Annotated in this window: 401 protein-coding genes, 3 tRNA genes, 1 other RNA gene, 2 pseudogenes and 4 riboswitches (2 of these 411 running past the window's edge); of the genes and pseudogenes, 226 read left to right on the forward strand and 181 right to left on the reverse strand. The window is 65.8% G+C overall.

Annotated features, from left to right (window positions below):
- A protein-coding gene (locus tag ACSE4D_RS12595) for a glycosyltransferase (RefSeq protein WP_436326035.1) crosses the window boundary here: on the reverse strand, positions 1–989 show its 5' portion. The gene continues 943 nt to the left of window position 1, outside the view; the window shows 989 of its 1932 coding nt (coding positions 1–989); it begins with the start codon at positions 987–989; its stop codon lies off the left edge, out of view.
- 68 nt (positions 990–1057) lie between these two features.
- Positions 1058–3013, reverse strand: coding sequence for a CDP-glycerol glycerophosphotransferase family protein (locus ACSE4D_RS12600; RefSeq protein ID WP_425120153.1), 1956 nt, complete (start codon positions 3011–3013; stop codon positions 1058–1060).
- 176 nt (positions 3014–3189) lie between these two features.
- On the opposite strand from ACSE4D_RS12600, the gene ACSE4D_RS12605 reads away from it, so the two are divergent.
- From ACSE4D_RS12605 to ACSE4D_RS12635, 7 genes are all read left to right on the forward strand, one after another.
- Positions 3190–4266: a TetR family transcriptional regulator C-terminal domain-containing protein gene (locus ACSE4D_RS12605; protein WP_425120154.1), complete on the forward strand. Its 1077-nt coding sequence runs from the start codon at positions 3190–3192 to the stop codon at positions 4264–4266.
- Between the two features lie 11 nt (positions 4267–4277).
- Positions 4278–5825 carry an ABC transporter substrate-binding protein gene (locus tag ACSE4D_RS12610; RefSeq protein WP_135540437.1) on the forward strand — a complete coding sequence of 516 codons (1548 nt, stop codon included), beginning with the start codon at positions 4278–4280 and terminating at the stop codon, positions 5823–5825.
- 1 nt (position 5826) lies between these two features.
- Positions 5827–6780: an ABC transporter permease gene (locus ACSE4D_RS12615; protein ID WP_426937201.1), complete on the forward strand. Its 954-nt coding sequence runs from the start codon at positions 5827–5829 to the stop codon at positions 6778–6780.
- Entirely contained in the window at positions 6777–7694 is a 918-nt protein-coding gene (locus ACSE4D_RS12620) for an ABC transporter permease (RefSeq protein ID WP_436326036.1), read from the forward strand. Before ACSE4D_RS12615 ends, ACSE4D_RS12620 begins: the two co-directional genes overlap by 4 nt.
- Positions 7694–9448: an ABC transporter ATP-binding protein gene (locus ACSE4D_RS12625; RefSeq protein WP_436327136.1), complete on the forward strand. Its 1755-nt coding sequence runs from the start codon at positions 7694–7696 to the stop codon at positions 9446–9448. The genes ACSE4D_RS12620 and ACSE4D_RS12625 overlap by 1 nt, the downstream gene beginning before the upstream one ends.
- A gap of 176 nt (positions 9449–9624) precedes the next feature.
- On the forward strand, positions 9625–10665 hold the full coding sequence (locus ACSE4D_RS12630; RefSeq protein WP_436326037.1) for a Vms1/Ankzf1 family peptidyl-tRNA hydrolase: 1041 nt from the start codon (positions 9625–9627) through the stop codon (positions 10663–10665).
- 205 nt (positions 10666–10870) lie between these two features.
- Entirely contained in the window at positions 10871–12433 is a 1563-nt protein-coding gene (locus ACSE4D_RS12635) for an SDR family oxidoreductase (RefSeq protein WP_436326038.1), read from the forward strand.
- Positions 12434–12470: 37 nt separating this feature from the next.
- Here the strand turns inward: ACSE4D_RS12635 and ACSE4D_RS12640 are convergent, their stop codons facing one another.
- On the reverse strand, positions 12471–13232 hold the full coding sequence (locus ACSE4D_RS12640; RefSeq protein WP_436326039.1) for a TetR/AcrR family transcriptional regulator: 762 nt from the start codon (positions 13230–13232) through the stop codon (positions 12471–12473).
- Between the two features lie 85 nt (positions 13233–13317).
- Between ACSE4D_RS12640 and ACSE4D_RS12645 the strand changes: the two genes are divergently transcribed.
- Positions 13318–14541, forward strand: coding sequence for a DUF418 domain-containing protein (locus ACSE4D_RS12645; protein ID WP_436326040.1), 1224 nt, complete (start codon positions 13318–13320; stop codon positions 14539–14541).
- Here the strand turns inward: ACSE4D_RS12645 and ACSE4D_RS12650 are convergent.
- The 6 genes from ACSE4D_RS12650 to ACSE4D_RS12675 all read right to left on the reverse strand — a co-directional run bounded on the left by ACSE4D_RS12650 (position 14468) and on the right by ACSE4D_RS12675 (position 20002).
- Entirely contained in the window at positions 14468–15946 is a 1479-nt protein-coding gene (locus tag ACSE4D_RS12650) for a cryptochrome/photolyase family protein (RefSeq protein WP_436326041.1), read from the reverse strand. The genes ACSE4D_RS12645 and ACSE4D_RS12650 overlap by 74 nt on opposite strands.
- Positions 15943–17511, reverse strand: coding sequence for an FAD-dependent oxidoreductase (locus tag ACSE4D_RS12655; RefSeq protein WP_436326042.1), 1569 nt, complete (start codon positions 17509–17511; stop codon positions 15943–15945). Before ACSE4D_RS12655 ends, ACSE4D_RS12650 begins: the two co-directional genes overlap by 4 nt.
- Entirely contained in the window at positions 17508–17831 is a 324-nt protein-coding gene (locus tag ACSE4D_RS12660; RefSeq protein WP_436326043.1) for a lycopene cyclase domain-containing protein, read from the reverse strand. Before ACSE4D_RS12660 ends, ACSE4D_RS12655 begins: the two co-directional genes overlap by 4 nt.
- Positions 17821–18180 (reverse strand): lycopene cyclase domain-containing protein, encoded by a 360-nt coding sequence (locus ACSE4D_RS12665; protein WP_436326044.1) that lies wholly within the window; start codon positions 18178–18180, stop codon positions 17821–17823. Before ACSE4D_RS12665 ends, ACSE4D_RS12660 begins: the two co-directional genes overlap by 11 nt.
- Positions 18177–19289, reverse strand: coding sequence for a cytochrome P450 (locus tag ACSE4D_RS12670; protein ID WP_436326045.1), 1113 nt, complete (start codon positions 19287–19289; stop codon positions 18177–18179). Before ACSE4D_RS12670 ends, ACSE4D_RS12665 begins: the two co-directional genes overlap by 4 nt.
- 134 nt (positions 19290–19423) lie before the next feature.
- Positions 19424–20002, reverse strand: a complete 579-nt coding sequence (locus ACSE4D_RS12675) for a MarR family winged helix-turn-helix transcriptional regulator (protein WP_135540416.1) — start codon at positions 20000–20002, stop codon at positions 19424–19426.
- Between the two features lie 115 nt (positions 20003–20117).
- Between ACSE4D_RS12675 and ACSE4D_RS12680 the strand changes: the two genes are divergently transcribed.
- The 5 genes from ACSE4D_RS12680 (at position 20118) to madM (ending at position 25162) form a co-directional block, all read left to right on the forward strand.
- Positions 20118–21284, forward strand: coding sequence for a polyprenyl synthetase family protein (locus ACSE4D_RS12680; protein ID WP_436326046.1), 1167 nt, complete (start codon positions 20118–20120; stop codon positions 21282–21284).
- Positions 21281–22270, forward strand: coding sequence for a phytoene/squalene synthase family protein (locus ACSE4D_RS12685; protein ID WP_436326047.1), 990 nt, complete (start codon positions 21281–21283; stop codon positions 22268–22270). Before ACSE4D_RS12680 ends, ACSE4D_RS12685 begins: the two co-directional genes overlap by 4 nt.
- Positions 22267–23832, forward strand: a complete 1566-nt coding sequence (crtI, locus tag ACSE4D_RS12690) for a phytoene desaturase family protein (RefSeq protein ID WP_436326048.1) — start codon at positions 22267–22269, stop codon at positions 23830–23832. Before ACSE4D_RS12685 ends, crtI begins: the two co-directional genes overlap by 4 nt.
- A gap of 173 nt (positions 23833–24005) precedes the next feature.
- Complete coding sequence (madL, locus tag ACSE4D_RS12695; protein WP_135540409.1) at positions 24006–24401, forward strand: malonate transporter subunit MadL; 396 nt, start codon at positions 24006–24008, stop codon at positions 24399–24401.
- Positions 24398–25162 (forward strand): malonate transporter subunit MadM, encoded by a 765-nt coding sequence (gene madM, locus ACSE4D_RS12700; protein ID WP_436326049.1) that lies wholly within the window; start codon positions 24398–24400, stop codon positions 25160–25162. The genes madL and madM overlap by 4 nt, the downstream gene beginning before the upstream one ends.
- Positions 25163–25314: 152 nt before the next feature.
- On the opposite strand, the gene ACSE4D_RS12705 is transcribed toward madM, so the two are convergent.
- Both ACSE4D_RS12705 and ACSE4D_RS12710 read right to left on the reverse strand, forming a co-directional pair.
- Positions 25315–26865 carry a DEAD/DEAH box helicase gene (locus tag ACSE4D_RS12705; RefSeq protein WP_436327137.1) on the reverse strand — a complete coding sequence of 517 codons (1551 nt, stop codon included), beginning with the start codon at positions 26863–26865 and terminating at the stop codon, positions 25315–25317.
- Positions 26866–27195: 330 nt separating this feature from the next.
- Positions 27196–28308, reverse strand: a complete 1113-nt coding sequence (locus tag ACSE4D_RS12710) for a phosphatase PAP2 family protein (protein ID WP_436326050.1) — start codon at positions 28306–28308, stop codon at positions 27196–27198.
- Positions 28309–28432: 124 nt separating this feature from the next.
- Between ACSE4D_RS12710 and ACSE4D_RS12715 the strand changes: the two genes are divergently transcribed.
- Together ACSE4D_RS12715 and ACSE4D_RS12720 are read left to right on the forward strand one after the other, a co-directional pair.
- Positions 28433–29518, forward strand: a complete 1086-nt coding sequence (locus tag ACSE4D_RS12715; protein WP_436326051.1) for an AI-2E family transporter — start codon at positions 28433–28435, stop codon at positions 29516–29518.
- On the forward strand, positions 29515–30600 hold the full coding sequence (locus ACSE4D_RS12720; protein WP_436326052.1) for a YihY/virulence factor BrkB family protein: 1086 nt from the start codon (positions 29515–29517) through the stop codon (positions 30598–30600). The genes ACSE4D_RS12715 and ACSE4D_RS12720 overlap by 4 nt, the downstream gene beginning before the upstream one ends.
- Before the next feature lie 94 nt (positions 30601–30694).
- On the opposite strand, the gene ACSE4D_RS12725 is transcribed toward ACSE4D_RS12720, so the two are convergent.
- A complete protein-coding gene (locus tag ACSE4D_RS12725; protein WP_436326053.1) occupies positions 30695–31750 on the reverse strand; it encodes an alpha/beta hydrolase fold domain-containing protein in 1056 nt (351 codons plus the stop codon).
- A 64-nt stretch (positions 31751–31814) separates the two neighbouring features.
- A complete protein-coding gene (locus ACSE4D_RS12730) occupies positions 31815–33131 on the reverse strand; it encodes an MFS transporter (RefSeq protein WP_436326054.1) in 1317 nt (438 codons plus the stop codon).
- A 172-nt stretch (positions 33132–33303) separates the two neighbouring features.
- Between ACSE4D_RS12730 and ACSE4D_RS12735 the strand changes: the two genes are divergently transcribed.
- The gene (locus tag ACSE4D_RS12735; protein WP_436326055.1) at positions 33304–33993 is read left to right on the forward strand and encodes a peptidyl-tRNA hydrolase; all 690 of its coding nucleotides are present in this window, start codon (positions 33304–33306) and stop codon (positions 33991–33993) included.
- 8 nt (positions 33994–34001) lie between these two features.
- Here the strand turns inward: ACSE4D_RS12735 and ACSE4D_RS12740 are convergent, their stop codons facing one another.
- Positions 34002–34181 carry a hypothetical protein gene (locus ACSE4D_RS12740; protein ID WP_135540397.1) on the reverse strand — a complete coding sequence of 60 codons (180 nt, stop codon included), beginning with the start codon at positions 34179–34181 and terminating at the stop codon, positions 34002–34004.
- Between the two features lie 98 nt (positions 34182–34279).
- On the opposite strand from ACSE4D_RS12740, the gene ACSE4D_RS12745 reads away from it, so the two are divergent.
- Positions 34280–35809, forward strand: a complete 1530-nt coding sequence (locus ACSE4D_RS12745; RefSeq protein ID WP_425120329.1) for a deoxyguanosinetriphosphate triphosphohydrolase family protein — start codon at positions 34280–34282, stop codon at positions 35807–35809.
- Between the two features lie 163 nt (positions 35810–35972).
- Here the strand turns inward: ACSE4D_RS12745 and ACSE4D_RS12750 are convergent, their stop codons facing one another.
- From ACSE4D_RS12750 to ACSE4D_RS12765, 4 genes are all read right to left on the reverse strand, one after another.
- Positions 35973–39233 (reverse strand): choice-of-anchor G family protein, encoded by a 3261-nt coding sequence (locus ACSE4D_RS12750; protein WP_436326056.1) that lies wholly within the window; start codon positions 39231–39233, stop codon positions 35973–35975.
- A gap of 220 nt (positions 39234–39453) precedes the next feature.
- The gene (locus tag ACSE4D_RS12755; protein ID WP_426936723.1) at positions 39454–40764 is read right to left on the reverse strand and encodes an ISL3 family transposase; all 1311 of its coding nucleotides are present in this window, start codon (positions 40762–40764) and stop codon (positions 39454–39456) included.
- Positions 40765–41389: 625 nt separating this feature from the next.
- Positions 41390–41914, reverse strand: a complete 525-nt coding sequence (locus tag ACSE4D_RS12760) for a Dps family protein (RefSeq protein WP_425120332.1) — start codon at positions 41912–41914, stop codon at positions 41390–41392.
- A gap of 85 nt (positions 41915–41999) precedes the next feature.
- Complete coding sequence (locus ACSE4D_RS12765) at positions 42000–43055, reverse strand: hypothetical protein (RefSeq protein WP_436326057.1); 1056 nt, start codon at positions 43053–43055, stop codon at positions 42000–42002.
- A 275-nt stretch (positions 43056–43330) separates the two neighbouring features.
- Here ACSE4D_RS12765 and galE point away from each other — a divergent pair, with 275 nt between their 5' ends.
- The 3 genes from galE to ACSE4D_RS12780 are packed head-to-tail and all read left to right on the forward strand — an operon-like array spanning position 43331 to position 46274.
- Positions 43331–44323: a UDP-glucose 4-epimerase GalE gene (gene galE, locus ACSE4D_RS12770; protein WP_436326058.1), complete on the forward strand. Its 993-nt coding sequence runs from the start codon at positions 43331–43333 to the stop codon at positions 44321–44323.
- Between the two features lie 46 nt (positions 44324–44369).
- Complete coding sequence (locus ACSE4D_RS12775; RefSeq protein ID WP_436326059.1) at positions 44370–44987, forward strand: CueP family metal-binding protein; 618 nt, start codon at positions 44370–44372, stop codon at positions 44985–44987.
- Between the two features lie 51 nt (positions 44988–45038).
- The gene (locus tag ACSE4D_RS12780) at positions 45039–46274 is read left to right on the forward strand and encodes an FAD-dependent oxidoreductase (RefSeq protein ID WP_436326060.1); all 1236 of its coding nucleotides are present in this window, start codon (positions 45039–45041) and stop codon (positions 46272–46274) included.
- Here the strand turns inward: ACSE4D_RS12780 and ACSE4D_RS12785 are convergent.
- Positions 46271–46822 (reverse strand): AAA family ATPase, encoded by a 552-nt coding sequence (locus tag ACSE4D_RS12785; RefSeq protein ID WP_425120338.1) that lies wholly within the window; start codon positions 46820–46822, stop codon positions 46271–46273. The two genes, ACSE4D_RS12780 and ACSE4D_RS12785, sit on opposite strands and share 4 nt — an antisense overlap.
- A gap of 98 nt (positions 46823–46920) precedes the next feature.
- Positions 46921–47910, reverse strand: coding sequence for an alpha/beta fold hydrolase (locus ACSE4D_RS12790; RefSeq protein ID WP_436326061.1), 990 nt, complete (start codon positions 47908–47910; stop codon positions 46921–46923).
- 54 nt (positions 47911–47964) lie between these two features.
- Here ACSE4D_RS12790 and ACSE4D_RS12795 point away from each other — a divergent pair, with 54 nt between their 5' ends.
- Positions 47965–48327: a MerR family transcriptional regulator gene (locus ACSE4D_RS12795; protein WP_135540378.1), complete on the forward strand. Its 363-nt coding sequence runs from the start codon at positions 47965–47967 to the stop codon at positions 48325–48327.
- A 129-nt stretch (positions 48328–48456) separates the two neighbouring features.
- On the forward strand, positions 48457–50244 hold the full coding sequence (locus ACSE4D_RS12800) for a formate--tetrahydrofolate ligase (protein ID WP_135540376.1): 1788 nt from the start codon (positions 48457–48459) through the stop codon (positions 50242–50244).
- Between the two features lie 70 nt (positions 50245–50314).
- Here the strand turns inward: ACSE4D_RS12800 and ACSE4D_RS12805 are convergent, their stop codons facing one another.
- From ACSE4D_RS12805 to ACSE4D_RS12820, 4 genes are all read right to left on the reverse strand, one after another.
- Positions 50315–50881 (reverse strand): antibiotic biosynthesis monooxygenase, encoded by a 567-nt coding sequence (locus ACSE4D_RS12805; RefSeq protein WP_135540374.1) that lies wholly within the window; start codon positions 50879–50881, stop codon positions 50315–50317.
- Between the two features lie 102 nt (positions 50882–50983).
- Positions 50984–51820 carry a MetQ/NlpA family ABC transporter substrate-binding protein gene (locus ACSE4D_RS12810; protein ID WP_135540372.1) on the reverse strand — a complete coding sequence of 279 codons (837 nt, stop codon included), beginning with the start codon at positions 51818–51820 and terminating at the stop codon, positions 50984–50986.
- A gap of 88 nt (positions 51821–51908) precedes the next feature.
- The gene (locus ACSE4D_RS12815) at positions 51909–52583 is read right to left on the reverse strand and encodes a methionine ABC transporter permease (protein WP_135540370.1); all 675 of its coding nucleotides are present in this window, start codon (positions 52581–52583) and stop codon (positions 51909–51911) included.
- Positions 52583–53551, reverse strand: coding sequence for a methionine ABC transporter ATP-binding protein (locus ACSE4D_RS12820; protein ID WP_436326062.1), 969 nt, complete (start codon positions 53549–53551; stop codon positions 52583–52585). The genes ACSE4D_RS12815 and ACSE4D_RS12820 overlap by 1 nt, the downstream gene beginning before the upstream one ends.
- Positions 53552–53931: 380 nt before the next feature.
- On the opposite strand from ACSE4D_RS12820, the gene ACSE4D_RS12825 reads away from it, so the two are divergent.
- The 4 genes from ACSE4D_RS12825 (at position 53932) to ACSE4D_RS12840 (ending at position 58625) form a co-directional block, all read left to right on the forward strand.
- The gene (locus tag ACSE4D_RS12825) at positions 53932–54954 is read left to right on the forward strand and encodes a glycosyltransferase (protein WP_436326063.1); all 1023 of its coding nucleotides are present in this window, start codon (positions 53932–53934) and stop codon (positions 54952–54954) included.
- A complete protein-coding gene (locus ACSE4D_RS12830; protein WP_436326064.1) occupies positions 54951–56606 on the forward strand; it encodes a hypothetical protein in 1656 nt (551 codons plus the stop codon). The genes ACSE4D_RS12825 and ACSE4D_RS12830 overlap by 4 nt, the downstream gene beginning before the upstream one ends.
- 81 nt (positions 56607–56687) lie before the next feature.
- Positions 56688–57962, forward strand: coding sequence for a metallophosphoesterase (locus ACSE4D_RS12835; protein WP_436326065.1), 1275 nt, complete (start codon positions 56688–56690; stop codon positions 57960–57962).
- Between the two features lie 150 nt (positions 57963–58112).
- Positions 58113–58625, forward strand: a complete 513-nt coding sequence (locus ACSE4D_RS12840) for a GtrA family protein (protein WP_135540363.1) — start codon at positions 58113–58115, stop codon at positions 58623–58625.
- A 112-nt stretch (positions 58626–58737) separates the two neighbouring features.
- On the opposite strand, the gene ACSE4D_RS12845 is transcribed toward ACSE4D_RS12840, so the two are convergent.
- The 4 genes from ACSE4D_RS12845 to ACSE4D_RS12860 are packed head-to-tail and all read right to left on the reverse strand — an operon-like array spanning position 58738 to position 63505.
- Positions 58738–59997 carry a DUF6716 putative glycosyltransferase gene (locus ACSE4D_RS12845; protein ID WP_436326066.1) on the reverse strand — a complete coding sequence of 420 codons (1260 nt, stop codon included), beginning with the start codon at positions 59995–59997 and terminating at the stop codon, positions 58738–58740.
- Entirely contained in the window at positions 59984–61081 is a 1098-nt protein-coding gene (locus ACSE4D_RS12850) for a hypothetical protein (RefSeq protein ID WP_436326067.1), read from the reverse strand. Before ACSE4D_RS12850 ends, ACSE4D_RS12845 begins: the two co-directional genes overlap by 14 nt.
- On the reverse strand, positions 61074–62534 hold the full coding sequence (locus tag ACSE4D_RS12855; RefSeq protein ID WP_436326068.1) for a polysialyltransferase family glycosyltransferase: 1461 nt from the start codon (positions 62532–62534) through the stop codon (positions 61074–61076). Before ACSE4D_RS12855 ends, ACSE4D_RS12850 begins: the two co-directional genes overlap by 8 nt.
- Entirely contained in the window at positions 62534–63505 is a 972-nt protein-coding gene (locus ACSE4D_RS12860) for a glycosyltransferase family 2 protein (protein WP_436326069.1), read from the reverse strand. Before ACSE4D_RS12860 ends, ACSE4D_RS12855 begins: the two co-directional genes overlap by 1 nt.
- Positions 63506–63718: 213 nt before the next feature.
- Here ACSE4D_RS12860 and ACSE4D_RS12865 point away from each other — a divergent pair, with 213 nt between their 5' ends.
- Complete coding sequence (locus ACSE4D_RS12865; protein ID WP_436326070.1) at positions 63719–65533, forward strand: polysaccharide pyruvyl transferase family protein; 1815 nt, start codon at positions 63719–63721, stop codon at positions 65531–65533.
- Between the two features lie 169 nt (positions 65534–65702).
- Here the strand turns inward: ACSE4D_RS12865 and ACSE4D_RS12870 are convergent, their stop codons facing one another.
- From ACSE4D_RS12870 to ACSE4D_RS12880, 3 genes are all read right to left on the reverse strand, one after another.
- Positions 65703–66590 (reverse strand): N-acetylneuraminate synthase family protein, encoded by an 888-nt coding sequence (locus tag ACSE4D_RS12870; protein WP_426937277.1) that lies wholly within the window; start codon positions 66588–66590, stop codon positions 65703–65705.
- A complete protein-coding gene (locus ACSE4D_RS12875) occupies positions 66587–67882 on the reverse strand; it encodes a cytidylyltransferase domain-containing protein (RefSeq protein WP_436327138.1) in 1296 nt (431 codons plus the stop codon). The genes ACSE4D_RS12870 and ACSE4D_RS12875 overlap by 4 nt, the downstream gene beginning before the upstream one ends.
- Before the next feature lie 864 nt (positions 67883–68746).
- Positions 68747–70732, reverse strand: a complete 1986-nt coding sequence (locus tag ACSE4D_RS12880; protein WP_240689873.1) for a dolichyl-phosphate-mannose--protein mannosyltransferase — start codon at positions 70730–70732, stop codon at positions 68747–68749.
- 166 nt (positions 70733–70898) lie between these two features.
- On the opposite strand from ACSE4D_RS12880, the gene ACSE4D_RS12885 reads away from it, so the two are divergent.
- The 13 genes from ACSE4D_RS12885 to ACSE4D_RS12945 all read left to right on the forward strand — a co-directional run bounded on the left by ACSE4D_RS12885 (position 70899) and on the right by ACSE4D_RS12945 (position 85552).
- Positions 70899–71744, forward strand: a complete 846-nt coding sequence (locus tag ACSE4D_RS12885; protein WP_240689871.1) for a DUF4190 domain-containing protein — start codon at positions 70899–70901, stop codon at positions 71742–71744.
- Between the two features lie 164 nt (positions 71745–71908).
- Positions 71909–72448 carry a DUF4190 domain-containing protein gene (locus tag ACSE4D_RS12890; protein ID WP_436326071.1) on the forward strand — a complete coding sequence of 180 codons (540 nt, stop codon included), beginning with the start codon at positions 71909–71911 and terminating at the stop codon, positions 72446–72448.
- A gap of 216 nt (positions 72449–72664) precedes the next feature.
- Positions 72665–73096 (forward strand): DUF4190 domain-containing protein, encoded by a 432-nt coding sequence (locus tag ACSE4D_RS12895; RefSeq protein WP_135540351.1) that lies wholly within the window; start codon positions 72665–72667, stop codon positions 73094–73096.
- Entirely contained in the window at positions 73093–74067 is a 975-nt protein-coding gene (rsmI, locus tag ACSE4D_RS12900) for a 16S rRNA (cytidine(1402)-2'-O)-methyltransferase (RefSeq protein ID WP_436326072.1), read from the forward strand. The genes ACSE4D_RS12895 and rsmI overlap by 4 nt, the downstream gene beginning before the upstream one ends.
- 311 nt (positions 74068–74378) lie before the next feature.
- Positions 74379–75443 carry a hypothetical protein gene (locus ACSE4D_RS12905; protein WP_135540349.1) on the forward strand — a complete coding sequence of 355 codons (1065 nt, stop codon included), beginning with the start codon at positions 74379–74381 and terminating at the stop codon, positions 75441–75443.
- 245 nt (positions 75444–75688) lie between these two features.
- Positions 75689–77404 (forward strand): methionine--tRNA ligase, encoded by a 1716-nt coding sequence (gene metG / locus ACSE4D_RS12910; protein ID WP_436326073.1) that lies wholly within the window; start codon positions 75689–75691, stop codon positions 77402–77404.
- Positions 77404–78375: a TatD family hydrolase gene (locus ACSE4D_RS12915; protein WP_135540345.1), complete on the forward strand. Its 972-nt coding sequence runs from the start codon at positions 77404–77406 to the stop codon at positions 78373–78375. The genes metG and ACSE4D_RS12915 overlap by 1 nt, the downstream gene beginning before the upstream one ends.
- A gap of 319 nt (positions 78376–78694) precedes the next feature.
- Positions 78695–79903 (forward strand): ubiquitin-like domain-containing protein, encoded by a 1209-nt coding sequence (locus ACSE4D_RS12920; protein ID WP_425120252.1) that lies wholly within the window; start codon positions 78695–78697, stop codon positions 79901–79903.
- Positions 79904–80297: 394 nt separating this feature from the next.
- Positions 80298–80591: a co-chaperone GroES gene (gene groES, locus ACSE4D_RS12925; RefSeq protein WP_039209993.1), complete on the forward strand. Its 294-nt coding sequence runs from the start codon at positions 80298–80300 to the stop codon at positions 80589–80591.
- 36 nt (positions 80592–80627) lie between these two features.
- Complete coding sequence (gene groL, locus ACSE4D_RS12930) at positions 80628–82220, forward strand: chaperonin GroEL (RefSeq protein ID WP_135540341.1); 1593 nt, start codon at positions 80628–80630, stop codon at positions 82218–82220.
- Positions 82221–82430: 210 nt separating this feature from the next.
- Positions 82431–83207, forward strand: a complete 777-nt coding sequence (locus tag ACSE4D_RS12935) for an ABC transporter ATP-binding protein (protein ID WP_426937280.1) — start codon at positions 82431–82433, stop codon at positions 83205–83207.
- Positions 83204–84625 (forward strand): ABC transporter permease, encoded by a 1422-nt coding sequence (locus ACSE4D_RS12940; RefSeq protein WP_436326074.1) that lies wholly within the window; start codon positions 83204–83206, stop codon positions 84623–84625. Before ACSE4D_RS12935 ends, ACSE4D_RS12940 begins: the two co-directional genes overlap by 4 nt.
- 258 nt (positions 84626–84883) lie before the next feature.
- Complete coding sequence (locus ACSE4D_RS12945) at positions 84884–85552, forward strand: DUF1707 SHOCT-like domain-containing protein (protein ID WP_167854432.1); 669 nt, start codon at positions 84884–84886, stop codon at positions 85550–85552.
- A 37-nt stretch (positions 85553–85589) separates the two neighbouring features.
- Here the strand turns inward: ACSE4D_RS12945 and ACSE4D_RS12950 are convergent, their stop codons facing one another.
- Positions 85590–87107 (reverse strand): class I adenylate-forming enzyme family protein, encoded by a 1518-nt coding sequence (locus tag ACSE4D_RS12950; protein WP_425120248.1) that lies wholly within the window; start codon positions 87105–87107, stop codon positions 85590–85592.
- A 137-nt stretch (positions 87108–87244) separates the two neighbouring features.
- Between ACSE4D_RS12950 and ACSE4D_RS12955 the strand changes: the two genes are divergently transcribed.
- Together ACSE4D_RS12955 and ACSE4D_RS12960 are read left to right on the forward strand one after the other, a co-directional pair.
- Positions 87245–87862, forward strand: a complete 618-nt coding sequence (locus ACSE4D_RS12955; RefSeq protein ID WP_425120247.1) for a TetR family transcriptional regulator — start codon at positions 87245–87247, stop codon at positions 87860–87862.
- Entirely contained in the window at positions 87859–89559 is a 1701-nt protein-coding gene (locus tag ACSE4D_RS12960; RefSeq protein WP_436326075.1) for an acyl-CoA dehydrogenase family protein, read from the forward strand. The genes ACSE4D_RS12955 and ACSE4D_RS12960 overlap by 4 nt, the downstream gene beginning before the upstream one ends.
- A 37-nt stretch (positions 89560–89596) precedes the next feature.
- On the opposite strand, the gene ACSE4D_RS12965 is transcribed toward ACSE4D_RS12960, so the two are convergent.
- Positions 89597–90043, reverse strand: a complete 447-nt coding sequence (locus tag ACSE4D_RS12965; protein WP_135540329.1) for a hypothetical protein — start codon at positions 90041–90043, stop codon at positions 89597–89599.
- 150 nt (positions 90044–90193) lie between these two features.
- Between ACSE4D_RS12965 and ACSE4D_RS12970 the strand changes: the two genes are divergently transcribed.
- Together ACSE4D_RS12970 and ACSE4D_RS12975 are read left to right on the forward strand one after the other, a co-directional pair.
- Entirely contained in the window at positions 90194–91219 is a 1026-nt protein-coding gene (locus ACSE4D_RS12970) for a pseudouridine synthase (RefSeq protein ID WP_135540327.1), read from the forward strand.
- 18 nt (positions 91220–91237) lie between these two features.
- Positions 91238–91900, forward strand: a complete 663-nt coding sequence (locus tag ACSE4D_RS12975) for a GntR family transcriptional regulator (protein WP_135540324.1) — start codon at positions 91238–91240, stop codon at positions 91898–91900.
- A gap of 4 nt (positions 91901–91904) precedes the next feature.
- Here the strand turns inward: ACSE4D_RS12975 and ACSE4D_RS12980 are convergent, their stop codons facing one another.
- A complete protein-coding gene (locus ACSE4D_RS12980) occupies positions 91905–92213 on the reverse strand; it encodes a hypothetical protein (protein WP_135540320.1) in 309 nt (102 codons plus the stop codon).
- A gap of 156 nt (positions 92214–92369) precedes the next feature.
- On the opposite strand from ACSE4D_RS12980, the gene guaB reads away from it, so the two are divergent.
- The 8 genes from guaB (at position 92370) to ACSE4D_RS13020 (ending at position 104638) form a co-directional block, all read left to right on the forward strand.
- Entirely contained in the window at positions 92370–93896 is a 1527-nt protein-coding gene (gene guaB, locus ACSE4D_RS12985) for an IMP dehydrogenase (protein WP_135540318.1), read from the forward strand.
- Positions 93897–94420: 524 nt separating this feature from the next.
- Positions 94421–96037 (forward strand): pyridoxal phosphate-dependent decarboxylase family protein, encoded by a 1617-nt coding sequence (locus ACSE4D_RS12990; protein ID WP_426937288.1) that lies wholly within the window; start codon positions 94421–94423, stop codon positions 96035–96037.
- On the forward strand, positions 96034–97449 hold the full coding sequence (locus ACSE4D_RS12995) for a lysine N(6)-hydroxylase/L-ornithine N(5)-oxygenase family protein (protein WP_135540314.1): 1416 nt from the start codon (positions 96034–96036) through the stop codon (positions 97447–97449). The genes ACSE4D_RS12990 and ACSE4D_RS12995 overlap by 4 nt, the downstream gene beginning before the upstream one ends.
- Complete coding sequence (locus tag ACSE4D_RS13000; protein ID WP_135540312.1) at positions 97446–99998, forward strand: GNAT family N-acetyltransferase; 2553 nt, start codon at positions 97446–97448, stop codon at positions 99996–99998. Before ACSE4D_RS12995 ends, ACSE4D_RS13000 begins: the two co-directional genes overlap by 4 nt.
- A gap of 252 nt (positions 99999–100250) precedes the next feature.
- A complete protein-coding gene (locus tag ACSE4D_RS13005) occupies positions 100251–101345 on the forward strand; it encodes a LacI family DNA-binding transcriptional regulator (protein ID WP_135540310.1) in 1095 nt (364 codons plus the stop codon).
- Between the two features lie 70 nt (positions 101346–101415).
- On the forward strand, positions 101416–102510 hold the full coding sequence (locus ACSE4D_RS13010; RefSeq protein WP_135540308.1) for a substrate-binding domain-containing protein: 1095 nt from the start codon (positions 101416–101418) through the stop codon (positions 102508–102510).
- A 95-nt stretch (positions 102511–102605) separates the two neighbouring features.
- Positions 102606–103430, forward strand: coding sequence for an ATP-binding cassette domain-containing protein (locus tag ACSE4D_RS13015; RefSeq protein WP_135540305.1), 825 nt, complete (start codon positions 102606–102608; stop codon positions 103428–103430).
- Positions 103427–104638, forward strand: coding sequence for a sugar ABC transporter permease (locus ACSE4D_RS13020; protein ID WP_135540302.1), 1212 nt, complete (start codon positions 103427–103429; stop codon positions 104636–104638). The genes ACSE4D_RS13015 and ACSE4D_RS13020 overlap by 4 nt, the downstream gene beginning before the upstream one ends.
- Positions 104639–104673: 35 nt before the next feature.
- Here ACSE4D_RS13020 and ACSE4D_RS13025 read toward each other — a convergent pair whose 3' ends face one another.
- Positions 104674–105180 (reverse strand): SRPBCC family protein, encoded by a 507-nt coding sequence (locus ACSE4D_RS13025; RefSeq protein ID WP_135540300.1) that lies wholly within the window; start codon positions 105178–105180, stop codon positions 104674–104676.
- A 112-nt stretch (positions 105181–105292) separates the two neighbouring features.
- Between ACSE4D_RS13025 and ACSE4D_RS13030 the strand changes: the two genes are divergently transcribed.
- The 5 genes from ACSE4D_RS13030 (at position 105293) to ACSE4D_RS13050 (ending at position 109399) form a co-directional block, all read left to right on the forward strand.
- Positions 105293–105757, forward strand: a complete 465-nt coding sequence (locus ACSE4D_RS13030; protein ID WP_135540298.1) for a winged helix-turn-helix transcriptional regulator — start codon at positions 105293–105295, stop codon at positions 105755–105757.
- Between the two features lie 87 nt (positions 105758–105844).
- Positions 105845–105977, forward strand: a riboswitch (TPP riboswitch).
- Positions 105965–106879: a hydroxyethylthiazole kinase gene (thiM, locus tag ACSE4D_RS13035; protein ID WP_135540295.1), complete on the forward strand. Its 915-nt coding sequence runs from the start codon at positions 105965–105967 to the stop codon at positions 106877–106879. Its footprint overlaps the riboswitch before it by 13 nt.
- Entirely contained in the window at positions 106876–107655 is a 780-nt protein-coding gene (gene thiE, locus ACSE4D_RS13040) for a thiamine phosphate synthase (RefSeq protein WP_135540292.1), read from the forward strand. The genes thiM (ACSE4D_RS13035) and thiE (ACSE4D_RS13040) overlap by 4 nt, the downstream gene beginning before the upstream one ends.
- Entirely contained in the window at positions 107652–108566 is a 915-nt protein-coding gene (gene thiD, locus ACSE4D_RS13045; RefSeq protein ID WP_135540290.1) for a bifunctional hydroxymethylpyrimidine kinase/phosphomethylpyrimidine kinase, read from the forward strand. The genes thiE (ACSE4D_RS13040) and thiD (ACSE4D_RS13045) overlap by 4 nt, the downstream gene beginning before the upstream one ends.
- An 83-nt stretch (positions 108567–108649) precedes the next feature.
- Complete coding sequence (locus ACSE4D_RS13050) at positions 108650–109399, forward strand: TenA family protein (protein ID WP_135540288.1); 750 nt, start codon at positions 108650–108652, stop codon at positions 109397–109399.
- Here ACSE4D_RS13050 and ACSE4D_RS13055 read toward each other — a convergent pair.
- The 6 genes from ACSE4D_RS13055 to nadA form a co-directional block, all read right to left on the reverse strand.
- Positions 109383–109910 (reverse strand): DUF1648 domain-containing protein, encoded by a 528-nt coding sequence (locus ACSE4D_RS13055; RefSeq protein WP_240689867.1) that lies wholly within the window; start codon positions 109908–109910, stop codon positions 109383–109385. The two genes, ACSE4D_RS13050 and ACSE4D_RS13055, sit on opposite strands and share 17 nt — an antisense overlap.
- Positions 109911–109968: 58 nt before the next feature.
- Entirely contained in the window at positions 109969–110184 is a 216-nt protein-coding gene (locus tag ACSE4D_RS13060; protein WP_135540285.1) for a hypothetical protein, read from the reverse strand.
- A 103-nt stretch (positions 110185–110287) separates the two neighbouring features.
- Positions 110288–111466, reverse strand: a complete 1179-nt coding sequence (locus tag ACSE4D_RS13065) for a cysteine desulfurase family protein (protein ID WP_135540283.1) — start codon at positions 111464–111466, stop codon at positions 110288–110290.
- A 1-nt stretch (position 111467) separates the two neighbouring features.
- Positions 111468–112331, reverse strand: coding sequence for a carboxylating nicotinate-nucleotide diphosphorylase (gene nadC / locus ACSE4D_RS13070; RefSeq protein WP_135540280.1), 864 nt, complete (start codon positions 112329–112331; stop codon positions 111468–111470).
- Entirely contained in the window at positions 112325–113956 is a 1632-nt protein-coding gene (gene nadB, locus ACSE4D_RS13075) for an L-aspartate oxidase (protein ID WP_135540277.1), read from the reverse strand. The genes nadC and nadB overlap by 7 nt, the downstream gene beginning before the upstream one ends.
- Entirely contained in the window at positions 113956–115239 is a 1284-nt protein-coding gene (nadA, locus tag ACSE4D_RS13080; RefSeq protein WP_135540471.1) for a quinolinate synthase NadA, read from the reverse strand. The genes nadB and nadA overlap by 1 nt, the downstream gene beginning before the upstream one ends.
- 369 nt (positions 115240–115608) lie before the next feature.
- On the opposite strand from nadA, the gene panB reads away from it, so the two are divergent.
- Entirely contained in the window at positions 115609–116526 is a 918-nt protein-coding gene (gene panB, locus ACSE4D_RS13085) for a 3-methyl-2-oxobutanoate hydroxymethyltransferase (protein ID WP_135540274.1), read from the forward strand.
- Positions 116526–117383: a pantoate--beta-alanine ligase gene (panC, locus tag ACSE4D_RS13090; protein WP_135540272.1), complete on the forward strand. Its 858-nt coding sequence runs from the start codon at positions 116526–116528 to the stop codon at positions 117381–117383. The genes panB and panC overlap by 1 nt, the downstream gene beginning before the upstream one ends.
- 46 nt (positions 117384–117429) lie before the next feature.
- Here the strand turns inward: panC and ACSE4D_RS13095 are convergent, their stop codons facing one another.
- Positions 117430–118146: a LysE family translocator gene (locus ACSE4D_RS13095; RefSeq protein ID WP_240689864.1), complete on the reverse strand. Its 717-nt coding sequence runs from the start codon at positions 118144–118146 to the stop codon at positions 117430–117432.
- 161 nt (positions 118147–118307) lie between these two features.
- Here ACSE4D_RS13095 and ACSE4D_RS13100 point away from each other — a divergent pair, with 161 nt between their 5' ends.
- The 10 genes from ACSE4D_RS13100 (at position 118308) to ACSE4D_RS13145 (ending at position 128007) form a co-directional block, all read left to right on the forward strand.
- Positions 118308–119267: a LysR family transcriptional regulator gene (locus ACSE4D_RS13100; protein WP_426937297.1), complete on the forward strand. Its 960-nt coding sequence runs from the start codon at positions 118308–118310 to the stop codon at positions 119265–119267.
- A 249-nt stretch (positions 119268–119516) separates the two neighbouring features.
- Positions 119517–120584, forward strand: coding sequence for an IS110 family transposase (locus tag ACSE4D_RS13105; RefSeq protein ID WP_135540265.1), 1068 nt, complete (start codon positions 119517–119519; stop codon positions 120582–120584).
- Between the two features lie 143 nt (positions 120585–120727).
- A complete protein-coding gene (locus tag ACSE4D_RS13110) occupies positions 120728–121861 on the forward strand; it encodes a GuaB3 family IMP dehydrogenase-related protein (RefSeq protein ID WP_135540263.1) in 1134 nt (377 codons plus the stop codon).
- 31 nt (positions 121862–121892) lie between these two features.
- Positions 121893–122885 (forward strand): SURF1 family protein, encoded by a 993-nt coding sequence (locus ACSE4D_RS13115; RefSeq protein ID WP_135540261.1) that lies wholly within the window; start codon positions 121893–121895, stop codon positions 122883–122885.
- 2 nt (positions 122886–122887) lie between these two features.
- Positions 122888–123325 (forward strand): DUF3817 domain-containing protein, encoded by a 438-nt coding sequence (locus tag ACSE4D_RS13120; RefSeq protein ID WP_135540259.1) that lies wholly within the window; start codon positions 122888–122890, stop codon positions 123323–123325.
- Between the two features lie 56 nt (positions 123326–123381).
- The gene (gene guaA, locus ACSE4D_RS13125; RefSeq protein ID WP_135540257.1) at positions 123382–124965 is read left to right on the forward strand and encodes a glutamine-hydrolyzing GMP synthase; all 1584 of its coding nucleotides are present in this window, start codon (positions 123382–123384) and stop codon (positions 124963–124965) included.
- Between the two features lie 218 nt (positions 124966–125183).
- Positions 125184–125903: a biotin transporter BioY gene (locus ACSE4D_RS13130; protein WP_135540256.1), complete on the forward strand. Its 720-nt coding sequence runs from the start codon at positions 125184–125186 to the stop codon at positions 125901–125903.
- On the forward strand, positions 125900–126628 hold the full coding sequence (locus tag ACSE4D_RS13135; protein WP_135540254.1) for an energy-coupling factor ABC transporter ATP-binding protein: 729 nt from the start codon (positions 125900–125902) through the stop codon (positions 126626–126628). Before ACSE4D_RS13130 ends, ACSE4D_RS13135 begins: the two co-directional genes overlap by 4 nt.
- Positions 126625–127329 carry an energy-coupling factor transporter transmembrane component T family protein gene (locus ACSE4D_RS13140; RefSeq protein ID WP_240689863.1) on the forward strand — a complete coding sequence of 235 codons (705 nt, stop codon included), beginning with the start codon at positions 126625–126627 and terminating at the stop codon, positions 127327–127329. The genes ACSE4D_RS13135 and ACSE4D_RS13140 overlap by 4 nt, the downstream gene beginning before the upstream one ends.
- A gap of 99 nt (positions 127330–127428) precedes the next feature.
- Complete coding sequence (locus ACSE4D_RS13145; protein ID WP_240689861.1) at positions 127429–128007, forward strand: cysteine hydrolase family protein; 579 nt, start codon at positions 127429–127431, stop codon at positions 128005–128007.
- 47 nt (positions 128008–128054) lie between these two features.
- Here ACSE4D_RS13145 and ACSE4D_RS13150 read toward each other — a convergent pair whose 3' ends face one another.
- Positions 128055–129236: a glycosyltransferase family 4 protein gene (locus ACSE4D_RS13150; protein ID WP_436326076.1), complete on the reverse strand. Its 1182-nt coding sequence runs from the start codon at positions 129234–129236 to the stop codon at positions 128055–128057.
- 231 nt (positions 129237–129467) lie between these two features.
- Here ACSE4D_RS13150 and ACSE4D_RS13155 point away from each other — a divergent pair, with 231 nt between their 5' ends.
- The 3 genes from ACSE4D_RS13155 to ACSE4D_RS13165 all read left to right on the forward strand — a co-directional run bounded on the left by ACSE4D_RS13155 (position 129468) and on the right by ACSE4D_RS13165 (position 133812).
- Positions 129468–130088 (forward strand): LemA family protein, encoded by a 621-nt coding sequence (locus ACSE4D_RS13155; protein ID WP_425120234.1) that lies wholly within the window; start codon positions 129468–129470, stop codon positions 130086–130088.
- Positions 130085–130939 carry a tRNA pseudouridine(38-40) synthase TruA gene (gene truA, locus ACSE4D_RS13160; RefSeq protein WP_425120233.1) on the forward strand — a complete coding sequence of 285 codons (855 nt, stop codon included), beginning with the start codon at positions 130085–130087 and terminating at the stop codon, positions 130937–130939. Before ACSE4D_RS13155 ends, truA begins: the two co-directional genes overlap by 4 nt.
- 278 nt (positions 130940–131217) lie before the next feature.
- Positions 131218–133812, forward strand: coding sequence for a bifunctional metallophosphatase/5'-nucleotidase (locus ACSE4D_RS13165; RefSeq protein ID WP_436326077.1), 2595 nt, complete (start codon positions 131218–131220; stop codon positions 133810–133812).
- 403 nt (positions 133813–134215) lie between these two features.
- On the opposite strand, the gene ACSE4D_RS13170 is transcribed toward ACSE4D_RS13165, so the two are convergent.
- Positions 134216–136588: a hypothetical protein gene (locus tag ACSE4D_RS13170; RefSeq protein WP_436326078.1), complete on the reverse strand. Its 2373-nt coding sequence runs from the start codon at positions 136586–136588 to the stop codon at positions 134216–134218.
- A complete protein-coding gene (locus tag ACSE4D_RS13175) occupies positions 136585–139218 on the reverse strand; it encodes a hypothetical protein (protein ID WP_436326079.1) in 2634 nt (877 codons plus the stop codon). The genes ACSE4D_RS13170 and ACSE4D_RS13175 overlap by 4 nt, the downstream gene beginning before the upstream one ends.
- 268 nt (positions 139219–139486) lie before the next feature.
- Here ACSE4D_RS13175 and rplM point away from each other — a divergent pair, with 268 nt between their 5' ends.
- The 5 genes from rplM to ACSE4D_RS13200 all read left to right on the forward strand — a co-directional run bounded on the left by rplM (position 139487) and on the right by ACSE4D_RS13200 (position 145179).
- Complete coding sequence (gene rplM / locus ACSE4D_RS13180; protein ID WP_135540244.1) at positions 139487–139930, forward strand: 50S ribosomal protein L13; 444 nt, start codon at positions 139487–139489, stop codon at positions 139928–139930.
- 32 nt (positions 139931–139962) lie between these two features.
- Positions 139963–140472, forward strand: a complete 510-nt coding sequence (gene rpsI / locus ACSE4D_RS13185) for a 30S ribosomal protein S9 (protein ID WP_135540242.1) — start codon at positions 139963–139965, stop codon at positions 140470–140472.
- 249 nt (positions 140473–140721) lie between these two features.
- Positions 140722–142074, forward strand: a complete 1353-nt coding sequence (glmM, locus tag ACSE4D_RS13190) for a phosphoglucosamine mutase (protein WP_135540240.1) — start codon at positions 140722–140724, stop codon at positions 142072–142074.
- 262 nt (positions 142075–142336) lie between these two features.
- On the forward strand, positions 142337–143317 hold the full coding sequence (locus ACSE4D_RS13195; protein WP_135540238.1) for a hypothetical protein: 981 nt from the start codon (positions 142337–142339) through the stop codon (positions 143315–143317).
- 434 nt (positions 143318–143751) lie between these two features.
- The gene (locus tag ACSE4D_RS13200) at positions 143752–145179 is read left to right on the forward strand and encodes an FAD-binding oxidoreductase (RefSeq protein WP_135540236.1); all 1428 of its coding nucleotides are present in this window, start codon (positions 143752–143754) and stop codon (positions 145177–145179) included.
- On the opposite strand, the gene ACSE4D_RS13205 is transcribed toward ACSE4D_RS13200, so the two are convergent.
- From ACSE4D_RS13205 to coaA, 3 genes are all read right to left on the reverse strand, one after another.
- A complete protein-coding gene (locus tag ACSE4D_RS13205) occupies positions 145148–146854 on the reverse strand; it encodes an AfsR/SARP family transcriptional regulator (RefSeq protein ID WP_135540234.1) in 1707 nt (568 codons plus the stop codon). The genes ACSE4D_RS13200 and ACSE4D_RS13205 overlap by 32 nt on opposite strands.
- 270 nt (positions 146855–147124) lie before the next feature.
- Positions 147125–148987 (reverse strand): ABC transporter ATP-binding protein, encoded by a 1863-nt coding sequence (locus ACSE4D_RS13210; RefSeq protein ID WP_135540233.1) that lies wholly within the window; start codon positions 148985–148987, stop codon positions 147125–147127.
- A 347-nt stretch (positions 148988–149334) separates the two neighbouring features.
- On the reverse strand, positions 149335–150372 hold the full coding sequence (gene coaA / locus ACSE4D_RS13215; protein ID WP_135540231.1) for a type I pantothenate kinase: 1038 nt from the start codon (positions 150370–150372) through the stop codon (positions 149335–149337).
- A gap of 176 nt (positions 150373–150548) precedes the next feature.
- On the opposite strand from coaA, the gene glmS reads away from it, so the two are divergent.
- From glmS to ACSE4D_RS13235, 4 genes are all read left to right on the forward strand, one after another.
- Positions 150549–152423: a glutamine--fructose-6-phosphate transaminase (isomerizing) gene (gene glmS / locus ACSE4D_RS13220; protein WP_426937300.1), complete on the forward strand. Its 1875-nt coding sequence runs from the start codon at positions 150549–150551 to the stop codon at positions 152421–152423.
- 10 nt (positions 152424–152433) lie between these two features.
- Complete coding sequence (locus ACSE4D_RS13225) at positions 152434–152904, forward strand: holo-ACP synthase (RefSeq protein WP_436326080.1); 471 nt, start codon at positions 152434–152436, stop codon at positions 152902–152904.
- Positions 152905–152969: 65 nt separating this feature from the next.
- A complete protein-coding gene (locus ACSE4D_RS13230; RefSeq protein ID WP_436326081.1) occupies positions 152970–154271 on the forward strand; it encodes a M20 metallopeptidase family protein in 1302 nt (433 codons plus the stop codon).
- A gap of 142 nt (positions 154272–154413) precedes the next feature.
- Entirely contained in the window at positions 154414–156003 is a 1590-nt protein-coding gene (locus ACSE4D_RS13235) for an NAD(P)H-hydrate dehydratase (protein WP_436326082.1), read from the forward strand.
- Positions 156004–156047: 44 nt separating this feature from the next.
- On the opposite strand, the gene ACSE4D_RS13240 is transcribed toward ACSE4D_RS13235, so the two are convergent.
- Positions 156048–156728, reverse strand: coding sequence for a hypothetical protein (locus ACSE4D_RS13240; RefSeq protein WP_436326083.1), 681 nt, complete (start codon positions 156726–156728; stop codon positions 156048–156050).
- Positions 156729–156869: 141 nt separating this feature from the next.
- Between ACSE4D_RS13240 and alr the strand changes: the two genes are divergently transcribed.
- Genes alr through ACSE4D_RS13260 form a run of 4 tightly spaced genes read left to right on the forward strand, consistent with a single transcriptional unit; the run spans position 156870 to position 159923 of the window.
- The gene (gene alr / locus ACSE4D_RS13245; RefSeq protein WP_436326084.1) at positions 156870–158090 is read left to right on the forward strand and encodes an alanine racemase; all 1221 of its coding nucleotides are present in this window, start codon (positions 156870–156872) and stop codon (positions 158088–158090) included.
- Positions 158087–158677, forward strand: coding sequence for a tRNA (adenosine(37)-N6)-threonylcarbamoyltransferase complex ATPase subunit type 1 TsaE (gene tsaE / locus ACSE4D_RS13250; RefSeq protein WP_436326085.1), 591 nt, complete (start codon positions 158087–158089; stop codon positions 158675–158677). The genes alr and tsaE overlap by 4 nt, the downstream gene beginning before the upstream one ends.
- The gene (gene tsaB, locus ACSE4D_RS13255) at positions 158674–159405 is read left to right on the forward strand and encodes a tRNA (adenosine(37)-N6)-threonylcarbamoyltransferase complex dimerization subunit type 1 TsaB (protein WP_436326086.1); all 732 of its coding nucleotides are present in this window, start codon (positions 158674–158676) and stop codon (positions 159403–159405) included. Before tsaE ends, tsaB begins: the two co-directional genes overlap by 4 nt.
- Positions 159402–159923, forward strand: a complete 522-nt coding sequence (locus tag ACSE4D_RS13260; RefSeq protein ID WP_436326087.1) for a GNAT family N-acetyltransferase — start codon at positions 159402–159404, stop codon at positions 159921–159923. The genes tsaB and ACSE4D_RS13260 overlap by 4 nt, the downstream gene beginning before the upstream one ends.
- On the opposite strand, the gene ACSE4D_RS13265 is transcribed toward ACSE4D_RS13260, so the two are convergent.
- Positions 159920–160558 carry a heme oxygenase (biliverdin-producing) gene (locus tag ACSE4D_RS13265; protein WP_436326088.1) on the reverse strand — a complete coding sequence of 213 codons (639 nt, stop codon included), beginning with the start codon at positions 160556–160558 and terminating at the stop codon, positions 159920–159922. The genes ACSE4D_RS13260 and ACSE4D_RS13265 overlap by 4 nt on opposite strands.
- A 141-nt stretch (positions 160559–160699) precedes the next feature.
- A complete protein-coding gene (locus tag ACSE4D_RS13270) occupies positions 160700–163183 on the reverse strand; it encodes an LPXTG cell wall anchor domain-containing protein (RefSeq protein ID WP_436326089.1) in 2484 nt (827 codons plus the stop codon).
- A 286-nt stretch (positions 163184–163469) separates the two neighbouring features.
- Here ACSE4D_RS13270 and ACSE4D_RS13275 point away from each other — a divergent pair, with 286 nt between their 5' ends.
- The 9 genes from ACSE4D_RS13275 to ACSE4D_RS13315 all read left to right on the forward strand — a co-directional run bounded on the left by ACSE4D_RS13275 (position 163470) and on the right by ACSE4D_RS13315 (position 173611).
- Positions 163470–164657: a heme/hemin ABC transporter substrate-binding protein gene (locus ACSE4D_RS13275; RefSeq protein ID WP_436326090.1), complete on the forward strand. Its 1188-nt coding sequence runs from the start codon at positions 163470–163472 to the stop codon at positions 164655–164657.
- Complete coding sequence (locus ACSE4D_RS13280) at positions 164654–165820, forward strand: FecCD family ABC transporter permease (RefSeq protein ID WP_436326091.1); 1167 nt, start codon at positions 164654–164656, stop codon at positions 165818–165820. The genes ACSE4D_RS13275 and ACSE4D_RS13280 overlap by 4 nt, the downstream gene beginning before the upstream one ends.
- On the forward strand, positions 165817–166662 hold the full coding sequence (locus ACSE4D_RS13285) for a heme ABC transporter ATP-binding protein (RefSeq protein WP_135540220.1): 846 nt from the start codon (positions 165817–165819) through the stop codon (positions 166660–166662). Before ACSE4D_RS13280 ends, ACSE4D_RS13285 begins: the two co-directional genes overlap by 4 nt.
- A gap of 2 nt (positions 166663–166664) precedes the next feature.
- Complete coding sequence (locus ACSE4D_RS13290; protein WP_436326092.1) at positions 166665–168023, forward strand: hypothetical protein; 1359 nt, start codon at positions 166665–166667, stop codon at positions 168021–168023.
- A 47-nt stretch (positions 168024–168070) separates the two neighbouring features.
- Positions 168071–170368, forward strand: coding sequence for a hypothetical protein (locus ACSE4D_RS13295; protein WP_425117986.1), 2298 nt, complete (start codon positions 168071–168073; stop codon positions 170366–170368).
- 94 nt (positions 170369–170462) lie between these two features.
- Positions 170463–171410, forward strand: a complete 948-nt coding sequence (locus tag ACSE4D_RS13300; protein WP_168216745.1) for an aldo/keto reductase — start codon at positions 170463–170465, stop codon at positions 171408–171410.
- Positions 171407–171994: a hypothetical protein gene (locus ACSE4D_RS13305; protein WP_135810105.1), complete on the forward strand. Its 588-nt coding sequence runs from the start codon at positions 171407–171409 to the stop codon at positions 171992–171994. Before ACSE4D_RS13300 ends, ACSE4D_RS13305 begins: the two co-directional genes overlap by 4 nt.
- Positions 171991–173070 carry a tRNA (adenosine(37)-N6)-threonylcarbamoyltransferase complex transferase subunit TsaD gene (gene tsaD / locus ACSE4D_RS13310; RefSeq protein WP_135810104.1) on the forward strand — a complete coding sequence of 360 codons (1080 nt, stop codon included), beginning with the start codon at positions 171991–171993 and terminating at the stop codon, positions 173068–173070. Before ACSE4D_RS13305 ends, tsaD begins: the two co-directional genes overlap by 4 nt.
- A complete protein-coding gene (locus tag ACSE4D_RS13315; RefSeq protein WP_168216744.1) occupies positions 173057–173611 on the forward strand; it encodes an NUDIX domain-containing protein in 555 nt (184 codons plus the stop codon). Before tsaD ends, ACSE4D_RS13315 begins: the two co-directional genes overlap by 14 nt.
- A gap of 184 nt (positions 173612–173795) precedes the next feature.
- Here the strand turns inward: ACSE4D_RS13315 and ACSE4D_RS13320 are convergent, their stop codons facing one another.
- The 4 genes and pseudogenes from ACSE4D_RS13320 to ACSE4D_RS13335 form a co-directional block, all read right to left on the reverse strand.
- Positions 173796–174923 (reverse strand): glutamate--cysteine ligase, encoded by a 1128-nt coding sequence (locus tag ACSE4D_RS13320; RefSeq protein ID WP_135810102.1) that lies wholly within the window; start codon positions 174921–174923, stop codon positions 173796–173798.
- A 131-nt stretch (positions 174924–175054) separates the two neighbouring features.
- Complete coding sequence (locus ACSE4D_RS13325; RefSeq protein ID WP_135810101.1) at positions 175055–176152, reverse strand: ABC transporter ATP-binding protein; 1098 nt, start codon at positions 176150–176152, stop codon at positions 175055–175057.
- A gap of 7 nt (positions 176153–176159) precedes the next feature.
- Positions 176160–177732, reverse strand: a pseudogene (locus tag ACSE4D_RS13330) (xylulokinase).
- The gene (locus tag ACSE4D_RS13335; protein ID WP_168216743.1) at positions 177729–178784 is read right to left on the reverse strand and encodes a sugar-binding domain-containing protein; all 1056 of its coding nucleotides are present in this window, start codon (positions 178782–178784) and stop codon (positions 177729–177731) included. The pseudogene ACSE4D_RS13330 and the gene ACSE4D_RS13335 overlap by 4 nt, the downstream one beginning before the upstream one ends.
- Positions 178785–178915: 131 nt before the next feature.
- Here ACSE4D_RS13335 and ACSE4D_RS13340 point away from each other — a divergent pair, with 131 nt between their 5' ends.
- The 5 genes from ACSE4D_RS13340 to ACSE4D_RS13360 all read left to right on the forward strand — a co-directional run bounded on the left by ACSE4D_RS13340 (position 178916) and on the right by ACSE4D_RS13360 (position 185524).
- On the forward strand, positions 178916–180274 hold the full coding sequence (locus ACSE4D_RS13340; RefSeq protein ID WP_425119774.1) for an ABC transporter substrate-binding protein: 1359 nt from the start codon (positions 178916–178918) through the stop codon (positions 180272–180274).
- A 124-nt stretch (positions 180275–180398) separates the two neighbouring features.
- The gene (locus ACSE4D_RS13345; RefSeq protein WP_436326093.1) at positions 180399–181340 is read left to right on the forward strand and encodes a carbohydrate ABC transporter permease; all 942 of its coding nucleotides are present in this window, start codon (positions 180399–180401) and stop codon (positions 181338–181340) included.
- Positions 181337–182296 carry a carbohydrate ABC transporter permease gene (locus ACSE4D_RS13350; protein WP_425119773.1) on the forward strand — a complete coding sequence of 320 codons (960 nt, stop codon included), beginning with the start codon at positions 181337–181339 and terminating at the stop codon, positions 182294–182296. Before ACSE4D_RS13345 ends, ACSE4D_RS13350 begins: the two co-directional genes overlap by 4 nt.
- Entirely contained in the window at positions 182293–183807 is a 1515-nt protein-coding gene (locus tag ACSE4D_RS13355) for a mannitol dehydrogenase family protein (RefSeq protein ID WP_436326094.1), read from the forward strand. The genes ACSE4D_RS13350 and ACSE4D_RS13355 overlap by 4 nt, the downstream gene beginning before the upstream one ends.
- A gap of 52 nt (positions 183808–183859) precedes the next feature.
- Positions 183860–185524 carry a glycoside hydrolase family 3 N-terminal domain-containing protein gene (locus ACSE4D_RS13360; RefSeq protein WP_436326095.1) on the forward strand — a complete coding sequence of 555 codons (1665 nt, stop codon included), beginning with the start codon at positions 183860–183862 and terminating at the stop codon, positions 185522–185524.
- 67 nt (positions 185525–185591) lie between these two features.
- Here the strand turns inward: ACSE4D_RS13360 and ACSE4D_RS13365 are convergent, their stop codons facing one another.
- The 3 genes from ACSE4D_RS13365 to ACSE4D_RS13375 form a co-directional block, all read right to left on the reverse strand.
- A complete protein-coding gene (locus tag ACSE4D_RS13365) occupies positions 185592–186458 on the reverse strand; it encodes a C40 family peptidase (protein ID WP_436326096.1) in 867 nt (288 codons plus the stop codon).
- 339 nt (positions 186459–186797) lie between these two features.
- Positions 186798–187631, reverse strand: a complete 834-nt coding sequence (locus tag ACSE4D_RS13370; protein WP_135540191.1) for a sulfurtransferase — start codon at positions 187629–187631, stop codon at positions 186798–186800.
- A 59-nt stretch (positions 187632–187690) separates the two neighbouring features.
- The gene (locus ACSE4D_RS13375; RefSeq protein WP_436326097.1) at positions 187691–188908 is read right to left on the reverse strand and encodes a class I SAM-dependent methyltransferase; all 1218 of its coding nucleotides are present in this window, start codon (positions 188906–188908) and stop codon (positions 187691–187693) included.
- Between the two features lie 116 nt (positions 188909–189024).
- Between ACSE4D_RS13375 and rsmA the strand changes: the two genes are divergently transcribed.
- From rsmA to ACSE4D_RS13390, 3 genes are read left to right on the forward strand one after another with little or no spacing between them, the layout of a single operon-like run.
- The gene (rsmA, locus tag ACSE4D_RS13380) at positions 189025–190011 is read left to right on the forward strand and encodes a 16S rRNA (adenine(1518)-N(6)/adenine(1519)-N(6))-dimethyltransferase RsmA (RefSeq protein WP_436326098.1); all 987 of its coding nucleotides are present in this window, start codon (positions 189025–189027) and stop codon (positions 190009–190011) included.
- Positions 190008–190958 carry a 4-(cytidine 5'-diphospho)-2-C-methyl-D-erythritol kinase gene (locus tag ACSE4D_RS13385; protein WP_135540185.1) on the forward strand — a complete coding sequence of 317 codons (951 nt, stop codon included), beginning with the start codon at positions 190008–190010 and terminating at the stop codon, positions 190956–190958. The genes rsmA and ACSE4D_RS13385 overlap by 4 nt, the downstream gene beginning before the upstream one ends.
- Positions 190958–191734, forward strand: coding sequence for a FadR/GntR family transcriptional regulator (locus tag ACSE4D_RS13390; RefSeq protein WP_135540183.1), 777 nt, complete (start codon positions 190958–190960; stop codon positions 191732–191734). The genes ACSE4D_RS13385 and ACSE4D_RS13390 overlap by 1 nt, the downstream gene beginning before the upstream one ends.
- A gap of 49 nt (positions 191735–191783) precedes the next feature.
- Here the strand turns inward: ACSE4D_RS13390 and ACSE4D_RS13395 are convergent, their stop codons facing one another.
- Both ACSE4D_RS13395 and ACSE4D_RS13400 read right to left on the reverse strand, forming a co-directional pair.
- A complete protein-coding gene (locus tag ACSE4D_RS13395; RefSeq protein ID WP_135540181.1) occupies positions 191784–193187 on the reverse strand; it encodes a GntP family permease in 1404 nt (467 codons plus the stop codon).
- 50 nt (positions 193188–193237) lie between these two features.
- Positions 193238–193750: a gluconokinase gene (locus ACSE4D_RS13400; RefSeq protein WP_135540179.1), complete on the reverse strand. Its 513-nt coding sequence runs from the start codon at positions 193748–193750 to the stop codon at positions 193238–193240.
- Positions 193751–193870: 120 nt separating this feature from the next.
- On the opposite strand from ACSE4D_RS13400, the gene ACSE4D_RS13405 reads away from it, so the two are divergent.
- From ACSE4D_RS13405 to ACSE4D_RS13425, 5 genes are all read left to right on the forward strand, one after another.
- Complete coding sequence (locus ACSE4D_RS13405) at positions 193871–195475, forward strand: NADP(+)-dependent, decarboxylating phosphogluconate dehydrogenase (protein ID WP_276606435.1); 1605 nt, start codon at positions 193871–193873, stop codon at positions 195473–195475.
- A gap of 114 nt (positions 195476–195589) precedes the next feature.
- Entirely contained in the window at positions 195590–196732 is a 1143-nt protein-coding gene (locus tag ACSE4D_RS13410; protein ID WP_436326099.1) for an alanine--glyoxylate aminotransferase family protein, read from the forward strand.
- Positions 196733–196776: 44 nt separating this feature from the next.
- The gene (locus ACSE4D_RS13415; RefSeq protein ID WP_135540175.1) at positions 196777–197931 is read left to right on the forward strand and encodes a PucR family transcriptional regulator; all 1155 of its coding nucleotides are present in this window, start codon (positions 196777–196779) and stop codon (positions 197929–197931) included.
- A 141-nt stretch (positions 197932–198072) separates the two neighbouring features.
- Positions 198073–199704, forward strand: coding sequence for a class I adenylate-forming enzyme family protein (locus tag ACSE4D_RS13420; protein WP_436326100.1), 1632 nt, complete (start codon positions 198073–198075; stop codon positions 199702–199704).
- A 137-nt stretch (positions 199705–199841) separates the two neighbouring features.
- Positions 199842–201179: an MFS transporter gene (locus ACSE4D_RS13425; protein ID WP_135540171.1), complete on the forward strand. Its 1338-nt coding sequence runs from the start codon at positions 199842–199844 to the stop codon at positions 201177–201179.
- Between the two features lie 143 nt (positions 201180–201322).
- On the opposite strand, the gene ACSE4D_RS13430 is transcribed toward ACSE4D_RS13425, so the two are convergent.
- The 4 genes from ACSE4D_RS13430 to ACSE4D_RS13445 form a co-directional block, all read right to left on the reverse strand.
- A complete protein-coding gene (locus ACSE4D_RS13430) occupies positions 201323–202372 on the reverse strand; it encodes a homocysteine S-methyltransferase family protein (RefSeq protein ID WP_135540169.1) in 1050 nt (349 codons plus the stop codon).
- A gap of 239 nt (positions 202373–202611) precedes the next feature.
- Positions 202612–204111 (reverse strand): acyltransferase family protein, encoded by a 1500-nt coding sequence (locus tag ACSE4D_RS13435; RefSeq protein ID WP_135540167.1) that lies wholly within the window; start codon positions 204109–204111, stop codon positions 202612–202614.
- A 113-nt stretch (positions 204112–204224) separates the two neighbouring features.
- Positions 204225–204557 (reverse strand): TraR/DksA family transcriptional regulator, encoded by a 333-nt coding sequence (locus ACSE4D_RS13440; RefSeq protein WP_135540453.1) that lies wholly within the window; start codon positions 204555–204557, stop codon positions 204225–204227.
- Positions 204558–204575: 18 nt separating this feature from the next.
- Positions 204576–206012: an ABC-F family ATP-binding cassette domain-containing protein gene (locus ACSE4D_RS13445; protein WP_240689845.1), complete on the reverse strand. Its 1437-nt coding sequence runs from the start codon at positions 206010–206012 to the stop codon at positions 204576–204578.
- Positions 206013–206029: 17 nt separating this feature from the next.
- On the opposite strand from ACSE4D_RS13445, the gene ACSE4D_RS13450 reads away from it, so the two are divergent.
- A complete protein-coding gene (locus ACSE4D_RS13450; RefSeq protein WP_167854428.1) occupies positions 206030–207568 on the forward strand; it encodes a recombinase family protein in 1539 nt (512 codons plus the stop codon).
- A gap of 108 nt (positions 207569–207676) precedes the next feature.
- On the opposite strand, the gene ACSE4D_RS13455 is transcribed toward ACSE4D_RS13450, so the two are convergent.
- The 4 genes from ACSE4D_RS13455 to ACSE4D_RS13470 all read right to left on the reverse strand — a co-directional run bounded on the left by ACSE4D_RS13455 (position 207677) and on the right by ACSE4D_RS13470 (position 211265).
- Complete coding sequence (locus ACSE4D_RS13455; RefSeq protein WP_135540163.1) at positions 207677–208294, reverse strand: hypothetical protein; 618 nt, start codon at positions 208292–208294, stop codon at positions 207677–207679.
- A gap of 17 nt (positions 208295–208311) precedes the next feature.
- Positions 208312–208887 carry a single-stranded DNA-binding protein gene (locus tag ACSE4D_RS13460; protein WP_135540162.1) on the reverse strand — a complete coding sequence of 192 codons (576 nt, stop codon included), beginning with the start codon at positions 208885–208887 and terminating at the stop codon, positions 208312–208314.
- Between the two features lie 87 nt (positions 208888–208974).
- Positions 208975–210759 (reverse strand): TraM recognition domain-containing protein, encoded by a 1785-nt coding sequence (locus ACSE4D_RS13465; protein WP_425119757.1) that lies wholly within the window; start codon positions 210757–210759, stop codon positions 208975–208977.
- Positions 210756–211265, reverse strand: a complete 510-nt coding sequence (locus ACSE4D_RS13470) for a hypothetical protein (RefSeq protein ID WP_135540158.1) — start codon at positions 211263–211265, stop codon at positions 210756–210758. The genes ACSE4D_RS13465 and ACSE4D_RS13470 overlap by 4 nt, the downstream gene beginning before the upstream one ends.
- Before the next feature lie 116 nt (positions 211266–211381).
- Here ACSE4D_RS13470 and ACSE4D_RS13475 point away from each other — a divergent pair, with 116 nt between their 5' ends.
- Positions 211382–211747, forward strand: coding sequence for a hypothetical protein (locus ACSE4D_RS13475; protein ID WP_135540156.1), 366 nt, complete (start codon positions 211382–211384; stop codon positions 211745–211747).
- 113 nt (positions 211748–211860) lie between these two features.
- Here ACSE4D_RS13475 and ACSE4D_RS13480 read toward each other — a convergent pair whose 3' ends face one another.
- The 17 genes from ACSE4D_RS13480 to ACSE4D_RS13560 all read right to left on the reverse strand — a co-directional run bounded on the left by ACSE4D_RS13480 (position 211861) and on the right by ACSE4D_RS13560 (position 227265).
- Entirely contained in the window at positions 211861–213345 is a 1485-nt protein-coding gene (locus tag ACSE4D_RS13480) for an ATP-binding protein (protein WP_135540154.1), read from the reverse strand.
- A 120-nt stretch (positions 213346–213465) separates the two neighbouring features.
- Positions 213466–214416 carry a hypothetical protein gene (locus tag ACSE4D_RS13485; RefSeq protein WP_167854427.1) on the reverse strand — a complete coding sequence of 317 codons (951 nt, stop codon included), beginning with the start codon at positions 214414–214416 and terminating at the stop codon, positions 213466–213468.
- Between the two features lie 61 nt (positions 214417–214477).
- Positions 214478–215959: a PrgI family protein gene (locus ACSE4D_RS13490; RefSeq protein ID WP_205683352.1), complete on the reverse strand. Its 1482-nt coding sequence runs from the start codon at positions 215957–215959 to the stop codon at positions 214478–214480.
- Between the two features lie 5 nt (positions 215960–215964).
- A complete protein-coding gene (locus ACSE4D_RS13495) occupies positions 215965–217401 on the reverse strand; it encodes a conjugal transfer protein TrbL (protein ID WP_205683351.1) in 1437 nt (478 codons plus the stop codon).
- A gap of 41 nt (positions 217402–217442) precedes the next feature.
- Complete coding sequence (locus tag ACSE4D_RS13500) at positions 217443–217769, reverse strand: DUF6112 family protein (protein ID WP_135540150.1); 327 nt, start codon at positions 217767–217769, stop codon at positions 217443–217445.
- Positions 217770–217899: 130 nt separating this feature from the next.
- Positions 217900–218166, reverse strand: a complete 267-nt coding sequence (locus tag ACSE4D_RS13505) for a DUF6112 family protein (protein ID WP_135540148.1) — start codon at positions 218164–218166, stop codon at positions 217900–217902.
- Positions 218166–219815, reverse strand: a complete 1650-nt coding sequence (locus ACSE4D_RS13510; protein ID WP_135540146.1) for a M23 family metallopeptidase — start codon at positions 219813–219815, stop codon at positions 218166–218168. The genes ACSE4D_RS13505 and ACSE4D_RS13510 overlap by 1 nt, the downstream gene beginning before the upstream one ends.
- 23 nt (positions 219816–219838) lie before the next feature.
- On the reverse strand, positions 219839–220519 hold the full coding sequence (locus ACSE4D_RS13515) for a hypothetical protein (RefSeq protein WP_135540144.1): 681 nt from the start codon (positions 220517–220519) through the stop codon (positions 219839–219841).
- A 60-nt stretch (positions 220520–220579) separates the two neighbouring features.
- Positions 220580–221668, reverse strand: a complete 1089-nt coding sequence (locus ACSE4D_RS13520) for a ParB N-terminal domain-containing protein (RefSeq protein WP_135540142.1) — start codon at positions 221666–221668, stop codon at positions 220580–220582.
- A gap of 31 nt (positions 221669–221699) precedes the next feature.
- Complete coding sequence (locus tag ACSE4D_RS13525) at positions 221700–222569, reverse strand: hypothetical protein (RefSeq protein WP_135540140.1); 870 nt, start codon at positions 222567–222569, stop codon at positions 221700–221702.
- Positions 222570–222670: 101 nt separating this feature from the next.
- The gene (locus ACSE4D_RS13530) at positions 222671–223060 is read right to left on the reverse strand and encodes a hypothetical protein (RefSeq protein ID WP_135540138.1); all 390 of its coding nucleotides are present in this window, start codon (positions 223058–223060) and stop codon (positions 222671–222673) included.
- Positions 223041–223865, reverse strand: a complete 825-nt coding sequence (locus ACSE4D_RS13535) for a DUF2637 domain-containing protein (protein ID WP_205683350.1) — start codon at positions 223863–223865, stop codon at positions 223041–223043. Before ACSE4D_RS13535 ends, ACSE4D_RS13530 begins: the two co-directional genes overlap by 20 nt.
- A complete protein-coding gene (locus ACSE4D_RS13540) occupies positions 223862–224755 on the reverse strand; it encodes a bifunctional DNA primase/polymerase (RefSeq protein WP_135540447.1) in 894 nt (297 codons plus the stop codon). Before ACSE4D_RS13540 ends, ACSE4D_RS13535 begins: the two co-directional genes overlap by 4 nt.
- A gap of 38 nt (positions 224756–224793) precedes the next feature.
- Positions 224794–225888, reverse strand: coding sequence for an ArdC-like ssDNA-binding domain-containing protein (locus tag ACSE4D_RS13545; RefSeq protein WP_135540136.1), 1095 nt, complete (start codon positions 225886–225888; stop codon positions 224794–224796).
- Between the two features lie 262 nt (positions 225889–226150).
- Positions 226151–226324, reverse strand: coding sequence for a hypothetical protein (locus ACSE4D_RS13550; protein WP_167854426.1), 174 nt, complete (start codon positions 226322–226324; stop codon positions 226151–226153).
- An 11-nt stretch (positions 226325–226335) separates the two neighbouring features.
- A complete protein-coding gene (locus ACSE4D_RS13555) occupies positions 226336–226839 on the reverse strand; it encodes a hypothetical protein (protein WP_425119750.1) in 504 nt (167 codons plus the stop codon).
- Between the two features lie 66 nt (positions 226840–226905).
- Positions 226906–227265, reverse strand: coding sequence for a DNA cytosine methyltransferase (locus ACSE4D_RS13560; protein ID WP_240689843.1), 360 nt, complete (start codon positions 227263–227265; stop codon positions 226906–226908).
- A gap of 338 nt (positions 227266–227603) precedes the next feature.
- Here ACSE4D_RS13560 and ACSE4D_RS13565 point away from each other — a divergent pair, with 338 nt between their 5' ends.
- Positions 227604–228290, forward strand: coding sequence for a hypothetical protein (locus ACSE4D_RS13565; RefSeq protein WP_135540131.1), 687 nt, complete (start codon positions 227604–227606; stop codon positions 228288–228290).
- Here ACSE4D_RS13565 and ACSE4D_RS13570 read toward each other — a convergent pair.
- From ACSE4D_RS13570 to ACSE4D_RS13590, 5 genes are all read right to left on the reverse strand, one after another.
- Positions 228223–229233, reverse strand: coding sequence for a helix-turn-helix domain-containing protein (locus ACSE4D_RS13570; RefSeq protein ID WP_135540129.1), 1011 nt, complete (start codon positions 229231–229233; stop codon positions 228223–228225). The genes ACSE4D_RS13565 and ACSE4D_RS13570 overlap by 68 nt on opposite strands.
- Before the next feature lie 347 nt (positions 229234–229580).
- A complete protein-coding gene (locus ACSE4D_RS13575) occupies positions 229581–230384 on the reverse strand; it encodes an ABC transporter permease (RefSeq protein ID WP_135540127.1) in 804 nt (267 codons plus the stop codon).
- The gene (locus tag ACSE4D_RS13580; protein ID WP_135540125.1) at positions 230381–231355 is read right to left on the reverse strand and encodes an ATP-binding cassette domain-containing protein; all 975 of its coding nucleotides are present in this window, start codon (positions 231353–231355) and stop codon (positions 230381–230383) included. The genes ACSE4D_RS13575 and ACSE4D_RS13580 overlap by 4 nt, the downstream gene beginning before the upstream one ends.
- A gap of 28 nt (positions 231356–231383) precedes the next feature.
- Entirely contained in the window at positions 231384–231986 is a 603-nt protein-coding gene (locus tag ACSE4D_RS13585) for a histidine phosphatase family protein (protein ID WP_135540123.1), read from the reverse strand.
- Between the two features lie 64 nt (positions 231987–232050).
- Positions 232051–233208 (reverse strand): PEP/pyruvate-binding domain-containing protein, encoded by a 1158-nt coding sequence (locus ACSE4D_RS13590; protein ID WP_135540121.1) that lies wholly within the window; start codon positions 233206–233208, stop codon positions 232051–232053.
- 59 nt (positions 233209–233267) lie between these two features.
- Between ACSE4D_RS13590 and ACSE4D_RS13595 the strand changes: the two genes are divergently transcribed.
- The 4 genes from ACSE4D_RS13595 to secA2 all read left to right on the forward strand — a co-directional run bounded on the left by ACSE4D_RS13595 (position 233268) and on the right by secA2 (position 237364).
- Positions 233268–233663 carry a DNA-binding protein gene (locus tag ACSE4D_RS13595; RefSeq protein ID WP_135540119.1) on the forward strand — a complete coding sequence of 132 codons (396 nt, stop codon included), beginning with the start codon at positions 233268–233270 and terminating at the stop codon, positions 233661–233663.
- Positions 233660–234295, forward strand: coding sequence for a transcriptional regulator (locus tag ACSE4D_RS13600; protein WP_135540117.1), 636 nt, complete (start codon positions 233660–233662; stop codon positions 234293–234295). The genes ACSE4D_RS13595 and ACSE4D_RS13600 overlap by 4 nt, the downstream gene beginning before the upstream one ends.
- Positions 234296–234305: 10 nt before the next feature.
- Positions 234306–234752, forward strand: coding sequence for a protein-tyrosine phosphatase family protein (locus ACSE4D_RS13605; RefSeq protein WP_135540115.1), 447 nt, complete (start codon positions 234306–234308; stop codon positions 234750–234752).
- A 272-nt stretch (positions 234753–235024) separates the two neighbouring features.
- Positions 235025–237364 carry an accessory Sec system translocase SecA2 gene (gene secA2 / locus ACSE4D_RS13610; protein ID WP_135540113.1) on the forward strand — a complete coding sequence of 780 codons (2340 nt, stop codon included), beginning with the start codon at positions 235025–235027 and terminating at the stop codon, positions 237362–237364.
- 190 nt (positions 237365–237554) lie between these two features.
- Here the strand turns inward: secA2 and ACSE4D_RS13615 are convergent, their stop codons facing one another.
- Positions 237555–238136 (reverse strand): CGNR zinc finger domain-containing protein, encoded by a 582-nt coding sequence (locus ACSE4D_RS13615; RefSeq protein ID WP_167854425.1) that lies wholly within the window; start codon positions 238134–238136, stop codon positions 237555–237557.
- 47 nt (positions 238137–238183) lie between these two features.
- On the opposite strand from ACSE4D_RS13615, the gene ACSE4D_RS13620 reads away from it, so the two are divergent.
- Positions 238184–239068: an alpha/beta fold hydrolase gene (locus ACSE4D_RS13620; protein ID WP_436326101.1), complete on the forward strand. Its 885-nt coding sequence runs from the start codon at positions 238184–238186 to the stop codon at positions 239066–239068.
- A gap of 106 nt (positions 239069–239174) precedes the next feature.
- Here ACSE4D_RS13620 and ACSE4D_RS13625 read toward each other — a convergent pair whose 3' ends face one another.
- Positions 239175–239618 (reverse strand): NUDIX hydrolase, encoded by a 444-nt coding sequence (locus tag ACSE4D_RS13625; protein WP_135541542.1) that lies wholly within the window; start codon positions 239616–239618, stop codon positions 239175–239177.
- Positions 239609–239707, reverse strand: a riboswitch (TPP riboswitch). (Overlaps the previous gene by 10 nt.)
- Positions 239708–240143: 436 nt before the next feature.
- Positions 240144–240239, forward strand: a riboswitch (TPP riboswitch).
- A gap of 88 nt (positions 240240–240327) precedes the next feature.
- On the opposite strand from ACSE4D_RS13625, the gene thiM (ACSE4D_RS13630) reads away from it, so the two are divergent.
- The 5 genes from thiM (ACSE4D_RS13630) to ACSE4D_RS13650 are packed head-to-tail and all read left to right on the forward strand — an operon-like array spanning position 240328 to position 244425.
- Positions 240328–241152 carry a hydroxyethylthiazole kinase gene (gene thiM / locus ACSE4D_RS13630; RefSeq protein WP_135541540.1) on the forward strand — a complete coding sequence of 275 codons (825 nt, stop codon included), beginning with the start codon at positions 240328–240330 and terminating at the stop codon, positions 241150–241152.
- On the forward strand, positions 241149–241784 hold the full coding sequence (gene thiE, locus ACSE4D_RS13635; RefSeq protein ID WP_205683375.1) for a thiamine phosphate synthase: 636 nt from the start codon (positions 241149–241151) through the stop codon (positions 241782–241784). Before thiM (ACSE4D_RS13630) ends, thiE (ACSE4D_RS13635) begins: the two co-directional genes overlap by 4 nt.
- 55 nt (positions 241785–241839) lie before the next feature.
- Positions 241840–242883, forward strand: coding sequence for an ABC transporter substrate-binding protein (locus tag ACSE4D_RS13640; protein ID WP_135541538.1), 1044 nt, complete (start codon positions 241840–241842; stop codon positions 242881–242883).
- Positions 242884–242885: 2 nt separating this feature from the next.
- Complete coding sequence (locus ACSE4D_RS13645) at positions 242886–243665, forward strand: ABC transporter permease (protein ID WP_240689998.1); 780 nt, start codon at positions 242886–242888, stop codon at positions 243663–243665.
- Positions 243655–244425, forward strand: coding sequence for an ABC transporter ATP-binding protein (locus tag ACSE4D_RS13650; RefSeq protein WP_135541534.1), 771 nt, complete (start codon positions 243655–243657; stop codon positions 244423–244425). Before ACSE4D_RS13645 ends, ACSE4D_RS13650 begins: the two co-directional genes overlap by 11 nt.
- On the opposite strand, the gene tenA is transcribed toward ACSE4D_RS13650, so the two are convergent.
- The 3 genes from tenA to thiD (ACSE4D_RS13665) are packed head-to-tail and all read right to left on the reverse strand — an operon-like array spanning position 244426 to position 246565.
- Positions 244426–245085 carry a thiaminase II gene (gene tenA, locus ACSE4D_RS13655; protein ID WP_135541532.1) on the reverse strand — a complete coding sequence of 220 codons (660 nt, stop codon included), beginning with the start codon at positions 245083–245085 and terminating at the stop codon, positions 244426–244428.
- A complete protein-coding gene (locus ACSE4D_RS13660) occupies positions 245082–245744 on the reverse strand; it encodes a TenA family protein (RefSeq protein WP_135541530.1) in 663 nt (220 codons plus the stop codon). Before ACSE4D_RS13660 ends, tenA begins: the two co-directional genes overlap by 4 nt.
- Positions 245741–246565 carry a bifunctional hydroxymethylpyrimidine kinase/phosphomethylpyrimidine kinase gene (thiD, locus tag ACSE4D_RS13665; protein ID WP_135541528.1) on the reverse strand — a complete coding sequence of 275 codons (825 nt, stop codon included), beginning with the start codon at positions 246563–246565 and terminating at the stop codon, positions 245741–245743. The genes ACSE4D_RS13660 and thiD (ACSE4D_RS13665) overlap by 4 nt, the downstream gene beginning before the upstream one ends.
- A gap of 76 nt (positions 246566–246641) precedes the next feature.
- Positions 246642–246733, reverse strand: a riboswitch (TPP riboswitch).
- Positions 246734–246919: 186 nt separating this feature from the next.
- Here thiD (ACSE4D_RS13665) and mobF point away from each other — a divergent pair.
- The 3 genes from mobF (at position 246920) to ACSE4D_RS13680 (ending at position 253641) form a co-directional block, all read left to right on the forward strand.
- Positions 246920–250477 carry a MobF family relaxase gene (mobF, locus tag ACSE4D_RS13670; protein ID WP_167854467.1) on the forward strand — a complete coding sequence of 1186 codons (3558 nt, stop codon included), beginning with the start codon at positions 246920–246922 and terminating at the stop codon, positions 250475–250477.
- A gap of 162 nt (positions 250478–250639) precedes the next feature.
- Positions 250640–251524, forward strand: coding sequence for a HamA C-terminal domain-containing protein (locus ACSE4D_RS13675; protein WP_135541526.1), 885 nt, complete (start codon positions 250640–250642; stop codon positions 251522–251524).
- Complete coding sequence (locus ACSE4D_RS13680) at positions 251500–253641, forward strand: DEAD/DEAH box helicase (protein ID WP_135541524.1); 2142 nt, start codon at positions 251500–251502, stop codon at positions 253639–253641. The genes ACSE4D_RS13675 and ACSE4D_RS13680 overlap by 25 nt, the downstream gene beginning before the upstream one ends.
- A gap of 12 nt (positions 253642–253653) precedes the next feature.
- On the opposite strand, the gene ACSE4D_RS13685 is transcribed toward ACSE4D_RS13680, so the two are convergent.
- Positions 253654–254568 carry a DNA-processing protein DprA gene (locus tag ACSE4D_RS13685; RefSeq protein ID WP_240689996.1) on the reverse strand — a complete coding sequence of 305 codons (915 nt, stop codon included), beginning with the start codon at positions 254566–254568 and terminating at the stop codon, positions 253654–253656.
- A gap of 210 nt (positions 254569–254778) precedes the next feature.
- On the opposite strand from ACSE4D_RS13685, the gene ACSE4D_RS13690 reads away from it, so the two are divergent.
- Positions 254779–255144: a sulfate permease gene (locus ACSE4D_RS13690; RefSeq protein ID WP_135541521.1), complete on the forward strand. Its 366-nt coding sequence runs from the start codon at positions 254779–254781 to the stop codon at positions 255142–255144.
- 9 nt (positions 255145–255153) lie between these two features.
- Positions 255154–255390, forward strand: a complete 237-nt coding sequence (locus ACSE4D_RS13695) for a hypothetical protein (protein ID WP_135541519.1) — start codon at positions 255154–255156, stop codon at positions 255388–255390.
- Positions 255391–255480: 90 nt separating this feature from the next.
- On the opposite strand, the gene ACSE4D_RS13700 is transcribed toward ACSE4D_RS13695, so the two are convergent.
- The gene (locus ACSE4D_RS13700; RefSeq protein ID WP_135541517.1) at positions 255481–257292 is read right to left on the reverse strand and encodes an ABC-F family ATP-binding cassette domain-containing protein; all 1812 of its coding nucleotides are present in this window, start codon (positions 257290–257292) and stop codon (positions 255481–255483) included.
- 134 nt (positions 257293–257426) lie between these two features.
- Positions 257427–257885: pseudogene (locus tag ACSE4D_RS13705) on the reverse strand (ATP-binding cassette domain-containing protein); the annotation flags it as partial.
- A gap of 326 nt (positions 257886–258211) precedes the next feature.
- Here ACSE4D_RS13705 and ACSE4D_RS13710 point away from each other — a divergent pair.
- The 7 genes from ACSE4D_RS13710 to deoC all read left to right on the forward strand — a co-directional run bounded on the left by ACSE4D_RS13710 (position 258212) and on the right by deoC (position 266225).
- Positions 258212–259279: a BMP family lipoprotein gene (locus ACSE4D_RS13710; RefSeq protein ID WP_436326102.1), complete on the forward strand. Its 1068-nt coding sequence runs from the start codon at positions 258212–258214 to the stop codon at positions 259277–259279.
- Positions 259280–259353: 74 nt separating this feature from the next.
- Positions 259354–260994 carry an ABC transporter ATP-binding protein gene (locus ACSE4D_RS13715; RefSeq protein WP_436326103.1) on the forward strand — a complete coding sequence of 547 codons (1641 nt, stop codon included), beginning with the start codon at positions 259354–259356 and terminating at the stop codon, positions 260992–260994.
- Complete coding sequence (locus tag ACSE4D_RS13720) at positions 260991–262223, forward strand: ABC transporter permease (protein ID WP_436326104.1); 1233 nt, start codon at positions 260991–260993, stop codon at positions 262221–262223. Before ACSE4D_RS13715 ends, ACSE4D_RS13720 begins: the two co-directional genes overlap by 4 nt.
- A gap of 1 nt (position 262224) precedes the next feature.
- Positions 262225–263508 (forward strand): ABC transporter permease, encoded by a 1284-nt coding sequence (locus ACSE4D_RS13725; protein WP_436326105.1) that lies wholly within the window; start codon positions 262225–262227, stop codon positions 263506–263508.
- A 152-nt stretch (positions 263509–263660) separates the two neighbouring features.
- Positions 263661–264119 carry a cytidine deaminase gene (locus ACSE4D_RS13730; protein ID WP_276606438.1) on the forward strand — a complete coding sequence of 153 codons (459 nt, stop codon included), beginning with the start codon at positions 263661–263663 and terminating at the stop codon, positions 264117–264119.
- Between the two features lie 70 nt (positions 264120–264189).
- Positions 264190–265479 carry a thymidine phosphorylase gene (locus ACSE4D_RS13735; RefSeq protein ID WP_436326106.1) on the forward strand — a complete coding sequence of 430 codons (1290 nt, stop codon included), beginning with the start codon at positions 264190–264192 and terminating at the stop codon, positions 265477–265479.
- A 98-nt stretch (positions 265480–265577) separates the two neighbouring features.
- On the forward strand, positions 265578–266225 hold the full coding sequence (deoC, locus tag ACSE4D_RS13740) for a deoxyribose-phosphate aldolase (protein ID WP_436326107.1): 648 nt from the start codon (positions 265578–265580) through the stop codon (positions 266223–266225).
- Positions 266226–266292: 67 nt separating this feature from the next.
- Here deoC and ACSE4D_RS13745 read toward each other — a convergent pair whose 3' ends face one another.
- Both ACSE4D_RS13745 and ACSE4D_RS13750 read right to left on the reverse strand, forming a co-directional pair.
- Positions 266293–268128 carry a phospho-sugar mutase gene (locus ACSE4D_RS13745; RefSeq protein WP_436326108.1) on the reverse strand — a complete coding sequence of 612 codons (1836 nt, stop codon included), beginning with the start codon at positions 268126–268128 and terminating at the stop codon, positions 266293–266295.
- A 63-nt stretch (positions 268129–268191) separates the two neighbouring features.
- Positions 268192–269001 carry a purine-nucleoside phosphorylase gene (locus ACSE4D_RS13750; RefSeq protein ID WP_425119735.1) on the reverse strand — a complete coding sequence of 270 codons (810 nt, stop codon included), beginning with the start codon at positions 268999–269001 and terminating at the stop codon, positions 268192–268194.
- Positions 269002–269045: 44 nt separating this feature from the next.
- On the opposite strand from ACSE4D_RS13750, the gene ACSE4D_RS13755 reads away from it, so the two are divergent.
- Positions 269046–270092 carry a GNAT family N-acetyltransferase gene (locus ACSE4D_RS13755; protein ID WP_425119734.1) on the forward strand — a complete coding sequence of 349 codons (1047 nt, stop codon included), beginning with the start codon at positions 269046–269048 and terminating at the stop codon, positions 270090–270092.
- Here the strand turns inward: ACSE4D_RS13755 and ACSE4D_RS13760 are convergent.
- The 5 genes from ACSE4D_RS13760 to ACSE4D_RS13780 form a co-directional block, all read right to left on the reverse strand.
- Complete coding sequence (locus tag ACSE4D_RS13760) at positions 270053–273880, reverse strand: FtsK/SpoIIIE domain-containing protein (RefSeq protein ID WP_425119733.1); 3828 nt, start codon at positions 273878–273880, stop codon at positions 270053–270055. The two genes, ACSE4D_RS13755 and ACSE4D_RS13760, sit on opposite strands and share 40 nt — an antisense overlap.
- A 223-nt stretch (positions 273881–274103) precedes the next feature.
- Entirely contained in the window at positions 274104–274541 is a 438-nt protein-coding gene (locus tag ACSE4D_RS13765; protein WP_167854465.1) for a pilus assembly protein TadG-related protein, read from the reverse strand.
- Position 274542: 1 nt separating this feature from the next.
- The gene (locus ACSE4D_RS13770; RefSeq protein WP_425119732.1) at positions 274543–275019 is read right to left on the reverse strand and encodes a hypothetical protein; all 477 of its coding nucleotides are present in this window, start codon (positions 275017–275019) and stop codon (positions 274543–274545) included.
- On the reverse strand, positions 275012–275419 hold the full coding sequence (locus ACSE4D_RS13775) for a TadE/TadG family type IV pilus assembly protein (protein WP_135541495.1): 408 nt from the start codon (positions 275417–275419) through the stop codon (positions 275012–275014). The genes ACSE4D_RS13770 and ACSE4D_RS13775 overlap by 8 nt, the downstream gene beginning before the upstream one ends.
- Positions 275420–275426: 7 nt before the next feature.
- On the reverse strand, positions 275427–275624 hold the full coding sequence (locus ACSE4D_RS13780) for a hypothetical protein (protein ID WP_425119782.1): 198 nt from the start codon (positions 275622–275624) through the stop codon (positions 275427–275429).
- Positions 275625–275952: 328 nt separating this feature from the next.
- Here ACSE4D_RS13780 and ACSE4D_RS13785 point away from each other — a divergent pair, with 328 nt between their 5' ends.
- Positions 275953–277143, forward strand: coding sequence for an IS110 family transposase (locus ACSE4D_RS13785; protein ID WP_436327139.1), 1191 nt, complete (start codon positions 275953–275955; stop codon positions 277141–277143).
- A 97-nt stretch (positions 277144–277240) separates the two neighbouring features.
- Here ACSE4D_RS13785 and ACSE4D_RS13790 read toward each other — a convergent pair whose 3' ends face one another.
- The 3 genes from ACSE4D_RS13790 to ACSE4D_RS13800 are packed head-to-tail and all read right to left on the reverse strand — an operon-like array spanning position 277241 to position 280406.
- On the reverse strand, positions 277241–278179 hold the full coding sequence (locus ACSE4D_RS13790) for a type II secretion system F family protein (protein ID WP_135541491.1): 939 nt from the start codon (positions 278177–278179) through the stop codon (positions 277241–277243).
- On the reverse strand, positions 278176–279186 hold the full coding sequence (locus ACSE4D_RS13795; protein WP_135541489.1) for a type II secretion system F family protein: 1011 nt from the start codon (positions 279184–279186) through the stop codon (positions 278176–278178). Before ACSE4D_RS13795 ends, ACSE4D_RS13790 begins: the two co-directional genes overlap by 4 nt.
- Complete coding sequence (locus ACSE4D_RS13800) at positions 279183–280406, reverse strand: CpaF family protein (protein ID WP_135541487.1); 1224 nt, start codon at positions 280404–280406, stop codon at positions 279183–279185. Before ACSE4D_RS13800 ends, ACSE4D_RS13795 begins: the two co-directional genes overlap by 4 nt.
- A gap of 387 nt (positions 280407–280793) precedes the next feature.
- Between ACSE4D_RS13800 and ACSE4D_RS13805 the strand changes: the two genes are divergently transcribed.
- From ACSE4D_RS13805 to ACSE4D_RS13880, 16 genes are all read left to right on the forward strand, one after another.
- Positions 280794–281630 carry a helix-turn-helix transcriptional regulator gene (locus ACSE4D_RS13805; protein ID WP_426937320.1) on the forward strand — a complete coding sequence of 279 codons (837 nt, stop codon included), beginning with the start codon at positions 280794–280796 and terminating at the stop codon, positions 281628–281630.
- Positions 281627–282727, forward strand: coding sequence for a hypothetical protein (locus tag ACSE4D_RS13810; protein ID WP_426937321.1), 1101 nt, complete (start codon positions 281627–281629; stop codon positions 282725–282727). Before ACSE4D_RS13805 ends, ACSE4D_RS13810 begins: the two co-directional genes overlap by 4 nt.
- Positions 282724–285486 (forward strand): multicopper oxidase domain-containing protein, encoded by a 2763-nt coding sequence (locus tag ACSE4D_RS13815; protein ID WP_436326109.1) that lies wholly within the window; start codon positions 282724–282726, stop codon positions 285484–285486. Before ACSE4D_RS13810 ends, ACSE4D_RS13815 begins: the two co-directional genes overlap by 4 nt.
- 166 nt (positions 285487–285652) lie before the next feature.
- Complete coding sequence (locus ACSE4D_RS13820; RefSeq protein WP_436326110.1) at positions 285653–286879, forward strand: globin domain-containing protein; 1227 nt, start codon at positions 285653–285655, stop codon at positions 286877–286879.
- Between the two features lie 182 nt (positions 286880–287061).
- Positions 287062–288186, forward strand: a complete 1125-nt coding sequence (prfB, locus tag ACSE4D_RS13825; protein ID WP_436326111.1) for a peptide chain release factor 2 — start codon at positions 287062–287064, stop codon at positions 288184–288186.
- A 162-nt stretch (positions 288187–288348) separates the two neighbouring features.
- Positions 288349–289038 carry a cell division ATP-binding protein FtsE gene (gene ftsE, locus ACSE4D_RS13830; RefSeq protein WP_436326112.1) on the forward strand — a complete coding sequence of 230 codons (690 nt, stop codon included), beginning with the start codon at positions 288349–288351 and terminating at the stop codon, positions 289036–289038.
- Complete coding sequence (ftsX, locus tag ACSE4D_RS13835) at positions 289035–289949, forward strand: permease-like cell division protein FtsX (RefSeq protein ID WP_135541474.1); 915 nt, start codon at positions 289035–289037, stop codon at positions 289947–289949. Before ftsE ends, ftsX begins: the two co-directional genes overlap by 4 nt.
- Before the next feature lies 1 nt (position 289950).
- A complete protein-coding gene (locus ACSE4D_RS13840; RefSeq protein WP_425120446.1) occupies positions 289951–291180 on the forward strand; it encodes a peptidoglycan DD-metalloendopeptidase family protein in 1230 nt (409 codons plus the stop codon).
- A gap of 193 nt (positions 291181–291373) precedes the next feature.
- Positions 291374–291844 carry an SsrA-binding protein SmpB gene (gene smpB / locus ACSE4D_RS13845; protein ID WP_135541470.1) on the forward strand — a complete coding sequence of 157 codons (471 nt, stop codon included), beginning with the start codon at positions 291374–291376 and terminating at the stop codon, positions 291842–291844.
- 201 nt (positions 291845–292045) lie between these two features.
- Positions 292046–292422, forward strand: a transfer-messenger RNA (tmRNA) gene (ssrA, locus tag ACSE4D_RS13850).
- A gap of 379 nt (positions 292423–292801) precedes the next feature.
- A complete protein-coding gene (locus ACSE4D_RS13855) occupies positions 292802–293713 on the forward strand; it encodes an ABC transporter ATP-binding protein (protein ID WP_425120444.1) in 912 nt (303 codons plus the stop codon).
- Positions 293710–294453, forward strand: a complete 744-nt coding sequence (locus ACSE4D_RS13860; protein WP_425120443.1) for an ABC transporter permease — start codon at positions 293710–293712, stop codon at positions 294451–294453. Before ACSE4D_RS13855 ends, ACSE4D_RS13860 begins: the two co-directional genes overlap by 4 nt.
- Before the next feature lie 350 nt (positions 294454–294803).
- Entirely contained in the window at positions 294804–295358 is a 555-nt protein-coding gene (locus ACSE4D_RS13865) for a hypothetical protein (protein ID WP_426937323.1), read from the forward strand.
- A gap of 31 nt (positions 295359–295389) precedes the next feature.
- Positions 295390–296475, forward strand: a complete 1086-nt coding sequence (locus ACSE4D_RS13870) for a sensor histidine kinase (protein WP_426937324.1) — start codon at positions 295390–295392, stop codon at positions 296473–296475.
- Entirely contained in the window at positions 296472–297113 is a 642-nt protein-coding gene (locus ACSE4D_RS13875; RefSeq protein ID WP_135541467.1) for a response regulator transcription factor, read from the forward strand. The genes ACSE4D_RS13870 and ACSE4D_RS13875 overlap by 4 nt, the downstream gene beginning before the upstream one ends.
- A 68-nt stretch (positions 297114–297181) precedes the next feature.
- Positions 297182–298225 carry a DUF418 domain-containing protein gene (locus ACSE4D_RS13880; RefSeq protein ID WP_426937325.1) on the forward strand — a complete coding sequence of 348 codons (1044 nt, stop codon included), beginning with the start codon at positions 297182–297184 and terminating at the stop codon, positions 298223–298225.
- Here the strand turns inward: ACSE4D_RS13880 and ACSE4D_RS13885 are convergent.
- From ACSE4D_RS13885 to speB, 4 genes are all read right to left on the reverse strand, one after another.
- A complete protein-coding gene (locus ACSE4D_RS13885) occupies positions 298195–299847 on the reverse strand; it encodes a thiamine pyrophosphate-binding protein (protein WP_135541463.1) in 1653 nt (550 codons plus the stop codon). The genes ACSE4D_RS13880 and ACSE4D_RS13885 overlap by 31 nt on opposite strands.
- 321 nt (positions 299848–300168) lie before the next feature.
- Positions 300169–301611, reverse strand: a complete 1443-nt coding sequence (locus ACSE4D_RS13890; RefSeq protein WP_425120436.1) for a sodium:solute symporter — start codon at positions 301609–301611, stop codon at positions 300169–300171.
- A 25-nt stretch (positions 301612–301636) separates the two neighbouring features.
- A complete protein-coding gene (locus tag ACSE4D_RS13895; RefSeq protein ID WP_425120453.1) occupies positions 301637–303289 on the reverse strand; it encodes a thiamine pyrophosphate-binding protein in 1653 nt (550 codons plus the stop codon).
- Positions 303290–303291: 2 nt separating this feature from the next.
- Complete coding sequence (gene speB, locus ACSE4D_RS13900) at positions 303292–304302, reverse strand: agmatinase (RefSeq protein ID WP_426937326.1); 1011 nt, start codon at positions 304300–304302, stop codon at positions 303292–303294.
- A gap of 143 nt (positions 304303–304445) precedes the next feature.
- On the opposite strand from speB, the gene ACSE4D_RS13905 reads away from it, so the two are divergent.
- Complete coding sequence (locus tag ACSE4D_RS13905) at positions 304446–305867, forward strand: PucR family transcriptional regulator (protein ID WP_436326113.1); 1422 nt, start codon at positions 304446–304448, stop codon at positions 305865–305867.
- 44 nt (positions 305868–305911) lie between these two features.
- Here ACSE4D_RS13905 and ACSE4D_RS13910 read toward each other — a convergent pair whose 3' ends face one another.
- The 7 genes from ACSE4D_RS13910 to ACSE4D_RS13940 form a co-directional block, all read right to left on the reverse strand.
- The gene (locus tag ACSE4D_RS13910; RefSeq protein ID WP_135541455.1) at positions 305912–307063 is read right to left on the reverse strand and encodes a histidinol-phosphate transaminase; all 1152 of its coding nucleotides are present in this window, start codon (positions 307061–307063) and stop codon (positions 305912–305914) included.
- 83 nt (positions 307064–307146) lie between these two features.
- Positions 307147–307932, reverse strand: a complete 786-nt coding sequence (locus tag ACSE4D_RS13915; RefSeq protein WP_135541453.1) for a tetratricopeptide repeat protein — start codon at positions 307930–307932, stop codon at positions 307147–307149.
- Positions 307929–309068, reverse strand: a complete 1140-nt coding sequence (locus ACSE4D_RS13920; RefSeq protein ID WP_135541451.1) for a vWA domain-containing protein — start codon at positions 309066–309068, stop codon at positions 307929–307931. Before ACSE4D_RS13920 ends, ACSE4D_RS13915 begins: the two co-directional genes overlap by 4 nt.
- Entirely contained in the window at positions 309065–310039 is a 975-nt protein-coding gene (locus tag ACSE4D_RS13925; RefSeq protein WP_135541449.1) for a vWA domain-containing protein, read from the reverse strand. The genes ACSE4D_RS13920 and ACSE4D_RS13925 overlap by 4 nt, the downstream gene beginning before the upstream one ends.
- Positions 310030–310482 carry a hypothetical protein gene (locus tag ACSE4D_RS13930; protein WP_135541447.1) on the reverse strand — a complete coding sequence of 151 codons (453 nt, stop codon included), beginning with the start codon at positions 310480–310482 and terminating at the stop codon, positions 310030–310032. The genes ACSE4D_RS13925 and ACSE4D_RS13930 overlap by 10 nt, the downstream gene beginning before the upstream one ends.
- Positions 310469–311353, reverse strand: a complete 885-nt coding sequence (locus ACSE4D_RS13935) for a DUF58 domain-containing protein (RefSeq protein ID WP_135541445.1) — start codon at positions 311351–311353, stop codon at positions 310469–310471. Before ACSE4D_RS13935 ends, ACSE4D_RS13930 begins: the two co-directional genes overlap by 14 nt.
- Before the next feature lie 13 nt (positions 311354–311366).
- A complete protein-coding gene (locus ACSE4D_RS13940) occupies positions 311367–312362 on the reverse strand; it encodes an AAA family ATPase (RefSeq protein ID WP_135541443.1) in 996 nt (331 codons plus the stop codon).
- Positions 312363–313026: 664 nt separating this feature from the next.
- On the opposite strand from ACSE4D_RS13940, the gene nrdH reads away from it, so the two are divergent.
- The 5 genes from nrdH (at position 313027) to ACSE4D_RS13965 (ending at position 317618) form a co-directional block, all read left to right on the forward strand.
- On the forward strand, positions 313027–313272 hold the full coding sequence (gene nrdH / locus ACSE4D_RS13945; protein ID WP_135541441.1) for a glutaredoxin-like protein NrdH: 246 nt from the start codon (positions 313027–313029) through the stop codon (positions 313270–313272).
- 1 nt (position 313273) lies between these two features.
- Entirely contained in the window at positions 313274–313687 is a 414-nt protein-coding gene (nrdI, locus tag ACSE4D_RS13950) for a class Ib ribonucleoside-diphosphate reductase assembly flavoprotein NrdI (RefSeq protein WP_135541439.1), read from the forward strand.
- Between the two features lie 5 nt (positions 313688–313692).
- A complete protein-coding gene (nrdE, locus tag ACSE4D_RS13955) occupies positions 313693–315819 on the forward strand; it encodes a class 1b ribonucleoside-diphosphate reductase subunit alpha (protein ID WP_240690003.1) in 2127 nt (708 codons plus the stop codon).
- A 170-nt stretch (positions 315820–315989) separates the two neighbouring features.
- Complete coding sequence (gene nrdF / locus ACSE4D_RS13960; RefSeq protein WP_135541435.1) at positions 315990–316961, forward strand: class 1b ribonucleoside-diphosphate reductase subunit beta; 972 nt, start codon at positions 315990–315992, stop codon at positions 316959–316961.
- A 153-nt stretch (positions 316962–317114) separates the two neighbouring features.
- Entirely contained in the window at positions 317115–317618 is a 504-nt protein-coding gene (locus ACSE4D_RS13965; RefSeq protein WP_135541433.1) for a hemerythrin domain-containing protein, read from the forward strand.
- Between the two features lie 28 nt (positions 317619–317646).
- On the opposite strand, the gene ACSE4D_RS13970 is transcribed toward ACSE4D_RS13965, so the two are convergent.
- The 7 genes from ACSE4D_RS13970 to sdhC form a co-directional block, all read right to left on the reverse strand.
- Positions 317647–319761 (reverse strand): acyltransferase family protein, encoded by a 2115-nt coding sequence (locus ACSE4D_RS13970; protein WP_436326114.1) that lies wholly within the window; start codon positions 319759–319761, stop codon positions 317647–317649.
- 195 nt (positions 319762–319956) lie between these two features.
- The gene (locus ACSE4D_RS13975) at positions 319957–320127 is read right to left on the reverse strand and encodes a hypothetical protein (RefSeq protein WP_167854462.1); all 171 of its coding nucleotides are present in this window, start codon (positions 320125–320127) and stop codon (positions 319957–319959) included.
- A 361-nt stretch (positions 320128–320488) separates the two neighbouring features.
- A complete protein-coding gene (locus ACSE4D_RS13980) occupies positions 320489–321718 on the reverse strand; it encodes a D-alanyl-D-alanine carboxypeptidase family protein (protein ID WP_425118890.1) in 1230 nt (409 codons plus the stop codon).
- A gap of 249 nt (positions 321719–321967) precedes the next feature.
- Positions 321968–322756 carry a succinate dehydrogenase iron-sulfur subunit gene (locus ACSE4D_RS13985; RefSeq protein ID WP_425118889.1) on the reverse strand — a complete coding sequence of 263 codons (789 nt, stop codon included), beginning with the start codon at positions 322754–322756 and terminating at the stop codon, positions 321968–321970.
- Positions 322756–324516, reverse strand: a complete 1761-nt coding sequence (gene sdhA, locus ACSE4D_RS13990) for a succinate dehydrogenase flavoprotein subunit (RefSeq protein WP_425118888.1) — start codon at positions 324514–324516, stop codon at positions 322756–322758. The genes ACSE4D_RS13985 and sdhA overlap by 1 nt, the downstream gene beginning before the upstream one ends.
- A gap of 9 nt (positions 324517–324525) precedes the next feature.
- Complete coding sequence (locus ACSE4D_RS13995; RefSeq protein WP_135541422.1) at positions 324526–324975, reverse strand: succinate dehydrogenase hydrophobic membrane anchor subunit; 450 nt, start codon at positions 324973–324975, stop codon at positions 324526–324528.
- Between the two features lies 1 nt (position 324976).
- Complete coding sequence (gene sdhC, locus ACSE4D_RS14000) at positions 324977–325354, reverse strand: succinate dehydrogenase, cytochrome b556 subunit (RefSeq protein WP_135541421.1); 378 nt, start codon at positions 325352–325354, stop codon at positions 324977–324979.
- A gap of 367 nt (positions 325355–325721) precedes the next feature.
- Between sdhC and ACSE4D_RS14005 the strand changes: the two genes are divergently transcribed.
- The 5 genes from ACSE4D_RS14005 (at position 325722) to ACSE4D_RS14025 (ending at position 330980) form a co-directional block, all read left to right on the forward strand.
- Entirely contained in the window at positions 325722–326831 is a 1110-nt protein-coding gene (locus ACSE4D_RS14005) for a mannose-1-phosphate guanylyltransferase (RefSeq protein ID WP_425118887.1), read from the forward strand.
- Positions 326832–326978: 147 nt separating this feature from the next.
- A complete protein-coding gene (locus ACSE4D_RS14010) occupies positions 326979–328151 on the forward strand; it encodes an amidohydrolase (RefSeq protein ID WP_425118885.1) in 1173 nt (390 codons plus the stop codon).
- Positions 328152–328248: 97 nt separating this feature from the next.
- Positions 328249–329397 carry a BMP family ABC transporter substrate-binding protein gene (locus ACSE4D_RS14015; RefSeq protein WP_425118884.1) on the forward strand — a complete coding sequence of 383 codons (1149 nt, stop codon included), beginning with the start codon at positions 328249–328251 and terminating at the stop codon, positions 329395–329397.
- 42 nt (positions 329398–329439) lie between these two features.
- Entirely contained in the window at positions 329440–330543 is a 1104-nt protein-coding gene (locus ACSE4D_RS14020; protein ID WP_135541551.1) for an adenosine deaminase, read from the forward strand.
- Positions 330540–330980 carry a hypothetical protein gene (locus ACSE4D_RS14025; protein ID WP_226829721.1) on the forward strand — a complete coding sequence of 147 codons (441 nt, stop codon included), beginning with the start codon at positions 330540–330542 and terminating at the stop codon, positions 330978–330980. Before ACSE4D_RS14020 ends, ACSE4D_RS14025 begins: the two co-directional genes overlap by 4 nt.
- Before the next feature lie 70 nt (positions 330981–331050).
- Here the strand turns inward: ACSE4D_RS14025 and ACSE4D_RS14030 are convergent, their stop codons facing one another.
- The 4 genes from ACSE4D_RS14030 to ACSE4D_RS14045 all read right to left on the reverse strand — a co-directional run bounded on the left by ACSE4D_RS14030 (position 331051) and on the right by ACSE4D_RS14045 (position 334285).
- Positions 331051–332244 carry an FAD-dependent monooxygenase gene (locus ACSE4D_RS14030; RefSeq protein WP_436326115.1) on the reverse strand — a complete coding sequence of 398 codons (1194 nt, stop codon included), beginning with the start codon at positions 332242–332244 and terminating at the stop codon, positions 331051–331053.
- Between the two features lie 18 nt (positions 332245–332262).
- On the reverse strand, positions 332263–332973 hold the full coding sequence (locus ACSE4D_RS14035) for a hypothetical protein (protein ID WP_135541413.1): 711 nt from the start codon (positions 332971–332973) through the stop codon (positions 332263–332265).
- A 120-nt stretch (positions 332974–333093) separates the two neighbouring features.
- Positions 333094–333786, reverse strand: coding sequence for a GNAT family N-acetyltransferase (locus ACSE4D_RS14040; protein ID WP_135541411.1), 693 nt, complete (start codon positions 333784–333786; stop codon positions 333094–333096).
- 4 nt (positions 333787–333790) lie between these two features.
- On the reverse strand, positions 333791–334285 hold the full coding sequence (locus ACSE4D_RS14045; protein ID WP_135541409.1) for a MarR family winged helix-turn-helix transcriptional regulator: 495 nt from the start codon (positions 334283–334285) through the stop codon (positions 333791–333793).
- Positions 334286–334482: 197 nt separating this feature from the next.
- On the opposite strand from ACSE4D_RS14045, the gene sucC reads away from it, so the two are divergent.
- Together sucC and sucD are read left to right on the forward strand one after the other, a co-directional pair.
- A complete protein-coding gene (gene sucC, locus ACSE4D_RS14050) occupies positions 334483–335652 on the forward strand; it encodes an ADP-forming succinate--CoA ligase subunit beta (RefSeq protein ID WP_135541407.1) in 1170 nt (389 codons plus the stop codon).
- Positions 335653–335670: 18 nt separating this feature from the next.
- Entirely contained in the window at positions 335671–336567 is an 897-nt protein-coding gene (gene sucD, locus ACSE4D_RS14055) for a succinate--CoA ligase subunit alpha (protein ID WP_135541405.1), read from the forward strand.
- 399 nt (positions 336568–336966) lie between these two features.
- Here sucD and ACSE4D_RS14060 read toward each other — a convergent pair whose 3' ends face one another.
- The gene (locus tag ACSE4D_RS14060) at positions 336967–337761 is read right to left on the reverse strand and encodes a DeoR/GlpR family DNA-binding transcription regulator (RefSeq protein WP_436326116.1); all 795 of its coding nucleotides are present in this window, start codon (positions 337759–337761) and stop codon (positions 336967–336969) included.
- 79 nt (positions 337762–337840) lie between these two features.
- On the opposite strand from ACSE4D_RS14060, the gene ACSE4D_RS14065 reads away from it, so the two are divergent.
- The 5 genes from ACSE4D_RS14065 (at position 337841) to ACSE4D_RS14085 (ending at position 342503) form a co-directional block, all read left to right on the forward strand.
- A complete protein-coding gene (locus tag ACSE4D_RS14065; protein ID WP_436326117.1) occupies positions 337841–338503 on the forward strand; it encodes a hypothetical protein in 663 nt (220 codons plus the stop codon).
- Positions 338500–339840 (forward strand): MFS transporter, encoded by a 1341-nt coding sequence (locus ACSE4D_RS14070; protein ID WP_135541401.1) that lies wholly within the window; start codon positions 338500–338502, stop codon positions 339838–339840. Before ACSE4D_RS14065 ends, ACSE4D_RS14070 begins: the two co-directional genes overlap by 4 nt.
- Positions 339837–340436, forward strand: a complete 600-nt coding sequence (locus ACSE4D_RS14075; RefSeq protein ID WP_436326118.1) for an AAA family ATPase — start codon at positions 339837–339839, stop codon at positions 340434–340436. The genes ACSE4D_RS14070 and ACSE4D_RS14075 overlap by 4 nt, the downstream gene beginning before the upstream one ends.
- Positions 340437–340490: 54 nt before the next feature.
- Positions 340491–341600, forward strand: a complete 1110-nt coding sequence (locus ACSE4D_RS14080) for a threonine aldolase family protein (RefSeq protein WP_425118879.1) — start codon at positions 340491–340493, stop codon at positions 341598–341600.
- A gap of 114 nt (positions 341601–341714) precedes the next feature.
- Entirely contained in the window at positions 341715–342503 is a 789-nt protein-coding gene (locus ACSE4D_RS14085; protein ID WP_425118878.1) for a 5'-nucleotidase, lipoprotein e(P4) family, read from the forward strand.
- Positions 342504–342530: 27 nt separating this feature from the next.
- Here ACSE4D_RS14085 and ACSE4D_RS14090 read toward each other — a convergent pair whose 3' ends face one another.
- A complete protein-coding gene (locus ACSE4D_RS14090) occupies positions 342531–342938 on the reverse strand; it encodes a universal stress protein (protein ID WP_425118877.1) in 408 nt (135 codons plus the stop codon).
- Between the two features lie 295 nt (positions 342939–343233).
- Between ACSE4D_RS14090 and ACSE4D_RS14095 the strand changes: the two genes are divergently transcribed.
- The 7 genes from ACSE4D_RS14095 to ACSE4D_RS14125 all read left to right on the forward strand — a co-directional run bounded on the left by ACSE4D_RS14095 (position 343234) and on the right by ACSE4D_RS14125 (position 352587).
- Positions 343234–344610 (forward strand): MFS transporter, encoded by a 1377-nt coding sequence (locus ACSE4D_RS14095; protein ID WP_436326119.1) that lies wholly within the window; start codon positions 343234–343236, stop codon positions 344608–344610.
- A gap of 274 nt (positions 344611–344884) precedes the next feature.
- On the forward strand, positions 344885–345679 hold the full coding sequence (locus ACSE4D_RS14100; protein WP_425118875.1) for a DeoR/GlpR family DNA-binding transcription regulator: 795 nt from the start codon (positions 344885–344887) through the stop codon (positions 345677–345679).
- Positions 345676–346908 (forward strand): 1-phosphofructokinase family hexose kinase, encoded by a 1233-nt coding sequence (locus tag ACSE4D_RS14105; RefSeq protein WP_135541390.1) that lies wholly within the window; start codon positions 345676–345678, stop codon positions 346906–346908. Before ACSE4D_RS14100 ends, ACSE4D_RS14105 begins: the two co-directional genes overlap by 4 nt.
- Complete coding sequence (locus ACSE4D_RS14110) at positions 346905–349097, forward strand: PTS fructose transporter subunit IIABC (RefSeq protein ID WP_436326120.1); 2193 nt, start codon at positions 346905–346907, stop codon at positions 349095–349097. The genes ACSE4D_RS14105 and ACSE4D_RS14110 overlap by 4 nt, the downstream gene beginning before the upstream one ends.
- Before the next feature lie 38 nt (positions 349098–349135).
- The gene (gene ptsP, locus ACSE4D_RS14115; RefSeq protein WP_436326121.1) at positions 349136–350806 is read left to right on the forward strand and encodes a phosphoenolpyruvate--protein phosphotransferase; all 1671 of its coding nucleotides are present in this window, start codon (positions 349136–349138) and stop codon (positions 350804–350806) included.
- 117 nt (positions 350807–350923) lie between these two features.
- Positions 350924–351205, forward strand: a complete 282-nt coding sequence (locus ACSE4D_RS14120; RefSeq protein WP_135541385.1) for an HPr family phosphocarrier protein — start codon at positions 350924–350926, stop codon at positions 351203–351205.
- 53 nt (positions 351206–351258) lie between these two features.
- Complete coding sequence (locus ACSE4D_RS14125; RefSeq protein WP_425118870.1) at positions 351259–352587, forward strand: methyltransferase; 1329 nt, start codon at positions 351259–351261, stop codon at positions 352585–352587.
- Positions 352588–352632: 45 nt separating this feature from the next.
- Here ACSE4D_RS14125 and ACSE4D_RS14130 read toward each other — a convergent pair whose 3' ends face one another.
- A complete protein-coding gene (locus ACSE4D_RS14130) occupies positions 352633–353607 on the reverse strand; it encodes an HAAS signaling domain-containing protein (protein ID WP_436326122.1) in 975 nt (324 codons plus the stop codon).
- Positions 353604–353951 (reverse strand): PadR family transcriptional regulator, encoded by a 348-nt coding sequence (locus tag ACSE4D_RS14135; protein ID WP_425118868.1) that lies wholly within the window; start codon positions 353949–353951, stop codon positions 353604–353606. Before ACSE4D_RS14135 ends, ACSE4D_RS14130 begins: the two co-directional genes overlap by 4 nt.
- A 160-nt stretch (positions 353952–354111) precedes the next feature.
- Between ACSE4D_RS14135 and ACSE4D_RS14140 the strand changes: the two genes are divergently transcribed.
- The gene (locus ACSE4D_RS14140) at positions 354112–354741 is read left to right on the forward strand and encodes an HAD-IA family hydrolase (RefSeq protein ID WP_425118867.1); all 630 of its coding nucleotides are present in this window, start codon (positions 354112–354114) and stop codon (positions 354739–354741) included.
- Positions 354742–354816: 75 nt separating this feature from the next.
- Here the strand turns inward: ACSE4D_RS14140 and ACSE4D_RS14145 are convergent, their stop codons facing one another.
- Together ACSE4D_RS14145 and ACSE4D_RS14150 are read right to left on the reverse strand one after the other, a co-directional pair.
- Positions 354817–356196, reverse strand: a complete 1380-nt coding sequence (locus tag ACSE4D_RS14145) for an APC family permease (RefSeq protein ID WP_436326123.1) — start codon at positions 356194–356196, stop codon at positions 354817–354819.
- Positions 356197–356210: 14 nt separating this feature from the next.
- Entirely contained in the window at positions 356211–357857 is a 1647-nt protein-coding gene (locus ACSE4D_RS14150) for an amidohydrolase (RefSeq protein ID WP_426937336.1), read from the reverse strand.
- Between the two features lie 129 nt (positions 357858–357986).
- Here ACSE4D_RS14150 and ACSE4D_RS14155 point away from each other — a divergent pair, with 129 nt between their 5' ends.
- Positions 357987–358613, forward strand: coding sequence for a TetR/AcrR family transcriptional regulator C-terminal domain-containing protein (locus tag ACSE4D_RS14155; protein ID WP_436326124.1), 627 nt, complete (start codon positions 357987–357989; stop codon positions 358611–358613).
- A gap of 45 nt (positions 358614–358658) precedes the next feature.
- Here ACSE4D_RS14155 and ACSE4D_RS14160 read toward each other — a convergent pair whose 3' ends face one another.
- The 8 genes from ACSE4D_RS14160 to ACSE4D_RS14195 all read right to left on the reverse strand — a co-directional run bounded on the left by ACSE4D_RS14160 (position 358659) and on the right by ACSE4D_RS14195 (position 366487).
- On the reverse strand, positions 358659–359135 hold the full coding sequence (locus ACSE4D_RS14160) for an N-acetyltransferase family protein (protein ID WP_436326125.1): 477 nt from the start codon (positions 359133–359135) through the stop codon (positions 358659–358661).
- A 260-nt stretch (positions 359136–359395) separates the two neighbouring features.
- Positions 359396–359477, reverse strand: a tRNA-Leu gene (locus tag ACSE4D_RS14165).
- Between the two features lie 93 nt (positions 359478–359570).
- Complete coding sequence (gene bcp / locus ACSE4D_RS14170; protein ID WP_426937337.1) at positions 359571–360044, reverse strand: thioredoxin-dependent thiol peroxidase; 474 nt, start codon at positions 360042–360044, stop codon at positions 359571–359573.
- A gap of 149 nt (positions 360045–360193) precedes the next feature.
- Positions 360194–361984, reverse strand: coding sequence for an acetyl/propionyl/methylcrotonyl-CoA carboxylase subunit alpha (locus ACSE4D_RS14175; protein WP_426937338.1), 1791 nt, complete (start codon positions 361982–361984; stop codon positions 360194–360196).
- Positions 361985–361987: 3 nt separating this feature from the next.
- Entirely contained in the window at positions 361988–363628 is a 1641-nt protein-coding gene (locus tag ACSE4D_RS14180) for a 5-oxoprolinase/urea amidolyase family protein (protein WP_426937339.1), read from the reverse strand.
- Entirely contained in the window at positions 363625–364410 is a 786-nt protein-coding gene (locus ACSE4D_RS14185; protein WP_426937340.1) for a putative hydro-lyase, read from the reverse strand. Before ACSE4D_RS14185 ends, ACSE4D_RS14180 begins: the two co-directional genes overlap by 4 nt.
- A complete protein-coding gene (locus ACSE4D_RS14190; RefSeq protein WP_436326126.1) occupies positions 364407–365192 on the reverse strand; it encodes a LamB/YcsF family protein in 786 nt (261 codons plus the stop codon). The genes ACSE4D_RS14185 and ACSE4D_RS14190 overlap by 4 nt, the downstream gene beginning before the upstream one ends.
- A gap of 2 nt (positions 365193–365194) precedes the next feature.
- Entirely contained in the window at positions 365195–366487 is a 1293-nt protein-coding gene (locus tag ACSE4D_RS14195) for an NRAMP family divalent metal transporter (RefSeq protein ID WP_135541361.1), read from the reverse strand.
- A 212-nt stretch (positions 366488–366699) separates the two neighbouring features.
- On the opposite strand from ACSE4D_RS14195, the gene ACSE4D_RS14200 reads away from it, so the two are divergent.
- Together ACSE4D_RS14200 and ACSE4D_RS14205 are read left to right on the forward strand one after the other, a co-directional pair.
- Positions 366700–367338 carry a GntR family transcriptional regulator gene (locus ACSE4D_RS14200; RefSeq protein ID WP_425118861.1) on the forward strand — a complete coding sequence of 213 codons (639 nt, stop codon included), beginning with the start codon at positions 366700–366702 and terminating at the stop codon, positions 367336–367338.
- Positions 367339–367475: 137 nt separating this feature from the next.
- Complete coding sequence (locus ACSE4D_RS14205; protein ID WP_135541357.1) at positions 367476–367682, forward strand: hypothetical protein; 207 nt, start codon at positions 367476–367478, stop codon at positions 367680–367682.
- Between the two features lie 81 nt (positions 367683–367763).
- Here ACSE4D_RS14205 and ACSE4D_RS14210 read toward each other — a convergent pair.
- The 10 genes from ACSE4D_RS14210 to ACSE4D_RS14255 form a co-directional block, all read right to left on the reverse strand.
- Positions 367764–367839: transfer RNA gene (locus ACSE4D_RS14210), tRNA-Lys, on the reverse strand.
- 140 nt (positions 367840–367979) lie between these two features.
- Positions 367980–368300 (reverse strand): GroES family chaperonin, encoded by a 321-nt coding sequence (locus ACSE4D_RS14215; RefSeq protein WP_135539653.1) that lies wholly within the window; start codon positions 368298–368300, stop codon positions 367980–367982.
- A complete protein-coding gene (locus ACSE4D_RS14220) occupies positions 368293–368580 on the reverse strand; it encodes a DUF3618 domain-containing protein (RefSeq protein WP_135539651.1) in 288 nt (95 codons plus the stop codon). The genes ACSE4D_RS14215 and ACSE4D_RS14220 overlap by 8 nt, the downstream gene beginning before the upstream one ends.
- Before the next feature lie 96 nt (positions 368581–368676).
- A complete protein-coding gene (locus tag ACSE4D_RS14225; RefSeq protein WP_436326127.1) occupies positions 368677–369111 on the reverse strand; it encodes a hypothetical protein in 435 nt (144 codons plus the stop codon).
- The gene (locus tag ACSE4D_RS14230; RefSeq protein WP_135542787.1) at positions 369089–369307 is read right to left on the reverse strand and encodes a hypothetical protein; all 219 of its coding nucleotides are present in this window, start codon (positions 369305–369307) and stop codon (positions 369089–369091) included. The genes ACSE4D_RS14225 and ACSE4D_RS14230 overlap by 23 nt, the downstream gene beginning before the upstream one ends.
- Positions 369308–369339: 32 nt before the next feature.
- Positions 369340–370068, reverse strand: a complete 729-nt coding sequence (istB, locus tag ACSE4D_RS14235; protein WP_135542789.1) for an IS21-like element helper ATPase IstB — start codon at positions 370066–370068, stop codon at positions 369340–369342.
- Positions 370065–371525, reverse strand: a complete 1461-nt coding sequence (istA, locus tag ACSE4D_RS14240) for an IS21 family transposase (protein ID WP_135542790.1) — start codon at positions 371523–371525, stop codon at positions 370065–370067. The genes istB and istA overlap by 4 nt, the downstream gene beginning before the upstream one ends.
- A 209-nt stretch (positions 371526–371734) precedes the next feature.
- Positions 371735–372232, reverse strand: coding sequence for a cytidine deaminase (locus tag ACSE4D_RS14245; RefSeq protein WP_436326128.1), 498 nt, complete (start codon positions 372230–372232; stop codon positions 371735–371737).
- A gap of 92 nt (positions 372233–372324) precedes the next feature.
- Complete coding sequence (locus ACSE4D_RS14250; protein ID WP_436326129.1) at positions 372325–373959, reverse strand: hypothetical protein; 1635 nt, start codon at positions 373957–373959, stop codon at positions 372325–372327.
- Between the two features lie 147 nt (positions 373960–374106).
- A complete protein-coding gene (locus ACSE4D_RS14255) occupies positions 374107–375738 on the reverse strand; it encodes a hypothetical protein (protein WP_436326130.1) in 1632 nt (543 codons plus the stop codon).
- 227 nt (positions 375739–375965) lie between these two features.
- On the opposite strand from ACSE4D_RS14255, the gene ACSE4D_RS14260 reads away from it, so the two are divergent.
- From ACSE4D_RS14260 to ACSE4D_RS14270, 3 genes are all read left to right on the forward strand, one after another.
- A tRNA-His gene (locus tag ACSE4D_RS14260) sits at positions 375966–376038 on the forward strand.
- 79 nt (positions 376039–376117) lie between these two features.
- Complete coding sequence (locus tag ACSE4D_RS14265) at positions 376118–376996, forward strand: ribokinase (RefSeq protein ID WP_167854405.1); 879 nt, start codon at positions 376118–376120, stop codon at positions 376994–376996.
- Between the two features lie 84 nt (positions 376997–377080).
- Positions 377081–378004, forward strand: a complete 924-nt coding sequence (locus tag ACSE4D_RS14270) for a dihydrodipicolinate synthase family protein (protein ID WP_436326131.1) — start codon at positions 377081–377083, stop codon at positions 378002–378004.
- 27 nt (positions 378005–378031) lie between these two features.
- Here ACSE4D_RS14270 and ACSE4D_RS14275 read toward each other — a convergent pair whose 3' ends face one another.
- Positions 378032–378853 carry a siderophore-interacting protein gene (locus ACSE4D_RS14275; protein ID WP_135539638.1) on the reverse strand — a complete coding sequence of 274 codons (822 nt, stop codon included), beginning with the start codon at positions 378851–378853 and terminating at the stop codon, positions 378032–378034.
- Positions 378854–378927: 74 nt separating this feature from the next.
- Positions 378928–380259, reverse strand: a complete 1332-nt coding sequence (locus tag ACSE4D_RS14280; protein ID WP_436326132.1) for a glutaminase — start codon at positions 380257–380259, stop codon at positions 378928–378930.
- A gap of 111 nt (positions 380260–380370) precedes the next feature.
- On the opposite strand from ACSE4D_RS14280, the gene ACSE4D_RS14285 reads away from it, so the two are divergent.
- Both ACSE4D_RS14285 and ACSE4D_RS14290 read left to right on the forward strand, forming a co-directional pair.
- Positions 380371–381297, forward strand: coding sequence for a hypothetical protein (locus ACSE4D_RS14285; protein WP_436326133.1), 927 nt, complete (start codon positions 380371–380373; stop codon positions 381295–381297).
- A gap of 83 nt (positions 381298–381380) precedes the next feature.
- A complete protein-coding gene (locus tag ACSE4D_RS14290; protein ID WP_426937352.1) occupies positions 381381–382115 on the forward strand; it encodes a hypothetical protein in 735 nt (244 codons plus the stop codon).
- A 79-nt stretch (positions 382116–382194) separates the two neighbouring features.
- Here the strand turns inward: ACSE4D_RS14290 and ACSE4D_RS14295 are convergent, their stop codons facing one another.
- Positions 382195–383703: a SulP family inorganic anion transporter gene (locus ACSE4D_RS14295; protein WP_436326134.1), complete on the reverse strand. Its 1509-nt coding sequence runs from the start codon at positions 383701–383703 to the stop codon at positions 382195–382197.
- Entirely contained in the window at positions 383700–384434 is a 735-nt protein-coding gene (locus tag ACSE4D_RS14300; RefSeq protein ID WP_436326135.1) for an LmeA family phospholipid-binding protein, read from the reverse strand. Before ACSE4D_RS14300 ends, ACSE4D_RS14295 begins: the two co-directional genes overlap by 4 nt.
- A gap of 94 nt (positions 384435–384528) precedes the next feature.
- On the opposite strand from ACSE4D_RS14300, the gene ACSE4D_RS14305 reads away from it, so the two are divergent.
- A complete protein-coding gene (locus ACSE4D_RS14305; RefSeq protein ID WP_135539626.1) occupies positions 384529–385449 on the forward strand; it encodes an SCO6745 family protein in 921 nt (306 codons plus the stop codon).
- Between the two features lie 25 nt (positions 385450–385474).
- Here the strand turns inward: ACSE4D_RS14305 and ACSE4D_RS14310 are convergent, their stop codons facing one another.
- The 3 genes from ACSE4D_RS14310 to orn form a co-directional block, all read right to left on the reverse strand.
- The gene (locus ACSE4D_RS14310) at positions 385475–387163 is read right to left on the reverse strand and encodes a SulP family inorganic anion transporter (RefSeq protein ID WP_135539625.1); all 1689 of its coding nucleotides are present in this window, start codon (positions 387161–387163) and stop codon (positions 385475–385477) included.
- Entirely contained in the window at positions 387160–387543 is a 384-nt protein-coding gene (locus tag ACSE4D_RS14315) for an ArsR/SmtB family transcription factor (RefSeq protein ID WP_135539623.1), read from the reverse strand. Before ACSE4D_RS14315 ends, ACSE4D_RS14310 begins: the two co-directional genes overlap by 4 nt.
- A gap of 142 nt (positions 387544–387685) precedes the next feature.
- Positions 387686–388291, reverse strand: a complete 606-nt coding sequence (gene orn / locus ACSE4D_RS14320) for an oligoribonuclease (RefSeq protein ID WP_276606433.1) — start codon at positions 388289–388291, stop codon at positions 387686–387688.
- Positions 388292–388518: 227 nt separating this feature from the next.
- Here orn and ACSE4D_RS14325 point away from each other — a divergent pair, with 227 nt between their 5' ends.
- From ACSE4D_RS14325 to ACSE4D_RS14335, 3 genes are all read left to right on the forward strand, one after another.
- Positions 388519–390138, forward strand: coding sequence for a hypothetical protein (locus tag ACSE4D_RS14325; RefSeq protein ID WP_135539621.1), 1620 nt, complete (start codon positions 388519–388521; stop codon positions 390136–390138).
- Between the two features lie 149 nt (positions 390139–390287).
- On the forward strand, positions 390288–391256 hold the full coding sequence (locus tag ACSE4D_RS14330) for a tetratricopeptide repeat protein (protein ID WP_425118895.1): 969 nt from the start codon (positions 390288–390290) through the stop codon (positions 391254–391256).
- Between the two features lie 62 nt (positions 391257–391318).
- Positions 391319–393070, forward strand: a complete 1752-nt coding sequence (locus ACSE4D_RS14335) for a hypothetical protein (protein WP_240689768.1) — start codon at positions 391319–391321, stop codon at positions 393068–393070.
- Positions 393071–393098: 28 nt separating this feature from the next.
- Here the strand turns inward: ACSE4D_RS14335 and ACSE4D_RS14340 are convergent, their stop codons facing one another.
- Both ACSE4D_RS14340 and ACSE4D_RS14345 read right to left on the reverse strand, forming a co-directional pair.
- On the reverse strand, positions 393099–393491 hold the full coding sequence (locus ACSE4D_RS14340; protein WP_425118894.1) for a hypothetical protein: 393 nt from the start codon (positions 393489–393491) through the stop codon (positions 393099–393101).
- Between the two features lie 29 nt (positions 393492–393520).
- On the reverse strand, positions 393521–393871 hold the full coding sequence (locus ACSE4D_RS14345) for a hypothetical protein (protein WP_135539617.1): 351 nt from the start codon (positions 393869–393871) through the stop codon (positions 393521–393523).
- 115 nt (positions 393872–393986) lie between these two features.
- Between ACSE4D_RS14345 and ACSE4D_RS14350 the strand changes: the two genes are divergently transcribed.
- From ACSE4D_RS14350 to ACSE4D_RS14375, 6 genes are all read left to right on the forward strand, one after another.
- Complete coding sequence (locus ACSE4D_RS14350) at positions 393987–395198, forward strand: cysteine desulfurase family protein (RefSeq protein ID WP_426937354.1); 1212 nt, start codon at positions 393987–393989, stop codon at positions 395196–395198.
- Positions 395195–396415, forward strand: a complete 1221-nt coding sequence (gene mnmA / locus ACSE4D_RS14355) for a tRNA 2-thiouridine(34) synthase MnmA (protein ID WP_426937355.1) — start codon at positions 395195–395197, stop codon at positions 396413–396415. The genes ACSE4D_RS14350 and mnmA overlap by 4 nt, the downstream gene beginning before the upstream one ends.
- A 148-nt stretch (positions 396416–396563) precedes the next feature.
- A complete protein-coding gene (locus ACSE4D_RS14360) occupies positions 396564–398582 on the forward strand; it encodes a S9 family peptidase (RefSeq protein ID WP_436326136.1) in 2019 nt (672 codons plus the stop codon).
- Positions 398548–399741 (forward strand): hypothetical protein, encoded by a 1194-nt coding sequence (locus ACSE4D_RS14365; protein WP_426937357.1) that lies wholly within the window; start codon positions 398548–398550, stop codon positions 399739–399741. Before ACSE4D_RS14360 ends, ACSE4D_RS14365 begins: the two co-directional genes overlap by 35 nt.
- The gene (ligA, locus tag ACSE4D_RS14370; protein ID WP_426937358.1) at positions 399738–401984 is read left to right on the forward strand and encodes an NAD-dependent DNA ligase LigA; all 2247 of its coding nucleotides are present in this window, start codon (positions 399738–399740) and stop codon (positions 401982–401984) included. The genes ACSE4D_RS14365 and ligA overlap by 4 nt, the downstream gene beginning before the upstream one ends.
- A 156-nt stretch (positions 401985–402140) precedes the next feature.
- Complete coding sequence (locus tag ACSE4D_RS14375) at positions 402141–402536, forward strand: hypothetical protein (RefSeq protein WP_425118846.1); 396 nt, start codon at positions 402141–402143, stop codon at positions 402534–402536.
- Positions 402537–402575: 39 nt separating this feature from the next.
- Here ACSE4D_RS14375 and ACSE4D_RS14380 read toward each other — a convergent pair whose 3' ends face one another.
- Together ACSE4D_RS14380 and ACSE4D_RS14385 are read right to left on the reverse strand one after the other, a co-directional pair.
- Positions 402576–403697: a mandelate racemase/muconate lactonizing enzyme family protein gene (locus ACSE4D_RS14380; RefSeq protein WP_425118845.1), complete on the reverse strand. Its 1122-nt coding sequence runs from the start codon at positions 403695–403697 to the stop codon at positions 402576–402578.
- Between the two features lie 70 nt (positions 403698–403767).
- The gene (locus ACSE4D_RS14385) at positions 403768–405183 is read right to left on the reverse strand and encodes a YfcC family protein (protein WP_425118844.1); all 1416 of its coding nucleotides are present in this window, start codon (positions 405181–405183) and stop codon (positions 403768–403770) included.
- Positions 405184–405291: 108 nt separating this feature from the next.
- On the opposite strand from ACSE4D_RS14385, the gene ACSE4D_RS14390 reads away from it, so the two are divergent.
- From ACSE4D_RS14390 to ACSE4D_RS14410, 5 genes are all read left to right on the forward strand, one after another.
- Positions 405292–406191: a LysR family transcriptional regulator gene (locus tag ACSE4D_RS14390; protein WP_425118843.1), complete on the forward strand. Its 900-nt coding sequence runs from the start codon at positions 405292–405294 to the stop codon at positions 406189–406191.
- A gap of 92 nt (positions 406192–406283) precedes the next feature.
- Positions 406284–406589 carry an Asp-tRNA(Asn)/Glu-tRNA(Gln) amidotransferase subunit GatC gene (gatC, locus tag ACSE4D_RS14395; RefSeq protein ID WP_425118842.1) on the forward strand — a complete coding sequence of 102 codons (306 nt, stop codon included), beginning with the start codon at positions 406284–406286 and terminating at the stop codon, positions 406587–406589.
- A 1-nt stretch (position 406590) separates the two neighbouring features.
- Positions 406591–408093 carry an Asp-tRNA(Asn)/Glu-tRNA(Gln) amidotransferase subunit GatA gene (gatA, locus tag ACSE4D_RS14400; RefSeq protein ID WP_135539603.1) on the forward strand — a complete coding sequence of 501 codons (1503 nt, stop codon included), beginning with the start codon at positions 406591–406593 and terminating at the stop codon, positions 408091–408093.
- Positions 408090–409571, forward strand: a complete 1482-nt coding sequence (gene gatB, locus ACSE4D_RS14405) for an Asp-tRNA(Asn)/Glu-tRNA(Gln) amidotransferase subunit GatB (RefSeq protein WP_135539601.1) — start codon at positions 408090–408092, stop codon at positions 409569–409571. The genes gatA and gatB overlap by 4 nt, the downstream gene beginning before the upstream one ends.
- A 174-nt stretch (positions 409572–409745) precedes the next feature.
- Positions 409746–410780: a hypothetical protein gene (locus ACSE4D_RS14410; protein WP_240689764.1), complete on the forward strand. Its 1035-nt coding sequence runs from the start codon at positions 409746–409748 to the stop codon at positions 410778–410780.
- 55 nt (positions 410781–410835) lie between these two features.
- Here ACSE4D_RS14410 and def read toward each other — a convergent pair whose 3' ends face one another.
- Entirely contained in the window at positions 410836–411408 is a 573-nt protein-coding gene (gene def, locus ACSE4D_RS14415; protein WP_135539599.1) for a peptide deformylase, read from the reverse strand.
- 357 nt (positions 411409–411765) lie between these two features.
- On the opposite strand from def, the gene cysK reads away from it, so the two are divergent.
- The 7 genes from cysK to ilvD all read left to right on the forward strand — a co-directional run bounded on the left by cysK (position 411766) and on the right by ilvD (position 419026).
- The gene (cysK, locus tag ACSE4D_RS14420; RefSeq protein ID WP_135539597.1) at positions 411766–412692 is read left to right on the forward strand and encodes a cysteine synthase A; all 927 of its coding nucleotides are present in this window, start codon (positions 411766–411768) and stop codon (positions 412690–412692) included.
- A gap of 187 nt (positions 412693–412879) precedes the next feature.
- Positions 412880–413623, forward strand: a complete 744-nt coding sequence (cysE, locus tag ACSE4D_RS14425; RefSeq protein WP_135539701.1) for a serine O-acetyltransferase — start codon at positions 412880–412882, stop codon at positions 413621–413623.
- Between the two features lie 191 nt (positions 413624–413814).
- On the forward strand, positions 413815–414993 hold the full coding sequence (locus ACSE4D_RS14430; RefSeq protein ID WP_135539595.1) for an LLM class flavin-dependent oxidoreductase: 1179 nt from the start codon (positions 413815–413817) through the stop codon (positions 414991–414993).
- The gene (locus ACSE4D_RS14435) at positions 414990–415691 is read left to right on the forward strand and encodes a CE1759 family FMN reductase (protein ID WP_436326137.1); all 702 of its coding nucleotides are present in this window, start codon (positions 414990–414992) and stop codon (positions 415689–415691) included. The genes ACSE4D_RS14430 and ACSE4D_RS14435 overlap by 4 nt, the downstream gene beginning before the upstream one ends.
- A 1-nt stretch (position 415692) precedes the next feature.
- A complete protein-coding gene (locus tag ACSE4D_RS14440) occupies positions 415693–416157 on the forward strand; it encodes a MarR family winged helix-turn-helix transcriptional regulator (protein ID WP_426937361.1) in 465 nt (154 codons plus the stop codon).
- A gap of 67 nt (positions 416158–416224) precedes the next feature.
- On the forward strand, positions 416225–417169 hold the full coding sequence (locus ACSE4D_RS14445) for a 2-hydroxyacid dehydrogenase (protein WP_436326138.1): 945 nt from the start codon (positions 416225–416227) through the stop codon (positions 417167–417169).
- Between the two features lie 144 nt (positions 417170–417313).
- Complete coding sequence (gene ilvD / locus ACSE4D_RS14450; protein ID WP_436326139.1) at positions 417314–419026, forward strand: dihydroxy-acid dehydratase; 1713 nt, start codon at positions 417314–417316, stop codon at positions 419024–419026.
- Positions 419027–419232: 206 nt separating this feature from the next.
- Here the strand turns inward: ilvD and ACSE4D_RS14455 are convergent, their stop codons facing one another.
- The 4 genes from ACSE4D_RS14455 to ACSE4D_RS14470 all read right to left on the reverse strand — a co-directional run bounded on the left by ACSE4D_RS14455 (position 419233) and on the right by ACSE4D_RS14470 (position 424860).
- On the reverse strand, positions 419233–420942 hold the full coding sequence (locus ACSE4D_RS14455) for an ABC transporter family substrate-binding protein (RefSeq protein WP_135539588.1): 1710 nt from the start codon (positions 420940–420942) through the stop codon (positions 419233–419235).
- A gap of 212 nt (positions 420943–421154) precedes the next feature.
- Entirely contained in the window at positions 421155–422894 is a 1740-nt protein-coding gene (locus tag ACSE4D_RS14460; protein WP_135539697.1) for an ABC transporter ATP-binding protein, read from the reverse strand.
- An 11-nt stretch (positions 422895–422905) separates the two neighbouring features.
- Positions 422906–423778, reverse strand: coding sequence for an ABC transporter permease (locus tag ACSE4D_RS14465; RefSeq protein WP_240689758.1), 873 nt, complete (start codon positions 423776–423778; stop codon positions 422906–422908).
- A gap of 101 nt (positions 423779–423879) precedes the next feature.
- On the reverse strand, positions 423880–424860 hold the full coding sequence (locus ACSE4D_RS14470) for an ABC transporter permease (protein WP_135539584.1): 981 nt from the start codon (positions 424858–424860) through the stop codon (positions 423880–423882).
- A 452-nt stretch (positions 424861–425312) separates the two neighbouring features.
- Here ACSE4D_RS14470 and ACSE4D_RS14475 point away from each other — a divergent pair, with 452 nt between their 5' ends.
- Complete coding sequence (locus ACSE4D_RS14475) at positions 425313–426254, forward strand: D-2-hydroxyacid dehydrogenase family protein (RefSeq protein ID WP_436326140.1); 942 nt, start codon at positions 425313–425315, stop codon at positions 426252–426254.
- Between the two features lie 126 nt (positions 426255–426380).
- Here ACSE4D_RS14475 and ACSE4D_RS14480 read toward each other — a convergent pair whose 3' ends face one another.
- On the reverse strand, positions 426381–427202 hold the full coding sequence (locus ACSE4D_RS14480) for an aldo/keto reductase (protein WP_436326141.1): 822 nt from the start codon (positions 427200–427202) through the stop codon (positions 426381–426383).
- A gap of 172 nt (positions 427203–427374) precedes the next feature.
- Here ACSE4D_RS14480 and ACSE4D_RS14485 point away from each other — a divergent pair, with 172 nt between their 5' ends.
- Positions 427375–428349 carry a hypothetical protein gene (locus ACSE4D_RS14485; protein ID WP_426937363.1) on the forward strand — a complete coding sequence of 325 codons (975 nt, stop codon included), beginning with the start codon at positions 427375–427377 and terminating at the stop codon, positions 428347–428349.
- A gap of 45 nt (positions 428350–428394) precedes the next feature.
- Here the strand turns inward: ACSE4D_RS14485 and ACSE4D_RS14490 are convergent, their stop codons facing one another.
- On the reverse strand, positions 428395–429765 hold the full coding sequence (locus ACSE4D_RS14490; protein ID WP_426937364.1) for a PTS transporter subunit EIIC: 1371 nt from the start codon (positions 429763–429765) through the stop codon (positions 428395–428397).
- A gap of 84 nt (positions 429766–429849) precedes the next feature.
- Between ACSE4D_RS14490 and ACSE4D_RS14495 the strand changes: the two genes are divergently transcribed.
- Positions 429850–430185 carry a glucose PTS transporter subunit EIIB gene (locus ACSE4D_RS14495; RefSeq protein ID WP_135539575.1) on the forward strand — a complete coding sequence of 112 codons (336 nt, stop codon included), beginning with the start codon at positions 429850–429852 and terminating at the stop codon, positions 430183–430185.
- A gap of 135 nt (positions 430186–430320) precedes the next feature.
- A complete protein-coding gene (locus ACSE4D_RS14500) occupies positions 430321–430767 on the forward strand; it encodes a PTS sugar transporter subunit IIA (RefSeq protein WP_426937366.1) in 447 nt (148 codons plus the stop codon).
- Positions 430768–430800: 33 nt separating this feature from the next.
- On the opposite strand, the gene ACSE4D_RS14505 is transcribed toward ACSE4D_RS14500, so the two are convergent.
- Positions 430801–431319 (reverse strand): adenine phosphoribosyltransferase, encoded by a 519-nt coding sequence (locus ACSE4D_RS14505; protein WP_426937367.1) that lies wholly within the window; start codon positions 431317–431319, stop codon positions 430801–430803.
- 131 nt (positions 431320–431450) lie between these two features.
- Between ACSE4D_RS14505 and ACSE4D_RS14510 the strand changes: the two genes are divergently transcribed.
- Complete coding sequence (locus tag ACSE4D_RS14510) at positions 431451–432071, forward strand: protein-L-isoaspartate O-methyltransferase family protein (RefSeq protein ID WP_426937368.1); 621 nt, start codon at positions 431451–431453, stop codon at positions 432069–432071.
- A 32-nt stretch (positions 432072–432103) separates the two neighbouring features.
- Here ACSE4D_RS14510 and ACSE4D_RS14515 read toward each other — a convergent pair whose 3' ends face one another.
- The 3 genes from ACSE4D_RS14515 to ACSE4D_RS14525 all read right to left on the reverse strand — a co-directional run bounded on the left by ACSE4D_RS14515 (position 432104) and on the right by ACSE4D_RS14525 (position 436242).
- Positions 432104–432583, reverse strand: a complete 480-nt coding sequence (locus tag ACSE4D_RS14515; RefSeq protein ID WP_426937369.1) for a hypothetical protein — start codon at positions 432581–432583, stop codon at positions 432104–432106.
- Between the two features lie 66 nt (positions 432584–432649).
- Positions 432650–434464, reverse strand: a complete 1815-nt coding sequence (locus ACSE4D_RS14520) for an ABC transporter ATP-binding protein (protein ID WP_426937370.1) — start codon at positions 434462–434464, stop codon at positions 432650–432652.
- Positions 434461–436242, reverse strand: a complete 1782-nt coding sequence (locus tag ACSE4D_RS14525) for an ABC transporter ATP-binding protein (protein ID WP_346763085.1) — start codon at positions 436240–436242, stop codon at positions 434461–434463. Before ACSE4D_RS14525 ends, ACSE4D_RS14520 begins: the two co-directional genes overlap by 4 nt.
- 358 nt (positions 436243–436600) lie before the next feature.
- Between ACSE4D_RS14525 and ACSE4D_RS14530 the strand changes: the two genes are divergently transcribed.
- The 5 genes from ACSE4D_RS14530 to serA all read left to right on the forward strand — a co-directional run bounded on the left by ACSE4D_RS14530 (position 436601) and on the right by serA (position 443469).
- Positions 436601–438535 carry an acetolactate synthase large subunit gene (locus ACSE4D_RS14530; RefSeq protein WP_426937371.1) on the forward strand — a complete coding sequence of 645 codons (1935 nt, stop codon included), beginning with the start codon at positions 436601–436603 and terminating at the stop codon, positions 438533–438535.
- Entirely contained in the window at positions 438532–439044 is a 513-nt protein-coding gene (gene ilvN, locus ACSE4D_RS14535; protein WP_135539562.1) for an acetolactate synthase small subunit, read from the forward strand. Before ACSE4D_RS14530 ends, ilvN begins: the two co-directional genes overlap by 4 nt.
- A 156-nt stretch (positions 439045–439200) precedes the next feature.
- Positions 439201–440232, forward strand: coding sequence for a ketol-acid reductoisomerase (gene ilvC / locus ACSE4D_RS14540; RefSeq protein ID WP_135539560.1), 1032 nt, complete (start codon positions 439201–439203; stop codon positions 440230–440232).
- A 245-nt stretch (positions 440233–440477) separates the two neighbouring features.
- Positions 440478–441770, forward strand: coding sequence for a GNAT family N-acetyltransferase (locus ACSE4D_RS14545; RefSeq protein ID WP_135539558.1), 1293 nt, complete (start codon positions 440478–440480; stop codon positions 441768–441770).
- Positions 441771–441876: 106 nt separating this feature from the next.
- Positions 441877–443469, forward strand: a complete 1593-nt coding sequence (gene serA / locus ACSE4D_RS14550) for a phosphoglycerate dehydrogenase (protein WP_135539556.1) — start codon at positions 441877–441879, stop codon at positions 443467–443469.
- 29 nt (positions 443470–443498) lie between these two features.
- On the opposite strand, the gene ACSE4D_RS14555 is transcribed toward serA, so the two are convergent.
- Together ACSE4D_RS14555 and ACSE4D_RS14560 are read right to left on the reverse strand one after the other, a co-directional pair.
- Positions 443499–444242 (reverse strand): phosphatase PAP2 family protein, encoded by a 744-nt coding sequence (locus ACSE4D_RS14555; protein WP_135539554.1) that lies wholly within the window; start codon positions 444240–444242, stop codon positions 443499–443501.
- On the reverse strand, positions 444239–445090 hold the full coding sequence (locus tag ACSE4D_RS14560; RefSeq protein ID WP_135539552.1) for an HpcH/HpaI aldolase/citrate lyase family protein: 852 nt from the start codon (positions 445088–445090) through the stop codon (positions 444239–444241). The genes ACSE4D_RS14555 and ACSE4D_RS14560 overlap by 4 nt, the downstream gene beginning before the upstream one ends.
- 249 nt (positions 445091–445339) lie before the next feature.
- Between ACSE4D_RS14560 and ACSE4D_RS14565 the strand changes: the two genes are divergently transcribed.
- From ACSE4D_RS14565 to ACSE4D_RS14610, 10 genes are all read left to right on the forward strand, one after another.
- Positions 445340–446377, forward strand: a complete 1038-nt coding sequence (locus ACSE4D_RS14565) for a 3-isopropylmalate dehydrogenase (protein ID WP_135539550.1) — start codon at positions 445340–445342, stop codon at positions 446375–446377.
- A gap of 236 nt (positions 446378–446613) precedes the next feature.
- A complete protein-coding gene (locus tag ACSE4D_RS14570; protein WP_135539548.1) occupies positions 446614–447705 on the forward strand; it encodes a branched-chain amino acid aminotransferase in 1092 nt (363 codons plus the stop codon).
- Positions 447706–447955: 250 nt separating this feature from the next.
- Positions 447956–449473 (forward strand): MFS transporter, encoded by a 1518-nt coding sequence (locus ACSE4D_RS14575; protein ID WP_135539546.1) that lies wholly within the window; start codon positions 447956–447958, stop codon positions 449471–449473.
- Between the two features lie 156 nt (positions 449474–449629).
- Positions 449630–451159, forward strand: coding sequence for a DUF222 domain-containing protein (locus tag ACSE4D_RS14580; RefSeq protein WP_436326142.1), 1530 nt, complete (start codon positions 449630–449632; stop codon positions 451157–451159).
- Positions 451160–451348: 189 nt separating this feature from the next.
- A complete protein-coding gene (locus tag ACSE4D_RS14585) occupies positions 451349–451996 on the forward strand; it encodes a GNAT family N-acetyltransferase (RefSeq protein WP_436326143.1) in 648 nt (215 codons plus the stop codon).
- Between the two features lie 65 nt (positions 451997–452061).
- The gene (locus ACSE4D_RS14590) at positions 452062–454293 is read left to right on the forward strand and encodes a prolyl oligopeptidase family serine peptidase (protein WP_436326144.1); all 2232 of its coding nucleotides are present in this window, start codon (positions 452062–452064) and stop codon (positions 454291–454293) included.
- Positions 454294–454302: 9 nt separating this feature from the next.
- Positions 454303–455382, forward strand: coding sequence for a lipoate--protein ligase family protein (locus tag ACSE4D_RS14595; protein WP_436326145.1), 1080 nt, complete (start codon positions 454303–454305; stop codon positions 455380–455382).
- On the forward strand, positions 455339–456247 hold the full coding sequence (locus ACSE4D_RS14600) for a Type 1 glutamine amidotransferase-like domain-containing protein (RefSeq protein WP_436326146.1): 909 nt from the start codon (positions 455339–455341) through the stop codon (positions 456245–456247). The genes ACSE4D_RS14595 and ACSE4D_RS14600 overlap by 44 nt, the downstream gene beginning before the upstream one ends.
- Before the next feature lie 63 nt (positions 456248–456310).
- The gene (gene thyX / locus ACSE4D_RS14605) at positions 456311–457096 is read left to right on the forward strand and encodes an FAD-dependent thymidylate synthase (protein WP_135539536.1); all 786 of its coding nucleotides are present in this window, start codon (positions 456311–456313) and stop codon (positions 457094–457096) included.
- Positions 457097–457119: 23 nt separating this feature from the next.
- On the forward strand, positions 457120–457698 hold the full coding sequence (locus tag ACSE4D_RS14610; RefSeq protein ID WP_135539535.1) for a CG0192-related protein: 579 nt from the start codon (positions 457120–457122) through the stop codon (positions 457696–457698).
- Positions 457699–457743: 45 nt separating this feature from the next.
- On the opposite strand, the gene ACSE4D_RS14615 is transcribed toward ACSE4D_RS14610, so the two are convergent.
- The 3 genes from ACSE4D_RS14615 to hrpB all read right to left on the reverse strand — a co-directional run.
- Positions 457744–458799 carry a zinc-binding dehydrogenase gene (locus tag ACSE4D_RS14615; protein ID WP_436326147.1) on the reverse strand — a complete coding sequence of 352 codons (1056 nt, stop codon included), beginning with the start codon at positions 458797–458799 and terminating at the stop codon, positions 457744–457746.
- 60 nt (positions 458800–458859) lie between these two features.
- Entirely contained in the window at positions 458860–459813 is a 954-nt protein-coding gene (locus ACSE4D_RS14620) for a 3-methyladenine DNA glycosylase (protein WP_436326148.1), read from the reverse strand.
- Between the two features lie 84 nt (positions 459814–459897).
- Positions 459898–461373, reverse strand: partial view of an ATP-dependent helicase HrpB gene (gene hrpB / locus ACSE4D_RS14625; RefSeq protein ID WP_436326149.1) — the 3' portion only. Its footprint extends 1242 nt past the window's final position; 1476 of the gene's 2718 nt are visible here — the last part of the coding sequence; the start codon falls outside the window, past its right edge; its stop codon occupies positions 459898–459900.

The following is a 461373-nucleotide window of genomic DNA, read 5'->3' on the forward strand; positions in this document are numbered from 1 at the left end:
TCAGCGTTTGCGTTGGCCAATTGGATTGCGCTGATGGCGTGGTCAATATTCTTCTCTTTAACGATTCGACTGACCACAATGCCGGAAGTGATGCGATGTTCGTCGTCTTCGGGAGTTCCTTCTGCCGGGTCGACGATATTACCGATAGTCCAAAAATTGCTTGAATCACCGATTAATTCTGCCGCGGCATCTGCAAGGCTCTGCGATGGGAAGACGTTGGCATCGAATACGTCAGCTCGTTCCAGCGACTCCACGTGTCGTTGCGACAGCACCCCGAACCCGACGTCGTCGACGGATTCTGCGTGATTGCTGTGAAAGTATTTTATTAAAGCACTCTTCGGGGAAATGTATCCGAGTTTGGATATTGAATTTGCAATGACAGGGCTGTCGACAACTATTGCGGAGCGTCCCCTCCCGAGCACTTTCACCAGCAGCCATGCGAACATGTCTGGCATGGTTTGCCAGGTTTTGAGAATTTCTTGATTAGGTCCTAAAAGTGCTATCTTTCGGCGAGACTTCGGGCCCGACTTCTTGACGTCACTGACGAATCTTGTGCCGTCTTCACGTAGGTAGTCGACCGCCTCGATTGTGGAAGTGCCAGGACGGAATCGCTTTATCCGGCGTAACCCACTATCCATCACGCTCACTTCCTCTGAGTCCGTCTGACGTTGACGGAGTGGCTTTTTGCGTTCCCAGTCAGGGAACAGATCCGCTGGTGGTGTACGTACTGCATCCGACAGAATTTCCCACATGTTCGTAACTCGGATTTGCGTTGCCAGTCGTCCAGATTCCCGCAGGCGTTTTTCGATCGCGACCATGCCTGGTTGGAACGTATACGTAAGAAGATCTATTGGCATCTCATAGTGCACTGCGAACGCCTTCGCGCGCCTCAGCATTGCCTGCATTCCTCCGCCAGCTTGGTTGCTAAGGCTCGGCCGAATTAAGTAGTGATGCTCCGGTATGAAATGCACGGTTTCTAAATCATCCATTAGTCCTCGATTTTAGTGACGGAATTAAACGGAGGTTCTGGATTGTGATCAGTGAAAAGATTGTCTGGTCAGCGTTGATTCCGTCCGATTATTGAGCGCAGCTTGCGATAGGAGCGAGCGGCAACCGTTCGACGTTGGGTCCCCTCTGGTAGCAGCCGATCGGTGATTCGGTCCACAGCGTGTGCCATGGTAGGAAGGGCAATCTTGGCATCCGCTGGAGGTGTCCATTTATCTGCCGTTGTTGTTGTGTGTTGGCCGGCCATCGAGGCAATCGCTAGTTCGTCGATCGACAGGTCAGCGGCGAGGAACACTCGGTCAAAGTGGGCATTGTCCAGGCGGCGGCGGTATTCCCGTTGGAAAATCTGCTTGACGGTGTTGTCCTTCTCCACTCGCAGCTGCGTTTTGTCGAAGTCAAGATAATATCCACTTGCGAATTCGTTGTAGGAGTCCAGTTCCTCCGGCAGGATCAGAGGTGGTTCGGTCTCGTAAGAGTAAGTTGATAGCGCATCCCCGAATTGTTTAATTTTTCTCAGGATGGTTTTCTCGATGGGTGCTTTTCGGTCGATTACGAGCACTGTCTGCTCCGAGGGGGACGCCGCTGACTTCAGCAGCGACCTTAGGAAGTTGTCTGCGCGAGGACCAGGGAGCAGTTCACCGGCCCAGAACGCGGCCGTCTGCCGACCGTCACGCGCCGTGCGAGTGGGACGGTCGTTTGCTTCGTCTTTGATCAGGAAGTCGGCCGCTCGCTTCGAAGAAAGCCCGTCTTCGGACGGGCAGAATCGCGCTCGCGCTTTCCTGTAGCTGTCGCCTTGTACGGGATTGGCGATTGCATTGGCGTAAGTGTCGAAGTCCTTCAGTTCCGATGCAGCAGTGGTTACTGCCTCCGCAAGCTGACTGCGGGTCAATGCGACAGCACCGGGCAATTCCTTGGTCTCCAGGTTGATACCGCGATTTTTGGCATAATCGTCGAGGTCATAAAGATAATGCACTACCGGCAGGCCCGTAGGTAAAAAGTCGAAGAAGATGCTCGAGAAATCCGTGACGAGAATGTCGACAACGGTGAGGAGATCATTGGAGCTGATGTCATGCGGAGGAATGATGATGTCGCCTATTTCGTCACCGACTGAGGCATCTTTGATCATGCGGTCCATACGGTGATGTCCCCGATACATGAGTTGAACGTCTAGCTCGGCAAGCGTCCGAAGGTCGGCTATGAGTTGGTCGCTATCGACGACGTCTTTACCGCTTTCAGAGCGCCAAGTAGGCGCGTAAAGCACAACTGGTCTATGGTCACTGGGTGTTTGAGCTGGTTGTAAGCCCAGAGTGTTGCGTATCTCCTCGCGAGTGCCCGGGCTTGGAGATATGGTTCGGTCGACTCGGGGGTAGCCGAGTTCCGCGATAACGGCGTTCGACACTCCTGACATCGAATACGCCGAAATCGTCTTCTCCGTCGTGAACTCGCACGGGGTGAGGACGTGAGTTGCTTTTGTGAAAGTAGCGGTGCTGGCTGGGGCTCCGAACTTTGCCTTCGGCGTGCTTCTACCCAGGGCTTTGTACGGGATGCCGTGCCAAGTATTCATGTATTTCTGGGCCGGACGACGCGTGAAGAATCCCGGGAGATTCGCGTTGCAGACAATATAACCAGCAATGGCGAGGAAATAAGTGTAGGAGCGAGTGTTCTGTCGAGCGAAGACGACGTCAGGGGTATTCCGGTACTGCTCGGGAATCGCTGTCAGAGAGTCGACTGACCATACATGTAGGAATTCGCCGTACTCTGGGTGCGAGCGCAGGTGCTGAAAGATTCCGTATGGGTTGTCTCCCATCCGTGCGCCGGACATCGTTTCATAGAAGATGACCGTCTTATTGACGGGATTGGCGGCGCTATCTCGAATGTACTGATTGCGTACTGATTCGGCCTTCGCATTCTTGCCAAGAGGTTTCGACCAGAAGGCATCCGTCTCTGCTTCATCGACGAGTTTCGCGTCGGGCAATGCCCCGTGAAGAAGAGAATTGTTGCTTGCCATCAGGAGAGATCCTTTCGCCGGTCGAATCCTCCCGAGTATATCTGACTGGTCTTGTGAACCGGCCGAGTCGGGAGGCCGGGTCTGCTGGCCGAACGAGCAGTGTCGAGCGGTAACGGAAACCTATCAATACTCAAGTTTTTCTTGCCAAAATCGCAACTCTTGTGCAGACTGTACGGGTGGTTACGGAAAGCAAAGGTGCTGGCAGCACGCAGACGTCTCTGGTCGCCCGTGTCCGCGACGCCATCAAAAACGCGGGAATCAACCACAGCGAAGTCGCCCGAAGGATCGGGCTCGACGCCAGCAAACTCTCGAAATCCCTGGCCGGAACACGGAAGTTTCGGGTCGAAGAGATCTCACGCATCGCCGAACTCACCGAGGTCAGCACCGATTGGATCACAACCGGGAGAACGGCGGGGCCGCCTCGACGAGGGAGGACCCCAACCGCCCCCGGGAACGTTCACATCGGATCGGCTCCCATCGAAGCATCAACCGATGGCACAGATATCCCGACGGTCCCCGGGCAGACCGACAATGGCCACACACCCGCAGTCGACCCCACTCAGGAATGGATGTCCAAAGGCACACGCAACCGGGTGAGGATCATCGCCGCGGCCTGGGAACTCTACGCCGACCTCGGCATCGACAAAGTCCGCACCGAGGACGTCGCCCGCACAGCGGGCCTGACCACCTCGGCGGTGAACTACCACTTCCGGACGAAAGACCAACTGCTGCAGGCGGCCCTGCGCTACTCCCTGGACATCATCGCCGAAACCCGCCAGCTCAACGACGGCGCCGACCCGCTTGCCGTGCTCCGTCATTTCGCCCGCCTCCACGCCGGAGTCGACGCGAAGATCCGACGGGTGTGGTCGATCTGGCTCCAATGTTGGGCTCGTGCCGTCACCGATGAGAACGCTCGTGCGAACCTCACCGCCGTCTACGGCGAGTGGTTGGACATGATCACCACCGTCATCGACAGCGGACAGCGCTCAGGAGTGATCCGCACCGGCGACACGTCGCTCATGGTCAAGTCGCTGTCGATCTTCATCGACGGACTCGGCGTAGCCCGCAGTACCGAACATATGCCCATCACCGACGATGAGGCCCTGATGATGCTCGAACACTACCTCTCCGCCCATATCCTCACCGACACCGCCTCCGATGGGGCTGCCCGCAACGCCGCAGCCACCGACGACACCCGAAACCCGCAGTCAGAGCGGGTCGCCACGGCCGGCCGACCCGAACCGACGTCCTAGGAAGAAGGCACATGAATACACCGAACCGAAGACAAGCGCTGGGAGCCGGACTCGCTGTGTCCGCGCTCGCCGGACTGAGCGCCTGTGGCGGCGGAACTGTCGGCGCTGCGGATGCCGGCAAGCCCGTCAAAGGCGGCACCCTGAGAGTGGGGATCACCGGCGGCAACTCCGCCGACACCATCGACGCGCACATCCCCGTCAACAACGGCGACGTCTGCCGATCCGTCAACCTCTACAACGCCCTCTACGGCTGGGACGACGACTCCCAGGTCGTGCCGCTGCTGGCCGAGTCGTTCGAGGCCAACGACGACTCCACCGTGTGGACGTGCACACTCAAGGAGGGCATCAAGTTCTCCGACGGCAAGCCGATCACCCCCGAGGATGTCGTCTTCAGCTTCAAGAGGATCACCGATCCGGACGACCCGAAGACCGCGGCGGCGAACTTCACGATGCTCGACAAGGTGGTGCCCACGGGGGAGCGGACGCTGGAGTTCCGCCTGAGCGAACCCAACGGCCTGTTCAATGATGCCGTGGCCGAATACACCGCCGGCATCGTCCCCGTCGACTACGACCCGGAGAACCCGGTGTGCTCCGGGCCGTTCAAACTCAAATCGTTCACCGCCGCCCAATCGACGGTGCTTGTCCCCAACGAGTATTACTTCGACTACGACAAGACGTACCTCGACGAGGTTGAGCTGCTGAACTTCAACGATGACGACGCACTCATCAACGCCCTCCTATCGACCCAGGTCGACGCGATCGCCGGCATCCCGCTGGCCCTCGTCGAAGTCATCGGTGCCGATGAGCGCATGTCCATCCTCAACTCGAAGACCGGCATGTGGCTGCCCTTCACCATGCGGGTGGACAAGAAGCCCTTCGACGATGTCAAGGTCCGACAGGCCTTCCGCCTCGTCGTCGATCGCCCGCAGATGATCGAACAGGTGCTCTCCGGCTACGGAACCATCGGCAACGACATGTTCGGCCCGCTGAGTGAGAACTACCCGAAGTTCCCGCAGCGCAAACGAGACATCGACAAAGCGAAGAAGCTCCTCGCCGAGGCGGGCTATCCCGACGGGCTCGAGGTCGAGCTCGTCACCGCCCCCATCCAATCCGGAGCGGTCGAGGCCGCGCAGGTCTTCGCCCAACAGGCCGCAGACGCCGGCATCACCGTGAAGATCCGCAAGGTCGATGCGACGACCTTCTTCGGCGACGAATACCTCAAATGGGACTTCGCTCAGGACTTCTGGTACACCCGCGACTTCATGCCGCAGGTCATCTCCTGCGCCCTGAGCGAGTCCCCGTTCAATGAAACCCACTGGGACGATGCGAAGTTCAACAAGGTCTTCGACAAAGCCCGCGCCATCCCCGATGCCGGGGAGCGGCGAGACTACGAACACGAACTGCAGAAGATGCTCTACGACGAAGGCGGGTACATCGTGTGGGGCTTCGCCAACCAGGTCGACGCCTTCCAGAAGTACGTGGGAGGACTCGTCCCCAACTCGACGGGACGGCCCCTGAGCGGTTGGAGATTCGACCGCGTGTGGATCGGAGAGGTGTGACATGTTCGGAAAAGTGATCGGCAAGCGGCTTCTCTTCTCCGCTTTCATTCTCATCGCAGTCTCCCTGCTCGTCTTCGGCGCGACCCTGCTGCTGCCCGGCGACGCGGCCCGAGCCATCCTCGGCCAGCAGGCCACCCCCGAGCGCATCGCAGCACTCAACGAACAGCTGGGACTCAACGATCCCGCATGGCTGAGGTACTTCCACTGGCTGGGCGGACTCTTCGTCGGAGACTTCGGAACCTCCTCGGCGACCGGCGGATCGGTCTCCGCGCTGCTCGGCGATCGGGTCTGGGCGTCCTTCGTCCTCATGGGGCTGGCCGCGATCGTCTCCGTGCCGTTGGGCATCGGACTCGGCGTCTACCAGGCCCTGCACCGCGGCGGTCGCCGCGACCAGGCGATGACCGGTGCCTCCCTCGTATTCGCCGCCATGCCCGAGTTCGTCATCGGCATCGGCCTCATCGCGATCTTCGCCACCTCGGTGTTCCAGATCCTGCCGGCCGTGACCCTGGCCCCGCCGGGAGAACCGGTGTGGAACCGCCCCGAGCAGCTCATCCTGCCGACGGTGACGCTCATCCTCGTCGTCACCCCCTACATCGTGCGGATGATGCGGGCGACGATGATCGAGGTCCTCGACTCCGGTTTCGTCGAGATGGCCCGGCTCAAAGGCGTCCCGGAGAAGCGGGTGATCCTGCGCCACGCCGTGCCCCACGCGCTGGGTCCCGTCGCCCAGGTCGTGGCGATCCAGCTGGCCTGGCTGGCCGGCGGCGTGGTCGTCGTCGAGTTCCTCTTCCGCTACCCGGGGCTCGGCCAAGCACTCATCGACGGCGTGACCTACCGAGACGTGCAGGTCGTCCAGGCGATCTCCATGCTCGTCGCCGCCGTCTACGTCGTGGTGAACCTGGCGGCCGATGTCGTCGGCATCCTCACCAACCCGAAACTGAGGAGCGCAGCATGAGCACCGATGCGAACAGTCTCGACGACCTCAAGTCCGCGGCCGCCGACGCCGCCGAGGTTCCCAAGGAATCCCAGACTACCTACGTCCCCTTCTACAAACGCGTGCTGGCGCAGAAGCAGGGCAAGATCGGCCTGACGATCACCCTCGTCATCGTCGTCCTCAGCCTGTGCGGGCCGCTGCTGCTGCCCTGGGCGACGGGCAACACCGCCACCGAGTTCGTTACGAAGCCCTTCAGCCCCTACGGTCTGTTCGGTTCGGACAACCTCGGCCGTGATGTGCTCTCACGCTTCCTCGCCGGCGGTCTGACCCTCATCGTCTACGGAGTCCTCGCCACCGTCCTCGGCATGGTCGTCGGTGCGATCATCGGCATGCTCGCCGCCTATGTCGGTGGCAGGTTCGATGCCGTGATCATGCGTCTCAACGATGTCATCCTCGCCATCCCGCAGCTCGTGTTCGCCCTCTTGGCGATCACGGTGCTCGGTCCGCAGGGTTGGGTGCTCGTGACCGTCATCGGTCTCACCCACGCCCCGCGCATCGCCCGTGTGGCGAGGTCCGCGACCCTGGGCGTCATCACCGAGGACTACATCAAGGCCGCGGAGATGTATGCGATGCCCCGGTGGAAGGTGCTCATCCGTGAGCTGCTGCCCAACATCACCGGGCCCTTGAGCGTTGAGGCCGGGCTGCGCCTGACCTATTCGATCGGCTATATCGCCTCCCTGTCGTTCCTCGGACTCGGCCTGCAGCCGCCGGCCGCCGACTGGGGGCTGATGATCAACGAGAACCGGATCGCCCTGTCCATCCAACCCTGGGGTGTGCTGCTGCCGGTCATCGCGATCGCTCTGCTGACCATCGGCACCAACCTGCTCGCGGACTCCTTCGCCCGAGCCACCGCATCGACATCCGTGGAGGCATGATGAGCCCGAAGACACAGACCGTTCGCCACGACGATGCGAACGAACCGAACGAGAAGATCGTCCTGCGGGTGACCGACCTCAAGGTGGTCACGAACGCCGGCGATGAGATCCTCCACGGCGTCGACTTCGCCCTGTCCCGAGGTGAGATCCTCGGCCTCGTCGGCGAGTCCGGATCCGGTAAGACCACGGCCGGGCTCGCCTGCATGGGCCACTTCCGTGAGGGACTGAAATTCGGGTCCGGGTCCGTGAGCATCTGGCCGCGCGGTGACGCCACCGCTGTAGAGGTCCTCGACCTCAGCGAGGTGGCCGTGCGTGATCTGCGCGGATCCCGGATCGCCTACATCCCCCAGGACCCGGCACTCTCACTCAACCCGGCGATGCGGGTGGGCGAGCAGATCCGCGAGGTCCTCGACATCCACGGCTTCGGGTCCTCGGATCGTGAGAGAACCGACCGCGTCGCCGAGGTGCTCGTCGACGTCGGGCTGCCCGGCGACAAGGCGTACCAGAAGAGGTGGCCGCACCAACTCTCCGGCGGTCAGCAGCAGCGGATCGGCATCGCCATGGCCTTCGCCATGTATCCCGATGTGCTCATCCTCGACGAGCCGACCACCGGCCTCGACGTGTCCACGCAGTCGGTCGTCCTCGACACGATTCGACAGATGACGGTGGCGAACAATGTCGCCGGTCTCTACATCACCCACGACCTCGCGGTCATCAAGGACATCTCCGACCGGGTGGCCGTGATGCTGCGCGGCGACCTCGTCGAAGAAGGGCCCGTGTCCGCGGTCCTCGATCACCCACAGCATGAGTACACGCAGATGCTCATGTCCGCGGTGCCCGACCTCGACGGTCGGAAGACCATCGGCGACGGTGCCGCCGAGGCGAAGAACCCGTCCGAGGACGATGACCAGACGCACATTCTCGTCTCAACGGGGGAGAAGCCCAGCCCCGGGGGCACGGATTCGGAGGGATCCGAATCGGGCGGTGGGGCCGCCTCGGCGACAGCACCCCTGCTCGAGGTCAGGGACATCGCGCTCGCCTACGGGAAGGCGCAGATCCTCAACGGGATCAACCTGACGCTGGAGCCGGGGGAGTGCACGATGCTGCTCGGCGAATCCGGGTCGGGCAAGACCACGCTGTCACAGTGCGTGGCCGGGCTCAACGACGACTACACGGGGTCGGTGAAGCTGCGAGGCACGGAGCTGGAACGGTCGACGCGCAAACGCTCGAACGAGCAGCGTGTGGGCATCCAGTACGTTTTCCAGTCGCCGTTCTCCTCGCTCAACCCGCGGCGCTCGATCGGGCAGTCGCTGACGGTGCCGTTGGAGATGAGCGGTGAGGGCACCGCGGCGAGTCGGAAGGCCGTCGTCGAGGAAGCACTCGATTCGGTGCGGTTGGGCCGGTCGTTCTACCACCGTCGTCCCGGTGACCTCTCCGGCGGTGAGCGTCAGCGGGCCGCCATCGCCCGTGCCCTGGTCAACGCACCGTCGGTGATGGTCTGTGATGAGATCACCTCGGCACTCGATGTCAGCGTGCAGGCGTCGATCGTCGCACTGTTGCGGACCCTGCGGGAAGAGCGGCAGCTGGCGATGCTCTTCGTCACCCACAACATCGCGCTGTCGAGGCACATCGCCGACAACCTCGCGGTGCTCAATAAGGGCAAGATCGTCGACTACGGGCCGACGGTACAGGTGCTCGAGAACCCAACGCATGAGTACACGCGGGCGCTGATCGCCGACGTGCCGAAGTTCTAGTCAGCGTCGGAGCCTGCATCCTCGTCGGCATCCGCATCGTCGGAGGTCTCGTCGGTTTGTCAAGACCGTTTACAGATGTGAGTTGACGATGCGAGGCTGGGAAGACCGCTCACAGCGTGGCGGGACCCATGAGAGGTTTCGCGGGCGGTTCCACCGATGTTGAGGAGGAAAGAGCGATGAACAGCAGTCAGCTGCGCAAGGTCTACGAACAGGGTGGCCCCTATGCCACCGTCTACCTCGAGGGCCGTGCTCCCTCAGCCGACGCCGACACGCAGATCCGCCTGCGCTGGTCGGAGCTGAGAGAGCGGCTGACCTCTGCCGGGGCAGGGGAGCCACTCCTCGAATCCATCGATGCGATCACCCTCGTCGACGAGCCCACCGAGGTGCACACAGACGGTCGGACCATCGTGGCGAACCCACAGGGAATCCTGCTCGACGAGCATTGGGACGCGGCACTGGGAGAGGGCGACGCAGCGCACTACGGAGACGTGCCCGAGCTCGGAGCCTACCTTCGCCAGGAGTGCCGACAGTTCGATGTCGTTCTCGTCATTGCCGGACAGGACGGAGCGACCGTCCGCGAGCTCAGCGTGACCCCGGATCGCGAACGCCGCGAGACCGATGGTGTCCACGTGACCAGCGACAACGACGAGGACATCAACAAACCCCGCCGGGGCGCGTACTCACACAACCAGATCCGGCGCCGTGTCGACGAGATCATCAAAGCGAACGCACGCAGCGTGTCCGACTTCGTCGATCGGCTCGTCACGGAGAATGCGCCCGATGTCGTCGTGCTGGCGGGAGAAGTGCAGGGCAGGACGGCCGTGAAATCCGAACTCTCGGTCCGGTCCGAGGAGCTGCTGCACGAGATCTCGGAGGGCGGCGACGATGATGAGGGTGCCGAAGAAGCGATCGATGTGGCGGTGCGAACGCTCGTGACCAAGCTCGCCGAGGAGCGCGAGGCTGAGAACTCCGAACGGCTGTCCGAGAGCAAGGCTCATGACCGTGCGGTCGAAGGGCGAGCCGAAGTCGAGAAGGCAGTCGCGCGCGGAGCGGTGGCGACTCTGCTGATCGATGACGCCGATGCGGCAGAAGGGGAAGCGGGAATCATCGCCGACGCGATTCAGTCCTCGGCGGAGATCGGACTCAGTCATGATCCGATGGCCGACGGCATTGCCGCAATCCTCCGATATGACGTCGCCTCCGCCCTGGCAGACTGAACCGGTGCTCGACGCCTTCGTGGCGTGCGCACTGAGCCCAATGGTCTAGGGGGGATAGGTCCGTTCGAACACTTCGCTCGGACGGACCTTTTCATGACCACGCCCCACCTTTCGGTATCCAGGCGTAGATTGTATCCCGATAGTTAATAAACTGTGTAGAGTTGGTCGGTGACAGCCGATCTCGGCAGGCCGGAAGGACCCCCTGATGAACCGACCGACAGCGAACCGTTCGACACCGAAGCGCTCGAAGGCGCCCGACGGCGAGGTCATCCGGAAGAGCCGCACTCCGCGCCGTGTTCTCGTGCTCGGGGCGACCGGATACATCGGCGGTCGGCTGGCACCCCGTCTGCTGCAGGCCGGCCACGAGGTCCGGGTCGGGGTGCGACGACCGGCGAAGCTCGAGCAGGTTCCCTGGGCCGGTGAGGTCGACGTGAGAACTGTCGACCTCGACACCGGTCGCGGTCTGAGTGAGAGCCTCAACGGCATCGACACCGCCTATTATCTTGTGCACTCCATGGGCTCCGGTGGGGATTTCGAGGCACACGAAGCCGACGCAGCCAAGCGCTTCGTCCGTGCAGCCGCGTCCGCCGGCGTGCGTCGCATCGTCTACCTCGGAGGACTCCACCCGGAGGAGCGAGAGCTGTCGAAGCACATGCGATCGCGGGCGAACGTCGGTCGTATCCTGCTCGACTCCGAAGTCGACGCAATCGTCTTCAACGCCGGAATCATCATCGGCTCCGGCTCCGCCTCGTTCGAGATGATCCGCCATCTCGCGCTGACCCTCAGATGGATGCCGGCACCGGATTGGGTGGCCAACCGCGTCGAGCCGCTGTCGGTGCGCGATGCCCTCCACTATCTGGTCTCCGCAGCCGACGTGGACGAACCGGTCAACCGGTCCTTCGATATCGGGTCGCGCCAGATTCTCACCTATGCCGAAGTGATGCGGACCTTCGCGAAGGTGGCGGGGCTGAAACCGCGCCATGTGATCGCGCTGCCTCTCCCCGCCCCGACCCTGTCGGGCATCTGGGTCGGTCTGGTCACTCCGCTGCCGTTCAGCCTCACACTTCCGCTCGTCCAGTCATTGCAGGAGGACGCGGTGGCCTCATCGCACGAGGTCGACGACGTCATTCCTCCGCCGGAGACCGGGCTCATCGGGTTCGACGACGCCGTCCGACTCGCACTGCGTCGCGAAGTCGAAGGTGCAGTGGACACGAATTGGGTCGCCGATGCCGGAGAGCTCGACGAGGCGGCCCAACCGCTGCCCAACGACCCGGAGTGGGCGGGCCGGCGCGTCTTCACCGATGAACGGTCGACGGTGATCCCCGGTGTGACGGCCGCCGAGGTATGGCCCGTGATCGAGGGCATCGGCGGGCCCAACGGATGGTATTCCTGGCCCTGGGCCTGGAAGGTTCGCGGAGTGTGGGACAAAGCCGTCGGGGGCGCCGGCCTCAATCGGGGCCGGCGGGTGCCCGACACGCTGCGCATCGGCGACCCCGTCGACTGGTGGAGGGTCGAAGGGCTGGAGCGGAATTCTCGCCTGCTGCTGCGTGCCGAGATGAAGGTCTCCGGTCACGCCTGGCTCGAATTCACACTGACGGAGTCGGCCGAGGGCTGTGAATATCACCAGAAGGCGACCTTCATTCCCACCGGAGCGCGGGGTCACATCTATTGGGCCCTCGTCGCCCCCTTCCATCGGTTCATCTTTCCCGCCATGGTGAAGAACATCGCCGCCGAGGCGGCCGGTGAGGACGGCGCCAGAGTGAAGTAGCCGACTCAGCCGGATGTCGACGCCTTCCCGGCCCGGGTCACTCGGGTGCTGCCGCCGTGATCTGCGCTGAGAGGCCGTCGAGGATGAGCTCGAGGCCATCGGAGAAGTCGGTGTCCTGTTCGTTTTCGCTGCTGTCAGTGTCCTCGCTGCCGAATGCCTCGGCAGACAGCACCTCGGCGAGGTGCGGAAACCTCTCTGGGGAGATGACCTGGGCAAGAGCCGTGCCGTACTCGCGTTCGCTCTCAGATTTCGCCTGTCCGTCTTCTCGCCCTTCTTCGAGCTCTGTCTGAAGCAGAGCTGATTGGCGGACGAAGCCGCTGAGCAGGGTGAGTGCCGAGAGTCTCTCTTTCGCGGTCAGTGCCGTGGGGGAGAGCTCTGCGAGGCCCTGTTCGAGCCAGGCGACCTGGTTCGGCCCCGAGGGGGCGCGGTAGATCGGAACTCGGGGGAGCCAGGGGCGTTCCTGATACAGCGTCCACAGATCGCGTGCCCATGTTCGCAGCCCCTCGCGCCAATCGCCCTCGGCCGAGCCTGGGTCGGGCGGTCGGCTGGCCGCATCCATCATGAGCTGGAGCAGTTCGTGCTTGGAGCCGATGTGTCGGTACAACGACATGGCAGTCACGTTCAGCTCCAGGGCGACCTTGGGCAGCGTCGCCGCCTCAAGACCGCCGGCATCGGCGAGGCGGACGGCGGTGCTCACGACGGTATCCACGTCGAGGGTCGATTTCCGTCCTCGCTGCTGTGGGGCCTCCGGAAGTCTCCAGAGCCGTCTGAAGAAATCCGGAACTGCGTTATCGGTCATGCGCCCTCCACTTCCACCAGCATGGATATCATTCTACAAGGCCATATAGTTTAAGACGTATAGTTTCTATGATATTGTCATCCTCATGACTCAGAGAACAGCTTCACAGCAGCCCGTGCAGGCCGGGCGAGTGCATGATGTGGACGCCCTCAGGGGATTCGCCCTGTTGGGGATCTTCGTCGTCAACATCACGTTCATGGCTTCTGCCTATCCCGGCAACCTCGTCGATGATCCGAACTTCTCCGCACCGATCGACGCTGTCGTCCGGTTCCTTGTGGCGGCGCTGTTTTCGATGAAGTTCTACCTGCTCTTCTCTTTCCTCTTCGGCTACAGCTTCGTGCTGCAGATGGACGCCGCGGGCAGGGCGGGTGCTGCGTTCGTGCCGCGGATGCTGCGTCGGTCATTGGGGCTCTTCATCCTCGGCGCAGGGCACATCGTGCTGCTCTACAGCGGAGACGTCCTCACCACGTATGCGGTGATCTGCCTGGTGCTCCTGGGGATGCATCACGTCCGTGATCGGACGGCGCTGCTGACGAGTGGGATCATCTACGCGTTTGTGACGCTGTCGCTCGTCATCAGTGCCGCGTTCCTCGACCGCTCGATGTTCATGCCCAGCCATGACGAGGCACTCTCTCAAGCCGCTGCGCAGACCCAGACCATGCTCGGGGGCCCGATCGACATCCTCGGCCACCATCTGGCCGGGCTGGACCTGCTGGTCATTCAGGCAGCGTCCCTGCAGGGGCCAACCGCTCTGGCGATGTTCCTCATCGGAATGATCGCCGCACGGCGCCGGCTGTTCTCGAACCTGGGGGAGAAGTCGAGTCTCCTGCGGCGGATCCAGGTGATCGGCTTCGCGGTGGGTCTGCCCGGTGGAGTGCTTTTCGCGTGGCTCGGAGGCGACACCAACACCTGGGCCACTGCGGTGAGCGTCGTGACGGCCCCGTTCCTCAGCGCCGCATACGTGGCAACACTCGTTCGACTCCTGCACGTTCCGTGGGGCGGCCGGCTGCGCAGAGTCCTCGAACCGGTCGGGCGCATCGCCTTGACGAACTATCTCGGCCAGTCGGTGGCAGGGCTCATCCTGTTCTCCGGGATCGGCATCGGTCTGGCCGGCCGAGCCTCACCGCCGGTGCTCCTCGTGCTGGCCGTTGTGATCTTTGCGGTCCAGGCTGCCGTGAGTGCCTGGTGGCTGCGGTCGCACCGCTACGGGCCGGCCGAATATCTGCTGCGGCTGTTCACCAATTGGAGCCGGCCGACTCGTTCTTCATCCGGTCATAAGCAGCCAGCGCGGCCTGACGCGAGGTTCTGAGATCGACGATCGGCTCGTCATCCCCGCCTGAACGTTCTGCCTGGGTGAGGCCGCCCGGTCCGCGGCCCAACCACCTGTCGACGTATTCTCGATCCGGATCGAAGCGCTCGCACTGACGTTCGGGGTTGAAGATCCGGAAATACGGGGCCGCATCGGCTCCGCACCCGGCCACCCATTGCCACGACACCGGATTGTTGGCTTCATCGGCGTCGACGAGGGTGTCCCAGAACCACTGTTCTCCGTGCCACCAGTGGATGAGCAGATTCTTCGTGAGAAAGCTCGCTGCGACCATCCGCACCCGATTGTGCATCCACCCGGTCTGCCACAGCTGAGCCATGCCGGCATCGACGAGCGCTATCCCAGTCGTGCCGTCCTGCCAATGCCCCAGCGCCTCGGGGTCATCCTCATAGGGGAAGTGCGCGAACCCCGGCCGCATCGGCTCGGTCTCGACGCGCGGCAGGTGGTAGGCCAAGTGCCAGGAGAACTCACGCCAATAGAGCTGCCTGATCCACGCGTGCCTGTCGTCCTCGCTCACCTCCGGCACATCCCAGGCCGATCTCAGCAGCTGTCGCGGAGAGAGTTCGCCGAAACGCAGTCGCGGTGACAGACCCGAGGTGCTGTCGGGATCGGCAGGGACATCATGAGCTTCGGCGTAGTCGTCGATGCCCTCGCTCAGACTGCGAAGTCGTCGGGCTGCTTCCCGACACCCCGGCGACCAATGCTCGGCCACGGTCGTCGCCCACCATTGCGGAGTCCGGGCCGAGGCGAAGTCTCCGGAGCCCGTACCGGTTCCGTCGAGGAGGCCGAGGCCGTCGAGGTCGCTCGCCCAGGGGTGCGCGCCCACCGATCTCAGCCGAGCCTCGGGCAGAGCCTTCTGCTGTCGAGGCGGTGGGAGAACGTCTCCGACCGTGCGATCGCGCACGGCCGTGAAGAAGGGGGTGAAGACCTTGTAGAAGTCGCCTCCCTGCGGACTGACAGTCCACGGTTCGACGAGCAGCGCACCGGAATGGGAGTGCGCCGCGCACCCGGCTTCGTTGAGCTGCGCTTTGATCTGCGCGTCGAGGCGGCGGGAGGCGGGCGCATAGCGGCGTGACCAGCGGACGGCATCGACCTCCAGGTCCGCGGCGACCTGAGGGATGATGTCGGCCGCGGAGCCTGCGGCGAAGAGCAGCGGGATCCCGAGCTGTGCGAGCTCGGCTTCAAGGACGCGCAGGGACTCGTGCGCCCACCAGCGTGCGGCCCCACCCAGCGGACGGGGCCCCAGTCCGTTGTCATCGCGGCGCTCTCTGATCCAGATGCCGATCACCTGCCCGTCGGCGCATGCCGCTGTCAGAGCTTCGTGATCGTCAACGCGCAGATCGTCCCGGAACCAGACAAGGGTGAGGGGTTCAGGGCCTTCGCTCATCGACCGCTTCCTTTCATGTCCCGCAGGCGACCGAGGGCACCGCGTCGCAGCAGACCCTGCGGCGGCGGTGACCAGATCGGGGTGCCTTCGATCCGCCAGGTGCCCAGCAGTTCGTTGGCCGCGAGGTAGCCGGTGGTCGCCGCGCGCTCCATGAGTGCCACGGGCAGCTCGCACCGAATGTGGTCACCGGCCAGGACCAGGCCGGGCAGGGGTGTCGAGACTCCCGGCCGGTCGCTCCAGGGCCGGGTGTCGGTGAGCCCGCAATCGGACTCGACGAGCAGTTCGCGGTGGAGGATCGCACTCTGCCGCGTCTCCGGATAGACCTCGTACAGATCCGCCAGCAGCCGCTCCACCAGCTCATCGTCGGGCGGAAGGTCGGCCAGGGCATACGCGTGGAGTTCGACCACGGATCCTGCATGGTCTTCCGCCCACCGGCGGGCACCGAATTCGAAGCGTTCGAGCACGGAGATGTTGTCGAGCAGATCGAAGCCGCTCGTGCCCAGGAACGCGGGACGATCGGGGGAGACCGCCTCGGCGAACCAGAGCCTGAGCACCGCAAACGGTGGGGCGTTGCGCTGCCCGCCGACTCGGGCGAACCAGTCCGGCATCCCGTTCTCCCGGGCTCCGACACCGTGCGGGCCGGTCACGGCACCGTCGGTCTGTGACTCTGCCGTGGCGCTGAGGCGCCGAGTCCCGGCAGGATCGGCGGCGAGGACGAGGGCATCGGATTCGACGACGCCGGCCGAGGTCTCAACGCTCCAGCCGTGAGGAGAGCGGGCGATCGTCTCGGCCGCTGTTCGGGTCTCGATCCGCACGCCCAGATCCTGCAGATACCGCCCCAGCGGTGCCCACAGGGCAGTGTCGTAATCATCATCGGGAACGTCGAAGAGCAGACCTTCGGCCGAACCGGCGAAGTAGGTGTGGAACATGGCGACGAGCTCACCGGCGGAGAAGTCCTCAGGGTCGGCGAAGAACGAGCGGGCGAAAACCTCGAGCGCGAGGTGCCGGGCCTGGTCGGGGAAGCGGAGGCGATCGAGGAACGCCGCCGCGGATTCTCCGTCATAACGGGAGAAGGATGTCGGAAAGTCGACGTCGATGAGATCCACGGCTGCGGCGAGGTCGACCTGGGCCAGGCCCCGCAGGGGAAAGGTGGGGCTGGTGAGCACGAAGCCGAGGAGATTGAACGGGGGAGTCCGGGGGATCGAGGCGAAGGAGTCGGTGGGGCCGCCTCGGCGGGTGAGCGGGTAGTCGGGGATCGGTCGAAGACGATCGAGGCCGGGGTCGGCGCGGCTGAGCAGGTCGCGCAGGTTGTAGTACTGCCGGAAGAACGCGTGGAATCCCCGGCTCATCGTCCGATCGTCGTCCACTGGCCAGGCGCTGACACGTCCGCCGAGGCGGGGCCCGGATTCGAGAATCGTGACCTCGGCTCCGCGTTCGGCCAGAATCGTCGCGGCCGAGAGGCCGGCGATGCCGGCCCCGATGACCGTCACGGTCTTCGGGCGAAGGAGCCGGAGACGTCCGGGGGCGGCGGGAAGGCGGCGAGCATGGGGATCGCGCGGGCTCACTGCGCCTCCTCGCTGCGACGGTTGAGATTCCACTGCCAGAGCATGAGCACCGCTGTGATCATGGCGAAGCCGAAACCGAAGTCCTCGATGGGGATGTCGAAGGGGAAGCGGATGCCGAGGAACATGTCCGGGTTGTAGACGACGATCGGGTCGGACAGCTTCGTCAGCCATCCGTCGACGAGGCATTGGAAGCCCAGGCAGATGATCAGCGCGGCCCAGTACTTCGCGCGGCGGAAGATCCCGCTGCGGAAGACGAAGAGTTCGAGTCCGACGACCACGAGCATGCCGATCACGGTCATCACGGTGTACTCAGCGATCATCGGATCTCGCCTTCTTCCGACGGGCGAGGCGGCGTTCGGCCCATCCGATGGTGGTGCCGACGGCTTCGTAGCTCAGCAGCGCGCAGACCGGGATGACGAGGAAGAAGACGAGCTCTTCGAGCGGCAGGGATCCGAGGTCGATCCCGGTGACGAACCGCGGATTGTAGGTCCAGTGATCGCGGGCGATGGCGATGATGTCCCAGGCGGAGAAGACGATGACGACCGGGAGCAGGGCCGTGAGCAGAAGCGGCCAGCGACGGTAGACCCGAGCCGAGAACACGAGTTCGAGAGGCAGCGTGATGAGCAGGCAGGCGGCCATGAGGCCGAGGTAGTCCCAGTGGCCGATCATGGATTCCTCTGCGGCGTGCGGGCGGGGCGAGCAGGCACGAAGAATCCGAGGTCGATGTTGCGGATCCGGTAGCTCTCGATGAGATCGTCCCATGCGATCGTGGGTTCGGTCAGCAGACGCGGGCCGCTGGCGAGGAGCCTGTGGAGAAGCGCATCGGTTTCGAACAGTGCCAGCGGCTTTCCGGGGCAGCTGTGGGCGCCGTCGCTGAAACTCAGCCCCGCGGCAGGGGCCGCGCCGCCTTGACCCGGGCAGATCGCCTCGGCGTCGTCTCCGTACACCTCGGCGTCGACGTTGGCCGCGCGGACGCAGACGTCGATGAGGTCGCCTGCGGGGATGGTGGTTCCACCGGCGTCGCTGAGGTCGATGGCCGATGTGGCGCGTCGATAGAGGTGGCCGACGACGGGTTCGACACGGATGATCTCTTCGAGGAGGGCCAGTCGACGGGGCTGTTCGGCGGCGAGATACTCGCGTCTGAGCTGCTCGTCATCGAGCAGATGCCAGCAGGCCATCGCAATGAATTCGCGGGTCGTGACCATTCCCGCGGTGCCATAGGTGATGCACTCGACGAGGATGTCGCCGGTGCTGTACCCGGAATCGAGCAGATGCGAGATGACATCGCCGCGGTGGTCGCGTCTGTGGGCGCGGATGGCCGGGCGGACATCGTGGGCGAAGAACCGCAGGATGGGAACGATGCCGTTGACCGCGGCCTGCACCCACTGGCGTGTCGTCCTCCCCCAATCCGCTTTGGCGAGATCGACCGGCGGCTGGCGGAAGAAGGCGGCCAGCCGTGCGGCCATGCCGGCGGTATCGGACTCGGTGAGGCCGACCACCCGTGATGTCACGTCGACCGTGAAGTGCAGGGCCGCCTCGTCGAGTCGGCACCGCCCGGTGACCGCCGCTTCGTCGACGATCGTCTGCGCGGCGGCGGCGATGTGCTCGCCGTAGCGGTCGGCGATCACGGCAGGTGCGAAGAACCGGGCGACCTCCCGACGCTGCCGGTCGTGAGCTGCGCCGTCGGAGATGAGGATCGGATGGGCGCGGAAGAGTCCGCGGGGGATCTTCTCCGCGGTGAAGCCCGCCTGCGTCGACTGGCCCCGGGCTCGGAGCACCGCTCGAGCCGGTTGGAAGGCGCGAACCCTCCAAATCCCTTCCTCGGCCTCGACGGCGGGGGCGCTTCTCTCGCCGTTGCGCCGGGCTTTGCGCCCGCCTTTTGGGTGGCCGCGGCTGACTGCGGGACTCGAGATCACGTTTGGGTCGCCCAATCGGCGTTGCGCAGGGACAACTCGTCCGTCATCCCGTCGAGGAAGCGGATGACGGCATCGCGTTCGCTGCTGCTGAGCTGGGCGGCGGCGTAGATTCGCCTGGCCTGGGCGCGCCCGACGGTCTCGCGTGCCGAGCGGGCCGTCTGCTCGGTGACCTCGATGGCATAGGCGCGCCGGTCGCTGGGATGCAGCTTGCGGATCACGTGGCCCTCCCGCTCGAGACGATTGATCAGCTTCGTCACCGAGGCGGCCGACATCGCCATGTGGATGGACAGCATCTTCGGGGTCACCACAGCGTTCTGACGCTTGGCGGCGATGAGGTAGTGCAGCGCACGCATGTCCGGCTCGCTGAGCTTCATGAACTTGCGTGAGGCATCGGAGAGGGTGCGCTCGGCTTCGCGCAGTCGGGCGAGTGAGTTCATGAGCCGAGCAATCTGCTCGCGGTCCGTGCTCGACAGGTCGGATGAGTCGATGAGGTCGCCGGGAAAGCTGTGCTCTGAGCCGGTGTACATGTTCTCTGTGATCGGGTCGTGAGCGCCCGGGGCCTCCGATGACTCCATGGTGTCATCTTACTGACTTTCACCCCTTGATCGTAGAAGAATAACCTTCGGCAGATAATATCTTTGAGTGTAGTATATCGAGTACGTTATCAACACTCGAGCGAAGGACTCAACGATGACCATTGCCCAGGGCATCGCGTTCGGCCCCTCCGTCACAGCCGAAATCGAGTCCGAGGTCCGACGTGTGCTCGACAGTCGAACGGATCGGGTGGGCGCACTGGGGCCCACGGCGGCCCAGGCGTGGGACCTCGCTTCGCGGTGCCTGCTCGGCGGCAAACTGCTGCGACCGCGCCTTCTCATCGGAGCCTTCGACGCACTCTGCGCCTGTCCTTATCCGGAACTGCCTGCCGACCCTGGCCCTTCGCCGTCGGTGTCTGCTCTGCAGAGCCGTCCCGAGGCCAGAGACCAGGCGGTGCGCATCGCGGCCGGTATCGAGCTGCTGCACTTCGCCTTCCTCCTCCATGACGATGTCATCGACGGTGACCTCATGCGGCGGGGTCGTCCGAATTTCATCGGCCTCCTGCTCGAGGAGTGGCAGGCGGGCAGCGGTGCCGGCGGGGCCGAGCAGGCGACCGTCGCCTCGCCGCTGCATGCGGCGCGCAGCACCGCGATGCTGGTCGGAGACCTTCTGCTGTCGGCTGCCCACCAGATCTTCTTCAGCGCAGCGCTGCCGAGCGATTCGCATTCCCGGCTTCTCGAACAGCTCGATCGGGCGGTGATGGAATCGGTCTCGGGGGAGCTGACCGACGTGGCACTCGGCGCCGGCCGCGTCCGTTCGGGCCTGGCCGAAGTCGTGGAGATGAGCCGTCAGAAGACCGCGACGTACTCCTTCGAGCTGCCTCTGCACTCGGCAGCGATCCTCTCCGGGGCGTCACCCGAGACCGAGGCGATCCTCGGCAGGGCGGGTGCTCTGCTGGGCCTGGCGTACCAACTCCAGGACGATCTGCTCTCGACCTTCGGCAGGTCCGACGAACATGGCAAGGACGCCTATTCGGACCTGCGTGAGGGCAAGGAGACGGCGATCATCGCCCTCGCACGGCGCACCTCAGTCTGGCCGCTCATCGAACCGCACTTCGGTGCCGGGGACCTCAGCTCGCAGGAGGGTGCGACAGTGAGGTCGCTGCTGTCCGACTGCGGGGCAGAAGGCGAGATCCGGGCGCTCATCGACGAGCTCTCCGCGAATGCGCGAGAACTCGTTGCGGCCGAATCGATGCTCATCGGGCCGGATATGGCAAGGCTCCTCGACGAACTCATCGAGGCGCTCGATGGGAGGCGATCATGAAACGAGACGTTGATCGGTTGGGGCCCCTCGGACGCTATTCGTTCGTGTCGAATCGGATCTCGAAGTCGGTCATCGGTGCATATTCGACGTCGTTCGGTCTCGCTGCGCGACTGCTCGGCCCTCGCCACCGGGATCATGTGCGCAACATCTACGCTCTGGTCCGGGTCGCAGACGAACTCGTCGACGGAGTCGCGACCGAAGCGGGCCTCGCCCCCGAACAGCAGCGTCGGATGCTCGATCAGCTCGAATCCGAGACCGAAAGCGGCATGAGGCTCGGCTACAGCAGCAACCCCATCATCCACGCTTTCGCCCGCACCGCCCGCGAGGCCGGAATCGGAGTCGAACTGACCCGACCGTTCTTCGCCTCCATGCGCACGGACCTGCAGACGACCCCGCCGGGACCCCCGACGACCCCGCCGGGACAGCAGACGACCCCGTCAGGACAGCAGACGACCTCGTCAGGACAGCCGACCGCAGCCCCCGAAGCGCAGCTGCGCTTCGACCGCAGGGAACACGCCGAATACGTCTACGGGTCCGCTGAAGTCGTCGGTCTCATGTGCCTGCGGATCTTCGTGCGCAACGAGGAATGCACCCGCAGCGAGGAGCGACTGCTGGAACACGGTGCCCGCAGCCTCGGCGCAGCATTCCAGAACGTCAACTTCCTGCGCGACCTCGGTGACGACACTCAGCGCCTGGGCCGCAGCTACCTCAGCGAGAACGGGACGGTGGACGCTCGGACACAGGCGGAGTGGATCACCGCCATCCGCGCACAGATCGAAGCTGCGGACAGGACGATCCCGCTCCTGCCCAGCGATGCCCGCGTGGCCGTCCTCTGCGCCCTGCGGCTGTTCTCCGCGCTTGCCGACAGATTGTCCGTGGTGCCGGCCGAAGAGCTCCCCCGACGGCGGATCACCGTGGCGGGTCCACGCAAGGCGGCGCTTGTCCTCCGCGCCGTCTGCGAGGTGCGGATGGGACAGCTGCGATGAGTCGGGCAATCGTCATCGGCGGCGGAATCGCCGGGCTCGCGACCGCTGCGCTGTTGGCCCGCGACGGTCACGAGGTGACCTTGATCGAACGCAACCCCCACCTCGGCGGGAGGGCGGGCAACATCGAGGAGCAGGGCTTCCGATTCGACACCGGACCGTCCTGGCTGCTCATGCGCGACGTCTACGACCATTTCTTCGAACTGCTCGGCACGAGCACGAACGAACAATTGGATCTGCGGCTGCTGGACCCCGGGTATCAGGTCTTCTCGGAACCGGACGGGGCCTCCGGTCCGCACAGCATCACTGTGCCCCACGGGGTCGATGCGGTCGCTGAACTGTTCGAGAGCATCGAACCCGGCGGAGGTGCCGCGGTGCGGAAGTATCTGAGATCCGCGGGCCTGACGGCAGACGTCGCCCGCAACCGGTTTCTCTACAACCCCTTCACCCGCCTGGCCTCCGCATTCGGCAGGGACGTTCTCCGTTCCTTCCCGCTGCTCCTCCGGCTGCTGTCGAGTTCTTTGGAGAAGTTCGTCGATCAGCGGTTCACGCACCCGGTTCTGCGCCGAATCCTTGCCTATCCTGCGGTGTTCCTCGGCACCGACCCCCAACGGGCTCCTGCGATCTACCACCTGCTCAGCGCCTTCGATCTGGACCAGGGAGTGTTCTATCCGATGGGCGGGTTCTGGGCTGTCGTCGAACGACTGGAGGCGCTGGTCCGCAGCGCCGGCGTCAGGGTCATCACCTCGGCCGAGGTCACCGAGGTGGTCACCGAAGAGGGTGGGAGACGGGTGACCGCCCGCGGGGTGCGATGGACCGATACTGATGGCAAGTCACGTGTCGATCATGCCGACCTCGTCGTCTCCGCAGCCGACCTGCACCATACGGAGACCGAGCTGCTTCCGCCGAGGGCGCGCAGCTACCCCGAATCATGGTGGTCGAGAATCGACAGCGGGCCTGGAGCGATCATCGCTCTGCTCGGCATCGAGGGAAGCTTGCCCGAACTCGGACATCACTCGCTGTTCTTCGTCGAGGAATGGGAGGAGAATCTGCAGGCGATCTTCGGCGCCGACACGACAATTCCCGCCCCGGCCTCGTTCTATCTGTGCAAACCCAGTGCCACCGACCCCGCGGTGGCGCCGGACGGCTGCGAGAATCTCTTCGTTCTCATTCCCGTCCCGCCGGATGTGGAGATCGGTGCCGGCGGATCGGACGGGGGCGGTGCTCCCGCAGTCGAAGCAGCCGTCGATTCGGCGGTCGAGCGAATCAGCGTCTGGGCAGGCATCGACGATCTGCGCAGTCGGATCAGAGTGCGCAAGACCATCGGCCCGGCCGACTTCGCTCGGGACTTCCACTCCTGGAAGGGCGGAATGCTCGGGCCCTCGCACACACTGCGCCAGAGCGCTTTCCTGCGGGCGCAGAATCAGTCACCGCGCGTGGACGGACTCTACTTCGCCGGGGCAGGGACCGCACCCGGGATCGGCGTGCCGATGTGCCTCATCAGCGCCGAACTCGTCGCCAAGCGCATCCGCGGGGACCACTCGGCGGGGCCGACACCGGTCTGAAGCCGGTCGAATCCTGCCGGCTGCCGGCGTCAGTCGCCGCTCGAGCCGGCGTCAATTGCTGGTCGAGTGAACCTGCTCCGAACGAGTGAGCAAGACGTCTTGCCGTCGGCTAAGCTGTCCGAGGCTCGCGTCTTGCCGAGCCATACTCAACCTTCGACAGAGAGGTCATTTCTGTGATCATTCTGGGTGTCGCCCTGCTCTCTGGCAGCCTGCTCATCGGCACTTTCATCGGAAATCTTGTGGGCAGTCTGCTCGGCGTCGACGCGAATGTCGGCGGCGTGGGCATCGCCATGATCCTGCTCATACTCTCCACCAACCTGCTGGCACGGTCTGGGCGACTCAGACCCGAGACATCGGCGGGGATCTCGTTCTGGTCGGGAATGTACATCCCGATCGTCGTGGCAATGGCCGCCACGCAGAACGTCGTCGGTGCTGTCACAGCCGGCCCTGTCGCCGTCGTCGCCGGAGTGGCGGCCGTGGCCGTGAGCTTCCTGCTTGTGCCTGTGCTCGCCCGGGTCAAGACCCCAGGAATCGACGAGCCCGTCGAAGTCTTCGCAGAGGAGGCATGATGGACGCGCTCGTCTCGACCCTGCAAGACAATGACCTCGTCGTCGCATTCGCCCTGGTGGGCCTCGTCACCGCAATTGCGATGCTCATTTCGAAGGTCCTCACCAGAGGGAAGTTCCAAGCCTCGGCGATCGCCATCATCCTCGGGCTCGTCCTCGCCTATATCGGCGGAGTCGCCACAGGCGGCGAGGACGGGCTAGCCGACCTGTCCCTCTTCTCCGGAATCGGGCTCATGGGCGGAGGGATGCTGGTCAACCTGGCCATCGTGGCCACCGGATTCGGCGCCAGCTTCGAAGAGATGAAGAAGTCCGGCCTCGGAGGAATCATCTCTCTGGTCCTGGGAGTGGTGCTGTCCTTCGCCATCGGGGTGGTCATCGCCTTGATGTTCGGCTACAGCGATCCGGTCGATCTGGCCACGATCGGTGCCGGCACGGCAACCTACATCGTCGGGCCGGTCACCGGAGCCGCCTTGGGCGCGAGCAGCGGAATCATCGCCCTGAGCGTCGGGGCCGGCCTGGTGAAGTCGGTCCTGACAATGGTGCTGACTCCATTCGTGGCCAAATACATCGGTCTGAACAATCCGCGTTCGGCCATCGTCTTCGGAGGGCTGCTCGGGACCACGAGCGGAGTGACAGCCGGTCTCGCTGCCACGGACAAGCGGCTGGTGCCCTACGGGGCGATGACCTCGACGTTCTACACCGGACTTGGGCTGCTGCTGGCTCCGTCGGTGCTCTTCTTCGCCGTCCGCACGATCTTCGGCTGAGCGGTGGCGCCGTGTGCGGAAAGGCACCGAGTGCAGGAGGTCAGGGGCGGATGCTGCGGCAGAGATGAACGAAACGGCCCGCTCCACGACAGGATTCTCGGGGTGCAGACCGAGTTCCTGTGCGTGGAGCGAGCCGTTGAGTGTTCGCTGATTCAGCTGCTGGTGGAGTAGACCTGCTCCGAACCTCCGGTGCGGACGCGATTGCGGCGACGGGTCTCGGGGTTCGTCCCGCGCGACTCCGCGGCGCGGCGATTGGCCGGTTGGCTGGTGCGGGTTGCCGCACTGCGGTTGCCGGACCGGCCGGGGCGACCGGATCCGCCGCCACGCGTGCTCTGCGGATTGCGGCGTGATTCTCCGCTGCGGGCTTCGCCGCCGCGGGATCCGCTGCGACGATTGCCTTCACCGCTGCGAACGGTGCCGCCGCTGCCGGCACCGTCGCGACCTGAGCTTCCGCCGCGTCCGCCACGACCGCCTCGGCGACGGCGGGACGAACGGCCGTTCGACGTGGCCGGTTCGGTCTTCTTCCGCGGCTGGATGGGTTCCTTCGGCTGCGGGGCGACGTATTCGGCGATCGCACCGACGAGCTCGGTGACCTCGGGGGAGTCGGCGGTGACCTTCTTCGGGGTGGCCTTGATGGCGGCCTTGCGCAGCAGGGTCTGGGTGTCCTTGCGCTCCTCGGGCGTCATCACCGTGACCACGTCACCGGCGCTGCCGGCTCGAGCGGTGCGGCCCGAACGGTGCAGGTAGGCCTTGTGCTCGGTCGGGGGATCGACGTGGACGACGAGTTCGACCGAGTCGACGTGGACGCCGCGGGCGGCGATGTCGGTGGCCACGAGGACCTTCGCATCACCGTGGGTGAACGCGGCGAGGTTGCGGTCGCGGGCGCCCTGGGACAGGTTGCCGTGGAGGTCGACGGCGGGAATTCCCTGCGCGGTCAGCTGCCGGGCGAAGCGTTTGGCGCGGTGCTTCGTGCGGGTGAAGAGAATCCGGCGGCCGGTGCCGGCGGCGAGTTTGTGGACGAGTTCGTTCTTGTCGTCGACGGAGACCTCGTACACGTGGTGGGTCATGGCCGAGACGTGCGAAGTCGGTTCGTCGACGGAGTGGAGGACCTCGTTGTGGAGGAAGCGACGCACGAGCTTGTCGACGTCGTTGTCCAAGGTGGCCGAGAAGAACATCCGCTGCCCCTCGGCAGGGGTCTGCTTGAGGATGCGTGTGACTCCGGGCAGGAAGCCGAGGTCAGCCATGTGATCGGCTTCGTCGAGGATGGTCACCTCGATGTTCTCGAGCGAGAGGATGTTCTGCTGGAGCAGGTCCTCGAGGCGGCCCGGGCAGGCCACGACGATGTCGACGCCGGAGTTGAGCGCGACCTCCTGCCGACGCTGCTTGACGCCGCCGAAGATCGTCGTCGTCTTCAGGCCCACGGCCTTGGCCAAGGGGTCGATGACGTCGGTGATCTGGGTGGCGAGCTCACGCGTGGGAGCGAGGACGAGGCCCCGCGGCTGACGGCGTCCCTGCTGGCGACCCGATCCCGCGGACTGCGATTCGGCCAGGCGGGCGACGAGCGGAATGGAGAAGGCCAGTGTCTTGCCGGAACCGGTCTTGCCGCGGCCGAGGACGTCGCGTCCTGCCAGGGTGTCGGGCAGGGTGTCCTGCTGGATCGGAAAGGCGGAGGTCTTGCCCTCACTGTCGAGGGACTTGACCAGCTGGGCGGGAACGCCGAGCTCGGCGAACGACGTGGGCGCAGCGGTCGTGTTCTTTGTGGTGGTGCTGCCGGAGCCGGATGAGCTGCGGGTGGTGCGGGGAGCAGTGTGTGTCTGTGAAGTTGTGATGGGGTGGCCCTTCAACGTGCCGGACGACGTGCCGATGCCGCGCAATGGTGGCAGTCAGCCGCTTCCGGTCATGGAATGAGCGCTGTCGGCGCTCTCGATCGCCGAGAGAAAACGGCTTCGGAAACATGCGCGGGTGATCTCACCCAGCTGCAGAGACGAGGCGTCCTGACGACGCAGGGAACCCGAAAACGGGTTCGCAAGTATCTACAGTATAGCGGCAGCAGTGCCAGGAGCAGAATCCGCCGGCGCAGTGCTTCCGGTCGCCGGTTCCTGTTCGGGCATTCGAGGCTTCGCCGGCAGCTGATCGTCCCCGCGCGGTTTCCGGCGGGCTCGGCGCCGACCGGTGGCCCACGCCGCCACCGTCACCGAGGCCCAGCCGATGCCGATGCCTGCGATGTCGTCGAGGATGTAGTGCCAACCGAAGTAGACGGTGGCCACGACTGTCACACCGAAGAAGATCCAGGTGACGGCCTGGATGCCGCGTCTCTGATTCGTCCGTGTCATGAACAGTGCGGCGGCGAAGGTCACGGAGACATGGAGGGAAGCGAACGCGGCGACGCCTTGGATGGAGTCGCTGCCGGCGGGATTGGTGAGGAACTCGAGCCGGTCGGCGCTGAGGACCTGCTGCAGCTGCGTGACCCCAGTGTCGGGCAGCGCCCGGAAGAACTCGGGGCGGATGAACGCCGGACCCACCGACGGCAGCAGGTAATAGCTGACGGTGCCCAGGACCCAGTTGAGGCACAGCGTCGTCGCGTACCAGGCTCCGATTCTGTGGTTGCGATTGAGCACGAGGAACGCGCCGAGGCTGATCGGCACGAGCGGAAGATAGGCGAGGTAGGCCAGCGACAGGACGTTGGCCGCGATGTCCGTGCCGAGCAGATCGTGCAGGAGCAGCGCCGGGCTGTTGCCGCCGGTCAGCCAGTAGTCGAGGTGGAGCAGCTGCCGGTCGTAGAGGGTGCCGTCGCGGAAGACCGGCAGCACGCTCTTGAGGTTCCGATAGGCGACGTAGCAGACGTAGAAGCTGAGCAGACCGGCTCCGATGCACAGCAGACGGTGGCTGTTCCACTCCTTCTTGACGGTGTCGACGAGCGCGGCCGGCAGGTTCCGCCAACCGCTTCTGCGTACTGCTTCCACCACGAGCCCGCAGCCGATGATTCCCAGGGTCAGCAGGGGCAGGCGGGCGATCGAAGGTCCGAGGAAACCATCGGGATCCCGCAACGGCAGGTCGAGGTAGAGCGAGGAGATCACGGCGACCGCTCCGATGAGCAGAGACAGCGCCATGGCGAAAGTGTAGGGCCAGCGTCGCATTCGGGTCATCGGCACACCATAATGAAAGAGGTTCTGTGCTTCTTCGGATTTCTCTTGGAGCCGGCTGACCGCCCTCGGCGCTGAGAGGAAAACGACCCACCAATTGTGTGCCCCTGGGCATTAGTGTTGGTGCATGACAGAAGGTTCGCCGCACGCATCTCACAATCGCGATGACCCGATCCCCGAGGGGCTGAAAATCGGGGCCCGCTTCACCGGATACCTGCTCGTGATCATCGCGGGGATCACCGTCGCTGTTTTCGTCGCTCTGCAGATCGCTCAGATCGTCGTCCCGTTCCTCGCCGGGCTCGTCCTCTCGGCCCTGCTGGTCCCCTTGTCGTCGTTTCTGCAACGGCACCGATGGCCGAAATGGCTGGCGGTGGTCACCGTCTGGGTCGTCGTCCTCGGCCTGCTGGCCGGACTCACGCTCATCATCACCTTTCAGGTCAGAAGCGAGATCCCGGAGATTCAGAAGCAGGTGGCGACGTCGCTGAGCGCGGCGCAGCAGTTCTTGGCCACGCAGCCGTTCGGGCTCACCGAAGCCAAGCTCAACGACCTCGTCTCCTCCTCGGGGCAGTGGCTGCAGGACAATGCGGCCGGTCTCGGCTCTGGAGCCGCCGAGGTGGGCACGACGGCGGCTCATGTCGTCGAAGGCATCTTCATCATTCTGTTCGTCACCCTCTTCGCACTCATCGATGGCCGCGGCATCTGGACGTGGGTCGTCCACATCTGGCCGAAGAAGGCGCATGCGCGGATCTCCGCCGCCGGCGAAGCTGGGTGGAAGACCCTGTCGAACTTCATTCGGATCCAGCTCGTCGTCGCGGCTACAGATGCGATCGGCATCGGTGTGGGGGCACTGATCCTCGGTGTCCCTTTGGCGATTCCGATCGCCACGGTGGTCTTCCTCGGCGCTTTCATCCCGTTCGTCGGCGCCATCGTCGGCGGCGCAGTCGCGGTGGGTCTGGCGCTGCTGTTCAATGGCTGGGTCCACGGTCTGCTCATGCTCGGCATCGTCATCGTCGTGCAGCAGCTCGAAAGCCATGTCCTGCAGCCCTGGCTGACAGGACCCACGGTCAAGATCCACCCCTTGGCGGTGATCCTCGGAGTGACAGCAGGAGCGGCGGTTGCGGGCATCGCCGGGGCGTTCTTCTCCGTGCCGGTCATCGCGACTCTCAACTCGATGGTCCATGCGGCCAGAGACTACAGAGTGGGAAAGAGATGAAAAGGTCCTCGCCGGGTCTGAATCGGTGGCGGATCGTCAAGGGCGCTCTGCGACGTCTGCTCGAGGATGAGTGCCTCGACAAGGCCGCCGGTCTGAGCTTCTACGCTCTGCTCTCCGCCGCACCGGCGATCCTCGCCATGGTCTCGCTGCTCGGCGTGGTCGGGGAAGCCGAATCGACCACGGAGGCGGTGCTGTCCCTGGCCCACGATATTTCGGCCGAGGCCGCCTCGGCGATCCGTCCGATCATCGTCGAACTCACCGAATCCCCCTCGGCCGGTGCCACCCTCATCGGCAGCCTGGTCCTGGCGATCTGGTCGTCGTCGAAGTACATCGGCGCATTCGGTCGTGCCCTGAACACGGTCTACCGGGTCGAGGAGAGCCGCCCGTACTGGAAGTTCAAGCCGCTCATGCTCCTCATGACCGTGGTCACGCTGATCGTCCTGTCCGCCCTGGGGCTACTGCTCGTGTTGTCCGGGCCCATCGCGGAGACTCTCGGCGAGCTCATCGGCATGGGCCCTACAGCCCTGCTGATCTGGAACGTGGTCAGATGGCCGGTCTTCGTCTTCTTCGTCATGCTGCTCATCGCTCTGCTCTACTACGTGACTCCGAACGTCAGGCAGCCGAAGTTCCGGTGGGTCAGCCTCGGTGCGTTCATCGCTCTGCTCGTGGTGGTCGCCGTGTCGGCGTGCTTCGTCATCTACATCAACGGCTTCAGCAGCTACAACGTCACCTACGGGTCGATCGGAGGTGTGATCGTCGGGCTCGCCTGGGTGTGGATGGTCAACCTCTCGCTGCTCCTCGGTGCGGAGTTCGACGCGGAGATCGAACGGGAGCGGGAGCGGGCCACTACCGTGTCGGACCGATCGATGTCAGCATCGTGTCGTACCAGAGAAAGGATGGTCTCCATGTCTGATGACAACGAGAAGAACGAGCAGTCGCCGGCCCGGGTGCCCGAAGAAGCCAGGGACGACCTCGCAGAGAAGCCCGGAACCGATTCCGTCGACAAGGACCAGCAGGACGAACTGGTCGATGAGTGGGAAGACGAGTCCTTTCCTGCCAGCGACCCGCCTGCGCACTACTGACGACCACGTTCGCAGAGCCCGGCACCTGACATCCAGGTGCCGGGCTCTGTGCTGTGTCGGTGGCCTCCGAGGTGTGCTGTGTCCGGCGGTCGGCTCAGAGGTGTGCGGCGGCGAAAGCGGCGCTGCGGGTGAGGACATCTCCGGCTTCGTCGAGCATCCGACCGAAGTGGAGGAATGAGTGGAGCACTCCCGGATACAGGTGGTAGTCGACCGGTGTGCCGGCCTCTTCGAGTCGCACTGACAGGGCCTCGCTGTCATCGCGGAGGGGATCGAGCCCGGCCGCGGCGATGAAGACCGGGGGAAGACCCGCCAGCTCGGCCTCGAGGTGGTCGACATAGGGCGAGGAGGCATCGGCCGGTGAGGCGAAGTGCTCGGTGGTGATCGAGTCGAGATCCTTGCGGCTCATTCCGTCCCAGCCACCGCCGTAGAGACGCCTGCTCGCGGAATCGACGAGACCGTGTCCGCCGTAGAAGAGCAGCAGAGCGTGCAGTGCGGAGAAGGTCCGGGGATCGGCGTCGATGCTTTCGGGATCGTCGCGCAGCAGCAGAGCGGAACCGAGTGTGAGCATGGCCCCGGCGGAGTCGCCGGCGACCGCCAGGCGGGTTCCGTCGACGCCGAAGTCGTTGCCGCTGTTGACGAAATGGTCGATGACGCCGGCGACCTCATGCAGGGCCTGTGGGAATTTCGATTCGGGGGAGAGCGAATAGTCGACGCCGATGACCGCGGCACCGCTCTCGGCGGCGATGACCCGCATGATCCGATCATGGGTGTCGAGGTCACCGACGGTGAAGCCGCCTCCATGGAGGAAGACGATGCCCGGCATGACCGCCTCGGCGGTGGGGCGATGGATGCGGATGGGAACCTGCGCCCCGGCCGTGTCGATGACCGTATCGACGGTTTCGGCCATCGGCGGGCCGCCCGCGTTCCAGAAGGAGCGCTCGGCTCGGTATTCGGCACGCATCGCCGCCAGCCGTGCGGTCTCAGCGTCCATCTCGGCACCGACTGCGCGCTGTCCCGCTTGGGTGCATTCCGCGGCTCGTGCTGCCTGTGTGTCGAGCACGGTCCGCATCTGGTCGGTCATCGCGGTGAGGATGAATGCGGGGATCTCGGTGTTTGCGGCTGAAGGAGCAGCGGCTTCGTTGATGGGCATGTTCGCCTCCGATGGTTGGTGCGGTGAAAGGGCCCCGTGGGGCAGGGTACGGCCGATGCGACGCTCACGAGGAGGCGGGGGCATCGGGTGCCTCTGATTCTTCGACGGCGGCCTGGCCGCCGGTTCGCCTGACCCACAGGATCAGGGCGTAGCTGAGCACAGCGGCGAGCAGGGAACAGGCGATGAGGATGGTGAAGATGATCGGGTAGGCCCCGGACCCGCGGTCATCGATGATGGCGCCGAACCATACGCTGGAGAAGGTGTCGGGCAGGAAGCCGATGACCGAGAGCAGGCCCGATGCCGCCCCGAACATGTCGAGCCCGACCCGGCCCTCGCTCAACTGGGACGAGGCGATCCCGTAGCAGCCGTTGGCGAGGAAGCCGAGGGCCACGACGATGACTGCGGCGACGATGACCAGCACCGGGCCGGAGGGAATGGCGATGAGGGCGGCCAGTGCGACGGCGATGACGATTGAGGCGATGATGATCACCCGCGACGGGGAGCGGGCTTTCGTGGCCAGAGCACCGAAGGCCGGGCCGGCCAGCAGAGTGATCCCATAGGTGCGGATCACGCTGACGGCAGAGACCACAGCGGCCGGGGCGGCGAAGACCGTGGAGAGATAGGGGGTCGTATAGGCCACGCCCGTGTAGACGAAGTAGACGAAGAACATCGTCCCGGCGGCCAGCCAGACGACGGGGGAGCCGAAGACGCGAGTGAGATCGGCGAGCTTGAAGCCTTCACCGGGATGCTCGATCTCACCGGCGAAGCGCGGGGTGAGCAGATGGGAGGCGATGGCGAGGAGGAAGATGAGTCCGCCCAACATCATCAGGATGGTGCGCACACCGAGGTCGGCGCGCTCGGCGAAGGCGGAGAGGATCCCGACCTCGACGAAGCCGAGGACGAGTCCGACGGCACCGTAGATGCCGTAGCTGAGACCGATGTTGCGGGCATAGCCATCGGCGTCGGAGATCAGCCGGACGAGCTTGAAGCGCACACCCCACCAGATGAGGATCGTCGACAGTCCCATCCCCACGAACACGGCGAGCAGTGTGCCGAAGCCGGGAAGGGCTGCGTAGACGAACGTGAGCATCGCTGTGATGAGGTAACCGGTCGTGGCCAGGGTTCTCACGCGGATGCGGTCGGCGATGAAGCCCGAAGGCAGATAGCAGATCGTTGCGGTGATCGCGTAGGCGCTGACGAGCCATCCGATCTGGGCATTGTTGATGTCGAGGGCGTCGAGCAGCGGATCGTAGAAGACGTTCTTGAGGTAGGGCGGAGCGAACAGGATCGAACTGCCCATGCTGACGAGGATGAGCAGCATGATGCGTCTGCCTCGGGACAGGTCGGCGGCGCTGACTTCGCGGTGGCTCGATTTCGACACGACTCTCGTTCCCTGGGTCGGTGGTTCAGTTCGGGCCCACCCTAACTGAACCGCCATTCAGGAAGCCAGCATCGTCCGCTGTCCGGATCGTCGAGGAATAACTCACCGGCGGCGACGTTATGAGATCGGGAGTGCGATTGCGCACTTCCCAGGTTTGAGCAGGAGTGAGAATTTGACCGAACACATGCGCCGACACGAAACCGACCATGACATCCCCTGGTCCCTGCCGATCGTCGTGCGCCGGTCGAAGACCGCCATCGCCCGCCACATCGACGTCCTCGAGGCCACCGCCCGAGCCGTCGTCACCTTCCTCGACGACCCGCGCGCCCAACCGGGAGGCGAGTGGAACGACGCCGTCGCGCACTGGCGCGACGGAGCCATCCGCAAGGTCGTGCGCCGGGGCGACGGCAAGAAGCTCGACGACGCTCGCGCCCTGGGATGCGTGGGCGTGACCTTCGGCGGCAACGACGACTTCGCCCCCGCCGAGGCATTCGTGTTCGCGCCCGGTCCCGTCGAACCGCTGCCGCATGAGCTGAAGAAGCTCCAGGTGGGCGGAACCGAGTTCCCCGATGAGGGCGAAACTTCGGTCCCCGCCGCCGAGGCGGTCGTGACGATCGAACTCTCCCCGCACCTGACGCTGACGACAGGGAAGGCCGCCGCCCAATGCGGTCACGCCGCACAGCTGGCATTCGAGCAGATGCCCGAGGCCGTGCGCCAGCGGTGGCGCGAAGCTGATTTCAGCCTGCGCGTGATCACAGCGACGACGAACTCATGGGCTGCAGGCGCGCAACAGGTCAGCGTCGTCGACGCCGGCTTCACCGAAGTCGACGGCCCGACCGAAACAGTGCGTGCCCGCTGGTGAAGAGCCGGTCAGGCGTCGTCGAGGTCTTTGAGCTCATCCTCCGTCAGCGGTCGCGTCTTCGTGCCGTTGCCGAATTCGTCGAGGTAGATCACGTGCTTGACCATTTCACCGGTCTCTTCGTCCTCGACTTCGATGATGTCGCCGGGATGGGTCTGGGGCTGGTAGAAATCTTCATTGACTCCGGTCATGATGACCACCTCCTACAGGTCTTCTGACAATACGTCACCGTGATCTGAGTCTCAAGGATCTCGCCCCGAGCGAAGCGCGAACTCGGTAGTCTGAGGTGATGGAGCGTCAGAGATTTCACACGACCGGCGGCCGTGACCGCAACGTCGCCGAGGAGGCCCGGCCCGGAGAGGACGAATTCCGCGTCGATATCGAACGGATCCGCTTCTCCCCGTTCTTCTCTCGCCTGGCCTCGGTCACGCAGGTCATCCCGCAGGCCGGTTCCGGCACCGTCATCCACAATCGACTCACCCATTCGCTCAAGGTCTCCGCGGTGGCCCGGTCGATCGCGATCACGTTGAACAACGGTGATGAGCGGACACGGGAACTCGTCGGCCGCCTCGGCGGATGTGACCCTGTGGTCGTGCAGGCGGCAGCGGCCGCCCACGATTTGGGGCACCCGCCGTTCGGCCACCTCGGCGAGAAAGAGCTCGACCGGGTGTCGCGAACGCTGCTGCGCCTCGACGACGGATTCGAGGGCAACGCGCAGACGTTTCGGATCCTCACCGCGCTTGACAGCTGCGAGGCGACAGCGCGCGGTCTCAACCTCACACGGGCGGTGCGGGCCGCGGTGCTCAAGTACCCGTGGGAGCGGGGGGAGTGGAGCGGGGATCGGCCGGATTCGGCCGCACGGATGCCGCGGGGCGTCGGCGATGAGGTGTCCGAGGGGGCGATGAAGTTCTCTGCCTATGCCACCGAGGTCGATGAGATGGCGGATGTGCTCTCGGCGTTCCCGGCGATCGGGCGGTATCAGCAGACGCTTGAGTGCGCGGTCATGGATGTCGCCGACGATATCGCCTATGCGGTGCACGACCTCGACGACTTCTATCGGTCGAATGTGCTGCAGTACACGTCCGTGTCTGCCGAGCTCGGGCGGTGGCTGCGGGACTGCCGCGAACTCGCGGCCCTCGATGTCTCCGAACTCGACCGGCGGCGGCCCGGCCATGCGCTCGAGGCGATCCGGCGGCACACCCGGGAGAAGGATCCGTGGATTGCCTCCGAAGAGGCCTTCCGGGCCTCGGTGGAGCGGGCCAACCGGGATCTCGTCGAAGGGCTCCTCGGTGTTCCCTATGACGGGGGATTGGAAGCCGATCGGGCTGTCACCGGGTTCACGCGGCGGTGGATCGACCGGCTGCAGGCCTCGATCGTCGTCGATCCGGACCCGCATATCCGCAGCGGTCATGTGCGGCTGAGCCAGGAGGCCTGGCACGATGTCGTCGTGCTCAAGTTCGTCCACGCGAAGTTCGTGCTTGAACGCTCCGACCTCGCCGTCTATCAGCGCGGGCAGACGCGGATCATCGCCTCGCTGGTCGAAGAGTTCCACGAATGGCTGCTCGACCCCGATGAGGCGACCCGGATTCCGCGGCGCCTGCTCGATTCCGTCGAGGCGGCCACGCAGGAGTACCAGGACCTGTACGCACGCAATCCCGAAGCACTGGGGGAGGAAGGTGCCACTGCGATCGTCCGACGGGGACGGGCGCGGGCGGTCGTGGATTATGTCGCCTCATTCACCGATGCTCAGGCGATGTCGGTCAACGCGCTCATCACCGGGGCCTCCGAAGAGCCCTGGGAAGCCGGGCGAGGGTTGTAGCTCTCGCAGGCTTTTTCGCTGGGGTGGTAGCGGCGGGACATCGCGATCGCCCGCGCTCTGGCGGTGGGGCCGCGTAAGCTGCCGGCACACGAACGGCGGGGCCGGAGTTCTCACTCCGACCCCGCCGTTGTGGCGTCAGCTCAGTCTCTGAGCCGATCTATTCTCAGTGCTTGCCTGCCGAGGCGCGGTAGCGGCGGGTCGCCCACACCGCTGCTGCACCACCGGCGAGGAGCAGTGCGGCGAATCCGGCCATGGCCGGGATACCGTCGGTACCCGTCCGCGGCAGGTCTCCGCCATTGCTGTTGCCCGAGGCGTTCGTGCTCGAACCGGCCGAGGCATTGGCGCCAGCCGAAGCGTTGGCCGAAGAGCTGGCCGACGATCCGGCGTTGGCCGAGGCTGCCTGATCCGAGTCAGCGGATGCTGCCTTCTCGGAGTCGGCGCTCGCCGAAGCCTCGTCCGCGTCGTCTGCCGACGATGCGTTGGCCTCGTCGCCGTCCGTCGAAGCATTCGCCTCGGCGCCTTCAGCTGCTGCGTCAGCTTCGTCACCGTCTGCTGCTGCGGCAGCCGACGCCTCCGAGGAGGAGTCAGCCGTCGACGCTGCCGAAGCGGCGGCACCGGCGTTGTCGTTCGCAGCGGCAGAAGCCTGTGCGTTCGAGTCATCGTCGTTGTCCGCGGTCGCGGCTGCCTGGGCTGCCTGGTTGGCTGCAGCGTTGGTTTCCGTGGTCGCGTCGGTCGAGGTCTCTGAGGAGGCCTCTTCGTTGGCGGCGGATTCGGCGGCTGCTTCAGCGTTCTCGTCGGCTGCTGCCGATGCCGTGTTGTTGGCATCGTTGTCGGCAGCTGCCTGAGCGGCTGCCTCGGCGACCGCGTTGTTGTTGTCATCGGCGTTGGCCGAAGCCGAGGCCGAAGCAGCAGCGTTCACATTGGCATTCGCATCGGAGTCATCCGAAGCGGTGGCCGCGGCTCCGTCGTCGTTGCCGTCAGCGTCAGCCGCTGCGTTGGCAGAAGCTTCCGAAGAAGAGTCTGCGGTCGAGGCAGCGGATGCAGCTGCTGCCGGATTCGCATCAGCTGCGGCCGAGGCGTTCGCGTTCGTCGAGTCCGTGTCGTCGGCGTTTGCGGCGGCGTTGGCTGCCTGCTGTGCCGAGGCGTTGGTCTCGCTCGTCGCATCCGCCGAGGTCTCCGAGGAGGCCTCTTCGTTTGCGGCCGATTCCGCGGCTGCTTCAGCGTTCTCGTCGGCTGCTGCCGATGCCGTGTTGTTGGCATCGTTGTTGGCGGCTGCCTGAGCGGCTGCCTCGGCGACCGCGTTGTTGTTGTCATCGGCGTTGGCCGAGGCCGAGGCCGAAGCGGCGGCGTTCACATTGGCATTCGCATCCGCTTCGTTTGCCGCGTCGGGATCCGCTGCGGCATTCGCGTTGGCTGCTGCCTCTGCGGAAGCCTCATTCGACGAATCAGCTGTTGAAGCCGCTTCCGAAGCGGCTGCGGAGTTCGCGTCCGAAGCCGTCGATGCCTCTGCGTTCGTGTCATCGGTGTTATCGGCTTCTGCGGCGGCCTGCGAGGCTGCTGTCGACGAAGCGTTCTCGTCCGTGGTCGAATCAGCCGAAGCCTCGGACGAAGCGTCCTCGGTCGCTGCCGACTCTGCCGCTGCTTCGGCGTTCTCGTCAGCTGCTGCCGATGCCGTGTTGTCGGCATTGTTGTCGGCAGCTGCCTCGGATGCCGCCTGGGCGGCGGGGTTGTTGTCACCGTCGGCGTCGGCCGAAGCCGATGCCGAGGCCGCTGCGTTGGCGTTCGCATCGTCATCGCCCGGGTCCGGTGCTTCCGCGGTCGCACGGACCGAGGACGAGGCCAGGTTGATGTCGATGGCATCGGCGGCCGGGAGCAGTTCCAGGCTCACCGCGCTGACGGTGAAGCCGGGTCCGTTGGTGCCCTTGACCTGGCTCTCGTCTGCGGGGTCCTTCGCAGTCGGCTGCTCGTTGATCGTGAGATCCACGACCTGGTTGAGTGCCTCGAAGACCGGGTCGAGAGAGGTCAGGAGTGGGTTGACGAGGCCTGTGACGCTGCCGGCGACCTGCTCGGCCGTCGAGTCGAGGATTCCGCCGATGAGCGGCTTGGTGACGCCGAGCAGGGAGCTGATCAGCGGTTCAGTGATGGCATTGAGCACCGTGCCGACCGGAATGCCAAGCAGATCAAGGTTGGTCTCGATGGTCGGATCAGACTCATCAGTGCCTGCCAGCTGTCCAAGAGTGGCGTCGACGTTGATTGATCCGTTTGCTGCGCTTCCGCCCAGCAGCTTGATGCTGGCGGGCAGGTCGATGACTAGGTGCACGTCGTTGAGCGCATCAGTCAGGGTGTCATTCACCTTGCCAGAGAGTGCCCCGAGGGCATCCGCAACGGCATCGGTGATCTTCGAGATCGTATCCGAGGTGAGGACCTGAGTGTTCGGGTCGAGACCGTTGAGGTCTGAGGCGTCCCCGCCCTTGACGATCTTCGCGAGGTCGATCTTGATGTCGCCGTTTGCGAGATCGATCGAGACGATGCCCGCCTCGTCTTCGAGTGCCTCGTTGACGACGTTCTCGACAACGCTGTTCAGTGCGTCGCGCACCTCGACGGAGACCTTGGCGTCATCCCCGCCGACCGTGACCGATGCGAGGAGCGGAATGCTGACATCGACACCAACACCGGTAAGCGCATTGACTAGACCCTCGTCGCCGATGACCTCTTCGAGAGTGCCGCCTGCATCGTCGACGACGTCATTGAGAGCGCCCGAGAGGTTGCCCACTGCGGGGCTCGAGACTGTGAGGATGCCATCGGCAACAGCGTACTCGGAGTCATCGGCCTCGCCGTTGCTGTTCGCTGTCGACGCGATCGCGCCGAGTTCGAGGCTGAGCTCATCGACGATCTGATCGGTGACGCCGTCGAGGTTGAGCTGGCCGAGCACCGAGGTCAGGTCGACCTTGGCGTTGCCGTACTCTCCGCTGTTGATGTCATCGAGGTTGAGGCTGCCGTCTTCTCCGACGACGCCGGAGCTGGCCGTGGCTTCGTTGTAGGCAGGAGCGTGTCCGTAGGTATTGAGCACTCCTGCGTCACCGAGCTCGAGCAGGCCATCGCCGCCCTCGCTGCTGATGAGCGGGATGCCGATTCCGGGGAGCTCGACTCCGATGGCCTGGAGCACTTCGGCATTGATCGGTGTGGTGTCCGCATCGGTGCTCGACGGAGAGCTGCTGTACGCCGACAGGGCATCGAGCGCGTCAGCGTCCAGGATGTCAGCATCGATCAGCTGCCCATAGGCTTCTGCATCTTCGTTCGGGTTCTGTTCGTCGGCTGAGCCGGGCGACGTAGTCAGCAGGGTCAGCCCTACTGCTGTGGCCGCGGCGACTGTGCCCACCGCAACTTTCCGACCGGTACCGGGCCGGCCTCTGAGTATCTTCATGGTTCTCCACATCGTTTGGATCCTGATCATTCGCAGACGAGAGTCTGGGCGGAAACGGGCAGTCTCCTGGTAGATCCCTTACAAGGTTACGGAGTCATCAAAAAGTAATGGGTGAATAATTCATAAAGTTACAGCGTCGTTATACTTACCCCTCGGTAGCATGCTCGGGTGTGTCGGAGGCATCGGTGGGGGTTTGGGGTGGATCGGCAAGATTGGTGGCTCATCGTAATTGAGAGTGTAGAACCGGTCTGAAGCCACCGGACTCGAGCAGACACCTCGCGATGTAATGCGTGAGGTTGCGGAATCCCAGCGCGGACCCGCGTAGATGCTCGAGTCTGCCGTTGATCGCTTCAGTGGGACCGTTCGACGTTCCCGGTCGGGTGAAGAATGCGAGCACATCAGCAGCTCGACGCTTCAACGTTCGTCCTAACCGTTTGAGCTCGACAAGTTCGGGTGGCAGATTCGTTGTCAGGGCGTCGATGACCGTTTGCAAGAGTCTCTTGCCCTCTTTGCGGTCCGCGGTTCGGTAAGCGCTGACAATGTCTTGGTAGACGGCCCAGGTGACTTCGACTTCGGTGAAGTTCGGGTCAGCGAAGAGGTTCGCGATTCTTTCCTGCTGCTTGGTCGTGAGTAAGCTGCTGCCCGTGTGAAGAGTTCTTCTTGCCCGGTACAACGGGTCCTTTGCTCGTCCGCGATGGCCGGTTGTCTCCTGCTGAACTCGGCGACGTACCTCGTCGAGGGCATCACCGGCGAGTTTGACGACGTGGAAGGGGTCCATGACTTCGACAGCGTCGGGCAGCTCCTCAGCTGAGGCTGTTTTGAAGCCGGAGAATCCGTCCATCGCGACGACGTCGATGCCCTCACGCCATTCTTTCGGTCGGTCTTTCAACCATTGTTTGAACACCTGCTTCGAACGGCCAGCCACCATGTCGAGCAGACGTGCCGAGCCTGTTCCCTCGCTGATCGGGGTGAGGTCGATGATGACGGTGACGTACTTGTCACCACGCCGGGTGTGCCGCCATACATGCTCGTCGACACCAATGACGCTGACCCCGTCGAAACGGGTCGGGTCGTTGATCAACAACCGCTGACCTTCGGCGAGGACGGCGGAGTTCGCGGTGTGCCAGGACACGGCGAGTTTCGCAGCGATGACGGACACGGTGTCGTGATCGATCACGAGAGCACGCAACGCCCAGTCGAGGCCGGTTCGCGAGATCTTCGCTCGTGGTGGCGCCGCAGCTGTGGTGTCTTGACGCCAGACGCGGCCACACTCGACGCACTTGTAACGGCGGAGGCGAATGTGAAGCGTGGTTGGTCGGTGGCCGAAAGGTTCGTGGGCCAGCTGGCGGACGACGGTATCGCGAACGATCCCGTGACCACCACATCGTCGGCACCAGTCATCAGCAGTGTTTGGACGGCATTCCAGAATGGCTTTGTGCCCGGTGATGTGTTGGCCGGTGCAGGTCAGATCGAGGTCATTGAGTCTGCAGAAGGTCGTGAGGTCAGGCGTCGAGAAAGTAGGCTTGGCCACGTCGAGGTCTTTCGGATGGACGGTGTGAGAACTTCCATCATCGGAAGACCTCGACGCCTATCTGAGCAGCGACTCGCCGTGTCTGAAAATCCCTGACCCACACTCTCGATTACGAAGAGCCAGATTGGTTGAACGATAGTTCATTCAGTAGCTTAGGCGGAAGGCAAGCTCGCCTGATGCTGGCTGGGCCGTAATCGCAGGCCACAGGATCGATATGCGATGTGTGCGGTCGCGTGATCTGCCGACACGAATTCTCCACGAATGATCGTCATCGTCAGAGACGGACCCGCCGGTGAGTAGAAAGAACTAATATGAAGAAATTGATAACAACAGGTAATCTCATATGACGAAATATGAACGGTTGTGACCGAAACCGTGACGATCTATTCCCCAAATCGACTTTCGGCCAGCTCGTTCCCTGAAAACCAGCTGACTGCTGCATCACCGCCGGGCGAGCAGTCATCGTCGTCGCCGTCGAGGGAACCCAGCGCTCATCCGCAATGAGATCTAGGAGCTGGGCCCCGCCAGCGTCGTGGTGTCTGGACACAACAAACCGGGCCGCCTCGATCACGTTGAGGATCGAGGCGGCCCGGTGGGCAGGACTGCTGACTGGGTCAGCGCAGTATCAGCGGGGGACTCGGGTCTCGGCGCTGATGAACCAGGCCTGCTGCTCGAGCTGGGCGATGTAGCCGTGGAAGATGTCCGCGGTCGTCGGATCCGCGGAGTCGACCTCGTCGTGGCAGTTGCGCATCGTGGCCACGGTGGCCTCGAGCGATGCGACGACGTGGTCGATGGCATCGTGCGTGCTGATCTCCCCGTTCGGGAACTCCGGCAGCCCGGACTGTTCGGCGACCACAGCCGGTCGTCCGTCCGGAGAGCCGTGGAGGGCTCTCATCCGCTCGGCGATCTCATCACTGCCCGAACGGGCGATATCCGTGACCTCGTCGAGGTTGAGGTGGAGGTCGCGGAAGTTCGTGCCCACGATGTTCCAATGCGCCTGTTTGGCGATGAGGCTGAGGGCAATGAAGTCGACGAGCACTGACTGGAGGTTCTTGGTCAGGGCATCGGGGGCGACAAAGCCGTGTTCGGCGTTCTCGCGAGGGGTCTTCTCTGAGCCGTGTGGATCGGGAACTGTCACTGACTGTGTCATGATTCTTGCTCCAATCTCTCCGGTTTTGCGTGATTCCGGAGTCTGTCACCACCATAGCCTCGGTGCGGAAGGGACGTAACCCCCTTCATCTGGACTCATCCTCGTCGCTTTCCGCTGTGTAGACGCGAGCGCGGAGTCGCTGGGCGTGAGTGAGGTTGCGGACATCGACATCGCTGTCGAAGCTCGATCCGAGAGCGCCGGCTACAACACCCATCGCTGCGCTGAGCCACGCGATGTCGAGGTAGTTGGTGAACTTCGCCTCGGACAGTCCGATCGTCTGGGCCATGAAGTCCGGGTCGATGACGATGAGACCACCGACGAGAATGCCGATGACCAGAGTGGCATACAGACTGGCGACGCAGATGATGAGGGTGAGGATCGTCGACAGATTGTAGTAGAACACGACTTGCGCCAACCGTTCGTTGACCGGACGGTCCCACAGTCGATTGACGATGACGAGCCAGCCGACCATGACGACGAGGGCGATGAGGCCGATTGAGAGAAGCCGAGACGTGGACAGGGAGTGCGACATCTGCCAGATCGAACTGTAGAAGATGCCGAACGCTCCCGTCGCGGCCGCCGCGGCCATGGCCCGGGAGAGCTTTCGCGCCATCCGCAGAGGCTCATTGGCCATGGTCATGCCCAGGACGAGGCGCGGCCCGCCGGTGAACGTGTGCGCGTGCAGGGTGCGTCGACCCGAGTCGGCCTTGCTCGACCACTGACCCCAGCGGGGCAGTCGGTGCTTCTTCGCGATCGGGTGTCCATCGGGCACGAGCTGGTTGACGCAGCTGGTGAGGATCTTGAGCAGGCGACGTTTCGTCGTCAGAGCCCCCAGCGTGGGGCACGAGATGACGGCGATCTTCCGGTCGGGCAGCACCTCGGCGATGAGCGGCTTGCCCTGGGTGTGTCGGGGGATGTCGGTGAGCATGATGACGACGTCGGCCTGCGGGTAGGAGTCGACGATCGCATCGAGGGTCGACAACTCCAATTGGTGATTCGATTGGACTCGAAGCGTCTCAGCGCACAGATCGAGAGTGGCCTCCCCGTCGAACTCCTGCTGAAGAATCCCCTCAAGGTCGTCCTTGATCGAATTCGCTCGTCGGGTCGGGGGCCCAGGATCAGAGATGAGGAGAAGATTCATATCGCCAACCTAGTCTGAGGGTCGAGATTCCGGATCACACAGCTCCTACCATTGCAGTGCTCCGCGGTGTTGGCCAGTACGACGGCGAATTTCGAGCGTTTCTCCACCGAGCTCCCAGTGCCGAGTCCGGCCACCGCCTGAGAACCGCGTATTCTGGTACGGACGTCTCGACCCGTGTCTGCGGTGCAGCCTCGGCGATCGAGAGGGCCCATCGCCGCAGTCGCCCGACACGGCTGGAACCGGCCCTGAATACAGTGAGAAGGAGAGATCGGCCCATGGCAGTTCTGGTCACCGGCGGAGCAGGATATATCGGTTCGCATGTGGTGCGTTTGCTCACCGAACGCGGTGACGACGTCCTCGTCGTCGACGACTTCTCCACCGGACTCGCGGCCCGGGTCGACGGTCTGCCCGTCGTCGACCTCGACCTCGCTGCCCCCGATGCCGAGGACCGCCTCGTCGCGGCGATCAGAGAACACCAGGTGGATTCCGTCATCCACTTCGCCGCCAAGAAGCAGGTCGGGGAATCCGTTGAAGAGCCGGTCATGTACTACCGGCAGAACATCGGTGCACTGACGAATATCCTCGCCGCCGTCGAAGCCACCGGCATCAAGTCGCTCGTCTTCTCCTCCTCGGCCGCGACCTACGGCATGCCCGACGTCGACATGGTCGGTGAAGACCTCGACTGCAGGCCGATCAACCCCTACGGGCAGACGAAGCTCATCGGCGAATGGATGATCGACAACCAGATCACCTCTTCGCAGATGCGCGGGCAGACGTTCAATGCCGTCAAACTCCGCTACTTCAACGTCGCAGGGGCCGGTTGGGCTGAGCTCGCCGACACCGCGGTCATGAACCTCATCCCGATCGTGCTCGGCCGTCTGGCCGACGGCAAGGCTCCGATCATCTTCGGCGATGACTATGACACCCCCGACGGCACCTGCATCCGTGACTACGTCCACGTCAAGGACCTCGCCGAAGCACACATCGCGGCACTGGACTACATGAAGGCCGGCGGCACCACGGAGACCGTGTTCAACGTCGGCACCGGAACAGGAGCCTCGGTGAAGGAGGTCATCGACACCGTCGCCGAGGTGACCGATCGTGACATCGTCCCCGAGATGGGCGAGCGTCGTGCCGGTGACCCGCCGGCCCTGGTCGCCGACGTCTCCCGGATCTCGGCGTTGCTGAGCTGGAAAGCCGAATTCGGTCTCGAGGAGATCGTCCGCAGCGCCGTCGAAGCCGCCGGGATGCTGCCCGAGCAGGAATAGGTCAGCCCAATTGGCACCCGTGATGACGTGGGGAAACATGTTGGGAATGAAGCGAATCATCATCGGCGTCGTCGCGCTTTCCTGGGCGCTGGCCGGATGCTCGGCGCCGGATGTCGGCGAGGGGCCGGGCGGACCAAGCGATGATTCGGCGACAAGTTCAGACGAGAGCCCAGCAACCGGATCGAGCGAGGAGCTGCTCGCCGCCCACGACCTCGCCGATATGGATGCGGTAGAAGTCATCGACCGACTCGACCGCTTGCCGGTCAGCGAGCGCCCCACCGATCTCATGGCCTCGGTGCAGCCCGACGGACTCGTTCTCACCGACGGTCAGCAGGAAGCGACGATGGCCCTGCCGCAGGGCAAGACCTACGTGTCCATCGCCCCGTTCGTCGATGAGACGCACGACTGCTTCTACCACAGCCTCACCACCTGCCTCGGCGAGATGAGCGGAGAGGACGTGGACGTGGTGATCACCGATTCTGAGACTGGAGAAGCGCTGGTCGACGAGTCGACGACGACCTTCGACAACGGATTCGTCGGTTTCTGGGTGCCGTCCGACATCAGCGGCACCATCGAGGTCACCGCCGAAGGCAAGACCGGTGCGACCGAATTCTCGACGAAGAGCGACGGACCCACCTGCGTGACCGACCTCCAACTGCAGTAAGCGGAAGAATAGGAGACCGGCCGCTTTCACCCACTCAACTGGAGAACTGTCATGCCCCACCACATCGTCATCGGAGCAGGGTTGGCCGGTGCCGCAGCCGCGTATTCCCTGACCGCGCGCGGCGAAGACGTCACCGTGCTCGAACGCCACACTCCGGCCAACGACCGTGGCAGCTCCCACGGTTCGGCCCGCATCTTCCGGTACGCCTATCCGGATCGCCTGTACACCGAACTCGTTGTGCGCGCCCGCGAACTGTGGGACGACCTCGAGGCGAAATCGGGGACCGAGCTGATCACTCGCACCGGCGCCGTCGACTTCGGCGACGCCCGTCACACGGAACTGCTTGCCGCGATCTTCGAGGAGGTCGGAGTCGAACACGAGGTCCTCGAACCGGCACGTGCCACCGAACGGTGGCCGCAGTTCGTCTTCGACACCGAGGTTCTGTGGCACCCTGACGCCGGGGTCATCGACGCCGAGACCACGGTGACAACCATGCTCGACCGTGCGGTGAACACCGGGCGGGCGCGGATCCTCACGGATTGGACGGTCACCGAGGTGGCCCGAGGATCCGCGGGCGACTTCCGTGCCACCTCGGCGATGGGGGAATCCGTCGAGGGCGACCGCGTCATCGTCGCCGCTGGCGGCTGGCTGCCCGACCTCCTCGCCGATCTTGGTCTTCCGCAAACGTTCCTTGATGCATTGCCGAGATTCGAAGTGCGGCAGGAGCAGGCCTTCCATATGCCCTACCGCGATGCCGGTGCGGACGGACGGCCGAGCACACCCTGGCCGACGTTCATCCACAAATCCGGTGAGATGTTCACCTACGGGCTGCCCGGCGGGCGGGATGCCGGTTTCGCGGGGCAGAAGTTCGCACAGTTCAACGGTGGGAAGGTGATCGGTTCGGCGCTTGACCAGGACGGACAGATCACCGAGGAGATGCGGACCCGGATGATCGACTATGCGAAGCGGAATCTGCCGGGACTCATTCCGGAACCGTACGCAGAGACCACGTGCCTGTTCACGAACACACCGAACGAGGACTTCGTCATCGACGAGGTCGACGGACTCGTCGTCGTCTCGGCCTGTTCAGGGCACGGGGCGAAATTCGCGCCGCTGCTCGGCGAATTTGCCGCCGACCTTGCCACGGGTGCCGGAGATGTTCCCGAACGGTTCCGGGCGGGTTCTTCGACCTCGCCGCCCCGTGCCGATCCTTCTCACGTGGACGGACGGCGCTCATCGGAGACGCAACTCACGCGCCGGGAGTCGCAGCGCACAGACCTCGACTAGTCCTCCGGTGCGTCAAGGCGCTCCAGCAGGTCTGGATTCGAGTACCTGATGACATCGACTGCGACGTCTCGCACCTTCCTCTGGGTAGAGTCGAAGACCGCGTCGAAGGCGCCGGCCTCGTCGATGATCGACGAAAGCTCTTTGAACCGCGCCAGGTGCCATTTCAATTCGTCATCCGAAGCGTGGTGGCGTCCACGCAGTCGTGCTTCTCCAGCGGCTTCATCAGCGGTGATCCGGCAGACGGCCATGGGGCCACCACCGCAGGCTGCTCGGTACCTGGGGATCTCATCTCTGTCCTCGAGCACGCCTGCGAGCACGAGCACTTCGGCTCCGGCTGCCCGATAGTTGGACGCGACAGCTGACAGATTCTGCATTTCGATCTCGTGGTTGAAGGGGTCGCGATCGTTGCAGGGCCAACTGCGGCGCAGGCCATCGAGATCGATCACAGCGTGCGGCACTCCGGCCTCAGCCAGAATGACGGCGATCTCGTCCGCTGTCGTCGATTTTCCGACGCCGACAGTTCCGTTGAGAAAGATGTGTGTGAACACTGTGGCCAGCTCCGTGAGGGTGGTCGGATTGCTTGGGGGCAGACGCCGATTCTGCGACGAACCTGTCGTCGACGACGCAGAGGTCAGCGCCTCACCGGTCAGTTTATCGCAGTGCGGGAGCAGCCGGCGGCAGGTTGGGCGTCAAGCCAGGCGCTGAGCTCTGCCGCCGTGGCTGAGGGCGCTTCGACAGGCACTAGGTGTCCGACACCAGGGAAATGCGTGCCGGAGGAGTCCGGCAATAGGCGGGCCAGCTGATTCGCCTGTTCGACTGGAATCCACGGGTCGTCCTCACCCCACCCGATGCGGACCGGACAGCGCACCTCGCCGAGGCGGTCGACGATGGGCGCCGTGTGCTCGGGACGCAGCGCGGCGACCTGCCGGTAGAAAGCTGCCTGACCTGCGTCGGTGCACCATGGTGCGGCGAGTGCACCGATCCATTCCTCGCTGAGACTCAATCGGTCTTCACTCGACGGAGACTCATCGGCAGTCGTGGCCGCCGCCCCCGCGATGTACTCGCGGACCAATGCACGGTGGAGTCGGGGAGGGAGGGCTGCGAAGACCCCTTCGTTCTCAGCAACGAGGCGGAAGAAGGGAGAACCCCACGGGTCGAGAGTGACGATGTCGAGCAGATACAGCGACGCGAAATCGCATTCCTCAAGCAGGTGCGCACCGAGCGCCACAGCGCCGCCGATGTCATGGGCGATGACGTGGGGAATCGATACTTCCCAGTGGTCGATGAGCTCGGCCAGGCGGCGTCGTTGCGTGATGAGATCAACGGCGTGGGCCGCCTCGGCGATGGGATTGTCCGTCGGCTGTGCCGACGTATCCGAAAGATCGGGAATCGACTCGCCGTAGCCGGGCATGTCCCACAGGCGGACGCGACCATGCCGGGCGAGCTTGCGGGCGAGAGGCAGCCACATCCCGGCTGACCATGGGGTTCCGTGGCAGATGATGACCTCGCCGAAGCGGCCCTTGCGTTGACCGTCCTGGCCCCCGTCGATTGCCGGTTCGACGGTTGTGGTGGCGACCTCACTACCGTCGCTCAAGGTGATGCGGTCGGTGATGGTGCGGATTTCCGGGTTGCTCATGAAGAGACAGTAGAACTTCAGGTCAACCTGAAGTCAAGGTGTCATCATGGAGTCATGAAGATCGGGGATGCGGCCGCGCATTTGGGAATGGCCGCGCATGTGCTCAGACACTGGGAAGACGAACGTGTCGTCGTGCCTGACCGGACCACGAGCGGGCACCGTGACTATTCGGCCGAACACCTGAGCCGGTGCCGGATCGTGCTGTCGTGTCAGAGCGTGGGCATGAGCCTCGCCGAGATCCGGGCGATTCTGCACCGCGGTGAAGCGGGACGTGCGGAGGTGATCGCAGCTCGGCTGTCGGCGATTCGTGCGCAGCGGACCTCACTGGACTCAGCGGAGAAGTTCCTCCTCCACGTCCGCGGTTGCCGGCACGATCTCATGACACGGTGTCCGGAATGCTCGGAGTATGCAGGATGAGCAGGGAGGGGTGTAACGGACGGCCGCCTCGGCGAGGGATTGTTGCGGTGGGCGGAACTCAGTGCACATTGCGCGAATTCTCGGGTCGGTGATGGTCACAAAATCTCGGAAAAGCGGCATGATGGCCTTATGACCACAGATATGGATATTGCGCTCAGCGCCGAGCTCGATCCCATCGTCGACGTCGCCGCTGGGCTCGGCCTCGACATGAAGGACATCATTCCCTACGGCTGGACGAAGGCGAAGGTGCCGATCGACGTCCTCGACGCCGCAGCAGCGGACGCCTCGGACGGCAGGCTCATCCTTGTCACTGCCATGAGCCCGACCCCAGCCGGTGAAGGAAAGACCACGACGAGCATCGGCTTGGCCGACGGCCTCAACGAACTCGCCCGCAGCCGACCTGAGGTCGGCAAGGCCGTGCTCGCGCTGCGCGAACCGAGCATGGGCCCGGTCTTCGGAATGAAGGGCGGAGCGGCCGGCGGTGGGTATGCTCAGGTCGTGCCGATGGAGGACATCAACCTCCATTTCACCGGCGACTTCGCGGCCATCGCCGCAGCGAACAACCTCGCAGCGACCATGCTGGACAATCACATCCACTTCGGCAATGACCTCGATGTTGATCCGCGGCGCATCCACATCCGTCGCGTTGTCGATCTCAACGACCGGGCGCTGCGCGGAGTCGTCGTCGGCCTCGGCGGCATCAACGGAGGCGTTCCCCGCGAGGACGCCTTCGACATCGTCGTCGCCAGCGAGGTCATGGCCGTATTCTGCCTGTCCACCTCGTTGACGGACCTCAAGGAGCGCCTCGGGCGCATCGTGCTCGCCCACAGTCGCGCCCGCGAACCCATCACCGTGGCCGACATCGGCGCGGCCGGGGCGATGACCGCGCTGCTGCGCAACGCCCTGGCACCGAATCTGGTCCAGTCTCTCGAGCACTCACCGGCGTTCATCCACGGCGGACCTTTCGCGAACATCGCTCACGGCTGCAACAGCCTGCTCGCGACGAAGGCGGGCCTGACTCTCGGCGACTGGGTCGTCACGGAGGCCGGATTCGGTGCCGACCTCGGGGCCGAGAAGTTCCTCGACATCAAGTGTCGGACCGCGGGCATCTGGCCCTCGGCCGTGGTCGTCGTCGCGACGCTGCGGGCACTGAAGTACCACGGCGGTGTCGACGTAAAGGACGTCAACGACACCGACGTCGACGCGGTCCTCGGCGGGATGAGCAACCTCGAACTGCACTGCAGGAACCTGCGCGAGATCTACGGACTGACCCCGGTCGTGTGCTTCAACCGGTTCCCCACGGACACCGACGAGGAGATGACCGCGGCGATCGCGCACCTGCGCGAGCTCGGGGTGGCCGCGGTCGAATCGACGCATTGGGCCGATGGCGGCAAGGGTGCGCTGGCGCTCGCCGAAGCCGTCGTCGAGGCTGCTGCCGGGGCGGGTGCCGGTGATGCCGGTCCGGCAGTCGATGACGGTTCGGTCTTCGTCGCGGGAACGGACTCCGGGGATGCCGAAGCGCCCGCGGTCGATCCTGCCTCCCGGGCACGGTTCAGCTACGACCTCGACCAGCCTCTCGAAGAGAAGATCCGGACCATCGCGCAGCGGATCTACCAGGCAGCCGATGTCGACCTGCCGCCCAAGGTCAAACGCAAGCTCAAGCAGTTCACCGACGAAGGGTACGGCGAGGCACCGATCTGCATCGCGAAGACCCAGTACTCGCTGAGCACGGACGGCAGCCTGCGCGGGGCCCCGACCGGTCACATCATCGAGGTCAAGGACGTGCGGCTGTCGGCCGGCGCCGGGTTCGTCGTCGTCATCGCCGGAGACATCATGACGATGCCCGGACTGCCGCGAAAGCCCTCGGCGCTGACGATCGACGTCAACGAGGACGGGAACATCACCGGACTGTTCTGAGGGCTTCGGCGGACGGTAGGGGCCGCGGCCGTGTGGTGTGGGGCCGCCTCGGCGAACGTTGTCGAGGCGGCTACCTGCGGCGCGGGCGCTGCAGCCAAGGTCGCAGCAGCCGCGTGCTCATCGGCAGGAAGATGTAGGTCATCAGCGGTGTGAGGATGCAGATGTTGAGCAGCACGGCCAGAACCGTCGGCCAGCTCTGCAGGTGGGGCAGTAGGAGGAATGTTGAGAGCAGGCTGAGCGGGAAGAACGGCAGGAAGATGCTCACGGCCTGCTTCCAGCGCGGCGGCACGACCGTCTCCGGGATCGTGATCGTCTCCTCGCCCTGCGGTTCGAACCATCCTTCGATGCCGGTGCGATGCTCGACTCGGGTGATCTCGACGAGTTCTGCCGCGCTTTCGATCCACCAGCGGCGGTCCTCGGACTCGTCCCAGGCGCGCAGTGACTTCTCATCGGCGAACCGGTAGAGCAGATGCCATTCGTGCGAGTCCGGGGAGGTGCGCACCCATCCGGATCCCAGATAGCCTTCGCGTTCCCGAGCCAGCTCCTGGCCCGCCTGCACCCAGGCGTTGAACCGGCGGTGGTTGTCGGGATCGACGGTGCGAGTAATCGACACGGTGACGGGGGAGTGCTGAGGCATAGTGACGAGTATAAGGACCCCTCACCCCCTCCCCTTACTACCTGACGGCGGCCCAGCAACCTCGCGCGAGGTTGCTGGGCCGCCGTCACGTAGCAATTGGGGTCAGAAGCTGGGGAGGACGGAGCCGTCGGACCAGTTCTTCTCGATGAACTTCTTCACCTCGGGGGAGTGGAGGAGCTCGTCGAGCTTCTTGATGTTCTCGTCGTCCTTGTTCTCGGTGCGCACGGCGAGGAAGTTGCCGTAGGGGTTGTCCTCGGCCTCCTCGAGCAGGATTCCGTCCTTGGCCGGGCTCAGTCCCGCCTCGAGGGCGTTGTTGCCGTTGATGACCGAGGCGTCGACGTCTTCGAGGGTGCGGGCCAGCTGAGCGGCATCGGCCTCGACGAACTTCACGTTCTTCGGGTTGTCTTCGACGTCGGAGAGCTTCGCGTCGATCGCGTCGACTCCGTCCTTGATGGTGATGAGCTTCGCGTCCTCGAGCATCTTCAGCGCCCGGCCCTGGTTGGACGGGTCGTTGTTGATGCCGATCTTCGCGTTCTTCGGGATGTCCTTGACGTCCTTGATGTCCTTCGAGAACAGGGCGAAGGGCTCGAGGTTGATGGGTTCGAAGCCGGTGAGTTCGTAGCCCTGGCCCTCGACTTCGGAATCGAGGTAGGGCTTGTGCTGGAAGTAGTTCGCGTCGATGTCGCCGTCGGACAGGGCCTTGTTCGGCAGTGTGTAGTCCGTGTACTCGGTGACCTCGATGTCGAGGCCGGCATCCTCGGCGAGGTTCTCGTCGACGAACTTGAGGATATCGCCCTGCGGGACCGGTGTGGCACCGACTGTGAGCTTCGTGAGGTCGCCGTCCTTCTCGCCGACGGAATCGGTGCCGCCGCCGACGAGGCCGCAGCCCGAGAGCAGCAGGGTCGCACTCGCTGCGATCGCGATGAGCTTGGTCTTCATGATTCTCCTTGATGTGTGGTGTGGGTTGAAGTCAGTGGTTCAGGGGAGGCCGCGGTCTGCTGTGGGAGACATCCCGCGCCGAGGCGGCTCAGCGGTGGTCGACCGCGCGGGCCAGACGATCGCCGATGACTTGGATGAGCGTGACGATGAGGACGAGGACGATGATGCAGGCGATCATCGTGTCTCCCTGGTAGCGGTTGTAGCCGTAGGAGATCGCGAGCGCACCGAGTCCGCCGCCGCCTACGGCGCCGGCCATGGCGGTGTAGGACACCAGAGTCACCGAGGTGACCGTGGCGGCTCCGATGAGACCGGGTTTCGCCTCGGGGACGTAGACCTGACGGACCACCTGCCGGTTCGAGGCGCCCATCATCAGTGCCGCCTCGACCTTTCCTTCCGAGACCTCACGCAGCGAGTTCTCGACCAGCCGGGCATAGAAGGGGATCGCACCGATGGTCAGTGACACGACGGTCGCCTGCCACCCCAGTGCCGAACCGACGACGAAGCGGGCGAAGGGGATGAGCGCGATGATGAGGATGATGAAGGGGATCGAGCGGGTGACGTCGACGATGAACGACAGCACCCGGTAGACGAACTGGTTCGAGTTCAGTCCGCCCTTCGAGGCGGTGAACAGCCAGATGCCCAGGGGCAGGCCGAAGAGGACGGCGAGTCCGGTCGACCAGGCGGTCATGAGCAGGGTCTCGATGGTCGCCGGCCACATCTGATCCGTGATCGCGGGGTTGTCGAACCACATGGGGTCATTCATCAGGCAGCCTCCTCCGCGTAGATTCCATCGGCCTTCAGCGCGCTGATCAGGCCCGTCGACTGGTCGGCCGAAGCCACCGTGAAGCGCAGCCGCCCGATCTGGCGGCCTTCGATCGTCTCGACGGCTCCGGCGAGGATCGCCTCGGCGCTGACTCCGGCCTTCTGCGCGGCGGTGAGCACGGTGGGCAGGTCGGTGCCGGCCAGGGACACCTCGACGAGGCGGCTGGCTCCATCGTCGATGCCGACCGGTGGGAGGGGGACGAGATCCTTCGCCAGGGCCGAACCGGGCTCAGCGATCACCTCGGCGAGTTTCCCGGTCTTCGCCACTTTGCCGTCGGCCAGCAGCGTCACGGAGTCGCAGATCTCGCGGATGACGGACATCTCGTGGGTGATGATGAGGACGGTGATGCCCAGCCGGTCGCGCAGGGAGCGGATGAGGGTGAGGATCTGCTCCGTGGTCGACGAATCCAGCGCCGAGGTGGGTTCATCGCACAGCAGCACCTTCGGTTCGGCCGCCAGCGCCCGGGCGATGCCCACGCGCTGCTTCTGTCCTCCGGAGAGTTGGGCAGGGTAGTTGTCGGCGCGGTCGCCGAGGCCGACGATCTCGAGCAGCTCACTGGCCTTGGCCAGCCGTTCGGCTTTGGGCGCACCGGCGATCTGCAGCGGGTGGGCGACGTTCTTGAGCGCAGTGCGCGAGTCGAGGAGGTTGACGTGCTGGAAGACCATGCCGATGCTGCGGCGCGCCTCGCGCAGGCTCGGTCCCGTCTGGTCGGTGATGTCGGCACCGTCGATCGACACGGTGCCGGAGGTGGGGGATTCGAGTCCGGTCAGGCAGCGGATGAGGGTGGATTTGCCGGCGCCGGAGCGCCCGACGATGCCGTGGATCTCTCCGGCAGGGACCGAGAGGTCGATCTCCTCCAGGGCGACGGTGTCTCCGAACACCTTCCGCAGTGCGCGCAGTTCGATCACAGGCGCCTCCTCGTGTGGTTGACGGTCGCCGCGCACGGTGGTGGACAGCGAAAAATGGGGATGGGTCGACCTACGGTCCAGTAAGGCCGACGATTCAGGATGACAAGGAACGACGCAGAGCTCACAGGAAGATGTCACAAAAGGACGCATAACCGGGAGTTCGTGACCAAGCGCATACTCTTCGGGCCGCGCCCGCCGGCACGCGGATCCACGCTTTCTGCGCATGCTCAGGGGAGGGTGCATTGCTATTTCCCGTCCCGTAACCCGCAGTCCATGTCCGAGGCGTAAACCAGTGGAATCGACTCATCTGCGCCCCGGGCCGGACTCGACCCGAGAGACCACACCACGACCGGAGCGCCCACACCTCAAGGGGGCAGGAGATGCACGCAGAACCGGTGAGAATAGCGGCGATCGTTCCCTGCCGCAACGAGGAGATCACCGTCGCCAAGGTCGTCGGCGACCTCAGAGCCGCCGTCCCGGGGATCACGGTCTACGTCTACGACAACTGCTCGAGCGATCGGACCGCGCAGCACGCCGCCGCGGCAGGAGCCATCGTGCGCCGAGAGAACACCCCGGGCAAAGGCAACGTCGTCCGGCGGGCCTTCGCCGACATCGACGCTGACATCTATGTGATGATCGACGGCGACGACACCTACGAGGCGGCCCACCTGCCCGAGATGATCGAAACCCTCATCACCGGGCCCTACGACCACGTGCTCGGGGTCCGCCAGGACAACCAGGAGACCACGTCCTACCGGCCCGGACATGAGGCCGGGAACAAGATGTTCAACCGACTCACCGGATGGCTGTTCGGTTCGCAGGTGTCCGATATGCTCTCGGGCTACCGCGTGTTCTCCCGGCGTTTCGTCAAGTCGTTCCCCGCGATCAGCCGCCGGTTCGAGATCGAGACCGAGCTGACCGTGCACACGATGTCTCTGCGCCTTCCCACCACCGAGGTGGCCGTCGACTTCCGGGACCGACCCGACGGAAGCGAGTCGAAACTCTCAACCGTCAAGGACGGGCTGCGCATCCTCGGGCTCATCTCGGCGCTGGTCCGGCACGAACGACCGCGTCTGTTCTACGGCACGCTCACCGTGCTGCTCGCGGCCGTCTCGCTCGTGTTCGGTCTGCCCGTGGTGTGGGAGTTCTGGCAGACCGGACTGGTGCCGCGGTTCCCCACCGCGATCCTCGCCACCGCGCTCATGGGCCTGGCCTTCCTGCTCGGCAGTGTCGGGCTGACCTTGGACGGGCTGCGCCGGGCGAGACGGGAGACCTCACGCTTGGTCTACCTCAGCCTGCCTGCCGTCAGCGGGTCTGCCGTCGGCCAGCGACGGACGCCGGGGCTGCCGGTGGACGGCGACGATGGGCTCGCCGAGCAGGTGCGGACGCGATTGGCTTCATGAGCGATCCGAAACAGCGGGCCCCTCGCCTCCTCCTGACCGCCGGGGGTATCGGCACCGGCGTCTCCCGAGCACCTCGGCGCACGGCGCGCGCCCCAGCTCTCATGTGGGACGTACTGCTGGCGCTGCTCACCTTGGCCTGGTCACTGGTGTTCCTTCGGCTGTACTATCCGGGCCGCGCCAACGTCGACATCGTCGAGCAGTACCTGCAGGCCACCGGGAAGCATCCCTTCACCGATTGGCACCCGCCTGTGATGGGCGTGCTGTGGCGGGGTCTCATGGGGATCACCGGTGAGGCGGGAAGCCTGCTCGTGCTCCAGGTCGGAATGCTGGCCATCGCCTCCTGGCTGGTCGGGGTGTTCGTCCATCGTTCGGGTGCGCCGAGGTGGGTGTCGCTGCTGGGGCCGGCCATCATGTTCACGCCCTGGGTCATCTCGCAGATGATGACCCTGTGGAAGGACACGCAGATGGCTGTGGCACTGCTGCTGGCTGTTCTGCTCGTCGCCATCACCCGCTTCGTGCCCAAGGCCTGGCCGGTGTGGCTGCCGGCGCTGGTCCTGCTCGTCTATGCAGTCGCAGTGCGGAAGAACGCGATCTTCGCCGTCGTCCCCATCGTCGTCTACGGCGCGTACTGCCTGGGCAGTCGGTGGCGGAGACGTCGAGGACGGGCGGCGAAGCGTCCGGTCCTGCTCACCGCAGTGATCTCGCTGGTCGTGCTCGTCCTCATCGGCGCGGGCGTCAAGGTCACCGACGCGACGATCGCTTCGCAGGTGGGTGTTGAGAAGACCGGGCAGATCTCCCAGATCTTCCTCGATGACGTGATGTTCTCCGTCCCCGACGCTGAACTCAAAGCCTCCGATGCCCCGCCCGAGCTCACCGACCACATCAGTATGGCTCGTGAGAAGTGCTGGGCGAAGGGTGAGATCTGGGATTCGTACTGGAACTGCTTCGGCAAGGGGGAGAGCGGAGAGGACTTCTCACCGATCGCCCACCAGGATGCGCTCAGACAACTGTGGCTCGACCATGTGATCACCCACCCGCTGCGCTATGCCGAATATCGCGCAGCCGTGTTCTCCTATTACTTCTTCAACTCCGGCGTCGAATACTGGCCCGACGAGTGGCACTATGCAGCGACACGGGCCGGCATCGAGCAGGGGGACCCCAAGGCCGATTTCATCGTCCGCCCCTATGTCGAGGACTTCGCTTTGGGCACGTTCCCGATGCTGTTCACCCCCTGGTTCTGGACCCTCGTCGCCGTCATCCTGCTCGGCCTCGCAGGCCGGGCACGGAAGCGGGCACACGGGGGCTCTGCCGTGATATCGGCGCGGGGAACAGCTGCGGCGCAGTCTGCGCTCGGAAGATCTGTGTTCGGCCACGGGTCGGCCGAGGCGCCACGCACGTTTTGGCCCGAGATCACGGCATTGGCCTCCTCGGCGCTGTGCTACATCTTCGGGTATTTCCCGATCGTCCCGGCCAACCATTTCCGGTACACCTTCTGGCCGGCCTTGGCGGTGAGCGCGGCCGTGGTGCTCGCACTGGCGATGTGGCGGCGCGGCGCGGGCGCACCGCGAAGCAGCGCAGTCACGCCGTCGGACAGCACAGTCACTTCACGTCGGCGACCTCCTCATGTTTCGGTCACGGACAATTCACCTTGAGGCCATAACGACTGCCTAGGTTGTGTTCTCGTGACCGGCGGCCGCCGGTGAAATCGAATCGAGCAAGGAGAGTCCCTGGACATGGCAGACAACGGCACCGGCGATATGAATCGAGATGCAATCGGGCGCGGTTCAGGGGCGGCCGATGCTCGCCGGGGACCGGCAGCATGGAACCGACGCGGCATGCTCAAGGCCGCGGGTGCCTCGGCACTGGGCGCCGGAATGGCCGTGACGGGGGCCGGCGAGGCCGTCGCGAAGCCCGGGGGCGGCAACGGGAATGGGCAGGGGAAAGGTGCGGGGATCGTGCGTGGTGAGCTCGAGTTCCCGCAATACGGTCGCTTCACGATCGTGCAGTTCAACGACACGCAGGACTCTCATCGCACCGATCGGCGCACCATCGAGCTTCAGGAAGCCGTACTCGATGATGTGCAGCCGGACTTCGTCGTCATCAACGGCGACGTCATCGACGGGGGACCGAGCAGTGTCCACGAGGTCAAGCAGGCTATCAACAACGTCGTGTTGCCGATGGAAGAGCGTGGCATCCCCTGGGCGCTGACCTTCGGCAACCATGACGAGGACAGCACAGGTGAAACCGGATTCGATGAACAGGACATGATCCGTTTCATCGGCCAGTATCGGCACAATCTCAACGCCCACGGTGCCGATGTCACCGGGACGTCGAACCAGGTGATCACCATCGCCTCGGGGCAGGGAAAGAAGGACGCCTTCGCCGTCTGGCTGCTCGATTCCGGTCGCTATGCACCTGATGAGATCGCCGGCCAGGACTTCGAAGGCTACCCGGACTGGGACTGGCTGCGCTTCGATCAAGTCGAATGGTATGCGCAGACCTCCCGCGAGCTCGAGAAGCGCCGCGGAGCCGCGGTGCCCGGGCTGGTGTTCCAGCACATCGCGCTTCACGAGCACCGGGCGATGTGGTTCGCGAGCATCGACTCCCGCAGCGACGCAGACCACGAGCGCGCGAAGAAGAAGCATTCGAACGTCGGGGAACGCAACGAAGATGAGTGTCCCGGTCCCTTCAACTCCGGAATGTTCAACGCGATGCTCCATCGCGGGGACATCCGCGGTCTCTACGTCGGCCACGATCACATCAACAGCTACACCGGCAGCTACTACGGCATCGAGCTCGGCTATTCCCCGGCGACCGGTTTCGCGCCCTACGGTCTCGAAGGAGCAGACAGGAATCGACTGCGCGGAGCCCGAGTCTTCACCCTGGACGAGCGTGACGAGGGCATCTACACCGGCACGGAGCTCAAATTCGCTCGCGACTACGGCATCGACATGAGTGAAGCGGCCCAACCCGGCGAGCCGGCCGACTTCCCCAAATACGTGAAGTAGGAAACGGCAGGTGAGGCACTGGGGCCGCGCACGCGCTCTGGCACGGCCAGACGTGTGCGGCCCTGCGCGTGCGGCCCTGAGTGTGCGGCCACGCCGCCCGGCTTGGCTTGCAGAGAGTGCAGAACTTCGCCGCATAGACTGGGGGCAGTCATGAAAGAGTCTGCATCGGCCCGCCTTCGACGCCTCGCGGTGGAAGCCTTCAAGTTCCTCACCGTCGGCGGGTTCGGCTATATCGTCGATGTGGGGCTGTCGAACCTGCTGGCCTATGGCATCGGTCCGATCCCCGCCCTGCTCGAGGGCAGTCCGATCAAGTCGAAGATCATCTCGACGATTCTGGCCATGATCGTCGTGTGGATCGGCAACAAACTCTGGACCTACGGGGACCGACAGACCCCGTCGAACGTGCGCGGGATCGTCCTCTTCGTCGCCGTCAACCTCGCTGGCATGGTCATCTCGGTCATCCCGCTCGGTGTCACCTGGTACCTGCTCGACATGCGCGATCAGCTGACCTACAACCTCTCCACGAACGTCATCGGCATCGGCCTGGCTATGCTCTTCCGCTTCTACGCCTACCGCACCTGGGTCTTCAAGGACGAAGCCCCCGACACCGAGGTGGTCGTGCCCTTGGAGGAGCCGAGCCGAGTCCCCGACGACCGGGATTGAGTTCCGCAGCAGCACCACCGAAAAACGGGAGGAGCGTCGAGTCACGGCGGCCTGCACCCGTTTCTCGGCAGCCAGGCAGTTTCTCGGCGGTCAGCCCGAGCTGGGGAGAGCCTCAGCGCTGGTAGCGCAGCCTGCGGTAGGTGCGTACGAGAGGGGCCGGGGTCACGGTCCGCAGCTCGGCACGGATGAGCACACGCTTCTGCCTGAGCACCGCCGATCGGCGGTTCGGCAGCTGCCCGGTCCGGGCCCGCAGTGCGAGCAGCCCCAGGTGACGCCGCAGGGCACCGGTGACGGGATGGAAGTAGTTGCGGACCAGCCATTCAGGGGAGGGGAACCCGATCGACCCGGCGGCCACCTCGGCGAGGGTGCCGGTGGCGTCGGAGTCGGCGAAGACCTCGTTGAGCAGCTCGGCGCTGAAACCGAAGTCCGAGATCAGCAGGGTGGGGATGCCGCGATCGATGGATTCGAGTGCCGCGGTCGAGGAGACGGTGACCAGTCCGGCCCCGGGGACGAGGAACTCATCGAGGGGCCCGAACCCGAACTCGACGCGATCGGCACCGGGCCGGCCCTGTTCGCGAAGCTCATCGAGGATCTCAACGTAGGAGTGCTGCTCGTGATGGGTCTCGAACTCGCCGGGACGGGAGCGCAGCTTGATGACGGTCCTGGACTCGGGATGGCGGTGAGCGAAATCCGTGAGGGCCGCGACGATCGCGGTGCGATCCTCCGCCGACTGCGGGACCTTCGCCTGCGGTGCGAAGATCAGAGACTGCGGGATCCTCGCTGAGTCTCTCACCTGCGGAACCGAGGTCGATCGCAACATCGGCAGGCGGGCCAGCAGGACCTCACAGGGCACCTGCGCAGCGGTGCTGGCCTCGGTGTACGCGGCCACCTCGGCGGTCGAATGGGCGATGAAGGCATCTATGAGCCGGCGATAATTCATCCCCTTGCGGCTGGCCGGCAGGCCCATCCCGGGCAGACCGGACACGAGCGCGGGGCGGTCGGCGCGGGTGTGCGCGGTGAGGAAGACCTGGGCGACGATCGGTCCGGTGGCGGCGCCGAGGACGATGTCGGGGGAGTGGTCGGCGATGATCTGGGCGAGGTCGGTGCGGGAGATGACGGGGATCTCACGGTGCTGCCAATCGGTGCCGGCGACGGCGCTGGCGATCTGTTCGTCGGTCGGCAGGATCGGACTGTCGATGAGGAAGACTCGGCCCTCGACATCCGGAAGGGTCGACAGCAGCTGGGTCGCCCACTTGAGATAGGACTCGCTGTCGGAGACCGAGAGGATGCGGATCGGCTCGGAGCCCTGTGATCGGCGAGGAGGCAGGACAGGCCCGCTGAAGTAGGGATCCACTGGTTCAGGAATCGTCATCAGCCTTGACCGATTGGGCGTTGAGGGACTGTCGCAGACTATCGGGCGAGGCCCCGGTCCACCACTTCGCGGGGATCTCGGTGACGTCGATGGTGACCTCCGGATTGAGCACCGCCAGGGACACCGCAGCGGTCGAAGGCAGGCTGCGGATCGTCGAATCCGGCGGCAGGTTGATCAGCCGCAGCTCGATCGGGAGACCGAGATTCTTGATCCGCACCCGATCATCGCGGGCGAGATCGGCGAGGAACTCCTCGGTCTCACGCCGGTGCGGGTAGTAGGTGATCGACCCGTGGGCGTCGATGATGTCACCGACCCACGCCCGGTAGGCCATCGCGTCGATGAGCCCATCGGCGGCCAGTGACGAACCGATGACCGGGTTGTCGCGCGGGTGACTGCCGCCGGTAGGCAGGGTCTGGAGGTGTTCGAACTTGTGGCGGGTGATCTCGCCGCCGACCTTGAGGAACGCTGTGCGCAACGGCTTCGCCACCGGCAGCGCGGTATGCCAACGCAGCTTGCCCACCGTCGCCAGACCTCGCAGCCGGTCGGCGACGTGCGCGGCCATGACCGTGCGGGAGGCCTTGAGCTTCTGCCGCGGCCGGACGAGGGGACCGCGCTTGGCGGTGAGGATCTCGATCGTCGAATACGTGGCCAGACCGTCGTCGAGGATGACGACCTCGGGCATGCGACGCTCCAGATACGCAAGCGCCAAGGCTTTGTGCACCTGACCGGAGCAGGCATCGCCGAGGTAGATCCGATCGAAGTGCGTCTTGCGCAGCAGTTTCGGCTTCGCCCCGTCACGTTCGACGCGGACGTTCTTCGGCAGCCAGTCGGTGTCGAAGGCGTCGAGGAAGGAAGTCATCCCCTTCGCGCTCGCCCGCGCTCGGATGAGCAGATCCTCGGTCGGCTCGTGGGATTCGAGAGCGGAGAGGAACTGCAGAGGGGATTCGACGAAGGCGACCGAGGCGAGCCCGGTGCCCTTCTTCTCGGCAGTATTCTCCGCTGTCGTCTCGACAGTCTTCTCGACAGCCTTCTGGGTCTTCTTCGGGTTCGTCGCAGTATTCTCAGCCATGAGCAGCTCAGCCATTCTTCCTCAGCTTCGATGTATCGACGGTGATGCCGTAGTCCTTGAGCACGTGCTGTGTGCGTTTCGCCTGCGAGATCAGTCGCTGTTTGGCAGCGCTGAGCGTCTTCCGATGCCGGGGCATCTCCAGCCGCCCGGGCAGATCGAGCGCGGTCAGTCGTTTGCGCTTGAAGTACTTCATATCCGGTCCGCCGACCGCACCGTCGAGGAAGTCGATCGCCTTCTGCCGCAGATACGAGGCGGACTTCGACTGCATGCAGTACGTGACGGCATCGATGAGCGGATTGAGGTCACGCGGCGCACCTGACCCGGCGGGCGCCCCTGACCCAGCGTGCGCCCCTGACCCGGCGGGCGCACCTGACCCGGCCCCCGCCTCGGCGAGGGTGCCCGGGAGGGCATACCTGCCCGAGTGGAGGGCATCGATGATCGTCAGCGGGATGCGGTTGCTGTTCTGATACGGCGCGAGTGCGGCCAAGAGCTCCGTGGTGCCGACGGCCGCGGTCGCACAGCCGTAGAGTCCCTTCGCGGTCGCCAGCCCGGTCGAGAAGCAGGAGACGACGAGTTCGGGGCGAGTGGCGGAGACGACGATCTCGGCGAGCAGCGGAACATCGGCGAGGGCGAAATCGAGTCCGAGTTCCTCACTGCGCCGCCGCAGCGGTCCGATCGTCGTCCGCGCCGAGGTGGGGTGGGGCTTGAAGACCACCGTGCTCAAGCCGGCGTCTTTGACCACGTCGAGCATCTGCAGGTGCAGATCGAGTTCTTCCTCCGCCGTGATGAGGTCGAGCTGCGCGAGGTACTGCCCGAGCACGAGGGCACTGGACTCGATCGGCGCATCGAGGCGGGCGCTGGCCAAGTCATCGGCCACCTCGGCGGTCATGTCTTCGATGACCTTGGCGAGGTCCGCTGCCGGCAGCACCACCCGCTCGGGTTCGTGTTCGGCCAGCTGACGGGGAGTGATGCCCGGCAGCAGATCCGTGTAGCAGATCGCCCGCAGCCGCTGCCACTGCGGCAGGGTGAGCGGATTGCGGATCGGACCGTAGCTCATCAGTCCGTCGGAGTGGACGCTGATATCGGCGGTGGCGAAGATCTGCGTGAGAGCGCCGGCCGGGTGGCTGGGCAGGGATTCGACGATGAGTTCGAGCGGTTCTGCCTCGGCGATGTCCCACTCCCGGCGCAGAGCACGCTCCATGATCGGGGCGCGTTCTCCGGAGATGCCGAAGGCCTTCGGATGGTTCGGCCAGATCGTGGCGTTCCAATCGACGACGAGGTCGAAGTCACTCAGCAGCCCCGCCGACCCGGGCATGGCATCGGCAGCCGGGGTGAGCTCGGGAGCGACGGAATTGTTCGCCACGACGAGGATCCGGCGCCGCTGCGGATCACCGAGGCGGCCCGCGCGGATGAGAGCGGACAGGTTCGCGAGCTGGTACTGGGTGGAGATCTCGATGATCTGGGTCATCAGCGGGCCCTCCTGACGATCGGGTCGATCACGGGCAGCCGGCGTTCGCCGTAATTCGTCAGCGCGAGGTCGATGACGTCGTCGCCGATGGTCTTGAGCGTGTGCACCGCGCCGAGATTGAGCTTCTCGCGCACCTCCCGTGACATCGACGAGCCGCGGTTGACGATCTGGAAGTAGAGGATGGACAGGAAGTTGCGCACGGCTTTGTGCTCGAAGCGGCGGAACTCCGGTCTGGCTTCGAGCATCGCGAAGACCGAACGGAAGGCGGGGATGAAGTCGAGCTGACGCTCGTCGAAGATCGCCGTCAACGAGGTGGTGCTGCCCTTCCGATAGCACAGACCCGCCGTGTCGACGACGGCGAAGGAATCGGCTTCGAGGTGGTGGCGCCACGTCCAGGGGCGGTCCTCGCAGGTGCGCAGGTCCGGGCTGAAGTCGAGCAGCCCGCGGACGGCCATGGACCGGGAGTAGATGCCGGTCCAGCATTCGGGGAAGTCGACCATCGTCGAGGCGTCATGCGGCAGGATGTGGTCGCGCGGGTCCAGTGCCGTGTTGTGCTTGGCACACGGTGCCCGCCGCAGCTTCCGATTGAAGCCGTTGACGATGAGGTAGTTCGTCTTCACGAAATCCACGCCGAGTCCGGTGATCGCGTCGGTGAGCGAACGCAGGTGACCGGGGGCGTACCAGTCGTCGGCGTCGAGGTAGGTGATGGTGCGTCCGGTCGAGGCCTCGAGGGCGATGTTGCGGGCGGTGGAGACCCCACGTGATTCCGGGTTGTGGATGTCGACGAGATTGAGCCGATCGGCATACTCGCCGATCACCCCGGCAGTGTCATCGGTCGAACCGTCGTTGACGACGATGACCTCGAGTTCGTTGGCGGCGAAGTCTTGGTTGACCAGGCTTTGAAGAGTTCCACCGAGGGTGTCCTCGGCATCCTTCGCCGCGATGACGACGCTGACGACTGGTGGGGGCATGTGGTCCTTTCGCGAGCCGGAGGGGACGGGCGGACCTGACCCCTCCGCGGTGTTCGGGCGGCGGCCCGGGTGGTCAGGGTGCCGGCCCGGGTGGGCTGCTGGCACGTCCGAACGATCGTAGAAGTGAGAAGAGAACGGAAAGTGGCGCGCAGGTGTCCGGGAATGTTCGCCTTCGTTCACCTGGTGTTCTTCCGCCGCCCATAGTCTTGGCCGATGCGGAGCCTGCGACTCTTCCACTTCGACATCCCGACCTGGGGCAACTTCGGCGACAAGGCACTGTTCCCGGTGGTCAGGGACGCCTTCCGGGTCCTCGGCGGTACGGATTCCGGGCAGGCGGAGCCGAACTTCACGTTCGCCTCGGCGGCGGCACTGCGACGCGAAGTCGACGAGGCGGCCGTAGCCCGGATCAACGCCACCGCCGATGCCGTCGTCATCGGCGGGGGTGGACTGTTCCTCCAGGACACGAACCCGAACCGGCTGTCCGGGTGGCAGTGGAAGATCTCCGCCGAGGCGCTCGCCGCCCTCGACGTGCCCCTCATCGTCTACGCGGTCGGGGACAACAGGTTCCCCGGGCAGCCGGAGTTCGACGAACTCATGCGCACCCACGTCGGACAGGTGCTCGACCGGACGGCCTTCTTCGGCCTGCGCAACACCGGATCGATCGACACCATGAGCCGAGTGCTCGGACAGCGGGAGCGGATCGCGTTCCAGCCGTGCCCGACGACGATCCTTGATCACCTGTACGCGCCGTTGGCCGGGCGGAGACCCGACCCGCGAGAGAAGACCGTGGCGATCCAGATGCTCGTCCACGCGCGGCAGATCGCTGCCGGATACGACGCGACGACCATCCACGAGGCGACCGTGCGTGCCGCGCGGATCCTCGTGGACAAGGGGTGGAAAGTGCTGAGCACACCGTTCCATCCCGACGACGCCGCGGTCTCGGCCAGAATCGTCGCCGAGGTGGCCGAAGTCGAAGAGGTGCGACTGTACGGCCATGACGTCGGGTTCTTCTCCGGCCTCGAGTTCTTCGCCTCGGTTCCGTATGTGCTCGGCGGGCGCGGGCACGCACAGATGATCCCGTTCGGGGTCGGCTCGATCCCGGTCTCCCTGGGTCTGCACGCGAAGCTCGGCTATTTCGCCGCCGACATCGGTCACCCGGAACTCGTGGTGCCGGTCGGGCCGGAGGGAACGAGACCCGTCGCCGAGGCGGGCGATGCGGATTCGGCCGCCTCCATGCTGCCCATGGGTTCGGCGTTGGACCGCGCCGAGGCAGCCGATGTGCTGGCCGACCGGATGGTCTCTGGGCTGGAGGAGGCGTACTCGCACGGTGCCGAGCTGCAGGCCGATCTCGCCGACACCCGTGCCCGGTTTGCGACGATCACTGCGGAGAATCTCGCCGGCATCCGCGACTCGCTGCGTGCGCGGTCCCACCCGACGCCGTCTCTGCCCGGCCGAGCCGAGGCACCCGTGGGCACAGCAGGGGACAGCCTCGCCGGCTCGCCTCTGCGAACGGTAGGGGACGGGCTTGCCGGCTCGCCTCTGCGAACGGTAGGGGACGGCTTTGCCGGCTCGCCTCTGCGTGCGGCGGGGGACGGCATTGCCGGCTCGCCTCTGCGCGCCGCGGAGGACATCCGTGCCGAGGAGTTCCACGTCGCTGCCATCGCCGAATCCGAGGAGGTCGCGGCTCAGCAGGCTCGCGCCCTCGCTCGGGCCGATCGCGATCTCGCCCATGCCCGACGAGAGCACACACAGACCCTCGACGATGTTCGGAAGCGAGCCCGGGCGCGACTGCGAAGTGTCGAGGAAGACCGTGATGATGCGCTCGCCGAATCCCGACGGCATCGCGCCGAGGTCGTCGAACTCGAACAGCGGATCGCCGATATCTCCGCCGCGGAAGAACACGCCCGTCAGGCCCTCGAAGCCGAGCGCGGCCGCACTGCCGGTGAAGTGGCACGAGTCCTCGCCCGGAAGATTCGGCACGGAATCGGGTGGAGGATCCGCCGGCTCACCGCGATTCGTCGACGCTGACGATAACGGCTCGGCCACCTCGGCGAGATACGGCTCGGCCACCTCGGCGAGAGTAGAGGGGACCGAGCCTGCCAACGGCGAGGGAACGCGAAACGGCGCCACCGCCTCGGTGAGGTGATGGCGCCGAATCAGCGCTTGCGTCCGGACTCTGCCGGGTGTCCGGTGAGGGTCAGACCGTGACCTTGCGCAGCGAATCGATCTTCGACTCCTCGCCCGGCATGACGCGTTTGTGCCCGTCGCCGAACGCGGATTCGAGGACGCGCACACCCTTGACGAGCGAGGCGAATTCGCGCGGCTCCATCGACGCGGACTGGTCCGAGCCCCACATCGAGGAGTCGAGCGTGATGTGACGTTCGATGGTCACCGCGCCCAGGCCGGCGGCGGCGAAGGAGACCTCGAGGCCGAGCTCGTGACCGGAGTAGCCGACGGGCACTCCGTAGCGCTGCCGCATGGCCGGGATCGCCTTGAGGTTGACCTCTTCGGGCGGCAGCGGGTAGGTCGAAGTGGCGTGCATGAGCACGAGCTTGTCGCGATCGAAGACCTCGACGGCACGGTCGAGGGTCTCCCAGTCGGACATACCCGAGGAGCACAGGACGGGCTTGCCGGTGGCGGCGATGGCCCGCAGGAGCTCGAAGTCCGTCAGTGAGGCCGAAGCGACCTTGTAGGACAGCGCATCGAATTCGTTCTCGAGGAAGTCGACGGAGTCGGTGTCCCACGGGGAGGCGAACCACTGCAGTCCGACTTCCTTCGCGTAGCGATCGATCTCGGTGTATTCGTCGACGCCGAATTCGACGCGGTGCTTGTAGTCGATGTAGGTCATCTCGCCCCACGGGGTCGAGCGCATCTTCGACTTCTGGTGTTCGGGGACGGCCACCTCGGGGTTGCGCTTCTGGAATTTCACAGCCTGGGCACCGGCGGTGACGGCGACGTCCATGAGCTGTTTGGCGATGTCGACGTCTCCGTTGTGGTTGATGCCGATCTCACCGATCATGTACACGGGCTGGTTCGGGCCGACGAGGTGTTCTCCGATGGCCACGGGGACGAATTGATCAGTCATGAAACCTGCTTTCGGTTGGCACGCGCCGAGGCTGCGTGGTTGGTGAGCAACGACCGTTGCTGCTGGGTGGACGGTTGGCTGTCTGTGAAGGTCGATGGGTGTCCTGTGGCGGTCCGCAGCGAGGTCAGGGTCGGGCCGGCAGGGGAGCCGGCCGCCTCGGCGGGGATCGGGATGAGGTCGCAGACCTCACGAACGGCGCCTCTGCCTCCGGGGCGGTCTAGGACCACCCGGGCGGCGGCGAGGACCTTGGGGTGGGCGTCGGCGACGGCGACGGGCCAGCCGACGACGTCGAAGGCTTCGAGGTCATTGATGTCGTTGCCGACGTAGGCCACCCGGGCCGGGTCGAGACCGTTGGTGTCGATCCAGGCGTTGAGGATGTGGGCCTTGTTGTCGATGCCCTGGGCGACATCGACGTTGAGCTTCTCAGCGCGACGGGTCACGACCGGGTTGCGTTCCTTCGACAGGATCATCACCGGGACCCCGGACTTCACGAGGCGGGAGATGCCCATGCCGTCGCCGCGGTGGACGCGGACCTGTTCGTTGCCGTCCTCGTCGACGTAGGCGCCGTCGTCGGTGTGGACGCCGTCGAAGTCGGTCACCAGGGCGTCGACGTCGATGACCTGGGCAGTCTCCTGGGTGGAGGCGATGGCGCGGACGAGGGTGAGGTCGGACATGTCGTCGATCTCGCGGGCGTGCTCGGGAGGGACTTCCTCGATGCCGATGCGGCCGAAGAAGCGGTGTTCGTGTTCGAGCAGGCCAGCAGTGCGCATGACGTAGAAGGCGCCGGTCTCGTTGAAGTGCTTGGCTCGGTCCTGGCGGCGGGGACGGAAGTTTGCCTCATGTCCGACGGCCACGGCCTGTTGTGCATCATCGTCGTCGAGGCGCCACAGGAACGAGTGGTCCTCGACGGCGGAGAGCACGACGTCGGCCTCGTCGTCGCGGACCGTGCGGACGGCGTTCTCGATCGAGGCGGAGTCGATGAAGGGGGAGGTGCACTGCATGAACACGGTGATGTCGAAGTCCTCGTCGAGGGTCGACAGCGTGTGGATGAGGGCGGATTCGCTGGTCGCGGTGTCGCCGGCGATCTCGGCGGGACGGTGGGCCACCTCGGCGCCGGCGCGCTGAGCTTCGGCCGCGATGCCGTCGTGGTCGGTCGAGACGACGACGCGACTGATGCTGGGGCTGGCCTGGGCGGCGTTGATGGCGCGGGCCAGCAGCGAGACTCCCGCGACCTTCTGCAGGTTCTTCAGCGGGATGCCCTTCGATCCGCCGCGCGCCGGGATGATGGCCACCGCGCGGGGTGTGTGGGGTGTGGGTTCGGCGTGTGGCGTGCCGGTCGGTGTGGCGTGGGGTGTGCCGGCTGGTTCGGCGGGTTCGGCGTGAAGCGTGCCGGCTGGTTCGGCGGGTTCGGCGTGAAGCGTGCCGACTGGTGCGTTGGGTTCGGCGTGTAGCGTGCCGGCCGATGTCGAAGTGGTGCGTTCTGCCGGTGTCTGCTCGGGGGCGTTCGCGGCAGTGGGGGCGCTTTCTGCCGCTTCGCTTGCGGCCGTGGTGGTGCTCGCAGCCGGCGTCTGCTCGGGTGCGTTGGGTGCGTGGGTCGTCGAAAGCTCATTCACAATGATTCGACGCTAACGACGCGGTGTTACCTCCAGGTGAACACGCCATGTCGCCGAGGCGACCCTTCGGTGGCGAAGCCGTGACGGACCGCCTGAAGCGTCGACGAGAGCGGTGGCGTGCAACGTTTCTGCAGGTGGCGGTCGCAGGCGGCTGAGGCAGCGGTCGCGACAACTTTGCGCGGCAGCTGGAGCGGCCCGGGCAATGGCTTCGGGTGGGCTGGTGGCGACGACTTGTGGCTGCGAAGCACCCTTTGCGTCGTGGGTGGGCCGCTTGAACACTTTTCGTCCATTTCATCAGGACGCGAACTGACTGCTTGGACGAAAAGTGGAAATTCGTGGACGAAACCTGGAAGAGGCCGGACGAAATATAGAAGTGCGTGGACGAAAGCTGGTTTCGGGCCCGGGGCAGCGGCGTGAGAGGCCGACGAAGCGCGGCACCCAGCGGTCAAACGGTCAGGAGTCAGGTATCCCGCGGCCAAACGGTCAGCGGTCAGGTACCGCGCGGCCAAACGATCCACGGCCAGGTAGCCTGCGGCCAGACGGTCAGCGCCAGGTGATGTTCCACATGCGGTCGTTCCAGGCAGAGAACGGGATGACTTCGCCGGTGTAGACGGGCCAGAAGTAGGCGAAGGCGAGGACTGCCGCCGCGAGGATGATGCCGACAGTGAATCGGCGAGCGAACAGAGCCGCTGAGATGCGAACGAATCTCCGCTTCGCTGCACTGCCGACCCCAGCCACACCGCTGCCCCCGGCACGAGCTGCACTCCCGGCACGACCTACACTCCCGGCACGACCTACACTCCCGGCCTCTGCCGCACCGTTGCCACGACCGCCACGAGCCGCACTCCCGCCCCCTGCCGGACTACGGTCCCTGCCCGCGTGACCCCACAGCAGCGAGAGGCAGTAGGTCACGGCGAGCACCACGAACGGCACCATGACGATCGTGTAGAAGGTGAAGATCGTCCGGTCCTGGTAGGCGAACCAGGGCAGCCAGGTCGCGGCGAGGCCGCCGAGGATGACGGCCGGGCGAACATCGCGGCGGATGATCCATACGACAAGGCAGATGAGCAGGGCGAACGGTGCCAGTCCCCAGATGACGGGGTTGCCGACCGAGGTGATCGCCGAGGAGCACTTCTCCGCCACACACCCCATCGAACCGTGGTCGTAGGACTCGTAGTAGAACGACGTCGGCCGCCATTGCACGATCCAACCCCACGGGTTCGACATGTACGGGTGCTCGGAGTCGAGACCGACATGGAACGAATACGCCGTGTAGTGGTAGTGCGCCAGCGACGGCAACCACTGCAGCCAGTCCGGCAGCGACTGCCACCAGCCGAAGTTCTCGGCCGCCCACTGCCGATCCCACGCATCGGTCGACCGGATCCAGCCCGACCAGCACGCCAGATAGGTGACGAACGCGACCGGCACGAACTTGAGGAACGACATGATGCTGTCGCGAATGAGCGCGCCCAGCCACGGGTGCACGACCCCGGCCCGATGCCGCGAATGCACATCCCACGCGACGAGGAGAATCCCGAACACCGCAGCCGCGTACAGGCCCGACCACTTCACGCCCATCGCCAGACCGATGCTGATTCCCGCGGCGATGATCCAGGGACGCACGCCGAGGCGGGGCCCGAAATTGATCTCGTCCCGCCGTTTCCGGTGGCGCCTTCGTTCCTCGGCAGTGGGGACGGAGACCGGTACGGAAGCGACGGATCCGGGGGAATCTGCGGAAGCGACGGATCCGTGGGAGTCTGCGGAGGGGGTGGCCGCCTCGGCGGGGGACTGCCGGTGCGGTTCGGCGCGCGTGGGGGTGAGGCTTCCGCTCTCAGAGGTGCGCTGGGTCCAGGTGGCCAGACGCTTCGTGACGAATTCGCGATCGAGGAGGATGAAGAAGAAGGCGAGGAGGACGAAGGCCATGAGCACGATGTCGAGCAGGCTCGTGCGGGAATGGACGAAGTGCTCGCCGTCGATGGCGAGCAGGCCGGCGGCAACGCAGGCGAAGAACGGTGAGCGCAGCAGCTTCCAGGCGATGACGCCCATGAGGAAGATCGTCAGAGTGCCGATGATCGCCACGGAGAAGCGCCAGCCGAACGAATCGTCGGCACCGAAGATGTCCATGCCTGCGCCGATGAGCCATTTGCCCAACGGCGGGTGGACGACGTATTCGGGACTCGGTTCGATGACGCTGGGGTCGCCGGCGTTGAAGGAGTCGTCGGCGTTCTCCGGCCACGAGCGTTCGTAGCCGAAGTTGAAGACCGAGTAGCCGTCCTTGACGTAGTAGGTCTCGTCGAAGATCAGTCGGTGGGGAAAGCCGAGGCGGAACAGACGCAGGGCCAAGCCGATGACGGTGATGACGAGCAGCGCCGGCCACATCCACACGGGGGCGCGGGTCGCCCACATGCCGGCGTGGAAGGTCTTCCGGCGCATGGCTGCGGCTCCGACGCGGACCTTTTCGCGGTGCCTGGCCCGGCGCTCGCGGGCGATGCGCCTGGTGGGGGCCGGGGAGTCTGCGGTGTGTGTCATCGCCTTCCAGTTTAGAGATCACGGCGGGGCGGACTCTCATGCGACCCGCAGGGAGCAGGCGACGAGCCTCTGCGCGTGGTGGGAAGCGTGACGCCGCCGGAGACGATTGTGCCGAGATCGTTGGGCGTTCTGCAGTCGACACCACTAGGGTAGTAGGGAACGAAGAGTGTCTGAGTGGAGAACGGTGCCGAACGTGTCGAACAACCCCGAATATCGCCCGAGCGACCCACCTCAGGTCGGCTCGCAGCAGGTCAACAACAACTACGGATCCCAGCCACAGTACGGTTCGGGGCAGGGCCAACAGTATGGCTCGGGTGCTGGGCAGTACGGCTCGGGTCCCGGGGCCGAACAGTACGGTTCCGGCGCGGGGCAGTACTCGCAGGGTCAGCAATACGGCCAGGGCGGCTACAGCCAGGGTGGTTACAGCCAAGGCGGAAGCTACGTCCAGGGTGGTTACAGCCAGGGCGGAAGTTACGGCCAGAGCGGCTACAGCCAGGACGGTTACAGCCAGTTCGGTGCCAACGGTGCGTACGGGCAGGCGGCCGGATACAACCAGCCCGATGCCTACAGCCAACAGGGTTCCTACGGTTCGTACAGTCAGCCCGGCTCATACGGCTACGGCCAACAGGGTTCCTACAGCCAGCCGATGACCTACGGCGCCCAGCCGATGATCGTGCGTCCCGTGCCGAACAAGATGGCCGTGTGGTCGATGTGGATGGGCATCGTCGGACTCGGCGGCGGCTTCGTCTGCGGCCTGCTGTCCATGGTGCCTGTCATCGGCATCCTGTTCAGCATCGTCGCGATGTTCCTGTGGATCGCCCCGCTGCTGGCAGTGATCTTCGGCCATATCGGACTCGGGCAGATCAAACGCACCGGCGAAGACGGCCGTGGGCAGGGCATTGCCGGCCTCATCATGGGCTACGTCAGCATCGCGCTCGGTCTGCTGGGTCTCATCATTGTGATCGGATTCTTCGGACTCGGCTTCATGGCCATGCTCGGCAGCGGGTACTGAGCCGCCTCAGCGGAGGTGGGTGCTGCCTTGTCACGGGTGGTGCAGGACTGGAACACGATTCGCCGTTGAGGGCACCCACGCCCCGATAGCGTTGACATCAGTCATCGAGAACCGGATCGCACGGTGTCTCGAACACCCGCCACAGCCATCGGAGAGCAACTGACATGGATACCCGCGTACTGCCCATCGGGTGCACTTACACCGGATCGAACCGTGCGCCGGCGACCCCTGCAGCGCGGGCCCAGATGCACACTCCTGCAGCGCGGGCCCAGGTGGCGGCTCCGGCGGCTCACACGCCAGCTCCTGTGCACGGCCCTGTCTCCGTACCCACTCCGGCACCCGGAATCGGGCCCGTCACCTACGGCAACGCGGCACCGGTCGCCAGCTACGGCAATGCGGCACCGGTCGTCGTCTACCGGCAGGTCGCGCCGACGAACTCCTCGGCGATCGTCGCGTTGGTGCTCTCCGTCATCTCGTTCATCTCATCGGCCTTCTTCCTCGGCTTCATCGCCATCATCTTCGGCCACATCGCCCGCAGGCAGATCAAACGCCGAGGCGAACGCGGCAACGGGATGGCCGTGGCCGGACTGTGGGTGGGCTACCTGAGCATGATCTTCTGGATCGTGTTCTGGTTGGTGTACCTGGGCATCATCGCGCTGGTGATGGGATTCGCCATCGCTGCCGAAACCGGAACGATCAGCTGAGGCTCGTGCCTCGGGCGCGCCACGAGTGTCTGACCTCGCCCGGGCATACGACGACGGTCCACGACAGACAACGACAGACGAGGGCCCACGACAGACGAGGGCCCACGACAGACGACGACTTTCGAAACCACAACTGTGACAGACCTGTAACCGCCCCGCCTTTTGCCCCAATCGACGACTCTGTACCGTTGAAGGCAGACGCAAGGAGACTTCATCATGAGCAGCCAGAACAACTGGAACAATCCGGACATGTACTACCAGCAGCCCCAGTCGAACTCGGGCGGCTACGGTGCCCAGTCGTACAGCCAGAATCCCGGATATGCGGCGAACACTCAGTATGCCGGTGGGCCGGGGTACGTCTACCAGCCGCTGCCGCCGAACAATGTGCTGGCCATCATCGGCATGTGCGCCTCGATCTTCGGCGTCGTCTCCGGAGTCTTCATCGGTGGCATCGCCGGCGTCATCATGGGCCATATCGCACGCAAGCAGATCAAGGAACGCGGCGAGCGCGGCGACGGCATGGCAGTCGCGGCCCTGTGGGTCGGCTATATCGGCACGGGACTGTGGCTCCTCTTCTGGGGCGTGATCCTCCTCTTCTACTTCGGTACGTTCGCTCTGCTCTTCGCCACCGGAGCAGCCGCATCTTGACCGAAGACCCCAGCACGTCTGAGCCTCAGCTCGACCCCGACAACACCCTCGCCGAGGTGCCCGACCCCAACGACACCCTCGCCGAGGTGCCCGACCCCGATGACGACGACCGTGCCGTCCCAGCGAGGTCGGGTCCGGACCTCACCGGCGGTCGACTCATCCTCGTCGGGACTCCGATCGGCAACCTCGGCGATGCGAGTCCGCGGATGCGGCAGGCCATCGAAACCGCCGATGTCATCGCCGCCGAGGACACCCGCCGGTTCCTCTCTCTGGCGCAGCGTCTGCAGCTGAGCCACACGAACCGGATCATCAGCGTCTTCGACCACAACGAGGGCCATCGCGCTCCCGAGCTGGTCGAGCTCATCAATGCGGGTCAGACCGTGGTGCTGCTCTCCGACGCGGGGATGCCGGCCGTGTCCGACCCCGGTTATCGCGTGGTCAGAGCCTGCGCCGAGGCGGGACTGCCGATAACGTCGACGCCGGGCCCGTCCGCGGTGCTCATGGCCCTCGCGGTCTCCGGGCTGCCGAGCGACCGGTTCAGCTTCGAAGGCTTCCTGCCGCGCAGATCCGGTCAGCGCAAGAGCCTGCTCGAGGAGCTCAAGGCGGAGAAGCGGACGATGGTCTTCTTCGAAAGTCCCCACCGGATCGCCGACGCGATGGATGACTTCGCCGGGGTCATCGGCGAAGACCGACCCATGAGCATCAGCCGTGAACTGACGAAGACCTACGAGGAGACACTGCGGGGGACCGTCGGCTCGCTGCGTGAGCGCGCCGCCGCGGGACTGCGAGGGGAGCTGACCCTCGTGCTCGCTGGTGCCACCGAAGTCGAGACGGCTCCGGAGGACCACCTCGGCGAGGTCAGCGCACTCGTCGAGTCCGGGATACGTGCGAAGGATGCGGCCGGGCAGGTGGCGAAGAGGTTCGGCCTGTCGAAGCGCGACGTCTACGAAGCCTGGCTTCACCGCGAGTGACGCGACTCGTGCGCAGCAGGGTGTGGACAACTGGCAGCCCAGTTTTGGGTGAGTAGCCCACATTTGAAGGTGGGCTATTCATCTCAAACTGGGCTATGAGCGAGGTTGAATGGTTGGTTGACGCTGTTCTCATGTGCTCCCGGGGGCGAGTGGCGCGCGTTCCCGGAGGCTGACGACGGCTCGACTCGAGCGCTGACGCTTGTTGACGGACTCCGTGCTGAGACGTTGTCGCTGTGTGGACGCCGGAGCTGACTCCACAGCAACTGAATTGAGTATTGCTGTATCAGAACGTGGTTCGGCAGTGTGCCGGCATGAAGAACAACGTCGTGCATTTCAAGGATCTTCGCAATGCTGGAGCCTCCACGGCAGATATCCGTAGTGCATTGGGATGCTGTCTGCTGAAGGTCTCGCGTGGAGTCTATTCGGTAGTCAGCCGGTGTGAAGTCCGTGCCCACCGATACTTCTCTCCCTTCGCCACGGACTCGGCTTGGATGACGTATCACGAGGAACAGCGCGACAAGGAGCGTTCCCAACGGCGCAGATACGAGGCGAATCTGAAGCGTCTGCAGGTCCTTCATTATCCTCACTACCGCGCAGAAGACACCGTGTTCGGGGTCTCAGCGGCACGGCTGCACAGGATCGGTATGTTCGACGAGCCGGATGAACCGGTGTCGGTGTTCCACCCCGTGTCAAGCACCAAATCACCCGAGCTGATCAGGCGACGCCGAACAATCTCAGCTGAAGACGTCTGCCAGGTGGAGGGGCTCCGAGTCACTTCTCCGGCTCGAACTGCCTTGGATCTGCGGGCCGAGCTCGGCAGCGCCGCGGCGTTTGCCGCAATGGAACAGGTGATCAGATGGCATCTACTCGGCAACGACGAAGATCTGATCTTCAGGCTCGGGTATTCGTCGCACCTGCTGGACGAGGTGCCGGGTGCAGTCGCAGATTTATTCGGAGCGCCCATCGCCCGCCTGACGCGGGGCGGCAAAGTGTCTGCGAGACTGGTCGCGCTCGCTTCGCCGTTGTCCGAAAGCTATGCGGAGAGCAGAGCCGCATTCAACCTGCATCTTCTGGGGCTGCATGACTTCGTGCAGCAGGTGAATATTGCCGATGACGGCCGACTTCTGACAAGACTCGACTTCCTCCTTCGCGAGGACAAGGTCGCTCTCTATGTGGATGGGACCCAGAAGTACGTTGACGGCGGCTTTGACGTCATGAACAAAGAGAGCCGACAGCATAATCGACTGTTGGCGATGGGCTATAAGGTGTTGCGCTTCAAGTTCCATGAGGTTCTGAACCCGAAGACCTTCGGGCAGAAGCTCTTCTTTCAAGCACCTGAACTGCGTCGTCGGTGCGGGCAGCCGCTGGTTCCGTGATTTGGTGCCGGGGTGCGAACCGTTTCAGCCCAGTCCGAGGTGAATAGCCCACCTTCAAATATGGGCTACTCACCGCAGACTGGGCTATTCGCGAAGACTCGGCCAAGTCCCGCCCGCACCCCCGGCCCGAAAGCACCCGTGCCCGCCCGCACCCCCGGCCTGAAAGCACCCGTGCGCGCCCGCACCCCCGGCCTGAAAGCACCCGTGCGCGCCCGCAACCGCGCGTCCCTTAGACTGTGTGACCTATGGGTTACTACTTGACGACAGCGATTGCCTACCCCAACGGGGCCATTCACATCGGGCACGCCTATGAGTACATTGCGGCCGACACGATCGCCCGGTTCAAGCGACTGGACAATCACGAGGTCTTCTTCTGCACCGGCACGGATGAGCACGGGCTGAAGATGCTGCAGGCGGCGAACAAGCTCGGCATCACCCCCAAGGAACTCGCCGACGACAACGCGAAGAACTTCCGCGACACCCAGCTGGCCCTCGGCTCGACCTTCGACCGGTTCATCCGGACCACCGACGAGGACCACTACGAGGCGTCGAAGGCGATCTGGCGCAAGCTCGAAGAGGCCGGCGACATCTACCTCGACACCTACGCCGGCTGGTACTCCGTGCGCGACGAGGCCTTCTACACCGAGGACGAAACCGAAGTCGTCGACGGTGTGCGCCTGTCCACGGAGACCCGCACCGAGGTGACCTGGACGGAGGAGGAGTCCTACTTCTTCCGCCTCTCGAAGTACCAGGACAAGCTGCTCGAGCTGTACAAGACCCATCCGGAGTTCATCGGCCCGGACTCCCGCCGCAACGAGATCGCCTCCTTCGTCGCCTCCGGGCTCAAGGACCTCTCGGTCTCCCGCACCACCTTCGACTGGGGCGTGCCGGTCCCCGGCAATGAGAAGCACGTGATGTACGTGTGGATCGACGCCCTGACCAACTACCTCACCGCCGCCGGATACCCGAACGACGACGAGCGCCTCAACAAGTGGTGGCCCGCCGACGTCCACATCATCGGCAAGGACATCATCCGGTTCCACAGCGTGTACTGGCCGGCGTTCCTCATGAGCGCGGGCATCGAACTGCCCAAACGCGTCCACGCCCACGGATTCCTCTTCAACTCCGGTGAGAAGATGTCGAAGTCCGTCGGCAACGTCGTCGACCCGCTCGACCTCGTCGATGCTTTCGGCCTGGACACACTGCGCTTCTTCCTCTTCCGCGAGTTCTCCTACGGCCACGATGGTTCGTACACGAAGGACTCGATCATCACCCGCAAGAACGCCGACCTCGCCAACGAGTACGGCAACCTCGCCCAGCGCTCGCTGTCGATGATCCAGAAGAACTGCGACGCCCAGGTGCCGCAGCCCGGCACCCTCACCGAGGCGGACGAGGCCCTTCTGAACCTGGCACGTGCAGTCCCGGACACGGCCCGCCGCCACGTCGACACCCAGGCCCTCCACCTCTACGTCGAGGCCTGCTGGAAAGTGCTGTCCGAGGCCAACCGCTACTTCTCCGCGCAGGAGCCGTGGAAGCTGAAGAAGACCGACCCGGAGCGTATGGCCACCGTGCTGTGGGTGACGATCGAGGTCGTGCGCATCATCTCGATCCTCATCCAGCCCGTCATGCCCGATGCGGCGGGCAAGATCCTCGACCTCCTCGGCGTGCCCGCCGGAGTCGGTGAGGCCGGGGCGAAGGTGCTGCCGACCGCCACCGAGTCCGGGTCCGGCGCCGAAGCGATGGCAACCGTGAGTGCGGGAGCGGCCATCGGCGTCGCCGCCGGGGCCGCATACGCCTCCGCGGCTCTGGCCCCGAACGTCGCCGAGGCGGCCGCCGGTGGTCTGGCCGCCGCCGACGTCGATCCCCGATCGTTCGCAGCCGTGGAGTTCCCGCTCGAGCCGGGCACCCCGCTGCCGAAGCCCGAACCCGTGTTCCCGAAGTACGTGGAGGAAACCGAATAATGGCCTCGCGCGCCGCCGGAACCTATCCACCGGTGCCCGAACCGCTGACCCACCCCATCGTCGACACCCACACCCACCTCGACATCTGCACGGGTGTGCGTCTGCCCTTGGGCGCAGGTGAACCCGAACCGGAGGTCTCCCCGGATGCGGAGGAGGAGTTCCCCTCCCTCGATTTCTTCCACGACACCGCCGCCGAGGCGGGGGTCCGCCGTATCGTCCAGATCGGATGCGATCTCCCGGCAGCGAGGTGGACGACCGAGCTCATCGCCTCCCAATACGCCGGCACCATCTCCGAGCCGGCCCTAGGCTCGACCGTGCCCACACCTCCTGCGAACGGCCGGACGTGGATGCTCGGCGGGGCGGCCCTCCACCCGAACGAGGCTCCGCGGCTGGCAGAACGCGGTCTGCTCGACGATGCTCTGACCGAGATCGAGACGCTCGTGACCTCCCACGACCGGATGCGTGTGGTGGGGGAGACCGGCCTGGACTACTTCCGCACGGGCGAGGACGGCATCGCCGAGCAGCAGCGGTCCTTCCGCGCCCACATCGAGATCGCCAAGCGCACCGGTCGGGCCCTGCAGATCCATGATCGCGAGGCTCACGCCGATGTGCTGCGCATCCTCAGAGAGGAAGGCGCCCCCGAGGTCACGATCTTCCACTGCTTCTCCGGTGATGAAACGATGGCCCGGGAGTGTGCGGCCGCAGGCTACTTCATGTCGTTCGCAGGCAACCTCACGTTCAAGAACGCCGAGGAGCTGCGCCGAGCCGCGGCAGCCGCGCCGCTGGACCTGCTGCTGACCGAGACCGATGCCCCCTTCCTCACCCCGCACCCGCACCGCGGTAAGCCCGGCGGGCCGTACCTGACGGCGATCACCGCCCGGAAACTCGCCGAGGTGCGCGGAATGAGCGAAGAGGATCTGTGCTCGGCGGTGTGGGCCAACGCGGAGAGAGCGCTCGGCAGCTGGGACTGAATCACCGCTGCGACAGATTTACCGTTGCGATGCTTGGCCGCGATACACGGCGGCGATGCATAGCAGCGAATGATGGCGGCGATACACGGCAGCGAATGATGGCAGCGATACACGGCCGCGAAACATGGCGGCGGTCACGTAACGGTGGGCCGCCTCGGCGCGGGAATGTCACGACCGGCACCGCCCCGCAAACACGGGGAACCCCAGGTGACACGCGTCCTCAGGAAACTCACACCGTTACATTTCCGTGATATTTTGCCAGCGGTGTAACGAATCGGTTACAGTGAACTGGTCGATAAACTCTGCTCAGGGATATTTTGTGATTGATTTTCTGAAGAACCGCAAGGTTCAGATCGCCGCACAGGCGGTCGTCATTACCGGACTCGTGGGTGGCACAGGCGCGGTCGTCTCCATGAACAAGCCCGTGACCTTGGAGGTCAACGGGCAGGCCGAGGAGATCCGCACCTTCGGCGGAGATGTCGGTGACATCCTCGACAGCCACGACATCGATCTCGATAAGCGTGACAAGGTCAAGCCCGGCGTCGACACGAAGGTCGACCGGGACATGACGATCACCGTCAACACCGCGAAGAAGGTCTCGCTCTCCGTCGACGGAGAGAAGACCAGCGAGTGGACCAACGCGAACACCGTGGGTCAGGCGCTTGCCGACCTCGGAGTCGATGCGAAGGGAGCCGACCTCAACACCGATGCCAAGCAACGGCTGAAGGAAGACGGCAACGACATCGACGTGACTACGGCGAAGGATCTCACCATCGTCGCCGACGGCAAGGACCACAAGGTCTCGGCCGCGGTCGGCACCGCGAAGGAAGCACTCACGGAGTCGGGCGTCAAGCTCAAGAAGGACGACTTCCTGTCCGTGCCGATGTCCGCTTCGCTCTCCGACGGCCAGGTGCTCACCGTCAACCGCGTCGAGAACAAGACCGTCAAGGACGAGCAGGCCATCAAGGCCAAGGTCGAGACCAAGAAGTCCGACTCCCTCTACCAGGGCGAGACCAAGGTCGAGTCCGAAGGCAAGGACGGACAGAAGCAGGTCGTCTACAAGGTCAAGACCATCAACGGCGAGCAGGTGAAGAAGGAGAAGAAGGACGAGAAGGTCCTCTCCGAACCCAAGACCAAGGTCGTCATCCAGGGCACGAAGAAGAAGGAGACCCCGGCTGACACCGGCGGCTCCGACTCCGGAAGCTCGGACTCCGGCGGCTCGGACTCCGGTGACTCGAGCACCGGCGGCGGCGACTCCGGTTCGACCGGCGGCTCGATGAGCACTGCCGAGATCAAGGCGATGCTCGGCGGACCCGGCTCCAAGTGGTATTCGATCGTCGAGTGCGAATCGAATTTCAATCCGAAGGCCTCGAACGGCACCCACTTCGGTCTGTTCCAGTTCCTGCCCTCGACCTGGCAATCCATGGGTGGCAGCGGCAACCCGTCTGATGCCAGCCCGCAGGAGCAGTTCCAGCGTGCGAAGAAGTTGCAGGCGCAAGAGGGCTGGAGTCAGTGGCAGTGCTCCTGAGCACCGGCCAGAGCCTTCGCTGAGACAAGATCTGACCGCCGTTGACAACAGATATCGACAACTGAGCTGAGGCGGTCGGAATGGGCGTGGGCCCCGCGGAGAGATCCCGGGGCCCACGCTCTCTGCATTCACGGGATGTCGGGTCAGGCCGGCCGGGCTGCCCGGCCGGCATGTGGGCCCAGACTGAACTTTCGCCCAGAGCATGACGAATTGTTGGCACTCAAGTTGACCGAGTGCTAAAGCCGTTCTAGAGTCAGAATTAGCACTAGCACTCATCGAGTGCCAGTTTCATAAGACGGTCGAATCGCTCGGCACCCGCGACGACGAGAGGTTCAAGGCAGCAGCCGCCGTCTGACTCAATGAAATAGAACCCAGCGAAGGGAGAGAGCCCGAAATGTCGGTCTCCATCAAGCCACTCGAAGATCGGATTGTCATCCGTCAGGTCGAAGCAGAGCAGACTACCGCCAGTGGTCTGGTCATTCCCGAAACCGCCAAGGAAAAGCCTCAGGAAGGCGAAGTTGTCGCAGTCGGCCCCGGCCGCGTTGCTGACAACGGAAACCGTGTGCCGGTCGACGTCGCCGTCGGCGACAAGGTCATCTACTCCAAGTACGGAGGCACCGAAGTCAAGTACGCAGGCGAAGAGTTCCTCGTGCTCTCGGCTCGCGACGTGCTCGCCGTCATCGGCTGAATCCTCTGAACAACTACTTCACAGACAGGAGGACGAATGCCTAAATCATTGGAATTCGACGACGAAGCTCGTCGTGCACTCGAAAAGGGTGTCAACACTCTCGCCGACACCGTCAAGGTGACGCTGGGGCCCAAGGGCCGCAATGTCGTGCTTGATAAGAAGTGGGGCGCTCCCACGATCACGAACGATGGTGTGACCATCGCCCGTGAGGTCGAGGTCGACGATCCGTACGAGAACCTCGGCGCACAGCTGGCCAAGGAAGTCGCCACCAAGACGAACGACATCGCCGGTGACGGAACCACCACCGCGACCGTTCTCGCTCAGGCCTTCGTCAACGAAGGACTGCGCAACGTCGCCGCAGGTGCCGCACCCGGTCAGCTCAAGCGCGGCATCGAGACCGCCGTCGAGGCTGTCTCGGATCAGCTGGGCACCATCGCCCGCGACGTCGCCGACTCCTCGGAGATCGCACACGTCGCCGGACTGTCCGCTCAGTCCGAAGAGATCGGCAAGCTCATCGCCGATGCCTTCGACAAGGTGGGCAAGGACGGCGTCATCACGATCGATGAGTCCCAGGCCGCATCTGTTGAGCTCGAGATCACCGAGGGAATGCAGTTCGACAAGGGCTTCCTCTCGCCGCACTTCGTGACCGATGCCGATCGTCAGGAAGCTGTGCTCTCCGACGCTCTCATCCTCATCAATCAGGGCAAGATCTCCAACATCCAGGAGCTCCTGCCCGTCCTCGAGAAGGTGCAGCAGGCCGGCAAGCCGCTGTTCATCATCGCCGAGGACATCGAGGGCGAAGCTCTGTCGACCCTGGTCGTCAACAAGCTGCGCGGCATCATCAACGTCGCCGCCGTCAAGGCCCCCGGATTCGGTGACCGCCGCAAGGCCATCCTCGAGGACCTCGCCGTCCTCACCGGTGGCCAGGTCGTCACCCCGGACATGGGCATGAAGCTCGACCAGGTCACCCTGGAAGAGCTCGGCAACGCCCGCACCATCACCGTCACCAAGGACAACACCACGATCATCGATGGTGCCGGTTCGGACGATGCTGTTGCCGGTCGTGTCGCACAGATCCGCGCCGAGGTCGAGAACACCGACTCCGACTGGGACCGCGAGAAGCTGCAGGAGCGCTTGGCCAAGCTCTCCGGCGGTGTCGCTGTCATCAAGGTCGGCGCCGCCACCGAGGTGGAGCTTAAGGAGCGTAAGCACCGCGTCGAAGACGCCGTGTCCGCAACCCGTGCCGCCATCGAAGAGGGCGTCGTCGCCGGCGGTGGATCGGCTCTGATCCACGCGGCGAAGGTCCTCGTCGGCAACGACCTCGGTCTGACCGGGGACGCCGCCACCGGTGCTGACATCGTCAAGCGCGGAGTCGTCCAGCCCCTGCGCTGGATCGCTGCGAACGCAGGACAGGACGGATACGTCGTCGTCGCCAAGGTTCAGGACCTCGAGTCCGGCCAGGGCTACAACGCCGCGACCGGTGATTACGGTGACCTCATCGGTGCCGGAATCATCGACCCCGTCAAGGTCACCCGCTCGGCACTGCGCAACGCCGCTTCGATCGCCGCTCTGGTTCTCACCACCGAGACCCTGGTCGTCGAGAAGAAGGACGAGGAGGACGAGGACTGAGCAATTCGCTCCGTCTGAGTCACCTCTGACCAGCGCCAGTGGCCCGGAACAAGCTGTTCCGGGCCACTCGTGCATTCACGTCCAGTGTTGGACGGACTGCCCCGCCCGTCCAGGCCGGTCACACCTACTGGTCAGTCAGTTTTCATGTCAAAGGGCGCCGATGATCGTTAGTCTGGAGCAGACAGCCAGCACCGACGCTTGAGGGACACCATGACTACCGGCTTGCCGATGCCCATCGCCCGACTCCGCGAGGTCTCGAAGGTCTTCGACACCTCCGGCGCCGCGGTCACCGCACTCAACCGGGTCAGCCTCGACATCGCACCGGCGCGGCTCACCGCCGTGATGGGCCCCTCGGGATCCGGCAAGTCGACTCTCATGCACGTCCTCGCCGGGCTCGACCGTCCCACCTCGGGGACGGTCCACCTCGGCGAGCAGGAGATCACCGGTCTCGCCGACGATGAACTCACCGCCCTGCGCCGGCGCAGGATCGGGTTCGTCTTCCAAGCCTTCAACCTCGTGCCCACGCTCAGCGTCAAAGAGAACATCCGGCTGCCGTTCGAACTCGACGACCGGAAGCCGAACGCCGAAGAACGGGCCTGGATCTCCACCCTCGTCGCCCGCCTCGGGCTCGCCGACCGGCTCAAGCACCGACCGAACGAACTCTCCGGCGGTCAGCAGCAGCGCACCGCCATCGCCCGCGCGCTCGCGACCCGGCCCGACATCCTCTTCGCCGACGAACCGACCGGCAACCTCGACGCGAAGTCCGGTCGCGACGTCATGGCGATCATGTCCGAAGCCGTCAGGGACTTCGGCCAATCGATCGTGCTCGTCACCCACGACCCGATCGTCGCCGCCCACGCCGACCGCGTCATCTTCATCGCCGACGGCACCCCGGTGACAGAGCTGGGCGATGCCATCAGCGCCGAGGCGATCGCCGCGACCATGCTCGATATCGACGAACGCGCCGAATCTGCGGTGAGTCGATGAACCCGCTGCGTGAAATCCGGAGCAACCCGCGGCAGTTCTTTCCCAGCGTCCTCGTCGTCTTCATCGCCGCTCTCTTCGGCACCGCAATCATGCAGGGCATCGCGATCCTCACCGCGTGGCTGTCCTCGGCGAAGATCATCGCCGAATCCGAGACCGCGCAGAGTCTGCTGTCGATGGTCGGGTTCACCTTCTTCCTCATTGCCCTCTTCGTGTCTGCAATCGTCATCGCGAATACGTTCTCGATCATCATCGCCGGTCGCAGCCGCCAACTGGCCCTGCTGCGGCTCATCGGGGCGTCATCGAAACGGCTGCGCAGGGCCGCTTCGGTGGAGGGGCTGATCATCTCCGTTCCCGCCGCGTTGCTCGCCTTTGCCGCGTCGACCGGGCTGGCGACGGCGGCGCAGAACTACCTCGGCGACGCCAACACCGAGGAGGTCGCCCTCCTCGCCCCGACCATGGCGGTTCCCTCGCTCGCCACCATCGTGGTGACCTGGCTGTCGGCGTACCTGGGCGCGCGCCGCATCACGGGGATCTCACCGATCGAGGCGACCTCGCAGGCGGTTGAGAGCCGGCCCGAGGACGCCCGCGCCTCCCTCGGCGGACTCACCGCCTCGCTGGTTCTGCTGTCCATGGGGCTGACGTTCCTCGTCAACGCCGTGATCGGGGCCGCCGACCACCGGATCAGCCTGATGAGCGTGGTGCTGACCGCACTCGGATCAGGCCTGACCTTCCTCGGTGTCATCATCGGGCATCCGTGGATCCTGCCGCCCCTGCAGTCGGCGATCGGCTGGCTGTGCGGGCGCACCGCGGTGTCCCGGTTGGCCGCCTCGACGATCGCCCGCCACCCCACCCGGAATGCGCGCACGGTCATCGGTCTCGTCATCGGCATCACGCTCATCGTCATGTTCGCCACCGCCATGACCACCTTCCGCGTTCAGCTGGTGCGGTATGCGCGATCACTCGGCGAAGAGGGCTGGGGTGGCCTCGAGGACGCACTGGCCACCGTCATCGACAAGTTGATGCTGTTCGCGCTCGCCCTCATCCTCTTCTCCGTCATCATCGCCGTCATCGGCGTCGCGAACACGCTCATGCTCTCCGTGCGACAGCGCACTCAGGAGATCGGACTGCTCATGGCGCTCGGGCAGACCCCGAAGCGGGTGCGCCGCATGATCGCCGCCGAGGGTCTGCAGCTGAGCCTGACCGCGTGCGTGGTCGCCGTGCCGCTGGGCATCGGCTTCGGCTGGGTCGGTGCGCTGACACTGCTCTCACCCCTGCTCGGCCTCTTCGCCCCGAGTGTGCCCTGGGCGGTCGTCATCGCCGTCATCGCCGGCACCCTCTTCGCCGTGTTCGTCGCCAGCCGCGAACCTGCACGAGCGGCGACGTCGATCAGCCCCGTCCAGGCCCTCGAAGCCGTGTGAGACGCGTGGGCTGGGGGTGGGCCCCGCCGTCGGTCGGTCGGTTCTATACCGCGCATCGGTCGGTTCGCCGGTCGAGGGCTACGGAGACTGGCGTGGGCGCGAGCTCATGACGGCTCGGTCTGATCACGCCCGCCGCCACCGAAGCGTGGCGCGTGATTCTGCAGAAAGAGGTCAGTGCGCTTTGTGTGAGTACGGCAGCCGCAGAAGAAGGGGCGGAGGAACCGGTATTGTCGGGACTGCTGCGGAAGGAAGATGAAAGTGTCTGAAGACGATCGCCACCGTGACCACCCTGACCACCGTGACCGCGCCGTGCGCATCGGCGACGTCGAACGAGATGCTGCCATCGAGGTCTTGAGGACCGCCGCCGGCGAGGGAAGGATCACTGTCGAAGAACTCGACGACCGCATGGAACTCGTTGCAGTCGCGCGATTTCCCGCCGACCTTGATCGAATCCTCGCCGACATCGTCACCGAGCTGCCGTCGGAAAATTCGGGGACTGCGGTCAGCGGAACCCCGGACGGTTCGCGTATGGAAACACGCCCCGGTGAGTCCCCCGGCAGCCGAGAGATCCTGCGATCGCCGTGGACCGGCCTCACCAGACGCGGTCGCTGGCCGGTGAAGCCATATCTGCGCTGCGAGCCCGCAGGAGTGCTGCTCGAACTCAACTTCCTCGATGTGGTCACCGACCTGCAGACCATCGATATCGACGTCGCAGCCCGCACCGGCACACTCAAGCTCATCGTGCCCGACAGCTGGGGAGTCGACTCCACCGGGCTCGCTCGAAGCCCGATGGCCGTCATCACGTTCAAAGCCAATGAGTCCGCGCAGGAGGGGTACCCCACCATCCGGGTCCGCGGCAGCATCGGATCGGGAGTCTTCATCGCTCGGGGGCCGGGCTTCCGCCAACGACGCAGAATGACAAAGTGATTGATGTCCGCTGCCAGGGCTGATGCCCGGTCGGCCCTCAGCCGGCAGCCACCTGGCTGCGCAACTGGTGTTTGAGCAGTTTCCCCGAGGGGTTGCGGGGGAGCTCCTCGGTGATGATGACCTCCCGCGGAAGCTTGTAGCGGGCCAGCTTGTCGGACAGGAAGTCCCGCAGCTCCTCGACGTCGAAGGCCTCACCATCGGTGGTGGCGATGACGGCGACGACCTGCTCGCCCCACTGCGGATCAGGCTTGGCCACGACCGCGACATCGGCGACACGGTCATGGGCGATGACCGCCTCTTCGACCTCGAGGGAGAACACGTTCTCCCCGCCGACGATGATGACGTCCTTCGACCGGTCGACGATGTACAGGTAGCCGTCCTCGTCGAGGCGGGCGAGATCCCCGGTCTTGTACCACTCACCGTCGAAGGCCGCCTCGGTCGCCTGCGGATTGCCGAGGTACTCGCGCATCCGGGTGTCGCCGGCGAACCAGATCTCACCGGTGTCGCCCGGCCCCGCCTCGGCCCCGTCGGCTCTGACCACCCGCATCGCATTGCCGATCATCGCCGTCCTGCCCACGGAGCCGGCCTTGCGCAGCTGGTCCTCGGGGCCGAGCAGGCATCCGGTCGGACCCATCTCGGACATGCCGAACAGGTTGTAGAACTGGTTCGTGCCGTAGGTGTCGATGAGCATTCCCGCCGTCGACCGGTCGATCGGGGACCCTCCGTAGTTCCACCTGCGGATGGATGAGAAGTCATAGTCGGAGAAGTCGATGCCGAGCTTCTTCGCGGTCATGATCGGCGCGACATAGGCGACGGTGGGGCCGAAGAACGTCGTGATCCCCTCCTCGGCGATGATCTTCATCGAGTCCACCGGGTGGTAAGCCCGCTGCAGGACGACGGTGCCGCCGGTCTGGAGGGTCGGGACGAGGCTGATGTTCAGGGGTGCCGAATGCCAGATCGGCATGCAGATGAGGTAGCGGTCATCGGCTCGGTAGCCCATGTTGAGATTGATCAGCGTCGCCACCTGGGAGATGCTGCGGTGGGTGTGCACGCAGCCCTTCGGGGAGCTCGTCGTGCCCGAGGTGTAGAGGATCTGCGCGACCTGCTCATCGGTGAAGTCACCGGGCACGGCCTCCTCGGCGGCATCGAGTTGGGTGTCGAAGCTGCCCGGGGCGCTGGGCTCGGTCTCGAGCCAGGTGATGTCCGGGCCTCCGGCACGGGCTGTCTCGGCGAGTTCGGTGCTGACGATGCCGAGCTTCGCGCCCGAATGCTCGACCGTGTACTTGACCTCCGGGGCCTGGAACTTGTGATTGATCGGCACGACGGTGGCGCCGAGGTACCAGGCGCCGAACGCGGCGAAGACGAACCCGGGAACGTTGAACGTCATGATGCCAACGACGTCTCCGGGGCGGATTCCGTTGGCAGCGAGCACCTGAGCGGCCTTGAGCGCCCGGTGGCGCAGCTCGGTGTAGGTGAAGCGCTGATGCTCATAGGCCAGAGCCTCTTTGTCCGGATGACGCAGAACGGTGGTGTCGAGCATGGTTCCGAGCTTCATTGCTTCTCCCTGTGACGAGTGTCATACTTAAAACAATTGAACCACGATTCATTCCTTTGGGGAAGTGAGTGCTCGAGAGGGCGACACCGTCGGCGAACTTCGACGGTGTCGGTCGGTCTCGTCGAACCGAGGTGAGTATGGCCTATCGCGAAACGACGCGCACCCGCGCCAATGCGCAAGCGCGTCGGGCCGCTATCGAACGCGCCGCTCGGCATGTCATCGCCCGCGGGGGATTCGCCTCGGCGAGCGTGGCCGCTGTCGCCGGTGAGGCCGACTGCAGCGCCGGCTCGATCTACACGTACTTCACCAACCGCGAGGAGCTCCTGCGGCTCGTCTTCGCCCAGGCTGCCGGTCACGAACTGGCCGTCATCGAAGACACGGTGGCCGCGGCTTCCACCGTCGCCGAGGTCGCGGAGTCGACCGTCGAGGTCTTCGTCCGCCGCGCCGTCGCCGGGCGCCGGCTCGCCTACGCCCTGCTCCTCGAAGAGGTGCCTGAGCCGGTGCAGAGCGAACGACTTCGGCTGCGGCGAGGCTACGTCACCGCCATCGCCGCCGGACTCGAGCAGGCGCGCAGAGCCGAGACCGTTGCCGCGGCCATCCCCGCCGAGGTGGCTGCCCGGTCCATCGTCGGCAGCATCGGAGAGAACCTCGTCGACATTCTCGACCCGGCCTCCCCGAATCCCCGCCCCGAAGAGATCACGGCGCTCATCACCGCATTGACTGCCTTCACCCGATCCGCACTAGGAGAACCATGACCACCACCGCAGACCCCAGCCCAACCCGGGCCACCGCAGACCCCACCACGCCGCGGACGACGCATACTGTGTTCAACCAGGCGCCGCCTCGGCGAGACATCAACGAATTCACGCTCAACCGGGCCCTCGTCGATGCGCTCGCCCATTATGCGCCGAACGCTGCGACAGATGATCTCGAGCGCATCGGCGCGCTCGTCGGCAGCGCGGACTTCATCAACGATGCTCGCCTGGCCAACGTGCACGGACCCGCGCTGCACACCCACGACGACTGGGGCAACCGCATCGACGAGATCGAATTCCACCCCGCCTACCACCGGATCATCGGCGATGCCCTCGACGCGGAAGCCCACTCGTATGCGTGGACGCATCCCGGGCCGGGCGCCAACGTCGAACGAGCCGTGCGATTCATGCTCTTCTCCCAGATCGAACCCGGCCACGCCTGCCCGGTGTCGATGACGCATGCCGTCGTGCCGAGCCTGCGCGCCGATTCCGCCCTCGCCGAGTTCTGGGAACCGCGCGCGACAGCATCCGGCTACGACCCGCGCCGAATCGACCCGGCGACGAAATCCGCCGTGATCTTCGGGATGGCGATGACGGAGAAGCAGGGAGGATCGGACATCCGCGCGAACACCACCTATGCGGTGCCCTCCGGCGACCACCACCTCATCACAGGCCACAAATGGTTCTGCTCAGCCCCGCAATCCGACGCATTCCTCGTCATCGCCCAGTTGGATGAGGGCCCGAGCTGCTTCGTCGTGCCCCGCGTCCTGCCCGGGGGAGCGCTCAACACCGTGCGCATCCAAAGGCTCAAGGACAAGCTCGGCAACAAGTCCAATGCCTCGTCCGAAATCGAGTTCGACGCCACCGACGGATGGCTGCTCGGCGAGGCCGGCAAGGGCGTGCGCACGATCATCGAAATGGTGGCTCAGACCCGACTCGACTGCGTGCTCGGGTCGGCCGCGGGCATGCGCCAATGCGTCGCCGAGGCGGTCTGGCATGCTCGCGGACGCGCGGCCTTCGGTGCCACGCTCATCGACCAGCCGCTCATGCGCGCCGTCATCGCCGACCTCCAGCTCGAAGCCGAAGCGGCGACCTACACGGCGCTGCACCTGGCCGCCGCGTACGACGATGACAGCGCCGAGGCGGCTGACTTCCGCCGACTGGCGACGGCCGTCGGCAAATACTGGATCTGCAAACGCGGACCCGAACATGCCTATGAGTCTCTCGAGTGCCTCGGCGGCAACGGCTACACCGAGTCCTTCCCGCTGGCCCGCCGCTACCGGGAACAGCCGGTGATGGCGGTGTGGGAAGGCTCCGGCAACGTCATCGTCCTCGACGTGCTGCGCGCACTGGCCCGCGAACCGCGGAGCGCGAAGACCTTCCTCGGCTTCCTCGAAACCGGGCTCGGCAAGCACGCGGACTTCGATGCGGCCTATGAGTCGCTGGCCCGGTCGCTGCAGACCGCGGTGCAGGACCTTGAGAGCGGAGAGGCATCCGCCCAGGCGGCGCTGCAGGCGCGCGGCCGGGTGCTCGTGGAGAAGATGGCGCTGCTCATGCAGGCGGCGATCCTCTTCGAATCCGCTCCCGCCGAGGTGGCATCAAGCTTTGCGGCCGCCCGCCTCGGTGCCGAGCGGGGCCGCGAATACGGTGCTCTGCCGGACGGCGTCGACATCGACTTCCTCGTCGAGCGGGCATAAGCGCCGCAGGCTTCGTGTACGAGCGGTTCGGTCGGTCTCAGCTGCGACGGTGGGCGGAGACGCAGCGGCGACGATCGATGCGCATGACCCGACCCTGATAGCGGCGACGACGCTGAGTGCACTCCGAGGGACCGAGGAAGTTCGGTCGGGGAGTGCGGGTCACCGCATTCGGGGTGCGTCGGGTGTTGAACGTGTCCGACTCCGAGGTGCGATGCGCACCGAATTCGGACCGCTCGATGAAGGCTTTGAACTCTTCGACGAGCCGCTGCTGCATCTCGAAGACACTCTCCGTGTTTCCCGGATAGTCGAGGACGACTTCGACGGCCTCCCCGCAGACGACGACTCTGGCAATGACGATCCGATCGTCGTCCACGTCGTTCTCCAATGCGACACTCTCCCATTCGTCGTCGGCGAATATGCCGAGAACGACCGGAGTGACGACTCTATCCCTCAAGAACTTCTCCGTCAGTTCGGTGTGGTCCATGCCTCCCACCATAGGGGGTGTCCCGCGAAGAATCGGAAGCCGCCTCGGAGATTTGCGGGAATCGTCGGAAGAAGTGCGCGCCGCAGCCAAAGAATGCGGGTGCGACCGAGGCTGCAGTCGGGCCATCCTCCGAACGCCTAGACTGGGCCCATGCCCCGCAGTCCGCTTCCGCCTCGAGACGGCATCTCGGCGACCGCACTGCGCGCCCCGGGTGGGAAGGCCACCCACGCGAAGAATCACCTGCCCGTTCCCGACACGATCGGGCAGTGGCTCGAGACCGAATTCCCCGAGGCGGCCCCCGAATCCCGCCGCACCCTGCTGACCGATGGAGACATGCGCGACGAGGCGGGGCTGCCGGTGGGCTGGGACGACCCAGTCATCCCCGGCGGGTTCTACTTCTTCCACCGCCCGGTTCCGCCCGAAGAGCGAATCCCCTTCGAAGTCGGCACCGTCTTCGAGGACGAGGACCTCCTCGTCGTCGACAAACCCCACTTCCTCGCGAGCACCCCGAACGGACGCTTTGTCCGCGAGTGCGTCGTCACCCGCCTGCGCGTCGACCTCGACCAACCCGACCTCGTGGCCATCCACCGTCTTGACCGCATCACCGCCGGTCTCCTCGTCCTGTCCAAACGGCCGGAGACCCGCGGCCGCTACCAACGCCTGTTCCAAGATCGCACGGTGCGCAAGACCTACCGCGCCCTGGCCCCGGCACCGCCAGCGGAGTTGGAATTTCCTCTTGAGAGGAGATCCCGCCTGGTCAAGCCCGTCGGCGCCAGGCAGGTTCTCGAAACCGAGGGGGAGGCGAACGCACTCAGCCGCATCCGGCTGGTCCGAACCACTTGCTCACCGGACCTGCCTGCCCACGACCCGGAACCCCAACGGTCAACGGATAGTGCACGGCCGCCTCGGCGAGGGGAAGCGATCGCCGAGTACGAACTCGAGCCGTTCACGGGCAAGACCCACCAGCTGCGGGTGCACATGAACGCGCTCGGGCTGCCCATCCTCGGTGATCCGGTCTATCCGGTCGACCTCGCGCCGGACCCCTATGACTTCAGTTCACCGCTGCAGCTGCTGGCCGCGGAGCTCGCGTTCGCGGATCCGCTCACCGGGCGTCCACGTCATTTCACCACCGATCTCGAACTCGATCCCGCCGCATTCCGCTCCGAATCCGGCTGAACACGGTAGCCTGGTGCCATGAGTCCACATGCCCCCGGCTGCACTTCAGAGGCCATCGTCGCCCTTGTCCGGACCCGCATCACCAATGGCGAATACCCGGCCGGAAGCCCGGTCCGCGATGGTGCCCTGGCCAAGGAATTCAACGTTTCGCGCAACACCGCGCGCGAATCTCTGAGCCTGCTGCGCCACGCCGGACTGCTCACCCAGGAGCCCAACCGCGGATTCTTCGTCTCCACCTTCGGCATCGACGAGCTCAAAGACCTCTACCGTGCCCGCCGAGTCTTCGAGATCCGTGCCGTCCAGGAATCCCAGGACGCCACCGATGAGGCGATGGCCGCCGTCGAAGCCTCCGTCATCCGCGCCGAGACCGCGCCGAAGAACGAGACCTGGGCCGATGCACAAGAGCATTCGGCCTCGTTTCACCGCGCGATCGTCGGCCTGCTCGGATCCCCGCTGCTCGACGAGTTCTACCTCAACCTCATGGCCCGGCTGTCGACGACGTTCTCGCGCTCGCCGGAGCCGGGGAAGTACCACTCACACTGGGCCAACCCGCACCGCGATATCTTCGAGAAGATGAAGTCCGGAGACCGGCAGGGTGCCGAAGGGCTGCTGCGCATCCACCTCGACGACTCCGAAGCCTCGACGCTCGACCTCGCACGGTCCGTGGGCGAGGGGCGCTAGTGCATCAGCGCGCCTCGACGGTGATGCCGTACTGGGCGACCTCATCTGCCAGACGTCGCTTCGCTTCGGCCTCGGCCAGTTCCCACACTCGCATATTCTCGTTCGTGTCCCACCCTGTTGCTGTCGGAGTCGTCCAGCAGCTGGTGTCATGGCGCTCCCAGAAGTCATAGAGCGCCCGGAGGTCCAGAATCAGCTCATCTGAGAGATCGAGGTCAGACGGCTCGAGGCACAGTTCGTCATGCAGCACATCGCCCCACAGCGGCCAGCGGTGTCCGTGGTCGGGAAACATGCGGATCTCACGAGTCTTGATCATGACTCCAGGCTACAGAGGCGTTGGCCGGTGAGCGCGGACAACCGCTGCCGGTCGTGTAGTCAGTCTCACAGTGCTCGGTGTTTGCACCCGTGGCGGGCACCTGTCGGGCTCCGATACCATTGAGCCACCGTATCTTCGCGTCGAAAGGCTGTCTTCATGGGAAATCCTGAGCAGGAATCACAGGCCGCAAACGATCCGTTCTCCCTCACGGGACTCACCTACGACGATGTCCTCCTCCTGCCAGGCGACACCGATGTCATCCCCTCAGAAGCCTCCACCGCCACCCGGCTGACCAAGGAGATCGAGCTCAACATCCCGCTCGTCTCCGCGGCCATGGACACCGTGACCGAATCCCGTATGGCCATCGCCATGGCCCGCATCGGCGGACTGGGCATCATCCACCGCAACCTCTCGGCCGAGGATCAGGCCAAGCAGGTCGACTACGTCAAGCGCTCCGAATCGGGCATGATCAACGACCCGCTGACGATCACCGCGGACAAGACTCTGGAAGAGCTCGACGAGATCTGCGGCCGCTACCGCATCTCCGGCCTGCCCGTCGTCGATGAGAACAACGTGCTCGTCGGCATCGTGACCAACCGCGACCTGCGCTTCGTCACCCGCAGCGAATTCCCCACCCGCACCGTCGCCGAGACGATGACGAAGATGCCGCTGGTCACCGCACCCGTCGGCGTCTCCGCCGAGAAGGCCTTCGAACTGCTGGCCGAGCACAAGGTCGAGAAGCTGCCCTTGGTCGATGACGACAATGTCATCCAGGGCCTCATCACCGTCAAGGACTTCGTCAAGACCGAGGAATACCCGCTGGCCACGAAGGACGACGAAGGTCGCCTGCGCGTGGGTGCCGCCGTCGGGTTCTACGGCGACGCCTACGAGCGCGCCGGAATGCTCGCCGAGGCGGGAGTCGACGTTCTCGTCGTCGACACCGCGAACGGTCACGCCCGGGGTGTCACGGACATGATCAAGACGATCAAGTCCGATCCGGCCTTCGCAAACGTCCAGATCATCGGCGGAAATGTCGCCACGAAGGACGGCGCGCAGGCACTCATCGATGCCGGTGTCGACGCCGTCAAGGTCGGAGTCGGACCCGGCTCGATCTGCACCACCCGTGTCGTCGCCGGAGTCGGCGTCCCACAGGTCACCGCCATCCACATGGCAGCCCAGGCCGCTCGCGCCGCAGGTGTCCCGGTCATCGGCGACGGCGGACTCCAGTACTCCGGAGACATCGGCAAGGCTATGGTCGCCGGCGCCGACACCGTCATGCTCGGATCCCTGCTGGCCGGCTGCAACGAGTCGCCCGGCGAGCTCATCTTCATCAACGGCAAGCAGTACAAGGCTTACCGCGGCATGGGGTCGCTGGGCGCGATGGCTCCGCGCCACGGCAAGTCGTACTCGAAAGACCGCTACTTCCAGGCCGATATCGCCACCGACACCGACCTCATCCCCGAGGGCATCGAGGGCCGTGTCGCCTACCGCGGACTGCTCAAGCAGGTCGCCCACCAGCTCACCGGAGGCCTGCGCCAGACGATGTTCTACGTCGGTGCACGCACCATCGACGAGCTCAAGTCCAAGGGCAAGTTCGTCCGGCTGACCACTGCGGGCCTGAAGGAAAGCCACCCGCACGACATTCAGATGACCGTGGAGGCCCCGAACTACGTCGTGAAGTGACGTAGGCAGGCACCTCTGACGGAGGGGTCTCTGGTCGATGAGAAGCCGCAGCTTCCGCGTTTGCGCGGAGGCTGCGGCTTCTTGGGTGTGCGGTCGCGAGCGGCAAATCTAGGTCAGCATCGGATGCTTTCCGGCGACAGGAGTATCCGATAGCGACCTATTTTTGGTGGGCAGCGGGTCGCGAGTCGAATCTCGGACGATCCGGGCGGGATTCTGTGCTGAGACTCCCCGCGAGGCGTCCGGAACTCAGGAGCTGCATCCGCCTCGAATGTCTCACAATGCTGGACGAAACGCGCAGGTGTGACAGACACCACGCTGTGACTTTTGGTCCCCATGCACCCGTAGTGCGGACGGGTTCCTTGCCGCGTGAATTCAGGGGAGGGTGCCCTCATGCGAGATGGGCAAGCGACGCCCGTAGTTGTCATCCCAGGTCACAGGCTCTTCGGAAACGCAGACAGTTAGGGTAGGTTTCCCTAATGCGAGCCGTGATCCGCTGTTCGTACATCGAAGGAGGAAACCTCACAGTGACGACTTCTCTGCTCTCCGAGACCGAATCGGCACCCGCCGCAGCACCCCTTCATACCCCCGACAATCCCCGCACCGACGCCCTGCTCGGTGCCCACAGTGCAGACGAGTACTCAGCTCTCATGCACAGCGTCATCGACGCACTCGGCGAACGATTCCGCACCACGGCCAGGGCAGTCTCGGCGAAAGATCGATCGGGGCTGCAGGCCGCCGTCGACGCCGTCGACCTCGACACGGCCGGAGTCGGCAACGCCGAGGCGCTGCGCGAAGCCGACGCGCTCTATGCCGACAACGCCGTGTGGTTCCACCACCCCAGCTACGTCGCCCACCTCAACTGCCCGGTCGCAGTGCCCGCCGTCGCCGCCGAAGCGATGCTCGCGGCCATCAACACCTCGGTCGACACCTACGACCAGTCCGAGGTCGCGACCCTCATGGAGCGGCGCCTCATCGACTGGACCTGCGGCCACCTCGGGTTCGCCGACGGTGACGGAATCTTCACCTCCGGAGGTACCCAATCGAACCTCCACGCGCTGTTCCTCGCCCGCGAAAACGTCCTAACCGGACTGACCGCTCACGCCGACGAATCCGACCGCGGCGGATCCGATGACGCCGAAACCCGCCGAGGCGGCTCCTCCCCGTCGACCCGCCTGGAACTGCTCTCCCGTCTGCGGATCCTCGCCACCGACCAGGCTCACTTCTCCGTCTCCCGCGCAGCCTTCCTCCTCGGACTCGACGCCGAGGCGGTCGTCACCGTCCCGACCGACGCGACCGGGCGCATGGACGCCGAAGCGCTGAATGCGAGCCTGCTGTCGATCGACGCGAACGACGCGACCCCGATGGCCGTCGTCGCCACCGCAGGCACCACCGACCTCGGCGTCATCGACCCCCTGAAGTCCATCGCCGAGGTGTGCGAATCGGCGAACGTGTGGCTGCACGTCGACGCCGCATACGGCGGCGGCCTGCTCTGGGCCCCGCGCCGAGCACACCTGCTCGAGGGAATCGGCAGGGCCGCCTCGGTGACCATCGATTTCCACAAGACGTTCTTCCAGCCGGTGTCGTCCTCGGCGCTGCTGGTCAGGGATGCGGCCCTGTTCGCGCCGACGATCCACCACCACGACTACCTCAATCCCGAAGCCGAAGCACAGGCCGACGATGCGGAACCGAATCAGGTCGACAAGTCTCTGCAGACCACCCGCCGCTTCGATGCGCTCAAGCTCTGGACGACGCTGCGTGCCCGCGGAGCAGACGAGATCGGGACGATGATCGACACCGTCTGCGACCTCGCGACCGAAGTCCGGCAGCTGCTCGAGGCTCAAGCCGATTTCGAGGTGCTCGGCGACTCCGACCTGTCCACCGTGCTCTTCCGCTTCACCCCGTACACCGCGGACCAGCACACGGCCGACGAACTCGTCCCGCTCTTCCGCCGCGTCCTCTTCCGCTCCGGCCGTGCCGCCGTCGCCCGCACGACGATCGACGGCAGACCCTGGCTCAAAGTCACCCTGCTCAACCCCGACACCAGCATCGATGACATTACCGCGGTCCTCGACCTCGTCCGCGCCACCGGGCACGGAATCCTCGCCGGACGGCACATCACCACCGAAGGAGGCGCAGCATGAGTGCACAGTCCCAGGACATCCACGACACCCACAGGATCTACGACATCCTCGGCGTCGGCATCGGGCCCTTCGGACTCGGACTCGCCGCACTGGCCGAACCGCTCGACGACGTCGACGCGGTGTTCGTCGACCAACGGCCCGAGTTCCGCTGGCACCCGGGCATGATGATCGAAGGCTCGACCATCCAGGTGCCGTTCCTCGCCGACCTCGTCACCATGGCCGACCCGACCTCGCCGTACTCGTTCCTCAACTTCCTCAAGGAGCGCCGGCGGCTCTACCCCTTCTACATCCGCGAATCCTTCTACCCCCTGCGGGCCGAGTTCGACGAATACTGCCGCTGGGTCGCCGCCCAGCTGGATTCGCTGCAGTGGAACCGCCGCGTTGTGTCCGTGACCAGGGAGGATGGTGTGTTCACCGCCCTCGCCGAGATGACCGACGACTCCGGTGAGATCGTGACGACCGAAACCTACCGCGCCCGGCACCTCGTGCTCGGGGTGGGCACCCAGCCGGTGCTGCCGCCGGCCCTGCGGGGACTGGCGGAAGAGGACGATTTCGCATCGACCGGGCCCCTCATCCACACCGCCGAGTACCTCGACAACCGAGAGGCGCTGCTTCAATCGGGTGCCATCACGATCGTCGGCAGCGGACAGTCGGCCGCCGAGATCTACCGCGACCTCATCGACGACGCCGAGAACCGCGGGGTGCGACTGGACTGGGTGACCCGCTCACCGAGGTTCTTCCCCATGGAGTACACGAAGCTCACTCTCGAGATGACCTCCCCGGAATACACCGACCACTTCCGCGCCCTGCCCGATGAGCTGCGTGAACGCGTCGGTCGAGAGCAGCGCACCCTGTACAAGGGCATCTCGGCCGACCTCGTCGACGACATCCACGACACCCTCTATCGGCTCAGCCGCGGAGGACGCGAACTGCTCACGAACCTCATCTGCGAAGCCGAACTCGAAACCGCTGAGATCGACCCGATGAGCGGAGAATACCTCCTCGGTTTCCGGAATACGGCACTGGACAAGACCTTCACCCGACGATCCCGTGCAGTGATTGCGGCCACTGGATACAAATCGCAGGTGCCGGGCTTCCTGACACCGCTCGGGGCAGAGGTGCGGCTGGACTCGCGGGGCCGCCTCGACGTCAGCCGCCACTACACGATCAACGACGAGGGCACCATCCACGTCGTAGGCGGCGAAGAGCACACCCACGGAGTCACCGCCCCCGACCTCGGGTTCGGGCCATGGCGGGCCTCGGTGGTGCTGGCCGCGGTCACCGGTCGAGAACCCTATCTGATCGAGAACCGCATCGCCTTCCAGACCTTCGGGGTACCCGCGGACGAATCCGATGCCGTGCCCGCTGCCGCTTTCGCCTTCGACGACTCCAAGGAGATGTCACACGCATGACCATCGAACTCATCACTGCCCCGACCCCGACCGCCGAGGACGCGACCACGACCGCAGATGCGGCCTCGACTGCGACCGCCGAGGATGCGACCGCGACCGAGGACTCGACCGTGAAGCTCACGGCCGCCTCGGCGAGGGTGACCATCCGAGCGCTCGACGTCGACCGGGACACCGCGCAGCTCTGCGAATGGCTCACTCATCCGCGTGCCCAGTACTGGATGATGACCGACCTCGACGAGGCAGGAGTCCGGGCCTACCTGGAAGGAATCCGCGACTCCGCGGAGGACAACGGCTGGGTCGGCTCCGTCGACGGCAGCGACTGCTTCTACATCGAGACCTACGCCCCGGACAGCCTCATCCCGCAGAAGGTCCTGGCCACCGGGCCCGGTGATATCGGGATGCACCTGCTCGTCGCACCACCGGCAGGATCGGCCGTGCACGGACTCACCGACCGCATCATGGCCGAGGTCATCGACTTCTGCCTGCGCCCGGTCGATGCCGGCGGACGCGGTGGCACCCGCGTGGTCGTCGAACCCGATGCACGGAACGCCGCGATCATCGAGAAGAACCGGGCCGCCGGATTCACCCCGGTGACCGAGGCGACGATCATGATGGGCGAGATCGAGAAACGAGCCCTCGTGAGTGCGTGCACCCGCGCCGACTTCGACGCCAGTGCGCTCGCCCCGCTCGTCGGCGAACACTCGGGCGCGCATGCCGGTCGGAATCTCGGAGAATCCCCTCGGGACCGGGGCGATGAGACGGCACCGACTGCCTACGCCCACCTCAACGCCGACGCGTTCTCCGTCGTGCAGCGCCACCTCGTCGCCAAAGCCCTGTCCGAATTCGCTCACGAACGACTCATCACCCCCGTACAGATCGAAGAGGTGCGGGGCGAAGAGGATCGCCGGTGGGAACTGAACATCGACGGGGCCGCACGCTACACCTTCACCGCCCGCGTGCTCCCGCTCGAACACTGGGCCATCGACGCAGACAGCATCAGCCGGTGGCACGGCGAGACCGAGGTTCCGCTCGACGCGCAGGAACTCGTCGTCGAACTCCAGGACGCACTCTCCATCCCCGAGGACCTCATCTCGACCTACCTCGAAGAACTCGCCTCGACCCTGGCCGGGGCCGCCTACAAGCTCGAGGACGCCCGGGCCGGACGTCGGCCCAATGCCCGTGCCCTCGTCGATTCGGACTTCCAGACCACCGAGGCGGCCATGACCGAAGGTCACCCCGGATTCCTTGCGAACAACGGTCGCATCGGCTTCGGACTCAGCGACTTCCGGAAGTGGGCGCCGGAGAACGGGGAACTCAACCACATCGAATGGGTGGCCGTGAGACGCGATCACAGCCACCTCTCCCTCGGTGAAGGACTCGACGAGGCGGGCCACCTCGGCGAGGCGCTCAGCGAGACCGAACGGGAACGCTTCGACTCCCGCATCCGGGCGACCGGGCAGGATCCGGCGGACTTCCACCTCATGCCGATCCACCCCTGGCAGGCCGATCACCGGCTGGCGATCACCTTCGCCGCGGACATCGCCCGCGGAGACCTGCTGCCGCTCGGCGACGGTGACGATGAGCACCAGGCACAGCAGTCCCTGCGGACCTTCTTCAACCATTCGCGCGCCGACGCCCCGTATGTGAAAGTCGCGCTCGCCGTACAGAACATGGGGTTCCTGCGCGGACTGTCGCCGAAGTACATGCGTGACACCCCGGCCATCAATGACTGGGTCGCCACCCTCATCGGCTCCGACGACACCTTCGCGAAGACCGGATTCCGAGTGTTGCGGGAACGCGCCGCGCTCGGCTACACGGGGGACGTCTACCACCAGACGAAGGAGACGAACCCGCACCGGAAGATGCTCGCCGCTCTCTGGCGAGAGAACCCCGTCGCCCAGATCGCCCCGGGCCAGAAGCTCATCACCATGGCCGCTCTGCTCCACCGCGACCACGAGGGCCGTTCCTTCGCCGGCGAGCTCATCCGCGCCTCGGGGCAGGAGCCCGCCGACTGGGTGCGCAGCTACCTGCGGGCGTACCTGTATCCGCTCGTCCATGCACTGCTCGCTCACGACCTCGTCTTCATGCCGCACGGGGAGAATCTCATCCTCGTCCTCGACGAGCACACGGTCACCGGGGCGTTCATGAAGGACATCGGCGAGGAGGTCGCCGTGCTCGGCCACCGAGAACTGCCCGCCGATGTCGAACGCATTCGCGCCCTCGTGCCCGGGGAGGAGAAGGCGCTGTCGGTGTTCACCGACATGTTCGACGGAGTCCTGCGCCACCTGTCGGGGATCCTCGACACCGACGGTCTGCTCAGTGCCGAACGGTTCTGGACGGTGGTCGCCGAGGTGCTCGACGGCTACGAATCCGATCACCCGGAGCATGCCCGCGGGGTCAGCGGGGACGTCGATCTGCGTGCTGAACGCTTCGCCCACTCCTGCCTCAACCGCCTGCAGCTGCGGAACACGAAGCTGATGGTCGACATCGGCAACCAAGCCGAATCCCTGCTCTACGCCGGCACCATGCCCAACCCTGTGGCACGCTGAGCAGGACGACCACCAAGCTCGCCGAGGTGGGGCACCGTGACCGGGCCCGCCTCGGCGAGTCTTTGCCTTTGAAAACAGTCTGAGAAGCCAGCCATTGACCCAACTGGTCGTGATCACGGCTCGGCGCACCACGCTCAATTGCCTGCTCACATCTTCGTACGATCGGTACGTACGGCTATCATCAGTCCAGCGGCTGCTGGACTCGGCCGCGGTCCAAGTACTGAAGCAACTGGTCGACTCAAAGGTGTGGTCATGGCGAAGCGGAACGATCGGCCGACCCTGGCCACAGTCGCTGCGCGCGCCGGTGTGAGCATCAAGACCGCCTCCCGTGTCCTCAACGGGGAGAAGCATGTCGCTCAGGCGACCGCGGAGAAAGTCGAAGAGGCTGCCGCGGAACTCGGATTCCGCCTCAACCCCACGGCCCGCAGGCTGCGCGCCGGCGGGCGCTCACCCTATGTCGGTGTCGTCCTCTCCAGCGCCGACGACCCGTATCAGGCGAGGGTCTTCGCAGCGCTCGAGGCGGAACTCTCGGCCATCGATCTGCGCCCGGTGGTGACCGTGACCGGCGACGATCCCGACCGTGAGGAAACCTTCCTCGACGAGAGCCTCGCCAGCGACCTGTCCGGCCTCATCGTCGTGCGGTCCCATCCTGAAGCGACCGGAATCTACACCCGCGCCGCGTCCACCTCCGGCACACGGATCGTGTCTTTCGACCCCGGGGTCCGCGGCGAGGGGATCGGCATCGTCGCCGGTGACGAGATCGCCGCCGGATTCCGGGCCGCCCAACAGCTGCTCGACCACGGGCACATCGCCCTCGGGGTCATCGGTGATCACTCGACGAGCATCATCACCACCCGCCGGCTCGAAGGAATCCGCTCCGCATTCGCCGGCCGCCACGACGTCGGTTGGCGGGCCTACGTGCGCGAAGACGCCCATGACGAAGCGAGCGCGAAGAACGTCGTCGCCGCCTGGCTCGGCTCCCGCAGCGCCCCGAGCGCGCTCATCACCCTCTCGGGCACACTCACCCAAGGAGCCATCGACGCCTGCCGCCGACTCGACGAATGGCCGGCACTCGTCGGCATCGACGATTTCCCCACCGCCGAACTCCTCGACGTCACGGTCGTCGACCGTGATGTCGAGGCGATGGCCGCCGAGGCGGTCCGACGACTGCGGGGTGCGCACGGGAAGGACGACGGCCGCCTCGGCGACCGTGCCGGTGTACGTGGCGGCCGCCTCGGTGACGGGGGAGAAAAGGGACAAGATGTCTTTCCGGTCCAGGTCATCGCACGTGGCAGCGGTGAGGAACGACCTGAGGCGCGAGGAAGAATTCTGCCGCGAAACAGTTGACACCGGGGTCCGATCAGCGAATCATATTCATCAGCCTGACAACGTTGTCAGAATGATTGAAAGGTTCACAATGAGGCACAACCTTAAGTCCCACAGGAAGCTGGCCCTCTTCGGTGCCTCGGTCGCGATCGGCGCCCTCGCGCTCAGCGGCTGCGGCAATCAGAAGGGCCAGGGCAACGACGAAGCCGACAGCGGTTCCGGAGGCGACGGGGACGTCACCATCGCGCTCCTGCTGCCGGAGTCGAAGACCACTCGGTATGAGTCGCTTGACAAACCGAACTTCGAGAAGTACGTCGTCGAAGCCAACCCTGATGCCAAGGTCGAATACCGCAACGCCAACCAGGATGCGACTCAGCAGCAACAGCAGGTCGAAGCCGCGGTGACCGAAGGCGTCGACGCCATCGTCCTCGACCCCGTCGACGCCTCGGCTGTGGCCTCGGCGCTGTCGAAGGCTGAAGCGAAGAAGATTCCGGTCATCGCCTATGACCGCTTCTTCGACGGAGCCGACTACTACACCTCCTTCGACAACAAGAAGATCGGCAACCTGCAGGGACAGGCCGTCCTCGACGGACTCAAGGATGCCGGCGTCGATCCGAAGTCGGGACCGGTGTGGATGGTCAACGGCGACCCGAAGGACCCGAACGCCGCGGACTTCAAGGCCGGTGCCGAAGAGACCCTCAAGGGCGCGGGCGTCGACATCGCGGCCAGCCACGACACCCTCGACTGGAACCCCGACGACGCTCGCCAGTGGGTCGAGGGCCAGCTGCAGGGCAAGGGTGAGGAACCGATCGCGATCTACTCGGCCAACGACGGCACCGCCGGCGGCGTCATCGCCGCGACGAAGAAGGCAAAGGTCGATCCGGTGATCACCGGCCAGGATGCCGAGGTCGACGGACTGCAGAACATCCTCAAGGGTGACCAGTACGCCACGATCTACAAGTCGATCCCACCGCAGGCCGAATTCGCCGCTGAAGCCGCGATCGCTCTGGCCGGCGGTGAGGATGTCGATGCGGGCACGACGTACAAGGACACCCCGACGGACTTCGTCGAGGCGAAGGTTGTCACCAAGGACAACATCAAGGACATCGTCGGTGATCAGATCAAGGCCTCCGACATCTGCTCCGGAAACGTCGAGAAGCTCTGCGACGAAGCAGGCGTGAAATAACCCGTGCGCAAAGCCGCGCGCAAGGCCCGACCTCGTGCCGGCGACCACCTCGGTCGCCGGCCGGCGAGGTCATCGACAGCGACAAGTAGGAACAGATGACATCTGAGACACCCGAACCGGCTCCCGCAGAAGCGTGGGCGCCGGGAAGCGGAACGGACACCGTGCTCGAACTGCGCGGAATCAACAAGCGGTTCGGCGCCGTCCAGGCTCTGACCGATATCCATCTCACCGTCGGCCGCGGCGAAGTCGTCGGACTCGTCGGCGACAACGGTGCCGGCAAATCGACCTTGATCAAGGTCATTGCCGGAGTCCACGGTGCTGATGAGGGCGAACTCCTCATCAATGGGGCGGCGCAGAAGTTCTCCTCGCCGAAGGATGCGCAGAAGGCCGGAGTGGCCACCGTGTTCCAGGACCTCTCCCTGTGCGAGAACCTCGACGTCGTGGCCAACCTCTTCCTGGGGCACGAGAAGACCCGCAGCGGAGTCCTCGACGAGGTGTCCATGGAAGCGAAGTCCTGGGAGCTGCTGCGCAGCCTGTCGGCGAAGATCCCGAGCGTGCGCGTACCGATCGCCGCCCTCTCCGGCGGTCAGCGGCAGACGGTCGCGATCGCCCGGTCCCTCCTCGGCGAACCTTCGCTGGTCATGCTCGATGAGCCGACTGCGGCGCTCGGTGTGGCGCAGACCGCCGAGGTGCTCAACCTCATCGAACGGCTCAAGGAACGCGACCTCGGGGTGCTGCTCGTCAGCCACAACATGGCCGATGTGCAGGCGGTGTGCGACCGGGTGCACGTGCTGCGTCTGGGCAAAGACGCTGGCGACTTCCCGGGAGACGAACGCACCGATGTGCTCGTGGCAGCGATCACCGGAGCCAGCGACAACGTTGTGACCAAACGCGCAGCACGAAGGGGTGAGCGTCGATGACCCGCAATTCCTTCATCACCGATGAGCGGATCTCGTCCGAAGGCATCGTCAGCACATTCATCCGCCGCGTCAAAGAGGGCCAGCTCGGGTCATTCCCGGTCATCCTCGCCCTCGTCGTCATCGTCATCGTCTTCCAGACCGCCGACAGCAATTTCATCTCCCCGGCCAACCTCGTCAACCTCTCGACGCAGGTCGCATTCCTCGCGATCCTGGCACTGGGCATCAACCTCATCCTGCTGCTCGGCGAGATCGACCTCTCGCTTGCGCAGCTCGGCGGCCTGGCCGCCTCCCTGCTCGGTGTGCTCGTGGTCAGGCAGGGTGTGCCGCCGGCGATCGCGCTGATCATCATGCTGCTGCTCGGCCTCGTCGTCGGTGCGATCCAGGGATGGTTCTTCGCCGTCGTCGGCATCCCAGCCTTCGTCGTGACCTTGGCCGGCCTGCTCGCCTTCACCGGTCTGACGCTGACGACCCTGGGTACACAGAAGAACCTGTCGATGTCGGACACCTTCGCCTTCGATTTCGCCAGCTACTACTTCCCGGCGGTCTGGGCCTATGTGTTCGGGGCGATCGCGATCATCGGCTTCGGAGCAGGCATCATCTACTCGAAACTGCGCCGTCACCGCGAGGGACTCAATGCACCGAGCTGGACCTCGGTGATCGTGCGCATCGTGCTGCTGACCGCGATCGTGTTCGGGTTCCTCGTCCTCGTCAACCAGGACTTCGGCCTGGCGATGCCGTTCTTCCTCATGATGGTCATCGCCATCGGCATCGATCTCGTGCTGCGCAAGACCCGTTACGGCCGTTCGATCTACGCCGTCGGCGGCAAGGTCGAGGCGGCCCGACGCGCCGGCATCCGAGTGACCTGGGTGCGCATCAGCGTATTCATGGCCGCCGGCGTGCTCGCAGCGCTCTTCGGCTTCGTCAAAACCGGTGTGACGACGAACGCCGGATCGACGCTGGTGAGCACGCAGGACCTGCTCAACGCGATCGCCGCAGCCGTCATCGGCGGCACCTCGCTCTTCGGCGGCCGCGGAACCGCGTGGGCGGCCGTGCTCGGTGCGCTGGTCGTCGGCGCCATCAACAACGGCCTCTACCTCATCGGCTTCAACTCCGATGCGCAGCAGATCATCACCGCGCTCGTCCTGCTCACCGCCGTCGTCATCGACGCACTCAGCCGCCGCGGCCAGAGGTACGTCGGCCGCGGTTAGCCGAGAGCCGTCCGTCCTCGGGTATGGTCCGGCGGTCAGGCGTCGGAGAGCAGACTCGCTTCGACTGCCGGAGTGATCGGGTCTCCCGCGCCCGTGGTGATGAGCCGGTGAAGGCTGTCGTGGGCATTGCGCGTCCACCCCTGTGCGCAGCCCTCATGGCAGGCCAGCATCGGGGTCAGCCCCACATGGGTGAAGGTCAGCTGGGCACCGGAGCCGGCCGGTTCGATGTCGAAGCGCACGGTCGTCCCGGCCCATTCATCGACGTCCTCACCCGCTCCGAAACGATTGTCGAGGATCCTCCAAACGACGCGTTCGCCGGGGACGAGTTCGGTGACCTGCACGCGAGTGGTGTGGATCTGCGGCACCGTATAGACGAATTCGCCGAGGCGGTCGGTCGCGCCGTCGATGCGCTGCGACCACCAGCCCCGCACATTCGTCACGGCGGCGTAGACCTCCTGCGGTGACTGCGGCACCTCATAGGTGAAGGTGAAATCCGACGATGACATTGCGTCGGGCGTAGATGTGGGATGTGCTGTGGTCATGGCGAGGCTCCTTTGCCGTTGTCTGCCGATCGCAACTTGTATCAAACAAGTTGGTGAAGTGATGATCCCACGCCTGATTTCATCATGCAAGTATCAAGGTAGAATCATTCTCATGCTGGGCAGAACGTATGACAACGAAGTGTGTTCCATTGCGCGCTCGCTCGAGATCGTCGGCGAACGGTGGAGCCTGCTGATCATCAGGAATGCGCTGTTCGCGGGAGTCACCCGCTTCGGTGACTTCCAGAAACGGCTCGGAGTGGCGACCAATGTGCTCACGACCAGGCTCGATGGCTTCGTCGAGGCGGGGATCATGTCCCGGGACTCGGGGTCCGGCGGGGTCGAATACCATCTCACCGACAAGGGGCGTGATCTGCGCGGAGTGCTCATCGCGTTCACCGACTGGGGCGATCGTTGGCAAGCCCCTGCCGGGCGGCCGATCATCTACCGGCACGATGACTGCTCGGGTGAGGTGCATAGTTCGATCCGCTGCGATGCCTGTGGTGAGGAACCTGACGCCGTCACCGCCTCGAAGGGTCCGGGCATGCCGGAGGAGAAGTGGTCGCACCGAACTGACTGACACAGGCACCCGATACGAATGGGTGCTGGCAGGTGCCGGGGTGGAGCTGAGGGGTCGCCCGTGTCCGACGGGGCTGATAGAGTCGAAGCCAATGACATGGGGTGCCTCATGACGTTCCGCTCGGGCCGAGAAGTCCACGCGGAGTTCGGCGAGGCTGAGAGAACACCCATCGAACCTGATCTGGGCCATACTAGCGAAGGGATCGTCATGGTTGACTTCGACCTGCGTTCTGCCAATGCGCGACTGCGTGCAAGCAATCCACTCATCCAATGCATCACGAACACCGTCGTGCAGCAATTCAGCGCCAACGTGCTCCTGGCCATCGGTGCCTCCCCGGCGATGCTCGACCACGAAGCCGACGCCGGGCAGTTCGCCGGCATCGCCAGCGGCGTCCTCATCAACTTCGGCACCGCCTCGAACCACCAGCTGCTCGCCGCCGATGCCGCCATCGACGTCGCCAACGCGGCCAGCAAGCCCTGGGTCCTCGATCCGGTGAGCGTCGGGGCCGTCGACTTCCGCACTTCCCGCATCCGTCGTGCCGCCGCCGACCACCCGACCGCCATCCGCGGCAATGCCTCCGAGATCGCCGCGCTGGCCGGAGTCGGCCTCGGCGGACGCGGAGTCGACTCCACCGATGACGTCGATGCGGTCCTTCCCGCCGCCGCGAAGCTGGCCCGAGAAACCGGGGCGATCGTCGCAGTCTCCGGACCCACGGACGCGATCGTCGCCCACATCGACGGCGCCGACCATGTCGCCCGCATCGCCGGCGGCCACGAATACATGCCGCTGGTCATCGGCACCGGCTGCTCGCTCGGAGCCGTCACCGCCGCCTACCTCGCCGCCGCCCGCGGTGGACTCGCCGATCCCGACGCCGACGCCTCGGCGGTGAACGCATCGGAACACACCACGAGCGGTGAGGCCGCCTCGGCGAGGTTCGAAGCCGTCGTCGCCGCCCACGCCCACTTCGCGGTCGCCGGCGAAGACGCCGCCGAGGGAGCCAAAGGACCGGGCAGCTACTCGGTGAACTTCCTCGACGCACTCCACAGCGTCGACGGCGACCGGCTCGCACATGCCAGGGTCAGCCTCGACGCACTCGCCGCGGACGAAGGCGCGCGGGCATGACCGCCGGATCCGCGCACATCACCGACGATCTGTGCAACGCGGCTGACACCGACCGCTTCGTCGGCATCGACACCCGCCTCTACCTCGTCACCGACTCCGCCCAGTGTGAGGCGGCCGGTCGCACCGTTGCCGAGACGGTCCAGGCCGCGGTCTCCGGGGGAGTCGGCATCGTCCAGGTCCGCGACAAAGACATCGATGACGGCGAGTTCTACTCGCTCGCCCGTCAGGTCATCGCCGCCGTCGACACCGCCACCCGCGGCACCGACCGCATCGTGCCCGTCGTCCTCAACGATCGCGTCGAGGTGGCCCGCCGCCTCATCGACGAGGGCGAGACCATCCACATCCACGTCGGCCAGACCGACACCACCGTCACCGAGGTGCGCGCCGCTGTGGGGGAGGCGCCGCTCATCGGTCTCTCGGCCGCCACCAGCGCCGAATTCGCCGCCGCCCGGGCCACCGGCGTCGTCGACCTCGTCGGCATCGGTCCGGTCTATGACACCACGACGAAGGCCGACGCACCCGACGGCATCGGACCCGACCGCCTCGGCGAACTGGTCGCAGAGGCCGGCATCCCCGCCGTGGCGATCGGCGGAATCACCGCCGACCGAGCTCCTGACCTGAGCGGACGCGGGCTGATCGGGATCTGCGTGGTCTCGGCGATCTGCCTGGCCGATGATCCGAAGGCCGCCGCCGAAGACCTGCTGTCTGCATTCGCGGGACGCGATCACGACGGCCGCGCGGACAGCGCAGGCAGCACCGCCGGCGGCCAGGCATGAGCACGCGCCCGCCGATCACCCTGACCATCGCCGGCACCGACCCCAGCGGGGGAGCCGGAGTCCACGCCGACCTCAAGACCTTCACCGCGCGCAAGACCCTGGGCACGAGCGTCATCACCGCCCTCCTCGCCCAGAACACGCACGGGGTGTCTCGGGTCTACCCGATCGACGATGACTTCGTCGCCGACCAGTTCGACTCCGTGCTCGAAGACATGCCCGTCGACGCCGCGAAGTCCGGGATGCTCGGCGGCCGATCCCTCGTCGACCTCGTCGTCGCCCGCGCCGCCGAAGGCCTGCTGGGCTTCTACACCGTCGATCCGGTAATGATCGCGACCTCGGGCCATCGCCTCCTCGAGTCTGACGCCGTCGACGCGGTCCGCACCCACCTGCTGCCCGTGGCCGACCTCATCACTCCCAACCTCCCCGAGGCGGCCCTGCTCCTGTCCGAGGACGAACCCGAAGCGCAGACCCCCGACCAGATGCGTGACCAGGCGCTTCGCCTGCTCGAACGTGGGCCCGGCGCCGTCCTCCTCAAGGGCGGGCACGGCAGCGACGGAGACGTCACCGACATCCTCGCCACCCGGGACGGTTCGGTCCGCGAGTTCACCCACCCCCGCGTGGCTACCGCGAACACGCACGGAACCGGGTGCACCCTCTCGGCCGCAATCACCGCCGAGGTGGCCGTCCTCGGCCGTGAACGCGCAGCATCGGCGAACGGGGGCGCGGGAGCGGCCGTGACCGGCACCCCCGAGATCGGGTCCGAGCTCCTCGGCGATGCTGTCAGCAATGCCCTGGATTTCCTCGCCCGGGCTCTCAGCTCGGCCGCGGGCTGGCAGGTCAGCCTCGACTCGGATGGGGCACACGGACCCGTCGACCATCAGGTCGACATCGTCCGCGGGCAGCCTTCCTGACCGACCGCTCACCGCACGGTCGGGCACCCCATCTGACCAACACGAATCACAACCGCACGTCACACGAGTACATAGGAGTTCCCATGACCGTCGATTTCTCTGCCGGACCCCAGACCGCTCAGCTCTGGGACCGTGTCCGCCCCATCATCGAACAGATCGAAGACCTGCCGTTCCTCGCCCAGCTCGCCGACGGCAGCCTCGACGTCACGGCGTTCACGAACTACATCATCCAGGACGGCATCTACCTCAACGGCTACGCGAAGGCGATGTCCTTCCTCGCCGCAAAGACCGTCGACCGCGACGAGTCACGCTTCTGGGCCGGCTCGGCAGCCGAGGCGATCACGGTCGAGGAAGGCATGCACGAAGAGCTGCTCGCCGATTCGCGACTGGCGGCCGCACATGCTGAACTCACCGGCGGCAGCGCGGGCGCCAAGGCCTCACCGACGGCGCTCGGCTACGTCTCGTTCCTCATCGCCACGGCCGCCAGCCGCTCCTACGGCGAAGGCGTCGCCGGAGTGCTGCCGTGCTTCTGGGTATACGCCCACATGGGCAAGGTGCTCGTCGAGCAGGCCGGTCAGATGGCCGATGACCACCCGTACCGGACCTGGGTGCAGACCTATGACTCACCGGAGTTCGACGAATCGACCCGTCATGCCGTGGTCATCCTCGAACAGGAACTCGCGAAGGCCCCGGACGAGGAGGCGGCACGGATGCGGGCGGCGTTCGAACAGGCATGTGTCTACGAACTGCACTTCTGGGCCTCGGCACACGCGATGCAGAACTGGGACGCCTCCGTCTTCCTGCCGCAGGGCGGGCTCACCTCGGCGGGCTGAGCCGGCGGACGAGGTTGATGAGAGCCGCGGCGGTGATGATGAGGAAGACGCCTGTGGGAATGAACGTCATCCCCGTCGGCATCGTCGCCCCGCGCCCTTCGCGCATGATCATCACAAGCACCGACGTCAGCAGCAGTGCCAGGGCGCCGCCGGTGATGCGCATGAACTGCATGAGGCAGTCATAGAGGTAGGTGTGCTCGCCGCTGTTCAGCCAGTAGTCCTTGAACGGGATGTTGATGATGGAACTCGGAAGCTTCTCCCAGATCCAGCGGCTCGAAAAGAGCAGGGGAAGACCGACGCCGATCGGCACGAGCCAGCCCAGCGTGCCCGCCTTCGACGACCAGTCGTCGGGCTGTCCCGAGGAATCGAAGTGGCTCGCGACGGTGTCCGGAGCCTGAACCCAGAACCAGACGGCGAAACCGATGAACACGAGGACCGAGACGACCGCGAACACGAGCGCAGCGAACTCGCCCATCGGGGACCGGCGCGGATTCGGAGAGGAGGACGTCACCCTGTCACTCTAACAACAGGGACAGTCCTGTCGATCAGCGGCAGGCGCGAGCGACAACTCAGGCGCGAGCCGAACCCGAAGGATCCTCAGGGTAATGGGTGATCGGTCCGAACGACCCGAGCGCATGCCATCCGCGGCGCAGCGTGGTCCACAGGAGCACGTGGTCGACCTCCATGAGAGGGACGCGATCATGTCTCGGGCAGGCGTATCGCCCGATGAAGAACACGATCGTCGAGAACATCACGGCAATCATGAATAGAATCAGCAGATCCATGGTGGCCCCCTCACACCCGGTACGAATGCGTGATCCTATTTTCTCCCCGACGAGCAGATAATGATAGGGGCGTCTCGCCTGGTGAGTGTGAGAGTGGACACAATCACGTGTAGCTGACGGCGAGGCTCTCGGCGGCTTCTGCGACAGCCAGGGCAGCGGCCCGACCCTGGTCCGCTGTGATGGTCGATGGGAAGGTGAAGCGGACGCTGGTCTGCGCGACGTCGGCCTCGATGCCCAGCGCAGTGAGCACATGCGAGGCCTCATCGGACCCGACCGCGCAGGCCGATCCGCTCGATGCCGTGACACCGAGGCGCTCGAGTTCGAGGAGGACGGCCTCCCCGGAGGTGTTCGAGAAGCAGAACGACGCGTGGTTCGGTGTCCGTGCGTCCGGACTGCCGGTGAGGAAGGCGCCCGGAACCGCTGCCAGGATCGCGGCGATGAACTCATCGCGGATGGCTCGGACACGGGCGGCGGCTTCGGTCCGCTCCGCCTCGGCGAGTTCGAAGGCGGTGGCGAAGGCGACGGCAAGGGCCACGTTCTCCGTGCCCGAACGGCGTCCCGCCTCCTGCCCGCCGCCGTGGATGAGCGGTTCGACGGGAACGCGGGCGCGGATCGCGGCCACTCCGATGCCCTTCGGCGCCCCGACCTTGTGCCCGGCCAGCGTGAGCGCATCGACGCCGAGTCCGGACAGCGGCAGCCACCCGGCGGCCTGCACCGCATCCGTGTGGAAACGGGCACCCGCCTCGTGCGCGGCCGCGGCGAGAGCCGGGATGTCAGCGACCGTTCCGATCTCGTTGTTCGCGTAGCCGAGGCTCACCAGCGTGGTGTCCGGACGGATGGACTCGGCCAGGGCCTCGGGCGTCACGGTCCCATCGGGGTGCAGGTCCACCTCGGTGATGGTGAAGCCGTGGACGCGAGAGAGGAACTCCGCCGAGGCGAGCACCGCCTCGTGCTCGATCGCCGAGGTGACGATATGTCGCCGAGGCGGCCGTGGGGTCCCGTCCGACTGGCCCTGCGTCTGTGCGCCGAGGGCGATGCCGAGGATCGCGAGATTGTCCGCTTCCGTGCCGCCGCTGGTGAAGGTGATGTCGGTGGCCCGCATCCCCAGGACCGCGGCGACGCGGGACCGGGCATCGGCGAGGGCCTCGGCGGGCCCGCGCCCGAATTCGTGGTGGCTCGACGGGTTGCCGAAGGCACCGGCCAGGTACGGCCAGGCTGCCTCGAGGGCCTCCCGCCGCACGGGAGCCGCGGCCGCGGTGTCGAGGTAGAGGCGTCGGCTCATCTCAGTTCCCCGCAGGATTCGTCAGCACGAGGTCGAGACCGAGATCGATCGAGCGGACACTGTGCGTCAGCGCCCCGGATGAGATGACGTCGACCCCGGTGGCGGCGATCTCAGGGATCGTGTCGAGAGTGACGTTGCCGCTGGCCTCGACGACGGCGCGACCGCTGATGAGTTCGACTCCCTCGCGCAGCTGAGCCGGGGTGAAGTTGTCGAGCATGATGATGTCCGCCCCTCCCTCGAGCACCGCGGGCACCTGGTCGAGGCGATCGACCTCGACCTCGATCCTCGTCGTGTGCGGCAGGCGGGTGCGGGCCTGCCGGATCGCCTCGGCGACGCTGAGTCCCTCGCCGGTGAGGACGGCGAGATGATTGTCCTTGGCCATGACCGCATCGGAGAGCCCGAACCGGTGGTTGTGCCCGCCGCCGCAGACCACCGCATGCTTCTCGAACGCCCGCAGGCCCGGAGTGGTCTTGCGGGTGTCGACGATCCGCGCCCGACCACCGGCGGCATCGACGAAGCGCCTGGTGACAGACGCGATTCCGCTCATCCGTTGGCAGAAGTTCAGGGCGATCCGCTCGGCCTGCAGCACCGCTCTGGCAGGGCCGGAGACCGTGGCGAGCACCTCACCGGCCGTGAAGGCATCACCGTCGGCGGCGTGCAGGTCGATCGCGACGGACGGATCGACGAGGGTGAAGGCGCGGGCGAAGACGTCGATGCCGGCGAGCACCCCGTCCTCGCGTGCCCGCAGATCGGCCCGAGCCGCGGCGCCGGCCGGGATGAAGGCCTCCCCGGTGATGTCGCCCCAGGGGGCGTCCTCATCCAGGGCGAGGCGGAGCGCGGAATCGATGGTCGCGGCGGTCAGCATGCGGCGGCCTCCTCAAGCAGGCGGGGCGGGGTCGGGTCTGTGGCGGCACCGGTGGGCCGGGCGACGCCGGGCGCCGGGCTCGAGAGCGGGGCATCGGTGCGAGTATGCGCCCCGAGGCTGTGTTCACGTGCCAGCGCATGATGAGCCATGTGCTCGGCGATGAGAGTGAGATTCGCGGTTTCGATGCGCTCGACGATCGTGGTGTGCCGGCGTGGGTCGGCGGTGATCTCCACTCCGGGGGCGAACACTTCGTGCTCGCGGTTCACCGTGCCGGCCCGGTCCCGAGAGACCTCGCCGAGGCGGCCGAGCAGCGTGCGCAGGCCGCCCGCGGTGCGCTCCACGCCCAGATGATCCCAGGTCAGAGCCTGCAACTCGGGGCGAGTGAGGCCGGCGAGGCGGGGGAGGCCGGGCCGGTGTTCTGCGGACCCGACGGCGCTGGGGCGATCCGTGTCGATCGCATCGGCCGTGCGAGCGCCGAAGACCGCGCCTTCGAGCAGCGAGTTCGAGGCCAGGCGGTTCGCGCCGTGGGCCCCGGTGCAGGCGACCTCGCCCACGGCGAAGAGGCCCGCGAGGGTCGTTCGCCCCTCGAGATCGGTGCTCACCCCGCCCATGAAGTAGTGAGCGGCCGGGGTGACCGGAATGAGGTCTCGGGACAGATCGAGACCATGAGCGGCGAGGCCGGCGGTGATGCTCGGGAACCGGGCGGCCGCCTCGGAGACGGCCCGGGCATCGAGGACGCAGGGCCGACCGTGCTGAGCGGCCGACCGTCGGTGCAGGGCGAGGGCGACGACATCACGGGAGGCGAGCTCGGCCCGCTTGTCGATCTCCGGCATGAACCGGCGGGCCTGCTCGTCGAGGAGGAGGGCACCGGCGCCGCGGACGGCTTCGGAGATGAGGAACCCGGGACCGGCCAGAGCGGTGGGATGGAACTGGAAGAACTCGAGGTCACGGGCCTCGGCGCCGGCACGGAGGGCTGCGGCCAGGCCGTCACCGGTCGCCGCATCCGGGTTCGTCGTGTGGGCGAAGAGCTGCCCGGCACCGCCGGTGGCGAGTACGACGGCATCGGCGCTCAGTCGTTCGAGACGTCCGTCCCGAAGCACGGTGATTCCGGAGGCGCGGATGGGGCAGCCCTCGCGCTCGCCGGTCGTGGAGATGTCGACGAGCATGGTGTCTTCGAGCAGGCGGAGCCGCCCGGCGGCCGCCTCGGCGCGGGTGGCGGCCGTGAGCGCGGAGGCGATCTCACGGCCGGTGGCGTCCCCGCCGGCGTGGAAGATGCGGGCGAAGGAATGGGCGCCTTCCATGCCGCGCGCCCAGGCTCCGGTCTCGTCCCGGTCGAACTCGACACCGGCGGCCGCGAGAGTGAACAGCGCATCGGCACCGGAGGAGCACAGCACCTCGACGGCCTCGTCGATGCAGTGCCCGGCACCGGCGGTGAGCGTATCGGCCACATGGGAGGTGACGGTGTCATCGGGGCCGACGACCCCGGCGATCCCGCCCTGCGCCCACGCGGTGTTCGACTCACCGAGGCTGCCCTTCGTGACCACGGTGACCTCGTGGCGGCCGGCCAGACGCAGGGCGCAGGTGAGACCGGCGATCCCGGAGCCGGCGATGATGACGCGGCTCATCAGATCCGCGGCTTCGCGGCGAGCATCCGTTCCAGGGACACACGGGCGGGATCGGCCACCTCGGCGTCGACGGAGATCTGGTTGACGACCCGTCCGGCGATGAGCGATTCGAGCACCCAGGCGATGTAGCCGGGGTGGATGCGATACATCGTCGAGCACGGGCAGATGACGGGATCGAGGCAGAAGATCGTATGCTGCGGGTGCTCGGCGGCCAGCCGCTGGACGAGGTTGATCTCGGTGCCGATGGCGAATGTCGTCGGTTCGGTCGCCTCGGCGATGGCCTTCGTGATGTACGCGGTCGACCCGGACTCATCGGCGGCGGCCACGGTCTCGCGCGGGCATTCGGGGTGGACGATGACGCGGACATCCGGGTGCTCGTTCCGAGCCTTGTCGATCTGGGCGGGAGTGAAGCGCTTGTGCACGGAGCAGAAGCCCTGCCAGAGGATGACGCGGGCGTCGGTGAGCGTCTGCTCGTCATTGTTGCCCAGCGGACGGGCCGGATTCCACAGCGGCATCTCATCAAGACCGATGCCCATGTTCACGGCGGTGTTGCGGCCGAGGTGCTGGTCGGGGAAGAACAGGACGCGCTGCCCGCGTTCGAACGCCCACTCGAGCACCACCTCGGCGTTCGACGAGGTGCACACGATGCCGCCGTTGCGGCCGCAGAAACCTTTGATCGCGGCCGAGGAATTCATGTAGGTGACGGGGACGACCGGGACGCGGCCGTGCTCATCGGGTTCGGTGCCGAAGACCTCGGCGAGCTGTTCCCAGCAGTCCTCGACCTGATCGATCGAGGCCATGTCCGCCATCGAGCAGCCGGCGGCGAGGTTGGGCAGGATGACCGACTGGTTCGGCTGCGAGAGCAGGTCGGCGGTCTCGGCCATGAAGTGGACGCCGCAGAAGACGATCGCCTCGGCCTCCGGATGGTTCTGCGCGGCCCGGGCGAGCATGAACGAGTCGCCGATGTAGTCGGCGTGCTCGACGACCTCGACCCGCTGATAGTGGTGGCCGAGCAGAACGACGCGATCGCCGAGGCTCTCCTTGGCCCTGCGGATGCGGTCATCGAGCTCTTCGGCGGAGGCCTGCTTGTATTCCTCGGGGATCTCACCCTGACGTGGGGCGGCGGCCGGGATCGTGTCGGCCAGCGAGGCGCCGGGACCGTAGCCGGGGCGTTCGTCGACGTCCCACGGGGCATCGAGCAGCTCCGTCGAACACATGTCGTCGTTGGCCCCCGTGGCGGAGATGTCCTTGAGGGTGAGTTCGATCGAGGCTGTCGTAGTCATCATCGTCCTTCGCTGTGGTGGGCTGCGGGTGCGCGAGGAGCGCGAGACACCGCCCGACATGTTTTGCGCACTTGTGCGTTTAATTGTTTGCGCAGATTTGAGCTTAATCCCGTCGCTGGTCAATGCACAACTCCGTGCCGGTCGTGTCGCGGGCGGCGGAGCGGGCCGAGTTCTGCGTGGAGGTGCTGTTGCCGGGGGCTTGTGATAGCCGTGGGGCAGGGGATGGCCTAGGCTGTGGTCGGGCTCGCAATCCGAGCCGATGTGCACTGCGGTGGTCGCCCCGTGAGAGTGACCGAGGCTCCTCACCGGAGCTTCGGGCTCGACCCGCCCGCGCCCGCACCGACGACATCGCATATCCGAAGGATCCTCATGCCCGACGCGGCACACCCGAACCAGCAATCGTCCACATCATCCGCCGAGGAACCGGCTCCGTACGGAGGTCAGTCGACCCCGTCGGGAACCGGGCGAAGCGGCGCTCCCGCGGCCCCGCCTCGGCGAATCCGCACTCTCGATCTCATCAGAGCCAAGTCCGCGGGCCGGCGGTGGGCGATGCTGACCAGTTACGACCAGTACACGGCTGCATTGTTCGAGCAGGCCGGCGTCGAGGCGCTGCTGGTCGGCGATTCCGCGGCGAACAACGTCTACGGCCACGCCACGACCCTGCCGGTGACCGTCGACGAGCTCATTCCCCTGGCTCGTGCAGTCGCCTCGGCGACGACGCGCGCACTCATCGTCGCCGACCTGCCCTTCGGCAGCTATGAGATCTCCGACGAACAGGCCGTGGCCACGGCTGTGCGGTTCATGAAGGAAGCCGGAGTCCACGCGGTCAAACTCGAAGGCGGGGCGCGCATGGCCTCGCGGATCGCGGCGATCACGGCGGCGGGCATCCCTGTCATGGCGCACATCGGCTTCACCCCGCAGGCCGAGCACAACCTCGGCGGATACAAGGTCCAAGGTCGCGGGGAGGCGGGCTCGGCGCTTCTCGACGACTCCCGCGCGGTCGCCGCTGCCGGAGCGTTCTCCGTGGTCATGGAGATGGTCCCGTCCGCCCTGGCCGGGCAGGTCACCGCCGAACTCACGATCCCGACCATCGGCATCGGAGCGGGCGCCGACTGCGACGCGCAGGTGCTCGTGTGGCAGGACATGGCCGGGCTGAGTACGGGGCGGGCCCCGCGCTTCGTCAAGCGCTATGCCGACCTGCATTCCGTGCTCACCGAGGCGGTCGGAACCTATGTCGACGAAGTCCGGTCCGGGATCTTCCCCGAACCGGAGAGGGGCTTCGACTGATGGAGGTCGGAGGCATCCAGGCGCTGCGTCGGTGGCGGTCCGAGCAGACCGGGCGCATCGGCCTCGTGCCGACGATGGGCGCCCTCCACTCGGGTCATCAGGCGCTCATGGCCCGCGCCCGGGCCGAATCCGACCTGGTCGTGACCTCGATCTTCGTCAATCCGCTGCAGTTCGGCGCCGATGAGGACTTCGTCCAGTACCCGCGCCCGATTGAGGCCGATCTGAGCAAGTGCGAGGAGGCCGGGGTCGACTTCGTCTTCGCTCCTGCCCTGGCCGAGATGTATCCTTCCGCGCCCGAAGTCCGCGTCGTCGCCGGGCGCATGGGCGCGGTGTTCGAAGGTGAGGCCAGGCCCGGTCACTTCGACGGAGTGCTCACGGTCGTGGCGAAGCTGTTCAACCTCATCGACCCCGATGTCACGGTGTTCGGGCTCAAGGACATCCAGCAGTTCGTGCTGGTCAAGAGGATGATCGCCGACCTCGACTTCGATATCGAGCTCATCGGTCTGCCCGTCATCCGCGACGATGACGGGCTGGCGATGTCGAGTCGCAACGAATACCTCTCCGGGGTCGACCGCGACCGTGCCCTGGCGATTCCGCGGGCCCTCGACACCGCCGCCGAGGTGGCGGCGGGTTCGTCGACGGGTGCTGGGGGACTGCCCGGCGCCGTCGAATCGGCGGCCCGTGCCGTCCTCGAATCGGCGACCGAGCGCGGGATGCTCGAGATCATCTACCTCAGCCTCGTCGAGGCGGCGACACTGCGGCCCTGCCCCGACGACTTTCGGGGATCGGCCCTGCTGCTCGTGTCGGTGGATGTCGGCGGCACGCACCTCATCGACAATCTGCCCCTGGAATTCTGAGCCGGGCCGCAGGGAATGCGCCGTTCCGACGACCGGGGATGGCCACTCAGATCGGGATTGCGATGACAGCGATGCCGATGACGAACAGGATGAGGGTCGAGGCCGCCTCGATGAAGAAGTCGGCGCTGCGGTGCGCCATCGCCGAGGCGGCCAGGCTCGCCATGCACGCGAGCACGAGCTGATAGGCCAGCAGCACGCCGACGATGAGGGCGATGAGCACCGCATAGTCGACTCCGCTCGGCGACGCGGGCACGAGGGTGGGCAGGATCGCGAGGAAGAACAGGCCGACCTTCGGGTTGCTCAGCGAGGAGATGATGCCGCGGCGATAGGACACGAACGAGCGCAGGTGACCCCAGGCGGTCGACTCCACGGCGGTGGCGATCTCGCTGACCGGGCCGTCGAGGGGCGATTCGGGTGGGTCCGTCTGGTCGGCTGTGGACTCGGAGGTCGCCGAGTCCGCATGCAGTTCGCGACGCAGGCGCAGCGCCTGCCGGCCGGCGAGGAATCCGAGGAAGCAGAGGTAGAGCCCGCCGCCGATCTTGAGCACCTGGACCGCGGCGGGGTAGACGGTGAGCAGGGCGGAGACTCCGGTCAGCGCGAGGGCCATCCAGATCACGGTTCCCGTGGCCGTGCCGAGGGCATAGACCAGTCCGGCCTTCCGCCGCAGGGACGACAGGCGGATCGTGAGGATCGTCTCGGGTCCGGGCGTGACCGCCAACGCGGCGGCGGCGCCGGTGATGGTGAGGATCTCGGGTCCGGTCACGGCTGTCCTCCTGATGCAGTGGGGTGAAGCGAGCCCCGCGGGTGGGGAGACGCATCTCCTGGGGCACGTCTCCATTGTCGGGGGTGCCAACAATCGGGAAAAGCAATTGATCGTGAACGAACATCAGGCGATACCGAATGGTTTCCGGCTACGATGCACGTATGTGGGATCTCAACCGGCTCCGGATCTGGCGCGCGGTCGTGGCCACCGGGTCTGTGGTCGCGGCCGCGAAGAACCTCAACTACACGCCGGCGACGGTCAGCCAGCACATCACGACCCTGCAGAAGTCCGTCGTCGCACCCCTGTATCGGCGGTCGGGCCGCGGCATCGAGATCACCGAGTTCGGTCGGCGGCTGGCCGAGGAGTCCGGGGAGGTGTTCACCTCGGTGGCCAGACTGGACGACCTCGTCGAGAATTTCCGCAACGTCAGCCGTCCCCGACTGCGGATCGCCGCATTCACCTCGTTCAATGCTCGGCTGCTGCCTGGGATCATCGAATCCGTCGCCCGCGACCACCCGAACCTGCGCTTCGACATCCAGCTCAACGAACCGGCGAAGAATCGGCGCAGTCACTGCCTCATCGAGATCCGGGCCGAGGTCCCGCAGGGCGGGGAGACCCGGCTGCCGGAGATGACGCGGATTCCGCTCTTCGACGATGACTACCGGGTTGTGGTCTCCGAGCGGCACGAATTCGCGGAGCTGGCGACAGTGCCGTTCAAGGATCTCGAAGACCAGCATTGGGTCGACTATGACATGTGGGCGGGTCCGTCGAGCAAGGTCGTCGATCATGCGTGCGCGGCGGCCGGTTTCGAACGCAAGAGCTTCGCAGCCTGCGAGGACGACTTCGCCGCGCTCGCCCTCGTCGCGTCGAATCTGGCGATCACGGTGCTGCCGGGGCTGTCGACCCTGCAGCTGCCGCCGGGGCTCGTCGCCGTCGACCTCACCGATCCCGTGCCGATGCGTCGGGTCGTCATGCATGTGCGCGACCGGGAGGCGCACCTGCCGCATGTGCGGGCCTTCGTCGCTGCCGCTGAGGACGTCGCCGCCGCCCACCTCCCTCCCAGAACTACTGTGAGTATTGATAGTGGCTGGTCTGGGACTGGCTGGCAGAGTAGGAACTGACCGTCCCATCGATCATCATGACCCGCAGAACTACTGACTCGAACGATGTCCTCGTCGGGATCTGTCTGATGATCGGTGGGCGGTCGGCACCGGCTCGGCCCACATCGATAACTTGATCAGAAGGTTGTCCGTTCCTGACCGAACGTGACTCATCACAGTAGTGTTTCGACGTGACTATCTCCCGGACCGGAGCCGACCGTTCGACGGTCGGACCTCATCCGTTCTGACACAGGAGAATCACGAACCGTCATGACTATCATCTCGCATTTATACGCGTTTGTCGTTGGCGTCGACACCCACGCGAAGAACCACGTCTACAGTGTCCTCACCAACACTGGTGAGCACGTCGACACTGCTGCATTCCCGACCACGAAAGCTGGCCTGAAACGGGCGCTGCTGTGGGCCGGTCGCCGTACCGGCGGGGACCTCGACACCCTGTGGGTGATCGAGGGTATCGGCACTTACGGGGCGATCCTTGCCGACCATGTTGCCGACAACGGGTACACAGTCGCCGAGGCCGCCAGCATGAATGCTCGTGACCGGCATGCCACGGGCAAGGATGACCGGATCGATGCCCGACGGATCGCTGGCACGGTCCTGTCGATGGATGAGTCGCGGCTGCGGTTCCCCCGGCAGGCTGATGGGCCGCGTCAGGGACTGCAGGTCCTGGTCAAGGCGCGGGAGTCCATGACCCGGGAGAAGACCCGGACTGTCAATGCGCTCACCGCGCTGTTGCGTACTCATGACCTCGGTATGGATGCGCGTCGGAAACTGTCGGTCGTCAAGATCCACGCGGTTGCGAAGTGGCGGATCAGGAACGAGTCTGTGGCACTTACCGAGGCTCGTCGGGAAGCGATTCGGTTAGCCAAACGCGTCGTCGAAGTCGATGCCGATATCAAGGACTACGCCACCCGGATCGAAGCTTTGGTCAAGGACAGCCCGGCTGCGGTGTTGCTGGCTGAGCCGGGGTTTGGTCCGATCACCGCGGCTGTGTTCTACCTGGCGTGGTCGCATCCTGGGCGGGTGCGTTCAGAGGCTGCGTTTGCGAAGCTGGCGGGGGTCAGCCCGATACCGGCGTCGTCGGGGAATGTGGTGAGGTTCCGGCTTAATCGCAGTGGTGATCGTCGGTTGAATTCTGCGTTGTACATGGTGGCCATCACGCGGCTTTCTCACCAGAAGAGGTCCCAGGCATACATGGCTAAACGGCTTGGCGAGGGGAAGACGAAGAAGGAGACCATCCGGTGCATGAAGCGTCACTTGGCCCGTTCTGTGTATCGCATTCTCGAGGCCACGAACTCGATCGGCCAAGCCGCTTGACAGACATAGAAGGATCCTGACGGCGGCCCAGCAACTTGGCGCGAGGTTGCTGAGCCGTCGTCAGGTAGTTCTGGGAGGGAGACGCTGCGTTCCTCATAGTGGGCTGAGACCTGGCGCAGAGGGTGGTGGGATAGGCTGTTGGCGTGAGTTCTGAAATCGAAATCGGCAAAGGCAAGCGCGGCCGTCGCGCCTATTCGCTCGACGACATCGCCATCGTCCCCGCTCGGCGCACCCGCGACCCCGAAGACGTGTCTCTGAGCTGGCAGATCGATGCCTACCAGTTCGACCTGCCCTTCATCGGCGCCCCCATGGATTCGGCGATGTCGCCGGAGACCGTCATCGCCCTGGGCAAGTTCGGCGGACTCGGTGTGCTCGACCTCGAGGGACTGTGGACCCGGTACGAGGATCCCACCCCGCTGCTGGCCGAGATCGCCCAGCTGCCCAGCGAAATGGCGACCTCTCGGATGCAGGAGCTCTACTCCGCACCCATCCAGGCCGAACTCATCACCGCCCGCCTCGAGCAGATCCGTGAGGCCGGAGTCACCGTCGCCGGAGCGCTCACCCCGCAGCGGACGCAGGAGTTCTACAAGACCGTCGTCGATGCCGGTGTCGACATCTTCGTCATCCGCGGCACCACGGTGTCGGCCGAGCACGTCTCGACCCACACCGAACCGCTCAACCTCAAGCAGTTCATCTACGAACTCGATGTGCCCGTCATCGTCGGCGGTGCCGCCACCTACACCGCGGCCCTGCACCTCATGCGCACCGGTGCCGCCGGCGTCCTCGTCGGCTTCGGCGGGGGAGCGGCGGCCACGACCCGCAAGACCCTGGGCATCCACGCCCCGATGGCCACCGCTGTCGCCGACGTCCATGCCGCCCGCCGCGACTACATGGACGAATCCGGCGGACGCTACGTCCACGTCATCGCCGACGGCGGGCTGGGCACCAGCGGTGAGATCGTCAAGGCCTTCGGCGTCGGCGCCGATGCCGTCATGCTCGGCACCGCTCTGGCCCGAGCCACCGAGGCTCCTGGGCGCGGCATGCACTGGGGTGCCGAAGCCCACCACCCGGACCTGCCGCGCGGTCACCGGGTCGAACTCGGCACCGTCGGCAGCCTCGAGCAGGTGCTCTTCGGGCCCGGCCGCACCGCGATCGGCGAACTCAACCTCGCCGGTGCCCTGCGCCGCGCTCTGGCCACCACCGGCTACCTCGACCTCAAGGAATTCCAGCGCGTCGACGTCACCGTCTCGCCCTACCAGACTGGCTCGGTGGTCTGAACTGTTCCGCCTGGCTCTGACCCCCAAATGGTTGGGGTCCCTGCTCCTCGTCCTGGTGCTCGTCACCTGCTTCGTCGGTCTCTCCGCATGGCAGGTCGACCGGGCCCAGCACAAGAACGAGGTCGCGGACTCCGCCGGCATCGACGAGGTCAAGGACTTCAACGAGGTGATGGATGCCCAGGCCCCGATGCCCGGCATCCTCGCCGACCAGCGGGTCAGCCTGACCGGCCACTGGATCCCCGACGCCCAGGTCGTCGTCCCCGGCCGCATGCAGGACGATGAGTCCGGGTACTGGGTGGTCACGATGTTCGCCCCCGACGACGCCCACCTCGGCGAGGGCGTCAGCGCCGCAGGCGCCGATGAGAAGACGATCGCGATTCCGGTCGTCCGCGGATTCACCACCGACGAGGATGCCGCCATGTCCTCGCGTGCGAAGCCGGGCGATGTCGAACTCACCGCCCGGATCGGTCCGATCGAAGGGCCGGAACCCGGCAACGACCTGCCCGAGGGGCAGGTGCGCACGGTCTCGACCTCACAGATCATCAACATGTTCCCCGATCTGCTCACCTATTCCGGCTTCCTCATTCCCGAGAAGGCCGACGGGGCGGCCGCCTCGGTGGGCACCGATGGGCTCGCCCAGGTCCCGACCACGACGACCCGCGATGAGGGCGGATTCGATCTGCAGTCGGCGGTGTACGCCATCGAATGGATCATCTTCGCCGCCATGGCCCTCTACATGTGGTTCCAGCTGCTGCGCGACGACTTCGTCCGGCGCCGCCTCGGCGAGGATTCTCAGGATCCGGAGAACCGGGTCGAGTATGTTGTCGTCAAGCCCGCCGGCTCCTCGGCCATCGACCCCGAGGTGATGTCGGGCCTGACCGGACTGCCGGCCCACCGCCACGGCGGGAAGAAGCCCGGGAAGAAACCGGGGAAGAAGCCGGGGAAGAAGCCCGGATCGGCCACCGATACGAGCACGACCGCAGACACCAGCAACACCGATACCCGCACGACCGGAGGAAACTGAGCGTGAGCGAAGAACACGAGTCCTTGGACTCCCGCCCCGACTTCGATGAGTCGAACGTGTGGAGCGTCAAACGCTTCACCTCGGCGCGCAATGCGCTGAAGTTCTACCGGGTGATGGCATTCATCACCGGTACGATGCTGCTCATCCTCACGGTCGAGATGATCTACAAGTACCTCATCGCCGCGGACTCGGCCACGGCCCTGAACTTCGGCGGCTTCAACCTCGCCGCGGCCATCGCGATCTGCCACGGCTGGTGCTACGTCGTCTACCTCATCGGCTGCTTCTGGCTCAACCAGCAGATGCGCTGGAGCCTCGGCCGTTACCTCATCCTCGCGCTCGCCGGCGTCGTGCCCGTGATGTCGTTCATCCTCGAACGTCGTATCCACCGCCAGGTCGACGCGGAACTCGAAGCCGCCGTCGTCGTCGCTCCCAAGAGCTGAAGGGCGCGCGAAACCCCGAATTCGGGTGTCGCCTCGCCGGCGCTTAGAATTGGAGCATGACGCAAACCCAGAGCACGCAGGTGCCCCCTGTCCTCGTCGTCGATTTCGGTGCCCAGTATGCCCAGCTCATCGCGCGCCGCATCCGCGAAGCGGGCCTGTACTCAGAGATCATCGCCCATGACGCTCCGGCGTCCGAGTTCGCCGCGAAGAACCCTTTGGCCATCGTGCTCTCCGGGGGACCGTCGAGCGTCAACGACGAAGGTGCCCCGAGCTTCGACACCTCGGTGTTCGACCTCGGCATCCCGACCATGGGCATCTGCTACGGGTTCCAGCTCATGTCGACCAGCCTCGGCGGTCGCGTGGCGAAGACCGATAAGCGCGAATACGGCTCGACCCCACTGTCGGTGACCGACACGGGGTCGCTGCTGGCCGAGACTCCGGGCTCCTACAAGGTCTGGATGTCCCATGGGGACTCCGTCGCCGAGGCGCCTGCCGGCTTCGACGTGCTCGCGTCCACCCCGGACACCCCCGTGGCCGCCTTCGAGTGCCCGGAGAAGCGGTTCGCCGGTGTGCAGTGGCACCCCGAGGTCCTCCATTCGGAGAACGGGCAGAAGATCCTCGAGAACTTCCTCTTCAACGTCGCCGGTCTCGAAGCCGACTGGACGAACGCCTCGGTCATCGACGAACAGGTCGAACTCATCCGCGCCCGCGTCGGCGACAAGAAGGTCATCTGCGGTCTGTCCGGAGGCGTCGACTCCTCCGTGGCCGCCGCCCTCGTCCACAAGGCCATCGGCGACCAGCTCACCTGCGTCTTCGTCGACCACGGTCTGCTGCGTGAGGACGAGAGGAAACAGGTCGAGCAGGACTACGTCGACTCGATCGGCGTCCGCCTGGTCACCGTCGATGCGCGTGAGCAGTTCCTCTCCCAGCTCGCCGGAGTCACCGACCCGGAGGAGAAGCGCAAGATCATCGGCCGCGAGTTCATCCGCACGTTCGAGAACGCCGCCGCGGACCTCGTGCTCGAAGCCCAGGAGGGTGAGGGTGAGGACATCGCCTTCCTCGTCCAGGGCACCCTCTACCCCGACGTCGTCGAGTCCGGCGGCGGATCGGGGACCGCGAACATCAAGAGCCACCACAATGTCGGCGGCCTGCCCGACGACATCCAGTTCCAGCTCATCGAACCCCTGCGTGCCCTGTTCAAGGACGAGGTGCGCGCCATCGGCCGCGAACTCGGCGTGCCCGAGGTCATCGTCTCTCGCCAGCCCTTCCCCGGACCGGGCCTGGGCATCCGCATCATCGGCGAAGTCACCGAGGAGCGTCTGGCCATCCTCCGCAGGGCCGATGCCATCGCCCGCGCCGAGCTGACGAAGGCGGGCCTTGACGGGGAGATCTGGCAGTGCCCGGTCGTCCTCCTGGCCGATGTCCGCTCCGTCGGCGTCCAGGGAGACGGCCGCACTTACGGCCACCCCGTCGTGCTGCGCCCGGTCTCGAGCGAGGACGCGATGACCGCGGACTGGACGCGCATCCCCTACGATGTGCTCTCCGTGATCTCCAACCGCATCACCAACGAGGTCGACGACATCAACCGCGTCGTCCTCGACGTCACCTCGAAGCCCCCGGGCACCATCGAATGGGAATGATCGTCGGCCCACCGATCGTGTGATCGTCGCAGGGAAGCCTGGGACCTGAACAGGGGATCACGCGAACGGTGGAGGCATCGCCGAGGCAACCTTGAGGACCCCCGGATTCCGCCCCTGAACACTGTTCAGTTACAGTGGTGGGGAACCTGGGGTCGCCTCGGGTATTTCCGGATGCAGACCCGCTGCGCTCCGGGTGGAACACGAACAACGGAGTACTCATGTCTCAGGCCCACAGCACCGCCTCGGCGGGCATCACCCGTCCTCGTTCGGCCGGTCGTGCCGGCAACATCGCGCTCATCGCCGTCTTCGCCGCTATGCTCGCGGCCTTTGCGATGATGCCCCCGGTCCCGGTCGGGCCCGCCGGTGTGCCGATCACGCTGCAGACCTTCGCCATCGCCCTGTGCGGAATGGTGCTCGGACCCTGGCGGGGAGCGGCCGCGACCCTGCTCTATGTGGTCCTCGGCCTGCTCGGGCTGCCGATCTTCTCCGGCATGAACGGCGGCATCGGTGTGCTCGCCGGACCGAGCGCCGGCTACATCCTCTCCTTCACTCTCTACGCCCTGGCCGCCGGGCTCGTCGCCCGCTGGGCCGTGCGTCGCTTCCGGGGGATGAGGCTCGGCATCGCCCTGTTCCTCGGCGGATTCGCCGCCAGCCTCCTGCTCAACCACCCGCTGGGCATCCTCGGCATGTCGATCAACGCGGATCTGCCGCTTCGCGTCGCCGCCGTCGCCGACCTCGCCTACTGGCCCGGTGACATCATCAAGAACATCCTCGCCGCCTCGGTGGCCGTCCTCATCCATCGGGCATTCCCCGATGTGCTGCGCCGTCGCGGCGTGAGCATGGATTCGCTCGTCGGTGCGGGCGTCGACTCAGCCGCGGGTGCGCACCTCAACGGTGCGGCCGCCTCGGCGGCGGAGCGGGAACCGGGCGTCAAGTGACCCGGGAGATCAGCTTCAGCGATGTCGGCGTCGGGGTCCTCGACGAGGGCCCCGACGGCGACGTCGTGCGACCGATCCTCCAGAACGTCAGCTTCACCCTCACCGAGGATGTCGTGGCCGTGATCGGAGCGAACGGTTCGGGGAAGTCGACTCTGCTGCAGCTGGTCAATGGTCTGGTCACCGCGAATGCGGGGCAGGTCCTCATCGACGGAATCGACCCGTATCGGCATCCGGCGAAGGTGCGATCGCGGGTGGGGTTCGTCTTCACCGACCCGGCCGCGCAGCTCGTCATGCCGACCCCGATCGAAGACATCGAACTCTCCCTGCGCAAGTCCGTGCCGAAGGGCAGGCGGCGGGACGCGGCCCTGGCCGTGCTCGGCGAACTCGGCATCGCCGACCTCGCCGAGCGCAGCGTCTATGAACTCTCCGGCGGACAGCGGCAACTCGTGGCCTTGGCCGCGGTGCTCGCCGTCGACCCGCAGATCCTCGTGCTCGACGAACCCACGACCCTGCTCGACCTGCGCAACAGGGAGAAGCTGCGCGTGCATCTGCAGGACCTCGTCGCCCGTCGCGGGGTGCGCATCATCCTCACCACCCACGACCTCGAGTTCGCGCAGATCGCCCAACGTGCCCTCGTCGTCGAGGACGGCCGCATCGCCGCCGATGCCGCCCCCGCCGAGGCGGTCGCCGCCTACCGTCAGATGATCATGAGCGATACGCCATGAATGAGGTCCCCCAGGCGGGTGCGCACGCCGACGACGCCCGCACCGGTGCCGACGGTGCCTGTACGACCTGGCGGAAGAATGCCGGCATCAGACCACGTCCGCAGCTCTTCGGCAGAGTTGCGGCGACCCGAGGGTGGCTGCATGCGGTGCCGACCGGGGTGAAGCTCTCACTCATTGCGGTCATCGGCATCGTGGCGCTGATCTTCCGTGATCCGATCATCAACTGGTCGATGTTCGCAGTCCTCGTCTTCGTCGGGTTCACCGCTCGTCTGCGGCTGACGTACTTCCTGCGCACCTGGCTCTATGTCGCCGTGCTCGTGACGATCGTCATGGGGCTGCAGTATCTCTTCGGGTCGCTGCAGTCGGGTCTGGCCGTCGGCGGCACGGTGTTCTCCTGTGTGCAGGCCGCCCTGCTGCTGACGCTGACGACTTCGGTCGCGCAGCTGCTCGACACCTTCGCCGTCATCGTCGCTCCGCTGCGGTTCTTCGGTGCGAACACCGAGGCGATCGCTCTGACCGCGAGTCTCATGGTGCGGGCGATCTCGCACATCTCCGGGCTGCTCGGAGAGGCCGAACGGGCAGCCCGCGCCAGGGGATTGGACTCGAGCATCAAGGCGCGAGTGGTGCCGGCGATCCTGCGGTCGGTCAAATACGCGCAGGACACCGGGAGGGCCCTCGACGCCCGCGGCATCGTCGACTGAGACCACTCGGACTGTCCGCGCTCGAACTCAGCGGACCATCGGGGGTGTGGAGTAGCCTCGGCGGAGGGAAGCCTACGATCCCCTCGAACCGAAGGAGACATGATGACCGGCACCGATGACACCGTCCTCGTGGCGATGGATTTTCAGAACGGCATCGCCGGAGACGACGCCTTCGCCTCCACCGGTGTCCTCGAACGCGCTCGTGATGCCGTAGCGGCGGCCCGTGAGCACGGCATCCCCGTCGTGTGGGTGCGGGTGGCTTTGCGGGACGGGCACCCGGAGCTGGCGGCGACGTCCTCGTTCGCACAGATCGCCGCTCACGGCGACGTCGTCGAAACGCATGCTTCGACGAGCATCCACGAAACCCTCGGCCGTCACCAGGGCGAGCCGATCGTGACGAAGCGCCGCATCAGCGCCTTCACCGGCAGCGACCTCGAGGTGCTGCTGCGCGGGTACGGGGCCAGGTCGCTCGTGCTGGCCGGAGTGGCGACCAGCGGGGTCGTGCTCTCGACGGTGCGTCAGGCCGCCGACCTCGACTTCGAACTCACCGTGCTCTCCGATGCCTGTGCCGACCGTGACCCGGAAGTCCACCGGGTGCTCACCGAGAAGGTGTTCCCGAAACAGGCGCGCGTGCTCACCGTCGACGATTGGACCGCGAGCCTCGCGGATCAACGGTAGTCGCGGCGGCAGATGTCGCGCGTCGGGTGCTCAGCAGCACAGCTCTCCTAGTTGGGGAGAGGATTCGCGAGGCCGGTGCCGACCATCGAACTGAACCCGCGGCCGAGCACCTGCGGAGCCGGATTCTCGATCGCCCGCGAGTAGTGGCCCACGAGCTGCGAGCACACACTCTTCCAACTGCGTGAGAGCACCTGCTCACGCCCGGCCGCCCCGAAGGCCCGACGTTTCGCCTCGTCGCCGAGCAGGTCGACGACATGCCCGCGCATGGCACCAAGATCCTTCGGCGTGTAGAGCCAGCCGGTGCGCGACGAGTCGACGAGGTCGAGCGGGCCGCCTCGGGCCGGGGCGATGACGGGAACCTCCGAGGCCATGGCCTCCTGGATCGTCTGGCAGAAGGTCTCGAGCTCACCCGGGGCGACCATGAGATCGAAGCTCGCGACCGCCTGTGCCAGGGCCTCCCCGCCGAGGAAGCCGGTGAAGTGAGCTCGCGGCAGTGACCGCTCCAGCCGGGTCCGCCACGGTCCATCACCGACGATGACGAGCTTGGCACCGGGCACATCGGTGAGCACGGCAAGATCTTCGACCTGTTTCTCCGCGGCCAACCGGCCGACGAACCCGATGATCTTCTCTCCGTTCGGGGCCACAGATCGTCGCCAGGCCTCTGATCGGTGACCGGGGTCGAAGCGGGAGGAATCGACCCCACGGGCCCACAGGGCCACCTCGGCGACACCGAGGTCTTCCAACTGGTCGATCGTGTAACTCGACGGCGCGAGCGTGAGGGAGGAATGCTGATGGATGTTGCGGACATGGTTCCACAGCATGGCTTCGATGCCGTGCATGCCGTAGCGCGCGGCGTAGGCGGGGACCTCGGTCTGGTAGATCGCAACGGTCGGGAGGTTGAGCGCCTGCGCGGCGAGGACTCCGCGCCAGCCGAGGACGAAGGGGCTGGCCAGGTGGACGACGTCGGGGGAGAAGCGCTGGAGCAGGCGGCGGATGCGGGTGACGCCGCCGGGCGCGACGCGGACGCGTCGGTACTTCGGCAAGGCGATCGAAGGGACCCGGACGATGCGGGCGCCGGCGACCTCCTTCGGGCCATCCCTGCGGGTGCCCGGGGCGATGACGAGGACCTCGTCGCCGCGGTCGGCCAGATGGTCGAGGACCCGCAGGAGTGAGTGGGTGACCCCATTCATGTTGGGGAGGAAGGACTCTGCAATGATCGCTACTCTCACGGCTTCCAGCTAAGGCCCGCTCGGTGACGAATACGTGACCCGAAAGCGACAAGGCGGCGACATCTGGTCGAAATCGTGCGCATCCGCACTCGGCCGGAGGCGCTGCGGGGTCCAGGCGGTGGCCTGTTCGCGACGAATCTGAACCGCGCGTAAACTGAGGCCTCGGACAGATGTGACGCGGTGTGCGCCGGCGTGCGGGCACAGGTTGAGGGACAGACGAGAGGAGCGGCCGTGATCTGGTTCATCGTCGGCGGCTGCCTCATCGCCGCTCTCGTCATCGCCTTCGTCGTCCTCACGGTTCTGCGTTTCAACCAGCTGTCGATGGCTCGGTCGGTCTGCGATGAAGCCAAACGGCAGCTCGGCGGTGAAATCCGCTCCCGCCACGCACTCGTGCCCGCGTATATCGGCACCCTCCAGCAGATCGCCGGACACGACCTGGCCACCCTCGAACTCGCGCTCGCCTCCGCGGAACGCGCCCCCTTCGACCACCGCGGTGCCGCCGCCGAGAACGCCCTCACCGAGGCGATCAACGAGGCCGCGCTCATCCCCACCGCGCTCACGGAGAGGTCGCTGACCTCGGACTTCGCCCGATCCCAGCAGGCGGTGGCGAACGAGGAGATCGATACGACGATCCAACTCCTGCATGATCAGCTGCAGGTGCTCACCGAACGGATCCTCACGGCTTCCCGCTTCTACAACACGAATGTCGAGCGCTATCACCAGCAGCGCCGGCGCCCGATCTCCCGCCTGTTCAACAACGTCTTCAAAGCCCGCGAACCCTTCACCGAGGCGGCCGTCGACGACGGCGGCTCCACCTCGGCGAACTCATCGTCGGTGGGCAGGCGATCGTGACGCGCTTCCGCATCGATCTGGGCTACCGCGGCACAGATTTCCACGGGTGGGCGAAGCAGCCGGGGCTGCGCACCGTCCAGGCCGCGGTCGAATCCGGGCTCGAACGCGTCACCGGCACCGAGGTCGCCACCGTCGTTGCCGGCCGCACCGACGCCGGTGTTCACGCCCGGCGGCAGGTCGTCCACATCGACCTGGGCGAGGACGCGATCGCCAAGCTCGTCGGTCGGTCGAACCGCTCCGCCGCGGCGGCTCTGCTCTCCCGATTGCGTGGAGTCCTCGCCGCGGGTGAGTTCTTCGATATCGTGATCCACGCCGTGGCCGAGGTACCCGAGGCCTTCGACGCCCGATTCTCCGCGCTGTGGCGCTCCTACCAGTACCGACTCGCCGATCACAGGTCCTTCATCGACCCGCTGCTGACCATGGTGACGCCTCGGCACAAGGGCGAACTCGACGCCGAAGCCATGGCCGAGGCCGCGCGTGAGGTCCACGGCCTCCACGACTTCCTGCCCTTCTGCAAACCGCGCGAGGGCGCGACGACGATCCGCACCCTCCATGAACTCAGGGTGGTCCGCGATCAGGATGCGGTGATCACCATCGACCTGTGCGCCGATGCCTTCTGTCACCACATGGTCCGGGCGCTCGTCGGCGGGCTGATCAAGGTCGGTTCCGGCAGCTGGGACGTGACCCGTCCCGCGGAACTCATCGCCGAGGCGGACGCGGGGCTGACCCCGGATGTGCCGATGTTCGTCACGCCCGCCGAAGGACTCGTCCTCACCGAAGTCGGGTACCCCGCCCCGGAGGACTACGCGGCCCGCGCCGCGCAGACCATGGCCCGCCGCGACCGAGAATAGGCCCGCCGGGGCCGGGAATAGGCCCGCACTGCGACCGGGAGCCGGCATCGCGGACCGGATTCGCTGACCGGGAATGGGTCGACTTTTATACCGCAAACCGCGTCGAATCTCATGACACGTGTCGTGATTATGAGAGAAACCCTCTTCCCAGTTGTGAGAATCCTGTGTAGATTTGCCTCAAGGTAACCTCACGTTCGCATCGGCACTGCAGGATGGGCATGTCTCCCACCGCGGCACCGTTGATGTGCGCCCGATGAAACTCATAAGGAACTGAATACATGTCCACACTTGTGTCAAAGGTCTTGGCTGCAGGCGCGGCGGTGTCGATGCTGACGCTGCCCGGCCTGTCTCCGGCCGCCGCCGCACCCGGCCTCGGCGAGGGGCAGCCCTCCTCGGCCGCGTCTTCCCCGGCCGACGAGTCCCAGCAGAACCCGACCGGTCCCGCCGCAGACGGTGGGAAAGCCGCGAACGATGAGGCGAGATCCGCCGCCGAGCCGACGTCGACCGACGATACCGCCTCGGCGCAGGAGGCAGAGGCCGGCACCCAGGTGCAGCTGCTCAACATCACCGATTTCCACGGACGCATCTCCGACGCCGGAACCCAGGTCGCGTCGGTCGTCGAGGAGCAGCGCGCTGCGTTCGACTCCAAGGGCGGCACCGGCATGCTCTCGGCCGGTGACAACATCGGTGCCTCCCCGTACAACTCGTCTTCGGCCAAGGACAAGCCCACGCTCGATGTCCTCAACGCGATCGGCGTGCAGGCATCGGCGGTGGGCAATCACGAGTTCGACCGCGGAGTCGAAGACCTCACCGGACGCGTCGTCGAGGGAGCGGACTTCCCCTACCTCGGCGCGAACGTCTACGCCAAGGGCACCGAGGACGTCGTCGACGGACTCGACGAATACTCGATCGTCGACGTCGACGGGGTCAAGGTGGCCGTCATCGGCGTCGTCACGCAGGAGACAGCAACGCTCGTCTCGCCCGGGGGCATCGAAGCCATCGAATTCGGCGATCCCACGGACGCAGTCAATCGGGTCGCCGACGACATCGAAGACCTGCCGGCCGATGAACAGCCGGATATGACGGTCGTCGAGGCCCACCTCGGCGCGTCGTCGACGGAGAGCCTCGAGGATGCGAAGGCCTCGAACGCGGAGTTCAAGAAGCTCGTGACCGAGGCTGATGCGTCGATCGACGTGCTGTTCACCGGCCACACTCATCTGCCCTACAGCTTCGAAGCTCCGGTTCCCGGCGACGCCGACCGGACCCGCCCGGTCCTCGAGGCCGGCAACTACGGCACTCACGTCGGGCAGGTCCAGCTCACCTCCGACGGCGAGGGCGACTGGTCGACGGATGCGGTCAACCTCATCGAGACCGAGGACCAGAGCTATGACTCCCCGGTCGTGGACGAGGTTGAGAAGATTGTCGCCGAGGCGGACGAAGCGGCCAAGGTTCCGGGATCTGTCGTCCACGGCAAGATCACCGAAGACATCACTCGTGCCTTCTCCGACGGCAACGAGAACCGCGGCGGCGAGTCGACGCTGGGCAACCTCGTTGCCGATGCGCTCAAGGACGGTGTGGAGGATTCGCAGCTGGACGAGGCGGATTTCGGAATCACGAATCCGGGCGGTCTGCGCACCGATCTGCTCTGCGATCACATCTACAACACCGAAGAGAAGTGCGAAGTCACGGCCGCCGAACTCAACGAAGTGCTGCCGTTCGCCAACGACCACGGCGTCGTGACGATGAAGGGTGCCGATGTCATCGGGCTCTTCGAAGAGCAGTGGCAGCCCGAGGGTGCGCGCAACTCCTTCCTCCACCTGGGCATCTCCGATGAGCTCGACGTCGTTTACGACTCCGAAGCCGACCGCGGTCAGCATGTGAAGTCGGTCAAGGTCAACGGCGAGGCGATCGATGAGGAGAAGGACTACCGGGTTGCGACGCTGAGCTTCCTCGCCGCCGGTGGTGACAATTTCACCTCCTTCGCCGAGGGCACGTTCGAGCAGTCGGGCCTCACCGACTTCGACACCTGGGTGAACTACTTCGAGAAGAACACGCCGGTCTCACCCGACAAGAACGAACGCCAGGCCGATGCGGCCGATGACGTCATCGACAGCGGTGATCTCACCGCTGAGCTGACCGGTCCGAAGACCATCGCGCCCGGAGCCAGCGCCGACTTCGTCCTGAAGACTGACGCGAAGTCCGAGGTCGCCGGTCCGATCGACGTCACCGTCGACCTGCCGAAGGGATACACCGCCGAGGTGGCCCCGAAGTTCTCGGCTGAGTCGGCATCCGCGAAGGACTCCGAGGCCAAGGCGCCCGAAGTGAAGGCCGACGCGAATGCCGCGAAGACGATCACGCTCAAGTCGATCCCGGCGGGGGAGTCGCAGACTCCGGTGACCGTAACCGCTCCGCAGGATGCTTCGGGGGATGTGACAGTCAAGCTCAGCCTGCAGGCGAACGCTGAGGGCCCGTGGTGGGATGACAACCCGCTGCCGCTGGCACATGAGTACGAGGCCACCGCTGCGGTGTCCGATGATGCGAATGCCTCGGCCGGTGACGACGGTTCGGCCGACGGCGGTGCTGACGGAGGCGCGGCCGACGGTGGCGCAGCTGACGGCGGCGGTGCTGACGGCGGCGACAGCGCGGCCGGCGGCTCGGACGGTTCGTCCTCTGCCGACGGTGCCGATGCGAACGCCTCATCCGACGGCGGTTCGTCTGACGGATCCGGTTCGGATGCGAACGGTTCGAAGGACGGCGGCGATCTTCCGCGCACCGGTTTCGAGACCTTCAACATCGTCGCTGCGGCTCTCGCGCTCATCGTCGCCGGTGGCACCGCGGTCACAGTGGTTCGCCGCCGCAAGATCACCAGCTGACCCGAAGCCCACGCTGAAGCAGATGCCGGGCTGAGCCGAGGCCCACGCCGAAGCGAGGTCCACGCTGAAGCATGCACGCGGCCGCGGGGCCGGAGAGAACTTCTCTCCGGCCCCGCAGTCTTTAGTTCGCAGGGTTCTGGCGGCCGTCGGGCCTCCAGCCTGCAAGACTCCGGCCTGTCGTTCGCCCTCAAGCATGCAAGGCTCCGCCCAACGGCCGGTCTTCCATCCTGCAGTCGGTGTTTCCGCGCTAATCGCCACCGTTCAGCGAGCATCCCTCACCGTTAGCTTCAATACTGCCTGGTAGCGGCACGGTGCACCGTTGCTTCGGGGTGTTTTGTCGCTTCGGCGTCGTATTGCTGCGAGCTGTAGGAGTTGCCGCTGACGGTGAGTGATGCGACCGGCTTCAGCTGCGAGAACCCGACTCGGGCTCGGACGCGTCGGGCTCGGCCGCGGCGCCGGCCGCAGCGTCTGTGTCGGGCTCGGTCGCGGCGTCGGCGTCCGCAGCGTCAGCGTCGGCATCGACGACTGCGGTACCCGACTCCACGGTGTTCTCCACGGTGCCCGTGCCGGCCGGCGTCGGCGGCAGACTCGCTCGGAACGTCTCGAGGTGGGTGAGGACCGGGACGAGGAAGAGGATGCCGACGGCCGGAACCACGATGCCCGAGTCGTTGATGAGGGTGCCGACTCCCAGCAGGATCGCCAGGCTGATCATCGCCGCACGCAGCAGCGGGACCCGCAGGTAAGTGTTTTGGAGTCCGCGCAGGCCGAAGCGCAGAGGATCCAGCGCCATCCAGAACACGCCGATGATGATGAGCGGCAGCACCAGCGTCATCCACGACTGGGTGAGGATGTCGATGTTCATCCCGATCTTGCGGGCGAGCACGCTCAGCGCCTGACCGCTGATGATCGAGTCGAAGAACCGGCCGAAGTGAGTGCGCTGATCGGCCGGGCGCAGCCAATCGAGGAAGAGCACAGCGAGCATGACGACCCCGGCGATGCTCACGGTCAGCCCGAGTCGTTTGAGGGAGAACCGAATGCTCGCCGCCGCCAGCACGAGGTAGGCGACGCCGATGATGAGCGTCGGCACGGAACCGAACTTCGTGCCCAAGCCCGGGGCGGCGAGGATCACGCACGAGGCGAGTACGGGAAGCGTGACGATGAGGATGCGGTGCAGCGGCTTCGTCACCAGAGAGGCGAAACCGGCGACCGCCAACAGCAGCGCACAGCAGTAGAGGGCCAGCGCCGAATTCCCGATCCCGTAGAACCGAGAGGCGATGAGAAGCGGCTCACCCAACAGTGTCGACATCTGCAATTGCGAACCCGTGACGACGTCATAGGCGAGGACGCAGACGGTGACGACCGAGACGAAGAGGACCGGCCCGAACTTGTGGTTTCGCCATGGTCCGAGCAGCGCCAAACCGCCGAGCAGCAGCGCCCAACCGACCAGTGCCCCGAGCATCGCGATGTCCGGGTTCGTCGCCCGCTCCCAGGGGACCGCGTTGACCAGATACGTCGAGATCGGCATCGCCGCGAACACGACGCCGAGGCGGTACGCCGCGGAATGGACGAGTTCGCGATGGTTCTTCCGCAGGAACCAAGCGCAGGTCAGCAGCCCGACCATGAGGACCGCGACGACGGGGAAGAACCACGTCGAGAGATCATTCTGCGTCTTCACCGCCACCTGCCGGTCGAGCACGGCCTGAAAGCGCGCCTTCCAATCTGACCCGGTCGACCCGACCGTCATTGGCGCACCGGCTGCGTTGTCCATCTCCTCGGCACCGGAGAGCGATACGAGGGTGGGCGCAAGATCGGGCACCTGCACGAGCCCCGGCTGCCTGGTCGAAGACGAGGTGAGCAGTCCGGCCGACTGGCCGGGTCGCAGCATCATCGTCGCCTGCATCGACGAACCCTCGTGCGTGCCATCGGCGATCGAGGAGAACACAACGGGAACCGTCCCCTCGCCGAGGCGGTTCGGACGGTCCGCACTCATCCAACCGGTCGCCTCGAGGATGTCCCCAACCTGGGCATCGAGCTTCTTCAGCGAGTATCCGTCGGCGGCGGTGTTGCCGAGGTCGACGAGGGTGAGCTCGCCATCTCCGGCGGACTTCGCCACGTCCGCGCCGAGGTTGGACCCGACGGGCGACCAGTTCTCGACATGGCCGGTAGGGGAAGCGGCGGCGATCGCGGCCCCATCACCGAAGGAGCGGATGTCGGGCACCGCCTCGGCGAGGGCGCCGAGGGAGGCATCGTAGTTGTCACTGCGTGCGACCTGCGCGTACACGTCCCAATCAGCCACCCAGCCGTCGAGGGGCGCGGCCGGTTCGCGGCACTGATCGCGGGGTTCGTCGGCCGCCCGCCGCCCGGAACCGAGCCCGAGCCAGCCGTCGACCGGGCAACTCGTCGACCGCACACTGCGAGGCGTGATCGTTCCGATCTGCCCGCCCTTCATCATCACCCACAGGTGCGGGGTGGTGCGCGGGTCAAGGTCCTCGAAGCTGAAACCGGAGACGCTGATCGACACAGCACCCGGATCCGCCGAGGCAGCCTTGTCGTCTGATGACACCGATCGCTGCGTGCCCGCCCCTTCCGAATTCTGTGCAGCCATCGCAGCCTGGTCGGCCTGACCGACCTGCGGGGCTTGGCCGGCCCGATCGGCCGAGCCGGCCTGACTGGCCGAGTCGGCCTGCGCGACATCGGGGAGGGCGAGGAAGATGAGTGCGATTGCGAGAATGCCGAGGAGGACTCGGCCGGCGATCGAGGGCACGGTGAACCTCATCGGTGGGCCTCCTCGGTGCCGGTGTCATCACCGATTCGCGCCGGCGGCGGGCCGCCTGATGAGGTCCCGGAAGTCGTTGCCACGGTGTCCTCGGCGTGTTCGGCACTGAGCGCGAGCAGGTAGGGCAGGAGCACCATGGCTCCGGTCGAGGGCACGGCGACTCCGGAATCGGTGAGCACGAGTCCGACGCCGAGCCCGGTGGCGGCGGCGAGGAACCCGAAGTGAAGGTCGGAGTCGGCGAACACCTGCGGCAGTTTGCCCCGCCACTTGTTCACCAGCCGCGCAGTCCGACCATTGCGGCCGCCGCTGCCGCCGAGGCCACTGCTGTGTGCAGTGAACCGCGGGAAGTGGAGCAGGTAGCGGAGGAAGAACAGGACGGCGATGACCGCGAGCGGGGTGACGATGGCCAGGGCGGGATTGACCTGGATGATGTGGAGGTTCGCGCCGAGCTTCCGGCCGATGACCTGCAGGGCCTCGCCGGAGACGATCTGGCCGAAGAAGTTGCCGAAGTGCGACCGTGATCCCGCCGGGCGCAGCCAATCGAGGAAGGCGATGCCGATGAGCACGGCCAGGGATGCGACACCGATGAGTCCGAGGCGGACCAGGGACAGACGGATCTTCGTCAGCAGCGCCAACAGCACCATGAGCCCGGCGAGGATGGCGATCGTGCCGCCGAACTTCGCGCCCCAGGAGGGATTGCCGGAGACGAACACGGCGATCAGACCGATGACGATCGGGACGACGACGAGTAAGCGTCGGTGACCGCGGGCGCGCAGCCAGGACACGGTCAGGCCCAAGAAGATGAAGAGACTGACGATGAAGATCGCGGCACCCTGATTGCCCAGACCGTAATAGCGACCGCCGACGATCGGGTTGTAGCCGAGCAGCGAATTCGCCTGGAGATGCGAACCGGTCGCCAGGTCGATGGCGATGATGAGCAGATTCGCCCCGGTCAGTGCCCCGACCCGGCCCCGCCAGGTCCGACCCCACGGCGGGATGAGTGCCAGCACGAACAGTGCGGCGGCGGTGCCGAGGACCGACAGCAGCAGTCCGAGGTCCGGCTGGGCCATCCGCGACCACGGCAGCAGCCCGGCGAGGAATGCTCCCATGGGCAGTGCCGCGACACCGAGGGAGACCCAGCCGAGTCCGCGGTGGACGAGTGGTGCCAGGGTGGCGCCGCCTCGGCGAGCGAGGACCGACCGGCTCAGCAGCAGACCGCAGAGGAGGAACAGGGAGTAGAAGACGATGTCGAGGGTGAGTGAGAACGTCGCCAGGTGCTGGTGGATCGTCGTCGACTTCTGCGCCTCGGCGACGAGATCGTCGATGCGTTTCTGCGGGTCGTCGTCGCTGGGCGTCTGTGCAAAGCCGACGGCGGCGGGGGAGTCGACGCCGAGGATGTCGAGGATGCCCGGGGCCAGGTCCGTGATCTGCAGCAGCCCAGGGGTGCGGGTCGTCGACGAGGACAGAGACCCCGGCGCGAAGCCGGGCCCGGAGGCGATGAAGGCCCGCAGCTGCGGAAGTCCGGAACTGTCGCCGAGACCGGCGACGATGATCGTCGGATCGGCCGCGCCCTCTTTCGCATTCTCCCGGATCTCCTTGAGTCGCACCCCGAGGCGGCGATCCGCCTCGGCGACGCGGGTCTCCCGGTCGAAGTCGGGCGGCACGGTGTACGAGTAGTTCGGGATCGGGTCGAACAGCCAGGACCGGATGCCGATCGCGCCGAGATCGACGAGGTCGAGGCGGCAGTCGGTGGCGTTCGCGTTCTCCGCGAAGTCCGTCACCACTCCGTTCTCGTCGGCGGCGGCATAGGCGGCACCGGGGCCCTCGGCGGCGACGCAGGGTTCGAGGACGGCATCCTCATGGCCGGCGGGAGTGCCCTCGGGCGCACCCTTGCCCTGTTCGGCGACGATGCGGGCGAGCATCCCGTAGTCGACGGTGTAACCGGAGCCGATGTTCGGCTCCTTGACCGCGTCGAAGCCCTCGATCTGTGCCGTGGTCGCCCCGGCCACCGACTTCTGCCCATGAGTTTCGTCACTCTTCGCGGACTCCTCGTCCGGTTCGTCGCCCTCGCGGACGGGGTCGGCGGCCCCGTCGTCGGAGTCGACGGAATCGTGATCGAAGTTCGTGCTGGGGCCGATCATCGTCGGGCAGCGGGCCGAGTCCTCGTCGTCGACCTCCTCGGCGTCGGGGGCGGGCCCGGCCTGCGCTCGGGCACCGGCACCGAAGGACAGCCACCCGGAGGCGGGGCATGTGGCTGCGCCGATCGTGCGCACGTTGAGGTTGGCCGCCGCCCCCTTGGACAGCAGGCGGTAGAGGTTCGGGGTGCGCTCGCGGTCGATATCGTTGATGGTCAGGCCCGGTATGCCGAAGACGATCGTCTTCCCGTCCGGGGCCGTCGTCGCGTCATCGGCCGCGGTGGGGGAGGCGGTCGAGGCCTGCGCCGAGGCGGTCCCGCTCTCCGAGGATGTGGCCCCGCTGCGGGTGGTGCTCCCCGTCGCGGCCTGCGCCTGGTCGGAGCCGATTCCGAATCCGGCCGTGAGGAGCCCGACTGCCAGGAGCCCGACCAGCAGACCCAGCATGAGGATTCTCAATGCGGGAAGTCGGGAGAGCAGGCTGGAGTGAGTCGGCACAGATCAATACTATCGGCTCAGGTTTCGCGCGGGTCTGAGACCGCTCTGAGCGTTTGCTCCCCAGGCCTGCGGCCATGTATATTTGATTGTCGTTGTGTGTGCTTGTCGCACTCCCTTACATAGCCTCATGCGTTGCAGGCCCGTAGGTGAGGGGAATGCGTCGATAGGTTCACCCGATTGAAGACAACCAGCGCTTGGGACCCAGTTGGACTCACGACCCGATGAGGATTCGGCGCTGCACTGACAAGATACGAAAAGAAGGCTACTTTTGCGTACGTACACAGCTAAGTCCGGTGACATTGAGCACCAGTGGCACGTCATCGACGCCACTGACCAGGTGCTCGGTCGCCTTGCTTCGCAGGTTGCACGCCTCCTGCGCGGCAAGCACAAGACCACGTTCACCCCGAACACCGACACCGGTGACTTCGTCATCATCATCAACGCCGACAAGGTCGCGCTGACAGGTGCGAAGCTCGAGAAGAAGCGCGCTTATCGCCACTCCGGATACCCCGGTGGCCTCAAGAGCGTGAACTACGCCGAGCTCCTCGCCACTCATCCTGAGCGTGCAGTCGAAAAGGCTGTCGCCGGTATGGTCCCGAAGACTCGTCTCGGACGTGCCCAGATGCAGAAGCTGAAGGTCTATGCAGGTGCTGAGCACCCGCACGCCTCCCAGAATCCGCAGCCGTACGAACTCAGCCAGGTCGCGCAGTAAGCGCCTGAGCTCTAGACATCCCGAGGAGAACCGTGGCTGATACCACCAACGCGACAGAAACTGTCGAAGAAGAGATCACCGAATACACTTCCGAGACTCCCGAATCTGCCGGCCTGGGCGAAAGCACCGCTGGTGGACGTGGACAGTCCCTGACCGCTCCCGGCAACGGAGTCGGCCGCCGCAAGCAGGCAATTGCTCGCGTGCGCCTCGTTCCGGGCACCGGTGAGTGGACGATCAACGGACGTACTCTCGAAGAGTACTTCCCGAACAAGCTGCACCAGCAGCTCGTCAACGAGCCCTTCACCCTGCTGGACCTCGATGGTCGTTTCGACGTCATCGTGCGCATCTCCGGCGGTGGACCCTCCGGCCAGGCTGGCGCCGTCCGCCTGGGCGTGGCTCGCTCGCTCAATCAGATCGATGCGGAGTCCAACCGCGCCGAGCTGAAGAAGGCCGGTTACCTGAGCCGCGACGCTCGCGTCCCCGAGCGCAAGAAGGCCGGACTCAAGAAGGCCCGCAAGGCACCTCAGTTCTCGAAGCGCTGATCGACCTGTTCGAGAAGCTGCGACTGGTCTGCCACTGAGTCGCAGTCATCGACAGTTCAGTTCGACGAACGTGAGAATGCGGCCCCGAACCTGGTTCGGGGCCGCATTCTCATATCCGGGCGCGGAAACCTGCGTTCGATGCGATCACGTCCCATCCCCTCGATCCCAGCGGTGACACCGGTCGTGATCGGCCGCCTCGGCGAGGGGATCGACTAAGATCGACTCCGACATTGACGAAAGGACCCCCACATGTCTCGACTCTTCGGCACCGATGGAGTGCGCGGACTGGCCAACCGTGACATCTCGGCCAAACTCGCGCTGCAGCTCTCGGTCGCAGGATCACGCGTGCTCAGCCGCGGCTGGACGGGTGAGAAGCGCCCCTTCGCTGTGGTCGGGCGAGACACGCGCGTGTCCGGCGAATTCCTCTCCGCGGCACTGAGCGCAGGCATCGCCTCGACCGGGGTCGACGTTCTCGATGCGGGCATGTTGCCGACGCCCGGCATCGCCCAGGTCGTCAAGGACACAGGTGCGGCTTTCGGCGTCGTCATCTCCGCCTCCCATAACCCCATGCCCGACAACGGGATCAAGTTCTTCGCCGCCGGCGGAACCAAGCTCGACGACGCGGTCGAGGACGAGATCCTCGCGATCTTCGACGAGGAGTGGGATCGCCCGACCGGTGCCGCTGTCGGTCGCATCTCCCGCTACCCGGCCGCCGCGGACGAATACACCGAGCACCTCGTGCGCTGCGTCGACGCCGGGAACGTGCGTCCGCTGTCGGGACTCAAGGTCGTCGTCGACTGCGCCCACGGTGCCGCCTCCATCGTCGGACCCGCCGCACTGCGCCAGGCCGGCGCCGAAGTCATCGTCTCCGCCGCCGAACCCGACGGCTTCAACATCAACGACGGGGTCGGCTCCACGCACCTCGAACCGCTGCAGCGACTCGTCGTCGAAACCCAGTCCGACCTCGGTGTGGCCTTCGACGGCGACGCCGACCGCTGCCTGGCCGTGGACTCCCTGGGGCGCGTCGTCAACGGCGACCAGGTCATGGGCATCCTCGCGATCGGGCTCAAGGAGCTCGGTGAGCTGCGCGGAAATACGTTGGTCACGACCGTCATGTCGAACCTCGGGCTGAAGCAGGCAATGGACAAGTACGGCATCGCCACCGTGCAGACCTCCGTCGGTGACCGTTATGTGCTCGAGCGGATGCTCGCCGACGGCTACTCTCTCGGCGGAGAGCAGTCCGGGCATGTGCTTATGCTCGATCACGGTACGACCGGCGACGGAGTGCAGACGGCGCTGCACCTGATGAAGCGCATGGCGGACGCCAAACGCACTCTGGCCGACCTGGCCGCGGAGATCCCGCAGCTGCCGCAGGCTCTCGTCAACGTCAAGGGCGTGGACAAACACGGGTTCGACCATCCGCAGGTCGCCGCCGAGGTGGCCGCTGTCGAGGCCGAACTGGCCGACACCGGCCGCGTGCTGCTGCGTGCTTCGGGAACCGAGCCACTCATTCGCGTCATGGTCGAAGCCGCCACCGAGGACACCGCCACCGAACAGGCCGAACGTCTCGCTGCCACCGTCAAGGAGCATCTGGCGCTCTGACCCGTGCTGCCGCTCCGCCGCCCGGTCAAGGGGTCGCTCGGTTGCCGCCCTGTCAAGGGGCGATCGGTTGCCGCCAACCGGACTTTGCAGCCTTCCGTCGTGCTCAACATCGCTCAAGTAGCGCGGAGCTCGAAAAAGTCGTCGCCAGTGACGACTTTTTCGAGTTTCGTGCTACTTGAGCCTGTGGATTCGAGTGGGCGGTTATCCACAGGCCCTGGAACCAACCTTGTGGTGGGTCACTCAGCTCCGGAATGCTGGGTGCATGTTCGCCTGCCTGACTTCTGCAGAACTCAGCGCCGCTGGGCTCAATTCCTACCAACTGCGGCTGGCTGAGCGCTGCTGTGTGAGGAGAGTCCGCCGCGGCGTGTATGTGGTGACGGCGGTCTGCGACGATCCGGCGCACCGATTCATTGCGAGTGTTGGGACTGCATCGGGTATCAGCCTGCCGCAGGAGTCGGCAGGGGCCCTCAAGCGGAATGAGGATCTGCGCATCCTCGTGCGGTCGTATGTCGATGATGTTCCTGCCGGAGCGGTCTTCTCTCACCAGAGCGCCCTGATCGTCCACGGCCTGTCGATCCCGTACTTCGAGGACAGTGCACCCACCCGTGTGGAATTCTCCCACCCGGAGTTCGGGGTCCAGCGTTCCTTCGTTCGCGTCTGGAAGAGGCCGCTGGAGGCGAAGACTGAGATCGTCAGGGGCTGCCGGGTCACTTCATTGCCTCAGACCCTGCTGGACGTGTCCCGTGATTGCCCACTGGCGTTCTCTGTCGCTGTGGTGGACGAGGCGATCCGTCGAAAGCTCATCTCAGCTCGAGAGTTCGCAGACTACTGCGCTCGTCACCCTGTGAGAACCCGACAAGGACGCATCGATGCCGTAGCCGCGAACGTCGACGCCCGGCGGGAGTCGGTGGCCGAATCGATCACGGCGGTCCGGTTCGTCGAATACTCAGTGCCAGGCTTCGAACCGCAAGTGGTCATTCTCGATGAGAACGGTGAATTCGTTGCGCGGACAGACTTCGCCAATCCAAAGGCTCACGTCATCGCAGAATTCGATGGAGCAGGAAAGTACTACCTCGACGGTGCCGACCCGAAGCAGGCCTTCGAGCATGAGCGTCGCAGGGAGTATTCGCTTCGCAATCTTGGCTTTCAGGTCTTCAGAATCACTTGGAAAGACCTTTTCAAAGGCGACCTCTTCCTGCGCATCAAAGACAGCGTCAATCGGCGCAGCGCGCAGACAGCCTAACGCGCGAATACTGCGGCCGATCTTGCGAGCAGACGGCACACTGACCGCACGAGAGTCCTGCCTCTCGGCCGGCTGTGCCGCAGGTGGTGCCGCTCAGGTCACGCGAATCTCGAAAAAGTCGCCGCCAGTGACGACCTTTTCGAGATTCGCGTGACTTGAGTAGAAGGTTGGGCTGTTGGCGTGACTAGAGCTGAGGGTGGGGCTGTTCGCGTGACTTGAGCAGAAGGGTGGGCTGGTCGCGTGACTAGAACTGAGGGTGGGGCCGTTCGCGACCTCCGAAGAGGGCTTCCGGCAGCGGGCAGCACGACGAAAGGCTCCGCTCGCCGACGTAAGCGAGATGTAAGCGCCGCTTGCGAGGATCGAGCCATCCGACGACGGATCAGAGTCGACCGCCGTCGGTACAGAACCTCACATCTTCCAACGATCGGAGATCTATGACTCTGCAATCCCAGCCGGTCCTCACCGATGTCGCACGTGAGGATACGACCGATTCAGCCGCCGAACTGGCCGCGATGGTCGAGCCGGTGACGATCTATCTTCCCGGCGATGCCGGGTACGACAGTGCCAGAACGCTGTGGAACACCGCCGTCGATCTGCTGCCTGCAGCGATCGCGGAACCGACCACCGCCGCCGAGGTGTCCGCTGTCGTCACCGCGTCACGACAGCTCGGACTGAAGGTCGCCCCGGTGAGCACGGGTCACAACGCAGGCCCGTTGGTCCAACACGACCTCGCATCGACCGTCCTGGTCAAGCTCTCCGCCATGACCGCGGTCGAGGTCGATCCGTCGACAGCGATGGCGAAGGTGCAGGGCGGAGCGCTGTGGGGCGACGTCATCGACGCCGCTGGTCGCCACGGTCTGGCTTGCCTGCATGGCTCGTCACCAGATGTCGGAGTCGGCGGATACCTGCTCGGCGGCGGGATTTTCCTGTACGGGCGCAGACTCGGAATGGCCACCAGCAGTCTCACCGCCGTGGAGATCGTCCTGGCCGACGGCTCCCTGATCCGTGCGGACCATCGTCAGCATCCGAGCCTGTTCTGGGCTCTGCGCGGGGGAGGCGGCAGCTTCGGCATCGTCACCTCCTTCGAATTCTCGCTGTATCCGCTGGAGACCGTGCACGCAGGAATGATGGTCTGGGACATCGACGATGCTGACCGGGTCGTACGTTCCTGGGCGAAATGGGCACATGGCGCCCCCGATGAGATCACCACCTCGATGCGCATCCTCAATCTCCCGGAGGCCCCGGACATCCCGGAATCGGTGGGAGGTCGCCCTGTCGTCTGCATGGACGGCGCCGTCCTGGGAAGAGAAGACCAGGCCGACAGCATTCTCGCTCCGCTCAGGGCACTGTCCCCGCGGGTCGACACCTTCGACCAGGTGCCGCCCAGCGCGATCGCCCGCCTCCATATGGATCCTTTGGGGCCGACCCCGGTCACCGGCGACACAGCCCTGCTGGGGCGCCTGACGGATGAGGCGGTAGACGCATTCCTTGCCGAAGTCGGACCCGGAACCGAGCACGCTCTGCTGTCGGCGGAGCTGCGTCAGCTCGGGGGAGCCCTATCACGGCGAAATCCCGACGGCGGTGTGCTCAGCCGATTGGACGGGAGTTTCCTGCTCTTCGGTGTGGCGATCGCCGACACTGCGGAGAACGAAGCGCGCGGACATTCGGACGCTTCCCATCTGGTTCGAACGATGTCGCCATGGAGCACGGGGCGTCGGTACCTCAACTTCGCCGAAGAACCGGTCGACGTCGGTGACAATTACGGTGAACGCGAATGGCTGACGCTGACGAGGGTGAAGAGCGCCTACGATCCTGAGAATCTGTTCGCAGCTAATCACCCAGTGCCGCTGGCTCACAGGTGATCCCGGTGCCTGCACCCGGACTCGCCGCGGTGCGGTGTGTGAACGGTACCGGGAAGTCGATGCGGCGGTAGTGAGACTGCGCCTCACGTCGGTGGCGGAGAGCGGACGGTGCATCCCCCATCTGCTCTTCCGCCTCGGCGAGGCGTGCGGCGGCTCGACCGGCGAAGAGCCAGTAACCGGACCACTGTGCCAGTTCGCGTCCGGCTCGAGCGTGCACGATCGCGGTCTTCGGCCGCCCCCACATCAACTGGGCTTTGGCCATCGACGCATGGGTACCGGCGGCCAAGGGGATGCGCATCGTCTCGTGAGCGCACAGGAGAGCGGTTCGGTACCAGTCGAAGCACTCGACATCGCCCGCATCACGTTTCGAACAGGCGACATCGAGCAGAAGCGGCCCCTCATCGGTTTCGGCACTGGCCCGTCGGGCGATGTCCAAAGCGGTGAGAGCTCCGACCACGGCATGGTGCTGTCGACCGGCCCTCCTGTCGATCTGGCTTCGGGTCCGCCACCACATGACTTGGCGTGACATAGGCCCGGTCGGCTCGCCTGCGGCGGTCAGTGACTCCTCGGCTCGATTCAGTCGAGACATGTGGGTGAGGACCAGGGCCCGGATGATCCGCAGCATCGCATCGGTTCCCGTCGTTCGCCCGTCGAGCCTCGACGCCTCACCGAGGAGGCGCAGAGCCCGGCGCAGGTCGCCGATCAGCGCCATGACTGCCACCATGTCCCGGAGCAGGATCGCACACTGATTCTCGTGTCCCAGCCCCGAGTGGAGGGCCTCCAAACGCTCCAGCACGGTCAGTGCCTCATGGGGTCGACCTGTGGCCATAAGGATGTACGCGAGTTCTCGACGCAGCACCGATCCGCGCATCGTCGGATCGGTCTCGTCCTCGCTGCAGGGTATGAGTTCACCGGCCGGGTCGACGATGGCGAGGTCGGAGCGGATCGCCTCTTCCCGCAGACGCGAGAGCGGCTGGTGAGGGGCGATGAGGTCCGGGGCCGAATCGAGCCCCAGGTCCGCGAGAGCGCGGTTGACCTGCGTGAATGCTTCGGGCAGTTCCGTGGCCCGCCCCGTCTGCTGCAGTGCCGACAATCGCAGAACCTGGGCGTGCTCGTTCTCCGGCTGTTCTTGTGTCAGCAGAGTGAGCAGCCTGAGCGCCGTGCGACCGTCGCCGAACTCCAGATGGAATTCGGAGCACTTCTCCCGCACCTGTGTGTACAGGTCCCTGAGCTCGGACTGCCAGGCTGCGGTCTCGGGCAGGTCGACGCCGGGAAACGGTTCGCCCTCCCATAGGGACGCAACGCGTTCAAGATGGCGGAGGGTCTCGAGATCGTGATCGGGCAGGTCACCGGCAAGAGCGGATCGGGCGCTGTGTTCGAAGCGCCATGCATCGACGGCGGACTGTGCGAGATCGAGGCGATAGCCGTATGCCGAACTCAGCAGAACGCCGTCTCCCAACTGCCGACGCAGTCGGTGGATTTGGACGTGGAGGCGCGTGTGAGCACGTTCGGACCATCCGTCCGGCCACAGGGCTTCGACGATGAGCGATGCCGGCGTCCATGCCCGGAGCCGGAGAACCAACAGAGACAGGAGGGCTCGCTGAGTGCGTCCCTGTACCCCTCGGGCCACACCATCATGGAGAATCTCCACGCGCCCCATTACGCGCAATTCCATCCGATCAGCGTAGAGGCATAAGACACCAGGAGGAATACCTCGACGAACCTCACGAGCTTTCGGGCTGTTCGTTGTCCCGTCGTCCTCCGGTTTCCTATCTCAGCAGTCGATGATCGGAGCGAGGCAGAGGAAGAATACGACGACGATCACTGCCATGTGACAGCCATCAGCAAGCGATCGACGAGCAGCCATCAGCGAGCTGTCGACGGCTGCGTTGGAGTGTGGCTGTGGAGTGATGGCGAGTCGCTCCGACGCGCGGTCCGTCGACGCTCAGCTCGACGCGAACTGGGTGGCGTAGAGCTCGGCGTAGCGGCCGCCGCGGCCGACGAGTTCCGCGTGCGAACCGGATTCGACGATGCGCCCGGCCTCGACGACGAGGATCGTATCGGCCTGCCGGATCGTCGACAGCCGGTGCGCGATGACCAGCGCCGTGCGACCGTGCATCGCCTGAGCCAGCGCCCGCTGAATCGCCGCCTCGTTCGTCGAGTCCAGCGCCGAGGTGGCTTCGTCGAGGACGACGATCTCCGGGGATGCGAGCAGCATCCGGGCGATCGTCAGTCGCTGACGCTCACCGCCGGACAGACGGTACCCGCGCTCGCCGACGACCGTGTCCAAGCCGTCGGGCAACGCATTGATGACGGTTGACAGCTGCGCCCGGTCGATCGCCTCGAGCATCTGCTCCTCGGTCGCGTCGGGGTTGACGAGCGCGAGGTTCGCCCGGATGGACTCGTGGAAGACATGACCGTCCTGAGTGACCACGCCGACGGCGTCGCGCAGATCGGAGAATGACAGGTCGCGGACATCCACCCCGCCGATCCGGACAGACCCGCCGGTGGTGTCATACAGGCGCGGCAACAACGAGGCGATCGTCGACTTGCCGGCACCCGAAGAACCGACGAGAGCGACGGTATGTCCTGCGGGGATCGTGAAGCTCAGGTCGTGGATGACTTCGTCGCCGCCGCGGGAATCGAGCACGGAGACGTCTTCGAGGCTGGCCAGGCTGACCTGAGAAGCGCTGGGATACGCGAAGTCGACGTGATCGAAGGACACGTCCAACCCGCCGGCCGGCAGCGCACGCGGCTTCTCGGGTTCCTTGAAGTAGGGCACGAGGTCGAGGATCTCGAACACGCGCTGGAACGACACGACGGCACTTTGGATGTCCAGGCGTGCGTTCGCGAGCATGGTCAGTGGAGTATAGAGCCGGGTGAGCAGCAGTGCCAGGGTCACGACCTGCCCGGCATTGAGGTTGCCGAGGACGGCCTGAGCACCTCCGACACCGTAGACCAGGGCGAGGGCCAGAGCCGATACCAGCGTCAGCGAGGACACGAACGTCGACTGCAGCATCGCGACCTTGACGCCGATGTCGCGGACCTGACCGGCACGGTCGGCGAACTCCTCGTTCTCCTTGCGCGGATTGCCGAAGAGCTTGATCAATGTCGCACCGGCGGCCGAGAACCTCTCGGTCATCCGCGTGGACATGTCCGCGGAGTTGTTCGCGGCCTCGAACTGCAGAGAGGCGAGCTTCCCCGAGAGCATACGGGTGGGGATGATGAACAGGGGCAGCAGGAGGATCGACATCACCGTCACCTGCCAGGAGATCGTGACCATCACACCCACGGTCAGCGCCAGGGACACGAAGTTCGACACGATTCCCGACAAAGTGTTCGAAAACGCCCGCTGCGCGCCGATGACATCGGTGTTGAGCCGGGAGACCAGGGCGCCGGTGCGGGTGCGGTTGAAGAAGGCGATCGGCATCGACTGCACATGGTCGTACACGGCCGTGCGCAGATCGAAGATGAGCCCCTCACCGATGCGGGAGGACAGATACCTGTTCGTGATCGAGATCGCGGCGTCGGCGATCGCCAGACCGCCGATGGCCACAGCCAGCCACACCACTGTCGATACGGGCCCGCCGCCGGTGATGGCGTTGACGACGTCACCGGCGAGCACCGGGTTGAGCACGCCGATTCCCGCTGTGAGGACGGAGAGGACGAGGAAGACGATGAGCTTGCGCTTGTGCCGGGTCGCGTATGCGGCGATCCTCCGGTAGATGCCCGGCTGGATGGTCGTCTGCGGTGTCTTCTGGTTCTTGACCGAGGAGTACATCACACGGTGCGCGGAAGGCATACTCATAGTGGGTCCCTTTCTGCTGCCGAAGCGACCGAGACTGCGCAGGACGCAGCCGATCGGACACGAGGCACTCGAGCGGGTCGAGAGATCCCGCAGAAATGCGCCGCACCTGCGCCGATGCAGGGATCGCCCGCATCCGGTCGTCGCTGAGGGCGGGTAGCCCTCCGGCGGAGAGTAAAACAGTGCACACAGTGCAACTGCGCGAGGGGCGAAACTATTTCCTCAGCCGCCGGCGACCCCGCTCACACCCGCCTAGAGCCGCGCCCGAGCACCCGTCGCGAGCCGCGCCCCAACACCCACTTCGAGAGGCGCCCGAGCATCCACTCCGGTGGCCGCCCGAACACCGCGGCTCACAGCTTGCGCAGCTGCACCTTCCGGATCGTGTGGTCGGCGGATTTGTGGAGCACGAGGTCGGCGCGGCCGCGGCTGGGCTGGACGTTCTCGCGCAGGTTCGGGAAGTTGATCGAGTCCCAGATCTCCGTGGCCAGGGTGATCGCTTCGTCGTCGTTGAGTTGTGAGTACCGGTGGAAGTAGGAGTCCTCGTCCTGGAACGCACCGTGTTTGAGCTTGAGGAACCGGGAGATGTACCACTGTCGGATGTCGCGCGACCGCGCGTCGACGTAGACGGAGAAGTCGAAGTAGTCGCTGATCGCCAGCCCTACGGCTCCGTCTTGGCGGGGACGGGCGGGCTGAAGGACGTTGAGCCCTTCGACGATGAGCACATCGGGGGAGCGGACGACCACCTCGGCGCCGGGGACGATGTCGTAGGTGTGGTGCGAGTACACGGGTGCACGGACCTCGGGAGCACCGGACTTCACGGCCGAGATGAACTTGAGCAGCTTGCGTCGGTCGTAGGATTCGGGGAATCCTTTGCGGCCGTTGAGGCGGCGCCGGTCGAGTTCGGCGTTGGGGTAGAGGAACCCGTCGGTGGTGATGAGTTCGACGCGCGGCGTGTCGGGCCAGCGGGCGAGCAGCTCACGCAGCACACGCGCGGTCGTCGACTTGCCCACGGCCACGGATCCCGCGACGCCGATGACGAACGGGGTCCGCTTGGCCTCCTGCGGTTCCAAACCGAGTTCGTGCAACGGCGAGAAGAATTCCCGGGTCAGGTCGTGTTTCGCCCGGCGGGCGGAGACGTAGAGGTTGAGCAGCCGTGACAGCGGCAGGTACACCTGGGCCACCTCGTCGAGGTTGATCCGATCACCGAGCCCGCGCAGACGTTCGATATCGCGCTGCTTGAGCGGCAGCGGGGTGGCCTGGGCAAGCGTGCCCCACACCTCGCGATCGAATTCCCAGAACGGGGACGTCGTATCCGGCTCGCTGCGCCGGGCGGTGTAGAGGCCGGCGAGCCGCCGCGCGCGGTCCAGCTGAGGATCGACTTTGCTCATGCGCCCATTGTGTCATGGGTCATGAAAGCCACCCGCGCCGAGGTGGTCCGCCGTTCCGCACCCACCCGCGCCGAGGCGGCGCCGAAGTCTCCGTCGCACGTGCAGTTCGTCACGTTGACCCGATCGTGACTCGCCGAAATACACGTGATCGGCCGTGAGTGCGTAAAATCTCCCTCATGTGTGGAATCGTTGGCTATGTATCCAAGGCCCCCGTTGACAATGCCGATCATCTGGCGCTCGACGTCGTGCTCGGTGGCCTGAAGAGGCTCGAGTACCGCGGCTACGACTCGGCCGGAGTCGCGCTCGTGACCGACGATGGGCAGCTCGCCTCGGCGAAGAAGGCCGGAAAGTTCTCGGCCCTGACCGAGGAGATCGAGGCCCACCCGCTGCCGGCCGCTCAGACCGGCATCGGCCACACCCGTTGGGCCACTCATGGCGGACCCACCGATCTCAACGCCCACCCGCACCTGGCCGACGACGGCAAGCTCGCGCTCATCCACAACGGCATCATCGAGAACTTCGCCCACCTGAAGAAGGACCTCGTGGCCGAGGGCGTCGAGTTCCTCTCCGAAACCGACACCGAGGTGGCCGCCGCTCAGCTGGCCAAGAACTACAGGGCCACCGGTGACCTCACCGCCGCCATGCGCACTACAGCGACCGAGCTCGAGGGCGCGTTCACCCTGCTGGCCGTCCACGCCGACGCTCCTGGTCAGGTCGTCGCCGCCCGTCGGAACTCGCCGCTGGTCATCGGCCTCGGGGAGGGGGAGAACTTCCTCGGCTCCGACGTCGCCGCCTTCATCGACTACACCCGCACGGCCGTCGAGATCGGTCAGGACGAGGTCGTGACGATCACCCCCGACGAGGTCTCGATCACCGACACGGAGGGCAACCCCGTCGAGGGTGAGCGCTTCGAGGTCGACTGGGACACCGCCTCGGCGGAGAAGGGCGGCTTCGCGTCCTTCATGGACAAGGAGATCCACGATCAGCCCCAGGCCGTCGCCGATACGCTGCTCGGCCGTCTCGACACCGAGGGTCGGCTGACGCTCGACGAGATGCATATCGACGAGTCGGTGCTCAAATCCGTGGACAAGATCGTCGTCATCGCCTGCGGCACCGCCGCCTATGCCGGCCAGGTCGCGAAATACGCGATCGAGCACTGGTGCCGCATCCCCACCGAGGTCGAACTCGCCCACGAATTCCGCTACCGGGATCCCGTGGTGACGGAGAAGACCCTCGTCGTGGCGATCTCCCAGTCCGGGGAGACCATGGACACGATCATGGCCGTCCGCCACGCGCGTCAGCAGGGTGCGAAGGTCATCGCGATCTGCAACACCTTCGGCTCGACGATCCCACGCGAATCCGATGCCGCGCTCTACACGCACGCCGGTCCCGAGATCGCCGTGGCCTCGACGAAGGCGTTCCTGTCCCAGGTCGTCGCCTGCTACCTGCTCGGCCTCTACCTCGCACAGCTGCGCGGCAACAAGTTCCGCGACGAGATCGGAACCATCCTCTCCGAACTGCAGACCATCCCGGAGAAGGTCCAGCGGATCCTCGACGAGACGAAGGAGCAGGTGCTGGCGCTGGCCGACCGCAACCAGGAGGTCGGCTCCGTGCTGTTCCTCGGTCGTCACGTCGGCTACCCGGTGGCGATGGAGGGGGCGCTCAAACTCAAGGAGCTCGCCTACATCCACGCCGAGGGCTTCGCCGCCGGTGAGCTCAAGCACGGACCGATCGCACTCATCGACGACGGTCAGCTCGTCATCATCGTCGTGCCGTCCAAGCGCGGCCGCGATTCGCTGCATGCGAAGGTCATCTCGAATATCCAGGAAGTGCGCGCCCGCGGTGCGAACACCGTCGTCATCGCCGAGGAGGGGGATGAGGAAGTCGATCAGTTCGCCTCCGAGGTCATCTCCGTTCCCGAGACGACGACGCTCATGGCGCCGCTGCTGACGACCGTGCCGCTGCAGATCTTCGCCATGGAGCTGGCCACAGCCAAGGGCCTCGACGTCGACCAGCCGCGCAACCTCGCGAAGTCGGTCACGGTCGAATAAGGACGATTCGATGGCCATTCTGGGTATCGGCACCGATATCGCCGATGTGCCGCGTTTCGCCGAGCACATCGAGCGGGTGCCTGAACTCCTCGACCGTCTGCTCACACCCGGCGAGCAGCTCAAACGCAACGGCAAGCGCCGCACAGACGCGTCCCTGGCGGCGCGGTTCTCGGCCAAGGAGGCGCTGAAGAAGGCGATCGGCTTCCCCGGCTGGCTGCCCTGGCAGTCCGCCGAGGTGGTCCCTGCCTTATCCGGTGCCCCGTCGTTTCGTCTGCGCGGACTGGTGCTCGAGCACTTCCGGGCCATCGGCGGGACGAACATCCACCTGTCGATCACCCACGATGCGCACCTGACGATGACCTTCGTCATCGCCGAGGGTGAGGGGCCGTCGCTGAGTCCCGACATCGACGGTGTCGCCGAGCACTTCACCCACTCGATGTACGGGAAGGGTTCGCGCCTCGGCGAGATGCCCGAGCGATAGGCCACCCGGCAGCGGACACCCAGACGCATCTCCACGGGCGTGGAAGCAGGCAATAGACTCAGGTCATGAGCTCTCTTCCCAACGACCCCGCAATCACTGCCGCAGACCCCGCCGCAACCCGGTCCTTCGCCGGGCCCGACAGCGTCCACCTGCCCACGACCGATGACGTCAACGACATCGCGCCCGGGCTGGTGTCCCTGCGCCGAGCGCTGCATGAGAACGTCGAAGTCGGACTCGATCTGCCGGTCACGCAGAAACTCGTGCTCGAGGCCATCGAAGGTCTCGACGTCGAAGTGAGCACCGGCGAGAACCTCTCCTCGATCGTCGTCGTCCTCCGCGGCGGCGCCCGGCAGAACGACTCGACCGGTGTGGTGCCCGCGGTCCTCCTGCGCGGTGACATGGACGGGCTGCCCGTCACCGAGGCGACCGGATTCGACTTCGCCGCCACTTCAGGGAGGATGCACGCCTGCGGTCACGACCTGCACACGGCCGGGCTCGTCGGTGCCCTCAAACTCCTCCACCGCGACCGCGATTCGCTGCCCGGCGACGTCGTGTTCATGTTCCAACCCGGCGAGGAAGGCTTTGACGGGGCAGGGAAGATGATCGACGAAGGCGTCCTCGATGCCGCCGGTCCCCGCGTCAAGGCCGCGTTCGGCATCCACGTCTCCGCCGATGCCGACCTCGGCGTCGCCAGCTCCCGGCCCGGTCCGTACATGGCGGCGTTCTCGAAGATGACGATCACCGTCGGCGGCAAGGGCACGCACGCGTCCCGGCCCGCCACCGGCAAGGACCCGATCCAGGTCGGGGCCATGCTCGTCGGCCAGCTCCAGGAGTACGTCACCCGCCGCTTCGACATCTTCGACCCGCTCGTGGTCACCGTCGGCCAGTTCAACGGCGGCACCGCCCCGAACGTCGTCCCCGACAGTGCCCGCCTCGTCGTCAGCGTGCGCACCTTCTCCGAAGCGGTGACCGCCCGCGCCGAGGCGGAACTGCCCGAACTCGTCCGTGCCCTCGTCGCCGCCCACGGTCTGAGCGCCGAGGTCGAGTACGAGCAGATCCTTCCCCCGACGATCAACGACGACGCTGAGGCGGAGTTCTTCCTGTCGACCTTCACCGACCTCTTCGGTGAGGAGCGGACGGTGCGCAAGGCGAACCCGCTGCCCGGCTCCGAAGACTTCTCCCGCGTTCTCGATGCGGTGCCGGGAGCGTACGGCCACTTCGGGGTGGCGCTGCCGAACCTGCCGGTCGAGGAACGCGAGGCCAACCATTCCCCGCGCGCCCGCCACAGCGACGAAGGGTTGGCCGACCAGGCGTTGTTCCTCGCCCACCTCGCCGGACGCAGGCTCGCGCAGTTGGCCGAGGCCTAGACCCGGCCGAGCGCGGCCCCGCCGGGATGCGGGTCAGCCGCGTGCAGACGCTCCCTCGCCCGCTGACCGCTCTGGCCTCGACGGGTGAGAGAGCATACGGTGCAATGAGGAACCGAGTTCAGACGATGAGCAGGAGCAGTCGATGAGTGTGTTTGCCTACCCGAGCGAGGTCATCCGCGACGCCGAAGTGCCGCTGCTCGAAGCCGGTGTCCCGCTCATGGCCCGAGCGGCCCGGGCGCTGGCGAACATCAGCATCGACACCCTGACCGCCGACCGCGGACAGATCGCCGGTGCCCGGGTGTGCGTGCTGGCCGGTCCCGGCAACAACGCCGGGGATGCCCTCTTCGCCGCGGCAACGCTCGCCAGGCGAGGTGCCGCCGTCGCGATCATCACCCTCTTCGACCGCACTCACGACGAGGGACTGAGCGCAGCTCGCCGCGCCGGAGCCGAGGTCTTCGCGTTCACGGCGACCGGTTCCGACACCGCTCCCGCCGGGCCCACCCGCACCGAGGCGGACGCCTCCACCGCACCAGCACCTGGCCCCGCACGCGCCGAGGCCCTGCACGAACTGGTCCGAGCCGACCTCGTCCTCGACGGCATCCTCGGCACCGGCGGTCGGCGCGGGCTGCCCGAACACATCGCCTCACTCCTCGCCGACTGGGCCCCGCACCGGACCGGGCGCCTCCTCGCCGTCGACGTTCCCTCTGATCTCAGCCCGGACGCCGAAGGCGCGGAGACCCGTCTCCACGCCGATCGCACGGTGACCTTCGGCGGATTGAAAGCCGAACTCGTCGACCCGCGCGTGAACGAATTCACCGGGAGCATCGATGTCATCGACATCGGGCTCGGCCTCGACACCGGACTCGCCTTCGCGGAACTCCTCGACTCCGACGACCTCGTCACGGACTTCCCCCGCCCCGACGCCGCCGGCCACAAATACTCCCGCGGAGTCGTCGGTGTCCTCGCCGGTTCCGAGGACTATCCGGGAGCGGGGGTGCTCACGACCACCTCGGCGGTGAATACGGGAGCAGGAATGGTCCGCTACCTCGGATCCGCCTTCGTCGCCGAGTTCGTCATCGGACTCCACCCCGAGGTCGTCAGCGCCTCCGGCCGGGTCAACGCCGTCGTCTTCGGGCCCGGTGACCCCGAACCCGAATTCGTCCAGGCCGTCGTCGACGCCCTCACCGACACCCACATTCCGGTGATCATCGATGCCGGAGGCCTCGACATGGTCGGACGTGCCGAAGCGATGGCCGGCACCTGGATGGCCGATCGCCCGATCATCATCACCCCGCACGCCGGTGAACTGGCCCGGCTGCTCAGCCGCCTCCTCGGCGAGATCATCACGGCCACCCGGATCGGTGAGGATCCGATCGGGTGGGCGCGGCAGGCCGCGGAGCTGACCGGCACGATCGTCCTGCTCAAAGGCCATCACACGATCATCGCGACCCCCGACGGCCACATCGTCCTGCCCGAGCCGGGACCGGCGAACCTCGCCACGGCCGGGTCCGGTGACGTGCTCGCCGGCATCCTCGGCACGCTGACCGCGATCGCTTCGGCCCGGCACCGCTACGACGGCGATGACCGACCGCTGCCGAGCAACGAATGGGCGCGCCTGGCCGGCCTGGGTGTCCTCGTGCACAACGCCGTCGGGCAGCGGGCCGTGACCGCGTCCGGATTCGCCGATGCCCTCGCCGAGGTGGTCGACGAACTCATCCACGGCAGGCACTGACGCACTCGGCCGACTCGACGGCCCGGGCAGCCCGGCGGCGGTCGTCAGTGGATGACGATCTGAGTCTTCGTCGATCCTTCCCACTTCAACGCCTTGACGAGGCTGGATTCGTACATCGACACGCAGCCGGCCGTCTTCATCGACGTCGTGTTCGCGTGGAGGAAGATCGCCGAGCCCTTGCCGGGTGTGCGGGCCTCGTTGTAGCCGATGACCTGCGCATACTTGTACGGTTTCGGCTGGTAGAGCGATTCGCCCTCGAAGCCCTCCGACTTCAGCTGCATCGTGTTGTAGCCCTGAGCCTTCGTCGCGCTGCCGTCGACCCAGACATGGTCGCGGGTGACCTTCGTCCACGTCCTGTTCAGTCCCGGATCGGCCGAGGTGCCGAATCCCTCGCGCATCCAGAACACACCCTTCGGGGTCTTCCCGTCACCTTCGCGCTTGTCCGTCGTCGTTCCGTTGTAGCCGAGGCGAGCCTCGTACGGGCCGCTGTCGCGAACATAGCGCGACCCGGACTTGCTACACAGGTAGATATCGGCGGTGATCGTCGTGCGCTGCTTGACCTCGATGGCCTTGCCGGCGGTGACCTTCGAGTTCTTCTCGATCCCCGTGCAGTGCTTCGCCGCAGCTGCGGCGGGCGAACCGTGCCCGGCCACCGTGAGAACTGCGGCGACGAGCGCGGTGACGAGCATGAACGCGAGTGTGCGGGCAGATGGGATGGTGCACATGATGCCTCCTTGAATCTCGTGTGAGTTCGTGGCCGCCAGCGGGATCGCCGCCGACCACGGAGGCCCAGCGTAGCCGAGACTTCCACCCGCGTACGGGTCCCGATTCTGTCCGACCCGAGGCGGCGACGGTACTCTTATCGAGTGACATCTTTCGATATCCCCGAGGCCCTGGTGAGGGCCGAGATCGACGAGGCGGCCCTGCGCGAGAACGCCGCCGTCCTCGCCGAGCGGCTGGCCCCCGCCCACCTCAAATGCGTCGTCAAGGCCAACGCCTACGGCCATGGCGTCGACCTCGTCGCCCCCGTCCTCTTCGCCGCCGGCTGGCGTGAGTTCTGCGTGGCGACGATCCCCGAAGCCCTGCACCTGCGCAGCCTGCTCGGCCCGGATGCCGAGATCCTCGCGTGGCTCTACGGTCCGACGACCGACCTCGACGAGGCGGTGCGTGCCGGCATCCACCTGGGCGTGTCGACCGTGGAGGCCCTCGACCGTCTGGCCGACGCGGCACAGCGCATCGGGGCGACCGCGCGAGCCCATCTGAAGATCGACACCGGACTCGGCCGCAACGGACTGTCCCCGGAGGGCCTGGTCCGCGCCCTCGACTGGCTGCGTCGTCACGATGAAGACCACCTCGCCATCGACGACCCCGGCCGGACAGACGACCACCGAGCGGATGTCCGCATCGTCGGGATCATGAGCCACTTCGCCGTCGCCGATGAGCCCGAGCGCCCCGAGACCGCCGCGCAGAGCGCCGTGTTCTCCTCCGCCCACGGGCAGCTGCGGGCGGTGCTCGACGCTGCTGACGGCCGCCTCGGCGAATCCGCTGAACTCGATGTGCACATCGCGAACTCACCGGGCGCGCTCACGCTGGGCCCCTGTCCGGGCACTTCGGCGAGGGTGGGGCTCGCCCTCTACGGGCTCTCCCCGCTCGAGGACGGCGACCCCGCGGTCCTCGGACTGCGGCCGGCGTTGCGACTGGTCTCCTCGGTCATCAACCTCAAAGACATTCCCGCAGGTCACGGCGCTTCCTATGGGCTGACATTCACTGCGGCGACGGACACTCGGTTCGCGCTCGTGGCCGGTGGGTACGGCGACGGGCTTCCCCGGGCGGCATCCAATCGCGCCGAGGTGGCCATCCGCGGCCGCCGCTGCCCTGTCGTCGGGCGCATCGCCATGGATCAGATGATCATCGACGTCGGCGCCGACAACGATGAGGTGGCCATCGGCGACGAAGTCATCATCTTCGGACCCGGAGGACCCAGCGCCGCCGAGTGGGGGAGCTGGGCGGACACGATCAACTATGAGATCGTCACCCAGCTCAGCGCCCGCGTCGAGCGCCGCCTGACGACAGGAGGCCGGCAATGAGGGTGAACGTAAAATCGCTTGAGCAGATGCGTCGCTTCGCCGCGGTCCTGGCCGGGCATCTGCGCGCCGGTGATCTGCTCATCCTCACCGGCAACCTCGGCGCGGGGAAGACGACCTTCACCCAATCTCTGGGTGAGGGCCTCGACGTGGCCGGGCGGATCACTTCGCCGACGTTCATCATCGCCCGCGAACACCCTTCGCGCGGTGACGGTCCCGCGCTCGTGCACGTCGACGCGTACCGTTTGGCCGATGGGGACGAGCTCGAAGACCTCGACCTCGACTCGGAGCTCGACGAATCGATCACCGTCGTCGAATGGGGTGCCGGCATGGCCGAGCAGCTCAGCAGCGACTACCTCGAGATCACGATCACCCCCGTGTGGACCGGGAACGAGGAGATCGTCGGCGCGGACACGGACGCCGGGGACGAAGGGATCGAGGACGCGGGCACCGGGGACGAGGAGGCCGAGGACGAACGGCGTGCCGTCGACCTCGTCGGCCACGGACCCGCCTGGGCCGAGCGCATGCCGCAGGTCTGCGCCGCACTCACCGCCCTCGAGGGCATCACAACCGAGGGAGACGCCTCATGATCATTCTCAGCATCGACACCTCGCAGTCGGCCTCCGTTGCGCTGGTGGACACCGACACCGGCGCGGTCATCGCCGCGAAGCAGGCCGAAGACCATCGTCGACATGTCGAATTCATCGGCCCCGCACTCGCCGAGGTCCTCGCCGAGGATGCCCGCCCCGAGCTCGTCGTCGTCGGCATCGGACCGGGACCGTTCACCGGTCTGCGGGTCGGCATCGCGGCCGGCATCGCCGTCGGGCAGGCTCGCAGCATCCCCGTCAGGGGTCTGGCCTCGCAGGCCGCGATCGCCGAAGAATTCGTGCGGGCCACGGCCGGAGGACAGGCGGCCGGTCCTGTGCTCATCGCTTCAGATGCGCGTCGCAAGGAAGTGTACTTCAGCGTCTACGATGCGGCCGACGCCTCCCTGAGCGCCGGCCCGTTCGTCGCCAAACCCGCCGATGTCGCCGCTGTCCTCACCGCGCACGGTGACGAGATCGCCGACTCCGGCGGCCCTCTGAAGCGGGCCGACGTCTCCGCAATCGGTGAGCGGCTCGGTCGAGGGTTCCTCCTCTACCCCGAGACCCTCGGTGCTCCGACGCGGGAGACGATGACGGATCCGCGAGCCGAATTCCTCGCCTTTGCCGCCGCTCGCGAAATCGCCGCGGGGCGGGAACTGGGCGAACCGATCCCCGAATACCTGCGCGAACCCGATGCGAAGCCGGCCCCAACGCGTGAGAGCTCACTGAAATGACCGCTGCACCGACCATCGCCGAGCTGCCCTGGTGGGACCTCGAGGAGGTCGCCGAACACGATGCCGCCGTCTTCGGACCGACGGCGTGGACTCTCGGATACTACTGGTCGGTCAAAGCACAGAACGGCACGATCATGCTCGCCGCCAGGACCGCCTCGGCGAGTGGAACGGGTACGGAGGCGAATCCGGACGGCGGGGGCGGCACCGCGGGCACGACCGCCTCGGCGGGGGACCTGGCGGGCTGGATCGTCATGTCTGCGGCCGGCGCGGAAGCCGATGTCATGACGATCGCGACGACGGCGGCCGCACGCGGCAAGGGCGTCGGTCGGGCCCTCCTGCAGGCCGGCATCGACTGGGCCGCGAACCGCGGAGCCGAGGTCGTCCACCTCGAAGTCGACGAACGCAACGCCACGGCGCTGGCGATGTATGCATCCTTCGGATTCGAAGAATGGGGGAGACGACCCGACTACTATCCCGGAGCCGCCGGAATCCTCATGCGCCTGCGGATCACCGACTAGGCGACGGGAACCGCTCGGTGTTCCGTGGCATCGGTGAGGTCGATGAGGAGCGCGCCGTTGAGGCGGAAGGCCTCGATGGTCTCGTCGACGACGATCTGCTCATCACCGCCCGTGGCGGCCACCCCGTCGAGAAGCCTGCGGTAGGCATCCTTGTACGGTTTCGTCTTGCCCAGGGCGCTGAAGTCCCACATCGTCAGCGCAGCGGGACCCAGAGCGTAATGCCGGGCCATGAGAGCGCCGATCGCCTGACCGCCGGAGAGGTCTCCGAGGTAGCGGGTGTAATGGTGGGCGATGACCTGCTCGGGCCGCTCGAGGCCCGCAAGGTGGGCGGCATAGGCGTCCGAGCTGGGCATGACGGGCAGGTCGCCGCCGTCGAGAGCGGCGAGATCGGCGGCGATGCGTTCGGCACGGAAGAGATGCGTGTCGTGGAACGGCGCGAAGACCGGATCATCGGCGAATTCCCGCGACTTGGATTCGAGCACGGCGTAGATGACGTCGTACTGCTTGAGCAGAAGCGCGTAGGCCCGGGAGTCGAGCCGTCCCTCCATGAGATCGACCATGAAGGTGGTGTGCTCGACCTCGTCGTGGATGGTGGCGGTGCTGGCCTTGAGGCGAGCGGAGAACGGTTCGTTCATGATTCTTCCTCATTGAGAGATCGTCGATCCGTGTGACGGTTCACGATATTGGAACTTCGGGTGAGTCCGTCCCGGTTCGGAACTGCTTGGCCGAACCGGGACGAACTCCGTGGCTCACTACATTGCTTGTTGCGGGCCAGTCTAGCGTTTGCGGATCCGCGAGAACATCACGGAACCTGCGCCGAGGACGATCAGACCGATCGCAATCGGCAGAGTCATCAGGTCGGCACCGGTGCGCGGCAGGTCAGAACCTGTCTTGGGGCCGTCAGAGGACTCACCGGCATCGGCTCCGACAGAGGACGAGCCCTCCGCGACGGAATCGGAACTGCCAGCGGCGCCATCGGCCGTGCCTGAGCTGCCGTCGGAACCGGCTTCGGTGCCGTCGGTCGCCCCGTCGTCTGCACCGGCGTCATCGGTTGCACCGGCATTCGACCCGCCTTCGCTGCCATCGTCGTCCGTGACCTCGTCTTCGGTCACTGTGACGGTGAACTCTGCGGGCTCAGAAGGCACGCCATCGACCGTGGTGATGGCCGAGTAGGCATACGTGCCCTTGGCGCTCGGCGCCTTGGCGGAGAAATCGCCCTGCTCGTCAGCGGTCACCGTGATGTTGTCTTCGGCTGGGACTGCTGCGGCGAATGCCCTGACCTGGCTTTCGTCGTTCTTCTCAATCACGGGAGCCCAGGCCAGGTTGACCTCGGCGTTCGGGGTGGTCGTGCCCTTGACGAGACGGTCCTTGCCGACGGTCTGATCCTTCACAACAGGCTTGGCAGGCGTGTCCTCATTCCCGTCGGAAGCACCGTCGGAGTCTTCTCCGTCGGCAGAACCTTCGGCGTCCGAGTCGGAACCGTCGGCCTTGCCGTCGGCGTCAGCAGCGGCCTTCGAACCGTCGGAATCGCCTTCGGCGGCACCGTTGTCGGCGCTTCCTGCGCCGTCGTTGTCGCCCTCGGCAGCGTCAACGGCGCCCTTGTCATCGGACTCGGCGCCGTCGGTGTCACCCTCAGTGCCGTCGGCCGCGCCCTTGTCGTCGGTGTCGCCTTCCGTGGCGTCGGCAGCGCCTTCGTCGGTACCTTCTGCGCCGTCGTTGCTGCCTTCGGCGGCGTCGGCCGCTCCGTCGTCGCCGGCTTCGGCGCCATCAGAACCGGCTTCCGCACCATCGGCTGCGCCCTTGTCGTCGGACTCGGAACCGTCGGTGTCGCCCTCAACGCCGTCGGCCGCACCGTTGTCGCCCGCCTCGGCGCCGTCGGTCGCACCGTCGTCCTCATCATCGTCGCCGGGGAACAGGGCATTCTTCTGCTCATCGGTCAGTTCGAGAGGTTCGCGATAGAGCTCGGCATCGCCGGTGGGCAGACCATGTGCGACCCAGGTGAGCACGTCATAGCTCTTGGACTCATCGAGCTCTGCGGTCTTCGCTGTGACGTCGACGTCGATGCTGCCGTCCTTGATCTGCGGCGGCATCACGTACTGCACGGCTGTGGTGTTGCCGGCCGTGACATCCTTGCTCGCCAGATCGCGATCGACAATCGCTGCATAGGCGCCGGCCGAGGGCTTTCCGGTGCTGGCATCGGGCAGGTTGTCGTAGCCGTCTCCTGTGACATTGACGGTGAGTCCGTCCTCGGCGCTTGCCGACTTCACCGAGTGCGTGGTCGAGACTTCGGGTGCCGGTGCCTGCGCGGTGTATTCGACAGTCAGCGGGTTGGTCTTCTTCCGCGGTTGAATCGACGTGCTTGCACCTGCGGTGGTGTACCAGTAGGAGTCCTGACCGGTGGCAACGTTGAAGTCGATCCAGTCCTGAGGCATCGCGCCCCACCAGGATTCGTTCTCAGCGGTCTTCGGGGACTGCACATTGCGGCCATCGGTCTCGGTCTCGACACCGAGGTAGTCGGGAGTGAATTCGAATCCGTCGTCGGTGACGTCGACCGAACCCTGCTGGATCTGCACGATGTCGCCCTCGACGGGGTCGAGCTTGAGCCACTTGCTCAGATCGTCCATGTCCGTGCCGTAGCCCGAATATGTACCGGTGATCGTGCCCTTGCCGTTTTTGACCTCGAGCTTCGGGTCCGAGATCGTCCAGTAGGTCATGCCGCCGTAGTAGGCGAAGGACCAGGAACCCTCCCACTGGATCGAGGCATTGTCGCCATCGGGATCGACGGTTCCGGTGCCGTTGGAGATCTGCACACTGTCACCGGTGTGGTTGTTCGCGGCCTCGGCATTGATCGTGCTGTTGACCTTGTTGCCCTCGCCGTCGGTGCAGCGATCGGCGAAGTTCGATGCCTTGCCGTTCGTCTTCACGATCGAGGTGTTCCCGTCGGTGAAGTTGCCGTCGGCATCGACCGGGTAGACCTTCCCGGCGTCGTCGGCGGTCCAGATGCGGGCCATTCCCGTGTCTCCGGCGTCACCGGCGATGAGGAAGTTGCACCCGCCGAAGTAGGCGCCGCCGGTGGATTCGTCATTGACCGACCAATTGAACACGGCATCGTCGACAGTTTTGTCGACGGCGCCGAACGCCGGGGCACTCATGCCCATCCCCAGCAGACCGGCAGCGGTCGCGATCGCTGCTCCGGCTGCCAGCGGCGAACTGATGCGCCGTGCCCTCGAGACACGTGCGCGCGCACTCTTGTGCGTCATAGATTCTCCTCATTTTCAACGTGGTACACGGCGAAGACCGCGTGCTGCCAGGCACTCGAAACGATCCTGGATCTGTCATCAGCGAAAGTTGTGTAATCACTGAACGGTAAATAGACTACACAGCCATAACCTAAAAAGCCAAGGTAAGCCTTACCTAGGAATGAATAGCCTTACTTTAACTATGTGACTTTCGGAGATGTTCGGGTAACACATGCAGAAGTGGTCTTTGCGCAGGACTGTGCGCCGTCGATCGTTCCGCCGAACCGCATGGTTCGCCGGAGGTCTGGTGTTGGCGATCCTGCTGTGGAACAACGGAATCCACAACATCGGGTCGATCAACGCCCAAGGTGAGGCCGCATGTCAGCAGCCGCCCGCCCGGTCAACGCCGGACTTGCCGAGCGTTCCCGACGTCGACCGGTCAACACTGCCGGACCCGACCGCGATCACCGGGCAGACGACCGCCTACACCCAGGCCGGCGAGATCCCTCCGGTCTCCGACACTGCCGCCCACGAAGCGAACCTGCCGGTGACCGTCACCAGCGACGACGGCCCCCAGCAGACGGTGAAGAAGACCGATCGGATCCTCGCGATGAATCAGAACGGCGGGATCGCCGCCGCCGTGGTCGGCCTCGGGCTCGGCTGCAACCTCGTCGGCCGAGACATCGCCACCGACTTCACCCAGCTCGTCCCGGATGCCGAGCAGCTCCCACAGGTCACCCAGGGCGGACACGAGATCAACGCCGAGGCGGTGCTCGCACTCTCGCCCGATGTCGTCCTCACGGACACGACGATCGGGCCCTACGATGCTCAGCTGCAGCTTCGCAACGCGGGCATTCCGGTGATCTTCATCTCCTCGTCCTATTCCGACGGGGTCCGGTCGGCCGGGCCCCAGATCCGGGAGGTCGCTGAAGCCCTGGGCGTGCCCGAACTCGGTGACAGACTCGCAGAACGCACCGTCCGCGAGATCAACGACACGCAGAAGGCCGTCGCGAAGCTCGCTCCCAAGGACCCGGCCGACCGCCCGCGGACGGTCTTCCTCTACCTGCGCGGCAATATCTACTACTGGTTCGGCGTCGGCTCCGGAGCCGACTCGCTCATCCAATCCGTGTCCGCCCGTGACGTGGCTGCCGAGGTCGGATTCGAAGGCATGTCACCGACGAACTCCGAGGCCCTCATCAAGGCGGCCCCCGACGTCATCGTCGTGATGACCCTGGGACTGGCCTCGGTGGGAGGGATCGACAAGGCCCTTGAGCTGCCCGGAATCAAACAGACACCGGCCGGTAAGAACCGACGGCTGGTCGATATGAGCGACTACGAAGTGATGAGCTTCGGCCCGCGGTCGGCACAGGTGCTGGCTGCCCTCGGCACAGCGATCTACGCGCCCGAACTCGCCTACCACCCGGACCATCCGCCGAAGTCCATCGAGAAGCGTCTGAAAGAGATCAATGAAGAATTGGAAGAGGACCAAGCATGAGTGAGTCCACCGAGGTGCGGGACCACGCTCTGCGCCGATCCCGCCGCCTCGACGTCGCCAGCGACAGCCGAGCTTTCGACGTTGTCAGCGCTGCCCGCGGTCTCGACCTCGGACGTATCCGTGGCCAGCGCACCGCACGGGCGGGAACCCTGTTCCTGCTCCTGATCATCGCCCTCATCGCTGCCTGCGTCCTTTCTGCCGCGATCGGTCAGCTCTTCATTCCGCCGCTGGAAGTCATCGGTTCGCTCCTGCACAAGGTCGGCCTCGATTGGCTGCCGGGGCCGAGCCACGAATTCGGTGAGGAAGCCCTGTGGCAGGTGCGCTTCCCCCGCGTGGTCATGACAGTTCTCGTCGGTGCTGCACTCGGCGTTGCCGGAGCGATGATGCAGGGCGTCTTCGGCAACCCGCTGGCCGAACCCGGAGTCGTCGGAGTCTCCTCCGGAGCCGCAGTCGGTGCCAGCGCTTCGATCCTCTTCGGGTGGTCATTCCTCGGTGCGTTCACCACCCCGACCTTTGCCTTCGTCAGCGGTCTGATCACGACCTTCGTCGTCTATACGGTCTCCCGCTCGGGAGGACGCACGGAAGTGATCACCCTCGTCCTCACGGGAGTCGCGGTCAACGCCATCGCCGGAGCCGCGATCGCCTACATCACCTTCGCCGCACCCACCTCGGCGAGGGAGCAGATCGTGTTCTGGCAGATGGGCAGCTTCAACGGCAGTCTGTGGTCCCAGGTCGGGCTGATCCTGCCGCTCATCGTCTTCGGGATCATCATCGCCCAGACCCTGGCTCCGGGACTCGACATCCTGTCCCTGGGCGAGAAGAGCGCACGCCACGTCGGGATCAACGTCGAACGGCTGCGCATCATCGTCATGGCCGTCGTCGCTCTTCTGGTCTCTGCAGCGGTCGCATTCTGCGGAATCATCGCCTTCGTCGGCCTCGTCGTCCCGCACATCATCCGCATGGTCATCGGGCCCGGCCACCGACTGCTGCTGCCGGCCAGCGTGCTCGGAGGTGCGGTGCTGCTGTCGATCGCAGACCTCGCCGCCCGCACGCTCGTCGAATTCGCCGACCTGCCGATCGGCATGCTCACATCGCTGGTCGGCGGACCGTTCTTCTTCTACCTCATCAGACGCAGCCGCAAGGAATCGGGAGGTTGGGCATGAGCATAGGCTCCCTCAATCGGTCATCTGTCCGTCGCGCAGAATTCCCCGCACCCGGCGAACCGATCATCTCCGTGCGCGGCGCGGAGGTCAGCTTCGGCGACCGCTCGATCCTCGCAGGCATCGACCTCGACATCCGGTGCGGAGAGGTGCTGGCGATCGTCGGCCCCAACGGTGCCGGAAAATCGACCCTGGTCAACGCGGTCACCGCTGACGTCGAGCTCGACGCGGGCAAGGTGCTCATCGACGGTGAGGCGGAATACTCCTGGTCGACTCGCGAACTCGCGCTGCGCCGGGCAGTTCTTCTCCAGGACATCGGGATGGCCTTCCCCTTCACCGTCCTCGAAGTCGTCGAGATGGGCCGGTCCCCGTGGGCCGGCATGCGCGAATCCCAGCACGACGACCTCATCGTCTCCGGATCGATGTCGAGGACCGAGACCGTCCAGTTCGCGGCGCGGAAGTTCACCTCCCTGTCCGGGGGCGAAAAAGCCCGCGTCGCTTTGGCCCGCGTGCTCGCGCAGGCGACGCCGGCGCTGCTGCTCGACGAGCCTACGGCGCCGATGGACATCCGTCACCAGGAACTGGTCCTCCAACAGGCCCGCGACTATGCGTCGACCGGGGGAGCCGTGGTCATCATCGTCCACAATCTCGACCTCGCCGGCGCCTACGCCGACCGCATCGCGATGATCTCCAACGGTTCGATCATCGCCGACGGCCCACCTTCCGAGGTGCTCACCGCCGACCGCATCAGCGACGTCTACGACTACCCCGTGTCCATCGTGGCCGACCCGAACACCGGTGCACCTCTGGTTGTGCCCGTGCGCGCCGGCCGAAAGGAAAACTGATCATGCTCACGACAGCACTCAACCGGACCGTCGCCTCGGTGCCGGTGAAGCGGATCCTCGCACTCATCACGATCTCCGCGCTGTTGGCCGTGGCCGTGGGCCTGACGGCGACGATGCTCAACCCCACCCCCGCCGAGGCGGCCCCGAAGGTGTCCGTGTCCGGCACCCCGAAGGCCGATGGTGAGTCCGAACTGGGGCTTTCGGGATCGGGTTTCCAATCCGTCGAAGGCGGGTTCGGAGGAATCTACGTCCTCTTCGGCTGGGTCGACGACGCTTCCGGCGGATGGCGGCCGAGCAAGGGCGGAGTCACAGGGTCGAACTACCGCTACGTGTACGACGATGAGACCAAACCGGCCGGATACCAGCTGTTCGTGACCTTCCCCGGCTCAAGCACGGCGTATGCCGCCAATGGCGGTGAAGTCGCGGCGAACGGCACCTGGAGCGGAACCATCAAGATCCCCGGCCAGAAGTTCACAACCTACGACCGGTCCCAGAACGAGACCGAGGTCGACTGCGGCGAGGTCCAGTGCGGGATCATCACGATCGGTGCCCACGGCGTCGACAACGCCAACAACGAATCCTTCACCCCCGTCGACTTCGCCGCTTCCGGTGCCGCCGCCGGCAAGGATGCGGAGAAGAACGAGAATGACGAGAGGAAGTCGTCCGAGAACAAGGATGAGAAGAAGGACGATGGGGGCTCCGGCGGGGGCGACGCTCCGGCCGTCGACCCCGCGCAGAACCCGAATGCGGCACCGGTGGCCAGTGAACCGCCGATGAGCACCTCATGGCTGATCTTCTTCGCCATCCTCGCCGGAGTGCTCGTGCTCGGTTCGATCATCGCGATCGGCCTCGGGTTCGGCATCGGCGGGTACCTCGCGGCCAAGAGTCTGCTGCTGGGAGTCAGCCCGGCGGCGATGGAGAAGGAACGCGACCGGCGCGAGCGCAAACGGATCCGGACCCAGCACAAGCTGGCCAAACGCCGACTCGCGATCCAACGGAAGAAGAAGCTGCAGCTGGCCAAGCTCGAACGCGGCTCCGACCGTGCCGTGGCGCACGCGAACCATCAGAGTCTCGGCCCCGGCAACGGCAAGCTCCCGCCGCAGGTCATCGCCTTCTTCGAGGACGAGGACCGGAAGTCCTCGGGGAACCGCAGCGGAGGCGACGACGTCGGTTCGGCGCCGAGCTTCTACACCGGAAGCGCCCTCTCCGCCGGACCGGTCGCCGACGGCACGGCTTCGGGGGACGGCGGGACCGCCTCGGCGGGGGAGAGCGATCCGGAGGATCACAAGGACACGCGGGTTCTCACCCGGGTGGCCGCGGGCGACGCCGAGACCACCACCATCCCGACGACGAACTCATGACACGCGCACGGACCGTCCTGCGGGACGAGAACGGACGAGAAACCACGATGCACACTCACACATCCACCCGCAGGGGCAGGATATTCACACGCACCGCGGCCGGGATCGCGGCCCTGGCACTGCTCGGATTCGGGCTCACCGGTCCCGCACAAGCGGTGACCGCGCCGTATTCGGTGCCAGGGGAGACCTCGACTGCGGATCCCGGAAATGATGCGCCGGATACGGACGGTCCCCTCGACATCGATGATGCGGTCTTCGACTGGTCGGTCAACGACGAATCCACGGGCGGGTCCTACTTCGGCGGGTGCAACTACCTGGCCGCCGGTGAAGCCGGGGACACGGGTATGGCTCGGATCTGGACGGACAAGGACGCGGGCACACTGTTCAAGACGAACAAAGCCGGCAACTTCACCGACGGAAACGTCTCCATCGTCAAGGAGAACGGGAAGTACTCGACATTCCAATCACGGTGCGAAACCGGCGGAGGCGAGCTGGTCAACGGCAAGGTCAACGCCGAAGCCGAGAACAACCACACCGGCGACACGGTGAGAATCACCAATGGTGAGGGAACAGTCGACCCGAAGAACAACAACGCCTCGATCCAATGGAAGGGCTCCTGGACCTTCGCCTACTACGGCGGCATGACCTACTGGACCATCTCCGACCCGAAGCTCGAGGTCAAGGACGGCAAGGGCACGATCACGGGAACCTATTCGGGCTTTGGCGCCGATATGGACGACCTGAGCATCTGGAAGAAACTCGATGCTCGCGACGGCGATATCGTCGAAATCCAGCAGGGCGAAGTCGACGTCACCGACGACGGCTTCGAATTCACCCCCGACTACCTCGGTGTGTCGACTGACACCGACGGCCGCAATCTGCAGTCCGAGAAGACCGCGGAGAACGAATCCTGGTGGGGCGCGATGCCGCAGGACTGGATCGACTTCAACGTCGAGACCGGTCAGGACTCGTACTGGTACACCACCGCCGGAGCGAGCACCTCCATCCAACCGCGCAAGAAGACGAACGACCTCGAGGTCAGCTACTCCCAGCCGGTCGAAGAACCCGATGACGGAGACCACACAGAGAACCCCGATGACAATCCGAGACAGCCCGATGACCCGGGCGATGACGGCAAGGGCGATAAGGGATCCGACGGCAAGGACAGCTCCGGCGACGGCACGGCTACTCTGTACTGGTCACTGAATAAGGAGGCCAACGGTGGAGCCTTCTTCGGCGGCTGCAACTTCCTCTCCGCCGGCAAGGCCAAGGACTCCGGAAGTGCCCGCGTCTGGCCCTCCGGAGGTGGCGGTTTCTACAAGTCGAAGTCCGGGAACGTGACGATTGAGAAGCCGACGGGCTCGACGTTCAAGGAGGCCTCCTGGGACTCTCGGTGCCAGGACTCCAAGGGCGAAGCCGTGTCGACTACCCGCAAGGACTCATGGACGCAGTCGCGGGTGGCGATCAAGGACGGCGAAGTCAGCGAATCCGATGACGGTGTGACCGTGCAGTGGAAGGGCAGCTTCACCGTCGCCTTCTACGGCGGCATGACCTACTGGTCGGCGACCGACCCGAAGCTCGAAGTCGACGCCGATGGCAAGGGCCGGCTCGTCGCCAGCCTCAGCGGTTACGGAGCCGACATGTTCGACGCCTCGAAGTGGATCACGCTCAAGCCCGAGTCGATCACGATGGCGAACTTCAAGAACATCGACATCGACGCACTCCTCGACGACGGTCACATCACGGCCACCCCTGACTACCTCGGCGTGAAGTACGACAACAAGGGCAAGTCGGGGTCCTCGGGCAGCGCAGTCGGCGGTTCGGACGAGAACGCCTCGGCGCAGGCGAAGAAGTCCGGAGAGAACTCCGACCACTGGGGCGCCTTCCCGCAGGACTTCGTCGATTTCCAGCACAAGACCGGCCAGTACTCGTACTGGTTCACCTCCGACGGCGTCCGCGATCCCTACAAGCCGGCCGAACCGATGACCATCTCGCTCGGAGACTACTCACCGGGTGCCGGGGACTACAACGCGGCAGCAGGCAACGGCGCACCCGGACAGAACGCCCCGGGCGCCGGCGGTCAGCCGGGAGCCGGTGGAGGCGGAGGCGGTTCTGCCGGTGGTGCAGGCAAGGGCTCCAGTGACAAGAAGTCGGGCAAGGGCAGCGACTTCGACGATGAGACGATCTTCGCCGAGGAGGCCGAAGAGGTCCGGGCCGCGTCCGAGGTGCCTGTGCGCGCCTGGATCGTCATGGGCACCGGTCTGGCGGTCGCGGTCGTGGCCGGGTTCGGCATCCGGTCGGGAATCCGCCGCCACATCGGCCTCGATCCCTCCGACCTCGTCTGAGGGTGCGTAACCGGTCGAGCAGGGCTCGGTTCGCGGTGGATCTCACCGTGAACCGGGCCCAGTCCCGTATGCCTCGGAGGGTAGGCTGGAGCATATGACACGTGTGCAATTGGCAGATACCGATCTCTCCGTCCATCCACTTCAGCTGGGCGGCAATCCCTTCGGCTGGGGAGCGGACCGAGATCAGAGCTTCGCTGTCCTCGATGCCTACGCTGCAGCCGGCGGAAACTTCATCGACACCGCCGATGCGTACTCGGCCTGGGTCGACGGCAACTCCGGCGGAGAGTCGGAGACGATCATCGGCGAATGGATGAAGTCGCGCGGCAACCGCGATGAGATGGTCATCGCGACGAAGGTCGGCATGCACCCGAAGCACAAGGGCCTCGATCCGGCGAACATCCGCGACTGCGTCGACGATTCGCTGCGTCGCCTGGGCACCGATCACATCGATGTCTACTACGCCCATGTCGATGACGACGAGGTCGACCAGGTCGCCGTCGCCGAGACCTTCGACGCTCTCGTCCGCTCCGGCAAGGTCAGCTACCTCGGCGCCTCGAATTTCAGTCTCGACCGGCTGCGGTCGGCGAGGAAGATCTCCACGAAGTTCTCCCTGGCCTGCTACCGCGTCGTCCAGGACCGGTTCAACCTCGTCTCCCGCGCTGCCGTCGACGAACAGAAGCAGGCATACCTGCGCTCCGAAGGGATCGCCGAACTGCCCTTCCACTCGTTGGCTTCCGGGTTCCTCACCGGCAAGCACACCGGTGGAGACGCCACAGGCAGCGTCCGCGGCGAACGAGTCGCAGGATTCGTTGAGGACCAGAATGCACTCGGCGCCCTCGAGGTCCTCCACGATGTCGCCTCGACCCACAACGCGACGATGACGGCCACTGCCATCGCCTGGCAGCTCAGCCACGATTTCATTCCTTCGACCATCGCCTCGGCGCGGGTGCCCGAACAGCTCACCGAGCTGCTGGCCGGCACGCAGATGCAGCTGAGTGATGAGGAGAAGGCCGCCCTCGACGGAGCCTGGGTGGAAGCATGACCGCGACCAGTCCGCGCCTGGTCACCTGGGAGAACGGAACCGACCTCGTCATCGAGCTGCCGGTGGCCCGCGATGTCGGGACCGTCTGGGACACCCTGACCGACAGCGAGACCGCAGGCACATGGTTCGCGCCGTTCCGCCTCGGCGAAGAATCGTCAGATGCGGGGGACGATCCCGACGTGCCTGCGTCCCGTCCGATCACCTTCGAACTCGAGGACGCCGATTTGGACGGAGCGGTGCTCAGCTGCGAGGAATACGACCATGTGCTGCTCGAACTCGAGGCCTTCGGTGTGCTGGGTATCCGGCTGCTGCCGGTCGAAGGTGATTCGGGTGACGAGACCTTGCTCGTGTTCACTCACACCGCCGCCGACGTCGAATCTGCTCGAACCCAGGCAGCCGAATTCGGACCTATGTGGGACACCCACCTGCGTCTGTTCGTGCGGGTCCTCGGCCTCGACGCCGCAGAGGCGACCGAACCCGAACTCGTCGCTGCCTATTCCGATCTCGCGCTCGAGGTTGCGGACTCCGGGGACGGCACGGACTCGGCCAGTGCTGATTCGGCTGGTGCTGAGGGCGAATCGTGAGCGACCCCCTCGTCCTCGGCATCGAATCCTCCTGTGATGAGACCGGGGTCGGCATCGTCCGCGGACGCACGCTGCTGACGAACACGGTGTCCTCATCGATGGACGAGCACGTCCGCTTCGGTGGAGTCGTGCCCGAGGTCGCTTCCCGGGCGCATGTGCAGGCCATCGGCCCGGCCATCGCCTCGGCGTGTGAGATCGCCGAGGTGGAGCTGTCCGAAATCGACGCCGTAGCCGTGACGGCCGGGCCGGGATTGTCCGGTGCGCTCATGGTCGGTGTGGGCGCGGCCAAGGGGCTCGCAGCGGCACTGAACAGACCGCTCTACGGAGTCAACCACCTCGCCGCACACGTCGCCGTCGACCTCGTCGCCGAGGATATCGACGGGCTGACCACGCCGACGATCGCGCTCCTCGTCTCCGGAGGACACACGGAGATCCTGCGCATCGGAGATGTCGTCACCGATATCGAACTCCTCGGCTCCACGATCGACGATGCCGCAGGTGAGGCCTTCGACAAGACCGCGCGTCTGCTGGGGCTCAACTACCCGGGCGGCCCGAACATCTCGAAGGCGGCCCTCGGCCTTCTCGACGGCACCGGAATCCCCGGCGATCGGAAAGCCGTGACGTTCCCGCGCGGACTGGCGAAGAAGCAGGACCTTCGTGATCCGGAGCGTCGGTATAACTTCTCGTTCTCCGGGCTGAAGACCGCGGCCCTGCGCGAGGTGACGAAGGCAGAGACGCTCGGTACCGATCTGCGCGTGGCCGATATCGCGGCCGGTTTCGAAGACGCGGTCGTCGACGTGCTCGTGACCAAGACCCTGCTGGCCGCGGCCGACACCGGCATCGATCACGTCGTCCTCGGCGGGGGAGTGGCCGCGAACACTCACCTGCGTGAGGTGCTCGCTGAACGCTGCGCCGAGGCTGGGGTGACCCTGCGGGTGCCGCCCTTGACACTGTGCACCGACAATGGAGCCATGGTCGCGGCCCTCGGTGCTGAGCTCGTCGCTCGCGGAATCGGGCCGAGCGATCTGTCCTTCGCCGCAGTCTCCTCATTGGATGTCGATCATGTCCTCGTCTGAGAACGACCCGAACAGCGCCGCCGAAAGAAACGCCCAGGCGGCGAAGTCCACGCGCCTGCCCGACGGTCGGCCGCCTCGGCGATCCGGGGACGGGTGGACCTACGGATCGGACGGGAAGAAGCATTGGGGGCTCAACGGGGCCGCCGGGCTCATGCTCGTCGATCCCGAGCGCGGGGTGCTCATGCAGCATCGGGCGCTGTGGTCGGTCGAGGGCGGGACCTGGGGATTCCCCGGCGGTGCCCGGGACATAGGGGAGTCCGCGGTGGAGGCCGCGATCCGCGAGTCCTGGGAGGAAGCCGGAGTGCCGGACCAGGACGGCACCGGCATCGAGATCGTCGAGACGCACGTCCTCGACCTCGACACCTGGTCGTATACGACGGTGATCGCGAAGACCCTGCGGCGCTTCGACGCAGTCATCAACGACCCCGAGAGCATCCAACTGACGTGGGTACCCCTTGACGAGCTCGACGATTACGAGCTGCACCCGGGAGTCGCCGCCGCACTGCCGACGCTGCTGGAGCTGCTGCGCCCCCACCTGTGAGCGCGTGAGTGTGATGAAGGTTGGGCAGGGCCCCGCCGAATAGTGGTCAACAACGGAGACCTTGGGCGCTCCGAAGTGTCTCCTCGGTGGATTGTCTGGTCGATCCACCGCGACCCAAGCCCTCAGAACGCCGGGGATCGACCAGGAAATCGAGGGAGGAGGCAGTCTGGCGCCGCGCAGCCCTTCAACTGTAGGAGTTGCGCAGGTCGCCGATGAGCGAACGGGTCACCTCGGTCAGCGACCCCGTGGCGCCGAAGACCTTCTGCAGGCGGCGATAGGGCACCCCGCGCTCGATGATCGATGTGATTGAGTGCAGCTCTTCGGCACAGCCGAGGCGTTCGGCAACGGGAGAGAGGCGTTCGACCTCATCGGCCAGGCACTCGGTGACGAGGCGTTCGTCGGCTGCAGCATTCTCGATGATGATCGCGTCCATGCCGTAGCGTGCGGCCCGCCACTTGTTCTCATTGTGGAACCAGTCGGGCATCGTCGGCAGGGTCTCACCGGAATCGAGGCGGGCCGACATGTCATCGACGAGGCACTGGATGAACGCGGTGATCGCGAGGATCTCCTCGAGCGTCGGCAGTCCGTCGCAGACTCGGACCTCGACGGTGCCCCAGTGTGGGGCGGGGCGGATGTCCCAGCGGATCTCATTGATGTTGTCGATGATTCCGGTCGTGAGCATGTCGTCGACGTACTTCTCGTAGTCGGCCCACTCATCGAACTGGAAAGGCAGCCCCGCCGTCGGCAGCTGTTGGAACATCATCGCTCGGTTCGAAGCGTACCCGGTGTCCGTGCCGCCCCAGAACGGGGAGGAGGCGGACAGTGCCTGCAGATGCGGGACGTAGGCGAGCAGAGCGTTGACGATCGGCAGCACCTTGTCTCGCGAATCGATGCCGACGTGGACGTGGACTCCGAAGATGAGCATGTTCCGGCCCCACCATTGGGTGCGATCGACGAGCTCGAGGTACCGGTCCTTGGCCCGGACCTCCTGCGACTGCCACTGCGCGAACGGGTGAGTGCCTGCCGACATCAGCTCGACCCCGCGCGCCTCGGTCAGCTTCCGCAGCGCCCCGATCGAGGCGGCCAGATCCTCGGCGACGGTCGACACCTGGGTATGCACGCCGGTGACGAGTTCGATGGTGTTCGTCAGCATCTCACCGACGATGTGCTTCTCGAACTCGGGCGCGTGCTCGGCCACATCCGCCAACAGGGTCTCGGCAGCCGGGGTCAGGTCCAGGCTGCGAGAATCCAGCAGAGCCAGTTCCCACTCGACACCGAGGGTGGAGCGGGGAGAGCGTGCAAAATCGACCATGGGTCGATCATAATGGCGCGTACCCGTTTCGCCTGATTCGGCACTGTGTTTCGGCCCGTGTCCTCACCCGCAGGCCTCGGACGACATCGATGCGGCAGCGGGGCCCGGCAGCCATCGATCCCGCGCAGTCCTCACGCGGGCTGTCGCACACCGTCCTCGATCCGCCGTCCCGAATCGGTGTCGAAGAGATGCAGACGCGCGGCATCCGGCACGACCCGCACACTGTCACCGCGGCGGATCGTCGACCGTCCGGCGACCCGAGCCACGACCGTCCTCTCCTCGCCGGGCAGACCCGCCCGCCCATGCACATAGGCATCGGCACCGAGTTCCTCGACGAGATCGACCGTGACTGTGAGCCCGTGCTCGCCCTCGGTGCGCAGGTCCTCGGGACGTACCCCAACGGTGACCGTCTCACCCGTGACCTGCCCGCGCTGGTCCGCGGTGAGTTCGATCTGCACATCGCCGAGGCGCAGCGTCGACCCCTCGAGACCGACCTCGACGAGGTTCATCGCCGGAGATCCCATGAAGCCTGCGACGAAGAGGTTCGCCGGCCGGTCGTAGAGGTTCGCCGGTGTGTCCACCTGCTGCAGACGCCCGTCGGCGAGGACGGCGACACGGTCGCCCATCGTCATCGCCTCGACCTGGTCGTGGGTGACATAGACGGTGGTCACGCCGAGGCGGCGGGTCAGTGACGCGATCTGCGCACGCGTCTGCACCCGCAGCTTCGCGTCGAGGTTCGACAGCGGCTCGTCCATGAGGAAGACCTGCGGGGACCGGACGATGGCGCGGCCCATCGCCACGCGCTGCCGCTGTCCGCCGGAGAGCGCCTTGGGCCTGCGGTCGAGGAAGGGCTCGAGGTCGAGCAGCCGGGCGGCCTCCTCGACGCGTTCGTCCCGCTCCTTCTTCGCCACGCCCGCGATCTTGAGGGCGAAGGCCATGTTCTCGCGCACGCTCATATGCGGATAGAGCGCATAGTTCTGGAAGACCATCGCGATATCGCGTTCGCGTGGAGAGAGTGAGGTGACGTCGTCGTCTCCGATGCGGATGTGCCCGGAATCGACGGGTTCGAGCCCGGCGAGCATGCGCAGGGTCGTCGACTTCCCGCAGCCCGAGGGGCCGACGAGGACGAGGAACTCCCCGTCGTCGATGTCGAGACTGATCTCGTCGACGGAGGGTGCCAGCGCCTCGGGGTACCGACGCAGTGCTTTGTCGAAGGTGACAGTGGCCATGGTGTTCTCAACCTTTCGCGGATGCGTCCGCATCCGATGATCGACGGTGATCGTGCAGTGAGTTGTCGTGCGTATAGGACCGGTACTGCTGCCGCACCCCAGACGGTCTCGGGTGCAGGGTGGCGACGAGTTCGACCGCCCATTCGGGCAGCGACCCGGTCAGCGTCCATGCCGCCTGCCGGGCGGCGCCGATGGCCACATACTCGGCTTGTTCGGGGACGTCGATGGGTACGGTGAAGATGTCCCGGGCGACCTCGCGGACCGCCGGATTCCTGGCCGCCCCGCCGATGATGAGCAGACGGCGGGCCGTCAGGCCCTGTGCGAGGACCGCGTCGAGTCCGTCCGCGAGTCCGCAGAGCATGCCCTCGACGAAGGCCCTGGCGACGTTCTCCGCCGAGGCGTTGGCCAGGGTCATCCCCTCGAGCCGGGCGGTGGCATCGGGCAGGTTCGGGGTGCGCTCGCCCTCGAAATAGGGCACGAGCGTGATCCCGTTCGCCCCCGGCCTCGAAGCCAGTGCCAGAGCAGCGACCTCGTCATGGCTGATGCGCAGCAGAGTGCTTGCCGAGACGAGGACCCTTGCGGCGTTGAGGGTCGCGACCAGCGGCAGGCGACCGCCGTCCGCGGAGGCGAAACCGGCGACCGTGCCGCTGCGATCGGCGATGGGCAGGTCCGTGGTGCCGAAGACGGTGCCCGAGGTGCCGATCGAGACGACGACATCGCCCGAGGTGACCCCGAGTCCCAGCGCCGCCGCCGCATTGTCCCCGGCCCCGGGTCCGACGAGGACCCCCTCGTCCGTGCGCCCGGCCGCCTCGTTGGGAGCGAGGACACGAGGAAGGATGATCGCCGAGGCAGCTTCCGGTTCCGTACCGTCGGTCGCCGCCTGGTCGAGGTCCGGCGTGGTGTTGTCGAGCGTGATAGCGCCGACCGCCTCGCGGGGGTCGGCACCGAAAGCGGCGCGGGCATCGCGGCCGAACGCGATGCGGAAGAGGTCGAGATCGTACTCGCCCGATGAGGGGTCGAAGTAGGCCGTGCCGCTGGCATCCGAGGCGTCGGTGATGAGGGCCTCGAGCTTGGGGCCGTGGATCGAGGAATCGGCGGCTCCGTAACCGAGGATCCGCCAGGTCAGCCAGTCGTGGGGGAGGGCGACGGCGGCAACCTCGGCGGCGTTGGCGGGTTCGTCGTCGCGCAGCCAGCGCAGCTTCGCGCCGGTGAAGGAGGCCACGGGCAGGACACCGGTGCGGGCGATGAAGTCCTCAGCGCCGACTTCGGCGATGAGGTCCCGGGCGGCGGCGTCGCTGCGCAGGTCATTCCACAGCAGGGCGTCGCGGATCACGCGGCCCTCGGCATCGAGGGCGACGAGCCCGTGCTGCTGGCCGCTGATGCTCAAGGCTGCGACGTCATCGAGTCCGCCGGCAGACTCGATCGCCTCCTGCAGGGCGGTCCACCAATACTGCGGGTCCACCTCGGTGCGGGGCCGCACCGGTGCGCAGGATGTCGCCGGAGTCAGGGTCGGCGATGACGACCTTGCAGCTCTGCGTCGAGGAATCGATGCCGGCGACGAAGCGGCGGGCAGCGGTCATGACTCCTCCTCGTGGGGTGCAGCCTCGATGTGAGCCGCCTCGGCGAGAGCAACGTCGTCACGATCAGGCTCGTCACGAGCCGCCTCGGCGAGCACGGCATCGGCGAGGTCACGGTCGATGACGGCGACGTCGACGATGCCCGCCGCACACGCGGCTCGCACTGCGCGGGCTCGCTCAGCGCCGCGGGCGACCCCGACGGTCGTCGTGGCCTGGCGCAGCTGGTCGAGGGTGACGGCGATGACGCGGTCATCGATCGTGGTCACGTCTTCACCGGCGGCATCGAACAGACGTCCGGACACCTCGGCGACGGCGCCGTCATCGATGCCTGACCGTCGCTGGACGGGGGTGCACTTCTCCCACACCGAGGACAGCCCCTCGGCCCAGGAGGCGACCGAGACGACGGCGAGGTCGAGGTCGTCGGCGGCGGCGAGCGTGCCCGAGATCTCGGGCAGGGCTCGCAGGTCGGCGGCGGTTTCGGCCTCGGTGACGAGCAGCGGGGCCGGCAGACGGACCATGCTCACGGCCGGATCCTGACCCAGTCGGGTGAAGATTTCGGAGCTGGGACGGTGGGATTCGAGCCGCAGGGCACCGGCGAGCTGCACGATCGTGCACCTCGGCAGCGCCGGAGTGAAGGCGGCCGCGGAGTCGAGGGTGCGTGACCAGGACAGGCCGATGCGCATCCCCGCCCGGGCCTTGCGGCCGACGAGCGCGAGGGCCGCTCGGCCCATCTGCTGGGAGGCCTCGGCCTGGTCCGGGATGTCGACGATGACGACCGAGTGCAGGCCGAGGGCGGCGGCAGTGCGCTCTGACAGATCCGTGTCCTCACCCGCATCGGCCTCGATCGTGATCGTGACGACCCCGGTGTCGACGGCCTCTTGGAGGAGGCGGGCGACCTGGAATCGACTCAGTCCGTTGGCCTTGCCGATCTCGACCTTCGATCGTCCTTCGAGGTAGTGATCGCGGGCCAGCTGCGCGAGGAACCGGCGGTGGCGGGCGGTGGGCGCGGTGCTCATCGTCCTCCCTTCGGCGTCGACGGCATTGTGTTCGCTCATATGTGAAGTTTTGCACATCTGTGTGTTCCGTGACACAGTATTGCACATATGAGCGCCGATGCTCATATGAATTTCTCGAAGCGAACCCGATGGCGGGCGGCAATCCCGCGATGATGAGGGAAGGCACAACGATGAAACACAGGATCACCGGCCGAGGCGCCACCTGGGCGGCCATCGGCATGGTCGGAGCGCTCGCACTGACAGGGTGCGGTGGGGCCGGAGGCAGCTCCAGCGGCGGGGGAGGCGATGAGGTCAACGTCCTCATGGTCAACAACCCGCAGATGCAGGACCTGCAGAAGCTCACGGCTGACCACTTCACCAAGGACACCGGCATCAAGGTCAACTACACCGTGCTGCCGGAGAACGAGGTGCGGGCGAAGATCGGACAGGAGTTCGCCGCCCAAGCCGGCAACTACGATGTCGCGTCGATTTCGAACTACGAAGTCCCGACGTATGCGAACAACAAGTGGCTGACCCCCATGGACGAAGGCGTCGCCGATGCCGAGGGCTTCGACCAGGACGACATCCTCACCCCCATGGCCGAGTCGCTGACCGTCGATGACACGGTCTACGCGGAACCCTTCTACGGTGAGGGCTCGTTCCTCATGTACCGCACGGACATCTTCGACAAGGCCGGAGTCGAGATGCCGGAGAACCCGACTTGGGATGAGGTCGCCGATCTCGCCGCGAAGGTCGACGGTGCCGAGAAGGGCACGAAGGGCATCTGCCTGCGCGGTCTGCCCGGCTGGGGCGAGATGTTCGCTCCGCTGACGACAGTGGTCAACACCTTCGGCGGCACCTGGTACGACGAGGACTGGAATGCACAGGTCGACTCGAAGGAGTTCAAGGCGGCCACGAACTTCTACGTCGACCTCATCAAGGACCACGGAGAATCCGGTGCCCCGCAGGCTGGGTACACCGAATGCCTGACGAACCTGCAGCAGGGCAAGGTCGCCATGTGGTACGACTCGACGGCCGCCACCGGCACCCTCGAGGCGGATGACTCCCCGGTCAAGGGCAAGATCGGCTATGTCGCCGCCCCGGTGAAGGAGACGGACTCAAGTTCGTGGCTCTACACCTGGGCCTGGGGCATCCAGGCCGCGGGCAAGAACCAGGACGCCGCGAAGCAGTTCGTCGCCTGGGCCTCGTCGAAGGACTACGAGGAGACCGTCGCCTCCGAACTCGGCTGGCAGCACGTCCCGGCCGGAAAACGGACCTCGACCTATGAGAACGCGGACTACCAGAAGGCCGCCGAGCCTTTCTACAAGCAGACCGAGGATGCCATCAACTCGGCCGATCCCGAGAGCCCGGGTGTCCAGCCGCGCCCGACCCTCGGCGTGCAGTTCGTGACGATCCCGGAATTCGCGGATCTCGCCACAGGCATCTCCGAAGACGTCAGCTCCGCCATCGCCGGACGCACGACCGTCGACAAGGCCTTGACCAAGGGCCAGAAGGAAGCCGAGAAGGTCGGAGACAAGTACAAGAAATGACCGCGCAGCCTCGGGGCGGACGGTGAGAACCCGCCCCGAAGCGTCCCGGGCCGTCCCGTGGTTGCGGACCCTCCGCCCGCGGCCCCGGCCTCACCGCCTGGGGCCACCACCGATCTGATGAAGGATGTTCGAAGTGTCAGCACCCGCCGCCGAGCGTGCATCGCAGCCGATCACGCCGCCCAGACCCCGTGCCAAGGACCGATGGCTCAAACGCGCGCCCATGCTGCCGGCGCTCATCTTCGTCATCATCGTCACCCAGATCCCGTTCGCGATCACGATCATCATCTCGTTCATGAACTGGAATGCGGCCTATCCGGACGACATCAGCTTCGGCACCGTGCAGAACTACATCACCGTGTTCACAGATGCGAACCTCCTGCGGGCGGTGCTCGTCACCGTCGGTCTCACCGTCGGGGTGGTGCTCGCCTCGGCGCTGTTAGGACTGGGCATCGCCTTGCTGCTTGACCGGAAGTTCATCGGCCGCGGACTCGTCCGCACCCTGATGATCACCCCGTTCCTCGTCGTGCCCGTGGCCGCGGCGCTGCTGTTCAAACACGCGATCTTCAACCCCTCCTACGGTCTGCTGGGCGGGCTGCTGACCACCGTCTTCGGTGACAACGCCCCGCAGCCGGACCTCATGACGTCCTCGCCGCTGCTGGGCATCGGCCTCGTGCTCGTGTGGCAGTGGACGCCGTTCATGATGCTCATCATGCTCGCCGGTCTCCAATCACGACCCATGGACGTCTACGAGGCGGCCCTGGTCGACGGGGCCGGACCCTGGCAGACCTTCCGTTACATCACCCTTCCCCACCTGCGGCGCTACATCGAACTCGCCGCCCTGCTGGGCACGATCTACATCGTGCAGAACTTCGACATGGTCTTCACCATGACCTCCGGCGGGCTGGGCACCGCGACCCTGCCGTACGTCATCTACCAGGAATTCTTCGTCGCCCAGGACTACGGAGTCTCCTCCGCGGTCGGCGTCATCGTCGTCGCCGCCTCCCTCATCATCGCGACCTTCGCCCTGCGCACCGCATCCACCCTGCTCAAGGAGGAGAACTCATGAGCACCCCAGATCTCTCGACGACCGTGGGAACGCAGCCCGAACCCGGGGTGACCCCCACCCCGACCGAACCCGGCGGACCCGGATCGGTCGAGCCGCCTCGGCGGAAGGCGAACACACCGAGGCGGCCCGGCCAAGGTCGGGTCGGCAAGATCCTGCTCGGCCTCCTCGCGTGGCTCGTCGGACTCCTCTTCGTCTCGCCGCTGCTGTGGATGCTGCTGACCAGCCTCCACGCCGAGACCGACGCGTCGACGAACCCGCCGAGCTTCTTCGCCCCGCTCACACTCGACTCGTATGTGAACTTCTTCGGCGGCGGCAACGGGGCGAACCCGTGGCCGTTCCTCATCAACTCCGCCGTGGCCGCGATCGTGTCGACCCTCATCGTCCTCGTCCTGTCGACGATGGCCGCATACTCCCTGGCCATCCGCCGCATCGAACGCTGGTCCGATGTGCTCTTCTTCCTCCTCTCGACGAAGATGCTGCCGATGGTCGCCGGCCTCCTGCCCGTCTACCTCGTCGCGAAATCAACCGGCATCCTCGACACCTGGCTTTTGCTCATCATCATCTACTCGGCGATGAACATGCCGATTGCGGTGTGGATGATGCGGTCCTTCCTCGCCGAAGTGCCCGTCGAGGTCCTCGAAGCCGCCGAACTCGACGGGGCGAGGCTGCCGCGGGTGTTCGTCCAGATCCTGCTGCCGCTGACCGCACCGGGCCTTGCCGCCACCGCGCTCATCTGCTTCATCTTCTCCTGGAACGAGCTCCTCTTCGCCACTGTGCTCACCTCCACCGCAGCCTCGACCGCGCCGGTGTTCCTCACCAGCTTCGTCACCTCGCAGGGTCTGTTCCTGTCCCAGGTGTGCGCGGCCTCGCTCATCATCTCCGTACCCGTGCTCGTTGCCGGCATCGCCGCGCAGGACAAACTCGTCCAGGGCCTGTCGATGGGAGCCGTCAAATGACCGCACCGCGAACCGCACTCACCCTCAACGCCGGCAACCTCCCGGCCATCGCCGCAGCCGGCATCACCGTCCCCGCCTACGACAGGGCGGCGGTGCGCCCGGGCATCGTCCATTTCGGCGTCGGCGGATTCCACCGCGCACACATGGCCATGGTCATCGACGATCTGCTCCAGACCGGTCGTGCCTTCGAGTGGGGGATCGTCGGTGCCGGAGTGCTGCCTCACGATGCGGGCATGCGCGATGCTCTGGCCGGGCAGGACCACCTCTACTCGCTCACCCTCAAGCATCCGGACGGAGCGAAGGAGCGGCGGGTGATCGGGTCGATCATCGACTACCGGTTCGGACCCGATGATCCGCACGGGCTGCTCGAGCTGCTCACGGATGAGGACATCCGCATCGTTTCGCTCACCGTCACCGAGGGCGGCTACAACGTCAACCCCGTCACCGGGGAGTTCATCGCGCAAGAACCGACGATCGTCGCCGATGTCGAGGCGCTGCGGGCCGGTCGGCTGCCGGCCACCGTCTTCGGTTACGTCGTGGCCGCCCTGCGGGCGCGTCGGGCGGCAGGCGTGGCACCGTTCACGGTGCAGTCATGTGACAACATCTCTGAGAACGGTGAGGTCGCGGCGAAGATGTTCACCGCCTTCGCCCGACTCGTCGACGACGAACTCGCCGACTGGATCGGTGAGAACGTTGCCTTCCCGAACTCGATGGTCGACCGCATCACCCCGGCCACGACCGACGACGACCGGGAGGACCTGCTCGCCGATACGGGCGTGACCGATACATGGCCGGTCGTGGCCGAACCCTTCTTCCAGTGGGTGCTAGAGGACTCCTTCACCTCCGGCCGTCCGCCCTACGAAGACGCACACGTGCAGGTCGTCGACGATGTGCAGCCCTATGAACACATGAAGCTGCGCCTGCTCAACTCCGGACACCAGGGACTGGCGTACTTCGGTCTGCTCGGCGGCTACACCTTCGCTCATGAGGCGATGGCGAACCCCGACATCCCTGCCTACCTGCGCCGATACATGGATGAGGAAGGCACGCCGAGCCTCGCCCCGCTGCCGGGAATCGACCTCGAAGCGTACAAGGACTCGCTCATCGAACGGTTCAGCAACCCTGAGATTCGCGACACCCTCGCCCGCCTCGGCGCCGAATCCTCCGACCGCATCCCCAAATGGCTGCTGCCTGTGGTCAAGGACAACCTGGCCTCCGGACACCCGGTCGACGTATCCGCGGCGATCTGCGCCTCGTGGGCCCGGTATGCCGAAGGGCATGACGAGACCGGTGGTCGGTTCACCATCGTCGACCGCTATGCCGAACGGCTGCAGGCCGTCGCCGCGACACAGGGAACCGACGCGCTGGCCTTCGTCCGGCAGGCCCAGTTCTTCGGCGAGCTCGCCGAAGAACCCCGCTTCACCGCACCGTACCTCGCCGCACTGACATCGCTGCACGAACGCGGAGCGAAGGAGACCGCACGCCGCCTGGCAGCCCACGAAGCACTGTGAGACCAGCGGGCGCGTGAGGGCACCGGGCCGGGCAACCGTTTAGCATGGAGGGATGTTGCGCTCTCGCCTCGGCATCCTGGCCCTGACCACGACTCTCGCGCTCGTCGGCTGCTCCGGCGGGGCGAAGGCCCCCGACTCCTCTGCCGGCGGACAGAAGCCCTCCGCCGGATCCGAGTCGCAATCGCAGTCACAAGCGGTCGCCGAGCCCTCCCTCGACGACCCGGCCGATGCTGACCCGGCCGACTTCGAGGACGAAGCCGAGAAGATCGTCGGCGACTTCTCCGAGGACGAACTCGCCGGTTCGCTCATCATCGGCACCTGGGACGGCACGGACACGCAGACCCCGGTCGACATGGTCAAGCAGAACCACCTCGGCGGGGTCATCGTCATGGGCTACAACCTCCAGGAGAACCCGACGACCGACCAGGTCACGGCACTGACGAAGCAGATCTCGCAAGCGCGCACGAAGGGTCAGCCGGTGTCGATCGGCGTCGACCAGGAAGGCGGGCCCGTGTCCCGCCTCAGCACCGCGGCGCTGCCGTTCCCGCCGCTCATGGGTCTGGCCGCCACGGATGATTCCGACCTCATCACCGAGGCGACCCGCGTCCAGGGCGAGAACCTCACCGACCTCGGGTTCACCATCGACTTCGCTCCGGATTCCGATGTCACCGTCGGACCCAAGGACAAGGCGATCAACGTCCGCTCGGCCGGCACCGACCACAAGGACGCCGCCGAGGTCGTCGGCGACGCGGTCACGGGATACCGGTCCGGCGGGGTGGCGAGCTCGGCGAAGCATTTCCCCGGGCACGGCCGCCTCGGCGTGGATTCGCATGAGAGTCTGCCGGTGTCGGAGAAGTCGATCGAGGAACTCGAGGACACGGATCTCCTCCCGTTCAAGTCCGCGGTCAAAGCCGGGGTGCCGATGGTGATGATGGGCCATATCGGTCTGCCGGATGCGAAGACGACGCCGGGCACACTCAACCCGAAGGCGTATGCGGCGGTCCGTGAGACCCTCGACTTCGACGGCGTCATCACCACCGATGCGCTGAACATGAAGGCCGTGCCGCAGAACCTCAAGGGCGGCGAGTCCGTCAAAGCGATCGCCGCCGGTGCCGATGTTGCGCTCATGCCCCCGGACTCGGGTGCTGCGCAGAAAGCGATCGTCGCGGCGATGGGCGACGGGACGCTGAAGAAGAAGGACCTCGTCGAGAAGTCCGAACGCGTCGTCGCTCAGCAGCTGGCCACCGCGGCCGCGCAGCAGAGCGTGAAGGCAGGGGAGAAGTCCGATTCCGGTTCGGGTGATGCGGACGATTCCGGTGCGAAGGATGCGGCGAAGACCCTCACCGAGGTGGCCGAGAAGTCCGTGACCGTACTCAAGGGCGAATGCTCCTTCGCCGGCACCGATGCGATCTCCATCGTCGGCGGCAGCGAGAAGGAACAGACGGAGCTGAGTGAAGCGGCGAAGGCCGAGGGGCTCACCGTCGGCTCCGGTGGAACCTCGGTGAGCCTGAGCCCGAACACCTCCGCCGAGGTGGCTGTGGGCACAGCCGCCCCGTGGACGATGCGCAGCACCCCAGCGAAGACCGCGGTGACCGCCTATGACTCGAACCCCTATGCTCTGCGGGCCGTGGCGAAGTGGCTCAAGGGCGACCTCAAGGCGTCAGGGAAGCTGCCCGCGAAGTATGACGGCAGCGAGAAGGCTCCCGAATGCGGGTGAGCCGAAGTACCCCTCGCCGGCGCAGTGCCGACGAGGGGTTCTCTGTGTGTTCGGTTCCGGGTGGGGATCAGAGCACGCGGATGAACGTGACGTCGCCCATCCAGCTGTAGCTGCGCTTCGATGTTCCGGATCCGGGCGAACCGGCATCGTACATCTGTCCGTCGCCGGCGTAGATTCCGACGTGTCCCGGGTGCCAGATGAGGTCGCCGGGCTTCGCCTCTGACTCGGACACGACCGTTCCGGATTCCTTCTGAGCTCCCGACTGACGGGGCAGGTCGACGCCGACGTGGCTGTAGACCCAGGAGGTGTAGCCGGAGCAGTCCCAGCCGCTCTGCGACGTTCCGCCGAAGACGTACGGGGTACCGACGCCCTTCTCTGCCCAGCCGAGGACCTGCTCGGCCTTGGACCCATCGATCGGGCCCGAGTCGTCGGAGCCGCCGGTATCCTTCTTCGGGCTCTCATCCTTCGAGCCCGCGTTTGGGTTGCCGGAATCATCATCCGAGGACTCGCTCGGCTCCTCCTTCGGCTCTTCATCGGGAGCCGGCTCGGCGACGGTCGTCTCCGGCTCCTCCTTCGGCTCGGGCTTCGGCTTCGGCTTGGGCGCGGCCTCGGCGGTGACGACGTCCGTGTCGACGGTGACTTCAGCCTTTTGACCGCCCTCCTTCGACGCGCCGCCAGCGTCGATGGTCGGTGTCTGGTTCTTGAACTCGACCGGTGCCTGCTTCTCGGACTCGGCTGCGACCTGCGCCTCATCGTCGGCCCCCTGCCCGGCGGCGGGGAGGACTGCTGCGGTGAGCAGTCCGCCGCTGGCGGCGACGACTGCGGCACGGCGGCCGAATGCGCCGGAGTTCGCTGCGAGCAGTTCGCTCAGCTCGGTCAGTGGTGTCTTGGCCTTGGCGTTCGCGGCGCGGCGGCCGTGCTGCTTGGATGCCACGATTTCCTCTCGTTGCCTGTCTGAGTGTGACGATGTCCTCCACTGTAACGAATTCGTGATCTTATGTCACGTTTTTGTTACAAAAGTATTCTCAGGCAGATTGTGGTGCATAATCGCAGGTCACAGGGTTATTTTTGACGAGAACGGTTAGTGAGAGGCTGTGGTTCCGCCCGATTGCGACTGTGATTCAGCGCGCAGTCTCAGCCTTGAATAACGTTTCGTGACATTCGAGAAGTGTGATTTGCGGGGCGATCCGCGGCGTTATTCGCGCGCAAACCACCGTGGATCGACCCAAGAATGCTAACGGCGCGTGACCGCGAGTGCGTTGGTGACTGAGCTTCAGTCGCCGGTTTCGACCGGTCGGTCGGGATCGGATGACCAACCGGACCAGCTCGCGGGGTAGAGGCTGGCCTCGACACCGAGAGTGGCCAGCGCCAGAGCATTGTGGCAGGCGGTGACTCCGGACCCGCAGTAGACCCCGACAGGCTGATCGAGGGCACCGAGAGCTGAGAAACGCTGTCGGAGATCCGTCTCGGGCAGGAACGTCCCCGCGGGGACATTCTCGGTGGCCGGGGCGTTCTTCGCCCCGGGTATGTGGCCGGCCCGTGGATCCAGCGGTTCTGTCTCTCCGCGGAAGCGCTCACCGGCACGGGCATCGAGCAGGACTCCGTCCCAGGCCGCCGCAGCATCGGCGTCGATGACCGGGAGGGAACCCGGCCTCAGGACGATGGAACTCGGCTCCACTTCAGCCGAGTCGCCGGCAGCCAGCTCACCGCCGGCTTTCCGGTAGGCGGTGAGCCCGCCGTCGAGGACTCGCGCGCTCAGCCCGGCCCAGCGCAGCAGCCACCAGGCTCGTGCGGCACCGAGCGAGGAGTTGTCGTCATAGACCACGACCTCGGTGTCGGCATCGATGCCCCATGACCGGACCGTTGCCTGGAACGCCTCGGCCGTGGGCAGCGGGTGCCGACCGGCAGTGGGGTCGGTGCTGTCGTGGTCGGCGAGCTCGGTGTCGAGGTCGACATAGACGGCACCGGGGATGTGTCCGGCGGCGAAGTCGTCGCGGCCATCGGGTTTCGGCAGGGTCCAGCGGACGTCGAGCAGCCTCGGCGCCGGTGCGGTCCGCAGCCGGGAGAGCAGCTCATCGGCACTGATGAGAACGTCGGAGCGAGTCATGGATTCTCCTTCTGTGGGGCGAGGTCGATGCCGTGAGGCCAACACCACGACCGGTGCAGTCACACGGGTTGGGTGAGCAGCACGACGTGACGCTCGCCGAGGCGGGTGAATACGAGCGTGGCTTTGTCCCCCTTGGGCAGTTTGAGCTGGCGCCGGACCTGGTCGGGCACGATGTCGGCACCGCGCTTCTTGATGACGACGGAGCCGATGCCGCGGGAGACGAGCTCCTTGCGCAGGCTCGGGATCTTCGCGGGCAGGACATCGGTGACCGTGTAGGCGGTGACTCCGGCGGCGGCCGGTCCGCTCGGTTCGACATCCGTGGTCAGGTACGCGATCTTCGGGTGCACCCGCCTGGCCTGCAGGGGTGCGCAGAGAGCGGCGACGAGTCCGGCGCGCACGATCGCACCATCGGGTTCGAGCAGGTACCGCCCCAGCGTCCCGATGCCCTCTTCATCTGATTCGGGCAGGTCGTCTTCGTGGACGAGCAGGGTGCGTTCGCCCATGACGAGGGCCCCGCGCCCCGGCCGCTGGCGGGCGGCACCGAAATAGAGGCAGACCTCGACGACCTCGCCGTTGTGGGACACCCACTGGGCTTCGGCCTCCTCGGGGATGAGGCCGTGATCGAGAGCCGGGCCGAGCTTGACCCCGGCCGCCTTCGCTCGGATCGCCTGGTCGATGACCCAGGACAGGGAAGGGGAGAAGGCTTCGGGGTCGGTGATCCGAGCCGTCGATCCGCGCCTGTCGGACTTGCCGATGGTGCGGCGGGCAGGATCGAACCACAGGGCGTCGAAATCGGACAGATCGACATCCTCGGCGCGGGTGTGGTCGACAGAGGCATCGGGGAGGTGGCGGAGATTGAACGCGGCGACGGCGGCGGTGACCTCATCGGCGTCGACGGCGGATACCTGCGCTCCCATCCCGGCGAAGGCGACGGAGTCCCCGCCGATCCCGCACCCGAGGTCGGCGATGCGGAAGGTCTCACCGTCCGCGGTCTCGCCGATGAGGCGGCGCGCGTGGTGGGCGGCGACCGGCAAACGGGTGGCCTGAGCGAGTCCGTCGCGGGTGAAGAGCATGTCATCGGCGAAGGGACCGAGTTTGGCACCGGCCTCTCTGCGCAGCTGTGCTTGGGTGAGCAGCGCGGCGGTCACCTCGGCGGAGAAGCCCTCCTTCCGCAGGGCGGATGACCGGGCGAGTTCGTCGCCGGGCAAGTCGTCGATGCGGTCGAGCCGGTCGAGGACGGCGACGTCGAGCAGTTCGGTCAGAGTCTGCGGATCCATAGCCTTCACCCTATCGCCCGCGGGCCCCGTGCAGACATCTCGCCGAGGCGGGGCCGGGCGGGCGCGCGGTGCGCAGGGTGATTGTGCCGACCGGGTGGTGCGGTAAGTTGTTGGCTGTGACGTTATTGACCGCCCGCGACATCCGCGAATTAGCCGCTGACATCGGTCTGCGCCCAACGAAGCAGAAGGGGCAGAACTTCGTCATCGACCCCAATACCGTGCGGTCGATCGTCACCGCCGCCGGGCTCGAAGACGCCTCGAACGTCGTCGAGATCGGACCCGGGCTCGGTTCGCTCACCCTCGGCCTGCTCGAGGCCGGGCACAGCGTCACCGCCGTCGAGATCGACGAAGTCCTCGCGGCGAAGCTGCCCGAGACGGTCGCGCGGTTCTCCGGCACCGAGGCGGCCTTCGCCCTCGTCAACGCCGATGCCCTCCGCGTCACCGAACTGCCCACGCTGCCGCACAGCGGAGGAGCCGCTGCCGCCGCGGCCACCGACGCGACGGCGAGCGTGAACCAGCCCGCGACCGCGAACCAGCCCGCGGCATTGGTCGCGAACCTGCCCTACAACGTGGCCGTGCCCGTGCTGCTGCACTTCCTCGAAACCTTCCCGAGCCTGAAGACCGTGCTCGTCATGGTCCAGCTCGAAGTCGCCGAACGGCTCGCAGCCCCTCCCGGATCCCGCACCTACGGGGTCCCCAGCGTCAAGGCCCAGTGGTACGGAGACGTGCGATTGGCCGGACGGATCGGCAAGAACGTGTTCTGGCCGGCCCCGAACATCGACTCCGGGCTCGTGCGCATCGACATCACCCGCACCGACCGTGACCCGGTCAACCGGCGCCGCCTCTTCAGCCTCGTCGACGCGGCTTTCGCCCAACGCCGCAAGACCCTGCGCGCGGCCCTATCCGGGTGGGCCGGCAGCCCGCAGCGCTCCGAGGCTCTGCTGACCGCGGCCGGCATCGATCCGAAGGCCCGAGGTGAGGCGCTGACCGTGACCGACTTCGAACGACTCGCCGCCGCCGAAGTTCCGGAACCCGCCGAAGTTCCGGAACCCGCCGAAGCTCCGGACCCCGCCGAGGCCACCGCGGAGGATCCGTCTCAATGACCACCCCGCTGCACCCACCGACGACGACCCCGGCCCCAGTGAAGGTTCAGGCACCGGGCAAGATCAACATCCACCTCGGCGTGGGGGCCGCGAACGACGAGGGATACCACGAGCTCGCGACCGTGTTCCAGGCGCTCAACCTCGGCGAGACGCTCACCCTCATCCCGGGCGGAACACGATCGATCCTCGTCCAGGGACGCTACGCGGATTCCGCGGTGCCGGTCGATGATTCGAACGTCGCCCGCCGTGCCGTCGACCTCCTCATCGCAGCCCTCGAGGACGATCGTGACGTCGACGTGCTGCGCGACCTCGACATCGTCATCGACAAACAGGTGCCCGTGGCCGGCGGGATGGGCGGGGGATCGGCGGATGCGGCCGCTGCCCTCGTCGGCGCCGCCCACCTCCTCGGCGGAGTCGAGGACGAGGTCCTCCACGACTGCGCGGTCTCGGTCGGCGCCGATGTCGCCTTCCTGCTGCGCGGGGGCACGGCCATCGGCCACGGTCGCGGCGAACAGCTGAGCCCCGTCCTCACCCGCGGGGTCTTCCACTGGGTGATGGCCACCTCGGCGCGGCAATTGCCGACCCCCGACGTCTATGCCCGCTTCGACGAACTCAACGACACCCCGGCCCCGGCCCAGGTGCCCGACGAGGTGCTCACGGCGCTGGCTGCCGGCGAACCGGACACGCTCGCCGAATTCGCGGTCAACGACCTCACCGAGGCGGCCGTGTCGTTCATGCCCGAAATCGCCGAAGTGATGGAGGCCGGACGCGCCGCCGGGGCACTGCTGCCCCTGCTCAGCGGTTCGGGGCCGACGATCGGGTTCCTCGCCCGCGACGCCCACCACGCCCTCGATCTGGCCGTGCTGCTGCAGGCCACGCGCGGCGTCAACGAAGCCCTGCGCACAACGGGGCCCGCCCCCGGCGCGCACATCGTGGACGTTCCGTGATGGCGGGGGAGAAGGGCAGGGGCTTCGCCGAAGCGGCTTCGGAGCGAGCGGGGGCCACGGGCAACCGGGGAAACCTCCATGAGCAGCTGCGCGATCAGGTCGGACAGGACATCGTCGCCGGTCGGCTGGAGGCCGGAACGATCATCAAGGCCGAGGATCTGCGTGCCCGCTACGACGTGTCGCTGTCGGTGGTGCGCGAGGTCGTGCGCGTCCTCGAATCCTTAGGGATGCTGCAGCCGATCCGACGGGTCGGTCTCGTCGTGCTCGCGATGTCCGAATGGATGCTGCTCGACCCGCTCGTCATCCGGTGGCGGATGACCGAGGCCCCGGCCGGGCAGCTGCGCTCCCTCACCGAACTGCGGATCGCCATCGAACCCGAAGCGGCCGGTCTGGCGGCCAAGCACGCTCCCGCGGAAGCCGCCGAGGAGATCATGGGGCTCGCCGCCCGAATGCGGGCATCGGGCCGACGCGGAGACGTCGACGCCTTCCTCGACGCCGATGTCGCGTTCCACCGGGCCGTGCTCGGGGCCGGGGGCAATGAACTCTTCGCCGCCTTCGACACCGTCATCGGTGAGATCCTCGCCGGCCGCACCGGGGCGGGACTGATGCCGAAGTACCCGCACCCCGACGCGCTGCAGTGGCATTTCGATGTTGCCGATGCCATCGGCGGGCAGGATGCCGACCGGGCCAAAGAGGCGATGGCGAAGATCGTGGCGAAGGCCGATGCCGAGATGGGCAGCGTGTGGGCCGACGAACCCCGGCGCACCGGCCGCTGACGGCGGCGCACCCGGCCCGAACGACCGACGATGACTCGTCGAGCCGAGCTCAGAACAGGCTGACGACCCCGTAGAGGGCGAGGCTGAGTCCGAAGCCGACGGTGCCCAGCAGCGTCTCGGCGACCGTCCAGGTCTTCAGCGTCGTCTTCGTGTCCATGCCGAAGAACCGCGAGACCAGCCAGAAGCCGGAATCGTTGACATGGCTGGCGAAGACCGAACCGGCCGCCAGTGAGAGCACGATGGCCACGACCTGCATGCTCGAGAAGTCCGGATTGCCGACGACGATCGGCTGGACGAGCGCGGCCGCGGTCGTCAGCGCCACCGTGGCAGAACCCTGGGCGATGCGCACGATCGCGGCGATGACGAAGCCGGCGACGATGACGGGAAGACCGAGCGCGGCGAGTGAGTCGGCGAGCGAGTCTCCGATTCCGCTGGCGCGCAGCACGCCGCCGAACATTCCGCCGGCGCCGGTGATGAGGATGATCGAGCAGACCGGTCCGAGCGCGGAGTCGACGACGGTCTCGACCAGCGACCGGCCCTTGTTCTGCCGCCAGCCGAGCAGCCACATGGCCACGACGACAGTGATGAGCAGGGCGATCGGGGTTTCGCCGAGCAGCCGCAGGGACGCGATGAGCGTCGAGTCGGTATCGACCCAGCCGGCCTCACCGGCGAAGTTGAGTCCGGTGTTGAGGAAGATGAGCACGAGCGGCAGGGCGAGGAGGAAGATCACGTGGCCGAGCTTGGGCCGGGAGGCGAAGTCGGCGAACGAGTCGTTCCTGCCGGCCGAGAGCACATCGGGCACGGCGACGTCGATGCGTTTGCCGATGATGAGTCCGAAGAGGTAACCGGTGAGGTACCAGGCGGGAATCGCGATGATGATTCCGCAGATGAGGACGAGTCCGACATTCGCCCCGAGCAGACCGGAGGCCGCAACCGGGCCGGGGTGCGGGGGCACGAAGATGTGCATGGCGGAGAACGCCATTGCCGCGGGCATCGCGTACAGCAGCAGAGACCCGCCGAGGCGGCGCGCGATCGTGAAGATGATCGGCAGCATGACCACGAGGCCGGCGTCGAAGAAGATCGGGAAGCCGAACAGCAGCGAGGTCACGCCGAGTGCCAAGGGCGCCCGCTTCTCCCCGAACAGGCGGATGAGGGCATCGGTGAGCACTTCGGCGCCGCCGGAGAGTTCGAGCATGCGTCCGAGCATTGCGCCGAGCCCGACGAGCAGGGCCACGCTGGCCAGGGTCGAACCGAAGCCGTCGTAGAGGACGTCGATGAGGTCACCGGGGCCGATTCCGGCGGCCAGCGCGGTGAGCACGCTGACGATGACGAGGGCGATGAACGCGTGCAGCCGTGCCTTGATGATGAGCAGGAGCAGCAGGCCGATCGCCGCTGCCGCGATTGCCAGAAGTGCCGGCGTGGACAGAGTCCAGGCCAGGTCGAGGTCGGTCATGGTTCCTCTTCCTTGAGGTCAGATGGTTGGGTGGACAGTGGGCGGGCAGTTCACGGTCTCAACCGTGCGATGCTGTCGAGGATCGAATGGAGGACCTCGGGAATCGGACGGTCGACGTCGACGGTGGCATGGGACTCCTCGGCGCTGAGCGGTTCGAGGGTGGCCAGCTGGGAGTCGAGCAGATCCGGGGACATGAACTCATGGTCGCGGCGGGCCAGGTGGGCGGCGATGACATCACGCGGTCCGTCGAGGTGGATGAACACGAGCGCGGGTGCCGAGGCGCGCAGCAGGTCCCGGTAGGTGCGTTTGAGGGCGGAGCAGGCAATGACCGGGCCCGGGGTGCGGGCGGCTTCGACCGCGACGGCGTCCAGCCACGGTCCGCGATCGGCGTCGGTCAGCGGCACACCCGAGGCCATCTTCGCTTTGTTGGCCGCGGAGTGGAGATCGTCGGCATCGACGAATCGGCGGTCGAGAGCCTGCGCCACCTGCGCGCCGAGGACGGTTTTGCCGGTTCCCGAGACACCCATGATGACGAGCGGCGGAAGGAAAGGGTGATGACCCATGTCCGAAACCTCTCGATAAAATATGAAGAAATATCTATAATCGACTATTAAAACAGATTTATTGCACCGTAGTGCTGGTGGCGAGTGACTGTCAACACCGTCGCCTCCCGAGGAAGGGGAATGCTCATGAAGGCCGATGTCGCAGTGATCGGGACCGGTGTGATGGGGTCGAATCTGGCCCGGAACCTCGCCCGCCGGTCTGGTCGACGGGTCGCGATCTACGACCGTGACGTCGACCGTGCCCGCACCGTGGCCGCTGAATTCCCCGAAGCCGATCTCCTCGTCGCCGCGGATCCGGCCGATCTGGCCGGCAAGCTCGCCGAACCGCGTGTGGCGATCCTCATGGTCAACGCCGGAGAGGCCACGGATTCGGCGATCGGTGACCTCGCCGAGGTGTTCGCTGCCGGCGACATCATCGTCGACGGCGGCAATTCCCACTTCCAGGACACGATCGCCCGGGGCCGACGGCTGCAGGGTACGGGCATCGAATTCGCCGGGGTCGGGATCTCCGGCGGAGAGGTCGGTGCCCTTCTCGGGCCCTCGCTCATGGTGGGCGGATCGGCGGCCGCGTGGCAGCGCCTGCGGCCGCTGCTCGAACCGATCGCCGCGCGTGCCGAAACCGCCGGCGTCGAAACCGCCCGGGCCGAAACCGCAGATGCCGAATCTGCAGGTGCGAAGAGCCATGCCTGCGTCGCTCACATCGGAGAGGACGGTGCCGGTCACTTCGTGAAGATGGTCCACAACGGCATCGAATACGCGGACATGCAGCTCATCGCCGAAGCCTTCACCCTCCTGCGCGACGGGCTCGGGATGGCCCCGGCGAAGATCGCCGAGGTGTTCGCGGACTGGAACACCGGGGAACTCGAGTCCTACCTCATCGAGATCACCGCCGACGTCCTCGCCCACGTCGATGCGGACACGGGCCGGCCTTTCGTCGACATCGTCGCCGATGCCGCGAAGGCCAAGGGCACCGGTGCGTGGACCGGGCAGGCCGGGCTCGATCTCGGGGTGCCGGTCCCCACCATCGCCGAGGCGGTCTTCTCCCGTTCGCTGTCATCGGCCGCGGATCTGCGCGCCGAGGGAGTCCGGTTGGCCGGGCCCCGTCCCGGGGCCGCCACCTCGGCGGCGGATACCAGTGCTTCGGCTGCGACCACCTCGGCGACGAACACCAGTGCTTCGGCCGCGACCACCTCGGCGACGAACACCAGTGCTTCGGCCGTCGCTGCCTCGAACGATCGTGCCGCGCGCATCGAGGAGATCGGCCGAGGCCTGCTGCTGGGCAAGGTGATGGCCTATGTGCAGGGCTTCCACGAGATCACCGCCGGCGCGCGCGAGCACGGTTGGAGCATCGACCTCGGTGAGCTCGCCGGGATCTGGCGGGCCGGATGCATCATCCGGGCGCGTCTGCTCGACCGCATCGTTGAGGCCTTCGGCACCGCGGACCCGCCGGCGACCCTGCTCGATTCGGACTATGTGCGCGAAGTCGCCGGCCGCTGCCAAGAGTCCCTGCGCGCCACCGTCGTCCAGGCCATCGAGCGCGGCATCGCCGTGCCCGGTCTCGCCTCGACCCTGTCCTACTATGACGGGCTGCGCACCGAAGGGGGCAGCGCCGCTCTCATCCAGGCTCAGCGCGATCGCTTCGGTTCGCACACCTATGCACGCACCGACCGGGACGGCACGTTCCACACGCTGTGGTCGGGCGACCGCAGCGAAATCGAGATCTGACCGGCCGCCTCGGCGAGGGTCCGAGATCTGACCGGCCGCCTCGGCGAGGGTCTGAGGAGTCTCAATGAGCGAGGACGGTGGCCCGAATGGCGGACTTGTGGCTATGTTAGGCATATGACTTTGCCACACGAAGATGTTGACCCAGACGGCCTGCTCGAATACTCGGTGGTCTTCACCGACCGATCGCTCAACCATATGTCGAAGCGGTTCGTATCCGTGATGCAGGAGATCAACCGGATCCTGCGCTCGGCCTACGACGCCGAATCCGTCGCCATCGTCCCCGGCGGCGGCAGCTACGCGATGGAATCCGTGGCCCGCCAGGTGGCGACCGGGAAGAAGGCGCTGATCGTGCGCAACGGTCTCTTCTCCTTCCGCTGGTCGCAGATCCTCGACGCCGGTGCCATCGCGTCGGAGACGACCGTGCTCAAGGCCTCCCCGGACACCGACGCCCACCAGTCGTCGTGGTCACCGGCGCCCATCGACGAGGTGGTCGCGGCCATCGAGGCAGAGAAGCCCGATGTCGTGTTCGCTCCCCACGTCGAGACCGCTTCGGGCATGATCCTGCCCGACGACTACCTCCGCCGGGTCTCCGAAGCCGTGCACAAGGCCGGCGGAATCTTCGTCCTCGACTGCATCGCCTCGGGTGCGGTGTGGGCCTCGATGACCGACCTCGGCGTCGACGTTCTCATCAGCGCCCCGCAGAAGGGCTGGAGCGGATCTCCGTGCGCCGGCTACGTCATGCTCAGCTCCGCCGGCCGTGCCGCCGTCGAAGCCTCGACGTCGACGAGCTTCGCCATGGACCTGAAGAAGTGGCTGTTCATCGCCGACGAGTACGAAGAGGGCCGTGCGCCCTACCATGCGACGATGCCCACCGATGCGCTGGCACATAACGCGAAGCTCATGGCCGAGAGCGAAGAGCGCGGCTTCGACAAGCTCGCCGCCGCACAGAACGAACTCGGTGAACGGGTGCGCGCCGTCTTCGCCGCACGCGGGTTGCCCTCGGTTGCGGCACCGGAGTTCGCCTCGCCCAGTGTGGTCGTCGTCCACACCGACAACCCGAAGCTCGCCACCGGCGCCAGCTTCAAGGAAGTCGGCGTGCAGATCGCCGCGGGCGTGCCGCTGCAGTGCGATGAGCCCGAGGACTTCTCGAGCTTCCGCATCGGCCTGTTCGGACTCGACAAGCTCGGCGACATCGACGGCACCATCGCCCGCCTTGAGGCCGCTCTCGACTCGATCGGTGTGACCGCCGAAGCCTGAGTGGCTTCAGCAGCCACCGGTCGTCCTATCATGGTTGAGATTTAGTGGCCGCCGGCCTTGCACAGGTCGCCCAGAAGGTGAAGGACCTCGACGACGCGATTGCCGACAGTGCCGCCGATCGGATCTATTCCGAGATGGCCAGCTATGTCGACGTGCCGCGTAATCAGCTGCTCGCATCCGTGCGCACGAACGCGGCACGTGCGGTCGAGGTCCTCACCACCGGCGTCATCGCCGAGGCGGAGGAAGTGCCCGAATCGCGGGCGACCACGCGCGCCCGGATCGACCAGAATGTCCCCATCGAGGACATCATCCGGGCATATCGCATCAGCCTCAACGTCGTTCATGAGGCATTCATCGCCGAGGCGGCCGCCCAGGAGCTCGAACCGCAGGTGACCTTGGAAGGGTCGACCCTGCTGTGGCAGCTCGGCGATTGGTTCACAACCGGAGCGGCCGCGGAGTTCCGCTATAGGGCGGGGGCCGCCGCGCTGCGCGAATCCTTCGCTGTCAGCTCCCTCATCCGTAGTCTCATGGAATCCGAGGACCCGGGACCAGAGGCCCTGCTCAAAGCACGTCGCTACGGACTTGACTTCGATCGCGACTACGCCGTCATTATCTGCGCCGCGCCGGGTGAAGGCGGAAGCGTCCGCGGATTCGGTCATGGCGAGCCGAGCGTCGAATCCCTGCAAGCGGCGGGTTCGGACGGCAGGCGACCGGCAGTGGTCGCACAGATGGATGCGCGCATCATAGGTATCGTGGCTCGCACCCCTAGGACCGTCTCGGTGCCGGTGGCCATCGGTCCCTTCGTCCCGCTGTCACGGATCACGGAATCTGCCCGGATCTGCGAGAACGTGTGGACGATCGCCCACCGGGGAGCGCTGGGGGTCCACTCCTTGACCGATCTCACGTGGCAGGTGGCAATACCTGGGCAGGCTGACCTCAACAGTCACCTCATCGACCGTTTCGTCCTCCCGCTGCGCCCGGACACCGCAGTCGGTGCCGATGTGCTCGAAACGGTCCGCACGTGGATCAGGACGTTGATGAACGTGAAGAAGACGGCCGAGATGCTGCACGTGCACGAGAACACCGTGCGCTACCGGCTTCAGCGCTTCCGCGACACGGTCGGCATCGCTGAACTCGGGACGAAAGAGCTGTTGGACATCACGTGGGCGCTGGCCGCGTTCGACATCGACGAATCTTGAACCCGATTCGAGTTTAGAGAGAACTCCAAAAGCGGGCCAGATCTTTCAGAGACCTCACCGTTCATTCGTGAGCTGACGCGTGCGACGATTGTCACATTCTGCAAATCAGACCACCGTCAATGACGACAACGGAGCTCACCAGTGACATCATCGCACCATTTCTCATCGGCTGAGAACGACTCGACTTTCGCACAGCTGTGGACGGCAGCTGTCCGTGAGGCGGCCGAGCGAGAGTTCCTCCTCTTTCGAGACAGGTCCGGCGAGGTCACCGCGTGGACATACCGCGAATTCGACTGGATCGTCGATCAGACGGCGGCCGCATTGACAGGTCACGGGGTTCATTCCGGCGCCGCGATCCACCTGTGCCTGAAGAATTGCCCGGGATTCATTGCGATCTGGCTGGCCGCAGCGCGAATCGGTGCCTGGATCGTCCCCGTCGACCCCGCTTCGGCGAAGAACGACATCAATACTCAGATCTCGAGGGTCGCCCCGGTACTCGGGATCTGTAGCGTGGAACGCGCTGATATCTACCGGCAAGGCTCCGCCGCCCAGCCCCAGTTGCCGATCCTTGAGCTCTCTGAAACCGCAGCCGATCTCGTACCCGGGACGCCGCTGTTGCAGACTCCGACCGCAACGACCGATCTGGACGAAGAACGGCCGAACGTTGATCTCGATGACGCCAATAGGGTTGAGCCTGCATCCGAGGACAGGCTCGCGGTGATGTTCACCTCAGGTACCACCTCGCAGCCCAAGGGAGTCGTACTCACCCATGCGAACTACCTCGAGGTCGCCGAACGCATGGCCGCGGCCGCAGATCTGCAAGCCCACCACCGGTGGTACGTGACCCTGCCGTTGTTCCACGCGAACGCGCAATATTACTGTTTCTCCTCGGCCATCCGCGCGGGTGCCTCGGTGGCGCTGACCGCGGACTTCTCAGCCAGTCGCTGGGTCGAATGGGCGCGGGAACTCGAGGTCACTCACGCCAGCCTCTTCGCTGCTCCGATCCGGATGATCCTCGCCCGCACGCCCGCTGAGCAGACACCGGCCGAACTCGAACACGTCTGGTATGCACAGAATCTCGCTCCCGACCATCACGAGCAGTTCGCCGAGCTCGTCAGCGTCGCCGCTCGGCAACTGTACGGGATGACGGAGACAATCGCGATCGTCAGTTACGACCGATCGGTTCCACCGCGCTGCGATGTCATCGGACAGCCGCTCGAAGGCCGACGTGTCGACCTACTCGACCCACTCACCAGGCAGCCCGTCGATACGGGCGAGAGCGGCATGATCGCGGTCGCCGGCAATCGCGGGAAGGATCTGTTCCTCGAGTACCTCGACGACCCGGCGACCACAGACATGGCCTTCCACACAGGGGCTGACGGAACTGAATGGCTGCTCACAGGTGATCTCGCCCGACGTGACGAGGACGGAGTCCTCTCGTTCGTCGGCCGCGTCGACGACGTCATCAAGGTCTCGGGAGAGAACGTCAGCCTCACTGAGATCGAAGCCGCACTCGCCCAGGCCCCAGGCGTGCTAGAGGTCGCTGTCATCGCTGTGCCGGACCCGATCCGCGACGTGGTCCCACACGCCTACGTCGTCGCTGCCGATTCCAGTGCCGGAGTCGACCTCGGCAAGCTGGCGCATTGGGCAGAGGAGAACCTTGCCCCAGCCGCCCGACCTCGCGAGTGGCACGTTCTCGACGAGCTGCCGCGGACGAGCGTAGGCAAGATCCGCCGTTTCAAGATCGGAGCGCAGTCGAAGCACGCGTCCTGACCCCAGACCACATTTCGGTACCACGTGTGAAGAACCACCACGTGGAAACTAACACCACTAGTGACGCTCCACCGCTGTGTGTACAACGACGGCACACATCATTTCAGCGCAACGATGCGCGAGAGAAGGGAACAGCAATGGCTGAAATCACAATCACCGAGGCAGACGGGCTCCGTCGCAGGAGAGCTTTCGTCGGCGCCGTCACCGGACATGTGATCGAATGGTACGACTATGGGATCTACGGATTCCTCGCTGTGTACATGGGACAGCTCTTCTTCGCCTCGGAAGACCCGACGATCTCTCTGCTGAGCAGCTTCGCAGTTTTTGCTCTCAGCTTCTTCATCCGGCCTCTCGGGGGATTGGTCTTCGGGCCGATGGCAGATCGCATCGGACGCAAGCAGACTCTGCTCATCGTGCTCATCTGCATGGCCGGCTCTACCTGCCTTATCGGCCTACTGCCCACCTACGCCACCATCGGTCTCGCCGCTCCAATCCTGCTGGTGCTGTTGCGCTGCATCCAAGGATTCTCCGCCGGAGGCGAAATCGGCACGGTGACGAGCTTCATCGCCGAATACGCCGGTCCCGGCAAGCGTGGCCACTCGACGAGTTGGCTTATGACCACGGCAGTCCTCGGGCTGCTGCTCGGCAGCCTTGTGGCCAATGGCATGTCGGCGGTCCTCGGGGAAGCGGCGATGCTGGCGTGGGGCTGGCGGATCCCATTCCTCTTCGCAGGTGTCTTGGGCATGATCGCCATCTACATCCGCCTCAAGCTCGAAGACAGCCCGGAGTTCCTCGCGATCGTCGCTGCCGGAGAGAGTTCGAAAGCACCACTTCGTGAAACCATGACCTGGGGTCGCGCGCTCATGCTCGTGTTCTGCATCATCACCGTCCACGCTTCGATCTTCTACCTCGTGCTCACCTACGCTTCGACGTTCCTTGGTGAGATGCTTCAGTTCTCCGGCACCGTGCGCTTCTGGTTCATCATCTCTGCGTGCGTGCTCGCAGCGGCTGTGATGCCGATCGGCGGAATCATGTCGGACAAATGGGGCCGCAAGCCCGTGCTGCTTGTTTCTGGAGTCGCGGCGACATTGTCGATGCTATGGTTCTTCCTGGCCGCTCCCGGTGCAACGCCGGTGAGCTTCTTCTTCCCACTCATAGCGTGCGCACTGTCGTTCGGGTTCTACGCCTCGTCGACATACGCGACGATGACCGAGCTGTTGCCCACCAAGATCCGGTCGACCGGCATCGCTGTCGCCTACAATCTTCCCGTCGCGATCTTCGGTGGCAGCGCACCGCTCATCGCTGCCTGGTTCATCTCAGCGACAGGTGATATTACCTCGCCATGGTACTTCTTCGTCGGTACCGGTGTGGTGTCACTTGCGGCTTTGCTCGTCCTCCGCCGTGATGACTTTACAAAAGCTGAACAGGTGCAGGCGATTTCTGCGAACCAAAAAGCAGTCACCGAGGTCGCTTGATCGCCGAGTACCACGCACCGCTAGCGCCATCGCCTCCGCGTAGTCGCACAGGATACAGTCAGCGCCGTAACCTCCCGTAGCGTCGAGAGGTTACGGCGCTGACTGTATGTATTGGCCCTAATGGTGAGCGATGCTCCAAGGCCTCAGGCAGTGTCTCCGAGGGCCACGACGTTGTCGGCGAGCCGTTCGTTGCTGCCGTACATGAAGTGGTTGGCCATGTTCTCGGAGAAGCGGCTCGCATCGGTGGTCAGTCCGACCGCCTCGGCGACCTCGCGGATGTGCATCGGGGTCGCGCCGCAGCACACTCCGATGTAGTTGACGCCCAGGTCGTAGGCTTCCTTGGCGAACGCGCCGATCTCGTAGCGGTTGGTCTGCAGGGGATCAAGAGCGGTGGGGAACGTGCGTCCGTGCGGGGAGGCCACCTCGGCGGGGGAGTCGGAGAGGTTGAAGAACGTCGGCTCGTCCTCCGTGGTGCGGTAGGGGATCGGCAGGGCGCCGACGTGACAGGACACGGCCGAGCGGATCTCCCTCAGCCACGGCAGCATCGTGACGGGACCGCGGAAGCAGTTGAGGCCGACGACGTCGACGCCGAGCTGTTCGAGCCGCTGCGCGGTCTCGACGATCCCGACCCCGTCGGCCATCTCCTGGAAGGCCATCGGGGCGAGCGTGAGGACGACGGGCAGGCCGCTGGCCTTGGCGGTCTCGGCGGCGGCGATGGCCTCACCGGCGAAGTAGAAGGTCTCGCCGATGATGAGGTCGGCACCTTCCTCGACCGCCCAGGCGACCATTTCGGCGAACATCGCCCGCACCTCGGCCTGCTTGGACTCGTCGGCGGGGTCCCAGATGTTCGAGTTCGAAATGTTGCCGGCCATGAAGTTCCCGGGCTTGGCGTCGGCTACCGACCGGGCGATCTGGAGGGCGGCGCGGTTGAGCGGTTCGAGCAGATCTTCCTTGCCGATCACGCGCATCTTCTCGCGGTGCCCGTTGTAGGTGAAGGCCTCGACGATGTCGGAGCCGGCCCGCTGGAAGTCGACGTGGAGGGAGCGCAGGGCGTCGGGGAACTCGAGGGCCACCTCGGGGACGAACTCGCCGGCAGACAGATATCCGCGCTTCTCGAGCTCGAACAGGAAGCCTTCCGCGCAGATCACGGGGCCGGCATCGAGGCGTTGGGTCAGGGCGTTGGTCGCGGTCATGGGAACTCCGAATCGATGGTGGGGGATCGTCCACGTCCGGGCGGCGACCCGAACTCTGGTATCACACCATCAACCGCCTCTGCGGCGTGTGTCACATCGACATATTCCGACGTCCGACGACCCGAAACGTCAATGAACATGGTCCCCACGCCGAGGCGGGGCTGCCCTCGCCGAGGCGGTGCCGTCCTCCCGATGACCGCGGAGTTCGCGTGATCGGTGGGTTCACCGCACCCGTGCGCTCAGCGGTCGTCGTCCGGAGGGGTGCTGAGATAGACGGGCAGGCGGCGGTAGCGCACGGCACGCTGGGCGGTGCCGGCGGGGACTTCCTGCGTGGATTCGTAGGTTGCGTTGTTCTGCGGCACCTGGTGCGAGCCCGGCAGCCGATACTGCTCGGCTCCGGCGGGAGGGGAGACCTCCTGATACACGTGCGGCTGCCCGTCGTGCTGTCCCGGCTGATGGTCAGAGCCGGGGAAGTGCTGAACGGGGGACTGTTCGAAACCGACCGAATGCGCATAGCCGGTGCCCGGCTGAGGCTGGAGGCCGAGGCCCTGCCGGTCCGGTCCGTCGCCCTCGCTGTAGGCGTCGCCCGGGTAGCTGCCGTAGGCGGCCGCGCCCTGATCGGCACCCTCGAGGTGAGCGCCGCTGTGACCGGCACCCTCGAGGGAAGCCCCGCCGTGACCAGCACCGGCACCGGCACCAACACTGGAACCGGCAGAATCACTGCGGCCGGTGCGCTCCGACTTCGGTCGCAGGAACGGGAAAGGTGCGAGGATCAGTGCCGTCGCGGTCGAGGCGTACCAGCGCAGGGCGCGTTCGAACGGAGTCCACGCGAGCACGCCCGTCCACACCACGGCCAGGGCCAGGCAGATGAGCAGGACGAAGGCGTCGTGGAGGACATCGCGGCTGCCGTCGAGGACCGGTTGGAGACCGCGGACGACGAAGCCGTGGAGGACGTAGACGGCCAGGCTGTGCTTGCCGATCATGGCGATGGTGTCCTTGGTGTTGCTCAGCCACGACAGCAGCGCCAGGGTCATAAGCACGGCACCGATGTCCATGATGAGACGCAGACCCACACCTTCGGGGACGCTGACATGGAAGTGGGCGAAGTTGAGGCTGCCGTAGAACCACTTGTAGTCGATCTGGTCGAAGTAGAAGTAGCCGATCGTGGCCAGGGCGGCGGCGCTGAAGCCGATCTTCTGCCAGATCGCCAGCCCTCCGGCCCATTCGATGATCTGCTTGCCGTAGAGCTTGCCGATGACGAAGAAGGGCCAGAACGCCATCGTTCGTGCCGCGGAGAGTTCGGTGTCGAGGATCGGCAGCATCCCGCCGAAGAGTCCCAGAACCAGGGAGGCGACGAGCATCGTGCGGGGGAAGCGTTCGATGAAGGGGACCGTGATCATCCACCAGGCCATGGACAGCAGGAACCACGTGTACCAGAACGGGGTGAGGAAGCTGTAGTCCGGATCGAGCCCGAAGAGCCACATCCACGCCCACATCAGCGGCAGCACCGACGCGAGCAGGACGAAGTAGGTGAGCACCCGTTCCGCCAACCTGTTCGACTTCGCCGTGATCCCGGCGAGGAAGACGAACGCCGGCATGTGGAACATGTAGATGAAGTACATCGGTGCGCCCAGGATCGGCGACTCCCATGGGGAAGTCCTGGCGAGGAGGTGGCCCAGAACCACCAGGAAGATGAGTATTCCCTTGGCGCGGTCGATGCGATAGTCCCGTGATGACACGCCGATACACTACCGCACCCGGCCGGATATGGGGAAAGTTCAGACCGTCGCCGAGGCGGTCGCCCGGTCGTGTGCGACGGTGCACTCGTGCGTGCGAACGGGGATGGAAACGACTAGCCGCGGGCGGCGCAGTTCACGCATTTGGCCGCGTAGGGGCGGGCCTCCAGCCGCGCCTCGGCGATGGGCTCACCGCAGTCGACGCAGATCCCGAACGTGCCCGCGGCGAGGCGGTGATGCGCCTCGGCGATCTCCTCGAGGCGATTCTCGGACTGTTCGAGCAGGGTCGCGGCCTGCGACCGTTCGAAGGCGAGCGTCGCCCCTTCCGGATCGTGCTCGTCGTCGCTGTTGTCGCCCTCACGAGCGGCCGAGACCTCATCGATTCCCTGAGTCAGACGGTCGATGAGCGCCTGCGTCTCCGCCCGCTCCGCCTCGAGCAGGTCTCGCATCGTCGCTTCGTCGACCACTCAGGCCTCGAGAGCTTCGGACGCTTCGAGCCAGCGCATTTCGAGTTCGTCGAGTTCGTCCTGAGACTCGGAGATCGCAGCCGTGAGCTTGGCCAGTCCCTCGAAATCGGTCTGGTCGTGGGCGGCCATCTCCTCGTGCTTCTTCGCGATCTGAGTGTTCAGCTTTTCCATCCGCCGCTCGATCGACGACAGTTCCTTCTTCGCCGCGCGGGCCTCGGCACCGGTGAGTTTCGCCGAGGAGGCCGACCCCTCCGTCGCCGAGGCGGCCCCACCGGAACCGGTCCCGCCGGCTCCCGATGCGGCCCCGTTCGAGGCCGATCCCGAACCGCTCGCACCACCGGTGCGGGCCTGCTCGGCCCGCAGCCGCAGGTACTCCTCGACGCCTCCGGGGACATGACGCAGCCCCTGATCGAGGATCGCGTACTGCTGGTCGGTGACACGTTCGAGCAGGTAGCGGTCGTGGGAGACGACGATGAGGGTGCCCGGCCAGGAATCGAGGAGATCCTCCATCGCCGCGAGCATGTCCGAATCCACATCGTTCGTCGGCTCGTCGAGGATGATGACATTCGGTTCTGCCATGAGCAGCAGCAGAAGCTGGAGGCGACGTTTCTGCCCACCGGAGAGCTCCTTGACCCGAGCGGAGAGATGCTCTTTGGCGAAGCCGAGTCGCTCGAGCAGCTGGGCCGGTGTGTAGTCCTTGCCTTCGATGGTGAAGTTCGTCTTCGACTCCGCGAGGACCTCACGCACCCGGGACTCCGCAATCCGGGCGAGGTCCTTGAACTGCTGGTCGAGGACGCCGACCTGGACGGTCTTGCCGCGCTTGACCCGACCGGAATCGGGCTCGACCTCTCCGGAGATGAGATTGAGCAGCGTCGACTTGCCGGCACCGTTGGGCCCGAGGATGCCGGTGCGCTCACCGGGGCCGATGCGCCATGTGACCTCATCGAGGATGACGTCGTCGCCGAAACTCTTGGACACGTGGAGGAGGTCGACGACATCCTTGCCCAGACGCGCGGTGGCCATCTTCTTCAGCTCGATGGGGTTGCGCACCTCGGGGACGTCGGCGATGAGCTGATTGGCCGCCTCGATGCGGAACTTCGGCTTCGAGGTCCGGGCCGGAGCGCCGCGACGCAGCCACGCGAGTTCCTTGCGCATGAGGTTCTGACGTTTGGCCTCTGTGGCCGCGGCGATTCGATCGCGTTCGACGCGCTGGAGGATATAGGCGGCATACCCGCCTTCGAAGGGTTCGACGATGCGGTCGTGGACCTCCCAGGTCTTCGAGCACACCTCGTCGAGGAACCACCGGTCGTGGGTGACCAGCAGCAGAGCACCGGCATTCTTCGGCCACCGGTTCTTCATGTGCCGCGCCAGCCAGGCGATGCCGTCGACGTCGAGGTGGTTCGTCGGCTCACCCAGCAATTCGATGGCAGATGCCAAGGGAGCACCTGTCAGTCATGGAGACGCAATCACTTACCCGACCGCCTGCCTCCGAGGTCAACGCGCTCATCTACACGCGAGCCTCGATGGATCGCCATTACCTCATGCGATCGACCGATGACCAAGAGACGGACTGCCGTGCCTGGTGCGCTCAGGAGAAGTGGGGAGTCGCGAAGGTCATCACCGATGCCAACCGGTCCGCGTCGAGGTGGCGCACCCGCGAACGCGAGGGTTTCGAGGAGGCCTTGCAACTGATCGCGTCGAAGGAGTACGACGCGTTCGTGACGTGGGAGCCCTCGCGTGCGGGCCGTGAGCTGCTGGCCTACGTGCAGCTGCGCGCCGCCTGCCAGGAGGCGGGGGTTCTGTATCTGACCAAGGGCCGCGTCTACGATTTCTCGCGCCACGATGACAGCTTCATGATGGGGCTGGAGTTCCTGAGCGCCGAGAAGGATGCGGCGATCATCCGTGACCGGCAGTTGCGCACAGTGCGGCTGAACGCGCAGAAGGGTCGCCCGCACGGGCGGCTCCCTTACGGGTACCGGAGGGTCTACGACGAGCAGACGCGTGCTCTCGTGCGTCAGGAGATCGACCCGGAGAAGGCCGCGATCATCGTCTCAGCGGTTGACGAGATCCTCGATGGCGGGTCGATCAACCAGATCGTGACTCGCCTCAATCGGGCGGGCGTGCCCACGCCGATGAAGCCGACTTCTGAGCACTCGCGTGGTTGGACAACCGCCACGATCCGGCAGATCATCAAGAGCCCCACGATCGCCGGGCTGCGCATGTACCAGGGCGAGGTGATCGGCGAGGCGGACTGGCCCGCGATCATCCCGATGAAGAAGTGGGAGAAGGTCAATCATCTCCTCGATGACCGGGCCCGGCGCACCCGCTATGTTCCCGAGGACAACCCCAGCCATCCGCGCTGGCTGCTGACGTTCGTCGCGAGGTGCGGGTACTGCCTGCATCCGCTGGTGCGGATTCACGGGACGAAAGTACGCAGGCGCACCGGGTTGCGCTCTGACAACTACAGCTGCGGACGCCCCGGCTGCCGCAGGGTCAGCATCGACATGCGCAACACCGACGCCTATGTCACGGGCGTGCTGCTGGGATGGTTGTCGAAGCCGGAGAGCTTGGCGGTGATCGTCGGCCCGGAGGAGGACTGGAATGAACGGGTCCGCGAGGCCGAGGAGCATGCCGCTGCGCTGCGTGCGCGGCTTGACGAGGCGGCGAGTGAGTACGCCGAGGGTCGGATCAGCATGTCGATGCTCACCAGCATCGAACGCAGGCTTGTTCCGGAGATCGAGCGTGCGGCGAAGGCTGCGGTTCCTCCCGTGACCGACAAGGGGCTGCTCTCGTTCATTCAGGAGAGCGACCTGGAGGCGGCGTGGGAGCGTCTTGAGCTGGTCGAGAAGCGGCGGTTGCTGAAGATGCTGCTGGATATTCGTGTGGAGAAGGCCACCCAGGTGGGGCCGTTCTTCAATCCGGACCGGATCAAGATCACGCCTCGCTACTCGGTTCCCGAGACGTATCAGTGGAAGCGAGCAGAATCGTCCTGACCGCTGCGCCCTGTCGCTCGGTCGGCGGCAGGAACGATGCGCCGAGCTCTCGCCCCTGCTCACGAAGCCGCGAGAGCTCGGCGTTCACGTCTTGTGCTGTCGTGGTGCTCACGGCAGTTCCCCGGTTCGTGCGTCGGCGCCGGCGTAGAAGGCGTCTTCGGCGGCGCGGCGTTCGGCGACCTGTTCGGCGACGTACTCGACGAAGTCGCGGTCGCGGTCGGCGACGAACACGTCCTCCACAGGGTCGGCGGGGTCCTCGCCGGGCCAGGTCGTCTGCCTCGTGGGTCGGTCGCGGTCCAGGCGTGTGCCGGAGGCGGCGACCCATTCGCGCAGCCGCTGTCGAGCGTCGGCGAAGTCGCGGTGCCAGCCGAACGGGGCGGAGCCGGTCTGCTCGGGGTGGTAGGCGCAGAGCCAGTGCAGATGCAGGCTGCTGAGTTCCCACAGCAGTTCGTCGTGTCGGTGCCAGAACGGCGGGATCACGCTGGCGGGGAGCCCGTAGGTGCGGCGGATGGTCTCGACCCACCGGTTGAGCGCGTACCACTCCTTTTCGAGCTCGTCGGCGCGCAGCAGATACCAGTTCACCGGATGCGGCGGGCCGGGTTCTTCCTCCTCCTCACCGTCATATCCCTCCTCGTCGTACTCGTCGTCGAGGTCGAGGTCGTCATCGGGGGTCTCGTCGGTCTGCGGCCGGTCAGGATCGGTCTGGTTGAACGTCGGTTCGGTCATGATCGTGGCTCCCTTCCTCACAGGCCCATCGCCGGCGGCTGCCGATCTGACCGGTGCTCCGGCGGGGCGAACGCGGCCGGTGCCTCACGCTCGGGCGTCTGACGCTCGGCTGCCTGCGGCTGTGCGGGGGTCTCGCCTCCGGCGAGTCGGCGTGAAGCGGCCTCGCGTTCGGCGGCGGGGCGCTGGGCCTGCTCGCGGCGTGGGGTGCGGTCGACCTCGTAGTCGGTGTGGGCCATGTTGTGACCGAACGCGGTGGCGACGAACCGCTGCTTCATCTGCCCCGTGCTCTTGCTGCGGTAGTCCTCCATGCGCCCCTCGGCGATGAAGAAGTCGTTCTTTTCATAGTTCTTGTACGCACGGACGGCGACGCCCTTGTAGGCCACGAGATCGTGATAGGTGTTCGGCAGCCGCGTGTAGGTGCCGTCGTCCTCGTAGCGCCAGTGGCGCTGCTCGACCTTCGCGTAGAACTTCGCCTTGCCCGTCTGCGTGGTGCCCAGAGTCGGCTCGGATGTGATGCGACCTTTGAAGGACTCGCGCACATCCGCCTGCGGCTCGGGCTCCCGGCCTGGTCCAGGGTGTTCTTGTTCGGCCATCGTGCTGCTCCTGTCTGATGGGGACGGTCACAGGTGGTGTCGTCCGCTGTGCCAGCCAGGTGCACGACGGCGATCCGATCCGACCTGTCAGGGGCGGTCGGGGCGGCGCAGCAGAGACTCGATCTCTTCGCGATCCGCTTTCAACCGCGCGGCATCTGGGTGGGCCGGCCAGGCGCGCAGGTCGGTCACGATGGGCGGAGCAGCGCGCAGCAGAGTGACCGCGGTGCCGAAAGCGAGGGTGCGGATGCGGTCTGGCGGGAAGATCGCCACTCGGCGCACCGACCGCTGGTTCTGGCGGGTGCCGTGATCGCCCAAGGTGACGCTGTCGGTGTACTCATCCCGCTCGCCGATCAAGGTGCTCAGGTCCTGGAGGTCTTTGGAGCTGGAGGCGCCACCGAGGATGATCTTCACGATGCTCGCATCCCAGATCGCGTTGGCCTGGTTCTCGTTCCACCGGTCGCGAGCCTGCGCGAGCGACTGCAAGACCGGCATGCAGGTGATCCCCGTGCCGCCTCCTTCCGCCATCAAGATCGGCAACGAGGGCAGCGGGGCGAGGTTCGCGATCTCGTCCAGGGCAAGCAGCAGCGGCGGGTCCAGCCTCGCACCGGGCGACCGGGCGGCGATCCGGCGGGCGGTCTCCACGAGGTCTTCGACCAGCGCCGCCACCAGTGCCGCGCTGGCTCCGGCTCCGGCGCCGGTGGCCAGAAGGAACAGGGTGCCTTTGTCGCGGATGAACCTCTCGGGGTCGAAGTCCTCACCGGGGCCGGGACTGACCGCGTCGAGCACCCTGGGGTCGGCCAGGGCTCCGAGCGCCAAGGAGACGCCTTGCCAGATCGAGTCGCGGGTCCTGGGGTCGGCATCGATCATCGATTCCAGCGAGTCCGCCCACCCGGTCGCCGCATCGGGTGAGTTGGTGAGGATCGCGACAGCCTCCGCCGCGGCGGAGGGATCGAGCGTCCAGCGGAACAGTTCGGCCGGTGAGCGGCCATCCAGGGCCGCAGCGTGCAGGAGGGCCTGGAGCGCGGTGCGGGTCTTGCCTTCCCAGAACCCACCGGACTCGACCCCGCCAGCCGAGAGACCGGTGGCCGAGGCGAGACCGGTGGCGCGGATCATCGCGGTGAGCGGATCGTGACAGCCACGGATGGGTGACCAGCGCATCCCCGCCGGCAATCCCTCGGCGAGATGCTGGGGGTCGAACACCGCGACCGGCCCGACGCGTTTGCGGGCGCGCAGACAGGCAGTGAGGTTGTCGGGGCGGGTGCTGGTGACCACGGCCGCGCCGGGCGCATCGAGGATCGCGGGGATCACGATGTGCAGGCCCTTGCCGCTTCGGGGCGGTCCGATGAGCAGAATCGAGTCTTCCACCGATGCCCAGACCTCCCGGCCCCGGCTGGTGCCGATCCGGTAGCCCACGTCTGCCGGCTCGGGCTTGTCCAGCGAGGGCCGCAGGTTCCGGGCGCGTTTCAGTAGAGCCGTCGAGGAAGCGGTGGCAGCGACCTCGTGGCGGGTCGCGATGCCGGCGGTGGTGTGCGGGTCGGTCGAGGCTTTGCGCGCATGCCTTCGCAGCCGCATCCAGACCCAGCAGCCCCCGGCGACCAGGCCGGCAAGCAGCACCGCGGCCACGGCCCAGTACGCGAACGGATGCAACCCTGGGGCATCGAGCGCGCCGGCGGGATCGCCCGGCCGGAACAGCACCCCGATCCCGGCGGCAGGCCCGGCCGCCGGTTGCGCCACGCCGGTGAGGAACGTCGCCACCGACCCGGCGCCGCGCAGGACGAGCGCGAGGCCGAACACCCCGACCAGGGCAATCATCGCGGCGTTGGTCAGCTCGTCGCCGAAGCTGCCGGTCTGCCGGCCCTGCGGGGTACTCATGGCAGCCTCCGGGTCACGACGGTGCCGGAGATGCGCCCGACCAGCACCACCTCACCGACCCCTTTGACCTGCTTCGGTTCAAGGACGGCGCGGGCGGTGCCGTGCGGGGTGGCGTCGGTGTGCGAGACGATGACGCAGCAGGCCACGTCCTCGCCGGCGACGAATCCCTCGCCGGTGATCTCGATGAGCGCAGGCGACGCCGGCTTGTCCTTCTTCCGCTTCGGCGCGGGCTCGGCTGCCGGCTCGGGGCGGGGTGACCGGGCCGGGAGGAGTTCGGTGAAGCTCGTGCCGTCGGCCTCGTGCACCTCGACCCGCACCGGCACGGTGCGCTCATCGCTGGCGTGGTCGATGATCTGCGGGAACGACGCCCGCACCCATGCCCCCTCCTCGGGCAGGTACGAGGCGCCGTCGATGGTGACGGTCATCGACCCGTCGGTCTGGATGTCGAGGATCACGGTGCGCATCGATACCGGCGCAGGCTCGGGCTGGGTGGCGTGTCGTCTCATGCCGCCCAGGTGCACCGCCCGCGCCCGCGCATGCCGCCCCCAGGCTGGGCATCGCGCTGGACGCGATCCTACCGGGCCACTACCCGGTGGGCGTTGATCGTCCTAGAGTCGAAGTCATGGACGTCGCAACGACCCGAGACGAGGAAGTAGCCCGCACTCTGGCCAGCAGGGCGTTCTCCCGGCACATGGCCTTCGACGCCATCGGTTCAGTCGACGCCGAAGCGATGGACCTGATCCGGCAGGCTGTCCTCCGCGCCTGGGAACAGGCGGGCTCCCCGCCTGGCGCGCTCCGCCGGGCTGCGGTCCTCAGCGCGGAGCTTCCCCGATTGATCGCCGAGAACCAGGCTCCCGCCGATCTGGAGACCGAGGGCATCTCCCGCGAGCGGGAGACCGTCGTCGCCGAACAGGCCTCCGCGCTTCTCGCCGTACTCGCAGCCGAGATCGACCCGGCACCCGCTCACGATTCGCCGCCGCCGCGATAGCCGGCCCCGGCAAGTGAGAAAGCACCTTCCCCGAACATCCGCTTTCGACTAGTCTGTCAACATCATCGACCGCAGAAATTTCCCGCCGAAACCTTCAGAAATAGCGCGAACTTTTAGCTTTTCTCGACCATACGTCTGGTGGTGTCGAAGAGCTCGTATTCGGCCGGGTGGAGCTGGTGCTGAACGACGAAGGATCGGTCCTTGATCCGCCACAGCCCTTGCCCGGTGCCCAGCGTCGGCAGCAGTTCGCGTTCGGTGCCGGTGAGTCCGAGGGTCTTGGCGGTGGTGCCGAGCTGGTCGGACTCCTGCCGGTAGATGATCCTCGACTCCGCATTGGCGAGCAGGGAGTTGGCGAGCGATCTCATGGCCGATCCCTGGTCGCCGACGTTCTCCAGGTCGGTGAGCTTGTGGAAGATCAGCATGTTGCTGATGCCGTAGGCGCGGGCAAGCCTCCAGTGCGCATCCATCCTTTTCAACAGCGCCGGCTCGCTCATCAGCCGCCAGGCTTCGTCGTAGATGCACCAGCGCTGCCCGCCGTTCGGGTCCAGCAGCGCCGACTCCATCCACGCGCTCGAACAGGTCATCAGCACCGATACGAGGGTGGAGTTCTCCGTGACGCGGGAAAGATCGAGAGAGACCATCGGCAGCGTCGGATCGAACACCTCCGTGCTGGGGCCGTCGAATAACCCGGACAGATCACCGGCGACGAGTCGGCGCAGCGCGTGGCCCACGATCCGTCCGTCCTCGGCCAGGCGCCCGTCGGGGTCGTTGGAGGGGTGCAGCAGATGGTTGACGACCATCGGCAGGATCGGCACCGTGTTCTCACGCACGGTCTCGGTCAAAGCGGTGTCGATCGCGGTGTGCTCTAACGGTGACATCGATCGGGCCAGCACCGTCTCCGTCAACGCTCCGATCAGATCGCGGCGGCGTGATGCGACGGTGGTTTCCCATTCGGCGTCGCTGAGCCCGCTGGGCCGGTATCCCTCATCGAGCGGGTTGAGCCTGGTGGGCAGGCCGTGGCCGAGCTGGATCGCCCGGCCTCCGACCGCTCGGGCGATCTCGGTGTGCTCGCCCTTCGGATCACCGGGCACATACACGCGCCGGCCGAATGGCAGGCTCCTGGTGTAGAGCGACTTCGCCAGCGAGGACTTCCCCGAACCGACGATGCCGGCGAGCACCAGGTTCGGGGCGGTGATGACCCCGGCCTGGTACAGCACCCACGGGTCGTAGACGAAGCTTCCTCCCGAGTAGAGGTCTTGGCCGACGAACACGCCCGCAGCACCGAGGCCGCCTTCGGCGAGGAACGGGTACTGTGCCGCGAGCGTTGCGGAGGTGTCCTGGTGCCGCGGCAGCCGGAACCGGACCGGCGATCTCAGCGCGGCCGGGCCGGGCTCTCCCGCGGCGGGCAGGTACCGGGTGGCCCTGCGTTCGGCACGCTCGGCGGCGGTTTTGGCTTTCGCCTCGGCCATCTCCTGCCGCTTCTGCTCGGCCTGGAGCTTCGCGGCGGCCTGGCGGCGCTGCTTGCGCAGCCGGCGCCGCTCCGCTGCCGGAGCGACCAGCACCGCGGTATGCAGACGTTCCTTTTCGTATGTGGGCATCGGCGACCTTCCCAGACGGGTGCGAACACGGTGATGCGGCCAAGGTGCACCAGGCCGACCCCGGAACGCGGCGATGCCGCCGACCCGCTGGGGATCGACGGCACCACGAACCGGGGTGACTCAGAGGCCGAGGCCGCGATCGCGTTTGACGGCCGCGACTCCGGGATGGGCGAACCAGGACCCGTCCGTCTCCGGCATCGGCGGCTCGCCTTTCGCCGTGTGCGCGGGCCTCTGGTGCCCGCGGGCGACGGGATCGCGAGGCCCAGTGGCCCGTCTTGATAGCGCCGCTGCGGCACCGGTCGCCGCGCCGGCACCCATCGCGGCTCCTGCGCCTGCCGCGCCACCGGCGACACCGCCTGCACCCTGGGCCGGGGCGGTCGGTGCGGGCGCGGGGGTCTCGGCGTCGAGGCTGTCTTCGGGCGGGATCGGGTGGCGGCGGTAGAGGCCGACATGCCCCATGTCGGGGTTGTAGGTCATCGTGTACTCGCCCGAGGTCGCCTCTTTGTCGAGCGCGGCCACCGGTGGCGTGTCGTAGACGTAGCCGTTCTCCATCGCCGCGTCCGTGGTCTCGGCGCCGTAGTCGTAACCGGCCAGGTGCTCGATCGCGGCGTCGGGGCCGTCACGGTCGATCAGCCACAGCACCTCGTCAGCCTCGCCGCCTTGGAGGAACACGACGTTCACCCACCGCGACACCGGGGCCTCCGCCTGAACCGCGTCCACGGCGGCGGGGTGCCAGGCGATGCGTCCGGCAGCCTGCGAGGCGGCGTTCAGCCGCTCCTCGGCCAGGCCGAGCACGCGGGCGGCTCGGCTCAGCTCGACCGCGGTCTCGCTGGCGTCACGAACGCCGGCGGCCTGGTCGCCGTGATCGTCGAAGGCCCGGCCGTCGGGCTCGGCATGGATGCGGGCGAGCTGGTCGAGGACCTGCTCGAACCGGCGGGCCGCGGCAAGCAGGTCGCCGATCACCCCGTAAGCGTCTTCGGGGTGGGTGAAGTCGCGGCTGGCGTGGGCCAGGCCGCGTAGCGCCTCCGATGCTTCGCTGGCGTCGGCGACAGGGTCGTAGAACGTGGGCATGACGGGCCTCCCGGATGATGAACGGTCACGGATGCCCAGCAGGTGCACCCCGGCGACCGGGTCAGATGTGGCGGGCCAGGGGCAGGGCGGCGGCGGTGAACGCCGCGGCCTGCTGCCCGACCAGCCGCCTGGTCTCGCAGGAGGCCTGGATCGCGGCCTGCTCGACCGCCGAGACCGCCGCGTCCAGCTCCTCGGTCGTCGGCGCGGAGACGGCGATGAGTCCGGAAGGACGCAGCACCCCGTGTCCGGCGGTCAGATCGGCCTCCTGTTGCAGCACGTCTTCGTATTCGGCGGTCTGGCTCGCGTCCTCGATCTGACCGATCCGTCGCCGCTGTGCCGCGTCGGAGATGTGCTCCACTTTCTTCTTGCGGATGTCGCGGGCGGCCTGATCGGTGCGCATCGGGGTGTAGAGCAGCGACAGCGCCCGTCCGATCCCGGAGGAGAGCACCAGCGGGGCCAGGAATCCTGGGAAGACCAGCGAGCGGGGCCACTCGCTGATCCAGAGCACGACGTGACGAGCCGAATCGGTGCGCAGGCTCGTCCAGGACTCGTTCACCGCCACCGGTCCGGCCGTCGCCAAAGACTGACCGAGCTCGCCGTGGCGCTCCAGCGTGGCCGCGACCGCAGGATCGTAGGCGCTGCGAAGGGTCACCGCGATCTGGCCCGGTGTCAGCCACCCGGTCGGGGTGAGGTCCGCGGACCGTAGCGCGGCGGTCAGGGTGCCCATCTCCTGCCGCAGCACCCCGGCGGCCCCGCGCAGGCCACCGCCGGCGGTCCGGATCTGACGGGCGGCGGCCTTCATGTCCAGCGACAGCGAGATGGTGGTCGCATGACGTTCCCCGGCGGGGCCGGCCCGGTCGATGAGTTCTTGGTAGGTGGTCGAGGCCCACGAGTCATCCTGCGTGCCGTGGGCGGCCCACCACTCCGCTAAGCCGGTGCCCGAGTCCGGCAGGGTCCTCTCCAGCACTTGGAGGGTCGCGATCCGCCCCGACCGGCACACGGTCGCCAGCACCCGCCCCCAGGACGTGACCCGGCGATGCTGCTCGGCCGGGTCCAGCAGCACGAACGCGGGATGCCGTACCTGGCACACCACCGTCAACGTGCCCTGATGGGGGTCGTGGATCATCCCGGCTCCCGTCTCGGGGTCCAGATGTTCGCGCAGCCTGGCCATGTCGCCGGGCAGCGCGAGCGTTCCCGCCGGCCGGGGCGCCACGATCCGGCGCCGATACAGCAGCTGGCCGCCCGTGGTGCGCCAGAGCCACCAGCCGGCCACGGGTATCCATTCCACGAGCGGACGGCCCGCGATGCGCATCCAGGTCAGCACGATCGAGAGCATCCAGACCGGTGCGGTGTAGGCGATAAGCATCCCGCCGCCGGCGTAGAACGCGCCCACCAGGGCCAGGACGCCCACGCCCAGGGCCGCGAGCTGCGAGGCGGACAGTCCCAACAACACGCCGCGGCGCGTCAAGCGGGAGAACTTCACCGGCACCAACTCGGTGCCCGTGCTCGTGCCGGCGTCCTCGATGCTGTGTTTTGTGCTCACAGGTCTCACTCCTTCCCGCCCGCCGGCGGCTTAGCGTCACCGCCGGCTGGAGGCGGGTTCGGGCCAGACGGGGCGTGGGGCTGCGGATTCTGATGCGGGGGCGCCTGCGAGGCAGGCGACCCACCGCTGCCGCCGCCACTGCTGTCGGTGTTCTGGTTGGCGCCGTCGGTGGCGGCCTCGGCCTGAGAGCCGACGGCCTTCCCGGCCTCCGGGCCGGCGGTGGCGGCCTTCTTGGCGACCTCCGCGCCGATCACCACGGCCGCGGCGGGTCCTGCTGCGGCCCCGGCTCCGGCGGCAGAACCACCAGCGCCCGCGCCCGCCCCTGCGCCGGCTCCCGCGCCGGCGCCGCCGCCGGGAGGTGGTGGGGTGCCGCCACCCCCTCCGCCACCGGGCGGGGGCGGGTTCCCGCCGCCTCCACCGCCGCCGGGTGGGGGCGGATCGTCACCGCCGCCTCCGCCTCCCTTGTTGTTGCCGTCGTCGAGGACCTTCTTCGGTCCGTCGCCCTGCGGCTTGGCGGGGACCGGCACCGGCCGGTTCATCGCGTTCTTGGCTTCTTGTTCGCTCCCCATGGCGTTGTAGAGGTCGAAGCCGAGGAACGCGATGACGCGGTATACCATGTACGGGGCGAACGCGGCGATCGCGAGCATCACGATCCCGGTGATCGGCTCGGTGATCGCGGTCAGGTCCGCCTCGATGGGGGTCGCCATCTGGGTGATCGCGATGAGGAACACCACGACCAGCACGAGCTTGCTGATGATCAGGGCGAGGACGAACGCGGCCCATTTGCCGATCCACCCGCGGGTGGCATCCCACGCCGCCCCCGCGAACGCCAAAGGCGCGAGCACGATGGCGATCAGCAGCAGCGCCTTTCTGATCAGCAAGCTGAACCAGACGATCGCGATCGCGGCGACCATCAGCCCGCCCAGGAAGATCGTGACGATCGCGCCGACGCCGGGGGCGGAGACGTTGATGGCGGTCAGCCCGGCGGCCAGCAGGATGATCTTGTCGCCCATCGACTCGGTGGTCTCCCCGGCGGCCTGGACGATCCCGGTGGTCAGCTGATCGGTGATCTCCAGTGCGAGGGCGGCCAGGGTGATGACCACGAACGATCCGAGCACGGCTTTCCCCGCCCCGAGTGCCGCCCGGCTCAGGGCGATGGGGTCTCGGCGGATCAGGCCGAGGATGAGCTGGAAGCAGAAGAAGATCAGGATGATGAACACCCCGATCCCGAACAGCAGGTTGTAGACGGACACGTAGCCGTCTTGGGTGACATCGACCATCGTGGTGGTGTCGAACACCGTCCACATCGCCTCCAGTAGCCAACCCGCCGCCCCGCCGACGGCTTGGGCGAACCAGTCGAACGGTGCAGAGATCAGCGACGCAGCGGCCTCACCGGCGGAATCGCAGACATTGGAGATGACGGGGATATCGCACAGCGCCATCGCAAACCTCCCTTACAGAGCAGGGTCGACGCGAGTCGGTTTCAGACGCTTTGGCCGACGTTCCAGAAGAAATTGATCAATGTGACGCTCGCGCCGCAGATCACCGCCGCACCGCAGGAGATCAGAACGCCGATCTTTCCCCTCCCGCTCAAATGCGGATTCGAGGAATTGGAGCCGAAACCCCACACGATCGCGGAGACGATCAATGCCAAGACGCTGAGAATCAGGCCGACGGTCATGATCGCGCCGACGATGGTGCGCAGTTGGTCGATTCCGGGTAGCCCCGAGTCATTGGGGTTGATGTCGATCTCGGCCGGGATGACCGGCACGAGGCTGGCGGCTTCGGTGACGAGGGTCAGGATGGTCATGGCAGGGCGCTCCTTTGTGGCTACGGCGAGAGAGGGGTTCTCGCGATCAGGTGCACCCGCCTTCCCAGACACGCAGAAGCGCCCGCCCCCGGCGAGCCGGGAAGGAGCGCGATGCCGCCAAGTGGCGGGGTCAGAGCTGCTGGCCGACGCCGATGAGCCAGTTCATCCACGCGACCCCGCCGCCGGCGAGGATCGCCGCCCCCAGGGCGACGAGCACGCCGGTGCGGGACTTGCCGGCGGCGGCGTAGTTCCCCGTCGAGGAGGCGATGGCCCAGATGATGCCCGATACGATGAGCATCAGCACCGCGATCACCAGCACGAACGTCAACAATGCTCCGATGACCTCTTCCAGGTCACCGATCCCGGCCAGGCCCTCGAAATCGGGGAAAACGCCCATCAGGAATCACCGCCCGAATCAGCGACGGTCACATGGAGGTGGTCTTCATGACGGGTCGTGATATCGGTGCCGTGGGCGTAGTCGCGCCACCCTTCCGAATCGCGGGCGAGGGACCAGATCTTGTCCTGCCAGATGAGATAGTCCACCCCGAGGGCCTCGGCATGGTCTTTCATCCAATTCGTGACCTCCCATCCGTATTCGAGCTGCTGTGGGGTGGGCATCTGGCCGATGGCATTGCCGAAAGCCAGGTCGCACGCCCGCCCGAGCGGATGCTCCGAGACCGTGCCGGGGCGGGGTGAGTAGCAGGCCCACGTCGTCTCGGGGAACGCCGCGGCCGTCTGCTCATACAGGTGGAGGGTGCGGCGGGTGATCTGCCCGTCCGTGGTCGGGTCATCGACCAGCTCGTCCGGGTTCTCGCCCTCGAACGGGTCCGGCTCGCCGCCCTGGCCGCCCTCGCCCTCTGGGTCGCAGCCGTTCTCGGGTGGGCCGACCTCGGCCTCGGGCAGATCGGCGGCGTCGTTGGCGTTGAGCCACTGCGCCGGGTCGATGTGCTCCCCGTCGGTGCCGCCGTCGCGGACCTCGAAATGCAGGTGGGGGCCGGTGGACATGCCCGAGCTGCCGACATCAGCGATGTGCTGCCCGGCCGTCACCTGGTCGCCGGCAGCGACATGGATGCCATCGGCCCAGGAATGGATGTACGCCGTCGCCACGGTCGCGCCGTCGATCTGGTGTTCGATGACGACCTGCCCGCCCCACTGGTCGGAGTATTCGGCGACGGTCACCGTTCCATCCGCGGCCGCCAGGATCGCGGTGCCGTCGGGGGCCGAGAAGTCCGTTCCCGTATGGAAGGACTGCTCCCCGGTGATCGGGTGGGTGCGCGGCCCGAACTCGTCGGTGAGCACCCAGGTGCCTTCCGGCAACGGGAACACCACCCGCGAGGACTCCGCCAACGGGTTCGCCGGCGCGGCCTGCGCGACCGGGGTGGCCGTGGCGGGACCGCCGGCGCCGGCGAGGGCGGCGATGATCTGTTCGGCGACGGGCTCGTAGTTGTCGTACCTGTCCGGGTACGCGGAGACTTCCACGCTCTGCGCCGCTTCGCCTTTGCCCATGTCCTGCCAACCGGGAATGTTCAGCAGACCGCGCGGCGAGGGATGATTCGGCCCGGTCGGGCCGCCGAAGAAGGCCTCCGCCTGGTAGGTCGTGTCCATGAGCTCTTCGACCGAGCCCCATCCGGCCTGTGGCCGCATCTGGAACAGGCCCAAGGAGTCGTTGTCGCTGCCGTCGCCGTCGTTGGGGTAATCCGCCGACTCCGGGTAGACGCTGGTGTTGGACAGCTGTCGCAGCGTCGATTCGGTCAGCGCCGCCATCAGCGCGATGATGATCCCGTCGCGCCCGACCCCCTCGATGCCCGAGCCGGTCTCGATGATCGTGGCCGCGTGGGTCAGCTGCTGCTGGTTCAGGGTGAACGTCTCCCCGTCGCGGGTTTCCACGTCGAGCTCGTCGGGGACCTCTCCGACGATGATGTTCCCGCCAGGGACGGTGCACGTCGCGGTGGCGGCGGGGTTCATCAGCAGCCCGATCCCCACCAGCGACATGAACGGTGCGGCGAGCACCAGCGCGAGCAGGGCGATGGCGAGCTTCTTCAACACGACGACACTCCTCTCCTTCCGGGTCAGCGCAGGGGGTTGTCCAGCTCGGACAGCCGCAGCAGATGGCAGGTGTCGTAGGCGGGCTCACAGATCACAAACACGGTGAACCTCACCTCGTGCTCGCTGGTGACGTCCTCGTCGTTCCAGACCCCGGCTCGGTGACGGACGCCCTCGATCGTGATCGCCGTGGTGCCCTGGGTCAGTTGCCCCGGTCGCGCCTGCGCCTCGGCGTCCGCCCACGCCTCGGGCACGAACGAGTCGGTGATCTCCAGGTGCTGGGTGGTGGCGTACTGGCGCAGATCGCCCCATGTCTCCCGCGTGGGCAGGTAGGTGGCGATATCGGAGGCCAGCCCGGCCTGCTCGGTGCCGGTCGGGTCGGCGACCTCCATCAGCACCGCGGTGTAGTCCAGCGGCATGAACCCCGCCCCGGTATCCCACGCGAACAACGCTTCGGCGACGTTGCGGGCGAACACGTCCGGGTCGCTGCTGGCTCGCACCGGGGCGATCCGCTCGGGATAGGCGGGAGGAGGCTCTGAGGGCGCGGTCGCCGCCGGCGCATCGTCGTCGTCGGAGGGCGGCCCGGTTCGTGGCCCCAAGATCAGCCCGTAGACGCCGATCCCGGCGAGGAGCAGGACGGTCAGACCGGCAGCCAGCAGCACGATCAGACGCTGACGTGAGTGAGAGTCGGCAGAGGTAGTCTTCATGCCGCCCAGGTGCACCGGCCCTACCCCACGCGACAGTGGCGCCGGGCGAGAGTCCGCGATCTAGAGGGCGCGAAGATGCCGCCGCGAGGGCACGGTCTCGCCTGTGGTCTCGGTCTCGGCAGTGGTCTCGGTCTCGACAGACCCGCCGCCGGGACCGGCATCGGTGCTGTCCTCGACGTGCCCTGCCTCGGCTTGTCCGGTGTCGGTGGTGAGGAGGGTGCGCAGGCGGGCGGCGAACGCGGCCGTGCCTTCGGCTACATCCAGGAAGATCGTGGCCTGCTCCTCTGTGAGCTCTCCGGCGAGCTCGCCTGCGTCGTAGTGGTTCCACCATCCGGTCAACGAGGTCCAGGTCTGCACGAACGCGGCCACCGGCCACCGCCCCGGCACCTGCGCGGGCACCGCGGAGCCGGGCTTCTTCCGAGGTTTGCCCTCTCCTGAGGTCGTGACGCGGGCGACGGCGTCGGCGGCCATCGCGTGCAGCTCGGCTTGCCGGGCCTGCTCAGCCTCCGCCGCCGCGGCGCGCACCCGCTGGTAGGCCGGGTCGACCGGCCCGCCGGCCTCGATCTGCGCCAGGGCGGCGGCTGCCTGCTCCCGCAGCGGCTCGGGCTGCTGCGGGTCGTCGGCGATGCGCTGGACCTGGCTGATCTTCTCCAACGTCGCATGCGAGGCACCGCCGGGGATCATCGCCGCCGCCTGCTCGCGAGCCTTGCCTGCCGGCCCGTTCGACGGTGGTGCAAATTTTGCACCACCGTCACTTCCGGGCTGATGATCGGCGCTGAACTGGGAGGCGGCCTGCCGCCGGGCGGCGTCTTCGGCCATCAACTGCTTGAGCTCCCGGTAGAGGGCGGCGGCCTCGAGCTGGGTCAGCGGCTTGCGGTGCAGGTTCTCGTCCTGCTCGGCCAGCAGGTGCCCGAGCCTGTCCGAGAGGCCCGAGCGCACCCAGACGCTCACCTTCCGCCAGCCCAGCCGGCGGATCGCCTCCAGCCGGCGCCGCCCGCACACCAGCACCCCCTCGGGGGTCACGGTGATCGGCTGCAACAGGCCGTGCTCGTGGATCGAGGCCGCCAGCGCCTCGATCTCGCCGAGGTCGGTGCGGTGTCGGGCACCGACCTGGATCGAATCGACCGTGCGTTCCAGCTCGATACCCATTACCGCTCACCCCCGATCCTTCCTTGTTGTGTTACTTCCGGCGCTTGGGCGCGGCCAGGCAGATCGTCAGCACGAGGTCGTCATCGCACAGCAGCATCGGCAGCGACTCGCCGATCAGCAGCCGCAGCAGCACACCCCGGCCCGCGCTGGTCGCCGCCAGCGCCGGGTGCGGGTTGCCCAGCAGCGCTTTGAGAAGCCCCGTCCACGACCGGCCTGGCAGATCGAGAAAGGCGCGGGCATGCTTGTCGCGGCGCAGGTTCTCGTAGGCGGTGTGCCTGGCCCCGGCTTTCGCCAGCGCTGCGCAGATGTGCTCCACCGACGCCCGCGCGGTTGCCGGCTCCCAGCCGAGCATCGTCACCAGAGCGATCGCGTCCTCCACCGCCGAGCCAGCCGAGACGCATGATCGCGCCGACGCTGCCTCGCCGTGGTCGGCCTGATCCTCGGGTGCGGGGTCGGTGACCTGGAACGCCGGGTGATACTCCGACAGCGGCGTCTCCCGATCCGAGATGCGCTCGGCGTCGTGGAACGCGGAGATGTGCGGACGGCGAGCCTGATGCGTCGAGCACAGCAGCCCTTGGGCGCGTTCCTCGGCGATGCAGGTGATTCGCACCGCGTGGGTGACCACGCCCCACGGATCGACGGCCTCGCGGGCGGAGCGGGTGCGCATCACATCGAACGCCGCGGACGCGGCCTCCCACGGGTCCAACCCGTGCTTGCGGGCCAGCGCGCCGTATTTCTCCGCGGCGAACCGCATCAGCTCCCGGGCGAGGGTGTCGTGCTCCCACGCACCCTCCCCGGCCTGGTGGAGCCGTCGCAGCAGGGCGCGCAACCCGGCGCTGGTCGTGTAGTCCTCACCGCCGCCCTCATCCGGGGCGCTGGCGGTCATCGTTGGGGTCGTCATGGTTCAGGCACCTCCTGGCGAGCAGGTGCACGACCCCGCCCCACCGCGCGAAGCGCGGCCTGCGAGATCGGCGGGCACGGTGGTCGTCATGGCCGGTCACCTCAGCTCATCCCGACCGGGCCGCGCCCGGCGCTGTCGTGACTGGTGCCGCGTCCGAACGCCGAGATCGGCGGCAGCTCCCGCGCACGGGAGGCCACGTCCTTGACGCCGCGGGCCAGCGGATCATGGGCCTTGTGGGCCAGATGGGCATCGAAGTCGATGGCCAGGCGCGAGATGACCCCGCTGCCACGGGCCAGCAGGTCCGAGGAGCGCAACCAATCGACCCCGCGGGCCTTCCGCTTCGCCGGATCAACAGCCTCCGCGTTGGGCTTGCGGTCGACGTCGGCGGCCTGGATCGCATCGGGTGCGCCCGTCGCCTCCACCGGGTCGGGCCGTGCCTCCTCAGGCGCCGGTGTGCGCCGGGCCGGATGCTCATACTCGTTGGGGTTCATGATCAGACTCCTTCTCCTTGTCTTCTTCCTTCGTGGTCTCCGGGCCGGGGGTCCGGGGGAACCAGCGGCCAACCGTCGAGGCGTGCACGCCGAGCTCGCGGGCGATCGCCTTGTTCGACCACCCCGCCTCACGCAGCGCCTCTGCCCGCTCCCGACGGCCCGGGCCGGCCCCCACCGGCTCCGACGGTTCAGGCGTCGGCGTCAGGGCGGGCTCATCCTGAGGTTGAGGCTGGGGCTGCGGTGTCTCTGGCTCGGTGCCGGCTGGCGCAACGCGCTCGGGCAGCTCCGGCGGCCGGACAGGATCGACCTGTGCGACGAGGCTCGCGCTCATCTCCTCGGTCAGCGCCGGACGCGGTGCGCGGGCCAGCGCGTCCGCCAGCGGTGTCGAGGCCTCGGGGGGCTTGGTGGAGCGGGTGAGGACGACGGTCAGATGCGTGGACGCCAGCAGCACCAGCGGCGGGACGGCCGCGACGGTCGCGGCCAGCAGGCCCGGCACGGACGCGGTGGCGGCCACGATCGCGTGGGCGGCGTTCGCAGTCACCGACACCAGCGCGCCGGCGATGAGCAGTGCCCACGGATACCAGGCCGAGCGGTGCCGGTCGAGGGCGACGACCGCGACGGTGGCGACGACGATCAGCCCATCGACCAGCAGCGGCCATATCCACGCCTGCCCCGCGTCGATGCCCGAGCGCACCGCCAGATCGGCCAGGGCGACGAAGCTCAGCCAGAACGCGCCGCCGCCGATCAGCACCGTGCCCGATGCCGCGGCGACCACCGCCCACCGGCGGCCCCAGAGCGCGTTCATCCCAGCCCCCTGCCCATCGACGCCGGCCTGTCTGCCTTGACGGGTGTGAGGAGGTCGCTGGCTGCCCCGGCCAATGGCGTCTCGGGGCCACGCGTTCCTCGGGGCCCGGTGGCGATGGTGCGGTAGGCCGACTGGACGGTGCGGGTGATCTCCCGCTCCCCGAAGTCAGGTTGCTCCACGCGGACGAACGCATCCAGTGCCTCGTCCTCGGGCACGTTGCCCTCGGCCAGACGGCACGCGGCCCAGAACAGTTTGAGATTCCGATCCGTGCTCTGTCCGCCCAACCATGACGCCATCCGCTGCGCATCTACCGGCGCCGCCCCATCCCGGCATACCCCCTTCGGGCGGGGCCGGGGCGGGGTCAGGAACTCGCGCAGGCGCTGCGCGTCCAGGGGCCGGCTGTCGGTCGGGGCGAAGGAGGTGGGGTGGTAGAGCACGCTCTCGCCGTCGATCCGGCGGCGCGAGGGCGGGACGATGATATAACCGCGATCCCCGCGGAAGTCGATCCCCGCTTTCCCGGCCTGCCACGATGGCTGCTCGCCGCTCCCGGCCGGGTAGTAGATGTGCAAGCCACCGGTCGGTGAGCGCACCATCGTCTCCCACCCGTTCACCAGCCCGGACCGGCGCGCTCGGCGCAGGGCGTCGTAGCCGTTGACGCCGTGCACATCGACGTCCATGACGACCACGCCGCTGCGGGCGCCGGTGGGCATCCCGATGTTCGCGGCCGGGAACCGCGACCACCACGCCTGCACCTGCGCCGTGTCCGCGGTCGCATCGTGGAACCCGCGCCGGGTGATCGGCTGCTTGCCCTCCGGCGCGCACGGGAACACCGGCACCCCCGCCTCAGCGAATGCCGCCGCGGCCCGCGGCAGCGTCCAGGAGGCATCCATCCGCGCCACCGCGGCAGTGAACCTGCTCCGGGCGGCCATCACAGCCCCCGCCCCTGGACACCAGACCGCTCGCGGCCGCGCTCGGGTTCAGGCAACGGCTCCACTCCTCGTTCTGGCGAGCGCTGCTCCGGGAGCTTGCGGTCCGGAATCTCGCGGGTCAGACCCGGCGGGGTGCCATCGGGCACCTGGGCGGTGTCGAGCTGGTCGAGAATCCCGGCGGCGGCCTTGCGCACTCGTTCCCCGGTGGCCTTGACGATCTCGACGGGCTCTTTGCCGTCGACGTTCACCGCCCACCCGGCCACGTACGGGATCGTGTACCCGGTGGTGTCCATTCCGTGGGCAGCGCCGATCATGAGCGCGACGGATTCGGCTTCGACCTCGGCGATCCCGCGGTGCTGGCGGGCGTCCTCTTGGTCGGGGTCGTGCAGCAGCACATGGGCAAGCTCGTGAGCCAGTGTCTTCACCTGTGCGGCGGGGTCCATGTTCTCGCGCACCGCGACCCACCGCTCGGTGAAGCTCGTCCGCCCGTTGGCGCCGTCGATCATGCCCTCATGCGGCACCCGCACCAGCTCGTACCCGGCGGCCTCCACCTGCCCGGCCAGCCCCTCCCAAAGCCCGTCCGGTGCCTCACCCTCCAGCAGGGCCGGCTCCGGCGGCTCGGGGATCGGGTCACCGGCGGTCTGCGAGACATCCCAGACGTAGGCCGGACGCACCCCGACCATCCGCGAGCGCACCACCTCGCCCGGCTTGGGCTTCTCGCCACGATTCAGCCGATACCACGAGGCGGGGTCCGAGGGGTTCGCAGAGGCGAACCTGCCGGTGACCGGAGCGAGGATCTGATACCCGCCCTGGCCCTTCTCGACCTGCCGGCCGAGTTGCTGCCACTGCTTGTATCCGGCGACATACGTGGGGAACGGCGAGGGCACGTTTCCGGCTTCGTAGTTGGCCCCGTGAGCCTCCCAGATGAGCATCACGTTGTTGAACGAGCGCGACCGGAACCTCGCGGCGAACGTCAGCGCATCGGCCCAGTCCTCACCCGTGACCAGCTGCTCGACCGCGCCGGTCAGCTTCTCGTGGAGCTCGTCGAGCTTCGCCTCCCGCGCCTGGCGGGCCTCCTCCTGCCTCGTCGCCATCGTGCAGCCTCCTCCCGGTAGGCCAGCCACCAGGAGCGGTGGCTGGCCCTGCACCTGCGAGGTGAGTCAGGCGTACCCGGCGAGTCGAGACGGTCAGCGAACAACAAGATCGGTAGGTTGGCCATCAGGAACAACGGCTGCACCTGACCCTTGGACAATCCGGCCTACCAGCCCTCCGGGCGCCGCAGTGACGGAGCCCGGAGATGGGGTCTTGAAGGCTGGTGGCGACGTCCTGAACCTGGGCAGCCCTCGGCGTCCGGCGTCATTCGCCCTCGGGTGTCAGCGCCTGGATCGCGGTCAGCGCTTGGAGCGGCAGCACCCCGTTGCCCAGCGCGGTGATCTGCTGATTCGGTGTCAGTTCGTGCTCGGGGCCCGTGACCCAGGCCGACGGCAAGCCCATGAACCATTCCACGAACTCCGGCGCTGGACGCGGCATCTGCTCCTTGGTCACGAGCGCTGGCGCGGGGACGCATCGTCCGGTGATGTGCTCCCACCGGGCGATGGCGTAGGCGTATCGCCCCCATCGGCGAAGATGCTCTCGATCAACGCGAACAGGGTCTCCGACTCGTTCCGCCTGGCCGGCGAGCCATCCGGCCGGTGCAGGGCGAAGTCGATGATCTGATGCGACAGGGCGATCGTGCCCCGCCGCGCTCGCACCTGGTCCAGGCTCTCCCCGCCCCGCGAGGAGTCCGAGGCCAGCGGCGTCCGAAACAGCGCCGTCACGGTAGGCGAGGATGAAGACCCGGAAGCGATTGTGCGCAGCGCCGACGCGGGAAGCCGGTAGGCCGAGCCATCGTGCATGAAGCCCGAGGTCGGCCAAATCCCCGAGAACGGCGCCGAGCGCCCGAAGAGGTCGAGCTGACTGGTCTCCCACACCCCATCGGTCGGATTCCAGATTGCGAAGGGTTGCGGTTGCGTCCTGCACGGTTGCGTCTGCGGGGTTGCGTTCATCGGGGGTTGCTCCTTGCATCTCGGGACGGGCCGCGCGGGCAGACAGCAGCCCGCGCACGTTCTCGATCACCACGAACCGGGTTGCAGCGCCTCGATCGCCTCAGCCATGAACGACCACAGCCCCGAGCGGGTGCCGGGCGCGAGACCGGCCATCTTCCCGACCGTCGAGATGTCCTGGCACGGGAACCCTCCCGAGAGCACATCGACCGGTGCGACCTCGCTCCAGTCCACGTCGGTGATGTCTCCCAGGTTCGGGGCATCCGGCCAGTGGTGGGCGAAGACGCCAGCGACGGGGTCGTTGAGCTCGGAGAACCAGACCGTCTCCGCGTCGAAGCAGTGCTCGGCGGCGAGGTCGAGACCGCCGTACCCGCTGAACAGCGAACCGATCTTCCAGCGTCGGCGGGCAGGGGTGGCAGCGTGAGGCATGAGGGCTCCGGCAGGTCGGTGGAGACCCGGCACCAGGCCCCGCGCGGAGCCCCACGCCGGGAGAACACCTGCCAGGTGCACGCATCCCCGAATCCGCCGGCCCAGCGCCAGCGCGCCGCGCCTCAGCAGCCCAGCGACACCGCCCCGCGCACCCCGAAGGCCGGCCCGCACCGACCTTCCAGACGTGCTCGACCAGCACCCCTCCACGAGGGATCACACCTCTTGCAGATCGCGGGAAACCTAGGTTGACACGGTGCAGTCTGGTCGGGAGGGAGCCGATCACCTGGGTGTCGAAGGGTCGTGCCGGCACGCGTCGTGCGGGCGTAGAGGAGACCGTCATGGCGGAGCAGATGATGCTCGTGTTGGCCGAGGACGAGCGGAGCGCGGTGGCTCAGGAGCTGCGCCGTTACGGGAACTACCGCGAGGACATCGGCGCCGACCTCTGGGACTCGCACGTCCTCCCCGAGCCGGGCGAACCCGACCCAGCGGGCATCACGCCGCAGGTGGAGAAGATGATCGACGGTCACATCACTGTCGGCGAGGACTGCGCATCTCTCGCCGCCGCGTTCGAGAGCACCGCTCCGGTTCTGCTGACCCTTCCGAGCATCCAGCTCATCGAAGACGCCCTGTCAGAGGCTTACCCCGATGGCCTTTCCCCTGAGGTCGCGCGCACGGCGATGTTCTGCCGCATCGCGCACCGCCGCCTGACCCAGGCTTCTGCCGCGGATGCGCTGGACGAGGCCGTTGCGGTCAATGCGGAGATGCAACCCGTCGCAACCGCGCCGGCTGAAGCGGCGCTTGCGCAACGACTGGAAGAAGTGAACGCCACACTCAGCCAGCAGCTCGTGCAACTGCACGGCAGCCAGGAGAGCTTGAACGAGCGCGTTACGGCGCAGCAGCGTCAAATCGAGCAGTTGCGCAACCAGGGCGGGAAGCGCAGACGGCTCCCGAACCCGTTCAGCTCGACCTTCGATTCTGGACAGTCTCGACGCCCGAGTGGGACAGGCCTGGGACGCACGCTGTAGTCGAACCGGCGATGCCGCGGGGCTGGTCGTGATGGCGGCGGTACTGCGTAGCCAGCATGATCCGGTAGCGGCTCGGGGTCAGGCCTGTCGCCTGTCGGAAGGCTTCGGAGGCGCGGTTGCGTGACTGCCATCCGACTTTGCGGCCCGCCTGCTCGATCGTCAGATCGGTCTCCCGCAGCAGCCGCGCCATCTCCTCGACCCGCAGCATCGTCAGATACGCCAGCGGTGTCTTCCCGTAGGCGTCGGTGAACACCCGTGCGACCTGCTTGGTGGATAGATGCACCATCTCGGAGAGATCATCCAGCGTCCAGGGGTTGGCGATCGCGCCGCTGAGCGCGGCACGCACCATGTCGGCCTCCGCCCGTGTCGGGGCGAAGCGCCGCACTCGCGGATGCACCGGCAGGCTCCGCGCCCGCTGCGAGGGCGAGACCCGATGGTCGGTCACTCGGATGTGCGGGGCGATGCGATCCATCACGTTGAACCAGAGTGCCTGCATCCGATGGAACCGGGCGTGCGCGTCATCGAGGCTGAGCCCGACAAGCTCATCCAGCCACGGCATGAGCAGCCCCGCGTGCTGCTCGCCGAGGCGGATGATCTGCGCCGGCTCGGTGAAGGTCTCCTTGACGAACACCGGCGCATCCAGCCGGTCGTAGACGATGCCGGCGTACTGCCAGAACGCCTGATCGATCACATAGTCCGTGTCCGCGTAGATCGTGGTGACCGTGATGTGACCTTCGGGCTCGGAACCGCAGAGGACGTTCGGTCCGAGCAGGATCACGTCGCCGGGGCGCACCGGCTTCTGCCCGAACTCACTGAACAAGATCGCTGATCCATCTCTGACAATGATGACCTTCACGCAGTCATACGCCAGCGGCCCGATAGGGCGATGGATCGTGTGAGTGCGCGCCAGCAGAGGCTGGAAGCCGTTACCTCCGGCTTTCATCCGACTGCCTGTAAGTCATGCAGACCTCTGTCAACGGCGTCTCTCCGATGGCAGATCGCGTAGCTGAGCCAGAAAGCACGAGATGGTGTCGGACAGTTCTCGCTCAGCATCGGTGGTCACCAAAGGCGGCACGGGTCCAACGATCGCTGTGGACTTCTTCCTCTTGTCCATAATCAAGGAAGTCGCCAGTCAAGAGCTGCTGGCTTTGTGACTCCGCAGAACCCCGTACATCCAGAAGTTTGAGATCGGTGACGAGTCTGGCGCGGCGGTGGGTCGGGCGACTGGTAAGGGTGAGTGCTTGTCGGCTATGGCCCGCAGCGCAGCCGGGTGAGGTAACGGTGCGACTATCAACGTTTGCGGTTGTAAGCAGCGATCGCCAGCGGGCAGAAAGCGATCAAGATTCCAGCCGACCAGAGGATGGTCTGGATGATCGAGTTTCCAGTCGGCACACCGGCCAGCAGTGCTCGGGCAGCGTCCATCGCGTGAGTAACGGGGTTGACGTTCGCCCAGGCTTGGAGCCATTCAGGGAGCGTGTCAATGGGGGCCGCGAGACTGGAACCGAGCATGAGTGGGATGAAGACGATGAACGCGAACGCCATGACTGCGCCCTCGTCTTTGACCAGCACCCCGAGGAACACCGTCACCCAACTCAGGCAGAATCCGAACGCGAGCACGAGCGCGACTGCAGCCAAGGCTGATCCGGTATCCGTCTGGACGCGGAAGCCCATGAGGTAGCCGATACCGAACAGCAAAGCGATGGCGATGACGTAGCGCACCATGTCTGCCATGATCGACCCGAGCAGTGGTGCTGATCGTCCAATGGGCAGGCTGCGGAATCGGTCGAAGACGCCTTTCTTCATGTCGATGTTGATGCTCAGGCCGCTGGACAGCATCCCTGAGAGTCCTGCGCCCATGACCACGATTCCGGGGAAGAGATAGAGCAGGTAGTCGTCGGTGGAGCCTGCTACTGAGCCGCCGAACAGGTAGACGAACAGCAGCAGGAAGATCGCTGGTGTGACGACTCCGTTGACCAGTGCGCCGGGGTTCCTGGCGGACTTGGCCAGGCTCCGGCGGGCCAGGATCAGGCTGTGCCGTAGTAGCCCCGCTGGGCGTCTCTCAGAACTGGTGGCTGTGATGGAGACGGTGCTCATGCGTGGCTCCTTTCGGCCTCGTCGGTCTTGCCGCTGGTGGCGGGTGCGCCGGTCAGGGTGAAGAACACTTCGTCAAGGCTGGGGAGCCGTAACGCGAACTCGGCAACCTCGATGCTCTCCGCTTCGAAGCGGCGGGCGATGTCGAACATCGCCCGGTCACTGTCCACTGGCGCGACCAACTCTTGTTGAGCGGCGTGCTCGACCGGGTGGCCGGACACGGCGGCGAGGATGGCAGCGGCTTTCTCCACGTCTACGGGATTCTTGGGGCGAATGGCGATGGCCTGCCCACCGACGATCTGCTTGAGTTCAGGCGGGGTGCCGTGGGCGATCACGCGCCCGTGGTCGATCACGCTTATCTCGTCGGCCAGCGCGTCGGCTTCTTCGAGGTACTGCGTCGTCAGGAGGACGCTGACGCCATCCGTGGTGAGTTCGCGGATGATCCGCCACAGTTCTTCGCGTTTGCCGGGGTCGAGGCCGACCGAGGGTTCATCGAGGAACACGACGCGAGGATGACCGACCAGGCTTGCCGCCAGATCGAGGCGTCGGCGCATCCCACCGGAGTAGGTAGCCACGGGCTTTCCCGCGGCCTCCGTCAGGCCGAAACGATCCAACAGCGCGTCTGCTCGGCGGGCGGCCTCGGGTTTGCGCAGGTCGAGCAGACTCCCGATCAGGATCAGGTTGCCTACTCCTGTGAGTTCTTCGTCCAGCGTCGCGTACTGGCCGGTCAAACCGATGATCCGTCGCACCTTGGCCGCGTCGCGGGTTACGTCCATGCCGCCGACTCTGGCGGTTCCGGCATCGAGGCCGGTCAGGGTCGCCAAGATGCGGATCGCCGTTGTTTTCCCGGCCCCGTTCGGGCCGAGGACGCCGAGAACGGTTCCAGGGCGGGCACGCAGATCCACGCCGTCCAGCGCAGTGTGCTTGCCATACCGCTTCACCAGCCCCTCGGCCTCGATTACATAGTCACTCACTCGAATCTCCTTGTCTTTCTCGCGGCGTTCAGGGGCGCAGCGTCTTGGGGAAACCCGTCCATTGCAGTTCGGGGCGAAGGTGGCTCATGTCGTTGAACATGGTGATGCTCGGCGGCAGCTCGGGCCGGTTCTCGATCACGGTCAGAGCGGCGTTGGCGCTGCTGAGGCCGAGCCACCGCACCGCCGGTGCGTCCAGGGCATGACGGATGAGCCACGCGATCGGGTAGGCATGGGTGATGAGCACTTCGTGCGCATCGTCGTCGCCCTCGGGCGGTGTGGCGAATCTCGCGGTGAGGCTCCGGGCGATCTTGTGCCCGGCCTCGGCCTCGTTGGTGTCGTAGCCGTCGAAGAACGGCACCCACGACGGTGGAGTCTCTTCCGGTGTGGGCACGTAGGGTACGTGGTCGATCAGCTCGGGTGCTCCGCTGACGGGCGCAGTGCCAGTGAGGAAGATGTTGAGTTGTTGGGCGCTATCGGCGGCTCGTGGCAAAGGCGAGTGGTACACGGCGTCGATGGGAAGATGCGCCAATCGCTGACCCAGCAGGCGGGCCTGTTCGTGCCCGGTGTCAGTGAGGTTGCCGAACGCGTCGGCGTCACCGTGCCGGGCAATGTAGAGATACCTGGTTGCCATGAGTGGGTCGGGAGCATCATGACGATGCTCCCGCTCTCCTTTCAGTCGGGGGTAGGGTTTGGGGTCAAAGAACGGTCACAGTTCCGGCTGTCCCGTCAAGCGTGATTCGGTCACCGTTCTCGATATGGGCAGTGGCGCCGTCGATGCCGAGCACGGCAGGGATGCCGTACTCGCGGGCGACGATCGCGGCGTGCGAGAGCGCGCCGCCGGTCTCGGTGACGACCCCGGCGGCGACAGTGAACAGCGGCGTCCAAGCGGGACCGGTGTACGGGCAGATCACGATGTCACCCGCGCGGACAGTCGGGAAGTCCGAAGGCCCGCGCACGACACGAGCCGCCGCGGTGACGGTTCCGTGAGCACCCGGAGTGCCGCTCAGCACCCCGGCCTGATCGGACGAATCATGAACCTTGCGGGCCGGAAGCGCGGCGGTGATCGGACGTGCTTGAAGAATCCAGACAGTGCCGTCAGCAACCGCCCATTCAACGTCTTGCGGCCCGCCAAGCGCAGTCGCGATCCAGCCCAGGTCGGCCAAGGCTGTGACCGTGGCGTCGTCCAGGGTGCGCGCGGATTGCCGGTCGGGGGCGACGGCACTGGTCGCGACACCGCCGTGCTCGTGATCCAGGTCGACACGGGTCTGCTTGCTTCCCGCCGAGAAGCCGACGATCCCGTCCGGGGTGACCTCGTAGGCGTCGGGGGCGACGGTACCGCCCACGACTGGCAGACCCAGCCCCCAAGACGCTTCGATCCGCGTCGGCTCATCGGCGTGCTGAGGGGTGAACATGACTCCTGAGACATCGGCCTCGATGACCGGCTGCACGAGCACTGACATGCCCGAAGCCTGCGGCGACGTGTCACCTGAGCGAGTCCAGTAGTCGCCCACTCGCGTGGCGCGGGCCGAAGCCCAGCAGGTCGCGACCGCCTGGCACACATCGTCTGCGCCGCGCACGCCGAGGACGGTCTCGTACTGGCCCGCGGCCGACGCCTCTGCGCTGTCCTCGTCCGTCGCCGATGACCTCACGGCCACCACAGGGTCGCCCATCCGCGCCAGTTCACGGGCAACCGCATCGCGCAACGAGCGCCCGACCTCGATGCCGGTCCGCTGGATGCCGCTCGGCACGACGAACCCATCGGGTACCGGCAGCCCCGCGCGCAGCAGCACTCCGAGCGTCGCCGCTTTCCCGCCCGTGTCCGTCCGGCTCGCCTCGGAGAGCGTTGTGAGCATCACACCACCAATCAATGAAGTATTGACAACAGTGTGTTGATCGTAGCAGGATGGGTGGCATGGAACGCAAGCACGACCTCGAACGACCCGGCCCCGCCGACCATGCGCAGGCCGAGCGTGAGCGCAACGCCCAAGGCATGCTTCTCGACAAAGGTGCAGACCAGTTGGAGCCGCGGCCGTGGCGACCTGAACCGGCTCCGCCGTCAGCGGTCGAGCTGACGCAGTACGCCCTGTGGCGTTCATCCGAACTGACCCCGGATGAACTCCTGGGAGCGCTCTCGTTGCTCCCGGCCGCTCGCGCCGAGGTTGAGAGCGTGGAGATCGGTCTGCTCTTCGCAGCTCGCAACGAGGGGCTGACCTGGGCGCAGATCGCCGAGGCGATGGGCTTCCGCTCGCCACAGGCGTGCCAGCAGTACGTCAACCGCCTTAGCGCCCGGCAGGACAAGCGAATATGACCCATCATTCCGCGGCATCACTACTCGTGCTGCACGCCGTGCGGCTCGTGGGGTTCGCCGACAGCGAAGCGGTTGCCGAGCGTGCAGGAACGAGCCACGCCGACGCGCTGCGCCAGTTGAGCGTCGCGGAACATGCGGGGTGGGTGCAGCACGTCGCGTTCGCCGACCTCGATGGGTGGTCGCTCACCGACTTTGGCAAGGCGGAGAACGAGCGCCAACTCGCGGCAGAGCGCGTGAGCGCCGACCCCGATGGCGTAGTTGCGTCCACCTACCGGGTCTTCCTCCCGCTCAACGCTCGCTTGTTGCGAGCGGTCACCGACTGGCAGATCAAACCGACCGAAACGCATCAGTTCGCGCCCAATGATCATTTCGATCGCGCATGGGATGGGCGGGTTCTCGAAGAACTGACGGCCCTCGGAACGGAACTTGCTCCTTTGATCGAGAATCTATCTGCCGTTCTCGCAAGGTTCGACGGCTACGTCGCGCGGTACGAGTTGGCGTTACGCAGGGCCATGAGCGGGGAACTTGACTGGATCGACAAGACCGACATCGACTCCTGCCACCGCGTCTGGTTCCAACTCCACGAAGACCTCGTCGCAACCCTCTGTATCGACCGACGAAATGAAGCATAGGCACCGCGACATGAACGCGATCGAGACATGGGAAACCGGTAACGGCGTGGTTGAGTTTCCCGATGGCCGCCGGGTTCGAGGGCGTGGCCTACTCGCGCCGCTTCCCAACGGACTCGATCCTCAGTTCGGGTTCTATCTCCTGGGACGCGCCCCGCGTATCGATCTCTGGCCACACCGCTGGGTTCTATGGCAGGACTTCTCCCTCCCGACCTCCACGGCTGACGCCGTCGCAGCACTCCATGAGGCGTACGAACGAGCCGCAATCGAACGGGTCGAGATCGCCTGCGACGGCGGCATAGGCCGAACGGGAACGGCCTTAGCCGCGCTCGCCATCATCGGTGGGGTACCCGCCAATGCCGCCGTGGCCTGGGTAAGAAAGAACTACCATCCGCAAGCGGTGGAAACCCCGGAACAACGACGCTGGATCGGCAACGTCTCCTCGCAATTGAGAACATAATCACTACTCATTTCTGCTTTCATCATGGCGACAGCAAAGGCGAACGACCCCGATTAACATAATGCGATCGATACTGAACCGTCTATACACAGAGAAAGACACCCCGTAGTCCTGCAAAAGTACGAGCGTCCTGATTGGCCTGATTCTGCGCTGCTCAGCCTACTCGGATGCGGACTTACCGCTTCCAGGAGGCGGCTTGAGCGAGGTCGAGCCGAGTCCGTGCCAGTAGCTGTTCCCTGATCCCGGTCAGGGTGGTCAGGTAGCGTGAGGTGATGGTCGGACCCGAGCCGTTGCGTGAACAGGGGGCGTGGTGGCAGCGCCCTCTGAGGTGGGTGAGTCGTTTCCGCCAGGATCCTGGCACGGCGAACCTGCGCACGTATGCGTCGCTGGTCGAGGGCATCGTCTCCCAGCGCGCGTCGCTGCGTTGCTTCACTGACGACGATCTTCTGAGACGTTCGGCTGGGTCCGTGTCGATCAGTTTGGACGATGATGACGAGCTGGCGCGCTTTCTCGGCGTGGCGAGTGAGGTGGCGCGGCGTCGGCTGGGGTTGGAGCCGTTCGAGGTGCAGCTGCTCGCCGCCGTGAGCATGCTACGCGGCCGGGTAGTCGATATGGCCACGGGCGAGGGCAAGACGCTGGTCGGGTTCCTCGTGTCCGCCGGTCTCGCCGCGGCCGGCCGGCGCGTGCACGTGCTTTCGGCAAACGACTACCTGGCGGGCCGAGACGCCGATGCCGGAGAACCGTTGTTCTCCGCGTTCGGCCTAACCTGCGCTGCGGTCGTCGACGGAATGGGTCAGCCGGATCGCTCCGAAGCGTACCGGGCTGACGTCGTGTACGCGACGGTGCACCAGATCGGGTTCGATCTGCTGCGCGACCGCCAGCGCCTCCCCGAGGCACGGCGGCTGGTGCCGGGATTGGACGCCGCGGTGGTCGATGAGATCGACGCCGTGCTGCTCGATGACGCGATGGTGCCGCTGGTGATCGCCGGCGACGCCGACCCGCAACCAGAAGAAGCATCTTTGGCGCAGGTCATCGCGGAACTGACCGAGGAGGAGCACTATCAGGTCGAGGGCGACCGGCGCAGCGTCGCGTTCACCGAGGCAGGTATCGCTCGTGTCGAATCGGCGCTCGGCATCGATGACCTATATGCGCAGGAGCATGTCGAACTGTTGACGGCGGCGCATGTCGCACTGCACGCGCACGCGCTGGTCGAACGCGACGTGCATTACCTCGTCACCGATGGACGGGTGCAGCTGGTCAACGATGCCCGTGGCCGGGTCGCGGATCGTCAGCGTTGGCCGGACGGTCTCCACGCCGCCATCGAGCGCAAAGAGGGACTGGAGGTGACCGGGCAAGCTGAGATCCTCGACCAGGTGCTCGTGGAGACAGTCGCCCGCGGCTATCGGACCCTCACCGGGATGAGCGGCACCGCCCTCGAAGCGGCCGAGCGCCTCGCCGAAGACCTCGACATCAAGACCGGGGTCATCCCCACCCACCGCCCCTGCATCCGCGAGGACGCCGCAGACCGGCTGTTCGCCACCGTCGAGCAACGCGACACCGCCGCAGCCGACGCCGTGCGTGCAGCCCATGATGCGGGACAGCCGGTGCTCATCGGTACCGGCAGCGTGGCCGATTCTGAGCGCTTCGCCCGATTGCTCGCCGAGCTGGGTGTCGAAGCGCGGGTACTCAACGCGAAGAACGACGCTGCCGAGGCTGAAATCATCGCCCGCGCCGGCGAGCACGGTGCGGTCACCGTGTCCACACAGATGGCCGGCCGAGGCGTCGACATCCAACTCGGTCCAGGAGCTGCCGAGACCGGCGGCCTGCTCGTCATCGGGCTCGGACGATACGACTCGGCCCGCCTCGACCGGCAACTGCGCGGCAGGTCGGGCAGGCAAGGCGACCCCGGCAGGTCCGTGTTCTACACCAGCCTCGAAGACGACGTGGTGACCGAACAGCTCCGCATCAGCGACCAGCCCCGCTCCATCGCCCCAGACGGGCTCATCGGCGACCGGAAGTTCGCGCGTCTCTACGAGCACTCGCAGCGCGTCGCCGAGGGCAAATTGCTGCAGCTGCACCGCACCACCCGCAGCTACCACACCATGACCGACCAGCATCGACAGGCGATCCTGGATACCCGCGAACGCCTCCTCACCGAACCCGACGCGCTCGATGACTACCTCCAGCAGGTCTTCACGGATGCTCCCGGCCGGGCGGGCGCATGGGCGGCGCAACGTCGCCGCCTCGCCACGGAAGTCGTGCTTTACCAGCTCGACCGCGCCTGGACCGATCACCTGAACCACCTCGCCGCCGTCCGCGAGGGCATCCACCTGCGAGTTCTGGGTAGGCAGAACCCGCTGGACGAGTTCAATCGAATCGCCGGCGACTCGTTCCGCAGCCTCGGCCCCGACGCCCTCGCAGCAGTCCGGCGGGTTCTCGACAACGCACCCGACGACGCCACAACCCTCGGCGATCTCGGCCTGCGCCGCCCGTCATCGACCTGGACGTACATGGTCACCGACAACCCATTCGGCTCCGAAGCAGACCGCGTGGTCGCCTACCTCGGAAACTTCATCAGGGGCGGCAGACCACCGTCGATCACGTACACCTGACCGCCAGCCCCAACCACCGTCCGCTACTCCGCCAGCGAAGCTTGGCGCGCTCACCGACGCGATCGATGACGACCGCTCTCTCTCGACACCGTTGACGCGGTATTACACCGAGGAAGGAACCCCGTGGGCCTGCAAAAGTAACACGGTCCTGATCGGTGCTTTCTGTTCACAACCTTACCGACAGCCTGAGCTAAGACTTGTTGTCTCGCCCGGCGGCATGGCGGGCGACCTTAGCGCGGTTGCCGCATCGTTGCATGGAACACCAGAGGCGCTGCTGCGAGCGTGACCGATCGATAAAACGTATTCCGCACCTCTGGTGCGAACACACCTTGATCCGTGACTGTTCTCCTTGGGCAATAATCGAGATTGCATCTGCCGCGAGCACTCCAAACACGTTCTCTATCGATGCCATTTTGGTTATGACCAACTCAGGGTCTGATTCGTCAATCTCCTGACGCGGAGCCGCAGCAGCCCATCGGTTGACCAGCAAAATGTGCCGCGAATGCAGCGCTGTTTGAGGGACAAGCAAGGCATCAATACTCTCACGCAGATCAAGGCAGTCGCTCAGATCCTGGTCCGTGATGGAGGTCTCGACGCCGAACCCAGATTCAGGTGGAACGAGCCGGGCTTGCCCTGCCCACACCCTCAGTGTTTCCGGGGAGGTCAGTGTCTCGCGGGGCGTCGTAGCCCGGTCTCGCAGTGTGTTGACGAAATCGAGCGCCACTGATCCGCCGTAGAACAGCCAAGGCTCGAAACGCTGTGATGCAGTCACAGACCTCATTCTATGAGCTAACCCTTTTATGCGGTTAGTATCGAATTGTGATTGATGTTCTGAGCTTGCCTTCGATTCGCCTGCACTACACGCTGTCAGGGAACACTGACCCGAATGCTCCGACGGTCGTGCTCCTGCATGGCTGGCCGCAAACCTCAGCCTGCTGGGATCAGCTCACCCCGCTCCTGCCAGACGCCTATCGGGTCATCGCCCCCGATCTGCGCAGCTACGGGCTCAGCGACAAGCCCCAGGGCGGGTACTCCAAACGTCGCATGGCTGCCGACATCGTGGAACTTCTCGACGCACTCGACGTCGAACGTTCCCATGTGGTCGGCCACGACCGTGGGGCACGAGTAGCGCACAGGTTCGCGCTCGACCAGGCTGACCGGATCAGGACGCTCGCGGTCTTGGATGTCGTGCCCACGCATGCGATGTTCCAATCCGATACCGCGACGGCGGCCGGATTTTTCCACTGGCTCTTCCATATGCAGCACGACCTCCCCGAGGCAATGACATCTGGTCGGGAAGAAGAGTATCTTCGCTATTTATTCCATCGATGGACACTGCGGCGCGACCGTCTCGAACCGATGATCGGTCACTACATCGAGTCCTTCAAGCAACCGGGCGCAATGCATGCGGGATTCGAGGACTACCGAGCGACCTGGGAAGACCTCGATCACGATGAACACGACCATCAGGTGGGGTACCGGGTCACCGTTCCCACGTTGGCCCTTTGGGGAGATCACGGGCTCGCGGCCCAAGCTCCAGTGCTGAGTAAGTGGAGAGACTACGTCGAAGAAACCCGAGATAGCACGTCTCTCCTTGAAGGTGGCATCATCGAGAACTGCGGGCATTTCGTACCGGAAGAACGCCCTGAATCTCTCGCTATGCGACTGCGAGACTTCTGGGATCGTCACGAAACGATCAACTGACAGAACCCGCATTGTGTCGCACTGCATCTACCAGGAACCCCGTGCGGTTCCAAAAGTAGTTGTCCTCTTTCCGTCGTTCGGTATCATTCAAACGTATTGAGATAGTTCAAGAGCTTTGCGCGAGCCGGAAGGCAGTCTCGGCAACTTCGCGCACATCAAGACTGAGTGCAAGGTCTCCGTGTTCGAGGTCTTCGATTGAAAACCAGCGTGCTTCCAGCGCGTCATCAGCTGCCACGGGTACCCCGGTTCGCCAGTCGCACCGCACCGCGACGAGGACGAAGTGCTGGAGGAGGGTGCCGGAGTCGTCGTGATGGAAGGCATCGACAGCGGTGAACACCTCGCGTGCCTCACCGTGCACGCCGGTTTCCTCATGCAACTCGCGTAGGGCGGCTTGCTGAATTGTTTCGCCGGTTTCGATTTTCCCCCCAGGGAAGCCCCACCGCCCGACATCTGGCGGGTTCGCGCGACGCACCAGCAGCACGTCGCCGCCACGGATGACTGCTGCGATCGTCGCGACGATCGGACGGGACGGAGAGGTGGAAGCACTCACTTGGACATTCCTTCGCTAGTTCGAACTAGAGCAGGTTCGACGGGTGTGATCTCAGCCGCAGATCCCGTGCAGCACCCCGTGTCACGTCACACCAGTCTACCGAGGATTTGTGCTGCTCATCGGTCGCTGGCTCTTTGCGAGGGAACGTTTATCCGAGGTCTTGCGTTCACTCCCGCCGCTTTTTTCGTGTACTGACGGAGGTGCGGGTTCCGTGCAGCAGGAGTGGAGGGCGCCGATGCCGCCGGCCGATCTCACCCGGAGCCCCTCAGAGGCTGGTAGTCCTCAGCGTCTCCGTGCTCCTGCCGACCGCATGGTTTTGTACCAGGATGGGGCCGTGGTCGGCTGCCCGTGTTGGTATTTGATCTTTCTATATGGTCCCTGACACCGTGGGCTGCACCGATCTGGTTCAGTGTCGGCGAATCACCGTCGACAGCCCCCGCCAGGATCTGCCGTGCTCCTGACCATCGGCGGCCCTAGCGTTCCACGGGAGTGCTCCCAGTTGTGGCCGAATGCGTTAGGGTAGTGGGCAGTGACACGGGGTGCCGCACCCAGCGGCTGAGATCACACCCGTCGAACCTGATCCAGTTCGTACTGGCGAAGGGAATGTCCGGATGACTTCAGCGCGTTCGAGATACCGATCCAGGTGTCCGCTTTCGGCGTGCCGTCATGGTGATCGACTTTCTTTCGCAGTGGAAGAAAGCGAGAGTTCATGTCTGTCTCATCATCCGCGGTTCTGCTCGGTGAGCTGAGGGCGCAGACCCCGTTGGTGCAGTGCATCACTAACTCGGTGGTCACGAACTTCACCGCGAACACCTTGCTGGCCATCGGCGCGGCACCGGCGATGGTCGACATCGTCGGCGAGGCCGGACCGTTCGCCCGTGTCGCCGGGGGCCTGTTGGTGAATCTGGGAACGCCGATCCCGGAGCAGCGTGCGGCGTCCGAGGAAGCGGTCGCCGTGGCGAACGATGCGGGCACGCCGTGGGTGCTCGATCCGGTCGCGATCGGGTCGCTGCCCATCCGGACAGCTCTCGCCGAGAAGCTCGCCGCCCAGCACCCGTTCGCGATCCGGGGCAACGCCTCCGAGATCCTCGCGCTCGCGGGGGCCGGAACGGGTGGCAAGGGCGTCGAAAGTGCGGATGAGACCGAGGCGGCCGCACCGATCGCGATGCGGTTGGCGAGAGACCTGCGCACAGTCGTGGCGGTGTCTGGGCCGGTGGATCTGGTCACCGACGGTGAGCGCATCCTCCGGGTTTCAAACGGCGATCTGCCGCTGACGAAGATCACCGGCGGTGGGTGCGCGCTGGGTGCGCTGATCGCGGCATTCGCTGCCATCCGTGGTGAGTTCTCACCGGTCGAGGCGGTGGCTGCTGCGCATGTCGTGTACGGGATCGCCGCTGAGCGGGCCGCTGCAGAGACGGCGGGGCCCGGGTCGTTCGCTGCCCGTCTGCTCGACGCGCTGTACGCGATCAGCGCAGCGGAGGTGAGCGCGTCGGAGCAGGTGCGCGCCGAGACGGCGCCGGGCGGTGGGGCGTGAACCTCGGCATCTACCTGGTGACCGATCGTGCGCTCTGCGGTGAACGGGGCGTGGCGGAGACCGTGCGGGCAGCCGTCGATGGCGGGGTGCGCACCGTACAGCTGCGCGACAAGCATGCCGGCTTCGATGCACATCTGCGTGAGCTCGAACGTCTGGCGGAAGCGATCCAGGGCCGCGCGCTGCTGCTGGTCAACGACCGGCTCGATGTCGCGATAGCAGCGAGAGAACGCGGCATCCCGGTCGACGGGGTGCATCTTGGGCAGGGTGACCCCGCCGTGCGATCGGCGCGCGACGAGTTCGGCCCCGATGCCGTGATCGGCCTGACAGCGAACAGTGACGAGCACCTCGCAGCGGTGACGCATTTACCCGAAGGCACTGTGGACTACCTCGGCATCGGCGTGATCCGCCCCACGGCCACCAAGCCGGACCATCCTCCGGCGCTGGGGTTCGACGGCTTTCGACGCCTGGCGGCCGCGGCGTCGGTGCCCTCGGTCGCGATCGGCGGCATCGGTATAGACGATATCGCCCGGCTGCGCGACGACGGCGCCGCAGGGGCTGCCATCGTCTCCGCGATCTGCGCCGCCGAAGACCCCAAGGCGACCGCGCGCCGATTCGTGCGGGCCTGGGGCTGAGCACGAACCGCCCCTGATTCCCAAACCTCATTCCCCGAACAGAACATGGAGAACCGTGACCATCTCACCCAGATTCCGACGCGCATTGACCGCAGCCAGCGCAATCGCGCTCACCACCGTCGTCCTCACCGGCTGCGCCGGCACCGACAACGATGCCCCGGCCGATGATCAGCGCACGACCGTGCGTTTCGCGCTCGACTGGACCCCGAACGTGAACCATACTGGCCTGTACGTGGCCCTGCACGAGGGGTACTTCGAAGACGCCGGCATCGATGTCGAGATCCTGCCGTTCAACAACAGCAACCCCGAGGTGCTCGTCGACGCTGGTCAGGCGGAGTTCGGTATCAGCTTCCAGGACACCGCCTCCATGTCGATCGCCTCCGGCGCCGACCTCACATCGGTGCTCGCCGTGCAGCAGACGTGGGCGACCGAGGTCGCTGTGCTCGGCGACCGCGACGACATCACTAGCCCCGCAGACCTCGACGGTCTCGTCTTCGGCGGCTTCGACAACCCCGCCGAAACGATCACCATGCAGGGTGTCGTGCAGGCCGCAGGCGGTCAAGGCGACTTCGAGACTGTCGTGCTCGGCACGAGCGCATACGAGGCGCTCTATTCGGGGGACGTGGACTTCACCGTTCCGTTCGTCGCGGTGGAGGGCGTCGAGGCTGAGCAGCGCGGGATCGAGCTGAAGAACTTCGCCTACACCGACTACGGGTTCCCCGACGCCTATCAGGTGATCGTCGTCGGCAACGGTACTTGGCTCGAGGAGAACCCCGATGTGGCGCGCGACTTCGTGCAGGCGCTGGCCCGAGGATATGAGGACTCGATCGCCGATCCGGAGGCGACGGCGGAGATCCTGCAGGAGGAGAACTCCGGTCTGCTCACCGAGCTGGACCTGCTGGTCGCAGGGCAGCAGATGCTCTCCGAAGGCTACATGCTCGATGAGAACGGCGACTTCGGCCTGCAGACCGAGGAGCACTGGAGCGAGCTGGGCGAGTTCCTCTTCGATACAGGGCTGCTCACCGACCGCGACGGGAAGCCGCTCGACGAGCAGCCGGACTGGTCGGAGTTCTTCACGAACGAGTACCTGCAGGACTGATCGTGCGGGCGCGCTCCTGGGCGAACCTGTGGGTGCCGCTCGTCTTCCTCACCGTGCTCGTCGCAGTGTGGGAGGCGGCCGTGCACCTGACCGGGGCGCGCCCGCAGGTGCTCCCCGCCCCGTCCCGTGTCGCGGAGTCGGGATGGGAGCACCGCGCCGCGATCGTCGATCACGCCGCGGCCACGCTCAGCGTGACAGCGGTCGGCTTCGGCGTCTCCCTGGTGTGCGCATGGATAATCGCGATCGCCATCGACTTCTCACCGCTCATGCGCCGAGGCCTCATCCCTCTGCTGGTCGCCTCGCAGACCATCCCTGTCATCGCGATCGCGCCGCTCATGATCATCTGGTTCGGATTCGGGCTGCTACCGAAGATCCTCGTGGTCGCCCTCGTCACCTTCTTCCCGATCACGATCGGCCTCGTCGAAGGCTTCGCACACACAGACCGGGAAGCCTCCGCACTGCTGCGCAGCATGGGGGCGGGGAGGATCCGCGAGTTCTTGCTCGTCAGGCTCCCCTCGGCACTCCCATTGTTCTTCACCTCGCTCAGAATCGGGATCACCTACGCGGTGATCGGGGCGATCTTCGCCGAATACGTCGGCGCGAAAGAAGGGCTTGGAATCTACATGAGCGTGCAGAAGAACGCGTTCCGCACCGACCTCGTGCTCGCCGCAGTCGCCGTCACGGCACTCGTCAGCATCACCCTCTACCTCTCCACCTACCTCATCGAACGGCTCGTCATCCCCTGGCACCTGAAGGAAAGGAGGGCGGCGAATGAGCGCTGAAACCGCGCCCCGCCTCGAACTCGACGAGATCACCCGCGAGTTCCAACTGCGACGCGGTCAGACCCGTCGTGTGCTCGACGCCGTCTCGCTCCACGTGTCACCAGGCGAGCTCGTCTCGATCATCGGGCCGTCCGGGTGCGGCAAGAGCACCCTGTTCAACATCATCGCCGGCCTCGACCAGGCCACTTCGGGTAGCATCCGAGTCGACGGACGAGAAGCGGCTGGATCCTGCAACCACGCCGCCTACATGCCCCAGAAGGATCTCCTCTTTCCCTGGCGCAGCATCGCCGAGAACGCCGCACTCGGCCTCGAAGTGCAAGGGATCAAGCGCCGTGCTGCTCAGCAACAGGTACGCGAGTGGTTCCCTCGCTTCGGCCTCTCGGGGTTCGAGGATGCTCTGCCGTTCGAACTGTCCGGCGGGATGCGGCAGCGCGCGGCGCTGCTGCGCACCGTGGTGCAGCAACAGCAGACCCTGCTGCTCGACGAACCCTTCGGTGCGCTCGATGCGCTCACCAAGCAGGAGCTGCAGGCCTGGCTGCAGCAGGTCTGGATCGAGCACGACTGGACCGCCCTGCTCATCACACACGACGTTCGCGAGGCGATCCTGCTCTCCGACCGCGTCGTCGTACTCACCCCACGCCCAGCCTCCGTGCGCATGGTGATCGATGTCGCACTTCCCAGGCCGCGTGGCATCGAGACCATCGCTCACCCCGAGTTCGCGCGGCTCGAACGCACACTGCTCGAAGCCCTGAGCAGCTGATCAGGCGGCGGAGTCGAGTGCCTGCTGCCAGAAATCGGCCTCCAGCCGGGTGGCGGCGCGGAACACCTGCACAAGCGCCTCGAACCGCTGTTCGGTGACCTCGCCGCCGGTCAACGCGTCAAGGCGTTGGATCGCAGCCGTTGCGGCTCCCTGGAACTCGGGACCGGCGTACTCGGCGATCCACTCCGCGTACGGGTGACCCTCGCGGGCCCGGCGCGCCGGATCGAGAGCGACGCCGATCTCGCCGTAACCGATCGTGCAAGGGGAGAGTGCGACGTGCAGGTCCAGCAGGTCGCCCGACATGCCGGTGTCCAGCACGTAGCGGGTGTAGGCGACCGTCGCCTGCTTCTCAGGCGCCGCATCGAGCTCGTCTTCCGGGATGCCCCACCTCGCGGTGAGGCGACAGTGCAGCTCGGTCTCGTGCAGGATCGCGCGCAGCGCTCCGCTCGCGTCTGTGATGTCGGCGAGGCTGCGACTCTTGTACGCGGCCAACGCGTTCGCGCGGGCGAACTGCACGAGAAACAGGTAATCCTGCACCAGGTAGTCCTGGAACACGGGCAGCGGCAGGGTGCCCTCGCTGAGCTTCTGTACGAACTCGTGCTCGGTGTAGGTCCGCCACTCGGGGCCGATCGCGGTCTTCAGGTCTGCGAAGAGGGTCATCGGGCTACTCCTTCCAACGGGTGGGTATAGCTGGCGTCGAAGAACTCCAGCTCGATCGCGACGGCCCGCGCGAAGAAGTCCTCGGCAAGCGCCTGCTGCGCGGGGCCGACCCGGTCGAGCTCGGCGCGGAGGAAGGCGACGAGGTCGTGGAACCCGGGGTAGTCGTGGAGCGTGATCCAGTCGGCATGCACGAAGCTCTCCGGCAGCGCTTCAGGCGCGTTCGTGGCCCAGTCGAGGTACAGCCATTCAGTGACGAGCAGCACCGCAAGAATCACCGCGTACTCGCGGGTCTCGGCCGCCTCGCGGAACAGCGCCGTGAACGCGGTGGTCGCCTCCGTGTCGGGGATCAGCTCACGCTGCTCTTCGGTCACGCCGAGCGCGTCGAAGGCGCGCAGGAAGTAGGTGCTCTCGTCGCCCGCGACTTCGCCGATGAAGCGGGCCAGCCTCAGCCGCGGCTCGAGCGCGTCGGCGCTCGCGACCGCAGAGCCGAGCAGTACCAGGAAGCCGTCGAGGAAGCGATAGTCCTGCACGAGGTAGCCAGCCATCACGGCGTCGTCGATGCTGCCGTCGAACAGTTCGCGCACGAAGCGGTGCGAGACCGCCCGCTCCCAGGTGTCTCGGTTCTGATCGCGCAGCGCGTCGGTGAATCTCTCGGTCATCGTTCTCCTCCTCGGTCAAGTGCGTCGCCCCAGAGGGCGTGGAAGTGGTGGACGGGGCCGTGACCGGAGCCGACCTCCAGGTCTCCGGCGCGGAGAAGCGCCTCGGTGAGGTACTCCTTTGCGTGTTGCACCGCCACGGGCACGGCCTGGCCCGGGAGGAGGGCGGCGAGCGCGGCCGACAGGGTGCAGCCGGTGCCGTGATTGTTCACGGTGTCGATGCGCGGTGCGGTCAGCTCGATGGTCTCGGCACCGGTGAGGATGTCGATGCTCTCGCCGCTGCCGAGGTGACCGCCCTTCAGCAGCACCCAGCCGGCTCCGAGGCCACGCAGCTCATCCAGCGCCGCCCGCATCCCTGCGAGGTCGCCGATCTCGGTGTCGCGTCCGAGCAGGACCGAGGCCTCGGGGAGGTTCGGGGTGATCACGGTGGATCGCGGCACCAGTCGCTCGCGGATCGTGTCGACGGCGTCCTGCTCGAGGAGATGATCTCCGCTCTTGGCGACCATCACTGGGTCGAGCACCACCGGGCACTTCGTGTAGCGGTCCAGACTCTCGGCGATCGCCTCGGCGATAGCGGCGTTGGCGACCATCCCGATCTTCACTGCGTCTACGCGCACGTCCTCGAACACCGCGGCGATCTGATCCGCAACGAATCCCGGCTCCAGAGCGACGAAGCCCTGCACACCCTGTGTATTCTGAGCAACGACGGCCGTGATCACGCTCATCCCGTAAGCGCCCTGCGCGGAGAAAGCCTTCAGATCGGCTTGGATCCCCGCGCCCCCGGTGGGGTCAGTGCCCGCGATGGTCAATACGTTCGGAATCAAAGTCCCGTCTCCATCTCTCGCTCGTGTCGAGCCTGGAAACGGGAGTGCGCGCCAGCACCCGCAAGTGTGCCTGCATAACGTCGTTCATCGACATCCCTCCGCGAGTCCGAACTCGATCAGGTTCCCGGGTGTGATCTCAGCCCGCGTCGGGCACCCCGTGTCTACACATCCACCATAGCCAAAAATCATCGTCGAGGGGCGAACGCGGCGCGGAACTACTCCGCTCAGACGTGCGAACGCCGTGACCGACGGCTGTCAATACCGTTACGTTGACGAGGTGCTACGCAGAGTAACGCACGCCGCTCGGACATTGTCACCGTTCTGCATGGTGACTGCGCGGTTCACCTGATCTGCATGACGGTCTCGATGCGGGTGATGAGTGCGGGTGACGGGTACAAGTACCTGCTTCGCACGATCGCTGCCGCCGACGGCGATCGCTCCCTCTCGACCCCGCTGACCAGGTACTACACGGAGGAGGGAACACCACCGGGCACTTGGATGGGGTCGGCTCTGCACGGCCTCGGCGACGGGCAGATCGTTCACGGCGATGAGGTCTCAGAGTCGCAGTTGCAGTTGCTGATCGGCATGGGCCGCGACCCCGTCAGCGGCGACCCGCTCGGGCGGGCCTTCCCACGGTACGTCTCGGTCGCGGAACGGATCGAGCAGCGCGTCGCGGACCTCGACCCTGGCCTGGGGATGGGTGAGCGTGCCGAGCAGATCAGCCAGATCGAGGCCGAGGAGATCGAGCGGGGCAACCGCCGTTCGGTTGCGGGCTTCGACTACACGTTTTCGGTGCCGAAGTCCGTTTCGGTGCTGTGGGGCGTGGCCGACGCCGGCACGCAGGCCCTGATCGCTCAGGCGCATCACGACGCGGTCGCCGAGGTCGTGGACTTCATGGAGCGCGAGGTCGCCGCGACCCGCACCGGCTACACCGCCGCCGATGGCGCGGTCGCCCAGGTCGACGTGACCGGCCTGATCGCCACGGCCTTCGATCACTACGACAGCCGCTCCGGGGACCCGCAGCTGCACACCCACGTCGTGATCTCCAACAAGGTCCAGACCGCGTTGGACGGACGCTGGCGGTCGCTGGACGGGCGGCCCATGCATGCGGCGGTGGTCGCGCTCTCGGAGCATTACAACGCGGTTCTGGCCGACCGCCTCACCGGCACGCTCGGCGTGGAGTGGGAGGCGCGGGATCGGGGCCGGGACCGTAACCCGGCGTGGGAGATCACCGGGGTCAGCGAGGAGCTGATCGAGGAGTTCTCCTCCCGCGCCCGCGATATCGATGCCGAGGCCGACCGGCTCATCGCCGCCTACACCGCCGAGCACGGTCGCCGGCCCTCGGCGCGGACGATCGTGCGCCTGCGCGCCCAGGCCACCCTCGCCACCCGCCCCGAGAAGCAGGTCCACTCCCTGGCCGACCTGACGAGCGGCTGGCGCGAGCGGGCCGGCCGTCTACTGGGTGAGGACGCGACCGGCTGGGCCGGTGGTCTCCTCGCCACGGCGCAGCAGGTGCGGCCGTTGCGGACTGATGATGTGCCGTTAGAGGTGATCGCCAAGCTCGGCGCCTCGGTGGTCGAGGTTGTGGGCGAGAAGCGCTCGACCTGGCGGCGATGGAACCTCCACGCCGAGGCAAGCCGACAGTCGATAGAATGGCGGTTCGCGACCGCGAGCGACCGGGAGGCCACCGTGGGGATGATCGCCGATGCCGCCGAGCAGGCCTCACTGCGGCTGACGCCGCCCGAGCTCGCTACCAGCCCGGCCGCTTTCCGCCGCCCAGACGGCACCAGCGTGTTCCGGCGCCGCCACTCGACCGTGTTCTCCTCCACGGTGCTGCTGAAGGCCGAAGACCGTCTCCTGGAACGCTCCCGCACCCTGACCGGCCCGATGGTCGAGGTCGAGACGGTCGAGAAGATCACCGCGAAGCCCGACCGGGAAGGGCACCTGCTCGGCGACGACCAAGCGGCAGCGCTCACCCAGATCGCAGTCTCCGGCCGGGTTCTCGACGTGTTGGTCGGCCCGGCCGGTGCCGGGAAGACCACCGCCATGGCAGCGCTGCGCCAGGCATGGGAGAAGCAGCACGGGAAGGGCTCGGTGGTCGGGCTTGCGCCGTCGGCGGTGGCCGCGCAAGTTCTCGGTGAGGATCTCGGGATCGCGACCGAGAACACGGCGAAATGGTGGCAGAACCATCTGACCCAGGGCACCACGTTCGAGGAAGGTCAGCTCGTCATCATCGACGAGGCTTCCCTTGCCGGCACCCTGTCGCTGGATCGCATCACCGCCCTGGCGGCCGGCGCGGGTGCGAAGGTGCTGCTGGTCGGCGACTACGGGCAGCTCCAGTCGGTCGATGCGGGCGGGAGTTTCGGGATGCTCGTGGCCGACCGCGACGACGCTCCCGAGCTCGTGGACGTGCACCGCTTCGTCCACGAATGGGAGAAGACCGCCTCCCTCGATCTGCGCCACGGCCGCACCCGCGTGATCGACACCTACGCAGGTCACGGCCGCATCAGCGATGGTGACGCCGAGGACATGATCGACGCCGCCTACACCGCCTGGCGTGCCGACCGCGACGCCGGACGGGCGTCGGTGCTGATCGCCGAGACCCGCGATGACGTGACCGCGCTGAACGCGAGGGCCCGTGCCGACCTGATCCTGGACGGCACGATCCGCCCCACCAGAGAGGTCGCGCTGGCCGAGCGCACGTCCGCAGGGGTCGGGGACACGATCATCACCCGCCGCAACGACCGGCGCCTGCGCACCGGCACAGGCCGGGGGTGGGTGCGCAACGGCGAACGGTGGCAGGTCACTGACGTGCGCGATGATGGGTCGATCACGATCCGCAAGCCCGGCCGAAGGTTCGGGTCGATCGTGCTGCCGGCCGACTACGTGGCCGAGCACGTGGATCTGGGATACGCCGTCACTGCGCATAGGGCGCAGGGCATCACGGTCGATGCCGCACATGTGCTGGTCGAGCCGTCCTCGACCCGTGAGAACGTCTACGTCGCGATGACCCGCGGCCGCGAGTCCAACCACGCCTACGTCGTCCTCGACCGCCCCGACGACCACGCCGCACCGCACCCCTCGGACAACGAGGAAGCCACCGGCCGCTCGGTCCTCTACGGAGTGCTGCAGCACTCGGGAGCCGAGCTCTCCGCGCACGAGACGATCACCGCCGAGCAGGACCAGTGGGGCTCGATCGCTCAGCTCGCCGCCGAGTACGAAACCATCGCCGCAGCCGCCCAACACGACCGCTGGGCCGCCCTCATCCGCGACTCAGGCCTGACCGAAGAGCAGGCCGACGCCACGCTGGGCTCGGTCGCGTTCGGAGCGCTGACTGCCGAGCTGCGCCGCGCCGAGGCCAACCACCACGACGTCGATACACTCTTCCCGCGCCTGGTGGCTGCTCGCGGCTTCGATGACGCCGAGGACATCGCCAAGGTCATGCACTACCGTCTCGCACGCGCCACCGCCCAGCCGGCCGGGTCGGGGCGCACGAGGAAGACCCCGCGGCTGATCGCCGGCCTCATCCCGCACGTGCAGGGCCCGATCGCGGCAGACATGCTCCAGGCCTTGACCGAGCGACGAGAGCTGATCGAGACCCGCGCCGACGCGATCCTCGACACCGCCCGCCAGACCGGCGAACCGTGGACCCAGCCGCTCGGTGACCCGCCGTCCGGTGACCGCGAACAGGCACGCTGGCGACGTGACGCCCGGACCATCGCGGCCTACCGCGACCGCTACCAAATCAGCGACGACACCCCACTCGGCCCGGCACCCCAGAGCGCGGCGCAGAAGATTGACCGCGCCCGCGCAGCGGCAGCCATACGTCGGGTAGCTGCGGATACTCCTCAGACCGGAGACTCTGTCGCCCAACGTTCTGTCAGCGTCAGGAGGCAAGAACGATCCCTGTGACATCTGGTGACACTCACGCCAGAGGACCTCTTGGCTACAGCCGAAGAGGATAGGATGTGACTCAACCGCATGGCTGCGGCACGCGTAGCTATGACAGCAACTTCGACCTCATGGGCACCTCCGTTGAGCGTCTTCAGCTATCCACGGAGGTAACTGTCGGCAATGGCTACGAAGCTCCCAGTTCCTGAGACGATCCTTGAACTCGTCGTAGATCACACCGACAGTCTCTTACCATCTGCAACGTTTTGCGCCGGTTTCGAAGATGGAACATGGCGCTCCGATGACCTCAGCGTCGACCTGATCAATTGGGCAGCCGATTGGATTCTTCCTACGCAAGAACTGGAAGGGTACAACCACGCTACTGGCACAGCACTGCTCGGGAAGGCTCTCAGTCGTGTTTACGCCACCATCGACTTTGAGAGAAGAGGAGAAATTGGTGAACTCCTCCTTCACATGATTCTGCGCAAGTTCTATGGAAGTTCGCGACTTATATCCCGGATCTACTTCAAAGACGCTGCCAACGACACTGTCAAAGGTTTCGACTGTGCCCACATTGTCGATACAGGAGCCTCCGGGGAACTAGAACTCTGGCTTGGCGAATCGAAGCTCTATAAGGACAGCTACGGTGCAGCCAGCGCAATATATGATGAGCTGAAGCTACATCTCAGTCGCGACTACCTGCGGTACGAATTTGCCGCCATAACCGACAAGATTCCTGACGACTATCCTCACCGGGACATGATCACCGCGCTGTTGTCTCGAAAGACCTCGTTGGACAGAACATTCAAGAGTGTCGTAGTTCCTATCTTCATTTCCTATGACAGCGAAGCTGCGGGCAGGCACAAGGAGAGCACTGAGGAGTACCTCGCTGATCTACGAACCGAGGTCATGAACAACTGGAAGAGTCTGCGAGACAGGTACGAGAACTGGACACTTCCTCGTCAGATCAGGGCACACGTGTTTTTCTTCCCAATGGACACCAAGGCCGAACTCACGTCCGCTTTCGATGGGAGGTTGAAAGCATGGCAGGCTCTCACGCAGAACTGACATCTCTGCTACGCGGTGAGGTTGACGACGAGTTTGAGATCCTATCCGATATTGCTGCTTTCACTTCAATTAATGGCATCGGATCTGAAAGCACGGATCTTGTAATTCGAGCGCTTGAGAAAATCAGTAGGACGGGACCCGAGGGCGAAATCCTTCGAAGTCTAGCAATGATGCACGGACTGTACCCCTATGCCGTTCAAGGTGCAGACCATGACTCTCTTCGGGATGCGGTCATCATGGAAATGAACCGACCCAACCCAGCCTCTGAGACCGTCTTCCACCGCATTCAGTCTCAAGTATTTCACCGCCTGGTTGAAGGAGAGAATGTAATTCTCTCGGCGCCAACCAGCTTTGGAAAGAGCGTGGTTATAGATGCACTAGTTCAAACTGGCAGGTACAAGAACCTGGTACTCGTGGTTCCTACCATCGCACTTCTGGATGAGACCCGCCGACGCCTCTCCCAATTTCGTGAGTACAAGATTGTCACCCACCCGAACCAGGAGTTGAGTGAACGCAACATCCTGGTCATGACACAGGAGCGGTTGCTCGCGGTTCCTCAACTCCCTGCGGTTGATTTGTTCTTCATTGACGAGTTCTACAAGCTCGCGGAGGAGAGCGAAGGCACTCTAGAACAACGCGCATCAATGTTGAATCAGGCATTCTTGCGACTCGCTAAGACTGGCGCCCAGTTTTACTTTGCGGGTCCAGTCGTGGATGGCCTCGCATCAGTCCTCCCTTCTAACCTTCGTGCTTCTTTCATCAGAACTGATTTCTCCACCGTTGCTGCTGACACCAGAAAAATCAAGGCTTCAAACGACGAAGAACGCCTCGCGATAGTAGCCGAATTGATTGGTTCGTCCTGTGACCCCACGTTGGTATATTGCCAAAGCCCAGCAAAGACGCGAAAGGCTTTGGAAGCGCTGATCGAACAGCGGTCAAGTGGCGCGACCGTTAGTCGGGGCTTACCGGAAGTAGCCGAGTGGATCGAAGAGAACTACCATCCGGATTGGATTGTCTCAAGAGCGCTGCGACGTGGTGTGGGTGTGCATCATGGACGCCTTCCTCGTTGGCGCGCACAAAAGATGGTACAGGGATTCGAAGACGGTGATCTTGACACGCTTGTCTGCACGAACTCTCTGATCGAAGGAGTCAATACCCGAGCAAAACGCATCATAATTCTTGATCGCAAAGTTGCTAATAGGGCATACAACTACTTCACATTCGCTAACATACGTGGCCGTGTTGGCAGAATGTTTAAGCATTTCGTGGGTGAGATCGTACTCTTTCATGATGCCCCGACGAGAGAGTTTCCCGAAATTGACATTCCTGGTGTCAGCCAAAGCGATATTGCCCCGAGTTCACTACTCGTGCAGATCGACGAAGGAGATTGGAGCGACGAGACCAGGGAGCGGGTGTCACCTGTATTAGAAGAGTCGGGCCTTAGCCTGAAGGTTCTGCGCTCGATAAAGGGGGTAGAACCGGAAGCTGCAACCGAGCTTGCGAAGCATATTCGCACGCTGCCCACGTCACGGCTTCAGCCGCTGCAGTGGTCTACTTCCTACCCAAAATGGGCGGAGCTTCGGGCAGTCTGCGAACTGATGTGGAACTACATTCCTCCTTCGTATCATCGTGGGCACGGCGCATACAGCGCGCAGCAAGTCGCTTATCAAGTCAATCAAGCATCTCTCGTTGAAGGCCGAATGAAGGACATTATCGCGGGGTTTGTTGAGAACGAGCATGACCAATCTCCCAGCGTTGACGAGAAGATTGAGGCGGCGTTCGATTTCGTGCGGTACTGGCTAGACCACAATTTTCCCACTGCGTTGAGGGCGCTCGATGTAGTCGTGAGCGAGATTCTTGAGGAGCGCGGATTGGAATCTGGGTCATTCGACGGTTTCTCGGCCCGAGTTGAGAGCATGTTCTCCGCTCCGCATCTCACTACGTTGGAAGAGTACGGCCTGCCTCTTGAGATATCGCGACAGTTGGTACGCGGACTTGGGAACTCCCGAAGTCTCGATGAGATGCTTGAAGCAATTCAGGTGTTGCGTGGCACAGAGAGAATACCGCTTACTAGTTTTGAACGTTCGCTTCTCGGAGAAGTAGTGGCAACGATCTAGTTTCCGCTGCACTCAACCCATCAACCGAGTAAAGGGCACCTCGGTATCGGTGATGATCTCACCGCGTCCGCGCTTGATGAGCTCATGCGGCCCCACACTCGCCGCCGACGTGACCGGGCCGGGGACCGCTCCGACGGCGCGGCTATGCCGGTGGGCTTCTGTTGCCACCAGCAGCGATCCCGACCGGAAGCCTGCCTCTGGGATCACCGTCGCGCCCGAGAGCGCACCCAGCAGACGGGCGCGGGCCATGAACCGCCACCGGGTCGGCGTCGCCCCCGGAGGAGCCTCGCTGGCCAGCATCCCCAGATCGCCGATCCGGGCCAGCAGGTCCGAGTTCCCGCGCGGGTAGGGACGGTCAATGCCGCCGGCCAGTACCGCGATCGTGCCTCCACCGCCGGCGAGTGCCGACCGGTGTGCTGCGGCGTCTCTGCCGTAGCCGCCGCCGGCGACGATGGTGCGCTCCTGTTGGGCCAGGTCTCCGGCGAGATGCCCGGCGACCTGGACGCCGTACTCGCTGGCCGCCCGGGAGCCGGTCATCGTGACCCGATCCGTGAGAGCGCCTGCGAGGAAGGAGGTCGCCCCGCGTGTCCACAGCAGGTACGGGGCGCGGGAGCCGAGGTCGTTGAGCGCGTGCGGCCAGTCCGTATCGGTCGGGATGAGCGTGGACATACCGGCTCGTTCCGCCTCCGCAACTCGTGCGGGGATGTCGCCCTCAATGCGCGGGGCGACGCGGTTGCGCCAGGCGATCGCATCGGCGCGGTTCATCTCCGGCACCGCGGCCTGGTCGTCTTCGAGCAGCTGGAGCGTCTCGACCCCGCCGAGTCGGTGCAGGATGCGGCCGGTGGCCGCGTCGTCAGGCTCGGCGATCATCGACAGCATCATCCGTGCCTGCCGCTCACCCTTCGCCTGCTCTGCCAGCTTCGCCATGATCTGTGTCCCTTCCCAGACGGTCACCGGCAAGGTGCACCGCCAGCGACCGAGCACGGCCCGCGGGGGCTACCGCGCGTCGTACGCGCGGCGTAGAGTGAGAAGCACAGAGGCAGATTCGCCCCTCACCATGTAGGCCCCCTTTTTGGGGCCGTCCTTCGGGACACTCCACACGTACTGCCTCACCACAGTTACGTGCTTGGAGGCATCATGTTCCGACTCATCTGGTTCGCCAGCATCCATATCCGCGTCTTCATGCGCCGCCGGATGCCGACCAACATCGTGCTCGACAAGGTCCGCACCCGTCGCGGCCTCAAGTGGGGCATCCCGGCGATGCTGCTCGCGATCCCCTACCTCTACACCGCGAGCCTACTGACCGTCATCATCCGTGACGGCGAGCCGGGCTGGCTCAACCTCATCGTGCTGGTCGCGATCTGGTCGGCGCTCAAGTTGCTCTGGATCGGCCCCGTCAGCCTGGTTCTGCTCGCCCGCGTGCGCATCCACGAGCACACCGAGCGGCGCACGGAGCGTAACTCTCGGGAGCACGTTATCGCCGAACCGACGGTCTCGGCGTAGGAGTGCACGATGGGCAAGTACGTGAAGAAGACCTCGCAGCGTCGGTACGACGAACGACATTTCTCTATCAGGGCGGTGCATCGCGAACCACCCGATCTGCACAAGCTGTCGGAGATGCTGATCCGTCTCACGTTGCAGGAGATCGGAGAATCACGAGCCAGTCGTCGCGCCGAAGAGGTTCCCGAGACCTACCGAGAACCCACCCCCGCCGAAACAGGAAACGAGCACAGACCGCCGCAGGCCTGATCACCCCGGTCATCGGGATCAGCATTCGCGCCTGTCGCTCACGAAGCGGCAGGCGCGAACCTCTGTCTGCGGGGCGGGAGCCCTGGCCCGTCAGCTGATCGATTCGGACAGCTCCAGCCACCGCTCTTCGAGCTCGGCGACCTCGCCCTCCGCCTCGCGCAGCTCATCGGTATGGCCTTGCAAGCCCTCGTAGTCGCTTTGATCGTGGTCGGCGAGACGCTGGTGGATACGGTCGATGCTTCCCGACAGCTTCTCCAGCCGGCGCTCGATCGCACCGATCTCCTTCTGCACCGCCCGGCGCTCCGCACCCGACAACTCCGAAGACGAAGACGACGACGCCGTCTTCTCCTCGCTGCTCTGAGCGCTCATCGGCGACGGTGTCACGGCCTGCTGCTCCTGTGCGGCTCGCAGCCGCAGATACTCGTCCACCCCGCCGGGCACATGCCGCAGCCCGCCATCGAGGATCGCGTACTGCTGGTCGGTGACCCGCTCCAGCAGGTAGCGGTCGTGGGAGACCACGATCAGCGTGCCCGGCCAGGAGTCCAGCAGGTCCTCCAGCGCGGCGAGCATATCCGCGTCAACATCGTTCGTCGGCTCATCGAGGAGCAGCAGATTCGGCTCGCTGAGCAGCAGCATCAGCAGCTGCAGTCGCCGCTTCTGCCCACCGGAGAGGTCATCGACCCGCGCCGACAGATGCTCGCGGGCGAACCCCAGGCGTTCCAGCAGCTGCGCCGGGGTGAGGTCCTTGCCGTCGATCTGGAACGTCGTCTTGGTGCGGGCCAGCACCTCGCGCACCCGGTCCCCGCCGATGTCGGCGAGCTGGGAGAACTGCTGATCGAGGATGCCGACCTGCACCGTCTTACCCCGCTTGACCCGACCCTCGGTCGGCTCCAGAGTGCCGCAGATCAGCCCGAGCAGCGTGGACTTGCCCGCACCGTTCGCGCCCAGGATGCCGGTGCGCTCACCCGGAGCGATACGCCAGGTCACCTCATCGAGAACCGTCCGACCCCCGAAACTCACGCTCACGTCCTCCAGGTCCACCACCTGCTTGCCCAGCCGAGCGACCGCGACCCGCTGCAGCTCGATGGGATTGCGCACCGGCGGCACGTCAGCGATCAGCTCGTTGGCCGCGTCGATCCGGAACTTCGGCTTCGACGTCCGCGCTGGAGCACCACGGCGCAGCCAGGCCAACTCCTTGCGCATCAGGTTCTGCCGCTTGCTCTCGGCCGCAGCCGCCATTCGATCCCGCTCCACCCGCTGGAGCACGTACGCCGCGTAGCCGCCCTCGAACGGCTCGACCATGCCGTCGTGCACCTCCCAGGTCTCGGTGCAGACCTCATCGAGGAACCAGCGATCGTGCGTAATGACCAGCAGCCCACCGGAGTTCTTGGGCCAGCGCCGCTTCATGTGCTCGGCCAGCCAGGCGATGCCCTCCACATCAAGATGGTTCGTAGGCTCGTCGAGAGCGATGAGCTCATAGTCACCCACCAGCAGGGCCGCGAGAGCCACGCGTCGTCGCTGCCCGCCGCTGAGCCGGCCGATCACAGCATCCCAGGAGATGTCCGCCACGAGCCCGCCGATCACATCGCGGATGCGCGCATCGCTGGCCCACTCATGCTCCGGCGCGTCACCAACGATCGAGTACCCGACTGTAGCCTCCGGGGCCAGATCATCGCTCTGACCCAGGACCCCGAATCGCACGCCGCCCCGTCGGGTGACCCGACCCGCCTGCGGCTCGATCTGCCCCGAGAGCATCCCCAGCAGACTCGACTTGCCGTCACCATTGCGGCCGACGATCCCGATCCGGTCGCCTTCCTCAATCCCAACAGAGAGCGAGTCGAAGACCACCCGCGTCGGGTACTCCAAATGCAGCCCTTCGGCCCCCAGCAGAGGTGTAGCCATTAGCGACCACCCTTCCCGGCTAGCGCAGTACGACACGGCACGCCAGACCGCCTCCCACAGGCCCGACGACGAGCACTAGGGCGTGACGCCGCCCTGCCGCGACGGTAGAATCGAGGTGTCCGGAACGAACAACCCATCGAATTGTTGGGTTCGTCGAGGATGAGCAGGTCCCAATCGCCGATGAGCAGGGCGGCCAGCGCCACCCGGCGACGCTGCCCGCCGGAGAGGCTGGCGATCGTCGAATTCCAGTCGAGGTCGGAGATGAGGCCCGAGATGATGTCCCGGGCCTTCGGGTCCGCCGCCCATTCGTGGTCAGCGGCGTCGCCGACGACGGAGAAGCCGACGGTCGCCTCATCATCGAGATCGTCGCGTTGCCCGAGCATGCCCAGGCGCAGCCCGCCGCGATAGGTCACCCGCCCGGCATCGGGTTCGATGGTGCCGGCGAGCATGCCGAGCAGGCTCGACTTGCCGTCGCCGTTGCGGCCGACGATGCCGATCATGTCTCCGGACTCGACGCCGAGGGTGACGGAGTCGAAGACGACGCGGGTGGGGTATTCGAGGTGCAGGGCTTCGGCCCCGAGAAGATGTGCCATATCGTCCTCCAGCCTAATTCACCGCGGGCCGCCGACCGCCCCACCATGCGGCCCTCGCTGTTCGGGCCGCTCGCCGTACCCGTCTCAAACACGAGGCCGATCCTGCTCGCATTCCGGACCGGCAGCGGCGTTCCGTGACCGATTATTGCGTTTTCATATCGGTGTCCGTGTTCGACGTGCTAGCAAGCCGTTCGAAACGTCTTCGGTGCATTAGACTGGCCGAAACTCACCAAAATATGACAGATCGTCCAGTGGTTTCACATTTTCGGCAGGGGCAGCCAGGGGCCTCGACCGTGTCCGCTGTCTGTGACTAGAAAAGAGAAAACGTGAAGAAGCTCGCTTCAGCGGTGTCGATGATCGCCGCATCCGCCCTTGTGCTCTCGGCCTGCGGTTCCGGCGGTGGCGGAGATTCCGCCGACGACTACCTCGCCTGCATGGTCTCTGACTCGGGCGGCTGGGACGATCAGTCGTTCAACCAGTCCGGCAAGCAGGGCATGGAGAACGCGGTGAAGAACCTCGGCATCGAGGAGAAGGACGCAGAGTCTCAGGGCGACTCGGACTTCAAGCCGAACGTCGACAACATGGTCCAGGCCGGCTGCAACCTCACCTTCGGCGTCGGATTCCTCCTCGAGGACACGATCCAGGAAGCCGCCGAGGCGAACTCCGACCTCAACTTCGCGCTCATCGACTCCACGTTCTCCGATGCCGACGGCAAGCCCGTGACCATCGACAACGCCAAGCCCGTCGTCTTCAACACCGCCGAGGCCGCGTACCTCGCCGGCTATGTCGCTGCCGCCTCTTCCGAGTCCGGCAAGGTCGGCACCTTCGGCGGCATCCAGATCCCGTCGGTGACGATCTTCATGGACGGCTTCGCCGATGGTGTGAAGAAGTTCAACGAAGACAACAAGAAGGACGTCAAGCTCCTCGGCTGGAACAAGGAGAAGCAGGACGGATCGTTCTCCGGTGACTTCGAGAACCAGGGCCAGGGTCAGGAACTGACGAAGCAGCTCATCTCCCAGGGCGCCGACGTCATCATGCCCGTCGCCGGCCCCGTCGGCCTCGGAGCGGCCGCCGCCGCGAAGGATGCCGGCGACGTCAAGCTCGTGTGGGTCGACTCCGACGGCTACGAGTCGACCGAATACGGCGACATCATCCTCACCTCGGTGGTCAAGGAGATCGCGAATGCGGTCGAGGACACCATCAAGGAAGGCACCGAGGACAAGTTCACCAATGAGCCCTACATCGGCACCCTCGAGAACGAAGGCGTCGGTCTCGCTCCCTTCCACGACTTCGAGGACGAGGTTCCTGAAGATGTGAAGAAGAAGGTCGAAGATCTCAAGAAGCAGATCATCGACGGCTCCCTGACTGTCGAGTCTGAGAGCACGCCGAAGTAAGCTCATCGGTTAAACTGCAGGGCCGGAGATCTTCGGCCCTGCAGTTTTCAAATTTGTGAGGAGAACCGGGAGCAGTGAAACTCGAGCTTCGCGGGATGACCAAGGTGTTCGGATCGTTCGTGGCCAATGACCACATCGACCTCACCATCGAGCCGGGCGAGATCCACGCCCTGCTGGGTGAGAACGGCGCCGGCAAATCCACCATGATGAACGTCCTCTACGGACTCTACGACGCCGATGGGGGAGACATCCTCATCGACGACGAACCGGTGAAGTTCTCCGGTCCCGGCGACGCCGTGGCCGCCGGCATCGGCATGGTCCACCAGCACTTCATGCTCGTGCCGGTCTTCACGGTCGCCGAATCCGTGGCGCTGGGCTACGAGCCGACGAAGAGTCTGGGACTCCTCGACATCGCCGAGGCGAGGAAGAAGGTCACCGAGATCTCCTCCCGCTTCAATTTCAACATCGACCCCGATGCGCTCATCGAGGATCTGCCCGTCGGCGCCCAGCAGCGGGTCGAGATCATCAAGGCCCTGTCCCGCGACGCGGAGATCCTCATCCTCGACGAGCCCACAGCCGTGCTCACTCCTCAGGAGACCGATGAGCTCATCTCGATCATGCGCCAGCTCAAGGAGCAGGGCACCTCGATCGTGTTCATCACCCACAAGCTGCGCGAAGTCCGTGCGATCGCGGACTCGATCACGGTCATCCGTCGCGGCAAGATCGTCGGCGAGGCCTCCCCGGACTCGACCGAGACCGAGCTTGCCAGCCAGATGGTCGGCCGTGCCGTCTCCCTGACGACCGAGAAGGACGATGCCGACCCGGGCGATGCGACATTCCGGGTCAGGAACCTGACCGTCGTCGACAAGGCCGAGAACGTCGTCGTCGACGATGTGTCATTCGACGTCCGCCGCGGCGAGATCCTCGCCGTCGCCGGCGTGCAGGGCAACGGCCAGACGGAACTGGCTGAGACGATCATCGGTCTGACCGAACCGCGCCTGGGCACGATCACCCTCGACGGGAAGAGCCTCGGCGGAGCATCCGTCAAGGACCGCCTCGGCGCCGGCATCGGTTTCGTGCCCGAGGATCGGTCGACCGACGGCATCATCGCGGAATTCGCGATCCGCGACAACATGATCCTCGACGTCTACGACCGTGAACCCTATGCGAAGGGGCTCAACCTCAGATCGAAGACCATCACCGCGGAGGCGAAGAAGAAGGTCGAGGAATTCGACATCCGCCTCGGCAGCGTCGTCGACCCGATCTCGACCCTCTCGGGAGGCAACCAGCAGAAGGTCGTGCTCTCCCGTGAGCTCGGCCGCGAACTGCGGCTCTTCATCGCCAGCCAACCCACCCGCGGCCTCGATGTCGGTTCGATCGAGTTCGTGCACAAGCGCGTCATCGCCGAACGCGACTCCGGCACCCCCTGCATCATCGTCTCGACCGAGCTCGACGAGGTCTACGGGCTGGCCGACCGCATCGCCGTGATGTACTCCGGGCGCATTGTCGGCGTCGTCGGCGCAGACACCTCCCGCGAGGCCCTGGGCCTGATGATGGCCGGTGTTCCTGCCGACGAAGCGCTGGCCGCGACCACCGGGACGAGCGATGGCTCTGACCATGCGCAGGCCGCCACCGATGAGGCGGGGACCGCTGCCACCGCAGCGGGAACCGCGGACGACGACTCAGCCACCACCTCGGCGGAGGAGACCAAATGACGACTGATATCTCACCGGCGGCCCCCTCTGCGGCACCGCCGCCGGAGAGCGAGGCCGAGGACGGCCAGCAGCAGACTCTCCTCCAGGAGATCCTGTCGGGGTCCTGGCTGGTCTCGCTGCTGGCGATCGTGCTCGCCCTCCTGCTCGGCGGTGTCCTCATCGCCGTGTCCAATGCGGAGGTCGTCGCGGCGGCCGAGAACTTCTTCGCCGCCCCCGGCGAGTTCTTCTCCACTCTCTTCTCGACCATCGGCAACGCGTATTCGGCCCTGTTCCGCGGCGCGGTCTTCGACTGGGACGCCCGCACTACCGAACGGGCTATCCGTCCACTGACCGAGTCGATGGTCTCGGGCACCCCGCTCATCCTCACCGGTCTCGGCATCGCTCTGGCCTTCCGCTGCGGTCTGTTCAACATCGGCGGCCAGGGCCAGGTCATCCTCGGCGCGACCATCGCCGGGTTCCTCGGCTACGCGCTTCCGCTGCCTCCGGTCGTGCACATGCTCGTCGCCGTCCTCGGCGGTATCATCGGCGGCGCGATCTGGGCCGGCATCGCCGGTGTGCTCAAGGCACGGACCGGAGCCAACGAAGTGATCGTGACGATCATGCTCAACTCGATCGCCGGTTATGCGCTGGGCTACCTGCTCAAGCAGAACTGGTTCACGCACACGACATCGGCGAACCCGCAGTCACGCGTCATCGACGACTCCTCGCAGATGTTCCTGCTCCTGCCGGCACCGTTCCGCCTCCACTTCGGCTTCATCATCGCGATCCTCGCCACGATCTTCGTGTGGTGGCTGCTCGACCGGTCGACCATCGGTTTCGAATTCAAAGCCGTCGGTGCGAACCCGCATGCGGCCCGCACCGCCGGCATCTCCGTGTCGAAGGTGACGATCATCGTCATGATCGTCGCCGGTGCACTGGCCGGACTCGGCGGCGCGGCACAGGTGCTCGGCACCGAATACAAACTCACCGGCGGCATCAGCGGTTCGATCGGCTTCGACGCGATCACCGTGGCTCTGCTGGGACGCTCGAAGCCCTTGGGCACGTTCCTCGCCGGTCTGCTCTTCGGTGCGTTCAAGGCCGGCGGTTACCTCATGCAGTCGCAGACGGGAACGCCGATCGACATCGTCCTCGTCGTCCAGTCCGTCATCGTGCTGCTCATCGCGGCCCCGCCCCTGGTGAGGTCGATCTTCCGGCTGCCCACACCGGTGCTTAAGCGGAAGGAGGACTGAGATGACTGCTCAGACCGTGGAAACCACACCTTCATCCCAGGTCAAGGCGCTCGCGCCGATCGCCTGGAAGTTCCCGATCGTCTACTCGATCCTGGCTCTGGTCTCGTTCGTCTTCTTCGGCCTCATCGGCCGTGACGGGGAGACGACCTTCCGCTTCGCCAGCGGCGGAGACTTCTTCGCGATCCCTGACTTCGTCGTGTCCTCGACCGTGGCGGGACTGGCACTGGGCATCCTGCTCGTCATCATGGCCGCCGTGTCGATCTACTTGAGCGTCAAGCGTCTCGACATCGGATCCTGGTTCCCGATGCTCTTCGGCATCCTCTTCGTCGTGTCCTTCCTCGCCTGGGCAGGCGGCGGATCCGGCGGAGTGATCCCGCTGACGACGCTGCTCGCCGGTGCCCTGGCCCTGTCGGTGCCGCTGATCTTCGGCGCCATGTGCGGTCTCGTCGGCGAGCGTTCGGGCATCATCAACATCGCCATCGAAGGACAGCTGCTGGCCGGTGCCTTCCTCGCCGCGGTCGTCGCCTCGGTGGTGAAGAACCCGTACGCGGGTCTGCTCGCGGCCCCGATCGCCGGTGCCCTCGTCGCCGTGATCCTCACTTTCTTCGCGGTGAAGTACTGGGTCAACCAGATCATCATCGGCGTGGTCCTCAACGTGCTCGTCGTCGGTGTCACGAGCTTCCTCTACTCGACCGTCCTCACTCAGGACCCGGAGCTGTGGAACGCCCGCCAGAAGCTGCCGAACCTGCCGATCCCGCTGCTGTCGGACATTCCGGTGCTCGGACGGGTGCTGTTCGATCAGAACATCCTCGTCTACATCATGTACCTCGTCGTCATCGCTCTGCAGATCTTCGTCTTCCGCTCGAAGTGGGGTCTGCGGATGCGGGCCGTCGGCGAGCACCCGAAGGCCGCGGACACCGTGGGCATCAAGGTCAACTTCACCCGCGTGCGCAACACGCTGCTCGCCGGTGCCATCGCCGGACTCGGCGGTGCCTTCTTCACCGTCGGCTCCGGACTGGCCTTCGGCAAAGAGATGTCGGCCGGGCAGGGCTATATCGCTCTGGCGGCGATGATCCTCGGCAAATGGAACCCGAAGGGTGCCCTGTTCGCCGCGCTGCTGTTCGGCTTCTCCAAGAGCCTCGGCAACACGCTGCAGTCGATCGGCACCCCGGTGGCCAACGAACTGCTGCTCATGCTGCCCTACATCGTCACTGTCTTCGCGGTCGCCGGCTTCGTCGGTCGGGTCCGCCCGCCGGCGGCGGAAGGTGTGCCCTACGTGAAGTGAGTCCATCCTCGGCGACGTGATCGCACCACCCCTCGAGAACCCAACAGTCGCACTCTGCAGGAAGAGGTATCCCCATGGCTGTCCCCGACACCCCCGCACCCGAACACGGCGCCTCCGGGCACGACCCATCCGGGCACGACGCCTCCGAACACATCTGGAGCGAGGAACCCACCCCGGTCTGCCCCGATGACCTCAGCGAAGGCACCTGGGAGCTGCTGCGAGCCGAAGCGAAGCGGGCGATGACGAAGGCCTATGTGCCGTACTCGTCCTACCCCGTGGGCGCGGCCGGACTCGTCGACGACGGGCGCATCGTCGGCGGCTGCAATATCGAGAACGCCTCGTTCGGTGTCACATTGTGCGCCGAATGCTCGCTCGTCTCCGACCTGCTCATGTCCGGCGGGGGCCGCCTCGTCGCCTTCGACTGCGTTGACGGAGACGGCAACACCCTCGTCCCCTGCGGGCGCTGCCGGCAGCTGCTGTTCGAACACGGCGGCAATGAACTCATCCTCAATATGCCCAGCGGACGGTCCCCGCTGTCCGTGGTCCTGCCCGAAGCGTTCGGGCCCGACCACCTGAGCGCGGGCCGGACCGACCACAACGCGAAACACTGACACCCTCACCGAGGTGGCCCGCCGATGCGGGAATCACCTGCCGGTGCGCTGACAACGAAGGACTGAGACCGTGACTGTAGAGGCATTCGACACCGTCGACGTCATCGCCGCCAAACGCGATGGCCAGGCTCTGAGCAAGGAGCAGATCGACTGGGTGATCGACGCCTACACCCGCGGCGTCGTCGCCGAGGAGCAGATGGCCGCGCTGGCCATGGCGATCTTCATCAACGACATGGAGCCGGTCGAGATCGCGAACTGGACGCAGGCGATGATCGCCTCCGGTGAGCGGATGGACTTCTCGTCCCTGACGCGGCCCACCTCGGACAAGCATTCGACCGGGGGAGTCGGTGACAAGATCACTCTGCCCCTGGCTCCGCTGGTGGCGGTCTTCGACGTCGCCGTCCCGCAGCTGTCCGGACGCGGACTCGGCCACACCGGTGGGACCTTGGACAAGCTCGAGTCCATTCCGGGCTGGCAGGCGGGGCTGAGCAACGCGGCGATCGTCGACCAGCTCGAGGACATCGGCGCGGTCATCTGCGCCGCCGGCACCGGTCTGGCTCCGGCGGACAAGAAGCTCTACGCCCTGCGCGACACCACCTCGACGGTCGACTGCATCCCGCTCATCGCCTCGTCGATCATGTCGAAGAAGATCGCCGAGGGCACATCCGGCCTCGTCCTCGACGTCAAGGTCGGCTCCGGGGCGTTCATGAAGGATCTGAGGAAGGCTCGGACGCTCGCGCAGACGATGGTCGACCTCGGCCAGGCCGCAGGGGTGAACACCTCGGCGCTGCTGACCGACATGTCGACACCTCTGGGTCTGACCGTCGGCAATGCTCTCGAGGTGCGCGAATCCGTCGAGGTCCTCGCCGGCGGTGGACCGGCCGACGTCGTCGACCTCACCGTCGCACTGGCCGAGGAGATGCTGCGCCTGGCCGACAAGACCGATGTCGACGTGCGCGCCGCGCTGTCTGACGGGCGGGCGATGGACGTCTGGAAGCGGATGATCCGGGCACAGAACGGCGACCCTGAGGCACCGCTGCCGGTCGCCGAGCACACCGAGGTCGTCACCGCGACTGAGTCCGGGGTGCTCACGAAGCTCGACGCACTGTCGGTGGGAGTCGCCTCGTGGAGGCTCGGTGCCGGGCGCGCCCGCAAGGAGGATCCGGTCCAGGACGTCGCCGGCATCGAACTGCACGCCAAACCCGGGGACACGGTCACGGCCGGTCAGCCGCTCATGACACTGCACACGGCGACCCCGGAGCGCTTCGAACGGGCGATCGAAGCGCTGGACTCCGCGGTCGAGATCGGCGGGGACGCCGCCTCGGTGCCGGAGTCGATCGTCTTCGCGACGATCACCTGAGTTCGATCACACACCGGCGGTCCTACTGTGCGGCCGCCGACCTCACTACTCTGGAACCACAGCCCTAGAACCTGGATCACCGAACTTGGAGGAACCCCATGACCAGCCGCACCGATGTCGCAGCCATGATCGACCACACCCTGCTCAAGCCCGAAGCGACCCCCGCCGACGTCGATGCCCTCGTGGCGGAGGCGAAGGAGTTGGGCGTGCTCGCGATCTGCGTGTCGCCGTCGATGCTGCCGGTCACCGATCCGGGTGAGCTCGTCGTGGCTACCGTCGTCGGGTTCCCCTCCGGTCAGGTGAAGCCGGAGATCAAGGCAGCCGAGGCGAAGCAGGCCGTCGCCGACGGTGCCGCCGAGGTCGACATGGTCATCAACATCGGTCAGGCCGTTGCCGGGGACTTCGACGGGCTAGAGGCCGATATCCGCGGTGTCGTCGAGGCCAGCGGGGATGCCGTGGTCAAGGTGATCATCGAATCGGCGGCGCTGACCGATGAGCAGATCGTCGAGGCCTGCCGTCGCTCCGAGGCCGCTGGAGCGGGGTTCGTCAAGACCTCGACCGGTTTCCACCCGGCCGGCGGCGCGAGCGCACACGCCGTGTCGCTCTTGCGCGAGACCGTGGGCGACCGCCTCGGCGTCAAGGCCTCCGGCGGCATCCGCACCGCCGAGGCGGCCGAGGAAATGATCGCCGCCGGCGCATCCCGCCTGGGCCTCTCCGGCAGCGCCAAAATCCTCAACTCCCTCTAATTGCTACCCGACGGCGGCCCAGCAACCTCGCGCGAGGTTGCTGGGCCGCCGTCACGTAGCAATTGGGTCATAGTCCGAAGTAGGTTTTGAGTTCGGTGCTGATCGAGGTGAGACGTTCCCGCAGTGCGGGTTTGAGCGAGGCACTCGCCGAGGTGGCCGGCAGTCGCACTCCCGCGCTGGCGGCCGCACGCGCATCGGCATCGGTGGCTGCCTGGAGTTCGGTGGGCTCGGCCACGACCTCGAGGTAGCACTTGAGCTTCGGTTCCGTGCCGGAGGGGCGGACGATGACCCTGGAACCCGAATCGGAGAGCAGCAGGATCCCGTCGGTCGGGGGCAGTCCCTGGTATCCGGTCGAGAGATCATGGACCTCGGCGACGGGGGAGCCGGCCAGAGTGGTCGGTGGGTTCTCCCGCAGCTTGGCCATGGCCGTGGCGATGAGGGAGACGTCGTCGAGGCGGAAGCTCAGCGGGGCGGTGGCGAAGAAGCCGTCGCGCCCCCGGATCCGATCGAGCTCGGCCTCGATGCTCGACCCGTCCGCCTTGAGGCGCGAAGCCAGGGCCGCGAAGGTCACTGCCGCGGAGATTCCGTCCTTGTCGCGCACCGCCGCCGGGTCGACGCAGTAGCCCAGCGCTTCCTCATAACCGAAGACGAGACCGGCGACGCGAGAGATCCACTTGAAGCCGGTGAGCGTGTTCACCGCCGCGAAACCGTGACCGGCGGCCGCTGCGGCCAGCGCGCGAGAGGACACGATCGAATTCGCGAACACCGGCGCAGCCGAGTCCGCTCCCTGCCCTGCATGGTGCGTCCCGGCTGCCAGTCGGGTGGCGGCATCCTCGCCGAGGAGGAGCCCCACCTCGTCGCCGGACAGCTGCCGGTACCCGGTGGCCGCAGAGGGATCCGGGATCGCCGCGGAGAACCGGTCGGCATCGGGATCGTTGGCGATGACGAGTTCCGCACCGACCTCCCGAGCAAGTTCGTAGGACTCGTCGAGGGCACCGGCCTCTTCGGGGTTCGGGAAGGCCACGGTCGGGAAGTCAGGATCCGGTGCCTGTTGGGAGGCCACCGGATGGAGGTTCGTGAAGCCGGTGCGCATCAGTGCCGCCTCGGCGACGCCGGCTCCGACACCGTGCAGAGAGGTGAGGACGATCGACAAGTCGGACTCCGCCCGCACACCCAAAGCATCGATGCGGCTCAGGTAGGTCTCGACGATCTCCTCGCCGAGGTGTTCCCAGCCGGATTCGGCACGCGGCACCGAGGCGACGGAATCGACCGCCGCGATCTGCTCGGCGATGAGGGCATCGGCCGGACTGACGATCTGTGCTCCGGCTCCTGCCTCGGCCGCAGCCTGATCGGGTTCGATGGCCAGCAGCGGGCGTCTGCCCAGATAGACCTTATAGCCGTTGTCCGCCGGCGGATTGTGACTGGCGGTGACCATGACACCGGCATCGGCGTCGAGGTGGGACAGAGCGAAGGCGAGCAGCGGAGTCGGCAGCTGTTCGGGAAGCTGGATGGCTGTGCCGCCCGCAGCAGTGATGACAGCGGCGGTATCGGCGGCGAAGTCCGCAGACTTGTACCGGGCATCGCAGCCGATGACGACGCGGAAACCCTCCCCGACGGTGTCTGAGAGGAACGAAGCGAGTCCGGCGGCGGCACGGATGACCACCGCCCGATTCATCCGATTCGGTCCCGCGGCGATCTCGCCGCGCAGTCCGGCCGTGCCGAAGGCGAGGGGGCCGGCGAACCGGTCCTCGAGGTCGGCGATCGCGGCGACGTCCCCGGCTTCGGCCTCGGCGAGGATGTGCTCCAACGTCGTGGCTGTCTGCGGATCGGGGTCATCGGCGATCCAGGCGCGGACCACCTCGGCGTCGAATCCATTCGTGAAGCGATCGGCTACGCGGGTCATGTTCGGTCCTTTGCGAGTTCGCGGTGAGGGGGTGGGGAAGGCTGCGTCGTCGAAAGCGCAGGCTCAGAGCTTCGCGACGATGTCGGCAAGCAGCTGCGAGATGCGCGGGGCAGCGGCGACGCCGGCTTCGATGACCTCGGCGTGGGACAGCGGGGTCTCCTGGATGCCCGCGGCGAGGTTCGTCACCAGTGAGATGCCTATGAGTTCGAGACCGGCCTGCCGGGCGGCGATGGCCTCAAGCGTCGTCGACATGCCCACGAGGTCGGCGCCGAGGACCCCGGCCATGCGCACCTCGGCGGGAGTCTCATAGTGAGGTCCGCGGAACTGCGCGTACACGCCCTCATCGAGGGTCGGGTCGATCTCTTTGGCGATGCCGCGCATGCGCGGCGAGTAGAGGTCGGTGAGGTCGACGAAGTTCGCGCCCTCGATGGGGGAGGTGCCGGTGAGGTTGATGTGGTCGGAGATGAGCACCGGGGTGCCGGCGGCCCAATTGCGGTTGAGCCCGCCGCAGCCGTTGGTCAGCACCAGGCTGGAGCAGCCGGCCGCGGCAGCGGTGCGCACACCGTGGGCGACGGCGCGCACACCCTTGCCTTCGTAGTAGTGCGTGCGGGAGCCGAGCACGAGCGCATGCTTGCCGCTGGCTTCGATGCGCACGGTGCGCAGGGTCGCGCCGTGCCCTTCGACTGCAGGAGCGTGGAATCCTGGGACCTCGGCGGCCGAGATCTCGGCGACGGTTTCGCCGAGGAGGTCGGCCGCCCCGCCCCAACCGGAGCCGAGGACGAGCGCGATGTCGTGGGATTCGATGCCCGCGTTCGCGTTGATGGTCGTGGCCGCGGCATGGGCGGCGGCGGTAGGATCGCTTAAGTCAGTCATGACGCCAAGATTATCAAGTTCCCCACCGCCCAAGGAGCGAGCACATGCCGATTCGAGAGCTGAGCGACGGCGACGATCTGCGCCTGAACGAGGTGTTCGCGGATGCGACCACTCCGGCCGGTCATATGGCCCGGTCACTGTTCCGTCCGTCCTCGGATTCTCCGCTGATCCGCTCCGTCATCGCCGAGGTGGTCCCCGACGTCCCCGTCGGTGCCGCCGCGATCGCGGAGTCCCCGCTTCACCCCCACCGCGCGTGGGTGCACGTCGAGGTGGCTGCCGAGGAGCGGGGCCATGGGCAGGGTCGTGAACTCTTCGACGCCGTGTGCGCCGAAACGCGGGGAACCGCGATCGAGGGACTCGACCTGCGAGCTCGTGTGCAGGCCGGCAGCGCGGGGGAGCGTTTCGCTCAGGCACTCGGGTTCACCCCGCTGACGACGACCCGTGTCATCAAGGTTCCCGCCGGTGCTCTGCCGCCGGCCGGGGGCGGGCGTGCCGAGGATCTCGAGATCGTCGCGACCGGTTCGGTGAAGCTGACGAAGGCGTTCCTCGCCTGGTACACCGCGGTCAACCGTGACGATGCCGTCGGTCCGCTGACCATCGGACAGGTCAACAATGCGTTCCTCTCCGAAGCCGCCGGTGCCCACGGTGCGGCCCTGCTGAACGGTGCAGCCGGGACCGCCGAGGCGGACGGGCTCAGCGCCTTCGCCGTGTCCTATGCGCGGGAGGCCGATGAGACCGCCGGAACTCTGCCGGCCGCGGGCGAAACCGGTGCGGGACATTCGGGTGCCGACCGAGCCGAGTCGGCCGTCGTCGACCAGTCCGTGGAGGAGGCTCCGACCGAGCTCATCCTCGGGTCGATGTTCGAAACCCGCGAGGATGCGGCCGACGCAGCCGGTGAGGACTTCGCCGCAGCCGTCGCCGATGCCGAACTGCTGTTGGCCCGACTGTCCGTCGACGCCGATGTCGTCATCGAAGTCACGAGCGGAATGCCCGTGATCTCGGCGCTCGCCGACAGTCTGCTCGCATCGGGTACGGCCACCGAGCTCTACCGTTATGAGACGCTTTCGGGGTCTCCTGCCGACGGGAGCTGATCGGCGCCGACTGTGCACCGGCCCGCCTTGAGCCGAAACATCCTCCGCCCTTCGTCGACAGTGAACAGACGGATGGCACGGGCCTGAACCTCGGTGACGAACCAGCCCGTTCCCGGCAGCCCATCGAGCGGGGCCCGGCGCAGCAGTCCGAGGCCGGTGAGATCCTGTCGCGTATGCACCCCGAGCACGAGCAGAGGTCCGAGATTCTGTGCCTTGGCCAGAGGGGAACCATAGGCGGGAGTGAACCGTGTCGGCACGGTAAGCACATGGAATCGTCCGTCGAGCGGATCCCATTCGACCGGTTCGGACTCCCGGTGGGCATCATCGTGGACGGCCACCGCGGCCAGACGGCTCAAATGGGCCGCGAGCTCGGTCTTGCCGCTCTGCGGTGAGCCGCGAACCGTGAGCACGGACCCGTCTCGCAGCGGGTCCCACGTGACGAGCTCACCGAAGGCATCGACGCCGATGGGAATGCGGTCCGGCCCAGTGAAAGCACCGGTCATCCCTGCGCCGGGACCTGCATCATTCGTCCCCGCACCGACGAGGCCGTGCGGTGTCGGCGCCAGTGCGGTTCCCGCCGGGTCTGCCAGACCTCGCCAACGCGGTGCGAAACCGCCGCTGTCGGTCGGTTCGCCGAGTGCAGGGGACCGATGGCTCCTCGCTATGTCAGCGGGAACGAGCTGCACATCGGCTCCCTCCCCTCCGCAAGCCTGCACCCGGGGTCCTCGGATGACGGCTCGGAAACCCGGCCAGGTGCCTGCGAACCGCTGCCGGCTGAGGCCGAAGTTCGTCCCGTCCTGACCGGCCTCCGGCGGGAAGATGATCTGAGTGGCGAACCGTGAGTTCCTGCCCGTCATAGTCCGGCAGCCGGCAAGCAGAAGATCAAGACCGAAAGCGGCGCCGTGACCGACCAATCGTTCGATGCGCTCGGCCCAATAGTGGTCGAGCGAGTCGACGAGTTCGGCCCAGTTGCCGCAGACCAGCAGACTCGGAGGTTGTCGGCCGACTCGCGCGTGCGGACCAGTTCGTGCATCCGAGTCCGGTGGTGTCTCTGCCCCCGTGGCGAGATGGTCGAGCACCGCCTGGATTCTCCACCCTGCGTTCATTCCGCAGGTGATCTCGGCCCCTTCGAGTGCACCGGCGATCCGGCCCAAAGCGATGATGCGCCGTTTCGGTCCGGCAGCCCGGGCCATCGACATGAGCACAGAATCCACGACCGCAGGGTCTCCTCCGGTGAGGATCGTCGACCCGTCCACATCCGGGTCGAAGGTCCACAGCTGCTGGCGCTGCTCGGCCGGAATATCGATGATCCCCGTGGCAGCAGCCGCGCCCTGCACACCGGACGAGGCGACCCCGAGCTCCGTCCCGCCGGCCATCTCTTCCGGATCGGGCAGCGGTGGGACCACCACCTGGCGCATCTCCGCACGAAACCTGCTGTCACCGGCCGCGGCGATGATGTCCGCGACACTGACGCCTCGAACCCCACCGGCTGCGGACGGCATCGGTCCCCGCACCCAGGGCCTGACCCGGGGACGGAGAGCCGCCTCGGTGCGGGAATCGGTTCCGAAGGGAACGGCAACGCGGAACGAAGAGACGCTCATCCCATCGTCGATGCAGGCGGCACCGGGCTTGTCCGCGGGCAGCAGGGCGGCGGCCTCGGTGCCGATGACGTCGAAGGAATCGGTCTCATCGCGGACCCGCAGGCACACACGGATGTTGATGTTCGCCTTCATCTGCCCGGTCACGACGCCCAAGGGCCGCTGGGTGGCGAGGATGAGATGGACGCCGAGGGATCGTCCGAGCGCGGTGAGGTGTTCGAGCAGGTCAGCGGCGCGCGGGTGCGTGGCCATCAGCGCGTGGAACTCATCGATGACGACGACGAGGCGCGGCGGCGGGTCGGTGAGCTCCTCGATATCGGCGCATCCGTGATCGGCCAGCATTCGTTCCCTGCGGGTGATCTCGGCACGGATCGACACGAGCGCGCGGAAGGCGAGGCCCGAATCGAAATCGTCGAGCACGCTGTCGGTGTGCGGCAGATCCTGCAGCGGGGCGAAGGTGGCACCGCCTTTGAAATCGACGAGCACGAAACGCAATCGCCGAGGCGGCAGCGCCAAAGCCATCGACAGCAGCCAGGTCTGGAGGAGCAGCGACTTTCCGCTGCCCGTGGTGCCCGCGACAAGGGCGTGGGGGCCGTCGGCGAACAGGTCGATGCCGACCTCCCCGTCGGCACCGCGGCCGATGATGACCGGTCCCGGCCGGCCGGCTCGCCACCGCGCGGTGATGGCCTCCGGTGCGTCGTCGCACAGTTCGCCGAGACCGTGGCTGGGCCAGGGCTGACAGCCCTGGCCCGTATCGCGGCGGCGGTCCAGGGTGACGAACCGGGCAGCCGGCATGAGCGTGGCGGTCAGCGGCCTGCCGGGAACCGGACCGTGGGGTGCCGTCGAGGAGGTGGTGTGGGCTTGAGCGAGAGTGCCCACCGACAGCGAGATCGCCGAAGCGGGGCGTGGGCCCGACAGCGTCAGGACGCCGCGGCCGGTGCCCTCGTCGAGGCGGACGGTGATGGTGTCGTCGATATCGGGGCCGGCGCGGCCGAGGAGGAGCTTGGATGTCTGTGCGGAGTCGGCGGAGACAGTTGTGCCGGCCAGTTCCGGCAGCTCAGCGAGTTCGGGGCCGGGACGCCAGGCATAGCGGCGATCGGACAGCCAGGCGAACGCCATGGTGCGCATCACGACGGGATCTCCGCTGGCCGTGACGGTCGTGGTCAGTGGATCGATGCGGATCGGCATCGCGTCGAGGACGATGCGTCCGTCGACGTGGTCGATTCCTGCCTGCAGCTGTTCATCGACGGTGAGGCTGCTGAGGATCGGACCGAAACCCAAGCACAGACCCGGTGCGGTGAAAGCACTGCGACGGTGTGCCGCCACGAGTTCATCCAGCCGATTGCGCGCGTCAGCGGTCGCCGCGGCACGGTCCCGGCGGCATTGTCGACAATCGCGGGTGAAACGCTTCTTCTCCACAAGGTAGGCGACGTATCCGGAGATCGGGGCGGAGATGCTGAACAGCAGGAACCACCACATGCCGGTGGCTGCGGCCAGCACCACCCCGATGCCGATCGGGATGAGGAAAGTCCACCACTGCGGGGGTCTGGCTGGGCGCGGATCGTCGACCGTCTTCGGGGCGATGTGGACGTCGTCGGCCAGTGCCTGCGGCGGGGACCGGATCTGCGGAGCATGTGCGGCCGTCGATGACGCGGAAGGGGAGTCGGAATTCGGATCCATTCCGCGGCGTGAGTCCGTCTCCGGACTCGGAGCGAGGACAGTCGCTCCCAGAAGGCTGATTCCCTGACCATCGGCGGCATCGAGCGTCAGCAGCTGCGGCTCGCGCGAAATGCACGGGTCGATGACAGTCAGCGACTGCTCATGCGGCAGCCGGGACAGGCTGAGACGTCTCGGATCGACGGCGAGCGCGTACCCCGAGTCCGGTCCGGCGAGGACCGACACCACGGCCGGCTGCGACCCGGCACGATGATCAACGCTGCGGTCGACCGTGCGCAGGGCATTCGCGCCGATGACGGTGATCGGATTGAGGTTCAGCCACCGCCCCCAACTGATGCGCTCAAGACTCCCACCGGGGCACCGGTTGCCCGTCTCAAGGCCCTCAGGCAGCAGCTCCGGGCCGAAGGTGGAGCGGAAGACCTCGAGAGCCGAACTGTCCGCGTCGGCCTCGACGCTCACGCTTGTGACTGCTCCGTTCGTTTCGATGCGGTGGACGAGGCCCAGGGTTCTCATGGCCACAGCTTGTTCGGGGCGAACGGGTGAGGCAAGAGGTCGAAGAGGACCTGTGCATATGCCCCGGCCGTCCGCAGGCCGGCGGTGTGCCAGTGAGTTCGCCGCCCACAGGAATCGGTGTCGGAGTCGGTCGGGTACTCCGGGTCCGACAGCCCGCTCTCCGACCTGGCAGCCGGCTCCCTGGGCCCACTCGACATCCGTGACGAGGCGTACGGCTGACTCGTCAATCCAGGCGGAGAGCACCCCGCGCGTAGGCCGTGGCATGGAGGTCGATGAGTCCGGGTACGAACGGTGAGAGCAGAGCCGGGGAGTACCGGGCCTCGATCCGGATCCGCACCGAATGCGTCCCATCCGCGTCGGCGCTCAACCGCAGATCGTGCATGTCCTTCGGCGTCGGGGCGGCGCTGAGGTAGCGCCCGGCCGCCCGTTCGGCCGCGCGAGGTGAGAACACGAGCCCGGGCTCGTCGCCGGGAGCGGGTTCGAACGAGTCCGACGCCGCCAATGCCGCAGAATCGGCCAGGCCCTGCAGCTCCCGCCTGGCCATGTGCAGGTCGGTCAGGGCGGCGATGAGGAAAGCGAGCAGCAGCGCGATGACGACGAAGCCGATGGCCAAGGGCGTGATCGACCCGGAATCCGATTCATGGGAGCCGTCCGCAGCCATCTCACTGGTCTCCGACGGCGACGACGTCAGTGTGGTTGGCACGCAGAGTGATGTGTGGGGCATGTGCGGAGCCGAAGAGCAGCGGGAAGCCGGGCAGGATCACCTTCGTCTCCACACGTGCGGTGACGAGAGAACCCGCCTGTCCACAGGGACCGGTGCACGAGTAGGTGATGGAGGTCGGTGCATCGCGCAGCCCGAAGTCCGCGAAGTGCATCTTCGCCACCTCCTGGGCCCGAGCTTCGGACGGGTTCGCGTCGCGGGCGGCGATGCGGGAGGCGGACATCGCCGTCGAGGTGGTCGCATAGCTGGCGGCCTGCAGCTGAGAGAGGGTGAGCATGAGGTAGATGACGGGAATGAGCAGAACGACCGAAGCGAAGATGAACTCGATGACGGCGGTGCCCGTGTCAGCCCCGCCAACAGCCTCAGCTCCACCGACCGCGTCGACCTCCTCGGGTGCCTCCAGCTCGCGCTCAGTCACGGTCGATGTCCTCGACGATGGAGCGTCCACGCAGATCCCAGACTTCGGCCGGTCCCCACAGGCCGAGGACGGGCAGCGGTGTCCGCACCCGGACCTCGACGATCTCGACCGCACCTCGTCGTGAGGTCGAGACGGTGACCTTCTGCGCATAGCGCTCGCCGACGGACACACGGATGAGATCGCTCGTCAGCCGTTTCCCGTCGCGGGGGCTCTGATCGGCCAGGCTCGCCTGCCGGGCCCCGGCGATCGCGGAGTCGATGACCGTGTTGCGGACATGGATGACGAGCCCGATCTGCAGGGCACCGGCAAGAATGAGCGCCAGCAGCGAGGCGACCAGCGCGAACTCGGCGACTGCCGAACCCGAATCGGTGACGTCATCGGTCAGAGCGTCTTCGGCCACCGCGTGGTCACCCGGCCCCGCGGACCTTGTTCATCGCATCCTGGAACATCGAGGTGAACGCCTCACCGGCCAGTGCCCACAGGGCGACCACGAGTCCAGCAGTCATCAAGGTGATGAGCACCCACCCGGGCACATCCCCACGATCGGGCGGGTCGACATCGGCTATGAGGTCGGGGTCGATGTCCCGGTCGGCCGCCTCGGTGATGGTGGGGCCCTCACGGCGAGGAGGTGGGGCAGGGATGAGCGCGAGCATGAGCAGGATGAGTCGGCTGCCGAACTGGCGGAACATGGTGTCCTTACCTTTCTTATATGTGGATTGGGAGCAGTGGTAAGTTTCCGACCACTCCGGGGATGCGGGGCATGGCTGTCATGGTGTTACCCGCTTGATGCATGGTCGAAGGAGATTGGCCACCTCGCATCCCGCAACGGCTCGACCGCTGATTGAGAAACGCGACACGATCGCTGTGTAAGGACACGACGGCGTGGCTGTTGAACACGGGGTGGAACACGTCCACACTTACGAAAGGAACGACCTGTTCGCCGGCATCGACGCCGGCAAGTCCCACCATCACTGCGTCGTCATCGACACCGACGGCAACAGGCTTCTGTCGCAGAAGATCACCAACGACGAAACCGTCATCACGAACCTCATCGACGAGGTCAACACCCTCACCGATCCCTCGGGTTCGGTGACGTGGGCGACTGACCTCAACCGGGGAGGAGCCGCGCTGTTCATCGCGCTCATGGCCTCGCACAGGCAGACGCTGCTCTATATTCCCGGGCGCACCGTCTACAACGCTGCCCGCACCTACCGCGGCGACGGGAAAACCGACGCTAAAGACGCCGGAATCATCGCCGACCAGGCCCGGATGCGCCGCGACTTGCAACCCATCCGACTTGGCGATGACATCGCGACCGAACTGCGACTGCTCACCGCTCACCGTACCGACCTGGCCTGCGACAAAACGCGGGCGATCAACCGGATGCGTGCCAGCCTCGGTGAGTTTTTCCCCGCCCTGGAAGCCGCGTTCGACTACTCGACTTCGAAGGCTGCCCTGCTCCTGCTCACCGGATACCAGACCCCAGCGGCGATCCGCCGCATGGGCGTCAAACGCCTCACCGCGTGGTTGAAGAAGCGTGGAGCCAGGTCGGCTGCCCGAGTCGCTGACATCGCCGTCGAGGTCGCCGATAAGCAGCACACCACGGTGCCTGGCCAGGACGCGGGTGCGATGATCGTGGCTCGTCTCGCTGCTGAGATCCTGCGACTGGCTGATGACATCACCGGTATCGAGAACCGCATCGAGGACCGGTTCCGTGAGCATGCTGATGCCGAGATCCTGCTGTCGATGCCCGGATTCGGACCCCTCCTGGGCGCAGAATTCACCGCCGCGACCGGGGGCGGAATCGACCAGTTCGACAGCGCGAACCGATTGGCCGGAGTCGCGGGCCTGGCGCCAGCGCCCCGGGACTCGGGGCGCATCAGCGGTAACCACCACCGACCGAAACGCTACGACCGCAGACTGCTGCGGGCCTGCTACCTCGCCGCGCAAGTGGCATCGCGATGGTGCCCGGTATCGAAGGCGTTCTACGACCGAAAACGGGCTGAAGGCAAGAACCACAAACAAGCGATCCTCGCCCTGGCACGCCGACGCATCAACGTGCTCTGGGCGATGCTGCGAGACCGCACAATGTTCGGTCAAGGAATCTCCCCGATACCGGGGTGAAGCACTTGACAACTTCATTGAGATTCTCCTTCTTCTGTGCGGATGGATCGGACGGTCACGGATTCCATCGGGAAGCAATCGGGGGCGGACCAGACGGTCACGGGCTGAGGTCGAGCACGGTCAGGGACGGGAAGACAGCGAAGATGACGGTGACGGGAAGGACGAAGACGACCACTGGAACGAGCATGCCGATCTCTTTGCGGCCCGAGAGCTCGAGCAGGCGTCGGCGTGACTGTTCGCGGACGTCAGCGGCCTGGGAGCGGAGGACTTCGGCCAAAGGCGTGCCGCGGGTCATCGATACTGCGAGTCCGTCGACGAACTGGACGATCTCGGGGATCGCGATCCGCGTGGCCATCCCGTCGAGTGCCTCGACCAGAGGAGTTCCGGTGCGGGTGGCGGCCAGGGCCGCGCGCAGTTCGTCGATGAGATCACCCGAACAGGTCCGACACACCCGTTCCAGCGCCTCGATGATGCCCTCACCCGCGGTGATGGACAAGGCGAGGAGTTCCGCGACGGTGGGGAACTCGGCCAGCACCCGGGACTCGTGACGGTTGATGGCCTGGCTCAGGCGCCAATCATTGAAGACATGACCTGCGATGCCGCCGCTGATGACAAGGACGAGCGTGACGATGGGGGAGAACCCGCGCTGAGCCGACAGCAGCCCGGCCAGACCGCCGGCGGCGATCATCCCCACGAGGATGCTCAGCACCTGATTGATGCGGAACTTCTCGATCGTGGCATTCCCGCCGAGGCGGTCGATGCGCAGCCGCAGAGTCGCATCCGTGGTGATGCGCGAGGTCACCCACAGCGTCGACGTCAGCAGCACCGACTTCGCCAGTCCCAGGAAGCCCTCGGCACGCGGCGTCGGCGGAGCATAGACATCGATCAACGACTCCTGATCGCGCAGATAGGGCGCGATCCGTGATGACAGGGTCGGTCGGCGCAGCGGCGGAAGGGAGAGGACGAAGACACACAGGGCGAAGCCGTTGAAGAGCCCGAGGGCGAGGACGGACAGGGGATCATCGAGGATGTTCATGCCGCCCGACCGTCCCGCGAACCATGCGTCCCGGACGCACCGAAACAACGGAAGCCGGTGCTCGCCTGCGGATCGGCCTCGCCGGCAGAGCCCTCAGCAGCGGCGTACCTGCGGTGTGCCGCGCTGAGGGAGGACCCTTCGATGACGCGCGGTTCGGCAGGGAGCCGACCGATGCGCTTCATCGCCTGGTACGCGAGCAGAGAGATGACGAAGCCGGAGGCCAAGAGCAGCAGTCCGGTCCGAGAATTGTAGGCCGTGGCCGTCTCGGGTCGGGTCGAGAGGAACGCGAGCACCACCCAGGGTGCGGCGACGGCCAGCCGGGCTCCATTGACGGTCCACTGCTGCCTCGCGGACAGCTCGTTGCGTGTGCGGGCGTCATCGCGCACGAACTGAGCCAGGGCCCGCAGCATCGTGCCCAGATCGCTGCCGCCGACCTGTCGGGTGACGCTGAGGGCGACGACGATGCGGTCGGCCACCGGGTCGGCGCTGACTTGGCGGAACCTCTCCAACGCGAGTGCGAAGGACCCGCTGGCTCGGTATTCCTCAGCGAAGACTTCGAACAGCGGCCGCAGCGGTTCCGGACCGCGATGGGCCAAGGAACTGAGCGCCTCGGGCAGAGACAGCCCCGCCCGGACACCGGAATTGAGATGATCGAGCGTCTCCGGCCACAGCTCCCGACGCATCACCTGCTTGCTGCGGGCCCGATGCTGCAGAAGCCGGTGGGGCAGCCAGGAGGCGAAGAGGCCGAAACACAGGGCGATCGCCCACGACCCGGTGAACACGGTCGCGAGGACCGCGACGACACCGAACACGGCAACGCAGATGAGCAGCAGATGCCCGGGCCGCAGGCGCGGAAATCCCGCACCGGTGAGCATGTCGTCGAGTTCGCGCACCCATCGCCGCTGCGTCCGTGCTCCCTGCGGACGCTGCCACAGAGACATCCAGATGAGGAACAGCCCGGCGCCGAGTCCCGCGCCGATGAGCAGAGCGAACTGCGAATAGCTCACGCCGCCTCCAGAACGGCGTGCAGGTCCCGACCGATGCCGGCAAATCTCTCGCCGAGGTGGCCGAAGCCCTGACCGCGGACGAGCGTTCCGCGCGGCGAATGGAAGATCGTATCGAGTTCGACGACATCGCCTTCGACTCCACCGGGGACCGCGCAGATCTCGTCGACGCGGCGGACCCCGTTGGGATCGCGTCGCAGGTGGACGACGACGTCGAGGCTGACGGCAACGGTGGGAACGACGAACGCCGAGGAGATGTTCGCCCCGGCCAACAGCGGCAGGGTGCAGATCTTCGTGATCGCCGCGCGTGCCGAGTTCGCATGAATCGTGCCCATTCCGGGCAGACCCGAGTTGAGTGCCACGAGGAGGTCGAGGCTTTCGGCTTCCCGGACCTCACCGACGATGATGCGAGTCGGCCGCATCCGCAGCGCCTCTTTGACCAGGGCCCGCAGGGTCACTTCGCCGGTGCCTTCCAGGGACGGCTGCCGGCATTGCATGGGCACCCAGTCGCGGCTGGGCAGGTTGAGTTCGAAGACCTCTTCGCAGGAGATCGTGCGCTCCCTGGCAGGAATCGACCCGGCCAGAGCGTTGAGCATCGTCGTCTTGCCGGCCTGAGTGGCACCGGAGACGAGGATGTTGGCCCCGCAGGCGACGGCCCCGTCGAGGAACTCGGCGGCACCGGGGGTGATCGAGCCGGTGGCGACGAGGTTCCTGAGATTGCGTGGCCGAGCGATGAACTTGCGGATATTCACTGCCGGGTGGGTGCGGGTGATATCGGGAAGGACCACGTGCAGTCGGGACCCGTCGGGCAGGATGGAATCGACGAAGGGCTGGGACAGGTCGACGCGTCGACCCGAGGTGCGCAGCATCCGTTCGATGAGGTCATCGAGTTCGCCGGAGCTCAGCTTCGTCGTCGTCAGTTGGTGGACGCCGTCGACGGCGATGAAGACCTCACTCGGGGAATTCACCCAGATCTCCTCGACGTGCGGATCATCGAAATAATCCTGCAGGGCGCCGAACCCCGAGAGCTGATTGTCGATCTGGCGAAAGGTCGCTTCTCTGTCTTCGAGCAGCGGCAGATCGGCGACGAGGCTGCGTTCGTCGTACTCGGCGATGACGGTGCGTATGAGCTCGCGAGAACGCTGTATATCGGCGCGCGGGTCCACGTCGAGATCTCTGATCCGCTTGTGGACCTCGCTGGTGATGACATCGGTGGCTTCCACTCTGAACCCTTGCCCTGATCATTCGAATGACAGCGAGATTTGCTTTTTAACCTAGCTGTAGTCGAATGAAGAATCCAGTGATTTCTGCAATCTGTGGATAACGCGATCGAGGGTATTCAAATGCTGACTCTGTAGTTTCAGGCGTGTCATTTCGGGTATGATCCAACCACCGGCAGCTCGCGACCGATGGTGGACTTCACTCCTGCCGCAAGCGCGACGCCGTCTGAGCTGACGTGCTGACTCCACCTGAGCCGCGCCGCCGGCGGGATGAATAGGATCTCCCGCCGGCGGCGCTTTTGGGCCCACGCGGGAAGTTCCGCGATCACTCGCCGAGGCGGGCCCGGGCGGCGTATCCACGGACGAGTACCATTTATTACAATGGGAATCGTGAAAAACAGACGTGACCGCTCAGACAGCGACTCCGCGGCTCTCGGACCGGAGCCGGCGGTCCCGCAGGCGGGCCTGACGCCGGCCGTTGCCTTCGTCCACGAGCACCTCGCGGCACAGGCCGGGGCCGTGACGATCTCGGCGCTGGCCGCAATGACCGGACTGCATCAGAACACCGTGCGCGAACACCTCGATCAACTCGTCGAGGCCGGTGCGGCCACGAAGTCCAAGGCCGCCTCCTCGGGCCGCGGCCGACCGGCCTGGCTGTATCGAGCGATCGGGTCACCGCGGAAGGGAGCATCGGAATACCTCGGTCTCGCCTCGGTGCTGGCCGCGCAGATCGATCGCACGAGCCCGAATCCGCGAGCAGACGGGATCGCGGCCGGAATCGACTGGGGCCGCGAACTCGCCCGAGGCGTCGCCGAAATGCGGGTCGACGCCGAGGAGGCCGCCCCCGCCGAATCGACAGCGACCGACGAGACTCTCGCCCTGCTCGACAGTCTCGGCTTCGCGCCTGAACCCGTTCCAGCGGAAACGACGGACGCCGGCCGACGCAGCTTCCGTCTCACCCGCTGCCCCCTGCTCGAAGCCGCTCACGAATACCCGGACATCGTCTGCGGCGTCCACCTCGGCCTCGTCCGGGGCAGTCTCGAGTCCTTCGGCGGACCCGGTGCCGACAGCGAACTCGAGCCCTTCTCCGAACCCGGGGCCTGCCGCCTGCACCTGCACGACGACATGGTCGCCGATTCTCCAACCGCGCCCGCCGCCGATCCGCAGACCGCGCCGGCATCCGGTGAGTCTGCCGGTCCCGCCGCGACCCGAAAGCCGCTGAAGTGATCCGCCGCCTCGCCTTCCTCCTCCCCGCCGGACTGGCCCTGCTGGCCGGTCTCGATGCGGCACTCATGCTGCTCGGCGTCTGGGCCCCGGTCGCCGGTGACGATCTGCCCGAACTCCACGGCATCCTCATGGTCTTCGGCTTCCTCGGCACGGTCATCGCTCTGGAGCGAGCCGTGGCTTTGGCCCGCCCGGTAGGTTTCCTCGCTCCCGGCCTGCTCGGGCTCGGCGCCATCGCCGTGCTCACACCGGCTCCGCTCATCGTCGGGCAGCTGGCCCTGCTGGCCGGCAGCCTTGCCCTCACCGTCCTCTACATCCCTCTGTTCAGACGCAACCTCGACGATGCCATCCTCGTCCAGGCCATCGGGGCAGCGCTGCTGGCCGGGGCCGGTCTGATGTGGATCGGGGGAGCCCCTGTCTCCGGCCTCATCGGCTGGCTGACCGGCTTCGTCGTGCTCACGATCAGCGCCGAACGACTCGAGCTCGCTCGGGTGAGCATCAGCGCACCGGCCACCCGCATCTTCCGACTCCTCGTCTCCGTCTTCGTCCTCGCCCTTCTCGCCTCTCTGCTGTGGCCGGCGGCCGGAGGACCGGTGCTGGGCATCAGCCTGCTCAGCCTCGTCGCCTGGCTGGTGGGCAATGACGTCGCCCGCAAGACCGTGCGCGCCCCGGGGCAGACCGGCTTCATCGGTGCCTGCCTGCTCGCCGGGTACGTATGGTTGGCCGTGGCCGGACTGATCTGGACATTCGGCGGCCCGATCACCTCGGGACGTGGATTCGACGCCCTCGTGCACGCGGTCTTCCTCGGCTTCGCGCTGTCGATGATCATGGCCCATGCCTCGGTGATCCTGCCCGCGGTGCTGCGCATCCGTCTGCCCTACCACCCGGGCTTCTGGATCCCGGCCGGGCTGCTGCACATCAGCCTCATCCTGCGCATCGGCATCGGTGACGGACTCGACCTCGGCTGGGCCACACAGCTGGGCGGAGTGCTCAACGTGCTCGCAGTCCTCGGATTCGCCATCGTCGCGGCCTCCTCGGCGATCACGGCGACGAAGAAGCGTACCGGTTCGGTCGCTCGCAGATCGGAGCCCACCCGATGAGCCCGCAGCTGTCCTCACCGCGCGAGCGTGACGACGACCTCGGCATCGGGCGCGGACGCTGGCTCATCCGCGACATCCCCGTCGTCATCTGGCTCGTCTTCCTCCTCGTCATCATCGCCGCCCATCCGGGCCTGCCGGTGGCCCGCTGGCTGATGATCCACCTCCTCGTCCTCGGCGCGGTCAGCCATTCCATCCTCGTCTGGTCCCAGCACTTCGCCCAGGCGCTGCTGCACACCCCCTCGACAGCGGCCAGCCGCCGCAGCCAGAGCCTGCGCCTCGGGCTGCTCAACATCGGCACCCTCGTCGTCATCATCGGCATGATGGCCGGCATCTGGGCACTCGTCATCCTCGGTGCCGCGGCTGTCGTCGCCGCTGTCGTCTGGCACGGGGCCTCGCTGTGGAACGGGGCCCGCCACGCGCTGGCCTCCCGCTTCGCCGGAACTCTCCACTACTACGTCGCCGCGGCCGGGATCCTGCCGGTCGGCGTGACCTTCGGCGTCATCCTCGCCGATGACCTCGCCGACCCCTGGCACTCGCGGCTGCTGGCCGCCCATGCGCTGCTCAACCTGCTCGGCTGGATCGGCCTGACCGTCATCGGCACCCTCATGACCCTGTGGCCGACGATGCTGCGGACGAAGATCGTCCCCGGCGCCGAGGTGGCCGCCCGTCGCGCTCTCCCGCTCCTGCTCACCGGCCTGGTCATCGCTCTGGCCGCGACCCTGTTCTCGGCCCCCTGGGCAGCCGGCATCGGGCTGCTCGCCTATCTGGCCGGCATCGGACTCATCGCCCGGCCCTTCGTGCTCTCCGCAGCGGCCAAACCGCCACGGGAGTACCCGACCTATTCGGCCGCAGCCGCAATAGTCTGGCTGGTCATCTGCCTCCTCGCCACGGCCTGGGTGTTCTTCACCTCCGCGGATTGGACTTCGGCCACCCACGGGTTCACCTGGCTGACCCCCGCACTGGCGGCAGGCTTCGCCGCACAGATCCTCTTCGGTGCCCTGTCCTATCTCCTGCCCGTCGTCCTCGGCGGAGGGCCGACGGCCGTGCGCGCCGCGAACCGGGAATTCAACCGCCTCGCGGCCTTCCGCATCACGATCATCAATCTCGGTCTGGCGATCTGTCTGCTGCCCGTGCCCAGCTGGGTGCGCGTCCTGTGCTCAGGGCTCGTGGCGCTGGGGCTGGCACTGTTCCTGCCCTTCCTCTTCCGCGGCCTCCGCGCCTCCCGCAAGGCCAAAGCGAACCCGGACATCCACCGGACGAAACGTCCGACGAAGGAGCAGCGAGCCGCCGCATCCAAACTCGACGACCGGCGTGCACTGGCATCGGCGGCTGCGGGCATGGCGCTCGTGCTCGTCGCCGTGGCCGGGGGAGTGGCCCTCGACCCGAACGCCACGACCGCGGTCACCGCGCGAGCCGCCTCGGCGGGGGTGACGCCGACGGGGGAGACCACAACGGTGCGCGTTGAGGCGAAGGACATGCGCTTCAGTCCCGACAGCGTCGACGTGCCCGCCGGCAACCGGCTCGTCATCGAGCTGAAGAACACCGATGACCAGGACGTCCACGATCTCGTGCTCGACAACGGCGTCGACAGCGGACGGCTGAGCCCCGGCGAATCCGCCACCGTCGACGTCGGCATCGTCGGCGAAGATCTCGAGGGCTGGTGCTCGATCGCCGGGCACCGGCAGATGGGAATGGTCTTCGCCGTCAACGCGATCGGCGGTGCCGGTGAGAATACGGCAGCGGGCCATGATGACTCCGGCGGCTCCGGGGATTCCGACACGGACGGCATGGCCGGCATGGATCACGGCGACCACGGCGGCATGGAGCACGGCAGCGGCAACGGAACCTCCGGCAGTGAGGAATCCGCGGCCGGAGACCTCGACTTCATGGCCGAACCCGGCGCAGACCTCTCTGCCCGCGATGCGCGGCTGCCGCAGCCCGATGAGTCGGAGAAGTCGAAGACGATCAAGAAGACCTTCACCGTCACCGAGGAAGAACGCGAGGTCGCCGTCGGGGTCAAGCAGAAGCTGTGGCTGTTCAACGGCACCATGCCCGGTCCCACCCTGCGCGGGAAGGTCGGCGACCGGTTCGAGATCACCCTGGTCAACGACGGTTCCATGGGCCACTCGATCGACTTCCACGCCGGCGAGCTCGCCCCCGACCAGCCGATGCGCACGATCGCCCCCGGCGAATCGCTGACCTACACCTTCACGGCCACGCACTCGGGTGCCTGGATGTACCACTGCGCGACGATGCCGATGACCGACCACATCGCCAACGGCATGTTCGGCGCAGTGATCATCGATCCGCCGAAGCTGCCGGAGGTCGACCGCGAATACTTCATGGTCCAATCCGAGCTCTATCTCGGACCCCAGGGCGGAATCGTCGACTCCGACAAGGCCGCCCGCGAGGAACCCGATGCCGTGGTCTTCAACGGCTTCGCCAATCAGTACGATCACGATCAGCTCAAGGCGAAGGTCGGCGAACGGGTACGCATCTGGGTCGTCGACGCCGGCCCCAACCGGCCGAGCGCCTTCCACATCATCGGCGGACAGTTCGACACCGTGTTCAAGGAAGGCGCCTACCGACTCAAACCCGACAACGAGGAGCTGGGGGCGAGTCAGACGCTCGACCTGGCCGCCTCGCAGGGCGGGTTCGTCGAACTCGAATTCGCCGAGGCGGGGCACTATCCCTTCGTGTCCCACGTGATGGTCGACGCCGAACGCGGTGCCCACGGGATCGTCGACGTCACGGATTGAGGCGATCGCCCCGCTGTGACAGCGAGGACGGTACGAAAAATCTCACATTCTACAACGTGTAGAAAACATTCTACGCGCGGTAGTACGGTCGAAACTGCAAGAAGAACAGCGACCTGGAAAGGCCGTTCCCGCTGCGCGGCGCACGGGCGCCGCAAAAGGAGCTGAAGTGATCTCCCAACCCGCTCTCGCCATCGTCAGGGACACCCTGCCCGTCATCGGATCCGCGATCGGTGACATCACCCCGATCTTCTACGACCGGATGTTCACCGCCCGTCCCGACCTGCTGCGCGACCTGTTCAACCGAGGCAACCAGGCCCAGGGTGAGCAGCAGAAGGCCCTGGCAGGGGCGATCGCGGCCTATGCCAGTCTGCTCGTGTCCGAGGATGCCCCGAACATCGATGCGATGATGAGCCGGATCGCGAACAGACACGCCTCCCTGGGCATCACCGAAGACCAGTACCCGATCGTCTACGAGCACCTCTTCGCCGCCATCGGTGAGGTCCTCGGCGAGGCGGCCACCCCCGAGGTCGTCGACGCCTGGACCGAGGTCTACTGGGACATGGCGAACACGCTCATCGCCGCCGAGCGCGATCTCTACGCCCTCCACGAGGTGGATCCGGGCGATGTCTGGTCCGAACTCGTCGTCGTCCGCCGTCGCCAGGAGTCCCCGCAGACCGTCAGCCTCGTCCTCGCCCGCCCCGATGGGGAGGTCCTGCCGCAGGCCCGTCCCGGACAGTACATCTCTGTCCAGGTCCAGCTGCCCGACGGTGCCCGCCAGATCCGGCAGTACAGCCTCACCCGGGCGACCTCGCGGGTGTCCTGGACCGTGACGATCAAGGCCGAACCCGGCCGCGCCGAGGCCGGCATCCCCGCAGGCGAGGTCTCGAACTTCATCCACGGCAACGTCTTCGAAGGCGACGGGCTGCGCTGCTCCCTGCCGTACGGCGACCTCGTCGTCGAAGAGGCCGAGGCCCCGCTGCTGCTCGTCTCCGCCGGTATCGGCTGCACCCCGATCCTCGGTGCCCTCAACGACCTCGTGTCCAAGGAGTCCCAGCGTGAGGTCACGGTCCTCCACGCCGACCAGTCCATGGCCACTCACGCGCACCGGCAGGAGATGGCGGAGCTGGTCGGTCAGCTGCCCGGGGCCCGGATGCATCACTGGTACGAACAGCTGGGTGCCCGGACGACGACCAAGACCGTCCACAAAGGGTTCATCGACCTCACCGCGGTGAGCGTGCCCGCCGACGCACAGGTCTACCTGTGCGGCCCGCCCCCGTTCATGCGCGCCGTGCGCCGCGGGCTCGACAACCTCGACGTGCCCGAGGACAACATCCACTTCGAGGTCTTCGGCCCCGACACCTGGGCCACGGTTCCCGAACTCGTTCCCGCCTGAGGTGGGCTGGTGTCCGGCTCGGGTCGGGCAGGTGTTCTGCCCGGGTCGGGCCCGTCCCCGCGCGGGCGGGCTCATCCCCGGTGAGCCGGGGTATTCGACGGATGCGCGCCGAGGTGGCCCCGCCTCGGCGCGCATCCCTCGATTGAGGGCGGGGCGCGGGCATGCACTAGAATCGAGTCATTATGGCCACCACTGATTACCCTTCTGAAATCGCCAACCTCCGCCAGACGTACAAAGCGATTCTCGACGTGTCCGACCTGGAGAATCTGCGCGACGAGGTCTCTGAGCTCACGGAGGAGGCGTCTTCGCCGACTTTCTGGGACGACCCGGACTCGGCGCAGAAGACCTCGGCCAAGCTCTCCCACAAACAGGGCACCCTGGAGAAGCTCGAGAAGTTCGGTGAGCGCATCGACGATGCCGAACTGCTCGTCGAGATGTCCCAGGACGAAGGCGACGCGGACTCCCTCGCAGAGGCCGACCGTGAAATCAAGAAGCTCCACGATCAGTTGGCCGAACTCGAGATCTCGACGCTGCTCAACCACGAATACGACGAACGTTCCGCGGTGGTGACCGTGCGCTCGGGCGCCGGCGGCGACGATGCCACCGATTGGGCGCAGACGCTCACGCGGATGTACGTGAGGTGGGCGGAGAACCGCGGCTACAACGTCCAGGAACTCGACACCTCCTATGCGGAGGGCGCAGGCATCAAGTCGGCGACGATCCAGATCAACGCCCCCTACGCCTACGGCACCCTGTCCGTCGAAGCCGGCACCCACCGTCTCGTGCGCATCAGCCCCTTCGACAACCAGGGTCGGCGCCAGACCTCGTTCGCGGCTGTCGAGGTGGTCCCGCTCATCGAGTCGACCGACCATATCGACATCGACGAGAACGACCTGCGCATCGACGTCTACCGGTCCTCGGGCCCGGGCGGTCAGTCGGTGAACACGACGGACTCCGCCGTGCGCATCACCCACGTTCCCACCGGTGTGGTCGTGAGCATGCAGAACGAGAAGTCCCAGATCCAGAACCGTGAGGCCGCGATGCGCGTCCTCCAGTCGCGTCTTCTCGAGCGCAAGCGCCAGGAAGAGGCCGCGCAGAAGAAGGAGCTCGCCGGCGACATCAAGGCCAGCTGGGGCGACCAGATGCGCTCCTACGTCACGCACCCGTACCAGATGGTCAAGGATCTGCGCACCGGGTACGAGGTCAACAACCCCTCGGCGGTCTTCGACGGCGACCTCGACGGACTCATCGAAGCCGGCATCCGCTGGCGCAAGGAACAGGAGATGGCCGAAGAGGCCGACGCCTGACCTTCTGACGGTCAGCCTCCTCGGCGAGGTCGGCCGTCTCATCGCGGTGACTGTGAACTTCATTCGGATCGCAACACACGCCCGGCCGCCTCCCCGAACATCACGGAACTGTTACGTACAGTGGAACCGGCCGAGCCACCCGCGACATGATTGAAGACGAACTTGATCAGATTCGACTCCGTTTCGAAGTCTTACGACACACGCTCCCGCAAGGCACTCGACGAGATCTCGTTCGAAGCTGACCGTGGGGAGTTCGTGTTCCTCGTCGGCGCATCCGGTTCGGGAAAATCGACGGTCATCCGGCTCATCCTGCGGGAAGAGGTGCCCACGACCGGACGCATCCACATCGCTGGAAAATCCGTTGTGAAGATGCCCAGCTGGAAGGTGCCCTACCTGCGGCGGGGGATCGGAACCGTGTTCCAGGACTTCCGTCTGCTGCCGAATAAGACCGTCTTCGCCAACGTCGCCTTCGCCCTCCAAGTGATCGGGAAGTCCCGTGCGGCCATGTCGACGCTCGTGCCCGACGTGCTCGAGACCGTGGGCCTGGCCGGCAAGGAGAAGCGGTATCCCAGCGAACTCTCCGGCGGTGAGCAGCAGCGTGTGGCGATCGCCCGCGCCGTGGTCAACAAACCGGGAATCCTGCTCGCCGACGAGCCCACCGGCAACCTCGACCCGACGACGAGTGCCGACATCATGAACGTGCTCGAGAAGATCAACCGCAACGGCACGACCGTGCTCATGGCCACCCATGACGGCGAGATCGTCAACCGGATGCGCAGACGCGTGATCGAACTGCGCGAAGGCACGATCGTCCGTGACGTCGAAGAGGGCACCTACGGAGTCGCCTCATGAGGGCCGGTTTCATCCTCTCCGAGGTGTGGTCGGGCCTGCGGAGGAACTTCTCCATGGTGCTCTCGGTCGTCCTCGTGACCTTCGTGTCCCTGCTCTTCGTCGGCGCCGCGATCCTGCTGCAGATGCAGGTCGGGCAGATGAAGGATTTCTGGTACGACCGCGTGCAGGTCTCCGTGTTTCTGTGCCCGCCGGATTCGGAGGCGACGAACTGCGTCGACGGTGAAGTCACCGGCGATCAGAAGGATCAGATCCGGGCCGAACTCGAAAGCTCCGAACTCGCCCCCTATGTCGACAAGGTCTACTTCGAGGGCAAGTCCGAGGCCTACGACCACTTCCAAGAGCAGTTCAAGGGCACGAGCCTCGAAGGAACCGTGCCCGAGGACGAGATGAGCGAGTCCTTCCGGGTCAAACTCAAGGACGCCGAGAAGTACGACATCATCAAGGAGACGTTCTCCTCGACCCCGGGAGTTGAGGAGGTCGTCGACCAGAATCAGCTGCTCGACCGGCTGTTCGGGGTGCTCAATGTCGCGACCATCGTCGCCGTGGCCATCGCGGGAATCATGCTCATCTGCGCGATGCTGCTCATTGCCACGACCATCCGACTCTCCGCGTTCTCGCGGCGGCGGGAGACGGGAATCATGCGGCTCGTCGGTGCGTCGAACACATTCATCCAGCTGCCGTTCCTGCTCGAGGGCGTCATCGCCTCGGCGATCGGCGCGAGCCTGTCCGCCGGCGCCCTGGGCCTCCTCGTCCACTTCGGTGTCAGCGGTTGGCTGCAGGGGCAGGCGACCGGGTTCAGTCTCATCTCCGGGTGGGACGTCCTCCTCATCGCTCCCGTGCTCATCATCATCGGCGTGCTCATGGCCGGTGCATCTTCGCTGATCACCCTGAACAAGTACACGAAGGTCTGAGATGAGACGCAGACTCGGACTCGCCCTCACCGCGGCCGCGCTTGCGCTGGTCCTACCGGTCACCTCGGCGGTGGCCGATCCGCGCGACGACAAGAGCCAGGTCGACGAACGGGTCAAGGAGCTCCAGCAGGAGTTCGAGGGTCTCGACAAGGATCTCGCCCGGGTCATCGCCGAACGCGATGCCGCGGAGGAGAAACTGCCCGACGCCGAGGCGGAATCGAAGGCCGCCGACGATGCGCTGGCCGAGGCGATCGAGAAGGACGAGGACATGGCGGCACGCCTGACCTCGGCCGAGAACGCCCAGAAGGACCTCAAGGACTCGATCAGATCGGGCACCGAGGAGATCGACAAGCACAAGACCTCGGCCGCGCGGATCGGGCGTCAGGCCTACCAGAACTCGGGCATCACCTCGGATCTGGCGATGCTGCTGCAGATGGCGGAGGGCACGAGCGCCGACGGCGGAATCGGTCGCGTGGATTCGGCGGTGCGGTCCCAGCAGCGCACGATCGACAAGCTCTCCGAACAGCGGGCGCTGAACAAGAACAACGAGGAGCGCCTGTCGGGCGTGACCGAGAAGATCTCCGACCTCAAGGACGAAGCCGCCGAGGCGGTGCTGGCCAAAGAGGCCGCGCAGATCGATGCGAAGAAGAAGGCCGACAGCCTCAACGACCTGATCTCGGCGAAGGACGATGCGGAGAAGACGATCTCCGACAACAAGGACAAGACCGAGAAGCAGCTGGCCGATGAGAAGGCCGAGCAGGACCGCTTGGCGAAGAAGGTCCGCGACTGGGAGAAGGAGCAGGAGAAGAAGGGCAAATTCGTCTTCGGTGACGGCGTCTTGGCCAACCCGGCCAAGGGATACCCGACGACCTCTCCGTTCGGCTACCGCATCCACCCGATCACAGGGGCGAAGAAGCTGCACACCGGCATGGACTTCGGCGTGCCGTGCGGGACCCCGATCCGTGCGGCCGGCGACGGCATCGTCGTCACCTCCGGCTGGACCGGCGGCTACGGCAACCGCGTCGTCATCTCCCACGGCAAGATCAAGGGCAATTCGATCGCGTCGACGTATAACCACAACACGAAGCTCAAGGTCCACGACGGGCAGAAGGTCAAGAAGGGGCAGGTCATCTCGTACTCGGGGACGACCGGCGCCTCGACCGGTTGCCACCTGCACTTCGAGATCATGAAGAACGGCGGCTACGTCGATCCCAAACCCTACATCTTCTGACCCAACTGCTACCCGACGGCGGCGCAGCAACGTGGCGCCACGTTGCTGGGCGCCCGTCGGGTAGTAATTGCGGAGGGGCAGGGGGCTTTCACGGTCGCCGTTCGGTGTGTGAGACGCGACTGCCGATGAGATAGAATGGACGGCTGTGTGCGAATGCGCACACAGAGGCGCAGAAGCAGAGAGGAGGCCGGTCATGCCGAAGGAGACAGGCAAGAAAGTCATTGCGAGGAACCGCAAGGCACGCCACGACTATCACATCGAACACACGTGGGAGGCCGGTCTCGTGCTCACCGGCACCGAGGTGAAGTCGCTGCGCGAAGGCCGGGCATCGCTGACCGACGGGTTCGCGCTCATCTTCCAGAATGAGGCCTGGCTCGAAGGTGTCTACATTCCCGAGTACACCAACGGGACGTGGACGAACCATTCGGCGAGGCGCCGCCGGAAGCTGCTGCTCCACCGTGAGGAGATCCTCAAGCTCTCGCAGAAGGTCAAGGAATCCGGTCGCACCCTGGTTCCGCTCGAGCTCTACTTCGACGGGTCACGGGTCAAGGTCGAAATCGCTCTGGCCAAGGGCAAGCGCGAGTGGGACAAGCGTCAGGCTCTGCGCGAGGCCCAGGACAAGCGCGAAGCCGAGCGTGCGATGAAAGCCAAGCAGTTCCTGTAAAGACTGAGCGGGATTGAGCCGGCGGGTTCGATTCCCGCCATCTCCACCGATCCCATCACCGAGGCGGCCCTGCCGTTGGTCGGTGAAGCTCGGGAATGCAATTGGCCCGGTGTGTGTTGTACGAGTAAGCTGGTGTTCCTGACCAACGCCAGCGACCGCCCCGGCGGGAGAATGAGCTGGTCAGGTTTGGTAACAGAATATGGGGATGATCGGTTTCGACGTTGGACACTGCGTCGGGAGAAGCGGGCCGAGAATGCAGAGTCATCTCGTTAATGTCCTCTGCAAAACAATAGGTGCTAAGTCTAACAACCGCACCGATTTCGCCCTCGCTGCCTGATAAGGCCGAGCTGCGAATCCGTCAGCCTAGAGTTGCTTCCGCTCTAGATCCTGGCGTCGCTTAGGAAGCCACTGCTTCAGATATTCGTTGAGGGTATCTGAGGGACTCTTACTCAACTCCGTTCGTTGGTCCATGTGTTCGTGCCAGGGCCAGAACCTAAGAAACTATTTCACGAACTGCGCCCGGAGAAGTCCTGACAATCTGCCGACGGACGCGGGTTCGATTCCCGCCATCTCCACGCTACAGGCCCTGGGTTCCTTGAGAATCCGGGGCCTTTCCCTTGTGTGAGCGGATCACGGTTGCCAGGCAGTTTCTGATGGATGCGTCAATCGGGTCTCTATGCTGCTGGGCATTGCAGCTGACCGATGGACAGCCGTGGAGCACTGCGGTTGGTACGTTTGTTGCAGGGCTCTCGGTATCCTGGACATGTGACGGACTGTTCGGAGATGGCCTTCGGGTCGACGTGCTCGTCATCGAGCTCGTCCTCATGCTTCTCATGCTGCACCTCGACATCGTCTTGGGCTACCGCGTGTAGCGATCAGTGCGCTGGTCATCCTGTGTGCGGGGCGGACAGCCGCCCCGCACACAGGTCCGCTTGAAAGAAAGGACTATCGAAGAATATGTCAGAATCGCTGGCGATTCGCGTCGCGAACCTCGACGTGACGATCAAGCATAAGAAGATCCTGAAAGAGCTCAACCTGAGCGTTGAGGAGGGGAGCTTCCACGGCATCATCGGTCCCAACGGTGCCGGCAAGACCACACTGTTCGACACTGTTCTCGGCTTCCGTCAGCCTACCTCCGGGAGTGTCTCCCTCCTCGGGCAGAGCCCACACCCGCGCCGCCCAGAGTTGCTGGCCCGGATCGGAGTCCAGCCGCAGAAGACCGCATTCTTCCCGAAGTCCCGGTTGCAGGAGCATTTGCAGGCTGTGGCCGACATCTACGGTGCTCCCCGCACGTCAGTCGAAGCCCTCATCGACGCCCTTGGCCTCGGTTCGGCAGCGAAGACCAAGGTGGAGGACCTCTCGGGCGGAGAGAGCCAACGGCTTGCCGTCGCCTCCGCAATCGTCCATCAGCCAGACATCGTCTTTCTCGATGAACCCACTGCAGGTTTGGACCCGGCCGCTCGGCAGAACCTCGTCCACCTTCTCCAATCGTCCGATGTCCTCGACATGACTACCCTCTACACCACCCATTATCTCGACGAGGCTGAAAGACTCTGCGACACGGTTTCGATCGTCGATGACGGGAGAATACTGCGCACCGCCAGCCCTTCCCGACTCATCGCCGAAGCAAATCTGGGAGCAACAATTTTGCTGCCTGCCGCGCTACACCAAACCGATGCTGTCAAGGGGCTCCCGGGCATTGACGCAGCTCGGGTCACCGGAGACGGGGTAGAGGTCCGCACCCCGGATACCGCCACTGCTTTCGCCTCATTGGCCGAGGCCGGTATCAACACGAGCTCAGCCCAGGTGCACAACGGCCGTCTGGAAGATGTCTACCTTCAGCTGACCGGAAAGGACTATGTCGCATGAACCGCTTCCGTGCAATGTCAAGGATGATGCTGGTCTGCGATCTCCGTGACGCACCCACGCTCATCTTCACGTTCCTCGTACCCGTTGCACTGCTGATCGCATTGGTACTCTCTTTCGGGGATATGCCATCGGCATCCGGAGGGGATTCGGTCAACGAAGTAAGCTCGAACGTTGTCGCCTTCGGCACTGCTTTCGTGGGAATTTTCGCCGGGGCCTCGCACCTAGCGCTGTGGCGGGAGAATGGGATGCTGCGTCTGTTGCGGGCCTTCCCCATTTCTACAGGGACGATTCTGCTGGCTCAAGGCATTGTGGGAGTCATGTTCGCAGTGGCCCAGGCTCTGTTACTCATTGTCATCGGCTCGACACCGTGGTTGGGCATGACTCCGCTGGCCACTGCCCCGGCTGCTCTGGTCCCCATCGTCCTGGGCTATCTGATGTTCTTCTTCCTCGGGGTCCTCATCGGCATACTCGTGCCGTCAATGGCAGGAGTTTCGATGTTGGCGGTCCTCCTCGTCATCCCTCTCGGGTTTGCAGGCGGGGCGATGATGCCGATGGAAGGGTTGCCCGACTGGCTGCAGACTCTGGCTCCCTTCACTCCCATCTACCATCTGCGGGAGGCCGTGACTATGCCGTTGGTAGATGTGGGTGCCTGGAGTGACGTTGGACTGGGTTGCCTCTATCTGATCGGAGTATCCGCGGTGCTGTTCGTTCTCGTCCGTGCTCTGATGCGTTGGAGATGACTAGATGACACTGAACTGGCTACCCCAGCCGCTCGACTGTGGCGTGCGCCCCCGCAGATGCCCTCTCGGTGAGATCACCGTGGACGAGCACATCCTTGTGAACCAGGTGGCCTCATACTGGGGTCGCCCGGTGGCGAAAAACGGGGACTGATACAAGGACAGGTGACGTCAAACAAGGCGGTGGCTCGAAACGTCTCGGTGATGACGGCGTCAGGGACCGCCACGGGGATCCCGTCGACTGCGATTCTGACCGTTCGGCCGAGCATGACCGGCCGTTCGGCCGAGGTCGCCGAGTCCCCGTTCCGGAAGTATCGATGGTGCAAAGCCATTGACATCCGGAAGGACACCTCATGAAGAAGGCCATCATCGCTCTCGTCGTCACCTGCTCCCTCATCGCCGGGGTCATCGGCGTCGCAGTCGTCGCGGAGTTCCGTGCCAAGGCCGAACTCGAATCCCAGGTCACCGCCTACCTCGATGACTGCGGTGTCGAGCCCACATCGATCGAGGTCCACGGTCGGCCCTACCTCATCTATGCCGCACAGGATCGGGCCGACCTCACCTATGTCGACACGACTCCGGCGACCGGCACGAACAAAGACCAGCTCCTCGTCCACCGCCTCGTCGACGGGGAGGCCGACCGCCTCACCCGCTTCATCACCTTCGACTACCCCTCCGAGGCCACTCCGATCAAGAACTCCGACGGGTCGTTCTCGGACTCGGTCACAATCGGCGGTACGACGGTGACGTTCTCTGCCGAGAGCGATGCCGCCGCTGTTCGGATGTTCGCCGATGGCCGCGAGGCCGGAGAAGTCAGTCTGTCGCAGTCAGCATCGGTCAGGAACGTCTCCGCCACCGATGACGGAGTCGTCGTCGAACTCGAGTACGCTTCGAGCAGCTGCCGCTGAGTCTGTGCCGATCAGACTAAACTGGGAGCCAATGAGACGACTCATCGCATGGCTGTGGCTGATCCCGGTGCCCCTGGCATTCGGGATCGATCTGCTCACCAGCACTGGGTGGCCGCTGATCGCAGGTGCCGTGCTCCCAGTGGCGGCGGTCCTGCCCATCCTCATCCGCATCCAACTGGGCCGGACGTCTGCGCGCATGCTGGGAATCGCCGTCTTCGGACTGTTCGTCGCTCTCGGCCTCGTGGCCATCGCCGCATCGATGAGCCTGACGGTGCTGTGGCTGAGCCTCGTCACCTTGACGATGCTCGGTCGTCTCGGGTCGGGGTCGGGCTCGATCGCCCTCATCGCGGTCCTCGCCGTCGCGAACATCATCGTCCCCAGTCTGCTGCCCGATGGTCTGCTCTTCGGCCTCGCCTTCACCACCGTCATCATCGTCGCGATCTCGATCGGCCTGATGCTGCGCTTCACCGACCGGTCGCTGGTCGAACGAAAGGCCACCGCCGCCGAGGCGGAACGCCGTCGCATCGCCACCGAACTCCACGATGTCATCGCCCACGAGGTGACCGGGATCGTCGTTCTTGCCCAGGCCGCCGGGCGCAGCGACAATGCGCAGCTGACCTCCACAGCACTGCAGAAGATCGAGGCCTCCGGCACCCGTGCCCTCGAGGAGATCCGACGGCTCGTCTCCGAAACGCGCACCGAGGCGGCATCGCGGACTCCGATCGCCGAGGGGCCGCAGGCGCTGCGCGACCGCGTCGAGGCTTACGGGCAACGAGCACAGATTTCGATCGATACCGGTGAGATCGACGACGAGGCTGTCTGGCCGGTGCTCGACCGTGTGCTCGTCGAATCCCTGACCAATGTGCGCCGACATGCCGGCCCCGACGCCCCGGTGGCCGTGAGCCTCACGATGAGCGACGAGGCGCCGAAGACACTGCAGATGACCGTGGCCAACGGTCCGGGCTCCGGCGGAATCGGTGCCGGCAGCGGCACGGGACTGAGCAGTCTGCGCACACGGGTGAGCCACCTCGGCGGGTCGATCGATGCCGGAGTCCACGAGGGCGGATGGATGGTCCGCACCCGGCTGCCGCTGACGACGAAGGGAGACGATGGATGATCACAGTCGCTGTGGTCGATGACCAGGAGATGGTGCGGATGGGGTTCTCCCTCATCCTCGACGCCGAGGAGACGATCAGCGTGATCGGGCAGGCCGCCGATGGTGCCGAGGCGATCGACCTCGCCCGACGCGAGACGCCCGATGTCGTCCTCCTCGACATCCGCATGCCGCGACTCGATGGGCTCGCGGCCCTGCCGAAGATCACTCCGTACTCGAAGGTCATCATGGTCACCACGTTCGATGATGATGACTACGTCGATGCCGCATTGGACGGAGGCGCCAGCGGATTCCTGCTCAAGGACGCCGGCGCCGACCTCCTCATCGCCGGCGTCAGGGCTGCGGCGAACGGCGACGCGCTCATCTCTCCTTCGCTCACCCTCGACCTGCTCAAGCGGCGCCGCTCGACTCCGACCCGACAGACCCATGCCGTCGAGAGACTGAGCGGGCGCGAGATCGAAGTGGCGAAGCTCGTCGCCGACGGGCGGACCAATCAGGAGATCTGTCAAGAACTCTATATCTCGCTCGGCACCGTCAAGACCCACCTCGGCAGCATCCAGAATCGCCTCGAGGCGCGCAACCGGGTCGAGATCGCGGCACGGATGTGGGAATCGGGAGTGATGAATCGGCCGAATGGCTGACCCCTGAGGCTGACTTTCGGCCCCACGGCCGATGCCACAGACACCGCCGAACACCGACGATGGATGTCATGAACACACAACTGACACAATCAGCCCGCCCGGCAACCCGCCGCCGAATCGTCGCCCTCGACGTCATCCGCGGCTTCGCCCTCTGCGGCATCCTCCTGGTCAACCTGCCGCCCATGCTCCAATTGGGCGCCATCGACGCCCACGGTGACCCGCTGGGCTTCTACCGGTTCTACGAGGACTTCGTGCAGAACCGCTTCTTCCCGATCTTCTCCTTCCTCTTCGGAATCGGGTTCGGGCTGATGTGGCTGACCGCCTCCGAGCGCAGTCCGCGGCCTCGGCTGGCGCTGCTCCGCCGTTTCCTTTTCCTCGCAGTCATCGGACTCCTCCATCAGTTCCTGCAGCCGGGGGAGGCCCTGCTGCCCTACGCCCTCGCCGGAATCGTCGTCCTCCTGCCCTCGACGTGGATTCCCGTCCGACTGCTCGCACCGATCACCTCGGCCCTCGGCGGCATTCTCTTGGCCGTCGGCATCTTCACCGGGGGAGGTCCCGCACTGATCCCCGGGCTCTTCCTCCTCGGCTTCGCGATCGGCTGGAGCGGATTCCTCCACTCGGTCCTCCGCCACCCCGGCCGCCTGGCTCTCGTGGGAGCCGGTGCAGTGGTCATCTCGATCATCGGGTTCGCGGTCACGGACTACGTGACCCGTCAGGCCAACCAGTGGATCAACGCTGGCCTGGGGATCGCCATGGCACTGACCTATATCGTCGTCGTCCTGCTGCTCCTGCGGACCCCCGCCGAGGTGGTGCTGCACCGAGTGCTCTCCCCGCTGGGTCGGATGGCACTGAGCAACTATGTCGGAGCCACAATCCTCATCATCGCCGTCCGCACGTTCCTGCCCGAGCTGAGCCGCTTCGACTCCCAAGGAGGCTATGTTGCAGGCCTGGTCGTCTGCCTGGGAATCCTCGCTCTGCAGGTCGTGATCTCAAGCCTGTGGCTGCGTCGCTTCGGCCAAGGCCCGCTGGAGAAGCTGTGGCGGACCGTCACATGGGGGTCTGCCGGAAGCTCGAGCCGAGCTCACGAGTTCACGCGGATGACCTCTTCCTGATAGGGAGCGATGACGGCTCCGGAGATCCGCAGGTCGAGGACGAGGAACTTCCTCTCTTCGACCGGGGCCGTCTTCCAATCGTCGATGACGTCGAGATCGGCCAGCGACCGAACCTCGACGCCGTGGCCACCAGCGGCTGTCGCCAGTGCCGCAAAATCGATCTCGTCGATGAGCATCGGGGACTTCTCGAGCCCCTTGAGCCCATAGAGGTTGACCTCGGCACCATAGGCGGCATCGTTGAAGACCACAGCCAGTCCGCGGCCTCCCGCTGAGCGAACCGCCGTATCGAGATCCGACAGGGCCATGGCGCCACCGCCATCGCCGGTGGCCAGCACGACCGTCGACTCCGGGTTCGCGCGGGCGGCACCGGCGACGCTGTGCCAGCCTAAGCCGATCGATTGGAATGCGGTCCCGACCATGGCCAGACGATCGGGCGCGCTGGGCTCCCAGAACATGTTCGCCCAGCCGAGGAAATGACCACCGTCGGAGACGATGACCCGGTCCTCGGGCAGCAGCTCTCCCAAACGAGCGGCGGCGGCGCGAGGATCGAGCCGACCATCCTCGGCGAATTCCGTGCCGGCGTCGTAGACGCGGTCAGCGGTCGTGTCGACCTCCGTCCTCCACCCCGCAGCGACGGCACCGCGGGCCTCCACTCGCGACACGAGTTCAGCTGCGGCCAGCTTCGCATCGCTGCGGATGAAACCGCTGACGCGGGAATTCGTCGCACGATCGTCCGTGTCGATCTGCCACACGGCGGTGGACGGGGCGAACAGCTCACCGAAGCGCATGGTGAACTGGTTGAGTGAGGCTCCGAAGACCACGGCGACATCGGCCTCGCGGATTCTCTCCATCGCCGCCGGGGCACCGAATCCTCCAGCCACGCCGAGGTCGAACTCGGCATCCGGGAACAGGTTGCGCCCCAAGGCCGTGGTCGTCGTCAGTGCCCCCGTGGCAGCGGCCAGCGCACCGAGTGCGTCTTCAGCCCCAGCCAACCAGGCGCCTCTACCGGCGAGGAGGACCGGGCGTTTCGCCTCGGCGAGTTCGGCGGCAAGACGATCGAGGGACAGCTGCGCGAACTCGCTCGTCGGCGCCAGGGCGGCAGCCCGACCGGGCCCGGGGACCGAGGGGATATCGCCGATGTCGAGAGTCGCCACGTCATAGGGGATCGCGAGGACGACGGGAACCCGGTAGGTCAGAGCATGCTCGATCGCGGTGACGGTCGCCGCCGCAGCATCGACTCGGCCGACGGTGTAGGTGCGCACACCCACCGCTGAGGCCATGGCGACCTGGTCGACGTCCCATGGGCGCGGCCCGGAGGTCGGCTCATCACCGACGACGAGGACGAGCGGCACCTTCGCCTGCGCCGCCTCGGCCAGGGCCGTGAGCGTGTTCGTGAACCCGGCGCCGTAGGTCGTCGTGGCCGCCGCTATCCGACCGGAGGTGCGGAAATGCGCATCGGCGGCGACGACCGCGCCGGCCTCGTGGCGGACAGCGGTGTAATGCGCCGAGGTGGAGGTGAGGAGGGCATCGAGGAAATAGGCATTGCCGTTGCCCATGAGTCCGAAGACCTCATCGATGTGCTGAGTGAGAGTGGTGGCGACATGCGCCGAGGTATGAGCCATGGAAGACCTTTCGCGGATGAGATATGGAAGAACGATCCATGTATGTCTCACACGCGGTTCTTCGCGGCTTCGTGCTCCTTTTTCGAGCACCGGCTGTCGGCATCAACCGGATCCGACGGTGAAACCGGCCTGACTTCTCGAATATAGGCGACAACCGGCTGGTCGTCCAAGTCCGCCGGCACCGCGACGTCGAAAAACGCACGGAGCGCCGAGACACACATGCACACCGGCGTTTTTCGGCGCTGCGTGCGTGTCTCGGCGCTTGGTCCCTGGGGCCCTGGGGCGCTGGGGCGCCGAGGGCGCTTGGGGAGGGGAGCACCCTCAGCGGTTGATGCGCTCCCTCCATGCCGTCATGATCTCCGGCGAAGTCGGCTTCGAGGCGAACGAGCCGACGAGGTAGCCGATGAGCGAGGCGATGAGCCCGAGGTAGATCGCCTCGTTGGCGTAGATGCCCATCGTGATCATGATGACGATCGTGGTCAGCGCACCGAGGATCATGCCCGCCATCACTCCGACGATCGTGCCGCGCTTGAACACGAGCCCGCCGAGGATCGGGATGAACAGGCCCGCCACCAGCAGGTTGTAGGCCACCGTCAGCGCTTCGACGACGCTGGGCATGATCATCGCGAGCACGAGGGTGACGACGCCGAGGCCGATGAGGTAGAAGCGCGAATCGCGGATCTCGTCCCCGGTCTCGCGCACGAGGGTCTTCGCGATCCCCGAATCGGGATCGACGTCCCGCTTGGCCAGCAGCGGTTCGACGATGTCCTGACGGCACACGGTGGAGGCGGCCATGAGGGAGCCCGATGCCGTCGACATCATCGCCGCCAGTGCCGCGGCGAGGACGAACCCGCCCATCAGCGGCGACATCGCGGCATCGACGACGGCGACGAAGACATCGTCCTGAACCTCGATGCCGGGCACGATCTTCGTTGCCGCCATGCCGACCAGCGCCCCGGCCAGAGCGTAGAGCAGGCAGTAGACGCCGGCGGAGAATCCACCCCACCGGGCCACACCCGGGCTGCGTGCGGTGAACACGCGCTGCCAGATGTCCTGTCCGATGAGCAGACCGAGGGTGTAGATGAGGATGTAGCCGATGATCGCCTGCCAACCGATGCCCACCGGTGAGGTGTGCGAGGCGGGCAGACTGGAGAACAGCTCACCGATTCCGCCCGACCTGCTCAGCACGATCGGCAGCATGATGAGGAAGATGCCGATGGTCTGGATGAAGAACTGGACGAAGTCGGTCAAGGTGATCGACCACATGCCGCCGAGCATCGAGTAGAGGATGACGATGCCGCCGCCGATGAGCACCGACCAGAACTTGTTGAGGTCGAACAGGGCATGGAAGACCGTCGCATAGGCGACGGTCGACGTCGTCGAGATCATCAGCCCATAGGCGGTCATGATCGCGCCGGAGACCAGCCGCGAACCCTTCCCGTACCGCAGTTCGAGCATCTGGGAGACCGTGTAGATCTCCAGCTTCTGAATCCGTGGCGCGAACAGCAGGGAGAGGACGATGATGCCCAGTCCGATGCTGAAGACCAGCCACATTCCCGACAGCCCGGACGTGTAGCCCAGGCCCACGCCGCCGATCGTCGAGGCGCCGCCGAGGACGACCGCGGACATGGTTCCCGTGTACAGCCAACCGCCGAGGCGACGGCCGGCGACGAGGAAATCGTCCTGGTTCTTCGCCTTGAAACGGCCCCAGACGCCGAATCCCACCATGGCGGCGAGATAGATGATGACGACCAATGAGTCCACTGTGACTCCTTCGATGGTGGCCGGCTCAGCAGCCGACGGTGATGTGGATGACGGTGGGCAGATCGCGCTCGATCGCCTCGGCGACGGCAGTCGGAAGCTGTTCGTCGATGACCGATTCGGCCAGCTTCACTCCGGCCCCGCCCATGGATTCGCCGAGCTTGGCGAAGTCGGGGCGGGCGAGGCGGACGGCGAACGGTTCCATGTCCCGCTCGACCATCTGTCCCTCGATCTCCGCGTACCCGCCGTTGTCGACGATGACGAAGGGGATGCCCAGGCCCAGCTCGGCCGCGGTCATGAACTCCTGGATCGAGAACATCGCCGCGCCATCGCCGAGGATGCAGGTGACCGGACGCGTGCGATCGGCGAGTTTCGCGCCGATCGCGGCAGGGATCCCGTACCCGAGGGTGGCGAATCCGGGCATGTAGAGCAGCTGGTCAGGGGTGCGCGCAGTCAGCGCGTGCACCGTCCCGTCATAGGTGACCTGCGAGGAGTCGCCGGCGATGACGACGCCCGGACCCGCACCCTCCTCGACGAGGCGGGTGACCCGGGCCCCGATCGTGGCGAAGTCGAAATCGGCACCCCAGCTCTCCCGGATCCGGGAGACTCGGTCGGCGCCGGATTCCCTCGCCGAGGTGGCCGCAGCCTCCCCGTGGCCGAGCGCGGTCAGGAGCGCGGTGAGGAACTCCGAGGCATCCGCGCAGGCGAGGATGTCTCCGGGCAGGTTCTTGTTGAGCTGGTCGGGGTCGATATCGCAGCGGATGACGGTCTGATCAGCCGTTTCATCACGGACGCCGATCGTGGTCTGAGCGCCGATGGCTCCGCCCCACAGGTCGGAGTCGGCCAGCTCCGAGCCGAACACGATGAGGACATCGGCGGCAGCGGATTCGGCCTGCACACTGGGGAAGCGGACGTTCGAACCGAGTGAGAGCGGATGCTCCTCCGGCAGGATGCCCTTGCCGTTGGCCGTCGTCGCCACCGGAGCGTCGAGGGCTTCGACGAAGGCACACACCTGAGCGTGAGCACGCCTGGCTCCGCCACCTGCGATGACGAGCGGACGCTGGGAGGCACGGATCGCCTCGGCGGCGCGGGCGACGACATGCTCATCGAGTCCCGGACGGTGACCGGAGAAGGGCACCGGCACGTGGCCGTTCCACGCGCCCTCGAGCACATCGAGGGGAACCTCGATGTGGACGGGACCGGGCCGGGCGGAGTCGAACATGGCGAACGCCTCGGCGACGGCCTGCGCCGCGCCCTCGGCCGTGCGGGTGCGTTGGGAGGACACGAGGAGGCGGTTGAGCGCCCCCGACGAGTCTTTCGTCTCATGGAGCATCCCGACATCGGCGCGTTCGAACCCGGTGGGCACACCGGGGGAGAGGATGAGCATCGGGCGGGATTCGGCGTAGGCGGTCGCCGCCGCCGTGACGACGTTCGTCAGGCCAGGACCCGAGGTCGTGATGATGACCCCGGGTTTGCCCGAGACGAGGAAGTACCCGTCGGCACCGTAGCCGGCTCCCTGCTCGTGGCGGGGTGTCACGGCGCGGATCCCGAACTCCGGCAGGTGCCGGTAGAACTCGAGATTGTGGGTGCCGGGGATGCCGAAGATCGTATCGACACCATGGGCGGCCAGTGTCGCGACCACTGCGCGACCGCCGTTGCGGAAGTTCTGCCCCTGGTCCATCGTCACTGTCCGAGCGCTTCGCCGGCCGGGCCCGTAGGCTCGGCGAGGCCGTTGTTCTCTGCCGCCCACAGCGACAGCACTTCATAGCCGACGTGGGCGGCGGCCAGGCCCGTGATCTCGGCATGATCGTAGGCGGGAGCGACTTCGACGACCTCGGCGCCGACGACGTTGAGTCCCTGGAGTCCGCGGATCGAGTTGAGCAGCTCCCGGCTCGTCATGCCTCCGGCCTCGGGGGTGCCGGTGCCCGGTGCGGCGGCCGGATCGAGGACGTCGATGTCGACGGAGAGGTAGACGGGGGCGTCGCCGAGGCGCTTGCGCATCCGAGCGACGACGTCCTGGACGGAGGTGAACTGGTACTCGTCGCTGCGGATGATCTGGAAGCCGAGCACTTCGTCGTCCTCGAGGTCCTTCTTCCCGTAGAGGGGTCCGCGGATGCCGATGTGCATGCAGGACTCGAGGTCGAGCAGGCCCTCTTCGCTGGCACGACGGAATGGGGTGCCGTGCGTATAGGGGGCACCGAAGTACGTGTCCCAGGTGTCGAGGTGGGCATCGAAGTGGAGGACGGCGATCTTCCCGTGCGTCTTGTGCAGGGAGCGCAGATTGGGCAGGGCCAGGGTGTGGTCACCGCCGAGGGTGAGCAGTTTGGCTCCGTCGGCGCGCATCTGGTCGGCATTGGCCTCGACCGTGGTGATGGCCTCTTCGATGTCGAAGGGGTTGACGCCGAGGTCACCGCAGTCGGCGACCTGCTGCCAGGTGAAGGGATGAACGTTCGTGGCCTGGTTGTAGGGACGCAGCAGCTTCGAGGACTGACGGATGTGGGCGGGGCCGAAGCGGGCACCGGGACGGTAGCTGACACCGGCGTCGAAGGGGATGCCGATGACCTTGACGTCGATCTTCTCGCCCGGGCGCGCCGCTTCGACCTCGTCGATGCGCGGCAGCAGTCCGAAGGTCGGGGGACCGGCGTACCGGGGTGTCTTGCTGTAGTCGGCGGGGCCGAGCGGTTGAGACGTCACTGGCTTCTCCTTCGTCGTGGGGCGGATTCGACCCGGGCGGGTCGGATGCATTGTCCTCAGCCTAGGACGTGGCCCAGGCAACACCGATATCCATGGCGGAGCGTTTGAAATCGGTGCTGTCCAATGCGGATAGAATCGGAGGCATGGTCACCTTGGAACAGCTGTGGTCGCGCAGTGAACTCGCCCTCGACGTCATCGTCGATTCGCCGACCGCTGCCGTGCAGGACGTCACGATCGTTCACTCCTCGGAGCTTCCCGAAGTCGATGAATGGCTGGCCGGGGGAGAGGTTCTGCTGACGATCGGCGTCGGTCAGGATCTCGGGGCGGACACGGTCGGGGACTATGTGCGTCGGCTCAAGACCATCGGGGTGCACGCCTTGGGCATCGGGCTCGGCTCCGATCTGCCGTGGCAGGAGGTGCCGGGCTCGCTCATCGCCCACGCCGAGGCGGTCGGGCTGGCCGTCTTCGGCGTGCCCGAGCCGGTGCCCTTCGTCGCCGTCGTCGACGCCTTCACCCGTATGCGCGAAGCCGAGACCAACCGGGAGCTGACCCGAGCGAGCAGCGCCGCCCGTCGGTTCGCCAATGCCCTGGCGCATCAGGGTTCCGCCGCGCTGGTGACCGACCTGGCCGAGACCCTGGACGCTGAGGTGCGTTTCGTCTCGCCGACGGGCAGGGCTCTGACCGGTGAGGATGCGGAAGACGATGTGCGTGCGGCGCTCATCGAGGAGTACCTCACTCCGACGCTGAGCCCTCGTCTGATCCGCACCGGTTCGCGGATCATCGAGGCCGTGCCCTTGGGCAGCGATCATCCTCTCGGATGGATCCTCACCCCCGCCGAGGCGGCCGGTTCTCCGAAGACACGTGCCCTGCTGCTGTCGACCGCCGCTGCTCTGTTGGCGATGACGTTGAGCGACCTGCCGGTCCTCACCGGGTACTCACGGCTGTTCGAGTCGGAGTTGAGTGCCGAGGAGAAGCGCGCCGAATGGACGCGAGTCACGGGTGCGGCGCCGGTGGCGACGATGGACGTGAGGTTCTTCGGCGGGGTTCGCGGTGACACGGCTGAGCATCTCATCGCCGATATCGTCGGTGCCTCCCTGCTCACCCGCGCGGGTTCCCTCCTCGGGGTCGCGGGTGCCGGAGACCTGGGGCTCAGCGACCTCGTGACGAAGGCCGCCGAGGTGGCCGGGCTCGAACCTCTGGCAGAGAAGCGGATCCCTGTGGGGCAGATCCACCACGCATGGATGCTGTGGAGGACTCAGCACGAAGCCGAGGCCTCCGAAGTCAAGGCACTGCTGTCGGCGGTCGATGAAGAAGCCGCGGACCGTTTCGTCGATCGGGTGCTCGGTGAACTCATCCGGGCGCGGGGCGGGCAGGAGCTGCTGGAGACGCTGCGAGCCTATATCGCTGCGGCCGGGGCGAAGGAGGCCGTTGCCTCAGAACTCGGAATCCACCGGCACACGGTTCGGGCCCGGATGGCGAAGGTCGAGAAGCTGCTGGGTCGCGACCTCTCCCGCGCCGAGACCGTCCAGGCGGTATCGATCGCGCTTGAACTCGCCGAACTCTGACAACCGCTGCTGCCGTGGCCCGAACCGGTGCGCACGGTGGTCGGCTACACAGACTCTGGGCCAACCTCAGCAGACTCTGAGCGAACCTCAGCGAAGTGTTCGGCGCGGAATCTCTCGGCGATCTCGAGAACGCGGGCCAGCGCTTCGTCTTCGCCGATGCTGATGCGCACGCCGGCGTCGAGGTTGCGCACCGCCACGGCCTGTTCGACGCAGGCGTCTTCGAAGGCCGCGGACTTCTCGCCCAGCGGCAGCCACACATAATTCGCCTGCGCTTCGGGCACCTCCCACCCCTGCTCGCGCAGGGCGTCGGCGAAGGCGTCGCGAGTATCGGCGATCTGCGCCGCTCGGTCGAGCACGGCGTCCCAGTGGCGCAGCGATTCGAGAGCGCCGGCCTGACTCATGTCGGTCACGCCGAAGGGGATGACGGCTTTGCGCAGACCCTCGATGACCGGCGGGTGTGCCACGGCGTAGCCGACGCGCAGCCCCGCCAGACCATGGGCCTTGGAGAAGGTGCGCAGCAGCACGAGGTTCGGATAGTCCCTGACGAGGTCGAGGCCGCGCACCCGGTCGGGGACGGTGGCGAACTCCCAATAGGCTTCGTCGAGGGCGACGAGGACATGTGCGGGCACCCGATCGAGGAACGCGCGGACTTCGGCATCGCGCAGCACCGGACCCGTCGGGTTGTTCGGTGAGCAGAGGATGATGAGGCCGGTGCGATCGGTGATCGCTTCGGCCATCGCGTCGAGGTCGTGGCGGCCGTCGGCGCTCAGCGGCACTTCGCGGCGGACCGAACCGGCGAGCCCGGTCGTCTGCGGGTACATCTCGAACGACGGCCACGGATAGATCGCCTCGGTGTTCGCATCCGACGTGATCTGGGTCAGAGCGACGAGGAGTTCGGAGGCACCGGTGGTGACGACGAGTTCGTCGAGTCCGACGCCGAGGCGATCGGCCAGGCCCTCACGCAGTGCCACCGCCGCGTCGTCGGGGTAGTGAGCGGGATCCTTCGCGTGGGAGACCATGGCGTCGAGGACCTCGGGCAGCGGAGCGAGGAAGTTCTCGTTGGAGGAGAGTTTGAACGGCTGCAACCCGGTGACTTCGCGGGGAGGCTTGCCCGGGATATAGGGCGGGAAGGTCTCCAGCACGGCCCGGAGGCGAGGTGTCGTTGAGGCAGTGGGGGTCGAGTCTGCGGCGTTCATGGATTCATGATGTCACAGGCGTCGGCCGGCGAAGCGAACGGTCCTCGCCGGTCAGCGACGAACCGGTGTGACGGGGTCGCGACTCACCACGGCTTTTCCGGTGTCGAGCGTCCGCCGTTGCCTCCGGGGCCCTGCTGGCGCTGCTGACGGTCGGAATCCTCACCGCGCTTCTCCAGCTCCTCTCGCTTCTTCTCGCGCTCTGATCTGCCTTCGGAGTCGTCGGGCTCCTTCTCGTCCTGTTCATCGTCGTCCTCGGATGAGGAGCCGTCCTCGGGTTTGTCTTTCGAGTCCTCGTCCTGTGAGTCCTGATCCTGCGAATCGTCGTCGGTGCCGTCTTCCTTGGCCTTTTCGCTCTTCTTCTTGTCCTCGACGCGTTCCTTGGCCTGCTTGTTCTTCTGCTTCTCTTCGCTCTTGTCCGGCTGGCATTCCTCAGGGGCCTCCTCGAGCGTCTTCAGCGACCGGTCGTAGAGCTCCTGTGATTGGTCGGGGTCCTGCGAGGCGATCTGATCGGCCTGCTTCTCGTAGACGTAGGAAAGGTTGATCCGCACGGCGCATTCGGCGGAGGTCGGAGCGATCTCCAGGGCGGACTCGAGGTCGGTCTGCGCCGCGTCGAAGTCGCCGACGGCCGCCTCGGCGGTGCCTCGGTTGTAGTAGCCGATGTGGCGTTGGATCGGGCTGACGCGCAGGAACGCGGTCGCGGCCTTCTTCGCCCCGGGGAAGTCATTCGAGGTGTAGCGGACCTGGGAGGCGGTGCCGAAGTACGTGGCCATCGCGACATAGCCGAAGACCAGGGCGAAGACGGTGCCGAGGATGAGGTTGATCTTCGTGATCCGGCGCAACCGCGACCACAGGGTCACCAAGCGGTTCATCGCGGGGCTCCTGACTGTCCTGGGCCGGGCTGGTGGGGCACGCCTCCGGGACCGGGCGGGCCGCCTCGGCGAGGCCGGCGTGGAGTGATCGCTTTGAGCCGGAGATATTCCCGGAAGCCGAAGACGAACTCCACGGCGATCCAAGCGAACACGAGGATGAGGGGGATCCAGAAGTATTCGTCGACGGTGACGCGGCCGTCCTTCTTCACCAGCGCCTGGTCGTACTTCGGGGCCGTGTAGATGCTGGAGATCGCCCCCTTGCCGTCACGGTGGTGGTAGTCGACGCCGAGGTCAGAGGCGATGCGCTTGAGGTTCGACTCATCGATCTTCGAGATGCCGGGGTTGCCGTTGCGGTCGCGCACGTAATCGCCGGCCCCACCTTCGTCCGGGGAGTCGTCGTCACTGCCGAGACCGGGTTCGTCATCGGTGCCACCGGGGTCGCCGATGCCCGATCCGTAGCCGAAGGGTTGGGATTCGCGCATCTTCCCACCGGCTGAGGTGCCGTAGCCGAAGACGGCTCCGCTGTCGATGCGGGAGGCGAATGATGACCAGGAGTCGGGGCTCTGCGTGGTCGTCTGTTCGCCGTCGCCGAAGTAGAACACGACGTTCTTGTTCTCGGGACGGTCCTCGTCGTTCGCGCTTATCCGCTTCTCGAGTTCCTCACCCGCCTCGGTGATGGATGAGCCCTTCGAGTTCTGAGAGGCCTCCGGGGTGAGGACATCGACGGCGGAGGCGAACGCCGCATGGTCGGTCGTCAGCGGCATCACGGTCGCTGCGGTCGAGGCGAAGGTGATGATGGACAGCCGGGTGCCGGGGAACTGATCGGCCAGGGCGAGCATGTCCTTCTTCACCCCTGACAGGCGAGTCCCGTCACCGGCGAAGTCTTCGGCGGCCATCGACGTCGTCGTGTCGACGACGAAGTAGACGTCGGCCCGCGCCTCGTATTCCTCGGTCGACGATTTGATCGGGATGCCCGGGCGGGCCAGAGCGACGGCGAGGACCGCAACGGTGCCCATGCGGGCGAACCATTTCCACCGTGGGCCATCGCCGCGGATGGCGGGGATGAGGCACACGGTGAGGAGGGCGAGGACGATGAAGCCCCACCCGAACCAGGAGAACGCGGGGTCGAAGATCATGAGCGAGTCCTCCACGCGAGCACGAAGACTCCGGCGAGGCCGAAGACGGCGAGACCGAGCGGGATCGCCGGCATGTCATGGACGACCGTGTACGAACGGCCGGGAGTGTTCTCGGCCTCCTGGCTCTGGATCTCCTCGACGATGCGGTCGATGGTCGACGCCGACCCCATGTCGAACTGCTTGCCGCCGGTGCGATCGGACACGGAACGCAGCTCCTTCGTCTGTGTGGTCGTGAGGATCGACGGCGGGGAAAGGCTGTAGACGCGCACCTTGGCCTCGACGGCGATATCGGCGGCTTCATTGAGCTCGAACAGGGGATCGCCGGCGAGCATATTGTCGGTGGCGAAGATGACCGAGCGGGAACGATCCTCGTCCTTGCGGTCGAAGTTGTCGACGCAGCTGACCAGTCCGTCGCCGATGAGCGAGGAGCCGCCGATGTTCGGTGGGGAGGTCGACCACGAATAGTCGGTGCCTTCCGACCCCCATGTGCGGAACCCGTCCTCGGCCTCGGCGAGGAAGTTCTCCACCATGTCGTAGTCGTCGGTGAGTGGGAACGCGGAGACGGCTGTGGCATTGAAGACGGTCATGCCGATGCGTTCGCCGTCGAAGCGGTCGACGAGTTCCTGATACGCCTCGAGCAGGTCGGCATCGTAGCCGAGCATGGATCCGGACACGTCGAGGCAGAGCATGACGTCGCGCATCTTCTTCTCCGGATTGACCGTCTCGATCCACGCCGGTCGGGCGATTCCGGCCAGCGCAGAGACACCGGTGAGGGCGATGACGCCGAGGGACGCGACCGTCATGGTCAGGCGGGTGCGCATCGCTCGCCGGAAACTCGGCAGGTTCGTCATCCGACCGCTGTGTGCCACGGCCAACGACGAGGCGGTGGCCTTGGGGCGGCGCAAGCAGTACACGGCGACGACCGCGAGAACGAGCAGGATGAGGGCCAGCCACCAGAACATCAGGACCATCGAGCCACCAGCTTCCTGGCATCGGCGATCTGTGCATCCAGGCCGGCCGGTTCGGTCTTCGCGAACTCCGCTTCGTAGAGACCGAGCAGGCAGGCGGCGAGGTCGTCGAGACCGGCGACTGCGGCATCCCGGTAGGTCAGATGCTCGGCCTTGACACCCCAGGCGTCGTGAGCGAATTCGCGGACGATCTTCGCCAGCTGCCTGGCCGCATCGCGGACGTCCGGGCGCTCCGTGTTCAGCCCGGTCTCGACTGCGGCGATGCGTGAGAGGTAGGTGCTGCGCACGGGGATCGGGACCCGCGGGCCGGATGCGCCCGTGGCGCCGGCCGCGAGCCGGAAGAGCGGGGCGAAGTAGTTGCCGAGCACGATGAGGAGCACGAGCGTCGCCGCGACATACCACGCGGGTGAGATCTGCAGCGGTCCGACGAGTTCAGCGGGGCCCACGGCGATGCCTCAGCAGAAGGGTGTGGAGTCGGCCGAGGGCCGACTTCGGGTGGTCGATCTCGGTGTGGGCGATGCCCAGCTTCGCGAGGAGGTCGCTGCGCTGTTGGCGGCGGGCCGCCTCGGCGAGGGCGAATTCCTGTCTCACCTGCGGCTTCCGCATCACCGAGGTGGGCAGCCCGTGATCGGGCCGGGCGACGTCGAACGGCGCCGAGGCGGCCGGAAGGCCCGCGAGGTCCGCGTCGGTGACCGTGATCCACAGGACCTCGTGCTGGGCACGCAGCCGACGGATCGTCGCTTCCTCCTCGGGACCCAACGGTGCCTGATCGGAGATGACGACGAGCAGCATCCGGTGACTGATATGGCTGGTGATCCACTGCAGCTGCGTGCTGATCGCCCCGGGGGAGTCGGTCCCGGATTCGGCGAGGATCTGCTGCAGCAGGTGTTCGAGGTGGGCTTCGCTGCCCTTCTTGGGCGAGGCGGTGGTGCGGTCGGCGCCGCCGTGGATGAGCATGACATCGTCCCCGTGCCGCACGGCGAGGTAGCCGACCATGCCGGCCATGAGGATCGCCAGGTGACGCTTGTCGGTGCCGGCGGAGGTCACTGCGTCGAAGTTCCGGGAGGTGTCGACGACGAGGCCGAGGATGTGCCGACGGTGGGCGACATAGCGTTTGACCAGCGGTTCGGTGTGGCGGGCCGTGGCCTTCCAGTCGATGTCGCGGATCTCATCGCCGGGGATGTAGTCGCGCAGGTCGTCGAAGTCGAGGCTGTGACCGTGGAAGACCGAGGAGTAGTCGCCGTCGAGGAGGCGTCGGGTCCGCCGGTGAGCGTGGATGGTCATCCGCGCCTTGATGCGATTGAGCAGAACAGTCATGGGCGTGCGCCGATCAGGGAGTGGGAACGGCCATGAGAAGGGCATCGACGATCTGGGCGCTCGTGATGTTCTCGGCGGCGGCTTCGAAGTTCAGCTGGATGCGGTGGGCGAGCACGCGGTGGGCAAGATCCTTGATGTCTTCGGGAATGACGTAGTTGCGGCCGCGGAGCATCGCCAGCGCCCGGCCGGCGTTCGTGAAGGCGATCGAGGCGCGCGGGCTGGCCCCGTACTCGATGAACGGGGCGAACCGGCCGAGGTATTTGCCCGTATTGCGGGTGGCGTGGACGAGTTCGACGAGATATCGGGTGATCGCGGGGTCGATGTAGATGGTGCGAGCGTAGCGCTGCATGGTCGTGACATCGTCGAGCGTGCAGGCGGGTTCGGGAACCGAGTCCTTGTCGAAGACGCCGGAATCGAGGCGAGAGAGGATCTCGACCTCTTCGTTGGGGTTCGGGTGAGTGAGCAGGTCCTTGATCATGAACCGGTCGAGCTGGGCTTCGGGCAGCTGGTAGGTGCCCTCCTGCTCGATCGGGTTCTGTGTGGCCATGACGAGGAAGGGACGGGGGAGTTCGAAGCGTCTGCCGCCGATCGTCGTCTGCTTCTCCTGCATGGCCTCAAGCATCGCCGACTGGGTCTTCGCCGAGGACCTGTTGATCTCGTCGAGGAGGACGATATTGGCATGCACCGGTCCGAGCACGGTGTTGAACGAGCCCTCATGTGCGTTGTAGATCTGCGAACCGATGATGTCGGCCGGCAGCAGGTCAGGAGTGCACTGGATGCGGGAGAACTTCCCGGCGACCGCATTGGCCAATGCCGCGGCGGCGGTGGTCTTCGCCAGGCCCGGGACGCTTTCGAGCAGCAGGTGTCCGCTGGAGAGGAGTCCGATGAGCAGCGACTCGCGCAGACGCTGCTGGCCGACGACGAAATGGTCGAGGTAGGACTCGAGGCCGTTGAGGATCGACTGTGCGTGCGCGATCTCCTGAGTATTGGCCGGTGCCGTTGCCGTCATAGTCCTGGAGCCTCTCGATTCGGTGCGGTGTGGTCTCCAGCATATTGGTTGGCCCTGACACAGAGACAGCCGAAGTCGTTCCAGTGCTGACACACGTCCCGGCGTGGGGTGCCTGCGAAGATCTCATGTCCGGACCGATCTGTACCGTCGGTGAGACGACAAGGGACCGCTGGGAATCGGTCGGGGGGACGGATGGAAGAAGGTTGAGGACGAAGCGCGGAACAAGGAGTGCAGAGCAGTGTGATCGCGGCCTCCACGACTGCGTGACGGGTGCCTCACTCCACCGTGTGCAGACGATCGCCGAGGAGGCCCCGACACACCCACAGGCAAAAATTTTTCCTGTGGAAACCGGTGGATAACGGCGGTGGAAAACGGGAAGAGAATTCGGTTGTCGAGCGTTGTTCCCAGTGTCCGCGCTGGTCATCGAACTACATAGGTGTCGTTCACAGCCTGTGGACGAATGTGGACGGTGAAGTCACAGGGTGTGGAACCTCGTAATCACACTGGTGTAACACTGGATATAGGGGTAAGGTCGTACCCGAACACAACATCTAGTGGTCACCCTTGAGCCTGCGCCTCGTGATTTTCATCATGAATCGGCGGGTGAAGAGGCCGGCCACACCACCCAGAACGCGGAGCCGCAAGGCAGAATGAAGGAGTCGTCATGATCACCGTGTACACCAAGCCGGCTTGTGTCCAGTGCAATGCAACCTACCGTGCGCTCGATGCCAAAGGGCTGAAGTACAAGTCGGTCGATCTCAGCGTCGACGAGAACGCCCTCGACGTCGTCAAGGCCATGGGCTACATGCAGGCCCCCGTCGTTGTCACCGACAACGATCACTGGTCGGGATTCCGTCCGGACAAGATCGCCACTCTCGTCGGCGAGCAGAACGCTTCCGTCGTGGCCTGAAATGCTTCTGGTCTACTTCTCTGCCAACTCCGAGTACACGCACCGCTTCGTCAGCAAGCTGCGCCACCCGGCAGTGCGGTTGCCGACGTTGACCAAGGAAGAGACGCTTCGAGTGGATGAGCCATTCGTTCTCGTCACCCCCACCTACGGGGCCGGTCGCAATCGCGGGGCTGTTCCCAGGCAAGTCATCAAATTCCTCAATGTCGAAGAGAACCGCCGCCATTTGGTCGGAGTCATCGGCGCCGGAAACACGAACTTCGGCGAGGACTATTGCCGCGCGGCCCACAAGGTCGCAGCAAAGTGTCAAGTACCCCTCATGTATCGAGTCGAACTCCTGGGCACTCAGGAGGACGTCGACGCTGTGAATCTAGGATTGGATAAACTGTGCGCGAGCTCGCTGAAGACCGCAATGTAGAGGACATCATCCGCGAAGAGACGGATCTGGACTACCACGCGCTCAACGCCATGCTGAACCTGTATGACGAGAGCGGACGGATTCAGTTCGAACGTGACAAGCAGGCTGCTCGGCAGTACTTCCTGCAGCACGTGAACAACAACACCGTCTTCTTCCATGACCTCAAGGAGAAGCTCGACTACCTCGTCGAGAAGGACTACTACGAGCCCGAAGTCCTCGAACAGTACTCTTTCGAGTTCATCGAGAACCTGTCGAAACGGGCCTACGATCACAAGTTCCGCTTCCAGACCTTCCTCGGAGCTTTCAAGTTCTACACCTCGTACACGCTGAAGACCTTCGACGGCAAGCGTTACCTCGAGCGCTTCGAGGATCGCGTCGTCATGGTCGCTCTCTTCCTCGCCCGTGGCGATGAGACGCTGGCGACCCAGCTCGTCGACGAGATCATCAGCGGCCGCTTCCAGCCGGCCACCCCGACCTTCCTCAATGCCGGCAAGCGCCAGCGCGGCGAGCTCGTCTCCTGCTTCCTGCTGCGCATCGAAGACAACATGGAGTCGATCGGCCGCTCCATCAACTCCGCTCTGCAGCTGTCCAAGCGCGGCGGCGGTGTGGCCTTCGCCCTGACGAACATCCGTGAGTCCGGAGCCCCGATCAAGAAGATCGAGAACCAGTCCTCAGGCGTCATCCCGGTCATGAAGCTGCTCGAGGACTCGTTCTCCTACGCCAACCAGCTCGGCGCCCGTCAGGGTGCCGGTGCCGTGTACCTCCACGCCCACCACCCCGACATCTACAAGTTCCTCGACACCAAGCGCGAGAACGCCGATGAGAAGATCCGGATCAAGACTCTGTCCCTGGGCGTCGTGATCCCCGACATCACCTTCGAATTGGCCAAGCGCAATGAGGACATGTACCTCTTCAGCCCCTATGACGTCGAGCGCGTCTACGGTGTGCCCTTCTCCGACATCAATGTCACCGAGAAGTACACGGAGCTGGTCGACAACGCAGCGATCAAGAAGAAGAAGATCAAAGCGCGCGAATTCTTCCAGACTCTCGCCGAGATCCAGTTCGAGTCCGGCTACCCGTACGTCATGTTCGAGGACACCGTCAACAAGGCGAATCCGATCGACGGCAAGATCATCATGTCCAACCTGTGCTCGGAGATCCTCCAGGTTTCCGAACCCAGCAAGTACGACGATGATCTCGGCTACGACGTGGTCGGCAAGGACATCTCCTGCAACCTCGGTTCGCTCAACATCGCGCTGACGATGGATTCGGAGAACTTCGGTCAGACCATCGAGACCGCGATCCGCGGCCTCACCGCAGTCGCCGAGACCTCGGACATCCAGTCCGTGCCGTCGATCGCGCGCGGCAACGACATGTCGCACGCCATCGGTCTGGGCCAGATGAACCTGCACGGCTACCTCGCCCGTGAGCACGTCTACTACGGCTCCGATGAGGGCCTGGACTTCACGAACATGTACTTCTACACCGTCGCCTACCACTGTGTACGGGCGTCGATGGAGATTGCGAAGGAGCGCGGCGCGACCTTCGCCGGCTTCGAACGTTCGAAGTACGCCACCGGCGAATACTTCGACAAGTACACCGATGAGGTGTGGCAGCCGCGGACCACACGCGTCAAGGAGCTCTTCGACGAGGCGGGTGTGCAGATCCCGACCCAGGAGGACTGGCGCGAGCTCAAGGCCCAGGTCGCCGAGCACGGCATCTACAACCAGAACCTGCAGGCCGTGCCTCCGACGGGCTCGATCTCCTACATCAACAACTCGACCTCGTCGATCCACCCGGTGGCCTCGAAGATCGAAATCCGCAAGGAAGGCAAGGTCGGGCGCGTGTACTACCCGGCGCCCTTCATGGACAACGACAACCTCGAGTACTACCAGGATGCTTACGAGATCGGCTACGAGAAGATCATCGACACCTACGCCGAGGCCACGAAGCACGTGGATCAGGGACTGTCGTTGACTCTGTTCTTCATGGACACCGCCACCACTCGTGACATCAACAAGGCGCAGATCTACGCCTGGCGGAAGGGCATCAAGACCATCTACTACATCCGGCTCCGGCAGCTCGCTCTGCAGGGCACGGAGGTCGAAGGCTGCGTCTCCTGCATGCTCTGATCCACTGGCACGGCGGACCGATGTGAATCGGTCCGCCGGCTTTGTGCAGGGCCGCTGCAGCAGGGGCCCTGCACAGCGGACATCCGTCTGTCGAGCAGACCGCTGAAACTCAGCACGAAGACGACTTCGTGATTTTTGCAGAACAAGACTTTTTGGGAAGAGAGATAGCGTTGGAGAATCTGACTCTGGCCTCGCACGTCGACGCCATCAACTGGAACCGCGTCGTCGATCCGATCGACGACGAGGTGTGGGATCGCCTGACCGGAAATTTCTGGCTGCCGGAGAAGGTGCCGCTGAGCAACGACATCCCCTCGTGGGCGACGCTGACCGATGACGAGAAGACGCTGACGATGCGCGTGTTCACGGGACTGACGCTGCTCGACACGATTCAGGGAACGGTCGGCGCGATCTCGCTCATTCCCGACGCTGTCACCCCGCACGAAGAGGCAGTGCTCACGAACATCGCGTTCATGGAGAGCGTGCACGCGAAGTCCTACTCCTCGATCTTCTCCACCCTGTGCTCGACGAAGGAGATCGACGAGGCGTTCCGCTGGTCGCGAGAGAACACCTACCTGCAGTCGAAGGCTGACATCATCCTCAGCTACTACCGAGGTGACGACCCGCTCAAGCGCAAGGTCGCTTCGACGCTGCTCGAGTCGTTCCTCTTCTACTCCGGCTTCTACCTGCCCATGTACTGGTCGGCACATGCGAAGCTGACGAACACCGCTGACCTCATCCGTCTGATCATCCGCGATGAGGCCGTGCACGGCTATTACATCGGCTACAAGTACCAGAAGGGCTTGGAGTCGCAGTCCGAAGAGCGCAAGGCCGAGCTCAAGGATTACACGATGAATCTCATGTTCGAGCTCTACGAGAACGAGGTCGCCTACACCCACGACATCTACGATTCGGTGGGACTGGCCGAGGACTGCAAGATGTTCCTCCACTACAACGCGAACAAGGCGCTGATGAACCTCGGCTACGAGGCGATGTTCCCCAAGGAGGTCACGAAGGTCAACCCGGCCATCCTGGCGGCGCTCTCACCCGGCAGCGATGAGAACCACGACTTCTTCTCCGGCTCCGGTTCGTCCTACGTCATCGGCAAGGCCGAGAACACCGAAGACGACGACTGGGACTTCTGAGACCGCTGAGTCCTGAGAACTGAAGCGGCCCATTCGAGCAATCCGGCTCGGGTGGGCCGCTCTTTCTCTGCTCACCCGACGCCTCGGCAGAAGTGGCACAATCGACAGACGAGGACGATTTCCTCGCACCGACAGTCGAAGGAGTTGCACACCATGACAGGCTCAGGAACAGAGGAGAACGGACGACTCAGCGTCGGCGAGGTCCTTGAGCGTGACCACCATCGCATCGACGGATATTTCGAGACCTTCGCGCGGACGTTGTCGGCGGGTGGACCGCTCGACGTCGAGGCTTTCAACACGGGCGCAGCGGGGCTGCGCCACCACATCTATGTCGAAGAGGTTCTGCACTTTCCGGCGATGAAGACCGGAGGACTCATGGGTCCGGTCTTCGTCATGCTCCGTGAGCATGGTGAGCTGTGGGATCGGATGGACGAGATCGCAGCCAAGCTGGATGCGGGTGCCGACAAGGCCGAGATCGCCCCGGTCTGGAAGTCCCTCGAAGACGGACTCGAAGCGCACAATGAGAAGGAGGAGAAGATCCTCTACCCGGCTGGCGACGATCTGCTCACCGATGATCTCGGCGCAGAGATTCTCGAGACTCTGGCGAACCCGGACATCCCTGAGGGGTGGACCTGCGAGATGGCCGGACGCAGCTGACCGCAGGCTCAGCGTGCGGTGTGGTCGGTTATGAATCGGCGGCGTCCGAGAACATCTGCCGTTCTACCTCCGCGGCCAGAGTGCGCACATACTGATGGGTCAGATGGTTCCAGTCACGGAAGACCAGGACGTTTCCGATCACGGGTTGCACGTGACCGTCTTGGATGAGTGATTCGCTCAGGTCGAGATGGATGAAGCTGTCGGTATCGAAGACATCCGCAGCGGGATTGGTCTCGGCCAGAACCGACTCGGCGGGTACGGTGCATGAGCGTCGGCTCGGGTCCTCGCCGACGCAGACGCGCGGATCGACATGCTCGCCGTCGCCGAGTTGCAGCCACGGAGTGTCGCGAACGGCGAAGATCGTGTTCTCCTCTTCGGCCAGACGCTCGAAGACGTCGATGTACTCGTCCGGGACGTAGTCAGGCTCCTCCTCCTGGTCTCCGGTGGGTCGGGTCGAGGACATGAATATGCCCTCCGAAGGCGGATGCAGTCTGATGTGTTCTTCGACCTTTCGTGACCACGAGATGCAGTCCGTATCATCGGTGGGACTGTAGTACAGAGGGCAGCCGGCGCGGGTGAAAGGCACGATCCGGATGCCTCGGCGCTTGCCGATGATGTCGAGAGCACCAAGCCACTGTTCGCTGTGTGATCCGCCGACGACATACAGTGATCGCTCCGAGTCGGTGTCACCGTACCAGCACGGATCGCCGTCGGCTTTGTCGAAGATGATCGAGTCGTCGCTCTGCGGTGTCGTGCATCGGTCGGCCTCCGTCGGCGGCATCATCGGGTCCCGTGAGGCCAGGCCCGGCATGATCGGCACATCGAGGCGTGGTTCGATTCCGTCGAGGATCTCGCCGGCACCCGGGTAGGAGTCGGGGCGGCCTTCGGCGATGACAGCCGAGATCTTGTGCTCGACGTAGGCCCTGTTCGCGACGAGACCAACGGCCCAGGCCGGGGGAGAGACGAGGAGGAGGACCAGAACCGCCACCATGCCGACCCGCGCCCGGGCGATGGTGGAAGGCAGCGGCTCCGGCCCCGTCCGCTGGCGCAGTGGGATTTCCACCCACCGATGCGTGAGCTCGGCCAGCAGCAGAGAAGCGAGAATCACCGGGACGCCGACGAGAGGGTTCTTCGCATCGATGCCGGTGACTCTGACGGTGAGGATGAGCAGCGGCCAATGCCACAGGTACAAGGAGTAGGCGATCGTGCCGAGGCGGGTCAGCGGAGCCGACTCCAAAACTCGGATGATGATCGGTGGCTTCCTCTGGCGAACGAGACCGGCCCCGATGAGAAGCAGAGCACCGAGGAGGGGAACGAGAGTCAGGGGCCCCGGGAACTGTTCGGCACCGTCGAAGAACAGCCCGACGGAGAAGATCATGACCACTCCGACCCATGACAGCACGGCACTGAGCCACCGTGGCCATGATGAGCCTCGGATGCGCTCGGCGTCGAACAGCACCAGGCCGAGGAGCGCACCGGCACCGATCTCCCAGAAGCGTGAGAAGGTCGAGTAGTAGTTCACCCCCTGATCGCCGGCGAGGGCCATCCAGGTCGCACAGAGGAGCGAGAGCATCGACAACAGGGCGATGATCCACACCAGTGGACGCATCCGCACCCGTGCCGAACGGCCACGTGAGGCGAAGACGAGTGCGATGATCGCAATATAGATTTGGAACTGGACCGACATCGACCACAGATGCTGCAGGGGACTGCTGTCGATTCCCGCTGCATCGTAATCGGAACCGAGAGAGACGAAACGCCAGTTGATCCAGAAGCTCGCGGCGGCTGAAGCATCCGTCAGCCACTGTCCCCAGTCCAGATGCGGGTAGAAGATGAGGACTCCGCCGACGGTCGTGGCGACGACTGCGAGGAGCGCGGGGAGCAGACGCAGGAGGACGCGCAGCACCGAACGGGCGAAGGAACGTCCGTCGAGTCGCTCAGCGTTGCGGATCTGTGAAGACAGGAGGAGTGTGCCACCGAGGAAGAGGAACACATCCACCCCGGAGGAGACACGTCCGATGAAGACGTGGAAGATGACGACCAAAGCGATGGAGAACCCGCGGAGCCCCTCGAGATGCTGAAATCGGGTCGACGCTGCGGGGGAAGCGTCCAGGTGCGCAGAATCAGTGCGGAGATCAGACATAGCCGGTGGGGTTGGGAGGTCTCTTCGGCATTCACAGTATCGGGAATCGATGCGCTGAGCGAATGGGCATGCTCACGGCGATCGTCGGCTGCGTCGGACCCGGCCGCCGGAGGCCGGAGGCCGGAGTGAATGAGCAGACGCCCACGCGCTGCGTAAAACCCGGCAGCGAGTGGGCGTCCTCTTCAGTTCAGGCGGTCAGGCGGCTGCCATCGGCGTGATCTCGCGCAGCGAGGTGCCGGTGAACAGCACGATGCGACCGGTCGAATCTTCGATCGTGGTCTCACCGCGGGATTCGCGGCTGATCTTGGGATCGATCATTCCTGCGTGGATGAGTCCGCGCTGGACCCACTGTGGGAACTCAGACATGGTTCCCTCCTTTCTTCGGTTGTGAATAGCAGGCAACTACGCACGCTATTCGTCAGGTTCTGAAGTCGGCGACTGGGTGATCGCCAATGGGGATCTGCGTTTCGAAGAGACACGGTGTCCGGAACATTCATCTGCAAGGGCGAACCAGGATCGGGGCCTACGACTCTCACTGTCGGTCGTCAGGAGCAACTCATCGACCGGTTCGATGAATGCGGACAACTTCGAACGCAAAGAATCAGCATATCCGACGCGAGCGAGAATTGTCCACTCGAGGCCCGTGAGGTCATAGATGCGCGGCCGGTGACCGCCGTGAGACCTTCGTCGAGAAGGGTGCTTCGTGCCGATGCAGGGCGACGAGAGCTCAGCGACGCCCCTGCATGCGCGCCCGCAGCCTGACCCAGAACACGGCAGTGAGGGTGAGCAGAACGACGCCCACGGCAAGCAGTCCGAGAGCGAGGGGATTGTCCATCGCCGCACCCAAGGACCGAGACGCCACCGAGGCAGCCGCCCCCTCCGATTCTTCGGGCGTCGACTTCTCCGCCGACGCCGCTGCCGTCCCTTCGTCGGTTCCACCGGCATCGCTGCCGCTGCCCGAAGCGGTGGGGTCCGCCTCGGCGGTTGCCTGAGTCCCCACCGGAACGGTCTGCAGCGATTTCGGATCCTTCTGCGCGAAGTCCCATTCGAGGAGGTCGACGGCGGCCTGCCGGGAGTTGTTGTCGATGCCGAGCATCGTCGCCACGACACGGTGTCCGTCTCGTTCGGCTACGGCCACATACGAGCCCTTCGCGGCGCGAGTGAAGCCGTTCTTCAGACCCAGTCCGCCGTCGACCTGCCCGACGATCTTTGTGTGGTTCTGAATCTCGTAGCCTTTGAACTTCTCTTTCGTCTGCGGATTCTTCCCGCCGGGGAATTTATAAGTCTCGGTCCCGATGACCTTCATGAGATAGTCGTCCTCGCAGACGGCCCACGCGAGCTTCATGAGGTCCTCGGCGCTCGTGTACTGCCCCTTCGCGTCGAGGCCCGAGGTGTTCACCGCATGCGTGTTCTCCAGCCCCAGCTCGGCGGCCTTGTCGTTCATGAGCTTCACGGCCTTGTCCTGACCACCGGCGGCCCGCCCGAGGGCGTTCGCGGCATCATTGGCACTCGACATCAGCATGGCGTGGAAGAGCAGATCGACCGTGTAGCTGTTCGTCTGCATGAGCCCGACCTTCGTCCCGTCGATCTCCATGTCCTCGAATTCGGCCTTGACCTTCTGCTTCTTGTCATCGAGCACATCGACGAGAGCGAGAGCCGTGAGCAGTTTGATCGTCGAAGCCGGTGCGTGCCGCTTCTCGATGTTCTTCGCCGCATGCAGATTCCCACTGTCGAGGTCACCGACGAGCCAGGAGACGCCCACCGGCTTCGGCGGCTTCGCCCCATCGCCGAGGTCGTCAGGCGTCACGTACGCCGGAGCCGTCGACTCCGCCGGCTGTGGCGCTGCCTTCGCCGGTGCGGGGGAGTAGGCGAGCTGGGCCGCGACCAGAACTGTTGCGGCCACGGCACCGAGGAGCAGTGCGAGCAGTGAGGAAGCTGACGAGCGGGTGAAACGCATGCGCCCCAGTCTACTTTCGCGTCCGTCCCGCTGTCCTCAGGTTTGCCTCACCCGCACCGAAGTGACGCAGGTCGTGCTCCTCCACCCGCGCCGAGGCGCCGTCCTCCACCAGCGCCGCCGCGCCGCCCTCCATCGGCGCCGAGGCGCCGTGAACCGGACGCCCCCACCGGAACCGAGGCGGCAGAATGCGAAAACGGCCCCGCACCCATCGGTGCGGGGCCGCAGCAGTAGGACTTCAGGCAGTCGCGATCAGAAGGCGCGCTGCAGGATCGCCTGCTTCACCTCGGCGATGGCCTTGGTGATCTCGATGCCGCGAGGGCAGGCCTCGGTGCAGTTGAAGGTGGTGCGGCAGCGCCACACGCCTTCCTTGTCGTTGAGGATCTCGAGGCGCATGTCGCCGCCCTCGTCACGCGAATCGAAGATGAAACGGTGCGCGTTGACGATCGCGGCCGGTCCGAAGTACTGACCGTCGGTCCAGAACACGGGGCACGAGGAGGTGCAGGCCGCGCAGAGGATGCACTTCGTGGTGTCGTCGAAGGCCGCACGCTCTTCGGCCGACTGCAGACGCTCTCGGGTGGGCTCGTGACCGGAGGTGACGAGGAACGGCATGACCTCACGGTACGACTGGAAGAAGGGCTCCATGTCGACGATCATGTCCTTCTCGAGCGGAAGACCCTTGATCGCCTCGACGATGATGGGCTTCGACGTGTCGAGGTCCTTCAGCAACGTCTTGCAGGCCAGGCGGTTGCGGCCGTTGATGCGCATCGCATCGGAGCCGCAGACGCCGTGGGCGCAGGACCGGCGGAAGGACAGCGAGCCGTCGATCTCCCATTTGATCTTGTGGAGGGCATCCAGCACACGGTCGGTGCCGTACATCGTGATGTTGTATTCCTCCCAGTGCGGCTCCGAATCGAGTTCGGGGTCGAACCGTGCAATCTGGAAGGTGCAGTCGAAGGACGGAATGCTTCCGCCTTCGCCCGAGACATGCTCGGGCAGATCGATCTTCGAGGCTGGCTCTGGGGTGGTGTCGGTGCTCATCAGTACTTACGCTCCATCGGCTGGTAACGGGTGACGATGACGGGCTTCGTCTCAAGACGCATGCCCTTGATGCCGTCGGTCTCCGCTTCGGGATCGAGGTAGGTCATCGTGTGGTGCATGAACTTCTCGTCATCACGATCGGGGAAGTCCTCACGGAAGTGTCCGCCGCGCGATTCCTTGCGGTGGATGGCCGCGACGGAGATGACCTCGGCGAGTTCGAGCAGGAAGCCCAGCTCGACAGCCTCGAGCAGATCGAGGTTGTAGCGCTTGCCGCGGTCCTGGATGCCCACGTTGTTGTAGCGTTCGCGCAGCTTGGCGATCTCGTCGAGTGCCTCGCGCAGAGTCTCGTCGGTGCGGAACACCTGGACGTTGGAGTCCATGATCTCCTGCAGATCCTTGCGGATGGCGCCGATGCGTTCGGTGCCATCCGAGGTGCGCATCTTCTCGAGCATCTCGACGACCTGTGTCTCCGGGCTCTCCGGAAGTTCCACGGAATCGGCGGTCTGGGCGTATTCCGCGGCGGCGATGCCGGCGCGTTTGCCGAAGACGTTGATGTCGAGAAGCGAGTTCGTGCCCAGACGGTTCGAGCCGTGCACGGACACACAGGCGCATTCGCCTGCGGCGTAGAGGCCGGGCACGACGGTGTCGTTGTCGCCGAGGACCTCGGCCTTGATGTTCGTCGGGATGCCGCCCATGGCGTAGTGCGCGGTCGGGAACACCGGCACGGGCTCGGTGTAGGGCTCGACACCGAGGTAAGTGCGGGCGAACTCCGTGATGTCCGGCAGCTTGGCATCGATATGCGCCGGTTCGAGGTGGGTGAGGTCGAGGAGGACGTAGTCCTTGTTCGGACCGCAGCCGCGACCCTCACGGACCTCGTTGGCCATCGAACGCGCGACGATGTCACGCGGAGCGAGGTCCTTGATCGTCGGGGCGTAGCGCTCCATGAAGCGCTCACCGTCGGAGTTGCGGAGGATTCCGCCTTCACCGCGAGCTGCCTCGGAGAGCAGGATGCCCAGGCCGGCGAGGCCTGTGGGGTGGAACTGGAAGAACTCCATGTCCTCGAGCGGGATGCCGCGGTTGTAGGTCACGGCCATTCCGTCGCCTGTCAGGGTGTGGGCGTTCGACGTGGTCTTGAAGACCTTGCCGACTCCGCCGGTGGCGAAGACGACCGACTTGGCCTGGAAGATGTGGATCTCGCCGGTGGCCAGTTCGTAGGCCACGACGCCGGCCGGGCGCTTGACCCCCTCGACCTCGGTCATGACGAGGTCGAGGACGTAGAACTCGTTGTAGAACTCCACGCCGTGCTTGACGCACTGTTGGTACAGGGTCTGGAGGATCATGTGGCCGGTGCGGTCGGCCGCGTAGCAGGAACGGCGCACGGCCGACTTGCCGTGGTCACGGGTGTGACCGCCGAAGCGACGCTGGTCGATCTTGCCTTCGGGGGTGCGGTTGAAGGGCAGCCCCATCTTCTCGAGATCGAGCACGGCGTCGATGGCTTCCTTGGCCATCACCTCGGCGGCGTCCTGGTCGACCAGGTAGTCACCGCCCTTGACGGTGTCGAAGGTGTGCCATTCCCAGTTGTCCTCTTCCACGTTCGCCAGTGCGGCGCACATTCCGCCCTGGGCGGCACCGGTGTGCGAACGGGTGGGGTAGAGCTTCGTGAGAACGGCGGTCCGGGCGCGCTGGCCCGATTCGATCGCCGCACGCATGCCGGCGCCGCCGGCGCCGACGATGACGACGTCGTAATGATGTACCTGCATGTTTCTCCTTTAGGCCTTGCAGAACTCAGCCAGGACCGAGGGGTCCGCTCCGGCCGGGCAGGGATCGAACGTGAAGATGACGAGCGTGCCGAGCACGATGACGATGATCGAGGCGATGTAGAGGATCACCTGCAGAGCCATGCGGGTGCTGGGCTTCTCGGAGTAGTCCATGATGATGGTGCGCAGGCCGTTGGTGCCGTGCAGCATCGCCAGCCACAGCATGAGCAGATCCCAGATCTGCCAGAACGGGCTGGCCCACTTGCCTGCGACGAATCCGAAGTCGATGGCCTGGACGCCGTCGCCGGCCCACAGGTTGACGAACAGGTGGCCGAAGATGAGGATCACGAGGATGACGCCGGAGACGCGCATGAACAGCCATGCGAACATCTCGAACTTCGAACGCGTCGACTTGTGCCGGGAGTAGCCGGTCCGCGGAGCCGGAATGGATGTTGTGCTCATGTCAGCCTCCGAAAGTGTGCATCAGCTGGCGAGGAATGAAGGCGATCATGATGATGAGCCAAAGGACCATGACTCCCCAGAACAGCTTCTTCTGATTCTTCGGGCCACTCTTCGAGAAATCGACGAGAATGACGCGCAGCCCGTTGAACGCGTGGAACGCGATTGCGGCGACCAGGGCGATCTCACCGAATGCCATGACGGGTGTCTTGTAGGTTCCGATCACTGCGTTGTAGGCCTCGGGCGAGACGCGGACGAGTGCAGTATCGAGCACGTGGACCAGAAGGAAGAAGAAGATTCCGACGCCTGTGACGCGATGCGCGACCCAGGACCACATTCCTTCGTTTCCTCGGTACAGAGTGCCCGTAGACGCTTTGGCCACGGAGCATCCTCCATCTTGAGTATTGGGGTGTGTACGTCTAGAAACTACGCCGAAGACCGCTCCGGTGCCAGTCGAGACACCGCTCAGCGTGCCGGATCACACCTCAACCCTGGCAATTCCCTCAAAACTGGGATTTCCCGTCTCACGGATTTTCATTTACATCACAGTCGTGTGCGCTAAATGATGAGATCTCCGGTCTGACCTGCATGACCCTTGCGAGCCCCGCGGTTGACGCCGACGCGGTCCCCGACCGTCACCGAGGCGGCCCCGGGGTGGGGTTGTCCCCACCGCCACGCTGCGGCTGAGCTCCTCCGACACGGCGGACAACCTCGGGGAAGCGATGCCCGAACTCTGGGACACTGATTCCGTGAATACCCATTTCCACGCCATCATCCCCGCAGGCGGTTCGGGAACCCGCCTCTGGCCGCTGTCCCGTCGCGCCAACCCGAAGTTCCTCCACGATGTGCTCGGGCTCGGTCGCAGCCTGATCCAGGCCACCTGGGATCGGGTGGCCCCCATGGTCGGTGAGGACAAGGTCTGGGTGGTCACCGGCGAGACCCACCTCGACCAGGTCGCCTCCCAGCTGCCCGGGATCTCACGGACTCAGATCGTCGCCGAACCCTCACCCAAGGACTCCGCCGCGGCGATCGGCCTGGCCACCATGCTCATCGCCCGCGAAGACCCTGCGGCGATCGTCGGGTCGTTCTCCGCCGATCACTCGATCACGAACGTCGACGAGTTCCGCCTCGTCATCGACCAAGCCGTGGCCGCCGCCGAGACCGGGGACATCGTCACCGTCGGCATCATGCCCCGCAACCCCGCGACCGCCTACGGCTACATCAAGACCGGCGATCTGCTCGGCCTCGACGGGGCGCCCACCGCTCGTCGGGCGCTGGCGTTCGCGGAGAAGCCCGCCGCGAGCACTGCCCGTCGGTACGTGAATTCCGGACGCTACCGGTGGAACGCCGGCATGTTCATCTCCAAAGCGGAATCCCTGCTCGAGATCCTCGCCGAGGAGGACCCCGCCCTCTTCGCCGGACTCTCCCGGATCGCCGAGGCCTGGGACACCCCCGACCATCAGGAGGTGCTCGAGGAGGTGTGGCCGGGCCTGGAGAAGCGCGCCATCGACTATGTCGTGGCCGAACCCGCCGCTGCCGCCGGCCGTGTCATCGTCATCCCCGGCGACTTCGGCTGGGACGACGTCGGCGACTTCGACTCCGTGGCCCGACTGCGCCAGCCCGTGCCCGGCGAACCGCGTGGGGTCATCTCCATCGGCGGCAACACCGATCTGCTCGAAGTCGATGCCTCGGGCGTGGTCTTCTCCGAAGGGCCGCGGACGGTGGCGATCGTCGGACTCGAAGACCTCGTCGTCGTCGACACCGACGACGTTCTGCTCATCACCTCCCGCTCTCACGCTCAGGATGTGAAGAAGGCCGTGTCCGCGGCAGGGGAGCGGGGGCTCGACGAATTGCTCTGAGCCGATGCCCTTCGCGGGAAGTTGCCCTTCGTGGGAAGTATGTCGAAATTGGTCGCAGTGAGCACAGATGTGACGGTCTGTGCTTAGCATTGCTTCCAATGGTCGACACCAGCCATCCCCGAACTTCCCGCTGACGAAGGACCTGACATGATCAGCTCGACAATCGCTGAGATCGGTGCAGAGCTCATCGATTTCCGCCGCGACATCCATGCCCACCCGGAACTGTCCTTCCAAGAGTTCGAGACCACCGACAAGATCGTCGCCCGCCTCGAAGCCGCCGGGCTCCAGCCGCGGCGACTCGAGGGCACCGGCGTCGTCTGCGAGGTCGGGGAGGGGCCGGTGGCCGTGGGGCTGCGTGCCGATATCGACGCTCTGCCCGTCGACGACCTCATCGACGAGGAGTTCCGTTCGACGGTGCCCGGTGTCGCCCACGCCTGCGGCCACGATGTGCACCTGACCTCCCTCATCGGCGCCGGCATTGCCCTGCAGCGCATCCACGAGACCCGTCCCGGCGGACTCGGCGGTCGCGTCCGCCTGATCTTCCAGCCGGGCGAGGAGGTCACCCCGGGCGGGGCGCTGCGCGTGATCTCCCAGGGCGTCCTCGATGATGTGCCCGAGGTCTACGCCGTCCACTGCGATCCGAATGTCGACATCGGCAAGGTGGGTTCGCGCATCGGTGCGATCACGGCTGCCGGAGACACCGTCATCATCCGTCTCTCCGGGCACGGCGGGCACACCTCCCGGCCGCACCTGACCGAGGACCTCGTCTACGCCCTCGGCAAGCTCGCCACCGATCTGCCCTCGACGCTGGGCCGTCTCATCGACCCTCGCCACGCGATCTCTCTGGTGTGGGGTGAGATCAGCGCCGGTCATGCCGCGAACGTCGTTCCCAGCGAGGGGATTCTGCGCGGGACCCTGCGCTGTCTCGACGTCGACGGGTGGAACCAGGTCGCCGAGGTGCTTCCCGAACTCGTCGATCGCATCGCCGGTCCGTACGGAGTCGACGTCGATCTCGAGCACCGCCGAGGTGTGCCTCCCGTGGTCAACACCGAAGACCAGGTGACACTCATCGAATCCGCTGTGCGCGGTGAGCTGGGAGAGAACGCAGTGCAGCTGACTCCGCAGTCGATGGGCGGAGAGGACTTCGCCTGGTACCTCACCCACTGCCCGGGCGCGCTCATCCGGCTGGGCACCCGCACGCCCGGCGGCATCACCTATGACATCCATCAGGGTGATCTGCTCATCGACGAACGCGCGGTGGCCATCGCAGCCCGCGTCTTCACCGCCACCGCGCTCAGGGTCCTCGACCGTGATCGCTGATCTCCCGAGCCGCAGCTGAGCACGGGCCCCGCCGCCGCGGGCCCGGGCCTGCCGGCTGATTACCCTGCCCGCACCGCCGGCCGATAATCTAGGACTCATGAGGATGAGAGCCCGGTCCACCCTGCTGGCCGCACTCGGTGCGGTGAGCACGCTGGCGCTCGGCGCCTGCTCCGTGACCGCTCCCGAACCGCTCGAGGAGACCCGGCTGGGCTGCCTCGTCTCCGCTCCCGCCGGATTCGACGATCATGCGGCCGGTGCCCTCACACTCGCCGAAACGGAACTGGCCCGCGAAGCCGGTGTCTTCTCCGGCACCTCGAGCCAACGGGTCTCGGGAGGGTCGGCCACCTCGGCGGCCCTGGATCGGATGCACCGGCAGGACTGCGCACTGACCACGGTGATCGGACCCGGCGGTGCCGACGAGCTCGCCGACTTCGCCGCCGCGCATCCGAAGGAGCTCTTCCTCGGGGTCTCCAGCGGCACCGAAGACCTGCCGAAGAACGTGCTGAGCATCGACTTCGACCTCGTCCCGCCGGCGTTCATCGCCGGGTACACCGCGGCCACCGCCTCGGAGACGGGGAAGGTCGGCGTCGTCGTCTCCCACGGGTTCCCGCAGGCCGGGGCCATCCGCAGCGCCTTCGACGCCGGGGTCGATCTGTACAACGACGAGAAGGACGAAGGCGCGGCGACGGTGACGTCCTATCGCAGCACCACCGCCTCGGCAAGCAGGTCGATCTCCGATACCCGCACGGCCGGTGAGGACTATTTCGATGAGTCCTTCGACGATGACGCCGACGTCCTCGTGCCCTTCGGTTCGGCCGCAGCGATGGGGGTGGTGACCGCGGCGGACGAGAAGCGCAAGGATCTGGCCGAGGCCGCCGACGACACCGAGGTCGAGGACGAGAAGAGCCCGATCCTGCCGAAGCTCGTGTGGTACGGCACCGCGGGCGGGTTCTCGCAGTCGATCGTGGCGAGCATCGAACCCAACGTCCGCCGCGGGCTGCGCACGATGTTCCCCGACTGGCCGCAGAGCAAGAACCCCGACGAGGTGGCCCCCGCGCCGAAGCGCGGACCGGAGGAGATCAGCGGCTTCCGCGTCGGTGACCGGGGCTACATGGGCACGCTCGACAACGGCGGGGTCCGCATCATCGCCGAGGACGGGTTCCTCTCCCGCGTCTCCGATGCCGGTCGAGGCATCACGGACCTGCGCGAGCGGATCAAGAGCGGGGATATCGACCTGGAGAGATGATGAACGGCCGACGGCGGTGTCATCGGATAAGCTGAGACGGTGATGAATGTACCCGCCGGCGTCGCCTCCGACGACCCCATCCTGCAGCTGCCCAAAGTGTCCCTCCACGATCACCTCGACGGCGGGCTGCGCCCGTCGACGATGATCGAGCTGGCCGATCAGATCGGCCACACCCTGCCCGCCGCCGACGCGGAGTCGCTGGGCCGATGGTTCGCGGAATCCGCGAACTCCGGTGATCTCGTCCGCTACCTCGAGACCTTCTCTCACACCGTGGCCGTGATGCAGACCGAAGACAATCTGCGTCGCGTGGCCAAGGAATGGGTGCTCGACCAGGTCGCCGACGGCGTGTTCTATGCCGAGGCCCGGTGGGCTCCCGAACAGCATCTCGAGGGCGGGCTGGAGCTCGACACCGTCGTCGAGGCAGTCCAGGACGGGCTCGAGGCCGGTGTCTCGGAAGCTGCCGCCGAGGGCAAGTACATCCGCGTCGGCCAGCTCATCACCGCTATGCGTCAGGCCGACAATTCCCTGGCGATCGCGGAACTGGCCATCCGTCACCGTGAGAAGGGCTCGGAATCCGGTGTCGTCGGCTTCGACATCGCCGGACCGGAGAACGGCTTCCCGCCCTCGGCGCACCTCTCCGCGTTCAACGCCCTCCATCAGGCCTATGTGCCCGTGACGATCCACGCCGGTGAGGCCGCAGGCAAGGAATCCATCCACGAGGCGATCACCATCTGCCACGCTCAGCGTCTGGGCCACGGCGCCCGGATCGTCGAGGACATGGAGATCGTCGATGGAGAGGGACAGCTCGGCAGCCTCGCCGCGTGGGTCCTCGACCAGCAGATCCCGCTGGAGCTGTGCCCGAGCTCGAACCTGCAGACCGACATCGGCGGCACCATCGCCAGCCACCCGATCACGGGGCTGAAGGATCTCGGCTTCGCCGTGACCATCAACCCGGACAACCGGCTCATGTCCGGCACGTCCATGTCGCGGGAGATGCGTCTGCTCGTCGATGAGGCGGGATGGACGCAGACGGATCTCGAATGGGCCACCGTGAACGCGGTGACCGCTGCCTTCCTGCCGCTGGATGTGCGCGAGCGCATGCTCGACGAGATCCTCATCCCCGGATTCGCTCGGGTGAACATTTGAGTTCTCGCAGTGACCGGTCTGCCGTGCCCGGAGGCTCACAGGATCCTGCCGGGCACGGTGTCCCGACTCCGCGGGCGATGACCCTGGTCGTCGTCGTCCTCGGCATTCAGGCGCTGGCCCTGGTCGGTTCGGCGCTGTCGTTCATCATCACGGCCATCGGCGCGGGTGAGCTGGCCGCATCGCTGGTCGGCCTGGCCGTCATGTTCCTCATCTTCGCGGCCGGAGTCGGTGCCGCGGCACGTGGGGCGTGGCGGCTGCACCGGTGGGCGCGACCCGCGGCGATCGCGTTCGAGCTGCTCGTCATCGTCTTCGCCTTCAGCGTCATCGGCGGATCTCTGTGGCTGGGCCTGGCCTGCCTGCTCACCGCCATCGCCGTGATCATGGGCTTCTTCCTGCCCCCGGTCGTCGAGGCCTACAACCGCGCCCTGGCCGACTGAACCGCGCCCTGGCCGACTGAACCGCTGTGCCGTTTCGGCCGCGGGGACTCCTCACCGCGGGGGAGCGAACTCACCGAGGCGGAGCCGGCGGTGACCATCTCTGCACGCTCGCGGCCTGCGCGGCGATGACTCGCGAGGGAACGACCGAGAACACCGCGTTGCGGACCCGTGCCAACAGCGGGGAGTCGAGCTGGAACATATGCCCCATGAGACGTGACTTCCGGGCGATCGACTGTGAGCGCGGCCTGCGCAGCGCATCGTACCGGTGCAGGGCCTCATCGAGTTCTGCACGCAGCGCAGCACCGCGCTCAGCCAGCGGGGCGAGCAGCGCGGTCAGTGTCGCCGCGTCCTCGAGCGCCTGGCCGCCTCCCTGCCCGAGGTCGGGCGTCATCGCGTGCGCGGCATCGCCGAGGAGCACCACCCGGCCCCGATGGAATCGAGCCAACCGGTGGGAGAGGTCGCTGATCGGGGTGCGACGGACCGCCTCGGCGGGGGTGGCTTCGATGAGTTCGGCGATGGGGCGGTGCCAACCTGCGAACATCGCCTCGACGGTCGCCTTCTCACGGGCGAACACGGCATCCTGGGGCATGTTCGCCACGGCGAACCAGTAGACGCGGCCATCGGCCAGCGGAGCGATGCCGAAGCGGCGCCCGCATCCCACCGATTCCCCGGCGGCACGCTCCAGATCCACCGGCACCGAGGTGATGCCCCGCCACGCGGAATAACCGGAGTACCGCGGTGCGACCGTTCTTCCGGCGACGACTGAGCGGATCCGACTGTGCAGGCCGTCGGCGGCGATGATGAGGTCGAAACGCTGCTCGGCCGCAAGCTGTGCCTCGGAATCCGTGCCGACCGCACCCGCGGTGACAGTCAGGGTGCCGTCGGTCGCGGACGCGACCGCTGCCGCGTCGGTGCGGACGGTCCCCGGTGCCAGAGCCCCGAAGAGGATCCGGTGGAGATCGGCGCGGTCGACGATGCGCAGCGCCCCGACGGAGTCGTTGGGGACCTGGGCGATCCAGCGTCCATCGGCGCGACGCTGACCTGCGGCGAAACCTTCGACACTGCGGTCGGTCACCGCGTCGAAGTCCTCGGAGAGGCCCAATGCGTCCAGTGCCGCCAGACCGTTGGCGAAGATCGACAGACCCGAACCGCCGGCCCTGACTTCGGGAGCGCGTTCGAACACGGTCACCTCGGCACCGGCTCTCTGCAGCCCGACGGCCGCAGAGAGCCCGCCGATTCCGGCTCCGACGATGGCGATCTTCATAGGCTCACGCGACTGGTCTTACTGGAGGTAGTCGCCGCAGGCTTCGGTGAGGAAGTCGCCGGCGACTTCGCCCTCTTCCCCGAGGCTGATCGCCGTCATCTGGATACCCCACCACACGCGAGGTGAGCCGCCCCACTGCTGTCGGAACTCTTCGCGGCGGCCGGGATCCTCGGCGAGGTCGTCCGCGGCAAGACCGATCCGCTCCTGCGCGTCCTCGGCAGTGCAGCGCTTCTCGTCGTCCGGGCCCTTCGGATCGAGCTCGGGGATGTCCTTGTCGTCGACGTTCTTGAGCGTGAACGCCGAGTTGCCGATCTCCTCGACCTCGAAAGTGCCGTGGAGGAGCAGGAACGGGGAGAGGTCGTCATCGACGCTGTCCGCATCGAGGGTGACGCTGACACTGTCTGGGCTGTCGGCGGTCACGGTCATCTCTCCGGAGTCGGGCACTTCGGGATTGCCGGTGTGCACGTAGACCTTGAGGTAGGCCTCGGACTTCTTCTCGGCCGCCTCGGCGAGGCCCTGCCACAGCGGGTCGGTGTCCTTCGCCCCGCCGGGTGAGGAGTCGACGATGGACACCTTCGGCGCATCCTTGGGCGTCTCGATCGGCGTGACCTCCTCCTTGCTCACCGAAGGGCGGGGCTGGGGGCGGGTCTCCTCGGGAGTCGACACGCAGGCCGTCGTCGTGGCCAGCAGCGCAGCGGCGGACAGAAGGGCAAGGGGGCGAAGTCGCATGGTTCCTCGAGGTGTCGTCAGGGGCCGTGTGGTGTCAGTTCCAGCCTAATGTCCGCCCGTGCCCGAGCCCGGGCGGACGCGCGGCGAAACGGCGAACGGGCCGGCGACGCACAGAGGGCCTCAGCCGTGGCGGGCAGCGGCGATGAGCGCGCGCAGACTCTCACGCTGGCGGCCGTCTGCATCGAAGTTCGCCTCGTCGAACCAGGCCCGGTATCCCTGCCGCAGGGACGGCCATTCGCTGTCGATGATCGAGAACCACGCGGTATCGCGGTTGCGTCCCTTGACCACGAGGTGCTGACGGAACACGCCTTCGAAGGTGAAGCCGAAGCGCTCGGCCGCCCGCTTCGACGGCACATTGTCGTCATCGCACTTCCATTCGAAGCGGCGGAATCCGGAAGCGAAGACGAGCTCGGCGCAGAGGAAGAGCGCCTCGGTGGCCGCGGCGGTCCGCGACAGACTCGGACCCCAGAGGATGTGCCCGATCTCGATGACTCCGTTGGCGGCATCGATGCGCATGAGCGCCTGCCGCCCCAGCGCCCGACCGGTGGACCGGTCGACGACGGCGAAGAACAGGGGATCGGGGCTGCCGGCCGCCTCGGCGATCCAGGAATCGAACTCCCCGCGATCGGTCTGCGGAGTCTGCGGCAGGTACCGGAACCGGTCGTCGATCCCGGTCGGTGCCGTGACTTCCGCGAAGAGGTCATCGCCGTGAGCGGCCGAATCCAAGGGTTCGAGGTCGACGAATCGACCGTGGATCGTCTCTCGCCGAGGCGGCTGTGCGCCGGTGAAGTCCGTGAGGTCAGCAGGTGGCATGGTCTCAGTCCTCGTCGCTGTCGAATCCGGTGGAGAGCTCTCGGAGCAGGGACGCGAGATTGCGGCTTCCCGCGGCCGTGAGTCCGCTGAGGATCGCCCGTTCCTTCACGAGCAGATCGGCCAGTGCGGAGTCGACGGTGGCGCGACCGCTCTCGGTGAGGTGGACGAGCACCCCGCGTCGGTCTCCGGGATCCGGCCGACGTTCGACCCAGCCGCGGGTGACGAGCCGGTCGATGCGGTTGGTCATCGTCCCGCTGGTGACCAGGGTCTCCTGCAGCAGCGTCGAGGGGGAGAGCTGATAGGGTTCGCCCGAGCGGCGCAGGGCGGAGAGGACATCGAAGGCCCATCCCTCGATGCCGTAATCGGAGAAGCTCGACTTCCGAGCCAGATCCAACTGCCTGGCCAATCGCGAGACGCGGGAGAGGATCTCCATCGGAGAGACATCGAGGTCCGGACGCTCACGCCGCCAGGCTGCGACTATTCGATCTACTTCGTCCATGCAACGATTTTACGTCCATATCAAGAATCTTGACGCCAAAGATACTTTTTGACGAGACATTGCTTACCCCCAACGTCTATTTGACATGCGCGTTTGGATGGACGGGTGCCTTTGGGAATATGGTTGTCCTTGGTTGTTGCATCCGTCAACGAACCTGCAGGGGCCAACCACCCGGCAGCAGAAACGAAGGAATACACGTGGATCTTTTCGAGTATCAAGCACGTGACCTGTTCGAGAAGCACGGAGTGCCCGTGCTCAAGGCTCAGGTCGCGACGACGCCAGAAGAAGCGAAGAAGGCAGCCGAGGCTCTCGGCGGCGGAACCGTGGTCGTGAAGTCTCAGGTCAAGATGGGCGGCCGCGGAAAGGCCGGCGGCGTCAAGGTCGCGAAGAACCCTGATGAGGCCGAAGCCCGGGCCAAGGACATCCTCGGACTCGACATCAAGGGTCACGTCACCGAAAAGGTGATGATCGCCGAAGGTGCCGACATCGCGGAGGAGTACTACTTCTCCGTCCTCCTCGACCGCTCCAACCGCACCTATCTGGCCATGTGCTCGAAGGAAGGCGGCATGGAGATCGAGCAGCTCGCCGTGGAACGCCCGGAAGCGCTCGCCAAGATCCCCGTCTCCGCCATCGACGGCATCAACGATGCCAAGGCTGCCGAGATCGCCGAGGCTGCCGGCTTCGACGCCGACACCGCCGCGAAGATCGCTCCCGTCCTGACGAGCCTGTGGACCGTCTTCGAGTCCGAGGACGCCACCCTGGTCGAGGTCAACCCTCTGGTCAAGACCGGTGCCGGCGACATCATCGCCCTCGACGGCAAGGTCTCCCTGGACGACAACGCCGACTTCCGCCACAAGGAGCACGAGGAGCTGCGCGACATCAGCGCAGAGAACCCTCTCGAGCTCAAGGCCAAGAAGCTCGACCTCAACTACGTCAAGCTCGACGGCGAAGTCGGAATCATCGGCAACGGTGCGGGTCTGGTCATGTCGACCCTCGACGTCGTCGCCTACGCCGGTGAGAAGCACTCGAACGTCAAGCCCGCGAACTTCCTCGACATCGGAGGCGGCGCCTCGGCCGAGGTCATGGCCAACGGACTCGACGTCATCCTCGGCGATGACCAGGTCAAGTCCGTCTTCGTCAACGTCTTCGGCGGAATCACCGCCTGTGACGCCGTGGCCGACGGCATCGTCAAGGCCCTCGAGATCCTTGGGTCGCAGGCCACCAAGCCGCTGGTCGTCCGCCTCGACGGCAACAACGTGGAAGAGGGGCGCGCCATCCTGCAGAAGGCCGCGCACCCGCTCGTCACGCTCACTGACACGATGGACGGTGGAGCCGACAAGGCCGCCGAACTGGCTGCTGCCAAGTAAGGAAAGGTCTTTACAACAATGTCTGTCTTTCTGAATTCCGATTCGAAGATCATCGTCCAGGGCATCACCGGCGGAGAGGGCTCGAAGCACACTGCTCGCATGCTCGCTGCCGGATCGAACATCGTCGGCGGTGTCAACGCCCGCAAGGCCGGCACCACCGTGAAGCACAATGACAAGGACGGCAACGAGGTCGAGCTCCCCGTCTTCGCCTCCGTGTCCGAAGCGATGGAAGCCACCGGTGCCGATGTGTCCGTGGCCTTCGTGCCGCCGGCCTTCTCCAAGGACGCCGCGATCGAGGCCATCGACGCGAAGATCGGGCTGCTCGTCATCATCACCGAGGGCATCCCGGTCCAGGACTCGGCCGAAGTCTGGGCTCGTGCTCAGGCGGCCGGCAACGCCACCCGCATCATCGGGCCCAACTGCCCGGGCATCATCACCCCCGGCGAGTCGCTGGCCGGCATCATTCCGGCCAACATCACGAAGAAGGGCAAGCTCGGACTGGTCTCGAAGTCCGGCACGCTGACCTACCAGATGATGTACGAGCTGCGTGACCTCGGCTTCTCCACCGCCATCGGCATCGGCGGAGACCCGGTCATCGGCACCACGCACATCGATGCGCTCGAAGCCTTCGAGGCCGACCCGGAGACCGAAGCCATCGTCATGATCGGCGAAATCGGCGGCGACGCCGAAGAGCGTGCAGCCGCCTTCATCAAGGAGAACGTGACGAAGCCGGTCGTCGGCTACGTCGCAGGCTTCACCGCTCCCGAGGGCAAGACCATGGGCCACGCCGGCGCCATCGTCTCCGGCTCCTCGGGAACCGCCCAGGCTAAGAAGGAAGCCCTCGAGGCTGCGGGCGTCAAGGTCGGCAAGACCCCGACCGAGACCGCCGAACTCATGCGCGAACTCCTCGCCTGAGTCCCAGTGCGAACCGGCCGTCGCTGATACCAGCGCGGTCCGGCCGAGGCTGACACCAGCGCGCCAGAGGTGCCCACGTACGTCACACGTGACGTGTGGAGGCACTCCTGGCGCGCTGTTGTGTGTTCGGACCGTGCGTATCCGGACCGTGCGCGTTCGGATCGTGCGCGTTCGGACCGGGTTTTCGGCTCGTGCCTGCGCGGTTCGTGCCTGCTCGTGCCGGCACTGAGCCGGACCGGGAGCAAACCGCACTGGTGGGGAGCGCCCCACACCGTTGGCGGCAGAACACCGCGTTCGGCACAATTCGCCTCGGCGGCCGCGGAACACCCCGGTGCAACGGGAGTGTGTGGAGTTGCCGGTGGGTGATGCCCGGTGGAAGACGCCCGACGAGCGTAGGTCTCAGGCGTACTCGAGGTGGATTCCGGAGTCCTCGAGGCGGGTACGTTCTTTCTCGGGCAGACGGTCATCGGTGATGATGAGGTCGAGTTCGTCGAGGTTGAGGGCCCTGAACCTGGCATGAGTGCCGAACTTCGACGAATCGGCCACGAGGATCGTGCGCTCCGCCGCCTGCTCCGCCGCGCGTTTGAGCGTCAGTTTGTCCGTCTCCGAGGTGGTCAGGCCATGATCGAGGTCCCAGGCGCCGGCGCTGAGGAAGGCCATGTCGATCGACAGAGCGTTCAGTGTCGCTGCTGCCAGGGGGCCGCTCGAGGAGCCGCTGTTGCTGTCGATGGTGCCGCCGGTGTGGATCGCCATGACGTTTTCGGCCATGAGCCGCATGGCCGAAAGGAAGTCGTTGGTCACGACGGTGATATCGCTGATGGTCAGGAGGCGTTCGACGATCGCTTCGCAGGTGGTGCCGGCATCGAGGAAGACCGTCGAACCCGGACGGACATGAGCGGCGGCCGCTCGAGCGATCGCCTGCTTCGCCAGCGTCTCGAGCTCGGTGCGCGGTGCCCGCTCGACGGGTGTCTGCTGGCGCGGAGAGCCGATCAGCCGGACGCCCCCAGGGACCGATTCGACCAGACCAGCCTCTTCGAGCGCCGCTATATCGCGACGCACCGTCATATGGGAGACGTTCATCGTCTCGGTGAGTTCACGTACGCTGAGCGCCACGGAGGCACGGAGCAGCTCGACGATCTCGTGCTGTCGCTGATCGGGAATCAGCGGGGCGGAGGGCTTCGGATGTGGGGGCACGATTCCAGGGTACCAACAATGCACACATGTTCACATCGATTCCCAAGACATGTGAATATATGTGATAGCGTGCGTGAATATGTTAACGAAGTTCGAGGCCCTCCGAGCCATCCATGACACCGGAGCCGTGCTCATCATCCGACTCGATTCCGAAGACGAAGCACTCGCCGTCGCCCATGCGGCGATCGCCGGCGGAATCCGTGCCCTTGAGATCACGCTCTCGGTGCCCGGCGCCAAGCGCATCATCACAGCGCTGAGCGAAGAGTACTCCGCTCAGGGCGTCGTCATCGGGGCAGGAACCGTCCTTGACGCGCAGTCGGCCTACAGCTGCATCGAGGCGGGTGCGCAGATGCTCGTGAGCCCGAACCTCGACCGCGGGATGCTCGAGGTCGCCAACCGCTACCAGGCGGTGAGCATCAGCGGCGCGTTCACCCCCACCGAGGTGGTCGACACCCTCAGCGCCGGTGCTGACATCGTCAAACTGTTCCCGACCGAGATCTCGGGTCCCGGATATCTCAAGACCGTCCGCGCCCCCTTGGCCCAAGCACCGATCCTGCCCGCAGGCAGTGCGACCCCCGAGAACGTCTCGGAGTGGATCGACGCGGGTGCCGCGGCGATCGGTGTCGGCAGCTCAGTGACCAAGGCGGCTCGCAGCAGCGGAGACTACGGTGACGTCACCACCGCTGCCCGCACCATGCTCGCGGCCATCGCTTCGGCGCGCGGACGCGGAGATCAGGAATGAGCGCCGTGGCCAGCCCCCGTCGCACGGCGAGGACGCGCAACCCGCGACGGATCCGCTGGATCTTCGTCACCCTGCTGGTCATCGGCGGCATCGTCAACTACCTCGACCGCTCCACCCTCAGCGTGGGCAATACGACCATCGCGCAGGAGTTCGACCTCAGCGCGACCCAGATGGGCCTTCTGCTTTCGGCTTTCTCCTGGCCCTACGCGATCGCGAATCTGCCGGCCGGCTACCTCGTCGACAAATTCGGTGCGAAGAAGATGTTCGCGTTCGCCTCCGGTGCCTGGTCACTGGTGGGCATGGTCACCGCTGCGGCGAATTCCTTCGGCGTGCTCTATGCGCTGCGAGTGGCGCTCGGAGTCGCGGAATCTCCGTTCTTCACGGCCGGCCTCAAGGTCAATGAACGCTGGTTCTCCGCCAAGGAGCGCGCGTTCCCGATCGCCCTGGTCAACACCGGTTCGCAGATCGCCAACGCGCTGGCGCCACCGCTGCTGACCTTCCTGATGCTCACGATGTCCTGGCGCGGCATGTTCATCATCGTCGGCGCCCTCGGCATCATCGTCATGCTCGTGTGGCTGCGCATCTACCGCGACCCGACGCTGCGTGAGGAGCACATCCTCAAGGGCGACGACGCCGCCGATGCCGCAGCCGACGAGATCTCGGATCAGCTCGATGAGGCCACCGAGGCCGAAGCCGACGCCGTGGTCGAAGGCGCCGAGAAGGTCGGCTGGGGGACTCTGTTCACGAAGCCGAACACCTACTTCATGATCATCGGCGCCTTCGGCATCTTCTACACGGTCTGGGTCTACCTCACCTGGCTGCCCAGCTACATCGAGACCGATCTCGGCTTCAGCCTGCAGGAGACCGGGTGGCTCGCGGCGCTGCCGTTCCTCATGGGTGTGCTCGGAGTCCTCGCCGGAGGATGGTTCTCCGGCGTCCTCATCCGACAGGGCAGGCCCGCGATCTTCGCCCGCAAGGTTCCGATCGTCGGCGGCGCCGTCCTCGCGGCCGCCTCGGTGTTCCCGACGGCCTATGTCGACAATGTGCCGCTGATCATCGTGCTGCTGTGCCTGGGCTACTTCTTCTCGCAGGTGCCGATCGGCTGCCTGTGGACCCTGGCCTCCGATGTGGCACCGAGCGAGCAGGTCGCCTCCTTGGGCGCGATCCAGAACTTCGGCGGGTTCATCGGCGCTGCCCTGGCCCCGGTCGTCACCGGCTGGCTCGTCGACACCACCGGAAACTTCAACTCGGTGTTCCTCGTCGGCGCAGTGCTGCTCGTCATCGGAGCGATCTCGTATGGCTTCTTCGTCAAGGACCGCAGCCGGGAGCGGCAGTGATCGGCTCAGAGACCCCGACGGTCTTCGTCGTCATCGGCCCCGCCGGCAGCGGCAAGTCCAGCGTGAGCACGGCACTTGCCGCCGAATTCGGAGCCGCCCTCCTCGACAAGGACGTCGTCTGCGGGCGACTGACCGAGGCACTGCTCGAGATCGCCGGAACCGACCCCTGCGGACGAGACGACAACCCCGTCTATCAGGATCGCGTGATGGACCTCGAGTACCAGACGCTGCTCGCGGTCGCCGGCGACAACCTGCGGCTGGGCCGCAGCGTCGTCCTCGACGCCCCCTTCGGCCGCTACCTTCCCGATGCGGCCTTCCTCGAAGACAATGCCGGCGACCATGACTGGCCGCAGGCCGAATGGGTCGTCGTCCGCGTCGCCGTCGATGGTGAGGCCATCCGCGAGCGGGTAGCGGCCCGAGGGCTGTCGCGCGATCATTGGAAGCTCGAGAACTGGGACGAATTCTGGTCGCGTGCCTCAGCCGTCGAGTGCCTGTGGCGGGGAGTGAGGATCGTCGACGTCGACAATGACAGACACGGCTTCGACAGCGCCGAGGTGATCAGGCAGACCAGAGCCCAGCTCAGCGATCGCGGATGAGCCATGGCTTCGGATCAGAATGCGCCGGTCGGGAAGTGGCGATACCCTGAAGCTGTGAACGACGACACACAGACAGCAGACGGCCGGACGTCAGCCCCGGCACCCGAATCCTCCCTCGCGGCCCATCCGCGCAACTTCGGCTCGGACAACTGGGCGGGTGCCCACCCGGAGGTCATCACCGCCATCGCCGAGGCCAATGTCGGCCATGCGCCCGGCTACGGCGACGACCCGTGGACGGCGCATCTCCACGAGGTGATGAAGGGACATTTCGGCCCCAGCGCACAGGCGTTCCCGGTCTTCAACGGCACCGGTGCCAATGTGCTGGCCCTGCAGTCGGCACTGCCTCGCTGGGCTGCGGTGATCACGGCCGCCTCGGCGCACATCAACTACGACGAGACCGGCGCACCCGAGAAGGTCGGCGGACTCAAGATCGTCGGTGCCGCGACCGAGAACGGCAAGCTCACCCCGGAGACCATCAGGGGTGCGATCGTCGGCCGCGGTTCCGAGCACAATGCCCAACCGCTGGCTGTGAGCATCTCCCAGTCCACGGAATGGGGCACGACCTACACCCCCGACGAAATCGCGGCGATCGCCGACACCGCGCATGAACTCGACATGCTCGTCCACGTCGACGGCTCCCGCCTCGGCAACGCCGCCGCCCACCTCGGGGTCGGCTTGGGCGACATCACGACCGCGGTCGGGGTCGACATCGTCAGCCTCGGCGGAACGAAGAACGGCCTGCTCGGCGCCGAGGCAGTCATCGTCCTCAACCCCGACATCAGCCAGGGCATGCGTTTCCTGCGGAAGATGAATCTGCAGCTGGCGTCGAAGATGCGCTTCCTGTCCGCCCAGCTCAACGCGCTGTACGAAGGCGACCTGTGGCGGGTTTCGGCGACCGCGTCGAACGACATGGCCGAGTACCTTGCCGAAAGACTCGCCGAGGCGGCCGAGAGCAAGGGCATGGTCGGGCTCGAGATCGTGCAGAGGGTCGAGTCGAACGTCGTGTTCGTGCGCATGCCCGCCGAGGTGGCCGAGCGTGCGCGACAGAAGTTCGCTTTCGCGGATTGGCCCTTGGAGACGGGCATCGTCCGTCTCATGTGCGCCTTCGACACGACGAGAGAGGACGTCGACGCGCTCGTCGCCGCCATCGCCGGCAACGACTGACCCGACGCTCCCAGGCTGCTGCGGAGCCGTCGAGCGGCCGTGCCGGCCACGACGGCTGATGCCCGCCTGAGCTGACAGTTGTCCGTAAAGAAGAACACTGAAGAAAGAAGATGAATGAAGAAGGCCCTCGTTCCTGCCCTGACGATTCTGCTCGTGCTCATCGTCGGGGTGATCGGATACATCCTCAATTCGGGTCCGGTATCGGGCGACGAAGCGGCGGATGACTGCGACGTCTCGGCCTACACCATGGGTGTGAAGTGGCAGCAGCAGAGCGCCGAGGCGATGGCGCTGCAGGGACAGACCTATGAGATGGCTGCGCGTCAGCTCGACAAGGCCGTTTCCAAGGCCTCGGACGGGGAAGATCTGGCCATCATGACCGACCTCGATGAGACTGCCATCGACAATTCGAAGCTGCTGGCCCGCGATATCGCCAAGTGCCATGACTTCAGCGGCTGGGACACGTGGGACGACTGGGAGAAGAAAGGGGAGCCGACCATGATCCCCGGTGCGTTGGAATTCTTCGAACATGCCGACCAGCTCGGAGTCGACATCTACTACGTCTCGGACCGGACGGAAGAGAACCGGGCGGAGAATGTCGAAGCCATTGCCAAGCTGGGCCTGCCCCAGGCCGATGACGACCACGTGATGCTGCTGGGCCCGCCGAAGGACGAACGGCGTGCGAAGGTCGAGGCGAACCACACCCTGCTCATGCAGCTCGGTGACACCCTGCACGATTTCGATGGCGCATTCGCGGATGCGTCCGTCGACGAGCAGAGGAAACTGGTGGAGAAGAACCGTGCGAAGTTCGGCACCGAATGGATTGTCCTGCCCAATCCGACCTATGGCGACTGGAGCGAATCCGACCTGGACGAATGGGACGCACCGGTTCGCACCGATGACTGAAGTCGGTTGGCGAGCCGGCGCGCGCGACTACTTCTTCCTGCGGTCGACCTTCACAGACACGACGGGAACCTCGGAGTCGAGGATGATCCGCTGCGCCGTCGAGCCCATGATGAGCTTGCCGACGGGCGAGCGGCGACGGGAGCCGATGACGATCATTCGGGTATCGGCGGTCGCCTCGGCCAGCGCCAGGAGCTCTTCGACGGGATCGTTGCCGCGGAGGAATTGAAGGATCTCGTGGGAGACCTCGGAAGACTGCAGCGTCTCCTTGAGCTCTTCGATGTCTTTGCTGGTGGCCACACCGCGTTCGTCGGGAGTCTCACCTATTCCGGCATTGAGCACGACGAGGACATCGTCGAATGCGCGGGCCTGCTCGATTCCGAATTCGACAGCGGCCTTGCCTTCGGGCGAGGGGGAATAACCGACGAGGATTGTCATGATCTCTCCTGGTGCGACATTGGACGAAGCTCCCTCAATTTGTAGCACACCCGCCCCTGTCCACCGGGCGGCGGTTCGCATCTCGGAGCGAGAATCGCGCAGACGAGATTGAGATATTCCTCACTCGGCCCGCCAGAGCACGGGTGTCAGCAGCGACCGCCTGGCCGTATTCGGCGAGGTTTCGTGCGTCCGGTTGCGGATTTCGATGGCGGCAACGATGCGTCAGCCGCTTGTCCGGGGCAGTAAGGTAACCTGGGCGCTCTGTGCGTCATACACGAAACAGAAGGAAGACTCAGTGACAGATTCGCAAGAGAAGCTCGGCCGGGTGAGCGCCTCCGGCGCCGATGGTGAGAAGAAATCGGAATGGCAGACCGTCAAGGCCATCATCGCGGCCTCGTCGGGCAACCTCGTCGAATGGTTCGACTTCTATATCTACGCCTTCTTCAGCGTCTACTTCGCTGAGCAGTTCTTCGTCGAGGGCAACCCGACCCTGTCGCTCATGCAGTCCGCCGGCGTCTTCTTCGTCGGCTTCCTCATGCGTCCCATCGGCGGCTACATCTTCGGTCGCGCCGCCGACCGGATGGGCCGTAAGAACTCGATGCTCATCTCGATCCTGCTCATGTGCGCCGGCTCCCTGTGCATGGCGATCCTGCCGACCAGCGCGACCGTCGGATCCTGGGCGGCCATCCTGCTGCTGCTCGTGCGCATGGTCCAGGGACTCGCCGTCGGCGGTGAGTACGGTGCGACCGCGACCTACATGTCCGAAGTCGCCACCGAAGGCAAGCGCGGCTTCTACTCCTCCTTCCAGTACGTCACCCTCATCGGCGGACAGCTGCTGGCCAGCCTCTTGGCCGTCATCATGACCCACACCCTGGGCACCGAGCAGATCGAGGAAGGATGGTGGCGTCTGCCGTTCGTCATCGGGGCCGCGGCCGCCATCGTCTCCATCTGGCTGCGCCGCGGACTCACCGAGACCACCTCGGCTGACACCCGCAAGGATGAGAACTCGGGCAGCTTCTGCGAGGTTCTGCGTCACCCTCGCGCCTTCCTCGTCGTGCTCGGCATCACCTGCGTCGGTTCGCTCGTGTTCTACGTCTTCACCACCTATATGCAGAAGTTCCTGCTGCTGCAGAACGAAGGCACCCCCGGCGAGGAGATCTTCAACAAGGGCTCCATCGCTGATCTGATGACGATCTGTCTGCTCATCTTCGTCTTCATGCAGCCCCTGGCCGGCATGCTCTCGGACAAGATCGGCCGGAAGAACAACATGCTCATCTTCGTCATCGGCATGATCGCCCTGCCCATCCCGATGCTGAGCATGATCGGCAAGGCCCAGTCGATGGTCACCGCCGGCATCCTCATCATCATCGCCATGGCGTTCATCAGCATGTACACCTCGATCTCCGGCATCGTGAAGGCCGAGATGTTCCCCGCCCACATCCGCGGCATCGGCGTCGGGTTCACCTACGCGATCGGCAACTCGCTCTTCGGCGGGTCCGCCGAGTACGTCGCCCTGTGGTTCCGCGACGCCGGAATGGCCACCTGGTTCGCCATCTATGTCGTCATCGTCGCGATCGTCGGCTTCGTGGCCGTGCTGTTCATGCACGACAACCGGAAGCATTCGACGATCGACAATGCCGATTCCTCGGCGTACAAGCGCGTCGGGCGCTGATTCGTCGGCCCTGATCCCATCACCGAGGCAGCCCGCCGCGGCCGCGTCTGACAAGTGCCCCAGAACGCTGAGTTCTGGGGCACTCGTCATCTGCATCGCCGCTCGCGGACCGACGCTGCGACGTTTCGTAAGAACGTGATGTTGGAATAAGTGGATATGCGTTGGAATGTGATTGACGATACGTGAATAGCGTCATAAGATCATTCAAACCAACAGATAACCACGTGGGTTTCGTCCGGATCGACGACGAACCGCGCGAAGGAAAGGGCCGGACGTGTTCGCTGAAGAACGGCAACGACGTATCGCTGATCTGGTCAGCGAAGCGGGGCGGGTCAGTGTCACCGATCTGGCAGCCGATTTCGACATCACCACGGAAACCGTCCGCCGCGATCTCGCCGCACTCGAGAGGGCCGGATCTCTGCAGCGCGTCCACGGGGGAGCGGTGCCGTGCCGCCCGCACAGCCTCGAAGAGCTGACATTCGATGACCGCGAGATCCACAATCTCGACGAAAAGACCACGATCGCGCAGTCCGCGCTGAGCCTGTTGGACGAGACGATGAGCATCTCCTTGGACGGAGGGACGACCTGCGCGGCGTTCGCCCGAGCGATCGCACACGAAGCCCATGAACGTCGCTCTGCCGGACAGGCTCCCCGGCAGCTGCGCGTGATCACGAACTCCCTGTCGGTCATCGACAGTCTGGCCGGAGCACCCGGGGTCGAGATCTTCGTCCTTCCCGGTCGTTTTCGTCCGGTCACTCGTGCCATGGTCGGACCGCAGACGATTGCGGCCATCGACGGTCACCGTGTCGATCTCGCTGTGCTCGGCACCAACGGACTCGGCGACGACGGCGTCTCCACTCCCGACCACGACGAGGCGGCGACGAAGTCGGCGTTCGTCAACTCCGGACGCAAGGTCGTCGTGCTCGCCGACTCTGCGAAATTCGGTGCCGTCTCCCTGGTGCGCTTCGCCGCATTGGACCAGATCGATGTCCTCATCACCGACGCGGTGCCCGGCGAGCCGATGTCGACTCACTTGGAGAATGCGGAGGTCGAGGTGGTCGCTCCATGATCCTCACCCTGACAGCGAATCCGAGTCTCGACCGGACCATCGAACTCGGCGGCCCCGTTCTCCGTGGTCAGGTGCAGCGGGCGGTCTGGGCCGGACAGCAGCCCGGCGGCAAGGGCGTCAACGTCTCTCGTGCAGTGGCAGCGGCCGATCGCGTGACCCTGGCGGTTCTGCCCGGAGACAGCGACGATCCCGTGCTCACCGGACTCGATGCGATCGGACTGGCTCACCGCTCCGTTCCCACCGGCACACCGCTGCGGTCCAATATCACCGTCACCGAGCCCGACGGCACGACGACGAAGATCAACGAACCCGGCTCCTCCCTGAGCCCGCACAGCCAGGCCGATCTGCTCGACCTCGTGGCAGAGCTGGCCGCCGAGGCAGAGTGGGTCGTCCTGGCCGGATCTCTGCCTCCGGGAGTCGGCGATGACTTCTACGCCCGGGCCATCGTACGCATCCGTGAACTCGACGAACCTCCCTCCATCGCCGTTGACACTTCCGGGGGTCCCCTGGCTGCGGCACTGCAGGCATCACCGGATCTCATCAAGCCGAACGCGGAAGAGCTCGCCGAGCTCCTCGGCGCCGCAGGACTGCTGCAGGCCGCCGGTCTCCGCGAAGAAGCTCAGCCGCACTGCGACGGTCACCCGAGCGGACAGCCCGCATCGGCCCAACCGCTCGAGGTCCCAAAGCCGCTCGAGACCACAGAACCGCTCGAGGCCCCGGAACCGCTCGAAACAGCGGAGCTGTTCGAGATCGCCGCACGGCTGGAATCGTCACCGCAGCTCACCGCCCGAGCCGCTTCGACCCTGCTCGCAGCGGCCGGCCCTCGCCCTCGTTCGATACTTGCGACCCTGGGTGCCGGAGGCGCAGTTCTCGCTCTGCCCGAGACCGTCTGGCACGCCAAGCACCCGCCGATGGAGGTCGTGAGCACCGTGGGCGCAGGCGACTCCACTCTGGCCGGGTACCTGCTCGGTCTCACCCGCGGTCGTGAACCCGGTGAGGCGCTGGCCCAGGCCGTCGCCTATGGAGCCGCTGCCGCCCGGATGCGCGGCACCGGGGTGCCGAGCCCGGAGGATGCACGAACCGACGCGGTGACCGTGACACCCCTGACTGCCCCCGAAACACCATCCGCGGGCACACCCGAGCACACATCCGCATACGCACCGATCGACGATCTTTCCCACCGACATCATCAACAGGGCTCAGTCCCCGAAGCCGAGGAGGCACGATGACATCGCTCATCACAACGGAACTGGTGATCCTCGACGCGGATCAGGGGACGGAGTCGTCCGCTGTCATCCGCGCCATGGCCACCGCAATCGCCGAACAGGGCCGCGCGAACTCCGCCGAAGGGCTGGCGACCGCGGCGATCGCCCGCGAGGAGAAGACCCCGACGGGTGTTCCCGGCGGCATCGCCATCCCGCACGCCCGCACCGACGCGGTCACCACGCCGAGCTTGGCGATGGCTCGTCTCAACCCGCCGGTCGACTTCGGCGCCAAGGACGGACCCGCCGATCTCGTATTCATGATCGCCGCCCCGGACGGTGCCGGGAAGGAACACCTCGCACTGCTGTCGAAGCTCGCCCGCTCCCTGGTGAAGAAGGACTTCGTCGCCTCCCTGCGCGCTGCCGCGACCGAGCAGGAAGTCGTCGACCTCGTCGAGACCGCCCTCGGCCTGCGCGAAGCGGACACCGAGAACGCACCCGCCGGCTCCACCGCAGCGAACCCCGGTGACACCGCAGCAGCGTCCGCAACTGCAGCAGCCCCAGCGTCCGCAGACTCAGCCTCGGCTGCCGAAGACCCCCGCCGCGTCGTTGCCGTCACGGCCTGCCCGACGGGAATCGCTCACACCTACATGGCCGCCGACGCCCTCGTCCAGGCCGGGTCCGAAATGGGCATCGACGTCGTCACCGAGACTCAGGGCTCGAGCGGCACGACCCCGATCGACCAGTCCATCATCGATGGCGCCGACGCCGTCGTCTTCGCCGTCGATGTCGACGTCCGCGACAAGGCCCGTTTCGCCGGCAAACCCTATGTGCAGGTGCCGGTCAAAGCCGGAATCGACGATCCGCAGGGACTCATCCGCAAAGCCCTCGCCGAGGCGGACACCCCGAACGGCCGCAGACTCGCCGCCGCTCACACCGCCGACGAGGAATCGTCGAACTCGACAAGCTCACGGGAAAGCATCGGTGCCCACCTCAAGCGGGTGCTGCTGACCGGCGTCAGCTATATGATCCCCTTCGTCGCCGCCGGCGGTCTGCTCATGGCTCTGGGCTTCCTCCTCGGCGGATTCGACATTCCCGACTACTCCGAGGACATCGTCCTGGGCAACTCCCTGTGGAATCTGCCCACCGAATTCGGCGACCTGGCGCTGGGACCGGTCGGTGCCTACCTGGGGGCCGTCTCCTTCCAGATCGGCAACCTGTCGATGGGCTTCCTCGTCGCCGCACTGGCCGGCTACATCGCCTATGCAATCGCCGACCGGCCCGGAATCGCCCCCGGATTCACCGTCGGTGCCGTGGCCGTGCTCATGGGCGCCGGCTTCATCGGCGGCATCATCGGCGGACTCCTCGCCGGCTATATCGCCCACTGGATCGGTTCCTTCGCCGCGCCGAGGTGGCTGCGCGGGCTGATGCCGGTCGTGATCATTCCGTTGGTGGCCTCCCTCATCTCCTCGGGTCTGATGTTCATGGTCCTTGGCGGACCGATCAGCGCCCTGACCGAGGGACTCAACAGCTGGCTGAGTTCGATGACCGGAACCGCTGCCGTCCTCCTCGGACTCATCCTCGGCGTCATGATGGCCGTCGACCTGGGCGGGCCGGTCAACAAGGTCGCCTACTCTTTCGCCGTCGCCGGACTCGCCGCAGGCTCCGTCGAGAACCCGGTGCCATGGGAGATCATGGCCACGGTCATGGCCGCCGGAATGGTTCCGCCCCTGGCCATGGCGCTGGCCACAGCGCTGCGTCCCCGCATCTTCTCCCAAGCGGAGAAGGAGAACGGAAAGGCCGCGTGGCTGCTCGGTGCCGCGTTCATCTCCGAAGGAGCGATTCCCTTCGCCGCCTCCGATCCGCTGCGCGTGATCCCCGCCTCGATCGTCGGCGCCGGCGTCACGGGCGGCATGACGATGGCCTTCTCCGTGACCAGCCAGGCCCCGCACGGCGGAGTGTTCGTCTTCTTCGCCATCGACTCGTTCCTGCTGTTCCTGCTCTCCATCGTCGTCGGCACGATCATCAGCGCCCTGCTGGTGCTGGTGCTGAAGATCTTCGTCCGCAAGGGCGGTGCAGCCGGCCTCGCCGAGGCGACCGCCCCGGCGGCACCGAAGTCGACCGCGACCGCATCGACCGATTCCGGAGCCGTTGCGTCCGATGCGGCGCAGGCCGACGAACCGGTGTCATCGAAGGCTGACGCTTCGCGAGTCTGAACGCTTCGGCAAGATCGGCAAGAGAGGAAGGAATGGGGATGTCCGCAGAGTTCTCAGGTATCGGAGTCGTGCCCGGGCGTGTCATCGCCCCGGCGCTGAACATGCCCGAACCGGTGTCCGCGCCCGTGGCGAAGCCGGCCCCGGCCGACCAGGAAGCGGAGGCGAACAGGATCCGCGAGGCCTCGGCCGCCGTGCACGCCGAACTGCGTGAGCGGTCCGAAACGGTCACCGGTGATGCCCGCGACGTGCTCAAAGCCACGGCGCTCATGGCCAAGGACCCCACGCTGGTGAAGACGGCGATCAAACGCCTGTCCGACACCGATGCGGAGACCGCGATCTGGACGGTGGCTGAGGAGACCGCAGCCCAGTTGGAGAAGCTGGGCGGTTATATGGCCGAACGCGCGGCCGATGTCCTCGATGTGCGTGCTCGCCTCGTCGCCCGACTGCGCGGAGTGCCGGCACCCGGCATCCCGTATTCGGCCGAACCCTTCGTGCTCATCGGCACGGATCTCGCTCCTGCCGACACCGCCACCTTGGATCCCGAACTCGTGCTCGGCCTGGTCTGCGAGGAGGGTGGGCCGCAGAGTCACACGGCCATCCTCGCCCGCTCGTTGGGCATTCCCGCCGTGGTCGCAGCCGCCGGGGTCCGCGACATCCCAGATCGCACCTCCGTCTTCGTCGACGGCGGCACCGGCGTCCTGCGCACCGAACCCGGTGCCGCCGAGGCTGAGCTCGTCGAAGCGTGGAAGGAGACGGCCGGTCGGCTGCAGTCCTTCACCGGTCCCTGCCTGCTCAAGGACGGCACCCGGATCCCGCTGCGTGCCAATGTCGGGGACGGAACTCAGGCGCGGGCGGCGGCTGCTGCCGGTGCCGAAGGGGTCGGTCTGCTGCGCACGGAGTTCTGCTTCCTCGATCGTGACACCGAACCGACCGTGGAAGAGCAGGCCGAAGCCTACGGGGAGGTGTTCGCGGCCTTCGACGATCACAAGGTCGTCGTGCGCACCCTCGACGCCGGAGCCGACAAACCGCTGCCGTTCCTCACCGACTGCGAAGAACCGAACCCGGCCTTGGGGGTGCGCGGATTCCGGACCAGCCGAAGGGCCCAGGGCGTGCTCGAACGTCAGCTGGAGGCCATCGCCGTGGCCGCGCAGAAACATGCGGTCACCGTTCACGTCATGGCTCCGATGATCGCCACGGCAGAGGAGGCTAAGCAGTTCTCGACGCTCGTCCACGCGGCCGGCCTGCCGGTTGCCGGTGTCATGGTCGAGGTCCCCTCGGCGGCGCTGCAGGCGGCATCGATCCTTGCTGAGGTCGACTTCACGTCCATCGGCACGAATGATCTCACCCAGTACGTCATGGCCTCTGACCGCATGCTCGGCGGTCTGGCAGAACTCAGCGACTCGTGGCAGCCGGCCGTCCTCCAACTGATCGGCATGGCCGCGACCCAAGGCACCGTTGCTGAGAAATCGGTGGGGGTCTGTGGAGAGGCCGCAGCCGATCCGGCATTGGCCGTCGTGCTCGTCGGACTCGGAGTCACCAGCCTGTCGATGGCACCGCGTGCCCTGTCGGCTGTGGCAGAAGTGCTGACCGGTGTCACCATGGACCAAGCACAGCAGATTGCCCGGCGTGCTCTTACGGCACGGAGTCCGGGCGAGGCGAAAGCCGCGGTTCGAGCCGAGCTGCCGATCCTCGACGAGCTCGGTCTGTGAGCCGGCTCGTCCGGGCGTGAGCCCGAGAGGCACCCAGCGCGACAACCGCACCACCAAGTAGCGTCGAAGAACTCGATCGACCCGCACCCGGGCGGTCTGAACAGGAAGGACAGCGACATGGCAGAGACCATCGCAACCGTTGGAAGCACCGTCGGCCTGCATGCCCGCCCAGCAGCTCTGCTGGCCGAGGCGGCCGGAGACTATGATCTCGAGATCACCATCGCCCTCGAGGGCGAATCCGCCGAGGATGCTCTCGACGCGGCCAGCGTGCTCTCCCTCATGGGCCTCGGCGCGGAATACGGGCAGAAGGTCGTTCTGCGCGCCGAAGGCGACGGTGCCGATGAGGCACTGGCTGCCCTCAAACAGCTCATCGAGTCCGATCACGACGCTGAGGGCTGATCGCTGCACAGCCGATGAGGCGGCAAGCGGTCCGGTCGGATTAGACTGATCGAATGTCCGCCTCCCTGCTGTCCCCCGATTCTGTCGCCGCCCATCGCAGCCGGGATCTGCTGGCGGAATTTCCGCAGCTGCGCGATGTGCCTGGTCTGCCGCAGGCGCGCATGCTCGTCGAATACATCATCGGCCGCCGCCTCCGTGAACTCGACGTGTCCGGTCGTGACGCGGCCGGTGCCTTCATCGACGCCGAAGCGATCGCCGACGCCCCGCATCGCCTCATCGTCGTCGATGATGCCCGCGGACTCCAGGCTCGCCTGCTCAGCGAACTCGCCGAGGTGGCCGTCCATCACGATCGCATCGACGAATCCCGTGCTGCCGCCGACGCTGCCGACGCTGCGCTGATCACCTCCCTCGAGGAGATCGCCTCACTCGCCGAGGCGGGGCGTGGGCGCTCGACGCTCGGGTGCGACACGGCGGCCGGCGCAGACGTCCTCGCGGGGGAGAGTGGCCGGGAGACCTGGGCGATCATCAACGCGCCGAAAGCCACCAACGCGCTCGCCGAGTCCATTGCCGCACTCCAGCCGCATGTGTCGCTGATCATCGTCATCGGCCGCAGCGACTCGATGAGTCGGGCGGTGAACAAGGAGCTCTCCCGCGGCTTCGGTCGGGTCGACGTCTCTCCGGGAGTGGGCAAGCACCGGATGATCATCGGCAGCCGACCGCTGTCGTCACCGAGCCTGCCGAGCTTCCCGAAGCGCGGAGTCATCGCTCACTCAACAGTCGGAGACCTCGAGGTCAGAGCCCACGGTGCCTGCTTCTCCGGGGTGCGCAGCGACGAAGGTTCGACGCTGCTCCTCGATGCGCTGCTGGAGACTCTGCCCGGCACTGACTCTGACTCCTCGTCTCCGACGACGGTCTCGACCGCCTCACCCGCCGCTGTTGCGGATTCCATCCTTGACCTCGGCTGCGGGAACGGATGGCTGCTGACCGCTGCCATGCGTGCCACGGGAGCTTCACGGGGAACCGGCGTGGATGTGTCCAAGGCGGCGGTCGCCTCGGCGAGGGCCACAGCGGAGGCGAACGGAATCGACGTCGACATCGTCCTCGGTGATGCCGCGGACGGCGCCGATGCCGACGTGGCGGCCTTGGGGGAGTTCGACCTCGTCGTCCTCAACCCGCCGTTCCATCAGGGCACGACGATCGAAACCGAGACCGCCGCGGCACTCATGGCCACGGCCGCGGCACATCTGGCGCCCGGCGGACAGGTGATCACCGTGTTCAACACGCACCTGCGCTACCGGGATCGCCTCGAAGCCATCATCGGGCCCAGCGAACAGCTGGCCCGGAACAAGAAGTTCACGGTCATCTCCAGCCGCCGCAGCTGAGCTGCACGAGTACTGCGGCCGGGCGTCAGAGGACTGCTGCCGTCCTCATCGGCTCTGCTGGGCGCGATACGTCCGCCACGTGCTCACCTGGTCCCAGATCGTGATGATCCAGATCGCTGCGGCCGTGATGATCTGTTGGATGTCGGCGTTCGGAGCGCTCGTGATCTCGGGGTGGAGGACCGGCTGGGTGAGCAGGGCGATGGTGAGGAAGACGGCCATGGCCACATCGATGATCCCGCCGATGATCGACACGGTCGGTCGCGTCGAGCCATTCACGAACCTGATGATCTCGACCACGGCCAGGAGGGCGAGGAAGCCCCAGTAGCCGAGCAGCCAGCCCGTGCCGAGGTCCGGATTGATGAACGTCCCGCCGTGGTTGACATGGCCGACGTAGAGCAGGCTCGTCGGAATGAAGGGGATCGTCGCCAACGCGAGGATGAAGACCAGCCCTAGGGCCGCCTCGGCGCGGATCTGCCTGCCGCGGACATCGCGACGATCGAGATCATCGATCGTCCACGCGCCCTTCTGCTGCCCGGGCATGCGGGGCAGGGCCGCGCCGTCGGCACGGCGGTCGCCGAGGCCGATGATGATCGCGATGACGGCGAAGGCGGTCAGCAGTGCGGAGACGGTGTTGCCGACAGTGCTGCCGATCAGTTCCCCGAGCTGGACATCGGGGGTGGTGGCGACGGTGACCACCACGTTGGCGAGCACCGCTATCAGACCGACGATGGGCAGGATCCAGCGCAGTGTCCAGAGGAAGAGGGGGTACGACTTCGGGCCGATGAAGTGCTGCGGCGAGTTCGAATACTCCCGCGACAGCACGGCCGGATCGCCGAGTTCTTCGAGCACTTCGCGTTCGACGGCGGCCGTGTGTTCGGGGTTCGGCTGAGGATCCTCGCCGAGGCGGGCCTCGACCGTATCGTCGATCGTGGCGGTGATCTCGGCGGCGATGTCCGCACGCGTGTTCTCGGGCAGATGACGGACGACGTTGTCGACGTAGATTTCGGTGAGCGCACTCATGGTGTGCCGTCCTTCCAGAGCTTCGTGATGCTGGAGTCGAGTTCGAGCCACTGAGAGTGGAGTGCGGCAGCGACTTCGGCGCCGCTGTCAGTGACGGTGTAGTACTTGCGGGGGCGAGCCTGCTCGGTGCTCCACTCGGATGTGAGTAGGCCCTGCTTCTCGAGTCGTCGCAGCAGGGGATAGAGAGTGTTCGCCTCGGTGGGAATTCCCGCCTCGGTGAGCGTCGTCAGCAGCGAGTAGCCGTACTGCGGGCGGCGACAGGCGACGAGACTGGCGAAGACGACGGTGCCGCGCCGCAGCTCCAGTTCGTGTGTGGTCAGCGCCTTCTGCGCATCCTCGTTCATGCGACACACTTTAGTGTGTGGGACACACTATTGCAAGAGGCGGGGTATTTTTCGCCACGGCACAGTTTAAGGTGGGCAGCCCAGATTTGAACCTGGGCTATTCGCCTCTAACTGGGCTATTCACTCAAGGGGTGCGGGTATCGGCAGGTAGGGTTGCCGCATGGACTTGAGAAGATGGGTGCTCTTCGACATCGGGGGAGTCCTCGAGGTTGTTGATGACGACACTGTGTGGCCGCAATTCCAGCGTCGGTGGCAGGAGCGATCCGGATTTTCAGTGGAGGAGTACCGAGCACGTCTCCGGGCGGCGGACTTGCCGGTCATCGATCGTCGAGCGGACACGAGAACCGAGTATTGGTCGAAGGTGGGCCGAGCGCTGGAGATGGATTCGGACCTGGCCGAGGCGATGCAGGCGGACATGTGGGACGAGTACTGCGGTCGACTCAACACCGAACTGTTCGACTATGCGGACTCACTCCGATCGCGTGCTGGAGTCGCGATCCTGTCGAATTCGGTCGACGGCGCTCGTTGCGAAGAGGAACGCCGATTCGGGTTCAGTGCAGTCTTCGATCCGATCCTCTACAGTCACGAGACCGGTCTGCTCAAGCCGGAACCGGAGGCCTATGAGAATGCGCTCGAACGCATGGGCGCTGAACCTCAGGACGTGCTCTTCATCGATGACCACGACATCTGCGCAGAGGGTGCTCGTGCCGTGGGCATGAACGCAACCGTGCACCGTGGCAATGCCTCGACGATCGAGACGATTGAGCAGTTTCTTCAGCAGGAGGGCTGAACTGGGCAGGTGTCCTTCCGGTCGGTTCGAATCGGCTGGGCCTCTGCCGACCTTCGAAGCATGATCGACGAGGGGTCACTCGCTCAGGTCAAGCATCGGCGTCGGACGTCTGAAGCCTCGTGTGACGAATGTGAGGTAGCTGGTGCCGATGACGAGCCAGACCAGGCCGATGAGCAGGGTGCGCGGTGACAGGCTCGTCCACAGCCACAGAGTGAGGCAGAACCCGATTCCCGGCAGCACGATGAAGCTCATCACGGCGTGGGCTCCGCGCCGCTTCCCATCGATGATGAAGTGTTTGATCACCGCGAGGTTGACTGCGGAGAACGCGATGAGCGCGCCGAAGCTGATCATCTCCGAGAGGAACCCGAGGTCGATGGCCAATGCGAACAGTGAGACCACTCCAACCGACAGCGTCGCCGGAATCGGGCTGTGGAAACGCGGTGAGAGGCGTCCGAAGAATCTCTTCGGCAGGACACCGTCACGTCCCATTGCGAAGAGGATGCGTGAGACCGAGGCCTGCGAGGTCAGTGCGGACCCGCAGGCGCCGGCGACATAGGCGGCGGTGAAGAAGATCGTGAGGAATTCACCTCCCGCGGCGGCCATGACATCGAGTGCGCCCGAGTCGACGTCGGCGAAGTCATTCGACGGGTAGACGAGTTGAGCGAGGAACGAGAGCACAATGTAGATGAGACCGCCCGTGATGGTGGCGATGACGATCGCGCGAGGTACGGTGCGCTTGGCATCTTTGGCCTCCTCGGACAGGGTCGAGACCGCATCGAAGCCGAGGAACGACAGGCACAGGATCGCGGCGCCGGCCATGACATTGCCGAATCCCTCCGCGGTCCCATCGCCGGTGAACGGGACGGCGAGGTCGACGCTGCCGGTTCCCGACATCGAGGCGATGCCAAGGGCCGCGAAGGTGATGATGAAGATCGCCTGCGCCACGATGATGACGATATTGGCACGTGCCACGGAGACGATGCCGATGACATTGAGGAGGGTGACGAGAACGATCGCGGTGAGCACGAATACCCAGGAGGGGATCATCGGGAACGCGGCGGACAGGTAGATGCCGATGACGAGGTAGTTGATCATCGGCAGAAACAGGTAATCCAGCAGCAGGGCCCAGCCGGCAACGAAGCCGATGCCTGCCCCGAAGCTCTTCTGCGTGTAGGTGTAGGCGGACCCGGCGTAGGGCAGTTCGTGGGCCATCTTTGCGTATGATCTGGCGGTGAAGACCATTGCGAGGAGAGTGATCACGTAGGCCAGCGGCACCCGACCGCCGCTGACCTGAGTGACGATGCCGTAGGTCGTGAAAACCGTGAGGGGCACCATGTAGACAAGGCCGAAGAACACCAGAGACGGGACCCCGAGCGCTCGACGGAGCTGTCCTTCGCCGCCAGCCTGAGGTTTCTCGTCGCCGTGAGGGGCTGTGGTGTCTTGTGGGTGGGACATCGTCGTCCTTTCGCTCAGGGTGCTGAATGCACGGCAACGCCGCCGAGGTAGGTGGTGCGAACAGGCATCACAGCGAGTTCCCGCGGAGGCAGTTCTCGAAGGTCGCGGTCGAATCTGATGAGATCAGCGCTCGCCCCGGGCCGAATCTCGCCCCAGGCTGCGGGAGAGTGATCGGCGAAGGCTTGGTGGGCCACCGCCGTCGAGTACGCGTCGAGGGCACGATCGACATCGACGATCTCCTCCGGTGTCCATCCGCCGGTTGGTTCGCCCTGCTCGTTCTGTCTGCTTGTGCCGATCGCCAGACCTTCGACGGGCGTGCCCGAGGTGCACGGCCAGTCCGAGCCGAAAGAGAGATCCCCTCCGCTGTCGAGGATGCTGCGCATCCGATACTGCGTGGCTGCCCGTTCCTCGCCGAGGCGGGGGATCGTGAGGACGGTCATGAGGTCATCGAGCTGTGCCCACAGAGGCTGCATGTTCGCGATGACCCCGAGCTCGGCGAAGCGAGCGAGATCTGCGGAATCGACGATCTGGGCGTGGGCGATCACTGGGCGGCGATCGCGGGGCCCGTTCGCGACGATCGCCGATTCGATGGCGTCGAGGGCCTGCCGCACGGCGGCATCGCCGATGGCGTGGATGTGAACCTGGAAACCCGCGGCGTCGACGGCCCGCACCGCCTCGGCGAGGGTCTCTCCCTCCCACACCCGCAGCCCGTGGTTGTGCAGCGAGGAGCAGTAGGGATTGAGCAGTGACCCGGTCTCGTTCTCGACGACCCCGTCGGCAAAGAACTTCACGGTGTTGGCACTGAGGTGCGGATCGGCCAGAGCATCCACGCGCTGCTTGGCTTCGATCATGTCCGGCATCTGGTGTGCGAAATGGCGCGGGTCGGCGTAGAGGGCGAGGTTGAACCGGAGCTTGAGCCGCCCCTGGGCAGAGGCCTTGCAGTAGGTGTCGACGTCGGCCGGCTCGACCCAGGCATCTTGGACCCAGGTGACGCCGCGCTGGAGGTAGTAGTCGGCCGCACATTCGAGAGCGCGGAGCCGAATGGTCTCGTCCCGCGGCGGACGGACGGCGTCGACGAGATCGACCGCGCCCCACTCGCGCAGCGTGCCGAGCGGCGACCCGTCGCCCCGGCGGGGGATCTCACCCAGCATCGGTTCGGGTGTCTCGGCCGTGATGTCGGCGAGTTCAAGGGCCCGCGAATTGCACCATACGGTGTGATAGTCCCAAGCGCGCAGCACGACCGGCCGGTCGGGAACCGCCTCGTCGAGCCAGCGGGCGTCGAAGAGTCCGCCCTCGACGAGGCTGCCGTCATACGATGCGCCGGTGATCCACTCGATGTCCGGGTTCGCTGCGGCGAAACGACGCACCTCGGCGACGACCTCGTCGACGCTGGGACACGAGCGCACCTGCGGTCCCTCCGCTTCGAGCCCGCCGAAGATCGGGTGGGCGTGACCATCGCCGAAGGCGGGCATGAGGAAGCCGCCGTCGAGGTCGACTCTCTCGACGTCTGCACGGGAGGCGAGGGACGCCTCGGCGAGCGAATCCGCGACCAGGGCCGAACCCACCGCGGCGACGATGCCGTCGACGACGAGCAGTGCGTCGCTCGTCTCGCCGGCGGACCCGAGCCAGATGGTGCCATTGTGGAAATGTGAGATCGTCACGTCGATTCTGCTCCCGCTTCGCTGCACGTCTTCGTCGTCCCGTCACGATATACGAACAGTGTTCGTGTCTGTGACTGAGAACACGATACACTCCTAGCGGGAACGATGGAAGAGGAAGGCAGGAGCAAAATGAGGCTCAATCGGCAGCGGCTCGTCGATGCCGCGCTCGTCCTCGTCGACGAGGAGGGTGCTGAAGCTCTGTCGATGCGTACGCTGGCCTCACGTGTCGACAGACAGGTGTCCTCCCTGTACAACCATGTCTCCGGGCGTGCCGAACTCATCGAACTCATGCGCGCCCGCATCGTCTCCGACATCGACGTCGGTCCGTTCGCCTCGGTGTCCTCATCCGCGGACAGGGTGCGCTGGGACGAAGCGCTCGAGTCGTGGGCCCGCTCGTATCTGCGTGCGTTCGCCGCCCACCCCAACCTCATCCGCCTGCTCGCGACGACATCGATCAGCGATCTTTCGACGTATCAGATGTACGACTCAGTAGTCGCGGGCCTGCGCCGAGGCGGCTGGCCGGAGACGAGGACGGTGGCGGTCATGCGGACGGTCGAAGCCCACGTCCTCGGTTCTGCCCTCGACATCATCGCCCCCGACGACCTCATCTCCCAAGACTCTGCGGATGAGCGGTTCTCCGAGATCCGAGCGGCACTCGACCCGCGCTTCGCTGAGTCGTCATCAGCTGTGGCCGCATTTGACCTCGGACTGCGAGCCCTCATCGCGGGTCTGCGCCAGGAGGTGTGCACTCTGTGAACGCTTCCGGCTCCTCTTCCGCGCCGAACTGCGCGAACGAATGGCCTAAGAGCCCGCGGCTTCGGCTGCCGGCTTCGCGTCATAGGTGACCCAGTTCGTCCGCGAGGCGACCTTCTCATAGAGCACCTGGGCCTGTTCGTTGTCGGATGCGGTGATCCAGCGGACGACGGAGCGCCCCTCCTCGGCGGCGATGGTCTGCAGCCGGGCGATGAGGGCACGTCCGGCGCCGGAACCGCGCTCCTCGGGGTCGGTGAAGAGGTCGTCGAGCCAGATTCCTGTCGACCCGGTCGACGGGCGAGCGAAGCGGCGGTAGTCGGCGATGGCGATGATCCGCCCGTCCACCTCGGCGACGAGGCTCTGCACCTCATGATCAGGCTCGGTGATCCATTCCCACACCCGGGAGACGATCTCTTCGGACTCGGGCAGCCGGTAGAACTCACGATAGGCGCGGAAGAGTTCCTTCCAGCGGGCTTCGTCTGTAGGGGCGGTGGGGCGGATCGTCGGTGCTGAAGATGACGTCATCGTCGTCCTTTCTGTGGTTCCGGCGCGGCTACCTCTGCGGTCCCGGGGCAACAAATCTCTCCGGTTCTGGGGCAATGACCACATTACGTTCAGCACCTCTGTTTGCGTACTGATGGCAGGGACGCAATGTGGAAATCGGTGTACGAAATGTAGGGCGGTGTGCATCTTTTGTGATGGGCGAACGAGCGTGGACGATGAGCGTCGGAGAATGAAAGATCCCCGGTGCGGAAACTGTTCGATCTCCACACCGGGGACTGCGGTACGCGAGAGGGGACTTGAACCCCTACGTCCGAAGACACTGGAACCTAAATCCAGCGCGTCTACCAATTCCGCCACTCGCGCCGAACGCCCGCCGAGGCAGCCGCGACGCCCTCAAGATTAGCAGGGGCGTCGCGGGATGCTGAAAACCTCGGCCGCGGTCGCGCGAGCGGTCGCTCAGGCTGCGTAGATGCCCAGCGCCTTGCGCACGCGGGCGACGTGTCCGGTGGCCTTGACGTTGTACTGGGCGAGTTCGACCTTGCCCTCGGCATCGACGACGACGGTCGAGCGGATGACGCCCTGGACGACCTTGCCGTAGTTCTTCTTCTCGCCGAAGGCACCCCAGGCGGTCATCATCGACTTGTCCTCGTCGGAGAGGAGGTCGAAGTTCAGGCCCTCCTTCTCGATGAACTGCTGCAGCTTCTCCGGCTTGTCCGGAGAGATGCCCAGCACGTTGATCCCGGCGGCCTTGAGCGCCGAGAGCGAATCCCGGAAATCGCACGCCTCGGTCGTGCAGCCCGGGGTCATGGCGGCCGGGTAGAAGTAGACGACGACCCGCTGGCCCTTGAAGTCGCTGAGGCTCACGGACTTCCCGTCCTGATTGACGAGGGTGAAGTCCGGGGCGGTGTCGCCGACTGACAGACGTGACATGAATGTTCCTCCTGAGGTGGACGCTATCGGTGGTGGATAACCATTGCTGTCCACCACTCTATTCCGTTGTCGCCTGGGATGCCTCAGCCGATGCGTGCGATGGACTGGGCGATGCCGCAGCCGATGCGTGCGATGGACTGGCCGATGCCTCAGCCGATGCGTGCGATGGCCTGGTCGACCGCGACGACATCGCCGACGGCCGCGACCCGGTGGAACGTGCCCGCGACCGGTGCTTCGACCCGGGTCTCCATCTTCATCGCCGACAGCACGGCGACCTCGTCTCCGGCGGCGACTTCGGCACCGTCGTCGACGAGGAAGTCGACGAGGCTGCCGGGCACAGGTGCGGTGACATCCCCGGCGACGGCCCCTCCTTCGCCTCCCCTCGCCGAGGCGGCTCCACCGTGGCCGGCGGCACTGCCGTCACCGCCCTGATCGGTGCTGCCCTGACCGGCCCCACCGGCCGAACCGAGGGCGGCGAGCAGCCCGGCGGGCAGCCCGAGGGTCGTGAGCTTCCCGCCGATCTCGATCTGCATCCGCTGCATCTGACCACCCGAGCCCGGTGTGGGACGGTCCTGCGCCTCGAAGCGCGGCAGCAGCTCGGATTCGATCCACTGAGTATGGATGCCCTCGACGCCGTCTTCCCCGAGGCGGGTGAACGCCTCGTCGGACAGGATCGCCAGCGAACACGGCAGAACGGTGGCCGGCCCTTCGACGTGGAGTTCCTTGGCCGCGGTGATCGTCCGGGCGATTGCCGCACTCCGGTCGGGACCGTGGACGATGAGCTTGGCGAAGAGGGAGTCGAAGGCCGGCTGCACCGTGTCACCGGCACGGAGACCGGAATCCCAGCGGATGCCGGGCCCGCCGGGCACGTCGAGGACGTCGATGCGTCCGGGAGTGGGCAGGAAGCCGCGGCCGGGGTCCTCGGCGTTGATGCGCAGCTCGATCGCATGCCCCTGCGGCCGTGGTGTCGAGTCGAGCGACAGGCCGTCGCCGAAGGCGATGCGGAACTGTTCGGCGACGAGGTCGATCCCGGTCGTCGCCTCGGTGACAGGGTGTTCGACCTGGAGCCGGGTGTTGACTTCGAGGAACGTCATGGTGCCGTCGGCGGCGAGGAGGAATTCGACGGTGCCGGCACCGCGGTAGTCCACCTCGGCGCAGATCGCTTCGGCCGAACGGTGCAGGCGCTCGCGCTGATCCGCCGACAGGCCCGGGGCGGGTGCCTCCTCGATGAGTTTCTGGTTGCGGCGCTGCGCGGAGCAGTCGCGATCACCGACGGCCACGACACGACCCTGACCGTCGCCGACGATCTGGACTTCGAGGTGACGGGGACGTTCGAGGTATTTCTCGACGAAGCATTCGGAGCGACCGAACGCCTCGGCGGCCTCACGGGTCGCTGAATCGAAGGCGCCGGCCACGTCGGTGAGCTCGTGGACGATCTTCATGCCGCGCCCGCCGCCGCCGTGGGCGGCCTTGATGATGATCGGCAGTCCCGCCTCGGCGGCGAAGGACTCAACCTCGCTCGCATCCTTCAGGGGCTGGTCGATGCCCGGCGCCAGGGGAGCGCCGACCTTCTGCGCGAGCTGGCGGGCGGTGACCTTGTCGCCGAGTGCCGTGATGGTCTCCGCGGTCGGTCCGATCCAGACCAACCCGGCATCCTCGATAGCGGCGGCGAAGTCTGCGTTCTCTGACAGGAAACCGTAGCCGGGGTGGACGGCATCGGCACCGGCGGCCCGCGCCGCGCTGAGGATCGATTCGATGTTGAGGTAGGTCTCACCCGCACCGGTCCCGGGCAGAGCGAAGGCTTCGTCGGCGAGGCGCACATGCATGGCGTCGGCGTCCTGATCGGCGTAGACGGCTACCGAGGTGTGCCCGTGTTCGGCGCAGGCACGGATGATGCGGACGGCGATTTCGCCGCGGTTGGCGATGAGGATGGTCGACATGATTCAGCTTTCGTTCTCGTGTGTGCGGGGTGCCCCGTGTGCACGGGCAGAGGTGGTGAAGCGCAGCGTGACACCCGGAGCCAGCTGCGCGGCGAGGTCGGTGTCGTCGACGCTGGCGATGATCGGGTAGCCGCCGGTGAGCGGATGGTCCGGGCCGAAGAGCACCGGCTGTCCGTTCGGCGGGACCTGCAGCGCCCCGGTGACCGCGCCCTCGCTCGGCAGCTCGCCGGTGCGGGCACGTTCGAGCGGGACCTCACCGGACAGGCGCAGCCCGACCCGGTCGGATTCGTGGGTGACCGTCCACTCCTGAGACAGGAGAGTGTCGATGCCGGCCGAGGTGAACCAGTCCTCCCGCGGGCCCAAGGTCACCGTCAGAGTCACGGTCTGACCGGGCTGGGGCAGGTCGCGTGCGGCAGCTGGGACCGGATCGACGAGGTGGGGTGCGGCGACGGGGGTGTGCAGGTCGAGCGTCGTGCCCTTGTCGAGGGCTGCCGGCCCGAGTCCCGCGAGTGTGTCCGCCGACGCACTGTCCAAGGCCGTGGTGACGTCGATGCCGCCGCGGAGGGCGAGGTAGCGGCGGATGCCGCGGGTGGTGGTGCCGAGTTCGAGTTCGTCCCCGTCGGCCACAGCGAAGGCCTCGCCGGGGCGGGGCGTGTACACCGTGCCATCGCCGGCGGTGACGGTGATCGTCCCGTCGGCTCCGGCGACTGCGGCGACTCCGTCACCGGTGAACCGCAGCCGTGCCCCGCCGCCGAAGCTCTCGAGTCCGGCCGCGTCTTCGGCGTTTCCGACGAGCCGGTTCGCGGTCGTCAGGGCCGTGCGGTCGGCGGCTCCGGCACTGCTGACGCCCATCGAGGCGAAGCCGGGACGCCCGAGGTCCTGGACGAGCAGCTGCAGACCGGGGCGGAGGACCTCGAGGGTGTGTGCCGATGACTCGCTCGCCTCCGTCGCCGGAGCAGACGCGCTGGCCTGTTCGTCCGCGCTCGCGCTCGCCGCCTCGTGTCCCACGCTGATGGAGTCCCGCTCCGCATCGGTGAACGTCACGATCGTGCCGGGGACGAACAGAGCCGGGGGCTGCCGGTCGAGATCCCACAGTCTCGCTTCGGTGCGTCCGATGAGCTGCCACCCGCCGGGGGAGGATCGAGGGTAGACGCCGGTGAACTCGCCGGCCAGGGCCACCGCACCCACGGGCACACGGGTGCGCGGGGAGGAGCGGCGAGGAACATCGAAGAGTTCGTCGTCACCGGCGAGGTAGCCGAAACCGGGAGCGAACCCGGCGAATGCGACTTCCCAGGTCGCCGCTTGGTGACGGGCGATGACCTCGGTGGGGGAGACGGAGAGGAGTTCGGCCACCTCGGCGAGGTCTTCCCCGTCGTAGGTCACCGGGATGCTGACCTCCCGAGCCGCAGCTGACGCGGATTCGGTGCGGTCGAGCCCGCGGATCGCCTGCTCGAGGATCCCGGCGCCGGTGCGGCGGGGATCGAAGTCGATGAGCACGGTGCGGGCGGCGGGGATGAGCTCGACGACGCCGGGCAGGTCAGCCGCCTCCAGGCTCTGGTGCAGGGTCATCGTCGCGGCCAGGTCGGCGCATTCGACGAGGAGGTGACGCCGGGAAGCGGTGTGGAAGGTCAGGTCGGTCGTCATTGGCGGTAGGTGTCTTCCGGTTCGTCGGTGATGAACATCTTCCCTGGTGAGTGCGTGATCGCAAACGGCACCCCCGAGGCTTGGACCGCTGCCTGCGGGGTGACTCCGCACGCCCAGAACACGGGAATGTCGCCGTCGGCGATGGCCGGGGCGTCTCCGAAATCCGGTGTGCTCAGGTCGGTGATGCCGATCTGAGCGGGTTCGCCGATGTGGACGGGAGCGCCGTGGACGGCGGGGAAGCGGTCGGTGATGCGCACCGCCTCGGCGACCTGGGCGGCCGGGATCGGGCGCATGGACACGACCATGTCTCCGCTGATCCGACCGGCCGGGGCGCACGCGGTGGAGGTGCGGTACATCGGCACATTGCGTCCGGCGTCCTGGTGGCGGATCGGGATGCCCGCCTCGGTGAGTCCGTTTTCGAAGGTGAAGGAGCAGCCGATGAGGAAGGACACGAGGTCCGGGTGTTCCTCCCACGCATGCGTGGCGTCGGTGACCTCTCCGGTGAGCCGGCCGTTCTCCCAGATCCGGTAGCCGGGGATGTCGGTGCGCAGATCGCTGCCCGGGGCCAGACCCGATTCGACCTGCCCGGGTTCGAGGACGTCGATGACCGGGCATGGCTTCGGGTTGCGTTGGGTGAACAGCAGGACGTCGAAGGCCCAGTCGGCGGGCACGGAGATGAGGTTCGCCTGGACGAGGCCCGGCGCCATCCCCGAGGTGGGCTCCGAGGCCCCGGCCCGGATGCGGGCGCGGGCTTCGGCACCGGCGGTGGACTTCGCGCTCATCGCCCGGCTCCGGCGAATGCGGCGATGGTGACTCCTTCGGATTCGAGGAGCTCGCGCGCGGCGCGGGCCATGTCGATCGATCCCTGCGAATCGCCGTGGAAGCAGATCGATTGGGCGTCGACATCGACGAGGCTGCCGTCGATCGCTTCGACCTGACCGGTCTGGACGAGACGCAGCACGCGGGCGGCCACGGCCTCGGGGTCGTGGAGGACGGCATTCGGCTCGCTGCGGGAGACCAGGGAACCGTCGGGGTTGTACGAGCGGTCGGCGAAGGCTTCGGCGGCGACCGTCAGACCGGCCTCGGCGGCAACCCGGTTGGCCACGCTGCCGGCGAGGCCCAAGAAGACAAGGGAGTCGTCGACGGCCTTGACCGCATCGACGACGACCTTCGCCTGCGCCTGGTCGCGGACGATCGCGTTGTACAGCCCGCCGTGCGGCTTGACGTAGGAGACCGTGCCGCCGACCGCGGTGGTCAGGCCGAGGAGGGCGCCGATCTGGTATTCGACCTGAGCCTGCAGGGTTGCGGCCGGGACGTCGAGGGCGCGTCGACCGAAGCCTTCGTAGTCGTCGTAGCCGGGGTGGGCGCCGATGACGACGCCGCCGCGGGTGGCGGCATCGACGGTGGCCCGGATGCCTTCGGGGTTGCCGGCATGGAAGCCGCACGAGACGTTGGCGCTCGTGACGAGGCCGAGCATGGCCGCATCGTCGCTGACGACACGGTCGGGTACGTTCTCCCCGAGGTCAGAGTTGAGGTCGATTCTCAGTTCGTTCGTGGTGGTCATTGTCACCCTCCGATTCCGATCATTGCGAAGATGGGGCCGATGGACTGCACAGCCGTGTACCACGTGACCAGTGTTGCCGCGGTGCCGATGATGAGCAACCACTTCGGGTACGCGTCCGTGCTCAGCAGGCGTGGTCTGAACCAGCCGATGTACATGAAGATCGTCAGGCCGATGGGCAGGATGAGGCCGTTGAAGCCGCCGACGAAGACGAGCAGCGTAGCCGGTGCGGTGCCGACGATGAGGTAGACGATGAGTGAGACGACGATGAAGGTCACGGTCGCCAGCTGCAGCGGCCAGCCGCCTGCGAGGCGCGTGGAGAACGCCGAGAGGAAGGTCGCCGAGGTGTAGGCGGCGCCGATGACCGAGCTCAGTGCCGCAGCCCAGAAGATCGCCCCGAAGATGCGCATTCCGGCATCGCCGAGCACGGCGGCGAAGGCCTGACCGGCCGGGTTCGCGACATTCGAGTCGAGGTCGAGGGCGACTCCGGAGGCGACGACGCCGAGGATGGCGAGGAAGAGCACGTAGCGCATGATGCCGGTGACGAGGATTCCCGACAGCGCCGAGCGCATGACCGAGGGAGCGTGCTGCGGTCCGATCTTGCCCGAGTCGAGGTAGCGGTGAGCGCCGGAGTAGGTGATGTAGCCGCCGACTGTGCCGCCGACGATGGTCGTCACGGTCGCGAAGTTGATGGTGTCGGGGACGAAGGACTGCTTGATCGCCTCGCCGACGGGCGGATTCGACACGATCGCGACGATGCAGGTGAGGATGATCATCCCGACGCCGAGGACGAGCACGACGGTGTCGACGACCTTGCCGGCGCGTTTGAACAGGAAGATCCCGATGGCCAGCACTCCTGTGACGAGACCGCCGAGCTTCGGGTCGATGCCCAGCAGCGCGTTGAGGCCGAGGCCACCGCCGGCGATGTTGCCGATGTTGAAGGCCAGGCCGCCGATGACGATGAGGATCGAGAGGACGATGCCCGATCCGGGGACGGCCGAGGATGCCAGCTGCGCGGCGCGTTTGCCCGAGGAGGTCACCATCCGCCAGACATTGAGCTGAATGGCGATGTCGATGAGGATCGACACGAAGATCGCGAAGGCGAAGGCCGCACCCATCTGGGCGGTGAACGTGGCCGTCTGCGTGATGAATCCCGGCCCGATCGCCGAGGTGGCCATGAGGAAGATGGCACCGATGATGGCGGTGCGGCTGATCTTGCCGTCCAAGGTGTTCGGCTGCGAACCGGTGGCGGCGTTCGAGGAAGAACCGGATGGTTGGGGTTCCGGTGATTGCGACATTGGAGTCTCCGACTGTGTGACGGGGCCTGGTGTGGTGACGATCCGAAAGCGAAATCGAGGTGACCGCAGTGTCGGCGCTCGACCGCAATCCGGAAGATCGCTATACAATCTAGCATTGATTGTTCAACAGAGGTAGACCCAGATCACATTTTCTTGCGGAAACTGTCGACAGAACGTCACCGGTCACGGGCATGTGTCATTAGGATGGAGGTGTGAATCACGAATCCTCCCTGGTCAACAGACTCACCGAGCGGCTCATCGCCGGTGAGCTGCGCCCCGGCGACCGCTTGTCCGAAACGTCTCTGGCCAAGGAGTTCGACGTCTCCCGCAATACCCTGCGCGAAGCGTTCCGGGTGCTCGGGGAGCAGGGGCTGGTCACACATATCCCGCACCGAGGCGTGTCCGTGGCCTCGCCGAGCACGGCCGACGTCATCGACATCTACCGGGTCCGTCATCACGTCGAATGCTCGGTGCTCGAGCACGCGCAGAGGAACCACCCGAACGCGACGCAGATGAGAGTGGCCATCGAAGCCGCGGAAACTGCGGCGGCGGCCGAGGACTGGATGAGCGTGGGCACGGCGAACATGGCCTTCCACAACGCGGTGGTCTCGCTCTCGGACAGCAGGCGGCTGATGCGTTCGTTTGCCAATGTGCTCGCCGAGCTGCGTTTGGCCTTCCTCAAGGTCGAGGTCCTCGACTATCTGCACGCGCCGTTCATCGGCCGCAATCACCAGGTGCTCGAGACCTACCTCGAGGACAGCCCGGGCGCTGCCGCGGAGAAGCTTGCAACCTACCTCGGAGACTCCGAGCGTCAGGTCCTCGGCGCCTATGCTCGGGCCGGCCAAGCCTGAGCGAATCGCGTCCGGCACACATCTGCGACTGCTAGTCTGAAAACGACGGTGCGTGCAGATTGCATGCGCTCATGTCGGCCCGTGGCCCGCATGCCCAATGACAGGTCAGCGGAGTCTGGCCCATGAGGAGCATCTGTATGAGATATGCACCATTCCTGTGTCCGGACTGCTACTGCCGTCTCATCGACACCGCCGGCACCATCGAACCCGGCGCCGAGGCGCCACTGGCGAATGCCCCGCTGCTCGAATGCGAAGCCGGGTGCGGAGTCTCCGACAAAGCGCTCCGGCCGTACCGGACTCGGATGGACAATCGAGTCCGTCCCGGGATCAAGAGCCGCAGATGAGAGGCATCCGGCAGAGTCGACTGCCGGTGTGAATGACGAAGAACCGCCACCCGGATCATCCGAATGGCGGTTCTCGATCTGTGGTGCACCCCCCGGGACTCGAACCCGGAACCCACTGATTAAGAGTCAGTTGCTCTACCAATTGAGCTAGAGGTGCGTGCCGCACATGTTGCGCAACGAGAATTAATATTACTCAGGTGTTCGCCGATCATGCAAACCGAGATCGGCCCCCGTCCGATTTTGTGATGAAGGTCGCAAGCCCCTGGTCAGAGGCCCGCTGAGGGACAGCCCGGAACGTCACAGATACATGCCGGAACTGGACTGCTCGGCAGGTTCGGCGATCGCGTGGACGTCGCGCTCACGCAGGAGCACATAGACCCGCCCCTCGAGCTCCACCTCGGCGAGCTCTTCGGGGTCGTAGAGGACGGTGTCGCCGAGGTTGGCCTGCCTCACGTGCGGGCCCGCCGCCACGGCCCTGCCCCAGACGAGGCGCCGGCCCATGCTGGCGGTGGCGGGAATGACGATGCCCGCCGAGGATTTGCGCTCACCGGCTTCCGCGCCGGGTTCGAGCAGGATCCGGTCATGGAGCATCCGGATCGGCAGAGCGGCATCAGCCACGCTTGCCCCGACCGGACAGGCCGACGATGAGAGCAGCAACGCCGAGCACGGCGCCTGCACCGAGCGCAATGATCTCGGGCTTGGGTGAACCGTCTTCCTCGACGACCTCTGACTTCGCCTTGTTGACGGCGCGCGTCGCGAGCACCTTCGGGTGGATGCGGCCGACGAGCTCGTCGATGTTGTCCGCGATGCGTTCCTCACGCAGACGGATTGACTCCGCGAGCTGTGCAGGTGTTGCCTGGTCGACGGTCACATCTGAGGTGTAGACGTTGTCAGTCATCGGGTCGAGTCCTCCCGGTCGAGAATGCATTCTTGCGCCTGTGACCTTGTGCCACAGTGCTTCGCTGTCCAGCTTAGCGGCTGGGCACAGTGAGTGTCAGATATCGGGCGCGGTTCGACGGAATCTTACGATTTCGACGATTGCGTCGTCCGGCATGGCCGGGTAGTGGTCGCGGAGGTTCGCACGATAGCGGTCCAGGCCGCCGGGTCGGCTGAGTTCGAGGTCTGCTGCGCTGAGTTCGCTGAGTCGTTCTGCCGTCACCGAGGTGATGCTCACGGGGACGGCACCGTGCTCGGTGCCCTCGAAATAGGCCAGTGCGGAACCCGTGCGATGGGCTTCGTTCCAGCGCTGTGTTTTGTCAACTTTTTTCCGGCCAAAAGAGCGCCGAAAATCCAGCCAGGCGAGCATGGTTTCCAGCCGTGTGAGCTCCGCGTCCGATACGGGGAACGTGCCTACCCGTGCAGGGCTGCGGATGGGAATCTGTCCGCAGCCCTGACCTTCGTGGTTACTACCAGCCTTGATGGTCCGCAATCTGGTCTTTCAGCGTTTCGATCTCCGCCAGCAGGCGCTGGTAGTGAGTTCCGTGGTGATCGGGGCCGAACAGGAATTGGGCGGCTGATGAGATCGCGATCTGGCCGTCGAGACTGCTTCGGCGCAGGATGGTTTCAGCTGCGTAGAGGACGGTTTCGCATCGTTGGAAGAGCTCGTCGGTGCTGACAGAGTTCATGGTTGGTGTCCTTTCGGTGTCTGGTGGTGGGGTCATCTCATGAGTGCGTTCTTGACGCGGTAGGACTGGCCGGTGAAGTGGAGGAGTCTGCCGTGGTGGACGATGCGATCGATGATTGCTGCGGCCATGTTGTCGTCGCCGAACACGGTTCCCCACCGGGCGAACTCGAGGTTCGTGGTCAGGATGAGGCTGCGTTTCTCGTAGGCGTCGGCGATGACCTGGAAGAGGAGCCTGGCGCCTTCGGTATCGATGGGCAGATATCCGAACTCGTCGATGATGAGCAGTTTGTTCTTACCCAGCAGGGCCAGTTCCTTATCGAGTCGTCCTTGATCGGCTGCTCGGCGTAGATGTGTGACGAGGCTGGCGGTGGTGAAGAATCTGGCGGGTATTCCCCGGTGACAGGCGTGAGCGGCTAAAGCGATCGCCAGATGCGTTTTCCCGCATCCGACGTCGCCGTAGAAGACGAGGTCGGAACCAGTGGTCAGGAACTCGAGGTCGGTCAGTCGAGTGCGGCCGTAGTCGGTGGGGAACTTGATGTTTGTCCAGTCATACCCGTCGAGGGTTTTCAGGGTGGGCAGTTTCGCGGCTTTGAGTAGCCGGGTGCGGCGCTGATGGGCTCGGGAGGCGTGTTCGGCGGTGAAGAGGTCGTGGAGGAGTTGTCGTTGTTTCGGAGTTGCTTTGGCGGCGGCTTCGGCGACGACGGTATGGCTGATGCCGGTGTGTCGTCCCGCGTCGATGACGTCTGTGGTCGTGATGGTCATGCTGGTTGTTCCTGCCGAGTAGTGGTGAAACGGTCATAGAGGCTTAAATCGACGTTCGATGCTGGTGGTTCGCTGCCTTGACACAGGCGTCTGGCCAGCATCGGCAGTCCTGGGCCGGTGGGGTCATCGCCGAGTCGGATGAGCCTGTCAGCAGCCTCGACGGCGGTGTTCCAAGACGTGGCTTGGGCACTGGCATCGAGACGGCCGAAGAACTCGGAACGAGCCCGACTATCGGCAGCATCGGCCCAGTCACGGACAGGGTCGGACACCTGGGCACGGACTGGTGAGTTCGACCAGGCTCCGGGTTTGGTCATCAACGCGGCCAGAAGCGTATCGGGAGTGAACACGGTCGGCCCCGGCTGGCCCCAGGCGCGGTCGAAGCCGATGACAGGTTGAGATCGTTCGTTGAGGATGCTGATGGCATCGTGACGGATCGCGACGGTGAGCAGCCTGTTGTGGTAGTCGGGGCCGGCGAGGTAGGAATGACCATCGATGACGATGGTGCCGGTCTTATCGGCCTTACGCGATTCGTAGCGGACCGGGTCGAAGGCGATCCCGGGCAACGCGAGTCCCGCGGCGATGTCGTGGGCGAACAGGTCCTGGATCTTCTGGCCCTTCTTCCAGTGATCCTCGGAGCCGAGTCCGTCGCAGTAGGCCAGAAGGTCCGTGTTGAAACCGGCCAGGGAGACCGCGGTGGGTTCGGGGACCATGAAGTTGCGGCGGATGAATCCGACAGCGTTTTCGACGTTGCCTTTCTCATGCCCCGAATAGGGGCTGCAGTAGCGGGCGGTAGTCCGATAGTGGGCTTTGAACGCGGCGAAGAGTCTGGCTTCGGTGATAATCGTGCCACAGCGTCTGCCAGCACCGGTGGCGTTATCGAGGATGAGTTCGACGGGCACGGTATTGATGTGGTGAAAGATCGTGGCCAGGCCCTGGCCGATGCATTCGCTGGTTTCTCCGCGGAAGGCCTGAGCGAAACGCATATTCGAAAACGGGAACGTAATGACCAGCAGGTGGAGGACTTCACGGATGCCGTCGACGATCGCTTCGGCCTGACCGAAATCGACTTGCGCGTGTCCGGGTGCCCATTCGAGTTCGAAGAAGCCCTGACTGCGGGCCCGGTGCATGGTCTTGTAGTCCTTGATGAAGCGCTGCACGGGTGAGTAGGAGCCTTGATAGTCGTGTTCGGCGACGAGTCTGTCGTAGACCCGTTTGGATGTGTGGCGCTGTTTACGGGGACGGCGGGCATCGTCGGTCAGCCACTGTTCGATGATGTGGGTCAGTCCTGCCAGGACGGCAGCACCGGCCTGACGGGTCGGGGCTGGTGGTTGCGGAGAGAAGTCGTCTTGGTTGAGGTATTTCGCGACGGTTTCACGATCGATGCCCAGATCGGTGGCGATCTGGCGTCCGGATCTTCCTTCGGCGTCGAGGCGCCTGATATTTTCGATGGTAGTCATGGGTGTGGTCATGGTCTTTCTGGTTCCCTTCTGACACCCCGGTTCGATCCTGCTGCAACGGGATCGGGGTGTTCGTTTGGGAACCTAATCGATGAGAGCGGCCACGCCCATGACTTTGTGTTTTCTGGGAGTGGCGCACAGAAGCAGAGACGGGCTGTTATGGCTGGAATCCAGCCGCTGTACTGGCTGGATTCTGGAGCTGAACCGGCCTACTTAAAGTTGATCACACACAAGCGCACCGTCAGCGTCTTCGTTCCGTTCATGACCGCCTCGCGGTAGCGGGCGTTGAAGCGCAGCAGCCGCATCGGTGCTGCGTCGGGGTGGCGGTAGGCGTGGGGGAGGAGCGCGGGGATCGGCGCGATCGACCGCTCGCCGGTGGCTTTGTCGGGGATCGCCACGAGGGCTTCGGGGTGGAGGTCGAGGATGACCTGCCGGCAGCGTCCGCACGGTGCGAGCAGTCCTCGGTCGTGGTCGCCGACCGCGGCGATGGTGACCAGCGGGCCCGCTCCTGCGGCCGCGGCGCTGCCGATCATCACGAGTTCCGCGCAGGGTCCGCCGGTGAAGTGGTCCACGTTGACCCCGGTGTGGATGCGGCCGGTCGTGTCCATCGCGGCCGCGGCGACGGTGTGGTTCGCGTCGGCTCCGAGCGTCCGCGCGAGGTCCTCGGCCGCGGCGATCACGCGCAGTTCGGAGTCGAAGAGATCCATGTCAGCGATCTTAGGCGAGGATTGCCGGATCGGACCGGGACGAGGAGAAGAAATCGTTCACCGAGGCGGCCGGACCACTTCCGTGGCAGGCCTCAGTCCTGCTTTCCGCGACGTCCCATGAGGTAGATGATGAAGCCGACCGCGGCCATGCCCGAGGCGGCGAGGACGAAGACCGGCCAGGAGCTCACGATCGTGGAGATGATGGACTCGCCGAATGAGGTCGCCGGGTGCTGATTGGCCCGCGGGGAGGGTTGGTCGCCGCCGGTGATGAGATCGGAGTCGTCTTTGGGGGCAGGCTCGTCGGGGTTGCGCGGTACCGGGTCGGAGTAGTCCGGTTGGTGTTCGGAGTCCTCGTCTCCGGGCAGCCATTCGTCGCCGGTGGTGCCGGGGATGGTTTCTCGCCCGTCCTGCGAGCCGTTGCCGTTCGAGGGGTCAGGAGTGGTGCCGTCGGCGTCGGACGTGCCGAGCGTGGAGCCGGAACCGTCCTTGTCCGAGTCCTTCTCGTTGTCTTTGCCTGAGTCCTTGTCTTTGTCTTTCCCTGAGTCCGAATCGGATGCGGAGCCTTCGGAGTCACTGTTGCCTGTTGCCTCGGCCCGCGAATCGGTGTCGGAGTTCGAGTTGCGCCCGTCGGCGTCTTTGTCGGACGACGAGTTTCCCTGACTCTTGAAATCGGAGTCCGTCGAAGTGTCGCTATCGTTGCCTGCAGATGTCTTGCTGGCGGAAGAAGCACTCTCGGAATCGCTGCCGTTGTCGCTGTCGGCACGGGCCCCGTCGGAGTCTTTGTCCGCAGAGTTCGACGAATCGCTGTCAGCGGTGGACTTCGCGTTATCCCCAGCGGTAGGAGAGGCGCTGTCGGACCCATCCTTGTTCGCTTCTGAGCCTGCAGTTCCGTTCTCGGATCCATCTGCTTCATTGCTTGAGGACCCGTCATCGGAGTCCGGGTACTCATGACCGGAGACGACCGTGACTTTCCCGTCCTTCACATTGAATTCCCAATCGGGGTCGTCTGTGAACCCGGTGAAACGTACCGGTTCTCCGCCGCTTGCAGGCACAACAAAGCCGTCTGAACGGAGCATCAGGTCATCTGGAACATTTGTCTGAGTGGCCGCGGAAGGCAGAGGAGTCCCGCTGTCATCGGTGCTGTTGCCTTGGCTAGTCGATTGCGAGGAGTCTTTGGAGGCAGAGTCCGAGGCCCCTTGGACCGGAAGACGAACTGGCTGTCTCTTCCGAAGTTTGAATTTCTCCTTCTCCCAACTCTGAGGCATGCTGCCCGGTTCATTCGCGGGTGAGGGAACTCGCAAAGTCTGGTTGTCTTCGTCCCAGCTTGCTGGGAGCGGTTCATCGGTCTCGCACGGCCCGTCGGTGCCCGGAACCGGCTCGTCCTTTTCAGGGGCCTTGCATGCCTTGTCGTAGTCGGGATCCGGATCGGAACCGCCCCCGGCTTCAGTGTCGCCTTCGACCTCGGTGACCCCATTGTCGGTGCTGGAGCCCTCGTTCTTCGAGGATCCGGTGTCGGAGCCGCCGCCGTCGGCACCGGAGGAGTCGTCCGCATCGTCACTGTTGGCCGCCTCGGTGTCGGCTGTGCCTGCCGCACCTGATTCGGCGGAAGGGGTCGGATCCGGCTCGGCGAATGCAGGGGTGATCGTGCCGGAAACAGGGAGTGCTGCCAGGGCAAACGCAGCGCCGATAGCGGCGATTCTGCGGTTGAACTGGCGTATTGCTGGCACTTCGTTCCTTCGCGGTGGGGATTCCGACTTCATTCGGTCAAGGGGACATGACGGACAGGCAGGTCGTTGCCATCTTAATATCTAGAACAGATGTGTAAAAGCCTCGGGGGTGATTCGCCGTGGCATGCTGCCGGGGTGAGGTACGGCTCAGCGATCGTGAGTCTCCGACTTCTTCGGGTAGGCCCGAACGGTGGAGTCGTCACCGAGCACCAAGGCTTCCTTGCCGTCGTCGACGACTGCGAGCAGATCGGTGTCGGTCTTGAACGCCTGCTTGCCGGCGAGCAGGCAGGAGGTGCTGGTGTCCATAGTGCAGGGCACGATCGTGCCGCGCGGTTCGGAGAGGTGGATGTCTCGGCTGGAGACGTCCATGAGCAGCAGGCCCGACTGCAGGTCGAAGAGGTAGGGGCCGATGTAGGCGCGTTTGCCGGCTTGACCGCGGACCCACGTCTTCTCGCCGACGATGTCGGTCGTCGTCGTCACGGTCGAGAGGATGGAGCCGTCTTCGAGGGAGTGGACGACGAGCTGGATCCGGTGGCCCGAATTCGTCGAGGCGCCCTGCTCGCCCCACAGAGTGATGGTCTTGCCGTGGCCGGCCGAGATCCAGTCGATGATCTGGAATCCGTCGGCGGGGCGTTCGAGTTTGATGTTGCGTTCGGCACCGGTCTCGATGTTCTTCGCCTTGACCGGGCCGTGCCAGTCGGAGCTGAAGAGCTCATTGTTGTCGATGGCCATCGGGGTCGAACCCGCCTGTGGGGTCGGCACGTTCTCCAAGCCGTCGGCGCCGAAGGTCGACAGCTTGTTGCCGGACTTGATGAGCACGCTCTTGCCGGCCGAGGTGATGCGAGCATCCTTGGGAAGCTGGTAGGACTTCGGCTTCTTGTCTCCGTCGAAGAGCGCCTCGGCGGTGTCGCCGGACTGCCACAGCAGGGCCGGGCGGCCATCGATGATGGTGTCGACGGCGAAGGTCGGAGACTCGTTGATCTTGGCTTTGTAACGCGTCTTGCCGGTATCGGAGTCGAGGACTTCGAGCCTGCCCTTGTCGACGAGGAGGATGCCGCGATCGGAGGCGGTTACCGAAGCGCGCTTGGGCACCTTGGCTTCCCAGACCGGGGAGTTGTCGAAGCTCGGCACGACGTCGCGGGTCTTGTCGACGGAGAGTTCTGAGGCCGGATTGACCTGCTGTTCCGAACCGATCGTCTGCGGGGTGTCGTCGGAGTCGACGGGGACGATATTGGGCACGACGAATGCGCCGATCATGAGGATCGCCATGCCGATGAGGACGAGACCCGGAACGGTGATCTTCTTCAGCCGCTGCGGGCGGCTGCGAGAAGAGTGTTTGCGCACCCGGGTCTTCTTCACCTTCGGCGCTGCGGGAGCGGCCGGGCCGGAGAACGGGGTGCCCTGCGGATAGCCGTCATTGTCGGAATTCGGTGGCTCCGTCTGCCCTGCCGCCGCGTCGGCAGATGTGCTCGCGGCCGCCTCGGCGCCGGCGGGGGATTGGTCGGTGGCCGCGGTATCGGCTGTCCCGACCTCGGGCGGTGCTGCATCGCCGCCGGTCGCAGGCTTCGGTGCGGATCCGACTTTGCCATGCGCATCGATGGAGATTTCGGTCTTCTTCTCGCCGTCGTCGATCGTCACGGTCAGGGGAGTGGCGGTTTCTCGGGCATAGTCGCCGAGGTACGAGATGGCCTCCCCGATGTCCGAATAGCGACTCGTCGCCCCATTGAGGGAGATATAGGTGAACTCGTCTTCAGAGACGGAGATCAACGCACGAGTCATGTACAGGGTTCCTTGGGAGGTTGTCGAGGACAGGGCCGAACCAATCCTAATGAATGTCGAGGACTGCTCCTACCAGTTTTCTGAAACCGTTATACAACGCTACTGAATCGTTGCATGTGAGGAGATCTGCGTCTCATTGTCCGCAATGGGCGGCCCGAGTTTGCCCGCGTCGAGTGGGTGAGGTTAGGATATATCTTGCTGTCTGCACCAGTGGTGCAGCGCATGTGGTGGGTATAGCTCAGCTGGTAGAGCGCCGCGTTGTGGTCGCGGATGTCGCGGGTTCAAGTCCCGTTACTCACCCCGATCGGGAAGCCCCGTGAGCCTTGGGAGATTAAGGATCACGGGGCTTCTGCCGTTCCCGCAGTTCATAATGGTGGACATGACCATCGACTGCTCCCTGACGATCGTCGGCAGCATCAACGCCGATATCACCGCCACCACCGCCCGACTGCCCGCCGCCGGAGAGACCATCGGCGGCGGCCGGCTGAGCCGTTCGCCCGGAGGCAAGGGCGCGAACCAGGCCGCCGCGGCGGCACGCCTCGGTGCGCGCACCCGAATGATCGGCGCGGTCGGTGCCGACGCCGAAGGTCAGGCGATGCTGCAGGCTCTGCGCAGAGCCGGGGTCGACGTCTCTGATATCGCCGAGGTGGACGCAGAGACCGGGACCGCGCTCATCATCGTCGACGCCGCCGGTGAGAACCAGATCGCCGTGTGCGAGGGCGCGAATGCCCTGGTCGGCCTCGACGGCGTGGAATTCGCGAAGAGTGAGGCCGTGCTCACGCAGCTCGAGATCTCCATGGACCTCATCACCGAACTCGCCGACCGTGTGCCCGGCTTCCTCGCCGTCAACGCCGCACCCGCCCAGCCCCTGCCCGCCGAGGTGGTCGACCGTGCCGATCTCCTCATCGTCAACGAAACCGAATACTCCCTCCTGCCGCAGCTGCAGGACGCGAAGCTCGTGGCCGTGACCTATGGTGCTCGCGGTTCGGCACTGGTGGCGCGTGGCACGCAGATCGCGTTCGCCGAGGCGGTCCCGGCGATTCCCGTGAGCACCGTGGGAGCCGGGGACGCCTTCTGCGCGGCCCTGACCATCGGGCTGCGGTCCGGGCTCGGCCCCGAGGCGGCGCTGCAGGCGGCGAACGCCGTCGGTTCCGCGGCCGTCGAGGACATCTCAGCACAGCCGGAGTTCGATCGCTTCGAGACGTACCTGCCGGGCCGCGAGCGACCTGGCAGACTGGAATCGGACGAACCCGAGTGACCGTCACGGCCACAGGGACCGCGCCGGCGCAGACCCGCGCACTCCCGACCGCCCGTGAACCATCCCACCCCTCGAGGAGGACCAATGACGAGGACACCCGCCTACGACCCGTCTGTGTTCACCGGACTGAGCGCCTTCCCGCTCACCCCGATGCGCGGCGAAGAACTGGATGAGGAGGCCTTCATCGGACTCGTCGAAAGGCTCGTCCTCGCCGGTGTCGATTCGATCACCGCGCTCGGGTCGACAGGGTCGTATGCCTACCTCGACGGGCAGGAGCGCGCCCGAGTCGCGCAGCTGACGGTCGAATCCGCTCTCGACATCCCCGTCCTCGTCGGCGTCGGGGCGCTGCGGACGAGAGACGTGCTGGCCAATGTCGCCTCCGCCGAGGCGGCCGGGGCACAGGGACTTCTCCTCGCTCCCGTGAGCTATCAGCCCCTGACCGACGACGAGGTCTTCGAACTCTTCGGCACCGTTGCGTCCTCCACCGACCTGCCGATCGTCGTCTACGACAATCCGGGCACCACGCACTTCACCTTCTCCACCGAGCTGTACGCCCGCCTGGCCGCGCTCGACGGTGTGGCGTCGATCAAGATTCCGGGGTTCGCGCTCTCGCCATCGGGTTGGGACGAGCGCATCGGTGAGATCCGCGCGGCCGTCGGCAATGAGGTGTCGATCGGCATCTCCGGCGACGCGTTCGGAGCCGAGGGGCTCAACGCCGGCTGCGATGCCTGGTACACGGCTGTCGGCGGCACCCTGCCCGAGCCAATGCTCGAGATCACCCGCGCGGCCGAACTCGGCAACGCCGATATCGCGCGTGAGCTCTCCGCCGAACTCCAGCCGCTGTGGGACCTCTTCACCGAGTTCGGCGGCAGCCTGCGAGTGAGCGCAGCCATCGCCGAGCACCTCGGTCTTGTGGGGGCGAACAGTCTGCCTCTGCCGATCCAGGACCTCGACGCGGATGCGAAACTCAAGGTCGCCGAGGTGGCCGACCGCCTCGATCTCGCCTGAGCCCGGTCCGGTCGCGGCCGGGGCGACTCAGTCGATCTTGCCGATGGGTTCGCGCTTCTCGGCTTGGAACTGGTCTTCGGCGCGGCCGCTGGCCCAGTATGCCGAGATCGACAGTGCCTCCCTCGGCACCTCGCGTTCCTTGAGGATCTTCCGGATCGCCTTGACCCTCTCGCGCTCGCCGTGGGCGAAGACCTGCGGGGTGCCCGGCAGCCAGTCGAGTTCCTGCACGCTGCTGATGAGCTCCTCGTACGATTCCACCCACTTCACGTCGATGCCGGCCGGTGCCTCGGGCAGCACACGGTCGGCCGCCTCGGCGACATAGGCGACGATGACACCGCGCGCCTCGGCGGGCATCGCCTCGATCGCCGAACTCACTGCGGGAATCGCCGAGTGGTCGGCGATGATCAGGTGCCAGTCGGATTCGGCGGCGGGAGCGTACTTGCCTCCGGCGCCGACGAGGACGAGCGTGTCACCGGGAGCGGCGGCCTTCGCCCACGGACCGGCGATGCCGTCGGCATCGTGGATGACGAAGTCGATGCTCAGCCATTTCTCGTCCACATCGATCTCGCGGATCGTGTAGGTGCGGCGGCTCGGCAGCTTCTCCGGCGCCTGTTCGCGCAGCTCGGTGAGGTCGTAGGGCGGAACGAGACCGTGGGCGGGGTCGGCGAAGAGGAGCTTGACGTACTTGTCGGTCGCATCGTTCGAGGTGATGTTGTCGAAGGTGTCATCTCCGCCGAGGCGGACCCGCACCAGGTTCGGCGTGACCTCGGTGACGTCGAGGACGGTGAGGATCGCCTGCGGGCGGGCCGGTCGGGCAGTGCGTTCGGGTGTGGTCGGTGCGGTCGTCATCAACGGCCTTTCTCCAGCGATTCGGTTAGGCTCACCTTATCAAACACCCTTGTGGTGTCCACGGCCGGGTGCGGTCACCGGGAGCGTTCGGCCATCTCCCGGCGGCGGTCGTCACGGATGCGCTTGAGCCCCTTGACGGATTTGAGCGAATCGAGGATCGTCACGCCCGGCAGCGCCGAGTTCGGACCCTTGCACTGCATCATGTCGTCGGGGTCCATGAGCACCACTCGGGTGCCTTCGTCCTCGAGGCGGGACAGGGCCTCGGTGAGCATGGTCCGGGCCACCGAGTTGATCTCGTTGACCCGTCGCAGGTCGAGCACGAACGTATCCGTGCTCGATTCCGGTTCGTCCATGGCCCGCAGCACGTTCTCCGAACCGCTCCACTGGATGAGTCCCTGCAGGCTGCAGATGCGGACTGTCTTGCCCTGACCGTCGACGAAACGGCGGTCGCGGCGGATGATCGAGCGTGCCGGTTCTGGGGCGTCCATGATGTGCAGGCTCAACCGGTCGGAGAGGTCTTGGAAGATCTTCGCACCCCGCACGCTCGTGCCGTGCTTGTCCAAGCGCGGAGAGAACGTGGAGATGCCGACCTGACCGGGCATGACTCCGAAGACTCCGCCGGAGACGCCGCTCTTGGCGGGGATCCCGATCTCTGTCATCCAGTCGCCGGCGGCGTCGTACATGCCGCAGGTCATCATCACCGCGAGCACCTGCCGGTTGACTCGGGGAGAGAGCACCTGCTCCCCGGTGAGCGGGTTGAGGCCGCCGCCGGCCAGGGTCGAGGCCATGATCGCGAGGTCCTTGACGGTCACGAGGATGGAGCACTGCTCGATGTAGCCGCGGACGACCTCGTCGGGGTCGTCGTAGAAGATGTCGTAGGACCGGAGCATGTTCGCGATCGCGACATTGCGGTAGGCCTCGCGCCATTCGCCGTCGGCGACGTTCTCGTCGATGGTCAGCTCCCGGCCGGCGAAGCGCGAGAGGCCCGCACGGACGATCTCGGTGCGTTCGGCCAGGCTGGCGCCCGGATCGCCGATGATGGAGTGGATGGTCATCGCACCGGCGTTGATCATCGGGTTGAGCGGTTTGCCCGACATCTTGTCGAGTGAGAGCTCGTTGAACTTCTCACCGCTGGGTTCGACGCCGACCTTCTCGAAGACCCCGGCCAAGCCTTCCTGTTCGAGGGCGAGCCCGTAGATGAAGGGCTTCGACATCGACTGGATGGAGAATTCGTGATCGGCGTCCCCGGCGGTGTATTCGATGCCGTTGAGGGTGGAGATGCAGATCGCGAGCTTCTCCGAATCGGCCGCGGCGAGATCCGGGATGTAGTCCGCATTCTCCCCGGACCGATCGGGACGGAAACGGTCGAGCGTCTCATCGAGGAAATCCGGGATGGGCGATCGCATAGCACCTCCTGCAGCAGTTGTGGTTGTCCGCGCAGCCGCGGCCAAGGGATGTTCCAGGTCTGGCACCGGTTGTCTCACCCCCGGCACCGCGCTCGATCATACGGTGGGACCATGACCCGGACCAAGCTGTTCCTCATCGGCCTCGCAGTCTCTGCCGTGGCCGTCATCATCGTCGCCGTCCTCGTCGTCGCGTCGATCATCCGGTACACGGCACCCCGGGGACAGTCCCAGCTCCTGCCCGAGACCGCGCTGACCCCGGTGGAGATCCTCACCGAGGCGGCCCCGTCCACAGACGGCACGCTGACCATCCGTCAGCGGATGAGCTTCGAAACACCGCCCGAAGGAGATGATGCGGTGGGGCTGTGGATCAGCTCCGCCGGTCTGGGGCGGAATCCGGCCAGTGGCAGCCGTTTGCGGATGATGCCCGAAGCATCCGAGGTCACCGGGGTGGAGCTGAGCACAGAGGAGGGGTCAACCCGGGATTCGCCGAAGACGGCGGGAGACCTCGACATCGACGTAGAGACGAAACGCGAGGAGGGCTTCGACTACCCCTCGGCTGATTTCTCGTTCCGTCCGCAGGATGCTGACGGGATGCCGACGACATGGGGTGAGGGACGCCACGCCGTCGAGCTCAGCTACGTCCTCGACAAGGTCTTCCTGACGGTGGAAGGGGAGGAGTTCCTCGTTCTTCCCGTGCCCACACTCGGTGCGGGGAGGACGACCACGACGACGCACACGCTGTCGATCGACACCGACGGGCCGCTGTACTGTCCGGTGTCGAATACCGATTTCGACCTCATGAACGACTGCACGGACAACGACTTCGCACAGGTCGATGATGCGCACCCAGACGAGGAGTCGAACACCGACGAGGAGTCGACGACCCATGATGGCACCGCACCTCACAGCGGCGATGAGCGAGAGCACAGCAGTCGGCTGATCGTGAGAAGAAGCTACGGCAAGAACATCGACGTCGTCGCGTTCGCACCGCCGGAAGGCATGACCGTGCCTGCGGCCCGTCCCTACAGCAGAGGCTGACGGCAGTGAGTGAACGACAACTGCGACCTGGCCGACGAACCGGGCCGGGCCTCCGACTCGGATCTGCCCGCCGAACCGGGCGAATGGTGTCCACGCTGCCTGCCCTGATCCTGTCGGCGGCCGCAGTCGTGATGATCGTCGTCGGGCTTCTGCCCCGCGGTGCGGATGCGGCCCCGAACCCGATGCGGAGCAAGAAGGCGACGCATAGGGTGAGCATCACCGCCGACGGCAGCTACACGGTGCGGATGGACACGCAGTTCGATCTCGCGCTGCCGACCAGTTGGACGTTCGGTGGTGAGATCTACGACGGGTTCCGTCTGCCCGACACCGAATCCCCGCTGCCGCCCCACCTGCGGGCGGAGTATTCGCAGCCGCAGGGCAGCATCGATTCGGCTCCCGGTGAGGCCGGCGTGGACAAGCACCTGCATTCCGTGGACATCGGCTTCTCCACCGGAGAGCTCGATCCCGGGCTCCACGGGGGAGTGCTCGACTACGCAGTCTCCGGTGCTGCGGTCCCGGCGCAGACGGGACGAGAAGGGAACGGCCCGGAGGCAGAAGATGCGGGCGGGGAGTCGGGCGTGGTCGTGTATTTCCGGCCTCTGGACCGGGGTGAGGTCATCATCGAATCCGAGGCGCCGATCACCGGTGTCGACTGTGAGGAGCTGGCGCCGCACGGTCAGCCCTGCGGGGAGAGGGCAGGTGAGAGGTGGACCGTGGACGGTGAGGACCTGCTGCGCGATGGTCAGAGCATCGACGCCGTGCGGATCACGCTCGACGCCGATCCGAGGGAACTGGCCGATCCCGTCATCGATCCCTGACCCGCATGATCACTCCCGGGCCGACCTTCGCCGCCGCGGGTCCTCGCTGCGTCCGCTGCCGACTGCAGCCGGGACCGATCTACCCGAGCCCTCCGGAGAGTCGCGCGTGCAGAGTCTCGGTGTACTCATTCATTCCGACGATCTTCACACTCGTGCCCAAGGCTTCGTATTTCGTCACGATCGCGTCGAGGGCGGCCACGCTCGAGGCATCCCAGACATGCGATTCGCTCATATCGATGACGACCCGGCCGGGATCGAGGACGTAGCGGAACTGGGTGGTCAGATCGTTCGACGACGCGAAGAAGAGCTCGCCGCGGACCGTGTAGTGAGCCGTCGCCTCGGTGACTGTTCGTTCGACGGTGACGAAGTGGGCGACGCGGCGGACGAAGAGCACGCTGGCCACGAAGACGCCGGCGACGACGCCGATGGCGAGGTTGCCGGTGGCGACGACGACCGCGACGGTGGCCACCATGACGAAGGTCTCGGACTTCGGAAGCATCCGCAGCGTCGAGGGGCGCACCGAATGCCAGTCGAAGGTGTCGAAGCAGACCATCATCATGATCGCTGCGAGCGCGACCATAGGGATCATGCCGACGATGTCTCCGAGGACGACGACGAAGACGAGCAGGAACGCGCCGGCCATGAACGTCGAGATCCGGGTTCGGGCTCCCGAAGCGCGGACGTTGATCATCGTCTGCCCGATCATCGCGCAGCCGCCCATCCCGCCGAAGAGGCCGGAGATCATGTTCGCAGCCCCCTGGCCCCAGGATTCGCGCGTCTTGTTCGAGTGGGTGTCGGTGATCTCGTCGACGAGTTTGGCCGTCATGAGCGATTCCATCAATCCGACCAGAGCCATCGCCAAGGAGTACGGGGCGATCGTCGACAGGGTCTGCCAGGTCAGCGGCACGTGGGGGATGAAGAGTTCGGGCAGGCTGCGCGGCAGTTCGCCTTGGTCGCTGACGGTGGGGACGTCGATGGCGAAGACGACGGCGATGCCGGTGATGAGCACGATCGTCACCAGCGGAGCGGGCACGACCTTCGTCAGTTTCGGCATGAGGACGAGGACCGCGACGCCGATCGCCAGCAGCGGGTAGACCAGCCACGGCACTCCGATGACATGGGGCAGCTGGGCGGCGAAGACGAGGATGGACAGAGCGTTGACGAACCCGACCATGACGCTGCGGGGGATGAAGCGGATGAGCTTCGCGACACCGGCGACGGCGAGCAGGATCTGGAAGACTCCGGCGAGCATGACGGTGGCGATGAACATGTCCATACCGTGCTCCCGGGCCACCGGGGCGATGACGAGGGCCACCGCCCCGGTCGCCGCCGAGATCATTGCCGGTCTGCCGCCGAGGAAGGCGATCGAGGTGGCCATGATGAACGCGGAGAACAGGCCGACCTTCGGATCGACTCCGGCGATGATCGAGAACGCGATCGCCTCGGGGATGAGGGCGAGTCCGACGACGAGGCCGGCGAGGGCCTCGCGGGTGAGCAGCCGTGGCGAGGTCAGTGCGGTGCGCACGGAGGGATCGGGTCGCCAGCGCGAAGAGTCGTCGTCCGTCGCGGCGGGAAGAGGCGTCGTCATTCCAGGCTGACCCCGGTGCCGTGCAGCCGGACCTTCAGCCCCGCCTCCGTGGCGGTGATGTCGGTGAGTTCGAGTCCGGCGGGCAGGAAATCGAGGTCGATGACGATATCGGAGATCGCCGAGGTGAGGAACCCGGGCAGCCGGTCGAGGGAGAACTCGGCCGAACCGAGCCGAATCGTCGATGCGTTGACCACGGCACGCCTGCCGTCGGCCTTCGGGTCGATGCCGACGAGCAGATCCTGACCGAACATCGAACCCTTGAGAGCGAGCTCACCGTCGTCGGTGGTGAACTCCATGCCCTCCGGCAGCGAAGCGTGCTCGGCAGCGAGCTCATCGAGGGTGGAGTGGGGCAGGACCGCAGCGGCGTCGACGGTGCCGACGGGACGCGAGGTGTCGGTGGGCACGTCGTAGAGCTTCGCATCGACATCGGCGAAGTCGACCCCCTCGTAGTTCGCCTCGGCGGCGGTGATGTGCACCGTATCGAGCTTGCCGGCAGCCATCTGGGTGAGCACCGGGAACCCTTCGACCGCCACCTCGGCGTCCCCGTAGGTCTCGAGGCTCTTCGCGATGCGCTGCTCGGTCATGTAGTCGACGACCCGATCGGCGGCGATGGCCCCGATGATGAGGGTGAGGACGATGACGATCGCGGAGACGATGATCGTCGTCCGGCGCCGCCGCGGTGGGCGGCCGTTCTGCGGCTGCGGGTATTCGAGGGTTCTGGCCGTAGTCATGGGCTCCATTCTCCCGCACTCGCGTTCGGGCGGCATCCGCCGGTCGCCTGGCGCACTCATTTACCTGGGACGGTGCCGGCTCTAGGATGACGATATGGAATCCCAGCGCACACAGGACATCAGGACGGTCTCCGCCCGCATCAACTCCTTCCACTCTTCGATCTACTTCTCGTCGACGGTCGGCGCCGAATATGCCGAGCACGGACTCGAACCGGGAGTCGAAGGGAATATGGCGGCCCGCTCGGCACCCCTGGGCCGGGTGAATCCCGGGGTCGTCAGCGCTGCGTACTACAACTATTCGCCGAACTTCGTCGCCGAGATGCTGCCGCGCCTGTGGGAGCGGGTGAGTCCGGAGGAGATGGTCCAGGCCCGCTTCGACGCCGTGAGCGCCTATATGGCCGAACTCTTCGGTGACCGCGACGACATCGCCCTGCTCACCGAGGCGGCCACCCAGATCACCGAAACGCTGACCCCCGTGCTCGCCGCCATGGACTTCTCCGGGCGGACCCTGGCCGCGGCCACCGCCGACGTCATCGGCCGCCACGAGCCTGCCACCGCCTTCGAACGGCTGTGGGACGTGGCCACCGTCGCACGCGAATTCCGCGGTGACGGCCACGTCGCCTCGCTCGTCACCGCCGGTGTTCCCGGCATCGACGCGCTCATGCTCGATGTCGCCACCGGGGCCTCATTCCGCCCGCGTGCGGCGCAGAAGACCCGCGGCTACACCGATGAGGAATGGCAGACCGCACAGTCTCGGCTCGCCGAGGCGGGGCTGATCACCGTGGGCACGGACGACCGCGGGTTCGACCTGCCCGCCATCACCGAGGCGGGACGTGAGCTCAAGGACCAGGTCGAAGCGCTCACCGACGGCACCGTGGCAGCGGCCTGGTCGGTGCTCAGCGATGAGGAGATTGCGGCGCTGCTCTCACCGACGCGGACGCTGATCAAGGTCTTTGCGCAGTCCGGGGCCTTCCCCGCGACGATCTTCGCTCAGCCGGCGAAGAAGGCCGGCTGAGCCGACCCTCCCGCGCCGGGGAGCCTCAGAGCTTCGCGGCGCGCTCAACATGCGAACGGGCGTGTTCGATCGCGGTCGGCAGGTCGTCGAAGAGGTGCTTGTGATGGCGCAGCGCGCCGAGCACCCCGACATGTCGGAACAGTTCGACGTGACCGGTTTTCACGCCCTTGATGAGGACGGTGATTCCGCGGCGTTCGAAGGCACGGACCACCTCGGAGAGGATGCGTGCGCCCGTGGCATCGACGAGTTCGAGCTGGGACATGCGCAGGACCACCACGACCACCTCGTCGAGTTTCGTGACTTCGTCGAAGACCCGGTCCGAGGAGGCGAAGAACAGCGGGCCGTCGAAGCGGACGATGGCGATCGACTGATCTCCGAAGTGCGGGTCCGCCTCATCCTCGACGCGTTCGATCGTCACGCCGGTGGCCCGGGAGAGATTGCGCAGGGCGAAGACCGCGGCGACGACCATGCCGATCCCCACGGCCACGATGAGGTCGAAGGAGATCGTGATGAGTGCCGTGACGATGAAGCCGATGGCATCCGAGCGGGTCGAGAGCATGATCGCGCGCAGCGTCGACAGGTGGATCATCCGCACAGCCGTGACGAAGAGGACTCCGCCGAGGGCGGCGAGCGGGATCTGCCCGACGGGTGCGGCCGCGATGAGGACGATGACGAGCAGGACGAGGGCGTGGACGATCGAGGCCAGACGAGTGCGTCCGCCCGCTCGGATATTGACCGAGGTGCGGGCGATCGCACCGGTGGCGGGCATGCCGCCGAACAGTGAGGAACCGATCGAGGCGATGCCCTGCCCGACGAGTTCCCGGTCCGGATGGTAGGCCCCGGAGTCCGACATCGACGCGGCGACGCGGACCGAGAGCAGCGATTCGATCGCGGCCAGCGCGGCGATGGTTCCGGCCGCCGGAAGCAGTCCTGCGATCTGGCTGAGGTCGATGGAGGGGATCGAGGGGGCCGGCAGCGACTGGGGGATCGTGCCGATCGTGGCCAAGGGGTTGGGGATGAGTGCTGCGAGGACGGTGACGATGATGATGCCCACCAGGGACCCGGGGATCGAGGGGTGGATCTTCGGGGAGACGACCATGCACACGACGACGATGCCCACCGCCGCCAGCGAATAGGGCGCATAGGTCCAATCGGCCTCGGTGATCAGCTGGGTCGCGGCGACGAGGGCGTTCGTGCTGTGTTCGCCGGGCAGCGATTCCTGCGCCGTGGTGACGAAGGGGACCTGCTGGAGGAAGATGATCGCGGCGATGCCGAGGGTGAATCCCTCGATCACCGGCCACGGGATGAACGACACCGCGCGTCCCAGACGGAGCAGGCCCGCGGCGACGACGATGATGCCGGCGATGAGGGTCACGGCGACGACCGCCGAAGCGCCTTGGCTGGCGACGATGGGCACGAGCACGACCGCCATCGCTCCGGTCGGCCCGGAGATCTGGATGTGAGAGCCGCCGAAGACGGCGGCGAGGAAGCCGGCGACGATGGCGGTGACCAGCCCCTGCTCCGCCGTCAGACCCGAGCTGACGCCGAAGCCGAGGGCCAGTGGCAGGGCCACGATGCCGACGGTGACTCCGGCGAGGAGGTCCTTCGGCCAGGAGCGCGTCGTCTCGCTGTAGTCACGGAACGAGGGAAGCAGTGACCGCGTGTGTCGCAGGACCGATCCCACCCGAGCCGAGGTGCCGTTCGGTGCGCTCACGACTGCGACCCCTTCGCGGCTCCGCCCGCGATCTGCGGCAGGGACCTCGCCTGCGCCAAGCGTCCCTCATCGTCTTCGAGCATCGAGACGAGCAGGGCCCGGGCGACGGCGAGCAGCTGTTCGGTGCGGCGATCGGCGAGGCGGTAGTAGACGTGGCTGGCCCGGCGTTCGGACACCACGAGGCGGTGCCGCCGCAGCACCGCCAGATGCTGGGACAGGTGAGAGGCCTCGAGCTCGGTCTCGGACTGCAGATCGGCGACGCTGACTTCGGTCCCGTCGGCAAGGAGTTCGAGGATGCGGATCCGATAGGGATGGGCGAGTCCCTTGAACAGGTTCGCCTTGACCTCGTAGAGGGGGCGCTGACGTTGATCTAATGGCATGATGGAATCATCATGTCACGGACGAGGCCGTGCACGCGAACCGATCTCAGGCTGTGCACTCGAACCGGCCTCGGAGGGCGACGGGCCGAGAATGCGCGGTGCCGCGTCGAGCGCGGTCAGCGGACGGACGGCTCGGGAGCGCTCAGCTGGTGCTGTCCGCGGCGACTTCGGCGGCGATGGCCTTCGCCTCGTCGGAGCTCGGGCCCTCGGCGGAGAACACGGCCTTCCGGTAGTACTGGAGCTCGATGATCGAGTCGATGATGTCACCGAGCGCGCGGTGACCGCCGTGCTTGGCCGGCGCCTGGAAGTAGGCGCGGGGGAACCACTGCTTGCTCAGTTCCTTGATCGAGGAGACGTCGATGATCCGGTAGTGCAGGTGTCCGACGAGTTCGGGCATCTGCTTGGTGAGGAACACCTTGTCGGTGCCCACGGAATTGCCGCCCAGCGGAGCCTTGCCCGACTCAGGGACATGCTTCTTCACGTATTCGAGGACCCGCTGCTGCGCCTCGGCGACGGTCGTGCCGGAGTCGAGCTCGGTGATCAGGCCGGAGGTGGTGTGCATGTTCGTGACGAACTCGTTCATGTTCGCCCGCGCCTCGGCGGAGGGCTTGATGACGATGTCGATGCCGTCGTCGAGGCGATTGAGCTCGAAATCGGTGACGATCGCGGCCACCTCGATGAGTTCGTCTCTGACCTCGTCGAGGCCGGTCATTTCGCAGTCGATCCACACAATTCTGTCGTTGCTCACCCGCCCAGCTTAGGCCACGGCAGAGGTTCGGGGCATCTCGGGGCGGTTCCGCGGCCGGCCGGGTTCGGCCTCGGCGACGGTGTCCGAGCGGGTCCGGCCCACCCGATCATGTGAACGTCGACACACACTGAACGTGCGCACAAAGGGGATATCGCGTGTGTGACTTAAACTTGGAGAGTCCCCGAACCAGGGGTGCCATTTTTGCTCGGCTGAGGGAAGGTACGCACGTGCGTTACACAATCGCTGTGATTCTCATGGTGGTGGGTGTCGTCGTCGGTGGCCTCGGCATCCTGCAGAAGACCCTGTGGGCGCCGGAGGATACGATCACTGCCACCGCGCAGGTCGACGCCGACAAACCGGCGGTCATCGTCGACCCCGGGATGCTCAACCTCTACGAAACCCCAGCCACGCTCACGGTCAAGGGCAGCGGTGACCTGACGATCGCCCAGGCCCCGATCGAGAACGTCGAAGCCTGGGCCGGACAGTCCGCCTTTGACCGCGTCACCGGCTTGGCCGAAGACGGAAAGCTCACGACCAAAGCCACCGACGGCGAAGGGAAAGTGCCCGACCCGGCCGGAGCCGATCTGTGGCAGTCCGAAGTCACCGGCACGGATTCGGTGGAGCTCGAATGGAACGACGAAGCCAACCGCACCGGCTTCCTCATCGCCGGCAGCGGTGAGCCCGGACAGGTCACTTCCGTCACCCTCGAATGGCCCAACCACGCCGAGACCCCGTGGGCGATCCCGCTGATGATCATCGGCGGCGTCTCCTTCGTCGGCGGCGTCGTCCTGCTCTTCTTCGGCATGAACAAGACGAAGAAGGAGGCGAATCGTCGCAAGGCACGCCAGGAGCGTCGCCGCAAGCTCGCCGAATACGGCACCGCCTTCGCCATCGTCCCCGTGCTCGCGCTCAGCGCCTGCGGGCCCGAAGAGCTGCCGAAGCCCGAACCCTCCGAAGCGCCGAGCTCGGCGGCCGCAGGCATCACCGACGATCAGGCAAAGCGGATCCTCGACGCGGTGGCCGACGACGTCAAGACCGCAGACAAGAAGACCGACAAGAAGGCACTGGCCCAGCGTGCCGCGGGTCCCGCGCTCAAACAGCGCGAAGATCTGTACACAGTGAAGAAGGACGTCGACGATCAGAAGCTGCCGCCGGCGGTGGCCAGCGAGGAGATCGTGGCGAACTACACCTCGGCCACCGATGCCTGGCCGCGGGTGACGAGCCTGATCACCTCGGCCGGAGGCAATTCTCAGCTGCTCGTCCTCACTCAGGAGGACCCGCGCAGCGACTACAAGCTCTGGTCGCAGACCCAGTTGGTCTCGGGCACGAAGCTGCCCGAGCTGCCCGATTCCCGGCAGGGCGCGAAGATGCTCGAACCCGGTGCCAAGGGTTTCGTCGCAACCCCGGAGAAGGCCGTGGCCGATTATGCGAAGGCGCTCGGCAGCGGAGCGGATTCGAAGGAAGCGAAGAAGTTCGCAGGCGACGATTTCGCGAAGTCGATCTGGAAGAACCAGAAGGAGCAGAAAGCCAGCGCCGAATCGGGCAAGGCCGAGGTGAAGTACAAGTACGCTCCGGGCAAGGAACTCGTCGCTCAGGGCACGGCCGGTGACGCCGCCATCGTCACCGGTGTCGTCGAGGCCGAATCGACCATCAGCCCCGAGTCGAAGGACGGCCGCACCGGCACCCTGACCCTGTCCTCGCCGCAGAAGGAGCTGCTGGGCTCGTCGTCGACGCAGAAGCCGGTGACGACGAAGACCACCCAGGTGCTCACCTTCCTCGTGCCCAAGGACGGGAAGATCAAGCTCGTCGGCGGCCTCGAGACCCTCGCCGGGGCAGAGGAAGGCTGAGCGACCGATTCGGCACCGCCGCGGCCCTCCGTTGAGGAAATAGCCGCGGGCACACCGGTGTTGATACGTTCTGTTGGATAATCATGGACCAGGTGCGGGGCGGAATCAGCGGCTCCCACCGATCGCGTCACAAAGGAGACCACGTGTCAATGGATCCCTCGCAGGGCAGCGCGCAGCAGAATCAGGGCCTCGACCTGTCTGCGGTGCGCGGGAAGAACCTGCCTCATGAACAGACCGGCCAGGCCGGACACGCGCCCGCTGGTGCCGGAGCTCCCGGCGGTGCGGCCGGCGGGCAGGACCCGAATGCGGTCGCCGTTCCGTCCCTGATCTTCGACGTCGACGAGGCGAGCTTCAACGGCGTCGTTGCGATCTCCGACCGTGTGCCCGTCGTCATCGACCTGTGGGCCGAATGGTGCGAACCGTGCAAGCAGCTGTCGCCGATCCTCGAACGCGTCATCGCCTCCTACGGCGGGCGTCTGGTTCTGGCCAAGGTCGATGTCGATGCGAACCCGCGTCTGCAGCAGGCCTTCGGCGTGCAGTCGATCCCCTCGGTGGTCGCTCTCGTCAAGGGCCAGCCCGTGCCTCTGTTCCAGAGTGCCCTGCCCGAACCGCAGGTCACGGCCTACTTCGATGAGCTGCTCAAGCTCGCCGGAGAGAACGGTGTCACCGGCCATGCCGTCGCCGACGGTGCCGAACCCGAACCGGCAGGTCCCGCCCACCCGGAGGCCGAAGAGGCCCTGGCCAAGGGGGACTTCGACACCGCGGAGAACCTGTTCAAGGCCGCTCTCGCGTCGTCGCCGGCCGATGAGGAGGCGAAGTTCGGACTCGCCCATGCGAGCCTGGGTCGGCGCCTCATCGACAAGGAGCCGGCAGAGCTCATCGCCGCCGCCGATGCGAACCCGACCGATGTCGAGGCCGCGAAGGCCGCGGCCGATGCCGAGGTCGTCAGCGGCAATGCCGCGGGCGCGTTCACCCGTCTCATCGGTCTCATCCGCACCACCGCGGGTGACGAGAAGGAATCCCTGCGCCTGCGCGTCCTCGAACTCTTCGAAGTCCTCAGTGCCGACGATCCAGCCGTGACCAAGGCACGGACCGCACTCATGAGGGCATTGTTCTGATCCAGCGAATCCGACTCATTACTGCCATCCTCTTCGGCGTTGCGGCGCTCACGCTCGCCGGATTGGTCATCTCCGCGCTCTCGGTCGTCGGCACCGACGAGATCACCGAGACCCCGGCCTTCAAGGTCAAGGACGGAGCCTATGCCGTCGTCCTCGACGAGGCGATCGTGCCCTATTCGGGTTCGAGCGTGACCGTGACGGCGAAGAACTCGAAGGGGACCGAGCTGTTCGTCGGCACCGCCAACGGGGTCGACGCCGACAGCTACCTCGACGGGGTGGCGCAGGAGCAGATCAGTGATGTGTCCTTCCCGAACGCCACCGATCATCGGTTCATTCCCGGGGATGCGAAGCCCGAGGCCGAGATCGCCGATCGGGATTGGTGGATCAGCCAGGATACGGGGAAGACGGTCGCGAAGACCTTCAACCTCGAGGCCGAGCCGCAGGTGCTCGTCATCGCTCCGGCGAATTCCGATGACAGTCTCGACGGCACGACGGTGAGCCTGGAGATGCGTGTCAACGGTGTGCTCGGACTCAGCCTGCTCGGCCTCGCCGGCGGGATCATCTTCGCCGGATTCGCTCTGTTCTTCTTCCTCCGCTGGTGGCAGGCGCGCATCCGCCCGCCGAAGAAGAACCACGACAGCTCCACCGGCGGTGGAGGCGGGAACGGGCCGGCACGAGACGAGGATCGGGACCACCGCTCCGGCCCCGATGCTGACCATCGCTCCGGCGGGACCGAGACCGACCGTTCCGGTCCGGCGACTCAGCCGATCTCGACCGTGCAGCCGGGCACGGCCGCCGGGCCACCGCCTCGGCGACGGGACCTGCGCAACCGAAGGTCGTTCACGGCCGTCACAGCCGGGCTGGTCGGCACCGGGCTCGTGCTCAGCGGATGCGCGAGCATGCCCATCGCCAAGCCGAGCAGCCCCGACATCACCCCATACGAACGCCCCGCGCTGCGGGCCGGGGAAGCCGGGAAGTTCATGACGAACTACACCGAGGCGCTCGATAAGACGCTCGGTGACAAGGGCACGGACCTCGACGCGATCCAGGCCGCCCCGCTCATCGACCAGACGCAGGCCCAGATCCAGATCGCGGAGAAGGCCAAGCAGAAGCTGCGCGCTCCGAACTTCACCGAGGTCGTCGCCGCCAGCCCGAGCTTCACGAAGTACCCGATGTGGTTCTACGCCTTCGGCACCGCGGACAAGAAGTCCACCGACGGTGACAAACAGCTCACGCAGGTGATGCTTGTGACGCGGGACTCGGCATCGACTGAGCCGCTCGTGCGTTCCGCATCCTATATTCCGGCCGAGCAGATGCCCACGCTCATGGCCGACGGGCAGGGAGCCGTGAAGCCGGGCCCCGAGGCCTTCGATGAGGAGATGACGACCGCGGCCGATGATGTCGCGTCCTACCTCGTCGACGGCAAGGCGAAATCCGGCACCCCCGATGGCCTCAAGGAGGGCGGTTTCAAGGGATTCCGCGACTACCTCGGCACACTGCGCGACAAGGACTCCGGCTTCGACAAGGTCGACGTGGACTGCAAGCCCTATGCGGATCTTGACTTCGAAGACATGACACTGAGCACGGAGAACGGTGCGATCGGCATGGGTGAGGTCCGCTGCACGCTGACGATCAAGGTTCCCACCGATTACTCAATCGACCTCGGCGACACCGTCGAAGCCGTGAAGACCAATGACAAGGACGGCGACACCGTCAAGGTCGACACCGCGCACCCCTACGTGCTCATGGAGACCGGAGACGACGTCACGGCCATCGCCACCGACTGGAATGTGCTGTCCTCCCGCGTGGAATGATCCCGAGGCGGCCAGTTACCGGGTGTGTTCAGTCCCGGTGCGCGCGGCGGCCGACGCGCCACAGCCACCACAGGCCGATGAGCGGCAGGACGAGCGGGATGAACCCGTAGCCGCTGCCGAAGTTCGACCACACCGACGGCTTTGCGAAGTCCTCCGGATGGGTGTGGCTGAGGATGCCGACGACGATGACGCCGAGGAATTCGATCGCGCAGGCGGCCACGGCGATCCGATGCGAGATCCGATTGCCGATGACGAGGCAGATCGTGGCGAGGATGTAGATGACCGCGGCCACTGCCGAAAGCGAGTACGCGATCGGGGCGAAATCGAATTCGCGGATGAGCTGGTAGCCGGCTCTCGCCGTGGCCGAGAGTGCGAAGATCCCGTAGACGGCGGTCAGCGCCCGCCCGGGTCCGCTGTGCATCGCCGAATACGGGGAGCGGCTGCTTTTCGTCACTGCCAAATCTGGTCCAATCTCTCGATCATCACGATCACCGTCAGTCCGGCTGCTGCCAGCACTCCCGGCCCCCACCGACTGAGTTCGGCGAACGCCCAGAACCCGGCCAACGCGATGACGAGGATCGCGGTGATCACATAGCCGAAGTAGAGGAGCGGGTCGACATCGTGCGCGGAGCCGAAGGTGGCGATCGAGAGGATCAGCTGCACGATGAGCAGCAGAAGCAGGAACGCGGCACCCGCCAGCAGGGCCTTGCCCGCCGGTCGGTTGCGGATGGTCTCGACGATCGACCACACGGTCAGGATACCGGTGACGGCATAGAGGACGATGGTGAAAACGGTGAACACCCGACCCAGTTTAGTCGGCATCGGCTCAAAGCAGATCCTCCGGTGCGGTCACAGGACGGGTGAGATGCCGCACGGATCCTGGCCGTCATCCCGCACACGCCCTAAACTTGAGGGGATGCCCATCTATCTCGACCACGCAGCCACCTCGCCGATGCCCGCCGAGGTGCTCGAGGTGTACACGAAGGAGCTGGCCCGCCGGGCCAATCCTTCGGCCCTGCACGCTGTCGGGCAGGCGGCACGGATGCGCATCGAAGAAGCACGCGAGGACATCGCCCGCGCAGTCGGCGCGGCCACCTCGTCGGAGGTGATCTTCACTTCGGGAGGCACCGAGGCGGACAATTTCGCGCTCAAGGGCCTCTACCTCTCCCGCAACAACGGGTCGTTCGTCGACCCGGTGCGCCCGCGCGTGCTGACGACGACGATCGAACACCCCGCGGTCCTCGAGACCGTGGAATGGCTGGAGAGCCTCGGCGCCGAGGCCGTCTATCTCGACGTCGATTCGACCGGTCGCCTCGACGTCGACGCGGCCCTTGCCGAACTGCGCCGGGCCCCAGAATCCACGGCGCTCATCAGCGTCATGGCCGCGAACAATGAGATCGGCACTCTGCAGCCGATCCGCGAGATCGGTGAGGTCGCCGCCGAACTCGGCATCCCCTTCCACATCGACGCTGTCCAAGCGCTCGGACAGATCCCACTCGACTTCGCCGGGTTCAGAGCCACGGCGATGACGATCACCGCCCATAAGATCGGCGGACCCGTCGGCATCGGAGCCCTCCTGCTCGACCGTGCAGCCACCCCGACGGCGATCCTCCACGGCGGGGGACAGGAGCGCGGTGTGCGCTCGGGAACCCTCGACGTCGCCGGCGCGGTGGCCTTCGCCGCCGCCGTCGACCTCGTCACCGGAGACCTCGAAGCACGGTCGGCACGTCTGGCGGGTCTGCGGGACCGCCTCGTCGCCGGAATCGAATCGAGCATCGACGGAGTCGCACTCTCGGGTCCGCGCGGTCCGGGCCGGCTGCCGGCCAATGCGCACTTCGCGTTCACCGGCTGTGAGGGGGACTCGCTGCTGTTCGGTCTCGACGCCCGCGGACTGGCCACCTCGACGGGATCGGCCTGTTCGGCCGGAGTCTCGCGTCCCTCGCATGTGCTTCTGGCCTGCGGGGTCGATGAGGATACGGCCCGGTCCACTCAGCGCTTCACCCTCGGCCACGAGACGACCGAGGACGATATCGATGCCCTGCTTACGGCCCTGCCCGAGGTCGTCGAACAGGCACGCCGAGCCGGGATGGTTTCGGCAACACCCCGATGGATGCAAGGAGCCTCATGAGAGTACTCGTCGCCATGTCCGGCGGAGTCGATTCCTCCGTCGCCGCCGCCCGCGCCGTCGATGCCGGACACGAAGTCGTCGGCGTCCACCTCGCCCTGTCCCGGATGCCCGGCACCCTGCGCACCGGTTCGCGCGGCTGCTGCACGATCGAAGACTCCCGCGACGCCCACCGCGTCGCCGGGATGCTCGAAATACCCTTCTACGTCTGGGACTTCTCCGAGCGGTTCAAGGAAGACATCGTCGATGACTTCATCGCCGAGTACGCGGCCGGGAGGACCCCGAACCCGTGCATGCGCTGCAATGAGCGCATCAAGTTCGCCGCCCTCCTCGACCGGGCGCTGGCGCTGGGCTTCGACGCCATCGCCACGGGCCACTACGCGGAGGTGCTGCGCGACGATGACGGGAAGCCGGAGCTCCACCGCGGAGAGGACCTGGCCAAGGACCAGTCCTATGTCCTCGGCGTGCTCACCTCCGATCAGCTCGAGCACTGCTACTTCCCGATTGGTGCCACGGCCTCGAAGGCCGAGGTGCGCGCCGAGGCGGCCGAGCGCGGTTTCTCCGTGGCGAGCAAGCCCGACTCCTACGACATCTGCTTCATCCCCGATGGGGACACGAAGGCGTGGCTGGCCGACAAGATCCCGATGCGTCCGGGCCTCATCAAGGACTCCGAGGGCGAGGTCCTCGGTGAGCACGACGGGGCGATGACGTACACGATCGGTCAGCGCAAGGGCCTGGGCATCGAGAAGCCCGCCGCCGACGGCAAGCCGCGCTTCGTCACCGGGCTCGATCCGGCCTCGAACACGGTCACCGTGGGTTCGCGTGCCGACCTCGCCGTGTCGCATCTGACGGGCATCCGCACCTCGTGGGCCGGCGCGGCTCCTGCGGACATGGGACACAGCCCGGAGGACGGCATCGACTGCGAGGTCCAGATCCGCGCCCACGCCGATCCCGTACCGGCCCGTGCCTGGCTCGGAGACTTCGTCGCCGAGGCGCCCGAACACGAAGCGAATCCCATCATCGACGAAGTCGAGGTGCCTGCGGCCCGCCCGGCCGGGCAGCTCATGCACGTCGACGTCGACGAGGAGCTCTCCGGTGTGGCACCGGGGCAGACGATGGTCATCTACCGCGGCACCCGTGTGCTCGGGCAGGCGACCATCGACTCCACGGCGAAGGACCGCATCACCCCGGCTCCGGACGCTGTGCTCGCCGACGCCTGAGGTCCCGGGCAGCTAATCACCTGAGCCCGACGCCCAGGGCAACGCAGGCACCTGGCTTGGTGCCCCGGGGCGAGGCAGGCACCTGGCCCGGTGCCCCGGGGCGAGGCATCACCGCCGGAATGTCCGTGACTGGCGATACTCTGGGGGCATGAAGGAATTTCCCCAAGATGTCGTCTCGGCACCTTATGGAACCTGGACGTCACCTCTCAACGCCGCCGAGGTGGCCGCCGGTGCCGCTCCGATCTTCGATGCCGCCTTCCGCGGAGACGAGATCTTCTACTCGACGAAGATCCCCGCCGAGAAAGCCCGCACCGGACTCGTCCGCACCTCGCTGTCTCGTCCCGGCGACTGGGAACAGATCCTGCCCACCGGCTTCAACATCCGCTCCGCCGTCCACGAATACGGGGGAGCGGCCTGGGCTCTCGACCCCGACAGCGAGGTCATCTACTTCGTCAACGCCGCCGATCAGCGTGTGTGGCAGATCATCCCCGGTCGGGCTCCGCACGCCCTGACCCCGGACACCTCGGGCCGGATCCGCTACGGGGATCTGCACATGACCCCGTGGGGACTGCTGTGCGTGCGCGAGGACTGCCGATCCACTCGCCGCCAACGCGCCGTTGTGCTGCTGACCAAGCACGGCACGACGAACGTGCTCGCGACGCTGTCGCATTTCATGGCCTGGCCGCGCCTCTCACCCGACGGCAGCACGCTGGCGTTCATCGGCTGGGAACACCCGAACATGCCATGGGACGGCACGAACCTGTGGCTCGTCGACGTGCGCACCCCCGCGACACCGCCGGTGGCCATGGTCCGCGGGGATGCGATCGCACGCCCCCGACAGGCCCCGCCCACTCTGCCGACCCCCGACGACGGGGGAGTCTCCCTCCTCCAGCCCGAGTTCACCTCGGACTCGTCTCTTCACGTCAGCTCCGATCACGGCGGTCATTGGGCGCTGCACGGTCTCGACTTCGACCCCGTGGCCGCACGCCCGCTCGTCACGGACCCCGATCACGCCCCGGCCCCCGAGGTGCTCAGCCCCGACCGTCTGCGCCCCGTCCTCGACACCGGGGACGAGATCGGCGGGGCACTGTGGCAGTTGGGCACCCGCTGGCACCTCCACGACAGCGGCGAAGTGTGGGCGCACACGCAGTCGGCCACGGCCACCCTCGTGCGCAGCCACGCACAAGCCCCGAACACCTGGGAGCCGATCAACCCGGTCGGGGAGACCTTCGGCACGATCGAACTCCTCGCCCTCGGCCGGACCCACCTGCTCATGACCGCGAAATCGACGAGCCGGCCCGGCGTCCTCTGCGCCGTCGACCGCGCGACCGGGCAGTTCACCGAGATCGCCCGGGAACGACTCGACACCCATCAGGGCTACTACTCCAGACCGCGAGTCGGCGAGCTCGGGGGAGTGCCCGTCGTCATCCACCCGCCGCACAATCCCCGCTTCGCCGCCTCCGAGCGCGAACTTCCGCCCTATATCGTCTCGATCCACGGTGGACCCACCGGTCAGGCGACCCCGGACATGTCGGCACGCTCGAGCTTCTTCACCTCACAGGGCATCGGCGTCCTCGAGGTCAACTACGGCGGATCGACCGGCTTCGGCCGGGCCTGGCGGGACCGACTGCGCGGACAATGGGGGATCGTCGACGTCGCCGACACCGTGGCCGCCGTCGAAGGGCTCATCGCCGCCGGTCTCGCGGACCCGGAGCGCATCGCGATCTCCGGGGCCTCCTCGGGCGGGTGGACGGTGCTCTCGGCTCTGGCCGCCACGGACGTGTTCGCCTGCGGCACCTCTTACTTCGGTGTCACCGATCTCATCCGCTTCGTCGTCGACACCCATGACTTCGAATCCCATTACATCGACGGTCTCGTCGGACCCTGGCCCGAAGCTCAGGACGACTACATCCGCCGCTCGCCGATCCGCCGTGTCACCGAGATCGACGTGCCGGTGGCCGTCATGCAGGGCGACCGCGACCCGATCGTGCCGCCCTCACAGGCTCAGGAGTTCGTCGATACACTCGAACTGTTCGGAGTGGAGTACATTTACCGTCTGTACAAGGGCGAATCCCACGGCTTCGTCCGCGCCGAGACCATCATCGATTCCCTGGAAAGCGAGTTCCGATTCTATGCCGACGTCTTCGGAATCCCGCGCGGCGGCTGAGAGCCTCGGCCAGCGCCGGGACGAGACGGGACACGCCCCGCACCCCGCCGAGGCGGTCGCCGCCCCCACCGTGCCCACCACTGTTCTGCCCGCCGCCACGACCACCGGCATCTGGCTGCCCGGAGTCCGGGACCCGCACCGCAGCTACATCGCCACGAGCCCCGTCCGCGAGGCCGCCGCAGCCGGGTTCGACATTCTCGCCGACCAGCTGCCGCCCGTCCCGCTGACCGCGCACTCGTCCGAGGACCACTGGGGTGCCGACGCCATCGGCCGTGCCGTCGGCCTGCTCACCGATCTCCACGTCGACCGCACCTCCTTCGGCTGGCGGCTGACCGCCTCGGCGGGAAGGGACGAACGACTCGAGGACTCCGCCCTCGATGAGGCGTTCGACGCGATCGCCGAATACGGTCAGTCCCGACCCGGTCAGATCCAACTCTCCCTGCCGGGGCCCTGGACGCTCGTGACCGCGCTGAGTCTGCGCTCGGGAGCCCGCGTCCTCGGCGATCACGGCGCTCGCCGCGACGTCGTGCAGGCGTACGCCTTCGGCATCGCCGCCTTCGCCGATCGCATCGCGGGCCTGGGCATGCAGCCGACCGTCCGCCTCGTCGAATCCCGCCTCAGCCCGGTCCTCACCGGCACCTGGCCGACCGTCTCCGGGTGGGCGAGCCTGCCCGCGATCAGCGAAACCCACGTGTGGGCGGCTCTCGAATCGACGCTGCGCCACCTGCCGCCGACCGTGCTCGCGCTGCCCAACCTCGATCCCCTGCACCTGCAGGGCAAGGAGATCCCCGCCGCCGAGGCGGTCCGCCGCACCGGCGCGACGGCCGTGTCCGTGCCGCTGGCGGCCCTGAGACCACACAGCTGGGAGCAGGCGGCCATCCTCGCCGAGGCGGGGCTCGGTCTCTGGATCCACCTGCCCACCGAGGCCGGTGGGCGACCGGATGCGGTCAACCACTGGACTGAGCGCATCCGCATCCCGTGGTCGCGCATCGGCATGGGGTCAGCGAGCCTGCGCGAAGTCGGCATCATCGCCGGTCCCGAACTGCCGATGACCTACCCGCCGCTGCTGGACGAGAGATGCGAACTCAGTCCCGAACACAATCGGGGGACCATGACCATCGCCGCCGGTCTGCGGCGCGCTCTTGAGGAGATCGAATGACCACCACACCGGAGAACGCGGGCTCGTCGAAAGAGAACCCGTCGAACGCAGACGCATCGAATGTGGATCTGTCGGACGTCGACCTCACGGACGCGGCCGCACGCGTGCAGGCCCATGCGCAGCTGACGGAGCGGATCGAGGAGTATCGGGCCGCGTACTACCAGGATTCCCTGCTCGTCTCCGACGCCGAGTACGACGACCTCGTCCACCGGCTCGAAGACCTCGAGAAGCAGTTCCCCGAACTCGTCACGGACTCCTCACCGACGCAGACGGTCGGCGGCGTCGTCGACACCTCGACCTTCGACCCGGTCGAGCACATCGGTCCGATGTACAGTCTCGACAATGTCTTCGACTACGAGGAGCTGCGAACCTGGTATGACCGGGTGCGGTCGGCCACCTCGGCGAAGTCGAAGTTCCTCTGCGAACTCAAGATCGACGGTCTTGCCGTCAACCTGCTCTACCGCAACGGGGAACTCGTGCGGGCCGCGACCCGCGGCGACGGCCGCATCGGTGAGGACATCACGGCGAACGTGCGCACCATCTCCGACATCCCGCACCACCTGGACACCGAACATCCTCCGGCCGAGGTCGAGATCCGCGGTGAGGTGTTCTTCCCCATCGAGGAGTTCGGCGAACTCAACGCCGCGCTCGTCGCCGAAGGCAAGGCCCCCTTCGCCAACCCCCGGAACTCCGCGGCCGGATCGCTGCGCCAGAAGGACCCGGCCGTCACCGCCCGCAGGCCGCTGCATATGCTCGTCCACGGCATCGCCGTGTGGACTCCGGCCGATGATTCGCATCCGGAACCGGCCCGCCAATCCGAGGTCTACGAACAGTTTCGGTCCTGGGGCCTGCCGATCAGCGACTACTTCAAGGTGCTGGAGACCGTCGACGAGATCGAAGACTTCATCTCCTACTACGGCGAGCATCGTCACGACGTCACGCATGAGATCGACGGCATCGTCATCAAGATCGATGACATCGCCGTGCAGGAGACGCTCGGGTACACCTCCCGTGCGCCGAGGTGGGCGACGGCGTTCAAGTACCCGCCCGAGGAGGTCACGACGAAGCTCCTTGACATCCAGGTGCAGGTCGGTCGGACCGGACGGGTCACGCCGTTTGCGGTGATGGAGCCGGTGACCGTGGCCGGATCGACCGTGGAGCGGGCGACGCTGCACAACGGTCACGAGGTCAAACGCAAAGGCGTGCTCATCGGCGACACCGTCACGCTGCGCAAGGCCGGGGACGTCATCCCCGAGGTGCTCGGACCGGTCGCGGCCCTGCGGGATGGGTCCGAACACGAATTCGTCATGCCGACCCACTGCCCGTCGTGCGGGACCGAGCTGGGAGAGCAGAAGGAGGGCGACAAGGACCTGCGCTGCCCGAACTCCAGGTCGTGCCCCGCGCAGCTGGCCAATCGAATCTTCTACCTCGCCTCCCGTGCGGCCTTCGACATCGAAGCCCTCGGCGAGGAGGCCGCACTCGCCCTCACGGCCCCGGCCGAGCCCGGGACGCCGCCGCTGACGTCCGAGGCCTTCCTCTTCGAACTCGCCGACGAGGATTCGCAGCTGCGGGCGTCGCTGGCGGATGTGAAGATCTGGCGGGACAAGAAGGTCAGGGGTGTGGCGACGGGGGAGCGGGAGCTCGTCCCCTACTTCTATACGCGTGGGACCGCGAAGAAGCCGAGTGCGCCGAGCGCGAACACGGAGAAGCTGTTCGACGAGATCAGGAAGGCCAAGGATCAGGATCTGTGGCGGGTGCTCGTGGCGCTGTCGATCCGACATGTCGGACCCACCGCCGCGCGGACTCTGGCCGCGAAGTTCCGTACCCTCGATGCCATTCGCACCGCCGAGCTCGAGGAGCTCTCCGAAGTCGAGGGCATCGGACCGACGATCGCGAAGAGCGTCCGCGATTGGTTCGACGTCGACTGGCATGTCGAGATCGTCGAGGAGTGGAAGGCCGCCGGGGTGCGGATGGAGGACGAAGAGGGCGACGCTTCGGCACAGACTCTCGACGGTCTGACGATCGTGGCCACCGGTTCGCTCAGCTCCTTCACTCGAGACGGGATCAAGGAGGCGATCCTCGGTGCCGGCGGCAAGGCCGCGGGCTCGGTGTCGAAGAAGACCGATTATGTCGTCGCCGGCGAGAACGCCGGGTCGAAGCTGGAGAAGGCCGAATCGCTGGGCGTGCCCGTCCTCGACGAAGACCAGTTCAGGACCCTATTGGAGACAGGAGACCTCGACTGAGCACCGTCTGAGTTCCGAGCCGGGCGCCCCAAGGGAATTTATCCCGGGCCCGGGCGGTTCCATGGTGTGGCTGTTTACTCATTCGTGACCGAACTCGAAGTCCGGGTACAGACTCAGCCAAGCTCAGAGACAGCTTCGGATGGAAGAGTGTGGGACATGAGATGGATTCCCCGACTCCTCGCCGGTACCTGCGTGGTCGTCGCCGGCGCCCTGACGGCGGTACCGGTGACGGCAGGACTGGCCGACCTGGTGCTCAATCCAGGACCGCAGTCGACCAAACGCAGTGCTCAGCCTGCTCTGACGTCCCAGCGCACGAACACACCGCCGACCAACCGCCCCGAGGAGTCGGCCGTTGCTGACGGCGGATCGCATCAGATTGTCGAAGGCACCATCGTCGACACCGCTCATGCTCGCGTGTCCGAGCTCGCCGCTGACCTCCAGGCCGGAGTCGTTGCTGGAGAGTTCACCCAGGCCGACGCCGACCGGGTGCTCGCCGACATGTCGGGGTACATCTTGGGCGAGAGAACATGGCCGGAGAGACAGACAGCCTGATTCTTCAGCATGTCGTCTGCGAGGTCTGCCCCGCTGTCCTCAGCGAGATGACGAAGTGCTCCACTCCGACTGGGCGACCCTGAGCCGAGCAATGGCGTTGAGGTTGACCTCAATGCCGAGGCCCGACCCGTCAGGAAGAGGAACCCGGCCCGCGCGGATAGGTACGTCCGCAATGTCTTCGGCAATCATCTCGGGACCCACGAGCTCATTCGACACGATGGCCGGATGCGCGAAGGCGACGTGGACGCCGGCCATCGTTCCGACCGCCGACTCGACCATCGAGCCGATCTGACAGGGCATGCCTGCGGCTTCTGAGATCGAGGCCAGGGCAAGAGATGGTCTCACCCCGCCTGCCTTCATCAATTTGATGTTGACCATGTCCGCAGCTGATAGGTGGACCGCACGGATCAGGTCGGACGGGGTGTGGACGGCTTCGTCGATCATCAAGCGTGCGTCCGTCGCACGAGCAAGCTCTGCCAGGCTCTCCAACTCGTCGGCCGGCAGGGGCTGCTCGTACCATTGGACCGCGCAGTCCGCCGTCTGACTGATGACCTGCAGCGCAGTCGATCGGTCCCATCCCTGATTGGCGTCGACCCGGAGTCGAGCCCTGCCGTTGACTGCGCGGTGGAGTGAACGGATGCGGCGAATGTCATCGCCGTCGTCGCTGCCGACCTTCAACTTGATCTCGGTGTATCCGGCTGCGACCGCGGCGCTCGCCTCGTCTGCCGCAGCCTCCGGGGATGTGATGCCGATGACGTACGGCTGCGTGAGTTCGGAGTGCGCCTGACCACCCAGCACCCGAAACAGTGGGAGATCCACGGCCGTGGCCAAAGCGTCATGGACCGCGATGTCGACAGCGGCCTTGATAGATGGGTTGCCCCGCAGGGTGCGGTCCATGCGCTGATGCAGCTGCGCCGTATCGAAGACGGTGAGCCCCTCCAAACATGGAAGGAGCACATGGCACAGGGAGGCATATGCCCCTTCGAAGGTCTCACCCGTGACATGGGGGTCCGGAACCGCTTCGCCCCATCCCTCGACGCCCTCGTCAGTGACGATCCGCAGCAGAATCGAGGGCATGTCATCGAACCGGCCGTAGGAGACGACGAACGGCCGATGCAGCGGCAACCGGACGGCGTGGACTTCGGCTCCGACGATCTTCACGATTGCCCTCCCCGGACGTAGGTCTCGTAGTTCCGGCCCGGGCCGCAGTCGGCATTCACCACGGCTTCCATCAGTTCCCGGGCCAGATGAACAGATGGGCGACCAGGACGAAGATCCCACCGAGGGCGTACTGGATGAGGATGAGCGGCCAGATCCAGCGCACCCATTTCGTCCAGGAGACACCGGCGGCGGCCAGCGCGGCCATGAAGTATCCGGAGGTGGGCGTCAGGATGTTCGAGGTGCCGTCGCCGAATTGAAAGGCCAGTACGGCTGTCTGCCGACTCACTCCGACAAGATCGGACAGAGGCGTCATGATCGGCATCGTCAGAGCAGCCTGCCCGCTGCCGGAGGGAACGACGAAGTTCGTCAGGCTCTGTGCGCCGTACATTCCCAGGGCCGAGAACTCCGTCGGCAGGTGCCGGACGGAATCAGCCAGTCCGAGGATCATCGTATCCATGATGTTGCCGTCTCTGAGCACTGTCAGCACGCCATAGGCCAGTCCGATGACGAGAGCTCCCATGGTCATGGCGAGGAACCCATTCACGAACGCCTCCGCCGTTTCGCTGAAGCCTAGTCCGCCGATGAGAGCCATCACGAGCCCCATGGCGAGGAACAGACCGGAGATCTCGGGAATGTACCAGCCGAAGGCGATCACGCCGCCGGCGAGAATGCAGATCGTCAGCAGCAGAACGACGAGATTGGCGATATGCCGGGGACTCAGCGGCGTGGACTCGGCCGGTCCGATGTCATCTCGTTTCTGATCGTCTTCGTGGACCAGGCTCGCCGACGGGTTTCTTCTCACCCGGACTGCATACCAGGTGACATATGTCGTGCTCACAGCGACGAAGAGCACCCAGAACACGATGCGCGGTACCAGCCCAGAGAAGATGGGCAACCCCGCGATGCCCTGAGCGACTCCCACTGTGAAGGGGTTCATGAACGCCGCCGAGAAGCCTGAGCCTGCACCGACGAGGACGATGGCAGCTCCGACCAGCGAATCGTAGCCGAGCATGATGGCCAGAGGAGCGATGATCATGATGTATGGGATCGTTTCCTCCGCCAGACCGAAGACGGCGCCTCCGACAGCGAAGAAGAGCATGAGCGCGGGGACCACCAGGATCTCCCGACCTTTGGTCTTGTCGGCGATACGGGAGACAGCCGCGTCGGCAGTCCCAGTGGCGCGGAACACCCCGAACGCGCCGCCGACGATGAAGATGAAGAAGATGATCGGAGCTGCCTCGACCATTCCGGCGTGCACCGACGTCAGGACGTCCATGATGCCGGCTGGTGACGACTCCGCTGCCTGATAGCTGCCGTCAACGACGACCTCCTGGCCCTCGGAATCTTCGACTCGATCGAACGAGCCTGCTGGCACGATGTACGTCGCTGCGGCGGCGATGATGATCAGGCCGAAGATGATGACATACACATGAGGAACGTGCAGCCGTCGATCAGCGGTCTTCCGCAGAGCTGTCAGAACTGGCATGGCGACCTTTCCGATTCCTGAAAGACAAGTGAGCTTTGTCACACAGTATGATTCGAATCGTTGACTCACAAGCAAGGATTGCTGGGCTCTGCCGTAAGGAACAGTTACATGTTGGATCTGCCTCGTTTACGAATGCTCATGGCCATACACGATGAGGGCAGCATCGCGGCCGCCGCCAGAACTCTGAACTACACCCCGGCCGCCGTCTCCCAGCAGATGTCGAAGCTGGAACGGGAAACCGGCTTGTGTCTGTTCCTGCGGCATTCGCGAGGAGTCACGCTGACTCCGCCCGGTGAGGAACTGGCGGGTGCTGGGCGGGAAGTTATCCTGCGACTGGCCCAGGCTGAAGACAACGCTCGGCAGCTCGCTGGACTGGAGAAGGCCAAACTGCGGATTGCGACGTTCCAGTCGGCGTCGGCCGGTCTGCTGCCGAAGATCCTCGCGCCGCTGTGCCAGCGCTTTCCGCGCATGAGTCTGGAGTTCGTCCAAGTCCCTCGAGCCGAAGCATTCCAGCTGCTGAGGCAGCACGACGCCGATGTGGCGCTGATCCATGAGCATCCCGAGTCACCAGGTGACGAAGATTCCTCGGGTCTGTCTCTGGAATTCCTCTTCGCCGATGCCCTTCGGCTGGTCACGGCGCTTCGGCATCCAGCCGCCCATTGGCCCGAGCCCATCGATTTGACACAGCTCGATGGACAGGACCTGATCGTCGGTCGGGTCGAAGACGACGACCGACGGGTCCTCGATGCCCTGTTCGACGACCTGGACGTGGTCCCGATCCACGTGGCCGAAGTCGGGGAATACTTTGTCGCCGCCGCTATGGCCAGCTCAGGCATCGCGATGACGCTCATGCCGATCATGGCGATCCCGGCTAGTTATCCATTGGTGGCCAAGAGGCTGTCCCAGCCTCTAGAGAGGCGAGTGTTTCTGGCGACGAGGCGGGACGAAGAGCATGCGGCTGTGGCAGCGTTCCGACGGACGACGCTGGAGGTGATCCGACGAATGTGAGATGTGACCGACGCCGACTCCCGCAGCCGACGGTCGTGCCCGGCTGAGAGACTAGACTGGGTGGCAGTGTTAACGACGATGAAAGGCAGGGAATGACGGAGTCTTCCGCAATCACCCCCGAACAGGTGGAGCATCTGGCTTCACTGTCTCGGATCGCCATGAGCGAAGACGAGCTGAAATCGCTCGCCGGTGACCTGAGCACAATTCTGGGAAACGTCGCCAGGATCAACGAAGTGGCCGGCGACGATGTGCCCGCGACGAGCCATCCGATCCCGCTGACGAACGTCATGCGACCCGATGTCGTGGGCGAGACGCTGAGCAGCGAGCAGGCCCTGGCTTCGGCCCCGGCCGCAGCCGATGACAAGTTCCTCGTTCCGCAGATCCTCGGGGAGGAATGAGATGACAGAGATGACGAATAAGAGCGCACTCGAACTCGCGGCAGGACTGAAGTCCGGCGAGTTCTCCTCCGTCGAGGTCACTCAGGCGCACCTCGACCGCATCGCCGCCACCGAGGATGACTTCAACTCCTTCATCACCGTCACCGACGAGCTGGCACTGCAGACCGCGAAGGCCGTCGACGCCAAGCGCGCAGCCGGTGAGGACGTCCATGCGCTCGCCGGTGTGCCGGTCGCGCTCAAGGACCTCGTCGTCACCGAGGGGGTGCGCACGACCGCTGGTTCGAAGATGCTTGAGAACTGGGTGCCGCCGTACGAGTCGACGGTGCACAACAAGGTCAAGGCCGCCGGTCTGCCGGTGCTCGGCAAGACCAACCTCGACGAATTCGCGATGGGATCGACGACCGAGCACTCGGCTTTCGGTGACACCCGCAACCCGTGGAGCCTCGACCATGTTCCCGGCGGCTCCTCCGGCGGTGCGGCGGCTGCACTGGCCGGATTCCAGGCACCGCTGTCCGTGGGCACCGACACCGGTGGCTCCGTCCGCCAACCCGCCGCGTTCACCGGCACCGTCGGCGTCAAGCCGACCTACGGATCGATCTCCCGGTTCGGCATCATCGCCATGGCCTCAAGCCTCGACCAGGTCGGCCCGATGGGCCGGTCCGTCGCCGACGCCGCGGCCCTGCATGAGCTGCTGGCCGGACACGATCCGCTCGACTCGACCTCGCTGCCCGAACCGGTCGGCGGGTTCCTCGATGCCGCACAGACCAGTGACCTCAAGGGCAAGAAGCTCGGCGTGATCAAGCAGCTGCGCGGCGAGGGCTACCAGGACGGAGTGCGCGACGCGTTCTCCGCCGCCCTCGATGTCGCAGCAGCCGCCGGTGCCGAGATCGTCGAGGTCGACTGCCCGGCGATCTCCTATGCGCTCGACGCCTACTACCTCATCATGCCCTCCGAAGTATCATCGAACCTCGCCCGCTATGACGGCATGCGCTACGGTCTGCGGGTCGAACCCGAGTCCGGGCCCGTCACCGCGGAGACCGTCATGTCGGCCACCCGCGCCGCCGGTTTCGGTGATGAGGTCAAACGCCGCATCATCCTCGGCACCTACGCGCTGTCGGCCGGATACTTCGACGCCTACTACGGTTCGGCGCAGAAGATCCGCACCCTGGTCCAGAACGACTTCGCCAAGGCCTTCGAAGCCGCCGACGTCCTCGTGTCCCCGACCGCTCCGACCACCGCGCTGAAGTTCGGCGCGGAGAAGGCCGCGGATCCCATGGCCCTCTACCTCGGCGATGTCGCCACGATCCCGGCGAACCTCGCCGGCATCCCCGGTCTGTCGCTGCCGGCAGGACTGGCCGACGGTCTGCCCGTCGGATTCCAGATACTGGCCCCGGCCCGCGAAGACATCAAGCTCTACGAGGTGGCAGGACCGCTCGAAGCCGCACTCGAATCTGCCGGCGGACGTGTGCTCGACACTCTCGCGGAAGGACTGGAAGCCAAGTGAAATACGAAGACGCGATCAAGAAGTACGATCCGGTCATCGGCATCGAGGTCCACGTCGAGCTCGGCACCGCGACCAAGATGTTCGATGCCGCCCCCAACACCTTCGGCGGGGGACCGAACACGAACGTGACCCCCACGTCTCTCGGTCTGCCCGGGTCCCTGCCCGTGGTCAACGAGAAGGGCGTGGAGTACGCGATCAAGATCGGTCTGGCGCTCGGCTGCGAGATCGCCGAGACCTGCCGGTTCGCACGCAAGAACTACTTCTACCCGGACGTGCCCAAGGACTTCCAGACCAGCCAGTCCGATGAGCCCATCGCCTCCGAAGGTCAGGTCGAGGTCGAACTCGAGGACGGCACCATCGTCACCGTCCCCGTCGAACGCGCCCACATGGAGGAGGACGCGGGCAAGAACACGCATGTGGGCGGGGCCACCGGCCGCATCCAGGGCGCGGACCATTCGCTCGTCGACTACAACCGCGCCGGTGTTCCCCTCGTGGAGATCGTCACCCACCCGATCACCGGGACGGGAGAACGCGCCGCCGAGGTGGCCGCAGCCTATGTGCGCACGCTGAGGGACATCTTCCGCGCCCTCGACGTCTCCGAGGCCCGCATGGAACAGGGCAATGTCCGCGCCGACGTCAACGTCTCCCTGCGCGAGAGCCCCGATGCTCCGCTGGGCACCCGCACGGAGACGAAGAACGTCAACTCCTTCCGCTCGATCGAACGCGCCGTGCGCTTCGAGATCGCCCGCCAGGCGACCCTGCTCGAGGCCGGCGAGAAGATCGTCCAGGAGACCCGTCACTTCCACGAAGAGACCGGCGAGACCTCCTCGGGACGGCCGAAGTCCGATGCCGATGACTACCGCTACTTCCCGGAACCGGATCTCGTACCGTTGGAGCCCAGCCGCGACTGGGTCGAGCAGCTGCGGGCGACTCTGCCCGAGCTGCCGGCGCAGAAGCGTCGGCGGCTGCTCGCCGAGTGGAATTTCAGCGATCTCGAGATGCGTGACATCGTCAACGCCGGACTGCTGGAGGCCATCGAGGACACCGTGGCCGCCGGCACGAAGCCGGCCCAGGCCCGCAAGTGGTGGACCGGTGAGGTCGCCCGCCTGGCGAACCAGGAAGAGAAGCGCCCCACCGAGCTCGTCACCCCTGCACAGGTGGCCGAGCTCGTCGAGCTCATCGGTCAGGGCAAACTCAACGACAAGCTGGCCAAGGACGTCCTGTCCGGAGTCGCTGCCGGTGAGGGCGACCCCGCCGAGGTGATGAAGGCCCGTGACCTCGAGATCGTCGAGGACACCGGAGCTCTCGAAGCCGCAGTCGAGGAGGCCATCGCAGCCAACCCCGATGTGGTCGAGAAGATCAAGGGCGGAAAGATGCAGGCCATCGGTGCGCTCATGGGCCCGATCATGAAGGCCACCCGCGGTCAGGCCGATGCCGGCAAGGCCAAGGATCTCATCCTCGCGAAGATCAACGGCTGAGCTTCGACTCAGGATTGATCCAGCCACACCCTCTAGACTGTGCGTCCAAGGGAGCCGACCGGCTCCCGAGCACAGCGGAGGGTGTGGCTTTTCCGCATTCTCCTGCGGTCGCTGCCGATTCCCCTCGGCAGTCTGGGTGCCGCAGTCGTGCACCACACGCGTGGAGGTGAAACGGTGTCCGAGTGGAAGTCTCTGTGGAAGAGAGAGTGCGGGAAGACGGCCCCGATCTATCGGGTCCTCGTGCCCGAGAGCGTCAACGACGACGTCATGCGCGCGTGGAATGCCCGCGGCTACCGATACACGGCAGGAGCGCCGAGCGCGATCATGCTCACCGGCGGGATGGGCCGCAACTTCTTCCGCTCGAGTGTTCTCTTCAAAGGCGGCACCGCCGCCGGTACGGCCATGACCGCCGGATTCGCCGCACCCGGAGGGATCGCCCTGCTGTCAGGGTTCGGGGACGCGGCACTGACCTTCGGCGGGATGGGAGCGGCCACAGCGGTGGGCACCGGTATCTTCGCCGCCGTCACCGGGCCGAAATACCTGCGTGATCCGAAGCGCCTGAGCCGGAAGAATCGTTCCACGGCCACCGGCGCCCGCTGGATCACCCCGGCCAGCCTCGGCTATGTCGCCGGGCGCAAAGACGGGCGCGACACCGATGAGCAGCGTCTGTTCCACCTGGCCGTGATGATCGCCCGCAAGATCGTTCGGACCCGTGCGTGGACCCATCCGATCCTCAGAGACCATGTCTCGCGAGTCGACCTCGACCATGCTGTGGCATCCGTGGGCATCCGTCTGCAGGAACTCGTGAGCCTGCGGGAGGAGATCGAGGGCATCCGTGATGCGGGAACCGCGAAGTCGGTTGAGACCTATCTGCAGAAGCTGGCCGTCGCCTTCACCTCGATGGCGCATCGAGTCGAGTCGATGTACGAGTACTATGAACGGCTGCTGGAACTCGACGAGCAGCTCATGCTGCTGCACAACTCCGAACGCTCACGCGAACTCGGTGACCGCGTCCTCGACGTGCTCTCCCGCACCGCCGCCGACGATTCCGCCGACTGGCAGTTCCGGGAGCTGCGCATCGATGCGGAATCACAATCGTCGATCATCTCCGGTCTCGTCGCTGAACTCGACGAGACGGCCGATGACTTCGACGACTTCGACACCCGACTGGCCGCGGCACAGAAGTCGATCGACGAACTCGAGGCCTGAGTCCATCGACGAACTCGAGGCCTGAGTCCATCGACGAACTCGAGGCCCGATCTCCTCAGTGTCCGAAGGGGTCCGGGTCGACTCCCGGCATCCAGGAACGGCCGGGTTCGTTGTAGCCGTGGGCCGCCTGCGCACTTTTCCACTTCTTCGACCAGCGTTTGTCCAACCGGTCGACGTAGAGAGTCCCCTGCAGGTGGTCGTACTCGTGCTGCATGATGCGGGCGAACCAGCCTTCGGCGGTGAGCGTCACCGGCCGTCCCGATTCATCGACGCCGTTGACGGTGACCCGGTCGGCGCGCTTGAGGGGGAAGTCGAGACTGGGCACCGATAGGCACCCCTCGGACTCGTCCTCGGGATCCGGGCGGGTATCGGGGACTTTCGAGGCGATGAGGATGGGGTTGACGAAGGTGCCGCGGCGGCGGACGCCGTGATCGTCATCGGCGTTGAAGACGAAGATAGCCTTGCCGACGCCGATCTGCGGTGCGGCCAGGCCGACGCCGTTGCTGGCGTCAAGCGTCTCGTGCATGTCAGCGACGAGCGCGGCGAGAGCCTCGTCGAACTCGGTGATCTTCTCGGCCCGGCGATGCAGAACGGGCTCGCCGTAGACGACGATGGGATGAATAGCCATGAGCACAATCGTATCGGTATCGACGTCCGCGCCGCGCCCGGCACCCGTGCTGCCGCGGGCGCGAGAAGCCGGTCCCGATTGCTCAGCGGTTGAAGGGTCGTATGCGATCGACGTTCACGAGTCCTCGCCGCAGGAACGCCGAATGTTACACGATAAGTCGAATGGTTTCGCCGCGAGCGAACACGGATTGTTGAGCAACAATTCTGGGAACATGTTCAGGGGAGGCGTGGTTAAGATGAGCACAAGCCGTCTCGGACCACGAGATGCCAGCTGTCGCTCAATCCCTGTCTCAGCAGGTCTGCCAAACAGTGAGGGCCTGTGGCGGTGGGTGAATACAGAAGCGTGAAAGGACTTACATTGACCATCTTCAACAATGTCTCCGACCTGGTCGGCCGTACGCCGCTGATCCGCGTCAACAAGGCCAGCGAGCGAACCGGTGCCGAGATCGTCGCCAAGCTCGAGTCGTACAACCCCGGCAATTCCGTCAAGGACCGGATCGGCGTGGCCATGATCGACGCGGCAGAGAAGTCGGGTGAGCTCAAGCCCGGCGGCACGATCGTCGAGGCCACCTCGGGCAACACCGGCATCGCGTTGGCGATGGTCGGCACCTCCCGCGGGTACCAGGTGAAGCTGACCATGCCGGAGTCGATGTCGAAGGAGCGTCGTGCACTGCTGCGCGCTTTCGGTGCCGAGCTCGTCCTCACCGACAAGGCCGAGGGCATGAAGGGCGCTGTCGCCAAGGCTGAGGAACTCGCCGCTGACGGCGCTGTGCTCGTGCGCCAGTTCGAGAACCAGGCGAATGCTGAGATCCACAAGTCGACCACCGGCCCCGAGATCCTCGCCGACACCGACGGCAAGGTCGACATCTTCGTCTCCGGCATCGGCACCGGCGGCACCATCTCCGGTGCCGGCGCTGCCCTGCGCGAGGCCAACCCCGACGTCAAGATCGTCGCCGTCGAACCCGCCGCCTCGCCGCTGCTGACCGAAGGCAAGGCCGGCCCGCACGCCATCCAGGGCCTCGGCGCGAACTTCGTCCCCGGCATCCTCGACACCGAGATCTACGACGAGGTCGTCGCCGTTGAGAACGATGCCGCCATCGACCGTGCCCGTGAAGTCGCGAAGGAAGAGGGGCTGCTCGTGGGCATCTCCTCCGGTGCCGCGCTCGTTGCCGCCGAGGCGGTCGGCGCCCGGCCGGAGAACGCCGGCAAGCGCGTCGTCGCGATCCTGCCCGACTTCGGTGAGCGCTACCTGTCGACCCCGCTGTTCTCCGAGTACCTCGACTGACACCGAGGCATCGGCATGAGGGCGTCAAACTCCGGTTTGGCGCCCTCGCTGTCTCGGATCTGTCGACGAGAACGAGGCGGCACGGCCCGACCGAAGCGCAGCGACACACCGAGGCCGCACACCGAGGTGGCGCAGGTGCAGAATCAAAGCAGACCAGACACGACGAGTGAGCACGAGGACGGACATGATGAAAGCACTGTGGACGGCGGCCGCTGCGGCCGCGGGAGCGGCGGTCTATGGGCTCAGCCGCCCCGAGGTGCGCAAGACCCTGCGCGAAGACCTCGAGACCGTGCGCCGGCGTGATCCCGCGGCGACGAGTGATTTCGTCTCCTTGGTCTCGTATCCGGGAATGCACGCGATCTGGGCTCACCGCGGACTGCACAGGCTCTGGCAGCGCGATTCCGGCAAGACCCCGGCGCGTCTCATGTCGCAGATGGTGCGCACGCTCACCGGGGTCGAGATCCACCCGGGAGCGAAGATCGGCCGTCGGTTCTTCATCGACCACGCCAATGGAGTCGTCATCGGCGAGACCTCGGAGATCGGCGATGATGTCATGCTCTACCACCAGGTGACGCTCGGCGGCACCTCGATGGCGCAGACGAAGCGGCATCCGACGATCGGCAATCATGTGCTCATCGGCGCGGGGGCGAAGATCCTCGGTCCCGTCGTCGTCGGCGACAATTCTGCTGTCGGCGCCAACGCCGTCGTCGTCAAGGACGTCGCAGCGGATTCGAGTGCCGTGGGGATTCCCGCGACGGTGCGCGCGAAGAGGAAGCCCGACGCCGTCGTCGAGGAGACGGGGGCCGCCTCCTCCGCCTCTGGCGGCGCGAAGTCCAGCGCGGATGCCGCTGACTCGACGTCCTCCGCGGACGCGGAGAGCGCAGCGAAGTACCCGGACTTCGTCCTCGAGGATCCCGCGCTCTGGATCTGACCTCAGCCGAGCTTCCCGCGAAGTGCCCCGCCTCGGAGGTGGGGCACTTCTGTGTTCTCAGCCTCGATCGGTCCCCGTCCTCAGCCTCGATCGATCCCCGGGAATACTTCCATGACCATGTCTGTTAAGCTTTCAACTAGTTACTTCAAAATTGAAGCTAGTGAACGCAGTCCCGAGAAGCAGGAGCAGACATGGAATTCGGAATCTTCACCATCGGGGATGTCACGACCGACCCCACCGACGGCACCACGGTCAGCGAACACCAGCGGATCAAGAACACCGTGGAGATCGCGAAGAAGGCGGAAGAGGTCGGCCTCGACGTCTTCGCCACCGGCCAGCATCACAATCCGCCGTTCGTGGCTCCCGCGAACCCGCCGGTGCTGCTGGCCAATATCGCCGCACAGACACAGACGCTCGAACTCTCCACGGCGACCACGCTCATCACCACGACCGACCCCGTGCGCATCGCCGAAGACTACTCGTACGCCCAGCACCTCTCCGACGGCCGCATCAGCCTCATCATGGGGCGCGGCAACACCGGGCCCGTCTACCCCTGGTTCGGCAAGGACATCCGCTCGGGTGTTCCGCTGGCCGTCGAGAACTACAACCTGCTCTACCGTCTCTGGCGGGAGAAGAACCTCGATTGGGAGGGCAAGTTCCGCACTCCTCTCAACGGCTTCACCGTCACGCCCACTCCGCTGGACGAGGTTCCGCCCTTCGTCTGGCACGGTTCGATCCGCAGTCCCGAGATCGCCGAACAGGCCGCTTACTACGGTGACGGGTTCTTCCACAACAACATCTTCTGGCCCACCTCGCACACCGCCCGGATGGTCCAGCTGTACCGGCAGCGTTTTGAGTACTACGGGCACGGCACAGCGAGCCAGGCGATCGTGGGCCTCGGCGGACAGGTGTTCATGCGCAAGAACTCTCAGGATGCCGTGCGCGAATTCCGGCCCTACTTCGACAACGCCCCGGTCTACGGCCACGGCCCCAGCCTCGAGGACTTCTCGACTCAGACCCCGTTGACCGTCGGCTCGCCGCAGCAGGTCATCGAGCGGACCCTGGGCTTCCGGGACTGGGCCGGGGACTACCAGCGCCAGCTGTTCCTCATCGACCATGCCGGGCTGCCGCACAAGACCGTGCTCGAGCAGCTCGACCTCCTCGGCGAAGAGGTCATCCCGGTGCTGCGTGAGGAATTCGCGAAGGGTCGGCCCGCCGATGTCCCCGACGCCCCGACCCACGAATCGCTCGTCATCCGCCACCGCGAGGGCCGCGACCCGGTCCCCGGCGGCGCACCGGGTTCGCGAGCATACGAGGATCGGCAGGCACGCGCCGCAGAAGCGAAGAAGGAAGGAGCCGACCAGGCATGAGCACGCAGACGATGAAGATCGTGGCCGTGAACACCTCGCTCAGCGAGGACTCGACCACACTCAAACTCACCGAACGGATCCTCGCCACAGCCGCCTCGGTGGGGGAGTCCGTGGGCACCGAGGTGGTCACCGAGATCATCAACGTCCGCAGCCTCGCCACTGCGCTCACGGATATGACCCTGACCGGCTTCCGGTCCGAAGCGCTGGAAACGGCGTTCACGACGGTTGCGAACGCGGACGCCATCGTCTCGGTCGCCCCCGTCTACAAGGCCGCCCCGGTCGGGCTGCACACACTGTTCTGGCAGCTCATCGACGATCGGACGCTGGCACGCACCCCCGTGCTCATCGCCTCCACCGGCGGCACCGCCCGACATTCCCTGGCCGGGGACGCGGTGCTGCGGCCGATGCTCGCCTATCTCAAGGGCATCGTCGTGCCGACCACGGTCTTCGCCGCCACCGACGACTGGGGTTCCGTCGAAGGCGGCCGGGCGCTCAATGCGCGCATCCGGCAGGCTGCCGAGGAGCTCGTCTCGCTGACCGCGAGCCTGACCGGGCTCGGAGTCGATGACCTCGCCGAGGCGGACGACCCGGAATCCGCGCCCGCACGATCCGTCTTCGGCGCGGTTTCGGGTGAGCGCGGCGGCGATGAGTTCGACCCCGAACGCATCACCCCGTTCGCGCAGCTGCTCGAGGGCTGAAATGACCGAGATCAGATTCGGCCTCGGCCGGGAGACCCTGGCGCAGAACGCCTGGCGGACCTACTTCGAGACATCGCAGCGGGTCCGCCAGGCCCTCGAGGCGCAGCTGAAGAACGATGCGGGTCTGACCGTCAGTGACTACAACACGCTCCTCCTGCTGTGGGAGGCGCCCGAGCGGACGCTGACGATGAGTGCCCTGGCCAGGAAACTCGTGTTCTCGCCGTCGCGACTGAACTACCGGATCAAGGTCCTCGAAGACTCGGGGCTGGTGACGAAGACTCCGTGTCCCGAGGACGGGCGTGCCCACAATGTGGCGCTCACCGAGGCCGGGGCGCAGGCGTTCCTCGCCGCCGGATCGCAGCACAAGGACTATGTCGACGAGATCTTCTTCGAGCATGTCAGCGATGAGGAGCTTGAGGTCCTCCAGTCGGTGTTCGCGCGGATCGGACGCGCTCTGCCTGAGTGACGAGGCCGGTCATCTCAGAGTGATGAAGGTCTCGGCGCCGGTTCGGGCGGCGTGTCAGAATGAGGGCATGTCCATCACCACGATCGCATTCCCGAATTCCGAGCTCCGCAACCGGGTGATCGCCCAGATCCCCGCCCACCAACGGGCCAATGTCGACCTCGTCGTCTTCTCCGATGCCGAGCGTTCGCCGAAGCTCAGCCACGATGACGTCGACGTCGTCGTCCTGCCGTATCTGAATTCCGGCCCGACCATCGAGATGCTCGACGAGCTGACGAACCTGCGGCTCGTCATCACCCAGACGACCGGTTACGACCCCGTGGCGCATCTGCCCGAGCGCGGCATCGAGGTCGCGACCGCCTCGGGAGTGCACACCGGAGGAACCGCCGAGCTCGCGCTCGCCCTGACCCTGGCGAGCCTGCGCGGCATCGATGACGCCGTGCGCTCACAGGTCTCCCGGACGTGGGAGCATCACCGGTACCGGTCCCTGCAGGATCGTCGGGTGATGATCGTCGGCGTCGGCGAGATCGGTTCGGCCATCGCCGACCGCTTCGACCCGTTCGAAGTTCAGCTCACCCGTGTCGCCTCGAGTGCGCGTGAGGACGACCGCGGCAAGATCCACGGCGTCGATGAGCTGCCCCAGCTGCTTCCCCACACCGAGGTGGTCGTGCTCATCACCCCGCTCAACGAGGGCACGCACCACCTCGTCGATGCCGAGTTCCTCGGACTGCTGCCCGACAATGCGCTCATCGTCAATGTCGCCCGCGGCAAGGTCGTCGACACCGACGCTCTCGTGGCCGAGCTGACGACCGGGCGCCTCCACGCCGCTCTCGACGTCACCGATCCCGAGCCGCTGCCGCGGAATCACCCGCTGTGGGGGACGCCGAATACGCTCGTGACTCCGCATGTCGGCGGGGACACCTCGGCCTTCGAGCCGCGGGTCGTGAAGATCCTCGCCGAGCAGGTCCGCCGGATCAACGACGGTGAGAAACCGGTCAACCTCGTCAAGGTCTGAGGCACCGACAATAGGTCACGAGAGCCTGACCTAAGCAGGGTCGAATCGTCGGCTGAGCGACCGACTCTCGCATGGTGCCCAGGAGAGGTTCCACCATGCGAGAGTCGGGCGTGCGGATGCTGGAATCGGGCGTAGCATGCCTGCATGAGCATCGATACGAACACGAACACCCCCGACATCAAACCCCGTTCCCGCGATGTCACCGATGGGCTCGAAGCCACCGCTGCGCGCGGCATGCTGCGCGCCGTCGGCATGGGCGACGACGACTGGGTCAAACCCCAGATCGCCATCGCGACCTCGTGGAACGAGATCACGCCCTGCAATATGTCGCTGCAGCGCCTCGGCCAGGCCTCCAAAGAAGGTGTCCACGAGGCCGGCGGCTTCCCGTTGGAATTCGGAACAATCTCGGTCTCCGACGGCATCTCCATGGGCCATGAGGGCATGCACTACTCGCTGGTCTCCCGCGAGGTCATCACCGACTCCGTCGAGACGGTGATGAGTGCCGAGCGGCTCGACGGTTCGGTCCTCATGGCCGGCTGCGACAAGTCGATTCCCGGAATGCTCATGGCCTCCGCCCGCCTCGGGCTGTCCAGCGTGTTCCTCTACAACGGTTCGATCATGCCGGGGACGGCGAAGCTCTCGGACGGCTCGGAGAAGGAAGTCACCCTCATTGACGCCTTCGAAGCCGTCGGCGCCTGCCGGGCGGGGACGATCACCCAAGGTGACGTCGACGCCATCGAGCGCGCCGTCTGCCCCGGTGAGGGTGCCTGCGGCGGAATGTACACGGCGAACACCATGGCCTCTGCGGCCGAAGCCATGGGCATGTCGCTGCCCGGCTCGGCCGCCCCGCCGGCCATCCACCGCAACCGCACGATGTTCGCGCGGAAGTCGGGCGAAGCCGTCGTCGAACTGCTGCGTCGCGGCATCACGACGAAGGACATCATCACGCGCGAATCGCTGCACAATGCAATCGCCGTGGTCATGGCCTTCGGCGGCTCGACCAATGCCGTGCTCCACCTGCTGGCCATCGCCCACGAGGCCGGTGTCACCCTCGAGCTCGACGACTTCAACCGCATCGGCGACAAGGTCCCGCACCTGGGCAACGTCAAGCCCTTCGGCCAGTACGTGATGAACGACGTCTTCAAAATCGGCGGCGTGCCCGTGATCATGAAGGCCCTGCTCGACAACGGGCTGCTCAACGGCGACTGCATGACGGTGACCGGCAAGACCGTGGCCGAGAACCTCGAATCCATCAACCCTCCGGACCCGGACGGGAAGATCCTGCGGGCCCTGAACAATCCGATACACGCCACCGGCGGTCTCACCGTGCTGCAGGGATCGCTGGCACCCGAAGGTGCCGTGGTGAAGTCGGCCGGCTTCGACGCCGACGTCTTCGAAGGCACGGCGCGCGTGTTCAACCAGGAGAAGCCGGCCATGGACGCTGTGCTGGGCGGTGAGCTGAAGAAGGGCGATGTCGTCGTCATCCGCTATGAGGGTCCCAAGGGCGGCCCCGGAATGCGCGAGATGCTCGCGATCACCGGAGCCATCAAGGGCGCAGGAATCGGCAAGGACGTCCTGCTGCTCACCGACGGCCGATTCTCCGGAGGATCGACCGGTCTGTGCATCGGCCACATCGCTCCCGAGGCCGTCGACGGCGGCCCGATCGCACTCGTCGAGGACGGGGACCAAATCACCGTCGACATCGCCGCTCGCTCCATCGAGCTCCACGTCGATGAGGAGGTGCTCGCCGAACGTCGCAAGACCTGGACGATCCCGGACAACCACCGCCTGACCGGTGTGCTCGGCAAGTACGCGAAGCTCGTGCAGTCGGCGTCGAAGGGCGCGGTCTGCTTCTGAGCATGTCCTGATCAGCCGCTGACCGTCGTCCGCGGCAGAACGAACACCAGCGCCGAGGTGGCGCAGACGATTCGTCTGCGCCACCTCGGCGCTTCTGTGCGTTTTCCGTTGGCACTGCCGAAGCAGGGAGAGGGAACGGAGGAAGCAACTGGGGCCGCTGCCTGTCGGCAGCGGCCCCAGCCACTCAGACGAGAATCACCTGAGGATCACTTGAGCTTGTCAGATCCCTTGACGTATCCGATCTTCGTCCAGTCGGGGCTTTCGAAGCCGAAGGCGCCGTAGTTGGCGAGGTCGGGGTTGACGACGAAGAAGTCGTAGGACTGCCACAGCGGGATGACGCCGGCGACGTCCCAGAGCTTATCGTCTGCCTGATTCATCAGATCTGCTCGCTCGTCTTCATCGGTGGAAGTCGCTGCCTTGTTGAGGAGCTTGTCGACTTCCTTATCACCGATGTTGCTGAAGTTCTGGCCGCCATTGGTCTTCCAGATCGAGTCGCCGCTGGAGAGGAACGGGTTGCCTGAGTAGCCGAACAGCGTCATATCGTACTTGCCGGGATCGATGTACTTGGCGAAGAGATCCGTCGGCGGAACCTTGTGCTCCTTGACTGTGACACCGATCTCCTTGAGGTTCTCCTGGACAACGGGCAGGACTGCTTCGTTCGTCTTCGAACCGTCGTTGTAGACGTATTCGAGTGTGATCGGCTCGCCGTCCTTCGTCGCCTTGCCCGAGTCGTCGTACTCGTAGCCGGCGTCTTCGAGCATCTTCTTTGCGGCGTCCGCGTCAGCATCGGCGCGACCGTCAGAGGTGTCCTTGTACCCGTTCTGATTGGTCATGAGCATGCGGTTGTTGAGCTGCTCGGTGTCCTTCGGGTAAGGCATCGTCGAGTTGACCGAGAGGAAGATCTCCTTGCGGTCGAGGGTCTTGAAGACCGCCTGGCGCAGAGTCTCATCAGCCAACGGTCCGCCCTTTTCACCGTTGAGAGTGATGTGGCTCCAATCCGGTGCTGATGCGCGGCGCAGTTCGGCACCATTGTCGATCATCGGCTTGACGACAGAGTATTGGGCAGGAACCGTGGTCTCAATGGCATCGAGCTGTCCGTTCTGGAAGCTTGAGGCCGCTGCCGAAGGATCTTCGATCGTGGTGATGAGGACAGAATCCAGGGGAGCCTTGTCTCCCCACCAGTTGTCATCGGGCTCCATCTGGACGGTCTTGTTCTTCGAATCGATCTTCTTGACCTTGTACGGTCCTGCGGTGACCTTCGGACCATCGACCCACGCATCGTTGAAGGTCTTTGCATCCTTGACGAGAGAGTCGGGGGCAACGTCGGCCAGCCCCTTCCAGTCCGCGTAAGGTTCTTTGAACGTCACCCTGGCAGTGAGGTCGTTGTCGCCTTTCTCGATCTTCTTGACCTGGTCATAGCCCTCGGAGGACACGATATTGTAGTCCTCCTTCGACCCGTCCATCGTCTTGAAGACATTTTCAATGGACTTGTAGTCGATCGGAGTGCCGTCCGACCACTTCATACCCTCGTTGAGTTCGATCTCGACGACGAGAGGATCCTCGGAGACCACGTCGAGGCGTTTCGTGTAGTTCTTGTTCGGGACGACCTCGCCATCGGCCGTGTAGCTGTACAGATCGGGATAGATCATATCCATCATGTCGTTGGTATTGGTCTCGTATCCGTCGAGATTGAGGATGTTCCAGTTCGCGGGGAACGCATTGTTCGTCAGTCGCAGGTCGCCTCCGTCGCCGACCTCACCGCGGTCTTTCGCATTGATCTCATTGGCGCTGGCGTCGAGCGCATTGTCATCGCCGTCCTTGCCGCCGCCTTCGGGTGCTTGAGAACACCCTGCCAGCGCGAGACCCGCGATTGCCATGGCGGCGACTCCGCAGGTGAACTTCTTTCTGAGAATCATTTTCTGCATCTCCTTTGATTTCGAGGCCGCCGCCTTGCGACGGTATTCGGCCGGTGCGGGGCTGAGAAGCTGAGCCGGTGGTGTCCTCACCACGAACTCACATGGTGGTCAAGCTCTTGAGACGTTGCTTGTTGGATGCTCCTTTACGGTTCGGGCGCGCAGTCGAACGGCCGGGGGCGAGTGACAGCCGGCAAGAGCGATGAGTTCTCTCGTCATCGGGACTCACCAAAACCGGAGAACGCCTCGGCATCGATCGTGGTGCTGCGGTGAGCCCGGGCCTTGGCCGGATCAGGGATCGGAACTGCAGCAAGCAGCTCGCGGCTGTACGCGTGCCGCGGGTCGTCGAAGACGTTTGCGGTGTCTCCTATTTCGACCAGCTTTCCGGACTTCATCACCGCGATGCGGTCGGAGATGTGACGGACGACCGACAGATCGTGGGAGACGAATAGGAAGCTCACGCCCAATCGGGACCTGAGGTCGGCAAGCATCTTCAGCACTCCGGCCTGAACAGTGACGTCCAGGGCGCTGGTCGGCTCGTCGAGAACGATGAGTTTCGGCTCGCAGGCCAGTGCGCGAGCCACCCCCACACGCTGTCGCTGACCGCCGGAGAACTGGGCCGGATACCGAGAAGCATGTTCGGGCGTGAGGCCGACGGTCGTCAGCAGCCAATCGACCCGCTCATTCATACGTTCCTTGCTGTACCCCTGAACCTGCATCGGCTCCTTGAGGATGTCGCTGATCGGCATCCTCGGATCCAGTGCCGCCATCGGGTCTTGGAACACTACCGTCACGTCGCTGCGCATCGTCGCTCGGTCTGCGCGAGTGAGCGAAGAAGTGTCTTTGCCGTTGATCCTGATCGTGCCCTTCTGCGGCTTGCGCAGCTGCATGATCTCCAGCAGGGTAGTGGTCTTACCCGATCCGGATTCACCGACCAGAGCAAGGCATTCGCCTTCACGGATGTCGAACGAAATGCCGTCTACGGCCCGTTGCTCGCCGATCTTCTTACGGATGAGCGCACCCTTGGTGATAGGGAAGATGCGTTCGAGGTCGGTCACCTCGAGGACGACGGGACGCTTCTCCCGAGGGAGGAGGGTCTCGGAGACCTCAGCAACTTTGGCCATCGCCGAACCCGCGATGCTCTTCGATTCGCTCGGATCGTCGAGATCGATACGCGGCACTGCGGCCAAGAGATCTCGGGTGTACTTCTCCCTGGGTCTGTAGAAGATCTCCTCGACATCCCCTTCCTCAACCATCCGCGATTCCTTCATGACCAAGACGCGGTCGGCGAACCCGGCCACCACGCCCATGTCATGCGTGATGAGAACGGTGGCGGCACCAAGCATTTCCTGTGCCGACTTGAGCAGGTCCATCACCTGCGCCTGGATAGTGACGTCCAGGGCGGTTGTCGGTTCGTCGGCGATGATGAGTTCGGGTTCATTGGCGATCGCCATGGCGATCATGGCTCGTTGCCGCATTCCGCCGGAGTACTCGTGCGGATACTGTTTGGCGCGCCTGCTCGGATCCGGGATGCCGACAGAGTCGAGGAGTTCGACCGAGCGCGCATCAGCTTTGGCTTGTGATACCTCGGGGTGATGGATCCGAACGACCTCGGAGATCTGTCGACCGACTTCGTAGACGGGAGTCAAAGCCGACAATGGGTCCTGGAACACCATCGAAACCGTGTTTCCGCGGAGGGTGGACAGTTGTCTGTCATTGAGCTCGAACATGTTGCGGCCGAGCAGGTCGATGCGACCAGAGACGCTCGCGTTGACCGGCAGCAGCCCCATCACGGCCAGCGAACTGACGGATTTGCCCGAACCGGATTCCCCGACGATCGCCAGGGCCTCGCCCTTCCTGACCTCGTAGGACAGGTTCTGGACCGCATGAACGGTGTTGGTTTCGGACGGGAACGATACGCTCAGATCGTTCACTGTGAGCACAGTGTCAGTCATTGTCATCGGCCTCAGAGTCTGCTGGAATCGCTGGTCGGGTCGAGGGCGTCTCGCAGCGCCTCGCCCATCATGTTGATGGAGATGACGAGCGCCGCGAGCACCATTGCGGGCGGGATCCAGGTGTACGGAGCTGAGATGTTGTAGTCCTGGAGCACAGTTCCCAGCGAGACCTGCGGGTACTGAATGCCGAAGCCGATGAACGACAGACCGGTTTCGCCGAGGATCGCAGCACTGACGCCGAGCGTCGTGTCGATGATGATCCAGCTGGCGATATTGGGAATGATGTGACGCAGGATGTTGACGACAGGATTGACTCCCATGAACTTGGCCGCTTCGACGTATTCGGTCCTGACCAGCTGCTGGGTCATGGCGCGCAGGACACGAGCGGTGAGCATCCAGGCGAACAGAGACAGCAGCGGGATCATCCACAGCCATGATGCCTGTTGGAGCGCCGGGCTGAAGAGCATCATCAGCAGAAGCGCGGGGACGACGAGGAAGAGGTTCGTCAGGTTGACGAGGAATCCGTCGGCAATCGCGCCCCATTTTCCTTTGCTGCTGACGTAGCCGGCAACGGTGCCGACGAGTACTGCGAGGAGCGAGGTGAGGATGGCGGTGCCGATACCGATGACCAGCGAGATCCTCAGTCCCTGCATGGTTCGGGCGAAGATGTCGAGTCCGTTTTCGTTGACTCCGAACCAATGGTACTGCGTCGGTCCGGTCAGTGAATTCGCGAGATCGCGTTCGAACGGCCCGTACTGGTAGATCATCGGCGCGAAGATCGCGACGAGGATCAGCAGCACGAAGGTCGTCAGTCCGATCCAGGCACCCGAGCTGCGGAAGAACCTGCGTCGGATGAGAGCCGTCCGTCCGAGGGGTGCCGGCACGTGAACATTCTCGTCGGTCCGGTCCGGATCTGGCACATGTGTCGGATCTGGTGTACCGAGCGTCGTGTTCCAGACTCCTGAACTCTCTTTACTCAATGCTCTCACCTCACCCGGGGATCGAGGACGCCCTGCAGGAAATCTGCAAGGGTTGCTGACAGCAGGGTCAGTACGGCTGTGTAGAGCACAACTCCCACCGTTCCGTTCACGTCGGCCAGCGAAATCGAGGAAATGGCGAAGCGGCCGATGCCTTGCCAGTTGAACATGAGCTCAACGAACAGCGAGCCGGCGAAAGCCGCCCCGACTGCAAACGCGAAGTACTGTCCCATGGGGATCAGAGCCATGCGCAGACCGTGGCGTGTCATCGCTTGGCCGCGGCGAAGCCCCTTCGCGCGAGCCGTTCTCAGATAGTCGCTGCCGAGCACGTCAAGGGCCGTGACTTTCATATACCTGGAATACGAAGCTGCGGCAGTTGCGGTGAGAACGATCGTCGGCATCACCAGAGCCTTGATCTGATAGGAGATCGCGTCCCATGACCCGGGCTCGAGGAGAGGATTGATGGGGTTGATAGCCGGCAGACCCCAGCCGGTGAGGTCGAGGACACCTTGGTTGATCTGTTGGACGATGAGGATGATCACCGGTGTCGGAAGGGCCAGGATGAGAAACGAACCGAAGGTGAAGGCCCGGTCGTCGATCGAGCGGCGGCGAACAGCCGAGACCATTCCGAGGGCGACGCCGAGAACGGTTCCGATGATCGTACCGAGCAGCACCAGGCGCAGGCTGATGGGCACACGGTTGAGCAGCTCTTCCCAGACCGGGACCATCGCCTTATTGGTGCCTGTGGTGACGCCGAGGTCACCGCGGACCAATCCGCCGAGCCAGTTCGCATACCGCTGGAACAGCGGCACATCCGGATTGATGTTGCGAGCATCCAAGTACTGCTGCGCGGTCTCGAGGGGGACCGGTTCCTTCGCGATGGGAGGGTAGAGGATTGCTTCGGGATGCATCAGGCCGGCGGCCAGAAGGTAGGCGAAGCTGGAGGCGACGAATGCCAGAATCAGGTAGGTCAGTGTTCGGATGGACATGAACCTAAGCACTGAGACTCCTTTGTCGTTTGCTCAGGTTGGGGAAAGTCTTCATTCCAGGTGGAACCCTTGTGGTCGACGGTGATCAGATGTGACGTGTACTACATTCAGGGTATCCGACATTTGGACAATTTCAGCAAGGCATCCTAAAAAATTTGACGATATGATTAGTCTCGTGATTTGGATAGATGTCGCCATCGTGGCTATCGGGGCCGTTGCCGCGGTCGCGGTGAGCGATGTCCTGGAACATCGAAATCTGCCGACATGGCCGGTTGGGCTCATCGCGGTGGCTGGGTTCATCTTCGCGGGTCTGACTTACAGTTCATGGCTTGCGGCTGGTGCTCTGGGTATCGGCTGCGGGGCGCTGATCGTGTCTGCACGAGGATTTGTTCAGATGGTGATGGAGCGACGCAGTCGTCGCACGGACTCGCGGACAGACCGAGGGGAATGACATGCGCATCGTCGTAGTCGATGACTATCAGCAGGTGGCCGCGGATTTCGCGGACTGGTCCCGTCTTGACTCCGAGGTCGAGTTCGTCCACCGTCCCATCGTCGACGACGATGACCTGGTCAAGGTGCTCACCGGCGCCGAGGTGGTCGTGGCGATGCGGGAGAGAACCGCGTTCACGGCCGGCCGACTGGCACGACTGCCGGATCTGCGGCTGCTCGTGACCACGGGGCGGGTGAATGCCTCCATCGATGTGGAGGCGGCGCATACGCAGGGGATCGTGGTCTGCGGAACCGAGTCGACCACCTCGGCGACGCCGGAGCTGACCTGGGGACTCATCCTCTCCGTTCTGCGCAGCATCCCGGCCGAGGACGCCTCGGTCCGCAGCGGAGGCTGGCAGACGAGCGTCGGGGGAGACCTCGACGGACACCGCCTCGGCGTCGTCGGTCTGGGCCGGCTGGGAACGAAGGTGGCCAGGGTGGGTGCGGCCTTCGGGATGGACGTCGTGGCGTGGAGCCAGAATCTCGAGGCCGAACGGGCCGCAGCACTGGGGGTGCGAGCGGTGAGCAGGGAGGAACTGTTCTCGACCGCCGACGTCGTCACGATCCATTACAAGCTCAGTGAGCGCAGCCGTGCTCTGGTCTCGGCAGCCGAGCTTCAACTCATGAAACCAGACAGCATCCTCGTCAACACCTCCCGGGCGGGACTCGTCGACACCGACGCGCTCATCGCGGCACTGGAGGCGGGACGGATCCGCGGCGCGGGACTCGACGTCCATGACCTCGAACCACTGCCGGTCGGCCACCGTCTGCGCAGCACCCCGCGCACGGTGCTCACCCCGCATCTCGGCTATGTCACCGAGGACACGTACCGGATCTTCTTCACTCAGGCAGTTGAGGACATCGAAGCCTGGGCCGCAGGCGAGCCGATCCGCGTCCTCGGCTAGAGACCCCAGCCGCTGACGACGACGAAGCCGCCGGAGAGTCGGAACTCTCCGGCGGCTTCCGCATTGCCCGGCGGGCCCTGCCAAGGGGCGGTCCGCCTCGGTGAGGGCCGGCCTGTCAGGACAGTGTCAGTTGACCTCGGCGGGATCGGCAGAGACGCGGCCGCCGTTCTCCAGCGCATCGATCGACGCGATCTCGGAATCGCTGAGCTCGAAGTCGAAGACGTCGAAGTTCTGCGCCATCCGGTCGCGGTTGTTCGACTTCGGGAAGAGGATGTGGCCCTTCTGCAGGTGCCAGCGGATGATGGTCTGGGCCCAGGACTTGTCGTGGGCCGCGGCGATCTCACCGATGACGGTGTTCGCGTAGTCGACCTGGCCCTGGCCCAGCGGTCCCCAGGCTTCGATCCTGATGTCATTGGCTGCCAGCACGGGACGAGTGTCGACCTGCTGGAACTGCGGGTGGCACTCGATCTGGTCGACAGCCGGGATGATGCCGGTGTCGAGGATCTCCGGAAGGTAGCGGTGGTCGAAGTTCGATACGCCGATCGAGGTGGTCAGCCCCTGGTCGCGGTAGGCGGGGAAGGCCTCCCAGGTTTCGACGGAGTTCTTGTTCTCCGGGGTCGGCCAGTGGATGAGGTAGAGGTCGACGTGGTCGAGGCCGAGCTTTTCGAGGCTCTCGCCCAGCGCCCGCTTGGACTCTTCGGCACCGTGGCGGTCGTTCCACAGCTTCGTGGTGACGAAGAGCTCGTCGCGGGCGATCCCGGACTTCGCAATCGCTCGGCCCACGCCCTCCTCATTGCCGTAGATGGCTGCCGTGTCGATGTGGCGGTAGCCGACTTCGAGGGCATCGGTGACGATGCGCTCGGTCTCGTCGGGGTCGACCTTGAAGACACCGAAGCCCAACTGCGGGATCGTCTTGCCGTCGTTGAGGGTGAGTGTGGGAACCGTCATGGTGCCGCCTTTCGTCACGGGTTGTGTGGTGGTCTTGCCACGAGCCTATAACGTCAAGGTCGACGGTAGAATTCCATGGCGACGTCCCAGGTGTGAGGCGTGAAGCAGTCATGTGCCAGAACTGTCACTGCCTGCTCCGGCCCGGCCAGAGCGGTGAGAATAGGCTGAGGGTATGCAGCAGCGAAGCAGACGACGACCCCGGCAGACACCGCTTGCCCTCACCGTGACGGCAATCCTCCTCGGCCTGGTCGGATGCCTCCCGGCCCCCGACCTCAGCGACCGGGCCGAAGAGATCGCCGGTGTGCTCTCTGGCATGTCCGGGGTCGATGACGTCGACCACTCCTATCGGAACGGGTTCGATTCCGGTCAGGTGCTCGACTTTCGAGTCCGGATGGGGGCCGGCGCCGCTGACAACGAGGCCATCGATGTCGTAACGGCGCTCAATGCCGAAGTCGGATCAGAGTTCGCAGACTACAGTCGCGGGCTGACGCTGAGGTTCGACGACTTCACAGCAGATATTCGAGGCGTGCCCGATGCTGATCAGCTGCGGCCGCGGCTGGTGGGGATGAAGAAGCTGAACGCGTCACTGCATCCCGACCATCTCAGCTGGCAGATCCGCAATGACACGGACATAGCGGACTCGTTGGATGTCCGGGGCTTGAGCGCCGACGCTGACACCGCTGTCTCCGCTGTCCGAGACGTGGTCGGACGAGACCGGGTGCAGGTCACCGTCGCACCCCATCGGCAAGCCGCGTGGACCGTGATGTTCCCCTATTCCGCACAGGAGCAGAACAGGTTGGTCGGGGTGCTTCGACCGAGTATTCCCGAAGTGGAGAAGGTTGAGATCAGCGACGACCGACTCAACTCTGTGACCGCGCGTCTGGAGGCCGGAACGGATGCGGCACCGCGCCTGATGACGATCATCGACAGGATCGATGCCGGGACCTCACACCCGTGGACGCTCTCGTGGACGGCAGGGCAACCGACTCACAGCGGCAGCGGTTTGGCGACCGGAGCGACCGTGAGCGTCGGAGGATGCGACTACGTGCATGACAGCAAGTGGGAGCGTGAGCCCGACGAATACTACACCCCCAGTGCGCTCGCGGTCCGCGATCAGCTGCGAGGAAAGTATGACACCTGCGGCTGAGTCCAGGGCCGCGGATCTGCGCAGTCGACGCCGGCCGTCGGAAGGTCAACTTCGCCCTTCGTCCTGAGCCCGCTTCTTGCCCGTGGACTCCTCGGCAGCGACCTGAGCCTCATCGAAGACGGAAGGAGCCTCGGTGCCGTTCTCGTTTTCGTCTTCGCGACCGGGTGTGTGCAGATTGAATCGGATGATCGCCCAGCGGAAGAGGAAGTAGTACACGACGGCATAGGCCAGGCCGATGACCAGCAGGAGGAGGACGGGGCCGATGCCTCCTGACAGTTCGGAGGCGCGACCCAGGTTGAGCAGGTAGTCCAGAGCGCCGGCAGAGAAGCCGAACCCGGATTTGATGCCGAGCGCATTCACCAGCGCCAACGACGAACCGGTGAGCACGGCATGGACCGCGTAGAGCGGGAACGCGACATAGGCGAATGCGTATTCGAGCGGTTCCGTGATTCCGGTGATGAAGGCGGTGAGAGCCACGGAGAGCATGATCCCGCCGACGACCTTGCGGCGCTTCGGATGGGCGGTGCGATAGATCGCCAGGGCCGCGGCCGGCAGGGCGAACATCATGATCGGGAAGAAGCCGGTCATGAACGATCCTGTCCAATCTGCAGTGCCGTCCACCCCGGAGAAGAAGCACGTGATGTCGCCGTGCACGGTGTCTCCCGAGGAATTCGTGCACGAACCCAACTGGAACCACGGCAGATTGTTGAGAAGGTGATGAAGCCCGAATGGGATGAGGAGTCGGTTGACGGTGCCGAAGACGAATCCAGTGCCCGGGTTGGCGCCGTGTTCCATGAGGAAGCCGCCCACGCCCTTGTTGATGAGAGTGTCGAAGACAGGGTAGATGAGGCCCATGATCACAGCGATGAACATCGAGGCGATCGCGGTGACGATCGGAACGAAGCGGCGACCGCCGAAGAAACCGAGGTAGGTCGGAAGTTTGATCCGGTGGTAGCGCTGATAGAGAAGCGCGGTGACGATACCGACGACGATGCCGCCGAGCACTCCGTAGTTGATGACGTTCTCACCCTCACCATTGTCCGAGCCGAAGACCGGAGCCAGCGCGGTGAAGACGCCGTTGAGGACCATATAGCCGACGACGGCAGCCAGTGCCGTGGAACCGTCGGCCTTCTTGGCGAAGCCGATGGCGACACCGACGGCGAAGATCAGCGGCAGATTGTCAAACAGAGCGGAGCCGGCGGCGGCGAAGACCGTCGCCACCGGCAGCAGCCAATCCGCGAACTTGCCGAGACCATCGGAACCGAGCATGTCCGGCTGTCCGAACCGCATCAGCAGGGCCGCGGCCGGCAGCACCGCGATCGGGAGCATGAGAGAACGGCCGACGCGCTGAAGTTGCGCGAATCCCGGCACCGTCCTCTTGCGTTTCTTCGGTGACTCGGCGGATGCAGTGGTCATCGGATTCCTCCTCGGGGGTGGGTCGATCGGATGCCGGGGTCCGATCGATGATCGGACCCTCGGCACAGGACCGGTGGTTCGTCGATGCCGTGCGACACGGCCACGAGTCGCCGTAGACTTGTGACACAGATCGCAGAATGTGAAATCGACGCCGGCGCTTCATCGCCGGAGATGAAGGTGACAGATATGGACAAAGCAGCGCAGATTCTCGCCGGCCTGGGTGGCGCCGACAACATCGACGACATCGAAGCGTGCATCACTCGGCTGCGTGTCGAGGTCGGCGATGACGCACTCGTCGACGAGCAGGCGCTCACTGCCGCCGGCGCGTTCGGGGTCATGGTCCAGGGCAGCGCGGTCCAAGTCGTCGTCGGTCCGGAGGCCGACAACCTCGTCGACGACATCGAAGACCTCATGGGCTGAGTCATGTACTCGCCCTCCTTGTTCAACAGCGAACCTTGTCTGTGACCTTTGACACACGACAGTCTAGGTGAAAAGCTCCGATCCAGTGGTGAACGAATCCAGCAGTCGACGAAGGGCAGGAAGACGAGAGTGACAGTGACGATCTCATCTCCCATCACCGGTACGGTGATCCCTTTGACGGAAGTCCCCGATCCCGTCTTCGCGAAAGCGCTCGTCGGCCCTGGGACAGCCATCGATCCCGGAGACGCCGCGACGCTGACGGTCACGGCCCCCGTGTCCGGTACGGTGACGAGTCTCAAGCCTCATGCGTTCGTCATCTCCCACCGACCCGATCAGGGGGTGCTCGTCCACCTCGGCATCGACACCGTGCACCTGTCCGGTGCGGGTTTCACCATGTGCGCCGAGGTGGGGCAGCAGATCCAGGAAGGTGAGGAAGTCATCGTCTGGGACACCGCGGAATCACGTGAGGCAGGGAAGTCCGTGGTCGTGCCGGTCGTGGTCCTCGAAGCCGATGCGCAGGCGCTGACGATCGCCGAGGCCGGTCCGATCGCCGCAGGCGAGACCATCATCCGCGTCGACTGAGACAGGTGTCGCTCGCGGCTCGGGCGAGTCGCCTCAGTCGGAGAAGAGGGCGTGGACCTCTCCCGCGTGCTCTCTGCCGCCGAGGCCGGTCAGTTCGAGTACGACTGCCGAACCGATGACCTCGGCGCCGAGGTCGGCCACGAGTGCCTGAGCCGCGCTCAGTGTTCCTCCGGTGGCGAGGATGTCGTCGACGAGGAGGACGCGTGCGCCCTCTCCCAGCACATCCGGTGCTTCGATCGTGGCGGTGCCGTATTCGAGTGAGTAGGAGGCTGCAGCGGCGGGCTTCGGGAGTTTGCCGGCTTTGCGGATGGGCAGGATGCCGACGCCGGTCATGGCCGCGATCGTGCCGGCGAAGAGGAACCCACGGGCCTCGAGCCCGCCGACGAAGTCGAACTGCCCGGCGAAGGGTGCGATGAGCGCCTCGGTGACGGCCCGCAGCGCGGGACCGTCGGCGATGAGCGGTGAGATATCGCGGAAGTTCACTCCCGGCTCAGGATGGTCGGGGATCGAGGTGATGAGGGACTTCGCGCGGTCCAGTTCGGTAATCGTCACGGGTCAACGATACTCGGTGGCCCCACAGAGTCTCCTGCGGGTCCGGCGCGGGTCTTGAAATCTGCGGGCGCTCGCCGCAGACTGCCGAAGAGGGCGACACCCGCCGTCATACACCCGGACAGGAGGCGACGATGGCCGACGATCGCAGGCGACTGTCGGTGACCGAGGCGTTCGAGGCGGTGCCGCGTGCCCATTTTCTGCCCGCAGCCGAACGGAGGCACTCGGCCAGCAACGTGCCCTTGGCGATCGGCCACGGTCAGACGAACTCCCAACCGAGCACGGTCGCCGATATGCTCGAACTCCTCGAAGTCCGCCGCGGCGATCGGGTCCTCGACCTCGGTTCCGGCTCGGGGTGGACGACGGCGCTGCTGGCAGTGCTCGTCGGGGAGGAGGGGCAGGTGAACGGTGTCGAAAGGCACCGTGGACTCGTCGAGTCCTCGCAAGCGGTGATCGGAGGATTCGAGCAGGAGAGCGCTCGACGAATCGAGGGAGGACTCGCTGCGGTCGACATTCATGAGGCGAGGTCAGGGGTGCTCGGGCTGCCCGATGCCGCTCCGTTCGACAGGATCCTCGTCTCGGCCGGTGCCGAGGAGATGCCCGTCCAGCTGGTTGCTCAGCTGGAGATCGGCGGCATCATGGTCATCCCTGTACAGGGGGAGATGCTCAAGGTCACGCGCACCGGAGTCGACGTCGATGACATCGCGATCACGGGGCACGGTCGGTACCGCTTCGTTCCCCTCATCCGCGAGTGATCGCGCTGGCCGCTCGTCCACATCCCCCAGGCTCACCGGGACGGAGCATGATCGACCTTCCGGGATTCCCTGCGTCGGTGGACGAACCATGAGATGGTGACGACGAGTCCGAGGAAGATGAAGGGTATGAGCGTAAAGATGTCCGAACCGTCGAACCCCGCCCGCCAGGACCAGGGCAGCAGGGGGTGTCCGAGCCTCCCTTCGGCGATGATCAGTCCGCAGACGAGGGGAATGAAGATGAGCCCGAACGCCAAGCCCGACAGCGACGTCTTCTCGACTTCCTTACCGGGCGGAATGCTCAGATCGACACCGCGTTTGCGTACATAGCGCTGTGTCGCTCTGCGGGGGAGTTCGAACAGCGTGCCGACGAGCACGAGGATGCCGGCCCACCACAGGCCCGAGGCGATGAACACCAGACAGATGACGCAGGCGATCCACTGGGCCACCGTATAGCCGCGGGCAATGGCATCAGTGATGATCTGACGTTCACGATCGTCGACATCGGCATCCATGCGTCCTCCTCGTCGCGTCGACTTCCTGTCAATGTGCAATATACATTGCTGAAACAGGAGAATCGATCACACCAGCGAGTCCTTCCAGGCCCGGTGCAGCTGCGCGAACTTGCCCGTGCCGGCGATGAGGTCGGCCGGGGTTCCGTCTTCGATGATCCGTCCGGCATCCATGACGAGCACGCGGTCGGCGATCTCGACGGTCGAGAGGCGGTGGGCGATGATGATCGCGGTCCGGCCCTCGAGCACGGTGGCCAGAGCGTTCTGCACCAGCCTCTCCGAGGGGATGTCGAGATGGGCGGTCGCCTCGTCGAGGACAACGACATCCGGGTCGGCGAGGAAGACTCGGGCGAAGGACACGAGCTGACGCTGACCCGAACTCAGCCGGCCGCCGCGCTTCTTGACATCCGTGGCATAGCCTTCGGGCAGGCGGCGGATGAACCCGTCCAGTCCCACCGCCTTCGCTGCGGCGATGACCTCATCATCACCGGCTTCGGGGTTGCCGATCCTGATGTTGTCGGCGATGGTGCCGGCGAAGAGGAAGGACTCCTGGGTGACCATGACGACGTGTGATCGCAGCTGCGCGTCATCGAGGTCGCGCAGGTCCACCTCGTCGATGGTGATTCGGCCCTCGGTGGGATCGTAGAACCGGGTGACGAGCTTGACCAGGGTCGACTTGCCCGCCCCCGTGGCGCCGACGAGGGCGACGATCTGGCCCGCCGGAATGCGCAGATCGAAGCGGGGCAGCACATCGGGCCCGTCGCCGTAGGAGAAGCGCACATGAGTGAGATCGACCGAGCGGCCGCTGGCCTGGCCGCTGTCCCGCGCGGGCAGTGAGCGGGGCTGGGAGGGTGGGATCACTTCGGGGTCGGTGTCGAGTACGGCCGCGATCTTCTCCAGCGCCGCCGAGGCGGACTGATAGAGGTTGAACGCCTGCACGAGTTCGTCGAGCGGGCCGTAGAACCGTCGCAGATAGAGGATGAACGCGGCGAGCACACCGATCTGGGTCCAGCCTTCGATGACGAGCCAGGCACCGACGACGATGATGACGGTCTGGGTGACGTTGCCGATGAGCCGAGTCCATCCGGCGAACCAGGCCACCCCGCGCAGGGCATCGGTGTTGGCATCGCGGTAGCGCGAATCCTGATCGCTCAGCGTCCCGCGTCGTTCGGGCTGACGCCGATAGGCCTGGACCGCGCGGATCCCGCCCATCGTCTCGACGAAGTGGACGATGACCTTGGCGATCGAGGTCCGGGTCCGCCGATAGGCGTTGCGCTGGGTCGAATGTGCGGCTTTCGTGATGAAGAACAGCGGGATGAACCCGGCGAAGACGACGATGGCCAGCGGGATGTCGAGGACGATGAGGGTGACGGCGATGAAGATCATCTGCAGCAGCGCCAGGGCCGTATCGAAGAGCGAATAGGACAGGAACTGCTGCACGGATTCCATGTCCGAGGTCTGGCGGGAGACGAGGCGCCCCGAGGTCGACTTCTCGTGATAGCCCAGGTCGAGTCGCTGCACGTGTGTGAAGACCCTCTCCCGCAGGGTGAAGAGGATCTTCTGCGCGGTGATCCCGACGAGGCGGGTGGAGGTGAAGGCGAGCACCGCCGAAGCCACGGCCGAGGCGATGAACAGGGAGACCGCCGTGATGAGCGGCCCGGTGTCGCCGTCGACGGCGCGGGGGATGCCCTGGTCGAGGGCATCGGCGATGAAGACCGGCCCGATGACGAGCATGAGCGCGGTGAGGACGACGATGAGGGCGAGGAAGATCGCCATCGCCAGGTGCGGCCGGACCAGGGACTTGAGCAGGGCGCGAGCCTTCGCGGCGATGTCCGGCGGCAGTTCGTCGACTTCGTCGTCGCGATCGAGGCGGGGAATGCTCATCGGCGGCCTCCTTCCCAGCTGTGTGCGTCTGTCGTATGTGCTTCGGCCTTCGCGCTCGCTCCCATCAGCTCCCGGTAGAGAGGTGATGATTCGAGCAGCTGCTCGTGGGTGCCCAGGGCCGCGATCCTGCCTTCGTCGAGCACGGCGACGACATCGGCCAAGGCCGCGGTCGAGGGACGGTGGGCGATGATGAGCGTCGTCGAATCGGGCAGGATCTCGCGCAGGGCCCTCTGCACCCGGTCCTCGGTGTCGACGTCGACGGCCGAGAGCGGATCGTCGAGGACGAGGATGCGGGGACGACCGATGACCGCACGCGCCAGCGCCAAGCGCTGCCGCTGACCGCCGGACAGGGACAGGCCCTGTTCACCGACCCGAGTGCCCAGGCCCTCGGGCAGTCGGGAGACGAAGTCCTTCGCCGAGGCGATCTCCAGAGCCGTCCAGATCTCGTCCTCGTCCGAGCCGGGAGCCCCCATCTCCACGTTCTCGGCCACCGAGGCCGAGAACAGGATCGGATCCTCGAAGGACACCGACACGAGATGACGGAGCTCATTGACCGGCATGTCCCGGATGTCGACCCCGTCGATGCGCACCGCGCCGGCGGTGACGTCCTGGAGTCGGGGAACCAGCGAAGCCAGCGTCGTCTTGCCCGAACCGGTGGCGCCGACAAGTGCCAGCGTCTGTCCCGGTTCGATGCGCAGATCGAGGCCGTGCAGAGTGAGACGGTCGGTGTCGGCGAAGTGGAAGTCGACGGAATCGAATTCGAGCGCTCCGCGATAGGATCCGACATCGGGATCGTCGTCGACGCTGCCGTCGGTGTCGGTGATGTCATGCCGGATGTCGATGACCTCCCAGTACCGTGTCGCCGCGGTCAGCGACATGAGCGCATCGGCAAGCAGGAAGCCGAGCATCTCGATCGGCATCCGCAGCACCATCGAGATGGTCACACCGGCGACGACGGTGCCGATGGTCGTCCAGCCCTGGACGACGCCCCAGGTGCCCACGCCGACGATGGCGGCCTGCGCCAGGGTCGGCAGAAGCAGCAGGACGCTCCAGAACCAGGAGTCGAGTTTGGCCTTGCGGATCTCGAGACCTTTGAACTTCTGCGACACGAGGGAGAACCGTTCGGCGGCCCAGGGGGAGCGGCCGAAGGATTTGAGGATGCGGATGCCCTGGATGGACTCCTCGACCTCTGTCGTGATCTCACCGATCGTGTCCTGAGACCGCCGCGAGGTCTCCCGGTACCTGCGTTCGAAGATCGACACCGACACGATCGTCGGCACGGCCATCGCGATCATGATGAGGCCGAAGACCGGCTGCAGGATCGAGAGCATGACAGTGCCGACGAGGATGACGATCGGCGTCGACAGGAGGAAGGGCAGCCCGAACGCGAAGAAGCGGCGCATCTGCGAGAGGTCGTTGACCGCGCGGGAGAGGAGCTGACCCGATTCCCAGGAGTCGTGGATCGCCACCGAGGTGTACTGCAGGCGATCGAAGAGACGGGAGCGCCACATGATCTCCCAGCCCGAGACCACGGGCGCGACGATCATCCGACGGGCCCACATGCCCACCGCCTCGGCGACGCCGATGGCCAGGACTCCGAGCACGGGCAGCCACAGGGCCGACAGATCACGGTGCGCGATCGGTCCGTCGATGATGTAGCCGGTGATCATCGGCACGACGAGTTGGATGCCGTTGGCCAGGAGAGTGAGGACGAGCACGAGGATGTACACGCCGATGCGGGAGCGGAGATCGGGCCAGAAGCGGAGGAGGGGGCGCACGAGTATCAAGCCTAGTCGCAGACTGTGAGGTATTCCACGTTTGCGGCAGCGCCGGTTCCCTTTTCACTCCGCGCTGAACGCGGGGCTGAGCGCGCCCGGAAGGGCAGAGGTCCTGCGCACTGTCTCACCTGCCAACCGGAACGCGTCTCATTGGGCAAGACAAAAGATTGCGAGGTTTGACACCCCCACTGGGCGAGGTGAACTATTGAGGCATGACTCACCTTCTTGTCGTCGTTATTCATCAGCGCGCGGATCTTCCGTAGCCTGTCAAGACGACACGTTCCGCGCGCCCCTACCGAAACCGGAGGGGCTTTTTTCATGTGGAGACGAGAAGGACACCTAGGAAGGATAGGAATCGATGGCAGCCAAGCCCTCGACCGCGAAGCCCACGGGGAATCCCCCCGCGGCCACGCCGGTCACCGCCACACCGTCCAGCATTCGTCGCAACACCGGACCGGAGGTCCTCACCGGTGCGCAGGCGATCGTCCGCAGCCTCGAGAAGCTTGAGGTCGACACGGTGTTCGGGCTTCCCGGCGGAACCATCCTTCCCACCTATGACCCGCTGTTCGAGACCGACAAGATCCGCCACATCCTCGTCCGCCACGAGCAGGGCGCCGGCCATGCGGCCGAAGGGTATGCGGCCGCGTCGGGCAAGCTCGGCGTGTGCATCGCGACCTCGGGCCCGGGTGCGACGAACCTCATCACGGCGCTCGCCGATGCGCATATGGACTCCGTGCCGATGCTCGCGATCACCGGTCAGCAGGCTTCGAGCCTGCTCGGCACCGACGCCTTCCAGGAGGCCGACATCGTCGGAATGACGATGCCGGTGACCAAGCACAGCTTCCTCGTCACCAAGGCCGAGGACATTCCGACTGCGCTGCTCAACGCTCATCACATCGCCACCACCGGCCGGCCCGGCCCCGTCCTCGTCGACATCACGAAGGACGCGCAGACGGGCACCGCACCGTTCGAGTGGCCCGATGAGCCCGTGCTGCCCGGCTACCGTCCGATCCTCAAACCGCACGCCAAGCAGATCCGCGAGGCCGTACGGCTGATCTCCGAAGCCCAGCGTCCGGTGTTCTACATCGGCGGCGGAGTCATCCGCTCGGAAGCGGAGAAGGAGCTGCTGCGCCTGGCCGAGGCGACGAACATTCCCGTGGTCACCACGCTCATGGCCCGCGGCGCCTTCCCCGACTCGCACCAGTTGCACCTGGGCATGCCCGGAATGCACGGCAGCGTGCCTGCGGTGACCGCATTCCAGAAGGCCGATCTGCTCATCGCCATCGGCGCCCGCTTCGACGACCGGGTGACCGGTAAGCTCGACTCCTTCGCTCCGGAGGCGCAGGTCATCCACGCCGATATCGACCCGGCCGAGATCGGGAAGAACCGTGACGTCGACGTCGCGATCGTCGGGGACGCCCGCGAGGTGCTCGCCGAGATGCTCTCGGAGATGCGCAGCAAGTTCCCCAAGGCGCTCGAACGTCAGCGCGAACCCTGGTGGCGTTTCCTCAATCGTCTCAAGCAGACCTATCCGCTCGGCTACGAGCGTCACGGTGAACTGTGCGATCCGCAGTACGTCATCTCGCGGATCTCTGCGCTCACCGGCCCCGAGGCGGTCTATGCCGCAGGCGTGGGCCAGCACCAGATGTGGGCGGCGCAGTTCGTCGAGTTCGAACGCCCGAAGTCCTGGCTGAACTCCGGCGGACTCGGCACCATGGGCTACTCCGTGCCCGCGGCCATGGGCGCGAAGGTCGCCCAGCCCGACCGAGTTGTGTGGGCCATCGACGGCGACGGATGCTTCCAGATGACGAATCAGGAGCTCGCGACCTGCGCGCTCAACAACATCCCGATCAAGGTCGCGATCATCAACAACTCCTCGCTGGGGATGGTCCGCCAGTGGCAGACCCTGTTCTACGACGGCCGATACTCGAACACCGATCTCAACACCGGGCATGAGACGATCCGGATCCCCGATTTCGCCAAGCTCGCCGAGTCCTACGGCTGCGAGGCGCTGCGCGTCGACCGCAACGAGGATGTCGATGCGGCGATCGAGAAGGCTCTGTCGATCAACGACCGGCCCGTCGTCCTCGACTTCACGGTTCCGGCGGATGCGATGGTGTGGCCGATGGTCGCGGCCGGTGTGTCGAACGACGAGATCGAATACGCCCGCGGCATCCGCCCGGAATTCGACGGTGAGGGCGAAGAGGAGGCCGAAGCGGCCATCGCCGAGGCCGGGGAGCAGGAAGACGGCACGGTGCGTTCCGTGGCTCAGATCGAAGGAGGCCTGGAATGAACAACCGGCACACACTCTCAGTCCTGGTCGAGAACAAGCCGGGTGTGCTCACCCGGTTCACCGGACTCATCGCCCGGCGCGGCTTCAACATCCACAGCCTCGCCGTCGGTGTGACCGAGCGCGACGAACTCTCCCGCATCACCGTCGTCGTCGACGTCAACGATGTGCCGCTGGAGCAGGTGACCAAGCAGCTGAACAAGCTCGTCAACGTCATCAAGATCGTCGAACTCGAGCCCGAGACCTCGGTGCGGCGGGCCCATGTGATCTACAAGGTCAAGGCCAACGCCGCGACCCGCCCGCAGGTCGCCTCGGCGGTCGAGATGTTCCGCGCGAAGATCGTCGATGTCGGTCCGGAGTCGGTCAGCGTCGAAGCCACCGGTGAGCTCGGCAAGGTCGAGGCGCTGCGTGAGGTCCTCGAGCCCTTCGGGATCAAGGAGATCGTGCAGTCGGGCACCGTGGCGATCGGACGCGGGGCGAAGTCGATCACCGACCGCGCCCTGCGCGGCTGACCGACCGCGCACCCCGTCCGGGCCCGCCCGGGCGGCCGCCTCGGTGAGGTATTCGCGTTCCATTTGGTGGAACGTCCGTCATCTCAATAAATGAACATCAGTACCGAACTGTGAAACAATGGGGACATCACCCCGTAATCCTAAGGAGCTAGAACTATGGCAGCAGAACGCTTTTACGATGATGATGCCGACCTGTCCGTCATCCAGGGCAAGAAGGTCGCCGTCATCGGGTACGGCAGCCAGGGCCACGCGCACTCGCTGAGCCTGCGCGACTCGGGCGCCGAGGTCCGCATCGGCCTCAAGGAGGGCTCGGCCAGCCGCGACAAGGCCGCTGCCGAAGGCCTCGAGGTCGGCACCCCCGCCGAGGTGGCCGCATGGGCCGATGTAATCACCATCGCCGCACCCGACCAGGTGCAGGCCGAGATCTACAACAGCGAGATCAAGGATCAGCTGGCTCCCGGCAAGACGCTCGTGTTCATCCACGGCTTCAACATCCGCTACGACTACATCCAGGCTCCCGAGGGTGTCGACGTCATCATGGTCGCCCCGAAGGGCCCCGGCCACGTCGTGCGTCGTGAGTTCGTCGACGGACGCGGTGTGCCCGTCCTCGTCGCCGTTGAGGTCGACGCTTCCGGCAAGGCCTGGGACACCGTCCTGTCCTACGCCAAGGCCATCGGCGGCCTGCGCGCCGGCGGCATCAAGACGACCTTCACCGAGGAGACCGAGACCGACCTGTTCGGTGAGCAGACCGTGCTCTGCGGCGGAGTCTCGCACCTCGTGCAGTACGGCTTCGAGACCCTGACCGAGGCCGGCTACCAGCCCGAGATCGCCTACTTCGAGGTCCTCCACGAGCTCAAGCTCATCGTCGACCTGATGGTCGAGGGCGGCATCGCCAAGCAGCGCTGGTCCTGCTCCGACACCGCTGAGTACGGTGACTACGTCTCCGGCCCGCGGGTCATCACCCCCGAGGTGAAGGAGAACATGAAGGGCGTCCTCGACGACATCCAGAACGGCAAGTTCGCCGAGCGCTTCATGAACGACCAGAAGAACGGTGCACCGGAGTTCAACGAGCTGCGTGCGAAGGAAGAGCAGCACCCGATCGAGTCCACCGGTCGCGAGCTGCGCAAGATGTTCGCATGGCTCAAGGACAGCGACGACGACTACACCGAGGGCACTGCCGCTCGCTGAGTCCCCTCGCCGAGGCGGCGGTGCTTGAGCACCGCCGGATGAGGTGAGAGAAGCCCCGAACACCGACAGGTGTCCGGGGCTTCGTCGTGTGCCGGCGCAGGTGCGGAGACGAGTTGCCGGGTCATGGTGTGCCCGATGGATCCGCCTCGCCGAGGTGGCGAGCTGTTCGACGGTTCTCTGCTCAGGTTCTGCCGTTTCTCACGCCTTCGGCGGCACGGGGAGGTGATCTCGATTACTGTGGAGGGGTGACGAACTACAGATTCGAAGACTTCAAACCGACCATCGACGAGTCCACCGGCGAGCCCGATGAGCGCACGAAAGGCTATTTCGCGTCGACGAGCGTGGGCTTCCACGACCCGCGGTCGACCGATGCGGCCCTGCTCAATCGGGTCAAGCGGGCGATCGCCGATGGGCGCAACCTCACGGCCGTCTACGCTGATCAGGAGTTCGCCCATGGGCTCGACTCCGCGATCCCGGTGGCGACGTTCGCGTGGTTCGAGAAGCTCGTCAACGTCGGCGGGGGACGCCTCGTGCCCGGCCACCTCATCACGTGGATCACGGTGCGCCCAACCCATCGGCGGCGCGGACTGCTCCGCACGCTGATGACCACCGACCTCGCCGAGGCGAAGGCCAACGGCTATCCGTTCGCCGCGCTGACGGCGACCGAGGGCGGAATCTACTCCCGATTCGGCTTCGGTGTGGCCACGTGGTCGCATTCGATCGAGGTCGACACCTCGCCCGGGTTCAAGATGGTCCGCGAACCCGACCGGCGGGTGGAGATGTGCCTGCCCAGTGAGCTGCGGGAGCTGGCTCCGAAGATCTACGGCGAATTCATGCGGAGCTCGCCCGGAGCCATGGAGCGCCAGCAGACCTACATCGAGCGCGCCACCGGTGCGCTCAATGTCGAGACCGGGGAAGAGGACCGCGGAGTCCGCGCGGCACTGCACTTCGATGAGCAGGGCGAGCCCGACGGCTATGTCTCCTACAAGTTCGCCGGTTGGTCGAAGACCCCGCCGACCGTCGACATCATCGATTTCGTGGCCGTCACCGATGCCGCGTACGCCTCCCTGTGGTCATTCCTCGCCGCGATCGACCTCTCGACGCGGGTGACCTTCGCCGAGTCCGCCGAATACTCTCCGCTGCCGTGGCTGCTCACCGATTCGCGACGCGTGAAGACCGTAGCGACCGAAGACAACATCTGGATCCGCATCCTCGACGTCAAGGCCGCATTGGAGGCCCGACCCTGGTACGTGCCCGGGACCCTGACGATCGATGTCGACGATTCGCTCGACCTGACCGGGGGACGGTTCACCATCACTTCGGACGGGCAGAGCGCCGAGGTGACACCCGCCTCGGATTCGACGCCTGCAGACCTCGGGCTGGGCATCGCCGAGCTCGGCTCCCTGTACTTCGGCGGGGCCGATCCGGTCATCCTCTCCCGCGCTGGGCGCCTCGATGAGAAGACTCCGGGGGCTGCCGTGCTCGCCAGCGCGATGTTCAGCCTCGGTCGGGCACCGTATTCGCCGAACGGTTTCTGAGGGCCCGGTCTGTTGAGCGATTTTCCCAGAATCTGAGACCTTGTGAGCGCATTCGCGAAGTCTCATAAGATGGACACGTCCCGGATGCACCACCAGGAGGAAATCAGTGCCCAAACCCGTCGTGCTCATCGCCGAAGAACTGTCGCCGGCCACCATCGAAGCTCTCGGAGGAGACTTCGATATCCGCCACACCGAGGGTGCTGACCGTTCCCAGCTCCTTCCCGCCATCGCCGATGCCGATGCGATCCTCGTCCGCTCGGCCACGCAGGTCGATGCCGAAGCGATCGCGGCGGCGAAGAATCTCAAGGTCATCGCCCGCGCCGGCGTCGGACTCGACAATGTCGATGTCCCGGCTGCCACCTCGGCGGGTGTCATGGTCGTCAACGCACCGACGTCGAACATCGTCTCGGCTGCCGAATTGACCATGGCCCACATCCTGGGATCCGCACGCTACTTCGGCGCCGGCAACACCTCACTCAAGGCGGGGGAGTGGAACCGGAAGAAGTACACCGGCGTCGAGCTCTACGAGAAGACGCTGGGCATCGTCGGACTCGGTCGCATCGGCGGACTCGTCGCCGAGCGCGCGAAGTCGTTCGGCATGCGTCTCGTCGGCTACGACCCCTACATCACGCAGGCCCGTGCCGCGCAGATGGGCGTCGAGGTCGTCGACCTGCCCGGCCTGCTCGCCGTGTCCGACTTCGTCACCGTGCACATGCCCAAGACACCTGAGACGATCGGCATGATCAGCACCGAGGAGCTCAAGGCCGCGAAGCCCGGTGCCCGGTTCATCAACGTCGCCCGCGGCGGCATCATCGACGAGGAGGCACTCGCCTCGGCGATCGCGGCCGGTGAGGTCGGCGGTGCCGGCATCGACGTGTGGAACACCGAGCCGCCGGAGCATTCGGCACTCATGGAGCTCGACTCCGTCAACGTCACCCCGCATCTGGGTGCCTCGACGCATGAAGCACAGGAGAAGGCCGGAGTGGCCGTCGCGAAGTCCGTGCGCAAGGCCCTGGCCGGCGAGCTCGTGCCCGATGCGGTCAACGTCGCCGGCGGTGCCATCCACGAGGATGTGCGCCCGGGCATCCCGCTGGCTGAGCGTCTCGGCCGGGTCGTCAATGCGCTGGCCGACTCCTCGGTCACGCACTTCAAGGTCGAGGTCAACGGTGAGATCGCGGACAAGGACGTCTCCGTCCTCAAGCTCTCCGCTCTCAAGGGCCTGTTCAAGGACGTCGTGTCCGACCAGGTCTCCTACGTCAATGCACCGCTGCTGGCCGAGGAGCGCGGAATCGGCGTCGAGCTCGTTACCGATCCCTACTGCGAGTCGTTCCGCAATATCACTCGACTCACGGCGACGACGAGCACAGGACAGCGGATCTCCGTGGCGGGCACCGTGACCGGACCGAAACTCGTGCAGAAGCTCACCGAGGTCGACGGCTACTCGCTCGAGATCGAGCTGACCGACAACCTGCTGATCTTCCGCTATGAGGATCGGCCGGGCATCATCGGTCAGCTGGGTCTGGCGCTCGGGGCCAACAGCGTCAACATCGCCGGTATGCAGGTCTCGCCCGCGTCGACGAGCAATGAGGCGCTGTCTGTGCTCGCAGTCGACTCGGTCGTCTCCGACGAGGTCGTCAAGGCCGTCGCCGGGGCCGTGAATGCATCGACGTTCACCGCGGTGTCGCTGCAGGAGGACTGACTCACCGAAGCGTCCGTATCAGGGCCCGTTCATCCCGCCAGCCACAGAGCGAAGCGGGGTGAGCGGGTCCTTCGTCTCAGCAGAGTCCAGAACTCATCGGCGAGTACGGCAACGGCGATGCCGATGAGTGCTCCGGCGAGAGTATCGGTGAGCCAGTGGACCTGGAGAGCGGTGCGTGACCACATCATCGTCAGGATCCAGACGCCCGCGGCGATGAACGACCAATGGAAGCGCAGCCTCGGTGCCGGAGCCCTCATCTGCTGTTCGTGAGCACGGTCGGCATCCGCGCATTGTGCGTGTGCGCGTCGCGCTTCCCTGCGCTGTTCGTGAGCACGGGAGGCGATGATCGCCAGGCTCATCGCCAGGGCGGCGGCTCCCATCGAGTGCCCCGAAGGGTAGGAGAATCCGAGGGACTCGTAGAGCTGATCGCTCGGGCGCAGTCGCGTGACGATGGCTTTGAGGATCTCCGAGGTGGCGATGCCGGCGAGCATCGTTGTGGCCAGGAAGGCAGCGGATCTCCACCGTCGAAGCAGAGCGAAGAGTGCTGTGAGCAGCCCGGTGCAGATGACGACACCGGTGCCGCCGCCGACTTCAGCGAGGACGACGGCGACCCAGTACGGGACGGAGCCGTGGTCGAGGCCGACGAATCCGAGCCAGGACTGATCGACCGGAGTGGGGCCGATGTGGTCGAGGCGCAGCCACAAGCCGAAGGCGATGACGAGCAGGACGGCCGGCAGCGTCGACCACAGCAGCCAGCTGGGCTGCCTGCTCAAGCGTTCCAGAGGCCGTAGGTGTCGGCCAGCGAAGCGATCTTCTTCGCGCGGGCCAGGCGCGGGAGGTAGGAGCCGTCGGTGATCTCGGATCCGCCCTCCGCGGCTTCGAGCATCTGCCGGGCCCAGTCACGTTCGTCCTCGCTCGGGCTCATCGCCTCGTTGAGGGTGTTGACCTGGTCGATGCTGAGCACGAGTTTGCCGGTCATGCCCATCATGTGGGTGATCTCGGCGTCGGACCAGACCTTCTCGGCATCGGCATCGGCGGCCGACGGGCCGTCGATGGGGCCGGGCAGGCCACCCATACGGGAGGCGATGGTCAGGCGCGATCGTGCGTAGGCCAGGGCCATGGGATCACCGGAGAAGCCGGTGTCCTTGCGGAAGTCATTGGTGCCGAACGCGAGCCGGAAAGTGCCGGGCGCCTCGGCGATTCGGGTGGCGTTCTCGACTCCGCGTGCGGATTCGAGGAGCGCGAGCACGGGCAGGCCTGCCTTTGCGCGCATCGCAGTGTAGGACACCTGCTCGGGGCGTTCGGTCTCCGGCAGCATCACTCCGCGCAGGCCGGGGAGCATCGCGATCGCGGCGAGGTCGTCATCCCAGAACTCGGATTCCATCTTGTTGATGCGCACCCAGGCGGACATTCCGTTCTCGAGGGCGCGTACGACATTGTCGCGGGCGTCGAGCTTCTTGTCTTCGGCGACGGAAGCCTCGAGGTCGAAGATGACGGAATCCGCTTCCGAGGTCTGCGCGGGAGTGAAGCTCTCCTCTTTGGCAGCGTTGACGAGCAGCCAGGACCGGGAGAGCTTGGCGGGCAGAGCTGCGGCACGGGCATTGCGGATGGTTTCGGTCAATGATCGACTTTCTCTCGGGGCTGGGAACTGGCGGCCCCCACGGGGTTTGGGGTGCTATGTCCATCTTCGTCGCTGCCGGCGCAGATGTGTAGCCGACAGCAGGGATTGAGACGTGAATTTGTTCATGGTGGCACACGGGGGTCGGGCGCGAACGTCGCTGCACCCCCGCGCCATTGCGTCGGTGCAGACGACTGTCCACATTATAGGACAGTGGAGTTGAATGGTGAGATGAAGTCTTATTCTGTGAGCATGAAGTTCTCAATCGCAGTCATGCCCGGAGATGGAATCGGCAACGAGGTCGTCCCCGAAGGCCTCAAAGTCCTCCAGCGTGCCATCGAAGTCGCGGGAGAGCCCGTCGAGCTCGAGCTCACCGACTACACGGTCGGCGCGCAGCGCTGGCATGAGACGGGTGAGACGCTCACCGATGAGGAGCTTGAGTCGCTGCGGGACCATGACGCCATCTTCTTCGGCGCCTGCGGAGATCCGTCCGTGCCCTCGGGCGTGCTCGAGCGCGGAGTCATCCTCAAGATGCGCTTCGGGCTCGGGCATGCGGTGAATCTGCGTCCCTCGAAGCTGTTCGCCGGGGTGACCAGCCCGTTGGCGGCGCCCGGGAAGATCGATTTCGTCGTCGTCCGCGAGGGAACCGAAGGCTCCTATACGGGTTCGGGCGGCTCCGTGCGCACCGATACCCCGCAGGAGGTCGCGACCGAGGTCTCGGTCAACACCTGGTACGGAGTCGAGCGCGCCGTCCGCGACGCCTTCGCTCGCGCGCAGGCCCGGAACAAGAAGCTCACGTACGTCCACAAGCACAATGTCATGGTCCACGCCGGACACCTGTGGCGCCGCGTCGTCGAGAAGGTCGGGCAGGAGTACCCCGAGGTGGCCGTCAACTACGAGCACACGGATGCCTGCACGATCTACATGGTCACGGACCCGAGCCGTTACGACGTCATCGTCACCGACAACCTCTTCGGCGACATCCTCACCGACCTCGCCGCCGCAGTCACCGGCGGAATCGGGTTGGCCGCCTCGGGCAACCTCAACGTCGAAGGCACCGCGCCAAGCCTCTTCGAGCCCATCCACGGATCGGCACCGGATATCGCCGGACAGCAGATCGCGGACCCGACGGCATCGATCCTCTCTGGTGCACTCATGGCCTCTCACCTCGGGCTCGAGACCGTAGCGAAGTCGATCGAGGTCGCCGTCGAAGCCGACCTCGCCGATCGCGACGGAACGAAGCGCTCCACCACCGAGGTGGGGGACGCGATCGCGGCACGGCTCGGCTGAGCCCTCACCACGTCGTCGGCGACGGTCGGCACGTGACTTCACGGTTGCCTCGGCGAAGGCGTGCGTCTGACTTCACGGCCACCTGGGCAAGGGCGGGAGTGTGACTTCACAACCACCTCGGCGAAGTGGCGATCATCCCGACCGCGGGACGAAGCGGACATCACCCCGGCGCGACTCGTGCCGGGGTGATGGACTACCCTGACAGTGTCACTCATCACAATGAGAAGAGAGCTCCCATGACTGATTTCACCGTTCTTAAGAATCTCCAGCCGCAACCCGAGCTGGTCCGCGAGAACATCAAGAAGGATCCCGGTTTCGGCCAGTACTTCACCGACCATATGGCGCACATCCGATACACGGTCGATGACGGTTGGCAGGGGCACGAGGTCAAGCCCTACGGTCCGCTCGTCCTCGACCCGGCGGCCGCTGTGCTGCACTACGCTCAGGAGATCTTCGAAGGGCTCAAGGCCTACCGTCATGCTGACGGCTCGGTCTGGACCTTCCGTCCCGAGCGCAACGCCGCGCGCATCAACAAGTCAGCCGAGCGTCTCGCTCTGCCGCAGCTGAGCGAAGAGGACTTCGTCAACTCGCTCAAGACCCTCGTCGCCCAGGATCAGGTCTGGGTTCCGACGCCGGAGTCGGACGCCGACGAGTCGAGCCTGTACCTGCGTCCCTTCATGATCGCGACGGAGCGGTTCCTCGGCGTGCGGGCCAGCCACGAAGTCGACTACTACGTCATCGCGTCCCCTGCCGGACCGTACTTCTCCGGCGGCATCAAGCCCGTGTCGATCTGGCTCTCTCCCAAGCTCAAGCGCGCCGGAGCCGGCGGCACCGGTTTCGCCAAGTGCGGCGGCAACTACGCCTCTTCTCTGGTCGCGACCAACGAGGCGGCGGCCAACGGCTGCCAGCAGGTGCTGTTCACCGATTCGGTGGAGAATAAGTACATCGACGAGCTCGGTGGAATGAACCTCATGCTCGTGACGAAGAGCGGCAAGCTGCTCACTCCGGAACTGAGCGACTCGATCCTCGACGGCGTCACCCGTCGTTCGCTGCTCGAGCTGGCACCGCAGCTCGGGCTCGAGCCCGAAGAGCGCCAGATCTCCGTCGAGGAATGGCGCGAGGGTGCGGCCAGCGGTGAGATCGTCGAAGCTTTCGCGTGCGGCACCGCCGCGGTCATCACACCGATCGCCAAGCTCGTCAGTGAAGACTTCACCATCGACCACGGCGAAGCCGCTGGCGAGAAGACCATGGAGCTGCGCAAGACGCTGCTCGGAATCCAGTACGGTCGCCTCGAAGACAAGAACAACTGGCTCGTGCGCCTGGCCTGAGGCTGGGGCTGACCGGGACTGACGGGGCGGGGACGGCCTCGGGGCTGATGGCTCGGGGACTGCCTCGGGGTTGTTGGCTCGGGGTTGACGGGCCCCGGCTCGGCTGGCGGGCCGGACGCTGCGGTGATCGCAGCGTCCGGCCTTTCTGCGTTCGTGCGGATGTTACTTGTTGCTGAGGCGGCGCGTACGTTCCGTGCCTGCACATGGACTGTTTTACTCAATTGTGCGTAAATTGAGGTACTGTGTCTTCGTGCACACGACAACCTCGGCGTCGACACCGACCGCCTCCGAAGTCATCGCCCAGCTCCCCTGGAAATGGCGCACTCAGGGTGCCATCTTCATCATCGGTGGGCTCGGTTTCATGTTCGACGCGTGGGACGTCGCCCTCAACGGGTTCCTCATCCCGCTGCTCAGCGACTACTGGAGCCTGAGCGTCGGCGAGGCCGCGTGGATCGCCACAGCGAACCTCATCGGGATGGCGCTGGGCGCATTCATCTGGGGCGGCATCGCCGATGTCATCGGCCGGAAGAAGGCATTCACTCTCACGCTCCTCGTCTTCTCGATCTTCACGGTCGCCGGGGCCTTCGCTCCAGCCTACGGGTGGTTCATCCTCTTCCGATTCCTTGCGGGATTCGGACTCGGCGGATGCATCCCCGTCGACTATGCGCTGGTCGGAGAGTTCACTCCCAGTCGTCATCGTGGACGCGTGCTCACTGCCATGGACGGCTGGTGGCCGATCGGTGCATCTCTGTGTGCTTTCGTGTCTGCCTATCTGCTCGACTTCGGCGACTGGCGACTGATCATGCTCGTCATGATCGTCCCGGCGCTGCTCACCGTCGCTGTCCGGTTCGGAATCCCCGAATCACCCCTCTATCTCGCTTCGGTCGGCCGCTACCGGGAAGCCGACGCAGTCATCACCCGGCTTGTCGAGCGCACCGGCGCCGATGTCCGTGAATGGACGCACGATGCGCCGAGTGCTGTTGGCACGGACGGCGACGTCCAGCCTGTTCCGGACGATGAAACCGCCCAGCACTCAGACTCCTCAGCAGGGCCCGCGGACCCGGCGGACTCAGCGGACCCAGCGGGCCTACCCAGCCCAGCAGGCTCAGCAAGCTCAGCGGGCTCGAGCGTGAACCGGCAGCTGCGTGCTGCCAGCGGTCAGCTCGTGCAGCTCTGGCAGCACTCGGCCAAGACGACTCTCGTCTCCTGGTCGCTGTTCGTCTCTGTTCTCCTTGTCTACTACGCGGCACTGACATGGCTGCCCGGAATCCTCAAGAAGCAGGGTTTGGCCGACCAGGCGGCCTTCCTCGTGACGGGGTCGATGACTGCGGTCGGCATCCTCGGCGTGGTCGTCTCGGCCCTCATCGTCGAGCGATTCGGACGCAAGGCTGTGCTGGGTGTGTCTTCGATCCTCGCCGCTGTGCTCCTCGTCGGGGCAGCGGTGTTCATCGAAGCCTCCGGTGCCGAACTCACCTTCACTGCGAAAGCGACGATCATCGGATTCGGGTTCGTCATCCAGATCGCGATCCCGACCCTCTACACCTATGTCTCCGAGCTCTACCCGACGCGTCTGCGCGGCTCTGGATTCGGGTGGGCTTCAGCGGCATCACGATTGGCGACGGGCATTGCGCCGATCGTCTTCGGCGCGTTCATGTGGCCGGTGCTCGGACTCACGCTGACGTTCATCCTCACCGGTGCCCTCGTCGTCGCAGCGGTCGTGCTCATGAGCTTCCTCGCTCGAGAGACCACCGGCGAAGAACTGAGCTGAGCCAGTCTACTGCGCTGAGCCAGTCAATCGACGGGTCGGGAATCCGCCTGGCGGCTGCCTGGGTCGAAGGCGGCCGTCAGCCGATTTGCAGGCTTGTGACCTGGGGATACGTGCACGGGAAAAGTCGTGTCAGTGCCTCCGTATAGTGTGTGAGGCATGGAGGCAGCGCAGGTTCCAGACGTACTCACCGAGATCCGTCGGTGGCGCACCCGCCTGTCCGAATTGCCCCCGGCAACGACCGAGGAAGAGGCCATCGACCGGATCACGGCGTTGGAGGAACTGACCGCAGCGGGCGCGGCCGCGCAGGCGCGGGAGACCCTGACATTCGACATGCTCCGCCGAAACCGGGAAGCCGAAGACGGAGTCGCCAGCAAGAAGCAGGGACTCGGAGTCGGGGCCGAGGTCGGCCTGGCGAGGAAAGTCTCCCGCTACCGTGGCGACGGGCTCCTGAAGTTCTCGCGCACGCTTCTCATGGACCTGCCCCACACCTATGCGGCGATGAAGGGCGGCGACATCTCGGAGGAGAAGGCCCGCGTCGTCGCGAAGGAATCCGACTGGCTGCCGCGCGAAAAGAAGCACGAACTCGATGAACGTATGGCCGAGCGCCTCCCCGAGGTGGGAGTCAGACGACTCGGCAACGAGGTGCGAGCGCTGGCACAGAAACTCGACCAAAAAGCTGCGGTCGACCACCTCGAACGCTGCGTCGAAGAGCGCGCGGTGACCGTGCGCCCGGCACCAGGGAACATGGCCTACCTGACGGCACTGCTGCCGATGCCGCAGGCAGTTGCCGCCTACACCAACCTGCAGAAGTCGGCACAGAGCCTCATCGCCACCGGCGAGGCCGACGGACGGACACAGAGCCAGATCACCGCTGACCTGCTGGTTGAGCGGCTGACCGGGCAGGAGACGACCGCCGCCGTGCCCACAGAAATCCACCTCATCATGCAGGCGAGCAGTCTGTTCGGGCCGGGAGACGAGCCTGCTTGGTTCCCCGGAGCCGGCCCGATCCCCGCGCAGTCGGCCCGGGACTTCGTGGTCGAAAACGACGCCGCCATGTTCATTCGACGGCTCTACACCCGTCCGGATGACGGCCAGCTGGTGCGGATGGACTCGCGGCGCAGGGAATTCTCGGGCCTGCTTCGGCGCATGGTTACCTTCCGTGACGACGTCTGCCGCTCACCCTGGTGCGAGGCGCCCATCAAACATGCCGATCACGCGGATTCGTTCGCCTCCGGCGGCGAAACCGACTGGGACAACTCGTCCGGTCTCTGCGCGGCCTGCAACTATGCGAAAGAACTCACGGGATGGCGCCACAAGGCGACCCCAGATGCTCTTGAGGTGATCACTCCGACTGGTCACCATTACCGCACCCGGACCAAACCGATCAGCGGCCCCGATCCGGGGCTGGTTCACGGCGAGGTCGTGGCAGAGACGACTGCGCCGCCGGACAACAGGACCGCAGCGTCACCGCCGGACAACAGGACCGCAGCGTCACTGCCGGAAGCCGACACATCGATTCAGGTGCTGCTCCCATGGCTGGCCAAACGACGAAGAGGCCAGCCGTCGACCGTCGATGTCGGCGGCACCGCCATCGGAATCGACATCTTCGACGCCGACGATGAAACGCTGAGCCCCATCGAGGAACTGCTCCTCACCGGAATCCAGGCGCACGCAGGATTCCGGTGAGACGGGGCGGCGGCCTGGCCCTCGGTCTGAGTCACGATTGGACGGTCGGCGTGAAACAGAGGCTGGTCATTCGAGCTGAAGCAACGGGTGGACGTTCGGCCCGAAGAACGGCCGGTCATTGGACTTGAAACGGCAGATGGTCACCGGAAGTTCAACCGATCGTTGTGGCACTGCACTAGGGTGATGGCCATGAACGACGGCAATGGACAACCGGTGTCCGGCGAACAGTCCGTCGCCCCCATGATCGAAGTCGTGTGGGGACGCCTGTCGGGACTGGGCCCGGGGTGGCAGGGCGTGCCCTCAGGTCCGGGCGTGTCCGGCGTTCTTCCTCCACGGGAAGAGGTCGAAGCGATCTACGGTGCCGCAGCCGCGGAACCACCGCTCAACGAAGATCCCAAATACGCCACGCTGTTCGCCGACGTCTACGATGTCTCGGTCCGCAGAGGACAAGTGGTGATGGCGCTGGCCCGATCCCAGACCGACGGACGTTTGAGCGCTTTCGCCTACGGGCATTACTGGAACTGGGAAGAACAGAAGTATCCGTGGGCATTCGAACTGCAGAGCAGCCTCGGCGAACGCTGCACCGAACTCGAATCGACGTTCGCACTCAACCTGCTCGCACGGGACCCGCGACGCCGCGATCAGGGGATCGGCCGACGGACTCTCAAAGCGTGGCTGAACGCCGTCGCCGGATACGGGTGCTGGCTGCAGACCGACGACATCGACAGCCCGGCCCGCCGTCTCTACGAGAGCCTTGGGTTCACCGAGCTCGGGCACGGCCCCGAAGCGCCTAACGGGCGCCCCGGCCTCGTGATGTTCCGGCCGGCACCGAGCTGACAGCCCTCGGCAGCGTCGCGGACCGGCGAAGTGTCCACGTCAGCCGTGATCACTAGGATGGGGACATGCGTGAAGATGACCCCACCACAGCGACAGCCCCGACGACGAGTGCTGAAACGCCTGAAGACGAAAACCTCTGGCTCGAAGACATCTACGGTGACGAGCAGATCGCCTGGGTCAAAGAACAGAACGCGAAAACGCTTGAGCGTTTCCACGACCCTCTCTTCGACTCGATCGCCGGTGATCTGCGCACCGCCCTGGACTCCGACGACCGCATTCCGATGGTCACCAAACGCGGCGACCACTTCTTCAACTTCTGGCGAGACAAGAAGAACCCGAAAGGTGTGTGGCGACGCACCACCTGGGACAGCTACCGCACCGCGGAGCCGGACTGGGACGTGCTTCTCGACGTCGACGAACTGGCCGCCCGCGAAGACACATCCTGGGTCTGGTCCGGTGCCATGGTCCGCCGCAGCGACCACCGCCGCGCCCTCATCCTCCTGTCTCCGGACGGGGGCGACTCGCACAGGGTCCGCGAATTCGACCTCGACGACCGAACCTTCGTCGACGGAGGATTCGACATTCCCGCCGCGAAGACTCGACTGGCCTGGCTCGATGACGACACCGTGCTCGTCGCCACCGAAACCGACGCCGACTCGCTGACGACTTCGTCCTACCCCCGCCAAGCTCGAGCGCTCAAACGCGGACAGGCCGTATCCGAGGCCCCGATCATCGCCGAGGTGCCTCGAGACCACGTCGCCATCTTCGTCGGCAGCGACGTCCGACCAGGTGCGGAGACGACGGACCGAGCCGTCATCGTCGATGCCATCGACTTCTTCAACTCGCAGCTGAGCTTCCTCGACCTCGACGACATCCGCGTCGGCGGTGACACCGCAGACACCGACAGCACGCTCACCACCGACCCCGCGGAGTGGACCGAAGCACTCACCGCGGTCGACGTGCCCACCGATGTCGAGGTCGGTTTCGAACGCGACCTCGTCCTCTTCCGCCCCCAGTCGAACTGGAACGCCGCCACCACCGAGGTGCCCGCCGGCGGACTCGCCGTCGCCGACATCAGCGCGGTCAAGCAGGGCGAGATCACTCCGCGCGTGATCTTCACCCCCGACGCCCACACTTCGCTCCAGTCGTTCACCTTCACCCGCGACTACCTCGTCCTCGAGCTGCTGGCCGATGTGCAGTCGAAACTCACCGTGCTCGACCTCGGCAACGACTTCGCCGAGTCCACCCTGCCCGGCGTCCCCGCCAACCACATGGTCGGCCTCAGCGCCGTCGACAAGTTCGACCCCGCCACAGCCAACGACTACTGGATGGTCAGCACCGGATTCCTCACGCCTTCGACCCTGTCCTACGGAACGCTGGGTGAGACTCCCGCAACCTCGACCTCGGAGGACGGCGCCACCTGCACGCCCATCGCCGAGGTGATCAAAACGGCACCGGCGCTGTTCCCGACCGAGGGGCTCAGCGTCGAGCAGCACTTCGCCACCAGCGCCGACGGAACGACGATCCCGTACTTCCAGATCGCGGCTTCAGACCTCGAGCTCGACGGGAACAACCCCACACTCCTCGACGGCTACGGAGGGTTCGAAGTCAGCCGGACACCCGGATACTCTCCGGTCGTGGGCATCGGCTGGCTCGGCCGACAGACCCGCACCGATTCGCTCGGTCGCCGAGGCGTCTACGTGCTGGCGAACATCCGCGGGGGAGGCGAATACGGGCCCGAATGGCATACCTCGGCGATGCGGGAGAACCGCATGCGCTGCTATGAGGACCACTCCGCCGTGGCCCGTGACCTCATCGACCGCGGAGTGACGAGCCCGCGTCGCCTGGGCTGCGCGGGCGGATCCAATGGCGGACTGCTGGTGGGAAACATGCTCACCCAGTATCCGGAGCTCTTCGGCGCCGTGTCCTGCGGTGTACCCCTGCTGGATATGCGGCGATACACGAAGCTCAGCGCAGGATATTCGTGGAAGGCCGAATACGGCGACCCGGACGTGGCTGAGGATTGGGAGTTCATCAAGAGCTTCTCGCCCTACCACCTCATCGAAGACAACCGTGACTACCCACCGGTCCTGTTCTGGACCGCCACGTCCGACGATCGAGTCGGACCGGTCCAGGCCCGGAAGATGGCGGCCCGAATGCAGGCGGCAGGAATCGATGACGTGTGGTTCTTCGAGGACACCGAAGGCGGCCACTCGGCGGCGTCGGACAATGAGCAGACAGCGTTCACCAGAGCATTGAGCTACCGCTTCCTGTGGAACGCCCTGACAGGGGAGTAGGTTGGAGAGATGACGAACGAGACACAGCACTTCCACGGCGAATACAAGGTCATCGGCGGCAAACTCGTCGTCGCCGATGTGGTGACCGACGACAAGACCATCACCGAGGTGAAGATCTCCGGCGATTTCTTCCTCGAACCCGAAGAAGCCTACTTCGACCTCGCCCCGGCACTCGTCGGCGCCAGCGTCAGCGCCGATAATGCGGCACTGCGCGCCCGCCTCGACGAGGCGCTCGCCGGCTACGGTTCGGAGCTGGCGATGCACGGGTTCTCCACCGCCGATATCGCCACGGTCGTGCGCCGGGCGCTCGGCTCGGCCGCGAACTTCACCGACTTCGACTGGCAGGTCATCCGCGGTGAAGTGCTGCCGACCCAGCTCAACGTCGCTCTCGACCAGGTGCTGCTCGAAGAGGTCGCTGCCGGCCGCCGCAAGCCGACCCTGCGGTTCTGGGAATGGGAGGACACCGCGACCGTCATCGGTGCCTTCCAGTCCTACGTCAACGAGCTGCGGCCCGAAGGGGTGGAGAAGCACGAAGTGCAGGTTGTCCGTCGGATCTCCGGCGGAGGTGCCATGTTCATGGAGGGCGGGAACTGCATCACCTACTCGATGTTCGTCCCTCCCACCCTCGTCGCCGGCCTCGACTACGAGGAGTCCTACGTCTTCCTCGACCAATGGGTGCTCGCTGCGCTGAAGACTCTCGGCGTCGAAGCCTTCTACAAGCCGATCAACGACATCTCCTCGACCGGCGGCAAGATCGGCGGCGCCGCGCAGAAGCGCATGCGCGACGGCACTCTGCTCCACCACGCCACGATGAGCTACGACATCGATGCCGACAAGATGGTCGAAGTCCTGCGCATCGGCGAGGCGAAGATCTCCGACAAGGGCGTAGCGAGTGCGAAGAAGCGCGTCGACCCGCTGCGCAGCCAGACCGGTGAGGCCCGCAAGGACATCATCGACCTCATGGCCGACACCTTCGCGACCCGGTACGGAGCCACCTACGGCACCTACACCGAGGCGGAGCTGCAGCGGGCGCGCGAGCTCGTCGATGAGAAGTTCGGCACCGAAAAGTGGACGCACCGAGTCCCGTGAGGCCGAGCAGGCGATCCTGGACGAGCAGATGACCGTGGCCGGCGAGATGGCCGCAGGCGAGCCGAACCCCGCCGATCGCCCGACATTCCGCGGCACGATCGTCGCCCTCGGCGGAGGCGGGTTCTCCATGTCGGAGACAGGGGAGTCGGCCACCGATGACGCACTCCTGCGGATGGCTCAGGCTGCAGGTGTCGGAGACCGACGCGCCGACGATCCACGACCGCATGTGTGCTTCGTCCCCACGGCGTCGGGCGACAGCAGCGACTACATCGAACGCTTCGAAGCCGCGTTCGCCGGGAGAGCGCACACCCACGTGCTCTCCCTGTTCGGCCAGAGTCCCTGGGACTACCGAGCCCCGGACATGCTCGCCGACATGGACCTCGTCTATGTCGGCGGCGGTTCGACGGCGAACCTCCTCAGTCTGTGGCGTCGGCACGGAGTCGATGAGGCGATGGCGCGGGCCGCCGACGGCGGGACGATCCTCGCCGGGATCAGCGCGGGAGCGAACTGCTGGTTCGCCGCCTCCTCGACCGACTCATTCGGTCCTTTGGCCCCGCTCGATGACGGGCTCGGCTTCCTCCCGGGAAGCGCCTGCCCTCACTTCCACGGCGAACCCGGACGGGAGGAATCCTTCCTCCGCTGGATCGAACAGGGCCGACTTCCCAGCCCCGGGATCGCCATCGACGATCACGCCGCGGTCGTGTTCGAAGACGGCAGAGCCACCTCGGTGCTGGTCGATTCTCCGGAGGCGAGAGCCTACAGCGTCGATGAACACGGCGGGATCCGAATCCTCGACGAACACGGACAGGCCGCGGCCGTCGCCGAGCACGAGCGAACCGAGGAGAACTTCGGGACGGACGAATGACCGCATCGGCCCCGGTGGTCTGTAGGATTGGGAGTCAACCACATCCCCTTCACGAGGAGAGCCATGCGCCAGGTCGAACCGTCCGTTGAACTGCTCGCCAAGCCCAGCATCGATTGGGAAGCGATGCGGACCTACCTCGACGAAGTCGGCGGCACGTCCTGGGCGGATCGGGTCGAGGACGCGGAATCTCCCGACGCCGAGGATCTCCTCGAGTTCTCCGGCCGCATGTGCTACCGCTCGTGGGAGCCGGGGCTGAACCCGAACGTCTCACGCGTGCGCACCGATTCCGCGCAGTACATCGGCAATGTCGTGAGGTCCCAGCACGGTTCCGTGCTCGAACACGCGAACTTCTCCTTCGTCCTCCACAACGTCTCCCGGGTGCTCACCCACGAGCTCATCCGCCACCGCGCGGGCTCCGCATTCTCACAGGAATCCCTGCGCTATGTGCGCCTGTCCGACATCCCGTTCTGGTTCCCCGAATGGGCCCGTGAAGATCCCGAACTCATGGAACGCAGCCTCAAGGTCCTCGACACGCTCGAAGAGCACCAGAAATGGATGGCCGAGCACTTCGAACTCGATGAGTCGAGCACGAAGTTCTCCCACAAGAAGCACATGACTTCGTTCATGCGCCGCTTCGCCCCTGAGGGCCTGGCCACCGGCATCGTCTACACCGCGAACCTGCGCTCCCTGCGCCACGTCATCGAGATGCGCACCGCCAAGGGCGCCGAAGAGGAGATCCGCCTCGTGTTCAACAAGATCGGTGAGGTGATGCGGGAAGAGGCCCCCGCAGTCTTCGCCGACTACGAGGTCGTCGACGGGGAATGGATCCCCGGCACACGCAAGGCCTGAACCAGAGACCAGGAGGAACCGTCATGGCCGATATCTACGCAGCCCAGCTCAATCCCGGCAAGCTCGAGGTCGTCACCGACTGGGTCGCCGCGCAGAAGTGGGCGAGCGAACTCGACCTCGCGGCGAACCCGCTGGAACAGGTCACGTCCTACCGCTTCGATGACCCCGCCGGCGAGGTCGGGCTCGAGGTCCACATCGTCCGCAGCGGTGACCGGCACCTCCAGGTTCCGCTGAGCTACCGCGGGGAACCGCTGAAAGGTGCCGATGAGCATCTGGTCGCGACCATGGAGCACTCGGTGCTCGGGAAACGCTGGGTGTACGCGGGCATGGGCGATCCCGTGTTCCGCCAGCGCCTCGACGACGCCATCGCGACAGCCGGAACCTCGGCCAAGCAGTACCGCGTGGACGAAGCCGGCAACCGCGGAGACGAGATCACCGAGGTGGCCCACGCCTTCGGGACGGGACCGCTGCCCGGCGCCGGCGACGTTGAGATGCTCTACCAGCTCAACCTCGATTCGCCCGGCGAAGGCTCGGAAGGCGGCCTGCTGCTGGGACGCTGGGCCGGTCAGGAAAACTCGGTCGTCCTCGCCGTCATGGCCTGAGACTCCGAGGCACCGACCCGCGGCGGCCGGCTCACGGTCGGCCCGTCACCGACCCAGGTCGATGATCGTCATCCCCGCCGTCACCGCGGGGACGCTCATCGCCTCCATCGCCTCGGGTGCTTCGTCGAGACCGATGACCTTCGTGACGAGCTCCTGCGGGCGCAGCCGACCCGCGACGACGAGTTCGACGAGTCCGGGGTAGTCGGCGGCGGCCATTCCGTGCGAACCGAGCACACTGAGCTCGAGCGCGATCACCCGCGGCACATCGATGACCGGCTCTTCGGGCAGCAGCCCGATCTGCACATGCCGGCCCAGGGGCGCCAACGCCCCGATCGCCGCCCGGATCGTATCGGCCCGACCCAGCGCATCGACGGTCACATCCACTCCATCGGGGCAGTCGTCGCTGAACTGCGCGACCACCTCGGCGCTCAGCTCGTCCGGACTCAGCCCGGAGGCGTTGACGGTCCTGCCGGCACCGAGGGTCCGCGCGGACTCAAGGCCCGCCTCGGCGATGTCGATCGCCACGACCTGCGCGCCGAGAGCCCGGGCGATCATGATCGCCGACAGTCCGACTCCGCCGCAGCCGAACACGGCCACCGTCTCCCCGGCGCTCAGCTGTGCGCGTGCCCGCAGCCCGTGGAAAGCCGTGGCAAAGCGGCAGCCGAGACCGACGACAGCCGCGGCCGGGAGTTCCTCCGGCACGGCCACGAGGTTCGCATCGGCATGGTGGATGACGACCTGATCGGCCCATGAGCCGAGATGCGTGAAGCCCGGCTGCGTCTGCTCGGGGCAGACCTGTGCATTGCCGGAGAGGCACCAGCGGCAGGTCCCGCAGCCGCAGACGAACGGCACGGTCACGCGCTGACCGATGCGGAATTCCTCCACGCCGACCCCCACCGAGGCGATCCGACCGACCAGCTCATGTCCGGGAACATGAGGCAGATCGATCGTCGCATCGTGGCCCGACCAGGCATGATGATCGCTGCGGCAGACTCCCGTGGCTTCGACGTCGATGACCACGCCCGCAGCGGGCGTGGTCGGAGCAGCGATGTCGCGCAGCTGAGGGCGGACGGAGAACTGATCGAAGACGATGGCGCGCATACTGCTGATCGTAGACGGCACGTTCGGCCCGGAATCATCGCGTCCGCGTTCTGGCGGACGTCAGTGCGGGTGGATGTCGGCGGCCGCCAGAGCCTCGAGCATCCGTGCCCGCAGAGCCTGCGCCCGGGCCGAGAACTCCTTCTGTCGGCGCATGTACTCGGCCTTGCCGGCAGCGGTCTCGATGGCGACGACACCGTACCCCCATCCGCGCAGGTCATAGGGGGAGGCCTCCATGTCGAGCGTGCGGATGTCGAGCGCGAGATCGAAGCAGTCGACGACGAGACCGGAATCAGCGATCGGCGAGATCTTCATCGCCCATTTGTACAGATCCATGCCGGCATGCAGGCAGCCGGGCTGCTCATCGGCGATCATGCCCTCCCGGCGCGGCTGCAGAGTGTTGAGCGGCCTCGCGGGCTCGGTGAAGAAGCGGAACGCATCATGATGCGAACACTGGATGCGGTGACTTTCGACGACAGCATCGGTCTCGGCCGGGCTCAGCCGCAGCGGCACCTGCTGATGCCGGCGCTGCTCGTCGGTCAGACGGTAGACCATCGCCCACTCATGGATGCCGAAACACCCGAAATTCGCTTCCCGATGGAGTGTCGACGACAGCAGAGAGGCGATGAACTTCGCCCCGTCCCCGCGGTCTGTGCGCCAGGACCCGAGGTCGACCTCGGCGAAATTCCGGTCCTCATCGATGCGATACCAACGACGGTCGAAATACCGATGATCGGCCGCCTCGGCGAGCTCGACGCGGACTCCCGGACCGGGATGCCACTTCTTCAGCTGCCCGACCTTGAACGGATAGTAGGTGAAGAGGAAATCCTCGACCGGGTGGGACTCCTGGCGCATCCGCCGCTCGATGTGTGCATCGGTGCGCTCGGCGATCCCGGCAGCGTGCGCATCGCGCAGCGGCCGCCAGATCGCGGCAGGCACGACACCCTCACCGAGGCGGCCCGACGCGGAGTCGGCGCGCTCGGTCGTGGACGGAGTCGACGAGAGTGCGGAAGTCACCGGTCCATTGTCCCAGACCGCGAGGCGGATGCAGATTCGACGGCGGCGATGCCGACAGTGGGCGAGATCGGATTCGCCTGCGGTTCAGCGTCCGGAGCGTTTCGTGCCTTTCGCCGCCGGAGCGCTCAACGGGTCCGCGGGCCACGGGTGCTTCGGGTATGCGCCCCTGTTCTCGGCCCTGACCTGGGCATACGCATTGGCCCAAAATGACGCGAGATCGCTGGTGACCGCCAAGGGGCGTCGGGCGGGGGAGAGCAGGTGCGCGGTGACGGCGACCCTGCCGTCGCAGATGCGGGGGATCTCGCTCCACCCGAAGCACTCTTGGAGCTTGACCGCGAGCACGGGGCCGGGGATCTGTTCCGGATCGACGAGATCGGGATCCGGGTAGTCCAGCCGAACCCGGGATCCGCTGGGCACCTCGAGGCGGCTCGGCACCAACTCCTCGAGGCGGGCCGCCTCCGGCCACGGCAGCAGCGTGCGCAGCGCGGAGACGAGGTCGACCCGCGCAGGGTCGGCACCCTTCGCAACCCGGTCGAGAGCTTCGGGGCACCAGTGGTCAAGCGTGTCCGTGAGGTGCTGCCAGCTGACCTCGGGCCACGGCTCGCCGAACACCAGCCGCAGCATCCCGAGTCTGGCCCGCAGCGCTTCGAAGGCCTCCGAGGGGCGCAGCACCTCCCGCGCCCCACGCTCACGCACGGATTCGGCGATGGCCCGGCGGGCGAGTTCGGGACCGGCCTGAATCGGGGTGGCCGAGAGCTCGATCCCGCCGAGGCGGCTGCGCCGGACCGCCCGCACCTTGCCGCCCTCGAAGCTCGCTGTCTCCTCCGTGCGGAGCAGGCCGGCACCGGCGAGTTCGGCAGTGTCCTGGTCGATGGGCACCGCGGAGCGGATGATCGCCCGCGAACCGGCCAGCCCCACCTCGGCGATGGCCAGCCACGGACTGCCCTGCAGGGAGGAATCCCGCGGCAGGCTCGCCGCGGTTCCCGATGCCAGCAGATAGTCGGAGTCCGAACCGCTGCGCAGCCGGGCGATCTGCAGCGGGAAGGACAGGGCGGTGATGAGCCCGAGATCGTCCGTGCCGAGGCGGCCGAGTCTGTCGAGCGCGGCGTCGTCGGGCGCTTCGGGTCCGCCGTCGCCGAACTGCCGGGCCATGCCGGTGAAGCGTTTCCGGTCCTGGACGAAGCGGGAATCCTTGCTGCTGCTGCGCAGCTGTCGCAGCAGTGCTGAGAGGTCGGCTCCGGGAGCGCGCTGGTCGGATTCGATGACGGCGGTCGCCTCAGCTGCGAGCGCGGGGGTGAGCAGCGCCGTGCCGTCGAGGAGGCCGCGTGCCGACCACACCGAGGCGGGAATCGCCGCAATCGCCCGCCCGGTCTCGGTGACGTGGAGCCCGGAGATCGGGAGGTCGGGTGCACCGCCTGACCCGTCCGTCGTGTCACTGACATCGACAGCGCCGATCGCCACGAGGTTGTCGATCGCCTGCCGCTTCGGTCCGGCCGGCAGCGGTTCGGGCAGCAGCGTCTCATCCCCACCCCACACCGCCAGGGCCAAGACCGCTGCGGT

This window comes from Brevibacterium sp. FAM 27836 (assembly GCF_051351055.1).
GTDB lineage: Bacteria > Actinomycetota > Actinomycetes > Actinomycetales > Brevibacteriaceae > Brevibacterium.

Bases quoted from the DNA above. Each gene is read 5' to 3' on its own strand.
- ACSE4D_RS13355 (WP_436326094.1), top strand. From the start codon at position 182,293: ATGACCGCACCGCGAACCGCACTCACCCTCAACGCCGGCAACCTCCCG.
- ACSE4D_RS12635 (WP_436326038.1), top strand. From the start codon at position 10,871: ATGAACCGACCGACAGCGAACCGTTCGACACCGAAGCGCTCGAAGGCG.
- ACSE4D_RS14595 (WP_436326145.1), top strand. From the start codon at position 454,303: ATGACGAACGAGACACAGCACTTCCACGGCGAATACAAGGTCATCGGC.
- ACSE4D_RS13650 (WP_135541534.1), top strand. From the start codon at position 243,655: ATGAGCGCTGAAACCGCGCCCCGCCTCGAACTCGACGAGATCACCCGC.
- ACSE4D_RS13855 (WP_425120444.1), top strand. From the start codon at position 292,802: ATGTCAGAATCGCTGGCGATTCGCGTCGCGAACCTCGACGTGACGATC.
- mnmA (WP_426937355.1), top strand. From the start codon at position 395,195: ATGAGAGTACTCGTCGCCATGTCCGGCGGAGTCGATTCCTCCGTCGCC.
- nadB (WP_135540277.1), bottom strand. From the start codon at position 113,956: ATGAGCCGCGTCATCATCGCCGGCTCCGGGATCGCCGGTCTCACCTGC.
- ACSE4D_RS13565 (WP_135540131.1), top strand. From the start codon at position 227,604: ATGGCGGAGCAGATGATGCTCGTGTTGGCCGAGGACGAGCGGAGCGCG.
- ACSE4D_RS14010 (WP_425118885.1), top strand. From the start codon at position 326,979: ATGATCAGCTCGACAATCGCTGAGATCGGTGCAGAGCTCATCGATTTC.
- ACSE4D_RS14230 (WP_135542787.1), bottom strand. From the start codon at position 369,307: ATGAACTCTGTCAGCACCGACGAGCTCTTCCAACGATGCGAAACCGTC.
- ACSE4D_RS13535 (WP_205683350.1), bottom strand. From the start codon at position 223,865: ATGAACGCGCTCTGGGGCCGCCGGTGGGCGGTGGTCGCCGCGGCATCG.
- ACSE4D_RS14015 (WP_425118884.1), top strand. From the start codon at position 328,249: ATGAGGATGAGAGCCCGGTCCACCCTGCTGGCCGCACTCGGTGCGGTG.
- ACSE4D_RS13495 (WP_205683351.1), bottom strand. From the start codon at position 217,401: ATGGCGCTGTGCGATATCCCCGTCATCTCCAATGTCTGCGATTCCGCC.
- ACSE4D_RS13515 (WP_135540144.1), bottom strand. From the start codon at position 220,519: ATGAAGACTACCTCTGCCGACTCTCACTCACGTCAGCGTCTGATCGTG.
- ilvC (WP_135539560.1), top strand. From the start codon at position 439,201: ATGGCAGCAGAACGCTTTTACGATGATGATGCCGACCTGTCCGTCATC.
- ACSE4D_RS13700 (WP_135541517.1), bottom strand. From the start codon at position 257,292: ATGGCTACACCTCTGCTGGGGGCCGAAGGGCTGCATTTGGAGTACCCG.
- ACSE4D_RS12935 (WP_426937280.1), top strand. From the start codon at position 82,431: ATGACTACCGGCTTGCCGATGCCCATCGCCCGACTCCGCGAGGTCTCG.
- ACSE4D_RS13605 (WP_135540115.1), top strand. From the start codon at position 234,306: ATGAACGCGATCGAGACATGGGAAACCGGTAACGGCGTGGTTGAGTTT.
- ACSE4D_RS13595 (WP_135540119.1), top strand. From the start codon at position 233,268: ATGGAACGCAAGCACGACCTCGAACGACCCGGCCCCGCCGACCATGCG.
- ACSE4D_RS14315 (WP_135539623.1), bottom strand. From the start codon at position 387,543: ATGCCATTAGATCAACGTCAGCGCCCCCTCTACGAGGTCAAGGCGAAC.
- groES (WP_039209993.1), top strand. From the start codon at position 80,298: ATGTCGGTCTCCATCAAGCCACTCGAAGATCGGATTGTCATCCGTCAG.
- ACSE4D_RS12970 (WP_135540327.1), top strand. From the start codon at position 90,194: ATGCCCCGCAGTCCGCTTCCGCCTCGAGACGGCATCTCGGCGACCGCA.
- thiM (WP_135540295.1), top strand. From the start codon at position 105,965: ATGGTTGACTTCGACCTGCGTTCTGCCAATGCGCGACTGCGTGCAAGC.
- sucD (WP_135541405.1), top strand. From the start codon at position 335,671: ATGTCTGTCTTTCTGAATTCCGATTCGAAGATCATCGTCCAGGGCATC.
- ACSE4D_RS13390 (WP_135540183.1), top strand. From the start codon at position 190,958: ATGGCGGGGGAGAAGGGCAGGGGCTTCGCCGAAGCGGCTTCGGAGCGA.
- crtI (WP_436326048.1), top strand. From the start codon at position 22,267: ATGAGTCGGGCAATCGTCATCGGCGGCGGAATCGCCGGGCTCGCGACC.
- deoC (WP_436326107.1), top strand. From the start codon at position 265,578: ATGACCAGCCGCACCGATGTCGCAGCCATGATCGACCACACCCTGCTC.
- ACSE4D_RS12940 (WP_436326074.1), top strand. From the start codon at position 83,204: ATGAACCCGCTGCGTGAAATCCGGAGCAACCCGCGGCAGTTCTTTCCC.
- ACSE4D_RS14610 (WP_135539535.1), top strand. From the start codon at position 457,120: ATGGCCGATATCTACGCAGCCCAGCTCAATCCCGGCAAGCTCGAGGTC.
- ACSE4D_RS13935 (WP_135541445.1), bottom strand. From the start codon at position 311,353: ATGACTGTTCTGCTCAATCGCATCAAGGCGCGGATGACCATCCACGCT.
- ACSE4D_RS14045 (WP_135541409.1), bottom strand. From the start codon at position 334,285: ATGGACGAAGTAGATCGAATAGTCGCAGCCTGGCGGCGTGAGCGTCCG.
- ACSE4D_RS13265 (WP_436326088.1), bottom strand. From the start codon at position 160,558: ATGAACGAACCGTTCTCCGCTCGCCTCAAGGCCAGCACCGCCACCATC.
- ACSE4D_RS13995 (WP_135541422.1), bottom strand. From the start codon at position 324,975: ATGAGCACAACATCCATTCCGGCTCCGCGGACCGGCTACTCCCGGCAC.
- ACSE4D_RS13440 (WP_135540453.1), bottom strand. From the start codon at position 204,557: ATGCGAGACCTGCTCGAGGCGGAGCGGGCGGAGACGCAGGCGCTCATC.
- ACSE4D_RS12745 (WP_425120329.1), top strand. From the start codon at position 34,280: ATGGAGCGTCAGAGATTTCACACGACCGGCGGCCGTGACCGCAACGTC.
- ACSE4D_RS14145 (WP_436326123.1), bottom strand. From the start codon at position 356,196: ATGTCCCACCCACAAGACACCACAGCCCCTCACGGCGACGAGAAACCT.
- ACSE4D_RS14295 (WP_436326134.1), bottom strand. From the start codon at position 383,703: ATGACGACGCCTCTTCCCGCCGCGACGGACGACGACTCTTCGCGCTGG.
- ACSE4D_RS13485 (WP_167854427.1), bottom strand. From the start codon at position 214,416: ATGCCCACGTTCTACGACCCTGTCGCCGACGCCAGCGAAGCATCGGAG.
- ACSE4D_RS12805 (WP_135540374.1), bottom strand. From the start codon at position 50,881: ATGCCTCAGCACTCCCCCGTCACCGTGTCGATTACTCGCACCGTCGAT.
- ACSE4D_RS14280 (WP_436326132.1), bottom strand. From the start codon at position 380,259: ATGCGATCGCCCATCCCGGATTTCCTCGATGAGACGCTCGACCGTTTC.
- ACSE4D_RS14305 (WP_135539626.1), top strand. From the start codon at position 384,529: ATGGAATCCCAGCGCACACAGGACATCAGGACGGTCTCCGCCCGCATC.
- ACSE4D_RS13675 (WP_135541526.1), top strand. From the start codon at position 250,640: ATGGCTACGAAGCTCCCAGTTCCTGAGACGATCCTTGAACTCGTCGTA.
- ACSE4D_RS13540 (WP_135540447.1), bottom strand. From the start codon at position 224,755: ATGGATGCCTCCTGGACGCTGCCGCGGGCCGCGGCGGCATTCGCTGAG.
- ACSE4D_RS13815 (WP_436326109.1), top strand. From the start codon at position 282,724: ATGAGCCCGCAGCTGTCCTCACCGCGCGAGCGTGACGACGACCTCGGC.
- ACSE4D_RS14615 (WP_436326147.1), bottom strand. From the start codon at position 458,799: ATGCGCGCCATCGTCTTCGATCAGTTCTCCGTCCGCCCTCAGCTGCGC.
- ACSE4D_RS13100 (WP_426937297.1), top strand. From the start codon at position 118,308: ATGTGGGATCTCAACCGGCTCCGGATCTGGCGCGCGGTCGTGGCCACC.
- ACSE4D_RS14085 (WP_425118878.1), top strand. From the start codon at position 341,715: ATGAAGAAGGCCCTCGTTCCTGCCCTGACGATTCTGCTCGTGCTCATC.
- ACSE4D_RS14175 (WP_426937338.1), bottom strand. From the start codon at position 361,984: ATGTCGACCATCCTCATCGCCAACCGCGGCGAAATCGCCGTCCGCATC.
- ACSE4D_RS14350 (WP_426937354.1), top strand. From the start codon at position 393,987: ATGCCCATCTATCTCGACCACGCAGCCACCTCGCCGATGCCCGCCGAG.
- tsaB (WP_436326086.1), top strand. From the start codon at position 158,674: ATGATCATTCTCAGCATCGACACCTCGCAGTCGGCCTCCGTTGCGCTG.
- ACSE4D_RS13530 (WP_135540138.1), bottom strand. From the start codon at position 223,060: ATGAACCCCAACGAGTATGAGCATCCGGCCCGGCGCACACCGGCGCCT.
- ACSE4D_RS12685 (WP_436326047.1), top strand. From the start codon at position 21,281: ATGAAACGAGACGTTGATCGGTTGGGGCCCCTCGGACGCTATTCGTTC.
- ACSE4D_RS13295 (WP_425117986.1), top strand. From the start codon at position 168,071: ATGCACACTCACACATCCACCCGCAGGGGCAGGATATTCACACGCACC.
- guaB (WP_135540318.1), top strand. From the start codon at position 92,370: ATGGGAAATCCTGAGCAGGAATCACAGGCCGCAAACGATCCGTTCTCC.
- ACSE4D_RS13285 (WP_135540220.1), top strand. From the start codon at position 165,817: ATGAGCATAGGCTCCCTCAATCGGTCATCTGTCCGTCGCGCAGAATTC.
- coaA (WP_135540231.1), bottom strand. From the start codon at position 150,372: ATGAGCAAAGTCGATCCTCAGCTGGACCGCGCGCGGCGGCTCGCCGGC.
- ACSE4D_RS12800 (WP_135540376.1), top strand. From the start codon at position 48,457: ATGACCACAGATATGGATATTGCGCTCAGCGCCGAGCTCGATCCCATC.
- ACSE4D_RS13720 (WP_436326104.1), top strand. From the start codon at position 260,991: ATGACGACTGATATCTCACCGGCGGCCCCCTCTGCGGCACCGCCGCCG.
- ACSE4D_RS13260 (WP_436326087.1), top strand. From the start codon at position 159,402: ATGACCGCTGCACCGACCATCGCCGAGCTGCCCTGGTGGGACCTCGAG.
- ACSE4D_RS13065 (WP_135540283.1), bottom strand. From the start codon at position 111,466: ATGAGCCGACGCCTCTACCTCGACACCGCGGCCGCGGCTCCCGTGCGG.
- ACSE4D_RS13140 (WP_240689863.1), top strand. From the start codon at position 126,625: ATGAATGAGGTCCCCCAGGCGGGTGCGCACGCCGACGACGCCCGCACC.
- ACSE4D_RS14255 (WP_436326130.1), bottom strand. From the start codon at position 375,738: ATGACTCGTGCGTTGATCTCCGTCTCTGAAGACGAGTTCACCTATATC.
- ACSE4D_RS12890 (WP_436326071.1), top strand. From the start codon at position 71,909: ATGGATACCCGCGTACTGCCCATCGGGTGCACTTACACCGGATCGAAC.
- ACSE4D_RS14195 (WP_135541361.1), bottom strand. From the start codon at position 366,487: ATGTCGCAATCACCGGAACCCCAACCATCCGGTTCTTCCTCGAACGCC.
- ACSE4D_RS12720 (WP_436326052.1), top strand. From the start codon at position 29,515: ATGAAAAGGTCCTCGCCGGGTCTGAATCGGTGGCGGATCGTCAAGGGC.
- groL (WP_135540341.1), top strand. From the start codon at position 80,628: ATGCCTAAATCATTGGAATTCGACGACGAAGCTCGTCGTGCACTCGAA.
- ACSE4D_RS13475 (WP_135540156.1), top strand. From the start codon at position 211,382: ATGGACGTCGCAACGACCCGAGACGAGGAAGTAGCCCGCACTCTGGCC.
- ACSE4D_RS12905 (WP_135540349.1), top strand. From the start codon at position 74,379: ATGAAGAACAACGTCGTGCATTTCAAGGATCTTCGCAATGCTGGAGCC.
- ACSE4D_RS14070 (WP_135541401.1), top strand. From the start codon at position 338,500: ATGAGCGCCGTGGCCAGCCCCCGTCGCACGGCGAGGACGCGCAACCCG.
- ACSE4D_RS12810 (WP_135540372.1), bottom strand. From the start codon at position 51,820: ATGAAGACCAAGCTCATCGCGATCGCAGCGAGTGCGACCCTGCTGCTC.
- ACSE4D_RS13790 (WP_135541491.1), bottom strand. From the start codon at position 278,179: ATGAACATCCTCGATGATCCCCTGTCCGTCCTCGCCCTCGGGCTCTTC.
- ACSE4D_RS13235 (WP_436326082.1), top strand. From the start codon at position 154,414: ATGAGTGTGTTTGCCTACCCGAGCGAGGTCATCCGCGACGCCGAAGTG.
- ACSE4D_RS13880 (WP_426937325.1), top strand. From the start codon at position 297,182: ATGAACACACAACTGACACAATCAGCCCGCCCGGCAACCCGCCGCCGA.
- ACSE4D_RS13860 (WP_425120443.1), top strand. From the start codon at position 293,710: ATGAACCGCTTCCGTGCAATGTCAAGGATGATGCTGGTCTGCGATCTC.
- ACSE4D_RS12965 (WP_135540329.1), bottom strand. From the start codon at position 90,043: ATGGACCACACCGAACTGACGGAGAAGTTCTTGAGGGATAGAGTCGTC.
- ACSE4D_RS14245 (WP_436326128.1), bottom strand. From the start codon at position 372,232: ATGGATCTCTTCGACTCCGAACTGCGCGTGATCGCCGCGGCCGAGGAC.
- ACSE4D_RS12665 (WP_436326044.1), bottom strand. From the start codon at position 18,180: ATGATCGGCCACTGGGACTACCTCGGCCTCATGGCCGCCTGCCTGCTC.
- ACSE4D_RS13240 (WP_436326083.1), bottom strand. From the start codon at position 156,728: ATGTGCACCATCCCATCTGCCCGCACACTCGCGTTCATGCTCGTCACC.
- ACSE4D_RS14485 (WP_426937363.1), top strand. From the start codon at position 427,375: ATGCAGCAGCGAAGCAGACGACGACCCCGGCAGACACCGCTTGCCCTC.
- guaA (WP_135540257.1), top strand. From the start codon at position 123,382: ATGACGCAAACCCAGAGCACGCAGGTGCCCCCTGTCCTCGTCGTCGAT.
- ilvN (WP_135539562.1), top strand. From the start codon at position 438,532: ATGAACAACCGGCACACACTCTCAGTCCTGGTCGAGAACAAGCCGGGT.
- ACSE4D_RS13340 (WP_425119774.1), top strand. From the start codon at position 178,916: ATGAAACACAGGATCACCGGCCGAGGCGCCACCTGGGCGGCCATCGGC.
- ACSE4D_RS14435 (WP_436326137.1), top strand. From the start codon at position 414,990: ATGAGCACGCAGACGATGAAGATCGTGGCCGTGAACACCTCGCTCAGC.
- thiE (WP_135540292.1), top strand. From the start codon at position 106,876: ATGACCGCCGGATCCGCGCACATCACCGACGATCTGTGCAACGCGGCT.
- ACSE4D_RS13425 (WP_135540171.1), top strand. From the start codon at position 199,842: ATGGCTGAAATCACAATCACCGAGGCAGACGGGCTCCGTCGCAGGAGA.
- ACSE4D_RS14205 (WP_135541357.1), top strand. From the start codon at position 367,476: ATGAGATATGCACCATTCCTGTGTCCGGACTGCTACTGCCGTCTCATC.
- ACSE4D_RS14530 (WP_426937371.1), top strand. From the start codon at position 436,601: ATGGCAGCCAAGCCCTCGACCGCGAAGCCCACGGGGAATCCCCCCGCG.
- madM (WP_436326049.1), top strand. From the start codon at position 24,398: ATGATGGACGCGCTCGTCTCGACCCTGCAAGACAATGACCTCGTCGTC.
- ACSE4D_RS12615 (WP_426937201.1), top strand. From the start codon at position 5,827: ATGTTCGGAAAAGTGATCGGCAAGCGGCTTCTCTTCTCCGCTTTCATT.
- ACSE4D_RS13975 (WP_167854462.1), bottom strand. From the start codon at position 320,127: ATGTCTGAGTTCCCACAGTGGGTCCAGCGCGGACTCATCCACGCAGGA.
- ACSE4D_RS14570 (WP_135539548.1), top strand. From the start codon at position 446,614: ATGACTGATTTCACCGTTCTTAAGAATCTCCAGCCGCAACCCGAGCTG.
- ACSE4D_RS13030 (WP_135540298.1), top strand. From the start codon at position 105,293: ATGCTGGGCAGAACGTATGACAACGAAGTGTGTTCCATTGCGCGCTCG.
- ACSE4D_RS14340 (WP_425118894.1), bottom strand. From the start codon at position 393,491: ATGCACAGCGGACCCGGGCGGGCGCTGACCGCCGTCTACGGGATCTTC.
- ACSE4D_RS12955 (WP_425120247.1), top strand. From the start codon at position 87,245: ATGGCCTATCGCGAAACGACGCGCACCCGCGCCAATGCGCAAGCGCGT.
- ACSE4D_RS14460 (WP_135539697.1), bottom strand. From the start codon at position 422,894: ATGACTGACACTGTGCTCACAGTGAACGATCTGAGCGTATCGTTCCCG.
- ACSE4D_RS14125 (WP_425118870.1), top strand. From the start codon at position 351,259: ATGTCCGCCTCCCTGCTGTCCCCCGATTCTGTCGCCGCCCATCGCAGC.
- ACSE4D_RS13765 (WP_167854465.1), bottom strand. From the start codon at position 274,541: ATGGCTGCGGACGGCTCCCATGAATCGGATTCCGGGTCGATCACGCCC.
- ACSE4D_RS14270 (WP_436326131.1), top strand. From the start codon at position 377,081: ATGACGAGGACACCCGCCTACGACCCGTCTGTGTTCACCGGACTGAGC.
- ACSE4D_RS14285 (WP_436326133.1), top strand. From the start codon at position 380,371: ATGACCCGGACCAAGCTGTTCCTCATCGGCCTCGCAGTCTCTGCCGTG.
- ACSE4D_RS13870 (WP_426937324.1), top strand. From the start codon at position 295,390: ATGAGACGACTCATCGCATGGCTGTGGCTGATCCCGGTGCCCCTGGCA.
- thiM (WP_135541540.1), top strand. From the start codon at position 240,328: ATGTCTGTCTCATCATCCGCGGTTCTGCTCGGTGAGCTGAGGGCGCAG.
- ACSE4D_RS13305 (WP_135810105.1), top strand. From the start codon at position 171,407: ATGACCGCGACCAGTCCGCGCCTGGTCACCTGGGAGAACGGAACCGAC.
- nrdH (WP_135541441.1), top strand. From the start codon at position 313,027: ATGATCACCGTGTACACCAAGCCGGCTTGTGTCCAGTGCAATGCAACC.
- ACSE4D_RS14090 (WP_425118877.1), bottom strand. From the start codon at position 342,938: ATGACAATCCTCGTCGGTTATTCCCCCTCGCCCGAAGGCAAGGCCGCT.
- ACSE4D_RS12825 (WP_436326063.1), top strand. From the start codon at position 53,932: ATGCACGCAGAACCGGTGAGAATAGCGGCGATCGTTCCCTGCCGCAAC.
- ACSE4D_RS13570 (WP_135540129.1), bottom strand. From the start codon at position 229,233: ATGAAAGCCGGAGGTAACGGCTTCCAGCCTCTGCTGGCGCGCACTCAC.
- ACSE4D_RS12740 (WP_135540397.1), bottom strand. From the start codon at position 34,181: ATGACCGGAGTCAATGAAGATTTCTACCAGCCCCAGACCCATCCCGGC.
- bcp (WP_426937337.1), bottom strand. From the start codon at position 360,044: ATGTCACGTCTGTCAGTCGGCGACACCGCCCCGGACTTCACCCTCGTC.
- ACSE4D_RS13520 (WP_135540142.1), bottom strand. From the start codon at position 221,668: ATGGGTATCGAGCTGGAACGCACGGTCGATTCGATCCAGGTCGGTGCC.
- ACSE4D_RS14475 (WP_436326140.1), top strand. From the start codon at position 425,313: ATGCGCATCGTCGTAGTCGATGACTATCAGCAGGTGGCCGCGGATTTC.
- ACSE4D_RS14130 (WP_436326122.1), bottom strand. From the start codon at position 353,607: ATGAGTGCGCTCACCGAAATCTACGTCGACAACGTCGTCCGTCATCTG.
- ACSE4D_RS13750 (WP_425119735.1), bottom strand. From the start codon at position 269,001: ATGACTGACTTAAGCGATCCTACCGCCGCCGCCCATGCCGCGGCCACG.
- ACSE4D_RS12950 (WP_425120248.1), bottom strand. From the start codon at position 87,107: ATGAAGCTCGGAACCATGCTCGACACCACCGTTCTGCGTCATCCGGAC.
- ACSE4D_RS12855 (WP_436326068.1), bottom strand. From the start codon at position 62,534: ATGACCCAGATCATCGAGATCTCCACCCAGTACCAGCTCGCGAACCTG.
- ACSE4D_RS13130 (WP_135540256.1), top strand. From the start codon at position 125,184: ATGTCTCAGGCCCACAGCACCGCCTCGGCGGGCATCACCCGTCCTCGT.
- panC (WP_135540272.1), top strand. From the start codon at position 116,526: ATGGAGGTCGGAGGCATCCAGGCGCTGCGTCGGTGGCGGTCCGAGCAG.
- ACSE4D_RS13350 (WP_425119773.1), top strand. From the start codon at position 181,337: ATGAGCACCCCAGATCTCTCGACGACCGTGGGAACGCAGCCCGAACCC.
- ACSE4D_RS12780 (WP_436326060.1), top strand. From the start codon at position 45,039: ATGCCCCACCACATCGTCATCGGAGCAGGGTTGGCCGGTGCCGCAGCC.
- ACSE4D_RS12870 (WP_426937277.1), bottom strand. From the start codon at position 66,590: ATGACTGATCAATTCGTCCCCGTGGCCATCGGAGAACACCTCGTCGGC.
- ACSE4D_RS13660 (WP_135541530.1), bottom strand. From the start codon at position 245,744: ATGACCGAGAGATTCACCGACGCGCTGCGCGATCAGAACCGAGACACC.
- ACSE4D_RS13270 (WP_436326089.1), bottom strand. From the start codon at position 163,183: ATGACGCACAAGAGTGCGCGCGCACGTGTCTCGAGGGCACGGCGCATC.
- ACSE4D_RS12750 (WP_436326056.1), bottom strand. From the start codon at position 39,233: ATGAAGATACTCAGAGGCCGGCCCGGTACCGGTCGGAAAGTTGCGGTG.
- ACSE4D_RS14020 (WP_135541551.1), top strand. From the start codon at position 329,440: ATGAATGTACCCGCCGGCGTCGCCTCCGACGACCCCATCCTGCAGCTG.
- ACSE4D_RS12725 (WP_436326053.1), bottom strand. From the start codon at position 31,750: ATGCCCATCAACGAAGCCGCTGCTCCTTCAGCCGCAAACACCGAGATC.
- glmS (WP_426937300.1), top strand. From the start codon at position 150,549: ATGTGTGGAATCGTTGGCTATGTATCCAAGGCCCCCGTTGACAATGCC.
- ACSE4D_RS13920 (WP_135541451.1), bottom strand. From the start codon at position 309,068: ATGATCTTCGACCCCGCGTTCTCCTGGTTCGGGTGGGGCTTCATCGTC.
- gatC (WP_425118842.1), top strand. From the start codon at position 406,284: ATGACGGAGTCTTCCGCAATCACCCCCGAACAGGTGGAGCATCTGGCT.
- mobF (WP_167854467.1), top strand. From the start codon at position 246,920: ATGACGGTCTCGATGCGGGTGATGAGTGCGGGTGACGGGTACAAGTAC.
- ACSE4D_RS12675 (WP_135540416.1), bottom strand. From the start codon at position 20,002: ATGGAGTCATCGGAGGCCCCGGGCGCTCACGACCCGATCACAGAGAAC.
- ACSE4D_RS14580 (WP_436326142.1), top strand. From the start codon at position 449,630: ATGGAGGCAGCGCAGGTTCCAGACGTACTCACCGAGATCCGTCGGTGG.
- smpB (WP_135541470.1), top strand. From the start codon at position 291,374: ATGCCGAAGGAGACAGGCAAGAAAGTCATTGCGAGGAACCGCAAGGCA.
- ACSE4D_RS13015 (WP_135540305.1), top strand. From the start codon at position 102,606: ATGACATCTGAGACACCCGAACCGGCTCCCGCAGAAGCGTGGGCGCCG.
- panB (WP_135540274.1), top strand. From the start codon at position 115,609: ATGCCCGACGCGGCACACCCGAACCAGCAATCGTCCACATCATCCGCC.
- ACSE4D_RS13010 (WP_135540308.1), top strand. From the start codon at position 101,416: ATGAGGCACAACCTTAAGTCCCACAGGAAGCTGGCCCTCTTCGGTGCC.
- thyX (WP_135539536.1), top strand. From the start codon at position 456,311: ATGCGCCAGGTCGAACCGTCCGTTGAACTGCTCGCCAAGCCCAGCATC.
- ACSE4D_RS13470 (WP_135540158.1), bottom strand. From the start codon at position 211,265: ATGAGACGACACGCCACCCAGCCCGAGCCTGCGCCGGTATCGATGCGC.
- ACSE4D_RS13925 (WP_135541449.1), bottom strand. From the start codon at position 310,039: ATGGTCCTGATGTTCTGGTGGCTGGCCCTCATCCTGCTCGTTCTCGCG.
- ACSE4D_RS13205 (WP_135540234.1), bottom strand. From the start codon at position 146,854: ATGGAATTGCGCGTAATGGGGCGCGTGGAGATTCTCCATGATGGTGTG.
- ACSE4D_RS13195 (WP_135540238.1), top strand. From the start codon at position 142,337: ATGTTCGCCTGCCTGACTTCTGCAGAACTCAGCGCCGCTGGGCTCAAT.
- ACSE4D_RS14120 (WP_135541385.1), top strand. From the start codon at position 350,924: ATGGCAGAGACCATCGCAACCGTTGGAAGCACCGTCGGCCTGCATGCC.
- ACSE4D_RS13910 (WP_135541455.1), bottom strand. From the start codon at position 307,063: ATGAACGCCGCAGACTCGACCCCCACTGCCTCAACGACACCTCGCCTC.
- ACSE4D_RS13345 (WP_436326093.1), top strand. From the start codon at position 180,399: ATGTTCGAAGTGTCAGCACCCGCCGCCGAGCGTGCATCGCAGCCGATC.
- ACSE4D_RS13525 (WP_135540140.1), bottom strand. From the start codon at position 222,569: ATGACGACCCCAACGATGACCGCCAGCGCCCCGGATGAGGGCGGCGGT.
- prfB (WP_436326111.1), top strand. From the start codon at position 287,062: ATGGCCACCACTGATTACCCTTCTGAAATCGCCAACCTCCGCCAGACG.
- ACSE4D_RS13325 (WP_135810101.1), bottom strand. From the start codon at position 176,152: ATGGCCACTGTCACCTTCGACAAAGCACTGCGTCGGTACCCCGAGGCG.
- ACSE4D_RS14160 (WP_436326125.1), bottom strand. From the start codon at position 359,135: ATGACGTCATCTTCAGCACCGACGATCCGCCCCACCGCCCCTACAGAC.
- ACSE4D_RS14110 (WP_436326120.1), top strand. From the start codon at position 346,905: ATGACATCGCTCATCACAACGGAACTGGTGATCCTCGACGCGGATCAG.
- ACSE4D_RS14185 (WP_426937340.1), bottom strand. From the start codon at position 364,410: ATGAGCGCGAAGTCCACCGCCGGTGCCGAAGCCCGCGCCCGCATCCGG.
- thiD (WP_135540290.1), top strand. From the start codon at position 107,652: ATGAGCACGCGCCCGCCGATCACCCTGACCATCGCCGGCACCGACCCC.
- ACSE4D_RS12610 (WP_135540437.1), top strand. From the start codon at position 4,278: ATGAATACACCGAACCGAAGACAAGCGCTGGGAGCCGGACTCGCTGTG.
- ACSE4D_RS14520 (WP_426937370.1), bottom strand. From the start codon at position 434,464: ATGAGCATTCCCCGCCTCGATCGCGACGACGAAGTCGACGAACTGCCG.
- ACSE4D_RS12775 (WP_436326059.1), top strand. From the start codon at position 44,370: ATGAAGCGAATCATCATCGGCGTCGTCGCGCTTTCCTGGGCGCTGGCC.
- ACSE4D_RS12790 (WP_436326061.1), bottom strand. From the start codon at position 47,910: ATGAGCAACCCGGAAATCCGCACCATCACCGACCGCATCACCTTGAGC.
- ligA (WP_426937358.1), top strand. From the start codon at position 399,738: ATGACCACCACACCGGAGAACGCGGGCTCGTCGAAAGAGAACCCGTCG.
- ACSE4D_RS13545 (WP_135540136.1), bottom strand. From the start codon at position 225,888: ATGGCGACGAGGCAGGAGGAGGCCCGCCAGGCGCGGGAGGCGAAGCTC.
- ACSE4D_RS14290 (WP_426937352.1), top strand. From the start codon at position 381,381: ATGGTGTCCACGCTGCCTGCCCTGATCCTGTCGGCGGCCGCAGTCGTG.
- ACSE4D_RS13105 (WP_135540265.1), top strand. From the start codon at position 119,517: ATGACTATCATCTCGCATTTATACGCGTTTGTCGTTGGCGTCGACACC.
- ACSE4D_RS14565 (WP_135539550.1), top strand. From the start codon at position 445,340: ATGAAGTTCTCAATCGCAGTCATGCCCGGAGATGGAATCGGCAACGAG.
- istB (WP_135542789.1), bottom strand. From the start codon at position 370,068: ATGACCATCACGACCACAGACGTCATCGACGCGGGACGACACACCGGC.
- ACSE4D_RS12645 (WP_436326040.1), top strand. From the start codon at position 13,318: ATGACTCAGAGAACAGCTTCACAGCAGCCCGTGCAGGCCGGGCGAGTG.
- ACSE4D_RS13230 (WP_436326081.1), top strand. From the start codon at position 152,970: ATGAGCTCTCTTCCCAACGACCCCGCAATCACTGCCGCAGACCCCGCC.
- ACSE4D_RS12915 (WP_135540345.1), top strand. From the start codon at position 77,404: ATGGCCTCGCGCGCCGCCGGAACCTATCCACCGGTGCCCGAACCGCTG.
- ACSE4D_RS12760 (WP_425120332.1), bottom strand. From the start codon at position 41,914: ATGACACAGTCAGTGACAGTTCCCGATCCACACGGCTCAGAGAAGACC.
- ACSE4D_RS14585 (WP_436326143.1), top strand. From the start codon at position 451,349: ATGAACGACGGCAATGGACAACCGGTGTCCGGCGAACAGTCCGTCGCC.
- ACSE4D_RS13020 (WP_135540302.1), top strand. From the start codon at position 103,427: ATGACCCGCAATTCCTTCATCACCGATGAGCGGATCTCGTCCGAAGGC.
- ACSE4D_RS14480 (WP_436326141.1), bottom strand. From the start codon at position 427,202: ATGACGGTTCCCACACTCACCCTCAACGACGGCAAGACGATCCCGCAG.
- ACSE4D_RS13500 (WP_135540150.1), bottom strand. From the start codon at position 217,769: ATGACCATCCTGACCCTCGTCACCGAAGCCGCCAGCCTCGTGCCGGTC.
- ACSE4D_RS12895 (WP_135540351.1), top strand. From the start codon at position 72,665: ATGAGCAGCCAGAACAACTGGAACAATCCGGACATGTACTACCAGCAG.
- ACSE4D_RS13865 (WP_426937323.1), top strand. From the start codon at position 294,804: ATGAAGAAGGCCATCATCGCTCTCGTCGTCACCTGCTCCCTCATCGCC.
- ACSE4D_RS14190 (WP_436326126.1), bottom strand. From the start codon at position 365,192: ATGACCACCACGAACGAACTGAGAATCGACCTCAACTCTGACCTCGGG.
- ACSE4D_RS13410 (WP_436326099.1), top strand. From the start codon at position 195,590: ATGACTTTGCCACACGAAGATGTTGACCCAGACGGCCTGCTCGAATAC.
- ACSE4D_RS13360 (WP_436326095.1), top strand. From the start codon at position 183,860: ATGTTGCGCTCTCGCCTCGGCATCCTGGCCCTGACCACGACTCTCGCG.
- ACSE4D_RS12995 (WP_135540314.1), top strand. From the start codon at position 96,034: ATGAGTGCACAGTCCCAGGACATCCACGACACCCACAGGATCTACGAC.
- ACSE4D_RS14515 (WP_426937369.1), bottom strand. From the start codon at position 432,583: ATGGATGCCGATGTCGACGATCGTGAACGTCAGATCATCACTGATGCC.
- ftsX (WP_135541474.1), top strand. From the start codon at position 289,035: ATGAGGGCCGGTTTCATCCTCTCCGAGGTGTGGTCGGGCCTGCGGAGG.
- ACSE4D_RS12795 (WP_135540378.1), top strand. From the start codon at position 47,965: ATGAAGATCGGGGATGCGGCCGCGCATTTGGGAATGGCCGCGCATGTG.
- ACSE4D_RS13725 (WP_436326105.1), top strand. From the start codon at position 262,225: ATGACTGCTCAGACCGTGGAAACCACACCTTCATCCCAGGTCAAGGCG.
- ACSE4D_RS14275 (WP_135539638.1), bottom strand. From the start codon at position 378,853: ATGACGACCGCACCGACCACACCCGAACGCACTGCCCGACCGGCCCGC.
- ACSE4D_RS13210 (WP_135540233.1), bottom strand. From the start codon at position 148,987: ATGAGTATGCCTTCCGCGCACCGTGTGATGTACTCCTCGGTCAAGAAC.
- ACSE4D_RS14135 (WP_425118868.1), bottom strand. From the start codon at position 353,951: ATGAACGAGGATGCGCAGAAGGCGCTGACCACACACGAACTGGAGCTG.
- glmM (WP_135540240.1), top strand. From the start codon at position 140,722: ATGTCTCGACTCTTCGGCACCGATGGAGTGCGCGGACTGGCCAACCGT.
- ACSE4D_RS13050 (WP_135540288.1), top strand. From the start codon at position 108,650: ATGACCGTCGATTTCTCTGCCGGACCCCAGACCGCTCAGCTCTGGGAC.
- ACSE4D_RS14035 (WP_135541413.1), bottom strand. From the start codon at position 332,973: ATGCGACTTCGCCCCCTTGCCCTTCTGTCCGCCGCTGCGCTGCTGGCC.
- ACSE4D_RS13965 (WP_135541433.1), top strand. From the start codon at position 317,115: ATGACAGGCTCAGGAACAGAGGAGAACGGACGACTCAGCGTCGGCGAG.
- tsaE (WP_436326085.1), top strand. From the start codon at position 158,087: ATGAGGGTGAACGTAAAATCGCTTGAGCAGATGCGTCGCTTCGCCGCG.
- ACSE4D_RS13690 (WP_135541521.1), top strand. From the start codon at position 254,779: ATGTTCCGACTCATCTGGTTCGCCAGCATCCATATCCGCGTCTTCATG.
- nadC (WP_135540280.1), bottom strand. From the start codon at position 112,331: ATGCTGACCGCCGCGACCATCGATTCCGCGCTCCGCCTCGCCCTGGAT.
- ACSE4D_RS12980 (WP_135540320.1), bottom strand. From the start codon at position 92,213: ATGATCAAGACTCGTGAGATCCGCATGTTTCCCGACCACGGACACCGC.
- ACSE4D_RS12630 (WP_436326037.1), top strand. From the start codon at position 9,625: ATGAACAGCAGTCAGCTGCGCAAGGTCTACGAACAGGGTGGCCCCTAT.
- ACSE4D_RS13915 (WP_135541453.1), bottom strand. From the start codon at position 307,932: ATGAACCGCTTGGTGACCCTGTGGTCGCGGTTGCGCCGGATCACGAAG.
- ACSE4D_RS13225 (WP_436326080.1), top strand. From the start codon at position 152,434: ATGGCCATTCTGGGTATCGGCACCGATATCGCCGATGTGCCGCGTTTC.
- ACSE4D_RS14440 (WP_426937361.1), top strand. From the start codon at position 415,693: ATGACCGAGATCAGATTCGGCCTCGGCCGGGAGACCCTGGCGCAGAAC.
- ACSE4D_RS12860 (WP_436326069.1), bottom strand. From the start codon at position 63,505: ATGCCCCCACCAGTCGTCAGCGTCGTCATCGCGGCGAAGGATGCCGAG.
- ptsP (WP_436326121.1), top strand. From the start codon at position 349,136: ATGTCCGCAGAGTTCTCAGGTATCGGAGTCGTGCCCGGGCGTGTCATC.
- ACSE4D_RS13480 (WP_135540154.1), bottom strand. From the start codon at position 213,345: ATGCCCACATACGAAAAGGAACGTCTGCATACCGCGGTGCTGGTCGCT.
- ACSE4D_RS13200 (WP_135540236.1), top strand. From the start codon at position 143,752: ATGACTCTGCAATCCCAGCCGGTCCTCACCGATGTCGCACGTGAGGAT.
- ACSE4D_RS14180 (WP_426937339.1), bottom strand. From the start codon at position 363,628: ATGACGACCGACCTGACCTTCCACACCGCTTCCCGGCGTCACCTCCTC.
- gatA (WP_135539603.1), top strand. From the start codon at position 406,591: ATGACAGAGATGACGAATAAGAGCGCACTCGAACTCGCGGCAGGACTG.
- ACSE4D_RS13400 (WP_135540179.1), bottom strand. From the start codon at position 193,750: ATGGGTCATCACCCTTTCCTTCCGCCGCTCGTCATCATGGGTGTCTCG.
- sdhA (WP_425118888.1), bottom strand. From the start codon at position 324,516: ATGCAGGTACATCATTACGACGTCGTCATCGTCGGCGCCGGCGGCGCC.
- ACSE4D_RS13760 (WP_425119733.1), bottom strand. From the start codon at position 273,880: ATGAGAACCCTGGGCCTCGTCCACCGCATCGAAACGAACGGAGCAGTC.
- cysE (WP_135539701.1), top strand. From the start codon at position 412,880: ATGAAAGCACTGTGGACGGCGGCCGCTGCGGCCGCGGGAGCGGCGGTC.
- metG (WP_436326073.1), top strand. From the start codon at position 75,689: ATGGGTTACTACTTGACGACAGCGATTGCCTACCCCAACGGGGCCATT.
- ACSE4D_RS13875 (WP_135541467.1), top strand. From the start codon at position 296,472: ATGATCACAGTCGCTGTGGTCGATGACCAGGAGATGGTGCGGATGGGG.
- ACSE4D_RS13145 (WP_240689861.1), top strand. From the start codon at position 127,429: ATGATGACCGGCACCGATGACACCGTCCTCGTGGCGATGGATTTTCAG.
- ACSE4D_RS13460 (WP_135540162.1), bottom strand. From the start codon at position 208,887: ATGGCCGAACAAGAACACCCTGGACCAGGCCGGGAGCCCGAGCCGCAG.
- ACSE4D_RS14495 (WP_135539575.1), top strand. From the start codon at position 429,850: ATGCCGTGCGACACGGCCACGAGTCGCCGTAGACTTGTGACACAGATC.
- ACSE4D_RS12960 (WP_436326075.1), top strand. From the start codon at position 87,859: ATGACCACCACCGCAGACCCCAGCCCAACCCGGGCCACCGCAGACCCC.
- ACSE4D_RS12680 (WP_436326046.1), top strand. From the start codon at position 20,118: ATGACCATTGCCCAGGGCATCGCGTTCGGCCCCTCCGTCACAGCCGAA.
- ACSE4D_RS14445 (WP_436326138.1), top strand. From the start codon at position 416,225: ATGTCCATCACCACGATCGCATTCCCGAATTCCGAGCTCCGCAACCGG.
- ACSE4D_RS12880 (WP_240689873.1), bottom strand. From the start codon at position 70,732: ATGACACACACCGCAGACTCCCCGGCCCCCACCAGGCGCATCGCCCGC.
- ACSE4D_RS13370 (WP_135540191.1), bottom strand. From the start codon at position 187,631: ATGACTCGCTCCGACGTTCTCATCAGTGCCGATGAGCTGCTCTCCCGG.
- ACSE4D_RS13575 (WP_135540127.1), bottom strand. From the start codon at position 230,384: ATGAGCACCGTCTCCATCACAGCCACCAGTTCTGAGAGACGCCCAGCG.
- ACSE4D_RS13885 (WP_135541463.1), bottom strand. From the start codon at position 299,847: ATGGCTCATACCTCGGCGCATGTCGCCACCACTCTCACTCAGCACATC.
- ACSE4D_RS14600 (WP_436326146.1), top strand. From the start codon at position 455,339: ATGAGAAGTTCGGCACCGAAAAGTGGACGCACCGAGTCCCGTGAGGCC.
- ACSE4D_RS14375 (WP_425118846.1), top strand. From the start codon at position 402,141: ATGAGATGGATTCCCCGACTCCTCGCCGGTACCTGCGTGGTCGTCGCC.
- ACSE4D_RS13405 (WP_276606435.1), top strand. From the start codon at position 193,871: ATGCTCATGAAGGCCGATGTCGCAGTGATCGGGACCGGTGTGATGGGG.
- ACSE4D_RS12715 (WP_436326051.1), top strand. From the start codon at position 28,433: ATGACAGAAGGTTCGCCGCACGCATCTCACAATCGCGATGACCCGATC.
- ACSE4D_RS13985 (WP_425118889.1), bottom strand. From the start codon at position 322,756: ATGAGCACCGACACCACCCCAGAGCCAGCCTCGAAGATCGATCTGCCC.
- ACSE4D_RS13970 (WP_436326114.1), bottom strand. From the start codon at position 319,761: ATGTCTGATCTCCGCACTGATTCTGCGCACCTGGACGCTTCCCCCGCA.
- ACSE4D_RS13505 (WP_135540148.1), bottom strand. From the start codon at position 218,166: ATGGGCGTTTTCCCCGATTTCGAGGGCCTGGCCGGGATCGGTGACCTG.
- ACSE4D_RS13550 (WP_167854426.1), bottom strand. From the start codon at position 226,324: ATGCCGCGTCCAGCGCCGGAGTTCGTGGAATGGTTCATGGGCTTGCCG.
- ACSE4D_RS13280 (WP_436326091.1), top strand. From the start codon at position 164,654: ATGAGTGAGTCCACCGAGGTGCGGGACCACGCTCTGCGCCGATCCCGC.
- ACSE4D_RS14470 (WP_135539584.1), bottom strand. From the start codon at position 424,860: ATGTCCATCCGAACACTGACCTACCTGATTCTGGCATTCGTCGCCTCC.
- ACSE4D_RS13895 (WP_425120453.1), bottom strand. From the start codon at position 303,289: ATGGACCAGGGGCAGAACTTCCGCAACGGCGGTCGCGCAGTGGTCGCG.
- ACSE4D_RS13905 (WP_436326113.1), top strand. From the start codon at position 304,446: ATGGTCACCTTGGAACAGCTGTGGTCGCGCAGTGAACTCGCCCTCGAC.
- ACSE4D_RS13465 (WP_425119757.1), bottom strand. From the start codon at position 210,759: ATGAGTACCCCGCAGGGCCGGCAGACCGGCAGCTTCGGCGACGAGCTG.
- ACSE4D_RS13940 (WP_135541443.1), bottom strand. From the start codon at position 312,362: ATGACGGCAACGGCACCGGCCAATACTCAGGAGATCGCGCACGCACAG.
- galE (WP_436326058.1), top strand. From the start codon at position 43,331: ATGGCAGTTCTGGTCACCGGCGGAGCAGGATATATCGGTTCGCATGTG.
- ACSE4D_RS13695 (WP_135541519.1), top strand. From the start codon at position 255,154: ATGGGCAAGTACGTGAAGAAGACCTCGCAGCGTCGGTACGACGAACGA.
- ACSE4D_RS14140 (WP_425118867.1), top strand. From the start codon at position 354,112: ATGGACTTGAGAAGATGGGTGCTCTTCGACATCGGGGGAGTCCTCGAG.
- ACSE4D_RS14040 (WP_135541411.1), bottom strand. From the start codon at position 333,786: ATGCCACCTGCTGACCTCACGGACTTCACCGGCGCACAGCCGCCTCGG.
- ACSE4D_RS12765 (WP_436326057.1), bottom strand. From the start codon at position 43,055: ATGAATCTTCTCCTCATCTCTGATCCTGGGCCCCCGACCCGACGAGCG.
- ACSE4D_RS13395 (WP_135540181.1), bottom strand. From the start codon at position 193,187: ATGACCGACCTCGACCTGGCCTGGACTCTGTCCACGCCGGCACTTCTG.
- ACSE4D_RS13025 (WP_135540300.1), bottom strand. From the start codon at position 105,180: ATGACCACAGCACATCCCACATCTACGCCCGACGCAATGTCATCGTCG.
- ACSE4D_RS13585 (WP_135540123.1), bottom strand. From the start codon at position 231,986: ATGGCAACCAGGTATCTCTACATTGCCCGGCACGGTGACGCCGACGCG.
- ACSE4D_RS13290 (WP_436326092.1), top strand. From the start codon at position 166,665: ATGCTCACGACAGCACTCAACCGGACCGTCGCCTCGGTGCCGGTGAAG.
- ACSE4D_RS12840 (WP_135540363.1), top strand. From the start codon at position 58,113: ATGAAAGAGTCTGCATCGGCCCGCCTTCGACGCCTCGCGGTGGAAGCC.
- def (WP_135539599.1), bottom strand. From the start codon at position 411,408: ATGGCTATTCATCCCATCGTCGTCTACGGCGAGCCCGTTCTGCATCGC.
- ACSE4D_RS12620 (WP_436326036.1), top strand. From the start codon at position 6,777: ATGAGCACCGATGCGAACAGTCTCGACGACCTCAAGTCCGCGGCCGCC.
- nrdI (WP_135541439.1), top strand. From the start codon at position 313,274: ATGCTTCTGGTCTACTTCTCTGCCAACTCCGAGTACACGCACCGCTTC.
- ACSE4D_RS14365 (WP_426937357.1), top strand. From the start codon at position 398,548: ATGCCGACGTCTTCGGAATCCCGCGCGGCGGCTGAGAGCCTCGGCCAG.
- ACSE4D_RS13455 (WP_135540163.1), bottom strand. From the start codon at position 208,294: ATGACCGAACCGACGTTCAACCAGACCGATCCTGACCGGCCGCAGACC.
- ACSE4D_RS13755 (WP_425119734.1), top strand. From the start codon at position 269,046: ATGCCGATTCGAGAGCTGAGCGACGGCGACGATCTGCGCCTGAACGAG.
- ACSE4D_RS13315 (WP_168216744.1), top strand. From the start codon at position 173,057: ATGTCCTCGTCTGAGAACGACCCGAACAGCGCCGCCGAAAGAAACGCC.
- ACSE4D_RS12600 (WP_425120153.1), bottom strand. From the start codon at position 3,013: ATGGCAAGCAACAATTCTCTTCTTCACGGGGCATTGCCCGACGCGAAA.
- ACSE4D_RS14220 (WP_135539651.1), bottom strand. From the start codon at position 368,580: ATGACTGACAACGTCTACACCTCAGATGTGACCGTCGACCAGGCAACA.
- ACSE4D_RS13005 (WP_135540310.1), top strand. From the start codon at position 100,251: ATGGCGAAGCGGAACGATCGGCCGACCCTGGCCACAGTCGCTGCGCGC.
- ACSE4D_RS12865 (WP_436326070.1), top strand. From the start codon at position 63,719: ATGCGGAGCCTGCGACTCTTCCACTTCGACATCCCGACCTGGGGCAAC.
- ACSE4D_RS13430 (WP_135540169.1), bottom strand. From the start codon at position 202,372: ATGACCGCGACCAACGCCCTGACCCAACGCCTCGATGCCGGCCCCGTG.
- ACSE4D_RS14510 (WP_426937368.1), top strand. From the start codon at position 431,451: ATGGCCGACGATCGCAGGCGACTGTCGGTGACCGAGGCGTTCGAGGCG.
- ACSE4D_RS14065 (WP_436326117.1), top strand. From the start codon at position 337,841: ATGTTAACGAAGTTCGAGGCCCTCCGAGCCATCCATGACACCGGAGCC.
- ACSE4D_RS13685 (WP_240689996.1), bottom strand. From the start codon at position 254,568: ATGGCGAAGCTGGCAGAGCAGGCGAAGGGTGAGCGGCAGGCACGGATG.
- ACSE4D_RS14490 (WP_426937364.1), bottom strand. From the start codon at position 429,765: ATGACCACTGCATCCGCCGAGTCACCGAAGAAACGCAAGAGGACGGTG.
- istA (WP_135542790.1), bottom strand. From the start codon at position 371,525: ATGACTACCATCGAAAATATCAGGCGCCTCGACGCCGAAGGAAGATCC.
- ACSE4D_RS13320 (WP_135810102.1), bottom strand. From the start codon at position 174,923: ATGGTCGATTTTGCACGCTCTCCCCGCTCCACCCTCGGTGTCGAGTGG.
- ACSE4D_RS14105 (WP_135541390.1), top strand. From the start codon at position 345,676: ATGATCCTCACCCTGACAGCGAATCCGAGTCTCGACCGGACCATCGAA.
- ACSE4D_RS12650 (WP_436326041.1), bottom strand. From the start codon at position 15,946: ATGAGCGAAGGCCCTGAACCCCTCACCCTTGTCTGGTTCCGGGACGAT.
- ACSE4D_RS13170 (WP_436326078.1), bottom strand. From the start codon at position 136,588: ATGAGGTTCACCGTGCCCTCGATCGCCGGCCGAGTCCTCCTCGGCATT.
- secA2 (WP_135540113.1), top strand. From the start codon at position 235,025: ATGGTCGGACCCGAGCCGTTGCGTGAACAGGGGGCGTGGTGGCAGCGC.
- ACSE4D_RS14590 (WP_436326144.1), top strand. From the start codon at position 452,062: ATGCGTGAAGATGACCCCACCACAGCGACAGCCCCGACGACGAGTGCT.
- ACSE4D_RS13000 (WP_135540312.1), top strand. From the start codon at position 97,446: ATGACCATCGAACTCATCACTGCCCCGACCCCGACCGCCGAGGACGCG.
- ACSE4D_RS14155 (WP_436326124.1), top strand. From the start codon at position 357,987: ATGAGGCTCAATCGGCAGCGGCTCGTCGATGCCGCGCTCGTCCTCGTC.
- ACSE4D_RS12830 (WP_436326064.1), top strand. From the start codon at position 54,951: ATGAGCGATCCGAAACAGCGGGCCCCTCGCCTCCTCCTGACCGCCGGG.
- ACSE4D_RS13375 (WP_436326097.1), bottom strand. From the start codon at position 188,908: ATGGATCCGCAGACTCTGACCGAACTGCTCGACGTCGCCGTCCTCGAC.
- ACSE4D_RS13300 (WP_168216745.1), top strand. From the start codon at position 170,463: ATGACACGTGTGCAATTGGCAGATACCGATCTCTCCGTCCATCCACTT.
- ACSE4D_RS13745 (WP_436326108.1), bottom strand. From the start codon at position 268,128: ATGACCCGCGTAGCCGATCGCTTCACGAATGGATTCGACGCCGAGGTG.
- ACSE4D_RS12975 (WP_135540324.1), top strand. From the start codon at position 91,238: ATGAGTCCACATGCCCCCGGCTGCACTTCAGAGGCCATCGTCGCCCTT.
- ACSE4D_RS13600 (WP_135540117.1), top strand. From the start codon at position 233,660: ATGACCCATCATTCCGCGGCATCACTACTCGTGCTGCACGCCGTGCGG.
- ACSE4D_RS13450 (WP_167854428.1), top strand. From the start codon at position 206,030: ATGGAGACGCAATCACTTACCCGACCGCCTGCCTCCGAGGTCAACGCG.
- ACSE4D_RS12850 (WP_436326067.1), bottom strand. From the start codon at position 61,081: ATGGCTGAGCTGCTCATGGCTGAGAATACTGCGACGAACCCGAAGAAG.
- ACSE4D_RS13060 (WP_135540285.1), bottom strand. From the start codon at position 110,184: ATGGATCTGCTGATTCTATTCATGATTGCCGTGATGTTCTCGACGATC.
- ACSE4D_RS12660 (WP_436326043.1), bottom strand. From the start codon at position 17,831: ATGATCGCTGAGTACACCGTGATGACCGTGATCGGCATGCTCGTGGTC.
- ACSE4D_RS12815 (WP_135540370.1), bottom strand. From the start codon at position 52,583: ATGAATGACCCCATGTGGTTCGACAACCCCGCGATCACGGATCAGATG.
- ACSE4D_RS13840 (WP_425120446.1), top strand. From the start codon at position 289,951: ATGAGACGCAGACTCGGACTCGCCCTCACCGCGGCCGCGCTTGCGCTG.
- ACSE4D_RS14390 (WP_425118843.1), top strand. From the start codon at position 405,292: ATGTTGGATCTGCCTCGTTTACGAATGCTCATGGCCATACACGATGAG.
- ilvD (WP_436326139.1), top strand. From the start codon at position 417,314: ATGAGCATCGATACGAACACGAACACCCCCGACATCAAACCCCGTTCC.
- nadA (WP_135540471.1), bottom strand. From the start codon at position 115,239: ATGACTACGACAGCCTCGATCGAACTCACCCTCAAGGACATCTCCGCC.
- ACSE4D_RS13165 (WP_436326077.1), top strand. From the start codon at position 131,218: ATGTCCACACTTGTGTCAAAGGTCTTGGCTGCAGGCGCGGCGGTGTCG.
- ACSE4D_RS14265 (WP_167854405.1), top strand. From the start codon at position 376,118: ATGACCATCGACTGCTCCCTGACGATCGTCGGCAGCATCAACGCCGAT.
- ACSE4D_RS14430 (WP_135539595.1), top strand. From the start codon at position 413,815: ATGGAATTCGGAATCTTCACCATCGGGGATGTCACGACCGACCCCACC.
- ACSE4D_RS14455 (WP_135539588.1), bottom strand. From the start codon at position 420,942: ATGATTCTCAGAAAGAAGTTCACCTGCGGAGTCGCCGCCATGGCAATC.
- ACSE4D_RS13385 (WP_135540185.1), top strand. From the start codon at position 190,008: ATGACCACCCCGCTGCACCCACCGACGACGACCCCGGCCCCAGTGAAG.
- ACSE4D_RS13560 (WP_240689843.1), bottom strand. From the start codon at position 227,265: ATGCCTCACGCTGCCACCCCTGCCCGCCGACGCTGGAAGATCGGTTCG.
- tenA (WP_135541532.1), bottom strand. From the start codon at position 245,085: ATGACCCTCTTCGCAGACCTGAAGACCGCGATCGGCCCCGAGTGGCGG.
- ACSE4D_RS14300 (WP_436326135.1), bottom strand. From the start codon at position 384,434: ATGACTACGGCCAGAACCCTCGAATACCCGCAGCCGCAGAACGGCCGC.
- ACSE4D_RS12625 (WP_436327136.1), top strand. From the start codon at position 7,694: ATGAGCCCGAAGACACAGACCGTTCGCCACGACGATGCGAACGAACCG.
- ACSE4D_RS13555 (WP_425119750.1), bottom strand. From the start codon at position 226,839: ATGAACGCAACCCCGCAGACGCAACCGTGCAGGACGCAACCGCAACCC.
- ACSE4D_RS14030 (WP_436326115.1), bottom strand. From the start codon at position 332,244: ATGAAGATCGCCATCGTCGGAGCCGGAATCGGCGGGCTCTCTGCGGCC.
- ACSE4D_RS13335 (WP_168216743.1), bottom strand. From the start codon at position 178,784: ATGAGCGAACACAATGCCGTCGACGCCGAAGGGAGGACGATGAGCACC.
- ACSE4D_RS12835 (WP_436326065.1), top strand. From the start codon at position 56,688: ATGGCAGACAACGGCACCGGCGATATGAATCGAGATGCAATCGGGCGC.
- ACSE4D_RS14330 (WP_425118895.1), top strand. From the start codon at position 390,288: ATGGATCCCTCGCAGGGCAGCGCGCAGCAGAATCAGGGCCTCGACCTG.
- ACSE4D_RS12710 (WP_436326050.1), bottom strand. From the start codon at position 28,308: ATGACCCGAATGCGACGCTGGCCCTACACTTTCGCCATGGCGCTGTCT.
- ACSE4D_RS14360 (WP_436326136.1), top strand. From the start codon at position 396,564: ATGAAGGAATTTCCCCAAGATGTCGTCTCGGCACCTTATGGAACCTGG.
- ACSE4D_RS12640 (WP_436326039.1), bottom strand. From the start codon at position 13,232: ATGACCGATAACGCAGTTCCGGATTTCTTCAGACGGCTCTGGAGACTT.
- ACSE4D_RS13590 (WP_135540121.1), bottom strand. From the start codon at position 233,208: ATGCTCACAACGCTCTCCGAGGCGAGCCGGACGGACACGGGCGGGAAA.
- ACSE4D_RS14385 (WP_425118844.1), bottom strand. From the start codon at position 405,183: ATGCCAGTTCTGACAGCTCTGCGGAAGACCGCTGATCGACGGCTGCAC.
- ACSE4D_RS13980 (WP_425118890.1), bottom strand. From the start codon at position 321,718: ATGCGTTTCACCCGCTCGTCAGCTTCCTCACTGCTCGCACTGCTCCTC.
- ACSE4D_RS12845 (WP_436326066.1), bottom strand. From the start codon at position 59,997: ATGACGATTCCTGAACCAGTGGATCCCTACTTCAGCGGGCCTGTCCTG.
- ACSE4D_RS13680 (WP_135541524.1), top strand. From the start codon at position 251,500: ATGGCAGGCTCTCACGCAGAACTGACATCTCTGCTACGCGGTGAGGTT.